The sequence below is a fragment of the Arenibacterium halophilum genome, from assembly GCF_005938225.1.
Classification (GTDB): Bacteria; Pseudomonadota; Alphaproteobacteria; order Rhodobacterales; family Rhodobacteraceae; genus Arenibacterium; species Arenibacterium halophilum.
In genome coordinates this window covers 171012-622585 of sequence record NZ_VCPC01000003.1, presented here as the reverse complement: position 1 = coordinate 622585, position 451574 = coordinate 171012, and the positions used below count along the sequence as shown (strand labels likewise).

Here is a 451574-nt window from a genome sequence, read left to right as displayed (position 1 = left end):
CGCGGCTGGCTGCTGGTCGAGGGCGGCGTGATCCGCGACAGCGGCACCGGCGCGCCCCCTGCCCTGCCCAAGGGCGCAACGCAGGTCGATTGTGCGGGCAAATGCCTGGCGCCCGGCATCGTCGACATCGGCGTGAAGGTCTGCGAACCGGGCGAGCGGCACAAGGAAAGCTATCGCTCGGCCGGGTTGGCGGCGGCGGCAGGTGGCGTCACCACCATCGTGACGCGGCCCGATACAACGCCCACCATCGACACGCCCGAGACGCTGGAGTTCGTGCTGCGCCGCGCGAACGAGGCCGGGCCGGTGAACGTGCGCCCCATGGCTGCCCTGACCAAGGGCCGCGAGGGGCGCGAGATGACGGAAATCGGGTTCCTGATGGATGCCGGGGCCGTTGCCTTCACCGATTGCGACCATGTGGTGCGCGACACCAAGGTGCTGTCGCGGGCGCTGACCTATGCGCGGTCCTGCGGGGCGCTGGTGATCGGCCATCCGCAAGAGCCGGGCCTGTCCGACGGCGCGGCGGTGACCTCGGGCAAATTCGCCTCGTTGCGCGGGCTGCCGGCGGTGTCGGCCATGGCCGAGCGCATGGGGCTGGACCGCGACATCGCGCTGCTGGAAATGACGGGCGCGGCCTATCACGCCGACCAGATCACCACCGCCCGCGCCCTGCCCGCGCTGGAACGCGCCAAGGCGAACGGGCTGGACATCACCGCCGGGGTCAGCATCCACCACCTGACTCTGAACGAGTTGGACGTGGCCGACTATCGCACCTTCTTCAAGGTCAAGCCGCCCCTGCGCGCCGAGGACGACCGCCAAGCCGTGGTCGAAGCGGTGCGCACCGGGCTGATCGATGTGATCTGTTCAATGCACACGCCGCAGGACGAAGAAAGCAAGCGCCGCCCCTTCGAGGAAGCCGCCAGCGGGGCCGTTGCCTTGGAAACGCTGCTGCCGGCGGCGCTGCGGCTGTATCACTCGGGCCAACTGGATCTGGTGACGCTGTTCCGGGCGCTGGCGCTGAACCCGGCGAAGCGGTTGGGGCTGACCTCGGGGCGGCTGGGCGCGGGGGCGCCTGCGGATCTGGTGCTGTTCGATCCCGATACGCCCTTCGTGATGGACCGCTTCAAGCTGATGTCGAAATCGCGCAACACGCCCTTTGACGGGGCGCGAATGCAGGGCCGGGTTCTGGCCACCTATGTGGGCGGCGCGCCCGTTTACACGAAAGGCTAGGCGATGCCGATGATGGACAGCCCGATGGGGATTTTGGCGCTCTGCGCGGCGATCGGTTACCTGCTGGGGTCGATCCCGTCGGGCATTGTGCTGGCGCGGCTGATGGGGCTGGGCGATCTGCGCAAGATCGGGTCGGGCAACATCGGCGCGACGAACGTCCTGCGCACCGGAAACAAGGGCGCGGCGGCGCTGACGCTGATCCTGGACGCGCTCAAGGGCGTGGTGGCCGTGCTGATCGCGCGGCGTCTGGGGGGCGGGGATGCGGCACAAATGGCCGCGCTGGCCGCGTTCCTGGGCCATTGCTATCCGGTCTGGCTGGGCTTTCGCGGCGGCAAGGGCGTGGCGACCTTCCTGGGCGTCTGGCTGGCGCTGGCCTGGCCCGTTGGTCTGGCCTGCTGCGCGACCTGGGCCGTGGCGGCGGCGGTGGGGCGCATTTCCTCGGCCTCGGCGCTGGTGGCGGCGGCGCTGTCGACCGTCTGGGCGGTGCTGCTGGGGTATGGCGATATGCTGGTGCTGGGCGCCGTTCTGACTCTGTTGGTGTTCTGGCGCCACCGGGCCAACATCGCGCGCCTTCGCGCGGGAACCGAGCCGAAGATCGGCAAGAAATAGCCGGACCAGCACGGGGGCTGCGCCGGAAACCGGGGGGCGCTGCGTTGAAGGGGGAACAATAACAACCCCGAGGCCTTCATGCAGAACACATCCGACCACCCGCCCCACACCGACCGGCGCGCCTTTCTCGCGGGTCTAGCCGCGTCACCTTTCGTTCTGACCGGACATGGCGTATTTTCCGGCGCCGTGCGTGCGCAGGCAGCCGAGGCTGGGCTGATTGCGCCCAATGTCTGCATGGTCATGCCCGAGGTGACCGAAGGCCCGTTCTACACTGATCCCGGGAGGGTGAGGCGCGATATCACCGAGGGCCTGCCTGGCGTTCCGCTGCGGATGCGCATTCAGGTGGTGGATGCCGATTGTACGCCGTTGAAAGACGCGCGCGTGGATATCTGGCATTGCGACGCGGCGGGCAACTATTCGGGCTACGCCCGACAAGGCAGCGATGGTACGCTGGACACCTCGGGGCAGACATTTCTGCGCGGCACGCAGATCAGCGACGCGGGCGGGTTGGTGCGGTTCGATACGATCTATCCCGGCTGGTACAGGGGCCGCACCACACATATCCACTACAAGGTGTTTCTGGACGGACAGTTAGTTCTGACCGGTCAGATCTTCTTTCCGGACGCGCTGAGTGCCTATCTGTTTCAGTCGGTTGCGCCGTATAGCGACCGCGCCGGCACGCGCGACACGATGAACGCCAGCGACCGGATCGCGCAGCGGGCCGGTGACGGAGCCTTTGCCGCGATCCGCGAGCAGACCGGGTTTTACGATGCGGCGCTGGTTGTCGGCGTCGCACCGGACGCGGTTTCGGATTAAGGTGCCGTCGGCCGTCTTCCCTCCACGCGGGCGCAGAGGGTCACCGCATGGATGGCGAATGACGGGGGCTCTGCCCCCGCCCCTTGCGGGGCTCCCCCGGGATATTTTTGCCCCAAAGAATACGGGAGTTGAAAGCGGTGGCGCCGCTTAGACCCATTTGGCCATGGGTGGCAGACTCATCAGCACGGCGTTGGCATCATGTCCGGTTTCCAGCCCGAACTTGGTGCCACGGTCGTAGACGAGGTTATATTCGGCATAAAGGCCGCGGTGCACCAGCTGGGTATGCTTGTCGGCTTCGGACCAGTCCTGCGTGCGGCGCGTTTCGACCAGCGGCACGAAGGCCGGCAGAAAGGCGCGGCCGATGTCCTGGATCAGGGCGAAGTCGGCGGCCCAGTCGCCGCTGTTGTGATCGTCCAGGAAGATGCCGCCGACGCCGCGGGCCCGGCCACGGTGGGGAATGAAGAAATAGTCATCCGCCCAAGCCTTGAGCCGTGGGTACAGGTCGGCCCCGTGGGGGGCAAGCGCGGTTTCCTGCGCGGCGTGGAAATGGGCGGTGTCCTCGGGGTATTCGATGCAGGGGTTCAGATCGGACCCGCCGCCGAACCACCAGGCGTGCGGAGTCCAGAACATGCGGGTGTTCATGTGAACAGCCGGGGCGTGCGGGTTCTGCATATGCGCCACAAGGCTGATACCGCTGGCCCAGAAGCGCGGATCTTCTGCCATGCCGGGCAGACCCTTGCGCGCCGCCATCGCGGCCTGCGCGCGCTCGCCCAGCGTGCCGAAGACGGTCGAGACATTGACGCCGACCTTTTCGAACACCCGGCCACCGCGCATCACGCTCATCAACCCGCCCCCGGCATCGCCGCCATCGGGGGCTGCGCGGCGCGTTGGCGTAACCTCGAATCGGCCAGGTTCGGCATCGGACAGGGGGCCGGTGCCGTGGCTGTCTTCCAGCCCCTCGAAGCCGGCAACGATTTGGTCGCGCAGATCGCGGAACCAGGCGGCGGCGCGGGCTTTTTCCGTTTCCATATCGCTCATGTCAGTGGGCGGGCACGCTGACCGGATCAAGCAGGCTGCGCCCGCCATCGACGGTGACCACCTGCCCTGTCATGAAGCCCGATGCCTCGCTGGCGAGGAATTGTGCGGCATCATTCAACTCTCCCGGAGGGGCAATGCGGCCCAGCGGGGTGCGGGTTTCGATGCTTTCGCGGTAGGCCTTGTTATCCTTGAGCGAAGTCTTCAGCGAATTGCTCATCACCGAGCCGAAGGCCAGCGAGTTCACGCGGATCCGATGCGGCGCCAGCGAGACCGCCAGCGAGCGTGTCATCTGGTCGATCGCGGCGGCGGCCAGCGAATAGGCCATGAGATCGGGATGCACGCGGATCGAGGCAATGGAGGAGATGTTGATGATCGCGCCCATGTTGCCGCCTTCGCTGCCTTCGGCCTGCTTGATCATGCGCCGCGCGACCGACTGGCTGAGACGCAATCCTGGCAGCAGGTTGTGGTTCAGCGATTCCACGATGCTGTTGTCTTCGGGATCAAGCGGGTCGGTCGGGACAATCTGGCGCGCGCCGTTCACCAGAATATCGACCTGATCGAAAGCGTCGAGCGTGGCCGACAGCAGGTTCGCGATGGTCAGCTTTTCGCGCAGGTCGCCAGCGAAGAAGCGGATGTTGCTGTCATCCGCCTGATCGCCCAGTTCCTCGGCCAGCTTGCGTTCATCGACATCGACGAACATGACGTTGGCGCCTTTTTCAGCGAAATGGCGCCCGATCGACAGGCCGATACCATTGGCGGCCCCTGTCACGATGGCTGTCTTGCCGGCGATGGAAAAGGTCAAACGGCGTCTCCTGTTGCGGGGTTAGGCCGGGCGCGGGCGCTGGGGCCGCTGCGCATGAACGATCTTGAACCGGGTATCTCCGCCAGCCTCGGTCACCTGCGTGAAACTTTCGCGCAGAGTGGTTTCGTAGGCAAGATGGCGGTTAGCAACCATCCAGAGGTGCCCCGAAGGCGCCAACAGCCGCGCGGCGGCGCGGATGAAGGCGCGGCCAAGCTCGGGATCGGCGGCGCGGCCGGTGTGAAACGGCGGATTCATGATGACGGTGTCGGCGCGCCCCTCGCATGCCCATTGCGTGGCGTCGGCCCAGTGAAAGCGCGCGCGCGGGTCGGTCACGTTGGCGCGGGCGCAGGCCAGCGCGTGGTGATCGACCTCGACCAGATCAAGCGTCGTGATGGCCGGATCGCGCAGGGCCATGGCCGAGAGATAGCCCCACCCTGCCCCCAGATCGACGACATGCCGGCCCAGCGGGCGCGGCAATGCAGCGGCCAGAAGCGCCGAGGCCGGATCGATTCCATCGGCAGAAAACACGCCAGGTGCGGTCACGAAATTACCGGCCTGCCCCGGAACTGCGGCCCAATCGGAAACATCCGCTCCGGCAGGATCGAACCACAACAACTTGCCATGTGCCTTGGACAGGGCCGGGCCCACAGTTGTGCGTTTGCGGAGATCGCGCAGAATGCTGTCGACGCCATCGGTTTTTGCGCCATCAATCACCACGAGGCCATCAGTGTGGGCTGCGGCCTGCGCAATCAGTGCACGCGCCTGCGCCTTGGCGCGGGGCAAAGACAGAATGCATGCGGCAAACCGATCCGTGTCGGCGATGTCAGTTTGGCAAGCGTACCCCGCACCGGCGAACTGAGCGTTCAGCGCGGCGTGCGGCTGGATCACGCAAACACGGTCCGACGGGAGCGAGGAGAGATCGAATTCGGCCCCCGGGTGCAGAACGGCAATCATCCCCTCTTCCGGCAGGGTCAAACCGCCCTCGGACAGGGCAAGGGAGAGACGCGGCGACATGGCCGGCCTAGTCTTCCTTTTCCATCGTGCACTGCAACGGGTGCTGATGGCGGCGCGCGAAATCCATGACCTGGCCCACCTTGGTTTCGGCGATTTCATGGCTGAACACACCAACCACGGCCACGCCCTTCTTGTGCACCGTCAACATGATTTCGAACGCCTGCGCGTGGTTCAGCCCAAAGAACCGTTCCAGCACGTGCACCACGAATTCCATCGGGGTATAGTCGTCGTTCAGCAGCAACACCTTATACAGCGGTGGCCGCTTGGTTTTCGGCTTTACGTCGACGATGACAGAGGTGTCATCGTCGCCATCCGAAGGTTTCGACATCATGTAGGGCGGTTTCAGCATGGCATTCGGGCAATCCACGTCGGTGACAGGATCCATCTCTTTTGTTTATATATTCCTAACGGCGGATTCGAAAAGGGCGCGGGGCGAGGTGTGGCATGGCTGATATCCCAAGTGCAATCGGTTTCGATGCCGACGATACCCTGTGGCACAACGAGCGGTTCTTTCGCCTCAGTCAGGACCAATTCGCCAGCCTGCTGGCCGACCACGCCGATCCCGATCACCTTGGCGCCCGGCTTCTGGCCGCCGAAAAACGCAATATTGGGCGCTACGGCTTCGGAATCAAGGGGTTCACCCTGTCGATGATCGAAACCGCGATCGAAGTGACCGAGTCGCGCGTGCCCGCCGCCACCATCGGACAGATCCTCGAGCTAGGGCGAGAAATGCTGGCCCACCCCATCGAACTGCTGCCGTATGCGCGCGAGGCTGTCGAACACGCCGCCGACCGGATGCCCGTGATCCTGATCACCAAGGGCGATCTGCTGGATCAGGAACGCAAGCTGGCGCAATCGGGTCTGGGTGATCTGTTTGCCGCCGTCGAAATCGTATCTGACAAAACGCCCGCGCAGTATGACGATATTTTTGCCCGCCATGCCGACGGCCCTGAGCGCGGAATCATGATCGGCAATTCGATGAAATCGGATATTGTTCCGATGATCGAAGCGGGCGGGTGGGCGGTGCATGTACCCCATGATCTGGCCTGGGCACTGGAACACGCCGATGCACCATCGCAGGCACCCAGGTTTCGCGAAATCCCGGATCTGGGCGCCCTGCCCGCCTTGCTGGAGGGTCTCGCACGAGTCGACGGCGACTAGCGCCGCGCGACGTGTCACGCCACATTGCCGCCACATTTGCCGGTCTCGTTGCACAGCGTTTCGGCACCCCTAGATGTGGTAGGCAAGATTCATGCATTTTCCAGCGTCTGCGCAGGTTTGCACGGTTCCTTTCATCCAAAGATTGTGATAGCTTTGTGAGCAACAACGCCAGCCGGAAAACCGGCGGCATGAGGCAGACAGAGGCTATTATCGTGCAGGTTCGGCAACTTCGCCCGGCCCAAAGGGCTGTATATATTCTTCTCGCAATCTGGCTGCTGGTGCTGCTGCCCCTCAGCGTCGTGGCGGCACCCTATGCGGATTATGTCGTCGACGCGCGGACCGGCGAGGTGCTGCATTCCGACAATGCCAACACGCGGCTGCACCCGGCCTCGCTGACCAAGATGATGACGCTGTATATCGCCTTCGAGGCGATCAAGAACGGCGAGATCACGCTGGACACCAAGGTGAAGATATCGCGCAATGCCGCCGCAGAGCCGCCCAGCAAGCTCGGGCTGAAATCGGGCCAGACCATCGCGCTGCGTTACCTGATCCGCGCCGCGGCGATCAAGTCGGCCAACGATGCCGCCACCGCCATCGGCGAAGCGATCGCCGGCAGCGAAGCGGCCTTTGCCCGCCGTATGAACCGCACGGCCAAAGCGCTCGGGATGACCCGCACGACATTCAAGAACGCGCATGGGCTGACCGCCGAGGGCCATCTGTCGACGGCCCACGACATGACCATCCTCGGGCGGCATGTTCTGTATGACTATCCGCAGTATTACAACCTGTTCTCGCGGCGTACCGCGGAAACCACGGTTAGGACCGTATCGAACACCAACCGTCGCCTGTTGGACGCCTATCGCGGCGCCGACGGGATCAAGACAGGCTATACCCGCGCCGCGGGCTTCAACCTTGTGGCGTCGGCGCAGCGTGGCGATGAACGCATCATCGCCACGGTCTTCGGGGGGCAATCGACACAATCGCGCAACGCCCGCGTGGCCGAGTTGCTTGATCTCGGGTTCCGCCGGGCACCGTCACGCGCTCCGGTCCGCAAACCGGATGCTCCCGATTACGTCGCGACGACAAGCACCACAACGGGCACGGCAGGCAAGACGATCCGCCTTGTTGGGGCCGTACAGAAAAGCCTGCGCCCCCGCATCCGCGAGGCCTCGCCCATCGTCGTCGCCGAAAGCATCGTGGAAACCGCACGCGAAGATTCATCGCGCCTGCAGGCCGATATTGCCGCCGCCATGGCAGGCATCCGCCCGACAGACGCGGGCAATGCAACCGAAGTGATGGCTGCGGTGCCGCAAGAGGCGGTGATCAAAGGCACAACAGAGGCACCGGCCATCGCTCCCCGACCCGAAGCGCGTCCCCGCGCGACAGCATCGAAGCCTGCTGAACCGCCGCAGGACGTGGTGCTTGCCAAGGCCGACGCCGCTGCAGACCGGCCTGCAGAAGAGGCTGGGCAGGAAATCGTCACCCGCCTTTCTACCTCGGGCGGGCGCCAATGGGGCATCAACATTGGCCGTTATGGCAGCCGATATGAAGCTGAAAAGATGTTGCTACGCATGGCGCTGTCAGAAATGACAACGCTTGACGGCACCCTACGGAAAGTCGTCCAGTCGCCGCGCGGTTTCGATGCCAATTTCCACGGCATGACACGGGAAACCGCCGATCTGGCCTGCCGCCGTCTCCAAGCGCGCAACATCTCCTGTTTCATGATCGGGCCGGGCTGAGAGGGGGCGCTGCCCCCGTCCGCCAATGCGGACTCCCCCGGGATATTTTACCCCAAAGACGCAAGAGGCCGCACAATTCTTTGGGGCAAAATATCCTGGGGGTGAATTGCCCGTCGGGCAAGAGGGGGCAAAGCCCCCATTTTTTTTGCCTCAGGGTTTGGGCTGATCGTCCCAATCCGGCGATAGCGGGCGGCGGCTGTCACCCTCGGGATCGTCGTATTGGTTCGCTCTGACGGTATAGAGAAAGCCCAGCAACCCCACGGCCCCAAGCGTCAGCGAAATCGGTATCAGGTACGTCAGAACACTCATCTGCGCGGTCCCAGACGGAGGGCGTTGACCGAGACTGTAAGCGATGAGGTCGACATGGCAAGGGCTGCCACCAAAGGTGTGGCCAGGCCTGCAATGGCCAGCGGCACAGCGACCACATTGTAAAGTGTCGCCAGTTGGAAATTCTCGCGGATGCGTGCAGTCGCCTTGCGCGAAATCCGGCACGCCTCGGCAATCGGTGCAAGGCTTGATCCAAGCAGCACGATGTCGGAAGCGCTGCGGGCCGCATCCGCCGCGCTGGCAGGCGAAATCGATACATGCGCGGCGGCAAGTGCCACGGTGTCGTTCAATCCGTCACCCACCATCAACACGCGCTTCCCTGCCTGGGCCAGGCTCTCGATTGCACCGGCCTTCTCGCTGGGAGAGACCTCTGCCCGCCAGGTGTCGATTCCCAGCTGCTCGGCGACTTGCTGAACTGCCTCGGAACGGTCTCCCGACAGAAGCACCACCGTCTTGCCGTCGTCGACCAGTACACGCACCAGTTCCGCCGCGCCCTCGCGCAACGTATCCTGAAAGCGGAACGCCGTCACGCCTGCCGGTGTCGCCAGCCAGGTCGCCGTGTCGGCACCACTATGCCCTGCCCCAGCCCATTCGGCCCGGCCCAACCGCACAGGTTTGCCTTGCCACGTCCCTTCAATCCCGTACCCCGGATGTTCACGGATGTCGCTGACCAGCGCCGGGGCAATCCCGCGTGCGGCAATCGCCGCGGCAAGGGCGCGCGCCAGCGGATGGGTCGACGCACCGGCCAAAGCCGCAGCCACGGCAAGCGTTTCCGGTTCGTGTGAGTCGAGCGCTTCGGGCAACGGCGTGCCGTCGGTCAGCGTGCCGGTCTTGTCAAACACCACCGTATCGACCTGCGCCAGCCGTTCCAGCGCAGTTGCACTTTTCACCAGCAGACCTTTGCGAAATAGCCGCCCAGCCGCCGCCGTGGTCACCGCAGGCACCGCAAGGCCCAGCGCGCAGGGACAGGTGATGATCAGCACCGCCGCCGCGATATTCAGCGCGATGCGCAGATCGCCGCTGTACAGATACCAGCCCGCGAAGGCGAGCGCCGACAGGATATGCACCCCCGGCGCATAGAGCCGCGCCGCCGCATCCGCCAGCGGCGCGTAATTGGCGCGGCCGGATTCGGCCATAGCCACAAGCTCGGTCATCTGGCGCAGCGACGTATCGGCACCAACTGCCGTTGCCCGCAGCAGCAGAGCCCCGGTCAGGTTCAGTTCCCCCGCGCAGAGCTGCTGCCCCGCCTTGGCGGGCATGGGCGTTGTCTCTCCGGTCAGGAGGGCCCGATCAATTTCTGAAGCGCCTTCGATGACGACCCCGTCCACAGGCACGCGGGCACCGGGAAGCACGCGGATCACGTCACCCACAGCCAGATCGGCCAGAGCCACACGGGTCTCGGTTCCGTCCTCCTCACGGCGCAGGGCGCGGGGCACCTCCAGCGCGGTCAGGTCGCGGGCGGCAGACCGCGCAGCGGCACGGGCGCGGTGATCCAGGTACCGGCCCGCCAGCAGGAAAAACGTCAACGTCAGCGCCGCATCGAAATAGGCATGCGGCCCCGACATCGCGGTTTCCCCGACAGAGGTGACAAGCGACAGCAGGATCGCCAGCACGATCGGCACATCCATGTTCAGCCGCCCGGCCCGCAACGCAACCCACGCGCTGGCAAAGAAGGGCTGTGCGGCATAGGCGATGGCAGGCAGAGTGATCGCGGCTGAAATCCAGTGGAACATGTCGCGGGTCGCGGCCTCGGCGCCCGACCAGACGGCGACCGACAGCAGCATCACGTTCATCGCGGCAAAGCCCGACACCGCCAGCCGCACCATCAGCGCGCGCCCCGCCGCGTCGGGACCAGAGGCGACGATCAGGTCGCTATCCAACTCGCGCGCCTCGTATCCGGCGGCGGCCAGCGCGGCGATCAGCGGTTCGGCTTCGGTGCCCGGCTCCGCCTCGATCAGCGCGCGCTTCAACGTCAGGTTAACCCGCGCCGAGTGTACGCCGGGCTGCGCCGCCAGCGCAGATTCAACGCCCGAGATACAGCCCTGACAATGGATTCCCGGCAACGACAGCGTGATACGCGGCGCGACTACACCTCCCGCCTGCGCCGATGTCTCCGGGTCCGGTACGGCAAGACACCCGGGGCAGGCAGCGGCACGCAGGGGCAGGGCTTGGGCAGTCATCGGGGCAGACTTTCGCGGAAGCTACTTCAGGATATGCAGCACGACGCGCTGCTGGAATTCGGTGCCATTCAGTGCGGTGGCCTTCAGACGGACATTCCAGTTGCCCGCGCCCAGTGGCAGATCGGCCAAGTAGTCCTGCCCGTCGAACCGAAAGTCGGGCGCCACATCGTCGCGCACATGGGTGGCACGGCCCACCGTGGCGTCCAGTGTCTTGACCTGAACGGGATGGCCCGCACTATCGCGGATCGACAGAGCCAGATGCGGCCCCCTGGCATTTGCGGTTACGGTCCAGCCCAGCGCCTGCTGCGCAGTGCGGCGGGTGTCGAATTCCTGGCTGGCGACATAGGTGTTTTTCGCCTCTAGCCCCGGAAAGGTCGCCACGGCGTTGACGGCCAGCGTGATGTTCACCGCGATGATCACCCCGAAGGCGCTGCAGAACAGGATGGCCGCGTGACGCCCGGTGAATTCCCTTTGTGCCATGGCTCAGTTCCCCCGGCCGTTGAAGGTTGTATCGCGATAGGCGCGTTCGCCACTGCCCAAATCCTCGACCCAGATGCGCAGGTCGGTGGCTTCGGCTGCGGCGGGGTCGGCGCCTTTGGGCACAACCACATAGACCCGTTGCAGCATCGAAGAATCCGGTGGCACCGGAACCGAGGCATAGGGCGTGCCTTCGATCTGCAACCGGAAGGCCGGGTCGCCCTTGACCGACAGGCGGAACTGACGCTCTTCCCCGTGCTTGTTGCGCAGGCGCACGTCGTAGGTGTTGCGCACCGATCCGTCCGACAGGGTGACGAAGGTGGGGTTGCGCACCGGGGCGACTGTCAGCTCGATCTCGGGGCGGACAAACAGCGCGAACACCAGCGCGACGCCGATCATCGTCCAGAGCCCCGCATACATCAGCGTGCGTGGGCGCAGGATGTGGCGCCAGACGTTGCGCGGCGGCTTGCCCGCGCGTTCCAACGGTTCGTCCGACAGCGCCATGTAATCGATCAGCCCGCGCGGCTTGCCGACCTTGGCCATGATGTCGTCGCAGGCGTCGATGCAAAGCGCGCAGGTGATGCACTCCATCTGTTGGCCGTTGCGGATGTCGATCCCCATCGGGCAGACGTTGACGCAGGCCATGCAGTCGATGCAGTCGCCGGGGCCATCCTGAACAGGTGCGCTGCGGCCCGCGTGCGGATAGGGGGTCGGCCCATAAACCGCGCCGCCCGGTCCGTTTTCAACGCCAGCCACGCGCGAGGAGGCCTCGGCCGCCTCGGCCTCGGCCCGGTTGCGTTTCTTCACGTTGCCCTTGCCACGCGGCTCGCCCCGCCAGTCGCGATAGGCCACGGTCAGCGTGTCCTCGTCCATCATCGCGGCCTGAATGCGCGGCCAGGGGCAGGCATAGATGCAGATTTGTTCGCGCGCGAACCCGCCGAAGAAGAAGGTCGTCGCTGTCAGGATCGCCATCGTAGTATAGGCGATCGGATGTGCCGCGCCGGTGACCAGATCGCGCAGCAGCGTGGGCGCATCGGCGAAATAGAAGACCCAGGCCCCGCCTGTCGCCAGGGCAATCAGCAGCCAGACGATCCATTTCGTCACCCGCAGCCGCGCCTTGCGCAGATCCAGCTTTTTCTGCCGGTGCAGGCGCAGGCGCGCGTTGCGGTCGCCCTCGATCCAGCGTTCGACAAGGATGAACAGATCGGTCCAGACAGTCTGCGGGCAGGCATAACCACACCAGACCCGCCCCAAGGCCGAAGTAAACAGGAACAGCCCCAGCCCGGCCATGATCAGCAACCCGGCCACGAAATAGAATTCGTGCGGCCAGATCTCGATCCAGAAGAAATAGAACCGCCGGTGCGCCATATCGACCAGCACCGCCTGATCGGGCAGGTTCGGCCCCCTGTCCCACCGCAGCCACGGCGTGATGTAATAAATGCCCAGAGTCACCGCCATGATGACCCACTTCAGATTGCGGAACATCCCGTTGACCCGCTTGGGGAAAATCGGTTCGCGGGCGGCATATAGGCTGGGCGGTTGCTGGCTTGCGTCGGTCACTTGGGCACACTTCGGGCTTTGCTTCGATGCGCCCTTATCGCCCCCACCCGGGCCCGCCACCTTGACCTGCATCAAAAAGCTGACCCCGCCGCGCAGGTTTTTGCCATACGCCAGCCTGCGGGCACGATCCGCCGATGACCTGAACCGCGTCGCTTGCTATGGTATTGCCCGTATTTGACACGATCCCCGACGAGGATTCGCCACATTCCGCCGCAATAGTCGCGCCGAAAACGTTATTCAAGGTCCCGTTTCCATGTGCACCATCTGCCAGACGTTCCGCCCCTATCAGGACGATTGCGACTATGGCGTGGATGGCGCCGGAACCGTGGTGACGGAAACCACCGACGCGGCGATGGACACCTCGACCATCTATTCCATGATGGTGGGCGACACGTTTTCCGGCACCGTGGAAAGTGGCGGCGACCGCGATTGGGTCGCTATCACGCTGACGGCCGGCGAAACCTATGACATCGACCTCTTCGGCTCCCCCAGCGGGCGTGGCACCCTTGGCGACCCGGTAATGGCGATCTACGACAGCTCCGGCACGTACCTGGATGGCAACGACGACGGCGGTAACGGCACGGAATCGCACCTGACGTTTACGGCGGGCTATACCGGCACCTATTATGTCATGGGGCGCGGGTATTCGACGGAAACCGGCACCTATGAGATTACCGTTGCGTCTCAGAACGCAGATCCTGAGCCTGCGGGCGTGACCGAGGCCTCGCTGGATACGATGGCCGACTACCTGACCGACGGCTACTGGAATGCGACAGGCCAAGGCGCGCATAAATTCAACACCGCCTCCAGCAACCAGATCACCGTGAACCTGACCGGGCTGACGGCGGATGGTCAGCAGCTGGCCCGCTGGGCGCTGGAAGCCTGGGAAGCGGTGGCCGATCTGAATTTCGTCGAAACCTCGGGCAGCGCCCAGATGACGTTCGACGACAACAATTCCGGCGCCTCGGCCAGCTACTCGCGCAGCGGTGGTACCACGAATTATGTCGACATCAATATCTCGACCAACTGGCTGAATAGCTATGGCACCGAAATCAGCAGCTATGGCTTCCAGACATACCTGCACGAAATCGGCCATGGGCTGGGCCTTGGCCACATGGGCAATTACAACGGCGGCGCGACCTATGGCACCGACAATGAATTCCTGAACGACAGCTGGCAGCTGTCGGTGATGTCCTATTTCAGCCAGACCGAAAACACATGGCTTACCGGCGCAAGCTATGCCGAAACCGTCACCGCGATGGCCGCCGACGTTGTCGCGATCCAGAACCTGTATGGCGCGGCAGAGGCCGGGTCTTTGACCGATGGCAACACAACCTATGGCGTCGGGCACACGCTGGGCAACAGTTGGCTGGGCCAGATGTTCGATGCAGTGAACGGCGTGATCCCAAGCAACGGTGTCTGGAACGACACCGGGTTTTCGATCACGCTGACCGATATCGGCGGCTATGACATCGTGAATTTTTCGGGCGACACCACGCACCAGACGGTGAACCTGGCAGCCGAGGGCGTGTCGACCGTGATGGGCGAGACGAAGAACATGGTGATCGCGCGCGGGACGGTGATCGAGGAATATCACGCCGGGTCCGGCAACGACACGGTGGACGGCAACGCCGTCGATAACCTGCTGCGCGGCAACGGCGGCAACGATACGCTGCGCGGTCTGGGCGGCAATGACATCCTGATCGGAGACCTGGGCGCCGACACGCTGGATGGCGGCGAAGGCGACGACACGGCCGATTACCAGTACTCCGGCGTCGGCATCACGGTCGATCTGCTGGATTCGGCACAGAACGCGGGCGGCGCGGCGGGCGATACGCTGATTTCGATCGAAAACGTGGTTGGCACGTCGCAGGCCGACACCTTTCGCGGCAATGGCAAGCTCAACTGGTTCTGGGGCTCTGATGGCGACGATACGGTCGACGGGCGCGGTGGCAATGACAAACTGTGGGGCGAAGGCGGCGACGACACGATCGACGGCAGCCAGGGGCGCGACCGCATCAACGGCGGCGGCGGTTCGGACCTGATCCTGGGCGGGGACGACAACGACAAGCTGTTCGGCAACGCCGGCCACGACACGATCCAAGGCGGCAGTGGGAACGATATTCTGCACGGCCAGGGCGGCAACGATCATCTCTTCGGCGAAGTGGGCAACGACACGATGACCGGCGGCGGCGGCAATGACGTGTTCTATTTTGACGGCGGCGCCGACCGGATCACCGACTTTGCCGGGGATCGCCTTCGGTTCGACGAAAGCCTGTGGGGCGGCACCACGATTTCAAAATCCGATGCGCTGTCCTACGGATCGGTCATTGGAAGCGATACCGTGTTCGACTTTGGAAACGGCAATACGCTGACGATGGAAGACTATACCGACCTTTGGGGGCTGGCCTCCTCGCTCGGGTTCTACTGAGCCACTTGCACGGGGGCTCTGCCGCCCGCCGGCGGGAGGCGGCAATAAGGGAAGACGGGGACTCTGCCACACGCCGCCGGGCGGCGGCAATAAGGGAAGACGGGGGCTCTGCCACACGCCGCCGGGCGGCGGCAATAAGGGAAGAAGGGGGCTCTGCCCCCGTCCCTGCGGGACTCCCCCGAAGTATTTTGGGAATAATGAAAGTGCGGCTGGATTCCCTGCGTCTTTGAAGTCCAGACATCCCCGCCAGGGAGGCATCGGGCGTCAGCGCGATTTCGGGCGCGCGGCCTGCCGGAGCCAGCTGACGAACTGACGCGCGGGCGGGCGCAGGACACCGGGACGCGTTACGATGTAATAGCCCGAGTCGCCTGGCGGGTCCTCGAACAGAATGACAAGCCTGCCGGCGGCGACATCGGCTTCGATGAACAGTTTTGTACTGACGGCGACGCCCTGCCCGTCGCGCACCCCATCGAGCATCAGGTTGCCCGGCACCGTGACGCGTCGCCCGAGGAACCCCTGTTCGACCCCGCGGCTTTGCAGCCATTCCTTCGCCTCGGATCGGCCAAGCTCTTCGAGCCAGACCAGATCCACAAGGTCTTGCGGCGTGGTCACCCTGCGATCCTTGAACAAGGTCGGCGCGCCGACGACGACCATTGACGTGGGCATCAGAAGTTCGACCTCGTGGCCCGGCCAGTTGCCTTGGCCGTAGCGGATTGCCACGTCGATCCCGCCCGGTGACAGATCGACCAGCGCCGTGGACGGGTCGATCATGAGGCTCGTTTCGGCATTGCTGGTGTGGAATTCGGCAAGCCGTGGCATCAGCCAGTTCGCCGCGAAGGATGGCGTGGTTGTAATGTGAAGTGGGCGCGAGGCATCGCGGCCCGTCATTTCCTCGACTGTGTGCGCGATCATCCCGAAGCCGGATGAGAGTGCCTGCGCCAGTTGCTGGCCTTCGGGCGTGAGCACCATGGCGCGCCCCGAGCGATCCAGCAGAGACAGGCCAAGATGCGTTTCCAGCGCGCGCAAGTGTTGGCTGATCGCGGCATGGGTCACGTTCAGCGCGTCGCCCGCGCGTTGCACGGAGCCCGTGTCGGCAAAAGCCGAAAAGGCCCGAAGGGCGGCGAGAGGGGGAAGCGTGCGCCAGTCCATATGTAAACCCAACTAACAGAACATCATTCTGATTGAGTCGCCTCGTTTTTGCAAATGACGCATGATCACAAGCACAGAAGCATCGCCAAGGAGCGCAGACATGTTGGGAATATTTGCACAATCGTTTATGAATGCAACTCGCGTCGGGGACACCCCCGTACGTGACGTGCGACAGGAAGAAGCGCGCAATCGCCGCTGGCTGCCCATAGGCCACTGGTGGCTGGACAGCCCGCGCCATATCGACGTGAACCGCCTGTGAGCGCAAAAAGAAACCGGCGCCGCGTGTCCCTGCGCGGCGCCGGTCGAACAAGGCAGCGGCGGTATCCCCTATTCGCCGCCACCTAGCTGGTGCACGTAAAGCGCGACAGCGCGGATTTCCGCTTCGCTCAGCCTGTCGGACCATGACGGCATCACGCCAAAGCGCGCCTTGTCGACGGTTTCGACCAGCGTGTCGTAGTCACCGCCATAAAGCCAGATTGCATCGGCCAGGTTCGGCGCGCCCTGTTCGCGGTCGCCGGTGCCGGCGTCGCCGTGGCAGGTGGCACAGTTGTCGGCGAACAGCTCGGCCCCCGGGGTCACGGCCTCGGCGTCCTGCGGCGTGCCCGACAGCGACATGACATAGTTCACCACCTGGTGGATTTCCGTCTTGTCGAGCATCCCGAGTTCGCCAAAGGCCGGCATCTCGGAATAGCGCGCGTCGGGGTCGGTCTCGTTCCGGATGCCGTGGCTGATCGTGGTGTGGATTCCCGTGATGTCGCCCCCCCAGAGCCAGTCATCGTCCAGCAGGTTGGGATAGCCCCGCGCGCCAGCTGCGCCCGAACCGTGACATTGCGCGCAGAAGGTGCGGAACACCGCGCCGCCGGAAGATACCGCATAGCCGTTCAGCTGCGGGTCGTCGCCCATGGTGGCTAGGTCGGCCGAGGCCAGTTGTTCGTTGATCCCGGCATTGGCGGCATCGACGGCGGCAATGTCGGCGGCCACTTCGCCCCGGGTCGAATAACCCAGCACACCCGCCGTCGCCCCCGAGATCATCGGCCAGGCCGGATAGGCCACGCTATAGCCGATGCCCCAGATGATGGTGGCGTAGAAAGTCCAGACCCACCAGCGCGGCAGCGGGTTGTTCCATTCCTCGATGCCGTCCCAGCTGTGGCCGGTTGTTCCGACGTCGTCGGGATTTGTCTTGTCTTGCTTGCTCATGTCTCACCGGTCCTTGCGCAGGTCACCGGAACTGGCCGGTGCGGGGCGATCGCTGTTGCGAAACGGAATATTGGCCGTGTCATTGTGGGTGTCGCGACTGCCCGGGCGGAAGGCCCAGGCGATGGCGCCGACGAAGAAGCTGAACAGCATCAGCAGCATCCAGCTGTCGGCGAATGCACGAAGGATCGAATATTGCTCCATAACTTCGGCTCCTTATCGGCTTGCGTCAGGGGTGAACGTCGAGAAATCGACGAGGGTGCCCAGCATCTGAAGGTAGGCAATCAGCGCGTCGGCCTCGGAAATGCCCGGGGCCCGGTCAAAGTTGCGGACCTGCGCCCCCGGATACCGGGCCACAACCCCATCGGTGTCGGCGTCCGGGTCGGCCTGGGCCGCGAAATCCGCCTGCGCCTGCGCGATCATCTCGTCGTCGTAGGGCACGCCGACCGTGCGGTGGGCCACCATCAGATCAGCGATGTATTCACCTTCGATCAGGGTGTTTTCGAGGAAGCCATATTTTGGCATCACCGATTCCGGCACCACGCTTTGCGGATCGCGCAGGTGGTCGAGGTGCCATTCGTCGGAATAGCGCCCGCCAACACGCGCCAGATCCGGCCCGGTCCGCTTGGACCCCCATTGGAACGGGTGGTCGTACATCGACTCGGCGGCCAGGCTGTAGTGGCCATAGCGTTCGACTTCGTCCCGCATCGGGCGGATCATCTGGCTGTGGCAGACATAGCAGCCTTCGCGCACGTAAATCTCACGCCCCGCCAGTTCGAGCGGTGAATAGGGGCGCATCCCTTCCACCTTCTCGATGGTGTTTTCAAGATAGAACAACGGGGCGATCTGGACGATGCCGCCGATCGTCACCACCAGGAAGGAAAAGATCAGCAGAAGCGTTGCGTTCTTTTCCAGGATGGCGTGGCGATCCAGCAGCGACCGTTTGCGTGGGCGCGCGCCCACAGCGGTGGCCGATGCCGGCATCGGGGGTTTGCTTGCGGTATTGGACATCTGTCGGCCCTCCTTATTCGGCCGGGACAGGTGCGGCGAGGGACTGCTCTTTGGCAGGCGCCTTGCGGACCGTCATCCAGAGGTTGAAACACATGATGATCGACCCGGCGAGGAACATGACCCCACCCAGTGCCCGCACCACGTACATCGGGAACTTCGCGGCCACGGTGTCGGCGAAGGAGTTGACGAGGAAGCCGTTGGCATCCACTTCGCGCCACATCAGGCCTTCGAGGATCCCTGTCACCCACATCGAAGCGGCGTAGAGGATGATCCCGATGGTGGCGAGCCAGAAGTGCCAGCTGACCAGACCAAGGGAATAGAGCCCTTCGCGTTTCCACAGGCGCGGCACAAGGAAATACAGCGCACCAAAGGTGATCATGCCGTTCCAGCCAAGGGCGCCGGAATGCACGTGGCCGATGGTCCAGTCGGTGTAGTGCGACAGGGAGTTGACCGCGCGGATCGACATCATCGGGCCCTCGAACGTGGACATGCCGTAGAAGCCAAGCGACAGCACCATCATCCGCAGCACCGGATCGGTGCGCAGCTTGTCCCAGGCGCCCTGTAGCGTCATCAGACCGTTAATCATGCCGCCCCAGCTGGGCATCCACAGGATAACCGAGAACACCATGCCCAGCGTGCTGGCCCAGTCGGGCAGCGCGGTATAGTGCAGGTGGTGCGGACCGGCCCAGATATACAGGAAGATCAGCGCCCAGAAGTGGATGATCGACAGCTTGTAGCTGAACACCGGACGGTCGGCCTGCTTCGGGACGAAATAGTACATCATCCCCAGGAAGCCGGCGGTCAGGAAGAAGCCCACGGCGTTGTGGCCGTACCACCATTGCGTCATCGCGTCCTGCACGCCCGAGAAGGCCGAGACAGACCGCGAACCCCAGAACGACACCGGCACCGCCATGTTGTTGACCAGGTGCAGCATCGCCACCGTCACGATGAAGGACAGCAGGAACCAGTTGGCGACGTAGATATGCGGCTCTTTTCGCTTGATGATGGTGCCCAGGAAGGTGGCAAGGAAGGCCACCCAGACCACCGTCAGCCACAGGTCGACGTACCATTCCGGCTCGGCGTATTCCTTGGATTGCGTGGCGCCCAGCAGATAGCCGGTGGCGGCCAGAACGATGAACAGCTGATAGCCCCAGAACACGAACCAGCCCAGATTGCCGCCCCACAGACGGGCGGCGCAGGTGCGCTGGACGATATAGAAGGACGAGGCAATCAGCGCGTTGCCGCCAAAGGCAAAAATCACCGCCGAGGTGTGCAGCGGGCGCAGGCGGCCAAAGTTGCCGATGCCCTGAAGCACCTCGAAGTTCAGCGCCGGAAACGCCAGCTGCAGCGCGATGACGACACCCACAAGGAAACCGACAACGCCCCAGAAGGCGGTGGCGATCACCCCGGCGCGAATCACGCTGTCGAAATATTCGTTCTGCGAGATCGGGGTGACGGGTTCGTCGATCTGCCGCAGCGTGTGCAGCAGCAGCCCGCCCGCCACGACCATGATAATGGCGGCGTGCACCTGATAGGCCAGATCGCGGGCAAAGTTGATTCCCATCATCGCGATCAGGGTGACGACACCAAGCACGATCAGCTTGATATAGTTAGACATTTTCCGTCCCTTCCTGAGGTCTCGGGCATGTCGATCTGCCCGCAAACCAGCTTTTGACTGCCCGCTTGATGCCGCGCGGTGCCGCTGCCCGCCTTGATCTGTGTCAAGGCGGACGAGCCGGGATGGGCGCTTAGTGGCGATAAGGGCGCACCGGAAATTCCTGTGCATCCACCATCATCGGATCGAAAAGGGGAGTTTCGCTATGGCCTATAAATCGCTTCTTGGCGTGGTGACCGCCGAACAGGAAGCCGCGCAGCTGACCGCGCAACTGGCGCAGGTCGCGGCCGAGCAATCCGCTCATGCAGAGGCATTCTGCCTGGGCGTGGACCGCACGCAGAACGGCTATGATTATGCCGGGCTGGGCGTGCTGGCGGTGCAGGATGGGTTGAAAGAGGCGCAGGATCACGCCCGCGTCTTGCTGGAGCAGGCACGCGCGGCCCTAAATGCAAGCAGCGTCGAGTGGGCGGCCGAGGCCGGCGTGGCGCTGGCGCCCGATCTGGGTCGGGTGGTGGCGCGCCGCGCGCGGTTTGCCGACCTGCTGGTGGCGGCGCGCCCCTATGGCGACGGGACCGGCCCGGACCATGCCGCGATCGTCGAGGCGGCGTTGTTCGGCGCGCGGATCCCGGCGCTGGTCTTGCCGGGCGGTACCGTGCGCACCGACCCGGATGTGGTGGTTGTGGCATGGAACGAAAGCGCCGAGGCGATGGCCGCCATCCGTGCCGCTCTGCCCCTGCTTCAGCAATCGAGCCTTGCACGGATTACGGTCATCGACCCGCCCCGCCACGGACCCGAACGCAGCGATCCGGGCGGCGCGCTGGGCCAATGGCTCAGCCGGCACGGCGTGCGCTGCGAGATCGACGTGCTGGCCGGCAGCATGCCGCGCGTCTCGGACGTGCTGAACCGCCACGTGGCCGATACCGGCGCCAACATGGTGGTGATGGGCGCCTATGGCCATTCCCGGTTCCGCGAGGCGATCCTGGGCGGGGCGACCCGCAACATGCTGGAACAGGCCAGCGTGCCGGTGCTGATGGCGCATTGATCGACTGGCTCGCGAGGGGCTGGGAAGAAGGGGGCTCTGCCCCCACCCCTGCGGGGTTCCCCCGGGATATTTCTGGCCCAAAGAAGGGGGCGGTCAGGCGATGTGGCCGCCGTCGCTGTCATCTCCGGCTTCTTCCATAAGGCGGGCAAGGTCGGGGACGTGGATGCGGCGTTTGCTGATCAACTCGATCAACCCGTCGCGTTTCAGCGCCGAGACCTGTCGGCTGACGGTTTCGAGCGTCAGGCCAAGGTAGTCTGCCATCGCCTCGCGCGTGAGGGCCAGATCAAAGGTCACGTCGTTGGCGCCGTTGGCGATTTCCTTGGGGTCGCGGCGGGCGAGGATGCTGAACAGGCTGGCGATCTTTTCGCGGGCGGTTTTCCGTCCCAGCACCAGCATCCACTCGCGTGCGGCGTCAAGTTCGTCGAGTGTCATTTCCAGCAGGCGTTGCGCGATGTGCGGCGTGGAAATCATCATCTGTTCAAAGGGTTTCTTGTGGAAACAGCACATCACCACGTCGGTGGTGGCCGTCACGTCATAGGCGCTGCCCTCGCGCCCGGGGCGGCCGACGAAATCGGACGGGAGAAGCAGGCCAACCATCTGGGTGCGGCCGTCTTCCATGGTCTGGGTCAACGTGGCAAAGCCGCTGACCACCGAGCCGACGAAATCCATGCGGTCCGAGGACCAGACGATGGTCTGGCCCGCTTCGAAGTTGCGGTAGTATTTGATCTTTTCCAGCGCGGCGAGTTCATCGGCCTCGCAACGGGCGCAGACGGCGCGGTGCCGGATGGGGCAATCGCCGCAGTTCGGACCGGCCGATTTCAACTGAACGTTCATCTTTTCCCCGCTTGATCTGTGTCAAGGACCGTCACCACCGACTCGTTTACCCGCTAACCCATGATACAGCAAACCGACCTTGCCCGCTTGGGGCTATTTGACGCCCGTGTGCCACGCTACACGAGCTATCCGACCGCGCCGCATTTTTCGGACGATGTCGGCCCGGAACGCCACGCCCGGTGGATTTCCGCGGTGCCCGAAGGCGCGCGGATCTCTCTCTACGTGCATGTGCCGTTCTGCCGCAGGCTGTGCTGGTTCTGTGCCTGCCGGACCCAAGGAACCCGCACGCTGGCCCCGCTGGCGGGGTACATGCAGGTGTTGCGGCAGGAATTGGCCATGTTGGCCAAGACATTGCCGACAGGGGTGGCACTGTCGCGGCTGCACTTTGGTGGCGGAACGCCGACCATGCTGAGCGCTGAAATGCTGGCCGAGCTGTGCAATGCCATTTTCGCTGTCGCGCCCGTGGCGGAAGGCGGTGAATTCTCGGTCGAGATTGACCCCAACGAAGTGGACAGCGGCCGGGTTGCCGCGCTGACAGCGGCCGGGATGACCCGCGCCTCGATCGGGGTGCAGGATTTCGACCCCGAGATCCAGAAGATCATAGGCCGCGAACAGAGTTTCGAGGTCACCCGCGACGTGATTGCGCAGCTGCGCGATGCGGGGGTGCAAAGCCTGAATGCGGACATCCTGTTTGGCCTGCCGAACCAGAGCCGCGCGCGCATTGCCGCCAGCGTGGAAAAGCTTCTGTCGCTCTCGCCCGACCGGGTTGCGCTGTACGGCTATGCCCATGTGCCCTGGATGGCGCGGCGGCAGACGATGATTCCGACCGACACCTTGCCTGCGCCACAGGAGCGATTGGCGCTGTTTGAAACGGCGCGGCGTCTGTTCCTGTGGGATGGCTATGACGAAATCGGGATCGACCATTTCGCGCGCCCGGCCGACGGGCTGGCCGTGGCGCAACGCAACGGGCGGCTGCGGCGGAACTTTCAGGGATACACCGATGACACCGCTGAAGTTCTGATTGGAGTCGGGGCGTCTTCGATCTCACGGTTTCCGCAGGGATATACGCAAAATGCGCCGGCGACCTCGGCCCATGCGGGCGCGATTGGTGCGGGGCAGTTTTCCACCGCACGCGGGCATGTTTTTACAGCCGATGATCGGGCGCGCGCCCGGATCATCGAAATGCTGATGTGCGAATTCGGCGTCGATGCGGGCAAGATCGATCTGCCGCATGCGCAACTGCAAGCGATGTTCGACGCGGCCAATGCCCGGTTTGAAGGGCAGTTGATCGTGGATGGCTCTGGTCTGCGCATACCGCCGCACATGCGCCCGCTGACCCGCATGGTCGCGCGCGAGTTCGACCGCTACGAGATGCAGGCCGTCAGCCATAGTTCGGCCATCTGACGCTCTTGACCCGCGCGCCCCGACGCCGCAGCATCCGCTTCAACAGGGAGGATGAACCATGAGTCTAGTCGGGGGCTGCTATTGCGGGGCCATGCGCTATGACTGCGAGGGCGACCCGGTGATGAAGGCGCAATGCCATTGCCGGGAATGCCAGTATATGTCAGGCGGGGGGCCGAATTACTTTATGACCCTGCCCGCCGATGGCTTCCGTTGGACAAAGGGCTCGCCCGTGCAGTTCACCCGCAGCGATCTGGAGCGCGCCGTGACGCGTGAATTCTGTGGCACCTGTGGCACGCATATGGTGACCCGCCTGCCCGGCCTGCCGCTCGTGGTGCTGAAAGTCGGCAGCCTGGACGACCCGGCGCAATTTACACCCAAGCTTGCGATTTACGCGGTCGACAAACAGCCGTTTCACCAGATTCCCGAAGGCATGCCCTGTTTTGAACGGATGCCCCCGCGCAAAGGTTAATGCGCGGCGGCAACCAGCGTGCGGGTGTACTCGGTCTGTGGACGGTCAAAGACATCCTCGGCGCTGCCCTGTTCGACCACGTCGCCCTGTTTCATCACCATAACCTTGTGTGACATGGCGCGAACCACGCGTAAATCGTGGCTGATGAACAGGTAAGCAAGGCCATATTTGCGCTGAAGATCGCGCAGCAGATCGACGATCTGGACCTGCACCGTCATGTCCAGCGCGCTGGTCGGTTCGTCCAGCACCAGCAGGCGCGGCCGCAGCACCATGGCGCGGGCGATGGCGATGCGCTGGCGCTGGCCGCCGGAAAATTCATGCGGGTAGCGATCCATCGCCGCCGGATCCAGCCCGGTTTCGCGCATCGCCTCGGCCACCAACTCGCGTTTGTCGCGGGTCGGATCGACCTGATGGATGGCAAGGCCCTCGGCGATGATCTGGAAACAGGTCATCCGGGGACTGAGGCTGCCGTAAGGGTCTTGAAACACGATCTGCATTTCGCTGCGCAGGCGGCGCAGCTCGCGCGTGGACCATTTGCGCACGTCCTGCCCGCGGTAGGTGATGCGCCCCTGCGACGAAATCAGCCGCATGATAGCCAGCGCCAGCGTTGTCTTGCCCGAACCGGATTCGCCCACGATGCCAAGGGTTTCGCCCGCGCGCACCGATAGCGTGGCGTCGTTCACCGCCTTCACATGGCCAACGGTGCGGCGCAGCAGCCCCTGCTGGATCGGGAACCAGACCTTGAGGTTCTCCGTCTCGGCGATGGTCTCCGCATCCCCAGCCACCGGGTCCGGTGCGCCGGTGGGCTCGGCCGCCAGCAGCTTGCGGGTATAGGGGTGCCGGGGGTTGGCAAAAATCTCGGCCGTGGGGCCGCTTTCGACGATTTCGCCGTCTTTCATCACGCAGACCTTGTCGGCCACGCGACGCACGATGCCCAGATCGTGCGTGATGAACAGCAGGCCCATGTCTTCGGACGCTTTCAGCTCGGCCAGCAGGTCAAGGATTTGTGCCTGGATCGTCACATCCAGCGCGGTGGTAGGTTCATCCGCGATCAGGATGTCGGGCTTGTTCGCCAGTGCCATCGCGATCATCACGCGCTGGCGCTGCCCGCCCGAGAGCTGATGCGGATAGCTGCCCAGGCGGCTGATGGCATCGCGGATGCCGACGCGGTCCAGCAATTTCACCACCCGCGCCCGCGCCGAGGCGCCGGTGAGCCCCTGGTGCAGTTCCAGCGATTCCACCATCTGTTTCTCGATGGTGTGCAGCGGGTTGAGCGAGGTCATCGGCTCTTGAAAGATGAAGCTGATGTCGTTGCCGCGCACCTTGTGCAGCAGTTTCGGCCCCGCGCCGATCATCTGCTGCCCGTCATAGGTGACAGAGCCAGAAACCTCAGCGCTGTCACCCAAGAGCGATACGGTCGACAGCGCCGTCACCGATTTGCCCGAGCCGGATTCGCCCACCAGCGCAACGGTTTCGCCGCGATCCACTGTGAAGGACACGCCTTTGACCGCAGCCGTGAGCTTTCCGTCCTGACGAAAGGAAACCTTGAGATCCTTGACCTGCAAAATCGGGCTCATGAAAACGTCTTTCGCGGGTCAAAGGCATCGCGCACGCCTTCAAAGATGAACACGAGCAACGACAGCATCAGCGCGAATGTGGTGAAGGCGGTAAAGGCCAGCCACGGCGCTTGCAGGTTCTGTTTCGCCTGCAAGGTCAGTTCGCCCAGGCTGGGCGCCGACGACGGCAGACCAAAGCCAAGGAAATCAAGGCTGGCCAGCGTGCCGATGGTGCCGGTGACGATGAAGGGCAGCATGGTCAGCGTGGCCACCATCGCGTTGGGCAGCATGTGGCGGAACATGATCGTGACGTTGCCCACGCCCAGTGCCTTGGCCGCACGCACGTATTCCAGGTTGCGCGCGCGCAGGAACTCGGCCCGCACCACGCCCACCAGCGACATCCAGCCAAACAGCACCATCAGGAACACCAAGAGCCAGAAGCCACGCCCCAGGATCGCGAACATGATGATGATGACATAAAGCTGCGGCGTCGATGACCAGATCTCGATGAAGCGTTGAAAGAACAGGTCGGTCCGGCCGCCGAAATACCCCTGCACCGCCCCCGCCGCGATGCCAAGCACCGACGACAGCCCCGTCACGATCAACGTGAACAGGATCGACAGGCGGAAGCCGTGGATGACCCGCGCCAGCACGTCGCGCTTGGTGTCATCGGTGCCCAGCCAGTTCTGACTATTGGGCGGCAGCGGCGCGGCGCCGGGACGATCAACTGCGGTGTCATAGGAATAGGGGATCAGCGGCCAGATCATCCAGCCGGTCTGAATCTCCTGCCCGTCGATCACCCCGTCCTGCGCATCGACGATCAGCGCCTCGGGGTCGTCGAAGCAGGCCTCGTTCCCGGCGGCGACGATCAGGCATTGCACCTCGATATCGCGATAGGCGGCCTCGGTCTGGAAATCGCCACCAAACGCGGTTTCCGGATAGAAGTTCCAGATCGGGGTGTAATATTCGCCCTCATAGCGGACGAGGATCGGCTTGTCATAGGCCAGGAATTCGGCAAACAGCGACAGGCCGAACAGGATCGCGAAGATCCACAGCGACCAGAAGGCGCGGCGGTTGCGCTTGAAATTGCGCCAGCGCCGCTGATTCAGGGCAGAGAGCGCCATTAGCCTTCCCTCCGCTCAAAATCAATCCTCGGGTCGACCAGCACATACATCAGGTCCGACAGGATCCCGACCAGCAGGCCGATCAGGCCGAAGATGAACAGCGTGCCAAAGACGATCGGATAGTCCCGCGCCACGGCAGCCTCGAACCCGAGGCGCCCCAGACCATCGAGCGAGAAGATGGTTTCGATAATAAGCGACCCGGCAAAGAACACGCCGATGAACACCGCCGGAAAGCCCGCGATCACGATCAGCATGGCGTTGCGGAACACATGGCCATACAGCACGCGCCGTTCGGTCAGGCCCTTGGCGCGGGCGGTCATCACGTATTGCTTCTTGATCTCGTCCAGAAAGCTGTTCTTGGTCAGCAGGGTCAGCGTGGCGAAGGCCGAGATGGTCGAGGCGACGACCGGCAGCGTGATGTGCCAAAAGTAATCGGCGATCTTGCCGCCAAGGCTCAGCTGATCCCAGTTGTCGGATGTCAGCCCACGCAACGGGAAGATTTGCCAGTATGATCCCCCCGCCAGCAATACCAGTAGCAGGATCGCGAACAGGAAACCGGGGATGGCATAGGCCACGATGATCATGCCGCTGGTCCATGTATCAAAGCTTGATCCGTCGCGCACCGCCTTGCGGATGCCCAGCGGGATCGACACCAGATAGGCGATGATCGTGGACCAGAGCCCCAGCGAGATTGATACCGGCATTTTCTCGATGATCAGGTCGATCACCCCGACCGAGCGGAAGTAACTGTCGCCGAAATCCAACCGCACGTAGTTCCACAGCATCATGCCAAAGCGTTCCAGCGGCGGTTTGTCGAACCCGAATTCGCGCTCTAGCTGTTCGATGAATTCCGGCGGCAGCCCCCGAGCGCCGACATATTCATCGCCCGCAGGTCCCGCGTCTTCCAGCCCGCTGGCCCCGGCATCGCCTTGGTTGCCAGCAAAGCCGCCAAATACGTCACCCTGCCCCTGCGCACGCGCAATAGCCTGTTCGACGGGGCCGCCGGGGACAAATTGGACCAGCGCGAAGTTGATGACCATGATCCCCAGAAGCGTGGGAATGATCAGCAACAGCCGCCGCAGAATATAGGCGCCCATCTGGCGATTACCTCAATGCACCGGCCGCTTTAAGCTGTTCGGCCTTTTCGGCATTGTACCACCAGAAATCCAGATACCCCAGATCATAGGGCGGCAGCGGTTCGGGGTGTTCGTACATATCGTAGTAGGCAACCCAGTGGCTGTCCTTGTACCATACCGGGATCATGAAGAATTCATACCGCAGGGCACGATCCAGCGCGCGCAGGGCGGTGTCCTCCTCCTCGCGGCTTTCCGCCATCAGCGAGGCGTCGATGATCGCATCGACCATCGGGCTGGCAAGACCGGCGGGGTTGAACACGGAAAAAGCCGAATCCTCGGACCCGTACATCTGGTGCAGCCCGGTGCCCGTGCCCAGGAAGGGGCGGTAATTGTCGAACACCATGTCATAGTCGCGATCCCGCTCGCGCAGGGTATATTGCGATGGGTCCACCTTTTCGAGGTTGGCCGTAATGCCCATCGAATCGAGATTGGCCATGAAGTTTTCGACAACCGCAGCCAGCGTGCCTTCGTTCGAAGTGTTGAACAGGAAGGTTATGGCCAGAGGCTCTCCTTCCGCGTTGCGGCGCCTGCCATCAGCGCCCACGGGCCAACCCGCATCGTCCAGCAGTTTCATCGCCTGACGCAGATTGCGCCGGTCGCTCAGGCGTTCGGGTTTGGACACATGCGGCATCCGCGCCGGTTCGCTCAGCATCTCGGGCGGGACGACATCGCCCAGCGATTGCAGAAACTCCAGTTCGGCACCTTCAGGCGCGCCTTCGGCCATCAAGGGCGTATCCTGCGTGAAAGACGCGCGTTGCGAAAACAACCCGTATTGCAGCGACTCATTGGTCCATTCAAAGTTGAACCCAAGCGCGATCGCCTCGCGCACGCGACGGTCCTGCAGCACCTCGCGGCCAAGATTGAACACGAAACCAGTCGGCGTGGCGGGTGTGCCATCGGGTAGCTCTGTCTTTACGATCTGGCCCGCACGGATTTTCGGAAAATCGTAAGACGTTGCCCATTTCTTCGAATCGCCTTCGGTGCGGAAAGTGTATTCGCCCGCCTTGAACGCCTCGAACGCGGCGGTGTCATCGCCGAAATACTCCACGCGGATGCGGTCGAAGTTGTGGCGCCCCTGATTGATCGGCAGGTCCGCACCCCAGTAATCGGGGTTGCGTTTGTAAACGATGCGTCGGTTCACATCGACGCTTTCCACCATGTAGGGCCCCGAGCCGGGCGAGGTCTCAAGCCGGCTTTCATCCAGACGCGCGCCGGAGTCTTCGTACCACTTCTGCGACCACACCGGCACGCTGCCCACCTGGTCAATCAGGCTGCGGCGCGAAATGCCTTCGGTGAAGTAGAACTTGATCCTGTAATCATCCAGCACCTCGGCCTTGGGGATGCGTTTCTTGACCGCTGCCCCGTATGACGGCAGCCCCTGTTCAAGCAGAAGATTGTGGGAAAACAGCACGTCATGCGCCGTCAGCGGGGTGCCATCGCTGAATTTCGCATTCTTGCGCAGGTGGAAGATGACCCAATCCTTGGAGTCCGGATATTCCACCTTTTCCGCCAGCAGCCCGTATTCTTCACCGTAGACATCGGCGGCCCCGTCGCCCAGCAGGCTTTCGTACATCGTCGAACTCAACGCACCAGCGCGGCCTTTCACCGTGTAAGGGTTCATCGAATCAAAAGTGCCCAGGGCCACGACCGAGATTTCGCCACCCTTGGGCGCATCGGGGTTCACGAAGTCGAAGTGCTTGTAATCCTCGGGGTATTTCAGATCGCCGTAGAACGAATAGCCATGGCTGACGACCATGTTCTCGCCGCCGGCCTCTTGCCCGCGCGCCAGCGTCGCCATGCCAAGGCTCAGCAACAGCCCCGCCGTCAGGACCAGCCCGCCCATGCGCCGCAGCGCGGCCCCCGGGTCCGCCTTGCGGCGGGCGATCACGCGGGCCTTTGCGGATGGGTGCGGGTGCTGGCGGGGGTATGTCATGAAGATCGTCCTCCGGGGGTTTGCGGTTGGCCGGGGCCGCGCCGCTGCATTCGTCAGTTGATGTAAGCTAATGATGGTAAACGCCAAGTTTCAAGTTGAGAAAACGTGATCTGGCCGTAACTTGCCACCCCTTAAGCAAAGAAAAAGCCGCTGCGAGGCAGCGGCTTTGACCTGTGTCGGCAGATGGCCAAGATCAGTTGTCGAGGCTGTCGAGATAAGCGATCAGGTTGGCGCGATCTTCGATTTTGCGCAGACCGGCAAAGCCCATCGTGGTGCCCGGCACTTCGCCTGCGGGTTTGGCAAGGAAGTTGCTCAGGTGTTCGGGGTTCCAGTCGCCTTCGACGGCCTGCATCGCGGCGGAATAGCCAAAGCCGTCAACCGAAGCGACATCGCGCCCAACCACACCGTACAGCGACGGCCCGGTGCCGTTCACGCCCGGCTCGACCTTGTGGCAGGCTTGGCATTTCTTGAAGACATTCGCACCCTTGGCCGGATCTGCGGCGGCCATGATCTCGGCGAAATCGACTTCCGGTTCGTCAGAAGCAGCTTCGTCGGCACCGGTGTCGATGACATAGGCCGCTTCGCCGTGTCCGCCGACATGGTAAATCTCTTCCGCTACCCATTTGCCCAGAAGGAACACCAGAAAGGCGCCGCAAAAGCCGGCCACCACCTTGGTTGAAGTCATCGTATCCATTTGGTCGCGAGTCCATTTGATCTGTTTGGGCAGTGGTCTAAGCCTTCCACTTGCGAGAGGCAAGGTATAGACACCGCGACCAATCGACCACCTCAAGAAAAGTATCGGCCATGTCACAGAAAATTGCATTTCAGGGTGAACCCGGCGCCTACAGCCACGAAGCCTGCCGCGAGGCGCGCCCCGACATGGAGCCCCTGCCCTGCCGCACCTTCGAAGATGCGATCGAAGCGGTGCGCAGCGGCGAGGCCGATCTGGCGATGCTGCCGGTTGAAAATTCGACCTACGGGCGCGTGGCCGATATTCACTCAATGTTGCCGCAATCGGGGCTGCACATCATCGACGAGGCCTTCGTGCGCGTACGCATCGCGCTGATGGCGCTGCCAGGCACCCAACTGGCTGACATCACCCATGCGATGAGCCATACGGTTCTGCTGGGCCAGTGCAAAACCTTTTTGAAGGACAATGGGTTACAGCGCATCACCGGCGCCGATACCGCCGGGTCTGCCAAGCATGTGGCCGAAGAGGGCAACCCGAAGATCGCCGCGCTGGCGGCGGAACTGGCCGGCGAAATCTATGGCCTGGATGTACTGGCCCGCGACATCGAGGACAACAAGCACAATACCACCCGTTTCCTGATCATGTCGCGCGAGGCCGACCGCACCCGGCGCGGCGCCAATGGCATGATCACCAGCTTCGTCTTTCAGGTGCGCAACATACCGGCCGCGCTCTACAAGGCGATGGGCGGGTTTGCGACCAACGGCGTGAACATGACCAAGCTGGAAAGCTATATGGTCGACGGCTCGTTCACCGCGACACAGTTCTACGCCGATATTCAGGGCCACCCGGATGACGCCAATGTGAAACTGGCGCTGGACGAGCTGGGCTATTTCACGACCGAGCTGGAGATATTGGGCGTCTATCCGGCGGCGAAACCGCGCTAGGCTTTACACCGTCTGGCGATAGCGTTCTTCGAGCGACTTGGCATAGTTCGCCATGCCAAGCTTGAACTTCCGGGTCAGGTTGGCGCGCGCCAGTTTCAGCGACTGCACCAGCAGCCGCGCCGACAGGTTGCGCGGGATCAGCGTCAGATCCGCCGACAGGCGGGTGCGTCGGGGCGACAGCGCGACCAGCGTGAACACCATCTTGCCGTCCAGCCCGCCGGATCGGGCGTCAAACTCCATTCGGCCGGGCCGATCAAAGCGGACAAGCTCCAGATCAAGGCTGCGGGTTTTGCCGCGCAGGTCGAATTGCGCGGCCCAGGCCATGCCCGCCCCGCCGCCCGGCACATCTGCCTTGCGCACCACCTCGACCCCGCGACGCAGGGCCAGGCGTTCAAACGTGTCAAATTCGCAGAGCATCGCGAACACCTCTTCAATCGGCGCTTCGATGTCTTCCTTGCTGTCAAATTCCATGCCCGCTCCGGCCTGTTAGTGATTCGCGGCGTCAGTCCAGTGTATCGGCAAGCCAGTTATGCAAAAGGAAATGCGCGATGGCGCCCTTCCGCGCAGGCCGGATTTTCGGATGGCTGCCCGCAAAGACATCCATCATATCCTCGCGCGTGACCCACAGCGCTTCTTGCAATTCGGTCGGATCGACGGTGATCTCGGTGCTTGTTGCCTCGCCCCGGCAGCCGATCATCAGCGAGGCCGGGAACGGCCAGGGCTGGCTGGCCAGATAGCTGACCGGCCCGACCCGCACGCCGGATTCTTCGACCACTTCGCGGCGCACCGCGGCCTCGATCGTTTCGCCCGGCTCAACAAACCCCGCCAGCAGCGAAAACATGCCCTCGGGCCAGTTTTCGTTGCGCCCCATCAGCACGGAATTGCCGTGTGTGATCAACATGATGACCACCGGATCGGTGCGCGGGAAATGCGATGTGTTGCAGGCCGGGCAAGTGCGTTGCCAGCCGGCTTGTGTGATCTTGCTGGGTTGCCCGCAGGCCGCACAGAACCCATGTGACCCATGCCAGTTGACGATAGCCTTGGCCGTGGCCGCAAGCTCGGCGTCATGCGGGGACAAATCGGCCATCACAGCGCGGATCTCGGCAAAGCCATACCCCGGCGGAAAATCGGGATGCTCCTGGAAAGACGTGTCGCGGAATTGCCCCAGCTCTGAAAGGTCCAGCCCCTGTGGTGTCCAGCCGGATATATCGCAGGCGAAATTCGGTGCGCCGCTGGCTTCGACCCCAAGGAAAACCGGCGCGTCGATCTGCCGTGACAGACCCTGCCCCAGCACCGGATGCGACATTGGCACCATCGCCAGAGCGCCCTCTGCCATCAGTACCTTCCCGCGCCACATCAGAACGCAGGCCGCCTTGTCATGTGCCAGCGCAGCGGTCATCCCAGCTTCGTCGCCCCGGATATGCGCCGCGCGATCCAGCCCGGATCCACCGAATGTCACCTGTTCCGCATTCCGCATCGTGCCACCCTGCCTGTTGCCCTTAGCGCAGCAATCGCACGAGAGGCGACAGGGCGCAATCCTGTGCATGTTCGCGGCATGCAACTGCATCTGATTGATTTTTGACTGGCCCCAAGTGCGCGCAATGTGGTTTCAATACAAGGCGGCAACGCAGAACGGGACGGGCCAGCGAGGTGACAGCCCATGCCCCGAAGGTGCCACGGGGGCGGAACAGGATGACCGGGCCGGACGGAACCCAAGACCGCGCAGCGGACGGCGCGCCGCAGGCCCGGCTGCGCCTTTTGGCCACGACCGACCTGCACATGCACCTGACCAGCCACGACTATTATGCCCACCGTCCCGATCCGTCGGTGGGATTGACGCGCACCGCCACGCTGATTGCACAGGCGCGGGCAGAGGCACGCGACACCGGCGCGCTTGTCCTGTTGTTCGACAATGGCGATGCCTTGCAAGGGGCGCCGATGGGCGACATGGCCCGCACGCTGAAGGCACGCGCGCACCCTTTGATGCGGGCCTATGCCTACCTTGGGTATGACACCATCGGCCTGGGCAACCACGATTTCAATTTTGGCCTCGATGCACTGGAAGGTGCGTTGGCGCAGGCCCCCTGCCCGGCCGTCTGTTCGAACCTGCACCGCATCGATGGCGCGCCAGCCCCCGGTTTTCTTCCAGTTGCGGTGCTGGATCGCCAGATCGAGTGTGGGGGCGTTGCCCACGCCATCAAGATCGGCGTGCTCTCGTTCCTGCCGCCGCAGACGGTGGATTGGGACGCTCATCTGCTGGCCGGCACGGTCCGCGCGGACGACATCATCGACAGCGCGCGCCTTTGGGTTGCACAGCTGAAACAACAGCGTTGCGATATCATCATAGCCCTTGCGCATTGCGGCGTCGGCAACGTCCGGGCCGAAGACGGAATGGAAAACGCGCTGATCCCGCTCGCCGCTCTGGATGGGCTCGACGCGATTGTAGCCGGGCACACCCACCGGCGCATCCCCGGGCCCGATCACACCTCGGGCGGGTCCTTCGATGCCGAACGCGGGCTGGTTCACGGCAAACCGGTGGTGATGCCCGGCGCTGCAGGGGCGTATCTTGGAGTGATCGACCTGACGCTGGTTCAGGAAGGCGCCGGGGGCTGGTCTGTCACCAACGCCGGGGCCGAACTGCGCCCGATTGCCGGACGCGACGACACGGGCAGACTGCGCGCGATCGCGCAGGAAGATCCTGCACTGTGCGACCTGCTGGCCGAAGATCACCGCGACACGGTGGCGATGATGGCGCAGCCTGTCGGCCATTCGGGCGAGGCGATGCACAGCTATTTCACCTTCTTCGCGCCTGACCGGTCACTTGCAGTGGTTGCGGCGGCTCAGGCGGCGGCTGTCCGCCCGCATCTGGCCGGCACCTATGCCGCTGATCTGCCCCTGCTCTCGGCCGTTGCCCCGGGCAAGTTCGGCGCCCGCGCAGGCCCGGATTTCTTTACCGACGTGCCAGCCGGGCCGCTGGCTATGCGCCACTTGGCCGATCTGCAAATCTTTCCCAATGATCTGACCGCGGTTCTGGTCACCGGCGCCCAGCTGATCGACTGGCTGGAAATGTCGGCCAGCCTGTTTCAGCAGATCGCACCCGGCACCAGCGGGGCAATGTTGCTGGATCCCGAAATCCCAGGCCACGAGTTCGATGTCCTCTATGGCCTGCACTACCGCATCGACCTGTCGCGCGAGGCGCGGTTCTTTCCTGATGGCAGCCTGCGCAGCCCGCTGAACCGCCGCACCTTGTCAGTACGCTGGAACAACGCCCCCATCGACGACGGGCAACTTTTCGTCGTGGCGGTCAACAGCTTCCGCGCCAGCGGAGGGGGGCATTTCGAATCGCTGCGCGGCGTACAGCAGATCCCGTTGCCGCGCGGCACGGTGCGCGAGGCGCTGCGCCGCTATGTCTCGGGCGAGGCAGCGCCCGATCCGCTGGAGCGCGCACAGCACCCTTGGGCGTTCCAGCCGATGCCGGGCACCCGCGTGCGTGTAAAAACCGGGCCCGGAGCGGCCAAGCACCTGAACGAACTGGCCGAGCGCGGCGTCGAGCCGCGCGGAATCGACAAGGACGGCTTTCTGCACCTGAGCGTGCCGCTCTAGCCGCGCCACGCTTGTGGTTGTCATCAGCGCGCGCCCGTCCTATACGGGCGGCGAGAGGTTGGCGCGGGCAAGCGCCTCGCCAACCTGGTCAGGTCCGGAAGGAAGCAGCCACAACGAGCCCCGCTTGGGTCGATGTCCAGCCTCTCACCTCGCACCCTTTGGTGCAGCTACCCCTCGATCAGCTTTGGCCACAGCGCGGCATTGGCGCGCGCGAAGGCGCCAAGGTGGCCCACCTTTGCCAACCCGTGATCGCGCGGGTCGATGGTTTTTATGCTGGTGCGTGCCGCACCGTACAGCCCCCTTAGACGGTACATCGCGGGCATCGTGCAGATCGGGTCGTCCGTCATTGCCAGCAGGGACACGCGCGTTGTGGCGCCCTGCCACTGTGGCGCTGGCAACGTGGTGCCGAGATGCGGGAAGAAGAACCGGCGGCTGGTGCACCATTGGCGCCACTGCCAGTAAACCGACGCGGGCAAGTCGGGGCCAAACCCGGCGAAACGTCCCGGCAGGTAGCCCAGCGCACGTACCAGCGCAGGCACGTGGCCGAACCAGAAGGCCCGCGCCAGCGCCTGATAGGGCCAGGGGTGGTCGCGGTGCCATACCAGCCCGCTGCCGACGCAAATGACCTGCTCGATATCGTGGTGATCGTCTTGCAACGGCGCCATCATGCCGCCAAGCGAATGGCCGACAACCCGCAATGGCACCCCGGGATAGCGGCGGCGCATCTCGTTGCGGGCCGCGACCTGATCCAGCATCCCCCAATCCTGCATCGTCGCGCTGGACTGGCGCGGGTGCGCCTGAGCCGAAGCGCCGAAATCGCGGTAATCGTAGGTGAGGCAGGCCATATTGCGGGCTTCGGCCAGCCAGCGCGCGAAGTTGCGATAATACCGTTGCGGAACGCCCGTGGCGCCATTCAGTACGATCACGGCCACGGGCACCGATGTCGGTGAGTAGAGCATTCCCGACAGCGTGGCGCCCGATGCGGTGATGCAGATGGGCTGACCGGTTGGTGTTGCGCGCGTGGTATCATCAAACATCGCGCTCTCCTGTCCTGCGAAACAATTAGACCAATCGGTCCAATCACCACACTGGACCAATCGGTCTAATCCTGTCAAGCTTACCTTCATGTCACGCTCTGCTCATACCGCCGCGCAATCGACCAAGGACCGGCTGATCCACGCCGCGTCCGATCTGTTTCGCCGTCGCGGCTATGCCGGGGTGGGCATTGCCGAGATTCTGAATGCGGCAGGAGCGCCCAAAGGATCGCTTTACCATCACTTTCCAAACGGCAAGGCCGACCTTGCGCTGGCCACCGCGGATTGGGCTTCGGACGGGATGCTGAAATTGATGGCAGTGTCATTCGACGGCGCGGCAACGGTTGACGATGGCATCACGACGCTGTGCCACAAGCTTGCGAAACTGTTCGACAAGGGCGGCGCCTGGGACAGTTGCCCGGTCGAAAGTGCGCTGTCAGACGGCCCAGACAATATCGTGTTCCGCGAGCGATTGGGCCATCTTTACGAAGGCTGGATTGCCGAGGTCGCGCTATATTCAGAACAGTTGGGCGATGACCCAGACACCGCGCGCGCCCGATCCGAACGGTTCTTCATGCTGTTGCAAGGCGCTTGGACGCTGGCGCGGGCACGGCAAAGCTCGGACGTTCTGAGACATCTGCCCGAGATTGCCCGCGCGCCATTATAGGCGGTTGGTATTGAACGTATCGCAATCGCCGATATTGCCGCTGTCGAACCCGCGCTGGAACCACCGGACGCGCTGTTCCGACGTGCCATGGGTAAAGGTGTGCGGTTGCGGCACCCGCCCTGCATCGCGCTGCAATTTGTCGTCCCCGATCTGGCGCGCGGCATTGATCGCCTCTTGCAGGTCGCCCCGCTCCATCAGGCCTTCGACATTGCTGGCCCAGACACCCGAAAGGCAATCGGCCTGCAATTCCAGCCGCACGGTCAAGGCGTTCGCCTGGGTCTGGCTGGACTGACGCCGCGCCTGATCGACCTGCCCCAGGATGCCAATCTGGTTCTGCACATGGTGCGCGACCTCATGCGCGATGACATAGGCGGCAGCAAAATCTCCGCCTGCGCCCAGCCGGTTTTCCAAAGTGCTGAAGAACGACAGGTCCAGATAGGCACGGCTGTCGGCGGGGCAGTAGAATGGCCCGGTCGCGCCCGAAGCGCCGCCGCAGGGGCTTTGCGTGACATCCGTAAACAGCACCAATTGCGGCGGAACATAATCGGTTTCCAACTGGCGCGGGAATTCGGTCCCCCAGACATCTTCGGTGGTCGCCAGCACGCGCGAGACGAACTCGGCCGCTTGCTGTTCCGCTTCGGTGGGTTCGTAGGGGCGAGAGCTTTGCGTGGGTTCGGACCCGACGATCAGCGGCGTCACGTCAATCCCGGTGAAATAGCCAATCGCCAGCACCGCCAGCAGGCCGAAGCCGCCAAGCCCACCTAGGGCGACGCGACCGCCGCCACCCCGGCCCCGCCGGTCGACAATGTTTCCGCTGCTTCTGGTTCCGCGCAGGCGCATGGCACCCCTCCTCGTCCGGATCGGCGCCCGGGCGCCACTCATCACACAGATGTTATACGCCTGTGTGCCAACGATGGTTCCCGCGCGCCCATTGCGCCGCTTGCGGTTTACGCCCGGGCGGTCGCGTTCTAACCTGCACCCTGTTCTTCCGAATCCCCAAGCCGCCCCAGGATCGAATGTCAGACACCGCGCCGTCGCAATATCGCGTTCTTGCCCGCAAATACCGCCCCGAAACCTTTGCCGATCTGGTCGGTCAGGATGCGATGGTGCGCACGCTGAAGAACGCCTTTGAGGCCGACCGCATCGCGCAGGCCTTCATCATGACGGGCATCCGTGGCACCGGCAAAACCACGACCGCGCGGATCATCGCCAAGGGCATGAACTGCATCGGGCCGGATGGCAACGGCGGCCCGACGACGGAACCCTGCGGCCAGTGCGAACATTGCACCGCGATCATGGAAGGCCGCCATGTCGACGTCATGGAGATGGACGCCGCCAGCCGCACCGGCGTTGGCGACATCCGCGAAATCATCGACAGCGTGCACTATCGCGCGGCCTCGGCCCGCTACAAGATCTACATCATCGACGAAGTGCACATGCTGTCGAACAACGCCTTCAACGCGTTGTTGAAAACGCTGGAAGAACCCCCCGCGCATGTAAAGTTCATCTTCGCCACGACCGAAATCCGCAAGGTACCGGTGACGGTGCTGTCGCGCTGCCAGCGGTTCGACCTTCGGCGGATCGAGCCCGAGGTGATGATCGCCCTGTTGCAGAAGATCGCCGCCGGTGAAAACGCCCAGATCACCGAAGATGCGCTGGCGCTGATCACCCGTGCCGCCGAAGGCTCGGCCCGCGATGCAACCTCGTTGCTGGATCAGGCGATCAGCCATGGCGCAGGCGAAACCACAGCCGATCAGGTGCGTGCGATGCTGGGTCTGGCCGACCGGGGCCGCGTGCTGGACCTGATCGACATGATCCTGCGCGGCGATGCAGCGGCTGCCCTGACAGAACTGGGCGCGCAATATGCCGAAGGCGCCGACCCGCTGGCGATCCTCCGCGATCTGGCCGAAATCACCCATTGGGTGAGCGTGGTGAAAATCACCCCCGACGCCGCCGAAGACCCGACAATTTCGCCGGATGAACGGATGCGCGGCACCGAAATGGCGAACAACCTTCCGATCCGTGTGCTGGCGCGTATGTGGCAGATGCTGTTGAAGGCGCTGGAAGAAGTCGCCGCCGCGCCGAATTCCATGATGGCCGCCGAAATGGCGATCATCCGGCTGACCCATGTGGCCGATCTGCCTTCGCCCGAGGAACTGGCCCGGCGGCTGGCCTCGGAAACTCCGCCGCCGCCGCCCCCTCCGGGCGGAGGGCGCCCTGCCCCCGCGCCGGGCGGCACTACGATGGCACGTGGCACCTCGATGGGCGGTGGTGCCGCCCCGGCCCCGGCGCAGGCCCCGCAAAGCGTGCTGGCCCGCTTCCCCAGCTTCGAGCATGTGGTCGAGCTGATCCGCGCCAACCGCGACGTGAAGCTGCTGGTCGAGGTGGAAACCGGCCTGCACCTTGTCGCCTATCAGCCCGGCCGCATCGAATTCCGCCCCGCCGACAACGCGCCAAGCGATCTGGCACAGCGGCTGGGCAGCGCCCTGCAACGCTGGACGGGCAACCGCTGGGCCGTCTCGGTCGTGTCGGACGGTGGCGCAGCTACGATTGCCGAGGTGCGCGATGCCGCCGAAATCGCGCTGCGCAACAAGGCGGGCGAACACCCGTTGGTGCAGGCGGTGATGGCGCGTTTTCCGAAGGCCGCGATCACCCGCATCCGCACCCCGCAGGACATCGCCGCCGCCGTCGAAACCGAGGCGCTGCCCGAGGTCGAAGATGAATGGGACCCGTTCGAGGACGATTGAGCCATGACAACCGCGCTGATCCCGCCGGGGATGGAACAGGTCGAATCTGACTGGCGCATGTCGCCGGGGCTCGTTGCGAACGGGTTCGTGTTTCTGACCGGGTTGACGGGGCAGCGGCTGGACGGCAGCCTGTCATCCGATCCGCAGGCGCAGTTTGAAACCGCGTTCGACTATGCCGCGCTGATCCTGGCCCAGCACGATCTGACCCTGGCTGACATCGTGGACGTCACCAGCTTTCACGTCGGGCTGCAGCGCCACCTTGCGACCTTCCGCAAGGTCTGGAATGCTCATGTCTCGCGCCCATATCCTGCATGGACGGCCATCGGGGTCAGCGAATTCATCATCCCCGGCAACCTCATCGAACTGAAGGTGGTGGCGCGCCTGCCAAAGGTGTAAACCGCCCGCAACACGCAACACAGGAGTTTTACATGTTCAAGGGTTTGGGCGGTCTTGGCGACATGGCCAAGATGATGAAGCAGGCGCAGGAAATGCAGGGCAAGATGGCCCAGATGCAGGAAGAGATGGCCAACCTGACCGTCACCGGCGAAAGCGGCGCGGGGCTGGTCAAGGCGGTCTGCACTTGCAAGGGCGACCTGAAATCGCTGGACATCGACCCGTCGATCTTCAACGGCGACGACAAGGAAGTGGTCGAAGACCTGATCCTTGCCGCGATCAAGGACGCGCAGGCCAAGGCGACCCAGCGCGCGCAGGATGAAATGGCCAAGCTGACCGAAAGCATGGGCCTGCCCAAGGACATCAAGCTGCCGTTCTAGGCACGGCTTGGCGGCGCGCATCATGTCCTCGAACCGCGACATCGACACGTTGATCGACCTGATGGCCCGGCTTCCGGGCCTTGGGCCGCGCTCGGCGCGCCGCGCGGTGCTGCACCTGATCCGCAAACGCGGGCTGCTGCTGTCGCCCCTGGCCGACAGCATTGCCCGCGTGGCCGCCACCGCGCGGGAATGCGTGAACTGCGGCAACGTGGGCACGGCGGATGTCTGTGACATCTGCACCGACGAGACCCGCGCCAACGGCGAAATCTGCGTGGTCGAAGACGTGGCCGACCTTTGGGCGATGGAACGCGCGGGCGTCTTCAAGGGCCGCTATCACGTGCTGGGCGGCACACTCTCGGCAATGGACGCAATCGGCCCGGAAGAACTCCGCATCCCCCGCCTGCTGGACCGTATCGGCGAAGAAACCGTCGGCGAAGTGATCCTGGCCCTGAACGCCACCATCGACGGCATGACCACTGCGCACTACATCGCCGATCAACTCGGGGACGGCATCCGCCTGACCTCGCTCGCCCAGGGCGTCCCCATCGGAGGCGAGCTCGACTACCTCGACGACGGCACCATCAGCGCGGCGCTGAAGGCGCGGCGGGTGTTGTGAGGGGGCCCGGTCGTATTGACGCAAACGGTTGCCTTCGGCGCGGCACGCCATCAATAACGAACATTGATACGTCAGATCGGGCAACTGATATTATCGCTTAAATTTTTTGACGGCCTAGACCTAGTAGAATAGCCTACCGCTGTCACTTCTAGTTTCCCAACCTAAAATAGCCTATGGCGGCTTTCGTCAGGCAGCAGCCCTTCAAATCAAGCATACTCATAGGGCTTTATGCTATCTCGATCACAATTCGCGAGCGGATTACTTTTCAGAACTCGACTCGCCAAATAAATTTAGATACTTCCTTAAATCGAGGTTATCAATGAAAAATACTATAAGAGTATATCACTTCATTTGCGATCACTGGGCAGCTGAAAACGTTAGAAATAGCCGCCTGAAGCTCTCTTTTTCAGATAACGTCAACGATCTATTTGAGCTTATGCCGTTTGATTTCGGATATGACGAAGATGCTCGTGTGCGTCGTAAAGCTTGGAAATGCGCAAGAGCGAAGCATTCAGTGTCGCAAGGCTTCATTTCATTCTCCGAAAATTGGAATGTACCGACTATGTGGGCACACTACGCGGACAATCATAAGGGAGTATGCTTGGGGTTCGATCTTCCACTGAATAGGAATGACGGGACACCCTACGCCACGAAAATAAAATATGTAGACAGGCTATACCCGATGGACGCGCGAATATTGACCGACGAGACTTACAATCGTGAGATGGTCAAAATCGCCAGTGAGACCAAGAGCAATCATTGGTCCTACGAGAAAGAATGGAGATTTTGGTTTTCGCTCTCCGGAGCGGAGAGGGATTTAAAGAACGCGAACTCGAATCAACTGATATTCGCAGACTTCGACGAAAACTTGGCTCTGAAGGAAGTAATTTTCGGGGTGAAATCCAGTCACACCACAGATGGGTTCAAGGCATTACTTGACCAGCCTGACGAAGTAAAGTTCACAACAGCACGACCATCTTTCCGCCGATTTGAGATGGTGCCGCAACTAAGACCAAGTCTACAAAAATAGCACTGCACTTAGCTCACCAACGCTTCCGAATGCTACAAGCCTGCGTTAAAGTCATAGTATTCCGCATAATTTTCGGCAACAGCCTCCGCCACCCCTACCCCCAACAAAAAGGGGCCTTCCGGCCCCCTTCCCTGTCGCATCAATACGAACCGATCAGCGGTCGTCTTCGTCTTCGTCGTCGTCGTTGTCCGGCAGGTTGAAGAAGCTGTCGGCGTCCGAGAAGTCGGCGGGGGATTTGCGGTCTTCGTCTTCGTCGTCATCCGAGGACGGCGAGAGGGTGAAGGTTTCCAGCCCTTCGATGGCCGTCGGCAGGCGCGGTTCGGTGTCCATCGACAGCGACTGTTCGGTGCTGACAAGACGGCGGCGTTCGTCGTCGGTCATCACTGCGCCCTCGGCTGCGCGCTTGGCGGCGGCTTTCTGAACGGCGGTGTCCAGTTCCGACTGTTTGCACAGGCCCAGCGCCACCGGGTCGATCGGCTGGATGTTGGCGATGTTCCAGTGGGTGCGCTCGCGGATCGCCTGGATCGTCGGCTTGGTGGTGCCAACCAGTTTCGAAATCTGCCCGTCCGACAGCTCGGGGTGGAACTTGACCAGCCACAGGATCGAGGCCGGGCGGTCCTGGCGTTTCGAGAGCGGCGTATACCGCGGGCCACGGCGCTTTTCCTCGCCCGCGGCGGCGGCGTTCGGCTTCAGCTTCAGCCGGTGCAGCGGGCTGTTCTGCGCCTGGTCGATTTCGCGCTGTTCCAACTGGTTGTTCGCCACCGGATCAAAGCCCTTGACGCCCGCGGCCACGTCGCCATCGGCGATGCCCTGAATTTCAAGCTCGTGCATGCCAACGAAATCCGCGATCTGCTTGAAACTGATCGTCGTGTTGTCCACCAGCCAGACGGCAGTGGCCTTGGGGTGCAGCAATTTCGACATCGCGTGTCTCCTAAACTCAAGCCTTCCCCGATGCCTGGCGGAGCAGGCTGTCCTGGCGCGGGGGCCGGGACGGTTTCCATTGTCGGGGAAATCCGGGCTTCTATAATCCAGATGGGTTAATAAGGAAAGAGCCGATGCGCTGGATTTTGCTGTGGATGCTGAGCGCCCTGCCACTGGCGGCCGAGGGCGGGAGACCGGGACAGTTCGATTACTACGTGCTGTCGCTCAGCTGGTCGCCCAACTGGTGCGCGCTGGAAGGGGCGCGGCGCGGCAATCCGCAATGCGACGCCGGGCGCGGGCATGGCTGGGTGTTGCACGGGCTGTGGCCGCAGTATCACCGCGGCTATCCCAGTTTCTGCCAGAGCGCCACGCGCCCACCCTCGCGCGCCGAGACCGCCGGAATGGCCGACATCATGGGGTCAGCCGGGTCCGCCTGGCATCAGTGGAAGAAGCACGGCACCTGTAGCGGGCTGACATCGCAGGATTATTTCGCACTCGCGCGCGAGGCCTATGGCAGCGTCACCCGCCCGCCCCTGCTGCGCAAGATCGACAGGCCGATGCGCCTGCCCGCCCGCGTGATCGAAGAGGCGTTTCTGGAGGTCAACCCGGCGCTAGAGCCAGACATGGTGACGATCACCTGCAAGGCGGGTGCGGTGCAGGAAGCGCGGATTTGCCTGTCGCGCGATCTATCTCCGGTACCCTGCGGGCAGGATGTCGTGCGCGATTGCCGGATGTCGGACGCCGCATTCAGGCCCATCGATTAAACATGAAAACGCCCGCGGCGGCACCGCGGGCGTCTCAAATTCGATCTAATTTATGGCTCAGGCGGCCTTGCGACGGCGCAGAGCGGCCAAACCGGCCAGACCACCGACGATCAGCAGGCCCGAAGCAGGCAGCGGAACCGGCGCAGGCGCAACAGTCATTACATCCTGGTTCTGGGCGCTTTCAAAGAAGGTCATGTCGTACAGACCGGTCAGCGGGCCGGACATGCCGTTCAGATAGGTCTGCGCCTGTGCCAGCGCACCGGCATTGTTCGAGGCGCTGAAGTTGCCCGAAGACAGATCAAGCCCGGTGTCGCCATCCATGATGACTTCCCACAGGGCGACCTGCAGACCGGCAGCTTCGACAGCGGTGTCGATCACATCGCCCAGGCCCATACCGCCCAGCGCGTTCGAAAACAGGCTGTCGATGCGCGACAGCGTGGTGGCGCCGAAAAGATTTGCGTTCACGGTGGCCTGCTGCGGGTTGCCAAGGTACTGGCTCAGATCAACGCAGAAGGCGAGGAAGTCGCCAATGCCATTGTCGCCGGTCAGGTGGAACAGGCCGGCCTGCACGTTCCCGTCGATGCCGGGGCCACTGGTGGCGATCTTGACGGTTTGCTGCAGGTTGCTCGGGCCAAAAACGCCGCCCGACTGATACGTGATGTTTACGGTCGAAGCCGACGCCGCCGACGCCCCCAGGCCGGCGGCCATGGCTAGGCCAAGAAACAGATTTTTCATACTCACACACTCGCTACTGGAAACATGGCGGCTCCAACGTGGCACCCGCCGATAATTGTACTCAACGTGTGGTTAATGACACATTCTCGCCACAACCTGCAATGGTTCACTTGGAAACGATCTATTGCCACGGGGTCACCAATAGATGCTTGGCGCAAACAAATAGGGCCGCCCTTCGGGCAGCCCTTTCCTGGCCTGTGAGACTTGCCTCTAGCCCAGCGTCAGCACCGTGCTGCCGGTGGTCTTGCGCGCCTCAAGCGTGCGGTGCGCCTCGGCCACATCGGCAAGGGCGAACCGTTGATCGATGTGAATTTTCACCGCGCCGCTGGTCACCTTTGCGAACAGCTCGGCCGCCATCTGCTGGCACGCGGCATGATCGGCGATGTGGGTGAACAGCGTGGGCCGCGTCAGCTTGAGCGAGCCCTTGCCGCCAAGAATGCCGATGTTGACCGGCGGCACCGGGCCCGAAGCGTTGCCAAAGGAAATCATCATCCCCAGCGGCTTCAGACAGTCGAGCGAGCCCTCGAACGTGTCCTTGCCCACAGAGTCCATCACAACGTCGACGCCCTTGCCATCGGTCAGCTTTGCGACCTCGGCCTTGAAATCAGCGGTGCGGTAATTGATGCAATGGGTTGCGCCATTGTCCAGCGCCAGCTGGCATTTCTCATCCGTTCCGGCGGTGCCGATCAAGGTGATCCCCTCGTCGCGCGCCCATTGGCAGGCAATCAGCCCGACGCCCCCGGCCGCGGCATGAAAAAGCACCGTGTCGCCGCGTTTCAACGGGGTCGTGCGGTGAAACAGGTAGTTCACCGTCAGCCCCTTCAGCATCATGGCCGCGCCGGTTTCAAAATCCACCCCCTCGGGCAGTGGGCAGACCTGCGCGGCAGGCATCACCCGCGCCTCGCAATAGGCGCCCGGAGGCGCGGCGGCATAGGCGGCGCGGTCGCCCTCTTTCAGATGTGTGACGCCTTCGCCCACCGCTTCGATCACACCGGCGGCTTCCATGCCCAGCGCGTGCGGCAAGTTCAGTGGATACAGCCCCGTGCGCTGATACACGTCGATAAAGTTGAGACCACAGGAGCGATGCGAAATCCGCACTTCGCCGGGGCCGGGCTCGCCCACCGGGCGGTCCACCAGTTTGAATTGTTCGGGCCCGCCAAAGGCTTCGATGATTGCGGTTTGCGCCATGTCTTCCCCCTATTCGCCTGCCACGCGCAGGACGATCTTGCCAATATGACCCGAGCTTTCCATGCGCGCATGCGCCTGCGCGGCATCGGTCAGGTCGAATGTGCTGTCCATCACCGGCGCGATCCGCCCCGAGGACAACAGCGGCCAGACCTTTTCGCGCAGCTGGTCGGCAATCGCCGCCTTGGCCGCAACGCTTTGCGGCCGCAGGGTCGAGCCCGTCACCGTGATGCGCCGCGCCATGATCTGGGCAAAGTTCAACTCGGCCTTGGGGCCTTGCAGGAAGGCGATATGCACGATGCGCCCGTCGGTCGCCACCGCTTGTACGTTGCGGGGGATGTACTCGCCGCCCACCATATCAAGGATCAGGTTCGCGCCGCCTTCAGCCTTGAGAATTTCAACGAAATCCTCGGTCTTGTAGTTGATCGCGCGTTCGGCACCCAGATCGGTGCAGGCCTTGCACTTTTCGTCGCTGCCGGCGGTGGCGAAGACGCGCGCGCCGAAAACGGTGGCCAACTGGATCGCCGTTGTCCCGATGCCGGACGACCCGCCATGCACCAAAAACCGCTCGCCCCCTTGCAGTCCGCCGCGCATGAAGACGTTGGACCAGACGGTAAAAAAGGTTTCGGGCAGGCAGGCGGCCTGTTCAAGGCTCATCCCGTCGGGCACGGGCAGGCAATGGGCCGCCGGTGTCTTGACGTATTCGGCGTATCCGCCACCGGGCAGCAGCGCGCAGACCCGGTCGCCCACGGCGATGCCCTCGGCGCCTTCACCCACTTCGACCACCTCGCCCGCGGCCTCAAGCCCGGGCAGGTCACTGGCGTCGGGCGGCGGGGCATAGTTGCCCGCGCGTTGCAGCGCGTCGGGGCGGTTGACCCCGGCAAACGCGACGCGGATCACCACCTCGCCCTGCCCCGCCTTGGGGCGCGGGCGCTGCGTTTCCTGCAACACCTCGGGCCCGCCCGGGGCTGTGATTTCGATTGCGCGCATCTGGTCAGTCATAGGCTTCCCCCTTGATTTGTGCGCACCTTGGCCAAATTCGGGGGCAGAGGCAATGCGCCGCCCGCGCCCTAGCCGACACGCCCCGGGGCGCGGCGATGCGCGGGCGCGCGGACCTGCCCCAAGACCCGTTCGGGCAAGGCCAGAAACGGCTTCAGCAGCGGGTTGCCGCGCAGATCGGCCTTTACCTTTTCGAACCGCATCACATCGGCAATGCGCCGGTCGATAAACGCCCGGGTATCGGCGTGGCCCTCGCTGGTGTCGCCCAGCCAGAACAGAACGCAAGACCCGTAAACTGCCGACAGCGTCATGCGCTTGGTGTACCAGTTCACATCGTTCGAGGCATCGCCCAGCACCCGCCAGATGGTGTCGGCCGTGCCCCAGATCAGCCCGGCACCTTCGGCCGCGTGCTGCGGCAGGGCAAAGAGCGTGGTGGCGCGGCGCACAACTTCCGCATCGCCCGCCAGCTGGATCCGCTGCCAGATCAGCTCGGCGACCTTTTCACTGTAGCGCAGGGCGGAAATGTCGATCTCTTCCGCGCGCGCGGCCAGCGCGGCGTCGCCAGCGTGGTGAGCGGACACGGCCAGATCGACCGCACCGCGTGGGCAGATCGCGCGCGCTAGGTCCGGATCGATGCCGGTGTCACGCACGGCGGCGGCGAAGGTCTCGGCACTCCACCCGTCAAAGGGCACATGGGACAGCGCGGCCTCGCGCAGTTGGGCGATGATGTCGGGTTGGGGCGAATCGGATGTCTGCGTGTCGGGCATTTCTGCCTCCTTCGCTGCGAGAGTTCATGCCATCGTCCCGCATTCGGGGCAAAAATGCAAAGCCCAAGCGCCGGTTCAGCGGCCAAAAGCCGCCCGGGACTGGACAGGCGCGCCCCTGCCTGCTATACGCGCGTCTCCTGCAAATCCTTGCAACTCAACTTAGAAAGGTGGTGAAAACCACATGCAGGTTAGTGTTCGCGACAACAATGTCGATCAGGCGCTTCGTGCCCTGAAGAAAAAGCTGCAGCGTGAAGGCGTATTCCGCGAAATGAAGCTCAAGCAACATTTCGAGAAGCCGTCCGAGAAAAAAGCGCGCGAGAAAGCTGAAGCGATCCGCCGCGCCCGTAAGCTGGCGCGCAAGAAAGCACAGCGCGAAGGCATGATGTAAGCTTTCCGACGGCATTGCCGACACGAAATTGACGACCCCCGGGGCCTTGGCTGCGGGGGTTTGTCGTTTCTGGCGCAGGTCAAACGCGCCCTACCCCAGCCACTCCGGCACAGCCCGAACCGACGGCCCCGCCAGCAGAACGCGAGTCTCTTGCACCGTCAACATCGGGCGTGCGGGCGCCATTCCCCGGCTGCACCCGACACTGTCGCGCAACAGGGCGTCGGGGCCGTCCCCGCCCAGTTTTTCCTCGACCAGTTCGCCCAGAAACAGGCTTTCACAAGCGATGCCGCCTGCCAAAAGCAGTTCGTGCCGGTCAAACAGCAGATGCACATAGGTGATTGCGCCACAGGGTTCGGGCACGATGTCGCGCCCGTTCACCAAAGCCTTGGCCGGCACGAGCACCTCGGCCGCGCCAAACATCAGTTCGGCCCGGTGCGACCGGATCAGCAGGCGATGGTCGCCCGACAGACGCAGCCCCTTGGCATTGCCAAGGCTGCCTGCGCCGATCCGCACCGGGGCGGCCGCGCCGATCCCCGGGCGCGTCGCCTGCCCGACCCAGCGCACCGCCTGCGGCCCGTGGTCCAGCGTGTCCAGCACATCGCCCGGTGTTACATCAATGGCGCGGATCGGCCCGTGCGGCGACGACAGCCGCGTTTCGGAGGCAAAGCAGATATAGCTGTGGGTATAGGCCGGATCTTGATCGGAATGGTGGAACACCGGAGGCGTGCCACCGTTGAAGTTGGCATAATACCACGCGTTCAGGTCCATATCGGGGGTCCAGACCACCTGCGCCGTTGCGCCGTTCAACAGGCCTTCGAATACGACAATTCCAGCACCACCCGACCCCGGATCGCTGCGCGTCACCACCGCGCCGATGATGGTGCCGCCCCCGCTCGGGCCGCTCCACGACAAGTCGTATGTATCGCCCGGGTCGAACCGGCGCGGATCGGGGTTGCCGTCGTACGTGGTGATGACAAGGCCGGTACTGGCCGACGGAGGGTCGTCGAATCCGCTGGTGCCTGGCGCGCTGTAGACATTCGCCCCGGTCGATACCGCGAATTCGGTGTCCTTGCCGAAAATATCGAATGTCAATTCTGTCCTCCTTTGGCGGGTGCAGAATGACGGACAATGCTGAATATTAACCTAAAGGCCGCCTTGCAGAGGCAGGGCCGTGGTGCGCAGCACGGTACGCAGGGCAAAGCTGCTTTGCATCTGGGCCACTCCCGGCAGGCGGCTCAGATGCTGGCGGTGGATGCGGGCGAAATCCTCGGTATCTTCGGCCACGATCTTGAGCAGGTAATCGGCCGTGCCCGCCATCAGGTGACATTCCAGCACGTCGGGAATGCGCGCGACGGCCTTCTCGAAGGCGTCCAGCAGATCATCCGCCTGCCCCTGTAGTGTGATTTCGACAAAAACCGTTGTGGGCACGCCCAGCTTGCGCGCATCAAGCAGGGCGACGTATTTGGCGATATAGCCTTCGGCCTCCAGCCGTTGCACACGACGGTGGCACGCCGAGGGCGACAGATGAACACGCTCGGACAGGTCGGCATTCGACATCCGCCCTGAACGTTGCAGGGCATCCAGTATGCGACGATCTATGGAATCAATACTCATGCGCGGCGATTTCTTGCACGCAGCCGGCCTGATGTCGAAGGAAATTCGATGGATAGCCGGTGACCCAGGCATATCTTTGAAATTTCTTGCACAGGTTCCGCGCTAGCCTACCCTATCAAAAAAGTGTCACCGCGACCCAAAGGAGACCAAGATGAAACTCGGCTGCCCAACAGAGATCAAACCCCAGGAATTTCGCGTCGGGATGACGCCGAATGCCGCGCGAGAGGCCGTGGCCCACGGGCACGAGGTGATGATCCAGCAGGGTGCAGGCGTTGGCGCCGGGTTCCCCGATGCCGATTACATCGCCGCCGGCGCGCAGATCGTCGACACGGCCGAGGAGATTTTTGCCAGCGCCGAGATGATCGTGAAGGTCAAGGAACCCCAGGCGGGTGAGCGCAAGATGCTGCGCGAGGGGCAGCTGCTGTTCACCTACCTGCACCTGGCGCCGGACCCGGACCAGACCCGCGATCTGCTGGCCTCGGGCTGCACCGCGATTGCCTATGAAACCGTGACCGATGCTGCCGGGGGGCTGCCGCTGCTGGCGCCCATGTCCGAAGTTGCGGGCAAGCTGGCGCCGCAGGTGGGGGCGTGGACGCTGCAAAAGGCCAATGGCGGGCGCGGCGTGCTGATGGGCGGCGTGCCCGGCGTGGGCCCGGCGCGCGTGGCGGTGATTGGCGGCGGCGTGGTGGGCACCCATGCGGCCCGCGTAGCGGCCGGGATGGGAGCGGATGTCACGGTGCTGGATCGGTCATTGCCGCGGATGCGCTATCTGGATGACGCCTTTGGCGGGGTGTTCAAGACCTCCTACGCCAGTGCAGGCAACACGGCTGAACTGGTCGCGCAGGCCGACATGGTGATCGGCGCGGTGCTGATCCCCGGCGCCGCCGCGCCCAAGCTGGTCAGCCGCGCGCAGCTGGCCGACATGAAACCGGGTGCCGCGATTGTAGATGTGGCCATCGACCAGGGCGGCTGTTTCGAAACATCTCGCGCGACCACCCACCAGGATCCCATCTATGACGTGGACGGGATCATGCATTACTGCGTCGCGAACATGCCCGGCGCCGTGGCGCGGACGTCAACCATTGCACTTGGGAATGCCACGATGCCCTTCATGCTGGCGCTGGCCGACAAGGGCTGGCGCGAGGCCTGCGCCACCGATCCGCATCTGCTGAATGGTCTGAACGTCCACGCGGGCAAGCTGACCTATTTCGCGGTCGGCAAGGCGCTGGGGATCGACGTGACCTCGCCGCAGGTGATCGTCAAGCAGAGCTAGGCTCTGAAAGCCCCCGGGATGGCCCGGGGGCGGTTTCGCTGCGTCAGCCCTGCGCTTTCAGCGCATCGCGGATTTCGATCAGAATATCCTTTTCCGAAGGGCCGGTTTTGACTTCGGGCGCGACTTCGTCCGGCTTTTCCGCCATTGCCTTGACCCGGTTCACCATCTTCACCAACACGAAGACCACCCATGCGATGATCAGGAAATTGATGACCGCCATGAGGAAGCTGCCATAGGCAAAGACCGAGGCCCCCGCCTCGCGCGCGGCCTCGAGGCTGGCGCCGGCGGGCACGTCACCCGACAGTACGAAATAGTTGTTGGTGAAATCGACGCCGCCCGTGAACAGCCCGATGATCGGGTTGATGATATCGGCGACCATCGAGCTGACGATGGCCGTGAAGGCCGCGCCGACGATGATACCAACGGCCATGTCCATGACATTGCCCTTGGCGATGAAATCCTTGAATTCCTGCAGCATATGACGTTCCTCGACCGACCCTGACATGCGGCTTCGCAGTTGGGGCGCCTTTTGTTGTTTTCACCCTGCGATGTTTTTTTGCGACCTTACCGCGCCACCGCCCACCATTTGCCCGCGAAGAGATGCGGGACAGGTCAACCTTACAGCTATTCGCGTGTCTTGGGAGAGCGAAATCGCCTGCCCGCGTTTACCGCGCTCTTGCCGTACCTAAGCATGGGTCGACATGGATGTCGGGACACGGCAGCCACGGAAGGTGGGGGCTCTGCCCCCGTCCCTGCGGGACTCCCCCGGGATATTTGGAGCCCAAAGAAGACTAGGACGGCAGCGTGCCGTCGAGGGTGTAGCGCAGGATGTCGACCACCTGTTCCGGTTCTTCGGCGACGGCGAGCGCGGCGGCGCAGACCTCTTTCAGCGCGTGGGCATGGTCGGGGCCATGCAGGACGATCAGCGACTTGCCCAAGGCGGCGGCGTAGCCCGCGTCAAACGCCGCGTTCCACTGTTTGTACTGCGCGCCGAAGCGGACCACCACGATATCGGCCTCGGCGATCAACTTGCGGGTGCGGATCGCGTTGAGCTTTGCGCCCTTGTGATCGTGCCAGACCTTGTTCGGCTCCGCGCCCAGGATAGCCACGCCGCAATCGTCCGAGGCGGCGTGGTCGGTCACCGGGGCCGAGAAGGTGACATCAAGACCATTGGCGCCCGCGATGATCCGCTCGCGCCAGTCGGTGTGGATTTCGCCGCTGAGGTAGACGCGGTATGTCATAGCTGTCGCTCCTGTTGTCAGCCGCGCAGGTTGCCGCCGGTGGCCTTGGCGACCTTTTCGACGATCTTGGCCGATGCCGCTTCGATTTCGGCTTCGGTCAGCGTCTTGTCGGTGGGTTGCAGCCGCACGGTGAGGGCGATGGATTTCTTGCCCTCGCCCAGGCTGCCACCGATGAATTCGTCGAAGACGCGCACTTCGTCGATCAGCGCCTTGTCGGCGCCGGCGGCCGCGTTGACCAGCGTCAGCGCCTCGACCTGCTGATCGACCACAAAGGCAAAGTCACGATCCACCGGCTGAAGATCGCGCAGTGCCAATGCCGGGCGGGTCGCGCCAGTCTTGCGGGGCAGCGGGATTTCCTCGGGCCAGAGGGTGAAGGCCATGACCGGACCTTTCACGTCCATCTCGGCCAGCACCTTTGGGTGGACCTCTCCGAAGATGCCCAGAACCTTCTTGGGACCAAGGCAGATCTTGCCGTGGCGGCCCGGATGCCACCAGCCTTCGGCGCCGCGCAGGATTTGCACCTTGGCGGGCGCGCCCATGGCGGCGAGCACCGCCTCGGCGTCGGATTTCACATCGAAGACATCCACCGCGCGGGCGGCGCCATGCACGTTCTTCGGCCCGGTGCGCCCGACCAGAAGGCCCGCGATCTGGGTGTGCTGCTGTTCAGGTTCACCGCCATCAAAGGCCGCGCCTATTTCGAACAGGCCGAAATCGTGGAAGCCGCGCGCCTGGTTGCGGGCCGCCGCCTGCAACAGGCCGGGGAGCAAAGAGGGACGCATATGGCTCATTTCCGAGCTGATCGGGTTTTCCAGCATCGTGGCGTCGTCGCCACCGCCAAACAGCGCCGCGCTGGTGCGGTCGATGAAGGAATAGGTGACGCATTCGTTGTAGCCAAGCGCCGCCGCGCTGCGCCGGGCCGCCTGTTCGCGGCGCTGCATCGGAGTCATCACCGGACGCGGAATGCCCGAGCCGAGGCGCGGCAGCGGTTTGCCCACCAGTTTCGTCAGCGAGGCGATGCGGGCCACTTCCTCGACCAGATCGGCCTCGCCCTGCACGTCGGGGCGCCAGCTGGGCACATGGGCCATCATGCCTTCGAGACGGAAGCCGAGGCGGGTCAGCGACTGGCGCTGTTCGCTTTCGGGAATCTCCATCCCGACGAGGCTTTGCACCCGCGCGGCATCCAGCCGGTAGGCGCGGGAGTGGTCGGGCACGTCGCCCGCCACCACCATCTCGGATGGCTCGCCACCACAGAGGTCAAGGATCATCCGCGTCGCCAGTTCCAGCCCCGGCAGGGTGAATTCGGGATCGACGCCGCGTTCGAAACGGTAGCGCGCATCCGAATTGATCTTGAGCGCGCGGCCCGTCATGGCGATCTGGACGTGATCCCAGAAGGCCGATTCAAGGAACACGGTCGTGGTCTCTTCGCTGACGCCTGTGGGCTCGCCGCCCATGACGCCGGCGATGCTTTCGGGGCCTTCATCGTCCGAGATCATGATCATGCCGGGCTGGAAAGTATAGCTGCGTTCGTCCAGCGCCTCCAGCACCTCGCCGCCTTCGGCGCGGTGGACACGCAAGTTGCCCTGCATCTTGTCCACGTCAAAGACGTGCAGCGGGCGGTTGCGGTCGAAGGTGAAGAAGTTGGTGACGTCGACCAGCGCCGAGATCGGGCGCAGGCCGATGGCCCGCAGGCGGTTTTGCAGCCACGCGGGGCTGGGGCCGTTCCTGACACCCCGGATCACGCGGCCTGCGAAGACGGGGCAGCCGTCCAGCGTGTCGTCGTTGATGCTTACCTTGACCGGGCAGGCAAACGCGCCTTCCACGGGATCGACATTGCGCGGTTTCAGCGTGCCAAGACCGCGCGCCGCCAGGTCGCGAGCGATGCCACGCACACCCAGCGCGTCGGGCCGGTTCGGGGTGATCGCGATTTCGATCACCGGGTCCACCTTGGCCGGGTCATTCGCGGCCAGCCAGTCCACGAACCTTTCGCCCACCTCGCCCGAGGGCAGCTCGATAATGCCGTCGTGTTCGTCCGACAGCTCCAGCTCGCGTTCCGAGGCCATCATGCCGAAACTTTCGACGCCGCGAATCTTGCCCACGCCGATGGTGGTGTCGATGCCGGGGACGTAGACGCCGGGCTTGGCGACCACCACAGTGATGCCCTGCCGCGCGTTCGGGGCGCCGCAGATGATCTGCAATTCGCCCTCGTCGGTGTCGACCTTGCAGATGCGCAGCCGGTCGGCATCGGGGTGCTGTTCCGCTTGCGTGACATAGCCAAGCGTGAAATCGCCCAGCTTGTCGCCGGGGTTCACGATGTCCTCGACCTCGAGCCCAAGGTCGGTCAGCGCCTCGGCGATTTCGTCAACGCTGGCCTTTGTATCCAGGTGATCCTTGAGCCAGGACAGGGTGAATTTCATGGTCGCGTATCCTTGGTCAGCCGTGCAGGCGTTTGGCCAGATCGTCGGTGTCGCCGATGGCCGCAAGTTTCAGTTCCCGCGCCAGCCGCAATGTCGGCTTGGTCGCAAACAGCACCGACCCGACGATGAACAGCCAGGTGCCGGGGGTCTGCCATGCCTCTGACAGGAACATGACCGAACCGACAAGAAACATCATGGCGGCCAGGAAATCGATGGCCGTGTAGACGATTTCGAACAGCGCATAGATACGCTTGCCGCGGTCGCTTCCGTTGCGGTTGTCAGAGTGAAACAGCATCCCCTGCTCCCCGTGGTTCGGGTTGGTTTCGGTCAGATGTGGCAATGGCAAAGAAAGGGCCAAGATGCAAGGCTGGCGGCGGGTGCCAGCGTTATGCCAATGGTCGCGCCGGCACGGGCAGGCGCCACCCAGCGGTGCCGCCGGGGTATGCCCTTACCTGCTCAACCCGCCGTGCAGCGTCGGCTGGTCAAGGCTGGCAAAGCCGTAGTGGCGCAGCCAGCGCAGGTCGCTGTCGAAGAACGCGCGCAGGTCGGGGATGCCGTATTTCAGCATCGCGATGCGGTCGATGCCCATGCCAAAGGCAAAGCCCTGCCATTTGTCGGGGTCGATGCCACCGGCGGCCAGCACCTTGGGGTGCACCATGCCCGAGCCCAGAACCTCCATCCAACCGTCGCCTTCGCCGATGCGCAGCTGTCCGTCGACCCAGGAACACTGGATGTCGACTTCGGCCGACGGCTCGGTGAAGGGGAAATGCGAGGCGCGGAAGCGGGTCTTGATGCCGTCGATTTCAAAAAACGCGGCAAAGAATTCCTCGAGCGTCCATTTCAGGTTCGCCATCGAGATGTTCTTGTCGATCGCCAGGCCTTCGACCTGGTGGAACATCGGCGTGTGGGTCTGGTCGTAATCGGCACGGTAGACACCACCGGGGCAGATGATGCGCAGCGGCGCGCCCATCTTTTCCATCGTGCGGATCTGCACCGGGCTGGTGTGGGTCCGAAGCACATGCGGCGGGCGATTGTCGCCCTCGGCGCGGTGCATGTAGAAGGTGTCCATCTCGGCCCGCGCGGGGTGGTGGCCGGGAATGTTCAGCGCGTCGAAATTGTACCAATCGGTGTCGATGCGCGGCCCTTCGGCTACGGAGAAGCCCATTTCGGCAAAGATCGCCGTCAACTCTTCGGTCACCTGGCTGACGGGGTGCACGCTGCCCTGGTGGCGCGGGCGGCCCGGCAGGGTCACATCCAGCCACTCGCTGCGCAGCCGTTCATCCAGCGCCGCGTCTTCCAGCGCCGCCTTCTTGGCGGCAAGGGCCGAGTTGATTTCATCCTTCAGCGCGTTCAGCGCCGGGCCTGCGGTCTGCCGTTCCTCGGGCGTCATGCGGCCAAGTTCGCGCATCTTCAGCGCCACTTCGCCCTTCTTGCCGACGGCGGCCAGACGGATCTGCTCAAGCGCGTTTTCGTCTGCCGCATCGGCAATCTGGCCCAGATACTTCGACTTGAGATCGTCCATCGCATTCACCTTGTCCACTTGGCAGCCCTGCTATCACACCGGGCCGCGAAAACAAGCGCAACGGCCCGGAAATGGACAGCCCCACGGGCGCAGGCTAGGGTCGCGGCACGCAACGAGGGAAAGCGCAGCAGATGACAGCCCAAGCCACCGATACCCCCGCAGGACCGGCCCGGCCCTGGCTTGTGCTGTTCGGGCTGTGCCTTGGGGTCTGCGTCACCAACGGGTTTGCGCGCTTTGCCTATGGGCTGATCCTGCCCGCGATGAAATCGGAACTGGGGTGGACCTATGCGCAGGCCGGGTGGCTGAACACGGCCAATGCGCTGGGCTACATCGTGGGCGCGGTCCTTACGATGGCGCTGATCGGGCGGATCAGCCCGGCGCATCTGTTCAACTTCGGCCTTGTGACCACCGCGCTGTCGCTGCTGGCGACCGGCCAGAACGAGGCGCTGTGGTGGCAAAGCCTGTGGCGCATCCTGGCCGGCGTCTTTGGCGCCATGTCGTTTTCCACGGCGGGCGCGCTGACCGCGCAGTTGTTCCACGACGCACCGCGCAAGACCGCGTTGGCAATCGCGTTGCTGTTCGGCTTTGGCGGGGGTCTGGGGATCGTTCTGTCGGGGGCGGTGCTGCCGCTGATGCTGGACACATGGGGCAACGACATCTGGCCGGTGACATGGACGGTGATCGGGCTGGCCTGCGTGGTGATGGTGCCGCTGGCGCTGTGGTCGGGGCTGGTGCTGCGCCCGCCCCCGGCGCAGCCGCGCCCGCCGAAAGAGCCGCTGCCGTTTCGCGCGATGCTGGGGCAGCTGGGCGGATACGGCGGGTTCGGCCTTGGCTATATCGTCTATTTCACCTTCCTGTCGGCCTGGATGACGGAACAGGGATCCAGCGCGCGGCTGATCGCGCTGACCTGGGTGATGCTGGGATGCTGCCTGTGCCTATCCCCATTCTTGTGGCGCCCGGTGCTGGAACGGTTTCGCGGGGGCCTGCCGCTCGCAATGATCCTGACCGGCATCGCCACGGGCACGGTGCTGCCGATCTGGTTCCCCTCGGGCGCGGGCCTGATCGCCTCGGCCACGATCTTCGGGCTTTGCGTCTTCATGTCTCCGGGCGCCGTCACCGCCTTCGTGCGGCACAACCTGCCCGCCAGCAGCTGGGGCGCGGCAATCAGTTTCTTCACCGTGGTCTTTGCCGTGGCGCAGACCGTCGGCCCCTATGCCGCCGGCTGGCTGGGCGATGCGACCGGCGACATCGGGACAAGCCTTGAGGTCGCCGCTGCCGTGTTGATGCTGGGCGCGCTCAGCGCGCTGTTGCAGCGGCCTATCCGGCCAGCGGGATCAGCGCCTTGATCGCCATCCACAGGCCCATGCCGAACATCATCACGTTTTCGGTCAGGGAAATCGCGCCCAGCGGCACATTGCTGTCACCGCCCATGCAGGCGCATTTCAGCTCTCGCTTGTCGATGTAGACCGCCTTGAATACCGACACCGCGCCGATACCGCCGATAATCATCGCAATGGGTGCCGACAGCCAGACCAGCGCGCCCGCCGTCATCAGGATGCCTGCTGCCGCCTCGGCATAGGGGTAGATATAGCCATAGGGCACCCACCGCCGCGCCAGCAGGTCGTAGTTCAGGAACATGGTCGAAAAGCTCTCGACATCGCTAAGCTTCTGCATCGCCAGCAACACCATCGAAACGGAAATGAACCATTCGAACGTGCGCAGCCCGATGCCCATGCCGGTCGCAAGGCTGATCGCCAGCGCCATAAGCGCGCCAACCGCAAACAGGCGCAGCACCGGGGCGTAATTCTTGCCGTCACTCTCGGAGGTGTCGAAATGATCGCGCAGGGCGTCATAGCCGCCGATGCGCTCGCCCCCGATCCAGGTCTGCGGCGTGGTCTTGACGCCGTGGCGGTCCTTGAAGGCGTCGGTTTCCTCGCGCGTGGTCAGCCAGTGGTCGATCACCTCGTAGCCTTCGCGTTCCAGCAGCCATTTGCTTTTCAGCCCATAGGGACACAGGTGATCGGGCATCACCATGCGGTACAGAACCGCCGTTTGCCCGGTGCTGTCGCGGGCGGGGTTGGTGGGCAATCTGCCGGAATGGGTCAGTGTATCGGTCATTTCGGGCCTCGCATCGTCGGACGAACGGGCGCCACGGGCGGGCGCCCTTTGCTTACCCAACGGCCCACCCCTGCCCTTCGGTTCCCGAATTGCGCCGAGACCAACGGAAAAAGCCGCCCCGGTTTCCCGGGACGGCCTTTTAATTTCGATGGTGCGGCGATCAGGCGGCCAGCGCGCCTTTGGCCTGCTCGACGATTGCGCCGAAGGCTTCGGGCTCGTGTACGGCCAGATCGGCCAGAACCTTGCGGTCCACCTCGATCCCGGCCAGCGACAGGCCGTTGATGAAGCGCGAATAGGTCAGCGCCTCGTCGTGCGACCGCACAGCCGCGTTGATCCGCTGGATCCACAGGGCGCGGAAGTTGCGCTTGCGGTTCTTGCGGTCACGGGTTGCGTACTGGTTCGCCTTGTCGACGGCCTGCGCGGCGACCTTGAAGGTGTTCTTGCGGCGGCCATAGTAACCTTTGGCGGCCTTGATGACCTTCTTGTGACGGGCGTGGGTGACGGTTCCACCTTTGACTCGGGACATATCCGGGGCCTCCTATCAGCGGTCGTAGGGCATGTAGCCCTTGACGATCTTGGCGTCAGGGGCGGACAGCGTGGTGGTGCCGCGGGCGTCGCGGATGAATTTCTTGGTGCGCTTGATCATGCCGTGGCGTTTGCCGGCCTGCGCGGTGAGCACCTTTCCGGTGGCGGTCACCTTGAAGCGCTTCTTGGCGCTTGATTTCGTCTTCATCTTGGGCATTTCCGTCTCCTGTTCTTCAGATCGGTACGAAACGCGACTCGGCATGCCACATCGGCCGGTCGCGCGGTCAGAGGGGCCGTGTAAGAGGGATTCGGACGTATTGCAAGCGGGAATATCCCGGTGTTCAGGGCAGGAACCGGGCCACCACGCGAAAGAACGCCTCTGGCACGTCGGCCGGGGCATAGGCCCCCTGCGCCGTGCCCAGCGCATAGGCCACCAGACCGACGGCGATCATCCCCGAAGCGACCGGCGCAATCGGGCGACGCCCGTCGCTATAGGCCGCGACGAACGCAGGCACCGACAGGGCGGCCAGCACCAGCCCGAGGACAAGACATAGGTCGGTGTGGGGCGTCATCGGGTCCGGTTTCAGATATGCGATACTGGGCCGCAGCTTATCCGGGATCGGTGCTGTAAATCAAACGCTCGTCACAGGGCGCAACGCGCAGGATGTTGGTGGTGCCCGGCACGTTGAACGGCACGCCCGCCATCACCACGATCTGATCTTTGTCCGTGGCAAACCCGGCCGCGCGCGCCACCCGGGCGGCATTGACCACGGCCATCTTGAAGCGGCTGAGTTCACCAACCATGAAACAGGTGCAGCCCCAGCTGAGCGCCAGACGCCGCGCGGTATCGCGCTGCGACGTCAACGCGACAATCGGCACGCCGGGGCGTTCGCGCGCGGTCAGCAGCGCGGTGGTGCCGCTTTGGGTGAAACAGCAGATCGCCTTGATGTCGGTGGTTTCCGCGATTTCGCGCGCCGCCGCCACAATTGCATCGGCCACGCCCGATTGCCGCCCATCGCGCGAGGCGGCGATGATGCCGTGATAGTTGGTGTCGGCCTCGACCTCGGTCGCGACCTTATCCATCGTGCGTACGGCCTCGATCGGGTAGCTGCCCGCGGCGGATTCGGCCGAGAGCATGATCGCGTCCGAGCCTTCATAGATCGCCGTTGCCACGTCCGACACTTCGGCTCGGGTGGGCATCGGGCTTTCGATCATCGATTCCAGCATCTGGGTCGCCACGATCACCGGCTTGGCCGCCGCGCGACATTTCCGCGTCAGCCGCTTCTGGATCGGCGGCACCGCCTGCACCGGCAGTTCCACGCCCAGATCGCCGCGGGCCACCATGATCCCGTCGGAGACGTCGAGAATTTCATCAAAATTCTCGACCGCCGAGGGCTTTTCGATCTTGGACATGATGGCCGCGCGCCCGGCGGCCAACTCGCGCGCCTCGATCACGTCGCGGGGACGCTGCACGAAGGACAGCGCCAGCCAGTCCACCCCCAGCGAGCAGGCGAATTCCAAATCGTCGCGGTCTTTTTCCGACAGGGCCGCCAAAGGCAGCACCACGTCGGGCACGTTCACGCCCTTGCGGTTGGAAATCACCCCGCCCGTCACCACCGTGCAATCGGCAGACTCGGCATCGCAGCGATTCACCTTCAGGCGGATCTTGCCATCGTTGACCAGCAGGTGCGCGCCGGTTTTCAGTGCGGCAAAAATTTCGGGATGCGGCAGATTCACGCGACTGCTGTCGCCTTCGGCTTCGTCCAGATCAAGCCGGAAGGCGGCGCCTTCCTCCAGCGTTTCCTCGCCATTGGCAAAGGCGCCGACGCGCAGCTTGGGGCCTTGCAGGTCGGCCAGAATTGCGATGGGGCTGTCCAGTTCCTTCTCGATCTCGCGAATGATCTGGTGCTTGGCGCGAATTTCTTCGTGGGTGCCGTGACTCATGTTCAGGCGAAACACATCGGCCCCCGCCTCGTGCAGGGCGCGGATCATGTCATGCGTGTCGGATGCCGGGCCAAGGGTGGCGACGATTTTCACGTTTCTCTGGCGTCTCATGATCCTGCTTTCCCGCGTTCTGCTCGTATTTGTTATCGCAAACACATGTAACCGGTTTATGGACGAATTCCCCCGGCGCGACAACTTGCCCTTTTTCCTGTGCCACGCGGCGCGCCGACGAACAAGCCAACGGCGGCAGCGAACCCGGCATTGGGTGACATTCCCCATCGCAATGCCTAATTTACGGGAAAGACAGGAGTGCCCAATGGACCGCCAGACCGAAATCGAACTTGAAGCCGCCGCCTTCCGCCGCTTGCGCCAGCATCTGATGCAGGATCGCACCGACGTTCAGAACATCGACCTGATGAACCTTGCCGGGTTCTGCCGCAACTGCCTGAGCCGCTGGTACCAGGAAGCCGCCAATTCCAAAGGCATCGAAATGGGCAAGGACGAGGCCCGCGAGATTTTCTATGGCATGACGATGGACGCGTGGAAGGCCAACCACCAGACCGAGGCGAGCGACGCCCAGAAGGCCGATTTCAAGACGGCCTTCGCCGAGAATGTCGGGAAAGGCTAAGCTGCTTCCATCCGCGCGGCGATTTCGCGGATGAATCCCGCCGTTTCCGCCGGGGCAGTGATCGGCAGCATATGCCCCCGCCCCGGCAACGCGCGATAGCTGACACCATATTCCTGCATCGATTGTCCCTGCGCTTCGGGCGACAGCAAGATGTCGCCATCGCCATAGAGCACACCCGCCGGCACCGACAGCTCGCCATAGCGCGCCTGCTGCGCGGGCATCGCCGTTTCCAGCATCACCAGATCGCAGGATGCCGTGATAAAGGCTTTGGGACGCAGCCCAAGAACGGCCGCCGCGCGGGTCATGAAATCGGGCACCGGCGTTTCGGGGGCAAAGGCGAAATCGATCACCTTGTCGGCAGTCGCCTTGCCCACCGGTCCTGCAATCGTATTGCCGACGAAGCGGCGCATGAACGGGGTACGAAGTTCGAGCCCCTTGAAAATCGCAGGAACCTCGTCTTGCACGTGCGTCAAAGGCGCAATCAGCGCCAGCGCGCCCGTTTTCTCGGGCCGGTCCAGCGCCATCGCCAGAGCCACGGCTCCGCCCAGCGAATGCCCGGCGATCAGCGGGCTTTTTACCCCAAGATCATCCAGAAGCGTTCCGATCATCCGCGCCTGCATCGCCAGCGCCGCATCATCATCGCGTTCTCGGACCGAGTAGCCGCAGCCGGGGCGGTCGATGGTGATGACACGGAAATCCGGCGCCAGCAGCTCAGCGACACCATAGGTGAAGTGCTGCAACTGCGCCGATATCCCGTGAATCAGTACAACGACCGGCGCGTCGGGCCTGCCGTGTTCAACATAGTGGATCGCCCCGCCCGGAACGGGATGCAGCTTGCCCGCCTGCGGCACCTCGCGTTCGGCCTGCGCCGCCAGAAACCGGGAATAAAGGTACAACCCAAGTACCAGCAGCGCCAGAACCACAATGATCCAGAAAAAAATCTGCACGGCACAGCCCCCGTTTATCCGGGGCTTATCCCCCGCCCGCGATCAAAGCGCAGCGGGGGCCAGGGCGCAAGCAGCGATCAGACTGCGGCCTTGCGACTTTCTTCCAGATAGATCTCGCGCAGCCGCGGTGCCACCTTTCCGGGCACACCCTCCCCGATGGTTTGCCCGTCGATTTCTACCACCGGCATCACGAAGGTGCTGGCCGAGGTCACAAAGGCCTCGTCGGCCTCCTTCGCCTCGTCGATGGTAAAGCTGCGCTCTTCCACCTTCATCTGAGCCTCACGCGCGAACCGCAGCACGGCGGCGCGGGTGATCCCGTGCAGGATGTCGTTCGACAGGGCGCGGGTGATGATCGTGTCGCCCTTGACGATATAGGCGTTGTTCGAGGTGCCTTCGGTCACGAACCCGTCTTCGATCATCCAGGCATCGTCGGCCCCGGCCTTCTTCGCCATCATCTTGCCCATGCTGGGGTAAAGCAGCTGCACCGTCTTGATGTCGCGACGGCCCCAGCGGATGTCTTCGATCCCGATCACGCGGATGCCCTTTTTCGCCGCCGGATTGTCGGCCAGGCCCGGCTTGGCCTGGGTGAACAGCACGATGGTCGGTTCGGTGGTTTCGGGATCGGGAAAGGCAAAGTCGCGATCCCCGGCAGACCCGCGTGTGACCTGAAGGTAAATCATCCCCTCTGTGATCTCGTTCTTCCGAACCAGCTCGCGGTGAATGTCCAGCAGTTCCTCGGTCGTGACGGGCGCGCGCATGTCCAGCTCGTCCATGCTGCGCTGCAGCCGCTTGGCATGTCCGTCAAAGTCGATCAGCTTGCCGTCCAGCACGCTGGTCACCTCGTAGACGCCGTCCGCCATCAGGAACCCACGGTCGAAGATCGAAATCCGGGCTTCGGCCTCGGCTAGATACTCTCCGTTGACATAGACGATACGGCTCATGCGGGGCTCCTTCGCGGGCTGGTACGGGGCCGGGCACGGGGCACGGCCGGATGTGTGTCGGTATACGCGCGCGGGCTGCCGTGTCCAGCACCCGCGCGATATGGGCTTACCCCCAAAGGCCCGGTTCCGGCGGATGCACCCCCGCCTCGTCAAATCGCAGGGGCTGCGCCCGATCCTCGGCCAGCAGCAGCGGCCCGTCCAGATCGACAACCGACGCCTCCTGCGCCACCAGCACGGCAGGCGCCATGGCAAGAGAAGACCCCACCATGCAGCCGACCATCACGTCATAGCCCGCGGCCAAAGCCTCGGTCCGCAGCGCCAGCGCCTCGGTCAACCCACCTGTCTTGTCGAGCTTGATGTTCACCACGTCATATTTGCCCTTCAGCTTGGGCAGGCTCTCGCGGTCATGGCAGCTTTCATCGGCACAAACGGGCACCGGCCGCGCCATGCCGATCAGCGCCTCGTCCTCTCCTGCGGGCAAGGGCTGCTCCACCAGTTCTACGCCCAACCGGGTCAGATGCGGCGCCAGATCGGCGTAAACCTCGGCGCTCCAACCCTCGTTCGCGTCCACGATAATCCGCGCGGTCGGCGCCCCGGCGCGAACGGCCTCGAGGCGCGGCATGTCGTCGGGCGTTCCCAGCTTGATCTTCAGCAAGGGCCGCATCGCGTTGCGCGCGGCCTGCGCCATCATCGCCTCGGGCGTGCCCAGCGACAGCGTATAAGCCGTGATCCGGGGTCCGGGCGCAGCCAGCCCGGCCAGGTCCCAAGCGCGTTTGCCGGCACGCTTGCACTCCAGATCCCACAGCGCGCAATCGACCGCGTTGCGCGCAGCCCCCGCCGGCAGGTGATCGACCAGAGCGGCCCGGGTGATCCCCGAGGGCAGGCCCTCGATCTGCGCCTGCACATTGTCCAGCGTTTCGCCGTAGCGGGCATAGGGCACGCATTCGCCCCAGCCGCGATGGGTGCCATCGTCCAGATGCACCGTCAGCACCTGTGCCTCGGTCCGCGACCCGCGCGAGATGGTGAACACCTCGGCCAGCCGGAACACATCGCGGCGCACCTCGATCTTCATGATCCCCGCTCCTTCTTTGGGCTCCAAATATCCCCGCCGGAGGCATCCCCGCCCCCGGCAGTCGGTTCCGCCGGCTAAAGCGCGGCCAGGGCGTCGGCCAGACGCGCGGCGCCCTGACGGAACGGATCGACGGTCGGCAGACCCAGACGCGCCTCGACCTCGGCCATGTAGGCCACTGCCTCCTCCTCGCCCAGATGCTGGGTATTGATCGACACGCCCACCACCTTGCAGCCGGGGTTCGCGACCTTCGCCAGTTCCAGCGCCATGTCGCGCACGGCCTCGAGGCTTGGCAGGCGATAGCCCGGCAACCCGCGCATGTGCTCGCGCGTGGGTTCATGGCACAGGATCAGCGCATCGGGCTGACCACCATGGATCAGCGCCATGGTCACACCGGAATAGGACACATGGAACAGGCTGCCCTGCCCCTCGATGATGTCCCAGTGATCGGCATCGTTGTCCGGCGTCAGATATTCGATCGACCCGGCCATGAAATCGGCGATCACCGCGTCCAGGGGCACGCCTTCGCCGGTGATCAGGATGCCCGTCTGTCCGGTGGCGCGGAAAGTGCTTTTCATGCCCCGCTCACGCATCGCCGTGTCCAACGCCAGCGCCGTATACATCTTGCCCACGCTGCAATCGGTGCCGACCGCCAGTACCCGCTTGCCGCTGCGCTTTTCGCCATTGGCAATCGGATATTTGACCGACGGAATCCGCACATCGTGCAGCTTGCGCCCGCAGGCTTCGGCAACTGCCACCAGATCGGGTTCATCGCGCAGCAGATTGTGCAAGCCGGAGGCCAGATCAAATCCCTCTTCCAGCGCCGCCACCAGGACCTTTTTCCAGGCCTGGCTGATCACACCGCCCCGGTTCGCCACGCCGATCACCAGGGTCTTGGCGCCCGCGTCGCGCGCCTCGGCCAGCGTCATGTCAGTCAGCTTCAGATCGGCCTTGCAGCCCTCCATCCGGTACTGCCCCACCGCATTCTCGGGCCGCCAGTCCTTGATTCCCTGGGCCACCTTGGCCGCCAGCGGATCGGGCGCGTCGCCCAGAAACAGCAGATAGGGAGTCTCGATCATGGGGCGATTCCTTTGCGTGTCGCGATATTGACCTCGCCACCGTAACCACGGGTGCATTCAAATGCATGTTGAAATCACACAAGAAGACACAACCGAACAGGATGATATTGCGCGAGAGAAGATTTTTCGTCAAAAATCTTGCGTGTTTGCCGACATGGACGACCGAAATCAGGTTTCACAAGGTGATCCAAGGCACATCCCGACAAGGTGCCGCCAGGATTTGACAAAGGGATTTGATGCCCGGTTTCGCATCAGCTTCCGTGCGATCATGCTGCGACTGCAAAATAGCCTTGCGAAGGCAAGCGCAATTTCATAACCCATGAAGCGAGCATCGCGCAATTTCCTTTCGTACCGGAGGTTTTAATGTCCTTTCGCCTGCAACCCCCCGCCCCAGCTCGTCTAAACCGCTGCCAGCTATTCGGGCCAGGTTCGAACACCAAACTGCCGCCGAAAATGGCCGCCAGCGACGCCGATGTGATCAACCTTGATCTGGAAGATGCGGTGGCGCCGGATGACAAGGAACAGGCGCGCAAGCTGGTGATCGAGGCCATTGGTGACATCGACTGGGGCCAGAAGACGCTTTCAGTACGGATCAACGGGCTGGACACGCCCTATTGGTATCGCGACGTGGTGGACCTTCTGGAGCAATCCTCGGACCGGCTGGACATGATCATGATCCCCAAGGTGGGCTGCGCCGAGGACATATATGCCGTCGATGCGCTGGTGACGGCGATCGAGCGGGCGAAGGGCCGCACCAAGCCGATCGCGTTTGAAGTGATCATCGAAAGCGCGGCGGGCCTGTCGCATGTGGAAGAGATTGCCGCGGCCTCGCCCCGGATGCAGGCGATGAGCTTGGGCGCCGCGGATTTTGCAGCCTCGATGGGAATGCAGACTACAGGAATCGGCGGCACGCAGGAAGATTACTATATGCTGCGCGATGGCCAGAAATACTGGTCGGACCCGTGGCATTGGGCGCAGACCGCCATCGTGGCGGCGTGCCGGACGCATGGGTTGTTGCCGGTCGATGGGCCATTTGGCGATTTCAGCGATGACGACGGGTTCCGCGCGCAGGCGCTGCGGTCGGCCACGCTGGGCATGGTGGGAAAATGGGCCATTCACCCCAAGCAGGTCGCACTGGCAAACGAGGTGTTCACCCCGCCCGAGTCAAAAGTGACGGAAGCGCGCGAGATCTTGGCCGCGATGGAAGAGGCCAAGCGTAGCGGCGCAGGTGCGACTGTCTACAAAGGCCGCCTTGTCGATATTGCCAGCATCAAGCAGGCCGAGGTGATCGTTCGTCAATCCGAGCTGATCGCGGGCTGAGGCGGTGCACCGCCTCCGGCGGGAGTATTTTAAGAATAGTGAAACAGGGGTGCGGTTTTTCGCGCCCCTGTTTCCTGTCGCAGGTCGGGGCTAACGGGCGCGGGATCGCGGGCCGCGTTACATTTGGCAATTTCCTTTCTTTCGCGCGCGTGCAAAGTGGCGCAATGACACCCGAGCTTTTCACCGGCCTAGTGCTGTTTGCCTTCGTCTCGTCAATCACGCCGGGGCCGAACAACCTGATGCTGATGGCATCCGGGGCGAATTTTGGGTTTCGGCGCAGCGTGCCGCACATGCTGGGCGTGGCGATCGGTTTTGTCGTGATGGTTCTGGCAATGGGGGCCGGGGTTGCCGGGTTGTTTCAGGCGTTTCCGGTGGCCCGCGACATTCTGCGGGTCGTCTCGGTTGTCTATCTGCTGTGGCTGGCGTGGAAGATTGCCAATGCGGGTGCGCCAGACGGCGCGCGGGCCAAGAGCCGGCCGATGACATTTCTGCAGGTCGCCGCGTTTCAATGGGTCAACCCCAAGGCCTGGGCGATGGCGCTGACCGGTGTCACGGCCTACACGCCCGCGGGCGGATTTGGGATGGTCCTGCTTGTCGGGCTGGTCTTTGGCCTGGTCAACCTGCCCTCGGTCGGATCGTGGACCGTTGCGGGCCAGCAGATGGCGCGCCTTTTGGCGCAGCCGCGGCGGCTGGTCATGTTCAACCGCGCGATGGCCCTGCTGCTGGTGCTGTCGCTGTACCCGGTAGTCGCCTAAGGCGACGTGCCGCTTGCCGAGTTGCAATGCCGCGCCCGCAGGGTCATATACGGGGCGCGAACAACTGCGACAGGGCACCGCATGACCCAGTATCTGGATTTCGAGAAACCGCTGGCCGAAATCGAAGGCAAGGCCGAAGAGCTTCGCGCCTTGGGCCGCGCGAATGCGGAAATGGACGTGGAAAGCGAAGCCAAGGCGCTGGATGCCAAGGCGGTGCAGCTGTTGAACGATCTGTACAAAGATCTGACGCCCTGGCGGAAATGTCAGGTTGCGCGCCACCCTGAGCGGCCCCATTGCCAGGATTACATCGCGGCGCTGTTCACAGAGTTCACGCCGCTGGCGGGTGACAGGAATTTTGCCGACGATCACGCCGTGATGGGCGGGTTGGCCCGGTTCGAGGATCAGCCTGTAATGGTGATCGGCCATGAAAAAGGCAACGACACCAAGAGCCGGATCGACCGCAATTTCGGCATGGCGCGCCCCGAGGGATATCGCAAGGCGATCCGCCTGATGGAGATGGCGGGCAAGTTCGGATTGCCGGTGATCACGCTGGTCGACACCCCAGGCGCCTATCCCGGCAAGGGCGCGGAAGAGCGCGGCCAGTCCGAGGCGATTGCCCGCTCGACCGAGAAATGCCTGCAAATCGGCGTGCCGCTGGTGTCGGTCATCGTGGGCGAAGGCGGTTCCGGTGGGGCGGTGGCCTTTGCCACGGCGAACCGGGTCGCAATGCTGGAGCATTCGGTCTACTCGGTCATCACACCCGAGGGCTGCGCCTCGATCCTGTGGAAGGATTCCGAGAAGATGCGCGAAGCCGCTGAGGCGATGCGGATGACGGCGGACGAGCTGAAGGCGCTGGGCGTGATTGACCGGATCATACCCGAGCCGCGCGGCGGGGCGCATCGCGACAAGGCGGCGACCATCGCGGCGGTGGGCAAGTCGATTTCGGCCATGCTGAAAGAGCTGGCGAAGAAGGATGGCGGCACACTGGTCAATGACCGCCGCCAGAAGTTCCTGAACATGGGGGCCAAAGGGCTGGCCGCCTAAGCCCAAGGGGGCGCGGGCATGAGCCATGCCGTGATCTTCGACTGCGAATTCCTGACCGCCGAGGGCGCGCCTTCGCGGTTCTGGTGCGGCCCGCGCGATCCCGACCCTGTGGTGGCTCAGATCGGGCTGGCGCGGCTGGAGTTGGGCGATGAGTTCGCCATTGCCGAGACGCTGCGCCTGCACGTTATTCCGCGCGACCGACACGGCAAGCGGGTGGCGCTGGACCCGCTGTTCACCCGGCTGACCGGCATCACCGAAGATGTGCTGGACAGTGACGGCCTGCCGCTGGCCGATGCGCTGGCGCAGGTGGCCGCGTTTGCAGGCGATGCGCGGCTGTGGTCCTGGGGCAAGGATGAATTCAACATGCTGGCGATCAGCTGTTATATTGACGGGATCGCCCCGCCGATCCCGGCCACGCGGTTTGCCAATGCCTGCGATCTGCTGTTGGCCGCCGGGATGCCCTATGACGATCTGATCTGCACGCGCAGCAACACTTTGGCCGACTATTACAAGGTCGACCATCCGCCGCTGCGCGGGCATGACGCGCTGGATGATGCGCTTGGCGTGGCCTTCACGTTGCAACAGCTGCTGCGAAACGGCGCGCTGACGCCCGCCGCCTTCGCCTAGCCACGCCAGCGTAGCAGGCGTTTTTCGACCAGCCCGATCACCCAGCTTGTGACCACGCCCAGCGCCGACAGGATCACCACGCCCGCGAACAGCCGTTCGAGATCGTAGAGCGACCCGGCTTGCAGCACGTAGGCCCCGATGCCGTGTTCGGCGCCCAGCATTTCCGCCGCGACCAGCAGGATGATGCCAATCGCCAGCGACACGCGCAGGCCCGAGAGGATGCCGGGCAGCGCGCCGGGCAGGATGATCTTGCGCACGATCGACCACCAGCCAAGGCCGAAGCTTTGCCCCATGCGCACCAGCGCGCGGTCCACGTTGTCGACGGCGCCATAGGTCGACACCACCGTGGGCGTGAAGGTGCCCAGCGCGATCAGCGCGTATTTCGACCCCTCGTCGATGCCGAACCAGATCACGAACAGCGGCAGCAGCGCGATTTTCGGGATCGGGAACAGCGCGGCCACCAGCGGCACCAGACCGGCACGGATATAGCTGAACAGCCCGATCAGCACGCCCACGCCGATGCCGGCGCTGATGCCCAGCAGCGAGCCGACGGCAAGGCGTGCCAGCGAGGGGCCAAGGTGCGTCCAGAGCATCCCCGATTGGTAGAGTTCGACCAGCGCGGCGCCGACATCGGACGGGCGCGGCAGGGTCAGGTTGCCGATCCAGCCGGCCCGGGTGCCCCATTCGATGACCAGCAGCAGCACCACGAACACCGCCAGGCCCACGCCACGCTTGGCGACGGGGCGGAACCCGCCGCCGCGGAACGGCACCGGGCGAGGAGTGGCTGTATCGGGCAAAGTGGCGTCAGACATTCAGCAGCTCCTGATCGGCGGCCTTCGCCTCGTCCCGCATGAGCGACCAAAGGTGGGCCTGCACCTCGTCCAGACGGGCATCGCCCGCGCGGCGGTCGGGCGGGGGCGTGTCGATGGTGATGACCTCGCGGATGCGGCCCGGGCGGCGCGACAACACGGCGATGGAATGACCAAGGCGCACCGCCTCGGACAGGTTGTGGGTGACATAGATGCCGGTGAATGGCTGCCGTGCCCAAAGCGCCAGCAGGTCTTCCATCAGCAGCTCGCGGGTCTGCGCATCCAGCGCCGACAGCGGTTCGTCCAGCAGCATCGCCGCCGGGTTCACCGCCAGCGCGCGGGCGATCGCCACGCGTTGCTTCATGCCGCCCGACAGTTGGCGCGGCAGCGCCTTGCCGAAATCCGACAGGTTGGTGCGCGCCAGCACGTCGGAAATGATCCGCTCGGCCTCGGCGCCCTTCAGCCCGTGATCTTCCAGCACCAGTGAGATATTGCCGCGTACGGTGCGCCAGGGCAGCAGCGCGAAATCCTGAAACACATAGGTCAGCGGGTTCAGGCAATCGGGCGGCGGCGCGCCCAGTTGCAGCACGTCGCCTTCGTCGGGGCGCTCCAGCCCGCCGATCAGCCGCAACAGGGTGGATTTGCCACAGCCCGAGGGCCCGACGATGCACAGGATTTGCCCCGCCGGGATGTGCAGAGAAATATCCTGAAGCACCGGCAGCCCGCTGTAGTGGTGCGTGATATTGGCCAGTGTCAGGTCCATCGTACCCTGCCCTTCGTGTGATCGGGCAGGCCCGCAAAGGCCCGCCCGTGTCTTGCCCTAGATCGCCTCGGCGTAAGAGGAATCGACCAGCGTTTCGGTGGTGATGCTGTCCTTGACCAGGCCTTCGGACTTGAACCAGCCCAGCTGATCTTCGACCGAGGCCATGTTCAGCGCAGCGTTCTTGTTGATCCGCATCGCGCCGTTCACGATCGACGGCTTGGCCTTGTCGTAGGGACGGTCGGTGTAGACGTATTTGTGCACCAGCTTGACCATTTCTTCGGCCGCGTCATCGCCCGCCGTCTTGTCGACCAGCGCGGCGTTGAAATCGTCGGCCCCGCGCGAGAAAGCGCGCAGGAACGCCTCGGTCTTGGCGCGGTCGTTCTCGGCATTCTGGGCCGAGGTGAACAGCGTCGTGACCTGATAGCCAGGCAGGTAGTCGGCAACCATGCCGATTTGCTGCACCGCGCCACCGCCGGTCAGCGCCTTGCCGATGTGCGGCACGATCGTCCAGGCGTCGACCTGGCCGGATTTCATCGCGCCGATGATCGCGCCGACCTTTTGCAGCGGCTTGAAGCTGAGGCTTGCGCCCTCGGCTGCGGCGATCTTGGCGCCCATGTAGTGGAACGACGATCCGGGCTGCGTCACGGCAAAGGTCTTGCCGTCCAGCTGATCGGGGGCGGTCAGACCGGCCTCATACGCGGCATTCGAGGCCAGAATCATCTGCCCGTCGATGCCTTTTTCTTCGCTCAGCGCGCCGCCAATCACCTTGGCCGCGCCTTTTTCGGCAAGGCTGATCAGACCACCGGTGATCGAGGTCACGCCGAAATCAGCATCGCGCGAGGCAATCGCCACGGCCATCGGCTGCGCCGCCTCGAAGAACTTGAAATCAACATCCAGCCCTTCGTCGGTGAAATAGCCGCGTTCAAAAGCGACAAAGCTGGCCGCGTGGCTGGTAAAGCGCAGCGCGCCTACGGTGGTTTTGGTGTTGGCCAGGGCCGGCGCGCCCAGCAGCGGCAGAACGGCGGCACCGCCCGCAAGGCCCAATGCCCCGCGACGTGTGAAAGTGGTCATCTCGGTTTCCTCCCAGTCGATGCGTGCGCGGCGGTTTGACCACCGATCGCACCCTGCCGCAATCCTAAAGCGCGCGCGGCGCAACATGCAATTCGTTTGCCCCTCAGCGCCATTCGACCAACGCTATTCTACCGGCGCGCCAAAGATCGCCATCGCCAGCCCCAACAGCGCCAGCCCCCGATACCCTGTTCGCGCCCGCCCCGGCCCCGCGCGATGCCCCGCCAGCCACGCCTGCACCGCGTAATACAGCGCGAATGCGCGCGAGGCATAGCTGATGATTTCGAACACATCGGCCACCCATGTCAGCGACACCCCGGCGGCCACCAGCAGCGCATAAGCCTGCCGCGGCCCGATCCTCCCGCCGGTGAGTTCCGTGAACAGCCCGCCCGCCCCGCCGGTATCGGCCAGTGCCGCACTGAACTGCGCGCTCAGCGCCGCCACCACCAACAGGATCGACAGCACCGGCGCCACCACCTGCAACATCGAGATGATCGCGGTTTCCGTCAGGTCGCCCTGCCCCACGTCAAAGGCATAGGCCAGCAGCAGCAGGTAGACCATGTAGATCGCCGCCGCGATGCCCTGCGCCAGCCTCATCGAGGCAATGCGCACGCCCGCGTCGTAGCTAGATAAATAGCGCGATGTTTCGAACCCCTGCACGGTCACGATCAACCCGAAGGCCAGCGTCAGCGCCCCCCATCCCGACAGGTGCGGCGCAGGCCAGACCAGCGCGCCCTGCTGTGCGGTGTCGGTGAAATGCACCGCCAGCCCGAACAGCAGCCCGCCGATGATCGCCAGCTTAAGCCCCACGGCAAGGCGTTCCATCCGCTCCAGCGCGCCAAAGCCGCGCGTCCAGCCCACGGCCAGGATGATCGCAAACATCACCGTGGTCAGCACCCGCGCATTTCCCACCCCGTCCCATGGCGTCAGCCGCAGGCCAAAGGCACCGAACAGGTTCAGGTAATAGGCGACCGAAATCACATAGGCACTGCCCAGCACCCACGAGGCCAGCGTTTCCACGGCACGGTCGCGCCGCCCGGACGGATCTGCCTCGGCCAGGTAGGCAATATTGGCCCGGATCGCCCCGCCGAACAGCCACGCCACCCCGCACAGCGCCGCCATCACCAGCGGCGCGTAATAGCCATAGGACACCGTCAGTATCGGCCCCAGCACAAGGAACCCGCTGCCGATGATCGAGGCCAGCGGCGTCATCGTCGCCCGCCACAGGGTCGCCCGGGCCAGCGACGGAAGGCACAAGGCCGCGCCAACAGCCAGGGTCACGGCCACGATGGCGACGTTCAGCACAGCCTAGCCCGCCAGCATCCGCAGCCCCTGCGTCACGTCAGAACGCACGGCAAGGCGCAGGCCGGGTTCGTCCCCCGCCTTCAGCGCGGCGATGATCAGCTTGTGGTAATGCGGCGGGTCGGTGCGCCGCAAACGGCCATAGAGCGCGCGCATCGTCGGCCCCAGTTGCAGCCAGACGGTTTCGGCCATCGCCAGCATCGCAGGTGCCTGCGCCCGCAGGTACAGCGTGCGGTGAAATTCAAGATTGGTGCGGATATAGCCCACCGCGTCCCGGTTCACGACCACCTCGCCAATCGTGGCGTTGATGGTTTGCAGCCGGTCGATCAACGCCATATGCGCGCGCGGCAAAGCACGGGATGCCAGCTCAACTTCCAGCAGGGCGCGCAGGGCGGCCAGTTCCTCGATGCGCTCATTGCTCAGTTCGGGGGTCGAGACGCGCCCCGAGGACGACAGGAACAGCGCGCCCTCTGCCACCAGCCGCCGCAGCGCCTCGCGCGCGGGGGTCATCGACACGTCATAGTCGCGCCCGATGCCGCGCAGGGTCAGCGCCTGACCGGGGGCCAGTTCGCCATGCATGATCCGCGTGCGCAGCGCCCGGTACAGCCGGTCGTGCGCCGCCGTGGTCTGCTCGGAGGAACGGGTTGTCATCATCATGGGGGCGTTGTGATCACAGTTGCGCGCCCCGTCAAGGTAGAGCTGTCAAGCCAGAGCCATCAGAACCGATAGCGATGCAGCCCGCTGCCCTCGGACCGCAGCCAGGCGCGTGGCGGGCGGTAATCGCCATAAAGCCGCTCCACCGTGCGCCAGAAGGCGGGCGAATGGTTCATCTCGGCCAGATGCGCCACCTCATGCGCGGCGACATAGGTCAGCACCTCGGGCGCGGCCAGGATCAGCCGCCAGGAAAACATCAGAGCCCCGTCCGAGGTGCACGATCCCCAGCGCGAGCGTGTGTCGCGCAGGGTGATGCGGGTATAGCCCCGCCCCAGCTGCGCAGCATAGTCATCGCAAGCCGCCACCAGCCGGTCACGCGCCAGCGTTTTCAACCAGGCATGCAGCCGCGCCGGCGCAGTTGCCTCGGGCACAAGAATCTGGTCACGCTCCAGCACGATCCGCCGTCCGGGCGCTGGCGCAATCCGGCGCATCGTGCCTTCGACGGGCAGTTCGGACCCCGGAGCGATGTCGACATCGCCGCCCCGCCGCGCCAGATGGGTCTGGATCCACTCGGCCTTGTCGCGCGCAAAGGCCAGCGCCTCGGCCTCGGGCACGCCATTGGGCACGGTCAGCGTCACCCGCCCGTCCAGCTGCGACACCCGCAGCGAAATGCGCCGCGCCCGCCCCGATCGGCGCAGCGTGACCGCCAGCGCCGGCGCGCCGGGAATTCTGCGTTCGCTCATGCCACCCACCCCGTGATGCCAAAGGCTTTGACTCCGGTTCCGTCATATGGCAAGCGACCGGAATCGTCGATACAGACTCATGCCATTTTCACAATTCGAGGGGATCACAATGCCCAAGGAAGAATGGGGTACGAAACGCGTTTGCCCGACCACAGGCAAACGGTTTTATGACCTGAACCAGAAACCGATCGTCAGCCCCTACACCGGAGAGGTTGTCGAGATCGACGTCAGCAAGGCGCGCATGATCGCCGCCGACAACGAAGACGCGGCCACGCTGAAGGCCAAGCAGCGCAGCGGCGACGACGACAGCGTGCTGGACGATGATGACGACGTTGATGTGGATCTGGACGATGATCTGCTGGAAGACGAAGACGACGACGGCGATGTTTCGCTGGACGAGATCGCCGACGTCAGCAACGAAGACGACGATTGAAAAAACTGTGCCGAGGCGGGATTTTTTCGCTTGATCCCGCCCGGCGATGCGCCTATTCAGCGGCGCACTACGGGGCCTTAGCTCAGCTGGGAGAGCGCCTGCATGGCATGCAGGAGGTCAGGGGTTCGATCCCCCTAGGCTCCACCAAACATCCCTGAAAAGCACCAGATAGTTCTGCCTTTTTCGTCAGAAGATTTGCCTCTGCTGCGCAGACCGGTGCTGTTTTCCCTGTGAAAATTCTTGCTGCCTTGATCCGCGCCCGTGGCGTGTTGATCGCTTAGCAGGGCTTTCCCCTGTCAAATCCGAGGATGGCCCATGAGCGTCCGTTTCTTCGTCGTGACGAGCGGCCCAGGTGCGGGCAAGACCAGCCTGATCATCGAGCTCGCCCGCAGCGGCCTTCGCACGCTCCCCGATTCCAGCCGCGCGGTCATTCGCGAGGAGATGCAGAGCGGGGAAGACGCCCTCCCCTGGGCGGACCGCATGGCCTATGCCGACCGAATGCTTGAGCGCGGCCCCCGCGCTTACCAGGACGCTCAGGCACTCTCGGGCCCCGTGATCTTTGATCGCGGCTTTCCCGACATCCTCCTAAATAAAGTTCTGCGGCCTCCCCGTGCCGCCCCACGTCTCCGCAGCAGCAAAGGCAGCCCGCTACAGCCGTCGCGTCTTCCTGGCGCCGTTCTGGAATGAGAACTTCACCTGACCTGCTCCCCTTAGAGTCCGCGTTTATAAGTCAGCTGTGTTCAGGGTTTGGTCCTCTTCTGACCGTTCGTGATACTCCCGCGGTGTGAGCCCGTCGTGACTCGAGTGCAGGCGGTGATGGTTGGCCGATATAGGCTCTGACCGAAACCGCGAAGCATTGGGGCCGCAAAGATCCTCGGCTTCAACGTCCGGACGATCCGCAGCCTGATGGACAGGGGCGTTCTGAAATTTTGCGAGGTCGAGAAGCTGAAGAGCGGGCGAATGCGACGCGACGTCTGCGCCAAGTCGATGGAGCGGTTTTCCCTAAGAAACTCTCTGCAGCCTCGATAAACACCCATTGCGTGCAGATTGTATCGCAAGCCTTTACGCCCATAGAAACCGAGCATGGCCCAGGAGCGACCATGTCCCGGTAGTGACGGGCGGCTTGGGGCCGTGGGCAAGTGCGACCGTTTCCAAGAACTTACACGCTGCCGCTGCCAATCGGGCGACGATGTCATGACGGCGTAACGTTTCACCTCGCGACCGCGATAGCGCGATCAGGGTCAGGAATATCTCGCGGCGGGACCTAAACATGGAAAAGGGCGGCTAACGCCAGGGCAGTCACGATCAGAACACATTGAAATATTCCGCATGTTCCCAATCTGAAACAGCGCCCAGGTAGCGGGACCATTCGGCCCGCTTCAGGTGCACAAGGTAGTTCACGAAATCGTCGCCAAGTGTCTTTCGGAACATATCCGAGGTGTCAAAAGCCGCAATCGCCGCGCCCATGTCGGTCGGCAGCAATTCGGCGTCGCCATCGTAAGGTGAAATCGTCGCGGGCGGGGCTTTGGCCCCCGATTGCATCCCCGCGAGGCCCGCTGTCAGCTGGGCCGCGAAGGCGTAATAGGGGTTGGCGCTGCTGTCGGGGGCGCGGTTTTCGATCCGGCTGGCCGCGTCGCCTTTCAGCAGGAGGGCGCGCAGCATGGCACCGCGATTGTCACGCCCCCATGCGATGCGGTTTGGCGCCAGTTGGAACGGCTGGTAACGTTTGTAGCTGTTGATGGTGGGCGCCATCAGCAGGCTGGCCTCGGCGGCATGTGTCAGCAGCCCGGCCAGCCAGCCATCGGCCTGCGGCGTCAGCGCGCCGTCGGTGTCGGGCATGAAAAGGTTGCGCCCTTGTGCGTCGGAAATTGACTGGTGTACGTGCCAGCCATTCGCCACGAGATTCGGGATTTTAGGCTTCGCCATGAAGCTGGCGTGATAGCCTTCGCGGGCGCAGAGTTCCTTCACCATGGTGCGGAACATGACCATGTTGTCGGCCTGTTCCATCGGGCTGCCCGGATCGAACGTCATCTCGAACTGGCTGGGGCCGAATTCGATCTCGACCGAGCGCACCGGCAAGCCCAGCCCCTGGGCCGCGCGGCGCAGCTTGTCCAGCAGCGGCTCCATCGCGTCGTATCGGGTTTCGGTCAGGTATTGGTAGCCCTGCGTGGTCCCGCGCGACATCACCGGATCGCCGGGTGCGGTTGCCTGCACATGGTCGAGCCCGTCGGTCACCTGCTGGAAGATGTAGAATTCGACCTCGAGCCCCATCGTCGCCCGCAGCCCTTCGGCCCCCAGCGCGCCGACCGCGCGCTGCAGCACGCTGCGCGAGGCAAAGGGAATGGGCGTGCCGTCACGAAAGCGCACATCGGCCAGCAGCCAGGCCGAATGCGGTGCCCAGGGCAGCGGGCGGAAGGTGGTGGCGTCGGGCACGATCAGGATGTCGTTGGCACCCTGCATCGGCCCTGCCGATACGCCCGGATCTTCGCTCCACACCGGGAACACCGTGCGGTGCGCGGTATCCTTCAGCAGCAGTGTCGAGGGTGCGGTCAGCCCCGAGCGCAGCGCCGAACGAAGCGCCGAGGCGACGATCGTCTTGCCCCGCAGCAACCCGTGCTGATCCGGGAACAGCACCCGGATGGTTTCGATGTCGCTGCCCGCCACGCGGGCCAACAGGGCGTCGGCGGCCTCGATCGCATCGGCGTCGAGGCAACCCATGCGCGCAAGCGCGCCGCCGGCAACCTCAGACACGCGCGTCCCAGGGGCACTCAGCGCGGCGCTGTTCATCGCTGGTCAGGGTGGCGGCATTCCAATCGCCGTCTTCCGCGATCGCGTCGTTCGACACCGGCCCGGTGATCCGGCTCACGTCGGTGCCGTTCCGCATTGGCAGTTCTTCCGGCTTGCCCGCCTTGACCGCGGCGATGGCGGCGCGCAGCTTGCGGCGGTTGCGGATGATGCCCACGTCGGATTTGCCAAGGTGTTCCTGGGTCCGGTCCTGAATGCGGCCCATGCTTTCCACCGCCCATTGGTCGTGCACGTTGATGTCCAGCCCCATGCCCGTATAGGTTTCGCGCGCCTGTTCGTCGGGGTCATAGCCGTAGTTGTTGCGCGCATTCTTCAGCGGCGCGTAATCCGGCAGGCGGTGTTCCTTCAGCCGCTGTTCGCGCATCTTCACCTTGTCCACCGGCGCCGTGTAGCTGGTGAACATCGAGTACCAGTAGCAGGTTTCGTCATCCACCGGCACATGCCACTGGGTGATCGTCATTTCGCGCGACATTGGGATACAGATCGCCTCGGGGAAGATCTGATTCGTCACACGCACATGGGTGCGGCCGTCTTCCATGTGGCGCAGCGCGGTCAGCTTCAGGCCGTAATCGGTGTCCTCGACCTCGATATCGGGGCGGGGATAGTCGCGCAGCAGCTTGGTCATCGGGATTTCGGTGTTGGCGGCCTTGTCGCGGAACTGCTTGCCATAGCTGTCGGCCGGGTCTTCATCCTGAAGAAAGCGGTGCAGGAAAGACGCATGCGCCGGGTCGATCCCGACCTCCATCGCCTGCAACCAGTTGCATTCCCACAGCCCCTTGAACGCGAAGACATGGGTGTCGGGCGCGCGGAAACAGTCGAAGGCGGGGAATTCCGGCGGCTCGCCCGGTCCCATGTAGGCCCAGACGATGCCATTCCTTTCAACCACCGGGTAGGAAGGCGCCTTGATCTGCTCGTGCATCTTGCTGCCTTCGGGTTCGCCCGGCTGCTCGACACATTGACCGTCGCGGTTGAAGTGCCAGCCGTGGAAGGGGCAGCGCAGCCCGTTGTCTTCCAGGCGCCCATAGCAGAGGTCGGCCCCACGATGCGGACAGTGGCGCCCGATCAGGCCCAGCTTACCTTCGGTATCGCGGAACAGCACCAATTCCTCGCCCAGCAGCTTGACGGGCACCACGGGCCGCCCGCTCATCAGCTCGTCCGAGAGGGCGGCGGGCTGCCAGTAGTGGCGCAGCACCTGCCCCGCGTCGCTGCCGGGCCCCACCCGCGTCAGACTGTCGTTCAATTCCTGGCTGATCATGGCGGGCACTCCGGCTTGCGTTGGCATGGTGCGCGGCAGAATAGGTCTTCTGCTTGACTTATCGTTCGTATTGCGCACATTGTGTCGTTATACGTTCACTTTGGGGCCGCATCCGTGGCCCTGTCAAGCGGGATCAGGGAATTTGAGCTCAGTTGCGACGCAAGACAGGAACATCGCCTCGACCTTCGCCAAGGGGATGGCCGTGCTTGCCGCTTTTGATGGCAGCCACGAAACGCTGAGCCTGGCCGACTTGGCGCGCGCAACCGGGCAGGATCGCGCCACCGCGCGGCGCGGAGTGCTGACGCTGGTGCAACTGGGCTATCTGCACCAGAACGACCGCCGCTTTCGGCTGACCCCCAAGGTACTGTCGCTGGCGGGAGGTTTCCTTCAGGCAAACGCTTTTGGACGGCAGGTGCAGCCGGTGCTGAACTATCACGCCGCGATGCTGGGCGCAGATATCACACTGGCGCTGCGCGACGGCGAAAACGTGCTGCTGCTGGCGCAATCCACCGTGCGGGATGGCCCTGTGTCTTACGGGTTCACTCTGGGCAGCCGCTTGCCGCTGCTGCACACCAGCCTTGGCCGGATGCTGCTGGCCTGCGAGCCGGAATCGCTGATGCAAGAACTTGTGACCCGCGCGCCTTTGCCACGTCACACCGAACGCGCGCTCGAAAATCGCGCGGATATCGCACAGGCAATCGGCACGGCGCGGATCTCCGGGTCCTGCGTCACCGATGGGGAATTCGAAACCGGCATCGCCGGGCTGGCCGTCCCGGTCAGCCGTCCGGGGGAACGGGCCGCCGTGGTGGGTGCGTCTTTTCCCAGCGGCAGCGGCCCACACGACGCGCGCCTGCAACGGCTGCACCTCTGCGCCGCCGACCTGCGCCAGAATCAGGCGCTTGAGAAACTTTAGCCGCTAGTCGAGCGGCGTGAATTCCGCCCCGGTCCAGTACCAGGTCTTCTCGCAGCCCCCCGTTCCGCCGCAGGAAGACAGCCCGCCAGCAAAGGTGACTCCATCCAACCCGTTCGATAACGCGGTGATCGACACGCCCAGCGCATAGAGTTCCACGGGTTGCCCCCTGCGCGGAAAATCGGCACTGATAAAGATCGACGCCTGACAGTTCGAGGCCCCGCAGAAGGGTCGGCGGGTGCCTTGTAAACAGGCAACATTGCCCCAGTCCAGAACCACATCCTCGACCCCGTCGCCGTCGATATTGGCGCGCCGCATGTAACCTTCAGCGCGTTCGGCCGGGCCGCTGCATTCCGCCATGATCGCGGCCTCGGCCGCCTCTTGCATCGGCCCACCCTGCCCCGGCCCGGCCCAGGGCTTGCCGATGGCAGCAAACTGCGCTTCGCAATACTGGATCAATTGCTGATAGGCGGTTCCGAAATTGGCCGCCGACCCGGAACGCACCCCGGCGGCACTGTGAATCTGGATCATCGGGGCGGCGGACATGGCGGCAAACACCGCGTCATTCGCGGCCAGATCGGCCTCCCACACGCCGAACATCTCGTTCCACCGCACGGAGGCCAGCCGATATCCGGTGCTGCCCGTCACGATCATCACATCGGCTCGTGGCGGGGCGCCATGCTGGGGCTGTCCGATATCGCGGGTTGAAAGATTCAGCCGTAAAACCTGCGCCGGCGTGATGTCGGGCTCCATGTTCCCCGTCACCTCGGGCGACACACCTTGCGGCGAACGTTCGCCGCACAGCAACATCATTTCGATCCCCTCGGGCGCATGAATTGCCCCGGTAAAGAATGAGGAATCATCGCCCGTCCGCAGGCTCCATCCTTGCGCCATCACGGCGCACGGCAGCAACAGCATCACCAGAGCGACACGCGCAATCCGCAATAGTCTCATGTCGTCGTCTCCACCGCCCCAGCTTGCAACCATCATGCCCGCACCCCAGCCCCGTGCAAGTCATATTGAGACGCGTCGCGCGCAGTGCCATACCTGCGTCATGAAACTCGCGATCAACGGATTCGGACGGATCGGGCGCACCATCCTGCGCCAGCTTCTGCAAGCCCCCCGCCCCGGGGTCGAGGTGGTGGCGATCAACGACATCGCCTCGCCCGAGGAATGCGCCTACCTGTTCCAGTACGACAGCACCTTCGGCCCCTACCCTGCCGACGTCATTGCGCGTGACGGCGCGCTGCGCATCGGCGACACGGCGACCGCCCTGACGCAAGAAAGCGATCTTCGGAACGTCGATCTCAGCGGCGTGGATGTGGTGCTTGAATGCACAGGCATCGCGCGCACCGGCGATGTCGCTTCGCGCGGGCTGACGGCAGGCGCGCGCAACGTGCTGATCTCGGGGCCCTCGCCAGCGGCCGAAGTCACGGTGGTGATGGGCGCGAATGACGACGCTCTTGGCACCGCCCGCGTGGTGTCGAATGCGTCCTGTACCACCAATGCGCTGGCCCCGCTGCTCAAGGTGGTCGACCAGATTGGCACCGTGGTGCAGGGCCACATGACGACGATCCACTGCTACACCAACAGCCAGCCGATGGTCGACGCCCCGCGCGGCGACCTGGCGCGCAGCCGCGGCGGCGCGCAATCCATGGTCCCCACCACGTCCAGCGCGACCGAGTTGGTGAACAAAGTGCTGCCGGGCCTCGGCAACCGTGTAACCGGCGCCGCCCTGCGCGTGCCCGTGGCCAGCGTCTCGGCCGTCGATCTGGTGGTGACACTCGAACAGGCCTTTGACGAAAAGAGCTTCAGGCACGCCCTTCAGACAGCGGTCTCCCGCTCGCCCGTACTCGGCTGGACCGACGCGCCGCTCGTCTCCTCCGACCTGCGCGCGCGCCCCGAATCGCTCGTCATCGCCGCGCCCGAATTGCGTGTACAGGGCCCGCAGGCACGCATCTTTGGCTGGTATGATAATGAATGGGGGTTCTCGGCCCGCATGATCGACATGGCCACCCGCATGGCCACGCGCGGCTGAATACGCGAGCCGAGCACTAGAGATCGCGCTGCGCGCGATGCCTCCGGCGGGGATATTTGAACCCCAAAGAGTATGGGGCTCTTTCCCCCTTTCATAATTCCAAAAATACTACGGGGGCGTCCCGAAGGGACGGGGGCAGAGCCCCCTTCCGCCTCCGGCTCGCGGGCCATTCAGTCCTGCGAGAACCGCCCCGAACCATGCCCGGCCAACCCGCCCGACACCTCTTCGGTCGACTCGCCCGACAGCTGCTCGGGCAGCACAAGGTTCAGCACGATGGCGATCAGCGCGGCGGGCAGGATCCCCGACGCCCCAAGGATGCGGAGCGAATCCGGCAGGTGTTGCAGCGCGTTGGGCGCGCCGGGGGCCAGGTTCATCACCTCGAGTTGCAGGCCCAGCCCGACCGAAAGCGCAACCGCGAAAACCACCATGTTGCGCCGGTTCCAGACCACGTCGGACAGCATCGACACCCCGGCTGCGACCACCATGCCGAACATCACGATCACCCCGCCGCCCAGCACTTCGATCGGCACCGTGCGGATCAGCGCGCCGACCTTGGGCACCAGCCCGCACAGGATCAGGAACAGCGCGCCGATGGTCACGACGTGGCGGCTCATCACGCCGGTCATGGCGATCAGCCCGACGTTCTGGCTGAAACTGGTGTTGGGCAGCGCGCCGAAAATGCCGGCCACCGCGGTGCCCAGACCATCGGCATAGGTCGCGCCCTTGATTTCTCGGTCCGTCGCCTCGCGCCCGGCCCCGCCCTTGGTGATGCCCGAGACATCGCCCACGGTTTCCACCGCCGAGACGAATGCCATCAGGCAGAACCCGACCACCGCCGCGGCGGAAAACTCGAACCCGTAGCGGAACGGGTCCGGCAGGGCAAAGCTGGCCGCGCGGGTCCAGCTGGTGCCGATGGCCTCGACGCTGAGCATGCCGATGCCCAGCGCGTAGAGGTATCCGACAAGGATTCCGACCAGCACCGCCGACATCGACAGCATCCCGCGCGCAAAGAACTTCAGCCCCAGCGTCACGAAGATCACCACCAGCGCCGCCGACCAGCTGCGCAGGCTGCCATAGCTTTCCGCGCCCGACGCCTTGGCCGGAACGCCTCCGGCGGCGTATTCGATGCCGACCTTGACCAGTGCCAGACCGATCATCGTCACCACCAGCCCCGTCACCAGCGGCGGCAGCGCAAAGCGGATCCGCCCGATCACCGTGCCCAGCAGGGCATGGAAAAGCCCGCCCAGCAACACGCCGCCGAACAGGGCGGCGAGTCCATCCACACCCTTGCCCGCGACCAGCGGGATCATGATCGGGATGAAAGCGAACGACGTGCCCTGCACGATCGGCAGCGCCGCGCCCACCGGCCCGATGGTCACTGTCTGCAACAGCGTGGCGATACCCGCGAACAGCATCGACATCTGGATCATGTAAAGCAGTTCGGAGAAATCCGGGCTGTTCGAGCCAAAGCCGAAGCCCGCCGCCCCGGCCACGATGATCGCGGGGGTCACGTTGGACACGAACATCGCCAACACATGCTGGATGCCCAGCGGCACCGCCTTGATCAGGGGTGGCGTATAGTTCGGATCGCGCAGCTGGAGTGGGCTGCCAAGACTGTCGTCTGCCATTTGTCGTCGTCCTCTCGCTGTTGGGTCCGGGCGCCTCTTGTCGGGCGCTGCCGGGGAAAAGGCGGCCCTAGCGCGTCACCTGCCAGGGCGTGTCGAACCAATGTTCCTGCAGGTTGTCGCCCGCGCCGATGCGGTCGATGACGGCGAACAGGCCCGGCGCGTGCAGCGGCGTCAGCACCCCGTGCCATGTGCCGCGGTGATAGTTCACCGCCTGCCCCGGGGCAGTCTCGAACGCCAACGGGGTGCCGGGTTGGCTGCCCGCGTCCGGCGCGACGATCACAAGGAACGGATCCATCGACATCGGGACAAAGGCCTGCGAGCCTTCGGGGTGGCGTTCGACCAGATCAAGCATCAGCGGCAGATCGCGCGGGGTCGCGCGGAACAGGCTGATCCCGGCGCGGCCATCGGAAAAATCAAGGCGTGCCCGGTCGTGGAAGCGGCCGCACATCCCCTGGTTGATGATCTTGTCCGGGTCGCCGTCGGTGTCGATCACATCGCCGAAGGGCGCGAAGGCGTCGCGGGTCAGCGGCTGAATGCGGACCACCCCACTCATGCAGGCAACAGGGTAGACAGGCGCAGCCGCGCGATACGTTCGACCTGGGCGCAGGCCTCGGCGAATTCCGTCTCGGTCGTGTTGTCGAGTCGTCGCGCCATCGCCGCCATGATGCCCGGCTTGTCGTGATCGCGCACCGCGATGATGAAGGGAAAGCCGTGCTTGTCGACATAAGCCGCGTTGAGCCGTTCGAATTCGGCGCGCTCGGCATCGGTCAGCGCGTCAAGCCCGGCGCTGGCCTGTTCGGCGGTCGAGTCGGCCGTCAGCCGCTTGGCCGCCGCCAGCTTGCCCGCCAGATCCGGATGGGCGCGCAGCACGCCAAGGCGGTCGTCATGCGCGGCGGTGCGGAACACGCGGGACAGCGCGTTGTGCAGCCCCCCCGCCGTGTCATGGGCAGGCCCGAGTTCGAGCGCATGGGCGCGTTCCGCGATCCACGGGGAATGTTCGAACACGCCGCCATAGGCCGCAACGAAGGCATCCAGTTCCATCAGGTGCGGGCGCGGGCGCGCTACGGGCGGATGCGTCGCCGCCCAATGCTCGGCAATCTGCAACCGGGTCGCGAACCACACATGCGGGTGGCCCTGGACGTGTTCAAGGAACCGGCGCAGCGCCCGCACGCGCCCCGGGCGGCCCACAAGGCGGCAGTGCAGCCCGACTGACATCATCTTGGGCGCGCCCTCGGCACCTTCGGCATAAAGCGTGTCGAAGGTGTCGCAGAGATAGGCAAAGAACTGATCGCCCGAGTTGAAGCCCTGCGCAGTAGCAAACCGCATGTCATTGCAATCCAGCGTATAAGGCACGATCAGCTGATCGCGGCCCTCGATGTGCCCCCAATAGGGCAAGTCATCATCGTAGGTGTCAGAGATGTAAGCGAATTGCCCGGTTTCCGCCGCCAGCCGCACCGTGTTGATCGAGGCGCGGCCTTCGTACCAGCCGCGTGGCGGGGTGCCGGTGACCTCTGTGTGCAGGCGGATCGCCTCGGCGATGGCGGCGCGTTCCTCGGCCTCGGGCATGTCCTTGTGTTCGATCCACTTCAGCCCGTGGCTGGCGATTTCCCATCCCGCGTCCTGCATCGCCGTCACCTGATCGGGCGAGCGGGCCAGCGCCGAAGCCACACCGTAGACGGTGATCGGCAGGTCTTTCAGCAGGCGATGCAGCCGCCAGAAGCCAGCGCGCGCGCCATATTCATAGATCGATTCCATGTTCCAGTGGCGCTGGCCCGGCCATTGCGCGGCGCCGACGATTTCCGACAGGAACGCCTCGGACGCGGCGTCGCCATGCAGGATGTTGTTTTCGCCGCCTTCTTCGTAGTTCAGCACGATCTGGACGGCGATGCGGGCGCCCCCGGGCCATTTGGGATCGGGCGGCGTGGCGCCATAGCCGATCATGTCGCGCGGATATCTGTTCATGTCGCCCCTTTTCCCGGCCCCTAACGCCGGTGTAGCCGCTTTGCACGGCAACCGGTTTCAAAAATTCACAAAAGCAGTGTCAAATTCTGACGGTTTGCACAATCATCGCGCCTGCGGCACCAAGGCTGCATCACGAAGCAGCACCCCGGCAGGAGACGGATGATGGCAGGATACCTGACGACCCACGTTCTGGATACGGCGCGCGGCTGCCCGGCTGCGGGCTTGCGGATCGAGCTGTTCCGGCTGGAAGCGGGCGGGGCACGCGTGGCGCTGGCCGAGATGGTTACCAACGACGACGGGCGCACCGATGCGCCGATCCTGCCGGAAGCCTCGTTTGAAACCGGCAGTTATGAACTGGTGTTTCACGCAGGCGCCTATCTGGCGCAGCATACTGCCCCGGGCGGCGCGCCCGCGTTTCTGGACGCGGTGCCGATCCGGTTCGAGATGGGCGAGCCTGCGCATTTTCACGTGCCCCTGCTGCTCTCGCCGTTCGGTTATTCGACCTATCGCGGAAGTTGACGCGGGGCAGACAGGACAGAGGGGGCTCTGCCCCCCTCCGCTGCGCGGAGTCCCCCGGGATATTTGGACCCCAAAGAATATGGGAGTCAGGCAGGTGTCAGCCCTGCAAGGTAGCGGGCGGCGCCCTTGGCGGCGCGGCGGGCGATCGTGGTGGCCTGTTCGGGGGTAACGGGGGAGAAGGCCAGCCGGTCGCGCGGGCGCAGTTGCATCAGCCCGTCGAGATCGCAGTCCAGCACCGTGGCGATGCGGGGGTAGCCGCCGGTTGTTTGGTGATCGGCAAGCAGGATCGTGGCAACGCCGTCGCCCGCCACCTGGATCGCGCCGCGGGTGACTGGACCTGACGGCATGTCGAGCGGGGCATTGGGCTGCAGGGCCGGACCATCGAGGCGGACGCCCATCCTGTCCCACGCCGTGGTCATGCGCCAGGGGCCATTGCGCAGCAGACCAAGCGCTTCGGCGTCAAAGAAGCGATCCTGCGGTCCAAGGGTCACATGCACTTGCGGGCGTGGGCGGGCAGTAAGCGGGCAGGTGATGGCGCACGGTTGGATGGATTCGGCGCTGGTTTCGGGGGTCAGGACCTGCCCCGGCAGAATGCGCCCGCCACCCAATCCCGACACCGCATGGGTGGCTGCGCTGCCCAGCCAATGGGGGGCCGTGACACCTCCGGGCAGCGCAAGATAGCACCAGCTGCCCCACGGGCCGGGACGGATCGTCAGTGTTTCACCCGGCGTCAGCGTTGCGCAATGCCACGAGCCGGCCTTTCTACCGCCATGCTCCACGATGAAACCGCCCCCCGCCACGGCGAAGCCGACCGGCGCGCCTTCGCACGAAAGCGTAAGCCCACCCAGCGAGATTTCGATGGCCGGAGCCCCGGTGCGGTTGCCAAGCGCGGCATTGGCAGCGGCAAAAGCCAGCCTGTCCATCGGGCCAGACGCCGGCACGCCATAGCGCATCAAGTCTGGGCGACCGACATCCTGAATTGTCACCATCGGCCCGGCTTTTACAACGTGGAGCTGCGCGCCCGTCATGTGAGACACCGGTCATAGTCGTCTCGCGAGATGCGACGGAAGGTCACCCTGTCACCCACGTCGAACAAAAAGGGACGCGTTTCATCTCCGGTCAGGATCGCCGTCGGCGAGCGCCCGATGATCCACCAGCCCGTCGGCATCGTCAGCGTCGAGACAAGGCATTGCTGCCCCGCGATCAGTACGCTGCCTTTCGGCACGTCACGCTTGGCTGCTGTCTTGCGCGGCAGGTGCAGCGGCGCAGGCAGACCCGCAAGATAGGCGTATCCGGGCGCAAATCCGTACATCTGTACGTGGCATTCGGAATTGAGATGAGCGCTTACCACGTCTTCAGTCGACATGCCGCACCGGGTCGCCACCTCCACCAGATCGGGCGCGAGGGTCCCATCATAGCACACGTCAACCACGTGCGCGCGCGTATGGCGCTGTTCTTCCCCGGGAGGCACGGCCAACAAAACGAGCAACGCCGCGCCAACTTTGGCGTGATCCGTAGTCATCGGGTCAAAGCGCACGAGAAGAGAGGTGGCGGCGGGCACCGCTTCGACAAACCCCGGCACCGTCTCAGAGGACAGCCGGGCATCCAAGTCGATCAGCCGTGCCCAGATTGCGCGATCAAAACGGTCGCCATAATCCACCAGCAGACCGTGTTCGGCGACAGGGCGCAGGATCGGAGCCTTCACGCCTTATCCCACGTCCAGAAAGGGGGCAATGGTCACGCCCTGCGCCAGCAGCCGGTCCCGCAGCGCCAGTGCCATCGCCACGGCGCCCGGTGAATCGCCGTGAACGCAAACCGATTGCGCCGCCAGCTTGATCGGCGCGCCTTCGGCAACTGGCATCTGCCCTGTCTCAAGAAACCGCAACAGGCGATCAACCGCTTCGTCCCTGTCATGCAGAACCGCTCCGGTGCGGTTGCGCGGCATCAGGCGGCCGTCGGGCATATAGGCACGGTCGGCGAAAATCTCGGAAAACACCTGTACCCCAGCAGCGCGCGCCTCGTGCTCCAATACGGTTCCGGAGATCGCCAAAATCGCCAGTCGTCCGGGCTGCGCTGCGACCGCACCCACGATGGCGCGCGCCACATCCGCATCGTCGCAGGCCAGATTGCCCAGCGCGCCATGCGGCTTGACATAGGCCACCCGTGCGCCCGCAATCGCCGCAACGCCTGCCAGCGCGCCCACCTGTGCCGCCACCATCGCGCCTATCGCGCGTGGCGTCATCGGGATGATCCGGCGCCCAAATCCTTCGCGGTCGGCATAGCCCGGATGCGCGCCAATCACGACGCCCCGCGCCACAGCCTGCTCCAGCGCAGCCAACATCGTCTCGGGGTCGCTGGCATGGCCGCCACAGGCGATATTGGCCGAACTGACCAATGACAGCATCGCGGCGTCATCGCCCATTGTCCAAGGGCCAAACCCCTCGCCCAGATCGGAATTCAGATCGATGCGCATGGTCTCTCCTGCTTGCCGCAGATGCAGTCTAACCCCTGCACACGCATCAGGAAAAGCCCCCAACCGCCGCGCATCAGGCGTAAGGCCCCTGTTTCACTATTCCCAAAATACTCAAAAACAACGCCCGCGCCGGGGTGCATCGGCGCGGGCGGCTTGGTCGGCCTGATCCGGGGGAACCCCCTCAGCCGTCCTTGCGGATGGTTTCGTTCTTCGGATCATAGGGGCTGTCGCAGGTCACGACAGCATCCCACAACTTGTCCAGCATCTTGACCTTCAGCCTGGTGCCTTCCACCGCGTGCTCGGGCGAGACATAGCCCATGCCGATGGACTTACCGAATGCCACCGAATAGCCACCAGAGGTCAGGCGCCCGACGCGCGTGCCATCTTCGGCATAAAGCGCCTCGCGGCCCCATGGGTCGGCATCGTCGGGTCCGTCGATCAGCAGCGTGCAGCATTTCACGCGCACGCCGGTTTCTTCCAGCTTCGCCTTGCCGTGGAACTCTTTGCCCAAATCCACAAAGCGCGGCAGATCGGCCTCGAGCGGGGTGGCATCACGGCCCAGCTCGTTGCCGAAGGCGCGATAGCTCTTCTCCTGACGGAGCCAGTTCTGCGCCCGCGCGCCGACCAGCTTCATGCCAAACGGTTCGCCGGCCTTTTCCAGCAGATCGAACAGATAGTTCTGCATCTCGATCGGGTGGTGCAGCTCCCATCCCAGCTCGCCGGTATAGGCCACGCGGATCGCGTTGACCGGGCACATGCCCAGCTCGATCGCACGGGCAGACAGCCACGGGAACCGCTTGTTCGACAGGGCGGTTTCGGGGTCGGCGTCCTTGATGACCGCCTTCAGCACGTCGCGCGATTTCGGACCGGCGATGGCAAAGACACCCCACTGCGTGGTGACATCCTGGATTTCGACATAGCCGAAGTCGCCCATCTTGTCCTCGGCCGCCTTGCGCAGGAAATCGGCGTCGTACTCGCTCCACGCACCGGCCGAGACGAGGTAGTAGGTGTTCTCGCCGTTGCGCACGATGGTGTATTCGGTGCGGGTGGTGCCGTTCTGGGTCAGCGCATAGGTCAGGTTGATCCGGCCAACCTTGGGCAGCTTGTTACAGGTGAACCAATCCAGGAATTGCGTCGCGCCGGGGCCGCGCACGATGTGCTTGGTAAAGGCGCTGGCGTCGATCAGGCCCACGCCTTCACGGATCGCCTTGGCCTCTTCCACCGCATATTGCCACCAGCCGCCGCGCCGGAACGACCGGGCTTCCTTGTCGAAGTTCGAGGGCGCATCCAGCGGACCGTAATAGTTCGGACGCTCCCAGCCGTTCACGAACCCGAATTGTGCGCCGCGGGCCTTCTGGCGGTCATAGGCCGGAACAGTGCGCAGCGGGCGGCAGGCTTCACGCTCTTCATCGGGGTGGTGCAGGATGTAGACGTGCTCATAGCACTCTTCGTTCTTGCGCGCCGCGAACTCGGTGGTCATCCAGTTCGAGGAATAGCGTTTGGGGTCAAGCGAGGCCATATCGATCTCGGCTTCACCTTCCACCATCATCTGGGCAAGGTAATACCCGGTGCCACCGGCGGCGGTGATGCCAAAGCTGAAGCCTTCGGCCAGCCACATGTTGCGCAGGCCCGGCGCCGGGCCAACCAGCGGGTTGCCATCGGGAGTATAACAGATCGGGCCGTTGAAATCGTCTTTCAGGCCGGATTCGGCGCAAGAGGGCACACGTTCCGTCATCGCCATGTACTGCTCGGCGATGCGGTCCAGATCCAGCGGGAACAGGTCCGCGCGGAAGCTGTCGGGCACGCCGTATTCGAACCGCGCCGGGGCGCCGTGTTCATAGATGCCAAGGATCCAGCCGCCGCGTTCCTCGCGGGCATAGGATTCCTTGTCGGCATCGCGCACGACGGGGTGCTCGGGGTTGCCCTCGGCCCGCCATTTGACCAGCTCCGGGTCCTTGTCCATCACGATGAAGGTATGTTCGACCGGGATCGCGGGCATCTTGATGCCCAGCAGCTTCGCGGTGCGCTGCGCATGGTTGCCCGAGGCGGTGACGACATGTTCGGCGGTGATGACCACCTGTTCGTCCGAGGCGACAAGGTTGCCACCCTGCTCGACCATCTTGGAACAGGTGACTTCCCAATGGGTGCCCGTCCAGTGGAAGGCATCTGCCTGCAGTTTGCGCACGATGTCGACACCGCGCTGACGCGCGCCCTTGGCCATCGCCTGGGTCACATCGGCGGGGTTAATGTAGCCGTCTTCGGTGTGATAGATCGCGCCTTTCAGATCCGAGGTTTCGATCAGCGGCCAGCGCGTCTTGATCTCGTCCGGGGTCAACCATTCGTATTTCACGCCACAGGTTTCGGCGGTCGAGGCATAGAGGCGGTATTCGTCCATCCGCGCGTCGGTCTGGGCCATGCGCAGGTTGCCGACCACGGCAAAGCCCGCGTTCAGCCCCGTTTCCGCCTCGAGCGTTTTATAGAAATCGACCGAGTATTTATGGATGTGGGTTGTCGCGTAGGACATGTTGAACAGCGGCAGCAAGCCGGCGGCGTGCCAGGTCGATCCGCTGGTCAGCTCATCGCGTTCGATCAGCATGACATCGTTCCAGCCCGCCTTGGCGAGGTGGTAGGCGATCGAGGTGCCGACGGCGCCACCGCCGACGACAAGAGCTTTGACATTGGTTTTCATTGGCGCGACTCCGGGGCGTGTGGTTTCCCCCTCAATACCCGCAAATTTCAGCCCGCCGATAACCCGCCCGACGAGTCGCGGAAGAAATGCGACATGCGGGGCGGGCGCGGGCCGATTTGCGGCGTCGCGATCAGTCGCCGACGCGGCAGAAATTGCCACCGCCGCAGCTGCTGCCCGTCTGGCGCTTGCCAGGGCGGTTCACCTTGACCGGCGCGGCGGTGCGGGCAGTGGCCTGCTCGCGAGCGGTTTCGGCCGCGCGCATTCTTTCGGCATTGGCATTGCACAAGACGCGGCCTGTATCGACCGACAGGCAGCTGCCGGGCGGCAAGCCCCGGTCGCGCATCATGGCCTGCACATCATGGGCCGGGGTGGCAGGGCTGATTCGACCGCTGCGGAAGGCCTGCGGATCGTCGCGGTGGCGCGCTTCGGCGCTGTCGTAGACGATGCGCAACGCGGCGTAGTCAATCGGGCTGGTGTCAGGTGCAGGCGTGGCGCGGGCCTGTTTGCCACTGGGTGCCGCGACGTCCAGGCTTTGCGCGGCGCCGCCTGCCGCCCCGACCAGCGCGCGTTCCATCGCTGTGGGTTGCATCGCCTGTGTCATCTGGCGCTCGGCCGCGCGGCGACGGCCCGGTTCGGCGCGTTTCATCGCGGCCAGCGTTGTGTCGAGCACGAATTGCTGCTGGCTGTCCGACAGCACAGGCGCCTGCGATCCGACGCCCAGCAGCGGCTGTTCCAGCATCTGGTTCAGCGCGTCATAGTCGATATCGCCCAGCAACTGGCGCAGCGAGTCGTCATGGGCGCGGCTTTCGACCTCGATCATCACGGTATTGCCAAGGCTGCCGGTAAAGCGGCGGTGGTCCTGCGGGCCGGGCTGGTCCAGCCGCACCTGTGTCATGCCGATGGTTTCAAAGAAATTCACGCCCTTGATGACCGCGAAGCCTTCCTTCTTCGAGTAACTGGCAAGTTGCACGGACGCCGCGCCAATCATCGCGCCGATGCGGCCCTTGGGCGCCGGGCCCTTCAGCTTGGCCGAGATCATCACCACCTCGTCGCCACGGGTATAAAGATAGGCCGTCGCGGCGTTTGAATGCTGCGCCTGGTCGGTGGAGAACATCCCGCCCAGCGGGCTTGATTTGATCTTGTCGATGATCTCTTTCTCCTGCTCGGTCGGCGCGGCCTTGGGCCCAACCAGCCGGGCGTAGAGATCGTCGGAATAATCATGGCGCTGCCAGCCTTCGGGCGCGGGCGAGAGGTGATCGCGCGGGGCAATCTTGCGGGCGTCGGCCAGAGCGGCTGCGGCGGCCTTGTCCGACGCGGCCTCTGCCCGGCGCTCAAAGACCGAGGCGATGTAGTCGCCCGGGGTGAAATCGCCATCGGCCTTGGTGCGCTGCTGCAGGAAATCCGCCGCACCAAAGGCCAGCCCGGCGATGGCGCCCAGCACGATGATGTAACCCTTGCTCATGAACCCGACCCTCGACTCGGTTTGCCGTTGGGTGCGGAGTTGACCCGCGAAAGGCGGCTGTATTTGGGCGAAAGCCGCGCCATTCCAAGGATATCCGCGCGCGTTGCGTGCCCCACGCAGGCGGTTTCCGGGCCGCAGGCGGCGATGACGCGCGTGCCGCGCGTGCCTCCGGCGGGGACATTTATGGCCCAAAGAAGCGGGGGGTTGGGAAAATATGCGCGGAGGGCCTGTAAGCCGGATTCTGTTCCGGGGTTGCCCCCTTCGATGACCATTCCTCTGGCACCTGCATTGCTGCAGGCGTCAAGCTGCCAACCCGACCCCTCTTGGCGGGATCTGACCTAGCGGCGGTATCCCTTGCGGGACCGGGCCCGCGCGGGGGTCCTATTTGGCATTGCTCCCGGTGGGGCTTGCCGTGCCGCCCCCGTTGCCGGGAGCGCGGTGGGCTCTTACCCCACCGTTTCATCCTTACCGTGCCGGGGCACGGCGGTTTCATTTCTGTGGCGCTTTCCGTCGGGTTTCCCCGCCCGGGCGTTACCCGGCACCGTCGTTCCCTGGAGTCCGGACTTTCCTCTGGGGCGCACCCCAGCGGCCATCCGGCCCTCCGCGCGCCTTGGCATGTGGCAGGGCGCGCGGGCTTCGTCAAGCCATGTGCAACACGGCAAGGTCTTCGGCGGTCAGCGGACCGGAGGCGCCGGGGCGAAAGCGCAGGCGCACGGCGGCCAGCAGGGTGGCATCGTCGCACGGGGCGGTGAAGCCGCGCGCCCGGGCCATCTGGCGAAAGCTGTCGGGGGTTGGTTTTGCCGTCTCGCCCATGCCGGGGCGCGTGGCGAGGCCCTGGCGGGCCAGGCGTGTCCAGTCAAAGCGTGGCCCCGGATCGGCCTTGCGGCCCGGCGCCATGCACGAATGGCCGATCACGCCCTGTGGCGCGATCCCGTGGCGCTGCATGATGCCGGGCAGCAGCCGTTCCAGTGCGGCCATCTGTGGCTCGGAAAACGGGTGATCGCCGCGGTTGTCCAGCTCGATGCCGATCGAGCGCGAGTTCACATCGCCCTGCCCCGCCCATGCGCCCGCCCCGGCGTGCCAGGCGCGCTGATCCTCGTCCACCATCTGCCACAGCGTGCCGTCGCCGCCGATCAGGTAATGCGCCGAAACTTCGGCCTTCGGGTCACACAGCCTGTCCAGCGCGGCCTGCGCGCTGGTCATGGCGGTGTAGTGCAGCACGATCAGGGTGGGGCGCAGCCCATCACGCCGCACGCCGAAGTTCGGAGAGGGGTGCCAGATGGCGGCCAAGGGGGCCTAGTTCTGGCGGGCGGCGCGGAAGGGCGCCGGGTTCCACGAACAGGCATAGCCATCGCCATCCGGATCCAGCCCGTGGCGGTCGCGTTCGGGCCCGCCGCTGGCAAGGAATTCCATCTGCGCCTGATCGGGCGAGGCATAGCCCGCGCAGGCCCGTTGCGCCCGGTTGGCCAGGTTGATGCCCGACCGGGAATACATCCGCGTTCCGCGCGGGTGCGAAGTTTCCAGCGCATAGGTCACGATGTTTGGCCCGGCGCCCCCGGTGCGGGCTGGCACGGCGGTGGGTTGCACCACCTCGTATTGTGCACGGGTGCGGGCGATGCGGGCGGCGTCGCCTTCGATACTGCGCTGTTCGGACACGGCGGCAAAGTCGTTCTCGGTCGACAGGCCCGGGTTGTTCGGCACGATCCCGGGCTGTTGGACGGAAGCCGGAACGGGTGCGCCAACAGGCTGTGCCCCGGGCGAGGTGGCGGCCAGCGCGGCGGCGGTGTCGCGGGCGATATCATCGTCAGAACCTCCCATCGCGGCGCCAAGGGGCGCATCCACCGTCGCGGTATCGACGGGCACGGCCCCGGGCATCGCCATCGGCGCGCCCTGTGGCAGGCGTTCGCCCGACACGACGGCGGGCGGCGTGATCGGTACGCCAGCACCGGCACCGCCGTTCAGCGCCAGTTCACGCGCGCGGCGCGCATCGTCCGACGTATCAAACCCGATGCCCGACCCGCTGTCGGGCACCGCATTCGAGCAGGCGCCCAACACGCCCAGCACCACCAAAACACAGCCTAACCGCATGTGACCCACCGCTTGCCGTTTCACGTTTCTTGACGAAACCGGCTTACCACCACCGCGCGGGTTTGGCCACAAAGCCAGCGGCGGATTCCAGCGCAAGGGCGGTGTTCAGCAGGTCTGCTTCCTCCCATGGCCGCCCGATCAGCTGAAGACCCAGCGGCAGGCCCTGCGCATCGCGCCCCGTGGGCACGGTGATGCCCGGCAGGCCAGCAAGGTTCACCGTGACGGTGAACACGTCGAGCAGGTACATCTGCACCGGATCGGCCTCAGTCATCTCGCCCAGACCGAAAGCCGCCGAAGGGGTGGCCGGGGTCAGGATCGCGTCGACTCCGGCAGCAAACGCCTGTTCGAAATCGCGCTTGATCAGCGTGCGGACCTTGCGGGCGCGGTTGTAATAGGCATCGTAGAACCCTGCGGACAGCACGTAGGTGCCGACCATCACGCGGCGCTGCACCTCGTCGCCAAATCCTTCGGCGCGGGTCTTTTCGTACATCTCGGTGATGCCGTCGCCCTGCGCCAGTTTCGCCCGGTGGCCATAGCGCACCCCGTCATAGCGCGCAAGGTTCGACGAGGCCTCGGCCGGGGCGATGACGTAATAGGCGGGCAGCGCGTATTTGGTGTGCGGCAGCGAGATATCGACCACCTTGGCACCGGCGGCCTTCAGCATCTCGGTGCCGTCGTTCCACAGCTTCTCGATCTCGGCGGGCATGCCTTCGACCCGGTATTCGCGCGGGATGCCGATGGTCTTGCCCCGGATGTCGCCGCTCAGCAGCGATTCGAAATCCGGCACGGCAAGATCGGCGCTGGTCGAATCCTTAGGGTCGTGGCTGCACATGGCGCCCAGCATGATCGCGGCGTCACGCACCGATTTCGTCATCGGCCCGGCCTGATCCAGCGAAGAGGCGAACGCGATGATGCCCCAGCGCGAGCAGCGGCCATAGGTCGGCTTGATCCCCACGGTGCCTGTCAGCGCGGCGGGCTGGCGGATCGAGCCGCCGGTATCGGTGCCGGTGGCGGCAAGGCACAGATCGGCGGCCACGGCGGCGGCAGAGCCACCGGACGAACCGCCCGGCGTCAGCGCGGTGTCGTCGCCATCGCGGCGCCACGGGTTGATCGCATTGCCATAGGCGCTGGTTTCGTTGGACGAGCCCATGGCGAATTCGTCCATGTTCAGCTTGCCCAGCATCACCGCGCCCGCGTCACGCAGGTTGGCGCTGACGGTCGATTCATACTCGGGGCGGAACCCGTCAAGGATGCGGCTGGCGGCCTGGCTCGGCACGCCTTCGGTGCAGAACAGATCCTTCATGCCGATGGGCAGGCCGCACATGGCGGGCGCATCTCCGGCTTGCAGGCGCGCATCGGCCGCGCGGGCGCGCTCCATCGCGATCTCGGGCGTCTTGTGGACAAAGGCGTTCAGCACATCGGCGGCATCAATCGCCTTGAGGCAGGCCTCGGTCAGCTCGACAGAGGTGGTTTCGCCCTTGCGCAGCAGGTCGCGCGCCTCGGCCAGGCCCAGCGTGTTCAGATCAGCCATTATTCCACCACCTTCGGAACCGCGAAAAAGCCTTCGCGCGCATCGGGCGCATTCGACAGGACCTGGGCGGCGTGTCCGCCGTCATCCACCTGGTCCTCGCGCCGTTTCAGCCGCATGGGCGTGACCGAAGTCATCGGCTCGACGCCCTCGACATCGACCTCGTTCAGCTGTTCGATGAAGCCCAGGATACGGTTGAAATCCTCGGCCAGCTCGGGCAGCGCCTCGGGCTCGACCCGGATCCGGGCCAGTTTTGCCACGCGGGCGGCAGTGCTTTCGTCGATCGACATGGCGTCCCTTCGTGTTGCGTCATCGCGCATTTACCGCTCGCGGGCCGCGCTCGCAAGGGCGCAAACCCGCGCGCGGCGTGCGGTGAAGGCCTATGGCGCGGCACCGAAGACGAAGCGCGGGCCCTTGCCCAATTGTGCGGCTGTGTCTTCGGGGTTGTAGAGCGCACAGCGATCCAGCGACAGACAGCCGCAACCGATACAGCCATCCAGCCGGTCGCGCAGTGACGCCAGACCGGCGATGCGCGCATCGATCGAGGCGCGAAACCCCTGCGCCAGACGCGCCCAATCTTCGCGTGTGGGGTCGCGGCCCCCGGGCAGGGCATCCAAAGCGGCGCGGATTTCTGACAGGGAGAATCCAAGCTGCTGCGCGATCATCACGAACGACAGGCGCCGGATGTCTCCACGCCGAAACACGCGCCGGTTGCCCCGGTCGCGGCCCGGATGCACCAGGCCTTCTTCCTCGTAATAGCGGATCGCCGACACGGCGAGCCCCGTGCGCCGCGAAACATACCCGACCGACAGCCCACCCTTCATACCAGACACCTCATTTCATTCTGAATTTTTCACTTGACCTCAAGTATACTTGAGGTCGGATGCTTCGGCCATGATTGAAAGAGGGAGGAACGATCATGGCCCAGGCCCGGCTTGAACATACCAACATCACGGTGTCCGATCCGAAACGCACTGCCGCTTGGCTGACCGAGGTTTTCGGCTGGCACATCCGCTGGCAAGGACCGGCGATGCAAACCGGCTATACGGTCCATGTGGGCAGCGCCGACAGCTATGTTGCGCTGTTTTCCTATGGCGGCTCGAAACCCCGGCAGGAAGACAGCTATCGCACCATCGGCGGGCTGAATCACATCGCGGTCTTCACCGACGATATCGACGCGGTCGAAACGCGGGTGAAAGCCGCTGGCTTTACTCCTGTGAACCATGCCGACTACGCGCCAGGGCGACGATTCTACTTTCACGATCAAGACGGTATCGAATGGGAAGTCGCGTCTCATCAGGTGGCGTCATGAGTTTGTGGCGCACAGCCGGCCGTCATGCATGGCGCAGCCGCAGGTTTCGGCTGCCGTTGTCCATCCTGTTCTGGCGCCTTCACCTGTAGTCGGCGCGGCGCGTGCCGGGTTCACGCCGAGCCCGCAGTGTTAGCGACACCGCTCTTGCAATCGCGCGCCACAATGGGTGATGGTAAAGACCGATTCAGAGGGACGCCCCGGCGCGCTGCGGCGGGGCGCCCGATTTTTGTGTGGAACGCTGATATGGACAAGATACCGATGACCCCGGCCGGTCACAACGCGCTGGAAGTCGAGCTGAAACAGCTGAAATCCGTCGAGCGCCCCGCGATCATCAAGGCGATTGCCGAGGCCCGCGAACATGGCGACCTGTCGGAGAATGCCGAATATCATTCGGCACGCGAGAAACAGTCGTTCATCGAGGGCCGCATCAAGGAATTGGAGGGCGTGCTGTCGCTGGCCGAGGTGATCGACCCGGCCAAGCTGACCGGCACCATCAAGTTCGGCGCGCGCGTCACGCTGGTGGATGAAGACACCGACGAGGAAAAGACCTGGCAGATCGTCGGCGAACACGAGGCCAACGTCGAAAAGGGGCTGCTGAACATCAAGTCGCCCATCGCACGCGCTCTGATCGGCAAGGATGTGGGCGACAGCGTCGAGGTGCGCACACCGGGCGGCGAGAAATCCTACGAAGTGCTGGATATCGTCTATTCCTGAGGGAGATACGGCCATGGCGTCCGAGCCTCCTTCGAATGCGTCCCAGGACAGCCAGGCGACTCCGCTGGGCATTTACGACCGTCCGCAATATGACGCCATCACCAGCATCGAACTGGTGGCCATCGCCCTGTCGGTGCTGTGGCTTCTGATCGCTGTGATCTTCTTCGTGGTGGTCCCGGATGGAAGCCGACCGGATTTCGACGGTCTGCGGTTTCTGATCACGATGCTGGCAATCTTCATGCCGGTGGGGATGATCTGGGTGGCGGCAACGGCGGCCCGGTCGAACCGGGTGATGCGCGAGGAAAGCGCGCGCCTTCAGGCGGCGATCGACGGCATTCGCCAATCCTATGTCGCGCTGCAACAGCGCGCCGCGCTGAGCACCGATGTCACCGTCGCCAAGAAGCTGGACGAAATCGCCGCCGCCGCGAAGAAGACGGAAACCGCACTGGCAACGTTCTCCACCCGGCGCGACCGATCGCGCCCGCCCACGCCGGTGGCCGCACCTACGGGTGAGGATGTCGATCAGGGTCTGCTGGCCCTTGGCACGCCTGTCGAAGTGCTGGCGCCACCCCTGCCGGTAGATGATTTCGTCCGCGCGCTGAATTTCCCGGAAACTGCCGAAGACGAAGCCGGGTTCGCCGCACTGCGCCGGGCCCTGCGCGACCGCAAGACCGCCCAGATCGTTCAGGCGAGCCAGGATGTGCTGACCCTGCTGAGCCAGGACGGGATCTACATGGACGACCTGCGCCCGGACATGGCGCGCCCCGAAGTCTGGCGCCAGTTTGCCCAGGGCGCGCGCGGGCGCGCCATCGCCTCGCTGGGCGGGGTGCACGACCGCAGCTCGCTGGCACTCTCGGCCGGACGGATGAAGCAGGATCCGATCTTCCGCGATGCCGCGCACCACTTCCTGCGCCTGTTCGACCGGATGTTTGCCGAATTCGAAACCACTGCCTCGGATGCCGATATCTCGGCTCTGTCCGACACGCGCACCGCCCGCGCCTTCATGCTTCTGGGCCGCGTGGCCGGAACCTTCGATTAGGGCACAGGCCCGCCCCTTCTCTTTGGACAAATACTCCGGGGGGCCGGGCCTTGGCCCGGTGAGGGCAGCGCCCCCTCTACCGGGACGTCTGGACCTGACTGTATGAAGATCAGCCGGGTTCTGCCCCTCCGTCGCAGGGAGGCGGCAATAGAAAGGAAACGGGGGCTCTGCCCCCGTCCCTTCGGGACTCCCCCGGGATATTTTCACCCCAAAGAAGACATGATGTTCAGCTGAGCGTGCCGTTGTACCAGTCGTGCAGCTTCACCTCGACCGCACCGTCAACCGCCTGTGCAAAAGCCTCCGGGTCCTGGGTTCCGCCATCGCGTCCGCGATAGTGATAGGGGTAAACGTAGGTGGGTTTGAACTCCGACACCGCGGCAGCAGCGGCGCTGGCGTCCATCGTGAAAGGCAGGTTCATGCAGACGAACGCAAGGTCGATATCCTGCAGGGCGCGCATCTCCGGCGTGCCTTCGGTGTCGCCCGAGATATAGACGCGGAAGTCGTCGAAATTCAGCACATAGCCGTTGTCACGTCCTTCAGGGTGGAAATTCTTGCGGTCTTCTGTGGTGTTATAGGCCGGGATCGCGTCGATCCGCACTGGGCCGAACTCTGCCATTTCGCCATTGGCGACCGAAGTGGCTCGCGCCTTCATGGCTTCGGGAAGCATGTCGAACACGGCCGGGTTGGTCACCAGCATCGTGTCTTCGCCCATCAGCGCGGCAAGGGTTTCGGCGTTGTAATGGTCGCCGTGTTCATGCGTTATCAGGATCAGGTCGGGCTTGGGAAAATCGCCATACAGCGCGGCGTCGCCAACCGGGTCCACATAGATGGTGCCTGCCGGGCTTTCCATCGCAAAGGACGCATGTTCGACGGGGTGCACGGTGATCGTGCCCTGCGAGGTCTTGAATTCATTGGCGAGATGCCCGCCGGCCATGGCGGCGTAGGGCAGGATTGTGGTGCTGCCGGCGGCAGCGGCGGCGGTGATCAGAAAGCTGCGGCGGGTCTGTGGCATTGTCGTCCTCCGGGTTGCGATGCGGGGAAGATAGCGCGCCACACTTCCGGTTCAAATCACGGTGTGGTCAAAGCCCGAAGCTGGCGTAGGGCAGAAAGCGCACCGGATCGCCGGGCCGGATGTGGCAGGCGTCATCGCCAAGCTCGACAAGCCCTTCGGCCCAGCTCAGACCGCTGATGCGGCCCGAGCCCTCCGAGGCGAAAACCTCGGCCCGGCCATCACGCATACGGGCGCGCAGGTATTCGCGGCGGCCCGGTTTCTTGCGTTTTTCGAAGGCGGCGGGCACGTCGAATCCCTGCGGTTCAGGCCAGGGTGCGCCCGCCAGTTGAGCCAGCGCGGGGCGCGCAAAGATCAGCGCGCAGACCAGCGCGGCCACCGGGTTGCCCGGCAGGCCGAACACCGGCTTGCCCTGCCACAGGCCCAGCGCCAGCGGGCGGCCCGGTTTCATCGCGATCCGCCAAAGTGTCATGGCACCGGCCTCTGTCAGCAGGGCCGAGACGTGATCTTCGTCGCCAGCCGAAGCGCCGCCGCTCGTCAGCACCGCATCGGCCATGTCCGCCGCTGCATCCAGCCGGGCGCGCAAGGCGGCGCGGTCGTCTGTGGCGCGGCCCATGTCCACCGGAATTGCACCAAAGCGGCGCAGCAGCGCCAGCAGCATCGGGCGGTTCGCATCGTAAATCTGGCCGGGTTGCGCGGGCGATCCGGGATCGACCAACTCGTCACCCGTTGAAATCACGGCAACCCGCAGAGGTTTGCGCAGCATCACCCGATCCACCCCGACCGCCGACAGCAGGGCAAGATCCGGCGCGCCCAGCACACGGCCCTTGGGCAGCACGGTCGCGCCCTGTTCCACGTCTTCACCTGCACGGCGGGTGTTGGCGCCGCGTTTCAGCGGGCCGCGACAGGCGATGGCCCCCTCTCCCAAAGTCACGTCTTCTTGCAGGATCACCGTATCGACGCCCGCGGGCAGGCTCGCGCCCGTGAGGATGCGAATGGCGTGGCCGGGCGGCACCGTGCCTGTTTGGGCCAACCCGGCGGCGGCGCGGCCCGGCGTCAGCGGAATGACATGATCGCCTTCGGACAGCGGCCCGGCAAAGCCATAGCCATCGACCGCTGTATTGGGCAGCGGCGGGTTGGAACGCGGGGCGGTGACATCGGCGGCGAGGATGCGACCCAGCGCATCGGCGGTGGCAATGGTTTCGGTGCCGGTAACCGAGGCCAGCCTGTCGCGCAGCAGGGCCAGCGCCTCGTCGACCGGAGTCCAGTCCACCCCGGCGGGCAGGGCAAAGCAATCGTTGCGCAGCGGCGGCGGGGCAAGCACGGGCGTGGCGTGGCGGATCAGGGTGTCATTGTGACCGGCGCCGAGGATCCAGCCCTCTTCTTTTGCCTCGGCGCTGTGGTCAGCCATCATCTTGATCAAACCGTCGAGCGGCAGCGCGGCCAGCGCGCGGGCCAGCAGGCGGACCTGTTCGCGGTCGCGAATGGTGCCTTTTGCTGACGCCGCCTTGACGGCCGGTTCGATCAACCCGGGCCAGATTTCCGCCAGCACAACGGGGGCGTCCTGCCACGGCTGGAATGGCCATGCGGCGACTCCGGGCAGGCGGCGCAGGCGCGACAGCATCGGCAGGCCCATCATCACCTGCCCGCCGACCGTTGGCGGGTAATTCATCTGGAAACAGGACGAAGCCGCCTTGGCCGCGTGGTCGCAGGCGCGGCGCTCGGCGAAGGGGGCAAAACGGATGCCTTCCTTGCGGTAGGGCAGATCGGGCCAGCCATCGGGGTTGGGTTTGCCCCAGAACGGCCCTGGACCGGGGGCAAGACGGTTCAGCCGTTCGGCCACGGCAAAACGGTTGTTTTCGCCTTCGGGGGTGTCTTCGATCTGATCCGCGAACCAGTCCCAGAGGGTCAGCGGGTCGTCACTGCCGGTGACCAGACGGGCGAAACCGGCGGGATAGCCAAAGGGGAAATCGAATCCGACCAGCAGGCGGCGGCCCGCCGCGCGTTCGGTTGCGATGAATTCGGCCAGCCACGCCTCGGCGTCGATCCGGTTGCGGTGATACACTGGCTCTTCGTCGTAGCCTGCACGGGTGATTCCAACCCAGATCGCATCTTTCGAAGGGCGCGCAGGCGCGCGTTTGGCGGCCGACCAATCGACCACGGCGATGGTGTCAAAGCTCACAGCCCGACCTCGGAGAGGATGAAATCGGCGATGGCGGCGGTGTCGTCCAGGTCGAACACCGGGCGGTCCAGCGTCAACGGCGTATCGCTGGCGACGGCGCGGATGGTCGGATCGCCGGGCGCGATCAGCGGGTTGCCGGTTTCGGCGCGATGTGCCTCGACCTTGGGGTGGCTGTCGCGCTTGTAGCCTTCGATCAGCACCAGATCGACAGGCGAGAGCCGGGCAAGCAGGTCCGACAGCGGCGGCTCGGGATCGTCGCGCAGCTCTTGCATCAGGGCGACCCGGTGGCGCGAGGCCAGCAGCACCTCGCGCGCGCCGGCAATGCGGTGGCGGTGGCTGTCCTTGCCGGGGTGATCGACATCGAATGAGTGGTGCGCGTGCTTGACGGTCGAGACAGAGATGCCGCGCGCGCAGATCTCGTTCACCAACCGCTCCATCAGCCCGGTCTTGCCCGCGTTCTTCCAGCCGGTGACGCCGTAAATCTTCATATTTCTCCCTCAAGCAGGCGGTTGGCATGCTCCAGATCCTCGGGCGTGTTCACGTTGAAGAACGGGTCCAGCCCTTGCGCGGGGAAGATCGCGGTTTGCGCGCGATGCGCGTCGGTCCATTGGACCACCTTGCGCAAGCCCCCCGTCAGCGCGGCGCGCAGGTCATCGCGCAGGGCAACGGGCCAGAGGCCGAAGGTCGGGTGGCGCTGGGGTTTGCCATTGTCGCCCGGCGTGGCGGCAAGGGCCAGCGGGGCGGCCATGCCCTCGGCGGCAAGCAGCAGCTGCGGCACCAAATCCTCGGGGAAGAAAGGTGTGTCACCTGCGGCGGTGACGATGGTCTCGCCCCCCTGCCCGGCGGCCCAGTCGAGCCCGGCCAGAACCCCGGCCAGCGGCCCGACGAAGCCCGCCACCGGGTCGGGCAGCACAGGCAAGCCGGTCGCGGCAAAGCGCGCGGCATCGCCATTCGCGTTCAGCGCCAGCCCGGCCACCTGCGGCTCCAGCCGGTCGCGGACATGGTCCAGCATGGTGCGCCCCGCCAGCGGCAACAGCGCCTTGTCGCCCCCGCCCATGCGGCGCGCCTGCCCACCCGCCAGAATGACGCCAAGCGGTTGTTTCATTCGCGGTGCCTCTTGCCCGTATCCTCGCGCGATGACGACGGTTCGACATCCCGGATCAGCCGGTCGGCGCCCGAGAGGCAGACGTAGCGTTGCCCGCGCAGGCGACCGATCAGGGTCAGCCCGACCTGCCGCGCGATTTCTACGCCCCAGGCGGTGAAGCCCGAGCGCGAGACCAGCACCGGAATACCCATCTGCGCGGTCTTGATGACCATCTCGGATGTCAGCCGCCCGGTGGTGTAGAGGATTTTATCCTCGGCCGATTCACCATGTTTCAGCATCCAGCCCGCCACCTTGTCGACCGCGTTGTGGCGGCCCACGTCCTCCATGTAGACCAGCGGCTGATCGGCGCGGCACAGCACGGTGCCGTGGATCGCCCCTGCCTGCAAATACAGCGAAGGGGTGCGGTTGATGGTGTGCGACAGCGCATACAGCCACGACAGGCGCAGTTCAGCGGCGGGGAGCGTCAGGGTCTCCAGCCCCTCCATCATGTCGCCGAACACGGTGCCCACAGCACAGCCCGATGTGCGGGTTTTCTTCTTCAGCTTCTCTTCATAGCTCGTCTGGCGTTCGGTGCGCACCACCACGGTTTCCAGATCGTCGTCGTAATCCACGGCGGTGATGATGTCGTCATCGCGCAACATGCCCTGATTGCGCAGGAATCCCAGCGCGAGGTAATCGGGATAATCCCCGATCGTCATCGCCGTCACGATTTCCTGACTGTTGAGGAAAATCGTCAGCGGGCGTTCCTCGACAACCGGAATTTCGACCTGCGCGCCGGTGTGATCGACCCCGTCGATGGCGCGAGTCAGGCGCTGGGCATTCGGGTTCGGGGCGATGATGTAATCGGCCATCTGTTCAGCCACATCGGAAATGCTGCGCGCCAATTGCAACTCCCTGCGTTCGCATATACTCCGGTCGGGTTCATCCTAGGGATAACCAATGACACGCACCACCGCGAAATCCTGGTTCTGGCGCGGGGCCCGCGACAGCCTGCCCTTCATCTTTGTGGCAGGGCCGTTCGGGTTGCTGTTCGGCGTGCTTGCCGCCGAGGCCGGGCTGGATCTGACGATGATCTTCACCTTCTCGATGACGGTTTTTGCCGGCTCGGCCCAGTTTGCCGCGCTGCAACTGCTGCGCGAAGATGCGCCGACGCTGATTATCCTGGCCTCGGCGCTGGCGGTAAACCTGCGGGTGGCGATGTATTCGGCCTCTCTTACGCCCTATCTTGGCGGTGCGCCGCTGTGGCAGCGGGCGCTGGCGGCCTATTTCACGGTCGATCAGTCCTATTCGCTGTCCATCGTGAAGTTTGAAACCGAGCCCGCGATGACCGTGCCGCAACGGATGGCCTATTTCTTCGGCACTAGCGCGCTGATCGCTCCGCTCTGGTATACGGCCACGCTGGTGGGTGCGGTCATGGGGTCGCAAATTCCCGACAGCTGGGCGCTGGATTTCGCGTTGCCGATTGCCTTCCTTGCGATGATCGGGCCGATGCTGCGCACTCCGGCCCATATCGCGGCGGCGCTGGTGTCGATCGTGGTCGCGATTCTTGCGGTGGGCATCCCCTATAACCTTGGCCTGCTGGTGGCCGGTGCGGCGGCGATGATGACCGGCGCACAAGTCGAACTGATGCTGAAACGCCGGGGGCTGTTTTCATGACCAACGCGGGCGTTCCGTTCGATCCGGCCACCGTCTGGACCGTTATCATCGGTCTGGCACTGGGCAGCTTTGCGCTGCGCTTCATTTTCATCGGAATGGTGGGCAGCCGCGCGATGCCGGAGTGGGTGCTGCGGCATCTGCGCTATACCGCCGTGGCCGTTCTGCCCGCGCTGGTGACGCCGCTGGTGATCTGGCCCGCGGCCACGGGTGGTGTGATGGACACGCCGCGCATGGCGGCAGCGGCGGTGACGCTGGCCGTGGGCTATCTGGTCAAGAACGTGCTGGCGGCGATCTTTTCGGGCGCCGCCACGCTGTACCTGCTGCTATTCCTGCTGGGCGGTTAGGGCGGCATTGCCGCGCGCCAGACCGTCCTGCAGATCGGCGCTGTCGCCTTCATAGTACTTGTCGGTGATCACGCCGGGCAGCTGTGCGAACTGGGTTTGCAGGTTGGTCGGATACATCGTGGTCTTGATGGCATCCTTGCCCAGCACCTGCCCCAGAATGGTCGAGGTCGCGTTGGCGCAGAAGGCCCCCGGCACCGCGCCATTGGTCACGGCCAGCTGATAGGCCTGTTCCGCCTGCGCCGCCGACAGCGGCAGTTTCTGGCTGACAACGTGAAAGGTGGTGCGGGCATGGGCGCTGCGATACGACTGTTCGATCGCGGGCGATACGCCGTACAGCACGTCGTTCCGTTCCGGCACCACATCGGCATAGTAGGATCCGGCCGGATCGAAGATGATCGATTCCGAGGCGTTGATGTGCAGCGCCGAATGCCCGCCCTTGCCCGTGCGGTTGTTCACCATGGTGTACAGCGTCACCGAAGGTGGTTCGCTGCTGACATAGCGCGCCTTGGCCACGGTTTCGGCATCGGCATAGGGTTGTTCGGGGGCGCAACCTGCCACCCCCAGCGCCAGAACGGCTGCGCAGGTCAATCGGTAAAGCACTGGGTTCTCCGGTGTCGGGAAATCGGGGCGTCGGATCAGGTGATGAAGATCGCCATCAGGACAACAAGGACCAGGATGCAGATCGTGGTCCGCGATACGAATTTCATGAAGCCCTCAAAGGTTGCTTCCTGAACCGAGATGTCCATCTCGCCTTGCTTGTGGTCTGCCATATCTGCGCCTTTTCGTTTCAATTTGGCCGCTGGATACTGGATTCGAGAGCGGCTGTCACCTTGTCAATGGTGCCCCGCGTCAATCGGGCGCCGGGGTGCCGGTTTCCAGGGTTTCGTCGGTTTCCAGCGCCTGCGCAAGACGAAAGCCGATGCGCTGGGCCGGTTCGGATTGCACATGCTTGGGCAGCGCCCGCAGCGCGACGTTCAACTGGCTGACGTGCTGCACCATCTGGGTGCGCGCGCCGCTTGGGTCGGTGCCGTAGAAGGTAATGATATCGGGGTCGAAAAATCCCAAGCCCTCGATCCGCATGATGCCGGTCTGCCCGCCGGTGAACCCCATCGCGACCTCGTGCTCGGCGTCCAGCTTTTCCTCGAAGTTTCGGATATACAGGATCAGCCGCTCATAGGCCCATTGCGCCGCGCTTTTGCCCGCGCCGGGGCCGCGCAGGTTGCCCGGCACCTTTTCCAGCCCGGCGCAATCCTCGGGGTTGGCGTGGACCTCGCGCTGGCGCGGAAGGGCGGCGGCCTCTTCGGCCTCGGCGGCTGTGCGGATATCGTCGTCCAAAGGGTCACCCCCTGCTTTTGTATTCCCACGCGCCATCGGCGCGGCGCGTGCGGCTGACCCGCCCGGCAAGGTAAAGGTGGTTCACATGGGCAACCGCTTCAACCAGTGCCAACCCGTATTCATCCGGGCCGATGCTGCGTTTGAACAGAGGCGCGAAACATTCTGCGGCAGATTGCGGCTGTGCAAGATGCTTTTCCAGCCGCCGCAGCGCACCGTGGTGATTGTCGATCAGCTGCCGCATCCGCGTGGGCAACCCGGTGAACGGCAGCTTGTGGCCGCCCAGCACAAGGTGATCAGGCCGCGCGAGGACGGCAAAGCGTTCGCAGGCCTCCAGCCAGCCCGCCAGCGGATCGGCCTCTGGTTCGGTCACGTAAACACCGATGTTCGGGCTGATCGAGGGCAGGATCTGATCGCCCGAGATCACAAGATTGTCGTCCCGGCTCCAGAACGTGGCATGTTCGGGGGCGTGGCCGTTGCCGGTGTGAATGTCCCACGTCCGGCCACCCATCCGGATGGTGTCGCCCTGCTGGATGCGTTTGAACCCCAGCGGCATGTCGTAGGCGATGTCGGCATAGTTGAACGGCTTTTCCCCCGCGCGTTTGGCAAGGATTTCGGCATCCATCCCGGCGCTGCGCCAGAACTCCAGCGTTTCGGGCGGCGGCGCCTGCTGATCGTCCAGCCAGAGCATCCGCGCAAACAGCCACGACGTGCGGGTCGAGATCAGCTCGGCCCCCAGCTCGGTCTGGAACCAACCGACATTGCCCATGTGGTCGGGGTGGTGATGGGTCATGATGACCCGGGTCACCGGCTTGCCCTGCATCGGCCCGTCGAACAGCGCCTGCCACATGGCGCGCGTCTTCTTGGATCCGAACCCGGTGTCGATCACCGTCCAGCCGTCATCATCCTCCAGCGCGTAGCAGTTCACATGGTCCAGCTTCATCGGCAGCGGCAGGCGAACCCACAGGATGCCCGGCGCCACCTCTTGCCAGCCGCCGGGGTCCGGCGGCGTGTCCCACGGATAGCGCAGCTTTGCCGGGCTGCCGCCGTCCATGCCCATCAGGCCACCAGATCGTCGAGCGACAGATCGTACAGGCCCTCGGCCCCCACATGCACCTGTGTCAGCAACCCGGCGTGTTCGGGCAGCAGGCGCTGGATATAGAAAGCAGCCAGAGCCGCACGGGGGCCACCCGGTTCGGCAACCGCCGCCGAGAGATGGAAGTGCGCGCCCAGCACCCGCGCAAAGGCGCGCAGGTAGGGAACCGCACCGGCAAACCGGTCCTGCATGTCCTGACCAACCAGCCATTCGGTGGTTTCCCGCAGGGTTTCGGTGGCTTGCCAGACGGCCTCGGCCAATGCCGGGTGCGTGGCCCGCGCCGCTTCGGCGGCGGCCTCGATTTCATCCATCAGCGCGCCTGCGGCCTCGCCACCATCCATCATCTTGCGGCCCACCAGATCCATCGCCTGGATGCCATTGGTGCCTTCGTATATCGCCGTCACCCGCACATCGCGATAATATTGCGCGGCGCCGGTTTCTTCGATGAACCCCATGCCCCCATGCACCTGCACGCCCATCTGGGCCACGTCGATGCCCACATCGGTGCCAAAGGCCTTGGCAATCGGGGTCAACAGCGCGGCGCGCGCTTTCCATTCCGGGGCGCCGGTCGCGGTGGACATGTCGATCGCTACGGCGCAGGCCAGCATGATGGCGCGCGCGGCGAACAGATCGCCCTTCATCGCGGTCAACATGCGGCGCACGTCGGCATGATCGGCGATGGTGCCGCTGTCGCCCTTCGGGGTGCGGCCCTGCTTGCGCTCGGTCGCATAGGCCAGCGCGTGCTGATAGGCGCCTTCGCCCGCGCCAACGCCCTGCCCGCCTACGCCAAGGCGGGCGTTGTTCATCATCGTGAACATCGCGGCCATGCCGCCATGTTCTGCCCCCACCAGCCAGCCGGTCGCGCCATCGTATTGCATCACGCAGGTGGGCGAGCCATGCAGCCCCATCTTGTGCTCAAGGCTGACGACCTTCAGGCTGTTGGCCTCGCCCGGCGTGCCATCTTCCCTGGGCAGGTATTTCGGCACCAGGAACAGGCTGATGCCCTTGGTGCCCGGCACCCCATCGGGCAGACGCGCCAGCACCAGGTGGCAGACGTTGTCTGCGAAATCATTGTCACCCCAGCTGATGTAAATCTTCTGCCCCGAAATCGCATAGGTGCCGTCGCCCTTCGGTTCGGCCTTGCTGGACAGCGCGCCCACGTCCGACCCGGCCTGCGGTTCGGTCAGGTTCATCGTGCCCGACCATTCGCCGCTGATGAGTTTGGGCATGAACAGCTCTTTCAGCTGGTCGCTCGCGTGATGCTCCAACGCCTCAAGCTGGCCCTGGCTCATCAGCGGGGCCAGTTGCAGCGACAGGCAGGCCGCGCTCATCATCTCGTTCACGGATGTGGTCAGGGTCATCGGCAGGCCCATGCCGCCATAGGCTTCGGGCGCGCTCATCCCGATCCAGCCGCCTTCGGCAATCGCCTTCCAGCCCTCGGCAAACCCCGGAGAGGTCCGCACCACGCCGTTTTCCAGCCGTGCCGGAGTCAGGTCGCCGTTGCGCTGCAGGGGGGCCATGATCTCTTCGCACATCTTGCCCGCTTCGGTCAGGATGGCGCTGGCGACATCGGCATCGGCCTCGGCGAAACGCTCGGTGCCGCTGACCCGGTCGTAACCGACGACGTGACGCAGCAGGAATTCATAATCGGAAACGGGCGCGCGATAGGGCATGTCAACCTCCAAGGTGGCTTGCGGGGCGAGCACGGGGCCGCTTAAGGCTTGTGCCGCCGTCCGCTTTATGGAACAGCGGCGGCGCCCAATCCAGCCTACAACCGGTTCAGCCGCCGAAAACGCCGCGTCACAGCCATGCCCATCGCCGATCAGCCCCAACAGACCGAACGCCTTGGCGCCGATGCGCCGGGTCTGGCCCGTGCGGCCGAGCTGTTGCGCGCCGGGCAGCTTGTCGCCCTCCCAACCGAAACGGTCTACGGGCTGGGCGCGGATGCCCGGAACGGCGCGGCCGTGGCCGCGATATACGCCGCCAAGGGGCGGCCCCGGTTCAACCCGCTGATCGTGCACCTAGCCAGTTCTGACGCCGCCGAACCCTATGTCGAATGGACCGACACCGCCCGCGACATCGCCCGCCGGTTCTGGCCCGGCCCTCTGACGCTGGTACTGCCCCTGAGCGAAGGGCACGGGCTGTCCTCGCTTGTGACGGCGGGCCTGCCGACCGTCGCGCTTCGAGTGCCAGCGCACCCCACGGCCCGCGCGCTGCTGGCGCAGGCCGGGATTCCCGTTGCCGCCCCCTCGGCCAATCCTTCTGGCCGGATCAGCCCGACCAACGCCGACCATGTGCTGGCGGGGCTTGATGGCGCCATCGCCGCCGTATTGGATGACGGCCCCTGCTCCGTGGGGCTGGAATCGACGATCCTGAGCCTTGCTGGCGCCCCGACCCTGCTGCGCCCGGGCGGCCTGCCTGCGCAGGAGATTGAAGCCGCGCTGGGCCAACCGTTGCTCCGCCCCGAGACCGGTGGCCCGATCACTGCGCCCGGACAGCTGACATCGCATTACGCCCCCGGCGCGCCGGTGCGTCTGAACGCCGGCAGCGCCCGCCCGGGCGAGCTGTTCCTTGGCTTCGGCACCTGTTCGGGAACCGGCCCGGATGATCTGAACCTGTCACCTCGGGGCGACCTCGCAGAGGCCGCTGCGCACCTGTTCGACCACCTGCACCGGCTTGACCGCCTTGGCAAACCGATCGCCGTTGCCCCGGTCCCGGCGACGGGCCTTGGCCTTGCCATCAATGACAGGCTGACGCGCGCCGCCGCGCCGCGCGGCTGACGAACCGTCACCTTCTGCCGAAGACTCTGCCACGGGCGGAATGCGGCCGATCAGCGTGAGGCTGCCCCTAGCGCGACAACCGCTCCAGCGCGCGCCCATTTGCCCAGGTGCCGTGCAACGTGCCGTCGGGCATGATGACGTAGACAACAGGCGTGCTGTCGCCCCAATGCACGGTCACCACGCGCCCCTCGCGGGTGCCGGTGCCGCTATAGCTCTGCGACCCCACCACCCAAGCAAAGCCCACGCCACCGCCACTCTGGTTGACATTGACCAGCCCGGCATAGGCCGACCCATCGGCGTTGCCCCTTCGACCCGGTATTGCCCGGAAATATCGGCAGGCACGCCCTGCGCCATGCCGGTTGCGGGCATGAATGCGGCGGCCAGCCCGGCCGCCAAAAAGACACGACGAAACATCGCAACAAATCTCCTTGATGAAATCGGCAACAGACTATGCGCCAACCCCACCAATGGGCAATCCGCTAGTTGAACCCAAGCTGCGCCGCCGTGCGCCGCACCACGGCAAGGCGGTCGCCATTCGGCGGGTGGGTGCCCAGAAACTTGTCGCCGGGGTCGGGTATCTTGGTAAAGAATCCGGCCCCGATCAGCGGGTTATACCCCGCACGCACGGCGATCACGGTGCCCAGTTCGTCCGCTTCAAGCTCGAACTCCTTGGAATAGCTGCGCGCGCCGACCGCAGCCCCCAGCCGCTGCGCCGTGGCCACATCCGCCGTGGTCCCGCCGGTCAGGGTGGCGAGCCCGGCAAACACCACCGCCCCGGCCTCGGCATTGCGCCGCTGCCGCGCCAGATGTTCGCGAATGTGATGCGCGGCCTCGTGGCTCATCACAAAGGCCAGTTCATCGGCATTCTCGGCACTGGCGATCAGCGCGACGGTAAAGGTGATCACCGGCCGCCCCGCCGAATCAAGGCTCTGGAAGGCATTCGCAGGCGCAGACCGGTCGGCATCCACCTGGATCAGGTAGTCGCAGTTCACCCGGGGCGCGCGCGCGCGGCACTCGGCCTCGGCCACCGGCTCGACCGCGGCCACCACATCCGCAAAGGATCGCGCCGCCTCGCCCACCGTCATGCCCGTGCCCGGAACGGTCTGCCCCATCTGCCCGGGCGCGCCCACCCGCGCCGGCACGTCACAGCCCGCAAGCCCCAGCCCACACAGGGCCGCCATCAAAAACCGGCGCATCCCGCCTCCGTTTGTCTGCTCTTGTCCCGAACCTAGCACAGCCAGCCTTCCCCGCCACCGCCTTTGCGCGCCATCGGGCTTGCATCGCCCCGCGCGCCCCGGCACTCTTGCGATATGTTTACGATTGAACACGAGTTCGACTCGACCGTCATCATCCTTGTCGACGAAGGCGAAACACCTCTGCTTGAGGATGTGGTGATCAACAGCTTTGCCGAATGCGTGACGCTGGAACAGTTCGATCCGCGCACCGGCACCACCATGCGCATCACCCTGTCCCCCGAGCAGCTGACCGATCTGGGCGCCGCACTCGACCTGCCCGAAGGCGTCTATCGGCTCGACCGCCGCCCGGGCTGAATCCCCGCTTCTTTGGGCCATAAATATCCCCGCCGGAGGCCATCGCGCGGCACGCGCGATTCCCCGCACCGCGGGCATGGACATTTCCCCGCCCCGCCCGGACTATTGCGACAAAAGCGAAGGGATGGATCATGGCAACCGGCTTCCTGTGGGACGAACGCTGTTTCTGGCACGCGGGCGGAAATTACGCCGCGACGATGCAGATCGGAGGGCTGGTGCAGCCGCTCGCAGCTGGCGGTTTGCCGGAAAACCCCGAAACCAAGCGGCGGCTGAAGAACCTGTTGGATGTGACCGGGTTAAGCGCCGAGCTGACGCATGCCTCGGCCGACCCCGCGACATGGGAAGACCTGCGCCGCATCCATCCCGAAAGCTATCTGCAATCCTTCAAGGCGCTGTCGGATGAAAACGGCGGAGAGCTGGGCCAACGCACGCCCTTCGCGCGTGGTGGTTTTGAAATCGCGGCCCTGTCGGCCGGGCTGGCCAAAAGCGCCGTCGACAAGGTGCTGACCGGCGCGCTGTCCAACGCCTATGCCCTGTCGCGCCCGCCGGGCCACCACTGCCTGCCCGATTGGCCCAACGGCTTCTGCCTGCTGGCCAATATCGCCATCGCGATCGAGGCCGCCAAGGCCACCCACGGCCTGGGTCGCGTCGCCGTGCTCGACTGGGACGTGCACCACGGCAACGGGACCGAGGCGATTTTCTATGACCGCGACGACGTGCTGGCGATTTCGCTGCATCAGGACGGGAATTATCCGCTCGACACAGGCGAGATCGAGGCGCGCGGCACCGGGCGGGGCGAGGGCTGCAACATCAACGTCCCCCTGCCCGCCGGGTGCGGCCACGCCGCCTATGTCGCGGCGATGGAGCGGATCGTGCTGCCCGCCCTGCATAAATTCAAACCCGACATGATCATCGTCGCCTGCGGATACGATGCTTCGGGGTTCGACCCGTTGGCGCAGATGCTGATGACCGCCGAAACCTTCGGCACGCTGACCACCATGATCAAACAGGCCGCCGCCGATCTGTGCGGCGGGCGCCTCGTGCTGGTCCACGAAGGCGGCTATTCCGAGGTCTATGTGCCCTTCTGCGGCCATGCCACCATTGCCGCGCTGGCCGGCAGCGCCATAGACGCCCCCGATCCGATGGCGCCCAATCTGCGACGACGCCAGCCTTCGGCCCGGGTCGAGGCGTTCCAACTGTCGCTGATCGACGAAATGGCCGCCTACCTTGGCACCTGAGCGCCGATTTGCGCGCGGGGCGGGTTGAAATCCGCCCCGAGGCGGCAGAGATATGCCCCAAAGAATGTAAGAAGGTTTCACATATGCCCGATCCCAACGCCGCCGCGCTCGAATTCCTTCTGACCCGGCGCTCGCGCCCGGCCAAGACATTGCAGCCCCCCGTGCCCGACCACGACGCGCTGGTGCCTCTGCTGACAGCCGCAGGCCGTACCCCCGATCATGGCAAGCTGGAGCCGTGGCGGTTCATCGTGATCGAAGCGGGCGCGATGGCGCGGCTGGCCAATGTGGCCGAATCTTGCGCCCGTTCCTTGGGCAAACCCGACGAAGACATCGCCAAGGCGCGCAGCCAGTTCGATCAGGGGCATCTGGCCGTGGCAGTGATCGAGGTTCAGAAACCGTCCGAGAAAATCCCGCCAGCGGAACAGACCTATTCCGCTGGTGCTGTCTGCCTTGCGCTTCTGAATGCCGCGCTCGCGGCGGGCTGGGGCGCCAACTGGCTGTCGGGGTTCATCAGCCACGATGCTGCCTTCCGCGAAAAGGCGCTGGGGCTGGCCCCGCATGAGCGCATCGCGGGCTTCATCCACATCGGCACAGAAACCTCGGCCCCGCCCGAACGCCCCCGCCCCGACATCAGCGCGATCACCAGCTGGGTCAGCGAATGATTCTGCGCGCCTTTTTTCTGGCGGTTGCGCAGATCGGCGACCGGCGGTTCCGCCGGGTTCTGGGGCTGGGCATCCTGCTGACCTTCCTGCTGCTGGTGGCGGCCTATGCCGCCTTCCTGTGGTTCATCACCTCGGTTTTCGGGACGGAAATCACCCTGCCCGTGCTGGGAGAGGTGCTGTGGCTCAACGATCTGCTCAGCTTTTCCTCTCTGATCCTGATGATGGTGCTGTCTGTTTTCCTGATGGTGCCGGTGGCCTCGGCGATCACTTCTATGTTTCTGGACGAGGTGGCGCAGGCGGTCGAGGATCGCCACTATCCCCAGCTGCCGCCCGCGACGCCCGTGCCCTTTGGCGATGCGCTGCGCGATACGGTCAACTTCCTGGGCCTGCTGATCGCCGCCAACATCGCCGCCTTCATCATTGGCGCGATCTTTCTTGTGATCTTTCCGCCGGGCTGGGCGATGGTGTTCTATGCGTTGAACGGGTTTCTGCTGGGGCGCGAATATTTCACCCTTGCCGCCATGCGTCGGGTCGGGCGCGACGCCGCGCGCGATCTGCGCAAACGCCATCGCGGCACGATCTGGCTGGCCGGCATCCTGATGGCGCTGCCGCTGTCGGTGCCGCTGGTGAACCTGTTGGTGCCGATCCTTGGCGCGGCCACCTTCACCCACATCTTCCACTCGGTGATCGGCACCCGCGCGCGCAGCTGACCCCGCCCTGGGGGTCAGTTTCCGTTGCGGCCCAGAACGTGCATCACGTCGAAGTCCTCCAGCGTGATCCAGCCCGACAGGATGATCCACGTCGTGATGGCCCACAGAACGGCGGCCACGCCAGTGGTGATCCAGGCCTTTTTCTTCAGGTTGTGCACCTCGGGCGCACTGGCGTGGGTGCCCGGCACCACACCGCCCACATCACCTTGTGTTTTCAGGCGGATCGGGATCGCCACGAAGAACACCAGCGTCCAGATCACGATGTACAGAACAATTGCCGAGGTGATCGCCATCAGACCTGCTCCAGCTCCACGAGGCAGCCGTTGAAATCCTTGGGATGCAGGAACAGCACCGGCTTGCCATGGGCGCCGATCTTGGGTTCTCCGCTGCCCAGCACCCGCGCGCCGGTGGATTTCAGGTGGTCGCGCGCGGCAAGGATGTCATCGACTTCGTAACAGACATGGTGGATGCCGCCCGACGGGTTCTTGTCCAGGAACGCCTGGATGGGGGAGTTTTCGCCCAGCGGATACAGCAGCTCGATCTTGGTGTTCGGCAGTTCGATGAAGATCACCGTGACCCCGTGGTCGGGTTCATCCTGCGGCGCACCGACTTTGGCCCCCAGCGCACTGCGATATTGCTCGGCGGCCGCGTCAAGGTCGGGCACGGCGATGGCGACATGGTTCAAACGTCCGATCATGGCACTTTCCTGTCTGGCTTTGCTGCCTTGGTTATGGGGTCCGCCGGGGCCAAGGGCAAGGCCCCGCCCCATTCGTACACTGCGATGGACCCGACGAACCGCTGGGGCGTTAACCTTGCGTTAGCCACCAAGCATTAGCGTGAGTCGCAGGTGATCGAAGGAAATCGAATAATGGACGAGCCTGATCTTCTTGCGAATTCGCACCGTTTACCAACCGCTGACCGGCCCCTGCTTGGCCTGACCATCCTGGTCGTCGAAGACAGCCGGTTCGCCAGCGAAGCGATGCGCCTTTTGTGTCTGCGCAGCGGTGCGCGGATACGCCGCGCCGACTGTCTGCGCTCGGCCCGGCGACATTTGCAAATCTACCGCCCCTCTGTGGTGATCGTCGATCTGGGTCTGCCTGACGGGTCGGGCACCGACCTGATCCGCGAACTGACAACGGCGGTGCCGCGTGTGGCGGCGGTTCTGGGCACTTCGGGCGACGACAACGCCGAAACGCTCGCGATCAGCGCCGGGGCCGACGGATTTCTGCCCAAACCGCTGAAATCCCTCACGGCCTTCCAGTCCGCAATCCTGTCTCATGTCGGGGCCGAGCGGATGCACATCGGCCCGCGCGCGGTCAAGGACGATACCATCACACCTGACGATCTGGCGCTGCAGGACGATCTGGAATTGATCGTCGATGTGCTGGAGAAACCGGCCAACCCGGAAACGCTTGACTATGTGGCGCAGTTTCTGGGCGGGCTGGCCCGCAGCGCGGGCAACGGGTTTCTGGAACAGGTCGCAGCCGAGCTGGCCCAGGCCCGAGACGAAGGGGAGCCATCCGCCTCACTGTCACGACGGATGGCGGAATTGATCCGACGCGAAACCGCACCAAAAAGGGCGATTTGACATGATTGAATTATTCCTGCTTTCACTGACAGCAATACTTGTCATCATGTACGTTCAGGCCCGAAAGGCCGCGCGTCATATCCGTGAAAACCGGCAAGAGGCGCCGCCAAGCCACAGCATCGTCGGCGCCAAGCCCCCCGCCTAGGCGCTCCCCCCCGGGTAAGGTGCAGTACCGCCCACCACGGTCGCTTGCCACGTTAGCGGGTGACGCGGGGATCGTCGCCCATGTCCAGCCCCGGGAACACCACCTGCTCTAACGCGGCGCGATCAATACCTGTAAGGCCATGCATGATCCAGGCCGCCGGCGCGCGCACGTCCCGCGTGGGCATCAGGTCACGGCGCTGGTACAGATCGGACTCGGCCAGACCGGGCCAATCCCCATGCACCTTGCCGCCTTGCACCGCGCCCCCGGCAAGGACCATCGCGCCGCCCGTACCATGATCGGTTCCGCCGGTCCCGTTTATCGCAACGGTGCGCCCGAATTCCGTCATCGCGATCACCGCCGTATTCGACCAGATCGAATTCCCCAGCCCGCTGCGCAGCAACAGCAGCGTCTCTGACAGCCGCCGCAGCGCCGGGACAATCGCGCGCGACTGGCGATTGTGCGTATCCCAACCATTGATCGAAAACGCTGCGATCCGGGCATCCCCGCGCAACTGTTCAGCCGCATATTCAGCAATAACCGCATGGGCCTTGTTGCTGTCGACCGGCGCGCCCATCCCCATGGTCTCCTCGTCCGGCAAGGGCGCAAGCGCGCTGTCGCCCGACAACATCAGCGCCTCAGAAAACGCCGCATGAAAGGCCGGATCGTCTTCCATCACGCGCTCGGCCAGACGCAGCGCCTGCGGGCTGAGCACCAGATCGGCATCGGGCGACCAATCCGCCACCGGGGCGCTGCCCGCCAGCAACTTCATGTCGCCGCGCCCGATGGCATAAGCGGTGCGTGCCTCGACTCCGGGCAATTTGGTCAGCAGGCGATTCAGCCAGCCATCCCGTGCCCCGTCGAGCCCCGGAGTCCCGGCTTCCAGAATATCCTGCCCGTCGAAATGACTGCGTTTGTCGCGATAGGGCGTCGATACCGCATGGTAAAAGCCAAGCTCTCCGGCGTTCCACAGCGGCATCAGATCAGACAGTTCCGGATGCAGGCCGAAGAACCCGTCCAGGTCTGGCCCGCCACCGGCCTCGCCCGGGCGCAACGTCGCGTATTCAGGCGCGCCATAGGGGCGCACCACGTCAATGCCATCCATGGCGCCACGCAGGATGATGACCACCAGCCGCGTATCCCACGGGGCGGCGGCAAAGCTGACCGGGGTCAGCAAAGGGCTGGCCGCCGCCGAACACCCGATCAGCGCGGAGCGGGCAAAAAAATGCCTGCGGGTGAAGAGATTAGGCATCGAACTCTCCTTCTCAGCGACGCTGAAACGCGGGGGCGGCCAGTACAAGGCCAATTGCATCCGCCGGGGTTTCGGCTGCGCGGGTGGCGAATTGCACGGCCTCGGGCACCGCCCCCTGCCCCAACGCCACCGGCGCAAAAGCCCCAGGTTCCGGCAACGGATCGCACAGTACCGGCGGCGCGCTGACCGCCCAGCGCAGCCGGGCCGACACCCCTTGAGGCGTCAGCCAGGCGCTGTCTTCCTCGGGCCACCCGTCGGGGCCATCGGGGGCCTGCCAGGGCTGGCCCATATCACGCAACGGCAGGATCAGCGTGCGGCGCAGGTCGCGCAGGCTCAGGTTTTCGATCGCTTCAGGGCTGACCGCGAGCGCGCGCCAAGCCGAAGCGATGAAATCGGCAGGCGGCTTCACATTCACGCGTTCCGATACCCACGAGGCGGGATGCGCCAACAGCGCATCGTATACCGCCGTCAGGTCGCCGCCCGTCTCGCCGTAACGCCGCGCCAATGCTTGCACCAACCCCGCATCCGGCGTGTCCGACACGAAATGAACCGCCAGCTTTTGCGCGATGTGCTGTGCCGTTGCCGGGTGCCGCGCGATATCATGCAAGGCGGCGGTGATATCGTCCAGCCGGGGCGCCTTGCCGCCATAGCTTTGCCCCAGCACGGTTTCCGCACCCGGTTCGGCATAGGGTTTGCGAAACACGAACCCGTCTTCGTAGGTATAGCCAAGGCCGGTGAACAGCTCGGCCAGCTCGCGCACATCGGTCTGGGTGTAGGGCCCGTTCACGCCCAGCGTATGCAGTTCAAGCACCTCGCGCGCGAGGTTTTCGTTCAGCCCGTCGGTGCGCCGCGCCCGCTCTGCCGCGCGGCTGTTCGGGCCCGCCGATCTGTCCTGATCAAGGTAGTGCAGCATCAGTGGATGCGTCACGACTGCGACCAGCATGTCGCCAAAGCTGCCCGCGATATTCGGGCGAATCGCATCCTCGATGTATGGAGCTGTGCCCGCCCGGAGAACGCCGTTCTTGCCAATTGCGGTAAAATGGTCCGCCCAAAAGGCCACCAGACGTTCGCGAAAGCCGTTTGGAGAGTGGGTCCAGCGCAGCAACGCCCGCGCGGCCCAGCGCAACGCGGTGACGCGCATGTCCGCCTTGGCTGCGTTGAATTCTTCGACAAGCCCCAGATCATTCCGGTTTTGCCGCACCTGTTTCTGATAGCCGCGCGCCCGCAAAAGCCAATCTTGCCATTCCGGGGCCGAGTCGATGGGAAAGCGCGCCGCCATGTCATCCGGCGCGCGCAGGCCTGCGATCATCTCTGCTGGCGATCCGGGTGGCGCGACCGTCGGCGACAACCCACAGCCAAAGCGGATCTCGGCGAGGTCGGGGGAAAATGTCGCGGTCATCGGGGCATCCTTGCTGGCGGCCTTCGACACCAAGATAGCATCGGCGCGCCCGGTTTCATCTGGTCTTTCATCTAGTTGAATGCGGGTATGGCGGATTTCCGTCGGAGCCTGAGCGAAATGCCGCCTTGGACCGCGCCGCAAATTGCGCCGCACGAAGGCAACCCGTCGCCCCGCTGCGGCGTTGAGCCCCAAGCCAACCCGACATCACAGGAGCAAGCCGAATGTCCGACATCTATGCCGCCATCAAGGCCGACCACGACCGCCACCGCGAATTGCTGAAAGCGATTGCCGAAACCTCGGGCGACTCGCCCGAGCGGAAAGAGGCATGGGACGAATTCTATCACGATGTGAAGGGCCATGCCGCCGCCGAAGAAGAAACCTTTTATTCCAAGCTGATATCGAAAACCTGGGGCCAGGACGCCGCTCGCCATTCGGTGCACGAGCATCAGCAGTTGGACGACCTGATGGAAGAGCTGAACGAGTCCGACATGGCGTCGGGCGGCTGGTTGCAGAAGTTCAAGAAATTGCGCCACGACTATGAACACCACATCGACGAGGAAGAAGACGAGGTGTTTTCCCGCGCCCGCGAGGTGATCCCCGAGTCCGAGATCAAGGGCTATGGCGAGCGGTTCAAGAAGCGCAAGCAGGAAGAGCTGGGCCTGATCGAGGAAAAGCGCGAGGATGCGCTGGAGGATTGATTTCCACCTAGGGTGTTGAGACATTTTTCAGAAAATGTTCTGATAATGTTCCAGCGCCCCACAAGCCCCGGATTCACCGGGTTCGGGGGCGAAAAGGGATGACAAACCCACCTGCCCGCCTCTATATGTTGGATATGAACACCACAGCCGCGCAAGATTTATCAAAGTTCCTTGGGAATGACCGTTTCGCCACGGTCATGGCCGATCCGCCGTGGCGGTTTACTAACCGCACTGGCAAGGTCGCGCCGGAACACAAGCGGTTGGCGCGCTATCCCACGATGACGCTGGATGACATCTGTGCCCTGCCGGTGGCGGATTATCTGGAAGACCGCGCGCATTGCTATCTTTGGGTGCCCAATGCCCTGCTGCCCGAGGGGTTGCAGGTGCTGACATCCTGGGGGTTCGAATACAAATCCAACATCATCTGGCACAAGGTGCGCAAGGATGGCGGTTCGGACGGGCGCGGCGTGGGGTTCTATTTCCGCAACGTGACCGAAATCATCCTGTTCGGGACACGCGGCAAGAACGCCCGCACGCTGGCGCCGGGGCGGCGTCAGGTGAACATGATGCAGACCCGCAAGCGCGAACATTCCCGCAAGCCCGACGAACAGTACGAGCTGATCGAGAGCTGTTCCTGGGGCCCCTATCTTGAGATGTTCGGCCGTGGCGTGCGCGAGGGCTGGACGGTCTGGGGCAACCAGGCCGATGCCGATTACAAACCCAGCTGGAAAACCTATGCCTATAACTCGGGCGTTGCCGCCGAATAGGCGCTAGCCCGCCAGCATCGTATCGGGCAGCCCGATCAGCAGCAGCGGACAGGGGTTGCCCACGCCCCGATCCACCCGCGCGCGCAGCTTGTCCCAATGGGTCGTCGCCTGCCCGAACTTACTCGACACGAAATTGCGGGTAAACGCCTCGGCAAAGGGCATCCCCTTTTCCATCAACGCCGCGACCGAGCGGCGCTGCGCGGCGGTGCGTTCCACGATGCCATAGCGTTCAAGATCGGCGTCGGTCTCCACGCCATCGGCCACAAGCCGCGCGGCGATGCGCGTGTGAAACGCGTCCTGCATCCGGCTGCCTCGCGTCACGATCAGGCCAAGGCTGACAGCACCCTGGGCGTGAAGCCTTTGGAAATTCTCAAGATCCCGATCATAGAACGGATCCTTGTTGTTCCATTCGATTTCCAGCGCCAGCGTGCCATTTTCGGCCACGCGCACATGGTCGATCTCGTGGCTGATCGCCTCGCGCTCGACCCCGTCGACGATGGTTTGCACCACGAAGACATGCTTGGGCCACGCGCGCGCCGTCAGGGCGCGGCGCAGGCGCTGGGTAAAGCTGGCCTCGCCCCCGCCACCGGCAATGATCTCGCCGATGTCGATGCGGAATTCGGTCAGCACCTCGATCAGCTCGGCCAGTTCGCCGGGGAAGTCGTGGGCCAGAATCGCCTCGGCGTGGTTCTTCGCCAGAACGTCGAATCCGGCCTGGCAAAGCGGCTCCAGCATCAGTCGCGCGGAATCACCCGCAGGCCCAGTTCCATCAGCTGATCGCCCTGCGGTTCGCTGGGCGCGTTCATCATCAGGTCCTCGGCGCGCTGGTTCATCGGGAACATGATGACCTCGCGGATGTTGGCCTCGTCCGCCAGCAGCATCACGATCCGGTCGATCCCGGCCGCGCAACCGCCGTGCGGCGGGGCGCCGTACTGGAACGCGTTGACCATGCCGCCGAACCGCTTGCGCACCTCGTCTTCGCCATAGCCGGCCAGTTCGAAGGCCTTGAACATGATTTCCGGCCGGTGGTTCCGGATCGCGCCCGACACCAGTTCATAGCCGTTGCAGGCCAGATCGTACTGGTAGCCGCGCACATCCAGCGGGTCGCCTTCCAGCGCCTCCATCCCGCCCTGCGGCATGGAAAACGGGTTGTGTTCGAAATCCAGCTTGCCGGTTTCCTCGTCCCGTTCGTAGATCGGGAAATCGACGATCCAGGCAAAGGCAAAACGGTTCTTGTCGGTCAGCCCCAGCTCTTCGCCGATGACGGTGCGCGCCTTGCCCGCAACCGTCTGGAAGGTGGCCGGTTTGCCGCCCAGGAAGAACGCGGCATCGCCGACGCCAAGGCCCAGCTGCTGGCGGATCGCCTCGGTCCGTTCGGGGCCGATGTTCTTGGCCAGCGGACCGGCGGCTTCCATGCCTTCGCCTTGATCGCGCCAGAAGATATACCCCATCCCCGGCAGGCCCTCTTTCTGTGCAAAGGCGTTCATCCGGTCGCAGAACTTGCGGCTGCCGCCACCGGGCGCGGGAATGGCGCGAATCTCGGTGCCGTCCTGCTCCAGCAGCTTGGCGAAGATCGCGAAGCCCGAGCCGGCAAAATGCTCGGACACCACCTGCATCTTGATCGGGTTGCGCAGGTCGGGTTTGTCGGTGCCATACCACAGCGCCGCATCCTTGTAGGAAATCTGCGGCCACTCACCCGGCGCATCCACCGCGTGGCCGCCGCCGAATTCCTCGAACACACCGGCAATCACCGGGCTGATCGTGTCGAATACGTCCTGCTGGGTGACAAACGACATTTCCATGTCGAGTTGGTAGAAATCGGTGGGCGACCGGTCGGCGCGCGGGTCTTCATCGCGGAAACAGGGCGCGATCTGGAAATACTTGTCAAAGCCCGACACCATGATCAGCTGCTTGAACTGCTGCGGCGCCTGCGGCAGCGCATAGAACTTGCCCGGGTGCAGACGGCTTGGAACCAGAAAGTCGCGCGCGCCTTCGGGCGACGAGGCGGTGATGATCGGCGTCTGGTATTCGCGGAACTTGCGATCCCACATGCGCTTGCGCAGGCTGGCCACAACGTCGCTGCGCAGGGTCATGTTGCGCTGCATCGCCTCGCGGCGCAGGTCAAGGTAGCGATAGCGCAGGCGCGTTTCCTCGGGGTATTCTTGGTCGCCAAAGACGATCAGCGGCAGTTCCTTGGCGGCGCCCAGCACTTCGATCTCGCGCACGAAAACTTCGATCTCGCCGGTGGGCAGCTTGGGGTTCACCAGCTCGGGATCACGCGCCTTCACCTCGCCGTCGATGCGGATACACCATTCGCTGCGCACCTTTTCCACGTCGGCAAAGGCCGCGCTGTCGGGATCGCACAGCACCTGCGTCACGCCGTAATGGTCGCGCAGGTCGATGAACAGGATGCCGCCGTGGTCGCGCACCCGGTGCACCCAGCCCGACAGGCGAACGGTTTCGCCGGTGTTCTTGGCGGTCAGATCGGCGCAGGTATGGCTGCGATAGGCGTGCATGATGGCGTCCTTCGGCGGAATTTCGGGTCGCGCCGATACAGCGCGTGCAACCCGGGAAGTCAAGTGCCCAGTCCGGAATGGCCTCGAGCGGTCGGATTTCTTGAAATGGTTAACAAACGGTATATTATGTTGTGGCGAATGAACAAATGCTGAATTGCAACAGGTCTGGTGGGGCCGATGTGGGAACGCATTTTTGACAGGGTCATGTCGCGGCTCGTTCAGACGGGCGAGCTGACGGTAAACTACCCCGATGGCACGCGGCGGCGGTACGGGGCGGGCGGCGGTGACCGCGCCGAAGTTTCAATCACTGACACGACCACGCTGCGCGGGCTGGTACTGCGCCCCGATCTGACCATGGGCGAGGGGTACATGGACGGCCGGATCACCATCGCCCACGACAATATCGAGGGGTTGATCCGCCTGATCCTGCGCAACCGCTTTCGCGAGGCGATGCCGCTGTGGGTGCGCATGGTGGCACGGGCGCGGTTCCGCCTTGGCCACCTGATCCAGCGGAATTCGCCCGTCAGGTCCAAGGCCAACGTCGCCCATCACTATGACCTCAGCAACGATCTCTACCAGCTCTTCCTTGACCGCGACATGCAGTATTCCTGCGCCTATTTCACCGACCCGACCGTGTCGCTGGACGAGGCGCAAGAGGCGAAGAAGGCCCATATCGCCGCCAAGCTGCGGATCGAACCGGGGATGCGGGTGCTGGATATCGGTTGCGGCTGGGGCGGCATGGCGCTGACGCTGGCGCGCGACTACGGCGCACGGGTCGTCGGCGTCACACTGTCGGAAAACCAGCTGGCGCTGGGGCGCGCCCGCGTCGCAGAGCAGGGGTTAGAGCAGCAGATCGACCTTCGGTTACAGGATTACCGTAACCTGGCCGAGCCCTTCGACAGGATCGTGTCGGTCGGGATGCTGGAACACGTCGGCCTGCCACACTACGGCGAATACTTTTCCAAGGTGTCCGATCTTCTGTCGCAGGACGGCATCGCGCTGATCCACACCATCGGGCGAACCGGCCCGCCGGCCGCCCAGTCGGAATGGATCAACCGCTACATCTTCCCCGGCGGCTATGTGCCGGCCATGTCGGAACTGGCCCCGGCCATCGAACGCGCGGGGCTGTGGACCTGCGACACCGAGGTGCTGCGCCTGCACTACGCCTATACGCTGCGCCACTGGCTGCAACGGTTCGACGCCCACCTTGACACGGTGCGCGCCACCTATGACGACCGCTTCATCCGCATGTGGCGCTATTACCTGACGATCTGTTACCTGGCGTTCGAGGAACAGGATCAGGCGGTGTTCCAGTTCCAGCTGGCCCAGCGCCGCGACGCGGTGCCGATCACCCGCGACTACCTGTACGCTGACGACTCCGCCCCGCGCGCCATGACCGATACGGCCGCCCAATAGCCCCCTGCTTCTTTGGGCAAAAAATATCCCCGCCGGAGGCATGAAAATTCTGGCGCCACGCCACGGCTTGGCACCCCGCCCCCGGCCCTTGCGCGCCCTGCGCGCCAAAGCCCCCTTGCACCCGTCACCTTCATGCCTATAACGCCAGACAATTTGGCGCCCGGCCGCGGCGCCCCGACTCGCGCGCAAAGAAAAGGTCCGGCACATGCCCAAAAGAACCGATATCTCCTCCATCATGATCATCGGCGCGGGCCCCATCGTCATCGGGCAGGCCTGCGAATTCGACTACTCGGGCGCTCAGGCCTGCAAGGCGCTGCGCGAAGAAGGCTATCGCGTCATCCTGGTGAACTCGAACCCGGCCACAATCATGACCGACCCGGGGCTGGCCGACGCCACCTATATCGAACCGATCACTCCCGAGGTTGTCGCCAAGATCATCGAAAAGGAACGCCCCGACGCGCTGCTGCCCACCATGGGCGGGCAGACCGGGCTGAACACCTCGCTGGCGCTGGAAGAAATGGGCGTGCTGGCGAAATACGGAGTCGAGATGATCGGCGCCAAGCGCGAAGCCATTGAAATGGCCGAAGATCGCAAGCTGTTCCGCGAAGCGATGGACCGGCTGGGGATCGAAAACCCCAAGGCCACCATCGTCACCGCGCCCACGCTGGACAACGGCAAGAAGGATCTCGCCGCTGGCGTGCGCCTTGCCATGGACGCGCTGGACGAGATCGGCCTGCCCGCCATCATCCGCCCCGCCTTCACACTGGGCGGCACCGGCGGCGGCGTCGCCTATAACCGCGACGATTACGAATATTACTGCCGCTCGGGCATGGATGCCTCGCCCATGGGGCAAATCCTTGTCGATGAATCGCTGCTCGGCTGGAAAGAGTACGAAATGGAGGTGGTGCGCGACACCGCCGACAACGCCATCATCGTCTGCTCCATCGAAAACGTCGATCCGATGGGCGTGCATACCGGCGATTCGATCACCGTGGCCCCCGCGCTGACGCTGACCGACAAGGAATACCAGATCATGCGCAACGGCTCGATCGCCGTGCTGCGCGAGATCGGCGTGGAAACCGGCGGCTCGAACGTGCAATGGGCGATCAACCCTGAAGACGGCCGCATGGTGGTGATCGAGATGAACCCCCGCGTGTCGCGGTCCTCGGCGCTGGCCTCCAAGGCGACTGGTTTCCCCATCGCCAAGATCGCCGCGAAACTGGCCGTCGGCTATACGCTGGACGAGCTCGACAACGACATCACCAAGGTCACGCCCGCGTCGTTCGAGCCGACCATCGACTATGTCGTGACCAAGATCCCGAAATTCGCGTTTGAGAAATTCCCGGGGTCCAAGTCCGAGCTGACCACCGCGATGAAATCCGTGGGCGAAGCCATGGCCATTGGCCGCACCATCCACGAATCGCTGCAAAAGGCGCTGGCCTCGATGGAATCGGGCCTCACCGGCTTTGACGAGGTCGAGATCCCCGGCGCGCCCGACAAGGCCGCCGTGGTCAAGGCCATCGCCCAGCAGACTCCCGACCGGATGCGCACCATCGCCCAGGCCATGCGCCACGGCCTCAGCGACGATGAAATCCACGGCGTCACCATGTTCGACCCGTGGTTCCTGGCCCGCATCCGCGAAATCGTCGAGACCGAAGAGCAGCTGAAGAAAACCGGACTGCCCACGAGCGAGGAAGGCCTGCGTGCGCTCAAGATGATGGGCTTTACCGACGCCCGCCTTGGCAAGCTGACCGGCCGCGACGAAAGCAACGTGCGCCGCGCCCGCCGCAACCTGGGCGTGAAGGCCGTGTTCAAGCGGATCGACACCTGCGCCGCCGAATTCGAGGCCCAGACGCCCTACATGTATTCCACCTACGAACACCCGATGATGGGCGAGGTCGAATGCGAGGCACGCCCGAGCGACCGCAAGAAGGTCGTGATCCTGGGCGGCGGCCCGAACCGGATCGGCCAGGGGATCGAGTTCGATTACTGCTGCTGCCACGCTTGTTTCGCGCTGACCGACGCGGGCTATGAAACCATCATGATCAACTGCAACCCGGAAACGGTGAGCACCGATTACGATACCTCGGACCGGCTGTATTTCGAACCGCTGACCTTTGAACACGTTCTGGAAATCCTGCGCGTCGAGCAGGAAAACGGCACGCTGCACGGGGTGATCGTGCAATTCGGCGGCCAGACCCCGCTGAAGCTCGCCAACGCGCTCGAAGCCGAAGGCATCCCGATCCTGGGCACCACGCCCGACGCCATCGACCTGGCCGAAGACCGCGAGCGGTTCCAGGATCTGGTGAACCGTCTGGGACTGAAACAGCCCCGCAACGGCATCGCCCATTCCGACGCCGAGGCCATGGCCATTGCCTCCGACATCGGCTTCCCGCTGGTGATCCGACCCTCCTACGTTCTGGGCGGCCGTGCTATGGAAATCGTGCGCGATCAGGCCCAGCTTGAACGCTATATCTCCGAGGCCGTCGTTGTGTCGGGCGACAGCCCCGTACTGCTCGACAGCTACCTCTCGGGCGCGGTCGAACTGGACGTGGATGCACTCTGCGACGGCACGGCCGTGCATGTCGCCGGCATCATGCAGCACATCGAAGAGGCCGGCGTGCACTCGGGCGACAGCGCCTGCTCGCTGCCGCCCTATTCGCTGGGCAAGGACGTGATCGCCGAGATCAAGCAACAGACCGAGGCGCTGGCCCACGGGCTGAACGTGGTCGGGCTGATGAACGTGCAATTCGCGATCAAGGACGGCGAGATTTACCTGATCGAGGTCAACCCCCGCGCCAGCCGCACCGTGCCCTTCGTCGCCAAGGCCACCGATAGCGCGATCGCCTCGATCGCCGCGCGCGTGATGGCGGGCGAGCCGCTGTCGAACTTCCCGCTGCGCCCGCCCTACGATGCCGATGCCGCCTATGACGACGTGCTGCCGCTGGGCGATCCGATGACACTGGCCGATCCCGACATGCCGTGGTTCTCGGTGAAAGAGGCCGTGCTGCCCTTCGCACGCTTCCCCGGCGTCGACACGATCCTTGGCCCGGAAATGCGCTCGACCGGCGAGGTGATGGGCTGGGATCGCTCTTTCCCGCGCGCCTTCCTCAAGGCGCAGATTGGCGCCGGCAACCCCCTGCCCCGCGACGGCCGCGCCTTCATCTCGATCCGCGACGACGACAAGACTCCGCAGATGCTGGAAGCGGCGCAAATCCTCGTGGAACAGGGCTTCGACATCGTGGCAACCCGCGGCACACAGGCCTGGCTCGCCGCGCAGGGCGTGGCCTGTGAAGTGGTGAACAAGGTCTACGAAGGCCGCCCCGACATCGTCGACATGATGAAGGACGGCGCGGTGCACCTGGTGATGAACACCACCGAAGGCGCCCAGGCGGTCGAAGATTCCAAGGGCATCCGCTCGGTCGCACTGTATGACAAGATCCCCTACTTCACCACCGCCGCCGGCGCCCACGCCGCCGCACTCGCCATCAAGGCCCAGGCCGAAGGCGACGTCGGCGTGAAAGCGCTGCAAGCCTGACACACCAGAACGGGGCGCCACCCGGCGCCCCAACCCTCCCAACAAGCCGCGCGATTCCCCGCACGCAATCGCCAATATCGCGCTGCCGCGCGATGCCTCCGGCGGGGATATTTGGACCCCAAAGAAGATGGGACTCTTCCCGCTTCACCATCGTGAAAATACTCCGGGGGAGTCCACGCAGTGGACGGGGGCCGCGCCCCCTCGCCGCCCGACCACAGGCGCTTGCCCTTCTGCCGGGCACTGACTAGGTTAACCGCCACCACAGGTGGAGCCTTTCGTGACCCATACCCCAGCCATCACCGGAACCGGCGTCTTTACGCCTGAACAGTCGATTTCAAACGCCGAACTGGTTGCCGCCTTCAATGCGCATGCCGACCTGTTCAATGCCGAGAACGCCGCGGCCATCGCCGCCGGAGAGGTCGCCGCGAAAGAGCATTCCTCGGAAGAGTTCATCGTCAAGGCAAGCGGCATCGAAAGCCGCTATGTGATGGACAAATCCGGTGTGCTGGATCCGGCGCGCATGTATCCCGCGTTGCGTCAGCGCAGCGACGACGAACCCTCGCTGATGGCCGAGATGGGGGCCGACGCCGCCCGCAAGGCATTGGCGCAGGCGGGGCGCGAGGCGGGCGATGTCGATCTGGTGATCTGCGCAGCCTCGAACATGGAGCGCGCCTATCCGGCCATGGCGGTCGAGCTGCAACAGGTTCTGGGCGCCGGCGGCTTTGGGTTCGACATGAACGTGGCCTGTTCCTCGGCCACCTTTGGCATTCAAGCGGCGGCTGACATGATCCGTGCCGGGTCAGTGCGGCGGGCGCTGGTCATCAACCCCGAGATCTGCTCGGGCCATCTGGAATGGCGCGACCGGGATTGCCATTTCATCTTTGGCGATGTGGCCACCGCCACCGTGATCGAACGCGCGGAAGAGGCGCAGGGACAGTATTTCGAGATACGGTCGACCCGCTGCGCCACGCAGTTCTCCAATAATATCCGCAACAACAACGGCTTCCTGCGCCGCTCGCGCCCCGATGGGGTAGCCGACCGGCGCGACATGCAATTCATGCAGAACGGCCGCCGCGTGTTCAAGGAGGTGCTGCCGCTGGTGAGCGAGCATATCGCCACCCACATGGCCGACGAAGGCGTGGCGGCGGACGATCTGAAACGGCTCTGGCTGCACCAGGCCAACAAGTCGATGAACGATTTCATCGGGCGCAAGGTGCTGGGCCGCGTGCCGAAACCGGGCGAACAACCCAACATCCTTCAGGATTACGCCAACACCTCCTCGGCAGGGTCGATCATTGCCTTTTCCAAATATTCCGACGATCTGGCCGCGGGCGACATCGGGCTGATCTGTTCCTTTGGCGCCGGATATTCCGTGGGGTCGGTGCTGGTTCAGCGCCACTGAACCGCGCTTGCGGCCCCCTGCCCCGCTTGGCATAAGCGGCTCGGGTCGCAGGGAAGGGGTGCCGGTTGGCCAAGCTGTTCTTCAACTATTCCACGATGAACGCGGGGAAATCCTCGGTTCTGTTGCAGGCTGCGCATAACTATCGCGAGCGTGGGATGCAGCCCTATCTGCTGACCGCGCGGATCGACGGGCGCGCGGGCGCGGGGCGCATCGCCTCGCGCATCGGGATCAGCGCCGAGGCAGATACCTTTGACGACAGCGACGACCTGTTCGCGCGGATCAAAGCGCGGCACGCGGCTGGCGCCATCGCTTGTGTCTTCGTGGACGAGGCCCAGTTCCTGACGCCCGAACAGGTCTGGCAGCTGGCCCGTGTGGTGGACGATCTGCGCCTGCCGGTGCTGGCCTATGGGCTGCGCGTCGATTTCCGGGGGCAGCTGTTTCCTGGCTCGGCCACCTTGCTGGCGCTGGCCGATGAGATGCGCGAGGTGCGCACCATCTGCCATTGCGGGAAAAAGGCCACGATGGTGATCCGGCAGGATGCCGAGGGCCACGCCATCCGCGAAGGAGCGCAGGTGCAGATCGGCGGCAACGAAACCTATGTCTCGCTCTGCCGGAAACACTGGCGCGAGGCGGTGGGCGACCGCGCCAGCGACTAGGCGCTCAGAACATGCGCGCGCCGTTCGGCACCGCCTGATCGGGGCGCAGCAGCACGACTTCGCCCTCGGTGTCGGGGGCGCCCAGCACCAGCACCTCGGACATAAATTTGCCGATCTGGCGCGGCGGGAAGTTAACCACCCCCATGACCTGCCGCCCGACCAACTCCTCGGGCGTGTAATGCGCGGTGATCTGGGCCGAGGATTTGCGCTCGCCGATCTCGGGGCCAAAATCGACCCAGACCTTGATCGCGGGTTTGCGCGCCTCGGGGTAGGGTTCGGCGTGGGTGATGGTGCCGACGCGAATGTCGACCTTCATGAAATCGTCGTACGTAATCTCAGCCACGCGATAGTTCCTTCGAGCGGTTGGTGGCGGCGGCAACGGCGCGCGGTAGCAGCGCAGGGAAGCCGTTCGTTTCGTCCATCAACACCTCAAGCGCGGCCTGCGTGGTGCCGTTCGGGCTGGTGACGTTCTTGCGCAGTTGGGCCGGGTCTTCCTCGGCTGCTTCGGCCAGCGCACCGGCACCGGCCACGGTCGCCTTGGCCAGCTGCATCGCCAGCGCCTCGGGCAGGCCCTGCGCCACACCGGCTGCGGCCAGCGTCTCGATCAGGTGGAACACATAGGCCGGGCCGGACCCGCTGACGCCAGTCACGGCATCCATCTGCGCCTCGCCCTCCAGCCGCACGGTCTGGCCCACGGCGGCCAGCAGCGTTTCGGCCAGTGCCATATCGCCGTCGCCCGCGTGGGTGTTCCCGATCAGCGCCGTGATGCCGCGCCCCACGGCCGCCGGCGTGTTCGGCATGGCGCGGATGATGCGAGAGCCTTCGCCCAGCGCGGTTTCAAACGCGGAAATCGGGGTGCCTGCCGCGACCGAGACGAACAGCGTCGCGCCCGGCTCCAGCGCCTTCAGCGCTGGCAGCGCCTCGCCCATCATCTGGGGTTTGACGGCGATCAGCACGATGGCCGGGTCTGCGGGCAAGGCTTCGTTGATGTTCACGCCCTGCGCGCGCAGCCAGTCTGACGGGTACGGGTCGATCACATGCACCGAGGCGGGCGACAGACCATCTTTCAACCAACCGGCCAGCATCGCCGACCCCATCTTGCCGCAGCCCAGAAGTACCAGACCCCGGGCCGCAACCTGTTCCATTGTCATGACGCGCCCTTCCCTTGTGGTTCAGGGCCCGTTTCTATGCCCGGCCATACGCCTCTGCAATGGCGACCTGCATCGACTCTTTGGCGGTACGGTTACCCCAGACATTCAGTTGAATGGCGGGGTAGTAGCGTTCCGCCGCCATCACGGCGGTGGAAATCAGCGTATCCACCTGTTCGGGGCTCGCCATCTGCCCGCCGTTCAGCGCAAGGCCATAGCGATAGACCATCAGCTTTTGGTCGGCCCAATAGGTAAAGGCGCCGACCCAGCAGGCGTCGTTCATCAGGTTCAGCAGTTCGTAGAGCGGCTGCACCTTGTCCTGCGGCGGGTCCATTTCATAGGTGCATACCAGCCGCAGCGTTTCGTCATAACCCGACCACGCCAGGGTGATCGAATAGGTGCGCCACTGGCCTTCGACCGCCATGGCGATCTGGTCGTCGCCGATGCGGTCGAACTCCCACTCGTGGTGTTCGGCGATATGCTCGACGATGTCGATGGGGTGAATGTCGTCTTCCAGATACTGCTCGGAAAGGGCCATGCTTGTCACCTCTGATCTCTAGCGGGACAGCGTTTTGCCGCTGCTAACGCTAGGCAACTGCTCTACAGACCGGGGCGATCCCCCGTGCCTGTACAAGATATGGTGGGCGTGTGCAGCCGCCCTGACAAGCCCTTATTTGGGGGTATCCTGCAATAAGTTGTGGACATGTAAAAAAACCGCCCAAGATGTCGGCGGTTTCCTCACACGAAATGTCAGGGTGAAAGGCCCCGTGAGCGCGGGACCCCTGTTTGGTAACCTGCGGTTAACCTTTGGCCGCCGCTTCCAGCGCGGCAATGCGCGCCTCGAGCGCGGCGTTTTCCTCGCGCGCCTTCTGCGCCATGGCGCGCACGGCGTCGAATTCCTCGCGGGTGACGAAATCGCGATCGGCCAGCCAGCGGTCGATCATGCCCTTGAAGGCGGTCTCGGCCTCTTCCCGTGCGCCGTGGGCGACCCCCATGGCATTGGTCATCAGCTGCGAGATGTCGTCCATGAATTTGTTACGCGTCTGCATCATCTGGTCTCCATAGCCCGTTGCCCCCTATATGGGCAGAGACGCGCCTGCGGGCAAGGTCGAGTTGGTTGACTTGCCCCCGCGCGCACAGGCAAGAGGCGCATATGCAGGCTGTCCTTCGTTTCCCCGAGATTTCGCCCGAGCTGTTCGCCATTTCCATCGGCGGGTTCGAATTTGCGCTGCGCTGGTATGCGCTGGCCTATATCGCGGGCATCGTGATTGCCTGGCGGCTGGCTGTGATGGCGGTGAACCGCCCCGCCCTGTGGCCGGGCACACAGCCGCCGATGACCGCGAAACAGATCGAGGACATGGTGACGCTGATCGTGATCGGCATCGTCGTCGGCGGGCGGCTGGGCTTCGTGCTGTTCTATCAGCCGGGCTATTACCTTTCCAACCCGGGGCAGATCCTGAAGGTCTGGCAAGGCGGCATGGCCTTTCACGGCGGGCTTCTGGGCGTGATCGTGGCCGCGTGGGTCTTCACCGCGCGCAACGGGATCGACCGGCTGGCCGCCGCCGATCTGGTGGCCCATGTGGTGCCACCGGGGCTGATGCTGGGGCGGCTCGCAAATTTCATCAACGCCGAACTTTGGGGGCGACCCAGCGATCTGCCATGGGCGGTGCAATTCCCCGGTGCCGCCGCGCAGGAGTGTGGTCAGGCCATTGGCGAAATCTGCGCCCGCCACCCCTCGCAGCTGTACGAGGCGCTGCTGGAAGGCGCGCTGCTGGGCGCGGCGCTGCTGTGGCTGGTCTATCGGCGCGGCGCGCTGCACCACCCGGGGCGTGTACTCGGCGTGTTCCTGTCGGGCTATGGCGCGGCGCGGTTCATCGTGGAATTCTTTCGCCAGCCCGATGCGCAATTCGTGACGCCCGGCAACCCGCTGGGGCTGGCGCTGGAACTCAACGGCTGGGGTCTGACCATGGGGCAGCTGTTATCGCTGCCGATGATCGCGCTGGGGCTGTGGTTCGTGATGCGCGCCCGGGGCCCGGCGGCATGAGCCTGCACGACATCATCGCCGCGCGCATCCGGCAGGATGGCCCGATCAGCATGGCCGATTACATGGCCGATTGCCTGCTGCACCCGACGCACGGCTATTACACCACCCGCGACCCGCTGGGCGCGGCGGGCGATTTCATCACCGCCCCCGAAATCAGCCAGATGTTCGGAGAGCTGATCGGCCTTGCCCTTGCCCAGACATGGCTGGATCAGGGCGCACCCGCACCCTTTACGCTGGCCGAGCTTGGCCCCGGGCGCGGCACGCTGATGGCCGACGCACTGCGCGCCGCCGCGCGCGTTCCGGGGTTTGCAAAGGCCGCGCGGATCGTGCTGGTCGAAGCCTCGCCCGTGTTGCGCGACATTCAGCGCAGCACGCTGGCCGGGGTCTCGCCTGAATGGATCGACACGCCCGACGCCCTGCCCGATCTGCCGCTGTTCGCCATCGCCAACGAATTCTTCGACGCCCTGCCCGTGCGCCAGTTCGAACGCGGGCAGACCGGCTGGCACGAGCTGCGCGTTGGGCTGGAGGGCGACCGCCTGCTGCGTGGCCGCGCGGGAGAGGCCCCGCAACCGGCACTGGACCACCGGCTGGACGACACGCAACCCGGGCATATCGTCGAACTCTGCCCGCAGAGCGCGCGCATCGCCGAGAGCCTTGCCGCCCGCATCGCGGCCCGGGGTGGGGCGGCGCTGATCGTGGATTATGGCGACTGGCGCTCGCTGGGCGATACGGTCCAGGCGCTGCGCGCCCATGCGCCGGTGGATGTGTTCGATGCCCCCGGGCAGGCCGATCTGACCGCCCATGTCGATTTCGAATCGCTGGCGCAGGCGTCCCGGCGCGCTGGATGCAGCCACAGCCGCGTGACGCCACAGGGCGTGTTTCTGGAACGGCTGGGCATCACCCAGCGCGCGCAATCGCTGGTGCGCGCCCGGCCCGATCAGGCCGATGCCATCGCCGCCGCACATCGCCGGTTGACGCACCCCGAAGAAATGGGAAACCTGTTCAAGGTAATCGCGATCCAGCCCGAAACCGCCACCCCGCCTCCGGGACTGATGCCATGACATTGGAAATACTCACGTCCGATCTGCTTGCGCCCCTGCGGCATGGGTTCTTTACCCGGCGGGGCGGCGCGTCGTCGGGCGTGTTCACCGGGCTGAACTGCGGCCCCGGTTCTTCGGATCAGGCCGATGTCGTTACCATCAACCGCACCCGCGTGGCCGAGGCGCTGGGCCTGCCGCTGACCGGGCTGATGTCGGTGGATCAGCGCCACACCGCCACGGTTGTCACCGTGACCGAGCCGACCGAAACCCGCCCTGTTGCCGATGGCATGGTCACCAACCACCCCGGCATTGCACTGGGCGTACTGACCGCCGATTGCCAGCCGGTGCTGTTTGCCGACCATCAGGCGGGTGTGATCGGTGCGGCCCATGCCGGATGGCGCGGCGCGCTGGACGGGGTGCTGGAGGCCACGCTTGACGCGATGGAGACCCTTGGCGCCACGCGTGAGGACACAGTTGCCGTGATCGGGCCCTGCATTTCACAATCCGCCTACGAGGTCGGCCCCGAATTTCTGGACGATTTCATGGCCGAAGACCCGGCCAACGCCCGCTTTTTCGCGAATGGTGAAGGCGACCGGATGATGTTCGACCTACCCGGGTTCGGCCTGCACAAGTTGCGCGAGGCTGGTGTGGGCACGGCGGAATGGTCGCGTCACTGCACCTATGCGGACGAGGCGCGGTTCTATTCCTACCGGCGCAGTTGCCACCGCAAGGAAGCGGATTACGGGCGGTTGATCTCGGCGATCCGGCTTTAGGCCGGTTTCGGCCACAATTGGCAGGAACGCGCGGCGCGCCCTGCCTGCAAATCCCAAGAATACAAAATAATTACAGATCCTTACGGGAAATCGAATGCTCTGGGGCAGAATTTGCCGACGGCGCAAATTATCCGCGATGCGGCCACACCTGCGCCCGACTCGGGGGCGATAGTGATCTTCAAGCAAGACAGCGGCCTGCCAGCCGCATCAAATACCGGGAGCCACCGACCATGAAAGCCAAAAGCCGTTTCATCGCATCCGTCGTGAAGGAAAGCAGCAAGCCAACGGTCGATCTTCCATGGGCACGGGGTGCCCGCCGCGCCGCGATGATCGCGCGCCGTAACCAGTCTGCGCAACCGCCCGCAAAGGCCGCGCGCGTCGGCTGACACAACGAATTCCCCGTGCCGGATTTGCCCCCACCACCGGCTCGGGAAAAACGCCCGTCTCGCCCTGCGAGGCGGGCTTTTTCATACCCGGCGACCGGTTGGCACGAATCTCCATCACGCACCCGATTCGACCCGAAGTTGGTAAATTGGTCGCGACGGCCGGAACAGTTCCCAAGCCAACGGCCACATTGATGCCACGCTGGCCCCCAAAGTTCCTTATTCTTTGACAATTTGAGCGAATTTACGCCATTAAGTCCATGTAACAGATCTCGCAGCAATGTTGTCGATCTGTCGTTGTCGGTGGGGGCCGGCGAGAGACTCGACCCTGATTTGGAAAGGGCCGACCTTTATGACAATCCCCACCTCGCTGTCGCGGGCTGCGCAGCGCGCTGTTCAAACCGTATCGCCCGATCTGAACGACCCGGCCGCGCTGCGGGCACGTCCCAAGCAGCAATTGCGCCGATACGAGGTGAGCGCGCTTCTTCCGAACGGAGAGGTCACTGACACCCGCCATATCGCCCCTGCCCTGCCCCTGTTCGAAGATGCCTTTTGCGCCTTTTCGCGCGGCACGCTGATCGACACGGATATGGGCCCCGTCGCGGTTGAGGATCTGCTGCCGGGCGACCGCATCATCACCGCAGAAGACCGCGAACAGACTCTGCTCTGGAAAGGGTCCTGCATGATCGTGCCGGGCCGCCCGGGGCCGCAAGGTCGCAACATGCGCCTGACCCGGATCACTGCCGATGCCTTCGGAATGCAACGCCCGCCCGCCTTTGTCGTGGCCGGGCACGCGGCACGTCTGCTGTATACGCCCGCGCATATGCGCGGCGCGGCGAAGGGCGCCCAGATGCTGACCCCGGTGCAGGAATTCGTGGACGGGCTGAACGTGATCGAAACCGCGCCGCCCGCCGCGGTTGAACTGTTCCACATCTGCCTGCGCCACCACAGCACGATCCGCATCGGTGGGCTGGATTTCGAGACCTATCACCCCGGCCCCAACGCCGGCCGAGCCCTTAGCCACCAGATGAAATCTCTGTATTTCTCGATGTTCGCCCACGCCGAACACTTCGGCGATTTCGGCCCACTGGCGCATCCGCGTGCCGATGAGGACTATTCGTCCACCAGCCTGTCGGCCTAGGCCTTGCGTCAGGCCGTGCGTCCCAGCCGGTCTTCCAGAATGTCGAAGGGCACGCCCGGATCATCCTTGGCGACCCGGATCACCAGCGATGTCTTGACGCTGGCCACATTGGGCGTGGTCAGCAATTCGCCGGTCAGGAAAGACTGAAAGCTCGACAAATCGGGCGCGACACATTTCAGGATGAAATCGACTTCGCCGTTCAGCATGTGACACTCGCGCACCAGCGGCCAGTTGCGGCACCGCTCTTCAAAGGCGCTCAACTCGCTTTCTGCCTGGCTGTCCAAGCCGACCATCGCGAAAACCTGCACCTCGAACCCAAGATCGCGGGCGTTGACCTCGGCATGATAGCCCCGTATCAGCCCGGCTTCTTCCAGTGTGCGCACGCGGCGCAAACAGGGCGGCGCCGAAATCCCCACCCGGCGCGCCAGTTCGACGTTGGTCATGCGGCCATCGGCCTGAAGCTCTGCCAGGATCTTGCGGTCGATGGGGTCCAGACGATTCAAAAGCATTAACCCCTCATTTGGTTTGCGATTGTTATAGCAACCCCGCCGTGACGCGCAAGATTCTTCCGCGACATGAAAACAAGTGCGAATCGGGCGCGCCGTTCGGTGCGGCTTGGGAAACCGCTCGCCGGACTGTCATCAATACAAGAACAGTTAACGCAAACACCCGCACCTTATCGCCGGAGCCGACGCAAAAGGCCTAGAATTGCGGCAATTTCGCGTCAATTTATTGGAAAGGCTTAATCAAATGTGGTAATTTTTTGTTTATGGACGCTCTGTCCGTACCAGTATTTTTGGAGTGATACTAATGATGAAACTTTCCCATACCATCGCCGCTGCCGCATTTGGCCTCATGGCAACTGCCGGCATGGTTTCTGCTGCAACCGTTGATACGATTGATGCGACATCCGGTCAGGCAGGCACATATTTCGTGCCGACCCTCGGCCAGGAAACCACGTCGCCCTATTACCGTGGCGCGGGCGAAGACTGGGGTTGGCAGCACAACGCCATTGCTTCCGGTTTCACCTCGGCGGTCCTGAACATCTCGGCCTATGACGTCGATGAATCGCCCTGCGGCACCTCGAACTGCGAAGTCGACAACATCGAAGCTTTCGACGCCGCGACCAACACCTGGATTCTGCTTGGCTCGCTCGAGGGCGACAACAACGCGTTCTCCTTCACCGAGTTCGACATCTTTGCCGCCGCCGGCGGCGCCCTGATCGACGATATCGTGGCCGGCCTGCAGGTCCGCATGGACATCAACGTGACCAACGGTGGCTGGCTGGTGTCGCTCGCCAAATCCGTCATCAGCACCGACGGTTCTAACCCCGGCAACCCGAACCCCGGTCAGGTTCCGCTTCCGGCCGGTGGCCTGCTGCTGATCAGCGCACTGGGTGGCGCGGCCTTCCTGCGCCGCAAGAAATCGTAAATCGCAACCCTGCGATTTTGGAAGGCCCGGCAAAGCGCCGGGCCTTTTTCTGTTTGCGCCCTGTCACCCCGGTTCTGGCGGCTTTGCGTCCCGGCACCCTTTCCTCGGCCGCCCATGATGCGTATATGCCGTTCAACCACTGACGGAGGGCACCATGGCCGAGACGCGCAAAACCAAGGTTCTGATCATCGGGTCCGGCCCGGCCGGATATACGGCGGGTGTCTACGCCAGCCGCGCCATGCTGGAGCCGATCCTTGTGCAGGGCATCGAACCCGGTGGCCAGTTGACCACAACCACCGAAGTGGAAAACTGGCCCGGCGATACCGAGGTACAGGGCCCCGACCTGATGGTCCGCATGGAAGCCCACGCCAAGGCGATGGGATGCGAGATCATCGGCGATATCATCTCTGATCTCGACCTGTCGCAACGGCCCTTCACCGCCAAGGGCGACAGCGGCACCGTCTACGAGGCAGACGCGGTGATCCTGGCCACCGGCGCGCGCGCCAAATGGCTTGGCCTGCCGTCCGAGGACAAGTTCAAGGGCTTCGGCGTCTCTGCCTGCGCCACCTGCGACGGCTTCTTCTATCGCGGGCAGGAAATCGTGGTGATCGGCGGAGGCAACACCGCCGTGGAAGAGGCACTGTTCCTCACCAATTTCGCGTCCAAGGTCACGCTGATCCACCGCCGCGACGAGTTGCGCGCCGAGAAAATTCTGATCGACCGGCTGATGAAGAGCCCCAAGATCGAACCGCTCTGGCATCATGTGCTGGACGAAGTCGTTGGCACCGACGCCCCGCTGGGGGTTGAAGCGGTCCGCGTGAAACATGTCGATACCGGCGAAATCACGGAAATCCCGGCCAAGGGTGTCTTTGTCGCGATTGGCCATGCCCCCGCGAACGAGCTGGTGAAAGACGTGCTTGAACTGCACAATGGCGGCTATGTCAGCGTTAAACCCGGCAGCACCGAAACCAGCGTGCCCGGCGTATTCGCGGCGGGCGACCTGACCGACCACAAATACCGTCAGGCCGTTACCAGCGCCGGAATGGGCTGCATGGCCGCGTTGGACGCCGAACGGTTCCTGGCCGAACAGGGCGATGCCGAGGTTGCGCCCGACGCGCCCGTGGCCGTGGTGGGCTGAGCCCCGATGGCGGAAGATACACGCCCGGATCTGGCTGCGCAACGCGCAGAAACCTACGCGAGCTTCGACGACCTGGCCCGCGATGGCGCGCTTCCCGACAGCGCCGACATCGACTATTTTCTGGTGCCCGGGTCGGAAGAGGCCGACTGGCGGCCGCTGGCGCAGGCATTGACCGAAGAAGGCTATGATGTGGCCTGGATCGACGAGATGGACGACCCCGAGGATCAACCCTATATCGTGGCGACCCTGACCGACCAGCCGCTCTCGGCCAGCAGTATCTGGGCCGGAGAAGACCACGCCACCCGGATTGCCGCGCAGCATGGCTTTGCGCCAGACGGATGGGGATTCGAGGCCTGAACGCTTGCCGCGAAAAATTGCGCTGACGCGCGATGCCTCCGGCGGGGATATTTATTGGCCCAAAGAAGCAGCGGCGTGTCCCCTTCATTATTCCCGAAATACTCCGGGGGAGTCCGCGCAGCGGGCGGGGGCAGAGCCCCCTTTTGACGGCCCGCTTGACCCCACCCCTCCAAATGGTCACGCTTGGCGCGAGAGGCGGCGGAGATATTCGCATGACGGCACTTTGGCGCGGCACATTTGCGACACGGCTGCGCATCGCTTCGGGGCTGATCCTGTTCATCTATGCCGGGCTGCACTTTCTGAACATCGCGTTGGGTCTGGCCTCGCTTGAGGTCATGCACGCGGCGCAGGACTGGCGGCTTGCAGTCACCCGCAGTCTGCCCGGCACGGTGCTGGTTTATGGTGCGCTGATCGTGCATGCCGGACTGGCATTGGCGCGATTGGCGGGGCGACGAACTGTCAGAATGCCGTTTTGGGAGGCCTTCCAGATTGCCCTCGGGCTGGCAATTCCTTTTCTGCTGGCTGCGCACATTGTCTTCACCCGCGCCGCGCACGAATTGTTCGCCGTGAACGATCGCATGGTTTATCTTGTCGCGCTGATCTTCGGCACGCCCGACGCGTGGTGGCAAAGCGCCCTGATGCTGATTGTCTGGACCCATGGCTGCCTGGGGTTGCATGTGTGGCTTCGGACAACGCCACGCTGGCGTCGTCATCTTCCGGCGATGACAGCGCTGGCGGCGCTGGTGCCGGCGCTGTCGCTGGCAGGGTTCCTGGCTGCGGGCCGGCAGGTGGCGCCGGAGCTGGCCGATGCAGAGGCCCGCGCGCGGCTGATGCAATCGCTGAACTGGCCGGATGGGGCAATCTTCGCCAGCCTCTTCGCCCTGGAGAGCGCGTTGACGAATGGTTTCCTTGCATTGCTTGCGGTTGTCGCCGCCGTGCCGCTTGCGCGCAAATACCTGCGCCGCAGCCGGTCGCTGCGCGTGAGCTATATCGACGGCCCCACCGTCACCTCGCCCACCGGACCCACGCTTCTGGAAATCTCGCGCGCGAATGGGGTGCCGCATACGTCGCTGTGCGGCGGGCGTGGGCGCTGCACGACCTGCCGCGTGATCGTCACCGATGGGGCCGACAGCCTGCCGCCGCCGTCCGAGGCCGAAACTCGCAGCCTTGCCGCCGTGGGCGCCGCGCCCGGCACGCGGCTGGCCTGCCAATTGCGCCCAACCGGCGCGATACAGGTGCATCGCGTCTTTCGGCCCGATGGAACCCGCGCCCGCGCGCATTCCAGCCTTGGGCGCGAACGGCAACTGGCGATCCTTTTTCTGGACATCCGGGGGTTCACCGCGCGCACCACGGGGCAGCTGCCCTACGACGTCGTATTTTTGCTGAACCGGTTCTTTGACGCGATCGTGCCGGCCATCACCGACGCCGGCGGTCAGATCGACAAATACCTTGGCGACGGGTTGCTCGCGGTGTTCGATACGGCCGAAGGCGCGCACTCTGCCAAGCAGGCCCTGGACGCCACCGCGCGCATTGGGCAGGCGTTGGAGCAGTTCAACTCCGCGCTTGCCACCGAGGGCGCCGCGCCAATCCGCGTCGGGATCGGCTTGCATCTGGGCGAGCTGGTGCAGGGCGAAATCGGTGCCACCGGCCACGCCCCACGCACCATCATCGGAGAAACCGTCAACGCGGCCAGCCGCCTGGAAGCAATGACCAAGGAGTTGTCGGTCGAGCTGCTGGTTTCGGCTGCGGTTCTGGAGGCCGCCGGAATCGATCTGACCGATCACACCGTCCTGACACTGGACCTGCGCGGTGTGGCAGCACCGGTGCAGGCGCTGGCTCTGAACCGGGCGCAGGATGTGCAAGGTCTTGGCGCCGCATCTACGCCCTGACACCCGCTTTGCGCGGGAAATTGCGCCAAAACACCTCAGCCCGCGAAAATCGCGCCACGACACCTAGACAATCGCGGCGCTCCGGGTCTATGCGCAGCCCGACTGGCCTCCCCCGGCCCCTGATCCGACGACGACCCGTAAAACCGAAAGTGTTGATATGACCATGCTTAGCAATCTAGCGCCTATTCCCGAGCTTTATGTTTCCTACGACTCTGCCCAGAAACTCAAGGTCGAGGCGGGTGAGCTGAAAAGCCACGATCTGACCCCGCGCCAGATTTGCGACCTCGAGCTGCTGATGAACGGCGGCTTCAGCCCCCTCAAGGGCTTCCTGAGCGAAGAGGATTACAACGGCGTCGTCGAAGACATGCGGCTGGCCGATGGCTCGCTCTGGCCGATGCCGATCACGCTGGACGTGTCCGAAAAATTCGCCGAAGGGCTGGAGATTGGCGAAGACATCGCCCTGCGCGATCAGGAAGGCGTGATCCTGGCCACCATGACCGTGACCGACCGCTGGGAGCCGAACAAGGCCCGCGAAGCCGAGAAGGTCTTTGGCGCCGATGACGATGCGCACCCGGCGGTGAACTACCTGCACAACCAGGCTGGCAAGATTTATCTGGGCGGCCCCGTGACCGGCATTCAACAGCCGATCCACTATGACTTCCGCGCCCGTCGCGACACCCCGAACGAGCTGCGCGCCTATTTCCGCAAGCTGGGCTGGCGCCGCATCGTTGCCTTCCAGACCCGCAACCCGCTGCACCGCGCCCACCAGGAACTGACGTTCCGCGCCGCGAAAGAGGCTCAGGCCAACCTGCTGATCCACCCGGTTGTCGGCATGACGAAACCCGGCGATGTCGATCACTTCACCCGCGTGCGCTGCTACGAGGCCGTGCTGGACAAATACCCGGCCGCTACCACCAGCATGTCGCTGCTGAACCTGGCGATGCGCATGGCCGGCCCGCGCGAGGCCGTGTGGCACGGTCTGATCCGCCGGAACCACGGCTGTACCCACTTCATCGTCGGCCGCGATCACGCGGGCCCGGGCAAGAACTCGGCAGGCGAAGATTTCTACGGCCCTTATGATGCGCAGGATCTGTTCCGCAAGCATCAGGATGAAATCGGCGTCGAAATGGTCGACTTCAAGCACATGGTGTGGGTGCAGGAACGCGCACAGTACGAGCCGATGGACGAGATCGAGGACAAGGACAACGTCACCATCCTCAACATCTCGGGCACCGAGCTGCGCCGCCGCCTGGCCGAAGGGCTGGAAATTCCGGAATGGTTCAGCTTCCCCGAAGTGGTGAAGGAACTGCGCCGCACCAAGCCGCCGCGCTCGAAGCAGGGCTTCACCGTGTTCTTCACCGGCTTCTCGGGCTCTGGGAAATCCACCATCGCCAACGCTCTGATGGTCAAGCTGATGGAGATGGGTGGCCGCCCGGTGACGCTGCTGGACGGGGACATCGTGCGCAAGAACCTGTCGTCGGAACTGGGCTTCTCGAAAGAGCACCGCGATCTGAACATCCGCCGCATCGGCTATGTCGCGTCGGAGATCACCAAGAACGGCGGGATCGCGATCTGCGCGCCCATCGCACCCTATGCCACCACGCGCCGCGCGGTGCGGGAAGATGTCGAAGCGCATGGCGCCTTTGTCGAGGTGCACGTCGCCACCACGATCGAGGAATGCGAACGCCGCGACCGCAAGGGCCTGTACAAGCTGGCGCGCGAAGGCAAGATCAAGGAATTCACCGGCATTTCCGACCCTTACGACGTGCCCGAGAACCCCGAGTTGCGCGTGGAAACCGAAGGCACAGATGTGGACAACTGCGCCCACCAGGTTCTGCTGAAGTTGGAAAACATGGGTCTGATCGCGGGCTGATCCGGCCCCGGACCGCACCATTGAAACGCGCCCTGCGGGGCGCGTTTTTTGTTTTCAAAGGCTTTCGGCGATGGCCTGCGCGGCGCGGCGCTCCAGATCGCAAAACCCTTCGGCCTTTGGCTTGATCGCACGCAGGGCGCCGATGCGCCGGGCGTAATCTTCGGGCGTGCAGGCATCGATCGCGCGGCGAATGTCGGCCTCGGACTGGCAGATCACCATGCCATTTGTCGGCAGAAAATCGGCGATGTTGGGACACCCCCAATAAATAGGCACCGTATCGCAGAGGATCGCGTCGATCAGCTTTTCCGAGAAATAGTTCCGCTCGCGCACGTTTTCGATCACCACGGAATAGCGGTAGGGTGCGAGGCCGTCGGATTTCTCCTCGAAGGGGGCATAGCCGCCGCCAATCACGTCCACGTCGTCGCGGCCCGTGTCACCCAGCCAGTCCGCCACGGCATGGCGCAGCTTGTGCCCTGCCGAATCCCGCTTGGCCGAGGCGATGAGCGAAATCATCTTGGTCTTCTTCAGGCTCAATTCGCGCCAGTTCGGCACCCATGTCGTGCCGTAGGGCATCAGTACCGCGTTCGGCAGGCGGCGCAGCAGCGTGTCGTTGAAGGTCAGTACCCGCCAGAAGCGCCGCCCGGTCAGATGCAGCAGGGCGATGTGCTTGCCGTGAATTGCCGCCGGTTCGCCCATCAGCAGCGAGACGCGCGCGCGGACACCGCGCCGGGCGTGCACATGGGTCACCGTGCGGGGGTAAACGATCAGGTGATCCTGCGGCCCCATGTCGGTAACTGTTCCACCCGCCAGCCGCTTGGGCCGGCCTAGCGGCCAATGCAGATCGTCCAGCGGGGTCTGTGCCATGTCGCGCCCCTGCCGGTGCTCGTATGGCAAAACGGCAATTGCAACGTCCGGGACGGACACGGTTCAGGCCTCTTCGGGCAGATCGACGCGCCCGCGCATCAGAACAAACCCGCGGCCCGCAACCTTGATGCCGGTCATCGCATCGGGAGGGCCCACACGGCGCACCCGGGCCTGCCCGGGACGGTTCATCCCGTGGCCCTGCTCGGCAATAAATTCATCGCCTTCGATCAAGCCGCGATTCCACATGAACGCCGCCATCGCGCCGGTTGCCGACCCGGTAAAGGCATCCTCGGGCGGGCTGGGCGGCGCCAGCAGCAGGCGGGAAAACGTGTCGCCCGCCTCGGTCGCACCACCCAGCGTCACCAGAAACGGTTCGACCGCCTCGTCGCCCACCAATTCCCGAAATTCGCGCAAAGCGCCGACGTCCAGGCGCGCGGCCTTCAGCGCAGCCCGATCCCGCAGCAGCGTGATGCAGAACGGCAGCCCGGTCGACACCATTTGCGGTGGCTCGACGATTTCATCGGGGGACAGGCGGATAATGCGGGCAATCAACGCCGCGTCGATCATCTGGCCGAAACTGGGGGCAATTTGCGTCATTTCGATCATGTCGCCGTCGACTGACACCGGCACGATCCCTGCCCCGGTTTCAAATGTCACCCTGTCGCCATCAAACATTCCCCGGTCACGCAATGCGGCCGCGGTGGCCAGCGTCGGATGCCCCGCAAAAGGGATCTCCCGGTCGGCCATAAAGTATCGCACCCGGAAATCCGCTACGTCGGACGGGCCCGTAAACGTGCATTCGACCAAAGAGGTTTCGCGCACGAAGGCCTGACAGGTTTCGTTCGGCAAAACCGCGCCGCCATGTACAACCGCACATCCGTTGCCGCCAAAGGCGCGGTTGGTAAAGGCATCGACCCAGTCAAAATCAAAGTCAGCCATGGCACGCAGGCTCCCGGTTTTATGGTTCATAGTCGCCGGGCTGTGCCAGTCACACCGCCCGGTTCGCCCGGGCGGCCCTTGGATTTAGTTCAGGCTGACCGGCGCGTAATCGTGCTGGCGTGCCAGCGAAAAGGCAAGCTGCCGGTTCGCGACAAGCGCAAGCTGCTCGCCATCAGAATTGTGCACGGCATAGATCTGGTCAAGCGCGCCAGCTTCATCCTGCACTTCTTGCGGCAGGTCGGCCACCGCGATCGGCTTCACATAGACGATGCGCCGCGATGCGTCTTCAAGATTCATAGGCGTATTCATACCCTTACCCCTTTCTGATCGAAATGGTCTGAACCACGGTTTCCGGAACGGCGCGGGTCAGATCCACGTGAAGCAGGCCATTTTCCATGACGGCCTCTCCAACCTCAACGCCTTCGGCGAGCACAAAGGTCCGCTGAAATTGGCGCGCGGCTATGCCGCGGTGCAGGAACACCCGCCCATCGCTGTCATCGCGCTGCCGTCCGCGGATCACCAACTGGCGGTCTTCGACGGTAATGCGCAGGTCCTCCTCGGCGAAACCGGCCACCGCGAGAGTGATCCGATAGGACTGTTCAGAAGTCTGTTCGATGTTGAACGGCGGATAGCCTTCGTTGCCCGACTTGGCGGTGCGTTCCAGAAGGCGTTCCAGCTGCTCGAAACCCAGCATGTGCGGGTGCGAGCCAAGGGTCAGTTTGGTCACGTCGTTCGGTCCTTTAACAGCAAAGCGACACGCGCGCGGCCCCGTTTTGGCGACCGTGCACACCCAATATGGGGGCAGCACTGCCAAGTGACAAGTGAGCAGCCGCAGGACTAGGCGCAAAGGTTACAAAAGAGTAAACTCCCCATCACCTTCAATGACTTGAGTCGATTCGCCCGATGAACGCCCCGCTTGATATCTCGATGAAGACGGATGACGTGCTGACCGTCGAACTTGCGGTCTTTCGCCGCCAGCATCGCGATCTTGACGAGGCGATCCTGGCCCTGGTCGAACGCGGCACCGCCGATCAGCTGACCGTGCAGCGCCTGAAAAAGCAGAAGCTGCGCCTGAAAGACGTGATTTCCCGCATCGAAGACCGCCTGACTCCCGATATCATCGCCTGAGGCAAAAAACCCGGGCTGCTCATCGGTTTGCACACGCCGCGCGGATTGCCTGCGGCAGGCGTTTGGCTATAGTGCGCGCTCGCGATACGGGGGCAGTACATGCAGAACGTGAAGGTCGGGATCATCATGGGCAGCCAGTCAGACTGGCCCACGATGAAGGAAGCCGCCGAGATCCTCGACGCCCTGAGCGTCGCCTATGAAAAACGCATCGTTTCAGCGCATCGCACACCCGACCGGCTGTGGGACTATGGCAAGGGCGCGGTCGATCGCGGCTTGCAGGTGATCATCGCGGGCGCCGGGGGCGCGGCGCATCTGCCGGGCATGATGGCCTCGAAAACGCGGGTGCCGGTGATTGGTGTCCCGGTGCAGACGCGGGCGCTTTCGGGGGTGGATTCGCTTTATTCGATCTTGCAGATGCCACGAGGGTACCCGGTGGCAACGATGGCCATCGGCGCAGCAGGTGCGGCAAATGCCGGGCTGATGGCGGCGGGCATCCTTGCTTTGGGTGATCCTGAGCTTGCCCAACGTCTGGACACATGGCGCGCTGATCTTTCGGCCTCGATCCCGGAGGAACCCCGCGATGAGTGATCCCCTGACCTCTGGCGCGACGATCGGCATTCTTGGGGGCGGGCAACTGGGGCGTATGCTCTCGGCCGCCGCCTCGCGGCTGGGGTTGCGCACGCATATCTACGAACCGGGCGCCAACCCGCCCGCGGGCGACGTGGCGCATCGCGTGACCACTGCCAGCTACGAGGATGAGGCCGCATTGGCTGCCTTCGCCGATTCGGTCGATGTGGTGACCTACGAGTTTGAAAACATCCCAACCGCCGCACTGGACCTGCTGGACTCCAAGGCAATGATCCGCCCGGGCCGCGAAGCCCTGCGGATCAGCCAGGACAGGCTGACGGAGAAGACATTCCTGCAAGGGCTGGGGCTGAAAACCGCGCCCTTCGCGGACATTTCTGATCTGCCCGGACTTGAGGCCGCCCTTGCCACCATTGGCGCGCCCGCGATCCTGAAAACCCGCCGCTTTGGCTATGACGGCCAAGGTCAGGCGCGGCTGAAAACGCCGGATGACGCGGCCAGCGCGCTTGCCGAGATGCGCGGCGCCCCCGCGATCCTCGAAGGATTCGTGACCTTCAGCCGCGAGATCTCGGTCATCGCCGCACGCGGCGTGACGGGCGAGATTGCCTGTTACGACCCGGGCGAGAACGTGCATGTGGATGGCATTCTGCACACCACAGATGTGCCCGCCCGGCTGACCCCGGCCCAACGCAGCGATGCCGTGCTGTTGGCTGCCAACATCCTGAACGCGCTGGATTACGTCGGTGTCCTTGGGGTCGAGCTTTTCGTCACCGACGCCGGTTTGGTGGTGAACGAAATCGCCCCGCGCGTCCATAATTCCGGCCATTGGACCCAGAATGGATGTGCGGTGGACCAGTTCGAACAGCACATCCGCGCCGTGGCCGGCTGGCCCTTGGGCGATGGCACCCGGCACAGCGACGTTCAGATGGAAAACCTGATCGGCGAGGCCGTTCTGGGCGCCCACGACTTGGCGAAGGAATCGGCGACCGCGCTGCATCTCTACGGCAAGACCGAGGTGAAGGCGGGCCGCAAGATGGGCCATGTCAACCGGATTCGCAGCGCGGGGAAATAGCGGAGAGGGGGCGCGGCCCCCGTCCCTGCGGGACTCCCCCGGAGTATTTTGGGAATAATGAAAGGGTCCAGAGGTTCTGGGCCACAAGAGGCCCTGCGAGAGTGTCACTGCTGCCGTGCGATCAGGGTGCGGCGAAGATGCGACTGGCGAATTCACCGGTCATACAAGTGACCGATCCGCCGGCAAAACAGGCAGCGACGCGGCGGGTGGTTTCATCGATCACAGTGATGTCTGCCCGTAGACCAGGACGAAGCGTGCCGCGGTCCTCCAGCCCCAAAAGCCGCGCCGGGCCGGTGGAGACAAGCGCCCAGCCCTGCTCGAACGTACACATCCCGGAATCGACGCATTCGAACACAGCCGCCCGCAGTGCGGGGTAGTGATAGTCGGACGCAAGCGCATCACACAGCCCGGCGGCGATCATATCTCGGGCAGAGGCGTTACCGCGTTGAGAACTGCCGCGCACGGTGTTCGGAGCGCCCATGATTACCCCTTGCCCCAGATCGCGCGCCGCCTGCGCTGCCTGGGGCGTTTCGGGGAATTCCGCGAGGGCTGCGCCGCGTGTCTTCATGGCGACACATTCAGGTGCAGTCCGGGCATCGTGGTAGCCCAGTGTCACGCCCTGGGCGCGCAGGCGAGCAGAGAGATCATCCAGCGCCTTTGGCACTTCGGGGTAGCGGCGGTGCATGTCCATCAGCATGGCAAGGTGCTTTTCGGGATTTCGTCCCGCTTTCAGCGCCTGTCCCGTCAGCCGGGGTGGCGTTTTGCCCTGTGCGAGCCGGTCGTGCGGCAGGTGATCGTTGTAAACGAGGTATCCGACATCCCACTGTGCCAGCCAGTCGGGCAGGGTGTCATAAGCCTCTAACTGGCCGATTTCAAACCGCAGCTGCGGGCGCATATCGGTGCCGTGGATGTTGCCAGCGTCACGGAGCGCGGTAAACACGCGGGCGGCGTGGTCGGGGCCGCGCAAGCCCCCTTCCCAGCTGTGGAATTGGGCGATGACGCCGGTCGTGATGCCGTTCGCCGCGAGTTCGGCTGCGACGCTGGCGACGCCTTCGGCCATGTCGGGCGCGGCGCCCCGCCGCGGGGCAAGGTGGCGTTCGAACGCATCCCCGTGGATGTCGACGATGCCGGGCAGCAGCAGGTACCCCGAGGCATCGACCGCGCGGCCCACGGGCGCATCGGCAATGCGCCCGTCGGCCATTGACAGCCGGGCGCGAGCAAGCCCCTGCCCCGGCACCAGAACCTGTGCGCCGGTAAAATCGAGATCAAGCGCCTTCATCGGCTGGGGTTTCCTTTTGTGTCGTCGGAACAGTCGGCCCCGCTGGCGCAGGCCGTTGCGATATTGCCGAACAGCGCGTCCAGCCACGAAATCTCGGGGTCAAAGCGCCCCTGCTCGATAAAATGGATCGCTTCTGCGATGACGCGGGGATTGTTCATCATGAAGGTATGGGTGACAGGCAGAACGATGTGATCCGCCATACCATCCACCCGGGTCGACGCGACCGAAACCTTGCCATCATCCGGGCCCGGAATCAGCGCGGAAAACACCGGGTTCAGCGTGTTGCTGCCCGCGATCACCCCCAGCGGGAAATCGACCGGAGGCAAGCGGCGCGGCAGGCTGTTCGCGCCGGTGCCCAGTTGCAGGCCGGCCGGTCCGTTCAAAAGGCCGAACACCTCCCAGTCGCCAAGTTCGTCCACCAATTCGCTGCCCGCATTCGGTGGGCTGAGCATCACCACGCGACCCAGGCGCGCCGGCCGGGCAAAGCGCAGCCAGTCGCGCACCAGAATTCCCCCCATCGAATGGGTGACAAAGTGGATGACTCGCGCGCCACAGGCCTCGGTCGCGGCGGGCAGCGTCTGTTCCGCCAGCGCGCCGATGGGCAGATCGGTCGAGGGATAACCCGGGCGCACCACGACATAGCCGCGCCCGCGCAGCACCTGTTCCATCACCGCGAAAGAGGTTTCGCTGCGCGCCAGCCCGTGCAGCAGGATCACGCAGTCGCCCTCGGCGGCGCGCGCCACCGGGGACATCAGGATCATCAGGAAAGCGGCCAACCATCGCATGGCGCCTGCCATACGCCGAATGCGGCCCGTGGGAAAGCGGGCTTAGCCGAAGGCGCGCGGATAGGTCAGCGTGGCCTTGGGCGCGTCGGTTCCCGGACCGGCCAGCAGGGTGTGGTCGATCGGATAGGGCGAGGTCAGCTGTGCCGCCCTGGCCACGCTGAACCCGGCGCGTTCGTAGAACGGCACCTGCCCCAGCACCACCACCGTGGTGCCCGAGAGCCGCGCCCATTCGCTGATCAGCCCGACCATGCGCCGCCCGATGCGTCGCCCCTGCCAATCGGGGTGCACCGCGACGGGGGCAAGGCACAGCCAGCCTTTCGGCGCGACCATCCGCGACAGTGCCAGGTAGGCGACGATGTCACCATCGGCGGCCATCACCTGTTCGCCCGCCATGTCGCCGCTGCGGCGCAGCGCCTTGACCAGCTCGGCCTCTTCGGCGCCATCGAACGCGGCGCGCAGCAGCGCATCGACGGCGGGTTCTTCGCCGCGGCGCAGCTCGCGCAGGAAATCGGGGGACATCACCATGTTCGAACCCTTTGTCTGACTGGTGTCGAATACGAAAAAGGGGCCGCCTAGGCGACCCCTTTCCCAAGTCTGCAAAGCAGGGCGATTACATCATGCCGCCCATGCCGCCCATGCCGCCCATGTCGGGCATGCCACCGGCGGGTGCATCTTTCTGCGGCTTGTCGGCCACCATCGCTTCGGTCGTGATCAGCAGACCGGCGATCGAGGCTGCGTCCTGCAGCGCGGTGCGAACCACTTTGGCCGGGTCGATGACGCCGAACTTGAACATGTCGCCATATTCGTCGGTCTGAGCGTTGTAGCCGAATTTCAGGTCCGAGGATTCGCGCACCTTGCCAGCAACAACCGAACCGTCGACGCCCGCGTTCTGGGCAATCTGACGCAGCGGTGCTTCGAGCGCCTTGCGCACGATCGCGATACCCGCGTTCTGGTCGCTGTTCGCGCCGGTCACGCCTTCAAGCGACTTCGCACCCTGAACCAGGGCCACGCCGCCACCGACAACGATGCCTTCCTGAACGGCCGCGCGGGTCGCGTTCAGTGCGTCATCGACGCGGTCCTTGCGCTCTTTCACTTCGACTTCGGTCATGCCGCCGACGCGGATCACCGCAACACCGCCTGCCAGCTTGGCAACGCGTTCCTGCAGCTTCTCACGGTCGTAGTCGCTGGTGGTTTCTTCGATCTGATTGCGGATCTGGGCCACGCGTGCCTCGATCTCGGCCTTTTCGCCAGCGCCGTCGACAACGGTGGTTTCGTCCTTGGTGATCGACACCTTCTTGGCCGAACCCAGCATGTCGATGGTGACGTTTTCCAGCTTCATGCCCAGGTCTTCCGAAATCACCTGGCCGCCGGTCAGGATCGCCAGATCCTGCAGCATGGCCTTGCGGCGATCACCGAAGCCCGGTGCCTTCACGGCTGCGATCTTCAGGCCGCCGCGCAGCTTGTTCACCACCAGAGTTGCCAGGGCTTCGCCCTCGACATCTTCGGCGATGATCAGCAGCGGCTTCTGCGACTGGATGACCGACTCGAGCAGCGGAACCATCGGCTGCAGCGACGACAGTTTCTTCTCGTGCAGCAGGATCATGCAGTCTTCGAGTTCTGCAGTCATCTTGTCGGCGTTGGTCACGAAGTAGGGCGACAGGTAGCCACGGTCGAACTGCATGCCTTCGACGACATCGGTTTCCGTTTCCAGACCTTTGTTTTCCTCGACGGTGATCACACCCTCGTTGCCGACTTTCTGCATCGCGTCTGCGATCTGCTGACCGATCTCGGCTTCGCCGTTGGCGGAAATGGTGCCAACCTGCGCAACTTCGGCGCTGTCCGACACATCACGTGCGGCGGATTTGATGGCTTCGACAACCTTGGCGGTGGCCAGGTCGATGCCGCGCTTCAGATCCATCGGGTTCATGCCGGCGGCAACCGATTTCATGCCTTCGCGCACGATGGCCTGGGCCAGAACGGTCGCGGTGGTGGTGCCGTCACCGGCTTCGTCGTTGGTGCGGGAAGCGACTTCCTTCACCATCTGCGCGCCCATGTTCTCGAACTTGTCTTCCAGTTCGATTTCCTTGGCAACCGACACACCGTCCTTGGTGATGCGCGGCGCGCCGAAGGATTTGTCCAGAACCACGTTGCGGCCTTTGGGGCCCAGGGTCACTTTCACCGCGTCGGCCAGGATGTTCACACCCTTCAGCATGCGGTTGCGGGCATCGGTGTCGAACTTGACGTCCTTAGCAGCCATTTTTGTCTCTCCTCTTGGGAAATTCGATTACGTGTTGCGATCTTGGGTGGCGGGGCAGGCCCGCCGGTCGAACAGCCCGGTGGCTTATTCGATGATCCCCATGATGTCGCTTTCCTTCATCATCAGCAGTTCTTCGCCTGCAACGGTGACTTCGGTGCCCGACCATTTGCCGAACAGGATGCGGTCACCGGCCTTCACGGCCATCGCGATCAGCTCACCGTTATCCTTGCGGGCACCATCGCCACATGCGACGACTTCGCCTTCGCTTGGCTTTTCCTTGGCGCTATCGGGAATGATCAGCCCACCGGACGTTTTCTCTTCGCTTTGCACACGGCGCACCAGCACCCGGTCATGAAGCGGTTTCAATGCCATCTTTGCAGCTCCTTGAGGCTCAAAGTTTGTTATCCGTCAGACCCCTTGGGGCTTACCCGCGGGATCGTTAGCACTCGACCTCCCCGAGTGCTAACGGCGCATAGCTAGGCACCGAAATCGGGCGAGTCAACAGGGAGCGGCGAATTTTCATGACTGCGGAGCGCGCGCTTGCGATGTCACCGGCCCATCACCCTGATCGGGCTCCTGATCCGGCATCGACTCGGCCCAATCCGCCAGCCCACGCCGTCCGGCATCGGTCAGATCATACACGCCCGTGCGGATACGTTCAAACCAGCCGTAGTGATTGTCGGCCATGATCCGCGTGGCCCGCGCGATGCCTGCCGACTTCTTGATGTCGGAGCCACGGGATTGCCCATGCTCGGCAAGGTGCCGCGCACAGATCACCGCATCCTGCCGGTACGCGGTGACGATCCCGTGCCGCGTTGCCCCGCCATCGTTCGGATCCCCGCGCAAGGCATCGAATTCGCGCAGCAGCCGCGCGGCGCGTTTTTTTGATTTGCGCGGCGCAAAAGGCCCCGGATCGCATTGCACTTCGGCCCGTCCGTCCGGACGCACCGTGATCAACCCCAGCCCCAACCGCCGGCACAATGCCCGGTTGTCCTTCAGCGTCCGCCGCGCCGTACGACCTTGCGGAAGCGGCACACAGATATAGACAAGATCGCTGATCGCCATCCGAGCGATCGCCTGATGAAACAGCGACAGCGAAAATCGCAACTTCAACTCGACGATCACCGGCGGCTCTTCTCCGCGCCGCGCAACGACATCTGCGGCGCCAACCTCGCCCTTCACCTCGTACCCTTGCCGTTCCAGCAGAGCCTTCACGGGCAGGTAAAGTGCGGTTTCCGAGGTCTGGGTCATCGCGATTGCGTACCATCGCAGCATCCGCGCGCCAATTCGAAAGCGGTGCAGGGGCTTTGCCCCTCTTGGCCTGCTGCCAATTCACCCCAGGATATTTTCGGCCCAAAGAAGCGATGCCTCCCGCTTCTTTGGGCTACAAATATCCCGGGGTTTGGGGCAGAGCCCCAATCCGACATCTCCCTCACACGGGCATTGGCGTTTCTGCCGCAGGTGACATCCCCCCCGGCCTTGCATATAAGGCGCGCGAATCCCGATTGCGCAGGCAGGACACGATGAACATTCAAGTTTTTGGCCATAAATCCCCCGACACCGACTCCACCGGCTCGCCGCTGATCTGGGCGTGGTATCTGAACGAGATCAAGGGCACCCCGGCAACTCCGGTCCTGCTGGGCGAGCCCAATACCGAAGCGGCCTTCATGCTGGACCGCTGGAACCTGACCAAGCCCGAGATCATCTCGGACGTGGACGCCGACGCGCCCGTGGTGATCGTCGACACCAACAACCCGGCCGAGCTGCCCGCAGGCATCAACAGCGCCGACATCCGCGCCATTATCGACCATCACAAGCTGGTTGGCGGCCTGGAGACCAAAGGCCCCATCGACATCACCGTGCGTCCGCTGGCCTGTACCGCCACCATCATGCATGACCTGATCGGCGACGACATGGCCAAGATGCCCGAGCCGATCCGGGGTGCGATGTTGACCTGCATCCTGTCGGACACGCTGGAGTTCCGCTCGCCCACCACCACCGCGCATGACCGCGCCGTGGCCGAATCCCTGGCCCGCGATCTGAACATCGAGATCCCCGCCTATGCGGCCGAGATGTTCGCCGCGAAGTCCGATGTTTCGGCCTTCTCCGAGGCCGAGCTGCTGCGCATGGACAGCAAGGAATACGAAGTCGGCGGCAAGCAGTTCCGGGTGTCCGTGCTGGAAACCACCTCGCCGCAGATGGTGCTGGACCGCAAGGATGCGCTGATGGCCGCGATGCCGGGCGTTGCCGAAGAAGACGGCGCCGATCAGGTGCTGCTGTTCGTGGTCGACATCCTGAACGAGGAAGCCACGCTGCTGGTGCCGAACGATCTGGTGAAGACCGTGGCCGAGAAGAGCTTTGACGCCACGCCCACCGGCGACACGGTTGTTCTGCCCGGCATCATGAGCCGGAAAAAGCAGATCATTCCGAACCTCAAGGTCTGATCCCCTTCCCCATTCGAACATCGGAAATGGCGCCTTACTGGCGCCATTTTTGCGTTTCAGACCGGGCGGATGATTTCTTGGTTACTCATTTTCGGTCTCTATTTCATCTGCATGAACCTTTGGGCCTACTCCGCCATGCGCTCGGACAAGCGGCGCGCGTTGACCGGTGACTGGCGGCTATCGGAATTTCACCTCTGGCTGCTGGCCTTTGCCGGGGGCTGGTTCGGCGCAAAGCGGGCGCAACGGGTGTTTCGCCACAAGACACGGAAAGAGCCGTTCCGGTCTCGGCTGAACCGCATTCCGCGCTGGTGGTTGGTGAGCGCCTGCCTTGTCACCGCGGGCGTTCAATACGGGGTTCTGCCCCATCGGCTGCCCGATCTGACGTTGCCCAGCCTGTCTTTGCCCGATGTGTCGCTGTCCGAGATGGACTGGAGTCTGTCCAGCGCCGGGCCGAAACTGCCCCGACGCCACCGCAAACCGCCGAAGTTCTTCAAAAGCGCCTATTAGGGGCATTCGCTCTGGTGCAGGCGGGTGCTATTTGTCATGCAACGCTCAATCGAAGAACCAGTGAAAGGCTTGTCATGACCCGGATCGTCCAGTCCCTTGCGGAAATTTCCGACACCTATGACGCGCTGTTCGTCGATCTGTGGGGCTGTGTGCATGACGGGGTCAAGGCGCTGCCCGATGCCTGTACCGCCTTGCAGGCCTATCGCCAGCGCGGCGGCACCGTGGTTCTGGTGACGAACGCGCCGCGCCCGCGCGACAGTGTCGAACAACAGCTGGATGGATTTGGCGTGCCGCACGATTGCTGGGATACCATCACAACATCGGGCGACAGTGCGCGCGCGGCAATGTTTCGGGGCGCGGTTGGTCAAAAGGTCTGGTTCATGGGATCGGAAGCGATCGACATGGCGTTCTTCGACCCGCCGAAAATCGTCACCGACCCGATTGCCATCGAACGGGTGCCGCTGGATCAGGCCGAAGGCATCGTTTGCCTTGGCCCTTTCGACCCTCATTCCGACCCCGAGGTGAACCGGCCCGAATTTCTCTATGCCAAACAAAAAGGGATTAAGTTGCTGTGCGCCAACCCCGATATCGTGGTGGACCGGGGTGAACGGCGGGAATGGTGCGCAGGGGCGCTGGCGCGGCTTTACACCGAGATGGGCGGAGAGAGCCTGTATTTCGGCAAACCGCATCCTCCGGTCTATGATCTTGCCCGGCAGCGGCTGGCCGAGATTGGCAAGCAGGTTCCGGATGGGCGCATCCTTGCCATTGGCGACGGGCCGCACACCGATATTCAGGGCGCCATGGGCGAGGATATCGATTCGCTGTTCATCACCGGCGGGCTGGCCGCCGCCGACACGCGCACGACCGATCAACCGGACCCGGACGCGCTCGACAGCTTTCTACAACGCGAACTGATCAGCCCGACCTTTGCCATCGGCTTTCTGCGCTGATCCCGCCCTGAAAACGGTTGACTTTCTGCGCTTGCGAAGTAATTAAATTACCTCGCGAGCGCCTTTATCGAACAAATGTTGCCTCGCCAGTCAAATTGCGAGGGTCAGATGTTGGACAATTTCCCCCGGGGCACGATCTGTATCGAAGATATCGAGATGGGCATGTCGCGCCATCTGCGCAAAACCGTGACCGATGCCGATATCGAAATGTTCGCCGAAGTCTCGACCGACCGGAACCCGGTGCATCTTGACGATGCCTATGCCCGCGACACGATCTTCGAGGGCCGCATCGCCCACGGAATGCTGACCGCCGGGTTGATTTCCGCCGTGATCGGCGAACAGCTGCCGGGGCATGGCACCGTCTACATGGGGCAGACGCTGAAGTTCCTGGCCCCCGTGCGCCCCGGCGATACCGTGCTGGCCGAGGTCACGGTGATCGGCATCGACATCGCCAAGCGCCGGGTGCAACTGGATTGCGTCTGCAAGGTGGATGGCAAGAAGGTGCTTGCCGGTGAGGCCACGGTGCTGGCCCCCTCGCGCAAGTTCGACTGAGCGCCAAATTATCGCGCCCGGGGCACCCTGCCCCGCTTGCCCTTGCTGCACGCCGGGGCTAGGCATGGCCCATGCGGATCATCCGGGATTATCAGTTTGTTGCGCCCTCGGACAAAGGGGCAAGCGTGGCCATCGGCAACTTCGATGGCGTGCATGTGGGCCATCGCTCGGTGATCGACATGGCGCGCGCCGCCGCGCCCGATGCACCGCTGGGCGTGCTGACCTTTGAACCCCACCCGCGTGCGTTTTTTGCACCCGATGCGCCGCCGTTTCGCCTGATGGGGTCCGCCGCACGGCGGCACCGGCTGGAAAAGATCGGCGTCGAGGTCTTGTACGAGCTGAATTTCAACGCCGCCCTCAGTAACCTGACGCCCGAACAATTCGCCGCCAAGGTGCTGCGCGACGGGCTGGGCCTGCGCCATGTGGTGGTCGGGGCCGACTTCTGCTTTGGCAAAGGCCGTAGCGGTACAACCGACGACCTGGTCCGCTTCGGCGCCGAGATGGGATTTGGCGTGACCATCGCGCCGCTGCTGGAAGAAAGCGACCAAACCGTATCGTCTACCGCGATCCGCACTGCATTGGCCGAGGCCCGGCCGCGCGACGCCGCCAAGATGCTGGGCCATTGGCACCGGATCGAAGGTCCGGTGATCGGCGGAGAGCAGCGCGGGCGCGACCTGGGTTATCCAACCGCGAACATGGCTGTAGACGGGCTGCACCTGCCTGCGCTTGGCGTCTACGCGGTGCTGGTCGATGTGCTGGACGGCCCGCACAAGGGCAAGTACCACGGCGCGGCGTCGTTGGGCACGCGGCCGATGTTCGGCGAAAACCGCCCGAACCTTGAAACCTACCTGTTCGATTTCTCGGGCGACCTGTATGGCGCGACGCTGTCGGTCGGGCTGGTCGACTATCTGCGTGGCGAAGAGAAGTTCGACAGCCTCGAGGCCCTGATCGACCAGATGAACGCCGATTGCGCCCGCGCCCGTGCCATCCTGGAGGCGCTGTGAGCGATCCGATCCGCCGCACCGGATTTGCGCCCCGCTTCTGGGAACGCAAGCAGATGTCCGAGCTGACCCAGCCCGAATGGGAGGCGCTGTGCGACGGCTGCGGCAAATGCTGCCTGAACAAGCTGGAAGACGAGGACACCGGCGAAATCGCCCTGACCCGCATCGCCTGCCGCCTGCTGGACGATTCCACATGCCGCTGCGGCCAGTACGACATCCGACACCAGTTCGTGCCCGAATGCATCGTGCTGCGCCCCGACAATATCGAGGATCACCTCTACTGGATGCCGCAGACCTGCGCCTATCGGCTGATCCACGAAGGCCGCCCGCTGTATGACTGGCACCCGCTGATCTCGGGCCGGGCCGACAGCGTGCACCACGCGGGCGTGTCGGTACGGGGCATCACGGTGCCCGAATTCGAGATCGCCGAGGAAGACTGGGAAGATCACCTGATAGAGGAGCCGACCTGATGTATTTCGCTTCTGACAACTCCGGCCCCGTCCTGCCCGAGGTGATGGCCGCGCTGACCCGCGCGAACGAAGGTTACGCCATGCCCTACGGCGCAGACGCCGATATGGAAGAGGTCCGCACCCGCCTGCGCGAGGTGTTCGAGGCGCCCGAGGCCGCTGTCTACCTCGTCGCCACCGGCACCGCCGCCAACGCGTTGGCTTTGGCCACCCTCGCCCAGCCCTATCAGACGGTGTTTTGCTCGGCCGTGGCCCATATCCACGAAGACGAATGCAACGCGCCCGAATTCTACACCGGCGGCGCCAAGCTGACTCTCGTGCCGACCGACAACAAGATGACGCCCGAAGCGCTGGCCGCCAGCATCGCGGGCGAAGGCACCCGCGGCGTCCACGGCCCCAAGCGCGGACCGGTATCGATCACGAATGTCACCGAACGCGGCGGCGTCTACTCGGCTGCCGAAATCGCCGCGCTTTGCGCTGTGGCACAACAGCATGACCTGCCCGTTCACCTCGACGGCGCACGCTTTGCCAATGCGCTGGCCAGTACCAATGCCACCCCGGCCCAAATGACTTGGCAGGCTGGTGTCGACGTGCTCAGCTTTGGCGGAACCAAAAACGGGTGCATGGGCGTCGAAGCGGTGATCCTCTTCGATCCCGCCCGCGCAGAAGAATTCGAATTCCGCCGCAAACGCGGCGGGCACCTGTTCTCGAAACACCGCTATCTCTCGGCACAGATGGCCGCCTACCTGCGGGAAGACCTCTGGCTGCAAGCTGCGCGCAAGGCCAACGACGCCGCCGCCGACCTGGCCCATGGCCTGCGCGACGCCGGCGCGGGTTTCCTGCACGATCCCGATGCCAACATGCTGTTCCCCACGTTTTCCCGTGCCGCGCATCAGCGCCTGCATGAGGCCGGAGCGAAATACTACCTCTGGGAAGGTGACCTTGACGGCGCCGACCCCGACGAACACCTCTCGGCCCGACTCGTCTGCGACTGGTCCGCGACAGATGACAACATCAACCGGTTCCTGGCCCATCTCGCCGGCGCGCAGTCCTGAACCGAAAGATTTTCGCGCTCCGCGCGAAGCCTCCGGCGGGGATATTTTTATCCCAAAGAAGGAGGGCCATTTCCCGCTTTCACCTTCGCGAAAATACTCCGGGGGAGTCCCGCAGGGACGGGGGCAGAGCCCCCTGCTACCCCAGCCGCGCGCGACCTAGTTTGTCACGTCGCGGAACAGCAGCCGCAGTTGTTCTGCCACCGCGTCGGGGTGGGTGATCGGCAACATGTGCCCCGCGCCCGCCACCTCGCGGATCTGCGCCTGCGGCAGGCGACGCGCCACGCCCCGGTTGGCCGCCGCAACAATTGGCTGGGTCTGCTCACCGTGCAGCAAGCATACCGGCATGCTCACCCGGTCCAGCCCTCCGGTTTCGAACACCCCAAAGCGATCGGCCGAGACCGTCGGCGCACAGGCCGACACAATGCGCACGCCCCGCGCCATGGCGGCGCGCAGTGCCTGGGGCATCTCGGCCCAGCCGCGACTGCCATCCCCCCACCCGCCACTGAACAGGCGCGCCGCTGTGTCGTGATCGCCTGCTGTCATCGCGGCCTCGAAAGGGGCATTCTGCTCCTTCTGGGCTGCCAGCAGGTCAGGCGCATCGTGGGCAACGACGCCGAACAGAACAGGTTCGATCAAGGTCAGGCTGCGGACCCTATCGGGGTGCCAGGCCGCAAGATGCAGCGCGATCACAGCACCCATCGAATGGCCAACCACATCGACGGGCTGGTCGATCAGCGGCAGAAGGGCCGCCACCATCCGTTCGGTAAAGTCGCCGGCACCGTCCCAGTCCGCGCTCTTGCCGTGGCTCAACATGTCTGGCGCTATCAGCGTAACCTCACCTTCCAAGGCGTCGGCCAAACCACGCCATGCGCCGGAATGCGCAAGCGTGCAATGCAACCCCAGCACCTGACGCGGGCCTTGTCCGAACCGCTGCCGCGACAGGCTCGCTACGCCATCTGCGCTCACCCGGCGCGCTCTTGCAGATGCGCGTCGAGATGATCCAACCGGTCCTGCCCCCAGAACCGCTGATCGTCATCCGTTATGTAAAACGGCGCGCCGAATACCCCGCGCGCGGCGGCTTCCTCCAGATTGGCCGCATATGTCTCGGCGCCTTCCAGCAGCCCGGAGTTCGCCAGATCAGGGTCGAACCCCGCCTCCGACAGGCACGCGCGCACAACCGCCTCATCGGCGATGTCCTTCTCCTCGGCCCAGCAGGCGCGGGTAAACGCATGAGTCAGCACGCCCAGATCTCCGCCGCCGGCGTTCTGGGCCGCAATGATCGCATAGGACGACGGCGCCATGTTGGTGGGCCAATGCGCGGGCTTCAGGTTGAAAGGCATCTTCAGATATTTTGCCTGCCGCAGCAGATCCTGCGCGCGATATTCCTGCCGCGAGGGGTGGCGCTGCGCCGGAGGCGTGCCGCCGGTGCGTCCGAACAGCGCGATCACATCGGTCGGCTTGTAGGTAATCGTCGCCCCGTGGCGGGCCGCGATCTGCTCAAGCCGTGTGCCTGCGAGGTAGGTGAACGGCGACAAGGTCGCAAAATAATAATCTATGTGAGCCATGTGTCATTTCTCCCCGCATCAGCTTTGCGTCACGGTAAGGCCGTGTTAAGCGGTGTCAACATCACGAATCTGTCACATCTGACGCTGCCTCGGGATCGACTTTCATGGCCCAACAGAACGAACCGAAACTGATCGCGGGAAACGCGAACCTTCCGCTTGCCAAGGCGATCGCCCGCCGGATGACGATGCACCGCGGCGTGCACACCGGCCTTGTCGATGCGCGGGTCGAACGGTTCAATGACGGTGAGATCTTCGTCGAAGTGTTCGAGAATGTGCGCGGCGAGGACATGTTCATCATCCAGCCTACCTCGAACCCCGCAAACGACAACCTGATGGAACTGCTGATCATGGCCGACGCGCTGCGCCGGTCCTCGGCCGCACGGGTCACTGCCGTCCTGCCCTACTTCGGCTACGCCCGGCAGGATCGCCGCACCAAGGCACGCACGCCGATCAGCGCCAAGCTGGTTGCAAACATGATGGTCGGCGCCGGGATCGAACGGGTCCTGACGATGGACCTGCACGCCGCGCAAATCCAAGGGTTCTTCGACATCCCCGTCGATAACCTTTACGCCTCGCCGGTCTTTGCGCTCGACATCAAGACAAACTTCAAAGGCAAGCTCGATCAGCTGATGGTCGTCTCGCCCGACGTCGGCGGCGTGGCGCGCGCGCGCGAACTTGCAAAGCGGATCAACTCGCCCCTGTCCATCGTGGACAAACGCCGCGAAAAGCCCGGCGAAGTGGCCGAGATGACTGTGATCGGAGACGTAAAGGACAAGATCTGCCTGATCGTCGACGACATGTGCGACACCGCCGGAACGCTCTGCAAGGCAGCCGAAGTGCTGATGCAGAACGGCGCCAAGGAAGTCCATTCCTACATCAGCCACGGCGTGATGAGCGGCCCTGCCGTGGAGCGCGTCACCAAGTCGGTGATGAAATCGCTGGTCATCACCGATTCCATCCGGCCCTCCGAAGCCGTCAAGGGCGCCAAGAATATCCGCATAGTGCCGACCGCCCCGATCTTCGCCCAGGCGATCCTGAATATCTGGAACGGCACCAGCGTGTCTTCGTTGTTCGAGGACGATACCCTGTCGCCAATCTACGAATCCCTCTACGCGATGGATTGATCGCGCTGCGCGCGATGCCTCCGGCGGGGATATTTAAGGCCCAAAGAAGGAAAAGGGCCGTTCCTTCATCATTCCCGAAATACTCCGGGGGAATCCGCGCAGCGGATGGGGGCAGAGCCCCCTGCTCCACCCGTCCATTCGAAACCGATCAGTAGAGCTTCCAGTCGTCCGCGTGCGGCAGGGCGCCGATGGCGGTCCAGGCGACGCGGACGCGGGCAAACCGGCTGTCGGACCAGGTTCGGAACACTATGTCGAACTGATCGGAGGTGACGTGCTCGGCCACCACTTCGGCGCGCAGGGCCGAGGCGGTGTCGGCGTCCCACAGCGAGACCGAGAGTTGCACCGATGGCGCGGATTTGAAGGCCGCGCTGAAGGTCACGGTGCGGCGGCGTTCGCGCGGGCCGCTTCCGGTCCACATCTCTCCGCCCTCTTCGAATTCGGAAAACACGACCGTATCTCCCTGATCGACACCGATCAGGTGGTTTTCAAGGCGCTTCATACGATCCTTTCCGCTCCTTCCAAGCGCTCCGGTGCGCGCAATATCAAGTCGGCATAAAGTTCCCACATCGCTCTTAGCCGCAGGTGAACATACAAAAAGGGGCCGCCGTATGGCAGCCCCTTGTCATTCATCATCACCGCTTCAGACGTTGATGTGATCGCCCAGTGCAACCATGTCGGCCAGCAGCTTGGCCGCGTCGTCGACGGGGCCCGGCTCGTTCTTGAACGTTTCCTTGGCCGCTTCGTGCTTGGCACGGGCGCTTTCGATCATTTCGTCCAAGTGCGCCCGCGTCATTTCCGTCAACGGGATCGCCTGTTCGGCCAGCACCGAAATGCCGCTGCCGGTGATTTCGGCAAACCCGCCCGAGACGACGTATTCCGCCGTCCCGTCAGGGCCGTTCACCCGCAGCACGCCGGGGCGCAGCGTCGTGATGACAGGGGCATGATCGGGCATTGCCGTCATGTCGCCATCTGCGCCGGGCACCAGCACCTCGCGCACCTGAAGCGACGCAAGGCGGCGCTCAGGCGACACAAGGTCGAATTGCATTGTCTCTGCCATCGGGCGCTCCTTTAGGCCGCGTCTGCGGCCATGCGTTCGGCTTTGGCCTTCACGTCGTCAATGCCGCCCACCATGTAGAAGGCGCCTTCGGGCAGGTGATCGTATTCACCGGCCACAACAGCCTTGAACGACGAAATGGTGTCTTCCAGCGGAACCTGCACACCGTCCGAGCCGGTGAACACTTTCGCCACGTCGAAGGGCTGCGACAGGAAACGCTGGATCTTCCGGGCACGGGCCACGGTCAGCTTGTCCTCTTCGCTCAGTTCGTCCATCCCGAGGATGGCGATAATGTCCTGCAGCGACTTGTAGCGCTGAAGGATACCCTGAACGTCACGGGCCACTTGGTAGTGTTCCTCGCCGATCACCTGCGGGTCCATCAGACGCGAGGTCGAGTCGAGCGGGTCCACGGCCGGGTAGATGCCCAGTTCCGAGATCGCACGGTTGAGAACGGTCGTTGCGTCAAGGTGCGCAAAGGTCGTTGCCGGTGCGGGGTCGGTAAGGTCGTCCGCGGGAACGTAGACGGCCTGGATCGAGGTGATCGAGCCGTTCTTGGTCGAGGTGATGCGTTCCTGCATCGCACCCATGTCGGTGGCCAGCGTCGGCTGGTAGCCCACGGCCGAGGGGATACGACCCAGCAGAGCGGACATCTCCGAACCGGCCTGCGTGAAGCGGAAGATGTTGTCGACAAAGAACAGAACGTCGGTGCCGGTGGCATCGCGGAACTGCTCGGCCATGGTCAGACCGGTCAGGGCGATACGGGCACGGGCTCCCGGAGGCTCGTTCATCTGACCGAACACAAGCGCAATTTTCGAGTCCGGCAGGTTGTCGGGTGTCAGAACGCCCGATTCGATCATCTCGTGGTACAGGTCGTTGCCTTCGCGGGTCCGTTCACCCACACCGGCGAACACCGACAGACCCGAGTGCACCTTTGCGATGTTGTTGATCAGTTCCTGAATGAGAACCGTCTTGCCCACGCCGGCGCCGCCGAACAGGCCGATCTTGCCGCCTTTGGCGTAGGGGGCCAGCAGGTCGATCACCTTGATGCCGGTCACCAGCACTTCGGCTTCGGTCGACTGTTCCGCGAAATCCGGCGCCGGGGCGTGGATCGGGCGGTGCTCGTCCGCTTCGACGGGGCCTTTTTCGTCGACCGGCTCGCCGATCACGTTCATGATCCGGCCCAGGGTTGCGGTGCCGACAGGCACGGTGATCGGGCCATCGGTGTCCAGCACTTCCTGACCGCGCACGACGCCTTCGGTGGCGTCCATCGCGATTGTGCGGACGGTGTTTTCGCCAAGGTGCTGGGCCACTTCAAGCACCAGTTTCTTGCCGTTGTTGTCCAGCGTCAGGGCGTTCAGGATTTCAGGCAGCGCATCGTCGAACTGCACGTCGACCACAGCGCCGATGACCTGGGTGACTTTGCCTTTAGCATTCGCCATGTGTTGTCTCCGGTTTCTGCTTACAGCGCTTCCGCGCCGGAAATGATTTCAATCAGCTCGTTCGTGATGACCGCCTGACGCGACCGGTTGAACTGAATGGTAAGTTTGTCGATCATGTCGCCCGCGTTGCGCGTTGCGTTGTCCATCGCACTCATCCGGGCGCCCTGTTCGGACGCGCCGTTTTCCAGCAGGGCGCTGAAAATCTGCGTGGCAACACCGCGCGGCAGCAGATCGGCCAGGATTTCCTCTTCGCCCGGTTCATAGTCGTAAACCGTCGAAACGCTGTCCTGCGCGCCATCTTCTGCCGGGAAATCGGCGGGGATCACCTGCTGGGCGGTCGGCACCTGCGACACGACGTTGACGAACTTCGAGTAGAAGATCGTGGCAACATCGAATTCGCCGGCATCGAAACGCGACAACACGTTCTGCGCGATGCCCTGCGCGTCCGCATAGGACAGGCGCTTGACTTCGCTCAGATCGACGTGGCCAACCATCAGGTCGGCGCTGTCGCGTTTCAGGGCGTCACGGCCCTTTTTGCCGACGGTCAGGATTTTAACCGTCTTGCCCGCGGCCTTCAGCTTGGCGGCATGCGTCCGGGCCAGGCGGACGATGTTCGAGTTGAACCCCCCGCACAGACCGCGTTCCGCCGTCAGCACCACCAGAAGGTGCACCTGGTCAGACCCGGTGCCCCCCAGCAGCTTCGGCGCGCTGTCGCTTCCGCCGACCGATGCCGCCAGCCCCGCCATCACGGCATTGAACCGCTCGGTATAGGGGCGTGCGTCCTCGGCCGCTTCCTGGGCGCGACGGAGCTTGGCCGCCGCGACCATCTGCATGGCCTTGGTGATCTTGCGGGTCGATTTGACCGACTCGATCCTGTTTTTAAGGTCCTTGAGACTTGGCATTGCCTTATCTCTCCTTAAGCGTAGTCAGCGGCGAATTCGTCAAGCGCGGCTTTCAGCTTGTCCTCGGCCTCGCCCTTGATCTTGGGATCTTCGGTCGTCAGCCAGTCCAGCACGTCCTGACGCTTGCCGCGCAGGTGCGCCAGCAGACCCTTTTCAAACCGACCCACTTCGTTCAGCGGCAGCTTGTCCAGGTAGCCGTGCGTACCGGCATAGATGACGGCCACGATTTCCGCGTTGGTCAGCGGCGAATACTGCGGCTGCTTCATCAGCTCGGTCAGGCGGGCACCACGGTTCAGCAGGCGCTGGGTGGCGGCGTCAAGGTCCGAACCGAACTGGGCGAAGGCCGCCATTTCGCGGTACTGCGCCAGTTCCAGTTTCACCGGGCCGGCGACCGACTTCATCGCGTTGGTCTGGGCCGACGAACCCACACGCGACACCGACAGACCGGTGTTCACGGCGGGGCGGATGCCCTGGTAGAACAGTTCGGTTTCCAGGAAGATCTGGCCGTCGGTGATCGAGATCACGTTGGTCGGAATAAAGGCCGACACGTCGCCGCCCTGGGTTTCGATGATCGGCAGCGCGGTCAGCGAGCCTGCACCGAATTCCTCGTTCAGCTTGGCCGAACGCTCCAGCAGACGGGAGTGGAGGTAGAACACGTCGCCCGGGTAAGCTTCGCGGCCCGGCGGACGGCGCAGCAGCAGCGACATCTGGCGGTACGAAACGGCCTGCTTGGACAGGTCATCATAGATGATCAGCGCGTGCTTGCCGTTGTCGCGGAAGTATTCCGCCATCGCGGTCGCGGTATAGGGCGCGAGGTACTGCATCGGCGCCGGTTCGGACGCGGTTGCGGCCACGACGATCGAATATTCGATGGCGCCGGTTTCTTCCAGCTTCTTCACCAGCTGGGCCACGGTCGACCGCTTCTGGCCGATGGCGACATAGACGCAGTAAAGCTTCTTGCTTTCGTCGTCGCCGGCGCGGTCGTTATAGGTTTTCTGGTTCAGGATCGCGTCCAGCGCCACGGCGGTCTTGCCGGTCTGACGGTCGCCGATGATCAGCTCGCGCTGGCCACGGCCGATCGGGATCATCGCGTCGACCGACTTCAGGCCGGTTGCCATCGGTTCATGCACCGATTTACGCGGGATGATGCCCGGCGCCTTCACGTCGGCGATGCCGCGCTGCGACGTGGTGATCGGGCCCTTGCCGTCCACCGGGTTGCCAAGGCCGTCAACGACGCGGCCCAGCATTTCGGGGCCGATCGGAACGTCCACGATCGAGTTCGTGCGCTTGACGGTGTCGCCTTCCTTGATGTCCCGGTCGGAACCGAAGATCACGACGCCGACGTTGTCGGTTTCAAGGTTCAGGGCCATCCCCATGATCCCGCCGGGGAATTCGACCATCTCGCCGGCCTGCACGTTGTCCAGGCCATAGACGCGGGCAATCCCGTCGCCCACGCTCAGCACGCGCCCGACCTCGGCAACCTCGGCCTCCTGGCCGAAGTTCTTGATCTGGTCCTTCAGGATCGCAGAAATCTCTGCTGCTTGGATACCCATTTATCCGACCTCTTTCATTGCATTCTGGAGAGAGTTGAGCTTCGAACGGATCGACGTGTCGATCATTTTCGAGCCTACCTTGACGACAAGACCACCGATGAGGCTTTCATCGACGGTCGCATTCAGAGTGACCGTTTTGCCAATGTTGGCGCTCAGCGTTTTCACGAGCTTTTCGGTCTGATCCTTGGTCAGTGCCTTGGCGCTGGTCACGTCTGCCGTCACCTCGCCGCGCTGCGCGGCCAGCTGGTTGCGCAGTTCAACCAGAACCTGCGGCAGCACGAACAGGCGGCGCTTGTCGGCCATCAGGCGCAGCGCGTTCTGCATCACCGGGGCCAGGTCCATCTTCTGGGCCACGGCGGCGATTGCTGCACCTTGCTCGCTGCGCGACAGCAGGGGCGACTGGATGACGGTGCGCAGATCCTCGCTCGCCTCCAGGGCTTCCGCCAAATCTTTCACGCTGGCTTCGAGGCCATCGAAATTGTTATTCTCCTCGGCAATCTCAAAAATTGCCGTGGCATAGCGCGCGGCTATCCCCGCGGAAATCGAAGCTGGTTCGGACACGTCCACCCTTCCGACAGTTGGCCCCGGTTTGCCATCGACAAAAGCGTCCGGGGGCGTGACTTTGACCCGCCAAAAAGGCAGGCCATCGAAATCAGCGTCGATGTAACAGAGCCCTTCTGTACCCGCAATACAGTATCTGGTGCCCGGACTGCGACGTTATTCATTAATTATTAACGCCTTACGCGAAGTGCGACGGATTGCTCCACCTCGACGTTCACGAAAAGGCGAGAATCCTGTGCCGGTTTGCCCGATTCCTTGCCCGATTTTGCGCCATAAGCGGCTTCAGACAGGCGAGGTTTCGGGTTTGGGCCGCATCGCAGGCAGCGCAGCGCGCGCGGTTTCTCGGGTGCGCACCCGCAGACCGTCACCAGACGAGGGCGTGACCCGCTTGCTCGCCTCAACCAGAATGGCCCCTCCGGCGATCATCGTGGGCAGGTAGCGCCCGGCGCGTTCGAACAATGGCGCGGCGCGGCGCCAGAACCGCCGGGTCGACGGCGGCTGAAACAGGGCGGCCCCGCTGCGTTCGGGCAGGAAGTGGTGTTTGCGCAGCTGCGATTCCAACTGGCCCAGCGTATAGGGCCGCCCGAACCCGAACGGCGTGCGATCCGACCGCGCCCAAAGCCCGGCCCGGTTCGGAATGATAAAGATCGCCTTGCCTCCCGGTCCCAGCACGCGCCAGCATTCTTCCAGCACAGCCGAGGGCCGTTCCGACGTTTCCAGCCCGTGCATTACGATCAGCCGGTCGACATGCCCGGTTTCCAGCGGCCACAGCGTTTCCTCGGACAGGACGCAGACATTGGGCAGACCCGAGGGCCAGCGCATCACGCCCTGTGGCCCCGGCATCAGCGCGACGACCCGGCGCGCATCCGCAAGGTAGGGCCGCAGCAGGGGAACCGCAAAGCCGAAGCCCGCGACCGTCTGGCCCTTGGCCTCTGGCCACATCTCCAGCAGCCGGCCGCGCACCGAGGCCTGCGCCGCACGCCCCAGCGCGCTGCGATAATAGAAATTGCGCAGATCCTGCACATCAAGATGCATTGCAGCCGCTCTTTCCTTGCGTCAGGCTGTCCCCCGACACATGCATCAAAATCATGAAAGGGCAATAGCAGATGGCCTTGGACATCGTCACCATCCCCTGCCGCACCGACAACTACGCCTTTCTCGGCCATAATCCCGAAACCGGCGACACTTTTCTGGTCGACGCGCCCGAAGCCGCCCCGATCGTCGAGGAACTGGCCAAGCGCGGCTGGTCGCTCAAGACGATCCTGATCACCCACCACCACCCCGATCATGTCGAAGGGCTGCCCGGCATTCTCGCCGCGCATACGGCCCGCGTGGTTGGCGCGCGCGCCGATGCGCACCGGCTGCCTCCGTTGGACATCGAGGTGGCCGAGGGAGACATGGTCGACGCGGCCGGAGAGATGGCCCACGTGATCGACGTGTCAGGCCATACCGTGGGGCATGTCGCCTTTCATTTCCCCGACAGCGGCGTTGTGTTCACCGCCGACAGCCTGATGGCGCTTGGCTGTGGCCGCGTATTCGAAGGGACGATGGAACAGATGTGGGGCTCGCTGTCGAAACTGGCCGCGTTGCCGCCGGACACCATCGTCTGCTCGGGCCATGAATACACCCAGGCCAACGCAAAATTCGCCCTGACTATTGATCCTGACAATCCCGAGCTTAAATCACGTGCAGAGGCGATTGATCTCGCCCGCTCCCGCAACCAGCCAACCGTTCCCTCACCCCTGTCGCTGGAACTTGCCACAAATCCTTTTCTGCGCGCGGCCGACCCCGGCATCCGGCGCAACCTTGGGATGCAGACCGAACCCGACGCCGCCGTTTTCGCTGAGATTCGCGGCCGCAAGGACAGGTTCTGATGCCGAAATTGCGCGCTGACGTGCAACTCTGCAGGCAAATGTGACCGAAAAGCAGAAGAAAAGCCTTGAAGCGGGGCGTCGATCAACCAAACTCTAATGTTATGAAGACATGGTTGGAGTCGAGGGCGGCCACTCGGACCTCCCTCCACCAGCCCAAATAAGAGGAGCACGCATCGTGCCTTCATTCTCGAGCACTCTGGAACAGGCCATTCATTCGGCGCTTGCGCTGGCGAATGAGCGGCGCCACGAATTTGCGACGCTGGAGCATCTGTTGCTGGCGCTGCTTGACGAACCCGACGCAACCCGCGTGATGAAAGCCTGCAGCGTCGATCTGGACGAACTCCGCGCTACGCTGGTCGAATTCGTTGACGAAGACTTGTCGAACCTTGTCACCGACATCGATGGCTCCGAGGCGGTTCCAACCGCCGCCTTCCAGCGAGTCATTCAGCGCGCGGCGATCCACGTGCAATCTTCGGGCCGCACCGAAGTGACCGGCGCCAATGTTCTGGTCGCGATTTTCGCCGAACGCGAAAGCAACGCCGCCTTCTTCCTGCAGGAACAGGACATGACGCGCTATGACGCGGTGAATTTCATCGCCCATGGCGTGGCCAAGGATCCGGCCTTTGGTGAAAGCCGCCCCGTTTCGGGCGCGCCCGAGCCGGACGAGTCGACCCAAGGCGTGACCGAGGGCGAGCAGAAGGAAAGCGCGCTGTCGAAGTACTGCGTCGATCTGAACGCAAAATCGCGCGAGGGCGACATTGACCCGCTGATCGGCCGTGAGTCCGAGGTGGAACGCTGCATCCAGGTGCTATGCCGCCGCCGCAAGAACAATCCGCTTCTGGTGGGCGACCCGGGCGTGGGCAAGACCGCCATCGCGGAAGGCCTCGCGCGCAAGATCGTGGCCGGGGAAACCCCCGAAGTGCTGTCTAAAACAACGATCTACTCACTCGACATGGGCGCGCTGCTGGCCGGAACCCGCTATCGCGGCGATTTCGAAGAACGGCTGAAGGCCGTTGTGTCCGAGTTGGAAAACCACCGCGACGCGATCCTGTTCATCGACGAAATCCACACGGTGATCGGCGCGGGCGCAACCTCTGGCGGGGCGATGGATGCCTCGAACTTGCTGAAACCTGCTCTGCAGGGCGGCAAGCTGCGCACCATGGGTTCGACCACCTACAAGGAATTCCGTCAGCACTTCGAGAAGGACCGCGCGCTGAGCCGCCGGTTCCAGAAGATCGACGTGAATGAACCCTCGGTCGAGGATACGATCAAGATCCTGAAAGGGCTAAAACCCTACTTCGAGGATCATCACAGCGTCAAATACACCGCCGACGCGGTGAAAACCGCCGTGGAACTGGCCTCGCGCTATATCAATGATCGCAAGCTGCCGGACTCGGCCATCGACGTGATCGACGAAGCGGGGGCCGCGCAGCACCTTGTAGCCGAATCCAAGCGCCGCAAGACCATCGGCACCAAAGAGATCGAGAATGTCGTCGCCAAGATCGCGCGCATTCCGCCCAAGAACGTCAGCAAGGACGATGCCGAGGTTCTGAAAGATCTCGAAGGCTCGCTGAAACGCGTGGTCTTCGGTCAGGACAAGGCGATCGAGGCGCTGGCCAGTGCGATCAAACTCGCCCGCGCCGGTTTGCGCGAACCCGAAAAGCCGATCGGCAACTACCTGTTCGCAGGACCCACCGGCGTCGGCAAGACCGAGGTCGCCAAGCAGCTGTCGGATGTACTGGGCGTGGAAATGCTCCGTTTCGATATGTCGGAGTACATGGAGAAACACGCCGTTTCGCGTCTGATCGGCGCGCCTCCGGGTTATGTCGGGTTTGATCAGGGCGGCATGTTGACCGATGGCGTTGATCAGCACCCGCATTGCGTGCTGCTGCTGGACGAAATGGAAAAGGCGCACCCGGATGTCTACAACATCCTGCTGCAGGTGATGGACCACGGCAAGCTGACCGATCACAACGGCCGTACTGTGGATTTCCGCAATGTCGTGCTGATCATGACGTCGAACGCCGGGGCGACGGAACAGGCGAAGGCCGCCATCGGCTTTGGCCGCGACCGTCGCGAAGGCGAAGATACCGCCGCGATCGAACGCACCTTCACGCCGGAATTCCGCAACCGTCTGGACGCGGTGATTTCCTTTGCGCCGCTGCCGAAATCTGTGATCCTGCAGGTGGTCGAGAAGTTCGTGCTGCAACTTGAGGCGCAGCTGCTTGACCGTAACGTGACCATCGAACTGACCCGTCCCGCCGCCGAATGGCTGGCAGACAAGGGCTATGACGACAAGATGGGCGCGCGCCCGCTGGGCCGCGTGATCCAGGAAAACATCAAGAAGCCGCTGGCCGAGGAACTGTTGTTCGGCAAGCTGGTGAAAGGTGGCGTTGTCAAAGTTGGCGTCAAGGATGGCGAAATCGATCTGCGGATCGAAGGGCCGGAAAATCCGCGGCTGTCGGGCAATAAACCACCGCTTCTGACAGCGGATTGATTTAAGGCAGAGTATCGCGGGGCGCCCATGTGGCGCCCCGTTCGCGTTTTCACGTGAAGGGCCCGCTATGCGATACATTCTAGCCGCCATAGTGCTGGCCAGTCCTCTGGCGGCCGACCCGCTGTCGTTGTCTTTGCCCGTTGATTGCGAGTTGGGCGAAACCTGTCATATTCAACAATATGTTGACCGTGACCCGGGTCCGGGCGCCCACGATTTTGCCTGTGGCTTGCTCAGCTACGACGGCCACAAGGGCACCGATTTTGCGCTTGCGACGCTGGCACAGATGGAAGCGGGCGTTGACGTTCTGGCCGCTGCACCGGGGATCGTGGCCGGCGTCCGCAACGATATGGCAGACAGGCTGTTCCAAGCGGACCAAGCCGCTGAAACCGAAGGGCGCGAATGCGGCAATGGCGTTGTGCTGCGCCACGACGACGGATTCGAGACGCAGTATTGCCACATGGGGCAGGGTTCGGTGCGGGTTCAGCGGGGGGATCGTGTCGGCAGGGGCGATATTCTCGGCCAGATCGGGCTGAGTGGGCTGACCCAATTCCCGCACCTGCATCTGTCGGTGCGCCGCGATGGTGCGGTGGTAGACCCATTCGATGCGCAGCTGACCGATGCCTGCGAGGATGGCGAACAGATGTGGCAACCCTCCCTGCCCTATGAAGGCACCGGCCTGCTTGACGCGGGGTTCGCCCCCTCCGTGCCAGCCTATGACGCCGTGCAGGAGGGCACTGCCGCACAGCAGGCGTTGACGCCCACGGCGGGTGGGCTGGTGCTATTCGGTTTTGCCTTTGGCGGTGCGCCCGGAGACGTGATGCTGCTGGAAATCATCGGCCCCGAGGGCCCAGTGTCCTCGCAACGCGCAACGGTAGACAAAGCTCAGGCGCGATACTTCCGCGCCTCTGGCAAACGCTTGACCGCCACGCGCTGGCCTGCCGGGACTTACGTCGGCACTGTCACGCTGGAACGGGACGGGCGCATCGTGGCAACGCGAGAGGTTTCGGCAACGATCCCTTAACTATTTTTCGGTCAGCTTAAGCTCGATCCGGCGGTTCTGGGCGCGCGCCTCGGGCGTATCGGCGGTGCTGATCGGCTGGTATTCCCCGAACCCGTTGGCGGCCAGCCTGTCGGGCGGGATTCCCAGCGCGTTCACCATGTATTTCACCACCGAAAGCGCCCGCCCCTGGCTGAGTTCCCAGTTGTCCGTGTATTTGCCGAACCCGCCCAGCGGCGTGTTGTCGGTATGGCCATCGACCCGGATCACCCAATTGATTTCAGGCGGAATACTGGCCGCGATGGATTGCAGAATACGCGCGACCTTGGCGATTTCCTCTTGCCCGTCGGGCGACAGATCGGCGCTGGCCGGGGCAAAGAGCACCTCGGACGAGAAGACAAACCGGTCGCCTTCGATGCGCACGCCTTCCTGATTTCCCAGCAGGTCGCGCAGGCGTCCGAAGAAATCCGAGCGGTATTTTTCGAGATCCTGCGTCTGGCCGCGAAGCGCCTCTGCCTCGGCGGCGAGCCTGGCGCGTTCTTCCTCAAGCCGCTTGCGCTCGGCCTCTTCCAGCAGGCGGCGTTTGCGTTCTTCCGAAGCCGCGCGGGCCAGCGCCGCGTTCAGATCGGACCCAAGCGACTGGATCTGCACCTTGGCGGCGGAATCGCGGGTTTGCGCATCGTCCAGGAGGGCCTGCAATTGCCCAAGCTGGTCACGCAGTGCGGCGACCTGCTGATTGAGCAGCGCGGTTTCGCGCTGGGCCTTGGCGGAAATCTCTTTCTGGTCGGCCAGCGATGCACGGGCCTGCGCCAGGAGTTGCGCGCGTTGTTCGGCCAGGTCCATCTGTTCTGCCGCGCCGGTTTCAGCCTTCTGCTTTTCCGCCAGCGCCGCCATCAGGCGTGAGCGCAGCAGGTCGCGATCGGTTGCCGCCGCCTGCGCGCGTTCCAGCGAGTCGAGCGCCGCGAGAAGCCGCGCTTCGACGGTTGCGCTGTCTTGCGCCGTGGTATTTGCGCGGGCCTCGGCGGTGCGCAGCTTGGCTTCTGCCGCCTGCAGCTTTTGTTGGGCGATGGCTAGATCGGCCTCGGCCTTGGCGCGCGCCTTTGCCAAATCCTCTTCCAGCGCCCGGGTGCGGGCCTCGGCATTGGCTTGCAGTTTGGCGAGTTCATCTTCCAACCCGGCGCGGGTCGTTTCGGCCTGTGCCCGGGCTTGGGCCAGTTCCGTTTCCAATGCCTGCCGCGCGGCTTCGGCATCGGCGCGGGCCTGAGCGAGGTCAGCCTCTAGCTGGCTCCGCTCATCGGCATGTTCGGATTGCAGGCGCGCCAGTTCGGTCTGAAATTGCGATTGCGTTTCAACCGTCTGCGCCCGCTGGCGGGCCAGTTCATCCGTCAGCGTCGCGCGGACCTGCGCGGCATCTTCCCGCGCAGCCGTCAATTGCTGTTCCAAGGCCGCCTGAGTTGCGGCCGCCTGTGCGCGAGCCGTCGCCAGCTCGGATTCCAGCGTGTCCCGGTCGGCGGCAGCTGCCGTCCGCGCCTCGGCCAGTTCAGCCGACAGCGTGTCACGACTACGCTGTGCGTCGGTGCGGATGCGGGCCAGTTCGGCCTCCATCGCGGCCATCGACTGTTCCGACTCGGATTGCGTGGCCTCCATCTGGGCCAGCACCCGGGTCAACCGTTCGGCCAGTTCATCGCGTTCTTTTGCGTCGGCCTGCGCGGTTCCGTAAAGTTCAAGCGCCTCGGCCAGCTTGATGTCGAGATCCTTGTTGGCCGCCTCTGCCGCCGCCAGAAGGGTCAGCGTATCTTCGGCCTCTTGCCGCTGTCGTTCCAGTTGCATCGTCATCGCCGTCAGCTCGGCATCGGCGTCTTCAAGGCGTTCGCGCAGAGCTTCGGCGGCGGCGGCTTCGGCGATCCGGGCGGCTTCTTCATCGCTCAGGTCACTTTCCAGCTGCGCGGTGCGGTCCGCCGCCTCGGCGTTTTCCTGACGCAGGTCGGCCACCAACGCCTCGAGTGCCTCGCGTTTGGCAGCGGCAAGGCGGGCGGCCTCGGTCTGGGCGTCAATTTCCGTGCGCGAACGTGCCAGCGCGGCGTTCAGCGCTTCCTGCTCGGTCAGCAAGTCCTCTCTTTGCCCGCGCAGATCGTCGCGATCCTGTTCCAGTGCGGCGATCGTGTCACGCGCATCGGCCTGATCGGCCATCAGCGCCGCCACCTGCGCCTGAAAGTCGGTAATCTGGCCGCGCGCCTCGGCCAGGGCCGCGTCCTGCTGATCGCGTTCTTCGGTCAGCGATTGCACCAGCGCCTGCGCCGCCCCCAGATCGGTCTGCGTGTCGCGCAGCGTAGAACTGAGCGCGCCCAGCCGGGCCTGCAACTGGTTGCTTTCGCGTTCTTCCAGGCCCAGCGCATTGGCCAGCGCCTCGATTTCATCGGAGAGATTATTCAGCTCGGTTTCCTGGCCCGAGATGGTTTCGCGCAGCACGAATTGCACCACCATGAAGATGGTCAGAACGAACATCAGCACCAGAAGCAGGCCGGTCATCGCATCGACGAACCCGGGCCAGATTGCCCCCTGGAACCGTTGTCCGGTGCGCCGTGACAGCGCCATGACCTAGTCCTTTCCGGTGGAGGTTGCGGGCTGGCTGCGCGGGCGGTCGGCGCCGCGCGGGCGCGCCAGCGCCTTGACCAACAGTTCGATATCCTTGCGCAGCTCGGCCATGCTTTCCTGCCGCCCGGCCGAGATTTCTTCCAGTATCCGCAGCATCTGCACGTCGATCGAGCGCAGGCGCATCCGGCTTTCGGCATCCATGCCATCGCCGCCGCCATGTTCGCGCAGCGTTTCGATCAGCGTGTCCTGCCCCACGGCCACGCGGTCCAGCGCGGCGGCAATGCTGTCGGATTGATCCATCCGCGCGTTCATTTCGGTGATCGCATCAACCAGATCACCCAGCTTGCGGTCGACGGCGGCGCGGCCTACGTCGGACTGGGTGAACATCTGTTGCAGGGCTTCCATCTGCTCGGCCATGTGGTCCATCACGCCGGACACGGCGTTGGTATCGACGCCGCCATCCTCGCCCGAGGAAAAGCCGATGCGCGTGATGCTGGACAGCCATTCCTCAAGTTCGCCGTAGAATCGGTTCTGGCCGTGGCCCGCGAACAGTTCCAGCAGGCCCACGATCAGCGACCCGGCCAGCCCAAGCAGCGAGGACGAAAACGCCACGCCCATGCCGCCCAGCTGCGCCTCGAGCCCGGTCATCAGGCGGTTGAACACCGCAATGCCTTCTTCGCCCTCTTGTGGGGCAAGGCTGCGGATGGTGTCGACGACCGCCGGCACCGTGGTGGCGAGGCCGTAGAAGGTGCCGAGAAGCCCGAGGAAAATCAAAAGGCTGACGATATAGCGCGTGATCTCGCGCGCTTCGTCGATGCGGGTTGCGACCGAGTCGAGGATCGAGCGGGTGGACGACGACGACAGCTGCATCCGCGCCCCGCGCGAGCGCAGCAGTTGCGCCAGCGGCAGCAGCAGGCGGGGCGGGACGTTGGTGGTGTCAGTCTCGCCCGACGCGAAAGTTTCGATCCACCGGACCGAGCCGATCAGTTGCAGCACCTGCCAGAAACAGGCGAAGACCCCCAGCAGGAAGACGAAGGCGATGAACCCGTTCAGGTAGAGGTTGGCCAGGAACACGGGCAGCACGCTGGGCAGCGCCACGAAGGCCGCCGCCGATGCAAGCCCCAGCACGATGACCATCGACAGGATCTGGCGGAACGGCTGTGAAAATTGCGGACGCTGTTTGGTATCGTGTTGCGCCATGCGCTGTGGTTCCCGCGGTCTCTGCTCGGGGCCGAGCCTATAGAAAGATTGCGCATAACGCCAAGGGTTTATGCGCCCGTGTTAAGCCGTCAGCGCGCGCACCCGTTGAGTCAGCCAGTCCAGATCGGGATCGGCCAGCCCGATGCCTCGAAGATGGGCCGCCGTGTTGAACAGGTATTCGGTATTCGGCCCCCGGCCACCCACCGCGCGGGCGATGATCCGGGCCTGTTCTTCCAGATCCAGCGCGCAATATTGCACATGGGCCGGGTCGATCACATAGGTCACGGCGGTCACCGTCCGGCCATCGGTCAGGTCAACATCCAGATCTTTTTCCAGATAGGCCGAGGATATCAGCTCGCGCTCGCGCAGCATCTGCAGCACCTGCGCCTCTTCGCCCACGCGCACGGCCAGCGCGAGGCCCTGACAGGATGCGCCTTCGACCGCGTCCAGCGCCAGCACCAGCCCCGGGTCGTCCTCGGTTCCGCGATGGTGGATCGAGCGCATACAGAACGACCGGTGATAGTCGGGTAACCGCGCCAGATGCGATTCAGCCGGGTCGAACCCCGGGTTCCACAGCAGGGAACCGTATCCAAAAACCCACATTGTCATATCGTCACCGGCAATAGGGCCCGCCACGGTGGCGCGCGGTATCAAGGTGAAAGTGGTCCTTGTGGAACCGGTCAGAGTTTGGGCCTAGCACGGTGCTGAACGGGCCACAGGCGGTACGATGCGCCTTTTTCATCGCGCGGCGGCCCCAATCGTTCAGCACGGTGACGATTTCACCGCTTTTCAGCACAAAGCCCGAGATGTCGATGGCGTTGCCGCGCCCATGTTCCGAGATTTTCGCGCCCGACTGGTTGTTGCGCGGGCGGCAGGCGTAGTGCGCCGCGACGCGCAGCTCGACCACGCGTTTGCGAAAGGCGGGCTGCACACCCTTGCGCACCCATTTGTTCAGCGCCTTGGCCGTGGGGCAGTTGATCAGCGCGGGCTGGCTGAGCCGCACCCCCGAGACCGAGGTGACGCGCACCGCGCCGTCGATCCCACATCCTGAAATACGCCCCGGCACAGGCCCCGCCTCTTCGCCCTGGATGTCTAGATCGCCGCAGACGGCGCCCTTGCGCAGCTTGCGCCGCTTGAACAGCGCCTCTTCGACCACTTCGGGCGGGCGCAACCCGGGGCGAGCCGAGGCATCGGGCCCGGTGACAGGCAGGCTGCCCGCGCGCGCCATCGCGGCCATCTGCTCCGACTGTGGGCGCGGATTGGGGCGGATCGCCTGCACAGCAGGCGCGGGCGTGTCCAGCCGTGTCTGCGGACGCGGAGAGGTATCGGGCGCGCTGGCCATCGCCGCCATCGGCAGCGCCAGTAACAGGATCGCGCCCAGCCGGGTCATGTGGCCTTGCGCGGGCTACGCCCGAAATCGGGGGCGGCGGTGTCCTGCCCCGCGTCGATGATGCCGCGCCGGATCGCGCGGGTGCGGGTGAAATAGTCGAACAGCAGATCCCCATCGCCAGTGCGGATCGCGCGTTGCAGGGCAAAGAGTTCCTCGGTGAAGCGGCCCAGAATCTCCAGCGTCGCGTCCTTGTTGGTCAGGAACACGTCGCGCCACATCGTCGGGTCGCTGGCGGCAATCCGGGTGAAATCGCGAAACCCGGCAGCCGAGTATTTCACCACTTCGCTGTCGGTCACGCGGCGCAGATCATCGGCCACGCCCACCATCGTATAGGCGATCAGGTGCGGCGTGTGGCTGGTGACGGCCAGCACCAGATCGTGGTGGTCGGCGTCCATCACCTCGACATTGGCGCCCATGCCTTCCCACAGCGCGCGCAACCGTGCCATGTCTTCCTCGGGCACCTCGGCGTCGGCAGGCACAAGCAGCGACCAGCGGTTGTCGAACAACTCGGCAAAGCCGCTTTCGGGGCCGGAATGTTCCGTGCCCGCCAAGGGGTGCGCCGGAATGAACACGACTCCCTCGGGCAGGTGCGGCCCGACCGAGCGGATCACGTCACGCTTGACCGATCCCACATCGGACACGGTACAGCCCGGTTTCAGATGCGGGGCCATGTCCTGCGCAACCGCTTCCATCGCGCCGACGGGCACGCAAAGCACGACCAGATCGGCGCCTTCGACCGCCTCGGCCAGCGTATCGCAGACGGTGTCGCACAGCCCGATGCGGCGCGCGGTGTCGCGCGTGGCGTCCGACCGGGCGTAACCTACAACGGTGCCTGCCAGATTGCCGTGCCGCTTCATCGCCCAGAACATCGACGAGGCGATCAGCCCCAGCCCGATCAGCGCGACCTTCTCGTAAACCGGTGCCGTCATCCCTGCGCCGCCTTGAAGCCCTTGACCGCCGCCACGACCCGGCGGCAAGCGATTTCATCGCCCACGGTGATGCGCAGGCACTGGGGCAGCTGGTAACCGCCGGTCTGGCGCACGATCAGCCCTTCGGACTTCAGGTGCGCGTCACAGGCGTCGGCCTCGGCCGGGCTGGCAAAACGCGCCAGCACGAAATTTGCCATCGAGGTATCGGTGGGCACGCCCAGCTCGGCCAGCGCCTCGGACAGCCAGTGGCGCAGGCGGGCGTTTTCGCTGCGACATTTCTCGGTAAAGGCCAGATCGCGGACCGCGGCCTCGGCCGCGGCCATCTGGCCTGCCGACAGGTTGAACGGCTGGCGCAGCCGGTTCAACACGTCGATGACTTCGCGCCGGGCATAGCCCCAGCCGATGCGCAGCCCGCCCAGCCCGTAGATCTTGGAAAACGTCCGCGTCATCACGACGTTGGGGTAGTCGTCAACCAGACCGGCCCCACCGTCGAAGCCTTCGACAAATTCGGCATAGGCGCCATCCAGCACCAGCACGGCCTTTTCGGGCAACCCTTCGGCCAGACGGCGGGTTTCAGCCTCACCGATCATGGTGCTGGTCGGGTTGGCGGGGTTGGCGATGAACACGATCCGCGTCCGGTCGGTGCAGGCGGCCAGAATGGCATCGACATCGACCACACGCTCGCGCTCGGCCACCTCGACCGGGGTCGCGCCGACCGCATGGGCCAGGATCGGGTACATCGAAAACCCGTGCTGGGTCACGATCACCTCGTCCCCCGGACCGGCATATGCCTGAGCGATGAATTGCAACACCTCGTCCGATCCGACGCCGCAAATGATGCGCTCGGGGTCCAGCCCGTGCACCTCGCCGATGGCACCGCGCAACGCAGCGTGATCGGTGCCCGGATAGCGGTGCAGCTGATGCGCGGCGCGCTGGTAGGCCTCGACCGCTGCGGGCGAGGTGCCCAGCGGATTTTCGTTCGAGCTGAGCTTCAGCACGTTCGACACGCCGTCGATGCTGCTGGCACCGCTTTGGTACAAAGCGATGTTCAGGATCCCGGGCTGAGGTGCGATGGTCATCGTTGGCTTCCCCATGTTCCGGGCGGTTCTAGAATCGCGCCCACGGCAAAGCCAGCCCAAAGTGCAGCGCCCCGGCCATGCAGGGCGGATGCGCGGCACATCGGTGACGTGTTGGCGCTAACTCGCCAGAACGTTGCGGAATTGCCAGGGGTCGCTTTCGTCAATGTCTTCCGGGAACAGCTCCCACCGGTCCTGCAGCGGGGTCCAATCGGTGTAATGCGCCTCGACCGGGCCCAGGTAGGGGCGCTGCACCTCAAGACAGCGGGCGTGGTCCATCTCGTCCGCCTCGACAATGCCGGCTTTGGGGTTTTCCAGCGCCCAAACCATGCCCGCCAGCACCGCGCTGGTGACCTGAAGGCCGGTCGCGTTCTGATAGGGCGCCAGTTCCACCGCCTCAGCATTTGACAGGCGCGAGCCATACCACAGCGCGTTCTTTTCATGGCCGAACAGCAGCACGCCCAACTCGTCGATGCCCTCGACGATCTCGTCGGGTTCAAGGATGTGGTGCTTGGTCTGCTGGATGCCTGATCCAAACATCTCGTGCAGGCTGAGGACCGCATCGTCGCAGGGATGATAGGCATAGTGGCAGGTGGGACGGTAATCGGGCGCGTCGGCCTGACCGACGGTGTAATAGTCGCTGATCGATACTGCCTCGTTATGGGTCACAAGAAACCCGAACTGCGGCCCCGGCGTGGGGCACCAGGTGTGCACGCGGGTGATGGCCCCGGGGCGTTCCAGCCAGATCGCCGCCTGACAGCCGATGTCATAGCTGTGCCCGTTTTCCGGGAACCACGTTTCATGGGTGCCCCAGCCCAGTTCGGCCGGTTGGAACCCTTCCGAGATGAAACCCTCGACCGACCAGGTGTTGACGAAGACGTTGCGCGGGCGCGGCGTGCGGCGCGCCTGCGTGTCGCGCTCGGCGATGTGGACGCCCTTGACGCCCAGCGATTGCATCAACCCGGCCCAACCCGCGCGATCGGTGGGCGGTGTGGCATCGCCGCCGGTGTCGCGCGCTAGCGTCAACAGCGCCTCCTTCACGAACCAGCTGACCATACCGGGGTTTGCGCCACAGCAGGACACCGCCGTTGTGCCGCCGGGGTTTGCGGCCTTTTCATCGCGCACCCGCTGGCGCAGGGCATAGTTGGTACGCTCGGCGTTCTCGGCCGTTTCAAAATAGAACCCGGCCCAGGGTTCGACCACCGTATCAATATACAGCACACCAAGCTCGCGGCAGTATTTCATGATGTCCAGCGACGAGGTATCGACGCTGAGGTTCACGCAGAACCCCTGCCCGCCTTTGAACAGATCGCCCAGCAGGCTGCGATAATTCTCGCGCGTCACCGCTTCTTGCACATGGCGGATCTTGCGCTGGTGCAGGAAATTGGCGACATCGCCGTTCGGTTCCACCACCACAAGCTGATCGGCATCGAAATCAAAATGACGCTCGATCAGAGGCAGCGTGCCCCGCCCGATCGATCCGAACCCGATGATGACGATGGGGCCGTCGATGCGGCCATAGGTGGGATAGCTGGTCATTCATGCCTCCTGTGCGCGGCAGCGCGGGCTGCCCCAGTAGTGGAGGATCGCCCTGCGCCGGTCAATCGCACGCCCCCTTGCAAAAGGACGCAGGGCCGCGCGGGCGACCCTGCGTTGACGAATAGGGTCAATCGTCGATCAATCGCCCCAGATTGGCAACTCGAGGATACCGGTCGCCGGCATCCGGAGCACCAGCGCGCCATTGGCAAGTTCGACCTGATCGAGGTTCACGACGCGGTCGTCGTCGCCGAAATCGGTCTGGCTGTCGTCAAAATCGATGGCCAGCGCGCTTGGCATGTCGGCGCTGGTGCCAAGCACCTCCTCGACCTCGCCGATCACGATACCGCCCGGATCGGTCACATCCAGATCGTCCAGCGTGTCGGCAGTCATCTCGAACCCCGGCACCATGACATCGTCGTCGATTTCGATCAGGGGTTGCTGGGCGGTCTGGGCGCTGGCGGCGCTGGCAAGCGCAATGGCAAGGGCCGGGCAAAGCAGAAGTCGCATGAGCTGTCCTTTCAAGGGAATACCAAGGCTCAACCCCCTGCCCGCCGCGGCGTTCCCCGACCCATCGCGTTCGGCGGCACATTGCCGCAGAAATGCAAAAGGCCGCGCCCGGGAAGGCGCGGCCCAAACACGATCCGAAACGGTTCGGATCAGTTCTTGGCGTAGAATTCGACGACGAGGTTCGGTTCCATCATCACCGGATAGGGCACATCGCCCAGACCGGGGGTGCGCACGAAGGTCGCGGTCATTTTCGAGTGGTCGGCTTCGATGTAGTCGGGCACGTCACGCTCGGGCAGCTGGGTGGCTTCCAGCAGGACGGCAAGCTGCTTCGACTTGTCGCGCACTTCGATCACGTCGCCTTCTTTCACGCGGTAGGACGCGATGTTCACGCGCTGGCCGTTCACCTTGACGTGGCCGTGGTTCACGAACTGGCGTGCGGCAAAGATGGTGGCAACGAATTTCGCGCGGTAGACGACGGCGTCCAGGCGGCGTTCCAGCAGGCCGATCAGGTTTTCACCCGTATCGCCCTTCACACGCTCGGCTTCGCCATAGATGCGGCGGAACTGTTTCTCGGTCAGGTCGCCGTAGTAGCCTTTCAGCTTCTGCTTGGCGCGCAGCTGGATACCGAAATCCGACAGTTTGCCCTTGCGGCGCTGACCGTGCTGGCCGGGGCCGTATTCACGGCGGTTCACCGGGGATTTCGGACGGCCCCAGATGTTTTCGCCCATGCGGCGGTCGATCTTGTACTTGGCAGACGTGCGTTTGGTCACGGCTGATCTCCTTCTTTTATGTGCACCATCATCTGATCCGAAAACCGGTTCCCACTTTTCGGGATGATGGTCGCGCCTGCGACCGGACCCGTGGCAACCCGTCAAACCCGACGCGGCTATGAAGGGCGTTGTCCTTCCACCGGACCGGTTTCCCGGCGGCCGGTGTGACAGGCATCCCCTTGCGGGGGCCACCAACACCAATGAGGGGGCGCTTATAGTGGGGGGCGGGGCGGTGTCAACGTGATTCGACGGCGCCTAGGCCGCACCGTGGTGCAGCAGCGCCGATTCCGAGCGGGTCAGATTGCGCCTGGCATAGCCGCCATAGCTGTGCGGGTCTTCCGCCACTTCGGGCAGCAGCGCCAGCAGGCGGGCGCGGTCGGCATCGGCCAGCGTGCCCAGATCGGCGCTGGCGGGGTGAAAGCTCTCGGTTTCGACGCCATTGGCCCAGATCACCTGATGGCTGGGCAGCAGCAGGTGCACGTAGGTCACCGCGCGCAGATCGCTTTGCACCGTGATCGTCGTGTCATTCACAAGATCGCGGGCGGCGACCAGTACCTCTGGCGTGTTGAACAACGCCCGCGCCGCCGGCCCGCGCACCAGCAGGCGATGCTGCGGCGACACCAGCAACTCCTGATCGGGGCGCTCTATCCCAAAGGCGCCGGGGCCGATGCGCACGGGGCGCAGATGCGGCAGCGCGTGAAGCCGCGCGCCTGTCATGCGCCGCGCCCCGACCCAGCACACTTGTTGCGGGCCGTTGTCGCGGGTCAGCACGCGGTCGCCCTCTGCAAGCACCTCGACCGGACGCAGCCCCCTGTCTGTCGCGATCAGTGTGCCCGGCGTGAAACAAATCACGCCGCCATCAGGCTGCGCAGGTGCGGTCGCGGGCAGATGGCGTTCCACCACCCAAAGCTCGGTCTCGCGCGGCGGCGGGTCGCCGACAAACATCAGCAGTGGCGGCTGTGACCCGCCCAGCGGGATCAACGTAACGCGATAGCTGCGCGCGCCGTTGGTCACGGTAAAGAAGGTCTCGTCGAACAGCCCGCGCTCGGTTTCGTCCACCGGGGGGCGGGCGCCCTGATCGCGGGCGACAGCACCCAACAGCCGACCCACCTTGCGCGCCGCGCGGCGCCGCAAGTCGGTGTCTTCGTTCGCCCGATCCGGTCGAAACACGTCGTTAGGTCCGTCGATCCGCACGGCTTCGCCGCGCCACGCCCAAGAGGCCCCCACCTGCAGCGATCCCACAGGTGCAGCGTCCAGACCGTCCAATTCCGTTTGCGACCAGGACAGGACGAACGCGCCGCGAAAGCCCGTTCCCATCTGCCCGACTGCCCGTATGCCTGCCAGTTTTTGTTATAGCTGGGCGCAGATTATCCAGCGCGACCCGCATGTTGAAGGCCGTTGTGCTGGCCCTACCCTGCCCCGCGCGTCAAGCGTGGCGCAAATGTCTCACCCGTCGAACAGCAGCTGCGCCTCCCACCGGCCCTCGGTTACAGCCATGCGGACCTGTGTCAGCAGCTCTTGCGCCAGCGCTTCCGAGGCATAGGTCGGCGGGCGGTTCGCCATGCGGCACAGGTACAGCCGCCGCGACAGCTCGGGCGAGACGATGGGCCGGGCGCGGACCTGTCCGCGTTCCAACTGGTCGTGCATGAACAGCCGTGTGCCAATGATACAGCCCAGCCCCGCCTCGATCGCACCGGCGATGGCCTGAATCGAATTCATCTGCAACCGGGCGCGGGACTCGATGCGCTTCAACAGCGTGGTATCGTCCAGGATCGCGCGGGCCGAGACCCCTTGGCGCAGAAGGATCTGTGGCAACTCCAGCAGCTCGTCGAAGGTGATCGGCGCATCGCTTGTGCCGATCAGATCGCGATGGCCGACGCAGACCATGCGCTCTTCCAGCACCGGAAGCGTTTCGATCCCCAGATTTCCGGGCGGATTGTAGACCAGCGCCATGTCGACATCGGCCGCCAGAAGGTGCGGCAGTTGCGTGCCCGACAGGCTTTCGGTCAGCGCCAGTTGCACATCGGGATAGGTCTGCGTGACCCGCGTGATAAAAGGCACGCCAATGGCCTTGACCGCCGAAAAAGACATGCCCACCGACACCGGACCAGACACCTTGCCCGCGCTGTCGCGCAGGTCGGTCTCGGCGGCGGCAATGGCGCGCATGATGCCGCGTGCGTGTTCTTGCAGGCGTAGCCCTGCCGCCGTCGGTTCCATCCCGCGCGGTTTGCGGCGGAACAGCGGCGTGCCAATGTGCTGTTCCAATTGGGTGACATGATGGCTTAGCGCCGAAGACGCGATGCGCAGATGGTCCGATGCCCCCGCCAGCGATCCCTGTTCGCAGATTGCCAGAAAGTAATGGAGCTGACGCGAGTCGAGCATTCTAAAATCCAGAACGGTTGCTTCGAAACATTATAGTATTCCGGGCGGCATCGCTTGGCTATGGTTTGCCACAACGGAGGAGCAGACCACATGACAGAAGATTTCAGACCGCTCGCGGGGCTTCGCGTTGTCGAGATGACCCACATGATCATGGGCCCGTCCTGCGGTATGTTCCTTGCCTTTCTGGGCGCCGAAGTCATCAAGGTCGAACCTCCCGAGGGCGACAAAACGCGCGCGCTGACAGGCATGGGGCGCGGCTTCTATCCCACCTTCAACCGCGGCAAGAAATCCATCACCCTCGATTTGAAGACGGAAGCAGGCAAAGCCGCGTTGCACGACCTGCTGGCGACAGCCGATGTGTTTGTCGAAAACTTCCGTGACCAGAGCCTTGCCAAGATGGGGTTTGCCCCCGATGCACTGCGGGCGCGCTATCCGTCGTTGATCGTGTCGTCGCTGAAGGGGTTCCTGAAAGGCCCCTATCAGGATCGCACCGCGATGGACGAGGTGGTGCAGATGATGACCGGCATGGCCTATATGACCGGCCCCACCGGGCGGCCGCTGCGGATCGGATCTTCGGCCAATGACATCATGGGCGGGCTGTTCGGCGCCTTTGCGGTGCTGGCTGCACTGGTGCAGCGGGGCAAGGATGGCAAGGGCCATGCGCTGCGCACCGGGCTGTTTGAAAACTGCCTGTTCCTGGTGTCACAGCATATGGTGCAATTCGACATCGAAGGCCGCGAGGCCCCGCCGATGCCCGAACGCGAATTTTCCTGGCCCGTTTACGATATCTTCGAAACCTCCGAGGACCGGCAGATCTTCATCGGCGCGGTGACCGAAGGCCAGTGGGTGACCCTGTGCAACATCCTTGGGCTGACGCAACTTCTGGAAGATCCGCGCCTGCAGACGCGCATGGATCAGATAAATGCCCGCGACTGGACCGTTCCCATCGTCGCCGAAGCCGTCCGGGGCCGCAGCTTTGCCGATCTGATCGCGGTGTTCGAACAATCCGGGATCCCGTTTTCGCCGATCCACCGCCCGGCGGAAATGTATGACGACCCGCATGTGAACCGGCCCGGCGGGCTTTACACCTCGACCCTGCCCGAGGGCGATACCTATCGCGCGCCCGGCATGCCGTTCGAGGTGGACGACGGCGCCGTCGCCCCGACCGGGCTGGATATCGCGGCCCAAGGCGCCGATACGCAAGATGTCCTGACATCGCTGGGCTATGACGCCGCCCGCATTGCCGCCGCCACCGGAGAGGCCGCATGAGCCGGATCGCCGCCATCTACCCGTCTGACCGCGTGACCCTGCGCGAGGTCGGACTGCGCGACGGGCTGCAACTGGTGAAAGCGCCCCCCACCACGCAGGAAAAAATCGACTGGCTGGTCGCCGAGGTTGCCGCCGGGGTGCGCCATTTTGAGGTTGGGTCTTTCCTGCCCGCCGCGCGGTTTCCGCAATTCGCGGACATTGACGACATGATCGCTGCCGCCAGCGCGCTGAATGCCCACTCCGCGGCGCTTACGTTAAACGAGCGCGGAGCAGAGCGCGCCTTGCGGACCGAGGTGGACGAGCTGGTCTGCGTGGTCTCGGCCACCGAGGCGCACAGCCAGGCCAACATGCGCCGCAGCCGTGCTGAGGCCATCGAACTGGTGCGCCATGTCGCAACCCAACGCGACGCGCAGGCGCCCGCGAAACTGGTGAACGCCGGCATCTCGATGGCGCTGGGCTGTTCGCTGGCCGGTGACGTGGGTCATGACGAGGTGCTGAAACTGGCCGAGTCCTGCCTTGACGCGGGCGCCGACATCGTGGGGCTGGCCGACACGGTTGGCTACGCCGGGCCGCGCGCCGTGGGGGCGCTGTGCGCTCGGATGGAAAAGCTGTGCGGCAACAGGCCGTTCATCATCCACCTGCATGACACGCGCGGTATGGGGGTCGCCAATGCCGCCGCCGCGCTGGACAATGGCGCACGGGTCATCGACGCCTCGCTGGGCGGGCTGGGCGGGTGCCCCTTCGCCCCCGGCGCCACCGGCAACGTGGTGTTCGAAGACATTGTATTTCTTGCGGAAACCATGGGATACAGCACCGGGGTGGACCTGGCGGCGTTGGGCCGCGCACGCGCCATTGCAGAGGCCGCGATTCCCGACGAAACATTTCACGGCGCGCTGAAGCGCGCCGGACCACCGAATAACGCAAGCTGGGCCGCCGGCCCCGCCGTTTGAACCACCGTGTCATGGGAGGAAAAACACGATGAAACAGCTGACAACCGCCGCGCTTGGCGCGGTCTTTCTGGCCAGCACCGCCACCACCGCCTTGGCGGTTACCGAAATGCGCTGCAGCCACCAGCTGCCGCCGGCGCACCACATCGCCAAGGTTGTGGACCGCTGGGCCGCAGAGGTGGAAACCCTGTCGGAGGGCGAACTTGACGTGCAGGTCTTCGGCGCCGACAGCCTTGTGGGCGCGCGCGAGAACATCGTCGCCACCGCAAAGGGCGATATCGAATGCGCCTTCTCGCTGAACTTCCAGTGGGGCAAGACGCTGCCGATCATGAATGTGACCGTCGCGCCCTTCGCTTTTGGCGATGTGGAAATCTGGAACAAATGGCCCGAATCCGAAGCGGCGGCCTTCCTGGAAGACAAGCTGCTGGAAAAAGGCGTGAAGAACGTTGTCTGGATGTTCCAGACCAACACCTCGGTCTTTACCACCAAAGGTGAGCCGCTGGTCGCACCTTCGGATTTCGAGGGCCTGAAGTTTCGCGGCCTGACCCCGCCGTTCGATGCCGCCTTCACCGCGATGGGCGCGACCCCCACGGCGATGCCCGGGTCCGAGGTTTATCAGGCGCTGGCCACCGGCGTCATTGACGGCGCAGTTACCGATGTTGCCGCCGCCGTGAGCCGCAAATACTACGAAGTGCAGGACGCCTTTACCGTGGTTCCGGTGCTCTCGGCCTATCTGCACGGCTATCTGAACCCTGAATTTTATGACGGGCTGTCGGATAAATCCAAAGCCGCGCTGAAAGAGGCCGGGTTGAAGGCCGCCGGCTGGGCCGTCGAAGCCTCGGTCGAGGCGGGCAATGCCGGCCCCGAGCAGCTGCGCGAGAAGGGTGTGAAGGTGCATGTCGCCACGCCCGAGGAAAACGCCGCGCTGGAAGCCGTGATGCGCCCCGCCTTCGACAAGGCGTTCGGCGAAGGCGATGCCGACAGCGCCAAGCTGCTTGAGCTTCTGGGCAAGATGTAAGCGGCGATGCACAGCCAAAACGATGATACGGGGGCGGCATCTGCCCCCGTTTTCCCCGATGCCGTCGTGATCGGCCTGACACGGGTGTGCGGGGCGCTGAGCGCGCTGCTGATTCTCGTTGTGCTGGTCCAGATCACCACCGCTGTGGTGCGCCGCTATGTGCTGGACGCGCCGCTGCAATGGAACGATGAAATGCTGGGCTATCTGCTGGTGGCGATGGTCATGCTGGGTGCGGCCGAGGCGCTGCGGCGTGGCGATCACATCGCGATTGACCTGATTGTATCCCGGCTCGGTCCGCGCGGGCGGCGTATTCAGGCGGCATTTGCAAACCTGTGCGTGATGGGGTTCGCGCTGGTCGTCGGCCTGTCGATCTGGGACTCGATCGAATTTGCCCGGGCCTTCGGGTCGTATTCCATCGGCTATATCGAAATCCAGACATGGATACCGCAGGTGCCCGTAGCCATCGGATCGGCGCTGCTGTTCCTGACCGCCGCGCTGGGCCTGTATCGCACCATCCGGAGGCTGCCCGAATGATGCTGTTTGCCGTTTTCGCCGGGCTGATCCTGCTGCTGCTGACCGGCATCCCGATTTTTGCCGCGCTGGGGCTGACCGCCAGCACCATCCTTCTGCTGGTCGAGGGGGACATCGACGGGCTGGGCGATGCCGTCTATGCCCATCTGAACAAACCGATCCTTGCGACGATCCCGCTGTTCGTCTTCATGGCGCAAGTAATGATCCGCGCAAAGGTCATCGACGATCTGTATACCTTTGCGCACACCGTGATCGGCCATATCCGGGGCGGTCTGGGCGTGGCCACGGTGCTGGCCTGCACGATCTTTGCCGCGATTTCAGGGTCTTCCGTCGCCACCGCGCTGTCGATCGGGTCCAGCGCCATCCCCCAGATGAAGCGGTTCGGCTATCCCGAGCGGGACGCGCTGGGCGTGGTGGCCGCAGGCGGGACGCTGGGCATTCTCATCCCGCCATCGGGCCCGATGATCCTCTATGCCATCGTGTCCGAAGCTTCGATCGGCGCGCTGTTCCTTGCGGGGATCGTGCCGGGGCTGCTGCTTGCGCTGATGTTTTCCGTCTGGTGCATGATCCAGGCGCGCGCGCGCCAGGGCATCGACGCGCCCGAATGGGCCGGATGGGCCCGTGCCACGCAGGCATTGCGTCGTTCGATCTGGGCGCTGCTGGCGCCCCCGGTCGTGATGGGCGGCATCTATTTCGGCGTCTTCACCGCGTCAGAGGCTGCCGCCGCCGGGTCGTTATACGCGCTGATCGTCGCGGTTCTGGTCTATCGCAACTTCGGCTTTGGCGATCTGTGGCATTGCGCGGTGCAGACCATGCGCACCTCGATGATGGTGTTCATGATCATCGCCGGCGCGGCGATGTTCGGCCACGCCATCACCCTGATCCGCCTGCCCGTCGGCGTCACCGAGGCGGTGGCGGGGCTGGGACTTGGGCCCATCGGGTTCCTGTTGATGGTGATGGCGCTGATCTTCGTGCTGGGGATGTTCCTTGAATCCATTGCCATCATCCTGATCACGACGCCGATCCTGCTGCCCACGATGATGGCCCTTGGGATCGACCCGATCTGGTATGGCGTGTTGCTGATGATCAACCTGGAGCTGGCGATGATCACGCCTCCGGTTGGCATGAACCTGTTCGTTATCAAGGGCATAACCGATGCCCCGCTGTCGGCGATCGTGCGCGGCGCGGCGCCGTTCGTCGTTATCATGATCGCCGGGCTGGCGCTGCTGATCGCAGTGCCGGGGCTGGCAACCTGGCTGCCCGTCGCCGCCGGATTCGGCCGCTAGACGCGTTCGGGAGGGCTCTTCCAGCCCTCCCGCTTGCCCGAGCCTGCACCCGCGCAGTTGCGGATAAGACGCGCAGAGCGTGAAAAAATTCACATCTCGCTACAGCTTGGCCATATTTCCGCCTTATGATTCAGTAATTTCTGGATTTGATACAGTTGCCGCAGAAGCAGCGTATTTATTTCGGGCAAGCCCAAGAATATCGGGGATGGCACTCAACATGACGGCAAAGGATCCGAAAGAGATCTCTCGGATGTTCATCTGGTTCGCAGTGATTGCGACCGTTGTCTGCCTGTCGATCATGGCCGCAGCAATCAAGCGCGACCACATGTTCTTTACCCAGAACCAGCGCGCCAACGTCACCCGAGAGCTGAACCTGATCGCCCGGACCCTGGACGAAAAACTGTTCAGCATCGAACTGGTCTCGCACAGGATCGCGGCCACCGCCTCTGCCGAGCCCGACGAGACCTCGCGCCGCGCGGTGGACCAGATCGCCGGCCGCCTGCGCCAGCAATATCCCGACATCATCTCGATCGCGATTGCGCCCGATCTGAAGGTGAACCACGTCCATCCGCTAAAGGGCAACGAGGCCGTTCTGGGCATCGAATATTGGAACCTGCCCGACCAGTTCGTCGGGATCGCGCGGGCGTACCGCGAACGCTCGCCCGTTTTCCTGGGTCCGATCAACCTTGTACAGGGCGGGCGCGGGTTCATCGTGCGCTATCCGGTATTCGTGCCCAATGGCGGTGGCAAAACAGGCGATCGGTTCTGGGGTGTCATTTCCGTGGTCATCGAAGAGTCCGGCCTGTTCAGCGGGGCCGACCCGCAGGCCGCACCGCTGACTATCGGCCTGCGTGAAATGGACGGACGTGGCGGCGAACGCGGCTACCTTGCCGGAAATGCAGCTCTGTTCAACGCCGATCCGGTGGTGCTGCCGCTGTCGGCGGTGGGCGACAACTGGCAGATCGGCGCATTGCCGACCGGCGGCTGGCGCGCGCAATCGCCCAATCTGATTATTCTGCTCACAGGCGGGCTGTTTGTGACCGGCCTGTTGCTGACGGCGCTGATGCTGATCCGCCGGTCGACCATGCAACAGGCCGCCTCGCACAACATTCTGATGCATGCCATCGACGCGCTCGACGAAGGGTTCATCCTTTACGACAGCAACGATCGTGTCGTGATGTATAACGAGAAATTCCTGACCTACTGGAACCGCTCAGAGGATGAAATCCGCGTGGGCACCAAGTTTGAAACGCTGCTGCGCCTAGGCGTCCGGGATGGTGAATTCGAAGATGCGATCGGCCGCGAAGAGGAGTGGATCGCCGAGCGCCTTGCCGCACGCGACGCTGGGCAGACGACGTTGCAACGCATGTCCGACGGCCGGTGGCTGAAAAGCTCGGACGCGCGCACACCCGATGGCTACAGCGTCGGCATCCGGTCGGACGTGACGCATCAGAAGAATGCCCAACTGGCCGCCGAGAAGGCGAACCAGACCAAAAGCGAATTCCTGTCGAATGTCACCCACGATCTGCGCACCCCGCTGACCGTCATCATGGGCTATGCCGCCTTCCTGTCGAACGAAAGCGAACAGGCGCCACTGCAAAAGCTGGCCTCGATCCTGAAAAGCGACGAGGTCGATCTGACCAAGGCGCGCAGCCTTGCCCAGATGGCGGCGCAGCATGTCGTGAAGCTTGGCAACAAAATCGACAATTCCGCCAGCCACATGCTGGCCATGGTCAACGATCTGCTTGATCTGACCCGTATCGAAAGCGGCAACCTGACACTGAACATCGAATCGCACCCCGCCCGCGACATCGCCCGCGAAACCGTGGACGAGCTGCGCCCGCTGGCGCGCAAGAAGGGCCTTGATTTGGTGTGTCATGGAAATGCCGGGCATGTCCTGGCCGATCAGTCGCGCATCAAGCAGGTGCTGTATAATCTGGTCGGCAACGCGGTGAAATTCACTGACACCGGCGGCGTGCTGGTCAAGGTCGAGGATCGCGACGGCTTCACCGTCTTCACGGTCGAAGATACCGGCTGCGGCATCCCGCCCGAGCAGGTCGATCGCGTGTTCGAACGGTTCGAGCAGGTGCAGGGCCCGCAGGGGCGCGCGCACAAGGGCTTCGGCCTTGGCCTGTCGATCGCCCGCAAGATCGTCAACCTGCACGGTGGCACGATCCACGCGACCAGCGAGTTGGGCAAGGGCAGCCAGTTCATCTTTACCCTGCCCCACGCCGAGGCGCCAAAGGTTACCAAACCCGCACCGGTGCAGCAGTCCCTCGCGGCCTGATCCCGCCCTTAGCGGGTGAAATCCATCGGCAGGCTGAAGGTATAATTTTGGTCGGTCAGCCCTTGCGGCGCGCGCGGCAAACGCCCTGACCGGGACACCGCCTGCATCGCGGCCTGATCGAAAGCCGCTGTTCCGGAAGACCGTGCGATCGAGGCGCCCGCGACGCGGCCATCGGGCGTGACGGTGATCCGCACCACCACCCGCCCGCTGCCGCGTACATTGCGCGGGAACCGTTTCTGGCGTTCGATCCGGCTGCGGATCTGTCCGCCCCAGACGGTGATCGCCCGCGTGATCTGAGAGTTGCTCATCGTTTTCACGCTGCTCGCGCCCGAGGTGCCAGCCTGCGTACTGCCACCTGTTCCTGCGGCGGTTTGGCCTTGGGACGCCGTCGAGGGGGCCGAGCGTTCGCGCGCGACACGGGGCGCGGGGTCCGGCGCTGGCTCGGGGCGGTCCGGCAGGTCGATGTTTTCGGGCACCTGCGGCGGCGGACGGCGCGAAACCTTGGGCCGACCCTCGGCATCCAATTGCGTCACCGGCTCGGGCATCGGTTCCGGTTCAGGTTGCGGCTCGGGTTCTGGTTCTGGTTCTGGCTCTGGTTCGGGCGGTGGCGGCACGCTCAGGTCGATCTGGGCGGGCACATCGGCCTGATCGGTCAGCCCCGGCAGGACAACAGCCGCCGACTGGTTCACCGCCAAATCCGGCGCGGCCATGCGCGGCGGCGGAGCCTCTTGCGGCACCTCGGGCGGCGGCGGCGTATCGACCGGAGCGGTCGCGGTCTCTGGCGGGCGCTCCCACTCGGCGACCATCGCCTCGACACTGGCCGAAGACGCCATGACCGACACCATCGAATCGCCCGCCTGACCGCCTGCATCGGCCCCGTCGGACCGGTCGATCCGCGCCAACACCGCAAGGTGCAGCGCGACGGCCAGGCCAAAGAACGCGCCGGTTTCAACGATCCGCTTCATTCCGGTGCCACCACAAGTGCGATGGCGGGCAGGCCCTGCGCCGACAGATCGCGCATCAGCCGCGCAACGGCAGCGGCATCCGCGCCCGCATCGGCGCGCAGTTGCGCCTCTCCCTCATTGCCCCTCGCTGCCTCGGCAAAGGCGGCAACGGCCGCCTCGGCGCGGGCATCCTGGAACCCCAGCGTGCCATCGGCGCCCATGTAGAGCACCGGCGCAGCCTCCACCGCGGTGCCATCGCGCGACACCGGCGGGCTGGCCGGAATCGGCTCGGGCGGGGTCAGCTGAGATGTCATCAGAAAGAAGATCAGCAGCAAAAACACCACGTTGATCATCGGCACGATGGATTCGCCCTGCGCGCGGCGCGGCGGAATGTCGAAACCGGGGGTCATTCGATCAGCACCACGCGGGCAAACCCGGCCTGCCGCAGCGCATCGGCCACGGCGACCACCCGTTGCAGCGTCGCGCCATCTGCCGGGCGCAGCACGATGATGTCACCGGGCGCCTGCGTCAGCTGTGCCAGCCGCGCGGCCAGCGCGTCAATCGCCACCGGCTGGCCGTTCAGCGCCAGCGTCTCGGGCGCGACCGACACAAGGCGCGGGGGCCCGTCATAGGCCGTGCCCCCGCCCGAGGCCAGCGGCAGGCGCAGCGCCGCGTCCAGCCCAAAGCGCGAGGCCAGCATGAAGAACACCAGCAAAAGGAACACCACGTCGATCATGGGCGTCAGGCTGGGGCGGCGGCGCGCCCGGCGCGGAGCGTTGTCCAACAGCATGTCTGGCGCTCACTCGGCGGCCAGGCTGCGTACGTCGTCCTGTTCCGGCAGCGCGGTGTCGCGGCCCTGCGCGGCCACGAAGATGCGCGCCGCCAAATCCTGCATGTCACCGCGCACCCGGTCGATCACAGAGTCGGCCCATGTCAGCCCGATCGACGCCGGGATCGCCACCGCCATGCCTGCGGCGGTGGTCAGCAGCGCCTCCCAGATGCCGCCGGCCAGCAGGGCCGGATCGGCGCGGTTGCCCGCCTCTTGCAGCGCTTGGAATGCCGCGATCATGCCCAGCACGGTGCCCAGCAGGCCCAGCAGCGGCGCGATGGTCGCGATCAGTTCAAGCGCGCGCAACCCGCCGCCCTGGCTTGCCAGAAGGCGGCTGGCGACACGGGCGGTTTCCTCGCGCGCGGCGGGTTCGGGCAGGGTCAGCCGCGCGCGCATGGCGGCCGCCGTCATGCGGCTGCGCAACCCCTTGCGGGACGACACCATCGCCAGCGCGGCCTCGTGCCGGCCCGCTTCCCATTCATCGACCGCGCGCGCCGAGGCGCGGCGCGACCACGCGCCCGCCAGAACGAAGCGCCATATCTTCCACAGGATCAGCGCAACCGTGATGACCGACAGCGCCGCAATCGCCCAGATGCTAGGGCCGCCATCGGCCAGGAACCCCTGCGCCCGTGTTACCGCTGCCTGCGCGGTCTGGGCCGGGGTGGCAGGTTCAACGGTGACGGGCTCGGCCGCTGGTTCGGCCACGGCCGCGGGCGCGGCTTCGGCCTCTGCCGGGGCGCTGGCCAAAGGCTCGGCCACGCCCAGACCCGCCGCATCCGCCGGGCGCGACGTGGCAGGCGCCTCTGGTGCCGCACTCACCGTGGGCGCTTCGGGAACCGCAGGGGCCGAAGGTGCCGATTGCGCCGACGCCACGCTATGCCAGGTCAGAACAAGTGCCATCGCACAGGCAATCCGTGTCGTTTTGGTCGTTGCGGTCATGTCATTGTCTCCTGCTGCCTGGCGGGGCCTGCGCCCCGGCTGGGTGCCGGTGGTTAGAATTTCAGTGATGCGATCAGGGCGATGGTGCGCCCGCTTTCATTCAGCGCCACGATACGGGTCGGGTTGCCGATCCCGTCCGATCCGCGCGCGGCATAGGTTTCGTCGAACAGGTTGCGCACGTCCAACCGAACCTCGACGTTTTCGTTCTGGCGCGGCGTGAAGGCGGCATAGAGGTTCACCACCTCGTAACCGGGCAGCGCGGTCATGCCGCCCACCCCGGCGGTGTCATTGTTGGTCAGCGCAATTTCCGCCGTGCCGCCGACCCGCCATTGCGGTGAAACCTCATACGCGCCTTCCAGGCCGATCATCTTGCCCACCGGACGGCCCGCGTAATAGGCGGTGGACCCGATGGCCACGTTGGACAGTTCGACATCCGCATAGGTCAGGTTCATCCGCACGAACCCACGATCGCCGTAATACCCGACCGAGCCGTCAAAGCCCCGCGTTGTCAGATCCGACAAGGTGCGGGCGGCGGTCAGCACGTCGTTCACGTCGCGCACCTTGGTGTAGAACAGCGCGCCGGTCACGGCCCAGGGCCCCTGATCCCAGCGCAGGCCGATCCGCGCGCTGGTCGAGGTCGAGGCCTTGGGCGTGCCATAGGTCCAGGCGCCGCCCAGGTTGATCAGTGACGCCTCGGACAGTTCGTATCCGCCCCAGCTGTAGGCCGCGCCGATGTTCATCGTCAGGCTGGACGACAGGATCACGTCGGCCTGCGCGTTCACGCTGACACCGGTGTCGGAAAACGTCTGCCCGTCGGCCAGTGTCAGCCGCTGGCTGTCAACCCGCGCGCCATAGGACAGCGACACGCGGCTGTTCAGATCCTGCCGCATCTGGGCGTACAGCCCGAGGTTCGACAGCTTTTCTTCGGGCGAGCCGGTGTTCAGCGCGCCTTCGCCCGTCGCGGTGTCATGAAAGAAATCTACCCCGGCGGTCAGCGTGCCCATGCCCAGCTGGAATTCGTTCTCGACCTTGCCGCTGAGGCTGTCGTTGGTGCCCACGGCGCCGCCGGCCTCGATATACTGTTCGTTCCAGGTCAGCTGGACATCGGGGGAAAACCCGCCGTCATCGGCCTCGTCCGTGTAGTTGAAGGTGAACGACCGCCGCCGCGACAGCGCCTCGCGGTAGACGCTGGGCCGCCCGACCACGCCGGCGAAGTCCGGACGCGCAAAGAACAACCCGCCGGGGCCCGCCTGCATCGCGCGGCGGCCGGTGTCCTTCACCTGTTCGGCGCTGAATTCGAACCGCTTGCCGGTGTCGGTGGTATAGGCGAATTTCCCCGACACCGCGGTGACATCGGCCTCAGTCCCCTGCACGACATTGCCGTCGCCGTCCTTGTAGTCGTTGCCGCTGGTCTTGGTGCCACTCAGCAGCCATTCATAACCGCCCACGCCCCCGAACAGCGTCAGACCACGGCGAAAATCGTTGCCGTTGCTGCCATAGCTTGTCGTCGCCAGCCCGCCAAAGGTATCGCCCGGCTCCAGCAGGTCACGGGCATCTTTGGTCTCGTAAGCGATGGTGCCGGCCAGCGCGCCGGGGCCGGCATCGGCGGGCGCAATCCCCGACGATACCTCGACCCGCTTCAGCAGCGCAGGGTCGATCAGCACGTTGCCGGTGTGGTGAAAGGCCGATTTGTTCTGCCGCGCGCCGTCGATGGTGACGGCCAGCAGGCTTTCCTCGATCCCGTGAACCAGCACCTTCTGCGCGATGGCCGCGCCACCGCTGACCGTGATTTCAGATTCCCCGGCAAACACATCCGCCACGGTCGAGGGGTTGCGCGCCTCGATCTCTTCCTGGCTGACTTCTGTGTTGCCCAGCGCCTCTTGCGCCTGCTCGGCCTCGACCCGGATCGGATCCAGCTCGATCGTTTGCGCCATGGCCGTGGTGGCCGCGAAGGTTGCGGCCCACGCCATCAGACATGCCGTGGAAGAAAGTTTCATATGTCCCGTGTCCCGTTATTTCTCAGGTTTTTCGCTGGCGGGGCCGGGTCGGGCGTGCTTGCGTTTCTTGCCACCTACTTAAGGCGACTAAAATAGTCAAGAAAGCCGCCGCAGATTATACGACAACCACGGGGCGACCGTTGACGCGGATGATGTCTGCATCACTTGAGAAAACATCGCGCATCAGCTGCGGCGTCAGGACCCCATCAGGCGCGCCATCGGCCGCGATGCGCCCGTTCGCCATCGCCACGATCCGGTCGGCATAGGCGGCGGCATAGTTGATGTCATGCAGAACGATCAGGATGCTCTTGCCCTCGGCATCCGCCATATCACGCAGCAGGCGCATCAACCCGCGCGCAGCGGAAATATCAAGGTTGTTCAACGGCTCGTCCAGCAACAGGTAATCGGTGCCCTGCGCGTGGGCCATCGCCGCCAGCGCCGATTGCCGCTGCCCGCCCGAGATTTGATCCAGGAACCGATCGGCCAATTGGGTTAGACCGAATTTCGCAAGCGATTCGGCAACCTGCGCGCGGTCCTCATAACCGGGGCGGCCCCGGTTCCACGGATAGCGGCCCATCGCCACCAATTCACCCACCCGCAAGCGGGCCGAAACATTGGCCTGTTGCGGCATGATCGCCAGCCGCTGCGCCAGATCGCGGTCGGAACTGGCGCCGACGGTCAGATCGTCCACCGTGATCTGCCCCTGCTGGATGCGGGTCAGCCGCGCGATCAGCGACAGCAGCGTCGATTTCCCCGCACCGTTCGGCCCGATCAGCGCGGTGATGCCGCCGCGTGGCAGATCAAGTGTGATGTCATGCAGGATGGGCCGCCCGTCGATGACGTGAGAAAGGTTGCGAATGGAAATCATGCGGCACGCCTTTTCAGCAGAAGCGTCAGAAACAGCAGCCCACCCAGCAGCTCGATCACCACAGGAAGCGGCGTCGCAAGATGCAGCACCCGTTCCATGATGGTCTGCCCGCCAATCAGGATGCAGCCGCCGATCAGCGCGGCCGAGGGCATAAGGATCGCGTGGCGCGGGCTGGGCGTGGCGATATGGGCCAGCGCGGCCACCACCAGCCCGAAAAAGTTGGACGGCCCCGACGACCCGGCCACCAAAGGCCCGGCGAGTGAGGTCGCAACCGCGATCAGCACGCAGATCAGCACCAGCGCCTGCATCTGAACCCGGCGCGGCGGCTCTCCCAATCCGGTGGCGGCCGTGGGGCCCAGCGCCAGCACATCCAGCTTGAACCGCAGCCGCCACGCCAGCGCCAGCGCCGGAACCGCGACCAGCGCGCCAATGCCCAGCATAAGCGGATCGACATAGGTGAAGCGCGCAAAGCTGCCCGCCTGCACCAGCTGGAATTCGGCCGGGTCGATCATGCGTTGCAGAAAGCCCGTGAACGACCGGATCGCGATGCCGATGACGATGCCGGTCAGCACCAGTTTCAGCATCTCGCCCGAGCCGAGCCGCAGCAGCAGCGCGAACAGCCCCAGCCCAAGCGCCGTCATCACCACAAGGTTGATGACAAACATGGCCGGAGTCGCCACCAGCCCCGCCGCCTGCGCGCCCAGCCCATGCACAAAGACCGTCAGCACCAGCACATAAAGCGCATCAAACCCAAGGACCGAAGGCGTCAGGATGCGGTTGGCCGTAACGGTCTGGAACATCACCGTTGCCGTGGCGATGCAGGCCCCGACCAGCATCAGTGCCCCCAGCTTGGCGCCCCGGAACGGCAGCAGGAAGGCCCACGGCCCCTCGGCCCCCAAGAACAGGAACCCCGCCGCCGACAGGATCAGCAGCGCCAGCAGAGCAAGCAGCCGGCTAGACACGCGCCCGCCCCCGGTACAGCAGCAGAAGGAACGGCATGCTGCCCAAAATGCCGGTGATTGCAGCGACCGGAATCTCGAACGGCTGGCGGATGACGCGGGCGGCGATGTCGGCGGCCAGCACCAGCGCCGCCCCGGTCAGCGCCGTCAGCGGCAGCGCGGCGCGCAGGTTGTCGCCCGTGTGGCGCGCGACAAGGTTGGGCACCACAAGACCCACGAAGGGGATCGCCCCCAGCGTGACCACCACCAGCGCCGTCGACAGGGAAATCGCGGCCAGCCCGGCGGCGGTGACCACCGTCACGTTCAGCCCCAGCCCCCGCGCCGCCGCATCGCCCAGCGCCAGAAGCGTCACGCGGTCGGCAATCACCCATGTGGCGGCGGCGGTGGCGCCCGCCAGCCACAGCAGCTCGTACCGGCCTTTCAGCACGCCCGACAGCTCTCCGGTCAGCCAGACCTCGACATATTGCAGCAGGTCGCCCTGATAGGCGACGAAGGTGACCGCCGCACCGATCATGCCGCCGTAGACCAGCGCGACCAGCGGCACCAGTAAAGGCTGGGTCGGCGGCAAAGGCCGGATCAGCGCCATCAGACCGGCGCTGCCCGCCAGCGCGGCCCCGGCAGCCAACCCCATCTTGGCCCAGATCGGCTCGCCCGGCAGCAGGATCGTGGCCAGCAGCACACCCAGCGCGGCGCTTTGCCCGGCGCCTGCCGTCATCGGTTCAACGAAACGGTTGCGCGCCAGCATCTGCATGATCTGCCCCGACACGGCCAGCGCGCAGCCTGCCAAAAGCGCGGCAAGCGTGCGCGGCACCCGGCTGATCAGAAGCAGCCGCGTGGCCTCAGGGTCAGTGAAGACAGCGCGCGGCGTCAGGTTTGACACGCCCGTGAACAGCGAGAGGGCAGCCAGCGCCATCAGAAGCGCGGTAAGCAGGGGAACGGGGCGCACGGCGGATCACGGCGCCGGGGGCAGCGCGTCGATGATCTGATCCAGCGTGCGACCCATCGCTCCAACGCCTCCAGCGGCAACGTAAATATCGGCCGGATCAAGATACAGAACCTGCCCCGCCTGCACCGCCGCGACGCCGCGCATCAAATCGTTGTCAAGCGTGGCGCGCGCGCTGTCGGACCCGCCGCTGACCGCCTGCCCCCGGTCGATCACGATCAGCCAGTCGGGGTTCGCCTCGGCCAGGTATTCGAACGACACCGGCTCTCCGTGCGGAGAGGCCGCGATATCCTCGACCGCTTCGGGCCAACCAAGACGGCTGTGCAACCAGCCGAACCGGCTGCCGCGCCCGAAGACCGACAGCTTCGGCCCGTTCGTCATCAGGATCAGCGCACTGCCCTGCCCGTCGACCCGCGCGCGGGCGATGTCGAGCTTGGCTCGCAAGGCCACGGCCTGGGCCTCGGCCTGTTCCGCATGGCCGGTCATCGCCCCATAGGCCGCCAACCGCGCCAGCGCATCGCCCACCGCATCCGGGCCGATCGACATATCCAGCACCGGCGCGAGTCCGGCCAAGGGCCGCGCCTGCGCGACCGAGCGGCCACCTAGGACAATCACCTCGGGCTGGGCCACGGCGATCTTTTCAAAATCCGCTTCGAACAGCGTGCCCACCACCGGAATGCCTGCAACCTGGTCCGCAAGCGGCGCGACATATAGCGGCGCCACCACTCCGACCAGCGGCACGCCCAGCGCCGACAGCGTGTCGATGGCGGCCACGTCCAGCGCGACGATCCGCTTGGGCGTGGCGTCCAGCGTGACCGGGCCGGTCGCGGTTTCGACATGCACTGGATCGGCCAGACCTGCACCCGCGCACATCAGCCCTGCGGCAACAGCGAAACAAATCCTTGAAAACATCGCAAAATCCCCTCGCGTCTCTGGCCGTGGCGGCGGCAGACGGCGGCGTGGCTCGGTTAGGACCTTGCGGAAGGGAGGTCAAGAAAATAACTTACTATTTATATCAGAAATAAGGATATCAGAGATGATTAGCTCTACAGCCCGCTTTGAAACGCCCAACGGGGCGAAGTACATCGTCCAACTTTGCAAGCACTTCGCCCACAAGGTCGACGTCAGCTATGACGAGACGTCGGGCCGCGCCGCCCTGCCCCCCGGCCCGGCCACGATGCAGGCGGATGCGCAGGGGCTGACGGTGACCGTCACCGCCGAGGCAGATGACGGCATGACCCGCGCCCGGTTCATTATCGAAGACCACCTGAAACGCTTTGCCTTCCGCGAAGACTTTGAACGGCTGACCTGGTCGCAACCGGCCCCGGTGGCATGATCGGGCAATAGACGCAGACAGGCGTTTGTTGTACACTGTATAGTGAAATGCCTGTTTCCGCGCCGCCCGTCTTCTTTTTTTCCCATCGGAAAATGAAAATCTTTTCCGATGGGAAAATCGGTGCTAGCGTCCCGGGAAACGACAGCCGGGGGACACATGGCCAACACCTATGACGTGATCGTAATCGGGGCAGGAATCGCGGGCGCATCGGTTGCGGCCGAACTGTCGAACGACCAGCGCGTTCTGCTGCTGGAACGGGAATCGCAACCCGGCTATCACACCACGGGCCGCTCGGCGGCACTGTTCACTGTCACCTATGGCCCGCCTGTGATCCGTGCCCTCAGCCGCGCCTCGCAGGATTTTTTCAACGCTTCCTCGCACGAATATGTCGATCATCCGCTGCTGGCCCCGCGCGGGACGCTGTTCATCGCGCGTGAGGATCAGCTTGGTCAGTTGAAACATCTGGCCGAAGAACTGGGCGATGCCGTCACCCCGATCAGCGCCGAAGAGGCCGTCGCCCGCCTTCCGCTGCTGCGGCCCGGGCATATCGTGGCCGCGCTGGAAGACACCAGTGCCGCCGATATCGAGGTCGCCTCGCTGCACCAGCATTACCTGAAAACCCTGCGCGCCAATGGCGGCGAGATCGCGACAAAGGCCGAGGTCACCGGGCTGGCGCAATCGGGCGACAGTTGGACGGTGACAACCTCGGGTGCCACCTATTCCGCCGCGACGGTGGTGAACGCTGCCGGGGCCTGGGCCGATGAAATCGCCAGTCTGGCCGGGGTGTCACCCGTGGGGCTGACCCCGAAACGCCGGACTGCGATGATCGTCGCACCGCCCGCCGGTATGGTGCCCGACGCCTGGCCGATGGTGGTCGACGCGGACGAGGAATTCTATGTCAAACCGGACGCAGGCAAGCTGCTGATGTCGCCCGCCGATGCCACGCCCTCGGCCCCCTGCGACGCCCAGCCCGAGGAAATGGACGTGGCGATCTGCATCGACCGGGTGACAACGGCGCTGGACCTGCCGGTGCGGCGAATCGAACACAAATGGGCGGGCTTGCGCAGCTTCCTGCCCGATGGCGACCCGCTGGCGACTTACGACGCCCAGGCACCGGGCTTTTTCTGGCTGGCCGGTCAGGGGGGATACGGCATCCAGACCGCCCCCGCGCTGGCGCGCACCGCCGCCGCGCTGATCCGGCACCAGGATGTGCCCGCCGATATCGCCGCGCATGGCGTGAATGCCGGTGCGCTAACGCTCAGCCGGAAGGACGCCGCCGCATGATTGCCCTTGTCCCCATTGCCGCCCTTGTCCTGCTGTTGTCAGGGCTTGCGATTGCCTATGTGATCGGCGGTTCCGCGGTTCTGGCCTATGTTGCCATGGATCACACCCGCTATCTGGCGATCCTGCCGCAGCAGATCTTCTCGAAAATCGACGTCTTTGCGCTGATGGCGATGCCGCTGTTCATCCTGGCGGGCGAGTTGATGAACCGGGGCGGTATCACCGCCGCGCTGATCAACCTGTCGATGGCAATGGTGGGCCGGTTGCGCGGGGGCCTTGGCCATGTGAACGTGCTGACCTCGGTATTCTTCGCGGGCATCTCGGGGTCAGCGGTTGCCGATGCGGCGGCGCTGTCGAACACGCTGGTGCCGGAAATGCAGCGGCGCGGGTACACGCTGACCTATGCCAGCACGATCACCGCCGCCTCGTCGATTATCGGGCCGATCGTGCCGCCCTCGATCATCCTGATCTTCTATGGCGCACTGATGGGTACATCGGTCACGGCGCTGTTCCTTGCGGGCATCCTGCCGGGCCTGCTGCTGGCCGCCGCGCTGATCGCGCTGAACGCGATCTATGCCGCGCGCCAACAGCACCCCCGCGTCGAGCGCGAGGATATGCCGCCGTTGCTGCCGACCATCGCACGCTCGCTTCCGGCGCTGTCGCTGCCAATCATCATCCTCGGCGGTATCGTTCTGGGTTGGATGACCCCGACCGAAGCCGCCGCCGTCGCCGTTTTCGTCGCGATGGGTGCGGGCTGGTTCTATTCGGGCCTGACGCTGCGTGGCATCGCCGAAAGCCTGCAACGCACGGCGATGCTCTCGGGGTCGATCTTCATCATCATCTGCGCGGTTTCGGCGCTGGGCCACCTTGGCGCGCTGGAACGCCTGCCGGAATCGATCTCGGCCGCCGTCACCTCGCTGGGGCTTGGTCCGGTCGGCTATATGCTGGTGCTGAACGTGATCTTCATTGTCGCCGGCATGGTGCTGGACATTCCTGTTGCGCTGGCCTTGCTGGTGCCGCTGCTGGCACCGGTCGCGCTGGCCAACGGGGCCGATCCGGTCCACCTTGGCATCGTGCTGTGTTTCAACCTGTGCATCGGGCTGGTGTCACCGCCAATGGGCGGCTGCCTGCTGGTGGTTTCGGCCGTGACCGGGGTCAGCTACTGGACTCTGGCGCGCGCCATCCTGCCCTTCGTGCTGGTGGAAATCGTCGTTCTGGGCATCCTGATCGCCTTTCCGCAGATCAGCCTGTTCCTGCCACAATACTTCGGCTTTGCCGGAGGATAACATAACAAACCGACCGACAAGGAGTGTACCATGAACCTGTCTAACATCGTCAAAGGCGCGGCTGCCGCCGTCGCCATGAGCCTTGCGGCCGCCGCCGCGCAGGCCGAAATCAAGATCGCGCTGGACAGCCCGGCCGATTTGGAAGGATCGGGCAGCTATGTCTGGGCCAACGCCTTTTCCACCTACCTGAACGAACATGGGCTTGAAGCCGAGGAATACCAGCGCGGCGCGCTGGGCGGCGATGACGAACTGTTCGACCAGGTCAGCCAGGGCCTGCTCGAGGTGTCGATGTCGCCGCTGGGCATCGTCGGGTCGATCGACAAGCTGATCTACGGGATGCGCCTGCCCTATTTCTTCGAGAGCATGGAAGAAGTGGACCGCGCGCTCTACGAAGGCGGCATGCTGGAAAAGATCAACGCGGCCACCACGCCCGAAGGCGTGCGCGTTCTGGCGGTTGATTCCGTCGGGCCTGATCTTGGCATCTTCAACACCAAGAAGCCGGTGACCTCGGTGGCCGATATGGAAGGCCTGCGGATGCGCGCGCTGGATGAAAGCCAGATCGCGCTGTACGAAGCATGGGGCGCCTCGGGCACCATCGTCAGCTGGGCCGAAGTGCCGAACGCGCTGCAAACCGGCGTGGCAGATGGCTATCTGAACCCGTCCTTCGTGCCGCTGCTGTTCGGTCACACCGATTTCATCAAGCACTTCACGACCGCCAATATCACCCCCTCGCTGCGGATCGCGATTGCGTCGGAAGACTGGTATCAGGGCCTGTCGGACGAAGACCGCGCCATCGTGGACGATGCCGTGAAAGCGGCGGATGCGGCCAACCGTGAGTGGCTGAAAGGCCAGGACGGCGTGATCGCCAAGCTGGAAGAAGCCGGTGTTGCCGTGGTCGAACTGAGCGACGAAGCCCGCGCCGAATTCCGCGAAGCCTCGCAAGTGGCCTACGAAAGCGACCTGATCTCGAAAGAGCAGATCGCCGAGTGGGAAGCGGCAAAGGGCAACTAATCATGATGGGCACACTTGCCAGACCGCTGGATGCGCTGTCGCTGTTCCTGTTCCGGCTTGCCCTGATCGGAGCGGTGGCCGCCGTTCTGGTGATGGTCTTTTCTGCCGGCTGGCAGGTGATTGCCCGCTATGCCCTGAATGCCCCGCCCATCTGGACCGAAGAACTGGCGCGCCGCGCCATGGTCTGGGCGGGGATGCTGGGGGCGTCCTGCGCGTTTCGCGCGCAGGCCGACCCTGTTCTGTTTCCCAAGGCCCGCGATGTCACGGGCGCCGCTGGAAACGCGCTGGCGCTGGTGCGTCTGGTCGGGGTGATCCTGTTTTCCGCGCCGGTCATCTGGTTTTCGCTGTTCGACGGGCGCATGAACATCGCCCGCGGTTTTCTGGGCCGCAGCGCGATGCGTCAGGCCGAAATGCTGGACGTTCCGATGATCTGGTTCACCGTCGCGGTGCCGCTGGCCTTTGTCATCATCATCATCCACGCGCTGTCGGAAACCGCCACGCGCCTGTCGGGGCAAATGCCCGTTTCGCCCCTGAAATCCGAAGGCTGATAAGGCATGAAGCTGTTCATCGCCGGTCTGTCGACCGAAACCAATTCCTTTTCCCCGCTGCCCACCGGGATGCTCAGCTTTGCCGAAGGCTCGATCCATCACGGCGATGCCACGCAGGACGTGCAGCATTACTGGACCGGGCCGCTCTTCATCTGGCGCGAGCGGGCCGAGGCGCTGGAGTGGGAGGTGGTGGAAAGCCTGTCGGCCCATGCCCAACCCGCCGGGCTGACGGTCAAATCGGTCTACGAAGGGTTCCGCGACGAAATCGTGGCAGACCTGAAGGCAACCGGCGGCGCCGACGTGATCCTGCTGGCGCTGCATGGCGCGATGATGGCCGATGGCTATGACGATTGCGAAGGCGACCTGATCGCCCACCTGCGCGCGATTGCGCCGGATGCGGTGATCGGAGGGCTGCTGGACCCGCATTGTTTTCTGACCGAACAGATGATCGACAAGGCCGACCTGCTGATTGCGTTCAAGGAATATCCCCATGTCGACGTGCCCGAACGGGCCGAGGATATGTTCCGCCTGGCCCGCGACGCCGCCGAAGGCCGGATCAAGCCTGTTATGGCCGATTACGATTGCCGCATGATTCTGGCCATGCCTACGCCGCAGGGCGCGATGCGCGGCTATGTCGATGACATGATGGCGCGCGAGGGGAAGGACGGCGTGCTGTCGCTGTCCTTGGCGCACAGCTTTCCATGGGGCGACCACCCCCGCGTCGGCGCACGCGCGCTGGCGATCTGCGATGGCGATGCCGAACAGGCGCAGGCCGAGGCGCAGCGGCTGGGAAAGGCGCTGTTCGCGCTGCGCCATGACCTGTGGATCGACAACCCCGAAATCGACGCTGCGCTGGACATGGCGCTGGCCGAACCCTCGGGGCCGGTCGTGCTGGGCGACGTGTCCGACAACGCCGGTGGCGGGGCCCCGGCCGATGCCACCTTCCTGCTGCGCCGCATCCTTGAGCGCGGCATCACCTCGGTCGCGACGGGGCTGTTCTATGATCCGGGTGCGGTGCGTATCTGCCGCGAGGCCGGCGAAGGCGCAACGCTGCCGCTGCGCATCGGGGGCAAGCATGGGCCGATGTCGGGCGATCCGCTTGATCTCACCGTGACCGTCAGGAAATGCGCCAGCGACCTGATCCAGCATTTCGGCAAGCTGCCCGCGCCTGTGGGCAATGCCGTCTGGGTCGAATGCAATGGCGTCGACATCGTGTTGAACGACATTCGCGGTCAGACCTTCCACCCCGAGGCGTTCACCCAGCTTGGCATCGACCTGAGCCAGCGCAAGATCGTCTGCGTGAAATCCTCGAACCACTACAAGGCCGGGTTCGACCCCATCGCCACCCGCGTGATCCCGGTGGCCACGCCGGGCGCAATCACGCCGGATTACGCCAACATCCCCTACACCCGGCGCGGCCGCGATTACTGGCCCGCGCAAGTGGATCCCTTTGCATGACCAATCCCCTGATTGCTGCCCGTGACGAATTCGCCACCCGCCATCCTGAATCGCGGATTGCCCTGAACGGGCGCGACTGGGGCTATATCGACGTAGGCCAAGGGCCGGTGCTGCTGCTGATCCCGGGCACGCTGGGCAGGGCCGATATTTTCTGGCAACAGATCGACGCGTTGAAAACGCGCGTGCGGATCGTCGCCACCACCTATCCCACCACGGGCGGCGTGGCGGATTGGGCGGGCGACATCCTCGCGCTGATGGATCACCTTGGCATCGCCAGCGCCACGGTGCTGGGGTCGTCGCTGGGCGGCTACCTTGCGCAGTATATTGCCGGGGTCGCGCCCGAGCGGGTGGACCGGCTGGTCGCCGCGAACACGCTGCATTCGGTGATCGGCGCCGATCAGCGGATGCCCTATGCGCTGGATCTGGATGGCGCGCCGATTGACGACTTGCGCGCCGGGTTTCAGACCGGGCTGAACGGCTGGCGTGCGATGCATCCCGATCAATCCGATCTTGTCGACCTGCTGCTGATGGAGGTCGGCGGCCGCATCCCCGAGGCCGAACTGCGCTCGCGTCTGAAAGGCATCAAGCTGGGACCCGAGCTGCCAGCGCCCGGCCTGCCGTCAGACCGGATCGTGACAATCGAGGCCGACGACGATCCACTGATCCCGCCGGAGATGCGCGCCGCCGTGCGCGCGCGGCTGGCGCCTTCGGTCGCCTATCGCTTTACCTCGGGCGGGCATTTCCCCTATGTCGCGCGCCCGGCGGATTATACCGCCCTGCTGGAACAGGTCATGGGCCTTGACGTGACCGGCCCCGACTGGGGCGAAGACGCAGAGCGCGTGCTGTGATCGTCCTGACCGAAGCCGATGTGGCCCGACTGCTGCCGATGAGTGAGGCCATCGAGGTGATCGATGCCGCCATGCGCGTGGTCTCGGCCCGGGGAGCGGAACTGCCGTTGCGCTCGATTGTCGATGTGGGCGGGGGCAACCGCATGGGCGTGATGCCCGGCGCCATGTCCGACCCGGCCTGTTTCGGGATCAAGCTGATTTCGCTGTTTCCCGGCAATCCCGCGCGCGGGCTGTCGTCGCATCGCGGGGCCTATGTGCTGTTCGAATCCGACACCGGGGCCGCCACCGCGATGATGGATGCCAGCCTGCTGACCGCGATCCGCACCGCCGCCGCCAGCGCCGTGGCCACCCGCGCGCTTGCGCCTGCGGGGGCGGAACGGCTGACCATTCTGGGTTATGGCGAACAGGCGGAACACCATCTGGATGCAATGTGCGCCGTGCGCCCTATCACCCATGTCACCGTCGCCGGGCGCGATGCAGACAAGGCGCGCGCCTTCTGCGATCAGGCAGCTGCGAAACACACCGGGCTTGCATTCGCGCCGACCACCGACATCCGCGCCGCCGTGTCCGACGCGCAGATCATCTGCACCGTCACCGCCGCGCCGACGCCGATCCTGATGGGCGATTGGGTGCCAGCGGAGTGCCATGTGAACGTGGTCGGATCCTCCATCCCCTCGATGCGCGAGGTCGATGACGCCTTTGTCACCCGCGCGGCGATCTGGGTCGATTACCTGCCCTCGACGCTGGCGCAGGCCGGAGAGATCGTCGAGATGATCGGCGCGGGCACGATCACGCAGGACCACCTGCGCGGCGAAATCGGCGCGCTGCTGGATGGAACCGCCCCCGGTCCGCGCGACGGGGATGCCTTTACTGCCTACCGCTCGCTTGGCGTGGCCGCGCAGGACCTGGCAGCGGCGCAGCATGTGCTGCATGGCGCGCAAAAGGCGGGCATCGGGCAATCCGTCACGCTGTAACCTTCGTTTTGCGGGGTGACATTGCCGGGGAAACCGGGTGAATTCGCGCGCAAAGCGAAAAAGGGCATCCTCATGACGACGAACTTGCGCACCGGCGGCCAGATACTGGCGGACCAACTGGCCATCCACGGGGTGAAACAGGCGTTTTGCGTGCCCGGTGAAAGCTATCTGGCGGTGCTGGACGCGCTGCATGACAGCGCGGTCGAGATCACGATCTGCCGTCAGGAAGGGGGCGCCGCGATGATGGCCGAGGCGCAGGGCAAGCTGACCGGTCAGCCCGGCATCTGCTTTGTCACCCGAGGCCCCGGCGCCACCAATGCCAGCGCGGGCGTGCACATCGCTCAGCAGGATTCGACGCCGATGATCCTGTTCGTCGGCCAGATCGGGCGCGACATGCGCGGGCGCGAGGCGTTCCAGGAGGTCGATTATCGCGCCGTATTTGGCACGCTGGCGAAATGGGCCGTTGAAATCGACGATCCCGCCCGCATCCCCGAGGTCGTCTCGCGCGCGTTCCATGTCGCCACCAGCGGCCGTCCCGGCCCCGTGGTCGTCGCCTTGCCCGAGGACATGCTGACCGAGGCCGCCGCCTGCGCCGATGCCCGCGCCTATCGCGTCGCCGCGCCCGCGCCGTCAACCGAGGACGTTGCCGATGTGGTCAAGGCACTGGCAGAAGCGAAACGCCCGCTGGTCATCGCGGGTGGCGCGCGCTGGACGCCCGAGGCGGTCGCCGACCTGACCGCGCTGTCCGAACGTCACAGCCTGCCGGTGGCAGTGTCGTTCCGGCGGCAAACGCTGTTCCCGCGCGATCACGCCAATTTTGCCGGTGACATGGGGCTGGGTGCTGATCCTGCGCTTGTCGACTACGCGAAAAACGCCGACCTGATCCTGCTGCTGGGCGGGCGCATGTCAGAAATGCCAAGCCAGGGGTATACGCTGCTGGATATCCCGACACCGCGGCAAAGGCTGATCCACGTCCACCCGGGGATCGAGGAAATCGGCCGCGTGTACCAGCCGGAAATCGGCATCAACTGCGCCCCGCCGCAATTCCTGACGGCAATGCTGGATGACACCACCGACGCGGCACCGGACCGTTCCGCGCTGATCGCGCCGCTGAACGCCGCCTTCCGCGCGCGGCAGGCACCCCCCGCCCCGCCTCCGGGCAACTTCAACATGGCAACCGCCATGGGCCACCTGAACGAAGTGCTGCCCGCCGATGCGATCATCTGCAACGGCGCGGGGAATTACGCGACATGGGTGCATCGGTTCTACAACTTCCGCGACTTCGCGACCCAGCTGGCGCCGACCTCGGGCAGCATGGGATACGGCGTGCCCGCGGCCGTGGGCGCGGCGCGGCTGCACCCCGGGCGCCGCGTGGTGGCCTTTGCCGGTGATGGCTGTTTCATGATGCACGGGCAGGAATTCGCGACGGCCGTGCAATACGACCTGCCCATCGTGGTGGTGATCGTCGACAACGGCATGTACGGCACCATCCGAATGCACCAGGAACGCGAATACCCGGGCCGCGTCGTGGCGACCGACCTGCGCAACCCCGATTTCGCCGCCTACGCCCGCGCCTTTGGCGGCCACGGCGAACGGGTAGAGCGAACCGAAGATTTCGCCGCTGCCTTCCAGCGGGCAAGCGAGTCGGGCCTGCCCGCCATCATCCACTGCCTCACCGACCCCGAGGCGCTGACCGTTGACCGGTCGCTGTCTGCGATCCGGCAGGCGGCGCAGTCCAATCAGGCATAACAACAAAACGGCGCCCAAGGGCGCCGTTTTTCATTTTAACTGCTGTGCCGATCAGGCGGTTTCAGACGCCGCCGGTTTCTTCTTGCGCACGAAGACGCGGAACACCACGGCGAAGAACAGCGGCACGAAAATCACGCCCAGCACCGTGCCGGTGATCGTGCCACCCATCACGGCCACGCCCACCGCCTTGCGCCCGCCCGAGCCCGCGCCAGAGGACAGCACCAGCGGCAGCACACCCAGCGTAAACGCCATCGAGGTCATGATGATCGGGCGGAAGCGCAGGCGCGCGGCATCGACCACGGCTTCGAAGATACCAAGCCCGTCTTCGACCCGCTCGCGCGCGAATTCCACGATCAGGATCGCGTTCTTGCCGGTCAGTCCGATCACCGTCAGCAGGCCGACCTGGAAGAACACACCGTTCTCGAACCCGAACTGCCAGGCCGCGAACATGGTGCCCAACACCCCGATCGGCATCGCCAGCATCACCGAGAAGGGGATCGCCCAGCTTTCGTACAGCGCGGCAAGGCACAGAAAGATCGCCGCCAGCGACATCGCGTACAGCATCGGTGCCTGCCCGCTGGATTGACGTTCCTCCAGTGACAGCCCCGTCCACGCCACCGAGAAGCCGGGCGGCAGCTGGCTGACCAGACGTTCCATTTCGGCCATCGCATCGCCCGAGGACACCCCCGGCGCGGGCGAACCCTGAAGCTGCATCGAGGGGATACCGTTGTACCGCGTCAGACCCTGCGGCCCCTGCACCCATTCCTCGGTCGTGAAGTTGGCAAACGGCACCAGCTCTCCAGTCGCGTTGCGCACGCGCCATTTCGACATATCAGACGGCGTGGAACGGGCATCGGGTTCGCCTTGCACATAGACCCGCTTGATCCGGCCATTGTCGTTGAAGTCGTTCACATAGGTGCCGGCCCAGGCAATCGACAGCGTATTGCCCACGTCCGAGGGCGACACACCCATTGCCCCGGCGGCGCGCCAGTCGATGTTCAGCTTGAACTGCGCGGCATCTTCCAGACCCGACGGCCGGGCCGAGGCGATCAGCGGGCTTTGCGCCGCCATCCCGAGCAACTGGTTGCGCGCGGCCAGCAGTTGTTCGTGGGTCTGCCCGCCCACCGCCTGCAGGTACATGTCGAACCCGGCGACGTTGCCAAGGCTTGGCACCGCGGGCGGCACCAGCGGAAACACCATCGCGTCGCGGATCTGCGACAACGCGCCAAAGGCCCGCCCCGCAACCGCCTGCACGCTTTGGTCCGGGCGGGTACGTTCGGCCCAGTCGTTCAGCCGCACAAAGGCCAGCCCCATGTTCTGCCCCGAGCCGCCAAAGGAAAACCCGACGACGCCGAACATCGAATTCACGTTTTCGCCCTCGGTTTCCAGAAAGTGGTTTTCGATCTTCTTGATCGATTCCAGCGTGCGCTCGGCCGTGGCGCCGGTGGGCGCCTGAACCAGTGTCAGCAAAGTTCCCTGGTCTTCCTCGGGGAGGAACCCCGTCGGCGTCTGCGTGAACAGCCACGCCATGCCGCCGCCCATCGCCAGATAGATCAGCAGAATGCGCAGCGGGCGGCGCACCACATAGCCAACCGTCCCGGCATAGCCCCGGGTCGCGCCATTGAAGCCCCGGTTGAACAGCCCCGACAGCCCCTTGGTCGATGCGCCATGCGATTTGTGCTTCAGCAGTGTGGCGCAGAGCGCGGGCGTCAGCGTCAGCGCCACCACCACCGACAGTGCCATGGCCGAAACGATGGTGATGGAAAACTGCCGATAGATCGCCCCGGTCGAGCCGCCGAAGAAGGCCATCGGCACGAACACCGCCGACAGCACCAGAGCAATACCGATCAGCGCGCCGGTGATCTGCCCCATGGATTTGCGCGTCGCCTCGCGCGGGGAAAGCCCCTCTTCCTCCATGATGCGTTCGACGTTTTCCACCACGACGATGGCGTCATCGACCAGCAAACCGATGGCCAGAACCATGGCCAGCATTGTCAGCGTGTTGATGGTAAAGCCCGCCAGCGACAGGATCGCGAAGGTGCCCAGGATAACGACCGGAACGGCCAGCGTGGGAATGATCGTGGCCCGCAGGTTCTGCAGGAACAGCAGCATCACGAGGAACACCAGACCGATCGCCTCGAACAGGGTTTTCTGCACCTCGTGAATCGAGATTTCGACGAAAGGCGTGGTGTCGTAGGGAATGGTGTAAACCACGCCTTCCGGGAAAAACTCCGCGAATTCGGCGATCCGCTCTTTGACTCGCTCCGCCGTATCCAGCGCATTGGCATCGGCGGCCAGCTGCAGCGCCATGCCCGAAGCCGGATTGCCGTTGAACCGCGCGATGGTCGAATAGTTCTCGGCCCCGATTTCCACCCGGGCCACATCCTGCAACAGCACCAGCCCGCCATCGGTTTCCGACCGCAGCACGATGTTGCGGAAATCGTCCGGTGTGGTCAGCAACGATTGCGCTGTGATGGTGGCGTTCAGCTGCTGCCCGTCGACCGCCGGAAGCGTTCCGAAAGCGCCCGCCGAGATCTGGGCGTTCTGCGCCGAAACCGCACCCACCACATCCGAGGGCGTCATGTTGTAGGCGGCCAGCTTCGACGGGTCGAGCCAGATGCGCATGGCGTATTTCGCGCCGAACACCTGCACGTTGCCCACGCCTTCGATGCGGCTGAACTCGTCCACGAGGTTGGTGCTCATGTAGTCGGCAAGGTCGGTCTGTTCCAGGCGCCCGTCTTCCGAGATCAGCGCGATCACCATGAAGAACCCCGAGGAGGATTTCTGCACCCGCACGCCTTGCCGCTGCACCGATTCCGGCAAAAGCGAGGTCGCCTGTGCCAGCTTGTTCTGCACCTGCACCTGCGCCACGTCGGCATCGGTACCCGATTCAAACGTGAGCGTGATGCTTGCGCTGCCGTTGGCCGAGGAACTGGACGACATGTAGCGCATCCCGTCCAGCCCGGTCATCTGCTGTTCGATCACCTGCGTCACGGTGTTTGACACCGTTTCCGCCGATGCACCGGGATAGGTGGCCGACACCTGGACCGACGGCGGCGCGATTTCGGGGTATTGTGCCACGGGCAGCGTGTAGATCGACAGCAGGCCAACGCCCATGATGAAGATCGAGATCACCCAGGCGAACACGGGGCGGTCAATGAAGAAACGTGCCATTCAAGGCTCCTGTCAGTCAGGCGGGATCGCGCCCTGGATGGTCAGTTAGAGGCGGCAGGTCGCTCTTCGGCAGTCACGTCCATGCCGGGCGACACCTTCTGAAGCCCTTCGACGATGACGCGGTCGCCATCGCTTAGCCCCGAGCCCACAACCCAGAAGGCCCCCTGATCGCGCTGGATGTCCAGCTCGCGGGTTTCCACCTTGCCCTCGGCGTTCACCACCATGGCGACGGGGCGTCCGCGCCGGTCGCGGGTCACGCCTTCCTGCGGAGCAAGGATCGCACCCTGCACCGTGGCCTGCGGCAGATCGACCTGAACGTACATCCCCGGAAGCAGGAACCCGTCGGGGTTGGGGAATTGCAGGCGCAGCAGGATGGTGCCGGTTTCTTCGTCCACATGCGGCTCGGCAGCCGACAGGCGACCTTCGTGTTCATAGGTTTCGCCATCGGCCAAGCGCAGCGTGACAACCTGCCCGGCCTCTTCCACCGACGACCCGGACCGGCGCCAGCGCAGAATTTCGGCGGCGGCCTGCGTCACATCCACATAGACCGGATCAAGATTGCGGATCACCGTCAGCGCGGTTGCCTGCCCCGAGGTGACAAGCGCGCCCTCGGTCGCCTGGCTCAGGCCCGCGATGCCGGCGATGGGGGCGCGGATCGTCGCGCGCTCGAGGTCAATATCGGCCGAGAGCAGATTCGCCTCGGCCACCTTGACGGCAGCGGCCGCGATGTCGCGCTGGGCCACGGCATCGTCCAGCGCCTGCTGGCTGGATACCGCGCGGCTGCGCAGCTCTTCCTGACGGGCGGATTCCTGTTCTGCGGATTTCAGCGTTGCGCGCGCCTGCGCCAGCGCCGCATCGGCGGCGGCTTTCTGCGCCTCGTAGCTGGCGGCGTCGATCACGAACAGCGGGTCACCTTTTTCCACGGCGGTGCCTTCTTCGTACAGACGTTCGGTGATGATCCCGCTGACCTGCGGGCGCACTTCGGCCACGCGCGAGGCGGCGACCCGCCCCGGCAGCTTCGCCGTCAGCGTGACATCCTGCGGTGTCAAGGTTACCACCGTGACAGCGGGCGCGCCTTGTTGCTGCTGCGCCTGTGCGCCCTGCATCGGCAATGCGGCCAAAGCCACGAAAGTCAGAAGTGTGATGGCCGAATACCGCATTATCTATTGCTCCTGAGGGAGTGTCATCCGCGTTTCGGATACGCAGGCGGCGCCTTCTTGTAAAGTTCCGGCCCCCGGATACCCCGTGCGCAGATGCACAGAATGAACGCAGTGCCACCTCTTGCATCATGGGCTGGTGGTACAGGTCGGGTTCGGGAAGTCTGGAGCGGGCGGCGGGAATCGAACCCGCGTCATTAGCTTGGAAGGCTAAGGTCTTACCACTACACAACGCCCGCTTTTCGAGTCGCACGTGTAAGTCATCGCCGGACTCGCGTCAATGGCAAGCCGGAGGCGGCGCGGGGCCATCCGCACATCTGTCAGCCACGCGCCGGACCATTGCGCAGTGCCCGCAGGGTTACCCCATCACCGCCGCCAGCGCCATGGCGGCACCCGCCTGAACCGGGTCGACCACAGCAATGCCAAGCCTGTCCTGCAAGGCCGCGCGGCGCGGCGAGAACCCGGCGCAGCCCAGCACGATGGCGCCTACCCCGGCTTCCTTCAGTTCCTGCCCGCGCGCCAGTGTCTGCTGGAACACATCGTCATTCGTGCCCACGTCATGCGCCGAGGCGTTGTTCAGCGGCAGTTCCGCCACCAGCCGCGACTCCACCCCCATTTGCCGGATGCGCAGCCGGTGCCGCGCGACCGAGGCCGCGCCCAGCGCGATGATCCCGAACAGGTCGGCGCGGCCCATGGCGGCAAGGATTCCGGCTTCTTGGATGCCCAGCACGGGCTGCGCCACCAGCGAGCGGCACAGCTCCAGCCCCGGATCGGAAAAGCAGGCGATGACATAGGCGCTGGCGTCGGGCCGGGCCTGCACCACCTCGGCCACGTTCAGCGCGGCCTGCGCGGCGTCGGCCATGCTGGCAATGGTCGCCGGGCCCTTGGCGATGCCGACAGTTTCGAACGCCGGGCCGGTGGGTGTGGCGAAAGGCGCCACCGCATCGGCGATGGCCTGTGTCACCGACGCCGTGGAATTCGGGTTGATGACAAGGATGGGGCCGCGCGCGCTCATTCCGGGGCGATCCTTGCGCCGAAATTGCGGGCCGGGTCCAGTTCCTTGACCCGGTGGCCCGGGCCGCGCAGGGCGTGGGGCGCGCGGGCGACGAATTGCCCCTGCCCCTCTGTCGCGCGCAATTCTCCGTGTTCGACGATCACCGCGCCCCGGTTCATCACCACCTCGGGCACGCCGGTCAGCTCCATCCCCTCGAACGGGGTGTAATCCATCGAGTCGTGCTGGCCGGCCAGCGTCATCGTGCGCGTCGCCTCGGGGTTCCAGATGGCAATGTCGGCATCCTTCCCCGGCGCCAGCCCGCCCTTTTTCGTCATGCCAAAGATGCGCGCGGCATTGGACGACCCAAGCGCCACGAAATCCTGCAACGACAGGTGCCCGCCCACCACGCCTTCCGAGAACAGGTAAGGCAGCCGCGCCGCGATCCCGGGCATCCCATTGGCGATCCTGGGATAGGGAATATCGCGTCCGTTCATGAATTTGCCCGTCTCGTCATAGCGATAGGGCGCATGGTCGGAACTGACCGAGTCAAACGTGCCCGCACGCACATGACTCCACAGCGCATCCTGCGTTTCAGCATCGCGCAGCGGCGGAGAGCAGACGAATTTCGCGCCCTCCATGCCCGGACGATCCAGCGCCTCGCGCGTCAGCGCCAGGTACTGCGGGCAGGTTTCGGCAAACAGCCGCGTACCCGCCAGCCGCTCGCGTTGAACGATGGCGGCGCCGCCGGCCGTCGACACATGCACGATGAACAGCGGCGCATCGACCAGCTTTGCCAGCGATACCGCGCGGTTGATCGCCTCTTCCTCGGCCAGCTCGGGGCGCGAGATCGCGTGATAGCGCGGCTCGGTCAGCCCGGCCTTTGCCAGCCGCGCGTTCATCCACTTGATCATGTCGTTGTTTTCGGCGTGGACCATGGTGATGACACCATGGGCGCGCGCCACGGTCAGGATGTCCAGCATCCCGCCATCTCCGATGTTCATCATGTCATAGGTCATGAACACCTTGAACGAGGTGATGCCCCGCTGGAAGGCGCGCGGCAGCTGATCCTCCAGCACCTCGGCGCTCGGATCGGTGACGATCAGGTGATAGCTGTAGTCGATGACCGACCGCGCGGCGCGAGCGTCATAGGTGGCGATCACGTCGTCAATGCTTTGCCCGCGATGCTGGGCGGCAAAGGGGATGAAGGACGAATTGCCTCCAAACGCCGCCGAGATCGACCCGCTGAGGTAATCGTCGGCGCCCATGATGCCGGATGAGCTTTCCTGCGCGATATGGGCGTGCGCCTCGATCCCGCCGGGCATGACAAGCCGGTTGCCCGCGTCGATGCGGCGGTTGCCGCCGTCCAGCCGTTCGGCCAGCGCCACGATGCGCCCGTCGCGGATGCCGATGTCGCCCCTGGCGGTTTCGCTGGCCGTGACCAGCGTGCCGCCGTGGATCACCGTGTCGAACTCCATCATCCTGTCCTTTCGTCAATCCGTGTCGCGGCGGCGCAGGTCGCGGGCGTCCTGCCAGGCGTACCAGCGGGTGAGAGCCCGCGCGCCCAGCCCCGCGAAGGGCCGGAAGGGCACCGGCGAAAATGGTAAATCGTCGAAGGCCGTTTCGCCGCCGGGCTGGCGCAGCATCCGTCGCGCCAGCTTTGCACCGAAGTATACGCTGCGCGTCACGCCCGAGCCACAATACCCCCCCGCGATCCAGACGCCATCGTCAATCTGCCCCAGATGCGGGCTGTGATCGGGGGTATAGGCGACGTAACCCGACCACGCGTGGTCGAATTCAACCGGGTCCAGCTGTGGAAACACGCGTTTGACCGAGGCGGCAAACGCGGCCTTGCGCGCAGTGGGTGACGCCCCCGCCCCGCCGATCCGTCCCCCAAAAATGAACCGCTTGCCGTCGGGCGTGGGGCGGAACCACATGAAGATGCGCCCCGATTCCCCGAACATGCGGCCCTTGGGCGTCAGGCTCGCCATCAGCTCGGGCGACAGCTCTGGCGTTGCCACGGCGGCGGTTTCGATGCGCACGATGCGCTTTGCCATCTGGGGCGTGCGGCTGTCGGCGTAGGCGTTGGTCGCGACGACCACCTCATCCGCGCGCAGCACGTCCCGCGCGGTCATCAACTCGACCCCTTTCAGATCGCGCCGCATGGCGGAAACGGCGCAGTCGGGCAGCAGCAGCGCCCCGGCCTCGGCGGCCTTGCGCGCCAGTTCCAGCACCAGCTTGCGCGGATGGATACCGCCGTCGCGGTGATAGATCACGCCGCCCCGGTAAAAGTCGCTGCCGATCTCGCCCCGCTGGTCGGATTGCGGCACCATGTCGGTGGGCAGGCCAAGGTTGCGGCCCAACCAGTTGCATTCGCGCGCGGTCGATTCGTAATCCGCGCGAGTGCGCGCGCCCCGGAACCGCCCGCGCATTTGCAGGTCACAATCCAGCCCCTCGTCCGCGACGAACTGTTCGAAATGGTCCAGCGCAAGGATGCCCTCGCGCATCAGGGCCAGCGTCTTTTCCTCGCCATAGCGGGCCAGCAAACCCGCCGAACCCAGCTTGTGGAAGCTGGGGCCAACCATGCCTCCATTGCGTGATGAACAGCCCGCCCCGATCCGGCCCGCGTCGAGAACGGCCACGCGGCGCCCGGCGCGCGCAAGGTGGATAGCCACCGTCAGCCCGGTATAGCCCGCGCCGATCACCGCCACGTCAACTGCGCGCGGCATCTCGGGCGCGGGGGTGGGCGCCGGTGCGTCGATCTGATCCCAGTAAACCGACTGTCCCCGCATCGCGCTAGTCCCGCAGGGTCCAGCTGTCGCGGTGGCGCGCGGTGGGGAACCGCGCCTCAAGCCCCAGTTCGGCGATACGGTCGATGCTGGCCTCGAACAGGGACCGCAGCACCGGCATCGTGTCAGGCTCCAGCGCGACGCGGCGCAGGGCGTCGGCGCGGCCGGCATAGGCATCGTAGAGCGCGCGCAAATCCTCGACCGCCGTTTCCTCCGATATGTCCACGCGCAGGTCCACCGCGTCGATCCCGTGTTCGCCCGTCACCCGCACGGCGGACGACCGCAGCGGGCCAAGCACCTCGCCCCCGGCATCGCGGCCCGCTTCGAGCGCGGCAACCAGCCGTTCACCCAAAGGCGCATCGGGCGCGGCCTCGAAGGCGGCGGCCATGGCATCGGTCACGCCGTCATTGGCAAGAATGTTGCCCAGCGCAAGGCAATCCTTGCCGATGGAATGGGTATAGATCGAATACATCCGCCGCCCGTGGTACACCGCCGCGCGCCCCCGCGCATCCAGCGCGCCAATCTGGCGCCATTCGATGGCCGAGGACGAGGCCGAGACCTTTGACACCGTGTCCTGCGCGGTTTCCCCTGCCGCCAGCAGCGAGATCCCCAGATCGCCCAGCCGGCTGTCGGTGCGGTGCTGCGACAGCATCGCGCCCTTGCCATGAGCCAGACGCAGGCAGCGGCTACCCACCGCCAGATCAGAGGTGGTGATCGCGCCGCCAAAGGCGCCGGTGCGGGCGCAACGGCCGATGATCGAGAATGTCACGAGTGTCTCCTTGTCACGCGAGGTCGGTGGCGGGCAGCGGCACGCCTTTTTCCTGCTCGGCAAACCGCGCCCACATGGAATCGGTCGCGGCCTGCGCCTCGGCGATGGCGGCGGGTTCGTCGATGGTGGTCAGCTGCCCGTCGCGCATCAGGAACCGGCCATCGACCATCGTATCGGTCACCACGCCGGGGTGGCCGTAATGCACAAGGTTCGAAACGGCCGAGAGACGCGGCGCCATCGCGGGCGTCATCAGGTTGAACACCGCCAGATCGGCCTTCATCCCCGGTGCGATCTGTCCGATGCCGGAGTGATCCAGCGCGCGGGCGGCATTGACGGTGGCATAGTTGAACACGGTCTGCGGCGCGGGCGTCACCGCGCGGCCATAGGCGCCCCGGTGCAGCGTCATCGCCATCTTCATGGCGTGGAACATGTCTTCGGTCATGTTGTCGGTGCCGATCACGATCTTCACGCCGTGATCCAGGATCGCCTTCATCGGCAGCGGATGCGGCCCCTTGGCCGACATCGAAGCCGGGCAATGCGCCAGCCATGTGCCGGTTTCGGCGAGCCGCGCCACATCGCTTTCGTTGCAGAAGGTCCAGTGCACGGCGATCAGGTCGTCGCCAAGGAAGCCGTTCCGGTCAAGGTACTCGGTCGAGGTGCAGCCATGCAGCGCCTCGACCTGCTGCTTCTCGCTGATGATCTGGCTTAGATGGACGGTGCGGCGCAACCCGTGCTGCTGCGCCAGCGCCTTCAACTCGCCCAGCATCCAGGGGCTGCAATTGTCGGGCGCATGGGCCGCGATCATCACGCGCACGCGGTCGTTTTCGGCGCCGTGAAAGCGGTCGATCAGGTCGCGCGTGCGGGTCAGGAAGGTTTCGCCAAAGTCGCGGTCGAACCGGTAGGTGCCGCGCCCGACCTCGGTGGTGACCGCATCGGCGCAGCTTTCGGCCAGCCACAGGCGCATCCCCGTTTCAATCATCGCAGGCGCGTAGTCGGCAACGTGGCGCAGCGGATCGACCATCGTCGTGGTGCCCGAGCGGATCGCCTCGGCACAGGCAAGGCGCGCGATGGCTGCGCGCTGTTGCGGCTCCAGCAAGTAAGACGCGGGCACCATGTACTGATAGACGAGGTTGCCCTCGATATCCTCGACCGTGCCGCGCAGCACCAGAAGCACGGCGTGGGTATGCGAGTTGATCAGCCCCGGCGACACCAGCCGCCCGCTGAAATCCAGCGGCTCGAAATCGGCAAACTCGGTCCCCGACAGCTCGGGCACGATGGCGGCGATCCTGTCACCCTCGATCGCGATATGCCCGGCGCGGACTTCGGGCAGCCCCGACTCGTGCGAGATGTAATGGGCGTTCTTCAGCAGCGTGCGGGTCATGTGCGGCGCAGGGCTCCGATGGCGGTGACGATCAGGGTCAGGATCACAAGCAGGGTGGCGACCGCCGCGATGGTCGGGTCGATGTTGTCCTGGATGCCTTCCCAGATCTGTTTCGGCAGGGTGGTGACCCGGCGCACGGTGATGAACAGCACACCCACGATTTCATCGAAGCTGACGATGAAGGCAAAGACAAATCCGGTCAGGATGCCGGGCTTGGCGGCGGGCACGATTACGGCCAGAACTGTCTGCCAGACCGAGGCGCCAAGGCTGCGCGCGGCGCGCGGGATATTGCGATCAAGGTTCGCCAGTGCCGCAAAAACCGAGATCGAGACATAGGGCAGCGCCAGCAGCGTGTGCGCCAGGATCACGCCCGCGCTGGTGTCGATCAGCCCCAGCTTCACCCAGAAGCGATAGAACCCCAGCGACTGCACCACCGGCGGCACAAGGATCGGCGTGATCAGCACCCAGCGCGCGATGGCCGAGGCCTTGTCGGACAGGAACCAGCAACCGATGGCAAAGGACGTGCCCAGCGCCGACGCGCAGGTCGCCACCACCAGCCCGATCCAGATGCTTGTCCAGGTGGCGTGCAGCCATTCGGGCGAGTTGAAGTAGTTCACATAGTGCTGAAGCGACAGGTGTTCCTTGGGCAGCCCGATATAGCTGGTGTCGGTCAGCGAGACCGGAACCACCACCAGCAGGGGCAGTACAAGGAAGGCGACGATCAGCCATGCGCCGGTCTGAAAGAAGATGCGGAAGGTCGAAAGGGGCATCACTTGCGCTCCAACAGCGCCGAGCGCAGGTTGACGAAACGGGCGGCGATCAGCAGCACCAGCGCGGTGGCGATCAGCAGGGCGACGGACAGTGCCGAGCCAAGGCCCCAGTTCAGGAATTCCTGGATTTGATAGGTGATGTATTCGGAAATCATCAGCACCCGGCCCCCGCCCAGCAGCGCGGGCGTCACATAGAACCCCAGCGACAGCACGAAGACCAGCAGCGCGCCCGACATCACACCCGGCACCGTCTGCGGGAAATAGACCTGCCGGAAGGCCGTCCATTCGCTGGCGCCAAGGCCACGCGCGGCCTTTACATAGGCGTCGGAAATGCCGCGCATATTGGTCAGCATCGGCAGGATGGCAAAGGGCAGCATGACGTGGATCATCGCGACCAGCACGCCGAATTCGTTGTGCATCAGCCGCAGCGGGCTGTCTATGAGGCCAGTGTCACGCAGCGTGTCGTTCACAAGGCCCGAGCGGCCCAGAAGCACGATCCACGAAAACGACCGGATCAGAACCGACACCCAGAACGGCAGGATCACCAGCGCCAGCATCAGCGGCGTCAGTTTCCCGGCGAAGTTGCTGATGGCATAGGCCACGACGTAGCCCAGGATCAGGCAGCCCAGCGTGGTGATGGCCGCGACCCGGAAGGTCAGGATGAAACTGGTGCGCACGGCGCTTGACTCGGCCATCTGCACGAAATTGCCGACGCCGGTCGTCGGCTCGGTAAAGGCGATTTCCCAGATGCCGAGCACCGGGAAGATATAGAAGGTCACCATGATCGCCAGCGCCGGCAGGATCAGGGCCCAATAGCGCATCTTGTCGCTGTTTCGGAACATCGGAACTCCGGGCGTTGACGGTATGGGTTGGGTCCGGCCTGCGCGGCCGGACCCGATGGGCCGATCAGTTGATCAGCGCATCCACGTACATTTCTTCGGCCGAGACCTGGTTCTTGGCGTACCATTCGTCCTTGTAGAGGATCTGGGTCGCCAGGTTTTCCGGGCTCGACGGGTTCCACGGTGCCAGCTCGGCCGGGACCAGTGGGGCGGCTTCGGGGTTGATCGGGCCAGAGCCGATCATTTCCAGCCACTTGACCTGCAACTCGGGCTTTTGGCCGTGGGCAATGAACTTCATCACTTCCTCGGTGCCGGCGGGGTTGTCTTTCGGGACCACCCAGATGCCCGGCGCGATGACGCCGCCATTGAAGCTGACATTGAAGCTGCCTTCGTCCATCTGGTCCTTCAGCAGATGCGCGCGGGTCGACCAGATGTTGCCGATCGCGACTTCCTCTTGCAGGAACAGGTTCTGGCTGTCGCTGCCCGAACCCCAGACGATGATGTTTTCACGCAGCTCGCGGAATTTGGCGATGCCGGCCTTGATGCCCTCGTCCGTGCCCAGCACGTCATAGACTTCGGCCAGCGGCACGCCCTGCGCCATGGTTGCGCTTTCCAGCATCCCGCGCACCGATTTGCGGAAGGTCCGCATGCCGGGGAAGTCCTTGGTATTCCACACGTCCGCCCAGTTCTGGGGCACGTTGCCGCCCAGCAGCTTGGGGTTGGTCGCCAGAACATAGGAATAGACATAGTTGCCGACGCCGTTGTTGTAGGCGGTGCCTTCCAGCACTTTGGACTTGTCGACGATGGAGTAGTCGATGGGCTGCGTGACACCCTGCTGTTCCAGGATGATGGCCGAGCCTGCGCCGCTGTCGCACAGATCCCAGACCACGGCGCCGCTTTCCACCATGGCGCGGATCTTGCCCGCCGAGGGGCCCGAGCCGTCGACCACGACCGGAATGCCGGTCAGTTCGGTGTAGGTGTCGCACAGAACCTCTTGCAGCACGTCCTTGGCGGTGCCACCCCAGTTCACGACGACGATTTCATTCGCCTGCGCAAAGGCCTTGCTGTTCAGCGCGGGCAGGATGCCCAGCGCGCCCATTGCCGCGACGAACCCGCGACGGGTCAGACGGCCCTGCTTGTAACGTTCAACAGCGATATCCGCGATATCGCGCTTGGCTTCGAAATCCGTTGTATCAGTCACAGTTCTCTCCTTGTTGGTCTGGTTCTTGTTGTTTCGTTCGGCTTAATCGTTGGTCAGCGGCACGCAGGCGTCCCTGTCCCAGCCGATGCTGACGGGCAGCCCGGCGCGCGGGTTGATCCCGGTTTTCCACGTCGGGCAGGAGACCAGCAGCTCTCCCAGCTGGTCGTGGGTCACGATCACCTGGCAGCGTTCGCCCAGATAGCTGACCTGTTTCACCGTCGCGGGCAGAAATTCCTGCCCCGGTTCCGCCAGCCGCAGCCGCTCCGGGCGCAGCGCCACACGGGACACCTGGCTGGCCGAGGCGCCCTTGGCGTCCACCTCGAATTGCGCGCCCTTGGCCTGGCAGTGGAACACGCCGTCGGCTTCACTCGAAACGCTGACATCGATAAAGTTCGATTTACCCAGAAAATCGGCAACAAAAGCGGTGCGCGGGCGGTTGTACAACTCGCCCGGGGCGCCCTGCTGCTGAATTTTGCCGTCGCGCAGAATCACGATGCGGTCCGACATCGACAGCGCCTCGTCCTGATCGTGGGTGACATAGATGAACGTCACGCCAAGCTGATCGTGCAGCGCCTTCAGCTCCCACTGAAGATCGGCGCGCAGCTTCTTGTCGAGGGCCGACAGCGGTTCATCCAACAGCAACACCTGCGGTTTGAACGACAGGGCGCGCGCCAGTGCGACCCGCTGCTGCTGCCCGCCCGAGAGCTGTTGCGGCATCCGGTCGGCGTATTGCTCCATCTGCACCAGCGCGAGGCATTCCGTTACCCGCGCCGCGATCTCGGCGGCGGGACGGCGGCGCACTTTCAGCGGAAAGGCCACGTTGTCGCGCACCGTCATGGTGGGAAACAGGGCATAGCCCTGGAACACCATCCCGAAATCGCGTTGTTCCGGCGGAGCGGCGGTGATTTCACGGTCGCGCAGGTGGATCGAGCCCTCGTCGGGGCGGATGAACCCGGCAATCGCGCTTAGAAGAGTTGTCTTGCCCGACCCCGACGGCCCCAGCAGCGTCAGGAATTCACCATCGGCCACGTCAAGATCGACATGGTCCAGTGCATGGACCTGCCCATAGCGTTTGACGGCGTTGCGGACGGAAAGAATGGGTGTGGTCATGAATGCCCCGGTTCAGCAGGTTTGACATCACGCCGCAGGAGAAAGCGCGATGGCCCGATGAACGCACGGGAGCCTAAAACAATGAAATTAAAAATCGCCCCGCAAGTATAATTCTAAATTATATGAATCGGGCATCAATTTGCCAGCTGCTCGGCCCCGTCTTTCAAGGCGCCCGCCATGAAGTCCTGAAACTGGATCGCAAGGTTCGAGGTGGGGAACAGGTTCGAGGTGACGGCATACATCTCCATTGGCAGCACCGGGGTCGTCGGGCGTACCACCACGCCGGGATCGCCCGGCCCCAGCAGGGCGAAGCTGTCCACCAGCGCCACGCCAAGCCCGCTGCGCACCATTTCCAGTGCTGTGGCCGTGTGGCGCACCTCGCAGAAATAGCGCCGTTCCAGGCCTTGCGCAGAAAACACCGCATCCACCGCCTGCCCCAGCGGTGTGGTACTGGCGTAAGAGATGTGGCGCACATGGTTCAGGTCGGTCACGGCGATTCGAGAGGACAGGGCCAGCTCGTGATCGGCGGGACAGACACACATCAACCGTCCTTCGCCGATTTGCCGCACCGACAGGGCGGAATGCCTTGGTTGCGTAATCGACAAGGCCAGATCGGCCCGCCCGCTGACCAGACGCCGAATGATTTCATCGACGCTGCCCAGTTCGATCGACAGGTTCAGCCGGGGCCGTGAGCGCATGAAATCAGCCAGCACACGCGGCAGAATACCATGGCCAATCGACGGAGTCGCCACGATGCTCAGCCGCCCGATGGTGCCGCCGCGCAACTCGTTGATAATGTTGTCGACGCGCTTTTGCTGCATGAAGAGATGTTGCGCCTCTTGCGCGATGTGCAGCGCCTCGCGTGTCGGCACCAACCGCCCGTGTTCGCGCCGGAACAAGGCAAATCCCACCAGATCCTCGGTATGGCGGATCATGTTGGAAATTGCCGGCTGACTGACCGACAGCAGTTCGGCCGCGCGGGCCGTGGTGCCCACTTCGATCACGGTTGAAAGCACTTCCAGCTGACGCGCATTGATCACAAGTATAACCTTTACTTATTCGACTGCCTCTCAAATTTATTTCACAGTGATATGCCGCCCGTCTAGCAATGAATTGACCACATGACGGGAGAGACGGATGAGCCGCAGGGAAATTTTTGCAGTTGCGCAGATGGGGCCGGTGCATCTGGCCGACACGCGGCAGCAGGTCGTCGCCCGCCTGATCGAGATGCTGCGCGAGGCACATGCCCGCGGCGCGCGCTGGGTGACCTTTCCCGAACTGGCGCTGACCACGTTCTTCCCGCGCTACATCTATGACACGCCCGAAGAATATGACGTGTTCTTCGAAGAGGGCCTGCCCTCGCCCGCGATGGTGCCGCTGTTCGATCTCGCCCGCGAGCTTGGCATTGGGTTTTACCTTGGCTACGCCGAGAAATGCACCGAAAACGGGCAAGTCCACCGCTATAATACCTCGGTTCTGGTCGGGCCTGATGGCACGATCCTGGGCAAGTACCGCAAAATCCACCTGCCCGGCACCGCCGATCCCATCGGCGATCTGGAATTCGAGCATCTGGAAAAGCGGTACTTCGAGGTCGGCGATCTGGGCTTCCCCACCTTTGCAACGCCTTCGGGCCGGTTCGGCATGTGCATCTGCAACGACCGCCGCTGGCCCGAGACGTTCCGCGTCATGGCGCTGCGCGGGGCCGAGGTGTTCATGCTCGGCTACAACACGCCCACCCGCAACATCCACCACCCCGAACCGGCGCATCTGCGCGAATTCCACAACCGCCTGAGCCTTGAGTCTGCCGCCTATCAGAACGGTGCTTGGGTGATGGCGGCAGCGAAATGCGGATCGGAAGACGGGTTCGCCATGATCGGCGGCTCGGCCATCATCGCGCCCACGGGCGAAACCGTGGCCCACGCGGTATCGGAAGATGACGAGGTCATCACCCACGCCTGCGATCTGGACCTCGGCGCCTATATCCGCCGTTCGGTGTTCGATTTCGCGCGCCATCGCCGGATCGAACATTACGGACCGATCACCGCGCAAACGGGGGTCGAGGTGCCGGAATGACATTCTCTATCGCCGGGCGCTGCCCCGAGACGGGCCAAATCGGGTTTGCCGTTACCACATCGTCGGTCTGTGTCGGCGCGCGCGTCGGCGCGGTAACCGACGGCTGCGTGGTGTTTTCACAGGCCCGCACCGATCCGCGCCTGCACCGCGTCGGGGTTGATTCCTGGGGCAAGACAGGGTCGGCACAGGCAACCCTGGACGCCATGCAGGCCGCCGCCGTGGCGCCCCACTGGCGCCAGCTGGGTGTTTTGCCCGCCACCGGAGAGGCGGTGCACCTGACCGGCGCCAGCTGCCTGCCCCATTGCGGCGGGCTGACCGGCGCCAACAGTCTTGCGTTGGGTAATTTTCTGGGCACCGACAAGGTGTTGCCAGCGCTGATCGAAACGTTCGAGGCGGAGAAAGGCCCGCTGGCCTGGCGGCTCGTAAAGGCCCTGCGCGCGGGCGAAGCCGCAGGCAGCGAAGTTGACCCGCTGCAATCCTCGGCCGTGATGGTGCTGGGGCAGGACGATCTGAAAGATGTGGACCTGCGCGTGGATTACGCTGCGGACCCTCTCGTCGCGCTGCAGGATCTGCTTGCAGACTGGCTGCCCAAGGCACCTGCCTACCGCCTGCGCGCAATCGACCCCGACAGCGCACCGTCGTCTTCGCTGGTCGAACGCAAAGGCTGAGACCGGCCTATCCCTTTGGATAGGTCGAATTGTCCGTATGATCCTCTGACGTGACGCGCCATTTGTGCGATGATCTTCCTGCAACCAAACGGGAGGATGCCATGTTCCAAATCCGGTTCGCTTCCATCGCTACGCTATCCGCCGCCTGCGTGGCGGCCCCCCTATGGGCCGCCGATCTGGCCACACCGACGGGCGAGGTTCTGCTAACTGTGTCGGGCGCGATCAGTGTTACCAACGGCGGTGAAACCGCCCGGTTCGACCGCGCGATGCTGGAACAGCTAGGCGCGGTGACCATCGAAACCGAAACGATCTGGACCGAAGGTGAACAGACCTTCACCGGCGTGCCCCTATCGCGTCTGATGGATGCCGTGGCGGGCACGGGCGACAGCCTGAACGCTACGGCGATCAATGACTATACCGTTGCCATCCCGCGCGAGGATTGGGTCGATGATGGCCCGATCGTTGCCTACCTGAACAACGGTGAACCCATGTCGGTGAGAGGAAAGGGCCCGCTATGGATCGTCTACCCCTATGATACGCACCCCGAGTACCAAAGCGAAGTGATCTATTCACGAAGCATTTGGCAATTGGACCGTATAGTCGTGGAGAATTGACACACGCCCGGCCCGGCGCCCCAAGGCCGGGCCGGTTGGCCACGGCCAACCTGACAGAGGTTGCAGGATCGTGGACAAGGCCCGGACTCCCACTGCCGGATCGAAATACCGCACTGTGCTTGCGGTCTTCGGGCTGACTCTGTGCATCAGTATCGTGGCCGGCCTGTCCTGGCGTCTGCTCCAGGAAATCGACGACGTATCGGCTGCCAACTCCGACAACCTCGAATTCACCCTCGCGCAAAGCGACGTGGAATTCGCGCATTTCCGGCTGGCGATCGAAAAGGCCGTGCAGAGGAAGGCTGAAATCGCCACTGTCCGGCGCAGGTTCGACATTTTCTACAGCCGCATCGACACGTTGTCGCGCGGAGCGTTTTATCGCCGCATCGGGGCGTCAGCCGACTTTCAGGCACCGCTGGAACGCATTCGCAGCTTTCTTGACGCCACCGTGCCGCTGATCGACGGGGCCGATGACACCCTGCGTGCCGCCCTGCCGCCTTTGGCAGAACAGGCCGAGATACGCGCGGCCGATGTCCGCGCGCTGACGCTGGCGGGGCTGGCAAATTCGTCTCAACTGGCAGATGAGCGCCGTGTCGGGCTGCTGCGCACATTGATCGCGATATCGTCGGTGCTGGGTCTTCTGGTCGCCGGGCTGGGGCTGCTGGCTTTGAAATTGCTGCATCTTGCCCGTTTGGCCGAGGTGCAGACCCGCGCAGTACAGGACGCGGCCAAGCAGTTACAGATCATCGTCGATACAGCGCTGGATGCCATCATCGTGACCGATCCGGCCGGGCGCATTCGCGAATTCAACCCAGCCGCAACGCGCATCTTCGACCGGCCGCGCGATCAAGCCATCGGCCGCACAATTTTCGATATTGTGCTTCCCGAAGACAGCCATGACGCCCTGCGTGACGCGGGCACGGCGCTGCTGACCGGGCAACGTCAGGCCCTGACGGCCGAGCGCAGGCTGGAAACCACAGCCATCGACGCCGCCGGGCGCCGCTTTCCGGTCGAGATATCACTGGATGTCGCCGACGCGCGCGGCGGCCGCGTGTTCGTGGCCTATATTCGTGACATTTCCCGCCGCAAGGCGGACGAAGCCGCGCTGACGGAAGCGCGCGACAAAGCTCTTGCCGGGGAACGCGCGAAGGCCGAATTCCTTGCCATCACCAGCCACGAGATGCGCACACCGCTGAACGGAATGCTCGGCACGATGGAGCTGTTGCAGGATGAAGACTTGCCGCCCCGGCAGGCCGAGTTGCTGGAACGGATGCACAATTCGGGGCAGATGCTGCTGGGGCTGGCCAATGACGTGCTGGACCTTGCCAAGTTCGAGGCCGGAAAATTGCAGGCAGAACGCTGCTCGTTTGCGCTGCCGCCGTTGCTGGATGGGATCCTGTCGACGGCAGCGCCGATGGCCACCGCCAACGGGAACCACATGGCATGGCACTGGCTTGGTGCGCCCAGAGATATTGTACAGGGTGACCCGCGACGCCTGCGCCAGGTGCTGCTGAACCTTGTCGGGAATGCTGTCAAATTCACGCGCGGCGGCAAGATCACGATTACGGCACAGCGGGCCGAAGGGCCGGGCGACAGGGTCATCTTTCGCGTATCCGATACCGGGATCGGCATTGCTCCCGACGATATTGAGCGAATTTTCCGCGATTTCGAAACACTTGATTCATCCTATGCCCGCAAGGCCGACGGCACCGGGCTTGGCCTGGGAATCGCGCGGCGATTGTCTGATCTGATGGGCGGGCAGATCACGGCCGAAAGCGTACTTGGAAAGGGCAGCACGTTCAGCTTGTGCCTGCCGCTGCCAGCCGGGCAACTGGCCGATACACCCGCAACCTCTGCCCCAATCGGCGTGTCGAAGGCGACACCCTTGGACTTACTTGTGGTCGAGGACAATGAGGTGAACCGGTTTGTTTTGCGCAAGATGCTGCATGCAATGGGGCACCGGGTGACCGAAGCAACGGATGGGCGCGCCGGGGTCGAGATGGCCATCAACCGTTGCTTCGATGCGATCCTGATGGACATCTCGATGCCCGTGATGGACGGGACAGAAGCCGCGCAGCGCATTCGCGCCGCCGGGGGCGGATCGCACCGGGCACCGATCATTGCTGTCACCGCTCATGCCCTGCCAGAGGAAACCGCCAGGTTTCGCGACATCGGGATGGATCACTGCATCAGCAAACCGATCAGCCGTTCGACGCTGACGCGAACACTTGCGCAACTTCCTGCCCCCCGGCCCGCCGCTCCTCCCGCGCCGTTGGCGCTGCTGGATACGGCAGTGCTGGCCGATCTTGACGATGCAATGCCCACCGAAGAACGCGATCGATTGATAGCGCGCTTTCTGCAGGATACCGGCGCGGAAATCCGGGTACTGGCGGCCCTTGATCCCGACGTGCCCGATTTGAGAGCACGCATTCACAACTGCGCGGGCAGCTGTGGCACCTTTGGATTTGTCGCAATGGGACAATCGCTCCGCGACATCGAATCCAAACTGAAGCGCGGCGAAGCGGTCAGCCCGGCAAATCTTGCCGCATTGCCAAAGATCTGGGCGGAGAGTGCTGCGGCTTTGGCAGCCAGCCATGGACATGCGGCCGAAGCACCCTAACCTTTCGAATAGGCAACGGCGCAAATGCCCTTCCGTCACGCGACGAACGCGATGTCGACGGATGGAATTTTCCGCGCTATGGTCCACTTGGCCGACTTATAAACTGGCCTCCACTCACGATACCGGGCCTGTGTCGGGGATTCATGACACAGGTCCGGCGCGCATCGCCCGGGCGAAAATCGCAACGTGAATACCCCTGCTGCCTTTCATTTCGAAAGCCGTCAGAACGCGACTTTCAGATAACTGCCGCCCGCCGAAAGCGTGGTTTCAAGCTCGCCGCCCAGCTGCGCCGCGGCAGCCTGCATCAGGCTTTGCCCCAGCCCGCCAATCCGCGATGGCGGCGCCACAAGCGCGGCACCGTTTGAACCAAGACCGTTGTCGCGGCAGATCAGCTGATGCCCATCCACCGTCTTTTCGATCGCGATGGCGATTTCACCAGCGGCGCCCTCCGGAAAGCCGTGTTTCAGCGAATTGGCGGCGAATTCGCTGACAATCATCCCTATGGCCGAGGCCTGATCGTGGCTGAGGTGGAAGGCCTCGCAGCTTTGCACGATAACAACCTGCCCGCCTGCAGCGGCCTGAAGGTGGCTGCAAACCCGGCTCAGGAACGTCTGGATGTTTACCACGCTGCCGGTGACAGAATTCTGCAGCTCTTCGTGCAGCGCGCCGGTGGCGTCGATGCGCCGTTGGATCGCTTCCAGCGCCGGTTTGGCCGCCGGGTCGCTGACGCCACGCGCGTAAAGCCGGACGAAAGAGGCGATCGTCTGCAACGAATTCTTGACCCGGTGATCCATCTCGGCCCGCAGGGTCTCTTGCTGTTTCAGCGCCTGTTTCAGCTCGATCTGCCGCATCACCTGCCGCGCCAGAACGCGCAGGGTGTCGCGCTGCAACTCGGTCAGCTTGCGCGGCTTGTCATCCAACACGCACAGCATCCCCATCGGCAGCCCGTCTTCCGCCACCAGAGGCGCCCCGGCGTAAAACCGCAGGTTCGGTTCGCCTGCTACAAGCGGATTCGACACGGTCCGCGGATCGTTGCGCGTATCTTCGACCTCGAAAAACCCATCTTCCAAAATGGCGTGGGCGCAGATGGATTTATCCAACCCGGTTTCCGGATCGGCCATTCCAACGCGGGCCTTGAACCACTGTCGGTCTTCCGCGACGAGGCTGATCAACGAAATGGGGGTTTCGCAGATACGTGACGCCAAGGCCACGACTTCGTCGAACTCGGCCTCTGCCTCGGTATCAAGTATGTCGAGCGATTGCAGAGTTGCCAGACGGCCTGCCTGATCGGAATGAGGGTCAGCAATCAATTCAAGGCCCATCCCAACTGGTAAAATACGGAAATGCGTGGATACACGGGCGCGCCCCAGACGCAAATAAAATTTGGTTAGATTTGTTTCAATTTGCGACTTTCGGCGTGATCGCGCTCAGGTCGGTTCCGGGGTCAAGTCGCCGAACCGCCAAGCCAAGTTGCCCAGCCGCGAAATCCATGAAGAGCCGCGTCTTGGGGTCCTGCAGGCGCCGGTGGCTATAGAGGCAAGCCATCTGGACATCCACGGGCGGTGTCGCGGTGGCCACCGGCACCAAGCGGCCAGCCGCCAGATGATCCGCGACCTCGAACAGGGGCTTTAACACGACACCCTCTCCGGCAAGCGCCCATTGCGTCAGCACATCGCCATCGTCGCACTCGCTGCGGCCTGTCACCGCGAATTTCTGCGGGCCCGCCGGGGTCGACAGCAGCCATTGGAACTCGGGCGCCCCGGGGTAGCGCAGGTTCAGGCAATTGTGCGCCTCGCGCAGAAGCGCCGCCCCGTCCTGCGGCATCCCCCGTGCGGCGACGTACGCGGGGGCAGCGCAGAGCACACGGCGGCAGTCAGCGATCTTGCGAATGCGCAACGTGCTGTCGGCGGGCTGGCCCAGGAAAAATGCAAGGTCCAGACCTTCGCCCGTCAGATCCACGGCGCGATCCGTCAGCCGCAGCCGCACCGAGATTTCGGGATATTTGGCCAAAAATTCAGGAACGAGCGGCGCAATCAACCGCCGACCCAGCCCCAGCGGTGCCGCGACGAACAGGGAACCGCGCGGCGCCTCGGTCAGCCGTGTCACCTGCGCTTCGGCGCTGTCGACCGCTTCGAGCACACCGCAGGCCCCATCGTAGAACGCCTTGCCCTGTTCGGTTGGCGTCAGGCTGCGCGTCGTGCGCTGGAACAGCCGCACGTTCAAATAGGATTCCAGCTGCGAAATCCGGGCCGAGGTGACCGCAGGCGAAATCCGCAGATCGCGCCCGGCGGCCGACATCGAGCCAAGCTCGTAAACGCGCACGAAAGTCCGGATGTTGTCGAAATAGGACATTTTATTGTTTTGATTGATAAAACGGCCATCTGTCAAACGATCCGCGCATCTGCCGCTACGGCACAGACGCCGGTGCCCGGATCGCGCGCGAAACGGCGCGCATGGAACCGCAGTCGCGGCTTTCGCGTTTATCCCTGATGTGCCGCATGATACATGCAAGGGGCAAGCGATGGCAGCCGCCGTCGACTGATAGGGGCATTGGGGTAAGTGACGGTACTGGTGGGGTTTTCGCCGAATCGCAAAACAGCGTTCAACATTGTCGCCGCCGCCTGTCTGGCTGCCCTTGCCATGGCCGGACCGTTGCGCGCGCTCGAATCGACGCTGAGCGCCCCGGGACTTCCTGAAGATGTGATCGACCAGATCGAAGGATCTTCCGCGACACTGGCCGCGCAGGACAATGACCAGACCAGCCCGCAGGAAATCCTTGCCGCCGCGCTGGCCGATTACCGCACAATCGTGCAGGTGCTGTACGATGCCGGCTATTTCAGTCCGCAGGTTTCGATCCGGCTGGACGGGCGCGAGGCGTCGAACATTCCGCTGATCAACCCGCCAGGTCAGGTGGCGCGTGCCACCATCACCGTGAACCCGGGTCGCCAGTTCCGCTTTGGCACTGCGCGTGTCGCCCCGGTTGCCCCGGGAACGGACCTGCCGCCCGAATTCGCCACCGGACAGGTCGCCACCACTGGCACAATCCGCGCCGCCGCACTCGGCGCGCGCGACGGCTGGCGAAACGTGGGGCACGCCAAGGCCAGCGTGGGCGATCAGAGCATCACCGCCAATCACTCCGCCGCCCGGGTGGACGCCGATATCCGCATCATTCCCGGTCCGCAGCTGCGGTTTGGCCGCCTGTCCGTCAGCGGCAACACGCGGATGCGGACCGAGGCGATCCAGCGCATCGCCGGGTTGCCGTGGGATGAAACCTATAGCCCCGAGATGGTTCAGCGCGTGGCGGCCCGGCTGCGGCGAACCGGCGTGTTTAGTTCCGTCAGCATTGTCGAGGCCGACACACCCAACGCCGACGGAACGCTCGATTTCACCGCGAATGTTGCCGAGCAGCTGCCCCGCCGCATCACGTTTGGCGCCGAGATCGCGTCGAACAGCGGGGTGACGCTCTCAGCCGCATGGCTGCACCGCAACCTATTTGGTGCGGGCGAACGATTCCGGCTGGAAGGCGAAATTCGCAACATTGGCGGCGATCAGGACATCGACGGCCGGGTTGCCTTCCGCCTTGACCGCCCCGCGCGGCTGGGCCGCGACAACAACCTGTTCTACCTTGGCTCGATCGAGCGGATTGACCGCGACCATTACGATCTGAACCGGGCCATGCTGGGCGTGGGTGTGCGGCGCATCTTCTCGGACACGCTGATGGCCAAAGCCTCGCTTGAAATCAGCACGACCAGGGCCGACGATGCCTTTGGCACCGACCGCAAGTTCGATCTGATCTCTCTGCCCTTCACTGCGGAATGGGACAGGCGCGATTCGGAAACCAGCGCGACGCAAGGGTTCTACCTGAACGCGCGGCTTACGCCCTTTGCCGGGATCAGCGGATCGGGATCTGGGCTTGCCGCCTATGCCGACGGGCGCGGGTATCTAAGCTTTGGTGAAGACGGGCGCATCGTGCTGGCCGGGCGGGTACAGCTTGGGTCGGTCGTCGGGCCATCGCTGTCGGAAATCTCGCCCGACATGCTGTTCTTCTCTGGCGGCGCGGGCACCGTGCGCGGCCAACCCTATGAATCGCTTGGCATTCCGGTGGGCGCCAACATTGCAGGGGGCCGATCGATGCTGGCCGCCACTGCCGAAATCCGTGCCCGTGTGGCGCAGAAAATCACGCTGGTCGGGTTCTACGACATCGGGGCCATCGACAGTTCTTCCTTTGTATCCGGTTCCTCACGGCGCCATGCCGGCGCGGGCATCGGTATCCGCTATGATCTGGGCGCCATCGGGCCGATCCGGTTGGATCTGGCCAAGCCGGTCAGCGGGTCCACCGGGGACGGGCTGCAATTCTACCTTGGGATCGGGCAGGCCTTTTGATGCGTCTTCTTGCGAGCCTTCTTCTGGCGCTGAGTTGCCTTGCCACGCCATCGTTTGCGCAGGATGACGAAAGCGGCGGCTTTATCGCCGACCTGTTGCAGAACGCGCTGTCGGGGGAAAACCGCAACGTCCGAGTGATCGGGCTGGAGGGGGCACTCAGCACCCGCGCCACCCTGCGCCAGTTGACGGTGTCGGACGACGAAGGCGTGTGGCTGACCATCGAAAACGCCGTGCTGGATTGGAGCCGCTCGGCCCTGCTGCGCGGTAATCTTCAGGTGCAAACGCTGAGCGCCGAGCGTATCGCGGTGGCCCGCCGCCCCGGCGTGACGACCGACCCCGATCTGCCCACGCCCGAGGCGCAGCCCTTTGCGCTGCCCGAATTGCCCGTGTCGGTCACCATCGAAGACATCTCGGTTGACCGGCTGGAATTGGCCGAGCCAGTCGCAGGCCGCGCTGCCGACCTGACATTCAAGGGCGCGCTGAGCCTGATCGACGGGGCGCTGGACGCCGATGTCGCGCTGACCCGGATCGACCGCCCCGGCGACCAGATCACGCTGAAAGCCGATTACAGTAACTCCAGCCGCGAGTTGGTGCTGGATCTCTCCGTGATCGAGGATGCAGACGGGTTGTTCACCGAGATCCTTAACATCCCCGACCGGCCCTCGCTGGCGCTGACCGCGCGCGGCGCAGGGCCAATTTCGGACGTGGGCATCGACATCACGCTGGCGACTGATGATGTGGAACGCATCGCAGGCCAAATTCGCCTGACGGAAGAGGAAGACGGAAGCGACCAGCCCGGCACCGCCTTTTCGGCCGAGCTTGCAGGCGATCTGACTCCGTTGATCGCCCCGTCTTACCACGAGTTCTTTGGGAATTCCGCGCAACTGGCCATTTCGGGACGACGTGGCGGCGATGGCAGCTTTGACCTGCCGGAATTTTCGCTGGCTGCCAATGCGCTGAACCTGACGGGCGCGCTTACCACCGATGCGGCGGGCAAGCTGCGCCGCGCCGATCTGAGCGGGCGCATCGAACCGCCCGAGGGGCAAACAGTGGTCCTGCCCGCCGGGACGCCGCCGATGTCGGTTGCGGGTGCCAATATCGCGCTGCAATTCGACGCCGATGCCAGCAACGGCTGGACGCTGGACGCCGATCTGCGCGGCCTTGCCCGGGTTGATTTCGAAGCCGAGCGCGCGCAGTTGACCGGGCGCGGCACGCTGGACCAGACCGGCGCGCCCCGTCTGGTGGGCACGATCACCGCCCAGCTTGACGGCCTTGCGCTGGTGAACCCCGCACTGAATCGCGCGGTGGGCAGCAGCTTGGCCCTGAGCGGCAATGTCGACTGGCAATCGGGTGGCGCGGTGCAACTGGACGGGTTCGAGCTGACCGGCACCGATTACGCCGCGCGAGTTACGGGCCGTGTTGACGGGCTCGACACCGGGTTCCGCCTGACCGGCGAAGCCGAAGTCGAAGCCGACGATCTGTCGCGCTTTTCCGATCTGGCCGGGCGCAATCTGTCGGGCGCGGCCAATGCCACGCTGCGCGGCACCGGCTCGCCCCTAGGCGGCGATTTCGATCTGCAACTCGCCGCCGAAACCCGAGATCTGACCACAGGCATCGCGCAGTTGAACGCGATCACCGGCGGCAATACCTCGCTGGCTCTGGACGCCATGCGCGATGAAACCGGCACGACCCTGCGCAGCTTCGATCTGACAGGTGAGGCACTGGAGGCGACCGCCAGCGGCACCATCCGAAGCACCGCCAGCGATTTCGATTTTCGCGCGCGTCTGGACGACCTGGCCCGCATCGTACCGCAATCGCCGGGGCCGGTGACCCTGTCGGGCGATCTGCGCCATCAGGGGGAAGTGGTGAATGCCCGGGTCCAATTCCGCGCACCCGATGCGACCACCGCCAATATCACCGCCACGCTGCAGGCCGATGGCGCCGCCGATATCGATTATATCGCCACGGTAAACGGGCTGGAAAAATTCGTACCCGCCCTGAATGGCACGCTGCAATCCACCGGCACCGCCCGCCGCAGCACCGAAGCCGGCTGGACTGTCACAGCCAACACCAGCGGCAGCGCGGGGATCACGGGCGACTTTCAGGCCGATTTCTCGGAAAGCACGGGCGATCTGGCCCTGGACTTCGATGCGGCGTTCGAGCGGCTGGAACGGCTCGTCCCCCAGGTTGCCGGCACGCTGGCAGCAGACGGCAAAGCCACCCGCTCCGGTGCGGGCGCCTGGGACGTCGAAGCGCAGACCAGCGGCAGCGCGGGGCTGACCGGTACGCTGGCAGCCACCTATGATGAACCCACCGGCGCCGCGCGTACCGAATTTGACACCACGGTCGAGCGCATCGAACGCTTCGTGCCACAGCTGGCCGGATCGCTCACCACCGCAGGCACCGCCAATCGTGCGCCCGACACCACATGGACCGCCGCGATAGACACCGGCGGCACTGCCGGGCTGTCCGGCAATTTCCGTGGCAGTTTCACCGAAACCACCGGCGCGCTGGACGTGTTCTTTGACGCGGCCTTCGACCGGGTGCAGGCCTTCCTGCCCGATCTTGCGGGCGGCATAGCCGCCAAAGGCCGCGCCCGGCGGTTCGAGGAAAAGACATGGCAGGTCAACGCGGTGGCCGAAGGCTCGGCGGGGCTGTCGGGCACTTTCCGCGCCACCTATGACGAAGCCAGCACCGACGCGCAGCTGTATTTCGACGCGGCGCTGGAGCGCATCCAACGACTCGTCCCCGATTTCGCGGGGACGCTGACGGCAGCGGGCGAAGCCGCCCGCGCCGGCAATGTCTGGAGCCTAGACGCCATGGCGACAGGCCCCGGCGGGATCGAGGCCGATCTGGACGGCACCTATGATCAGGCCGCCAACCGCGCCGATGTGACAGCGCGGGGGCAGGCGCAACTGGGGCTCGCAAATGCGGTGATCCGGCCGAATTCAATCACCGGCACCGCACGGTTTGATCTGGCGCTGAATGGCACGCCGGGGCTGAACGCGCTGTCGGGCACTGTAACGGCCAATGGTGCATCGGTCGCCATTCCCGCCGTGGGGCAGGCGATCACCGGACTGGATACATCCGTGCGGCTGGGCAGCGGCAGCGCCCAAATCAACGCCAGTGGCGGCTTGCGTGCGGGTGGGCGGTTCACCGTGTCCGGCCCTTTCGGTCTGAGCGCGCCGTTCAATGCAGGGCTTGCCATTGCCTTGCAGAACATCGTGCTGACAGACAACCTGTCCTATAAATCTACCTCGAATGGCGCGCTGCGCTTCGACGGCGGGCTGACCGGCGGTGGCACAATCGGCGGGCAAATCACCTTTGGCGAAACCGAAATCAACATCGCCGCCGTGTCGGGCGCCATCGGCACCGCGCCAATCCCCACCATCCGCCATGTCGGGGAATCCGGCGCCACGCGGCGCACACGCGCGCGCGCCGGCCTGCTGGACCAAGGTGGCGGCGCGTCGGCGGCCTACGGGCTTGACCTTGTGCTGAACGCGCCCAGCCGCATCTTCGTGCGCGGACGCGGGCTGAACGCCGAACTGGGTGGCAGCGTGCGCGTCGGCGGCACCACCGCCAACGTCGTCCCCTCAGGGCGGATCGGTCTGATCCGGGGCTATATGGACATACTCGGCCGCCGCCTGACCCTGACCGAGGGATCGGTATCGATGCAAGGGCGACTGGAGCCTTACCTGAACTTCGCCGCCACCACCTCGACCTCGGAAGGCGAAGCAACGCTGGCCGTCACCGGCCCTGCCAGCACGCCGCGAATCGAGGTGACCTCGGTTCCCGAGCGCCCCAGCGAAGAGGCATTGGCGATGCTGCTGTTCGGTGACAAGTTCACTGATCTGTCGCCGCTGAAACTGGCGCAACTGGGCGCTCAGCTTGCCACGCTTTCGGGCCGCGGGGGCGGGTTCCTCGACAAGGTCCGTCAGGGTCTGGGAGTCGACAACCTTGACCTTGGCACCGACGACGACGGGCGCGCGCAGGTCGGCCTTGGCGGCTATATCTCGGACAATGTCTACACCGACGTGACGATCAACGCCGAAGGCGACAGCGAAGTGAACCTGAACCTTGATTTGACGAAAGAGCTGACGATCAAGGGCTCGGTCAACAACACTGGAGAAACCGGGCTTGGGTTGTTCTTTCAGCGTGACTACTGAGCGCCACGCTGGGCGATCCAAACCGACAGGACCAACAAGTCGCCAGGTTGGAGGGGGCTCTGCCCCCGCCCGCTGCGCGGACTCCCCCGGGATATTTGACCCCAAAGATGTCAATTAATCCCTTGCTTCTTTGGGGGGCAAATATCCCCGCCGGAGGCTTCGTGCGGAAGCGCGAAATTAGACCCTAAAGGACGCGCGATCCATTGGCGTCAGCCATACGAGCCAACCCCGTGAGTGCGGCGCCGTCGTCGGTGATAAGATATAGCGGTGCCTGTGCCACAAGGTCTGCGAAGGGACCATCACGTGTGGCGGCTTCAAGGAAAGCCTGGTGCGCACCCGATTGCAGCAAACCGCGCGCAACGGTGCCGGCGAAATGAACACCCCCCAGCGGCAGATACTGAAACACCAGCTCGCGCGTCAGCTGGCCAAGCAGCGACGCCGCAAGCGTCAGGCTTGCCGTCATCGACGCATCTGACCCAGCTCCATCGACGATCTCGCGCGCGGCGATCCTTCTGCCCGTCCGCAGCTGATGCAACCGTTCCAGACCACGCCCCGAGAACAGGTGTTCGTTGGTGGTAAAAGTCTCCTCCGAGTCAGGCAAAAACTTTCCGAGAGCGTCCTTCAGTGTGGAGGGAAGACTGGCGTGCCCCAGTTCCGCGCCCAGAACATGCGGACCGGCCGATGTTGTGAGCACTTGGCAGACGTTGAACCCCGTGCCAAGGCCCACGACAAGTGCCGGCCTGGTCGTGCTGTCGAGACTCGCCGGATTGCGCAGAATGTTCTGCTGATCCTGCCTCAAGGCCGGAAGCGCATGACCAAGCGCGACCAGATCGTTGACCAGTTGCACCTTGGCCCCGCCGCCGGGAAGGGCTAGCGCAATATCCTGCGGCCGGAACACCCAGTCGCGGTTGGTCAGCCTTGCCAGCGTCCCGGTCACCGGACCCGCAACGGCGATGCGGGCGATTGTGACGGACCCGGGCTTGTGATCTTCGATATAGGCGCCGAGGAGGCTGGCGAAATCTGGAAAGGCGTCGTTGGCATACCGGGCCACGGCACCGGTGCAGCCACCTTCGACCAGCGCGAGCCGCGTGTTGGTGCCGCCGACATCGCCCACCAACATGCGGGACGGCGTGCCCATCGCCTAGCCCGCCTTGGGCGGTTTGCCGAGGATGATCATGCCTAGCAGGTCGTCATCCGTCACATCCGCCACATCCACCGTGCCGACCAGCTTGCCGTTCTTCATCACGCTGGCCCGGTCGCAGAGTTTCATCACGTCGTGTATGTCGTGGCTGATCAGGAAAATCCCGATACCCTGCGCCTTAAGCCGCTGAATCAGTTCGGACACCATCTGGGTTTCATGCGGGCCCAGCGCGGCGGTGGGTTCGTCCATGATCAGGATCTGCGCATCGAAATAGACCGCTCGGGCGATGGCGACGGATTGCCTCTGCCCGCCCGACAACGCCGAGACCGGGGCGTTGAACTTGCGAAAGTTCGGGTTCAGCTGCGCCATGATGCGGCGGGTCTCGGCCTCCATCGCGTCGTCATCGACCAGCCCCAGCGGCGTCACCAGCTCGCGCCCCAGGAACAGGTTGCTGGCGGCATCCAGGTTGTCGGCCAGCGCCAGCGTCTGGTAGATCGTTTCGATCTTGTGGCGGCGCGCGTCGCGGGGGTTTTCGATCTTGACCGGCGCGCCCTTGATCCGGATCTCGCCGGAATCCGCCTTGTAGGCCCCCGAGAGGATCTTGATCAGTGTCGATTTTCCGGCCCCGTTGTGACCCAACAGGCCGACAACCTCGCCCGCGTGCAGATCGACGCTGACGTGATCCACCGCGTGGACCCCGCCGAAGCTGATGCAGATGTCGTCCATCTCGACCAGCTTTTCGCCCTGTTGCCCTGCCATCACGCTGCCCCCGTCCGTCTGCGATAGATGATGTCGATCAGCACGGCGAGCACGAGCACCGCGCCCACCACGATGTTCTGCAAGGGCGCATCGACCCCCACCATCGCCATGCCAGATTGCAGCGATTGCATGATCAGCGCGCCAAGGATCGCGCCGTGGATCGTGCCCATGCCGCCCGCCAGCGCGGTGCCGCCGATCACGGCCGCCGCGATCACGCGCAATTCGTCCAGCGTGCCGATGTCGTTGGAGTGGTTGGTCAGCCGGGCCGAGGCCACCACCGCCGAGATCGCACAAAGCACACCCATAAGGGCGAAAATCTTGACGGTCAGCCAGCGCGTGTTGATCCCCGACAGTTCGGCCGCATCGGGGTTGCCACCGGTGGCAAAGACATACCGGCCAAACCGCGTGCGCCGCGCGATGAGTGTCATGACAATGGCGATGGCGATCAGCACAAGCACCGAAATCGGCAACCCATAGGATTGGGTGAAGCCCTCGGGCATCACCTCTCCGCGCATTTCGAACAGCCGTTGCAGGCGGCGCGCCGGCACCTCGTAGGCGTTCAGCACGGCCACGAAGCCAAGGATCGCGGCGCCGATCACCCCTGCCAGAACCACTTCGGCCCAGATCGGTTTTACCGGGAAGTCATGGCGGATCTTGTTGCGCCGCGCGGCCCACAGCCCGAACAGCGCCCCGGCCAGCGCCAGCAAGCCCACGACCCACGAAGCTGACGCCCCCAGCGTACCGTTGATCCCGCCGAATTTCTGAAACGTGTCATCCAGCGGGCCAATCGTCTTGCCGCTGGTGATGTACCAGGCCGCGTTGCGCCAGACCAGCAGCCCGCCCAGCGTCACGATGAACGCCGGGATCGTCAGGTATCCGATCAGCCAGCCATGAAACGCACCGATAAGCGCGCCACATATAACGCCCACCGCGATGGCGATCCAGGGCGTCAGCGGGTGGCCCAGCCCGAGCCCGAGCAGGTACGGCAGGATTTCTGTCTGCGTCATCGCCATCACGGCCGAACAGGTCGCCAGAAGCGCGCCCACCGACAGGTCGATGTGGCGAGTGACGATGATGAACACCATGCCCGTTGCCATGATCGCCACGCTGACGGTTTGGATCGTCAGGTTGAAGATGTTGCGCGGGGTGAGGAAACGGCCATCGGTCAGCACGTTGAACACAAGGCAGACGAGGATGAAGGCGCCGATCATGCCCAACAGGCGCAGGTCGATTTCAAGCGTTTGCAGAAGTGATCTGCGCGGTGCAGGCGCAGCGCTGTCGATCTCGCTATGTGCCATAGTCAGCCCCCCTCGTGGCCTTGCAGGTGGCCCCACCACAGAGGCGGTGAGGCAAGGGCGCAGTTGCGCCGTTCAGACGATCAGTTGCAGGGGGCCGGTCCGCCCGAAACGCCCTGACACAGGGCGTCCTTTTCGATCCATCCGGCATCGACCACGGCGCCAAGGTTGTCGCGTGTGATCGGCATCGGGGCCAGGAACTTGGCCCAGAGCGTGGTGCCCGCCGGGCTGTCCCACTCTGCCGCGCCGTCGACCTCCGACATCCTGGAACCCCCGGCCAGCGCCACGGCGATCTCGCCCGCCGCCTTGCCCAACTCGCGCGCGTCCTTCCAGACGCTGACGGTCTGGGTGCCCTTGGCGACCCGGTTCAGCGCCGCGTGGTCACCGTCCTGGCCCGAGACCGGGATGCCTTCCATCCCCTGCGCAGTCAGCGCGGCAACTGCGCCCCCGGCGGTACCGTCGTTAGAGGCGACAACCGCATCCACCGCGTTGTCATTCGCGGTCAGGATCTGCTCCATGTTGCGCTGCGCGTTGGCAGGCAGCCAGCCATCCGTATAGGCCTCGGCCACGATGGTGATCTTGCCTTCATCAATCGCCGCCTGCAGCACCTCTTGCTGGCCGCCCCGCAGGAAGTCAGCGTTCGGATCGGTGGGAGAGCCCTTGATCATGACGTAGTTGCCCTCGGGCTGCTGTTCGAGCACTGCGCGCGCCTGCATCCGCCCCACCTCCACGTTGTCGAAGGTCAGGTAAAAGGCGCGGTTGTCCTCGATCAGCCGGTCATAGCCCACGACCGGAATGCCCTCGGCGGCGGCGGCATCCACTGCAGGGCCAATGGCCTGGCTGTCTTGTGCCAGAATGATCAGCGCGTCGGCGCCCTGGGCGATCAGGCTCTCCACATCCGACAACTGCTTGCTGGCCGAGCTCTGCGCGTCGGCCGAAATATAGGCCGCGCCCGCCGCCTCCAGCGCCGATTTGATCGCGGCTTCGTCGGTTTTCCAGCGTTCTTCCTGAAAGTTCGACCAGCTGACGCCAACGGTCAGATCCTGCGCCAGCGCCGCGGTTCCGATAAAGGCGCCGGCCAGTGCCGCCGTCGCCGTTGCAACAAATCTCATGATCTCCCTCCGGTTTTATGTCCCCGCCGCCGGTATGGCGTCCTCCACGGGGGTCTTCCCGGATGGTGCTTCATTTTAATTTGAAAATCAAATTAATTCATCTACTGTGTTCTGGCGCCTTCTTTCACGGGCGCGGGGAAGGACTGGTGCCCGTCATGGCCGTGCCACAAAGAGAATACGGGCGCCGCAGATTGCTGGCCCAGATCCGACGTGCAGGACGCATTCCGCGGATCGAACTGGCCGACCTGACCGGGATCAGTCGCGCCACGGTCACGACTATCACCGCCGAGCTGATGGCCCATGGCCTGATCGAGGAAGTGCCCCGCACCGATGACGATCCCGATACCCGGCGCGGTCGGCCCCGTGTCGATCTGAAAATTCGAGGCGCGGCCCGGCTGGTCGCCGGAGGCAAGCTGTCGCATCGCAAGCTGTCCCTTGTTCTGCTGGATTTCGAAGGGCAGCAGATCGCCGAGTTGGAAACCACCCTGCCCCGCGCCTGCCTTGCACCGGACGAGCTGACCAAAGCCGTGGCCTCCGCCGTGGCCGATCTGGCCCGCCAAGCCGGGGCCGATCCGGGTGAAATCTCTGGCGTGGGCCTTGGTATTGCCGGTGTCGTGGACGCGCCAAAAGGGCTGGTGTACTGGTCGCCCTCCTTGTCAGAACGCAACGTGCAGCTCGCAAATCTCCTGTGCCAGCGTCTGAACCGACCCGCCTTTGTCGACAACGACGCCAATCTCGTCGCCGTGGCGGAAAAAAGCTTTGGCCTCGGGCAGGCGCATTCGGATTTCATCGTCGTCACGATCGAAAGCGGCGTTGGCATGGGTCTGGTCATCAGCGGAGACCTCTACCGCGGCGCGCGCGGGTGCGGGGCGGAATTCGGACACACCAAGGTGCAGCTGAACGGCGCGCTCTGCCGCTGCGGCCAGCGCGGCTGCCTCGAAGCCTACGTCGCCGATTACGCTCTGCTGCGCGAAGCCCAGACCATGCCCGGCAATGATCCCGACACTCCGGATGACGCCCGGCTGGAACAGCTGCTCAGCGCGGCCCGAGACGGCAATTCCATGGCCGGCCGGATCGTGGATCGCGCTGGCCGCATGTTCGCACTCGGCCTCGCCAATCTGGTCAATATCTTCGATCCCGAACTGATTATTCTTGCAGGCGAGCAGATGCAGTTCGATCACCTCTACGCCAACAAGGTCATCGAGGCGATGCGCGGCGATATCGTCCAGATCGACAAACCCCCACCAGAGGTCGTGATCCACAAATGGGGCAACCTGATGTGGGCCCGCGGCGCCGCTGCCTACGCGTTGGAAAACATCTCGGACCTTGCGCTTGGTGCGATGGCGGACGCCTCTGGCTGACCACGTAGCCTCCACACCGTCTGACCTGCGGCGCGCGTCGCGCCCAGAGTATTTTAGGAATAGTGAAGCAAGTACAGGCAAGGCGCCCCTGCTTCATCATTCCATAAATACTCAACAGCTGCCCCATCCGCCCGAGCGGGGTGCATCACGTCACGGATCAGTAGGAGTATTCTGCGTAAAGGCGACTCAGGTCGCCGTTCCACGCGCCATAATATCGCTCCAGAAGTTCGTCGGCTGGCACCTGGCCGGTTTCGAGGCTTTCCTTCAGCGCGTTCAGGAAATGCGTCTCGTCTGGGACCATGCCGCCGGCACCGGTCCGGGCGCGGGCTTTCAACCCGGCGTCCGACAGGGCCACGACGTCACGCGCCAACGCGTGCATATCGATCCCGTTGACCTTTGCTTGCAACCCCTGCTCCGAAGCCGCCACGCGCAGGGCCTGACGGGTTTCGGCATCCCAGCCGCGTACCATATCCCATGCTGCATCCAACGCGCCTTGGTCATACATCAGCCCGACCCAGAAGGCCGGCAACGCGCAGAGGCGACGCCACGGTCCACCATCGGCTCCGCGCATCTCGATGAATTTCTTGATCCGCGCTTCGGGGAACAGCGTGGTCAGGTGATCGCCCCAATCGCTGAGCGTGGGGGTTTCACCCGGCAGGGCGGGCAATTCGCCTTTCAGGAAGTCGCGGAACGACTGGCCCAGCGCGTTGATATATTTGCCGTCGCGGTAGACGAAATACATCGGCACATCCAGCGCGTATTGCACCCAGGCCTCGAACCCAAAGCTTTCGTCAAAAACGAAAGGCACCATGCCTGTACGTGCGTCGTCGAGGTTGCGCCAGACCTTGCTGCGGTAGGATTTCACCCCGTTCGGCTTGCCCTCGGTGAAGGGCGAATTGGCAAACAACGCCGTCGCCACGGGTTGCAGCGCGATGGCGACGCGCATCTTCTGCACCATGTCGGCCTCGCTGGAAAAATCCAGGTTGACCTGCACCGTGCAGGTGCGGCGCATCATGGTCTGGCCCAGCGTGCCTACCGTCTGCATGTAGCCGTCCATCAGCTTGTAGCGGCCCTTTGGCATCAGCGGCATGTCTTCGTGGGTCCACTCGGGCGCGCTGCCCAACCCGATAAAGCCCACGCCGACCTTGTCGGCCACGTCCTTGACCTCGCGCAGGTGTTCGTTCACCTCGTCGCAGGTTTCGTGGATCGTTTCGACCGGCGCGCCCGACAGTTCCAGCTGCCCGCCCGGTTCAAGGCTGACGTTGGCGCCGCCCTTGGTCAGGCCGATCAGCTTGCCGCCTTCTTCGACCGGGGCCCAGCCGTGCACGTCGCGCAGCCCCGCCAGCACCGCGTGGACCGAGCGTTCGCCTTCATAGGGGATCGGGCGCAGCGTATCCTTGCAGTAACCGAATTTCTCGTGCTCGGTTCCGATGCGCCACTGGTCCTTTGGCTTGCATCCATCCGCAAGGTATTCGGCAAGCTGCTCGTGGCGTTCGATCGGCCCGCCGCCGGACTGAGGGATCGACATGTCGGAATATTCCCAATGTTTCGTGCCGGGTCAGAGGTGAAGCGGTTGACGCGGGCTGTCAACCCGCCATTGGCGCAGCCCCTGCTGTGCGCCAGATCGCAGGGATCAGTTCAGCCGCAGATGCGGCGGGCGCGACGGGGTACGTTCCCAGATAACCACCGGATGTTCGCCCGAGCCCTCAAGATTGGCCAGCATCCTTTCGGTCCGAATGCCCGGCAGGGTGGCAAACACGTCAAACAGCGCCTCGGACCCGGCGGCGTTCACCGGGATCGCCAGCGCGGGCACGCCCGGCTGGGTCAGCACCCAATGCGCAGGCTTTGCACTTGGGTCAAGCGTCAGCCGCTCCAGATCCTGCGCGGCGATGGCGCCGCCGGTCAAAGGCCCGAAATAGCTGATCTGCCCTTCATCCACGCTGACCACGCCGGGGCCGCCTTCGCCCTTGCCGCGAAACCTCATGCGCTGCATCCCGGCCACCAGCAGGACAAGACCGCCGAGAACAAGCGCCCAGCCGACCCAGCCCAGCAACCCTGCCGGACCCGATATCCAGCTGAGGCCAACCAGCCCGATCGCCAGACCGGCCAGTACCTCGCGCCCGCGCCACAGCGCGGCTTTGGCTTCGGGTCGCAGAAAGCTCATCTCCAATCCCCCAGATGTGTCTGCCACAATGTGATTGCCGCCACCGCCGCCGTATCGGCGCGCAGGATTCGCGGGCCAAGCGCCACCGGAGTGGCCCAATCACGACCGTGCAACCGCGCGCGTTCGGCTTCGGAAAACCCGCCTTCGGGGCCGATCAGAACCGCCGCCGGGCCGGGCGGCACGGCATCCATACCCGCGCGTTCGCCCGCCTGTGCCTCGTCACAGAACACAAGGTGGCGGGCGGCGTCCCAGCCATCAAGCAGCCGGTCCAGGCGGTGCAGATCGGCCACTTCGGGCACCATAGTCGCGCCGCATTGCTCGGCCGCCTCGATGGCATGGGCCTGCAACCTGTCCTGCCGGATGCGTTCGGAATTGGTGAAATCGGTCTGCACCGGCACGATCCGCGCCACGCCCAACTCGACCGCCTTTTCCACGATGAAATCGGTGCGCGCCTTCTTGATCGGGGCAAACAGCAGCCACAGGTCAGGCGGCATCCGCAGCGGTGCCGACTGTTCGACGCAGGTCAGCATCCCGCCGCGCTTGCCGGCTTCGCTCACCTCGGCCTGCCATTCGCCATCGCGCCCGTTGAACAGCGCAACCCGCGCGCCAACAGCCAGCCGCATCACCCCAAACAGGTAATGCGCCTGATCGCGCGCCACAGGAACCGTTTGCCCCTGCCCCAGCGCCTGCTCTACATACAACCTGACCTTTGCACTCATGGGACCAGATATATGCACGCCAACGGCCCGACACCAGACGGACAGGTGGCAGATGCGCCCGCCGGCAACTGGGTGGACCGCTGGGCGCCGCCCGCCGCGCGCCCCTATCTTCGGATGTCGCGGGCGGATCGGCCCATCGGGACATGGCTCTTGCTGCTGCCCTGCTGGTGGGGGCTGGCGCTGGCAATGTTATGGGATCAGTCGCCCCGGTGGGAGGACGCGTGGATTTTCTTCGGCTGCGGGCTGGGCGCCTGGCTGATGCGCGGCGCGGGCTGTACCTGGAACGACATCGCCGACCGCGACATCGACGGGCGCGTGGCGCGCACCCGGTCGCGGCCGATTCCCTCTGGCGCGGTTACGCCGAAACAGGCCGCCGCGTGGATGATCCTTCAGGCGCTGGTCGCGCTTTGCATCCTGCTGACCTTCAACCGCGCGGCCATCGCGCTGGGGGTTCTGTCGCTGCTGCCGGTGGCGATCTACCCGTTTGCCAAGCGATTCACCTGGTGGCCGCAGGTGTTTCTGGGGCTGGCCTTCAACTGGGGCGCGTTGCTGGCGTGGACGGCCCATGCGGGCACGCTGAACTGGCCTGCGGTGATCCTTTATGTCTCGGGCATCTGCTGGACGCTGTTCTATGACACGATCTATGCCCATCAGGACGCCGAGGATGACGCGCTGATCGGGGTGAAATCCACCGCCCGACTGTTCGGTGCGAATTCGGCTCGCTACCTGCGCTATTTCCTTGTGGCCTGCGTGGCGCTGATGGGGCTTGCCATCATTCAGGCGGTCATGCCGAATGCCAGCGTGTTGGCGCTGGTGATCGCTTTGGCGGGGCCTTGGGCTATGGGCTGGCACATGGCGTGGCAGCTGCGCGGGTTTGACCCCGAAGATGGCGCGCGGATGCTGTTCCTGTTCCGGCTGAACCGCGATACCGGCTTCATTCCGCTTATCTTCTTCGGGGCCGCCCTGTTCGCCTGATTGAACCCAAGGGCACAGGCGGCTAAGACATTCAGGTCTGTCCACGATCCCGGGTTACCCATGCGATTTACCAAGGTTTTCATCGTCCTCGCCACCTTTGCCCTTGCCGCCTGCGCCTGTCTGGCCGCGGCCGGTGTCATGGCCACGGGGGTCGAGCGGACGACCGAGATCGAGGTGCGCACCGCGCTGGACACACAAGGCAACGACTGGGCCGAGGTTCAGGCCGACGGGCTGCGGGTGATCCTGACGGGCACCGCCCCGACCGAGGCGCGCCGTTTTCAGGCGATCAGCCGTGCCGGGCAGATCGTCGATGCCGCACGGGTGATCGACCAGACCGATGTCGCCCCCACGCAAGATATTGCGCCGCCACGGTTTTCGGCCGAGATTCTGCGCAATGAATCCGGCCTGTCGGTCAGCGGGTTGATCCCCACCTCGACCGACCGCGCCGCCCTGATCGAACGGCTGGAAAAAATCGCTGCGCCCGGGCAGGTGTCGGACCTGCTGCAAACCGCGAACCACCCGGTGCCCGAAGGCTGGGACGCCGCGATTGATTTTACGATCACCGCGCTGCGCGACCTGCCCCGCTCGAAAATCTCGGTCGATGCCGGCCGGATCGAGATTACGGCCATCGCCGCCAGCCGCGAGGAAAAGGCAAAGATGGAGCGCGCCTTGAACCGCGCCGTGCCCGAGGGGCTGAAGATGGCGCTGCAAGTCTCTGCGCCGCGGCCGGTGATCACGCCCTTTACGCTGCGCTATATCATCGACGACACCGGCGGGCGGTTCGATGCCTGCTCGGCCGACACCGAACAGGCCCGCGCCCGCATTCTGGCCGCCGCCGCCGGAGCTGGCGGGCAAGCCGGTGCACAATGCCGGATCGGTCTGGGCGTGCCCTCGCCCGCATGGGCCGAAGCCGTAGCGCAGGCGCTGGCCGCATTGCGCGACCTTGGCGCCGGATCCGTCACCTTCGCCGACGCCGACGTGACGCTGGTTGCGGCCGAGACCGTCAGCACCGAAGCCTTCGATCGCGTGGTGGGCGAACTTGAAGCCGCGCTGCCACCGGTGTTCTCGCTGCATCCTGTGCTCACCCGCCCGGCTGAAGCCGGAACCGATGGCCCGCCCGAATTCACCGCCACCCTCAGCCCCGAGGGGCTGGTGCAGCTGCGCGGACGCCTGTCCGACGACAACCTGCAAATGATGGCCGATGCCTATGCCCGCGCGCGCTTTGGTGCCTCGGCGGTGCACTCGGCCGCGCGCACTGCCGACAACCTGCCCTCCGACTGGCCGGTACGCGTGCTTGCCGGGCTCGAGGCTCTGTCGCAACTGTCGAACGGCGCGGTGACGGTGAAACCTGACGAGTTGACCCTGCATGGCACCGCCACTCGCGAAGACGCGCAGGCCGATATCGCCGGACTGCTGGCGAAACGACTGGGCGAGGCGGAAACCTTCGACCTTTCGATCGCCTACAAGGCCCCGCCCCTGCCGCAGGCCGATATCGTGACGCCGGAAATGTGCGAAGCCGAAATCGCCGAAGTGCAGCGCACCAGCGGCAAGATCACCTTTGAACCCGGCTCGGCCACCATCGCGGCGGAATCGCTGGATACAATGAACGCCATCGCCGAGATCCTTGATATCTGCGGCGACATCCGGGTCGAGATTCAGGGCCACACCGATAGCCAGGGCCGCGAGTCGATGAATCAGCAACTCTCGCAGGACCGTGCGCAATCGGTGCTGAACGAATTGCGCGCCCGCCGCATCCTCACGGCCAGCTACACCGCGCGCGGCTATGGAGAGGCGAACCCGATCGCCACCAACAAGACGGAAGACGGCCGCGAGGCGAACCGCCGCATCGAATTCCGCCTGATCCGCCCGCAAACGACGCCGGAACGCACCAGCACGCTTGACGCCGTCGCCCAGCAGTTGCAGTCAGACAGCACCGACGACGCGGCGGCATCCGATGACGCCCCCGAGACGGGCTCGGAGGATGAGGCAACAGAGGGCGCCGCAAGTGAATAGACTGGAATTCATCGTCACCACGGCCATCATCCTGTTTGTCGCCTTCGCGCTTGGATGGTTCGCCAACTGGCTGGTGCACCGCTTCACCCGGGTCAGCGCCAGCGACGTGAACGAATTGGACCGGATGAGCCAGGAATTGCACGACGCCGAGGAAACCCGCGACGAAGCCATCGCCTGGCTGCAACAACGCGAAGCCGACTTGTCGAACCAGTTGGCCCAGACCGAAGCCGAATTGCGCGCCGCCATGGAAGGCCTGCGCGAGGCGCGGCAAGAGGCCGAAGAACTGCGCAGCTACGTGGAACGCGCGCGGTCGACCTGAGGTGCGGGCGTGACATAGTTGGCCGCAGCTTGTGGCGACATGTCGGAGTTTGAGTATTTTTACCGAAAAGAAGCCCAGGGCGTTTCCAGTCCCGGAGTCCCCCGTTCTTTTCGGCCCAAATACTCAAAGTCTAACCTCGCCGATCATGCCAAGGCTGGCGTTCCGCGCTACCAGCGGCCCAGTGCAGCCTCGTCATCGTCTTTCGCGGCAACCCAATTTTCCCCCGCGCGGGTGACTTCCTTTTTCCAGAAGGGCGCGCGGGATTTCAGGTAATCCATCAGGAAATCGGCGGCCTCGAAAGCGGCGCGGCGATGCGCGGCGGCGGTTGCCACCATCATGATCCTTTCGCCGGGCCTAAGCGCTCCGTGGCGATGGATGACCAAGGCATCGGCCAACTCCCACCGGGACATTGCAGTCGCTGCGATATCGGTCAGGGCCCTTTCAGTCATGCCCGGATAGTGCTCGATCTCCATCCGGTCGAGCATAGCATCGCTGTCGCGCACCACGCCGGTGAACGAGACGACGGCCCCAACGTCCTGCCGGTCGGCGGCAAAATCGGCGAGTTCAGCGCCAGTATCAAAATCTTCTGCCTGCACGCGGACAATCACCGGTCAACCCCCGGTCATCGGCGGGAAAAACGCCACTTCGCGCACACCGTCAAGCGGCGCGTCGAAGTCGGCCAGTTCCTGGTCCAGGGCCACACGCAGCGCGGAAAGATCGGCGAAAGCCGCGGCATAACGGGGTTCGCGGGCGCGCAGTTCCTCGACCAGCCCGGCAACCGTTTTCGCAGAGGTTTCCAGGCGTTCGCGCGGCTCGCCGATGCGTTCGCGCACCCATGCGAAATAGAGGATGTCCAAGGTCACCGCGCCTCCTCCTGCAGGAACGGCAGCGCTTTGCGCAAATAGTCCAGCCCGGTGATAAGAGTCAGCGCCGCCGCCACCCACAGCAGCCAGAGCCCGACGCGCCCGGCCCAGAGTTCGCCAGCCGCTTTCCACTTCAGCCCGTGCGGATCCGCGACTGCGCCAAGAAAGATGTCGTTGATCGTGGCCTGATCCGTTTTGGACATCGCCATACCGAGGTAATGTTCGAAGATACCTTGGGAAAACAGCACCGCGATGGCCGTCATCTGGGCGGTCGTCTTCCACTTGGCCAGCGTCGTCACCTTCAAAGTGCCCGCCGTATCGCCCAGGTATTCGCGCAAGCCGCTGACGAAGACCTCGCGGAACAGCACGACCGTCGCTGGAAGAACAAGCCAGGGCGACATCGAGGAATAGCCGACGATCACCATCAGCGCGATCACCACCATCGCCTTGTCGGCGATCGGATCCAGCATGGCGCCCATTTTTGTGACCTGTTTCCAGCTGCGCGCCAGATAGCCATCAAACCAGTCGGTGACGGCCGCGCTGACAAACAGCACCAGCGCGAACCAATCGGCATAGGGGCGTTCGAAATACAGGAACATCACGGCAAGCCCCGGCGCCGCCAGAAGGCGTAGCGTGGTCAGAATATTGGGCAGCGTCCATCTCATGGCCGTTTCCTAGCGCGAAGTTCGAGTATTGGGAAGGTGGCGCGGCAAAGGCTAGCCGCTCTCGTGAAAGTAGCCATAGATCGTTTCGGCCAGCGCGTCGGAAATCCCGTCTACCGCCTTGAGATCAGCCAGATCGGCCCGGCTGACCGCCTTGGCCGAGCCGAAGTGCGCGAGCAAGGCGCGTTTACGGGTGGCGCCGACGCCCGGTACGTCGTCCAGCGGAGTGGCGCCGATGGCCTTGGCGCGTTTGGCGCGGTGGGTGCCGATGGCGAATCGATGCGCCTCGTCGCGCAGGCGTTGTACGAAATACAGAACCGGATCGTTGTGGCGCAGCGCGAAGGGGCGCGTGCCGGGACGGTGGAATTCCTCTTTCCCGTGGTCACGATCGACGCCCTTGGCGACGCCGACCATGGGAATATCCTCGACCCCGTGTTCCGCCATGATCTGGGCCACCGCGCTGACCTGCCCGGCGCCCCCGTCGATCAGCAGCAGGTCGGGCCACTGGCCTTTTTCGCGATCGGGGTCTTCCTTTTGCAGGCGTGAGAAGCGGCGATTCAGGACCTCTTTCATCATGCCGAAGTCATCACCCGGTGTCAGGTCATCGCCGCGAATGTTGAACTTGCGGTATTGCGATTTCATGAAGCCCTCTGGGCCGGCGACGATCATCCCGCCCACCGCGTTGGTACCCATGATGTGGCTGTTATCGTACACCTCGATCCGGTTGGGCGGGGCGTCCAGCCCGAAGGCTTCGGCCAGACCGCGCAGCAGCTTGCCTTGCGTCGCGCTTTCCGACATGCGCCGCGCCAGGTATTCGCGCGCGTTGCGCAGGGCGCCAGCCACCAGTTCGGCCTTTTCACCGCGCTGGGGCAGCACCAGTTCGACCTTGCGGTCTGCCTTCTGCGACAGCGCCTCGGCCATCAGATCGGCATTGTCGATCGCGTCCGACAGGATGATCTGCCGGGGCGGTTCCTTGTTGTCGTAGAACTGGCCCAGAAACGCTTCGAGCACCTCGCCCGGCGACATCCCCTCGCCGATCCGGGGATAGAAATCGCGGTTGCCCCAGTTCTGGTTGGCGCGGATGAAAAACACCTGAACGCAGGCCTGTCCGCTGTCCATGTGCAGCGCGACCACATCGGCCTCGGTTACTGTTTTGGGGTTGATACCCTGGGTACCCTGCACCTGTGTCAGCGCGCGGATGCGGTCGCGCAAGGCAGCGGCGCGTTCGAACTCCATCGCCTCGGAGGCGGCGGCCATCTCGGCGGCAAGCTCCTCCTGAACACGGGTAGACCGGCCCGAGAGGAAGCGTTCGGCATCTTTCACCGCCAGCGCATAGCCCTCGGCGTCGATCAGCCCGACGCAGGGCCCCGAGCACCGCTTGATCTGATACAGAAGGCAGGGCCGCGTGCGGCTTTCGAACATCGAATCCGAACAGTTGCGCAGCAGGAACGCCTTTTGCAGCTGGTTCAGCGTGCGGTTCACCGCCCCCGCACTGGCGAAGGGACCAAAGTAGGCGCCTTTTTCCTTCTTCGCGCCGCGATGTTTCTTGATCTGCGGATAGGCGTGATCCTTTGAAACAAGGATATTCGGAAAGGATTTATCGTCGCGCAGCAGCACGTTGTACTTGGGCTTCAGCTGCTTGATGAGGTTCTGTTCCAGCAAGAGCGCCTCGGTTTCCGTGCGCGTGGTCAGGAACATCATCGAGGCGGTGTCGCGGATCATCCTCTCGATCCGCGGGGTATGCTGGCCGGGCCGCGCATAATTCGACACCCGCGCCCGCAGATTGCGCGCCTTGCCCACGTATAGCACCCGCGCCTGCGCATCCAGCATCCGGTAGACGCCCGGCGATTGCTCGAGCGTCTTCAGGTAGCCCTGAATGCAGGCATAGCCGGTAACGGTAGGGGAATCGTGCGTTTCGGAGGTGTCGGACATAACGGAACAGATATGATTCTACGCGGCGCCCTGCAATCTTGGCGAATAAGTTTCAAGGCCGAACAAATCCACCAAACCTGTGGACAACTTTGCAGATAACTTAGCGGGAGGCGCAAATTTCCCTTGTTTCACGGGCCCCTCAATGAATTGCTTAAAATTTGGTCAGTTTTGCAAGCCACTGAAATTACGGGTAATTTTTTATTTCTGCCGCAAGCCTATGGAATTGCAGAGATTTTTGTAACGCTTTCGTGACGCAGATATGTGCGGTGCACAACTTTCCCTGCGTCACCCTATTCCACACCCAGAACATCCGGCGTCTGCCAGCCAAGGTGCTGCCCGCCGTCAGTGCAGATCAACTGACCACTGACCGAGGGTGCATCCAGAAGAAAGCCCAGCGCGGCGGTTATGTCCTCGGGGTTCGAGCCGCGTTCCAGCACCGTATTGGCGCGTTGGGCGGCGAAATGCGCCTCGGACTGCCGGGCGCCGCGCAGGGTGGGCCCGGGGCCAATCGCATTGACGCGGATCGCCGGGGCCAGCGCGCGGGCGCTTGTCTGCGTCAGCGCCCAGAGGCCCATCTTGGCGATCGTATAGGTCGAAAACTCGGGCGTCAGCTTGCGCACCCGCTGGTCCAGCATGTTGACGATGCAGCCCGTGGCGCGGGGTTCGTCGCGCTCATCGGTTTCGGGCAGCAGCCCCTGTTCTGCCATGGCTTGCGTCAGCACGAAGGGCGCGCGCAGGTTGCTTTCCATGTGCCTGTCCCAGCTGTGGCGCGTGGCGCTGGCAATGGTGTCATATTCAAAGATCGAGGCGTTGTTGATCAGGCAGGTGATCGGCCCGCCCAGCGCCTCGACAGCGGCCGGAAACAGCGCCTGCACCTGAGTTTCATCGACAAAGTCGGCCTGAAGCGCCATCGCCTTCCGGCCCTTTGCGCGAACGTCCTCGGCCAGGGTTTCCGCCGCGACCTCCGAGCCGGAATAATGCAGCGCCACATCGTACCCGCGATCAGCCAGATACAGCGCCATGGCTCGCCCCAAACGATGTGCGGCCCCGGTGACAAGTGCACGTTTCTCGGTCATCCCAACCCCTATCCTAAAACAGGATCGACGCGACATAGCCGACGTAGATCAACGTCAGCACGATGCCCCATCGCCGACCGATATCGTATTTCAGGAACACGAAGGGGAAAATCAGCACAGACGCGCCCAACATGACCCACAGATCGAAGGTCAGAAATTCAGGGTCCACCGGGATCGGCCCGACAAAGCTGGCAATGCCGATGATGGCGAGCAGGTTGAACATATTCGACCCGATCACGTTGCCCAACGCCACATCGGCCTGTTTACGCAGCGCGGCCATGACGGTGGTTGCAAGCTCCGGCAGCGAGGTGCCGACCGCGACCAGCGTCAGCCCGATCACGGTTTCGCTGACACCATAGGACTGCGCAATCACGGTGGCGTTTTCCACCAGCAGGCTGGCGCCCAGCGGCAGCCCGACCAGACCCAGCACAAGGAACACCGCAATGCGCCACCCCGGCATGTTCGGGTCGGCCTCTTCAATGTCGGCATCGCCTTCGCAGACACCTTCCTGCCGATGGCGCAGCGCGTCGCGGAACATGTCGCCAAGTACCAGCGCCAGCGCCGCCAGCAGGATGCCGCCCGAGACCATTGTAAAGGTGCCCCAGAAGGCAAGGCCGATGAACAGAACCGACGCCAGAAGCATCAGCACATAGGTCTTGCGCGTGTTGCATTCGCTGGTATGCAGCCGCGACAACAACGCAGGAATACCCAGCACCAGCAGGATGTTCGCAGTGTTCGAGCCGACAACGTTGCCCAGCGCGATGCCCGGCGCATTGTCCAGAACAGCGCTGATTGAAATCAGCAACTCGGGCGCAGAGGTTCCAAAAGCCACGATTGTCAGGCTGACGATCAGCGCCGGAATTCCGATGCGCAACGAAAGGTTCACCGCCCCGCGCACCAACGCATCGCCCGCCAGTAGCAGAATGACCAGCCCAAGCGCCGACAACACCCATGGCATCATCATGCCTTGCCTCCATGGCCACAAGCGCAGGGGCCTTTGCCAATCCGATACCGGTTGCAGCGCGGACAGCGGGCCGAGCTCAGCCGTTTGGCGCCGGGAATACGCAGCTTGCCGAACATGGCAAGGACGCCCATACCGACAAGGAAAAGAACGACGATCTTCAGTATCACGTCAAAGGCCGAACCGCGCGAAATCCGCGCGTTCCTCTAGCCCCGCCAGCACGTCTTGCGTCACCTGCGCGCCAAAGCGCGACCAGAACGGTTTGCGAAGCCCATAGCGACGGAATTTCACCTTGTCGCCAAACCGGTCGCGCATTTTGGGGCGCATGTGGCCGACACCTTCGATCAGCCCCAGTTCGGCCGCGCGGCGCGCCAGCCAGATTTCACCGGTAAACAGCTCTTCCTTCTTGTCCAGCTTGTCGCCCCGGCGGGCGCGGACATGGGCGATGAAATTGTCGTGGATACCCGTCAGCAGCCGTTCCAGCCGCGCCACATCTTCCTTGTTTTCAGGGCGGAACGGATCGAGCATGGATTTCGATTTGCCCGCCGTGTGCACGCGGCGTTCGATGCCCTGCCGTGCCAGGAACACATGCGCCCCGAACCCGGACGAGATCACGCCGATAGACCCAAGGACCGAGCTTTCGTCAGCCCAGATTTCATCGGCCGACGCGGCGAGCCAGTAGCCGCCTGAGGCGGCAACATCTTCGACGAAGGCGATCACCGGCACCTTGGTTTCTTCGGACAGGGCGCGAATACGCGCCCCGATCAACGAAGATTGCACGGGCGATCCGCCCGGTGAATTGATTTCCAGCGCCACTGCATCGGGTTTGCCCCGACGGAACGCTTTTTCAAGGATCGGCGCCAGGGACCGGTCGCTTAGCGACGACCGCCCTGACATCCCAATCGCGCCATGCAGACGCACCACCGCCACCAGCGGGGCTTTCTTCGTGAAGGGCAGCCGCAACATCATGGCATGGGATGTAGATTGCCGATGCCATGTTAACAAGGTGCGGCGGCGAAAGGTTTTCGGCAGTGTCTATCCGCGCAGGCGCCAACCGGTTTTGAAGATCCACCAGATCACGCCAAGACAAAGCGCGGTGAACAGCGCAATCGCGGCAAGGCTGATGCCGATTGGCACGTCCGCCACCCCGAAGAACGACCAGCGGAAGCCGGAAATCAGATACAGAACCGGGTTGAAATGCGTCACCGTCTGCCAGAACGGCGGCAACATCGAGATCGAGTAGAACGAGCCGCCAAGGAACACCAGCGGCGTCACGATCAACAGCGGAACCAGTTGCAGCTGTTCGAAATTCTTGGCCCAGATGCCGATGATGAACCCGAACAGCGCAAAGCTGAGGCAGGTCAGCAGCAGGAACAGCACCATCGCAAAGGGGTGCGCGATGGTGAGATCGACAAAGAAGGTCGAGGTAATGAGGATCACGGTCCCGATGAACAGCGCCTTGGTTGCCGCCGCCCCGACATAGCCGATCACGATTTCCAGAAAACTGACCGGCGCGGTAAGCAGTTCGTAAATCGTGCCGATGAACTTCGGAAAGTATATCCCGAAGGATGCATTCGACAGCGCCTGCGTCATCACCGACAGCATCACCAGCCCCGGCACGATAAATGCGCCATAGCTGACGCCCTCGACCTGGTCGATGCGGCTGCCGATGGCGGCGCCAAACACCACGAAATACAGCGAGGTCGACAGCACCGGCGACAGGAAACTTTGCAGCAGGGTGCGGAAGAACCGCGTCATTTCAAAGCGGTAGATGGAAGCTATGGCCGTCAGGTTCATGCGTCTTCTCCTTCGACCAGACTGACAAAGATGTCTTCCAGGCTGCTTTGCCGGGTCTGCACGTCGCGCAACTTCAGCCCCGCGCCCGCAATGTCGTTCAGCAGCGCCGTGATGCCCGTGCGCTCGGCTCGTGTGTCATAGCTGTAAATCAGGGTTCGACCGTCTTCTGCCAGTTCCAGTTCATAGTCCGACAGCGCCTCGGGGATCGCCTTCAGGGGCTGATCCAACTGAACCTCCAGCTGCTTGCGGCCCATGCGCGTCATCAGCGTGGCTTTTTCCTCGACCAGCAACAGCTCGCCCTTGGCGATCACACCGATGCGGTCGGCGATGGCTTCGGCTTCCTCGATGTAATGGGTGGTCAGGATGATGGTGACGCCATCGGCCTTCATCTCGGCCACCACGTCCCACATACCCTTGCGCAACGCCACATCGACGCCAGCGGTGGGTTCGTCCAGGAACAGCACGCGGGGTTCATGCGCCAGCGCCTTGGCAATGAGCACCCGGCGCTTCATCCCGCCCGACAGTTCCTTGACCTGGTTGTCCTTCTTGTCCCACAGGCTGAGCTGGGTCAGGATTTTCTGGATCAGCGCATCGTTGCGGGGCTTGCCGAACAGCCCGCGCGAAAAGCGTACGGTGTTCCAGACCGTTTCAAACGGCTCCAGCGCCACCTCTTGCGGTACAAGCCCAATCATCGAGCGCGCCGCGCGAAAATCTGTGTCGATGTCATGCCCGCCCACGCTGACCGACCCGCCCGTGGGGTTGATCAGCCCGCAGACCGCCGAAATCAGCGTTGTCTTGCCCGCGCCATTCGGCCCAAGCAGCGCAAGGATTTCGCCTTTTTCAAGATCGAGTGAGACACCCTTCAGCGCCTCGAACCCGTCATCATAGGTTTTTCGCAGATCGCGAATTGAAAGAATGCCGGTCATGGTTCCCCCGGGTGTGGCCGCCTGCGATATCTAGGCGGTCACGGGTCCGTGAAAACCGGCACTGACGCACAGGGGCCTGTGCGTTTGTGACCTGACGCACAAATGCAGTGTCAGGAGCGGCCGGTGATCTTGCCCAGCCAGCCCTTTTTCTCGCCTTCGGGGGCATCGTCTTCGGCCGGTTCGGCCGGGCCTTCCAACTGGGTCACAAAATTGGTGAAGAACTGATCGGCCATCTTCTTGGCAAACCCGTCAATCAAGCGGCTGCCCAACTGCGCCAGCTTGCCGCCAACCTTGGCCTCGACATCATAAGCCAGCAGCGTGCCGCCCACATCTGTCGGCGTCAGCGTGACAACAGCCCCGCCCTTGGCAAAGCCGGCCGCGCCGCCCTTGCCTTCGCCGGTGATCGTCAGCTTTTCGTTCTCGACCATGTCCGACATGGTGACCTGACCCTTGAAGGTCGCCTTCACCGGTCCGACTTTTTGCACCACCGTCGCGGTATAACCATCGGTCGGATTTCCTTCGACTTCTTGCGCGCCGGGCACGCAGTGCTTCAGCATGTCGGGGTCCAGCAGGGCCGCGTAAACTGTTGCCGGATCGGCTTTGATCTCGCGCTGGTCGCTCATCTGCATCTGCGGGCCCTCCTGAACTGGCTTTGGATCTTGTAGCCGAACCAAGGCGCAACGCCAAGCCGTCGCCATCGGCGCCGCGCGCATCCTGCAACTGCCTGTTACCGCAAGGGAAACTTACCCCTCACGCTCAAAAAACAGGCAAATGCACAAAAACAGGCAAACGCCATTGCGCGCCCGTGACAACACCATTGTCCTGAAGCACGATCATCCTATGATCAAGAGTATGACAGCGGATCGATTTTTTGACGAGATGACAGGCGCAGGCGAGGATATTCGCCAGCCCTACGCCCATTATCACCAATGGTTCAGCCAGCAGGACGCCGACCGGCTCGACAAGAAATCGCGCGAGGCCGAGGCATTCTTCAGACGCTCGGGCATCACCTTCAACGTCTATGGGCAGGCCGACGCGCAGGAACGGCTGATCCCGTTCGATCTGGTGCCGCGCATCCTTGGCAGTCAGGAATGGGCGCGACTGGCGCGCGGCATCGAACAGCGGGTCGCCGCGATCAACGCCTTCATCCATGACATCTATAACCGTCAGGAAATTTTGCGCGCGGGCCGCGTTCCGGTCGAGCTGATTGCGAACAACGATGCCTTTCTGCCGCAGATGATCGGGTTCACCCCGCCGGGCAAGGTTTATACCCATATCGTCGGCACCGATCTGGTGCGCACCGGCGAGGGCGAATTCTATGTGCTCGAAGACAATGCGCGCACCCCGTCCGGCGTGTCCTACATGCTGGAAAACCGGGAAACGATGCTGCAGATGTTCCCCGAGCTGTTCAGCAAGATCAAGGTCAAGCCGGTTTCGGACTACCCCAAGAACCTGCGCAAATCGCTGGCCGCCTGCGCGCCCCTGTCGGCGGGAACCAAACCGTCGATCGCGGTGCTGACGCCGGGCATCTATAACTCGGCCTATTTCGAACATTCCTTCCTGGCCGACCAGATGGGCGCCGAACTGGTCGAAGGCCACGATCTGCGCGTGCTGGATGGCCATATCGCCATGCGCACGACCCAGGGCTACAAGCGCGTCGATGTGCTCTATCGCCGGATCGACGACAATTTCCTTGATCCGCTGACCTTCAATCCCGAAAGCATGCTGGGCGTGCCCGGCATCATGGATGTCTACCGCGCGGGCAACATCACCATCGCCAACGCGCCGGGCGCAGGGATCGCGGATGACAAGGCGATCTATTCCTACATGCCCGACATCATCGAATTCTACATGGGCGAAAAGGCGATCCTGAAAAACGTCGAGACATGGCGCTGCGGCGAACCCGAGTCGCTGAAATACGTGCTCGACAATCTGGCCGACCTTGTCGTGAAAGAGGTGCACGGATCGGGCGGTTACGGAATGCTGGTCGGCCCCGCCGCCACCAAGGCCGAGCGCGAGGCCTTTGCCGAGAAGCTGCGCGCGCGGCCCGGCAACTATATCGCGCAGCCGACGCTGTCGTTGTCGACGGTGCCGATCTTTGTCGACAAGGGGCTGGCGCCGCGCCACGTCGATCTGCGGCCCTTTGTTCTGGTCTCGCCCCAGGGCATCAACATCGCGCCCGGCGGGCTGACCCGTGTCGCGCTGACCGAGGGGTCGCTGGTGGTGAATTCCAGCCAGGGCGGCGGCACCAAGGACACCTGGGTGCTGGAGGACTGACGACATGCTGGGAAAGACCGCCGGTGGCCTGTACTGGATGTTCCGCTACCTTGAACGCGCCGAGAATATCGCCCGCCTGATCGAGGCCGGGTTCCGCATCGCGCTGACCCGCTCCACCGATGCCGAGGCCGAATGGCGCTCGGTCGTGACGACATCGGGGATGGAACGCGCCTATGGCGAGCAATACGACACCTTCAGCGCCGCGAACGTGATCGATTTCCTGCTGCGCGACACGGCCAACCCGTCGAGCGTGCTGTCGATCACCTCGAACGCGCGCGACAACGCGCGACTGGTGCGCACTGCCCTGACGACCGAGGTCTGGGAGGCGGTGAACGACAGTTGGATGACGCTGACCACGCTGCTGGCCGAACCCGTCCGCGAAACCGAACTGCCGTCGATCCTGAACACGATCCGCCAGCAAAGCGCGCAGGTGCGCGGCGCGCTGCACGGCACCATGCTGCGCAACGACATCTACGATTTCTCGCGCATTGGCACCTTTATCGAACGCGCCGACAACACCGCGCGCATCATCGATGTGAAATATTACACGCTGCTGCCCTCGACCAGCTTTGTCGGCTCGTCGCTGGACAACGTGCAATGGGAAACGGTGCTGCGGTCGGTGTCGGCGCATCGGGCCTTTCGCTGGCTGGATGAGAGCGAGATGACATCCAGCGCGATTGCCGATTTCCTGATCCTTGATAAACGCCTGCCCCGGTCTCTGGCGTTCTGCACGTCGCAGATTGTCAGCAACCTGCGCTATGTCGCCGAGGATTACGGGAACACTTATGAATGCAACAGAAAGGCCGAAAAGCTGCATTCGCGGCTGATGAACCGTGACATCGAGTCGATCTTCGAGGAAGGCTTGCACGAATTCATCGACGCCTTCATTGGCGACAATAACGCCCTTGGTCGCCAGATCGAGGAAGATTTCCGGTTTAACGGATAGGATGGGGCCGCAGGCGTGCAACTGACCATTTCGCATACCACGATCTATACCTACGAAACGCCGGTGCATTACGCGCTGCAACGGGTGCGTCTGACACCCACCGATACGACCCAGCAAAAGGTGCATTCGTGGTCACTGAGTGTCGAGGGCGGCGTGCAGGAAGCGCAGTACCTCGACCACAACCGCAACTTGACGCATCTGGTGAACGTCGATCAGGGCGGAACCGAGGTGCGGCTGACCGCGACCGGCACGGTGACGACGATGGACACCGCCGGCATTCTTGGCCACATGACCGGCCCCGCGCCGCTATGGCTGTACAAACGCGAAACAGCGCTGACCGAAGCAGGTGACACGATCCGCGACATCGCCGCCCCGCTGAGGGGCAGCACCGACATGCTTGCCGCGCTTCACGATCTGTCGGCCCGCATTGCCGAGGCTGTCGAATACGGCACGGGCCAGACCTGGGCGCAAACCACCGCTGAAGAGGCCTTGGCGGGAGGGCGCGGCGTATGTCAGGACCACGCCCAGATTTTCATCGCCGCCGCACGGCTGGCCGGGGTGCCCGCGCGCTATGTCAGCGGCTACCTGATGATGGACGACCGCACCGAGCAGGACGCCGGGCACGCCTGGGCCGAGGCGCATCTGCCCAGCCTTGGCTGGGTCGGATTCGATGTGTCGAACGGCCAGTCGCCCGACGAACGCTATGTGCGCATCGCCAGCGGGCGCGATTACACCGATGCCGCGCCCATCAGCGGATTGCGGCAGGGCGAAGGCGATGAAAGGATGATTGTAACCCTTCAGGTGCAACAGTAATGGAAGGCTTGGCCCTTCCCTCTGGTACCCTGATTCGAACATGACATACTGCGTTGGTCTGACCCTGAACCGGGGTATCGTCTTCATGTCGGACACGCGCACGAACGCGGGTGTCGACAACTTTTCCACAACCCGTAAGATGTTCACCTTCTGCGAACCCGGCGAACGTTTGATCACCATCATGACCGCCGGCAATCTGGCGACCACGCAGACTGTCATCAGCCTGCTCGAAGAACGCTCAAAGGCCAGCGACGAACGCGACCCGACGATTCTGCAGGCTCCGTCAATGTTCCAGGTTGCGCGGCTGGTCGGGTCTACCCTGAAGGAAGTCATCAAGGACAGTTCGGCCAGCGGGCAGACGATGGATGCCAGCTTTCAGGCCACGCTGATCGTTGGCGGACAGGTGAAAGGCGGGCCGCCCCGCCTGTTCCTGATCTACCCCGAGGGCAATTTCATCGAAGCCACCGCCGATACGCCCTTCTTCCAGATCGGCGAAACCAAATACGGCAAGCCGATCCTTGTACGTACCTACGACCCGGAAATGGAATTTTCGGAAGCGGTGAAGCTGCTGCTGGTGTCCTTTGATTCGACGGTCAAGGCGAACCTGTCGGTGGGCCTGCCGTTCGATCTGCAACTTTACGAAGCCGACAGCTTTGCCAAGGGGCGCGAGTTGCGGATCGAGATGGACGATCCCCGCTATCAGGCCATTTCGAACGGCTGGGGCGACGCGCTGCGCGGCGCCTTTGACATGCTGCCGTCCTACGACGTGTGAAATCCCTGCAAGGGCGGAACCCGAAGCGCCCTGGCAACGTTCTCTGACAATGGCGGGCGGAAGTCCTGCTTGTCCGGTGCATTCCCACCGGCTCTGATCAGAGGGGCCATCATTTCAGATGAACACCACCGCCGCCAGCGTGCGCATTCCGCAACCGCAAGCCGAGCACCCCTTGATTGATCCTTCGGCACCCGAAATCCCACGCGATGAAAACTCGGATGGCCTGATCACCGGTGTCAGCGATACCAAACTTGCGCGGGTCGCAACGATTCTGATCGGCGTGGTTGTCCTTTTCGCCGTGCTGGATATGGCACAGGATTTCTTCGCACCCGTGGTGGCCGCGCTGGTGATGGGCATTGTTCTGTCGCCACTTACGCGCATCTGGGCGCGCTTGCACTTCCGCCCATCGCTGGCCGCGCTGGCCAGCCTTGTGGTGGTCATTCTGGTTCTGGCCGCGCTCGCCGTGGTTCTGGAACCCTATGTCACCTCGGCCATCGGGCGGGCCCCGACGATCTGGCGCGAACTGGAATCGGCTTTTCGCGGGGTGCTGGAAATGCTGCGCGGGTTGGACGAGATCACCGAAGACGTGGCAAAGACGGTGGCTGCCGACGGCGAACAGGCCGCAGCAGGTGCCGCCGGCGGCGCCGCCGCGGCAGAGGAAAAGGTTGTACCCAGCCTGACCGACGCGCTGTTCTATGCGCCGACGTTCCTTGCACAATTCATGATCTTCGCCGGGACGCTGTATTTCTTTCTGCTGGCAAAAGACGAAGTCTATCGCGCCATCGGCAATTCGCTGGAGCGGCTGACTTCGAACGATTTCGAGAAGGCCGAGCGGCGGGTGGCGAAGTACGTTCTCACCATCACCACCATCAATGCGGTCTTTGCGGTGATCGTCGCAAGTGTGATGCACGCGCTGGGGATGCCTGCCGCCCCCTTCTGGGGGTTGCTGGCCTTTGTGCTGAACTTCGTACTGTATCTGGGGCCCGTCTTCATGGCTGCCACCCTGCTTGTCAGTGGCATCGTCGTCTTTGACGGCGCCTACAGCGTTGCGCCCGCGTTTCTTTACATGGCGATGAATACGGTCGAAGGGCAGTTCGTGACGCCTGCGTTTGTCGGCCAACAGATGAAGCTGAGCCCGCTTCTGGTGTTCGTGTCGCTGGTGTTCTGGCTTTGGCTGTGGGGCCCGCTGGGCGGCATCATCGCAATTCCGCTGATGATCTGGACGATGACCATATCCAAAGGCGCACTGCGCGACTGAAGTCTGGCCAGGCACGCAAGGCCGGGATCTGCCATGCCCCCGGCCCGCGAGGCCGGGATCAGACCATTTCTTCGGGGATCACCGGGATATTGCGGCCGAACACACGGGCGCGGGTTTCGCGATAGGGCACAAGGAAACCCTTGCGGTCTTCCGGCCGGCGGCGCGTGTTTTCCGCCGCCAGTTCCGCCCAGGCCTGCTGCGCGCTGGCGTCTTCGAAAAAACGGTCCTCTGCCCCTTTTGGCAACCAGTGATCATAGCACGCGCGGCGCAGTTCAGAGATCTGGTCTGGCGCGGTCAGGCACACCCCGGTTTCCGTGTCCCAATACAGCGAGCGTCCGTTCAGATTGGCGGAAGACACGATCGCGCTGTCACCGTCAAATATCGACACCTTCGCGTGCAGATAGATCAGCGGTGCGCCGTGGGTCTGGCTGCGATCCATACGGCCACTGGGGCGATGCTGCGCGGGCGAACCGATGAACAGCCGGTCGCCAAAAGCCTTTCGGATCTTGCGCACGCACCGCCATTGCAAATATTCGCCATAGCGCGCATCGCCCGAGCTGGATTGCTCGAACGCCACATCGTCGGGCGCCGCGGGCAGGATCAGGATCAACCGCAGGTCGGGGTTGTCCCGCGCGGCCTGCGCAAGGCGTGCCGCCAGACGACGGTCGCGGAAATACTGGGTTTCCAGATAGATCAGCTTTTCCGCCCGATCGATCGCCTTCAGATGGGCCGCGTTTATCTCGGCCAGGCACCGTTTTGGCGACAGGCTGAGCAACTCAAATGACCGTTTGCGCGACAGCGTGCGCACAAGATGCGGCAGCGCCGGTACATCCCTGCGATTGGCCACAACGTCTTCAAAGCTGCGCAGATGTTCCAACGCATCCGCCACTGCCGGGCCTTCCACGATCACCTGCACGTCGTGCCATGTCTGCTCGGCGGCGCGTTCGTGTTCGGGCGTGTCATAGCGGCGTTCATTCAGATCCAGCCCGCCGACATACAAATAGCGTTCGTCGAAGACCGCCAATTTCTGGTGATGCGTCACGGGCACAAGCATCGGCACCGGGAACAGCCGCGCCGAGACCTTTTGACCGGCCCGGCTGAGTTGCCCGCGCAGGAAGGGCACTTCGAACAGGAAGCGGTCCAGCTTGTCTTTCAGCTTGTGATTGACGCGGCGGGCGGTTTTGGCGACTTCCATCACCGTGCGCGGCCAGAAGATCAGGCGCGGCAGTAATCCAACGCGCGCCGGGTGCATGGCGGACCGGGCAGACAGCAATTCAGGCCGCCCCGAGATCTCTCCGGCTGCAAACAGCGCCCGCAGGCAGCGCCACGTCAGACGGTGCAATTCAACCCGGATGACCGGATCGAAATCCGAAATCGAAATGTCGATCTTGACCCCGCGCGCCAGCGTATGCGCGATCAGATCGAACCAGGTTTCGCCAATCGCGCGGGCCTCGTCAGAATAAAGCGGGGTCCAGGGATCGAATATGCGGAACGCCATCACGATCTCGGACTGAGCCGCCAGAAACAGGCGTTCAAACTCGGGGAAGGCTTGCTGCGCGGTGATGCAGACCTTCAGTGACGTCACCCCAGAGGGATCGCCGGTCGGTGACATCAGTATGTCTCCGCCTGCGGCACGAAATCGGCTTCGTCGAAGCGTACCGTCAGGCTGTAGGTGTCGTCACTGCGGTCGGTTTCAAGATCGGCCCCCAACTGGATCGCGAAAGCGTTAATCAGCTTGGTGCCCATGCCTGTGCTCGGGCTGTCGGGCTCCCCGTTCCCCAGGGCGTTGACGATCCGGAACTCGCAGGTCTTGCCCTCGCGGGTCAGGCTGACGTCGATGACCTGTTTGCCCGAATCCCCCTGGCCATATTTCAGTGCGTTGGTCACCGCTTCGGATGCCAGAAGGGACATCGGAACCGCCTGATCCGGGTACAACATGACATCTTCGATATTCAGTGTCAGCGCGACTTCGTCGCCACTGATCTCTGCACCCTTTTCGACGATTTCGCGCAGCAGGTTGCCAACGTTGACCATGCCCGCCGTGTTGGCCTGATACAGATCGCGGTGGATCGTCGCGAGGCTGAGAACCCGGTCCTGCACACGGCGTAGAATATCGCGCGTGCCTTCGCTGGGCGTGTCGCGAATCTGCATGTTCAGAATCGACGAAATCAGCTGCAGGTTGTTCTTTACCCTGTGGTGAATCTCGCGGATCAACACGTTCTTCTCGCGCACTGCATTCTCCAGCCGCGCCTCGTCCTGCATGATCGAATACGCCATGGTATCGAAACTGCTTTGCATCTCGAACAGTTCCGCAGGCATGTCGCCACGTTTGGCGCCATCACCTGAAAGTGTCCGGTCGCGGGCAAAGCGCACCATCTGGCGGCGCAGGTTGCGAATGTGGCGGGTCACCAGACGGTGAATGGCGAACAGCACCACCAAAAGGCTGGTCAGCCACATCAGCATCGGAAACAGGATTGGCGGCAAACGGTCGCCCAGCTGATCGGCCACGCCCCGGCGGGCATCCCAGATCCCCAGAACGAACAGCTGGTTCGCCTCGATTGGAACCAGCGTATATATCCGCATCTCTCCGCCACGGCTATAGCCGGTAAATGCGCGCGCGCGTTCGTCCGTCAACCCGTGCAACGTCAGACCAGCGGGCAGTTCGCTCTCCAGTTTCTCGGCCGCTCCGACCTGTGTCAGCACTTCGCCGCTGTCATTGTAGGTGACCAGATCCAACAGCGCACGTTCGCGCACCTCGTCGACGGCCCGCAGTTTTTCAAGCGGAAGCGAAACCGAAACGCGCCCGGCAATCGCCTCGCCGTCGTAGTACGGCACAGACACCGAAATGATCGACACCTTGCTGATCGGGGCGCGTGTGTTGACGCGCACCACGGGGTCGCGCTGCATCATAAGCGTGCGTGCAGGTGAATCCTGAGAAAGCTCGAACGGCTGGCTCGCGGTGGAGCACAAAACCTGCCCATCGACGGGCAGAAGCCCCATGAAACTGAACCGGTCGGAATTTTCCGCAATGCCGCGAAGCCGCGCGGAACACGCCAGCGGATCGCGCGCAAGCTCGGTCGCGTAGGCCGCGATGGTATTGGCCGCGCCCATGGCTCGCTGGATCGCCAGACGTTCATTCAACGCCGAACGTTCGACCCGCGCCAGCAATGCCAGCTCGGAATTGCGCAACGTGTTCTGAGAAACCGCGCGGGTCTGGGTAATTGCGATCAGCCCAACCGGGAGCAGCGCCAGTGACATCATCACCAGCAGCCGCACATGGAGGCTGTTCCACCACCGTGCCCGATCATTCGTGTCGGATGTCACTGCAATCCGTTGCCTGCTCCGGCCACCACGGCCATGGTTGCCTGGTCGGTCAACTCGACCGGGCCTTCCTTGCCCAGTTCCAGAAGTTCGGCCAGCTTAGACCGCCCCCTGTTGGCACGGCTCTTGATCGTCCCGACCGCGACTCCGCACATGCCGGCCGCTTCTTCGTAGGAAAATCCCGAAGCCCCCACAAGGATCAATGCTTCGCGTTGTTCATCGGGCAGCGTTTCGAATGCTTTTTTGAAGTCGTTCAACTGCATACGCCCGTCATGGTCCGGCTTGACCGACAGCGAGGCCGTGAACACGCCATCCACATCGGCCACTTCGCGGTTCATCTTGCGTCGGCGACTGTAGTAAGTGTTGCGCAGAATGGTGAACAACCAGGCCCGCATGTTGGTGCCCGGCTTGAATTTCTCGATGTTGGTCCAAGCCTTCACCACGGTGTCCTGAACCATATCATCGGCCGTGGCACTGTTGCGGGTCAAACTCAGCGCGAACGCACGCAGGGCTGGAAGATGATCTACCAACCCGTCCCTAGGATCTTTCTCGGTCATTTCTGGGCTTTCCCCCCGGCATCCTGTGCCTTGAGCACCGCAAGCAAATCCTTGAACCTGTCAGGGAGCTCATCCTGAACCAGATCCGAGTAGACCAGCTTCAAATTCTGGTCGATGATTTCCTCGATGCGCGCCGCGTCCTCGTCTTTCCCGGTGGCCATCGCTTCTCTCTGATGTATGTTCAAACACGTAAAATGTGCATTCCGTCGGGAACCAAACGTCGCAGGCCTGCGTTAGGTTCCACGGAATACGACAAAAAGGCGATAAAAATGTCAAACACGCAAGCGACACCCGATCTTTCCGATCAGATCGCGGCCGAGCTTCCATACCTGCGTCGTTACGCCCGGGCATTGACCGGAAATCAGGACAGTGGCGACAAATACGCCGTGGCGACGTTGGAAACCATTCTTCAGGACCGGTCGATGTTCACCGAAGAGCATCCTGTTCGCGTCTCGCTATTCCGTTGCTTCCACGCCATCTGGACAAGTTCCGGTGCGCCGACAGCGGAAGCAGGCGACGGACTGAACGGGCGTGCGCAACAGCATCTGGCCGCGCTGCAAACCAACACGCGCGAGGCGCTGCTACTTGCCACGGTCGAAGAATTTTCCATCGCTGATATCGCAATTATCATGGATATCGACCGCGACGAAGTCCGCCATCTGATCGAGGTTGCCCGCACCGACATGCAGAATGCGATTTCGGGCAAGATCCTCGTGATCGAAGATGAGCCGATCATCGCCGCCGACATCAGCGCCATCGTCACAGAGCTGGGTCATTCGGTAACCGGCATTGGCCGCACGCACAAAAGCGCGGTGGAGATCGGGCAGAAGGTGCGCCCCGACATGATCCTGGCGGATATTCAGCTTGCCGATAATTCCTCGGGGATCGACGCCGTGAACGATCTGCTGAAACTGATCGGCGACGTTCCGGTAATCTTTATCACCGCCTTCCCAGAGCGGCTGCTGACGGGAGAACGCCCCGAACCCGCATTCCTGATTTCCAAACCCTACAAGGAAGATCAGGTCAAATCGGCCGTCAGCCAGGCAATGTTCTTTGCCTCGACAGAAACTTTGAAGGTCTGAGCCAGACACATCGCTGAATCGGCTCTAAAGAATACAAGAAAGCCCCGGTCAATCGACCGGGGCTTTTGCGTATCCACCTATCGTGTGCCCTAGCGTGAGCGCATGGCCCGCGCGATCAGCGCGATGGCAAAAAGCGCAAGGAAGATGAAGAACAGAATCTGCGCGATACCAGCCGAAGCGCTTGCGATGCCGCCAAATCCAAAGACAGCGGCGATGATGGCAACGACGAAGAAAATAAGAGCCCAGTGCAGCATTTTCATACCCTTTCCAAGATTTCACATATGGTGCGCCTGCTCGGCGCGATTGAATATGAAACGCGGAATTCCCTGAACTGGTTCCCGCCACGGCACGGGGCCGAGCGCGATCTCGGCGGGACCTTGCAATTTGCTTCCTACGTGGAACCAACAGCCCAAGCGAGCGTTTTACGTACAGACTAACGTACACAAACAGACAGGAGGCTTTTATGGCCAACGTCGCATCCACAATCCCCACCAATACGAAATCGAATGACGTCTCGGTCGACGACCTGAGCAAGCAGATCGCGACACTGCGCAAGGATCTTTCGAACCTGACATCGAGCGTTGCCGAATACGGTCGTGCCAAAACTGACGATCTCAAGACCGGCGCCATGGTCAAGGGCTCGGAAGCTGTGGACGAGGTTACAGCGCGCGCGCGCGAAGCGCAGGCACAGGCCAACCAGTTCATCACGACTCAGCCCGGCCTGGCCCTCGGTCTTGCCGCTGGCGCGGGCTTTCTTGTCGGACTTCTGACCAGCCGCCGCTGATATGTTCGCCAGCGTGAAATACGCCGCCGCTTCGGCGGCGCGAAAGGCAGCCCTGCTGACAGCGGGGCTGCTTCTGCTGGGCATCGGCTTGGGCTTCCTAACCGCCGCGATGTGGATTGTGTTGTCGCTCGCCTATGGCACGCTGACAGCCGCCGCCGTTCTGGGTGCTGGCTATTGCGGCCTGGGTTTCATCGTGCTGGCTCTTGCCAGTTCACCGCGCCGCCGCGCGGTCGTACCGCCTGCTCCGGTTCATAACCCCCTGATGGAGGCGTTTCTGGCCGGACTTCAGGCCGGAACCCGGCCTAGTCGGAGGAAAGTCTGAGCAATGCCGCGGCCAATGTCGACGATCCGAACGGACGCACCACGATGATGCAATTGGGCGGCAGGGCCGTCAGAGCCTCTTCGCTGTCGACAATCAGCACGACATGCTGTGAAATCTCGCCTATGGCAGAAAGTTCTTCCGGCTCGATCTCGGTAAGCGAAGACAGGCTGACAACTGCCGCCTGCGGGGTGCCCAACGACAGCACTCCGGTGCGCGCTTTCTGCACGGTTTCAAACACATGGACTGCCGCATTTTCGCGGTACTCGCGCAGCGCCTCGGAAATGTCGAGCGCGACGACTCGGTCTTTTTCGACCACGAAATACATGTACGTTCCCCACTATAAGTGATCCGCTTAGCAATCCGCGGGGCAGCTCGCTATAAACTATGACATAGAGAACGAGGCTCAGAATGGCCCAAAGTTGTGAGACCTGCCCGCTGCAAAAGCGCAGTATGTTCAAAGAGCTGACCCGCGATGAAATCCGGTTCATGAATCGATTCAAGGTGGGCGAACTGACAGTGGATCCGGGCACTCCGATCCTGATGGAAGGCAGCAACAGCCCGCAGCTTTACACCGTGTTTGACGGTATGGGCCTGCGCCACAAGTCCACGCCCAGCGGCGACCGGCAGGTGCTCAATTTCATCTTCCCCGGCGATTTCATCGGCCTGCAGGCCGGTATCATGGGCGAAATGGGACATTCGGTCGAGGCAACAACGCGAATGCGACTGTGTGTCTTTGACCGTTCGAATGTCTGGACCTTGTTCAAAAGCCACCCGGCGCGCGCCTACGATCTGACCTGGATTGCAGCAGTCGAGGAACATTTCATGGGCGAAACGCTTCTGACAATGGGCCAGCGCAGCGCAGAGGCCAAGATCGCCTGGGCGTTATTGCGGATTTTCCAGCGTGGTCGGGCCCTGGGACTGGTGCGCAATGATGCGATGCCCCTGCCCTATCGCCAACATGACCTGGCCGACGCTTTGGGCCTGTCGCTGGTGCACACAAACAAGACACTTGCGCGACTGCGGACGCGGCAGTTGCTGAACTGGAGCGAAGGCACGCTGACGGTGCATGATGTGAAGAAGCTGGCTGAGGTTGCAGAAGCCGAGCTCGAGCCCGAAATGCGCCGGCCAATCCTGTAGTCGGCGCGGCACGCCCTTTTCAAACGTGCAAAGGGCGGACCGAAAGGCCCGCCCTGCAATTTTGAAACCGTTTGGTGGTCGATTACGCGTGTCGTGCGGTCGATCGCGGCCCGGCAATAAGCCAGATCAGGAAGCCCACGACAGGCAGGATCAGGACAAGCAGACACCACAGTACCTTTTTGCCGGTGCTCGTTGACGACCCGATGATCGACACAAGTGCCCAGATGTCGAGCACCAGAATGATCAGACCGCCGATACCAGAAATTTCTAACATATTACGCTCCTGTTCTGGCGGGGTGCTGCGAAAACCGAGCCGTCGTCGGCCCTGCCACCCATCGCCTTGGATCTATTGACAAACAAACCCTCCAAGACCCCTGTGGTTCCATTCGCGCATCATTTTTGCGTGTGGCGTCCGTTGAGCGCGCGCTTCAGCGATGCCGTTGCTTTCTCTTAAGGTGGCGCAAACGCGCCGCGATTCGATGCAATCATGAGCTACGAGGGCGGAAACTGACCCTCTTGGCGCCGCGCGGTCTTGTTCCCGCAAGGCGCGCATCCGATACCGCATCACGCCCGGGCCCACACACAGGCCCGACCTTCCACGCCCAGAGACAAGGCGCCTTAGATGAACCGTTACTGCCTGACCGTCACCTGCCCTTCCACCGTCGGGATCGTCGCCGCGATTTCGACATTCCTTGCCGAACACGGTTGCAACATCACCGACAGCAGCCAGTTCGACGACATGGAGAACGGCCAGTTCTTCATGCGCACCAGCTTTCAGCTGGATGCTGGCCAGACCCCTGACTCGCTGACAGAAGCCTTCGCCGAAATCGCGAAACGGTTCGACATGGAATACGCCTTCCACGACGAAGCGCGAAAAATGAAGGTCGTCGTGATGGTCAGCCGCTTCGGTCACTGCCTGAACGATCTGCTGTACCGCTGGCGCATCGGCGCGCTGCCGATCGAAATCGTTGCCGTCATCTCGAACCACACCGACTATCAGAAGGTGGTGGTGAACCACGACATCCCGTTCCACTGCATCAAGGTCACGCCGGAAAACAAACCCGTGGCCGAGGCCGCAATCATGGATGTTGTCCGCGATACCGGGGCCGAACTGGTGGTATTGGCACGCTACATGCAGATTCTCAGCGACGAGATGTGCAAGCAGATGTCCGGCCGGATCATCAACATCCACCACTCGTTCCTGCCGTCCTTCAAGGGCGCGAACCCCTACAAGCAGGCATTCCAGCGTGGCGTCAAACTGATCGGGGCCACCTCGCATTACGTGACCGCCGATCTGGACGAAGGCCCGATCATCGAACAGGACATCGTGCGCGTGACTCACGCCCAAAGCGCGACGGATTACGTCAGCCTTGGGCGCGATGTCGAGGCGCAGGTACTGGCCCGCGCGGTCCACGCCCACGCCAACCGCCGCACCTTTTTGAACAAGGACAAGACGGTGGTATTCCCGGCCTCACCCGGGGCCTATTCTTCGGAAAAAATGGGTTAAACGGCTTTCATCTGCCGCCCCCAAGGGCCGGGTGCCTTGCGACCCGGCCTGCCAGGCCACCTGCGCGAAGGCTGGTTTGCAAAGATCAATCTGCCACGCCGACCCAGTATGACGCCGGTCCAAATCACACCATGGCCATACCGCGCCGATAGATCGCCCCATCAAGAAATCCGCTGCCGCCCGTCATCGGGCGCTGCGGCCCGAACGGTTCCGTCTTGGCGCGGCCCTAATAGTGTCGCTTAGCCGACGGCCAATCGTCACCCCGTAGGCTAGCGCCTCGTGCCAGTCCGCATTGTCGCCTGGCCTGACGTCAGCAACTGTCCCTGACGTTGACGCAACCGCAAGCTTCCGCAAACCGATGGCCAGATGCGTCGAGCGGACGCCAAGCAGTCAGGCAGTGTCGGCATAAACTATAGTCGTATATCGCCGATCACCGTCTTTCTGTGCCTTCAGTCCAATGGAATTTGAGACTACGACGCAGGACATCTTCGGAAATCGAGGCAAGAGCAGCCTCCTTTTGCGGAGAGCAACCAAATGAGAACGACCATTGTCGTGGACGACGATCCAGCAACCAAAAGCCTGTTCGAGCAGGCGTTGGAGCATATTGACCACGGCTACCGCACGGCCTTTTCGGCGGACACCCGTATTAGGCCCTCGCGCCTCGTGATCACGACAGCCCGTACTGGCGAGGTGGTTTGCGCCACGAGCATCCGGTGCCACGATGAAACCTTCTTCTCGCAGCAGTACCTTGACCTCCCGGTCAGCGAGTTGCTGTCTCGCCGGACCGGATTGGCGGTGGTGCCCGCAACGATCCTTGAAGTTGGGGGCTTCGCGTGCAGGTCGCCGTTTGCAGCCTATCCCACGCTGCGCGCGGTCTTTCAGTGGGGACGAGAACGCGGCATCGGCTGGGGGCTCTTCACCGCGACGACCGAGGTCCGTCGGCTGATCCAACGCGCGCGCATCAAGCCGCTCATGCTGGCACCGGCAGACCCCGGCCGAGTACAGGATCCGGGCCAATGGGGCGACTACTATAGCCATGATCCCTGGGTCTGCGCCTTTCGCGACCCGGTTCAGACGGCTGATCCCGCGATGCCGCGCGCGGAGACGGCATGATGACCGATCGTGTTTTCCGGGCATTGGCCCTGCATGCGCTGCAAACCCCGTTCAAGATCGCGTTGCGCTCTGGTGCAAGAACCATCTCATATTGCGCGCTGGCGGGGTTTCTCGCCGAAAGCGCCAAAGCACTGGCAAGTAGTCCTCGTGTTGTCGGGATAAGCTGCGACGATCCGCTGGAGGCCGCACTCGCAGATATCGCGCTGACCTTTTACGGCCACGTCGCGGTGCACGTTCCGCCGTTCTTCTCGCCCACCCAAAGGGCGCATATCGCAACGGCAGCGGAGATTGAGACCTTCATCGGCAGGTCTGACACGTTGGTGGCAACTGAATCTTTGCCACGTCCCGAGGCGTGCCCGCCGCTGGGCGATCCGCTGAACCTGCCTGTCGCTGGTGCGCGGCGGATCATATTCACATCGGGCTCATCCGGGACACCGAAAGGTGTGATTATCGGTGAACGCCAGATGGCCGCGGCTATTGCAGGGCTTGAGAAAGCTATTTCGCCGCGGTCGGACGATCGGCATCTTTCGCTTCTGCCGGTTGCGCAGTTGCTGGAACAGGTCGCTGGTCTGTACCTGCCACTTTTGGCCGGAGCCGAGGTCTGCTTCTGTCCCGAAGCGCTGACTGCTCTGTTTGGTGGACCGATGGAGCCGGTGATGGCGATGATGGAAGCCGCTCGGCCGACCACGACGATTCTCGTTCCGGCCCTGCTCGCCCGGATGGTGTCTGAACTGAAGTTAAAGAGGTGTAACGCTCCCGAAAGTCTGCGGCTTGTGGCCGTAGGCGGCGCAAAGACCTCTCCGGCGCTGCTGGCCGACGCCAAGGCCCACGGCCTGCACGTCTACGAGGGATACGGCCTTTCGGAATGTTGCTCGGTCGTATCAATGGCTCGACCAGGTAACCCCCAACCGGGAACTGTGGGCGAAATTCTGGACGGGGTCCGAGTGCGCATAGATGATGGCGAGATCGTCGTGTCCGGTCCAACCGTTATGGAGGGGTACATTGGGCAGACTCCGGTAAGCGGAGAATGGCGCACCGGCGATCTTGGCCGGATCGAAAATGGCCACCTGATCATAGAGGGCCGCAAGGACTGGCTGATCGTCACGCCGCAGGGGCGCAATATCAATCCCGAATGGGTCGAATCCTGCCTTTGCGCAGACCCGAATATTCCCGCTGCCGGGCTTCGCCTTGCAGAAGACGGCATGCTCGAGATCATCGCGGTCATCACGGCGCCGGTTGACCCGGCCCGAATTAAACACCTGCTCGCCAACCTGCCACAATATGCGCGACCGGTGCGAGTAGGATTCGCGCCAGCCTCGCATGAGGGGCTCGTGAAGCCTGGCGGCGGGATTGATCGGAGCCAGCTCGGCCATCTCTCGGCGTCTCTTCCCTTTCACTCTCTTTGCAATGAACGAAAGGAGCGGGTCGCATGACGATCAAGACACCCGTTGCCCTGATTACCGGAGCCGGTTCCGGTATCGGCCGCGCACTTGCCATCGAAGCCGTCGGTTCAGGGTATGACGTTGTCCTTGTCGGACGCAGAAGGGCGCAGCTTGAGGAAACGGCACAACTGCTGGAGGCCGGGAAGGTAAGGCTCGTCGCGGCCGATATCACCACGCCTGAAGGCCGCGCCGCAATCACAGCGGCGGCCGGGGACCGGCTGGATATGCTGGTGAACAATGCCGGCAGGTTGGCCGTCGGGCGCCTGACCGACCTCGGCGATGAAGAAATCGCGCGGACGGTTGGCACAAACCTGACAGCCACCATGCTGCTGACCCGCGATCTTGTCCCGGCGCTGTCAATGGCGCAGGGACGGATCGTAAACATCGGGTCGATGTTCGGGCTGATCGCCTTCCCCTATTTCACCGCATATTCGGCCACGAAATTTGCCCTTCGCGGCCTGTCGGACGCGCTGCGCCGTGAACTGTCGGAATTCGGCATCTCCGTTAGTTACGTCGCCCCCCGCGCGACGCGCACGCCAACACAAGAAGCCTTTGACCATCTGGTCGAGCCTTTCGGCATGGTGCTGGACGATCCCCAGCGCGTTGCCCGGCGCGCTTGGTCCGGCGTCATGGCGGGTAAAAACACGATCTATCCCGGTTTCGGCGAACGCCTCTTTGCAGGGATACAGGCACTGGCCCCTTCGCTCATCGACACCGCGCTGACCCACAAGGCCGGGACGGCCAGGGCGCAGGCCGCGCTCAATTCCTACACCAGACAGAAAGAAGCTTGATCCATGAGCTACAACATCATCCGCCCTACGACAGAGGGGCAATCCGTGACAGACCCGCTCGTCTTGACGCAGATCCGGGCGCACCTGAAAGAAAATGGCTGGACCCTGCTGCGTGGCTTTCGCCCCGATATGGCGGCGTTCAGCAGATTGACCACGGCGCTGTGCCGCAAGATAACGTTTGATCCGGCGCGAGAATACGGGGATGCCAATACCCAGAAAGTCGATGCCGGTATCGGTCCTATCGGCCTGCATACCGAGAATGGCAACACACCCGTTTGCCCCGATATCGTCGCCTTTTATAGCCCGGTCGCAGCGGTCGAGGGCTCGCAGACAACTGTATGCGACGGGCGCGAAGTCTTCGGCGCGATGAGTGACGTGCAAAAGGCCCGCTGGCAGCGCGACTTGATTGTGGAACGCTACCTGCCAGAACAGCTGTGGAAGCGATACCTGGCCAATGAACATCCTGCGATCTCGCATCCCGAAGAGGTCGCGCCGGAACACGTCGAACAGTTCCGTGCCGCAATCCCGAACCAGGAATTCGACATGCTGGAAGATGGCGGCATCAACTATCGCCTGACAGTGGCGCCGGTGCGCGGCTCTGCCCTGTCGGGCGGGCAGGGGTTTGCAAACGCAGTGCTTGGTCCATCGCACAATTATGCGCCGCCCCGCTATCGGTTCGGCGGCGCGGATATCGTCAACGAAGACGAGATCGAGGAGATACGTGCGCTGGCCGAGACCTGCACGCATGAGATCAATTGGCAGGATGGCGACATTGCCGTTCTGGACAACACGCGCGTCATGCACGGCCGTCGCGCCATCGTCGACACCAACCGGCAGCTTTTCATCGGCATGGGCAACCTCTGAGCTGTCTTGCCCGGTTCAACTCACCAATCCCACCAAACGAGACCAAGACCATGAAACAATTCGCGACTCTTTTCCTGATTTCTCTGTTTGCAGCCTCCCCGGCGCTTGCCGATCCGATCGAAGGTCTGTGGCGCACGGCACCGGATGACCACGGGGACGTCGGATTTATCCGTGTCGGCATTTGCGGAACAAACTTTTGCGGCGTGCTCGAGCGGGCGGAAAACGCCCAGGGCGAGGCGATCCAGCCCGATACACTGGGGCGGCAGATCGTGTGGAGCCTGACCCACAGCACATCGACCGAGTACCAAGGCCGGATCTACGCCCCGGACCGCGACAAGGAGTACATGTCGAAGCTCGAGTTGTCGGGCGACCGCATCTCGGTCAACGGGTGCGTCCTTGGCGGGCTGATCTGCCGAAACGGAGGCCAGTGGACGCGGGTCCAGTGATCCCGATGCCTCCGTGCTGCCGGGTGCCGCAACGCCGCAGCAAACAACAGGCCTTCCCCGGAGGGCCTGTTCGCCGTTTCATACGTTGCGGAATGACGCAGGCCGTCAAGCCAAGCCGTCATTGCCCTTGCGCCGTGGTTGCCGTGTAATAGCTTCTACGAAATCCAAGGAAATCTCATGCAGCACATAGGGTCCATGCAGGCGAGTACGCTGAAATATGTCACGGCGTTCCTGATCGGCAGCGTTGTTTTTTTCGTCTTCGACGTGGCGAGCGATATCTACGAGCGCGTCATCGCCAGCAATGCGCCAACCGTGCTTGACCTGACGCACCTGTTCTTCGAGGTATTCTCGGCCGGGGCGCTGATCCTGGCGATCCGCATACTTGTTCGCCAGTTGCGCTGGCTTCAGGCACGCAACGCGCGGCAGTCGGAATCCCTACGTTTTCTGCGCGGCGAGATGGACAGTTTCGTGCAAGGAAAGTTCGACGAATGGACACTCACGCCGGCAGAGCGTGACATCGCGATGTACATGCTGAAGGGGCTGAGCATTGCCGAGATCGCTTCGGCCAGGTCCACCGCCGAGGGTACGGTCAAGGCGCAGACGTCAAATATCTTCCGGAAAACGGGCGTTGCGTCCCGGCTGGAACTGATGAGCCTTTTCATGGACGAGTTTCTGGATGTCGGTGCGGGAATCAGTAGCGGGCACAGACAGGCTGGATAGCGGCGTATGAGAACCCGGAGTGGCGCGGGCTTGTGGCCATCACCGCATCGCTTGACCGAAATTCGAGAGCCCGGCACCCGCCAATGTGAAGCCGGCGCAGCGCTGGCCGCATCAGGTTTCCATGCTGAGCTTCCTAAAAATCGAAGCGAACGGCATCTCTCTGCACTTTTGGCACAGATGTCCCGGTATCCCGATCGCGGGCACCGATTCTTCGCAGACGAACGGTACGCAGTCGAACCGCTTCTTCACGTTTTCAAAGATCACCAGGATTGAATGGTAGCGGAGGAGGGACTTGAACCCCCGACACGCGGATTATGATTCCGCTGCTCTAACCAACTGAGCTACTCCGCCACAGGCGAGGGCTGACCTAAGCCAGCCGCGCCGGACCGTCAAGACCGAATCTTGTTCATTTTCCGCGAATGGTGTCGATCATCAGCTGGACGTTCTCGGGGTCGGCATCCGGGGTGATCCCGTGGCCCAGGTTGAAGATATGCGGACCGCCCGAAAACGCCTGCACAATGGTGCGCGTGTCTTCGATCAGCGCCTGCCCGCCCGTCACCATATGCGACGATTTCAGGTTACCCTGCACGCAACCGTCGCACTGCACGTTCTGCGCGGCCCAGACGGGATCGACCGAATTGTCGAGCGCCACGCAATCAGCCCCCGTCGCCTTGGCGAATCCGCGATACTTGTCGCCCGCTTCGCGCGGGAAGGCGATGACGGGCACATCGGGGTGGCGCGCCTTGAGCTCGGAAATGATCCGCTGCGCTGGTTTCGTGGCATAGCGGTCGAACGCCTCGCCCGACAGCGACCCGGCCCAGCTATCGAACAGCTTGACCACTTCGGCGCCGGCCTCGATCTGGGCGGACAGATACAGGATCGTCGCTTCGGTGATGCGCTCCAGAAGCGCCTCGAACAGGGCGGTGTTTTCCTGCCGCAGCGCATGCGCGGGCGCCTGATCGGGTGTGCCCTGCCCGGCGATCATGTAGGTCGCGACCGTCCAGGGCGCGCCGGCAAAGCCGATCAACGTGGTGTCCTCGGGCAATTCGCGCGACAGGATGCGCACGGTGTCATAGATCGGCGACAGCGTGTCGTGGATCGCGTCGGCCGGTTTCAGCACGTCGAAATCGCGCTGCTGGGTCACGGTCGACAAACGCGGGCCCTCACCCGTGACGAACCACAGATCGGCGCCCAGCGCCTGCGGCACCAGCAGGATATCGGCAAACAGGATCGCCGCGTCAAATCCGTAGCGGCGGATCGGCTGCAATGTCACCTCGGCCGCAAGATCGGGCGCATAGCACAGCGAAAGGAAATCGCCGGCCTGCGCGCGCGTGGCGCGATACTCCGGCAGGTAGCGCCCGGCCTGCCGCATCATCCAGACCGGCGGGATGTCCTGTCGTTCGCCTGCAAGGGCGCGCAGGATTTTCTTGGTGCTGGCCATGGGTCCTCCGTCGGTTGGCTGCTGTTGGGTCGCGCCCGGGCGGGCCGATGTCAAGGGCCGGAGCCATTGCAAGGGCACTGTGTCGCGACTAAAGACAGGGCCATGGAATTTGAACGCCCCTCTCTTGCCCGCCCGCTTGGCATCGGCACCCGCGGCTCGCCGCTGGCGCTGGCGCAGGCCCGTGAAACCCGCGACCGGCTGGCCATTGCCTTCGATCTGCCGGCCGAGGCCTTTTCCATCGTCGTGATCCAGACGACCGGGGATGCGGTGCAGGACCGCCCGTTGAAAGAAATCGGCGGCAAGGGCCTGTTCACCCGCGAAATCGAACAGGCGCTGCTGACCGGGCAGATCGACATTGCGGTGCATTCGATGAAGGATATGCCGGTTTTGCAGCCCGAGGGGCTGGTACTGGACTGCTACCTCCCCCGGGAAGATCCGCGCGACGCTTTCGTATCGCCAACGCTGACCGGCCTTGACGGGCTGACCGACGGAGCGGTTGTTGGCACCTCCAGCCTGCGCCGCCGGGCACAGGTGCTGGCGCGCCGTCCCGACCTGCGGGTGGTCGAATTTCGCGGCAACGTGCAGACCCGCCTGCGCAAGCTTGACGAAGGCGTGGCCGGGTGCACCTTTCTTGCCTGTGCCGGTCTGAACCGGTTGGGGCGCAGCGACGTACCCGCAACGCCGATCCCCCCCGAGGCGATGCTGCCCGCCGTCGCGCAGGGCGCGATTGGGATCGAACGCCGCGCCGATGACAGCCGCGCCGCTGCGATGCTGGAGGCGATCCACGACTCTGAAACCGCCACGCGCCTTGCTGCCGAGCGCGCCTTTCTGGCCGCGTTGGACGGCTCCTGCGAGACGCCGATCGCGGGCCTTGCGGACTTGAGCGGCGGCACCCTGCGCCTGCGCGGAGAAATCCTGCGCCCCGATGGCTCGGAAGTACTGACAGAGGACGCCACATGCCCCACTGAGGATGGCGGAAAGCTCGGCCGCGAAATGGCGCTGCGGTTGCTCGATCAGGCCGGCCCCGGTTTCTTCGACTGGCGCGGCGCGACGGGCTGAAGTGCAAACGGGCGCTCTGCCCCGACGGCCGGGAGGCGGCGGTAGAGGAAGAAGGGGGCTCTGCCCCCGTCCCTGCGGGACTCCCCCGGAGTATTTTCTCGATGGTGAAGCGGGAAAGAACCCCTGCATTCTTTGGGGTCCAAATATCCCCGCCGGAGGCATCGCGCGCAGCGCGGTTTATTCTTTCGTTCATGTCGTGACGTGGCGGCGGCGTTGACAGGGCCGCGCCGCGTTTGAGATCATGGGGGTGGAGGAGATGAGTCATGACCCCCGGCAAGCGGTTTCTGACATCTGACGAAATTCGTCCGCTGGCCGAGCGTTCGGATATGATGGGCGCCTGGCTTGTGGTGCATTGCTGGGGGGTGGTCGCGCTGGCCGTTGCCGCTTTTGCGTTTTGGCCCAATCCGCTGACGTTTTTGCTGGCAGTGATGATTATTGGGTCGCGGCAATTGGGCCTTGCCATTCTGATGCACGAGGCCGCCCATAGCGCGTTGTTCCGGTCGCGTCGCGCCAATGAGATCGTTGGAGAATGGGTTTGCGGGCGGCCGATTCTGGCCGAGCTTCACGCCTATCGCCATTACCACCTGACGCACCATCGCTTTACCCAGACCGAGCGCGACCCCGATCTTGTTTTGTCGTCGAAATTTCCCACCTCGCGCGCCTCGTTGAAGCGTAAGTTCACCCGCGATCTGACGGGGCAAACCGGCGTTCGGCAGCTGGCTGCGCAGATCATGATGTCATTGCGGCTGGCAGGCGATCACGAGGCGGTCGAGGCCGCGAATTCCGATTTCGCGCAGGCCTTCAAGGCACGCGATCTGTGGCAATCGTTTCCCGTATTTATCGGGATCATCGTGCTGATGGGGCTGTTGGGCGAATGGTGGTATGGCCTGGCCTTTTGGCTGCTGCCCTATCTCACGTGGTTTCAATTCGTTCTGCGGGTGCGCAACATTGCGGAACATGGCGCCACGGAAGTATCCGAGAACCCGTTGCAGAATGTGCGCACCACGCTGGCGAACCCGATCGAGCGGCTGTTCGTCGCGCCTTATTGGGTGAATTATCATCTGGAGCATCACATGGTGATGCATGTGCCTTGCTGGCGCCTGCCTGAGATGCACGCGGCGTTGAAACGCAAGGGTCTGGGCGGGCAGATGCGGATCGCGCGCGGCTATGGTGCGGCGCTGGTCGAGGCCGGCTGGAAAACCGCGTGAACCCTGGACTAAGCTGGGGTGCGGCGTGTGCCTGCATGTTCGCAACCGCCTGCGCGGCTGGCCCCGAATTCATCCCTGTCGCCATGCCCGGCCATACTTATGAAGGCGGATGGGAACATTATGTTGGCGGGGGGCTGGCGGTGTTCGACTGCAATGGTGACGCCCTGCCCGAGCTGTTCGCCGTGGGGGGCAGCGCGCCGGCTGCGCTGTTCCTGAACCGCTCGGATGACACCGGGATCACCTTTGTAAGGGGCGACGCCGGTCCGGCCGAGGTCACGGGCGCGACGGGCGCCTATACGCTGGATATCGACAGCGACGGCCTGGTGGACCTGGTGATCCTTCGCGCCGGCTCCAATCTGATCCTGCGGGGCGCGCCGGGGTGCCGGTTTGCGCCTTTCGACATCGGGTTCGATGGGCTGGACCGCTGGACGACCGCCTTTTCGGCCACATGGGAAGGTGCGAGGCAGCTACCAACGCTGGCGTTTGGCAACTATGTCAACCGGGATGACCCACAAGGACCGTTCCGAGCCTGTGATGTGAACCATCTCTATCGGCCCGACGCCGCGCGTTATGGCCCGCCAGTTGCGCTAAGCCCGGGGTATTGCGCGCTTTCGATGCTGTTTTCCGACTGGAAGCACGGCGGCGCAACCGATCTGCGCATCAGCAACGACCGGCATTATTACGTCGATGGCGGCGAGGAGCAGCTGTGGCGTACGGCCCCGGTTCCGCGCCTTTTTTCTGCTGCCGAGGGTTGGGTCACGCATCGCCTGTGGGGGATGGGCATAGCCTCACGCGACTTGGACGGAGACGGGCGGCAAGAGGTGATGATGACCTCGATGGGCGATCAGCGCCTGCAGACGCGCGACAGTGCGGACGCCCCCACCTTCCGCGATGTGCCGCACGCGATGGGCACCACGGCAACGGTGCCCTATACCGGCGGTGACGGGCGGCCCAGCACCGGATGGCATGTTGCCTTTGGCGACGTTCAGAACGACGGGCGCGATGATATCCTGATCGTCAAGGGCAACGTCGAACAGATGCCCGACAGCGCCTGGGCCGATCCGAACAACCTGTTGATCCAGCAGCCCGATGGCAGTTTTGCCGAAGCCGGAGATGTGGCGGGCATCGCCAGCCTGCACCGGGGGCGCGGCGGGGCGCTGGCCGATCTGGATGGCGACGGGCGGCTGGATATCGCGGTGGTCAATCGGCGAGGCCCGGTCGAGGTGTGGCGCAACGTAACGCCCGCGACCGGCCACTGGATCGGCATCGACCTGCGGCAAGAGGGGGTGAACACCCGCGCCGTGGGCGCCTGGATCGAAGTGGATACCGGCGCGCGGACCATCCTGCGCGAGGTTACCGTTGGCGGTGGCCATGCCGGTGGCAGCGCCCTGCCGGAACATTTCGGATTGGGCGAAACCGGCCCCCTGCGGGTGCGGGTGACGTGGCCCGGTGGCGAGAAAGGCGACTGGCAGGCGGTTGCACCCGACCGGGTGACTTTGATCACGCGGCCTTAGCGGTCAACGGGCAGGCCGCTGGGCACGGAGTCGGGAATGCCAAGACGGCCTTTGATCGCCGCTTCGTCCGTCAGCGCATTCAGAAAGGCGACCAGCGCGGCGATGTCGTCGTCGTCCAGAGGCCGGGGCGCAAGCGTATTGGCGGCGGCAATTGCGGCCTTATCCTCGGGGGTTTGCAGAACCGCCGTGTCCTCGGCATCCGGCAGATCAGGAAGAACGGCCTGCCCCGCATCATAGGCCATCAGCGCGCCCACCGGATCAGCATGGTGGCGGATGACGCCCTCTAGCGTGGCATAGGTGCCCGCGTGGCCATAGGGCGCGGTGGCCGCGACATTGCGCAGCGAGGGTGTGCGGAAGGCGTAGGCATCCGCCGGATCGCCCGTCACCCGCATCCGCCCCACGTCGCGGGCATGGCGTTCGAACCGCGCCGCCTTGCCAGGGCCGATCTGTGGCATGGCGATGGCATGAAAGCCGTGGTCGGTCTGGAACAGGCCGGAATGGCAGCTGTCGCAGCCAGCCTCGCCATAGAACAGCGCCAAGCCCTGCGCGGCCTTTTCCGGCAGCGGGGTGCCATTGCGCAGAAATCGGTCAAACGCGCTGTCATCGGCGCGCCATTCCACCGCGATGAAGGCCGCGATGGCGTTGGCGATGTCAGTGAACGCAATCGCGCGCGGGCCGATCACCTGATCGAACCGCGCGCGATAGTCAGGCAGCGCGGCCACCCGTGCCGACAGCAATTCCCACGCGCCGCCCGGCCCGGTCAGAAACCCCTGCCGCACAGCCTGCGACACATCGCTTTCCGAATAGTGGCCGGCCATTTCATCCGGTGACAACACCGGGAACATCGCCTGTGCCGACAGCGCATTGTCGAAGCCTTCGGCCATATCGGGGCCCAGCGGGGTGCGGATGCCATGGGGCTGGGCCGGGTCATCCTCCAGCCGGCCATCGTGGAAGAAGCGGGTGAATTCCGCCGCGCCAAGATTGAACAGCGCCGGAGAGTTGCGGGGCACCCGTTCCTCGGGCGTATTCTCGGGGTCAATCCGCCGCTCTGGCCCCAGCCCGCTCGCCCCGTCGCCAAGGCCCAGCGACAGCCCGTCCGAAGTGGCAAAGCGCGGGTGGTGGCAGGTGGCGCAGCTGACGCCGCGATTGCCGCTGAGGATGGGGTCGTAAAACAGAAGCTGGCCCAGCTGCACCTGTGCCTCGGGGTGCTGTGCGAAATCGGCAACCGGGTCGGGCAAGGGTCCGGAGGCCGCGCCGCCGGACAGCGCGCCCGCCAGTGCCAGCCCTGCCAGACCGGCCCGCACCATCGCTAGACGAACCAATTGACGTAGTTTTCCAGCTGCTCCTGCCGGCCCGAGCGCGGCTGCGGCACAATCTTGCCCGCGTGGACCCGGGCGAAGATGCTGTCGAAATCGCTGTCCAGCAGGGCCTGCGCCTCAGGCGTGGACCAGCCCGCGTAACGCTCGGCCAAAGCGTCCTCCAGCCCGCCATCCTCGATCATCGCGGCGGCGGCCTTCAGCCCGCGCGCGCAGATGTCCATCGCGCCGACATGGCCTGCGATCAGATCGTGCGCATCCAAGGACTGACGGCGCAACTTGGCGTCGAAGTTCGTGCCGCCCGTGGTAAACCCGCCTGCCTTCAGGATGTGGTAATAGGCCAGCGCAACCTCGGGGACGTTGTTGGGGAACTGGTCGGTGTCCCAGCCCGACTGGTAATCGTTGCGGTTCATGTCGATCGACCCAAGTACGCCCAGCGAGGCCGCCAGCGCCAGTTCATGTTCGAACGAATGGCCCGCCAGAATGGCATGTCCCTGTTCGATGTTCAGCTTGACCTCTTGCTCCAGCCCGTACTTCTGCAGGAAGCCATAGCACGTCGCCACGTCGTAATCGTATTGATGCTTCGACGGCTCCTGCGGCTTGGGCTCGACCAATATGGTGCCCTTGAAACCGATCTTGTGCTTGTACTCGACCACCATGTTCAGGAAGCGGCCCATGTGGTCCAGCTCGGCCGTCAGATCGGTGTTCAGCAGCGTCTCATAGCCCTCGCGCCCACCCCAAAGCACATAGTTCTCGCCACCCAGCCGGTGCGTTGCATCCATGCACATCTTCACCGTGGCCGCCGCATAGGCGAACACGTCCGGGTCCGGGTTGGTCGAGGCGCCGGCCATCCAGCGGCGGTGGCCGAACATGTTGGCCGTCCCCCACAGCAGCTTGACCGGGCGGGTCGCCATCTTCTGCTCGAAGATGTCGATGATGCTTTCGAACCGCGCGTGGCTTTCGGCGAAATCCGCGCCCTCGGGGCGGATGTCGGCATCGTGCCAGCAGAAATAGGGCTGGCCGAGGATGTCGAACATGTCGAATGCGCAATCGGCCTTGACCTGCGCCATTTTCATCTGGTCCTGCGGATACCACGGACGCTCGAACGTCTGCCCGCCAAAGGGGTCGCCGCCTTCCCACGCGAAGGAGTGCCAATAGGCGACGGCAAATCGCAGGTGGTCCTCCATCCGCTTGCCCATCACGATTTCATCGGGGTTGTAATGGCGATAGGCCAGCGGGCTGTCGCTGTCGGGGCCCTCATAGCGGACGGGGGCGATCCCTTCGAAGAACGGATGGGTCATGGCATGGCCTTCAGTTTGGGAAAGGAGGCGGCGAATGCGGAGTGAGCGTCGCGATAAGACGGCACCAGATCGCGGCGCGGGTCGATGGTTTCGGCGATGGCGGGGCGGGTCATCACATCGGCGGGCGCGGCCCCGGTGACCCCGCAGATCGCCAACCGCGCAGCGCCCAGCGCGGCCCCGAATTCGCCCTGTGCGGGCAGATCGACGGGCAGTTCCAGAATGGTCGCCAGCAGTTCGACCCAATAGCGCGAGCGCGCCCCGCCCCCAATCGCCAGCACCCGGTCAAGATTGGCGCCGGTGCGCACCAGCGCATCGAGGTTGTCGCGCAGGGCAAAGCTGACGCCTTCCAGAACGGCGCGGGCCAGATCGTCGCGCCCGGCGCCGATGTCCAGCCCGAGGAAGGCGCCGCGCACGGCGCTGTCGTTGTGCGGGGTCCGCTCGCCCGACAGGTACGGCAGGAACCGCAGGCGGCCCGGCGCGGTGATCCGGTCGCCCAGCGGCGCGGTCAGATCGGCGGGTTTGCTGCCGGTGAGCCGTGCCAGCCAGTTCAGGCAATCGGTCGCGGCCAGGATCACGCCCATCTGGTACCATGTGTCGGGGATCGCGTGGCAGAAGGTATGCACCGCCGTTTCCGGGCTGGGCGCGAACCCGTCGCGCGCCGCTAACAACACGCCCGAGGTGCCCAGTGACACAAACCCGTCGCCCTCGGCCAGCGCGCCGACCCCGCAGGCGGCGGCGGCATTGTCCCCGCCCCCGGCCACCACCTGCACCGCGTCGGGCAGGCCAAGCTCGGCGGCAAGGTCGCCCCGGATCGTGCCCACCACGCCGGTGCCTTCGCGCGACTCGGGCATCTGGTCGCGCCGCATCCCGGTTTTGGCCAGCAGATCGTCCGACCAGGCCCGCGCCCCGGTGTCCAGCCAGCTGGTTCCGGCGGCATCCGACATCTCGGACCCGATCACCCCCGTCAGCCAATAGGCAATATAATCCTTGGGCAGCAGCACCGTGGCGACTCGGGCAAAGGTTTCAGGCTCGTGTTCGGCCAGCCAGTTCAGCTTTGGCGCCGTGAAGCCGGGAAAGACGATATTGCCGCTGATCTCGCGCAGGCCCGGTGTCGCGTCCAGCCGGGCGGCCTGTTCATGGCTGCGGGTGTCGTTCCACAGGATGCACGGGCGCAATACCTTGCCCGCTTCGTCCAGCAGAGTGGCCCCATGCATCTGCCCCGACAGCCCGATCCCGCGCAGCTGCGCCATCTCCTTGGGGTGGGCCTGTTTCAGCTGTGCCAGAGCTTCGGCGGCGGCCTGCGTCCATGCGTCGGGGGCCTGCTCGCTCCACCCGGGATGCAGATGCTGGACATCCAGCGCCACATCGGCAACGCCAACTGGCTGGCCGTTGTCGCCAACCAGCAGGGCACGCACGCCAGAGGTGCCCAGATCCAATCCCGCAAACATGCAGTTCCTCCCGTTTCCGAGAGTCTTTCGCGATTTAATTCTGGTGTCAAATTAAAAAGGGCCAGCGCCGTCGGAAAGCCTGCCCGATGCGCGTGATCCAAACCGGCACCCGGGGCGCGTCGCGGTCCGATCCGGCGGCGCGCGGCACCACGGCCAGCGGCGCATGGCCGGTCAGCCGCTGCAATCGCGCGGCCGTGCGCAGCGCCGGGTGGCGCCATTCGGCCAACAGTGCGACGGCCACGGCCACGATCGCGCCAATCACGCCGCCAGCCAAAGCCAGAAGCGGCCGTGAATCGCGGATCGGGGTGTCGGGCAGCTGAGCCGGTTCGACAACCTCGAACCGCTCCAACTGTCGGCGCTGTTCCAGATCGTGCAGATCACCGGCCATATCAATGCGCTGCGTCAGCTCGGCCAGATCGGTCCGCATCCGGGCAAGATCGTCCCGCAGCGCCGGATCGCCCTGGCGCGCTGGCGGCACGTTCAGGCCCGAGATCGCGGTTCTCAAAGCGCGATGTTCGCCCGTCAGATAGGCCAGCGTCCGTTCTGCGCCCACGATGCGCTCCTCGGCCGACAGACCAATCAACCGGTGCGACAGCTCTTGCGCGACCAACTGTGCCTGCAACGGATCGGGCAGATCGACGCGAATGACAATGCCGCCAGCGCCGGGGGCGGCCGTGTCCCACCGCATGTCCACCGCGCCCGAAAGATCGGGCACGTCTTCCAATTCATAAGCCGTCGCGATCTGGTCAAGCACATCGTGCGCCAGCAGCCGGTCGCGCAGGCGGGGCAGATCGGCGGCCAAAGGCACGACGCGGTCGGCCAGCGCCAGTTCGGCCATCACACGCGGCGGGGCAATCGCCAGCGTTTCCTCGGCCCGATAAACCGGTGCCACGAAGAGGCTCAGCATGGCTGTTACGCACAGGCCGAAGCCGATGATCGAGATTATAAGTGCACGCCTGCGCCGCAGGATCTCGGCGAGGTCGTCAAGTGTCATGTAGGGCATGTGTCTGGTCTTGTCCGGGGCTGTCGCCTGCCGCGTCATGCAAAAAACGGCGCGGGGCCGGATCGGGCGACCTGGTTCAGCACCACGCCCAGAACCTGGGTCTGGCCGAACAGCTGCTCTTCGCACCGCGCAATATGATCGGCGGTCGTGCGGTCGGCATCGGCCACAAGGATCACGCCATCGACATGCGGCAGAAAGGCCGAAAGATCGTCATTCTCAAGAACCGGCGGCAGATCGCATAGCGCCACATCAGGTGACAGACGGTCGATCATGTCGTTGAAGACGGTCGCACAAACTTCGCTGTTCAGAACGTCGCCCGCGTCGTTCGCCGCGCCGCGCGTCAAGCCCAGTGCAAGCGCATCGCCCGCCCGGACCATGTGATCGCCCATTTCGGTTGCGCCGGTCAGGAAGGCGCGCATGGTACCCGCGGCTGTCATGTCGAGCGCGTCGGCCACGCCGGGACGGCGCAGGTTCATATCCATCAGCACGGTGCGGGTGCCCGGAATGCCTGCAAGGCTCATCGCAAGCGACACCGCCGAAAAGGTTGCGCCGCAGCCGCGCGTCGGGGCGGCGACGGCCACACGGTTCCACCCGTTGGTGCGCAGAATCTTCACCAGCTTGGTGCGCAGCATGTCGAAAGCGGCCTCGACAGCGGTATCCGCACCGGCCGGGCTATCCGCGCGAAACATCGACTCTGGGCCAAGCCCGGCCTGTCTCAGCGCGTGCCACGGATCGCGTCCGGCCTGCATCTCGGGGGCCGTGCGGATCTGTACCGGGCTGTCATTGCGGGATACAAGACGCAAATGCCCGCGCGCGCGCGCCGTCTTTCCGGCGCGCCCGAACATACCCCGGTTGCCTAGTCGCGGCAGATCGCGATCCAACCGCCCCATGCGGTCGTCGATCATATCGCCGTAGCCATCGTTACTCATTACGTCACTTCCCCAGATTATTCCCGGTGCATTATCGGTCGCACCGGAATTTGCCGTCCGCATTGGACAGTCACTTTGTCGTTCAGTCAGTCCGGCTTCGCCGCCCCGTCAGGGCAGCAGCACGCAAAGCCATCAGGCGCATCGCGCGTGACACCCACGGAGAGATCTTGCGGCGGCGCTTCTGCGCGCGCCCAAGGCGTTCCCAATGGCTGGAAGGCACAAACGGCACAAGCGGCCTGAAAGGTGCGTCCACGTTATGGTGGACAGGAATGGCCAACCCGGGCTGATGCCCGGCAAACGGCCCGCTGGTTCCAGACGCAAATGCACCGAAATTGGCAAATTCCGCCTTTGCGCTGGTCCAACCCTGTTCCATCTCGTCACCCTCCAGAGCCGTTACCGGACAAATCCGGCTGTCGCATGGCCCCTGAACACGTCTAACTCTTTACTTACCAAGCAATGCCAGGGACCCACGAAACGGTCTTTGCATCCGGCCGGCGGCTGGTCTGCCGCCCCCGGACCGCGCTTTTTGCGCGGCGTCCGAAAGCGGCACGATTTCGCCACAGTTTGGCCGCATTCGACGTTAGCAGCAGGGCCAAAGAATGCAGGAAAATCACTGGAAACACTGTGTTTCGAAAACTGCGGCCTTGTTTTCAAGGGATTTTGCAAAATGCCAAATCGACAATTTGCGCAGATGCCACGCACTGTCCCGGATGTGGAAACGCAAAAACCCGCGCGGATGGCGCGGGCCTTGTGATTCCGAATGCGGCTTATTTCAGGCGGCGGTACGCGCCATCGCCACGGCGGTATCCAACATGCGGTTGGAGAACCCCCATTCGTTGTCGTACCACGCCAGCACCCGCACCAGCCCGCCGTCGCTGACGCTGGTCTGATCTGTCGCCACGATGGACGAATGCGGGTTGTGGTTGAAGTCCGAGGACACCAGCGGCAGATCGGTCGTGGTCAGGATGCCTGCCATCGCTCCGCTCGCCGCCGCGCGCACTGCGGCATTTACCGCTTCGGCCGTTGCAGCGCGCTTTGCAACGAAGCTGAGATCCACAACCGAGACGTTCGGCGTGGGCACCCGGATCGCAGAACCGTCCAGCTTGCCCTGCAAATGCGGCAACACCAACCCGACCGCCCGCGCGGCCCCGGTCGAGGTCGGGATCATCGACAGCGCGGCGGCCCGGGCGCGATACAGATCCTTATGCGCGGTATCCAATGTCGGCTGGTCGCCGGTATAGGAATGGATCGTCGTCATATAGCCGGTTTCGATGCCAAAGGAGTCATCCAACACCTTCGCCACCGGTGCGAGGCAGTTGGTGGTGCAGGACGCATTCGACACCACAAGGTCGTCGGCGCTCAGGCTGTCGTGGTTGACGCCATAGACAATCGTTTTGTCGGCGCCACTGGCCGGCGCCGAGCACAGCACCCGGCCCGAACCGTTTGACAGATGCGCCGCCGCCTTGTCGCGCGCGTTGAACACTCCGGTGCATTCCAATGCGATATCAACGCCTTTCCACGGCAGAGCCGCTGGATCGCGTTCAGAGGTAACGCGTATCCGGTGGCCGTTGACGGTGATCGAGCCGTCATCGGCCTGAACATCGGCGTTGAAGTGTCCGTGCACGGAGTCGAACTGCAGAAGATGCGCGTTGGTGGCGACGGGCGCCAGATCGTTGATGGCCGTGATGGTCACATCGTCGCGGCCGCTTTCAATCCAGGCGCGCAGAATACAGCGCCCGATCCGGCCAAAGCCGTTGATTGCAAGGTTTACGGTCATGGCAGCCCCCTGGCTGTGTTGCGGGCGGCGTGGGCGCCCGCTAGAAATGTTAACGCTAACATGGGCTGTGTAACAGGATTGAGCCCGCGTGCCAACCCGTCGGTTCAGGCCGAGGCTGAGATGGCGGCGATATGCTCGAACAGGCGAGCGACGGCTTCGGCACCCGGATCGACATGACCTGCCAGCTGATCGGCGGCAATATACGTTGCACGGCCCGCCCCGGCCCGCGTCAAACCGGCGGTGGCGTCAGCACCTTCGCGCGCGGCCCGGGATGCGGCCCTGGCACCTTGTGGCAGCGCCTTCAGCGCAGGCAGCAGCGCGTCGATCATCGTCCGGTCGCCTGGCCCGGCTCCTCCGACTTGCTGCACCCTCTCCAACCCGGCCTCCAATGCGCCGATGGTGCCCAATCCGTTGGCCGAGGCATCTCCGGCAGCCGCAAAGAATATCGCCAGCAAAACGCCCGAGGATCCTCCCATCGTCTGGCTCAGCTCCAGACCGATGGCACGATAGAGCTGTGTCAGATCGGCCAGCGGCAGGCGGTCGCGCGCGTCGATCAGGGCGCGGGCGGCCGTGGCGAGCGTTGATCCCGTATCGCCATCGCCGGAATGCGCATCAAGCTCGTTCAGATCGGCCTCGGCCCCGATCAGCGCCTCGCAGCACGAGATCAGGAAATTCGCCATTCTGTCATTCTGCGACGGCATCGGCTGGATCGGGGTCAACCCGTCGGGCAGCGGCAGCACGCGCACGTCACCCACCTGGGCGCAGCTGGGCCATGCCAAGGGGGCGACAGGCGCGCACAGCGCGGCCTTGGTCGCCTCGTCCAGCGGCAAGACCGACACCGAAAAGCCCTGCATGTCGAGCGAGGTCATCAACGGCGCGGGCCCTATCATCATGGCGATCTGCCCCCCGATGCGTGACCGGACAAGCTCTTCCGCCAGCACCGCCATTTCCAGCGGTGTCGTGCCCCCAAGATTGTTCAACAGTGCCACATGCGGCCCGTCGCCCATGACCGGGGCCAGCCTGTCGGCCACCATTGCCATGGCAGCGGCGGCCCCGTCGAAAGACACCTGCTCAATCCCCGGCTCGCCGTGAATGCCCAGCCCCAGCTCGGCCTTGCCTTCCGAAATCCGGTTCTGCTTGGGCGACCCGGGCACCGTGCATGTATCCAGCGACATACCGATTGATCCCGTCCCCGCAATCGCCTTTTCTGCCGCCGCCGTCACCGTGCCCAGATCGGCGCCATCCTCGGCTAGCGCGCCCGCGATCTTGTGCACGAACAGTGTCCCCGCCACGCCACGCGCCTGCGGCAGGTCGGGCAGCGCCACGTCGTCGTCGACCACCACCATACTGACGTCGTGGCCATAGGCCCGCGCCCGTTCGGCGGCGAGCCCGAAATTCAGCCGGTCGCCGGTGTAATTCTTGACGATCAGCAAGCATCCCGCCTTGCCCGTCACCGACAGGATCGCCGCCAGCACCGCATCAACCGAGGGCGAGGCGAAGACATCACCGCAGACCGCAGCTGTCAGCATCCCCTGCCCGACGAACCCCGCATGGCTGGGTTCGTGCCCCGAACCGCCGCCCGAAATCAGCGCCACCCGCGATTTGTCCCAATCGGTACGCAGCACGACACGGATGTGCGGATAGCCATCCAGCCGCGCCAGCCGGTCGCCGGCGCTGCGCAGGGTGCCATCAATGGCCTCGGTGACAAGCGCATCGCGCGCGTTGATGAACTGGCTCATCTCGTCCTCTCCTGTTCAGGCGATGCGCGCCCCGGCGGCATCGAAATACAGCGCCGCGCGCGGCGTGATGGCCACGCTGTCGCCCGGCGCCAGCGTGCTGTGCGGATCGGCCAGCGTGACAATGTCATGCCCCTCCAGCACCAGATGCAGCCGGGTGTGATCGCCCAGATGTTCCACTCGCATCACCTGCCCCGGCTTGCCTTCGCCCTGGGCGATATGCTCGGGCCGCAGCCCGATATGGCTGGCCCCGGCGGGCGCCCCGCCAAACAGATCGGCAGGCAGGATGTTGATGCGCGGCAAGCCAAGACGGCTGGCGACATAGCGGCTGACGGGTTGTTCATAAATCTCGCGCGGGGTGCCGAACTGCACCAGCTTGCCATTGTCCAATACGCCGACATGGGTCGCCATCGTCATCGCCTCGATCTGGTCGTGGGTGACGTACAGCATCGTCGCCCCCAGGTCGGACTGGATGCGCTTCAGCTCGATCCGCAGATCGGCACGCAGCTTGGCGTCCAGCGAACTAAGCGGTTCGTCCATCAGGTAGATCGAAGGCGAGCGCACCAGCGCCCGCCCGATCGACACGCGCTGCATCTCGCCGCCCGACAACTCGGTCGCCTTGTTGTCGAGCTTGTGGGGAATGTGCAGCACCTCGGCCACCTCGGCCACCTTGCGCGCGATCTGGTCCTCGGGGGTTTTCAGGATGGGCGAGCGCAGCGGAAAGGCCAGATTGTCGCGCACGGTCATATGCGGATAAAGCGAGTATTGCTGAAACACCATCGCGACGTCGCGCTGCGCCGGTGTCTCGCCCACGACGGACCGGCCACCAATGGTGATCTCGCCCCGGTCCAGCCTTTCCAACCCGGATATCAGCCGCAGCGTGGTGGTCTTGCCCGCCCCGGTCGGGCCCAGCAGCACCACGAAAGACCCATCCGGGATTGTCATACTGACGTCGTTTACGGCAATATCGGCCCCGAAAGATTTGCTGACGTTCTGCAACACCACCTCAGCCATGGGCCAGCACCCCCTCGTTCAGATCCGAGCGCAGGGCGCGCCCGCTCTGGCTGTCGAACAGCGTCACACGGGCCGCATCGAACCCGATGCCGACGTGATCGCCCATGCGCACCCGCCGGTCGGACCCGACCCGCGCCTTGATCCGCCCGCCCGCTGTCTTGACCGTGACAATCTGTGTGGTGCCAAGGTATTCGGCGGCCAGAACCTCGCCCCGGAAATCGCCCGCATCCGACAGGTGAATGTGCTCGGGGCGCACGCCAAACACCATGTCGCCGTCGAACGGTTCCCGCATTTCGGGGATACCAAAGGCATGATCGCCCATGCGCACCGACGTGGCCCCGGCCTCGACCGAACCGTGGAATTTGAGGAAATTCATCGACGGCGAGCCGATGAAATCCGCCACGAACATGGTGGCAGGCTTGTCGTATATATCCTGAGGGCGGCCGAACTGTTCGATCACGCCATGGTTCATCACCACGATCTTGTCGCCCATCTGCATCGCTTCAAGCTGATCGTGAGTCACATAGACCGTGGTCGCCCCCATGCGGTCATGCAGCGCGCGCAGCTCTTCGGCCATATGCTCGCGGAATTCCGCGTCCAGCGCGCCAAGGGGTTCGTCCATCATGAAGGCTTTGGGGCTGCGCACAATCGCCCGCCCCAGCGCTACCCGCTGCCGGTCGCCGCCCGACAGGCCGCCAACGGGCCTGTCGAGAATGCCCTCGATCCCCAGGATACGCGCGACTTCGGCGACCTTGGCGCGTACCTCGGCACGCGGCATGCCCTGGCTGACCAAAGGGTAGGAAATATTGCGCCGCACGTTCATATGCGGGTACAGCGCGAACATCTGGAACACGAAGGCAATGTCGCGTTCCGATGCCGGGCGGCGGCCCACCTCTTCTCCGTCGATGTAAATTTCGCCGCTGGTGGGCAGCTCCAGCCCCGCGATCATCCGCAGCGTCGTGGTCTTGCCACAACCCGACGGCCCCAGCAGCATGAAGAACTCGCCGTCTTCGATCTTGAAGGACGAAGACTGCACGGCGGTGAAATCGCCGAATTCCTTGCGCAGATTGTTTATGACGATCTCGGCCATAGCGGGACTTTCGTATCAGGGCTTTCGTGAATGGTAGGTCAGGGCATCAAGGATACACTGGCGCAGCGCGGCGTGATCTGGCGGGGTGTCCGGGGCGATCACCACCGCGCGGTTGCCCTGGAATTCAAGCCGCCCGTCAAAACGCGCGCGCCAATCTTCCACTAGCGTCGTCTGGCAATGCACCAGCATCTGACACCCCGGCGTGCCGCGCTCGGATGCGATGCGGATCGTAGTGCCCCCCTTCCCCGGCACATAGGCCGGTTGCCCCCACTTCAGGCATTCGCGCGGCGCTGCCAGCCCGGCCTCATCCGCGCAGGCAAAGACCATGTCCCGCAGATGCAAGGCCCGGGCACGCACGGGTTCTGGCATCGCCGCGAAGGCGGCGCTGACCTCGGCGGGGGCGGCCGGGCTCATCGCCCGTTCTCGGGAAAATGGCTGACGACGATGAACATCACCGTTCCCACCAGCGTGACGATGAAGGAATAGGTGTAGAGCCACAGGACATACGGCTGCATCAGCATCACAACGCCCAGCGCGATCAACACCGTCGCCAGCAACTCCCACGGTCCGCGCCGCAGACGCACCAGCCCGCTCAGGAAACCCGTCATTTGCGCACCGCCCCGAATGTGATTCCGCGCAGCAGGTGCTTGCGCAACAGGATGGTGAAGATCATCACCGGCAACAGGAAGATCGTTGCCGCCGCCGCGATCGCCGGCCAGTCCAGCCCACCCACGCCAATGATCGTCGGGATGAATGGCGGCGCAGTCTGGGCCGTGCCGCTGGTCAGCAGAACCGCAAAGGCATATTCATTCCACGCAAAGATCAGGCAGAAGATCGCGGTCGAGGCGATGCCCGTCGCCGCCTGCGGCAGCACCACCTTCACGAAGGCCTGGAACCGGGTATAGCCATCGATCAGCGCCGCCTCTTCATATTCGCGCGGGATCTCGTCGATGAACCCTTTCAGCAGCCAGACGGCAAGGCTGATGTTCACCGCCGTATACAGCAGGATCATGCCCAGATGCGTGTCCGACAGGCCCAGATTGCGATACATCAGGAAGATCGGAATCGCGACGGCAATGGGCGGCATCATCCGCGTGGACAGGATGAAGAACAGCAGGTCGTCGGCCAGCGGAATCTTGAACCGGCTGAAGGCATAGGCCGCCAGCGTGCCCAGGAAGATCGACAGAAATGTCGAGCCGAACCCGATGATCACCGAATTCAGAAACCGCTCTCCAAATTTCGACGGCCCCGCGATCACCATGTCATACTGGCGCACGATCTCATCCGCCCAGGTCTGCGGCGGGTTCGCGGCCAGAAACTCCTGCGTCTGACGCGTGCGCGTGGTGAACAGGTTTACATAGCCTTCGAGCGTCGGATCGAACAGCACCTTGGGGGGATAGCTGATCGCATCCGCGGGCGATTTGAACCCGGTCAGGAAAATCCAGACCAGCGGCATCATGGTGATCAACGCGTAGACAACAACAAGTGTGCCCGCGATCCATTTCTGCCGATCCGAGGGTTCGGTGATCGAATAGCTGCTCATGGCGTTGTCCCATTGGCAAGGGGCGTGAAACCGGCCTTGCGGCCGGTGCCTGCGGCGCGAGTATTTGCACCGAAAAGAAGGCGAGACTCGCCCTGCTTCTTTTCGGCAAAAATACTCAAAATCCCGACGGTCATCGCTAGCGCTCCTTCACCTTGTTGAGCGCCTTCACGTAGATCGAGGCGAGTCCGAAGACGGTGACAAAGAGGATGATCGCATAGGCGCTGGCATAGCCCGTGCGCCATTTCTCGAAGGCCTCTCGCTTGAGGTTGATCGAGGTGAGTTCTGTCGTCGATCCCGGGCCGCCGCCGGTAAGCTGCACCACCAGATCGAACATCTTGAAGTTCTCGATACCGCGGAACAGCACAGCCAGCATCAGGAAGGGCAGCACCATGGGGATCGTGATGGTAAAGAACTGCCGCATCTTGCTGGCGCGGTCGATTTCCGCCGCCTCGTAGATGTAATCCGGGATGGATCGCAGCCCGGCAAGGCAGATCAGCATCACAAAGGGAGTCCACATCCAGGTGTCGACGATTACGATGGACCAGGGCGCCAGTGCGACATCGCCGATCATCTGGAACGACGACGGATCGGCCCCGGTGAAGAAGGCGACGACGTAGTTGAAAAGCCCGATCTGCGGTTGATAGAGAAAGGTCCAGAAGTTGCCGACCACCGCAGGCGACAGCATCATCGGCAGCACGATGATCGTGGTCCACAGGTCGTTTCCCTTGAACTTGCGGTTGATCAGCCAGGCCAGCGTGAACCCGATCAGCACCTGAAAGAAGATCGTCCAGAACAGGAAATGTGCCGTGGCCTGCATCGTCAGCCAGATATCGCTGTCGGTCAGGATGCGTTCGTAGTTGCGCAAGCCAATGTATTCGACGGCCCGATTGGCGCGGTTTGCCTTGAAGTTGGTAAAGCTCAGGTTGATCGTCCAGATCAGCGGGAAGATGTTGATCGCCAGCAGCAGGAAGATCGTCGGCGCGACAAAGATCCACGCGATTGCCCGGTCCGACAGTCCCCGGATGCGTCGCGCCGCGGGCTTGGGCGTGGCACGGGCCGCGCGGTCTGCAAATGTATCAGACATCGGTAGCTCTTGTTCCTGTTGCCATTGGGCGGCGCGGCACGCCCGCCCCGGCCACCGCGCGACTGGCGGTGCCCGGGACGCGTGGTTTACAGTTTGCCTTCGTCCTCAAAGACTTCGGTCCAGTCTTCGATCAACAGGTCAAGCGCCTCTTTCGCGGTGCCCTGATCGGCCACGACATAGTCGTGCATCCGCTTCTGCATCGCCAGAAGCAGCTCGGCATAGGCCGGTTCCTGCCAGAAATCCTGAACGTTTTCCATGGCTTGCAGGAAATCCCCTGCAAAGGGCGCGCTGTCCTTGAACCCCGGATCGTTCAGCACCGCATTGTGCGCCGAATAGCCGCCCAGGTCCCACCATTTCTGCTGGACCTCGGGCTGCGCGAACCACTTGATATACTCCAGCGCAGCATCCTGCTTGTCAGAATAGGACACGACCGAAATACCCTGGCCGCCAAGAGTCGAGCCCGGCTGGTTCTGCGGCGGGTTCACGAAGAAGTCGATCTTGTCGCCGCCCGTGTTCGGGTCGGCATAAAGACCGGGGAAGAAGGCGAACCAGTTCATGGCCATCGCCACCTGCCCCGATTTGAAGGCGTCGAGCGACTCTCCCATGTAGGAATTGGTATAGCCCGGCGGTGTCGCCGTCTTGTAGAATTCCTTGTAGAATTCCAACGCCTCAACGGCCTCGGGTGAATTCACCGCGCCTTCCATGTCATAGGACCCGGGGGTGTTTTCATATTTGAACCCCCAGGGGTATAGGGCCCCGGTCACCCCCATCGTGATCCCTTCGGACCCGCGCTCGGTAAAGATCGCGGCGCCATACACGGTCTGGCCGTCGATCTCGCGCCCCTGAAAGAACTGCGCGATTTCCAAAAGCTCTTTCTGGGTCTTGGGTTCGGCCAGATCGCGGCCAACCTCATCCTTGAAGGCAGCCTTTACGTCATCACGGCCAAACCAGTCCTTGCGATAGAACCAGCCGTTGGCATCCCCCATTGCGGGCAGCGCATAGTAATTCGGCTCGCCCTTGGGCCATGTGGCATAGGCATAGACGGTCGCGGGCGCGAAATCGTCCATGCTGATGCCTTCAGCGTCGAAGAAATCGTTCAGCTTCACGTAATGGCCGTTCTCTGCGCCGCCGCCGATCCACTGGCTATCGCCGATCAGCAGGTCGCACAGCTTGCCGCCCGAGTTCAGCTCGTTCAGCATCCGGTCGGCAAAATTGGGCCAAGGCACGAATTCGAAATTCATCGAATGGCCCGACTCGGCCTCGAAATCCTTACTCAGTTCAACCAACGCGTTGGCCGGGTCCCAGGCGGCCCAGCACAGCGTCAGATCCTCGGCCAGGGCCGGGCCTGCAACCACGGCCGTCAGCGCAGTGGCCGCAAGATACTTGCGTACAGTCATTGATCATCCTCCCATGTGCACCCCGGTCAGCCTCTGCTGGGCCGTCCTCCTCCGGGATGTGTGAAATCGTAGATGAGGGGCGTACCTCAAGTAAAGGCATTTTCTGAGGTACGCCCCTCATATCGGTCACTTGAGGGGATGGGAAAAACAGAAAAACCTGTTTCAGATTGCGGGCTTGACCCAGGCGCCACCACGTTCGGACGACCGGACACAGGCGTCGACAAAAGCCACCCCAACCAGCCCGTCCCGCACCGTCGGAAAGGTCACGCCCGCTGGCGCCGTCGCTCCCGCCCCATGAGCCCGAATCGCCAAAGCCGCTTCGGAATAGAGCGTCGCGAACGCCTCCAGATATCCTTCCGGGTGGCCCGACGGAATTCGGCTGACCCGTTGCGCCGCAGCGCCCGCCCCCGCACCGCCCCGCGTCAGCAACCGGCTCGGCTCGCCAAATGGCGTGAATGTCAGCGTATTCGGTTGCTCCTGCGCCCAGACCAGCCCACCCTTTTCACCATAGATGCGCAGGCGTAGCGCGTTTTCATTGCCCGGCGCCACCTGGCTGCACCACAGCATCCCGCGCGCGCCCCCCTCGAAGCGCAACAGGACATGCGCGTTGTCGTCCAGCCGCCGCCCATCGACAAAGCGTTGCATGTCGGCGCAAAGCTCGCTCAGCGTCAGGCCAGAGACAAAACTGGCCAGGTTGAACGCATGGGTGCCGATGTCGCCAATGCTGCCGCCCCCGCCTGAACGCGCGGGATCCGTGCGCCACTCTGCCTGCTTCACGCCGGCGGCCTCGACCGCGGTGGTCAACCAATCCTGCGGATATTCAACCTGCACCAGCCGGATCGCGCCCAAATCACCGGCAGCGACCATTTCCTGCGCCTGACGCACCATGGGATAGCCGGTGTAGTTGTGAGTCAGCACGAAAAGGGCATCCGATTTATCTGCAGCGCGCAGCATCCTTCGTGCATCAGCCAGCGACCCGGTCAGCGGTTTGTCGCAGATGACGTGGATGCCGCGCTTGAGAAAGGCCGTGGCAGGCGCCAGATGCATGTGATTGGGCGTCACGATCGCCACCGCCTCAATCCCGTTTTTCAACCGGGCTTCGCGCCGCGCCATCGCCTCGAAATCGTCATAGACGCGATCCGCTGACAATCCCAGATCGCGGCCCGAGGCCTGGGATTTTTCCGCCGTGGAAGAAAAGCATCCGGCCACCAGTTCAAATTGATCGTCCAGCCGTGCAGCCATACGATGCACGCCTCCGATAAAGGCGTCGCGCCCCCCGCCCACCATACCCAGCCGGATACGCGGCGCATTCTGTCGTTCCATCTGCTGTTCCTTCCATTTTCTGCTAACTTTGCACCGCCTCCGGGACCAGACAGCCTGTCGGCACCTGCGGAGCCGGTTGCATTGATCCCGCTGCGCGCGGTGCCTCAAGCGGAGATATTCTCACTTCAATGAAACAAGGGCCTTCCGCGCTTCATTATTCCACAAGTACTCCGGGGGAGTCCCCAAGGGACGGGGGCAGAGCCCCCATCCGCCCGGTCCCATCGTCACAAGCCTTTCGCATGCCTAAGGCACACCCTAGAGCCCAAGCATCGCGCGATTGGCGGCTTCGTCTGCGCCACCATCCGCGAAATCGTCAAATGCGCGCTCTGTGACCCGTATGATGTGATCGGATACAAAGCGCGCGCCTTCGCGGGCTCCATCCTCGGGGTGCTTCATTGCGCATTCCCATTCCACCACGGCCCATCCATCGAAGTCGTATTGCGTCAGCTTGGAGAATACGGCGCCGAAATCCACCTGCCCGTCCCCCAGCGAGCGGAACCGCCCGGCGCGATCGATCCACGGTTGATAGCCCCCATAAACACCCTGGCGACCCGTCGGGTTCAACTCTGCGTCCTTGACGTGGAACATCCCGATCCGGTCGTGATAAATATCGATGTTGTCGAGGTAATCCATTGCCTGCAGCACGTAGTGACTTGGGTCGTACAGCATCTTGCAGCGCGCGTGCCCCGCGACGCGGTCGAGGAACATCTCGAAACTGACGCCATCATGCAGGTCTTCGCCCGGGTGGATTTCATAGCAAATATCCACCCCGTTCTCGTCTGCATGATCCAGCAGCGGACGCCAGCGCGCGGCCAATTCGTCAAAGGCGGTTTCGATCAGCCCGGCGGGGCGCTGAGGCCACGGGTAGACATAGGGCCAGGCCAGCGCGCCGGAAAACGTGGCGTGCGCGCGAATACCCATATGACGGCTCGCCGTGATGGCCTGTTTCACCTGGTCGACGGCCCAGGCCTGACGCGCCTTGGGGTTGCCGCGGACAGATGGGTCGGCAAAGCCATCGAAGGCGGCGTCATAGGCCGGATGCACCGCGACCAATTGGCCCTGCAGATGGGTCGACAGCTCGGTTACCTCAACTCCGTTTTCGGCGGCCTTTCCGGTGATTTCGTCGCAATAATCTTTGCTTGATGCAGCCAGTTTCAGATCGATCAGCCGGGCATCCCAGCTTGGCACCTGCACCCCGCGATACCCGCAGTCCGCAGCCCAGGCCGTGATACTGTCCCACGAGTTGAAGGGCGCCTCGTCTGCGGCGAACTGCGCCAGAAACAGCGCCGGACCCTTGATCGTCTTCATGTGATTGTCTCCCTTGTATCCCGGTTGCGCCTAGGGCAGATTTTCCCGCAGCACGATTTCGATCCGTATCTTTTCCTGGCTGGCAATCACATCGACCCCGTCGCACTGCGCCTTCAACACGCGGGCTGCGCTGCGCGCGATGTGGCCCGCGTTCTGATTGATCACCACGTCGATCACGCCGCTTTCCAGCGCGGCGCGCGAGTGCTGGGTCAGATCATGCGCGACCACGATCAGCTTGTCGCCAAGTCCGCGATCCTCAAGCGCCTTCGTCAGCCCGCGCATCCCCGCACCGGCGCAATAGATACCGATCACGTCGGAGTTCGAATCCAGAAACTGGCCGACGACACGCTCGGTCATCGCATGGTCGTCGCGGCCCTCCATGGTCGGCAGGACGGTCAGATTGGGAAATCCTTCCCCCATCACCCGATCAAATCCGATGCGCCGTTCGACCATGTCCCGCGCCATCATCGAGTTCACGACGATGCCAATCTTGCCCTCTCGCCCGCCTGCAAACCGTCCGGTCAGCACGGCTGCCGTGCGCCCGGCGGCCACGTTATCGATACCCACGAAATGATCACGTTCAGAATTTGGCTGATCGGTGATCAGCGCGACAACCGCGACATCTTGCGTCTTGAGCCGGCCGATCCTGTCACGCAGCACCGGGGTTTCGCTGGCCATGACAGCCACGCCATCGATTCCGGCCGCCTCGATCCGGTCAAAAGCCGCCATCAGCGCGACGGGATCGCCCACCGACACATGCATGACCTCGATGTCGCAGCGGTCCAACTGAAGAGCTGCCGTTGCTTCCAACACCGCATCGTGCAGCGCGTGCAGGAACTGACTGGTGGTATCCGGAAGCAGGAAAACAAAGCGATAGCGCCGTTGACGGGCAAGGTTGGCAGCCGACAAATCTCGCACATATCCCAGCCGCGAGACGGCGTCGCGCACCCGGGCGACGGTCTTTTCGCGCACGCCGGCGCGGTCGTTCAGTACCCTGTCCACGGTGGCAAGGCTGACCCCCGCTTCGCGCGCGATGTCATGAACGGTGGGCTTGCCCAATCGAATCTCCTCCGGGCCTCAACTTCGGGCTTCAACGCTAGTCCGGCAAAATGAGGTACGTCAATCATATCCGCACCCCGCCGCAACGAACCGCCTCTTGCCGGTGTGGACTCATCAGGGCAGATTGCCCACATGACGCACCACATCACTCCGCCGACAAGCGGCCCGGACTGGATCGCGCTGGACACGGCAAACGCCCGTGGATGGGCCATGTCCGGGCCCCGCACCCTGCACCCCCTGACCGGGGATTTTTCGCCCGAAATGCTGGCGAAGGCTTGGCCCGGCCTACCGCTTGTCGCCTGCGGCCTGCCCGACGCGCCGCTGGTACAGCTACCGGCAAAACCGCTTGATCTGCAACCAGAAAACCTTGGCAATGGCCTGTATGCCATGCCCGCTCTGTCGCAAACAACACCACCAGACCGAATGGGCGGCCCCCTGTCCGCGATCGCGGGGTTCATCGCTCATAATCCGGGATGGGACGGCGTGATTTGCCTTGCCGGGCCGGTCAGCCGTTGGGTGCTGATCTCGGCCGAAGAGATTGTCAGCACGCAACCCTTCCTGACCGGTCAATTGATGGATGCGCTGACGTCCCTGCCAGCGTTGAGCGCCCTGCCCGAAGGCGCACCCGAGGCGTTCACCAATGGGCTGAACGATGCCATGTCGCGCCCCGAACGGTTGGCGGCATGGCTGTCGGCGCTTGGGGTCTCGGGCTCGCTCTCACGCTTGCAAGGGTTGCTGATCGGCGCGGAACTGGCCGCCGCGCGGCCCTATTGGCTGGGCCAGCAGGTCGCCGTAATAGGGCCCGGAGCCGCATATGTCACCGCACTTAAGACGCAGGGCGTGCCAGTTATTCGCACCGACGAGGTGGCGATGACGCTGGCCGGGCTGCACGCCATGCGCAAGCGGATCGGCTAGCCGCCCGTGTCGATCACGCTGAAACAGATCGAGACTTTCGTGCAGGTGGCCGACCTTGGCAGCTTTCGCGCCGCGGCCGAGCGGCTGAACACCACGCAGCCGAATATCTCCAACCGCATCGCCGGGCTGGAAACCGCATTGGGCGCGCAGCTAATGGAGCGCGATGCAGGCTCGGTCCGGCTCACGCCAAAGGGGCGGCAGTTGCTGGATCACGCGCGGCAGGTGCTGGGCGCGACCGAGGCGCTGATCGAGGCGTCGGGCCAGACCGCGCTGTTCACCGGCGCGCTGCGGCTGGGCGTGACCGAGATGATCGCCCACACCTGGCTGCGCGATTTCCTGCGCGCCTTTCGCCGGGCCTATCCCAACATCAGTGTGGAGCTGACGGTCGACATGTCGGCCACGCTGGAAACCGAACTGTTTGCCCGCACCATCGACATTGCCTTCCAGAACGGCCCCTTCACCCGCCAGGCCAGCGGAACGCAGGTGATCGGGGCCTATCCTCCGGTCTGGGTCGCCAGCCCCGCGCTGAACCTGACGGCGCCGATCAGTGCGCAGGACATGGCCGCGCACCCCATCCTGACCCATGCGCGCGGCACCCGGCAACATACCGAAGTCGTTGACCATTTCCGCGCGCACGAGGTGTCGGGCCTGCGCATCGTGCCGTCGTCGAACCTGGCCGTCGGGGCGCAGATGGCGGCCAATGGCATGGGCATCGCCGCGCTTCCCCGCATCATGGTAAAGTCCGAAATCGAAAAGGGCGAGCTGGCCGAGGTGCCCTATGGCTGGCTGCCCACGGCGCTGGAATTCGCCGCGCGTTTCGATTCCGCCACCAGCCCGGCCCATGTGCGCCGCGCCGCCGAAATCGCGGCTGATGTCGCCGGGGCGGACGGGCGCACAGGATAAATTTTCTTTATCCTTTCCAGAAGATCAAAGAATTTGCCGTGATCGGCGCGCGGCCCTAGCCTGCCCGCGATCAATCAGCAAACGGACGGGCCGCACATGGGCAGCAAATCGATTCGCATGGGTGTGGACATTGGCGGCACCTTTACCGACGTGGTGCTTGAGGTTGACGGAAAACCGTTTTCCACCAAGGTCCTGACCACCTATGCCGCGCCCGAGAACGCGATTGTCGAAGGCATCCACCGGGTTTGCGCCGCCGCGCAGATCGCCCCCGGCGAGATCACCCAGATCATCCACGGCACCACGCTGGCAACCAATGCGCTGATCGAGCGGCGCGGTGCGAAAACGGCGCTGATCACCACCGAGGGCTTCCGCGACGTGATCGAGATGCGGACCGAAAGCCGGTTCGAGCAATACGACCTGAACCTGACCCTGCCCGAGCCGCTGCTGCCGCGCCAGCATCGCTATACGCTGTCCGAACGGCTGGACGCACAGGGCAACGTCCTGATCCCGCTGGAGCGCGCCGAGATCGAGGCGCTGGCCGACAGGCTGGCCCGCGCCGGGTTCGACAGTATCGCCGTGGGCCTGCTGCATTCCTACCAGAATGACGCCCACGAAAAGCTGGTGCGCGAGGTGCTGGCCGACCGGCTGCCGAACGCGATGGTGTCGCTGTCCTGCGAAGTCAGCCCGCAGATGCGCGAATACGAACGTTTCAACACCGTGGTCGCCAACGCCTATATCAAGCCGCTTATCAAAAGCTATCTGGGCCGTCTGGAACAGCGCCTGCGCGACGAGGGGCTGCAATGTCCGGTCTTCCTGATGCATTCGGGCGGGGGCATCATCTCGCTTGAGAACGCGGCGGACTTTCCGGTGCGGCTGGTCGAATCCGGCCCGGCAGGCGGGGCCGTCTTTGCTGCCGACATTGCCGCGCGGCACGGGCTGGACCGGGTGCTGAGCTTCGACATGGGCGGCACCACCGCCAAGATTTGCCTGATCCGCAACCAGACCCCGAAAACCGCCCGCGTGTTCGAAGTGGCGCGCACCTATCGGTTCAAGAAGGGCTCGGGGATGCCGATCTCGATCCCGGTGATCGACATGGTGGAAATCGGCGCGGGGGGTGGGTCGCTCGCGCATGTGGATGCGATGCGGCAAATCCGCGTCGGACCCGAAAGCGCCGGGTCGGAACCGGGGCCGGCCTGTTACGGGCGCGGCGGCGACCGCCCTGCCGTGACGGATGCCGATCTGGTGCTGGGGCGGCTGGACCCGGGCAATTTCGCGGGTGGGTCGATCGCGCTGCACCCCGATCAGTCGCGCGCTGCGCTGGACAGTGCCATCGGCACCACGCTGGATCTGGATGCCACCGGCGCGGCCTTTGGCCTGTCGGAGGTGGTCGATGAAAACATGGCCAACGCCGCCCGCGTCCATGCGGTGGAGAACGGCGAGGATCTGGCCGATTACACCATGATCGCCTTTGGCGGCGCGGCCCCGCTGCACGCCGGGCGGCTGTGCGAGAAACTGGGCGTGTCGCGCGTGCTGATCCCGCCCGGAGCGGGCGTCGGCTCGGCCATCGGGTTCCTGCGCGCGCCCTTCAGCTTCGAGGCGAACCGCAGCGTCTATACCCGCCTGTCCGACATGGAGCCGGGCCGCGTGCGTGCGCTTCTGGCCGAGCTTGAGGCCGAAGCGACCAAGTTCGTGCGCAACTGCGATGCCACGGCGCCGATCAGCGCCGAATACAAGGTGTATATGCGCTATTCCGGTCAGGGCTGGGAAATCCCGGTCGCCCTGTCGGGCGCGGATGCCGAAACGGCCAGCGCCGAGCGCTTTCAAGAGCTGTTCGAAGCCGACTACACCCAGCTGTTCGGCCGCCCGGTTGCGGGGCTCGACATTGAAATCACCGTCTGGTCGGTCAACGCCACGACCCCGCCCAACCCGGTGGACCCGGTGGCCGAGGATGCCGATAACGGCACCGTCACCGCACCCGCACATCGCGAGTTGTTCGACCCGGCGCTGGGCGAGACCGTGCAGGCGGGCATCGTGCCCCGGGCCGATCTGAACACCGGCGACACCGTCACCGGCCCCGCCGCCATCACCGAAGACGAAACCACGATCATCGTTCCCGCCAGCCGCATCGCACGGCGCCGCGCGGACGGTTGCATCGACATGCGCGCAAAGGATTGACCATGGCCAAGGCGAACACGACCGTCACCCATCAGGTGATGTGGAACCGGCTGATCTCGGTGGTCGAGGAACAGGCGCAGGCGCTGGTGCGCACAGCCTTTTCCACCAGCGTGCGCGAGGCGGGCGACTTGTCGGCCGGAGTCTATGACGCCCATGGCCGGATGCTGGCGCAGGCCGTCACCGGCACGCCGGGGCACGTCAACGCCATGGCCGACGCGGTGGGGCACTTCATCCGCCGGATCGGGCGACAGAACATGTTTGAAGGTGACGTTTACATCACCAACGATCCGTGGGAGGGCACCGGCCACCTGCATGACATCACCGTGGTCACGCCGTCGTTCTTCAACGGCGCTCTGGTCGGGTTCTTCGCCTGCACCGCCCATGTGGTTGACGTGGGCGGGCGTGGGTTCGGGGCCGATGCGAATTCGGTCTACGAGGAAGGGCTGTACCTGCCGATCATGAAATTCGCGGAACGGGGCGAGGTCGATCAGACCCTGCTGCGGATCGTGCGCGGCAACGTGCGCGAACCCGATCAGCTGGTCGGCGACATGTACGCGCTGGCCGCCTGCAACGAAACCGGGCACCGGCGGCTGATCGACATGATGCGCGAATTCGCCCTTACCGATCTGGAAGGCATCGCCGAATTCATACTCGACAACTCGCGTCGGGCGACGCTGGAACGCATCGCGGCCCTGCCCCGACAAGAGGCCAGCGGCGAGATGGTGATCGACGGCTACTCCAAGCCGATCACCCTGTGCGTCCAACTGAAGATCGAGGAAGACCGCATTCTCTGTGATTTCCAGGGCACCTCGGGGACCGACCCCAAGGGCATCAACGTGCCTCTGGTCTATACCAAGGCCTATGCCTGCTATGCGCTGAAATGCGCTATCGCGCCCGAGATCCCGAACAACGCCGCCTCGCTTGCTCCGTTTGAAATCACCGCGCCGGAGCATTCCATCGTGAACGCGGTGCATCCCGCCCCGGTCGCGCTGCGCCACGTGATCGGCCACATGATCCCCGATACGGTTTATGATGCGCTTGATAAGATCCTGCCCGAAACCGTCCCGGCCGAAGGCGCCGGATGCCTGTGCAACTTTCAGGTCTCGTTGCGGCCCGCATCGCAGGCGGCGCGCGCGGCAGGGGCACGACGCGCCGAAGTGCTGACGTTCAATTCCGGTGGTTCGGGCGCGCGGCCCGGGCTGGACGGGATGAACGCCACGGCCTTCCCGTCGGGCGTGATGACCATGCCGGTCGAGGCGACCGAGCAGGTCGGCCCCGTCATCATCTGGCGCAAAGAGCTGCGGCCCGATTCCGGCGGCATCGGCACCTATCGCGGCGGGTTGGGCCAATACATGGAGGTCGGGGCCACCACGGGCCACGAATTCGACATCTCGGCCATGTTCGACCGGGTGAACCACCCCGCGCGCGGACGGAACGGCGGCGGCGATGGCGCGCCGACCGAAATCGCGCTGGACGATGGCACCGCGCTGCGTGGCAAGGGCCGCCAGTTCGTGCCCGAAGGCCGCCGCGTGGTCATGGCCTTCCCCGGTGGCGCGGGCTATGGCGCGCCTGCCGGGCGCGACCCCGATCTGGTGCGCCGCGACCTAGCGCGCGGCTATATCACGCCCGAGTCGGCCGCCGCCGACTATGGCCTTGCGCAGGAAGAGATTTCGGCGATCCTTGCCGGTGTTGAAGACGGGAACATCGCGTGATGGCAGCAAAATACAGCGATCCGAAATACGATAGCTATGACGTGGTGATTGTCGGCGGGGCCATGTACGGCTCGGCCGTGGCGTGGTGGCTGACCCGAATGCCCGGCTTTGACGGCCGGGTCTTGGTCGTAGAACGCGACCCGAGCTACGAATTCGCCTCGACCTCGCACACCAACAGCTGCATCCGCCAGCAATACAGCACCGAGATCAACGTTCGCGTGTCACAGTTCGGGGCAGAGTTCATCCGCAACTTTCGCGACTTCATGGGCGGAGACGAACGGGTGCCGACGCTGACGCTGCAAAGCTTCGGCTACCTCTACCTGTCGGACACGCCCGAGTTCAGCGCCGCCTTGCAGGCCGCGCAAAAGTTGCAGGCCGAATGTGGTGCCGCCACACGCCACCTCAGCCCCGCCGAGATTGCCGAGGCATATCCGTTCTACAACCTCGACGGCATCCTTGGCGGCAACCACAACCTTGTGAACGAAGGCTATTTCGACGGCGGCACAATGTTCGACTGGTTCAAGCGCATGGCGCGCGAGAACGGTGTGGAATACATCGCCAACGAAGTGGTCGCCATGACGCGCGACGGCGGCAGGATCACCCATGCCACCTTGTCCAACGGCACCCGCGTGGCGCTGGGGCAGGTCGTCAACGCCTCTGGCCCGCGCGCCAGCCTGACCGCCGACATGGCCGGGCTGACGCTGCCCGTCGAGCCGCGCAAGCGGTTCACCTATATCTTCGAGGCCGCCCAGCCGCTGGACCGCGACCTGCCGCTGACGATCGACCCCTCGGGCGTGCACATGCGCACCGACGGGCGCTATTACATGGCCGGCTGCCCGCCCGACGTGGACGGCCCCGTCGATTACACCGATTTCGTGGATCACCACGAGCTGTGGGAGGACAAGGTCTGGCCCGCGCTTGCCAACCGTGTGCCGGCCTTTGAATCGATCCGGCTGATCAATTCATGGGTCGGTCATTACGCCTATAACACGCTGGATCAGAACGCGATTGTCGGCCCCCATCCCGAGGTCGGCAACTTCTTCTTCGTCAACGGGTTCTCGGGCCACGGGTTGCAGCAAAGCCCCGCCATCGGGCGCGGCATGGCCGAGCTGCTGACCCACGGCGCCTATCGCACCCTTGACCTGAGCCCCTTCGCCTATGACAGGGTGCCGGCAAACCGGCCGCTTGTCGAGACGGCGGTGATCTGACGCAATCGAAAGGACAGACCATGAAAAAGATCGTACTGACCGGCGCCGCCGGCGCGCTGGGCCACCAACTGCGGGCACCGCTGGCCGCGATGGCGGATCAGCTGGTCTCGACCGACCTGGCCGACGCGGTCGAGGGGCTGGCGGGCAATGAAACCTACGTCAAGGCCGACCTGGGCGATGCCGCGGCGGTGATGGACCTGCTGGAGGGCGCCGAGATGGTCGTGCACTTCGGCGCCATTGGCGACGAGGCCCCGTTCGAGCAGATCCTGCATTCCAACTTCCTTGGCGCCTACAACGTCTGGAACGCCGCGCAGAAACACGGCGTGCGCCGGATCGTCTATGCCAGCTCGATCCACGCGATGGGGATGTATCCGAAAACAACCCGCATCGACACCAAGATGCCGCACCGGCCCGACACCTTCTATGGCCTGTCCAAGTGCTTTGCCGAGGATATGGCGAGCATGTACTGGGACAAATACGGGATCGAGGCGGTGTGCCTGCGCATCTATTCCGCCTCGGGCCCGGTGGGGAATGCCCGCGCGCTGGGGTCGTGGCTTAGCTACGATGACCTGATCCAGCTGGTGCAGCGGTCCATCGACACGCCGATCACCGGATTCACCGTGGTCTATGGGGTGTCGAACAACGATCGCAGCCCGGTCGACAATTCGGCCGCGTCCTTTCTGGGCTACCGCCCCAAGGACAACGCCGAGGATTTCGCCGAGGCGATCCTGGCCCAGACACCGCAGGCCGATCCGCAGGACAAGGCCCAGATGTGCCACGGCGGCCCCTTCGCCACTGTGCCGCTGGGCGAAAGCGGCGTGGCCTACATCAAGAAGATGAGCGTCAGCTGAGGCGCCTCGCAGGCGACCTTAGACCGAGGTGGCCTGCAACAGATCGTCCCGCGTCAGCGTGTCATGCGTGCCCGAGGCCGTCACCGCCCCGCGCCGCAGCACCACGAAGCGGTCGGCCAGATCATAGGCAAAATCGAAATACTGCTCGACCAGCACGATGGCCATGTCGCCCCGGCTGCGCAGCAGGCGGATGACCTCTCCGATCTGCTGGATGATGTTGGGCTGGATGCCCTCGGTCGGCTCGTCCAGCAACAACAGCTTGGGCCGCGTCAGCAGCGCCCGCGCAATCGCCAGCTGCTGCTGCTGCCCGCCCGACAGATCGCCCCCGCGCCGGTGCAGGAACTGCTTCAAAATCGGGAACAGCTCGTAAATCTCGTCCGGGATGCCATGTTCGGATCGCGGCAGGCAGGCAAAGGCGGTTTCCATGTTCTCGCGCACGGTCAGCAGCGGAAAGATCATCCGCCCCTGCGGCACATAGCCGATGCCCTTGCGCGCCAGCACATGCGCGGGAAGCCGGCCAATCGGCTCTCCATCCAGCGTGATGTCGCCGCCGCTGCGCGCATGGGTGCCCGACAGCGCCTTCAACAGCGATGTCTTGCCCACGCCGTTGGTGCCCATGATGCAGGTCACCTGCCCCGCCTCGGCCTGCATCGACACGTCGTGCAGGATTTGCGAGCCGCCATAGTGCAGCGTCAGGTTCTCGACTGTCAGCATCGCCCGTTCCCCTTCAGCGCCCAAGGTAGACATCGATCACCTGCTGGTTGGCGGTGACGTGATCCAGACTGCCCTCGGCCAGAACCGCGCCCTCGTGCAGCACGGTCACCTTGCAGTTCAGACGGCGCACGAATTCCATGTCATGCTCCACCACCACCACGGCGCGGGTTTTCGCCGCCTCGACCAGCAGCGCGGTGGTATGCTCGCGCTCTTCATGCGTCATGCCCGCTGCCGGTTCATCCACCAGCAACAACCGTGGCTCCTGCGCCAGCAGCATTCCGATTTCCAGCCATTGCTTCTGCCCATGGCTCAGCTCGCCCGACTTGCGCGAAAGCTGATCCGACAGTCCGATCTCGGCGGCCAGTTCATGCACCCGTTCGGCATCCGCGCGCGCGGGACGGTACCAGAGAACGGCAAGCGGGCCGCGCGGCTTGCGCAGGGCCATCGCCAGGTTGTCGAACACGCTCTGATCCTCGAACACGGTGGGGCGCTGAAACTTGCGCCCGATCCCGGCCTGCGCGATCTTCGCCTCGGACATGCGAGTCAGCGATTGCGATTTTTCGCCCCACAGCACGCGGCCCTCGTCGGGGCGTGTCTTGCCGGTGACGATATCCATGAAGGTGGTCTTGCCCGCGCCGTTCGGGCCGATGATCGCGCGCATCTCGGCCGGGCCGATCTGGAACGACAGGTTGTTGATCGCGCGGAAGCCGTCAAAGGTGACCGACACGCCCGACACTTCCAGAAGCGTGCTCATTTGCGGCCCTCCTCTTCCATCAGCGCGCCCTGATCGGGGCCGTAATCGGCGCCATGGCGGTTGGGTGCCAGACGGCCCGTCACAAGATCGACCAGCCCGCCGATGCCCTTGGGCGCGAACAGCGTGACCAGCACGAAGGACAGCCCCAGAATGACCTGCCACCATTCGACCCAGTCGACGCGATAGCCCAGCAGATTGACCGACGGCACCTGCCCGCCGGTGAACCACGTCGAAATCAGCGACACGAAGGCCGCCCCGATCACCGCGCCATACAGCCGCCCGCGACCGCCGATGGCGACCCAGACCGCAAGGTAGATCGACGCGATAGGCGCGACCTCGGCCGGGTTGATGATGCCCGCCTGCGGGTAGTACAGCGCGCCCGCGATGCCCGCCAGAACCGCTGTCAGCACGAAGACGAACAGCTTGAACGCCTCGACCGGGTATCCAAGAAAGCGCACGCGCGCCTCGTCGTCGCGGATGCCGCGAATGACCGAGCCGAACTTGCCCGACACGACCCAGGACGCCAGCATGTACCCCAGCCCCAGTGCCAGCGCCGAAGCCCAAAAGAACCACAACGACACCACCGACTGCGGCGCGCTGACGCCGGGCAGGTTCTGCAACCCCGACAGCCCGTTGTTGCCGCGCAGGCCGGAATCGTTCTGGAACAGATACAGCGCCAGCGCCAGCGTCATCGCCTGCGTCAGGATCGACAGGTAGACCCCCGTCACCCGGCTGCGAAACGCCAGCCAGCCGAACACCAGCGCCAGCAGCCCCGGCACCAGCACCACCAGCGCCAGTTGCAGCACCAGGCTGTCGGCAAAGGCCCAGACCAGCGGAAACTCCGAACTGCCGACCACCCCGAAAATTTGCGTGCCGATGGCGTCCACCACCTCTTGTTCCGTCGGCGGGATCGGCGCATTCGCCAGCGAGGTGATGACGATGTCGCGGGTGCGCTCGTACATCAGCCACATCCCGACCATATAGCCGCCCAGCCCAAAGAAGGCGAAATGCCCAAGGCTCAGGATGCCGGTGTAGCCCCAGATCAAATCCATCGCGACGGCGATCAGGCACAGGCACAGCGTCTTGCCCAGCGTCTTGATGAAGCTCGTGGAAATCGCCCCGTTCCCGGCCCCGTCCGACAGCGCGGTGACTCCCAGCGTGAACAGCAACAGCACCGCAAGGAAGATCACGACCGACGGGTTGCGCACGAAATAACTGGTTCTCATGCGTTCGGCCTTTCGCCTGCCCGCGCGCCACCGTCAAAAGACAGCAGGGCCAATGCGGGGCGTGGGGCGCGGTTGATGTTGGCGGGCTGGGGGAGCCTTAGGGTCATGGCGTCAATCTCCGGCGGCGCGGCCCTTGAGGGCGATGATGCCCCTTGGCCGGAACTGGATGAAGATGATGATGAACACGATCATGTAGGTCTGCGCGGCCAGCGTGTTGGACGGGTTCAGCCACTCGACCCCTTTCTGGAAGAAGCCGATCATCGTCGCCCCCGCCAGCGTGCCCCAGATGTTGCCGACGCCGCCCACGACCACCGTCATGAAGGACTGCACGATGTAATCCTGCCCCAGCTCGGATGTGACCTTGGCGAACAGCCCGATGGCCACCCCCGCGATCCCCGCGATGCCCGAGCCCAGCCCGAAGGTCAGCATGTTCACCCGGTCGGGGTTGATCCCCATGCTGGCGGCCATGCGCGGGTTCTGCGTCACCGCGCGGGTTTCCAGACCCAGCCGCGTGCGTTTCATGATGAACAGGAACAGCGCCAGGAAGATCAGCGCCAGCACGAAGATCGCGATGCGGATATAGCTGATCGACACCACGTCGTTCAGCGTCCACGCGCCATCAAGCCACGCGGGCGAAGTCAGCGGGCGGGCCTGGGTGCCAAAGATGTTCTTGGCGATCTGTTGCAACGCGATGGAAATGCCGAAAGTCGCCAGCAGCGTCTCCAGCGGCCGATCGTACAGCCAGCGGATCACCAGCCGCTCCATTGCCACCCCGGCGGCAAAGGTCACCGCAAAGGCCAGCGGCAGCGACACAAGGATCGAGGCGGTGTAGTTCGGGATGATCTGCTGCACCACATAACCGGTATAGGCGCCCATCATGATGAATTCGCCATGCGCCATGTTGATCACGCCCATCACGCCAAAGGTGATGGCCAGCCCGATCGCGGCAAGAAAGAAGATCGACGCCAGCGACAGCGCATCCAGCGTCAGGTCGAACGCCTGCGACATGTGAACATTGCGCTGGGTGCGGTTCATCGCGGCGCGGGCCGCATCGGTCACGGCTTTGGACGGCTCGGCGTAGACCTCGTAGAAACTGTGGCGCGCAAGGGCGGCCTCCACCTCGGCCTCGCGGACAAAGGCGGGGACGGTTCCCGCCTCGGCCAGCGCGGCATAGGCGGTTTCGCGCGCCGCCATGTCGCTGAGACGCCCCACCGGAACGCCGCCGACACGGCCATCGGTGATGTTCTCGGCCAGCGCGGCGCGCATCGCCTCGGGCGAAATCCTCGCGGGGGCCAGCCCTTCGGCCACCAGCATCTCGTAAGCCGCATCGCGGGGCAGCGCGGCGCTGCCCGGTTTCAGGGTACGCGCCACATTGCGGTCGGCGGGCACGGCGCCCTCGGACACCTGCGGCGACACCGCCAGCAGCGGGTTCAGCGTCGAGCGTGCATCAAGCGAGATATTGCCTGCGATATCCTCAATCGCCGCGATCCGCGCGGCTTCGTCGTCGTCAAAGGAAACCGTCAGCAGGTTTTCCAGCCGCTCTTTCGTCGCGCGGATGCCTGCGTCTGTTTCGGATTCAATGGAATTGCGCAGCGGTTGAAGGTGCGAAGCTTCGGCATTGCGCTGGATCGCCTGAAGCGCGTCCAGTCGGCGCTGGGGGTTCGGGTCGCTCAGCTGGAACTGCACCAGAGCAACGCCCAGCAGGGCGCGAATGCCGCTGTTCGGCTTGATCTGGGAAAACTCGTCGTCCGGCGCGGTGCCAAGGTCATCGCCGCTGTCGAAATCGAAAATTCGCAGCGTGTCGCGGTCCACCTCTTCCGCCCAGAAGAACAGCCCGTCGCTGTCGCGTTGCCACATGGCGCGGGCCTGCCATTTTTGCAGAACCGTCTGCGCCTGCTCCAGCCCGCTGGCTGCGATGGCGTCGATCGCCGGGCCGATGGTGCGGCGCGAGGATTTGACGATGGTGTCGGCGTGCTGTTGCAGCAGGGCCTGCATCGGCGCGTCCTGGGCCGTTGACCCGGTTGCCTGGACAGCAAGAAAGAGCGCGGTGAAAACCGCCAGTATCAGCCGCATGACTATCATCTGCCCCCGGTGGGATGGCGAGAGGGGGCGCACCCCCTCTCGTTTTCATCGTTCAGATCAGTAGTTCGACTGGATCTGCACGCAGGTCTTGGTTTCGGTGTTGTACATACCACATTCCAGTTCCTGCCAATCGGCTTCCAGAACCGCCGATTCCGGCAGGAAGTCGGTCCATGCATCGCCGGCGACTTCTTCAGTCTGGCTGATGATGTCGAACTGGCCGTCTTCCATGATCTCGCCAATCAGAACCGGCTTGGTCAGGTGGTGGTTCGGCAGCATCTTGGCGGTGCCGCCGGTCAGGTTCGGAACTTCGATGCCGTACATCGCTTCGCGGACCGGGTCCACATCGGTGGTGCCAGCCGCTTCGACTGCCTTGACCCACATGTTGAAGCCGATCACATGCGCTTCCATCGGGTCGTTGGTCACACGGTCTTCACCGGCAAAGGCCTTCCACTTTTCAATGAACTCGGCGTTCACGTCGGTATCGGCCGACTGGAAGTAGTTCCATGCCGCCAGGTGTCCGACCAGGTTCGCGGTGTCGAGGCCAGACAACTCTTCTTCACCGACCGAGAAGGCCACGACCGGAATGTCATCGGCCGAAACGCCTGCTGCCGCCAGTTCCTTGTAGAAGCCGATATTGGCATCGCCGTTGATGGTGGAAATCACGCCGACTTTCTTGCCGTCCGCGCCCAGCGCGACCACGTCGGCCACGATCTTGGACCAGTCGGAATGACCAAACGGCGTGTAGTTGACGAAGATATCCTCTTCCGCGATGCCCTTGTCCTTCAGGTAGGCTTCGAGAATGTTGTTGGTCGTGCGCGGATACACATAGTCGGTGCCCAGCAGCGCGAATTTCTCGACACCCAGTTCCTCAAGGAAATAGTCGGTCGCCGGGATGGCCTGCTGGTTCGGCGCCGCACCCGTGTAGAACACGTTCTTCGAGCTTTCTTCGCCTTCATATTGCACCGGATAGAACAGCAGGCCGTTCAGTTCCTCGATCACCGGCAGAACCGATTTGCGGCTGACCGATGTCCAGCAGCCGAACATCACGTCGACACCTTCAACGGAAATCAGCTCACGCGCCTTTTCGGCGAAGAGCGGCCAGTCAGAGGCCGGATCGACCACAACCGCTTCCAGCTGCTTGCCCAGCACGCCACCCTTGGCGTTCTGTTCGTCGATCAGCATCAGCATCGTGTCTTTCAGCGTGGTTTCCGAAATCGCCATCGTGCCCGACAGCGAGTGCAGAACGCCCACCTTGATCGTTTCCTGCGCCCAAAGCGGCAGCGCGGACAGACCCAGCGCCACGGTTCCGGCCATCGCGGATTTAAAGAATGTCATGAATATCCTCCTGCGCAGAGGCCAGCGCGAATGCTTGCAAATTGCACGCATTCACCTATCTGTCCCCTCGCAACCTAGTCGTTGCACCCGTGTGATGCCCTGATCCGATGTCCAGTCGCGGGGCGTCACACACCCGGTTTCTTCTTGTCTGGCCCCCGTTGCGGGTGCCGTTCGGGCGCCCTCAGCAAGACCGCCGGATGGCAGTCGGGCAATCTAGAGGGCGCAGGAACCGGCCAAAATCCAACCCGAGCGATTAATTGTTGTGCACGTCGCGGCCATATGATGAATTTTTATGCGTCGCGCGCTGCGGAAAGCGCCAATCCCTCGATTCCCGCGCCAAAATACATAACATCCGAGTCGGGCTCCGTAACGGGCGGACCAGATTGCCAGGGGGCTGCCATAACTATTTCCGCGACACTTCACCCTGTGGGCGACGCGCAGCGTCAGCCGCGCGCCGTTGGACATGCGCGGGTGGCGTCGAAGTCACGCGGGCAGGCTTCGGTTCTGGGCGACCTCTATCAGGCGGGCGCATCAAAGGTGGTGCTACCGCGATCGCGCCCCGGCGCGCTGGATGCGGTACTGCTGAACACTGCGGGCGGCATCACCGGCGGTGACCGGTTCGACATCACGGCAATCGCAGGTGCGGGCAGCACGCTGACCATGACCACGCAGGCGGCCGAGCGTATCTATCGCGCCCAGCCCGACGAGGCGGCCCGCGTCTCGACCCGGATCGAGGTGGCGCAAGGCGCGCGGCTGAACTGGCTGCCGCAGGAAACCATCCTGTTCGATGGCTCGGCCCTGCGTCGCCGATTGACCGCCGATCTGACGGGCGATGCCAGCCTGCTGCTGGTCGAACCGCTGGTTTTCGGCCGCGCCCTGATGGGAGAACGGGTGAACCATGCCCAGTTTCACGACAGATACGAGATTCGCCGCAACGGCGCGCTGATCTTTGCCGATGCGATCCGCCTCATCGGCGATATTCACGCGCAAATGGCGCTGAAACACACCGGAAACGGCGCGGGCGCCATGGCCAGCCTGCTGTTTGCCAGCCCCGATGCCGAGCGCTTCCTTGACCCGCTGCGCCGCGCCCTTCCTGAACCCAACGACGCGGCCGTGGGCGGCGTCAGCCTGATCCGAGACGGCGTGCTGTTCCTGCGCCTGCTCGCCCCCGACAGCTATGGCCTGCGCCGCCGGTTGATTCCGGCCATGGAACGGCTTTTGAATGGGCCAATCCCACGAACATGGACGATCTGACATGCAACTGACCCCCCGAGAAAAAGACAAGCTGCTGGTGGCCATGGCCGCCGAAGTCGCGCGCAAGCGGCTGGAGCGCGGCGTCAAGCTGAACCACCCCGAGGCGATTGCCCTGATCACCGATGCCGTGGTCGAAGGCGCGCGCGATGGGCGTTCGGTGGCGGAAATGATGGAGGCCGGCGCCCGCGTGATCACCCGCGAACAATGCATGGAAGGCATCGCCGAAATGATCCACGACGTTCAGGTCGAAGCCACCTTTCCCGACGGCACCAAGCTGGTAACCGTTCACAACCCGATCCGCTGATTGTTTCACCGAAGGACCCGCATGACACACGCATTCCGCCTTGCCGCAGCCCTGACACCGCTGGCAGCCCTGCCTGCGCAGGCCCACGACGGCGCCCATATCCACCCCCACCACGGCGGTGAATTTCTGATGATCAGCGCCGCGCTGGCAATAATCGCCGTCGCCGGCACGCTGGCCTGGTATCGCAACCGGGGCGACAAATGATCCCCGGAGAGCTGTTTCCCGCCGAAGGCGATCTGATTCTGAACGATGACCGCACGGCGATCACGCTGCAGGTGGCAAATACCGGCGACCGCCCGGTGCAGGTGGGATCGCATTATCACTTTGCCGAAACCAATCCTGCGCTAGATTTCGATCGTGACGCCGCGCGGGGGATGCGGCTGGACATCGCCGCCGGCACCGCCGTTCGCTTTGAACCCGGACAACGCCGCGACGTTCAGCTGATCCCGATGTCCGGCGGTCGCAGGATCTATGGCTTCAATCAATCGGTGATGGGGGCCTTGTAGCGCCACCACGGCGCATTGCCCCAAGGAGCACGACAATGTTCATGAATACCCGGTTTCTGAGTACCCTGATCGACCAGCAGATGCAGATGCTCAACAGCATGTCAGCCGTTGCCACGCTTGCCGTCGAGGCGCAAACCGTCGTCGGCTTTCGCATGATGGGTCTGGCCGGATTGTGGTCGGTCACCAAGTCGGAAAACCGACGGATGGTTGACGAAAAGTTCCCGGCCTTTGCCGAATCCGCTATGTCGGCCCTGTTCGCCGGTGTGCGTGGCATGCCGCCCGCCGCCGTGATGCAGGCCGCCGTCAAGCCCTTGCGCAAACGCACCCGTTCCAACTCGCGCCGCCTTGCCCGCCGGGGCCCGCGCCTTCACGTCTAGGCCCCACCGAAGGAGAGCCCATGCCCGCCACGATTTCCCGCGCCGATTATGCCGCCATGTTCGGCCCCACTACTGGCGACAAGCTGCGCCTTGCCGATACCGACCTGATTATCGAGGTCGAAAGCGACCTGACCGCCGAAGCCGCAGGAACCGGCAACGCGCCGGTTTACGGCGAAGAGGTCAAGTTCGGCGGCGGCAAGGTGATCCGCGATGGCATGGGCCAGTCGCAGGTGACGCGGGCTCAGGGCGCGGTGGACACCGTCATCACCAACGCGCTGATCGTCGACCACACGGGCATCTACAAGGCCGATATCGGGTTGAAAGACGGGCGCATCCACAAGATCGGCAAGGCCGGCAACCCCGACACCCAGCCCGGCGTGAACATCATCGTCGGGCCGGGAACCGAGGCGATCGCGGGCGAGGGCCGCATCCTGACGGCAGGCGGGTTCGACAGCCACATCCACTTCATCTGCCCGCAACAGATTGAAGATGCGTTGCATTCCGGCCTGACCACGATGTTGGGCGGCGGGACCGGCCCGGCACACGGCACACTGGCGACCACCTGCACACCCGGGCCCTGGCACATTGCCCGGATGCTTCAGGCCGCCGATGCCTTCCCGATGAACCTGGCGTTTGCGGGCAAGGGCAACGCCTCGCTGCCCGGCGCGCTCGAGGAACAGATCAGGGGTGGCGCCTGCGCGCTGAAGCTGCACGAGGACTGGGGCACCACCCCTGCCGCCATCGACTGCTGCCTTGGGGTGGCCGATGCGATGGACGTGCAGGTGATGATCCACACCGACACTCTGAACGAATCGGGCTTTGTCGAACATACGCTGAAGGCGATGAAGGGCCGCACCATCCACGCCTTTCACACCGAGGGCGCGGGCGGCGGACACGCCCCCGACATCATCCGCATCTGCGGCGAACAGCATGTTCTGCCGTCGTCCACCAACCCGACCCGGCCGTTCACGGTGAACACGCTGGAAGAACACCTCGACATGCTGATGGTGTGCCACCACCTTGATAAGTCGATCCCCGAGGATGTCGCCTTTGCCGAGAGCCGGATCCGGCGCGAAACCATCGCGGCCGAGGATATCCTGCACGACATGGGCGCGTTTTCGATCATCGCCAGCGACAGCCAGGCCATGGGCCGCGTGGGCGAGGTGCTGATCCGAACCTGGCAGACCGCCGACAAGATGAAGAAACAGCGCGGCCGCCTGCCCGATGAACGGGGCGACAACGACAACTTCCGCGTCCGCCGCTATATCGCGAAATACACGATCAACCCGGCCATTGCCCACGGCATCAGCGGCGAAATCGGCAGCATCGAAGAAGGCAAACGCGCCGATCTGGTGCTGTGGAACCCGGCGTTTTTCGGGGTGAAACCGGAAATGGTGCTGATGTCGGGCACCATCGTCTGTGCCCAGATGGGCGATCCGAACGCCTCGATCCCGACGCCGCAACCCGTTTATTCGCGGCCCATGTTCGGCGCCTTTGGCCGATCGGTCGAGCATTCGGCGGTGACGTTCGTGTCCGAGGCGGCGCAGGCTGATGGGCTGCGCGACAAGCTGGGGCTTGCCAAACAGACAGTCGCCGTCGCCAACACGCGCCACATCGGAAAATCTGACCTGATCCATAACAGCGCGACACCGCATATCGAAGTGAACCCGGAAACCTACGAGGTGCGTGCCGATGGCGAGTTGCTGACCTGCGAACCGGCACAGGTTCTGCCGATGGCGCAGCGATATTTCATGTTTTAAGTCAATAAAGCTGCCCTAGTATTGCTGCAAGTGCATAACAACCATGCCGCATCTGCATTGGCCATCCGGGGCACATCGGTCTATCTTCAAACCAAGGGAGGAAACACTCGTGTCACTGAATGAGGTTTCCAATGGCAACTGTCGCAACCGCAACCCCCACCTCGGGCGTTCGCACATCGTTTCAATCGTTCCGCGCATCGCTGGCAACCGCGTTTGCCGCCTATCTGGAACGCCGGACCCGCACGGACGAAATCGAGCGCCTGAATGCGCTGTCCGACAAAGAGCTGTCCAAGATGGGTCTGCGCCGCGAAGATATCGCACGCCACGTGTTCCGCGACCTGTTCTACATCTGACTTCAGCGCTAGCGAGGCTGGTATGAGCGATCTGCCCGCCGCACGGACGCTACACCGCGCCTCTGGCTGGAGCGGCTCCGCCCTGGCCTGCACACTTGGCTACGATGACAGGTTTCTGCGCCGCAAGGTGCTGACCACCGACGCCGGCCTGCGCTTTCTTGTCGATCTGGAGCATACGGAATCCTTGGATCAGGGGGATGCACTGGAATTAGGCGACGGGCGGCTGATCGAAATCCGCGCGGCCGACGAGGCCCTGACCGAGGTCACAGGCCCCGATCTGGTGCGGCTGGCCTGGCATGTCGGCAACCGTCACACGCCCTGCCAGATCGAACCGGCGCGCCTGCTGATTCAGCGCAACCACGTGATGGCCGATATGCTGACACGGCTGGGCGCGTCGCTGCGCGACGTGACCGAGCCGTTCACCCCGGAAGGCGGCGCTTACGGGCATGGGCGCACCCATAGCCACGCGCATTAACCGGTGACCGCGCCCGATCCGCATTCTGCCGCGCTGACGCTGGCGCAATGGCTGTCACCCGCCTTTCCCATCGGCGCGTTCAGCTATAGCCATGGGCTGGAATATCTGACCAGCACTGGCGTGGTCGGCGATGCCGACAGCTTTCTTGAATGGGCGCGGCAAATACTGCAGCACGGCGCTGGGCGGAATGACACCCTGCTTCTGGCGGCCGCCTATCGTGCGGCTTCGGATGCAGCACTGGCAGAGATTGACGCGCTGGCCGCCGCGCTTGCGGCGTCTCGCGAACGGGTCGTCGAGTTGGAGGACCAGGGCCGCGCCTTTGTCGATACGGTGAATGCCGTCTGGCGTTTGGATTTGCCGCCGCTGACCTATCCGGTGGCTGTAGGGGCCACCGCCGCGCGATGCGATTTGCCTATTGATCTGACCGCGCGCATGTATCTGCACGCCCTAGCTACATCAATCACCTCCGCGGCGATGCGACTGGCGCCGATTGGTCAGATCGCGGGGCAACGCTGTATTCTGGCGCTTCGGTCAATATGCGATGACGTCTGCGCGCAGGCCTTGGCTGCTGATCTTGACGCCCTGGGGTCTTCTGTTTTTCTTGGCGACATCGCGTCGATGGCCCACGAAACCCAATATTCAAGGATGTTCAGAACATGACCACTCCAAATGGCCCCCTTCGAATTGGTATCGGCGGCCCTGTCGGCGCCGGGAAAACCACGCTGACCGCGGCGCTTTGCGCCGGATTGCGCAATCATTTCTCGCTCGGCGTCATCACCAATGACATTTACACGCAAGAAGACGCCGAAGCCTTGATGCGACTGCAGGTGCTGCCCCAAGACCGGATCATAGGGGTCGAAACCGGGGGGTGCCCGCATACGGCGATCCGCGAGGATGCCTCGATCAACCTTGCAGCTGTCGCCCGGATGCGCGACCGCCACCCCGAGGTCGAGATTGTTCTGATCGAATCCGGCGGCGACAATCTGTCGGCAACGTTTTCGCCCGAACTGGCCGACCTGACGATCTATGTGATCGACGTGGCCGCAGGCGAAGAGATCCCGCGAAAAGGTGGCCCGGCGATCACCAAATCGGACATTCTTGTGATCAACAAAACCGATCTGGCACCGCATGTGGGCGCCTCTCTTGACGTGATGGAACGTGACGCGCGGCGCATGCGCGGCGATCGTCCGTTTCATTTCACGGCGCTCCGACACGGCACCGGGCTTGCTCCGGTGATCGACCGGATCTGCGAGATCGGCGGCCTGGCCATGATATCGGCCCAGGAGGCTTCGGCCTAGGCCACTCAGAAGCACGGAAACCTGCGGCTGGTTCTCAACACTAGGCTGCGCTGCCAGGGATCGTCGACAGATACAGATCGTGAATAAATGCGACACCGTCCTTTGTGATCGGTTTCTCCACGTAGCCCTGAACTATATCGATGGTTTCGACACGCGCGCGATCCCGTGGATTGGCCGAGGACGTCAGCATGAAGACAACCATGAACGGCGAGGTCGCATCGGTCTCTTGCAATCTTGCATCCAGAGCCTCAAGCGTTTCGAACCCGTTCCGGCCGGGCATTTTGATATCCATCAGGACCAATGCCGGGTTTGATCGTGTCGCAAGCTGACCTGCGTCGATCGCCTCAAGAAATGCATCGCCCGATGTGTATTCCGCCGGCACTTCAAACCCGCCATGCCGAGCCAATTGACGCTTGGCCGTATATCTGTCGACAGTGTCATCATCTACGATCACGATTGGTATGGTCATGTTTCGCCTTTCGTCAGGAGCGGCAGTGAGAAGGAAAACTCAGTTCCGGCTCCGGGTGTGCTACTGACCGAAATGGACCCGTTGAGCCGTTCGATCTGTTTACGCACCAGCGACAACCCCATGCCGTCACCGCTTCGATCGTCGATCCGATCAAACATCTTGAAAATGCGTTGCAAATTTTCTGGCGGGATACCCAGCCCATTGTCAGCCACAATCAGACAAATCCGGTCGTCCCTCAGTGCCCCGGACACCCGAATGCGATGCCGGTCCTTCCGATCGTCACCGTAGCGCAAGGCATTTGAAAGCAAGTTTTCCAGCACGAGGTTGAATGTGGGGCGTTCTGTGCGGATAAGGTTTGGCACATCAAGGTCAACGCGAAAATCCGGCGGCGCAGTCATAGCGCCGGTCAGATCGCGCCAGATGTCGTGGATCTCTCGGTTCGGATCAAAACGTTCGGCCGGAATCGTTTCCTGCCCCACCCTTGCAATGGCAAGCACGGCTTCGACCTTGTGCGCGCTTCGGCGGCTGATTTCGACCGCATTGTCCAGATTTTCCCTGAGTTCCTGCAAGTTTCCTTCGTCCAGGTCCTCGATACAGATCGAGAGCAGTCCCGAGATTGAGGACAGTGGCGCCTTCAGGTCATGGCTGGCACTATACGCGAAGGCCGACAAATCCGAATTCAGCGCCTCCATCCGGCGCGTCTTCTGATCCGAGAGGGCTTCGGTCGCATGTCGCTCGGTCAAGTCTGTGACAGTGGCGTGGATGAGATCGCCGTAGGAACGGTCCAAGGGGTAAAGGGCAATTTCCACAGGAAAGTTCGAGCCATCCTTGCGCCGGGCGGTGATCGACTGCCCGCTTCCCATCGGTCGCGGCAGCCGGTTTTCACTGAACACCTTTCGGTTGTATGCATGTTTGGCGCGACACTCCGGATCAACCAGATCATCGACGCTCATGCCGATCAACTCGCTTGGGTCGTAGCCAAATAGCGCACCAGCAGCAGCGTTCGACAACACGATTTCCCCTGAACCGTCTGACAGCAATGTTGCAGTTGGAGCCACATCAATGACCGCCCTTAAGATCCTTTCGACATCCCTGTCCGGCCTTGAGTCTTGCACTGTAAGAAGGCTATGCGGCTCCCCAAGAAAATCGACGGGCAAGAGGCATGCATCGACCGGGAGCTCACCGCCGCGCGTCATGACAATTCCGGGCTTAGATGTTTCGTCGTTAACTGACGTGCCCGACAAGGTCGGCCATGTGCCTCGCCAATAAAAAATTTGGTCGATCGACATCCCGCGAAGTGATCCCTCCGGACAGTCCATCAAATAACAGAACCGCCCTGTCGCATGCGCTAGTCGACCTTGAACGTCAAACACCGCCATCGCCAAAGGCATTGACCCGAATGGCATCATAGGCCCATCGCAGCTTCTGGCCGCGTCACGTCTGTGGCGGTTGCGATCAGCGTCACATTTCAGATCAGAGTTTGCGGCATCCGTTTTATCGACATACTCATTCAATGTCGAAACTCTTTGGAATCTGGTTCCATTTTCGGATCAAGCAGGATGGCCCACATGTGAATACACTGGCGTTCGACCGTCTCCAGACTTCCAGGCACATTTGTCGACTCGTCCGGCAATTTCGATTTGAGCGTGCGCAAGTCGCGTATGATCCGGGCTAGTTTTGGCTGCAAAGCACTTGCATACTTTTGCATGACAACCGATGTGAGACGATCGACCTCCGTCTGAGGAAGCGGCGGAGCGTCGCGCTCCTCACTGAATGTCTCAATCGCCTTGACGATGCTGTCGCGCAGAGATCCCGCGCTCAACCTCTCCTTCGGGAGATAATCCGAACACCCCATTTTAAGGGATTGAACCGCGATGGCCGAACTGTCGTTCCCGGTAACCATGATAGCCGGGCAATCGCCGTTTACCGGGTGCGCCCTGATATGGCGTAGCGCATCTATACCGTCACCTTGCGGAAGGTTGTAATCAATTAGAATAACATCGAATTTCTCCTGGTCGAGAATTCTATCAAGCGCTTCAATGGAAGCGATTTCATCAAGCGATATCTGCAAGTTTGTATCGTGCGTCAATCTCCGAATGCGCCGCCTGTCAAAAACACTGTCGTCAAGAATGAGCGCACGAATGCCCATTTGGTTCACAATTTGCAGATTGCCTACTCCTTCGGCGTGGTCAGCAATGTGCTGCATCTTGAGCTTCCTTCTGCGTTTGCACGGGTATCGAATCACCGTAGGCTAGCCTGAGATCGGTTACGCATCGGTAAACTTGCCACTGGCTGAGCAGGCATTTTCCGCAACGTATGAAACTGTTTACTTTGATAAACAAGTTCCTGCACGACTACGCTGTCAAATTAACACAGTTTTAGTAGCCTCGCGATACATCTGGCTTCGTTCGTGAAAATCTTGGTCGACACAATGCAAATAAAATCTTCGGAAAGATCGAAACCCTCGGAAATCGGCATCGAATCTGCCGCGCAAGAATTTGAGGACTTCATTTACCTGATCAGTCACGACGTCCGAAACTCTGTACGCGCCTTGATCGAAGTCCCTCAATGGATACAAGAAGATTTGGAAGCCGAGGGAATCCACGTGCACGGCTCGCTCGCCGAAAATATTGACTTGATGAATGTACACACGCGGCGGCTGGACCGGATGTTGATTGATTTGTTGATCTATTCGCGTATCGGACGCATGCAATCTAACGAGTTAATCGAATGGGAAGGCGTGACAGACGGGGTGATGGATCAGATCAAGATACCGGACACTTTTAAGGTTCTGCGTGATTTCCGTGCGCCGCAGTTTCGCATTGGATCGACCGACGCTCTTACGCTTGTTTCATCGTTGCTGAGCAACGCGGTCAAGCATCACGACTGCGGTCGTGGGGTGATCCACCTTAGCACCCATGAAAGGGATGGTCGGCATGTCTTTACCGTCCGAGATGATGGTCCTGGCATTCCTTTGGCCTATCGTGAAAAGGCGTTCGAGGTCATGACGACGCTGCGACCGAGGGATGAGATCGAAGGCAGTGGGATGGGATTGGCAAATGTCCGAAAGATCGTGAAGCTATATGGCGGCAAGATCGATTGGCTTACGACCGAGGAGTCACGCGGATGTCATATCTCCATTTCATTTCCCTGCACCCGTCCCGCAATACATTGACACTCTCTTTGTAAGGAGCGCCGCCTGGTCACGCCAGTTTACCGATCGGCAATAAATAGTCGCTACAGTCGGATTCGGGTGAATGTGAAGGGGTGGCCATGATTACTGCAAGTCAATCGACGCCGCATAGCGCGGCATTGAACATGCTTGTTCTGGATGACAGCGAATTCGACCGGCGCAATCTGTGCCGGCTCGGCGAGAAGACGGGCCTGCCGATCGCGATACAGACTGCGCCTTCGCTGTCGGCGATGAAGCGCAAGATACACCAGACAGCGTTCGACCTTATTATGGTCGACTACAGCCTGGCGGACGGCGACGGGTTTCAGGCGCTTGAACTTGTGCGCAACGACCCGCACAACCGGAATTCGGCCTTGATCATGGTGTCCGGGCGCGAACAGGTTGATCTGGCGGTACAAGCCATGCGGCGCGGATGTGAATCCTACCTGTGCAAAAGCGCGCTGACACCGGAAACTCTGCGTCACACCATACTGGAAGCCACTGAACACCGCATCGCCACGACGCGTACGGTCCCGCTGCCGGCGCAGAGTCAGGTCTCGGCAGGACTGGCAGATTTGATGGAAGTTGCGCTGCAAAGGCTGGATTTCAAACAGCGAATCGACAGGTCTCCGGGATTTGCCGAGTTTCTGCAGGGGATTGTGGATCAGGACGATGAAGACCCATTCCTGACCTAGGGTCGGGCTGGATCGGCGCACCTCTTGCGGCTGCCTTCACTCTTACCAAGAAGCCTGATCGCAACCAAGTCAACAGCGCAATACTCCTCGGTTGGCCCAACTCTAGCCAGTTTCTATCAAGCTGCGGTCAAGCCGGCAGCGACAATCGATTCCACAGTCTTGTTTGAGGATACGGGCCGCGGGCAATTGCACGCCAGATTGGAGGCGTGTCGCCTATGTTGGGCGCCTTGCGACGGCAGGACTGAAACATAGCTTGCCAGTGCCCCTAACAACTTTGACGGCAGCGGTCGGAATGGCAGCTTTGGGTCTGAACCGGCTGGACAGAACATTGCGTGGCGTTGACCTTCGGGCAAAGGCGGCATCCCGCTGAACAGGCTCTCTTGCACTGAAAGATCATCACGCATTAGGCATAAAACGCCGCCTCGCGACTATCCGAACTGAAGATGTCGCATCCGCAAACATTGCCGGCGACGTTGCCCCGCAAGAGTTCACGCCGCCCTGATTGGCAGGCGGGCAGATCATGAACGTGGATCGGACGACACTCGCCCCGCCCTCGTCGCGGCAGGCAAAGCAGGTTCTGGATGTGAACGCCGGCGATCTAAGGGCCAGCGGGTTCTTGCGGTTGCGATTTATTCCAAGCTAAGGCCCCGCCCCAAACATTTTTACGTTGCGATGCATGATGGCAGTTACCAGAGTGCGAGTTCTTACAAAGTGTCGCAAATCAGTTCGAACAACCGGCCACTTCATCGGATGACCGCAGAGACTTTTCTGCGGCCGGGCTTGGATCAATGCATGCAGAGGCCTTCTTGGGCTTCCGTACGCTTCAGGTGTCGCCAGATGCCCGGACGCGCGACCATGACAATCGATAGGCCCAGTTCAAACCAGTTCGACAACTGCGGTTTCCATTTTCCCCTGTAACGGCGTGTCGGGTTGGGCAATTCCGTTGGTCAGACGCCAAGGTACGCCTTGATCGGAGAGGGATCTTTGCGCAGAGCCTCGGCTGGCATAGTCTCAAGATTGCGGCCATTTTCGATGAAGGCGACCCGGTCGGCCACCTCGAGGACCGCGTCGACGCGTTGCTCGACCAGGATCACGCCAACGCCCCGGTCGCGCATTACGGCAATCACGTCGCGGATCGCAGCGATCATCGAGGGCTGGAGCCCTTCTGTCGGCTCGTCCAGCAACAGGTATTGTGGGCGCAGGCAGAGGGCCCGCGCCGTGGCCAACATTTGCTGTTCCCCGCCGGACAGCGTTTGCGCCACCTGGCCCATCCGTTCACGCAGGCGCGGGAACAGGTCAAGCACATCGTCCAAGGTGGCCCGGGGCGATTTTCGCGCCATCAGCCCTATGTCGAGGTTCTGCGCCACGGTCAGTTCGGTGAACAGGCGCCGCCCCTGCGGGATATAGCCGATCCCATGCGCGGCCGTCTGATGCGCGGGGAGATCGCTGATAGCCTCTCCGTCCACACGCACCGTGCCCGACATCAGCGGCAGCAATCCCATGATGGTTTTCATCGTCGTCGTCTTGCCCGCCCCGTTGCGCCCCAGCAGGCAAAGGATTTCGCCCGGAGAAACCGACAGCGACAAATCGCGCAGTACTTGGGCGCGACCGTAGGCGACATTTACGCTATCGACCTCAAGCATCGGCACCAGTTCCCAGATAGGCGGCTTGCACGGCACTGTCGGCCCGAATTTCGGAAGGTGTGCCCTCGGCCAGGATCTGACCAAAGTTCAGCACCGTCACATAGTCGGCGGCTTCCATCACCACGTTCATGTTGTGCTCGATCAGCAGGATCGTTGTTGTTTGCTTCAACTCAGCGATCAGCGCCATGAAAGCCGCGATCTCGCTATCGGCCAGACCCTGGGTCGGCTCGTCCAGAATCAACAGCCGGGGCCTTTGCGCAAGGCCCATGGCGATTTCTAGCAGCCGCTGGTGGCCATAGCTCAGGTCGCCCGCAATTTCATCCGTGCGCGCCTTCAGCCCAACGCGGTCCAGCGCGGACTGTATCATCGATTGCAGCTCTGCCGCGCCACGGGTTGTGCGCCGCGCGGCCAGCGCGACGTTTTCATGCAGGGTCAGGTTGGAAAACACCGAGGTGATCTGGAACGTATAGGCCATGCCCAGCGCGATGCGGCGATGCGCCGGCAGGTGCGAGATATCCTGGCCATCGAAGATCACCGCGCCCGAGGTCGGCGGGATACGCCCACACAGCAGGCTGACAAAGGTTGTCTTGCCCGCTCCGTTCGGCCCGATGAGGGCCCGCACCTGACCCTGTGGCAAGTCGAAATCTACGGACTCCACCGCCTTCAGCCCCGCAAAGCTGCGCGACAGGACGCGGGTGGACAGCAGGCTCATGGCAGCCACCTCCACATGCGCCGGCGCAGCTCACCAGCGATGCCTTGGGGTGCAAACAGCGTGACCAGCACCAGAACCACGCCAGCAATCAGCATGTAGGCGGTCGTCACGCCACTGGACAGATCGATCAGGTAGAACATGAACAGCGTCCCGATAAAGGGGCCGATGACCGTGCCGGCGCCGCCCAGCAGCACCCAGAGCAGCGGAAAGATCGAATATTGAACAGAACCGAAGCTGGCGCCGACATAGCCGAACAGCACCCCATAGGCCGCGCCCGCCATGGCCGACATCATGCCCGAGGCCACCACCGCCGCCAGCTTGTGCGCGAAGGTATCATAGCCCAGCATCCGCGCGCGCGGCTCATTCTCGCGGATCGCGATCAGCACGCGCCCGAACCGGGATTGCACCAGCCACAGGATCAGCACAACCGACAGTGCAAACAGCACGAAGGCCGCCCAATAGCGGTTCGTCGGATCGCTTAGGTCGATCCCAAACAACATACGCTGCGCCTGTTGCAGCACGAACCCTTCGTCGCCGCGGGTGTATTCACCAAAATACAGGATCGTCAGGTAACCAGCCTGCGCGAACATCAGCGTCACGATCATAAAGGCCACGCCCGCCGTACGCAGCGCCAGCAGGCCCAGCGCCGCCGAAACGACCACGCCGCAGAGCAGTCCAACCGCAAGCGCGGGCAGCGGCGACAGCCCGAACTGACCGATTGCCAGTCCGGTGCCATACATGCCCGCGGCAAAGAACAGCGCGTGGCCAAGGCTGAGCAGCCCGGTGTAGCCAAACATGATGTTATAGCCCGCCGCATACGTGGCCAGCACCATGACGCGGGCCAGATTGCCCTGGTGATAGGCGGGCAGCAGGTAGTTCAGCGCGCACAGCACGGCCAGCAAGGCGCCGTGCAGAAGCGCGGATTTGCGCCAGTCGATCATGTGGCGCGCGACCCGAACAGCCCCTGCGGGCGAAACACCAGCACGAGTGCCACCAGCAATGTGGCCAGGATTTTCGCCAGCGTTGGCGAGAAGAAAACGGAAATGATGCCGTCACTCAACCCGATCAGAATGGCAGCAACCACGGTGCCCGGCAGGCTGCCAAGTCCGCCGATGATCACCACGATGAACGACAGCAGCAGCGGGTCGTGGCCCATAAGGTAGTGCGCCTGCTGGATCGGTACGATCAGCACCGCCGCCAGCGCCGCCAGTCCCGCGCCCAGGCCAAAGACTAGCGCATAGACGCGTTCGACCGGGATGCCGAAGGCCAGCGCCATTTCGCTGTCCAGTTGCGTTGCGCGCATCACCAGCCCCAACCGGGTGCGCGCCATCACGGCCCAGACCCCGGCCAGCACCACGCCCGCCGCCGCGATCACCGCCAGCTTGTAGCTGGTCGTCGATAGGCCCCAGGGCCAATACATCTGAAGCCCGTTTTCGCCCCATTCGACCCACGGAATAGCCAGCCGCGCGTTGAACGGCGGTTCGACGGGGCGGGCATCGGGGCCATAAGTCATCAGCGTGACCTGCTGGATGATATACAGCAGCCCGATAGTCGCGACGATGGTCCGCTCGGGGTCATAGTCGACCCGTTTCAACACCGTCATGTCGGCGGCCACGGCGATGGCCCCCACCAGCAGCGGCGCCAGCACCAGCGCCAGCGCAAAGCCCATGGCCGGGTGCGCATCGCCCAGCAGGTGAGACAGCCACCACGCCAGAACCGCGCCAAGCATGAAGAATTCGCCATGCGCGACGTTCACCACGCGCATGACACCGAAGACAAGGCTCAGGCCGACTGCCGTCAGCGCAAGCACCGCCGCCGTCACCGCGCCTTCCAGCGAGGCCAGCAAAAGATAGGGACCGAATTCCATTTGCCGCGACGTTGCCCGGCGTTTCACCACATGGCAAGCAAATGCTTGCCGGGGCGCCAAAAAACCTGCCCACGGCTGATGCGGGCGATCACGATTTACGCCTTGCGGCACGGAGTGTCTTGAGCGTTTGAGCCCGGCGCCCTAGCCTTACCCGGTAATTTGACGGTGGGGATTTCAGACATGCGCACGCGCGTCATTGGCGACAGTGAAGACAACAATTTCGGAACCGATTTTGACCTGAACGAAACCTTCGTCGGGCGCGGGGGCGACGACAGCTTCATGATTTCGTGGTTCGAGGAACGCGACCGGTTCATCGGCGGGCCGGGGAGCGATACGCTGGTGATGGATTACTTCCGTCTCGGCGAATACGGACAGATACCGGCGCTGAACCGCGCCATATGGTTCGATGGGGGCACCGGCATCGACCGAATCGAATACAAGGTGATCTATACGCCCGAAAGTCACAGCATCGACCTGAACGCCTTTGGCGGCACGCTGAACTCGGTCGAGCAGTTTTATTACCTGCTGACCGACCACCAAAGCTGGGGTGAACCCGTTGCATCGGCGCGGTTCGACGTGACCGGCACCAGTCGGGGCGAGGAGATCACCCTAAGCTTCGGCCATCGCATGTACGATCATCTGGTCACGACGCTGTCAGCCGGAGGCGGCAACGACAGCATCGAAATCTATGGCGGCAACTATGACACGCTGGTGATCAACGGCGGGGCCGGCAGCGACCGTATCGTGGTTCACGACGTCCTGCGCGACCCGACTGAAAGCGATCTGATCATCCGGGGCGGCGCGGGCAACGACAAGATTCACTACAACGATCCGGGCGGAAAGGTCTATGGCGGGGCCGGCCGAGACATGTTCCTCATGTCTGCTCAGTCCATGCACGACGAAGGCCCCGCCACCGTCTATCGCGGAGGCAAGGGGTCCGATACCTTCGTTTTGTGGAAGGCAAACTTCGCAGACCAGGTTGGCGCCACAATTCGCGGGTTCGGCGCCAGGGACAAACTGGTGCTGACGGATACCTACGTGGGATCGATGGAGGCTGTTTCGCTTTTCCCCACCGACCCGCCCAGCTATGTGGAATACAACCCCATATCCGGCATCCTCAGCCTTTCGGGCAGTGCCGTGGTTCAGTTCACGCCCGGCACCATCCTGACTCCGGGGCAGGTGTCGGTGGTCGATGCCGACGTGATCGCCGACTATTTCTTCCTCTAGCCCGCGCCGCTACTCCGCCACGCCAATCTGCCAGGACAGGCCGAACCTGTCCTGCACCCAGCCATAGCAGCGGCTGAAGGGGTAGGCATCCAGCGGCATCAGCACCTTGCCATCCGGCGACAGCCCCTCGAACAGGCGGCGCACCTCGGTTTCGGTGTCACAGGTGACGAACATGGATATCGCCGGAGTGATGCCAAAGCCGTGGCTGATCGGGCTGTCGAACATTCGCAGTTCCTGCCCGGCCACCTGAACGGTCCAGATCTCGGTCCCGGTTTCCACCTCGCTTGTCGCCTCGCCATCCTCGAACAGGGCGGCATAGGCACGGGCCGCGTCGGCGGCCCGTCCTTCCATCATCACGCAGGGTCTGACTTTGGCTGCGGTCATAGCGCCTGCGTCGTGTAATCGACCTCGTCGGGATACATCGTATCCTCGATCGACGTGGTGTGCACCAGCATCAGCTTTCCGTCGGTCACCTTGGTGATGTACTGATGGCCGAACACCTGATGGGTTTTGCCGTTGAACACCTTGGCGCCCTGGGGATGTTCCATCGAATGCGGCATGTCGGTCATCGCCTCGACCGCCTCGATCAGCTTGGCGCGATGATCCGGCCCGGCATAGCCCGCAGTTTCCATTCCGGCCTTGAGCACGTGCAGCGTTTCCCAGCAGCCGAACATATGGGCGTAGGTCGAAATATCCTTGGGATCGCTGACCGACGCGCCATTTTCGTCCACGCCCACGGCGGCACGATAGGCCTTGTCGAACTCGCTTTGGTCAGCCTGTGCATACCGCGGATTGCCCTCCCAGAAATAAGTGCCTTCCAGGAATTCCAGACCGGGGCTGGCGATGTCGACTGCTTCAAGGCTGTCGATGAACCCGAACAACTCGGGCCGCGAGGGGCCAAAGAATTCGCCCAGCTCCTTGACAAATGTCAGCACGGCGGGGCCGACCATGACGTGATAGATCACCTCGGTGTCGCGCGGGATCTTGGGGAAATACTTGGTAAAGCTGGTTTCGGTCGGCGGGATCGCAATGTGTTCCAGCACCTCGCCGCCCTGCGCCTCGATCGCGGCGGTGAAATAGTCGCGGTGGTCATGGCCAAAGGCGAAATCAGGGAAGATCATCGTGACTTTCTTGCCCAGATTGTTGGCGACATAGGGCGCCATCGCCTGAACCTGGCTTTTCACGTCGGTGATGCCGGGCTGAAGCGTGTAGCGGTTCAGCATCCCGCTGGCCACGTGATGCCCCTCGGACACCACGAAATACGGCAGCTTCAGCTCTCCGGCGCGGGGGGCCGATCCGATGACGACATGCGAAAACAGCGTGCCAAAGGCGACGTCACAATTGTGCTGGGTGGCAAATTTCTCGACCACTTCGGCCCCGCGTTTGGGGTCGGTGCCATCGTCTTCGGCCACGATTTCGATCATGCGGCCATTGATGCCACCGCCATCATTGATCATCTTGACGGCGGCTTGCGTGGTGCGGTCGTACCAGCGGCCATAGGCAGCGCCGATGCCGGTGCGGTGCACCTGAAATCCGATCTTGATCGGCTCGGATGTCTGGGCCTGAGCATAGCGCGCCCACAGCGGAAGGCTGGCCGCGCCCGCTGCGCCCGCCATGGTCTTCAGCGCGCCGCGTCGCGTGGTAAGGGATGGTGTGAAATCGCGTTTCGTCATGATCGTTCCCCGGGTTATCCATTGGATGCCGCCCTGTGCAGATCACGGGGCAGCGCCGTTAACCATACTGCGAAGGCCGGGCCGCGCCTGTCCAGAGAATTCTCCCCGCCTCACGCCCCACGCGGCGATGCCAGCAGCCAAAGCCCGAAAAACGTGTAGCCGATCATGAACAAGGCAAGCGGCAGTTGCGCAAGTATTGCGCGTTTCGGGGTGGCATGGTGGCACAGCGCGATGCGATGCGCCAGCAGGATGCCCAGAACATGGCCCAGCACCACCGCGCCTGCCTGCGCCAGCCAGATCGCCCGCACCCCCGATTGCGTGTTGAAGAACCCGGTGGTGACATAGAACGGTTGCAGGCCCAACCAGTCGTCGCCGCGCGCGAGTGGATCCGAGAGCGCCGCCAGCGCATATTGCGCATCCACCAGGAACCCCGGCAGATAATGCGCAACGTGATAGCCCAGCGCGATCGGCAGGATCGACACCGCCTGCGCCCGGAACGTCAGCGCAAACCCGGGGCCGTCCCGGTCCAGCGTAACGCCCAGCGCGATGGCCGCGCCATAGGCCGCCAGTAGCAGTGCATTGGCCGCCAGCAGCCCCGTCAACGTGGGTAAAACAACGGCGGAACGGCCCGGAAACTCCAGCGGGTTGATCCCTATCTTCGCCAGCCACCAGAAGGTTTCGTTCAGCCCGTCAAAGCTGCCGCAGCCCAGCAGAACCAGCAGGAACGCTGCCATCCCGGCGCGCGGCGTGCGCCGCGTCGCCAGCTGCCACCCGGGCCAGCCGAGCGCGAAATGTCGCCCCCGCCGCCCAATCGGCGCCAACCGCGCATAGACCCGCATCAGCACGCCCAGCGGCTCTGCCGCCACCAGCCAGCGCGGCCCGAACAGCACCGCGCCAAGCAGCATCGCCAGCCAGTACAGGGCCACGATCCGCGCCAGCCGCCCCGGGTCCGACGGTGCGATGTCGGCAAGGACAAAGCCGGTGAAGCCCATAAACAGTGCAACGGCGACCCAACTGCCCGCCCGTGGCGACAGGTGCAGCGGCGCACGCCACCCTTCTGCCCGGATCAGCGCCAGCACTCCGCGCCACGGGTCGATCCAGCGCCACAGGTTGCCCCACAGCCCCTGCAAGGCGACCAGCCCGATCCACCACACCACCCACACCGTCAGCGGCAGCGGGTTGGTGAGCGGATCGCGCGGCCCGGTCAGGCCCAGCCACAGCAGCCCGGCCAGAAACACCGTGGACGCAAGGCTGGTCAGCATCGCCGCGCCTCGCAGACGTGGCAACGCCACCCACGCGACCGGCCGGAACAGCGCCGCGAATGCGCGCGGCGGCAGCAGCACCAGCGCCAGCACAGTCAGCGCCACTACCGATGCCCCGGCGGGCACATAGACATCCGTCGGCAATAACAGCACGAACCCCTGCTCCGAGGCATGCGCGCGCGCGGCCCCCGGAAGGGCGGCGATCACGACGGGGTTGATCCTTGTCAGACGCTGGGTGACAGTCATGGCTGGACCTTACCCTCCGGAGAGCGCTATGAAAGCCGGGAAAATACTGTTGCCCGTCCTTGCGGTACTGGCGCTGGCCCTTGTCTGGGCGATGGGCGGGTCGATTGGCGGCAATCCCGCACCTCTGCTGTCGAATGCAACCATGGTGCCCGTCGCAGGCACCCGCAGCGACTTTGCTGTTTTTTTGGGCATCGAGAACCGGGGCGGACCCGACCGGCTGACCGGCGCCAGCTCTGCCGAGGCCGAAGAGATCGTGATTGCCGGCGCCGAAGCCCCCGGGGGGCCGGTGATTCCCGGCGGAGCCACCCCGTCGCTGTCCTCTGATGGCGCATTCCTGCGGCTGAACGGGCTGACCGGCCCGGCCGACGAAGGGCGGCTGGTGCCGCTGACACTGCATTTCGAACAGGCGGGAGATATCACGACCCGCGCGCGACTGGTTCGCGACAGCTCGGCGCTGGCGGCCCACGCTGTGCCGGACTTCTCTCCGGTCTATGACGTGCCGACGGGCGAAACTCCGCCCCGGCTTGGTCTGATCCTGACCCCCGAGAACGACAGCTGGACCGTCACGCTTGAGCTGCGCGACTTCACACTGTCGCCCGACACTGTCGATATGGCGCACCAACCCGGTCAGGGCCACGCCCATCTGTACCTCGACGGGCTGAAGCTGCAGCGCATGTATACCAATCAGGCCCGCATCGGTGCCCTGCCCCCGGGGCGGCACATGGTCAAGGTCACGCTGAACACAAACGATCACCGCGCCTTTCGAATCAAGGGCGAGCCGGTCAGCGCTCTGGCGCTTATCGACGTTCGTTGAGAGCGGCCCGGGCAAGCCGGGCTCTAACCACAAAGTAACACGTCCGGGACAGAGATGGCGCGCCGTCGCCCGAAACGCCAAGGCAAGCCTTCTGTGTCGACGCAGGCTGTTCCCAACCGCTTTGATGACGGCTCGGCCAAACCGCCACCAAGGCGGCCAAAGCCCGCCATGTTCTGATCACATTTGACTCGAATTATACAGGTTGTTCCCCGGGGCGGCGTCACCTGCCCCGTCCGTATTTCGTCAGGCAGGGTAAGCACGGATGAGCCAGAAGGCTTTCGATACCGAACCCGACCCCTTCGGATTGCCGACGGGGACACGGTTGCTCAATGGCCAGTATGAAATTCTCGGCCTTCTGCAACAGGGCGGATTCGGCATCACCTACCTGGCGCGCGACAGTCTGGAGCGCACAGTCGTGGTCAAGGAATGCTTTCCGGGCGACCTATGTCGGCGCAGCGGCACAGCGGTGAGGCCCGACAGCCGCGCCCACCGCGCGCCCTATGCCGCGCTGATCCAGCAATTCCTGCGCGAAGCCCGCCGTCTGGCGAAACTGCGCCACCCGAACATCGTCGCCGTGCATCAGGTGTTCGAGGAAAACGGCACCGCCTATATGGCGCTCGATTTCGTTCCGGGCGAAGATCTGGTGACATTGCTGGAAGATGATGCCGATCTGCTGACCCCGGCTCTTCTTGACAGTGCGCTGCATCAGTCGCTTCAGGCGCTGACGTATATTCACGCCAATGGCCTGCTGCACCGCGACATCGCGCCTGACAACCTGCGTATCGACGATCTGGGCCACGTCACGCTGATTGATTTTGGGGCCGCGCGGGAACGTCTGGCCCCGGGCGAAGCCGATCCGGCCCCGGCACTGATCGCGGTGAAGGATGGGTACTCTCCGCCCGAGTTCTACGACCCGGCCGGGTTTCACGACTTTCCCAGCGATATCTATTCGCTGGGCGCGTCATTCTATCACCTGATTACCGGCCTCGCACCGCCCAGCGGCCCCGAGCGGGCAGAGGCGTTGGCAACTGGCGCGCCCGACCCTTATGTGCCGCTTGCACCCGAAACGTGGCATTGCCCCTACCCGGTGTTGCTGACCGTTGATCGCGCGCTGGCACTGGACCCAAGCGATCGCCATGCAAGCGCAACCGAATGGGTCACCGCGCTGGCCGAAGCACCGCCCAACCGCCCCGTCCCGGTTTCCACGCCCGCGCCGACGCATGTGGAAGGTGTGGCGCTGGACCCGGCGCTGGCCGCCGAAGTGGCCCGTCTGGTGCGCGAAACCAACCGCGAAGTCACCCCAGGTGCACCCAAGGCCATCGTACGCCGCCCGGCACCTGCGCCAGAAAAGCCAAAGCATAGGCAGTTGGTCGACCTCTTCGGCAACCCGGTGCGCGATGTCGATCGCTGGCTGCGCGAACAGGAACGCGACCGTCATGTGCCCGCACCCAGCAGCGTTGCCCCGACCATTCAGGACCAGCAAGCACCTTCAAAGCCGCAAGGCCAGCGAATCCAGCCCCGGGCGCTGCCCATCGCACCGCCCCAGCCAACCGACGCGCAGAACGCGCCCCGCCGATCCCTGCTTTCCACCCTCTTCGGACGCCGCAGCGCGCGCCGGTCCGACACACGCCTTGCCTAGGCCACCCGCATTGGAGCTGACATGAAATTCATACGTGACATCATCAAGGAAAAGCGCCGGGCCGAGCCGCAGGATGCCCCCGTTGAACCTTTGGAAACACTGCGCCGCGAGCCGGTGGTCGAGACCGCTTCGCCGTCGGGCTTTGCGATGACCAATTTCGACGACGACACGTTTGACATCGCCCGTCCCGCCCGCAAGGACCCGGAGGAGGATTTCGACCTGTTTGCCGAAGACGACGACGACGATTTCGAGCCGTGGCAGCCCCGGGCCGATCAGGCCGCTCCTGCCCCCGAGCCAGTTGCGGCTGTGCAGGAGGAGGAGGAAGCCGCCGCGGAAGATTACGCCTTTGAGGAAAACCTCGAAGAGGAAGAGACATCCGAGACGGAAGACGCGTTTGACGTGGAAGCCTTTGACGAGGACGAACCCTTCGCGCAGGAGCCCTCCGAAGACAGCGACCAGTTTGAAGCCTCTTACGAAGACGAAGACATTGACGCTGCGCAGGCGCCCTATGCCGATGGCCCGGTCTTCGAAGACGACGAAGACACCTTCGCCCCGGCAGAGCCCGCCCCCGCGCCTCAGGTTGATGCGGACAGCCTCCGTGCAGCCGTGCGGGCCAGCACAGCCGAACTGCCGCCCATGCCTGCCGTGACCCGCGTGACGCGGACCGCCCAGCCCGAGCCGATGCCCGAAGCGATGCCCACCCCCGTGGCCGAAGCACAGGTTCAGATGCCGCCCCCGGCGGCCGGGCGTGGCGCCAACCGGTCGGGCCGGGTCAAGACACGGCTGCTGGGCTTTGCCCCCGGCACCGAACCGCGCGACCCCTTTGCCGCGCCCGAAAGTGCGGCAGCCAAAGACTTCCCGGTGGGATGGATGGTTGTGGTTGCGGGCCCCGGGCGCGGCGCCAGCTTCCCGCTCTACGACGGTGTATCGCGCGTGGGCCGGGGCGACGATCAGACCGTTTCGCTGAACTTTGGCGACAATTCGATTTCGCGCGAGAACCATATCTCGATCGCTTACGACGCTGAAGACAACACCTTTTACGTCGGGCACAGCGGCAAGTCGAACCTTGTGCGCCTGAACCGCAAACCACTGCTGAGCACCGAACAGCTGACCAGCGGCGATCAAATCCGTTTGGGCGAAACCACGCTGCGGTTCGTGGCCCTGTGTGGAGACGGATTTTCGTGGAGCGCCGGCGATGCCGGTGTGCGCCGGAATGCTGGCTGAAGGCCTTTCCCTTCGGGTCGAGGCGGCCACGGTCATCGACCAGGGTCGCCGCGACGCGCAGGAGGATGCTGTAGTGGCGGACTTCGGCCGTGATGGCACGGCCGGATTTGCCGTGCTGGCCGATGGCATGGGCGGGCACGCAGCCGGGGATGTGGCGAGCGCGCTGGTGCTGCACCGCGTGCGCGATTATCTGGGCACCGCGTTCAGTGGCCCGGATGCGCCGCGCGCCGACATGGCCGCCCTGTTGCAGCTGGCGATGGACGAAGCCAACGCCGACATTGCCGACCATGCCTATTGCCACCCCGAAACGCAGGGCATGGGCGCAACGCTTCTGGTGCCCGTGATCCGCGATGGCGCGCTGTATTGGGTTTCGGTCGGAGATTCGCCCCTGTTTCTGATGCGCGAAGACCGGCTGTACCGGCTGAACCGCGCCCATACGCTGGCCGCGCGGCTGGATGCCATGGTGCGCGATGGCACGATGGATGCGGCTGCGGCACAGGCCACGCCGGATCGCGACGCGCTGACTTCGGTTCTGATCGGCGCGCCAATCCCCGAGGTTGACCTGCGTGCCACGCCTTTTGCGCTTTGCCCCGGCGATATCGTGCTGGCCGCCAGCGACGGGCTGGAATTTCTGGACGATGCGCAGATCGCTACCGTGCTGAACCGTTACAGGGATGCGCCAAGCCACCAGATTGCCGCGCAGTTGATGCAGGCCGTACACGATCTTGACGATCCCGATCAGGACAATACGGCGCTGTGCGTCATCAAGGTGTCGGGTCCACAGCCCGCGCCCCGGATGCCACGCGCGGCCACGGCACAGCCCGCGCGCCGTAAAACCACGTTGTTCATGCGCGTGCAGGGCAATGACCGCCGCGTTGCCTTTGGCACGACTTCTGCCCGCGAAGGGAAATGACCATGGCCATTGCACATACCGATCAGATCACTTCGTGCCTGCGCGGCGCGCTCGAGGCCGGGTTGCTGCCCGCCGAAGGCGAAGCCACCGGGCGGCGGCTGCTGCGGCAGTTGAACACCCCGGCCCGCATAGCAATCATCGGCTTTCCGGGGTCTGGCAAGACCAGCCTGTGCAACATGCTGGCTGGCCAGCCCGCGATGCCCGACCTGGCCGGCGTGCCGGTTGTCGAACTGGTATTCGGCAAGCGCCTGCACGCGGTGATCGAAGGGCAGGAAGGCCATACGCGCACCGTCGAAGGCATCGCCACGCCAGATGACATCCCGCCGGGCACCGTGCGCGTGCGCCAGCACCTGCGCCACAAAACCTTGCGCGCGCGGCATTTCATGGAGATCGAACTGCCCGACACCATCGAGGCCCAGCGCGACCTTCTGGAATGGATGGCGCTGCGCACCGATATCGCGATCTGGTGTTCGTCTCGGTTTGACGATCGCGAACGCGCCCTGTGGTCGGCGGTGCCAGACCGCCTAAAGGATCACGGTTTTCTTGCCCTGACAATGGCCGACCGGCTGCACATGCAGGGCACGCTCACCTCGCGGATCGAGGCGTTGGCCCCGGTCGTCGCCGAAGAGTTTCTGAGCCTGTTTCCCATTGCCACGCGGCAGGCCATCGCCGCGCAATCGGCGGGCTCCGCCCGCAACGACTCGCTCTGGCAGGCCAGCGGGGCGGAGGCACTGTGCCAGGGACTGGACGACCAGATCGATCTGGATCGCCGGGCCGATGTGGATCATGTTCACGCCCTGCTGGAACGCTATGACATTACCCCGGGCGAAGAGGCCCCCGCGCCAGCCGAGGCTGAACCGGCGCCAACCGTCAGGGCGTCGGAACCGTCGCAGCAGGTGATGGCGCAGGCGCTCGACATGCTGCAAGGCTGCGCCGAGGACCTGATGCAAGGCCCGCCCTCCGGCGACGACGACAGCGCCGACAGGGTGCTGGAACGCTGTGCCCAGACTGCTGAAGATCTGGCCGCGCTTCTGGCGGGCACCGATGGCGCCGACCCGGTGTTCCGCGCGTTCCGCGATGATGCGAACGAAGGCGAACAGATGTTGCTTCTGCTGCGGTTGGAACGCGGCGAAACCGCCGCCGAGGATGCGCTTACCGTCCTGTTGCAAATGAAAAAGGATATGGCGGAAAAGACGGTGGTGTGACCTGCCCCCCGGACCGCCGCAGTCGTGCCCAGCTTTAACCATAATCCCCGGCGAGTATCGAAAATTGGAATCAAAGACGCCCGAACGTCATTGACCGCCGGTGAACGGTGGCGCGGTGCGGGTGGATGGGGCCGGACGCAAGATGAATATCACGCATGACTTCACCGCAACCGACCGAATTGCGCTTGCCCCCGCTTTGGGCTGCCTGAACGCCGGGCTTGAACCGCTGGCGCAGCTGGCAGATCAGGCACGCAGCCTTGAAAAATCGCTGGATCTGCTGGAGCAACTGGCCGGAGAGACCGGGCAGCGCTCGGTGATCCGTCTGCGGGACGAGTTGGCCGCTTTTGAACCGGCGATCACCATCGTCGGGCAGGTGAAATCGGGCAAGACGACTCTGGTGAACGCGCTGGCGGGCTGGTCCGATCTGCTGCCTGCGGATGTGAACCCCTGGACGTCGGTTGTCACCTCGTTGCACCTGATGCCCGGGCGGCAGCGGCAGGATGTGGGCGCCCGGTTCCAGCTGATGCGCGAAGAGGAATGGGATCGCCTGCTGCGCAAGGGCGGCCGTCTGGGCGAACTGGCCGATCGCGCCGGGGCCGACACCGAGATGGAGAAGATCCGCGCCCAGATCGAAGAGATGCGCGAAAAATCGCGCCGCCGTCTGGGGCGCAAGTTTGAGCTGCTGTTGGGGCAGGAACACGAATACGGCTATTTCGACAAGAACCTGCTAGAGCGTTACATCTGCCTCGGCGACGACTTCCTAAGCGAAGAGGACGCCCCGGAAGAAGACGATCAAGGCCGGTTCGCCGATATTACCCGCTCGGCAGATCTGTTCCTGCATTGCCAGTCGATGCCGCATCCGCTGTGCATCCGTGACACGCCCGGCGTCAACGACACCTTCATGATGCGCGAGCAGGTGACCATCAACGCCGTGCGCAACAGCCGTGTCTGCGTGATGGTGCTGTCGGCCAATCAGGCGCTGACCTCGGTCGACATGGGGCTGATCCGGCTGGTGTCGAACCTGAACGCACGCGATGTCATCATCTTCGTGAATCGCATCGACGAATTGCAGGATCCCGGCGAACAGGTGCCCGAGATCGAGGCCTCGATCCGCGCGACGCTGGCCGAACACGATGGCCCCGAAGACGCGCAGATCATCTTTGGCAGCGCCTATTGGGCGGGTCGGGTGCTGTCGGAAACCGTGGATGACATGACCGACGCCAGCGCCGCTGCGCTGATGAACTGGGCCGAGGCACAGCTGGCCACCGGCGATCACGATCTGGGTGCTCCCGACATGATCTGGCAACTGTCGGGCCTGCCCCAGCTGAATCGCGCAATTGCCGAACAGGTGGTCGATACGCTGGGTGCGCCCAAGCTGCGCAAGATCGCGGCGGCGGCAGTCACCATCGCGAGCGGCCAGCAGGCCGCCAATCTTGTCCGTATCGCGGGCGATTCAGGCGGCGCGGACCAGCCGATCGAAGAGATTCGGCGCGAGTTGGCCAGCCTGTCGCAGGAACATCTGGACGATCTGGCCGACGCGCTTGCCGCCATCGCTGCCAGCCATCACGAACGGTCGGACCGGGCGCATAAGAACTTTCTGGAACGCGCAACGCATTCGCTGATTGCGCATCTGGAAAAACACGGCGACGGCCCGGTCTGGGAATACAGCCCCACGGGCCTGCGGATGCTTCTGAAATCGGCGCACTCGGTGTTCACCAGCCGCGCGCAGACCGCCGCGGCCGAGGCCTATCAGAACGCTGTCGCCGATGTGGCCGAGTTGTATTACCGCGCCTTTGGCGATGCGGTCGAAGGCATCCAGCTGTCGGTGCCCGAGGTGCCGGCCGCCGCGCCGCCCGTGTCATTGGCGCAAACCATTGCGTTGGATTTCAACGATGGCTGGTGGCGTACATGGTGGCGTCGCGCGCGTGGGTACAAGGCCTTTGCCGCGCGGTTCCACGCGATGATCGCCGCTGAAACCGCCGATTTCATCACCCAGTTCAAGACCGCGCCCACGAACGAATTCACCGCGCGGCTGATCGACGTGCTGCAATCCTTCCTCGATCAGTCGCGCGACGTTCTGGACGACATCGCGCAGGGCAACGGCGCGCGCCCCGAAAGCGATACGCTGTTCCTTGACGGGCACGAGCAAGACCGCCAGTCGGCCATAGCCGCGCTGATCGCCGATCTGGAACCCCTGGCCCTTCAAGGCCGCGAAGACACCTCTACGAACGCAGGCCAGTGATGACCGACACAGAACGAAGCGGATCCGCCGAACCTCACTCTGGGCAGAAACCCCGCGTGGTGCTGATGGGCGAATTCAGTGCGGGCAAAAGTACGCTGTCGAATATCCTGCTGGAAGGCGCGCCCCTGCCAATGCGGGTAACGGCGACACGGCTGCCCCCCGTGCATATTTCCTATGGCGCGCCTTCGGCCCGGGCCGAAGCGTTCGACGGCACGTTCAGCGACATCCTTGACGGCGATCTGGAGCTTGTACCGCTGGAAGACACCCGCGCCATTCACCTGACGATGCAATGCGATCTGCTGGAACTCTGCGATCTGGTCGATATGCCCGGCATCTCTGATCCGAACATGCCCGCAGATATGTGGGACAACGTGATCGAACCGCGCGACCATGTGATCTGGTGCACCCATGCCACTCAGGCATGGCGGCAAAGCGAAGCGGCAATGTGGGAGCAGCTGGCCCCGTCCAGCAGCGGCGCGAATCTGCTGCTGATTACCCAGATCGACAAGCTGCGCACCCCCCGCGACCGGGTGCGCGTGCAGCGCCGCGTCGCCCGCGAAATCAACGGCGCGTTCAGCGCGGTCTATCCCGTGTCGCTGTTGATGGCACTGGACGCGGGCGAGGATGCCGAGGCCTGGCAGGAAAGCGGCACCGCCGCCTTTACAGAACATCTGGTCGACCTGCTGGTGAATGGCGGTGCACGACCCGAATCAGAAGACGCACCTGTTGAAGACACCGCCGCCAAAGTCGAGCCCGCGGCTGACATGGCCCCCGGTGTTGTTCCGCGCCGGGTTCAATCGGGCGCCCGTTCGCCCCGTCCGCGCCCGGACCCCGGCGCACGTCTGCACCTGATGCCTGTGCCTTCTGGCACCTAGACCCGAGCAAGACCAAGAATGCCCCTCACCTCGATCTCTGACGAACTCGACCGGCTCCGCCTCGCGACGCCCGACTGCCGCATGACCGCCTTTGGCGACTTGCGCGCGCGGCTGGTGCTGACGTGGAGCGCCGAGGGCCCCTGTCCGCGCGAAACGCTGGACGCTATTGCGGCCGAAGCCGCCCGGGCCTTTGCGCTAAGCGGGCTGATTGATGATAGCAGCGAAACGCTGGCGATCACCTTTTCAGAATCGGGCACCCGGTTCTTTGCCCGCCACGATGCCGGGTCTGATGACGTGGTCTGTGCTGATTGCGCGCCCGGCCTGGATATCGCGCCAATGACCCACGCGCTTCACGACAGCGCCCGCCGTATCGCCGAGGCCGCATGATGATCCAGCGCGCCCAGAAACCCAAACCGGTCTCGTCGCTGTCACAGCGTCTGCTGCGCCTGGCGGCCACCCCCGGACAACTGGCGGCAGAGCGGCGCGCCCTGCCCGATGCACCATCCGCGCGGCTGTTGGCGGTACTGCGCGAAATCGACGAAACCGTGCTGCCACGTTGCGTTGATCTGTGCATCGATCGGACCCCCGTGGCGCGGCTGACGATTTCCCAGCGGCGTCTGGTGCGGCTGGAACTGGCGCGGCGCGGGGCCCTGCGCGCCGACCCTTCGGTGATGGTGCGGGTGCTGGCCGATGCGCTGGCGTCGCTTGCGGCACAGCCCGGGGCGATGTCGATGGTGGTGCGCCGCCGCGCCGTGGCGACACCCAGCCCCGAAACCGCCTGCTCTGTGGCGCAGCTGCGGCTGGCCCTGTCGGTCGATCTACCAGAATCGGGCCGGGCGGCCGGTTCGGCCGGCCTTGCGCGTCTGGCCGAAACGATTGACCGCGATGCGCTGGCAACCTGTCGCTGGCCCACGGGTCAGGCGCCGCTGGCCTTCGCGGGCGCGTCCGAGTGGACAGAAACACTGGCCCGCGCGGCCGACGGATTTCGCCGGCGCGATAAGAACGGCCCGGACAACCGCCGCTTTGGCAGCCCGCGCACCGATGGTCTGGCCTTGCCGCTGGGCGATGGGCAACTGCTGATCCTTGCCGCGCAGGGCGGCGCCGGACTCGCCGCCGTGATGCCCGAAGCGGAAGGCATGGCCGCCATTGCCCACTGGCAGCGCAACACCTGATCCAAGAAAGAAAAGCCCCGCCCGGGGCACCGGACGGGGCTGTGTTTTGATGCCGCTGCGGCTTAGTTCTTGCCGGTCAGCGTCTCGCGCCCGACATTGTCGAGAATGCTCTCGTAGGTCTCGCGCTCTTTCTGCATGACCTCGCCCGCCGTTCCGTAGCCGCGATAGGTCATGTCCATCGATCGCTTTTCGCCAACGGTCTGGGCCAGTTCGCCATTCACCGCCTTTTCAAACGCCGCCGACAGTTTCTCAAGCCGCTCGGCGGGAACGCCCGCCGGGGCGTGCAGCGAAATCCGGCTGGTCACGCCAAAGGGGAATCCCATGTCTTTCATCGAGGTCAGTTCCGGTGCGACTTTCAGCTTGTCGAAGGAGGCCGCGAACAGCGCCTTGGCATCGCCCGCTGCCACGATGGGGCGCCACGACCCGCCCGAGAAGGCCACATCGACATCGCCCGCCAGCACGGCCTGCACCGCGCCCGACCCGCCGTTCACCGGCACCGGGCGCAGCTCGACCCCGCGCTCCTTGGCGATGTAGTGCATCAGCAGCCGGTCAATCGCCAGCTGGCTGGCGTAGGTCATCGGACGGCCTTCGGATTTGACGTTTTCGATCAGCTCGTCCAGCGAGTTGTAGGGCTGGTTCGGGCCGGTGAAGATTGCGTTCTGGAAATCGCCCAGGATGGCCACATGGTCGAAGCTGTCCATGTCATACAGCGCCTTCTGTACCAGCGGTGCCAGCGTGATCGACGTGGAATTCGTCGCCAGCAGCGTATAGCCGTCGGCCTCCTCACGCGCGACCTGGCTGGCCGCCACGCCGCCGCCGGCACCGCCAACGTTCTGCACCAGCACCGGCTGGCCCAGTTCCTGGCTGACAATATCCGTCATCGCGCGGATCGCGGAATCGGTGCCGCCACCCGCCGGATAGGCGACGACGACGGTGACCGCCTTGGTCGGCCAATCCTCGGCCTGCGCCGCAGCGGTCAGCCCCAGCGCACTCAGCGCGGCAGCGGCGAATGTGGTAAACGTACGTCTTTTCATCAGTTGTTTCCTCCCTTGGCTTCGATCGACTGTTGGTCGGGTCCGCGCGAAGACCGCACGCCCGCGATGCTGAACCGCCAGATCGAAAAGGCAGCCAGCAGCAGAAAGAGAATGGCAATGGGGTGATCCAGCAGCACCGCCGGGTCACCGTCGGACAGGATCAGGGACTGGCGGATCGTTAGCTCGGCCATCGGGCCAAGCACGTAGCCGACGACAAAGGTGACGAAGGAATAGTCGAGTTTTTTCATGAAATACCCAACCGCGCCGAAGATCAGCATCAGGTAGACGCCGAACATGCCGCCGCCTTCCATGTAGGCGCCGGTGATGCACAGGAACACGATCACCGGCATGATGATCGTGGGCCGCACCAGCACCGCCATCGAAAACAGGCGCTGCCCGAACATCCCCACCATCAGCAGCGCGGCCGAGGCCAGCAGCATCCCGAGGTAGATGGAAAACACTACCTCGCCGCTTTCGCGAAACAGGAACGGCCCCGGCGTCAGCCCGTGCATCATGAAGGCGCCCATCAGCAGCGCGGTCGACAGGCTGCCCGGCACGCCAATGGCAAAGACCGGGATCAGCGAGGCCGGAACCGTGGCGTTATCGGCGGATTCCGAGGCGGCCACGCCTTCCGGCGCGCCCTTGCCGAACTCGTCCTTGCGGGGCGAGGATTGCCGCACCCATGTGTACGAAAGAAAAGACGCCAGCGTCGCCCCCAGCCCCGGCAACAGCCCCACCGCACTGCCCACAAGCGAGCCTTTGAGGATGGCGGGCGTCACCTGTTTCAGCTCGGCCCCGCTAAGATGCGTATCGCCCTTGTTGCCGGTATCGACCCGCGCGGGCCGCTTGGCGTAGCCGCCACGCCAGCCCTGATCGACCTGCACAAGGATTTCCGACATCGCCAGCGTGCCGATGGCCACCGCCAGCAGCGGTATTCCGTCATACAGCTGCAGCAGCCCGAAGGTCAGCCGGGGCAAGCCGGTTTCCGCGTCGATCCCCGGCGCCGACAGCAGCAGCCCAAGGAACCCGGCGATCAGCGCCTTGAAGAAACTTTCACCCGATACGGCAGCGATGAAGGTGATGGAAAAGATCAGGATCGAGGCCAGTTCGATCGGACCCAGCCCGATGGCAAAGCGCGCAATGGGCCGCGCCAAAGCGATCAGCGCGATGGTCGCCAGGACATCCCCCGCGACCGAGGCGATCAGCGCGACCTTCAGCGCCTTCTGCGCCTTGCCCTGTTGCGTCATCGGATAGCCGTCGTAGGTGGTGACGACCGACGATGGCTCTCCGGGGACGTTCAGCAGGATCGCGGACACCGCCGACCCGGCGGCGCCACCCTTGTTGATGCCAATCAGGAACGACAGCGCGGCTGCGGGCGACATGGCAAAGGTGAACGGCAGCGCCACGGCAATCGCGGTGGTCCGGTTCATGCCCGGCAGCGCGCCGACGACATAGCCGATCAGCACGCCCAGCACGATATAGGCCAGCGTCAGCGGGGTGAAGATTTCTGCGGCGGCGGCGGCTAGGTTGGTCATCGCAGCAAACCTCAGGGCACCGGCGTTTCAAGCACATAAAGCGCGAGGTAATAGACCGCGCCCACCGGCAGAACCGCCGTGGGGACGATGCGCAGCGGGCTGCGGTCACCCAGCACGATCATCAGCGCGGCAATCAGCAGCGGGGCGCCGATCAGCAGGCCGAAGATGTCGATCACCACGATCCCGCCCAGGATCAGCGCCACCAGCAGCGCGAACATTGCAAGGTTCCAGCCGCTGACCGGGGAAGCGGCATCAACCCGGCCCGCGCGCAGCCGCAGCACCGATTGCACCGTCAGACCAACCGCACAGATCGTCAGCCCCACGGACAGCAGCGTCGGAAAGAACGTGGGCGGCAGGCCGTAATACATCCCCTCTTCGGTGCCCATCGGAATGATGACAAAGGTCAGCAACAGGCCAAAGGCCGTCAGTGCCACCCCTCCGGCAAGATCGAGTTTCGTCATCGCGGCCTTCCCTCCCCTTTGCCCGGACGTGGCCGGGCCTCGCACGGGTTTGGCCCCGCGCGAGTGCCGTCAAATTAGACGGATTGATTAGTATGTCAATATTTGGATAATACAATCTTATAAACTGAACGCTCTGTGAAACAGCAAGGAAACCGGCCGCAGTGACCCGCATATCCGACACGCCAACGCCCGAAGCCGCCATAACCCGCTTCGTGGCCCGATTCGACCCGGCCGATATTCCCGCGCAGGTTCTGGCCGAGGGACGACGGTCTTTGGTCAACATTTTCGCCACCGCCTTTACCGGCTGCGACGAGGCTCCGATTGCCGCGATGCGCAAGACCGGGCTGGCGTTTTCCTCTTCCGAAACCTGCACATTGATCGGGCGGCCCGAACGCTGCGACGCCCCAACCGCCGCCGCGCTGAACACCGCCGCCGCGAACATTTTCGACTTCGACGACACACATGAAGCAACGATCATCCACCCGGCGGCGGCTGTTTTTGCCCCTCTGTTTGCCCACGCGCAGGTGGCGCAAGTATCGGGGCGCGATCTGCTGGCGGCCTTTGTTCTGGGCTGCGAGGTGGAGTGCCGGATGGGCAATGCGATGTCGCCCTATCACTATGCGCACGGCTGGCACATCACATCGACCTGCGGGATTTTTGGCGCGGCGATGGCGATGGGCCGCCTGTTGGGGCTGGATGACACAGGTCTGCGGCAGGCGCTGGCCTGCGCAGCGGCGCAATCCTCGGGGTTGGTGGAAACGCTGGGGACAGGCGCCAAAAGCGTCAGCATGGGCGGCGCCGCGCGCAATGGCTATCTGTCCGCGCTGCTGGCGCAAAATGGCTGTGATGGGCCTGCGCTCCCGCTGACCGGGCCGCGCGGTTACCTGAAGGTTTACGCCGATGCGATGAAGCCCGAATGCCTGACGGACGGGCTGGGCACGGAATGGGAGTTCGGCAAGAACACCTATAAACCCTATCCCGTCGGCGTGGTGCTGAACCCGGTGATCGAGGCGGTGCTGGACCTGCGCGAGACAGACGGCCTGCGGCTGGATCAGGTCGCGCATGTCACGCTGACGGGCCATCCTTTGCTGCAACAGCGCACCAACCGCCCCGACGTGAAAACGGGCCGCGAAACGCAGGTCAGCGCGCAGCACGCCATCGCCATTGCATTGCTGACCGGGCGCGCGGGGCTGGATGAATTTTCCGACCCTGCGGCCGCGCAAACCTTGGAAATCGGGCGGCCAACGGTCGATTTCATAGACGACGACAGCCGCTCGGTGGATTCGGTTGGCGTTGAGATCCGCACCAAGGATGGCCAGAACCTGACCCGCGACATCGACCACGCCGCCGGGTCGCGCGCCAAGCCGCTGCCCGACGACCGGCTCGAGGCAAAGCTGACCGCCGCTGCCACGCGCGCGGGCTTCCCGGGCGATACCCGCGTCCTGATGGACGCGCTGTGGCAGATCGACAGCGCCAAAGACGCGGGCGCGATCATCGCGCTGGCCGGAGCATAAGCCATGACAGACACGCAAAACCGCCCGCTATCGGGCCGCACCGCGCTGATTACTGGGTCCGAAGGTGGGCTGGGCCTTGTTCTGGCGGAAAGCCTTGCCGCTGCCGGGGCCGATATTGCCCTGAACGGGCTGCGGGTTGACGCCGAAGGCGCTCCGCTGGCGCAAAGCCTGTCCGATATGCACGGCATCCGCGCGATCTATGTCTCCGCTGATGTAGGCCAGCGCGATCAGGTGACCCGGCTGGTTGACACCACCGCCACCCGCCTTGCACCGGCCGATATCGTGGTGAACAACGCGGTGATCCGCCACTTCTCGCCGGTCGAGGATTTTGACCCGGACCATTGGGAGCATTCGCTGAGCGTGAACCTGAGTTCAGCATTCCACACCGCGCGCCTGACCATCCCGCAGATGAAGGCGCAAGGCTGGGGCCGCATCTTCAACATCTCGTCCTACTACGGGTTTCGCGGGGCCGAGAACCGGATCGACTATGTCACCACGAAGACTGCGCTGACCGGCATGGCCCGCGCCATCGCCATCGAGACTGCCAAGACAGGTATCACCTGCAATGCGCTTTGCCCCGGGTCGGTCGGGACAGAGGCGATTTTGAACCGTATCCGGGGCATGGCCGCCGAGCAGGGCCGCGATTTTGATGAACTCGCGCGCGAATACGCCAGCGACCGCAGCGCGACGGGGCGGTTTGTCGATCCGCGCAGCATCGGGGCATTGCTTGTGTTCCTGTGTTCGGACGCCGGGGCCGATATTACCGGGGCAACGCTGCCGGTGGATGGCGGGTGGCTTGCGTCATGAGACACACCGCTGCATATTGGTCCCAGCATCTATTATTGTATGACAGCATGGCAAACCCTGCCCTGCCTCAGCCGGCCGGCCGCGACGCCGCCGCACCACGACGGAGCCACCCCGCATGAGCAAGACCGAAAGCCAATTCCGCGTTGATCGGATCGCCGCGCCGTTGCGCTATAGCGTGACGGAAAGCATCCGCAACGCGATTGCCATCGGCCATTTCAAGGCAGGCGAACACCTTCCCGAACGCGAGTTGTGCGAAATGACTGGCGTCAGCCGCACGCTGGTGCGCGAAGCGATGCGGCAGCTGGAATCCGAAGGCATCGTGGTGGTCGAACCCCATCGCGGCCCCTTTGTCGCGCGGATCACCAAGGAACAGGCCGAAGGCATCTACCTTGTGCGGCAAGAGCTGGAGAGCCTGGCCTGCCGCCTGTTCGTGGCCAATGCGACCGAAGACCAGCGCCGCGCGTTGAAGACCGCGTTGAGCAATCTCAAGTCCGCCGCGCGCAAATCCGACCCGCAGGCGCGGTTGTCGACCAAGAACCAGTTCTATGACTGCCTTGTGGAAGGCGCCAACAACGAGGCGCTTGGCAACTGCATCTACATGCTGAATTCGCGCATCACCCTTCTGCGCGCCACCTCGCTCAAGGCGCCGGGGCGGATCAAGGAAAGCATGAAGGAACTGACCGCAGTGGTTGACGCGCTGATGGATCGCGACGCGGAAAAGGCAGCCGATCTGGCGCGGTTCCATGTGTCGAAAGCGGCCGAAGCGGCGGTGCCGCTGATCGAAACGCCCGAGGAGTAACCCCCCCGGGCGCCTACAATTCGCTAGCGCGGAACGGTCGCGCGCACCAGATCGCCGACGTTTTCCATCTCGCCCAGTTTCCAACAGGCATCCAGCACCTGCTGTGCCTGATCACCGCCCAGCGCGGTGATCTGGTTCAGGAACTTGTCGTTCAGTTGGTCGTTGCTCAGCGGACGTTTCACGTTGCCGAGCGATTCCGGCAGGAACCTGTCGATCACCGTGCCGTCTTTCAGCGTCACGATGGCGCGCACGGAATCCGCCGATTGCCCGTCCACCGCCACCGGGGTCACCCGGTCGCGCATCGCGGCCAGCGCCGGGTCGGCGATGGCTTCGTCGGTGAATTCGCTCAGCCGTCCCTGCGCGCGCACTAGGCCAATGGCCGCCGCATGGTAGATCGAGAATTTGCCCTGCAAGCCCCGTGTCGGGCGCTGATCGCACAGGTCGCGCACGATGGGCGCCACTTGCAGTTCGACCTTTTCCACCTGCTCGGGCGCGGTACCCTCGGCGTGGATCGAGGAACAGAGTTCGATCGTCGGGTGGATGACGATGCCACAGGGGTAGGGTTTGTAGGTGATACCTTCAAACCGGTAATGGCTGCCGAAGCGGTCCATCAGGTTGTCGACATCCAGCATCCCGCCCGCCGTCACGGCCGCGAACCCGCGCGGGCCTTCCAGCGGCGTGTTGCCGGTGTTGAACCCAGCCTGCGCCAAAAACGCCGCTTCGATCCCGCAGCGCGCGGCATGGCCCGGGTGAAACCCCTTGGCCATCGAGCCAAAGTTGTCGCGCAGCCCCGAGGCCTGCGTGCCCGCCATGCCGATGGCCCAGAGCATCTGTTGCGCATCCAGCCCCAGCAGCCGACCGATCGCCACGGCCGCGCCGAAGATGCCGATGGAGCCGGTGCTGTGCCAGCCCGCCTGATAGTGGTTGGGATAGGTGGCATCGCCGATCCGCGTCACCACGTCGAACCCGAGCGCGAAGGCGTGCAGGAAATCCCGCCCCGAGATGGGATGCACCGCCGCCCAGGCAAACAGGGCCGAGGCCACGGGCGATGTGGGGTGGATGTAGTTGCTTGGCGTGGTGTCATCGAAATCGTGGATGTGCGAGCTGATGCCGTTCAGCAGCCCCGCCATCGACATGTCGACGGTTTCGCGGCGCCCCAGAACCGCCGCCGTACCGGGGCCGGTGAACTGGCCCAGCGCCTTCAGGGTGATGTCCATCGCTTCATGGTCGGCGCCGCCCAGCGCGACGCCCATGAAGTTGACCAACGCTCGGTGCGCCTCTGTCACCGTCGCGTCGTCAAGGCTGTCAGGCTGGCTGGCGGCCAGCGTCTCGGCAAAGTGCCTGCTCAGGTCTTGCATGGGGTTATTCCGCCGCCGTGGCCGCTTCGGCGTCCATTTCCTTGAACACCTCGGCGCAGACCTTCATGCTGTCCAGCGCCGCGGGAACGCCGCAATAAATTGCCACTTGCAGGATGATTTCCTGAATGGTTTCGCGGCTCAACCCGTTGTTGATGGCGCCGCGCACATGCAGGCGCACCTCGTGCGGGCGGTTCAGCGCCGACAGCATCGCCAGGTTGATGACGCTGCGCATCTCGCGCGGCAGACCGGGGCGGCCCCAGATCTCGCCCCAGCAATATTCGGTCACCAGACGCTGCACCGGCGCGGTGAAATCGTCGGCGGCATCCAGCGAGCGGTTCACATGCGCGGCGCCAAGCACCTCGCGCCGGATCTCCAGCCCCTTGTTGAACAGTTCGCTTTCCTTGGTCGGATCCATGCCCATCTGCGTTCTCCCTTGTGGTCGCTGGTGTCAGTGGCCGCCCGTCGGCTCGCCGACGAAACGGTTGAAATCGTGAAAATCGGTCATGCCTGCGGCAATCGTCTCGGTTGTAGGCGCGGCCATGAAGTTGCGCATCATGTCGCCCACCGCCTTGTGCACCGTCAGCATCGGTTCAATCGGGCAGAGGCTGTAATCGAACCCCAGGTCATAGGCTTCCTGCATGGTCAGCACCGGGCTTTTGCCCGAACGCGCCATGTTGAACAGCAGCGGCTTGCCCAGCGGTTTGATCCGCGCGGCCAGCTCTCGCATCTGGTCAAGGCTTTCGGGCGCATCGGCGTACAACCCATCCGCCCCGGCTTCGGCATAGGCCGTCAGGCGCGCCACGGCATCGTCCAGCCCCGTCACCGCGATGGCATCGGTGCGCGCGACAAAGAAGAAATCCGGGTCGGTGCGCGCTGCCAGCATCGCCTTGATCTTGGCGACCATATCCTCGGCGCTGACCAGTTCCTTGCCGTCGAAATGGCCGCATTTCTTGGGCATCTGCTGATCTTCGAGGTGCAGCACCGAGGCGCCCGCCTGTTGCCAGAGGCGCATGGTTTCCACCGCCTCGGCGATGCCGCCATAGCCGGTATCGGCATCGGCGAAGATCGGCAAAGACGTGCCGCGCGCGACGCGCTTGATGTGGTCATACATCTCGGCCTGCGTCAGCACGCCGATGTCGGGCGCGCCCGCGACGATGGCCGAGGCGGCAAAACCGCTGACATAGATCGCCTTGGCTCCGGCGTCCTCGGCCAGCTTGGCGGTCAGCGCGTCATGTGCGCCCATGCAGACAAAGGGGCCGTCATTGAACAGGGCGCGAAAGCGGGCGGACCGGGCGGTCATTGCGCGGCCTCCTTGGATTGCTCCAGCTCGAACCCGGCAAAGGTTTCGCACATGCGGGTGATGGCGGTGTGGTCCGCCCCCTGCCCCAGCATGTTGTTGGCCGCTGCCCATAGGTCGGCACAGGCGGCCGAAAACGGCGCGGGGGTCTTGGTGGCATGGGCCACGTTCATCGCAATGCCCACGTCCTTCGCCATAAGCGACAGGGCAAAGCCCCCGGCATCGAAATCGCGCGACAGGACGTATTGCTTGAACTTGTTCTTGGTCGAATTGTTCATGCCGGACGAGCTGTTGAGGATGTCGACCATTACGCCCGCATCCAGCCCGAACTTCTGACCGATCAACAGCGCCTCGATCCCGATCAGGAAACCGCCCGCAGAGACAAGGTTGTTCAGCGCCTTCATCGCCTGACCCGCGCCCAGGATGCCGACATGAGTGGCCGTGCCCATCGACGACAGCACCGGGTTGGCCGCCTTGAACACCGCCTCGTCCCCGCCCACCATGATCGTGAGCGTCCCGGCCTTGGCGCGTGGCACCCCGCCCGACACCGGCGCGTCGATCAGTTGCACGCCCTGTTCGGCCAGCTTCGCGCCGAAACCTATCGTGGCATTGGGATCGCCCGAGCTCATCTCGACCACGGTCAGCCCCTTGGGCGCGGCGCTGGCCAGCCCGGTCTCTCCGAACAGGACGGCCTCGACGATGGCGCTGTTGGGCAGCATGGTGACAACCGTTTCGGTCATCCCCGCCAGCGCAGCAGGGGTTTCCGCGACCTCGCCGCCGATTTCCCCGGCCAATTCCCGCGCCCGCGCGGTATCGACATCGCACAGGATCACCTGAAACCCTGCTTTGGCCATGTTGCGGGCCATCGGGGCCCCCATCATGCCGATGCCGATCAGGCCGACTGTTTGCTTGCTCATGTCCTCACTCCTTGAACGTCATGCGTCGCGTGCCGCCGGGGCACGGGCGCGGATTGCGAATTCGATGCCCATCAGCACGGCCAGCGCCAGCAGGCCGACGGTAGACAGCCACAGCGATGGGATCATCGTGACCACGGCGGCGATCAGGAACAGCACGGCGTGCCATGTCGGGATCGCCCGGAAGAACGGGTAGCGTTCAAAGCCAATGGCCAGCGCCAGAACCCCGATGGCCGTGGTTGCCAGAAGGTACACGCCCTGCACCGTCACCCCGCCGATCATCAGAATGCGCGGGTCGTAGATAAAGATGAACGGCACCGCGAAGCCCACGATCGACAGGCGCAGCGAATGGATGGCCGTCTGGATCGGGTCGGCATTGGCGATGGACGCCGCGGCAAAGACTCCCACCATCACCGGCGGGCTGATTGCGCTCATCACCGCGAAGTAGAAGATGAACAGATGCGCGACGATCAGCTCGATCCCCAGATCGACCATCAGTGGCGCCACCGTCACGGCGACCAGCACATAGGCGCCCACCGTCACCATCCCCATGCCCAGCAGGATGCAGGTGATCGCCGTCATCACGATCATCACGTGAATATTGCCGCCCGACACGATCTCGATCAGGTAGGACAGCCGGTCGCCCAGGCCCGTCATGGTCAGCACGCCGATGATGACGCCCGCAATGGCAAGCGAGCCGACCAGCGGGATGCAGGTGGCCGCGCCCTGACGCAGACCGTTCATGAAGTTGCCGATCAGGCTGTCGCGGGTTTCCTTGGCGATCATGCAGACCGCGATGAACGACAGGATCGCCAGCGTCACCGCGTAGTCAGCCGAGTACCGCTGCCACAGCAGCACCACCAGCACCACGATGGGCACGAAGAAGGGAATGACCTCGATGCTGGCGCGGCGCAGGTTGGGCAGCTCGGCCGGATCCAGACGCTCGATATCATATTTGATCGAGGCCAGGTGAACCTGCGCGAAGATGCAGAAATAGAACAGAAGGCAGGGCACCAATGTCAGCCCCATGATGGCGATCAGCGGGTAGCCGGTGATCTCGCTCATCAGGAAGGCGGTGGCGCCAAGGATCGGCGGAGTGATCTGGCTGCCCAGCGAGGCGGTGGATTCCACGCCCGCAGCGAAGGCGGGGCGATAACCGACGCGCTTCATCATCGGGATGGTGATGACGCCGGTGGTGACGATATTGGTCACGGCGCTGCCCGACATCATGCCCATCAGAGCACTCGCCAGGATCGCCACCTTGGCCGGGCCGCCGCGAAAGCGACCGGCAATCGCCAGCGTGAAGTTCATGAATTTCTGGCTGCCGCCGCTGCAATCCAGCAACGCCGCGAAGAACACGAACAGGCCGATGTAGTTCGCACCGATGGCCAAGGGCGTTCCGAACAGCCCGTCGGTGGAAAATATCTGGCTCCACAACAGCCGGTCGATGGTCAGCCCGGCGTGGCCGAACAACCCCGGCAGCAGGTTGCCGAAGAGCGCGTAGAGGATCGCGACAACCGCGACATAGTTCATCGGCTTGACGGCGGTGCGGCGCGTCATCTCCATCGCGCCAAGGATCAGGAAGGCGCAGCCGATCTTTTCCCCAAGCGACAGCGAGAACACCAACGCGAAGTCCAACCAGACATAGGCGACCCACAGGCAGGCCGCACAGCCTGCAAGGATCACCGCGTTCAGTACCCATTCTCCCGCCGAATTCCGCGCGAAGATGCGCGAGGGCAGGATGATGACCGTCAGCAACATGATGACCATCAGGTAGAAGGGCCGATAGACCAACGCGGGCGGCCCACCGAAGAACCCCGCGTACATCGGGAACAGGAACAGGATCAGCGCAAGGCCGCCGGTCGCATAGCGCCACAGCGGGCCACGGTTGATCGTCAGGTCGATCCCGTCGTCGACGACGGGCGGCGCGGATTTCGCGGCTTCAGCGGTCATGAAACGTATCCGATGTTTAAGGGGGACGTAGCGGGGTGACCGGCCCGGCGGGGTGCCGGACCGGATCGGGCCAACCTATTCCTTGGGAAGCAGGTCGGCGTAGGCCTCCCAGCCCGGTACGTTCATTTCCTTGTAGTACATCAGCGCGCCCGGATGCGGCGCGATCGGCACGCGCTTCAGCGCCTCTTGCAGGTTCACATCCTCGAACACCTTGGAACTGCGGTTCACCGTCTCGATGTTCTCCCACACCGCGCGGGTCATGGCGTAGACCAGATCGTTGGGCAGATCGGCATCCAGGAACATGAATTCCGGCGAGACAAAGGATTGCGCCGGGGCGGGCACATTCATGTTCGGGTATTCCTTGATGAACGGCCAGTCGATCGGACCGGCCCAGGGCAGCTGCTCGGCCACTTTGGCGGCACCTGCTTCGTCCGCCTGCAGCAGGGTCACGTCACGCGCGGTCGTCAGCTCCAGCACCGCGCCGGAATAGTCGCGCACATAGGACATGGCATCGATATTGCCGTTCTGCAGTTGGCTGATCGCCTCGGATGTGTCCATATAGCGGACCTTCACATCATCCAGCGAGACGCCGTTGTCGGCAAAGACGATCTCGGTCAGCTGATAGTTGGAGGTGCCGCGCGGGGCCAACGCGACGGTCGCGCCCTTGAGGTCGGAAATCTTGGTGAACCCGGTGTCGGTGCGGGCCAGAACGTTCAGCGGCACCTCGTTGTGATAGAACCAGAATTTCAGCGCGATGCCTTCACTCGGGAAGGGCGCAACACCGTTTACGGCGTTCGAAATCGTCAGCGGTGTCCCCACCCCGCCCGACCAGGCACCTTCGTGCGTGTGAATGGCGCTTTCGGCGTCAAAGCCCGGCGAAACGGCACCGCTGGCACGCACGCCCTGTACGTTCTCGGTGATGATCTTGCCCAGCGCCCCCGCCAGTACGCGCGAGTTGCCGGTGGCCGAACCGCCACCCAGGACCACCTCGTAATCCCAGTCGGGGCTGCCCAGTTTTTCCTGAGCGAGCGCAGGAATGCCCGCAACGCCAATCGCGGCTGCCGCCGAGATTCGCACGAAGAATCGTCTCTTTTCAAGATCAAACACTTGATATTCCTCCCAAAGTTTTCACCACCCGTCGACCGGGATCACGGCGACGATAGGCACATCAAGAATTGAATGCAATCATCCAGTAATACAATCCTGCATTTTTTCGGTTTCCCGCCGGGCCACGTTGACATTGGAAAAATCGTATGATGCTTATACAAAAAATCATGCGCCCGGTGCGCGCTGACCACGTTAGGATACGATGTGACATCCCACGACTTCTGCTTCATCGGCCTGGGCACCATGGGGCGCCCGATGGCCACGCGACTTCTGAATGCCGGCTATTCGTTGATCTGCTATGACCCGAACGCCGAGTCCTGCGCCACGATGCAGGCCGCTGGCGCGACGATAGCCTCCAGCGCGCAAGAGGCGGCCGCCGCCGCGCCCGTTGCCCTGCTGTCGCTGCCAACGCCCGACGTGGTGCGGGCCGTGATCTGTGGCGACGCGGGCCTGCTGGGCGCAGAGGGCGCGGCCATTATCGTAGATCTGTCGACCACCGGCCCTCAGGTCGCCAAGGAGATCGCGGCAGTAGCCGCAGAACAGGGCCGCACGCTGGTCGATTGCCCGATCAGCGGCGGGGCAGAAGGGGCGCGTAATGGCACGCTGGCGCTGATGCTGGCCGGGCCGGAGGCCGCCGTCACCCCGCTGGTGCCCGCGCTGGAACATCTGGGCAATGTCTTCCGCGTGGGCGACAGCGCCGGCCAGGGCCAGACGATGAAGGTGCTGAACAACCTGATGTCGACAGCGGCACTGGCGATCACCTCAGAAACCATGGTGCTGGGCGCAAAATCGGGGCTGGACCCCGACAGCATGATCGCGGTGTTCAACGCCGGGTCCGGGCGCAACACCGCGACCACCGACAAATTCCCGAAACACGTGCTGACCCGCGCCTTCGATTTCGGTATGTCGATTGCCCTTTCGGCCAAGGACGCCCGCCTATGTCTGGAAGAGGCCGACCGCATGGGCGTGCCGATGCCCGTCGGCACCGCCGTGCGCCAGATGCTGATGCTGACGCGCGACCACCTTGGCCCCGACGCCGACATGACGGAAATCCTCCGCGTGGTCGAGCAATGGGCCAAGGTCGAAGTGCACCGCAAACCCGCCAGCCAGGAGGCCGCGCAATGAGCCACCCCATCGCAATCATCACCGGCGCCAGCCGTGGATTGGGCCGCGCCATCGCGCTTGATCTTGCCTCTGCCGGATACGGGGTGGCGCTGACGGCGCGCGACGCCGCCGCGCTTGAGGCAGTCGCGCAGGACTGCACCAAGGCAGGCGCCCCTGTGGCGCTGACCTATCCGGCAGACCTGAGCCAGCCGGGCGAACCTGCCCGCGTGGTCGACGAGGTGATGAAACAGACTGGCCGCATCGACGCGCTGGTGAACAACGCGGGCGATACGCAGCGCGGCGATTTTCTGACGCTGACGGACGAACAGCACCTGTCGGGGTTCGCATTGAAGTACCACGCCACGGTGCGCTTCTGTCGTGCCGCATGGCCCCATCTGGAAGCGTCGAAAGGCGCGGTGGTCAATATTTCGGGCATTGGCGCCCATACGCCCGAGCCTGAATTCACCATCGGCGGGCCGGTGAATTCCGCGATGATCAACTTTTCCAAGGCGGCCTCGAAACGCCCCGGGGCGCCGCGCGTGAATGTCGTTTGCCCTGGTCATATCGAAACCGACCGGCTGTCGCGCCGCATCGAGGCTTACGCCGAAAAGCACGGGCTAAGCCGCGAGGCTGCAGCCGAAGAGATGCGCGCCGAGCTGGGCATCGCGCAGTTCGGACAGCCCGGCGATATTTCCGCCATGGTGCGCTATCTCTGCTCGGATCAGGCGCGGTACATTACAGGCGCGGTGTTCACAGTCGATGGCGGCGCGACACCGGGGATTTAACCGGAGCCCTTGGGCGGCACGTCCAGACGGTAAACGCCGCCCGCCCCCTCGCCCGTCACGCGGGGATACCACTCCATCACCAGCGGGTCGTGGCCGGGAATGATGTGATCGGCCGAGTCAGCCAGCGCCGCAACGGTGCGATAGCCTTCCAGCATTTCGGCCACGCTGTAGACCAGCGGAAATGGTGTGTTGGTGCGCATGTTGGCGTAAAGATGCGAGGCATCCGAGGCCAGCACGACCCAGCCCCGTTTAGTGAACACCCGCACCACCTGCAACCCGGCCGAATGCCCGCCAACCCGGTGCAGCGTCAGCCCGTCGGCCAGTTCGGCCGTGCCATCGTGGAACACCACCCGCCCCGCGTAGAGGTGGCGGATGTAACTCACCACATCCTCTACATCGAACGGACCGCGCAGCACATCGTGGCACATGCAGCGCCCGGTGGCATAAGCGGCTTCGGCATCCTGAACGTGAAACCGTGCGCGAGGGAAATCGCCCAGCGTACCTGCGTGGTCGTAATGCAGATGGGTCAGGATCACATCGTCGATCTTTGCCGGATCGACACCAAACCCGGCGAGTTGCCGCGCCGGAGTCTGGAACAGCTCGCGCCCGCGTGACTTGGCCGCATCAGGGCCGAACCCCGTGTCGATCAGAAACACCCGGTCGCCCCGCCGGGCCAGCCACACGTAATAGGCCAAGTCCGACGCAGATTCGTGAAAATCACCGCCGATGAAATTTTCCTGAGCGCTGCGCCCTGAATGGCGGGCATAGCCGATGGCGAACAACTCGAACGGGTCAGGGGTGTGGGTCACGATATGCGCTCCGATAGGATTGTATGATTCCACTACCGCAAATCTATTGGCTTGGCAAAACCGTTGATGTGCTCTGGCCTCTGCTGCCTTTTCGCGACACATTGCACCCAACCAGCAAAGGAGAACCCGTGTGGGATCGCGCGCGCGCCTAATCAAACTGCTTCAGGACATCAGGGCCAGCTATTGGTTCCTGCCCTCCTCGCTTGTCATCTGCGCGATGATCCTGGCCTGGGCCACGCTGTTTCTGGATCGACATGTGGGCGATCTTGGCTTCGATCTGCCCGCGTTTCTTAAAAACACGCAGGTCGACGGGGCCCGCACCGTGATGAGCATCGTGTCGGAATCGTCTTTCGGCGTGGCCGGGGTGATGTTTTCAATGACGATGGTGGCCGTGTCCTTCGCCTCTGGCAACTTCGGGCCACGGTTGATCGGGAATTTCATGCGTGACCGCGGCAACCAATGGAGCCTTGGCATTCTGGTTGCGACCTTCGTGTATGCCCTGCTGATCACCCGCGCGATCCAGACGGCGACCCCGGATGATGCGCAAACCGCGATCGAGGCGTTCGTGCCGCATATCTCGATTTTTACGGCGCTGCTGCTGATGACGCTCTCGGTTTTCGTGGTGATCTATTTCGTCCATCACATTCCCGAAACCATCAATGTCTCGAACATCACCGCTTCGCTTGGAGACCGACTGTGCGAGGCGCTGCGCAACCGGATCGAGGAACAGCAAGAAGAAAACCGCGACGGCACGCGGATCGACTGGGCCGAGCGCAGCGCGGATCTGTCGCTGACGTTGGGGGTGTCGGGCTATATCCAGACACTCAACAAGGCCGAGCTGTCGAAACTGGCCCGCGAACACAACCTGCTTATCGAGGTGACCGCGCCTGTGGGAACCTTTGTCACACCAGACACGGCGGTACTGCGCGCCTGGGGTCAGGTGCAGGATGGGGTTTCAGAGAGCGATTTGATCAACTGCTTCGCGTCAGGCAACAGCCGGACAGAACATCAGAACCTTCTATTCATCGTCGACCAGTTGGTCGAGATGATCGCACGGGCCTTGTCGCCGGGCGTGAATGACCCATTTACTGCGATCAACTGTATGAACTGGCTGTTTTCGGCCATGGTCGTGGCCGCCAACCATCGCGGCGGGCTGACCGAAACGCCCGATGGCCGCGTGCGCATAAGTGAAGTGACGTTCCTGCGCCTGCTGGAACAGGGATTTGCCCAGTCGCGACCCTATACCAAATCCGACCCGCTGACCGACGCGCACCTGCAAGAACTGCTTGCCCGGATGGAACGCGAAATCACCACCCTGCGCCACCTCAAGACGCTGCGCAGCTTCCGCCGGACGCTGGACAAAGCCGAATAGGACACGGTGACATCTGCGATCACGCAACGCTAACGTACAAAAAAGAAGCCCGCGAAAAATCGCGGGCCCCTCTTTACGTCTTCGGAAGTGAGAGAAGATTTACTGCTTCTCGTAGGTCGCCATGGCTTCCAGTTCTTCCTTGGTCTTGTTCACGTGGATGCGGATGTCACCGCCGTCGACCGCACGCTCGACATCAAGTTCGTCGGCATTCACGGCAACCGGCTTTTCGCCAATACCCAAGAAGCCACCCACGTCGATCACGGCCTTGTCGACAGTCGCGCCATCAGCCATCAGCAGTTCCGAAATCTCGCCGATCCAGTTCTGCTTGGCGTCGTAAACGCGGGCACCGGTCAGCTCTTCACTGGTGATCGCGTCAACCTTGACCACCTCGAAGCCTTCACGCGGCTCGGTCATGGTCGGCGCAGCAGCGTCGGCGTTTGCAACTGCTTCGTCAGTCTGCGCTTCGGCCGCGTCGGCAGTCTGCTCGATCTCGGTTTCAGCGGCTTCAGCCGTCTGGTCGATCTCGGCTGCAGCATTGTCAGCTGCCTGATCAACGTTCTCGGCAGCGTTCTCAGCCATCTGCTCGGTCGACTCGGCGGCATTCTCAGCCATCTGCTCCGTCGATTCAGCAGCGTTTTCGGCCATCTGCTCGGTCGATTCAGCCGCATTCTCTACCGATTGCTCGGTGTTTTCGGCCATCTGTTCTGCTTCGGCCTCAACCGGCTCTTCCGTAGTCATGGCAGCAGTCTGGTCAGCCGGAGCGGTCATTGCGGGGTCAGCCGCCATTCCCGACATCTGATACTCAGGTGCGTTTTCAAACGACTCTTTGGTGCCATTCATGACAAGGAAGTAATCGCTGTCATCGCCTTCGGTGGCGTCGTCCGACACGAACTTAATTGCGTCCATGTTCACGGCGACCTGACGTTCGCCGATGCCCAGAAAGCCGCCGATATCGACCAGAACAGCCTCTACAGCGCCGTCACGCGACAGGATCACGTCGTTGATTTCGCCGATGTCTTCCCAGTTGTCCTGGATACCTGCATAGGAGTCTGCGTCCGTTGCATTTTCAGCGGTGTAGACACGCATCCCGATGAAGTCCGAGGCCTGAACTTCCATCGGGCCCGCTTCCGTGCGGAAGCTGGAATTCGTGCTAGCCTGCATCTCTGCGGGCTTCGCGTCGGCGGCGGGGGCTTCGGTCTGCGTCTGTGCGAATGCACCGGTTGCGCCAACGGCAATCATCGCGGTGGTCATCAAAAGGCGTTTCATGTCTGATCTCCTCTAATCGGTTGGTCAAGTCCTGCCTGACCTTCGCTAGCACAACAGCAGCGCCCCGAAATTGGTTCCGCAGACAAAATGCGATTTGCCCCACCATGCGGGGTACCGGCGGAAATCCACCGAAATAGCACCCCGGAAATAAATCGATCAAGCCATTGATTTTAAACTTATTAAAAGTTACTGCGCTGCCAGATCATGGGCTTGAGCCGGGAGTGTAAAATGAATCCCGGCGCCACCTAAAGCTGAGGTGCCGCACCAAATTCGCCCCCCGTGACGCTCGACAATCTTGCGGCAGGTCGCCAGTCCAAGCCCAGAGCCCGCCACGCAATCACGCGACGTGAACCGCTGAAACGGCTCGAATATCCGATCCCGAAACGCAAGCGGCACACCGCGGCCGTTGTCTTCCACTGAAATACGCGTCAGCCCCGCCGCCGCGTTCGACGCAGCAATACGAATGTGCGTGGGATCGCTTGCCCGATAGCGGATCGCGTTCGATAAAAGATTCTGCAGAAGCTGCGCCAGAAGCGGGGCGGATCCGAATACAGGCCAATCAGGCTGGACAATTTCAATCCGCGCGCCGACATCCGCGATTTCGCTGCGCAAAGCGCTCTGCGCGCGCGCGGCGATGTCATTAAGACTGTATACATCGTGCCGGTCTTCGCCATCGGCGCCAATGTATTCGCTTAGACTTTGCACCAAGTCGGACATCTGCCGCCCGACGCCGCGCATCTCGTCAAGTTCACGAATGGCCTCGGCGCTGTCACCGGCATCAAGCGCCTTGGCGATGAGGTCGCACAGGAAATCGATACCCCGGATCGGCGCCTTGAAATCGTGCACCAGAACATGAGCAAAGGTTGCCAGTTCGCGTTGCTGCATCGCGATCTTGCGCTGCATCCGGGCAAGTTTTACGGACGCCTCGATCGTGGTAATCAACCCCTCAGGCGTCAGTTTTGCCTTTATCAGATAGTCGGCCGCGCCTTGTTGAATGGCCGACTTCGCGACATCCTCGTCGCCCGCGCCGGTCATCATGATCAGCGCCGCCCCCGGCCACCTGTCGCGCAGGCCCGATATGGCATCCAACCCGCTGACACGCGGAAGAAGATAATCCAACAGTACGGCATCCGGCGCGAAATCAGTAAATGCCAGCGCCGAAGCGCATCCATCGACTTCCGCAAGGGTCCATCCCGGCGCGCTGGCGCCCAGCTGACGCCGTATCAGCTTGCGATCTCCCAAATCATCATCGACAACCAGTATCTTCAATCGCAGACCCGTCCCGACTGCATTCGCATATCCGGCAGTTCGACAATGCGCCGGTAGTGATCCAGCGTGTTGACCAGGTCGGCGTAATGCGTGCCCAGACGGTTTTTCTGAATATAACCGGCCACATTCGCCGCATAGGCCGCTGCCTTGTCTTCCGCGGCGGTCGATGTTGTCAGCAGAAAGGCCACCGTGGCGCGCAGTTTCGGATCGCTGCGAATTTCCGACAACAGCTCCAGTCCGTTCATGCGCGGCATGTTGAGATCTATCAGCATGACGTAGCTGTCCAGCGTTTCAGTGGTTTCACCCCGCAGCAGTTCAAGCGCCTCGACCCCATCGACAACCCGCGTTACCGGGTTCGCAATATGAGACCGGTTCAACGCCCGCCGTATCGCCTTGGCATCACCATCGTCGTCTTCCACCAGAATGATATTCAGAAGGTTCTCTTCATCCATACAGGTCAGTCTTGTCATGCTGCCTTGCTCCCTGTTGTTCGCTTCGCGGTCGTAAGCGGCCAGAACATTCGGAAGGCCGCGCCACCTCCCGGCGCCTCCCCAAGCGTGATCGTACCGCCAGCGTGGTCGACATATTTCTGCACCATCGCCAGGCCCATGCCGCTGCCATCCACCTGATCGCGTGGTTTTAAGGTCTGGAACATTTCAAACACTTTACTGCGGTATTTTTCGGGGATGCCGGGGCCATCGTCTTCAACCAAAAATTCAATCCCGGCAGAAACTGGCACCGCATCGACACGAACCTTTCCGACAGGTTTGTCGTGATGCTTGATCGCATTGTTCATCAGGTTCAGAAGCACGGTGGTAATGGGCATCGCCGGGACCGAAATGGCGTCAAACCGGTCGGAAAACTGCACCGTGATGCCCGCCGTCACATGCCCCAGTTCATTCAAGGTCTCCCGCAAGGTGGCGCCGGAAATGACAGCTGAAACCTGTTCATCCCGACCGATGCGGGAATGCGCCAGCAAATCGTCCAGCAATCCCTCCATTCGGATTACGCGCGTGCGGATCAACCCCAGGTTTTCGCGGGTTTCCTCATCGAGCTGGTCAGCCAAATCTTCTTCCAGCCAGCGGCTGGCATTGTCGATCACACGCAGCGGCGCCTTCAGATCGTGCGAAGCGATATAGGCGAATTTGTCCAATTCGCCATTGGACCGTTCAAGCGCCTGGATCAGCCCTTCAACCTTCTGTTCAGCGGCCCGTCGGACAGAAATATCGCGCATGATGACAATCATGCGCGCGCCGTCGCCCGATCCGGTCTGGCTGACCGAAACATCGATCGGAACGGTGTCGCCATTGTTTCGCCGGGCCATGCATTCCGCCATTGATGCGCCCGCGTGGGCCGCAGCGATCGCTTGGGATAGACCTGCTGCCTGCAGACCCGCATCCAGAATGCTCAGCGGCTGGCCCGACAGTTCAGAGGGGTCTAGCCCGAACAGACGGCACGCTGCCGGGTTCGCTTCTTCGATAACGCCATCCTGCGTCACCGTCACAATCGCCTCGGCCGCGCCATCCAGAATGGCCCGCGACCGCGCCGTTTCGGCCAGCACATCATTGCACAGGCCGATGAACGCCTCTGTCATTTCGCCAACCTCGTCGCGGCTTGTTGCCACGATATCAAGCGGTTGATCCCGGCGGTGGCCGCGCACCGCCTGCGCGAGGTGCAGGATCGGCCTGGTCAGGCGGCCACCTATAGCTGCCGCGACAACCGCGGAAAGCAACACCAGCACGATCGCCGCCATCAACAGCCGCCAAAGAGCGACGCCCGCATCGGCCAGCAGAACATCCCGTGACATCGACGTCACGACAGACAGGCCCAGCCCCCTGCCGTCGTCGATGGTAAGCCGGTCAAAAAACAGCACGTTGCCGTCATGTTCGACCATCTCTCCCGGAACGTGGCCATCCGTAAGCGCCGCTGCGAAGGCCGGTATCGTGTAGTCGCTGTCTTGATGGAATTTCAGGGCTCCGGCGCCCGCCGAGGTGCCCAGACGCATGTAATCTCCGGCTTGGGTAAATGCGTGTACGGAAAGCCCCGGGTGTTCCAGAACCGCAGCCTGTGCGAGCAGCGCGGTGAAATCGGCGTTGATGACAACCGCCCCGAATACCACTCCTGAGTCATCCATGACCGGCTGGACATATCGGATCGTCGGTGGGCCGGTGATCTGGCCATGCTCTCGGTTGTACGTCACGTCAGAAAAGCGCCCGGCTCCGCGCTCCATCGTCGTGAACTCCGCGATATAGGGCTCTTGCCCCTTGGCCTGAAGCTGATCCGAAGACACACGGAAGGTTCTCCCCTCGGTCATGTCAACGCGGACGATCTCATGCCAGTTGTCGGCCCTGCCAATGAAGCGCAGTTGGGTATAATGCGGCCGATCCATAAACATCTGAGCGAAGATGTCTTCCAGCCGCCTGCGCCATTGCGCGTTGCTGGAGCCATCCATCGGGTCGATGCCGGCGGCGTCCCTGTCTGTTCTGATGATGCCCGAAATCGGCGGCATACCGGCCAGCATGTGCGCATCTATCCGGGTCTGATCGATCACCTCCAAAAGTTGTTGCGCATGGAACCGCGCAGCGAAACGAAGCTTGTCGTAAGCCGCGTCATAAGCTGTCTTGCGCAATTCGGAATAGGACATCGCCGCCATCACAGCAGCGGTGCCAAGCGTTATGAGCGCGCTGAGCAGCACCAGCTTGCTGCGCAATTGGGTCGGGTTCCTCAGGATATCGCTGCCCAGAACCGCCATGATCTATGCCGTTAGACTTCGCGTTTGCCCAACGAAGGTCGGCTTCGGGGTCGCGGCATCGGCGGTCAGCTCGGACATTTCGTCGAGCAAGGCAAACAGCTTGCCTCCGTCGGACTGCAGGCGCCGCAAGGCCAGCCTCCCTTCGTCGTCCTGGTCGATAAGGGCGCGAATATCGGCGATCTGCTGCAACAAGCCAACCGACAGGCGCTTCATCTCCGGCCCGCAGGACAACCAGTAGCGCACCGATGTCTGCGCCAGTTCGGCAAGGCCCGCGCCCTGTTCGGTGACCGCCGCCAGCATCATGTTGCGCTCGACAGCACCGGCTACGGCGCGGCGCAGGGAATCGACGGTCAGGCTGTCCTTGACCAGATAATCCGAACAGCCGGCGCGCATCGCCTCTACCACCGTTTCGGTGGCCCCGTTTGACGTGACCATGATGGCGATTGCGCTGCCATTTTCGTGGTGCGCGCGCAACGTTGCCAACGCGTCCAGCCCCGTATCGAATCCAAGGTGGAAGTCGATGAATACCAGATCGAACCGCGCGCCATTCAACGCCTCGGACAGCTCATCCAGATTGGCGGCTTCACTGGCTTCGAATTCCAGCCCGGCCTCGCGACTGGTTTCGATCAGACGCCGCCGGTCCATCCGGTGATCATCCAGAAACAGGACGCGCATGACACGTCCGCCAAACCCCCTGCGCGCCGGTGCGGGAATTCCCCCAATGATCGTTTCCGCCATACCAACCCATCCTTTGCCCTGCCCCCAAATCTCGCAAGACGCACGCAACGGCCGACAGATGCCGGGCGCACCGCGTGCAGAGCCAATATTTCCCAAGAATCGCTAACAAATCTTTAACGGGAGCGTGAACTGATGAAGATCGCGCCCTATGCGACAGGCTGTTGACCGGTGTGACAGGCCGCCAGCCCCGCTGCGCAGAAGGCGATCAACGACTTCAGCGGATCGACGGGTGCTGCCCCGTCGCCAAGGTCGGCAACGCGGGGCTGAGACGTCAACAGCGCCAACAGCGCGGCCACCGACATGACCAGCCCCTGTGCGGCATCGCGGCGGCACATCCCGGGGCAACAGCGCAGGATTTCGTCCACGAAGACCCTGGCGGCCGGATCGAATTGTTCGGCGGCAAGGTCGCGCCAGCGCGCATCCGCCGACACCTGCGCGACAAGGCGCGCGTAGTTCGCCCAACCCGGATCGTTCGTCGCCAGATCGAAGAACGGCGCGACAAAGGCCGAAACCACCCGGGTCAGCGGATCGCCTCTGCCTGTTCGCGACGCGTCGAGCGCCGCAAGACGCGCCTGTGACAGCACCCCGGCACGGCGCGCCACCACTTGCGCGAACAGGCGCGCCTTGCCACCGCCATGATGATGAACCGTCCCAACCGGCTCGCCTGCGGCATCGGCTATGTCGCGCACCGTTGCGCCATCAAAGCCGGATTGCGCGAACACCCGCTCGGCCGCGTCCAGCACCCGCGCCCGCGTGGCCAAGGCCCGTCGCGACGGCGCCCTCTGGCGCGGCGAGTTATCTGCAAGTGGCGGATGCATATAAATATCTTGCCTTATTTTGAACGCGCGTTCAAGTTAGCGAAGAGGAGTTGGAGGGCCGATGACCGAAACCGCCGGGCGATACGCGTTGATTGGAGCCGGACCAATGGGCTTGGCCATGGCCAAGGTTCTGGCCGAACACGGCATCGCCTTTGACGGGTTCGAGTTGCATTCGGACGTGGGCGGGTTGTGGGACATTGATGCCCCGCGATCAACGATGTACGAGACTGCGCATCTGATCTCATCTGCGCGGATGACCGAATTCGCGGATTTCCCGATGCGCAAAGACATCGCGGAATACCCCTCGCATCGTGATATGCGCAGCTATTTCCGCGATTTCGCGCAGCATTTCGACCTGTATCGACATTTCAGTTTCAACTGCGAGGTACTGAATTGCACGCCGCTGGGTGGTTCGGGCGAAGGGTGGCGTGTGACATGGCGCGACGAGTCTGGTGCAACCCGTAATGCCACCTATGCCGGTGTCATGATCGCCAATGGAACGCTCTCGACACCGAATATTCCCGCGTTCAAAGGCGACTTCACCGGTGAGATGATCCATTCCGCTGCCTATCGCCATGCCAGCCAATTCAACGGCAAACGGGTGCTGATCGTAGGGGCCGGAAACTCGGGCTGCGATATAGCGGTAGATGCCATTCACCACGCCGCGTCCTGCGATCTGTCGATGCGGCGGGGCTATTACTTTGTGCCGAAATACGTGTTTGGCAAACCGGCCGACACGCTGGGCGGAGCGATCCGCCTGCCGATGCCGATCAAGCGGGTGATCGACGGGACGATCCTGAAATGGTTCGTTGGCAACCCGCAAAAGTACGGCTTTCCGACACCGGACTACCGCCTGTACGAAAGCCACCCCATCGTGAATTCGCTGGTTCTGTATCACGCAGGACACGGTGATATTCGGGTGCGCCCCGATATTGATCGGTTCGACGGCAAGACAGCCATCTTCACCGATGGCACCCGCGCCGAATATGACATGGTGCTGACGGCCACGGGATACCGCCTGGATTACCCTTTCGTCGCGCCCGAGCTTCTGAATTGGCGGGGGGACGCGCCGCATCTGTATCTGAATTGCCTTGTCCCCGACCGCGATGATCTGTTCGTTCTGGGCATGGTCGAGGCCTCTGGGCTGGGCTGGCAAGGTCGCCACGAACAGGCCGAAATGGTTGCGCGCTATATCACGGGGCTGCGCGCAGACACCGCAGCCGCACATGATTTGCAAAAGACGAAGGCGGCAGGGTTCGAACGTGCAACAGGCGGTATGAGCTATATCAAGCTGCCGCGCATGGCCTACTACGTCGATAAAACCACCTACCGAAACGCCGTTGGCGGCTGGATCGCGCGACTGAAAGGCGCCCGGACATGATCGACGAGGCGGTTCTGGATTTCACACCCGGATCGTTGATGGTGCTCAACGGAATTCTGGCCATCGTGATGTTCTCTGTTGCGCTGGACCTGGCTCCACGCGATTTCCGCCGCCTCGCGCACGCGCCGAAACCGCTGATCGTCGGGCTCGTCTCACAGTTCATCGCCCTGCCGGCGCTGACCTTTGCGCTGGTCCTGCTGCTGCAACCGCAGCCCTCTGTTGCGCTGGGTCTGATACTGGTGGCGGCCTGCCCGGGCGGGAACATCTCCAACTTCATCACCCATCGCGCGGGAGGCAACGCGGCGCTGTCGGTTTCTATGACCGCCTTTGCCACCGTGGGCGCGATCTTTCTGACTCCGCTGAACGTCGCGGTCTGGGGCGGCATGTACGGCCCGACCGCGCAAATCCTGCGCGCGACCTCGATCGATCCGGTGCAGGTGGCGGTTACGGTCGGATTCATGCTGATCCTGCCACTGTTGCTGGGCGTGACATTGAACACGCACCGTCCGATGATCGCCGCCCGGTTGCGCCGCCCTTTGCAAACACTGTCGATGGTCATCTTCGCCGCATTCATCGTGCTTGCGCTGGCCGCCAACTGGGCGCAGTTCCTCACCTACGCCGGAGGCATTGCCGCGCTGGTCGTGCTGCACAACGCGCTGGCGCTGGGGGGCGGATTTACGCTGGCAACGCTGGCCGGGCTGTCCGCTTACGACCGCCGCGCGGTCACGATAGAAACCGGTATCCAGAATTCCGGCCTTGGTCTGGTGCTGATCTTCGGCTTCTTCGGCGGGTTGGGCGGCATGGCCGTGGTCGCCGCCTTCTGGGGGATCTGGCACGCGGTTTCAGGCATCGCACTGGCGCAGGTGATGCGCCGCACCCCGGCGGCCAGATGACCCGGGTCCTGATCACCGGAGCGGCGGGCATGATCGGCCGCTCAGTGCTGGCGCGCCTGAACGCCCCCGATGTCATCGCCACCGACCTTGCGCGCGGCACTCTTCCGCCGGACACCGCATTCGAAAGGCTGGATGTTACCACCGACGATCCCGCGCGTGTGATTGCCGCACACCGCCCCGACGTTGTTGTTCACCTGGCTTCCATCGTCACCCCACCGCCCGGAATGACGCGCAAAGCGGCCCATGCGGTGGATGTCACCGGCACCCGCAACGTCCTGCAAGCCTGTATCGACCATTGTGTGCGGCGGATCGTGGTCACCAGTTCCGGCGCGGCCTATGGCTATCATGCCGACAACCCGATGCCGCTGCGCGAAAGCGACCCGTGCCGGGGCAACCCAGAATTCGCCTATTCCGACCACAAGCGTCAGGTCGAAGAGATTCTGGCACGCGCGCGCATCGATCACCCAAATTTGGAACAGGTCGTACTGCGGGTCGGTACGGTGCTGGGCGCAGGTGTCGAAAACCAGATCACCGCCTTGTTCCGACGCAAGCGGCTGCTGGCGGTTTCGGGCAGCGACAGCCCGTTTGTTTTCATCTGGACCGGCGATCTGGCCCGCATCCTGCATCATGCCGCAACGGCCGCTCCGACCGGCATCTTCAATGTGGCCGGAGACGGCATGATGACGGTGGATGATCTGGCCCGCGCCCTGAAAAAGCCCGTGCTGCGCATCCCCGCAAGCCTGCTGCGCGCCGCGCTGGCCATTGCGCACCCCCTTGGCCTGACGCCCTATGGCCCCGAGCAGGTGCGATTTCTGCAATACCGCCCTGTCCTGTCGAACGACCGCCTGAAACGCGATTTCGGCATAATCCCGGAATGCACCTCGGCACAGGCCTTCGACATCTGGAAACAGGCGGCAGCGCTTTGAAAACGGCCGTGATCTCGGGCGGAAACGGGGGCTTGGGTCGTACCTTGGCTGCGCAGCTCATGGCGCAGGGCTGGCATTGCGTCCTGATGGACCTCACGACCGAAGGGGTGACGCTCGGCCCCGCCTGCACCCCGGTTCAGGTCGATCTGACCGATCCAAAGGCTCTGTCGATGGCCGCGCAAAAGATCATCGAAAACCGCCCCTCGATCGACCTAGTGATCTATAATGCCGGCGTCTCGCATATCGGCGGCTTCGACTCCAGTGACGAGAACAGCCACCGCCGCGTGTTCGAGATCAACTATTTCGCCGCCGTCAACATGGCCCGCGCCTTCCTGTTGCCGGTCCGGAAAAGCCGTGGCGCCCATCTGGCGATTTCGTCTGTTGCCGGCTTTGCGCCGCTGCTGAACCGCACCGCCTATGCGGCGTCGAAACATGCGATGCAGGGGTTCTTCGCCTCGCTCCGCGCCGAGGAACACACCCACGGCGTGCGTTGCGCCATCGCTGCGCCCAGCTTCGTCGCCACCAACATCGGCCGCCCGGATCGCGACGACAATGGCATCGTGCGCCCCGGATCGGCCAGCGACGGGCTGGACTACATGACACCCGAAGATGCGGCGCGCGTCATACTCTCCGGCCTGAACCGCGGTCGCGATTTTATCCCCGTGGGTCGCGTCGCGCGACTGTCCTATTGGATCATGCGGCTGTCACCGTCGCTCTATCAATACCTGATGCGGCGCAAGATCAGCGGCAACGCCACGCCGTCAAAGCCCTAGACCCGGGGCGCAAAGGCCTGCCTCCCAGGGCCGCACAGCGCTAAGCGCGCCAAATACCGGCCGCGATCAGCCTTTTCCGACTCATCAACTCGATATGGCGCACACCCATTCCGGTACAGTCAGACCGTCGCCTTCCATATTCACTATTCACAATATACTCACTTCCCGTCACGATCCGATTCCGACCGGGCGCGGCGGATAGATCTGGCGAGAGTGAACCGACTGCAGCGCCCGCGCGTATGTCTGACATGACTTCGCAAGATCAAATACCTGCGCCATCTGGCCGGATGCGGCGCAAGGGCGATCTCCCTCACAAGGACTGCGCGGCCTGTGGCCGCCCCTTCGCATGGCGGCGCAAATGGGCGCGCTGCTGGGACGAGATAAGGTTCTGTTCAGACCGATGCCGCAGAACGCGGCGCGCGCCATGACCGGGCGGGCGTTGGTTATCGGCGCCTCGGGCGGTATCGGCGCGGCCTTGGCAGCGGCCCTCGACGCGCGCGGCGATGCCGTCACCGCCCTGTCCCGCTCGGGCGACGGGTTCGATATAACCGATCCGCACTCGGTCTCGACCCACATGGCCGCACTGGAGGGACCATTCGATACGATCCTGATCGCCTCAGGCATCCTGTCACCGAAGGACTCGCGGCCCGAAAAATCGCTGGCCGAGATCGACGCAGAAACAATGGCCCAGGTCATGGCAGTGAACGCCATTGGCCCGGCGCTGGTGCTGGCGCAGGTGCCGCGCCTGCTGCCGCGCCGGGGCCGCGCCGTCGCGGGCGTACTCACAGCGCGGGTCGGGTCGATCGGCGATAACGGGCTTGGCGGGTGGTACAGCTATCGCGCCTCCAAGGCCGCTGCGAACCAGATCGTCCGCACCGCCGCCATCGAAATTGCCCGCAAATACCCCGATGCGGCGGTTGTCGCCCTGCACCCGGGCACCGTTGAAACCGATTTCACGCGCAATTACCCCGCCCATCGCAAGGTTTCGCCCTCGCAGGCCGCTGAAAACCTGTTGCACGTGCTCGACAGCCTGACTCCAGCCCAGACAGGTCAGTTCTTTGACTACGCCGGAGAGGTGATCCCATGGTGAAACCCCGGCTGGTTCTGGTGCTGGGCGACCAGCTGAGCGACGACCTGTCGGCGCTGCGCGCCGCCGACAAGGATCGCGACGTGGTGGTAATGGCCGAGGTGATGGCCGAGGCCGAATATGTCCCCCACCACCCGCAAAAGATCGCGCTGGTGCTGGCGTCGATGCGCAAATTCGCCGCGCACCTTCGCAAGGACGGCTGGACCGTCGCCTACACCCAGTTGGACGATACCGACAACGCCGGCTCGATCCCCGGAGAGTTGCTGCGCCGTGCCGAAGGCTACGAGGCCGACGAAATCCTCTATACCACGCCCGGCGAATGGCGGCTGATCGCCGCGCTGGAAGACGTGCCCCTGCGCATGACTGAACACCCCGACGACCGCTTCCTGTGCTCGCGCGAGTGGTTCGCCCAATGGGCCGAGGGCCGCAAGGAATTGCGGATGGAGTGGTTCTATCGCGAGATGCGGCGCGACACCGGGCTGCTGATGGAAGGCGACGACCCCGCCGGCGGGCAATGGAATTACGACGCCGACAACCGCAAGCCCGCCAAGGGCGACGCCGCCCCGCCCAAGCCGCTGACCTTCGACCCCGATGAGGTGGTGACAGACGTGCTCGACCTCGTAGACGCGAAGTTCGGCAATAATTTCGGCACCCTGCGCCCCTTTGGCTATGCCACCACCCGCGATCAGGCGCTGAAGGCGCTGGATCATTTCATCACCCATGCCCTGCCCCGCTTTGGCGATTATCAGGACGCGATGCTGACGGGCGAAGGCACCATGTGGCACGCCGTGATCTCGCCCTATCTGAACATCGGCCTGCTGGACCCGCTTGAGGTGTGTCAGCGCGCCGAAGCCGCCTATCAGGCTGGAAAGGCCCCGCTGAACGCTGTCGAGGGGTTCATTCGCCAGATCATCGGCTGGCGCGAATTCGTGCGCGGCATCTATTTCCTTGAGGGGCCGGATTACCCGACCCGCAATGCCCTGAAACACGCGCGCGCTTTGCCACCGCTGTACTGGGGGGTCGAAACCCGCATGGCCTGCCTGTCTCAGGTGGTGGCCCAGACCCGCGACACCGCCTATGCCCACCACATCCAGCGCCTGATGGTCACGGGCAACTTCGCCCTGCTGGCGGGCGTGGATCCGGCCGAGGTGCACGAATGGTATCTGTCGGTCTATGCCGACGCGTTCGAGTGGGTCGAGGCACCGAACACCGTGGGGATGAGCCAATTCGCCGATGGCGGGGTTGTCGCGTCGAAACCCTATGTCAGCTCGGGCAACTACATCGCCAAGATGTCGGATTACTGCACCGGCTGTGCCTATGACGTGAAGGCGAAGATGGGCAAGGACGCCTGCCCCTTCAACCTGCTGTATTGGCAGTTTATCGACCGCCACCGCGAGCGGTTCGAAGGCAACCAACGCATGCGGATGATCTATCGTAACTGGGATGGGCGCGATGCCGATGACCGCAAGCAAATCCTGTCAGAGGCCGAAGACTGCCTGGCCCGGCTGGATGCGGGCGACCCGGTTTAGCGGCTAAAGCCGCGTGCCCGGTGCCACCGGGTTGCCGCGCAGAAAGCTGTCGATGTCCTGCGCCGACTTGCCCGCGCGCTGCACTCGCGTTGGGCGGATCGCACCCGCACCACAGGCAATCACCAGCGTGTCGTCCAGCACCTCGCCCGGCAAGCCTTGGCCGGGCACCACATGCGCGCCCAGCAGCTTGACCCGCGCGCCGTCAATCTCGCACCAGGCGCCCGGAAAGGGTGACAGCCCGCGTATCTGGCGGCTGACCACCTCGGCCGGGTCCGACCAGTCGATCCGCGCCTCGGCCTTGTCGATCTTGGCGGCATAGGTCACGCCGTCCTCGGGCTGCACTTGCGGAGTCAGCGACTCCAGATCGCCCAGCGCGCGCAGAATCAGCGCCGCACCCATCTGCGAGAGGGTGTCGTGCAACTGCCCGGTCGTGGTGTCGTCGCCAATCGCCACGCTGTCGCGCAACAACACGGGGCCGGTGTCCAGCCCGGCCTCCATCTGCATGATGCAGACGCCGGTTTCCGCATCGCCTGCCATGATCGCGCGGTGGATCGGCGCGGCCCCGCGCCAGCGCGGCAATAGCGAGGCGTGGATGTTCAGACAGCCCTGCGCGGGCGTGTCCAGCACCGCCTGCGGCAGGATCAGCCCATAGGCAACGACCACCGCAACGTCGGCATTCAACGCGGCGAAATCCGCCTGTTCCTCGGCGCCCTTCAGGCTGACCGGATGGCGCACCGGCAGGCCCAGCGCCTCGGCGCGGGCATGCACCGGAGTCGGGCGGTCTTTCTTGCCCCGCCCCGCCGGGCGCGGCGGCTGGCAGTAGACGCAGGCAATGTCGTGCCCGGCCTCCACCAGCGCTTCCAGCACCGGGACCGAGAACTCGGGCGTGCCCATGAACACGATCCGCATGCCCTAGCCCCCCTTGCGCGCGCGCCGCAGCAACATGTCGCGCTTTACCTTGGATAGCCGGTCGAAATACATCCGCCCTGCCAGATGGTCGATCTGATGCTGGACGCTCGTCGCCTCCAGCCCCACGAAATCGCGTTCGATCACGGCGCCGGTGTCATCCATGTAGCGCACGGTCACGGCACGCGGGCGGCTGATCTTGGCCGAGACACCGGGCAAGTTCGGGCTCGCTTCTTCATGATCGCGGAACTCGACCGAGGCGTGCAGTACCTCGGGGTTCGCCAGACGGATCGCGCGGCCCCGCTCGGCCGAGGCATCGACAACCGCCAGCCGCAGCATCACCCCGATCTGCACAGCAGCCAGCCCGACGCCGGGCATCGCCTCCATCGTGTCAATCATGTCGTCCCAGATGGCGCGAATCTCGTCGGTGATCTCGGCCACGTCCTCGGCCCTGGCGCGCAGGCGACGGTCGGGCCACGGCAGGCAGCGGCGCACAGTCATTGCGGCACCTCGCCATAGGCGGCTTCGGCGCACTCGCGGGCCTCGGGCGAAACGCGGTCGAAGGTGACCGTGCCGTTCAGATGGTCCAGCTCGTGCTGCACACAGGCGGCGGCGAATCCTTCAAACCGGCCCGTTCGCGCGGCGCCGGTTTCATCGGTCCAGGCCATGTCCACCCATTCGGGCCGGGCCACGCCGACCAACACGCCGGGGATCGACAGGCAGCCTTCGTCTCGGTTGACCGTTTCGCCCGCGTGATCTGTGATCTCGGGGTTGATGAAGACCATCGGCGCGGGCGTGCCGTCTTTCCAGTCCGTGTCAGTGATGAAGATGCGCTGCATCGCCCCCACCTGCGGCCCCGCCAGACCCCGGCCCGGCGCGGCATAGAGCGTGTCGAACATATCGGCGATCAGGTTGCCCATCTCGGCGCCCTCGGGCACCGGGGCGCAGACCTCGCTGAGGCGTGGATCGGGCCAGCGCAGGATCGGCAGCACCGCCATCAGCCGCGCGCCCGCTCGCGCTTCAGCTTCTGCATCTTGCGGGTGATCATCTGGCGCTTCATCGGCCCGATGTAATCGATGAACAGCTTTCCGTTCAGATGGTCGATCTCGTGCTGGACGCAGGTCGCCCACAGCCCGTCAAAGCCTTCGGTCTGTTCCTTGCCGTCGCGGTCGATCCAGCGGACCTGAACCTCGGCCGGGCGGGTGACCTCGGCATATTGTTCGGGGATCGACAGGCAGCCTTCCTCGTAGACGCTGGTTTCGTCGGAACTGGCGATGATTTCAGGGTTGAACATCACCAGCGGGCGCGGCGGAACGCCGTCTTCTTTAACGCAATCCAGCACGATCAGCCGATCCAGCACACCGATCTGCGGCGCGGCCAGCCCGATGCCCGGCGCGTCATACATGGTTTCCAGCATGTCATCGGCCAGCCGGCGCAGCTCATCCGACAGGTCGGGCACAGGGGCGCAGACCTTTTTCAGGCGCGGGTCGGGATGGATCAGGATATCGCGTTTCATGGGCTGGATTTAGGCGATTGCCGCAGCCATCGCAACGCCCCTTGCGCCCAGGCGCAAAGCAGATAGCGTGCACCACGGCAAAGAAGAAGGCGAACATGACAAATTTTAACGAGTTAATCGAACGTCGCGGTACCCATTCCAGCAAATGGGATATGATGGAAGCGGTCTATGGCGTTTCGGCGGACGACGGGCTGCCGATGTGGGTCGCCGACATGGATTTCCGCGCGCCCGACTGCGTGGTGGACCGCCTGCGCGCTGCCACCGAACACGGCATCTTCGCCTATGCCAACAACACGGACGAATTCAACGGCGCGATCCAGTGGTGGATGCGCGAACGCCACGGGTGGGAGGTTCAACCTGATTGGATTTTTACCACCACCGGATTGGTGAACGGCGTCGGCATGTGCCTGGATGCCTTCACCCAGCCCGGCGACCAGGTCCTGCTGTTCACGCCGGTCTACCACGCCTTCGCCAAGGTGATCCGCAACGCCGGGCGCGAGGTCGTCGAATGCCCAATGCCGCAGATCGACGGGCGCTATGTGATGGACACCGAGGCCGCCGAGGCGCTGGTCACCGGCCGGCTGCGCATGGTGATCCTGTGTTCGCCCCACAACCCGGGTGGCCGGGTCTGGAGCGTGGACGAGCTGCGCGCCATTGGCGATTTCTGCAAGCGCCACGATCTGCTGTTGCTGTCGGATGAAATCCACCACGACATCGTGTTCGACGGCCACAGGCACACGCCGATGCCGCTGGCCGATCCGTCGATCACCGACCGGTTGCTGATGCTGACGGCGCCGTCGAAAACCTTCAACGTCGCCGGATTGCACACCGGCAACGTGATCATCCAGGACGAAACGCTCCGCGCGCGGTTCGCGGCGCGGATGTCGGCATTGAACCTAGCAGGCAACAGCCTGGGCCAGTTCGCGCTGGCCGCCGCCTATTCGCCCGAAGGCGCGGTCTGGGTGGATCAACTTGTGCCCTACCTTGATGCAAACCGGCATCTGCTGGATGAGACGATCAATGCGATACCCGGATTGCGCTCGATGCCTTTGGAATCGACCTTTCTCGCCTGGGTGGATTTTTCGGGCACAGGCATGACCGAGGCCGAGTTTCTGAAACGGGTGGAAGGCGATGCGCGGATCGCGGTGAACCATGGTAAAACCTTTGGCACTGGTGGCGCGCAATTCATGCGCTTCAACTTCGGCACCCAGCGCGCCCGCATCGAAGAAGCCTGCAAGCGATTGAACACCGCCTTCGCCGATTTGCAGTAGGGTAAGAGGGGGCTCTGCCCCCGGCCCCTCCGGGACTCCCCCGGGATATTTGGCCCCAAAGAGACAAATGTCTGTCACAACTCTTTGGGGGTCAAATATCCCCGCCGGAGGCATCGCGCGTCAGCGCGATTTTAGGTTTGCCTTAGCTGCGGCGACGATATTCGATGTAGCCAGACGGCGCATCAGGGGGCAGGTAGAAATCGAGTGGGGCGTTCTGCTGGGCCTGGGTTGCCCGTTTGAACTCATACCGCATTTCACCCATCTCGTCGCCACTGGCGACAATCAGACAAGAGTAAAGGTGCCGCGCGCCATCGTAGAGATCGACGAGGCCACGCAGCGGCGGCACGGTGTCAAGCTCGACCGAGAAGCCATCGGCGCGCAACGACAGTACGGGGTATTCGTCTTGCCCCGCGCGAACCCTCAGGCGGCTGGCCTTTTTCCGGCTGGCGATTTGGGCGGCGCGCAGCCCGTCTTGCAGATCTTTCGGCAGAAATGTCGTCATCTGTGTCGCTCCCCCGAGGATGAGTTCAAGAATGGCGCGCTCCCATCGCAAATCAAGCAAAGATTCAATGACATTTCGTTTCCGATCCGGCCTTCGGCCCTGACCTGTGCATGAACGCATAGCGCAAGTGCGCTCTCCGGGCTTTGGTCTGGCGGGGCGGGCGCTAAGTTTCAACGGAACACGGCATAGGAGGAATATTGAAATGGGCGCTTTGGTAAAGGGCGAATGGCAACCGGGCAGCTTGGGCAAGCTGGCCAGTGACGGAGAGTTCAAGCGGTCAGAAACGATGTTCCGCAACTGGGTCACGGCAGATGGCAGCGCCGGACCGACTGGCGAGGGCGGTTTCCCGGCGGAGAGCGGGCGTTACCATCTGTTTGTCAGCTATGCCTGCCCTTGGGCGCATCGCACCCTGATGTTCCGCAAGCTGAAGGGGCTTGAACCTCATATCGGCGTCAGCGTCGTGCACCCCGACATGCTGGACAATGGCTGGAGCTTTTCCACCGATTTCCCGGGCGCGACAGGGGACGACCTTTTCGGGTCCGATTATCTGTACGAGGTCTATCAACGCGCGGCATCGGATGTATCCACCCGCGTCACCGTGCCCGTCCTATGGGACAAACAGCGCGGCACAATCGTTTCGAACGAAAGCGCCGAGATCATCCGCATGTTCAACAGTGCCTTTAACGGGCTGACCGGCAACACCGACGATTACCATCCCGCAGAACTTGCCGATGGCATCGCCGAGGTCAACGCGCGGGTCTATGACACGGTAAACAACGGCGTCTACCGCGCGGGATTTGCCACGACGCAAAGCGCCTATGACACAGCCGTACATGACCTGTTCGACACCTTGGATTGGCTTGAGGCACGTCTATCCGAGTCGCGGTACCTGATGGGGGATCGCATCACCGAGGCCGACTGGCGCCTGTTCGCGACACTGATCCGGTTCGATTCGGTGTATCACCTGCATTTCAAATGCAACCGACGCCGGATCGTGGATTACCCGAACCTGTGGGGATTCACCCGCGAGCTGTACCAGTGGCCTGGCATCGCCGAGACAGTGCACTTGGATCACATCGTGCGCCACTATCACTATAGCCACGAGAACATTAACCCGAATCGGATCATTCCGATCAATCCCGTGCTTGATTTGACAGCACCGCATGGGCGCGGCCCGCGCGGTTAGTTCACGGCGTAATGTTCAACCATAGCCGCAAGATCAGCTGCCGGGGTGCTGCTTTGCAGGTAGGCACAGGCGTTGCGGCTATGGGCAAAAATCGACCCGTCTGAAAAGAAGCTGGTGTTGGTCACAAAGATCACGCGGACGTCGGGTTGCCAGAAACTGGCAAAATCCGACACCGCAAAGGCTGAACCGTGCTTGAGCACGAGGTCCAGTACCATCACTTCGAATTCAGCTTCCTGCAGTGCCTCGACAGCGGCGGTCTGCCCCTCTACCAATGTCACGCAGGCCCCCTGACGCTCCAGATGGCGCTTCCACAGCGCACCAAGATCGGTTTGGCTTTCGACAATAAGAACGTTCATCCGATTTCCACCTGATGCAGTTCACCATACGTCACTACAAGCGCGGCAACCCCCAGTAGGAGGAGGCATGGAGGAGAGTAGGGATCAAACTAGTTAACAAGGCGTTAACGCACGACCAAAAGTATGAATTTCTGACGAGAAACTTGCGGTTTCGGCCTGATTCCGCTTAACGCTCGACAAAGTTCGGCAGGAAAAGGCTCGGCGGCGGTCCGAGGCCCAGGCGAGGCGGGATGCAGCAGACATCAGGAACGGAGAGTGGCGCGCGCGATCACGGTGGAGGGCTGGACGCAGCGGCGGCCCGGTTTGGTGGCACCCGTTCTGACTGGATCGACCTGTCGACCGGCATTAACCCCCGCCCCTATCGCATTTCCGGATTTGCCCCTGATGACTGGACGGCGCTGCCCGATAGGCTTGCATTTTCCCGGCTCGACCGTGCCGCGCGGGCATTCTGGCGCGTGCCCGACACCTGCAGTGTTCTTGCCGCCCCCGGCGCGTCTGCCCTGATTGCGCGCATTCCGGCTCTGGCCGCACCGGGCCGGGTTCGGATCGACTGGCCAACCTATAACGAACACGGCGCCGCCTTTGCGGCACAGGCTTGGCATGTGACCGAGGGCAGCGACGGCGGAGCGGACGCAAGAGTCATCGTCCATCCCAACAACCCCGATGGCCGGGTGTGGAGCGACTCGGACGCAGACGCGCCGCTGACCGTGATCGACGAAAGTTTCTGCGACACGATGCCCGCGCAATCGCTTGTTGCATTGGCCGAACGGCCCGGCGTGATCGTTCTGAAAAGTTTCGGCAAGTTCTGGGGGCTGGCGGGCTTGCGGCTGGGCTTTGCCATCGCGCATCCCGACACGTTGAACCCACTGGCCGAGATGATCGGCCCCTGGGCGGTGTCGGGCCCTGCCCTGCGGATCGGTGCCGCGGCCCTGACCAATCCGGCTTGGGCCGCAGATACCCGCACGCGGCTGGCGCAAGACGCCGCGCGGCTGGATGCGATGATGGTCCAAGCCGGCGCCGAGGCGCCTTGCGGCACCGATCTGTTCCGCCTTTACCGCGTAGACGATGCGCAAGCCTGGCAAGAGCGTCTGGCGCGCCACTATATCTGGACCCGAATCTTCCCTTGGTCCGACACGCTGATCCGCCTTGGGTTGCCCGACGGCGACGGCTGGTCCCGCCTGAAAGACGCGCTGTGACCCTGATCCCGGCCGCTGCCCTGTTGCTGGATGCTGCGCTTGGTGAACCGCGCTGGCTGTGGCATCGCCTGCCGCACCCGGCGGTGCTGATGGGGCGCTGCGTCGGCGCTCTTGATGCAACCCTGAACCAAGGCCGCGCGCGCAGGCTCCGCGGTGTAGGGGCGGTGGTCCTGCTGGTGGTGGGAGCAGCGACGGTCGGGTGGGTCCTGCAACAGGCCGGCTGGCTGATCGAATGGCTTGCCGCCGCGATCCTTATGGCGCAACGCTCGCTGGTCGATCACGTGTCCGCTGTCGCCCGGGGCCTGCGCCGCTCGCCTGCTGAAGGCCGCAATGCCGTTGCGATGATCGTCAGCCGCGATACCGCCGGGATGAGCGCGCCGCAGGTCGCCCGCTCGGCCATCGAAAGCGCGTCGGAAAACCTGTCGGACGGCGTGGTGGCACCATTGTTCTGGCTGATCCTCTGCGGCTTGCCCGGGTTGATGGTTTACAAGATGGTCAATACAGCCGACAGCATGATCGGCTACCGCACCCCGCGTCACGAGGCGTTCGGATGGGCCGCCGCCCGGCTTGACGATGTGCTGAACCTTGCCCCAGCGCGCCTGACGGCTCTGTTGATCGCGGCGCTCACCGGCGGGCTGTCGCGCTGGCCCGAGATCGCGGCCGATGCGCGTCGGCATCGTTCGCCCAATGCCGGCTGGCCCGAGGCCGCCATGGCCCGCGCGCTGGATGTCGCCCTGGCCGGGCCGCGCAGCTATGACGGGCAGATGAGAGACTTTCCCTTTGTTCACCCCACCGGCCGACACGGCATCGGCGCTGCCGAGATCGACGGGGCGGTGGCGATCCTCTGGCGGGTCTGGGCGGCGCTGCTGGCCATCGCGCTTGCGGTTGCACCCCTTGGCGCGCTGCCGTTTACTGGCTAGGCCCGCAACACCCGCGAACCATTCCCATTTCAAGGACACCCTTCATGCGCAAACTGCTTTCCCTTTCGCTTGCCCTGCTGCTGCCCGCCCTGCAGGCCCAGGCCGAATGCGGCGGAAACTTTGGCCAATTCATCGACGGGTTGAAACAGGAGGCTGTACAGCAGGGGCACTCACCCGAGCAGGTCAACGCCTTCTTTCGCGGCGTGCGGCAGGACCCGGCCGTGCTGAAAGCCGACCGCGCGCAGGGCGTATTTCAGAAACCGTTCATCGAGTTTTCGCGCCGCCTGATTTCAGCCGACCGGCTGAACCGGGGCAAGGCGAATGCCCAGAAATATGCAGATGTCTTCAACCAGATCGAACGCGACTACGGCGTGTCGCGCGGTGTGCTGCTGGCCTTCTGGGCGTTCGAGACCGATTACGGGGCGTTTCAGGGCGATTTCAACACCCGCGACGCGCTAGTGACGCTAGCGCATGACTGCCGCCGCCCCGAGCTGTTCCGTCCTCAGATCTTTGCCGCGCTCGAGCTGTTCAGACACGGCGATTTCGACCCGGCCCGCACCACCGGCGCCTGGGCCGGTGAAATCGGCATGGTCCAGATGCTGCCCCGCGATATCCTCGAAAACGGGGTCGACGGCGATGGCGACGGGCATGTCACGCTGAAGACCTCTGCTGCCGATGCGCTGATGTCAGGCGGGCGTATGCTGGCCTCGCTCGGCTGGCAAAAGGGGCAACCCTGGCTGCAGGAAATCACCGTGCCCGCTGGGTTCGACTGGTCGCTTTCAGGCTTGGAGGAAACCCGCAGCACAGCCGATTGGGCCGCTATGGGCATCACGGCGCGCCAGGGGCAACTCGCCGATGGCGGGCTGGCGGCCTCGGTACTGGCACCCCAGGGGCACAAGGGGCCGGTCTTCCTCGCCTACCCCAACTTCCGTGTGTATTTCGAGTGGAACCAAAGTTTCGTCTACGTGATGACAGCGGCCTATTTCGCCACCCGCCTCGAAGGCGCGCAGGTCTACGATGCTGGCACCCCTGACACCGGGCTGTCCGGTTCCCAGATGAAAGACCTGCAAGGAAAACTGTCCGCGCGCGGGCACGATGTGGGCAAGATCGACGGAATACTTGGCGCCAACACCCGCGCCGCCGTGCGTGCCGAACAGGCGCGGCTGGGGATTATCGTGGACGGCTGGCCCACACCTGCGCTGCTGTCGAAACTATAGCAGAGAACGGCGGGCGGGGCGCCTTTGCGCAGCAAACAGCGCCGCTCCGCCCCGCTTCATGCCTCGTGGACCTCGACGACCTGGCGCAGCAGATCCGCCCGGCCGAAACAGGTCAGAAAGGCAATATCCGCCGCATCGCGCCCCACGCCGATCACCGCCATCCGGTCAGCCGACGACATCCCTGTCGGATCCGCCAGATGCCAGACCCCATCCAGCCAGACCTCGACCACGGCATGGAAATCCTGCGGCGTGACCCCCAGGCCGAACACCGAAGCAACCCGCGCCGGAACGCCCCCGGCTCGCAGAAACGACACCAGCAGGTGCGCATAGTCGCGGCAAATCCCTTCACGATCGAGGAATGTCTGGTCCGCGCCGGTGCTCGGACCGCTGCTGCCTGGGACGTAGCTCAAATGCCCCGCGATCCAGTCAAGCGAGGCCTGCACCAGCGCCCCACCGCCAAGGCCGGGAAACTCATGCGCCACGAAGCTCTGAAACCGGTCCGAGGGACAGAACCTAGACGGTAACAGGTAGCGCGTCGGCTCCGCCCCCAGCTGATGCGGCGGCACCGCCGCCATCCCCGCAAAGTCGGGGCACGGGCGATCCACCGCAACCCGCGCCTGATAGGATACGGTCAACGGTCCGCCGCTGCGCAACCACACGCGCGTGCCCAATCCGTCTTCCCCCGGAATGCGCCCCGTGTGCTCACCCGCCGGCATCTCGATCTTTTCCTGCAGCACACGCTGCCCCGGCGCATCCGCCGCTGCCTCGATCTGCAACAGAATATCGCTGGTCCCGGCCAGCCCGTATTCCAGCTGAACGCCGACCGTCATCTCGATTGTCATGGAAGCCCCCACTTGAGTCCCGGCCAAACGCGCCACCCCGTCCCGGGTTCCCGAACGGGACGGCGGGCGGGGCGAATTTGCGCAGCAAAGAGCGGCGGTCCGGCGGCCCTCAGGCCACCATCTGCTCGGCCTTCTTCAGATCGACCGACACCAGCTGGCTCACGCCCTGCTCCTGCATCGTCACCCCGAACAGCCGGTCCATCCGCGCCATCGTCACCGCGTGGTGCGTGATGATCAGGAACCGGGTCTCGGTCTGGCGGCACATCTCGTCCAGCAGGTCGCAGAACCGCGTCACGTTGGCGTCGTCCAATGGCGCATCCACCTCGTCCAGCACACAGATCGGCGCCGGATTCGCCAGGAAGACGGCAAAGATCAGCGCCATGGCGGTCAGCGTCTGCTCACCCCCCGACAACAGCGACAGCACCGACAGCTTTTTGCCGGGCGGCTGGCACATGATCTCCAGCCCGGCCTCAAGCGGATCGTCGGATTCCACCATCACCAGGTTCGCCTCGCCGCCGCCGAACAAGTGGCGGAACAACATCGCAAAGTTGGAATTCACCTGCTCGAAGGCCGTCAACAGCCGCTCGCGTCCTTCGCGGTTCAGGCTGGCGATCCCAGAGCGCAGCGTCTTGATCGCCTCTTCCAGGTCCGCCTTTTCCGAGGTCAGCGTGTCAAACTCGTTTTGCACCTCGCGCGCATCCTCTTCGGCGCGCAGGTTCACGGCGCCCAGCGCATCGCGCTGGCGCTTGTGGCGGTTGACCTCGGTTTCCAGTGTCTCGGCGTTGGGCATGTCGCCCGGCGCGGTATCCAGTTTGTTCAGCAGCTGGTTGGGAGTCAGCTGCCGGTCTTCGGCGATGCGCTCGGCGGCCGCCGTTACCGTTTCGCGCGCCGCTTCGGTGCGGGCTTCGGCGGCAGCCCGGGCCTCGCGCGCCTCGGACGCCGCGCGTTCGCTGTCGCGCTCGGTCTGGCCGGCCTCGCGCAGCGCCGCCTCGCCCTGCGCCAGCGCTTCGGACGCCGCCGCGCGACGCGCCTCGGCGCGTGCGATATCCTGCGCCAGCGCCGCGCCCTCGGCCGCAATCCGATCAGGCGCACCACTGGCCTCGGCGAGTTCGGCCTGCGCCTCGTCGCGCCGCGCGTTCAATTCCGCGATCCGCTTTTCGGCAGTGTCCAGCCGGTGCCGCCACCCACTGATTTCCTTGGTCACCTCCTGCGCGCGACGGGTGCGTTGTTCACCTTCGCGGCGCAGTTCGTCGTGCGAGGACCGCCGGGTCAGCATGGTGATCCGCGCCGCCTCGACCGTTTGTTTCACGTCTTCGATCAGCGCCCGCGCCTGCGCCAGATCGCCCAATCCAGCCAACCCGGCTTCGGCCTCTTTCACCTGCGCGCGCGCGGCCAGCGCGTCTTCCTGATGGCGCGAGACGGCAAGGCCAAGGTTTTCCAGCCGGCCCTGCGCCAGGTTGCGCTCGGCCTCGGCGCGGGACAGGGCGCGGGCCGCATCGGCCACCGCCTGATCGGCCCGGCGGCGGGCGTCGCGCGCGGCCTTGTCGGCGGCGGTCTGTTCGGCCAACAGGCGTGTCAGCGTTTCATGGGCCTGCCGCGCGCCATCGGCGCGGGCCGTCACCTGCACCATCTCGTGCTTCAACGCCTCCAGCCGGTTCAGCTGCTCAAGCCGCAGGGCCGCCGCGCTTGGCGCATCTTCGGCCCAGGCACGGAACCCGTCCCAGCGCCACAGATCGCCCTCGAGCGACACAAGCCGCTGACCGGGGCGCAGGTGCGGTTGCAGCGCCGCCGCCGCGTCGCCATCGACCACCCCGATCTGCGCAATCCGCCGTGCCAGCGCGGGCGGGCCCGAGACATGGGCGGCCAGCGGCTGCACACCGCCGGGCAGCGGCGCGACCTCGGCGTAGTCGGGCAGATCGACCCAGCCAGACGGCCCGTCTTCTTCAACCAGAGGCGCGCGCAGATCGTCGGCCAGGGCCGCCCCCAGTGCCTTTTCATACCCGGTCGCCACTTTCAGCGCGTCCAGAACCTGCCCGCCCTCAGCGGTGTCGCGATCCAGCAGCTTGGCCAGTGCCGTCACCTCGGCCCGCAACGCCCCCGCCTCGCCCTCGGCCTCGGACCGTTGCGCACGGGCTTCGGCCTCGCGCGATTGGGTCTCGGCCCGGGCTTCGTCTATTGCCGCCAATTCGCCCTCAGCCGCCTCGGCCGCCGCGATACTTTCGCTTTCCGCGCGTTGGGCCGTGGTGAAATCCTGCGCCGCGCGAGCCAGCTTGCCGCGCGACTCCTCAACCGCAACGCGGGCTTTCTCGGCTTCGGTTTCGGCTCGGGCCAATGTTTTGCGGCTGTCGTCCAGAAGGCGCTGCGCCGATTGGTGGCGCGCGGCCAGACGGGCCACATCTTCGGTTTCCTGGCTCAGCGTGGTTTCGCGGTCCCGCAGAACCGAAGCCGCGTCCGATGCCGCCTGCGCCGCCTCGGCCAGACGCGCGTCATGGCCCTGCCCCGCCTTGGCCAGCTCGCCCTGTTCCCATTCCAGCCGCTGGATGGTGTCGCCCGCATCGCGGTTCAGCCCCGTTTCGCGGTCGATGTCCTTGCCCAGTTGCTCGATACGTCCGGTCAGCGTGTCGATGGTCTGGCGCGCGCGGTCTTCCTGATCTTTCAGCGTATCGCGCTGCACCATCAGCCGTTGCAGCACCGCACCCGCGATAGCCTCTTCCTCGCGCAGCGCCGGCAGCGCCTCTTCGGCATTGGTCCGCGCCTTGATCGCCTGTTGGGCGGCGGTTTCGGCCCGGGTCGCGGCGCCGGTGCGGTCGCGCAGGGTGGCATCGGCGGTGGCGCGGGCGTCGTCGGCCTCTTTCCAGCGACGGTACAGCAGCATCCCCTCGGCCAGCCGCAGCGCCTCGCCGATCTCGCGATAGCGGGCGGCTTGCTTTGCCTGCCGCGCCAGTTGCGACAATTGCGCGGCCAGCTGTTCCAACACGTCATCGACGCGGGTCAAGTTCGATTCGGCGCCGTTCAGCTTCAACTCGGCCTCGTGCCGGCGCTGGTAAAGCCCCGAAATCCCGGCGGCCTCTTCCAGAATGCGGCGGCGCGCTGTGGGCTTGGCGTTGATCAGCTCGGCAATCTGGCCCTGCCGCACCAGCGCGGGCGAATGGGCGCCGGTCGAGGCATCGGCGAACAGCATCTGTACGTCGCGCGCCCGCACGTCGCGCGCGTTGGCCTTATAGGCGCTGCCCACATCACGGGTGATGCGGCGCACGATTTCCAGCTGGTCGGCGTCGTTGAACCCCGAAGGCGCCAGCCGGTCAGAGTTGTCCATCACCAGCGTGACCTCGGCGAAATTGCGCGCGGGCCGGGTCGCGGCCCCGGCAAAGATCACGTCTTCCATGCCGCCGCCCCGCATTGCGGTGGGGCGGTTCTCGCCCATCACCCAGCGCAGCGCTTCAAGCAGGTTGGATTTACCACAGCCGTTCGGCCCCACCACCCCGGTCAGCCCATCGGCGATGATCAGGTCGGTTGGGTCCACGAAGCTTTTGAAGCCGGACAATCTGAGCTTGTTGAAACGCACGCGGATCCTGTGGGCGCAATGATTCCGATGAGGTGTCAGCTTGCAGTCGGTGGCGGGGTGCCGTCAACCGGTTCACGCTGCATCTGGCAAAGGAGCGCCGGTTATCCACAATATATTGCGAGACACTTAAATGGGACGACACTCGATTTCCTGCGGAAGGGCGCGGGGGCCCGCCACCTGTGCCAAGCCCACTGGCCAGCAGCTGTATTCCGGCGCTTGCTGGCGCGGGGCCGCGGGCGGGGCGCCCTTGCACGTCAGCTCGGCCACGATCTGGGCCTGGTCGCCGGCCATCTTGCGCACGGCGCAGCCGCTGGCGCCTTCGATCGCCACCTGCGCGCGCGCACCGATGGGCCCGACGCGAGGGGCATATTGGGCGTTCACGCGGATCGCCTCGGCCCGGTTGTCCTTGACGCGCACGTCGAAGGTGGACCCCTCGACCGTGATGCGCGTGGCGGGAACGCCGCGAAACCCCGGCCCGGCGGTGTTGCAGGCGGTCAGCAGCAGGACAACAAGGCAGAGGCAGCGCATGGGCGATCCTTTCCGCCGCAGCTTGCCAGCCAGATGGTTAACAAATCCCTGCCGCGCGCGCAGGGATTGTCGTTTTCGCACAAGCTGGCTAGGGTCGCGCCCTATCCGCCGCCCGCGCGGAGAAGTGCAGGACCAAAGCGATGCCGTTTCAGAAAGTGCAGCCCGACAAGCTTTCGACCTATGTGGTGCGCCAGATCGAACTGCTGATCCTGCGCGGCATCCTGCGCCCCGGCGAACGCCTGCCGGCCGAGCGCGAACTGTCGGAACGGCTGGGCGTATCGCGGCCCAGCCTGCGCGACGCGGTGGCGGAATTGCAGGACCTGGGTCTGCTGACCACCCGGGCCGGATCGGGGATTTACGTGGCCGATGTTCTGGGTTCCGCGTTTTCGCCAGCCTTGCAGCGGTTGTTTTCGATCCACGACGAGGCGGTGTTCGATTATGTGTCGTTCCGCCGCGACATCGAGGCGCTGGCCGCCGAACGCGCGGCACGGCTTGGGTCGGATTCGGATTTGCAGGTGATCCAGACCGTGTTCGATAAGATGGAAGCCAGCCATTCCAAGCGCAACCCCGAGGAAGAGGCGCGGCTGGACGCGCAGTTTCACAGCGCCATCATCGAGGCCGGGCACAACGTGGTGATGCTGCACATGATGCGGTCGATGTACGATCTGCTGCGCGAGGGCGTTTTCTATAACCGGCAGGTGATGTTCAAGCAGCGCACCTCGCGCGCGGCCCTGCTGGACCAGCACCGCGCCATCAACACAGCCCTGCAGGCGCGCGACCCCGAAGGCGCCGCGCAGGCGGTTCGGGCGCATCTGAGCTATGTCGAATCTGCCCTGCGCGACAAGCAGCGCGCCGACCGCAACGAGGACATCGCGCGGCAACGCCTGAGCCACGAGCAGAGCTTGCGGTAGGGTATTGGCGTAGAGGGGGCTCTGCCCCCACCCGCTGCGCGGGTTCCCCCGGGATATTTGGCCCCAAAGAATATTCGGCGGCGCGCGGATGGCGCATGCATGAAAAAACCCGGCGCGGGGGCCGGGTTGCTTCGGTGGTCGATGGGGCGCGGCCTAGTGCAGCTTGGCGTCGACCTGTTTGATCGACTCGTCGATCAGCTTGTTGCCCTGTGCGGCGGTCATCTGCTTGGCCATCACTTCTTTCGCTGCGGCGACGGCAATCGCGATGGCGCGGTCCCGCACGTCCTTGATGGCAGCGGCTTCGGCCGAGGCAATCTGATCCTGTGCTGCGGCAATGCGCCGGGCGATCGAGCGCTGCAGATCCTCGCGCGCCTGTTCGGCGGCGGCAGCGGCTTCGGATTTCGCGGTTTCCACGATCCGGTTCGCCTGGGTCTGCACCTCTTGCTGCTTGCGCTCGTAGGAGGCCAGCAGGGTCTGGGCCTCTTCCCGCAGGGCGCGGGCTTCGTCCAGATCGGATTTGATGCCGGCGGCCCGCTTGTCGAGCATTTCGCCGATCTTGCCCGGAACCTTGAAGTAGAACAGGATCGCGATGAACAGGATGAAGGCCAGCAGGACAATGAAGTTGGTATTGTCGAGCGAGAAGAACGGCCCCGAGGCCGCCAGCGCGGGGCTGGCTGTCAGGGAGGCGAGCGCGATGGCAAGAAGGGTGCGCATGTCGCTTATCCTTTGATCCGGGTGTCGACGGCGGCGCCGATGGCGTCTGCGTCGGGGGTGCCGCCAAGGGCCGCGACCAGTTCGGAGGCGGTATCGCGGGCCACCGTGTTCACGGCTTCCAGCGCGCCGGCGCGGATTTCGGCGATGGCCTTTTCCGATTCGGCGGTGCGTTCCGCGATGTCGGCATCGGCCTGTGCGATGGCGGCGTCGAGATCGGCCTGGATGTCGGCGCGCGCTTCGCCAGCGATTCGCTGGGCTTCGCTGCGGGCATCTGCCAGGGCCTTGTCATAGGCGGCTTCGGCATCGGCCGCGCGCGCCTTGAGATCTTCGGCGGCGGCGATGTCGTTGGTAATGGTGCCGGCGCGTTCTGCAAGGATCGCCCCGATGCGCGGCAGGGCCACGCGGGACAGCACCAGGTAAATCACGATCAGCGAGACCACGAGCCAGAAAATCTGGTTCGGGAAGGTGCTGAGATCAAGTTGCGGCATCCCTGCCGCTTCGCCCGCCTGATGCGCGGCAACGCCGGTCGCGTCGGCCAGGCCCTCTCCGACGGCTTCTTGCGTCTCGGTTGCCATGTCGTTCTCCGTGGATGCTGCCAGTACATCGGGCGGGCGCGGATGCCGCGCGCCGCCCGACCGTAAGGAATGATGGTTCGTCGCGGTTTAGACGGCGAACATCAGCAGCAGAGCAACGAGGAACGAGAAGATCCCCAGGGCTTCTGCGAAGGCGATGCCGATGAACAGCGTCGCGGTCTGGCTTGCGGCACCCGACGGGTTGCGCAGCGCGCCTGCCAGGAAGTTGCCGGCAACGTGGCCCACACCGATGGCTGCGGTGCCCGAGCCGATGGCTGCCAGGCCTGCGCCGATGAATTGACCGAGTTGTGCGATATCGCCTTCCATGTGTTCTCTCCTTACGATGGAATGGTTGTGATGTCTGGGCGGGTGCGCAGCTGCGCAGGCCCGCCGGTGTTCGGGATCAGTGAGCCGGGTGCAGCGCGTCGCGCAGGTACACACAGGTCAGGATGGTGAAGACGTAGGCCTGGATGAAGGCCACGAGGACCTCGAGACCGTAGATCGCGGTGACGCCAAGAACGGCGATGGGCGCGATTGCGGTGACCTGGGCGAAGCCGGCGAAGACCTTCAGAACCGCGTGGCCCGCCATCATGTTGCCAGCCAGACGAATGGAGTGGCTGACGGGGCGCACGAAGTACGAGATCAGTTCGATGATGGCCAGGACCGGGCGCAGGGCCAGCGGGGCGGACGACACCCAGAACAGGCCGAGGAATTTGGTGCCGTTCTTGATGAAGCCGAGGATCGTCACGGCGAAGAACACGCCAAAGCCCATCACGGCGGTCACGGCGATATGGCTGGTGGTGGTGAAGGAGGCCGGGAGCAGGCCAAGGAAGTTGGCACAGACGATGAACATGAACAGTGTCATGATGTAGGGGAAGTATTTGATCCCGTCCTTGCCGGTTACGTCTTCGACCATCTTGTAGACGAAGCCATAGGCCATTTCGGCGATCGACTGACCGCGCGACGGCACGATGGCACGGCGCGACGTGGACAGCACCAGCAGCGCGATGACGGCAAGGATGGTCAGCGCCATCCATAGGGTCACGTTGGTGGGCGTGTACCATGCAATCGGGCCATCGCCGAACAGCGGCTTGACGATGAACTGATCCATCGGGTGGAAGCTGAGACCACCGCCTTGTTCTGCACCATGCGCTTCAGTTGCCATGCGTCCTTGTCCCTTGTTCGTCCCCGTCGTCACCCGCGGGGCCCTGCGTCTGCTCGGCGGCCTGTTCGGCCAGCCGGTCGTCCTGAATTTCCCGGGCGCTTGCCAGCATCACCTTGATGCCTGCGGCAAGACCCAGCAGCGTAAACAGCACCAGGAAGATCGGGAGTGTCCCGAACAGACTGTCCAGCCCGTACCCGATGCCAAAGCCGATCCCCAGACCGGCCACAAGTTCGATCACCATCCGCCAGGCCAGCTGCGCCTGGGTGTGGTGGTCACTGCCCTTGGGCTTGGGGGCGCTGGCCTGTTTGGCCGCCGCGATCCGTGCCTCAAGCTGCGCCATGCGCTGCTTATGGTCGTCATTCGCCACCCTGAATGCCCTCGCAAGTGCTGGCATGGTGCTAGTCGGGTGGAGCAGCGGAGTCAATCGGTTGAAATCGCGGGGTGTGGCGGGAGTTAGTTTGTTGTTTTAATGAGTATATTTGGAATGATGAAAGAGGGGGCGGGTGCCTGTTTCGCCGTGCGGAGGGCTGAAACCGGGGTCAGGGCATATTCAACCCGCTGGTTGACGGTTGCCGGGCGGGCGGGCAAGGGTGGCGCCATGAGCCCGAGCCTTGATACCGTCTTTTCAGCCCTTGCCGACCCGACGCGGCGCGAGATCCTGCGCATGCTGCTGGAGGATGACATGGCGGTGACCGATGTGGCCGAGCCCTTCGAGATGTCGCTGGCGGCGATTTCCAAGCACCTTGTCATCCTGACACGGGCCGGTCTGATCAGCCAGGAGAAGCGCGGGCGGGTGAAGTGGTGCAAACTGGAGCCGGGCGGGATGCGTGCGGCGAGTGTCTGGATGCAGGGGTTTGGGCAGTTCGAGCCGGTGAACCTGGATGCGTTCGAGCGGTTCCTGGAACGCGAATTCGCCGAAGGAGGCGACGGAGCGGAATAGTCGGGGGTAGAAACCGGCCGGGACAGCGCGTGGCGCGCCCGGCCGTTGGTCAGAGTTGCGTTAGAGAACGAAGCCGACGATGGCCAGAACGATAACGACCAGGCCGACGAGATAGATGATGCTGTTCATAATGTGTCCTTTCACGTAGCTGTGACAGGAACGCACGCCGGGCCGTTTGTGTTCCCTTGGATCTTGTCAGACTGTTTTCGTCGTGCGTGCGGGCATCGCGTGGGCCGGTTCGTCGCGCAGAAGGAGCAGCAGGGCGACCACCGTGGCGGCCACTCCGACCAGGGTCAGACCGGAGGGTACCTCGTGCCCCAGCGCGATTTCCCAGACGATGACCCAGGTCGGGGCGAGGTAGGTGTAGGCCAGCACCTTGGCTGAGGGCAAACGCAGTGCCGCATATTGCATCAGCGTGAATGTGGCGGCACTGGCGAAGATCGCGAGGTAAAAGATAGCAACCCAGACCAGCGGGCGCAGACCGGCCCAGTCGGTAGCGCGCAGGTCGGACCATCCGTAGACGACCAGTACGAGGAACCCCGCCAGCAGCATTCCGAAGGTAAAGACGATCGCCGGTTCGCCGCGATTCAGTTTGCGCACCATCGGGGTATAGATCGCATGGGCCACACAGCCCCAGAAATAGACAATTTCACCCTGCCCGATATGAAAGGCCCTGAAGGCGGCCCAGTCGGCGCGGAAAATCACCCAAAGCGCGCCGGCTCCGCCGATGGCCAGGGCCAGCGCCATGCGCGCCGTCAGAACCTGCCGCAGCAACAGCCAGCCAAAGCCGGCGGCCATCAGCGGCGTCAGCGTGAACACCGCCGAGGCGCTGACCGGCGCGGCGGTTTTCAGCCCTTCGAACATCAGCACGAAATAGGTGACAAAGATCGCGCCCAGCACAAGATACCGCCAAGGGGCCCGCAGCGCGCTGCGCGGAATGCCGGTGGTTGCCATCGCGGCCGAGCCGATCACCAGCGCCGCGATGGCAAAGCGCACCGCGTTCAACGCGGCGGGGGCGATATCATTCGCCACCATTGCGCCAAGCGAGAATGATCCGCCCACAAGCGCCGAAAAGGTCAGCATCGCCAGATGCCCGCGCAGCGAATCGCGCATTACACCCAATCCTGAGCGCGTGATTTCAGGAACTTCAGGAAGGCCTGCACCTTGTTGGTGCGGTGCAGATCAACGTGTGTCACCAGCCACAGCGGCGCGGTCCAGTCGTCGCGCGGCTCCATCACCTGGACGAGACCGGGCAGGCGCGAGGCTTCACATTCGGTCAGGAAGCCAAGACCAGCCCCGGCCAGCACGGCCTCTTTCACCGAATGCTCGCTGGTCACGCGGAAGGTAATGTGGCGCGGGTCCAGGTTATCGCGCAGCCAGCGGTAAAAAGGCGCGCGGCTGGTCAGATCGTCGGGCCCGATAAAGCGGTGTTGCGGGAAATCGGCGACGGACTCCGGCTTGCCATGGGCATCGACATAGCCTTGGCTGGCATAAAGCCCGATGGCCTGCCGCACGAAGGGCTGCACCACGTTGTCGGGCTGGTCCGGCGGGGCGCCTGCACGGATGGCCACATGCGCCTCGCCGTATTCCAGCCGGAACAGCCGCCCCGAGGTCAGATATCGCACCAGCAGATCGGGATGGGCGCGCTGGAAATCGGTCATCACCGGGATCAGCACCGGCGCCATCGAGGTAAGCGAGGTCACGACAAGCTCGCCGCCCACATCCTCGCCCTGCCCTTTCAGCCGCCCGACCAGCTGGTTGAATTGATCATCGGTGGCCTGCGCCACGCGCAGCAGATCGGCGCCCGCTTCGGTGGCGGTATAGCCGCGCGCGTGACGCTGGAACAGTTTGACGCCAATCCGGCCTTCCAGCGCGTCGATATGGCGGATCACGGTGGCATGGTGCACGCCCAAAACTTCGGCGGCACCGCTGACGGTGCCCATTCGCGCGACCTGAAAGGCGGTGCGTACCTCGTCCCAGTTATCCATTGCGGCCTGCTCCGGTTTTATGTGCGTCAGAACACAGGGTGTGCGAGTTTTCGCAAGTTGCGTTCACATGTGCAAGGATCAAATTGGCGGCACAAAAGTTTCTCATCAGGACCTCCGAAAATGACCAACACCGTTCTTCATATCGATGCGTCACCGCGCACCGAACAATCCGTCACCCGAGAACTGAGCGCCGAAATCCTGCGTCAGCTGAACGCAGATACGGTGATCCGCCGCGATCTGGTCGAGCCGCTGCCAGCCATCGACGCCACCTGGATCGGCGCCAACTTTACGCCCGACGCCGACCGTTCGGACGATCAGAAGGCCATTCTGGCGCTGTCTGACGAGTTGCTGGCAGAGCTGGAGCAGGCCGACACCATCGTGATCGGCGCGCCCATGTACAACTTTTCGATCAGCACCAGCCTCAAGACATGGATCGACCTGATCGCCCGCGCGGGCCGGTCGTTCCGCTATACCGAAGCCGGACCCGAAGGCCTGATGACCGGCAAACGCGCGATTGTTGCCATTGCAACCGGCGGCACCCCGATCGAGGCCGATTACGATTACCTCACCGGCTACCTGAAATTCATCCTTGGCTTTATCGGCATTACCGACGTGACCGTGATCGGTGCCGATCAGGTCATGGCCGGGCTGGAAGAAAAGATGGCATCCGCCAAGACCCAGATCGAAGCGCTGGCCGCCTGATCCAAGGGGCGCTTGCCCCTCACAGGACTATACGTACGAGACAGCGGGCTACTCCCTTGCCGGGGCGTGGCCCGCTGTTTTCATGCTATGCAGGGGCTAAGCGCGGCCCCTGCACCTCCGCCTCGCTGCCGCCTCGAACCTCTTCCCATCCGGACAGGCAGCGGCAGGGCGCCGCGCCCCGATAATGCCCCGATTTGGTCGAATCACGCGCCAGATCGGGCGCTAGACATATGGCATCGGACCAGAATGGCCGTTCCCCCCAACATACGCTGACGACACGGCCCTGACGTGATCGCCCGGTGGCTTATGCCCTGCCCGGGCGATGCCGTTCCGGTCACCGATGCCCCCTGTTCCCTGCAAGCCCCCGCGCCCCACCCGGGGCGCACCGCTGCGCCCGTCCTGTCCGTTTCGTCGCGGTCCGAAATTAACACGACGGTGATTAACATGTGCCTTCAATGCCTCGCGCTGAACCCGAACCAGACAACTTACGACGATCATGGCGTACAGAGCCTTGATACCGGCGATGGAACCGGCGGATCGGTCTCGGCCACTCTGCCGACCTATACGCTGGACCAGATTGCCGATTACCTGACCGCGGGGTTCTGGCAGCAGCGCGGTGGCACGCAGCGGTCGTTCGACGTGCAGAGCGGCGGCCAGATCACCGTGAACCTGAATTCGCTGGATGCAACCGGCCGCGCGACCGCGCGCGAGGCGCTGGACAGCTGGACCGCCGTGACCGGCATCGAATTCGTGCAATCGTCCAGCGCGCAGATCACCTTTGACGACAACCAGTCCGGCGCCTACGCCTATTCGATGATGTCCGGATCGACGATCACGTCGAGCCATGTAAACGTCCAGACCTCGTGGCAGGGCTATGGCGATTACTATCTCCAGACCTATATCCACGAAATCGGCCACGCGCTGGGCCTTGGCCATGGCGGCAACTACAATGGCAGCGCCGATTTCAGCCGTGATGCGCATTATGCCAACGACAGTTGGCAGATGACGGTCATGAGCTATTTCAGCCAGACCGAGAACCCTTATGTCACCGCCGGCTATACCTTCCTTGGCAGCGCGATGATGGCCGACATCGTGGCGATCCAGAATCTGTATGGCACGCCCACGAATGCCCAGTCGGGCGACAGCACCTATGGCGACAACACGAACGAGTCGTTCTATGGCGCCGCCCTACCCACAAACCGTGCAGTCACGATCTTCGACAGCGCGGGCAATGACACCATCAGCCTGACATCGCGCGGCCACAACCAGCGACTTGACCTGCGGGCCGAACATTTTTCCGACATCAACGGGCGCACCGGCAACCTGGCCATCGCGCGCGGCACTGTAATCGAAAACGCCCAGACAGGCGGCGGCAACGATCACATCACCGGCAATGACGTGGGCAACGACATCTATTCCGGCGGCGGCAACGATACGATCCTTGGGCTTGGCGGCAATGACGTTCTGACCGGCGGCGCCGGAGCCGATACGCTGACCGGCGGCGAAGGCGCCGACCGCTTTGTCTATCTTGACGGTGGCGACGGCGGCGACACGATCACCGATTTCGACCTCGCCGCAGGCGACCGGATAGACATCCGCCCGCTGCTGGCCGCCGTTGGCTACTCTGGCAACGATCCGGTGGCCGACGGGCTGGTCTGGCTGGCGAATGCGACCGGCGGGTCCTGGCTGATGTTCGACCCTGATGGCACGGGCAGCGTGGCGGAAACCGCGCTGGTCTTCCTTGCGGGCCTTGCCTCGTCCACGTCGGTCAGCGCAGTCATCGACGCCACCGGCGACACGCCCACCACCCCGGATGACGACAGTGATGATACCGGCGACACCGGCGGCGGTGGCGGCACCGGATCGACCGACACCATCTATATCTTCACCGAAACCTTTGCTGCCAACTGGTCCGACTTCTCTAGCGTACTGACCGATGGCGATGGCGGCACCGACACGATGGACCTGACAGCACTGGACAGCGCATCCCGGGTCAACCTCACCTCGGGCGCCCGGAACAAGATCGCCGGCAAGCTGCAAACCATCGCCACGGGCACCGATATCGAAAACCTCCTGCTGGGGTCCGGCAGCGATACCGGATATGGCAATGCGCTGGATAACGTCCTGGATGGTGGCGCGGGCAATGACCGACTGTTCGGCGCGCTTGGCGATGACACGCTGAGCGGCGGCATCGGCGCCGACCGGCTGTATGGCGGCGATGGCGATGACATCATGGACGGTGGCGCCGACAATGACCGCCTGTATGGCGACGAAGGCGACGACACAATGACCGGAGACCTGGGCAACGACTATCTCAAGGGCCAGGGCGGCGCCGACTCGATGGACGGCGGAGACGGAAACGACAAGCTGTATGGCGGCTCGGGCGCTGACTCGATGACCGGCGGTGAAGGCGACGATTATCTCAAAGGTGACGGCGGCAGCGACATCATGAGCGGCGGCAACGGCATAGACAAGCTGTACGGTGGTGGTGGGGACGACGAGATGTCAGGCGGCGACGGTAAGGATTACCTGCGCGGCGACGAAGGCCACGATCTGCTGGATGGCGGAAACGATGCCGACCGGCTGTATGCCGGCGATGGCGATGACATCGTCTATGGCGGCGATGGCGATGATTACCTGCGCGGCGACGAGGGGCGAGACCTGCTGGATGGCGGGCTGGGCGCCGACCGCATATACGGCGGCAAGGATGACGACGTGATCCGCGGCGGCGACGGCAACGATTATATTAAAGGTGACGATGGCGACGACGTGATCGACGGTGGCGCCGACAATGATCGTGTCTATGGCGGCAATGGCGACGACACGATCGCAGGCGGATCGGGTGCAGATTTCATCCGCGGCGACTTTGGCGCTGACACCATCGCAGGCGGCGATGGCGCCGACATGCTGTACGGCAACGGCGGCGATGACGTTCTGGCAGGCGGCGCAGGCAACGACCTGATCAAGGGCGGTGTCGACAATGACATCCTGCGCGGCGACGATGGCGACGATTTCCTGTATGGCGAAGCCGGGGATGACACCGTCGAAGGCGGCGCCGGAGACGACTATATCGACGGCAGCCTTGGATCGGATCTGCTCTACGGCGGCGGCGGCGCCGATTTCATCAAGGGCGGTTCAGGCGCCGATATCTTCGCCTTCCGGTCCTTCGACGATGCCGGAGACACGATCTATGACATGAAACTGGAAGACGGCGACCAGATCGAGCTGTCGCAGCTGTTTTCCGACATCAACGCCGCCATTTCGACCAGCGCCATTTCGCTTCTGGCAGACGGCCGCAGTTCCTGGCTGATGGTCGACAACAATGGGGATGCAGTGCAACTGGCCTATCTGCGCTACATCTCGGCCGATACGGTTCTGGATGACAGCTGGCTGATCTGAACGACCGCGCGTTTGCGTCGCGGGCCCGATTCCGCCCCACCCCGGCCCGCGACCCGCCCGCTGCGCAACTTGACTCTGCGCAGCGGGCGCCCTAAACGGCACCTAATACCCGGAAGCCAAGGCTTTCCGGTCCCCGATTTCAGGGGATCGCCCTCCACCAGCGCGTTGCGCCCGTGGGGGCATTTGCGCATTCAGCCTTGGCTTTGCGCTGACACGATCCGCCGCCGTGCCTATCTGTGGGCCATGGCAATGAACAACCAGGAGGCCACGGCCCATGTTTGAAAATCTGTCCGAACGCCTGTCCGGCGTCTTTGATCGGCTGACGAAACAGGGCGCCCTGTCCGAGGACGATGTCGCAACCGCCCTGCGCGAGGTGCGCGTCGCCCTGCTCGAGGCCGATGTCTCGCTGCCGGTGGCCCGCGATTTCGTCAAGGCAGTGCAGGACAAGGCCACCGGACAGGCGGTGACCAAATCGGTCACCCCGGGCCAGCAGGTCGTCAAGATCGTGCATGACGCGCTGATCGACGTGCTGCGGGGCGAAGGCGATCCCGGCCACCTGAAAATCGACAACCCGCCCGCGCCGATCCTGATGGTCGGCCTGCAGGGCTCGGGCAAAACCACCACCACCGCCAAGCTCGCCAAGCGGATGAAAGACCGCGAAGGCAAGCGGGTTCTGATGGCCTCGCTTGACACCAACCGCCCGGCGGCAATGGAACAGCTGGCGATCCTTGGCGCCCAGATCGGCGTGGATACCCTGCCCATCGTCAAGGGCGAAGACCCGGTCGCCATCGCCAAACGCGCGAAAACGCAGGCCAGCCTTGGCGGCTACGATGTCTACATGCTCGACACCGCCGGCCGGCTGCATATCGATCAGGAGCTGATCGCCCAGGCGGCCGCGGTGCGCGATGTCGCCAACCCGCGCGAAACCCTGCTGGTGGTCGATGGCCTGACCGGGCAGGACGCGGTGAACGTTGCCACGGAATTCGATGACAAGATCGGCGTGACCGGCGTGGTGCTGACCCGGATGGACGGCGACGGGCGCGGCGGCGCGGCGCTCTCGATGCGCGCCGTCACCGGCAAGCCGATCCGCTTCGTCGGCCTTGGCGAGAAGATGGACGCCATCGAGACCTTCGAGCCGGAACGCATCGCGGGCCGCATCCTTGGCATGGGCGACATCGTGGCCCTGGTCGAAAAGGCGCAGGAAACCATCGAGGCCGAACAGGCCGAAAAGATGATGAAGCGCATGATGAAAGGTCAGTTCAACATGAACGACCTGCGCATGCAGCTGGAACAGATGCAGAAGATGGGCGGCATGGAGGGCATGATGTCCATGATGCCAGGGATGGGCAAGATGGCGAAGCAGGTGGAAGAAGCCGGGTTCGACGACAAAATCCTCGCCCGCCAGATCGCGCTGATCCAGTCGATGACCAAGAAGGAACGCGCCGCGCCGCAGATTCTGCAGGCCAGCCGCAAGAAACGCATCGCCGCCGGTGCGGGGATGGATGTCTCCGACCTCAACAAGCTTCTGAAGATGCACCGCCAGATGGGCGACATGATGAAGAAGATGGGCAAGATGGGCAAAGGCGGGATGCTGAAACAGGCGATGAAAGGCATGTTCGGCAAGGGCGGCGGCATGCCCGACCCTTCGCAGATGGATCCGGCCGCACTCGAAGCGGCGGCGCGCCAGATGGGCGGCAAGATGCCCGGCGGCCTGCCCGGCCTTGGCGGCGGCGGCCTGCCCCCGGGCCTCAGCGGCTTTGGCAAGAAGAAATGACCATGGCTTCTTTTCGGTCCAAATACGTCTGCCGGAGGTCGCAACAGGCGGCCAGGCCCGCGATGGGAACGCGCGCATGAGGCCGATCCCGACGCTTGAAACCCAACGGCTGATCCTGCGCGCCCCGCGCGAAGACGATGTGCCTGCCTTCGCGGCCTTCTACGCCAGCGATGCCGCGCGCTATGTCGGCGGCCCGCTTCAGGAATTCGAAGTCTGGCGCTATCTTGCCCAGGTGCTTGGCCACTGGCAGCTGCGCGGGTTCGGTCGCTGGATCGTCGAGTCGAAAGACGCGCCCGGTGCCATCGGCCTTGTCGGCCTGCACGCCCCGATGGACTGGCCCGAACCCGAGGTCGGCTGGTTCATCTGGAGCGGCACCGGACAGGGATACGCCGTCGAGGCGGGCCACGCCGCCCGCAGCTTCGCTTATGACACCCTCGGCCTGACCACGCTCATCAGTTCCATCGCGCCCGGGAATGTGGGGTCGATCCGCGTGGCCGAACGGCTTGGTGCGCGCCGCGAGGCGGATGATTTCGTGCATCCAACCTTTGGCACCATGGGGCTGTGGCGCCATCCGTCTGCCGACCAGATCGCCGATGGCGGGGTGGAGGCCTACGCATGAGCGGCACCGCGCTTCCGATCCCGGTCATCGAGACTACGAACCTGATCCTGCGCGCCCCGCGCGAGACGGATTTCGACGCGCTGGCGCGGTTCTCTGCCTCGACGCGGTCGGTTTTCGTCGGCGGCCCGTATGAACGGCCGCGCGCATGGGGCAGCTTCCTTGCGCAGATGGGCCATTGGTCCCTGCGCGGCTATGGCATGTGGATGATCGAAGACCGCGCCACCGGGGCACCTGCGGGCCGCGTCGGGGTCATCAACAATGATGGCTGGGATGAACCGGAACTCGGCTGGCACCTGTTCGAAGGCTTCGAAGGCCAGGGGGTTGCCTATGAGGCCGCGCTCGCGGCCCGCGCCTACGCCGCCGAACATCAAGGGCTCGATGCTCTGATTTCCTACGTCGATCCCGCCAATCATCGATCCGCCGCGCTGGCGCGACGCTTGGGCGCCAAAATCGAACGCGATGGCACAGTGAACGGCCACGCCTGCAAGGTCTGGCGCCATCCCTCGGTCATGGGAGAGGCCGCATGACCCGCGCCAGCATCCCCGTGATCGAAACCCCTCGGCTTGTCCTGCGCGGCCCCGAGCCGCAGGATTACCCCGACTTCAAGGCGACCTTCACCAGCTACCGCGCCCGTTACATGGGCGGGCCGCTGAACGCCTACGAGGCGTGGATGCTCTATGCCGCCGAAATCGGCCATTGGGAAATTCGTGGCTTCGGCATGTGGATGATCCACCTGCGTGACACCGGCGAAACCGTCGGCATGGCCGGAGGCTGGCAGCCTGCGCGCTGGCCTGAGCGCGAAATCGCATGGGTCATCTGGCCCGACCGCGCTGGCAAGGGCTATGCGCTGGAAGCGACCCACGCCGTGCGCCGTCACCTGTATCGCAACGGCTGGACTACGGCTGTCAGCTATATCGACCCGAAAAACCTCGACAGTATCCGCCTGGCCGAACGGCTTGGCGCGAAAAAGGACCACGAGGCGCAAACCATCGACGGAAGCGATGCCGTCTATCGCCACCCTTCGCCGCAGCAGCTGGACCGAACCCAGCTGGCCCATGGCATCGAAATGGAAATCGGCCATTACGCCGATCCGCTGTTCAAACCGAAAGGCTGGGCCATTGACTGACCAGACCAAAGACGACGTTGTGGCGCGCGCCGCGCAGCTGTTGAAAGGCCACCGCGAAAGCATCGACCGGCTGGACGCAATCCTTGTCTACACGCTGGGCGAGCGGTTCAAGCACACGCAGGCCGTGGGCAAGCTCAAGGCCGAAAACGACCTTCCCCCGTCCGATCCCGCGCGCGAAAAGCAGCAGATCGCACGGCTTGAAGACCTGGCGATCCAGGCCGATCTGGATCCTGAATTCGCCAAGGCGTTCCTGAATTTCATCATTCAGGAAGTCATCCACCACCACCAGAAACACCAATCCTAGGCGCCGGAAGACCCGCGCCTGACACGCCATTCAAAGGAGACCAACAATGGCTATGAAAATCCGGCTCGCCCGTGGCGGCAGCAAGAAACGCCCCTTCTACCGCATCGTCGCGGCAGATTCGCGGATGCCCCGTGACGGCCGCTTCATCGAGAAGCTGGGCACCTACAACCCGCTGCTGCCCAAAGACAGCGAAGACCGCGTGAAGATGGACCTCGAGCGCATCCAGCACTGGTTGGACAAAGGCGCCCAGCCCACCGACCGGATCGCCCGCATGCTGGAAGCCGCTGGCGCCCGCACCAAGACCGAGCGCAGCAACCCCAACAAGGGTACGCCCGGCAAGAAGGCGCAGGAACGCGCCGAAGCCAAGGCTGAAAAAGCCGCCGCAGCCGAAGCCCCGGCCGAGGACGCATCGGCCGAATAACGGGCCGGGCGCGGCGGCGGCGGGGTAGGCCCGCCTCCCCCGCCGCCGCCGCGCGGTTCCGCCAGATGGCTTTTCGTGCGCGCCACGATAGGCCCGCACCGTTTCAGGGAGCACGGCAGAGATGCCTGACGAATTGATTTGTGTCGGGGCGCTGGCTGGCGCATTTGGAGTGCGCGGCGAAGTCCGGCTCAAGAGCTTTTGCGCCGAACCCGAAGCCATTGGCACATATTCCCCCCTATGCACCGAAGATGGCGACCGCCAGTTTACCGTCACGCTGACGCGGCCCATCGGCAACGGATTTGCCGCACGGGTGTCGGGGATCGAGACAAAGGAACAGGCCGACGCGCTGAAGGGGCTGAAACTCTTTGCCCCGCGCGACAGGCTGCCTTCGCTGCCAGACGACGAATTCTATTACACCGACCTTGTCGGTCTGCCCGTCAGCGATACGGGAGGACGCGTGCTTGGCACGGTGATCGCGGTGCAGAACCACGGTGCCGGCGATCTGCTGGAAATCCGCCCCGACGGGCGCGAAACCGTTCTTCTGCCTTTCACGCGCGAGAATGTCCCGACCGTGGATCTGTCCAAGCGCGCGATTGTTGCCGATCCGCCCGAAGGGCTGTTCGAATGAGCGACACCCCATCCCCGAGCCGGTCGTTTGGGCGCAAGTCGATCCGCGCCTCTTTGCAACCGCGCGATCTGATGACCGATGGCGACACGCTGGCTGGCGTCTGGACCGCACGCATCATCACCCTGTTCCCCGAAGCCTTCCCCGGCGTTCTGGGGCAGAGCCTGACGGGTCGCGCGCTGAAAGACGGGCTGTGGCAGCTTGAAACGATCGATCTTCGCGGCTTTGGCATCGGCAAGCACCGCAATGTCGATGACACGCCCGCAGGAGGCGGCGCCGGCATGGTGCTGCGCGCCGATGTGGTCGGCCCGGCGATCGAGGCGGCACAATCCGGCGTGCGCGGCGACTGGCCCGTGATCGGCCTCAGCCCGCGCGGCCAGCCGATGACACAGGCGCTGATGCACCGCCTGTCGCGTGCCGACGGTGTCACCCTGCTGTGCGGTCGGTTCGAAGGCATCGATGAACGCGCGCTGGAACACTATGGGGTGCAGGAAATCTCGCTTGGGGATTTCGTGATGACGGGCGGAGAAATCGCAGCGCAGGCGCTGATTGATGCCACGGTGCGGCTGATCCCGGGGGTTCTGGGCAATGCCGCCTCGACCGACGAAGAGAGCTTTTCCGACGGCCTGCTGGAACACCCTCAGTACACCCGCCCCGCGTCGTGGCAGGGCCGGGACATACCCGATGTGCTGATGTCGGGAAACCATGGCGAGATCGCACGCTGGCGTCGCGCCGCCGCGAAAGAACTGACCCGCATCCGGAGGCCCGATCTCTGGGCGCATAGGACATCCGGCAGCAACGATCAGGAATGAACGTGGAGTGGGGGCGGCGCCACCGCCGCCAGGCGTCTACCTTTAGGCCTTAAGGGGGCTCTGCCCCCGTCCCTGCGGGCCTCCCCCGGGATATTTGGACCCCAAAGAAGATATAAAACCCATTCTTCTTTGGGGTGATAAATATCCCCGCCGGAGGCATCGCGCGCAGCGCGATCAGATCAGGACAAGATCGTCAGCGAGCCCTGCGGTAGAGCCGACGCCTTTCAGGGTAATCGATTGACCGCCGTCGAATTCGAATACGACATTGCCCCGCACGATGTCAGCAAAATCGCTGACGACCTGAGCCTTGGTCAGCTGGCCTGTCCACAGCGATTTTGAGAGGTGCAGCGCGTCGGCGCCCTGTTTGAAATCCCCGATCGTGTCGTCGCCGAAGTTGCCTTTGAAGACGAAGCTGTCGGCTCCCTTGTTGCCGAACAACTTGTCGTTCAGCTTGCCACCTTCGATCACGTCATTCCCGGCGCCTCCGAAGAGTTTGTCACGGCCGGCCTGTCCGATCAGTTTATCGTTCCCGGCCGCGCCGCGCAGGGTATCCGACCCGCCACCGCCGCGCAGCGTATCTCCTCCACCGCTGCCGAAGATTTCATTGGCCGCTTTATTGCCCGCCAGCAGGTTCGCCTGCTTCGAGCCGGTCAGGTCCAGCGCGCGAGCGCCGGTTAGCCGGGCGTTCTCGACAAAATCGTAATCGTTCAGATCCAGCGAAACCGCCCCGCTGCGCAGCGTATCGATGCCGCCCTTGCGTGTCTCGGAAACAACATCGTCGGCTTGGCTGATGATATAGGTGTCGTTGCCGCGCCCGCCGATCATCACGTCCTTGTCGCCACCGCCGTCCAGCAGGTTGCGGCCCCCGTTGCCGATCAGCGTGTCGCGCCCCGACCCGCCTGTGGCATTTTCGATCCGCACGCCATTGGCAATGGTGTAGCCGCCGAAGATGCCGGTCGTGAAAGAGACGAACCCGCCGCCGCCCGGTTCCTGTTTCAGCGTGGCGGCGCGCAGATCAATCGTGGCGCCTGCGCTGCCCGGGTTCACGATGGTATCGCGCCCGCCGGTGTCCCATATGGTTTCATATCCGGTGCCAATTTCATTCTTCGTCCACAGGGTATAGGTGTCATTGCCCGAGGCGTGGGTGGTGTTCGCGCCGTATTTCTCCTGAATCACCGAGATGTCGAAGGCCATCGGCGTGCGCACGATGCCATAGGCATTGGTGCCCGACCCGCCGTTGAACCCCGTCTGCCAGCCCTTGTTGTAGGACATGACGGTGAACACTTCCTGGTTCAGGTCATCATCGCCGAAATCGCCCGACCCGCTGACCCCGGCGAAGACAAGCGAAGTGCCGCCGTTGTCATGCGGGTGCGACAGGCCAAGACCATGGCCGAATTCATGAATGAAGTTGGAATAGCCATAGGCCCCCTTTTCCAGAAACCCTCCGGCCTCGCGCGACCAGACCGATGGTTTGGTGTTGAACCAGCCCACGCCTTGCGCGCCGCCGAATTCGGGATCCTGTGGGAACATCCGCCCGGTGGTCGAACTGTCGAGGAAGTTCTTGGCCAGGAAGAAATCGGCCTGCGACGCGATGTTCACTGTGGTAAAGGTCAGGTTGGAGAACTTGGAATATTCCCGAAGCGCCGACATGGCCTGCGTGACTTCATATGCGTTCCAGGGCGTATCGGTCAGTTCGTTGGCAAAGGTCTCGCCCTGAAGCGCGAAGTAGACCTTTATATTGGTCTTGTTGAACTTGACCCCCCAATCCAGCCCCGCCGTCGGGCTGGGCGGCGCGGGTGGTGTGAAATCGGCGACTGTCAGCTTGAAATCGCCGGTATTGGCCGGGCCGCCATAGGCCTTGATATAGTAGGTTCCGGTGTAATCCGCGGTAAAGGTCAGCGCCGCATTTTTGGTGATGCCGTTGTCGTCGTTGATGGCGACGCTGGTCTGGTTTCGGTCCAGCACTTCCAGCTTTGGGTCGGCCAGCGGGGTAAAGCTCAGCGTCGCGCTGTCAAGGAACACGGCATAGGTCTTGCCCTTTTCGACGCTGACGCCGTACCAGTCCTGATCGGTGCCATAATCGATCGTGCCGGTGACAAACCCGTCGACGGCGACAACCCCTGCCGTTGCGGCGGTATCGCCGATTATGTCCGCGGTGAAATTCACCTGGGCGAGGCTGATTTCATACTGCCCGGTGCTTTGCCCATTGCCGCCAAAGCCTGTGGCACCGATGAAATAGGTCCCTGTCCGGGTGGCCGTAATCGTCAGCAGCGAATCCAGACCGCTGCCGCCATTGTCGTTCAGCGTCAGGAAGCTGCCGAAATTGTCAAAGAGGTACAGTTGCGGGTCGCCCAGCCCAAAGAACGGCAAGGCGCGCAGGCTGATTTGGTAGGTCTGCCCCTGCACGAGCGACATGGCAAACCAGTCGGTATCGCCCTGAAAACTGATCTCGGCATTGATGCGCTGGCCGACGCCAAGGAAATAGGGTGTGCCGGTGCCCGATGGGATATCGAAGAAAGCGTTGAAGCCGGTTTCGTCCACTTCGTCGCCAGGCCCCGTCGAAGGAACCGCCCCGCCAAACAGCGCCCCGGCATCGGCAACCTCAAGCCCCAGATCGGCCAGGCGTTGCGCGGCGAAACTGGGCCAGGCCGATAGGTGATTGCCGTCTGAAACCGCGCCCGCATCGCCAAAACCGCATAATCCGCACATAATAAATTCCCCCGAAACCTGCGCGTAAACCCGCGCGCTGAACATTTGAAACTGAATGCATTCTACGCAGAAGTTTCGTGCAGTCGGTGGCCCTGCATCAACAGTAAACACGCCTTCCGTTTCGAAAAATTTCGCGCGCTTTCTGCCGCGTATTGCACAGCGAATGCCGCATGCTAGGCCCTGCGAAACGGCTTGATCCGCCAGCGCGAATGTCCTACACGGCGCTGGTTCGGACTCGCTCAGGCGATTCCGGGCGTATTGGTATTGTGCCCTCGTCTTCGCGAATCCGGTTTTCTTCTGCCGGTGACGTCGGGGGCCCCTGCCACAACCGAAGAACCTGACGCCGTACCTCTGGCGGGCCGATCACCGGATCGGGACCCGACCGAAGACCAAAGCTCTGGGGCGCGCAAACATTCGCGGACTAACCGTGACATAACCAGGAGTGATGCGATGGACCTGATCGCTCAACTTGAGGCGGAACAAATCGCCGAACTGGGGAAAGACATCCCCGACTTCAAACCGGGCGACACCGTGCGCGTCGGTTACAAGGTGACCGAAGGCACGCGGACCCGTGTGCAGAACTATGAAGGCGTGTGCATTTCGCGCAAGAATGGTCACGGCATTGCCGGTTCGTTCACCGTTCGCAAGATTTCCTTCGGCGAAGGCGTGGAGCGCGTGTTCCCGCTGCACTCGACCAACATCGAAAGCATCACCGTGGTGCGCCGCGGCCGTGTGCGTCGTGCCAAGCTGTATTACCTGCGCGCCCGTCGCGGAAAATCGGCCCGCATCGTCGAGAACGCCCACTACAAGCCGAAATCCGGCGCCGAGGCATAAGGAGAGACGAGATGAAAACCGATATCCATCCCGACTATCACGTGATCGACGTCAAGATGACCGACGGCACCGTCGTTCAGATGAAATCGACCTGGGGCAAGGAAGGCGACCAGCTGTCGCTGGACATCGACCCGTCGGTTCACCCCGCATGGACCGGTGGTGGCACCCGCCTGATGGACACCGGCGGACGCGTGTCGAAGTTCAAGAAGAAATACGAAGGTCTCGGGTTCTGAACCCAACCACGTTGCAGAGAATTCGGCGCCGCCCCACCCCGGGCGGCGCTTTCTTTTTGGAAAACCCTCGGGGGAGGGGCTGGAAAGTGACCGAATCGAAAGGAATGCGCCCCTAGTCTTGGCCGGGAACGGAACAGGGACCACTGGCTTGGCAAGCACGGCACGCGCACTTCCTATGGCATCAGACATCACGCGAACGCTCGACAGCGCCGAACGCGCCCGGCGCAAGGGCGATGCCAGTTCGGCGGCGCGCGGTTTTGCCTCGGTTCTGGTGAAATTTCCGGGCAATCGCCGCGCGCAGCAGGGATTGCAGCGTACGAAGGCCCGCGCCATCACCGATTTGACCAGCCGTGCAAGGTCCGAACAGTCGCGCGGGGCGTTGCATTCGGCGGAACGGCTGTGGGCCGCGCTGGTGCAGCTTGCCCCCTCCGATGACAGTGCCGCCCGTGCCCTGGCGTTGTGCCGGCTGGATCTTGGACGGATGCAGGCCGCGTTGGGCGCGCTTGACGGGTTGCCCGAATGCCCCGAAACGCTGGATTTACGCGGACGTATCCTGCGCGAACTGGGCGATCTTGGCGGGGCCGAATCCTGCCATCGCGCCGCGCTGGTGGATGGCCCGGGTGACGCCGCGCCGCTGAACAACTTGGGTATTCTGGCCCGGGCGCGTGGCGATCTGGAGACGGCCGCCACGTTCTTTCGAAAAGCGATCCGCTGGGCACCCGACAACGGTGATGTGCATTACAACCTTGCGCGGGCGGGCGGTGACGCAAAGGCCCACCTGGCGGCGCTGAAAAAGCTGCCCGCCAGCGATCCTGCCGGGCATTTCGCAATCTTCGAACGGCTGCACACGCTAAGACAGCATGATCTGGCCTTTGCGCATCTTCTCAAGGGGAACGCGCTGCGCGCCAGAACTGCCGGGTTCGACCCTGCGCGGGAGGCGGCGCTGTTCACCTGGCTTGCGCAGATGCAACCCACAAACCTCAGCGACATGGCCCCGCTGACTGGCCCGCGCCCCGTGTTCATCGTGGGGTTGCCGCGCTCGGGCACAACGCTCGTGGAACGCGTCCTTGGCCAAAGCGCGGGCGTGCAGATGGGGGGCGAATTGCCCGTTGTCTCGGGCGCGGTTGCCCCGCTTCTGCGCCAGTTGCAGGACGAGTCTCGCGAACACCCTGACAGATCCGACATTTTGGCTCTGCGGCAAAAGCTGGATGAAGGGTTCGCCGCCCGTTCGGACGGGCGACCCCTGCTGACCGACAAGATGCCGCTGAATTTCCGCTGGGTCGGGCTTTTGCGCGCCGCCCTGCCCGAGGCAAGGTTTGTCCATGTGACGCGCGACGCCGTCCCGCTGGCCTTCTCGCTGCTGCGCCATTCATTCGCAGGCGGCGGCAACAGGTTCTGCTATGACCCGGCGCACATCGTCGTCTACATGGCGCTGCACAAGGCGCTCACCGACGGCTGGGCGGCAAGGTTTGGCGAAGTAATCCACGCGCTGCACTATGGTGATCTGGTGGCCGACCCAGAACATCAGGGCAAGGCGCTTTGCGCGGCGTGCGATGTTGAATGGAGTGCCGGCAACCTACGCCCCGAAGACAACTCCGCTCCGGTTCTCACCGCCAGCAACATGCAGGTTCGCCATCCCATCGCGCCGGGCGCCGACGATGGCTGGCATCCCTATCGCACAGGGATGGCCCCGATCATTGCGGCACTGACGGCGGCCGGGGTCACCTGACGCGGCACAACCAGAAACTGTGGATTTCCTGCGCCGTTCCCGCCGGAATCGGCTCTAATATGCGCAATTGGGCTTTGCAGCGCTGCCGCCCCTACATATAGATACCCGAAAGAACAGAGCGGGGTGCGACCGGTGGCGCATATCATCGTTGTAGGCAACGAAAAGGGCGGAGCGGGCAAATCGACCGTTTCGATGCATGTGGCGACGGCCCTTGCGCGGATGGGATTCAAGGTGAGCGCGCTGGACCTGGATTTGCGGCAGCGGACCATGGGCCGCTATGTCGAAAACCGGCGCGAATTCATCGAACAGTCGGGGCTGGAACTGGCCAGCGCCGATTGCCATGACCTGCCCGAGATTGACGCAAGCACGCTGCAGCCCGGCGAAAACATCTATGACCATCGCCTGTCGGCGGCCGTGGCGCGGCTGGAACCCGACAGCGATTTCATCCTGATCGACTGCCCCGGCTCTCATACGCGGCTCAGCCAGGTGGCGCATTCGCTGGCCGACACGCTGATCACCCCGCTGAACGACAGTTTCATAGACTTCGACCTGCTGGCCCATACCGACGCCGCCGGGGAAAAGATCACCGGCCCGTCCGTATATTCGGAAATGGTGTGGAACGCACGCCAGTTACGCGCGCAGGCCGGGCTGAAGCCGATCGACTGGGTGGTGATGCGCAACCGCGTGGGCACGCAGCGCATGGTCAACAAGGAAAAGATGGAACGCGCGGTCAACATGCTGGCCGAGCGGGTCGGCTTTCGCATCGTCCCCGGCTTTTCCGAGCGGGTGATTTTCCGCGAGCTTTTTCCGCGCGGCCTGACCCTGCTGGACCTGAAAGACATTGGGGTGAAGCAGCTCAACATCTCGAACGTGGCCGCCCGGCAAGAGCTGCGTGACATGATGAAGGGCCTGCGCCTGCCCGGTGTCACCGTCGATTTCTAGGCTCTAGGCAGGGCCGCCGCGCCATGTCACTCTGGCATCGGATGGGGGGCGGCGATGTTGAAAATCTGTGTCACGCTGATCGCAATGATTCTTGGAACGGCGGCCCATGCCGCCGGGCCCGAGGATACGGTGCGTTGGATTTATCAATCGCTGGCACAAGGCGGTGGCGCACACGCCGGGCTGACCTACCTGCGCGCGCCCGAGCGCAGCGGACAATTCCTGACACCTCGGCTGATTGCATTTTTCCAGGCCAACGACAGCCATAGCGACAACCTGGCCAATGCCTGTCTCGATTTTGCGCCCGACATCTCGGGCCAGGATTTCGACGCTAACGAATTGTCCCGCACCTTGCAGGTGACAACCGAAGGCGACGCGGCGCGCCAGACCGTCACCGCCCGGTTCTCCCTTTTCGGAGAGCCGACCGTCGTTGCCTATGATTTCATTCCCCACGACGGGCTTTGGAAACTGGACGACCTCGCCGGCAGCGGTTGGCGCCTGTCACAGATTCCCTGCGCGTCTGCCTCGACCACAGCCAGCGCCGCACCGACGCGCTATTGCTACAAACGCGGCGACAGCACGTTGTTGCTTGCCCCCCGCGATGATGGCACAGGGCGCGCCGCGCTCGACAGCTGGCAGGGCGGCGGGCACCACTGCGGGTTTGACGGCGCGGTAAGGGCCGAAAGCGGGCGTTGGGTGCATACCGGCCCCTCCGGCTGCCGGGTCGAAATCGAGGTAACGCAGGCGGGCGCCTTGCGTCTGCACGACGCGGGGCAGCAGTGCAAACCCCAGCTGTGCGGCGCGCGCGCGGCCATCGACGGGATGGAATTCCCCCCCGAGACCCAGATCGACTGTTCGCAAATCCCGGGCTAACGCGCCAGTTCGACCAGCAGGCGTTTCAACAGCACGGTGTCCTCGGCCGAGAAGCGCGCCGTCAACCGCGCCTCGTACTCTTGCGCGATGGCGCGGAGGTCACGATAGGCCGCCTGCCCTGCCTGCGTAAGTTCCAGAAACTCGGACCGGCGATCGGATTCGTCCCTTTCGCGCGTCAGAAACCGCCGGTCGGCCAGGCGCTGCACCGCACGGCTGACCTTGGTTTTGTGGATTTTGGCACGTTCGCCAATGTCCTTGGCCGTCATCCGCCCATGGATGCCAAGGTGAAACAGCACCCGCCAATCGGTGCGCAGCATCCCATACCGCCCCTTGTAGGACGCCTGAAACCCAAGGCTGCTGGCCTCTGCCGCCTGGTTCAACAGGTAGGGCAGAAAGGCGTGCAGATCAAAGTCATCTTTTGGCGGCATTCCCGCACCTTTCCCGTTGTTAGTTACAAAATCAACTATTACCTGTCTCGGCAAAGGCAAGCCCCCGCGCCCGCCAAAGAGGAGGATACGACATGAATCGCCCCACCGATCCGCACAACTTCGTGCAGGCTGCCGCGCCCACCGGCACAACCGAAGGCTACATGCCGGGCTTCGGCAACGATTTCGAAACAGAGGCCCTGCCCGGCGCCCTTCCACAAGGGCAAAACAGCCCGCAAAAGGTCAACTATGGCCTCTATGGCGAACAGCTATCGGGCACGGCCTTTACCGCGCCTAGCCATCAGAACGAACGCACCTGGTGCTATCGCATCCGCCCCTCGGTGAAACATTCGCACCGCTATGCCCGGATTGATCTGCCCTATTGGAAATCGGCGCCGCATATCCCCGAGGATGTGACCAGCCTTGGCCAGTATCGCTGGGATCCGGTGCCCCATTCTGACACCCCGCTGACCTGGCTGACGGGCATGCGCACCATGACCACGGCGGGCGATGTGAACACGCAGGTCGGCATGGCCAGCCATATCTACCTGGTCACTGAAAGCATGGTCGACAGCTATTTCTATTCCGCCGACAGCGAATTGCTGATCGTCCCGCAGGAAGGCCGGCTGCGGTTCGCGACCGAGCTTGGGATCATCGACATCGAGCCCAAGGAAATCGCGATCATCCCGCGCGGCCTGCTGTACCGGGTCGAGGTGCTGGAAGGCCCGGCGCGCGGCTTTGTCTGTGAAAACTACGGCCAGAAATTCGCCCTGCCCGGCCGTGGCCCGATTGGCGCCAACTGCATGGCGAACCGGCGCGACTTCAAGACTCCGGTCGCCGCCTTCGAGGACCGCGAAACGCCCTCGACCGTGACCATCAAGTGGTGCGGCCAGTTCCACGAAACCCATATCGGGCACAGCCCGCTGGACGTGGTGGCCTGGCACGGAAACTATGCGCCGGTGAAATACGACCTGCGCAACTACTGCCCCGTTGGCTCGATCCTGTTTGACCACCCCGACCCGTCGATCTTTACCGTGCTGACCGCGCCCAGCGGGGTCGAGGGCACCGCGAACATCGATTTCGTGCTGTTCCGCGAACGCTGGATGGTGATGGAGGATACCTTCCGCCCTCCGTGGTATCACAAGAACATCATGTCGGAACTGATGGGCAACATCTACGGCCAATACGATGCCAAACCGCAGGGCTTTGTGCCGGGCGGGATGAGCCTGCATAACATGATGCTGCCGCACGGGCCCGACCGCGACGCCTTTGAAAAGGCCTCGAACGCGAACCTTGGCCCCGACAAGCTGGACCAGACCATGTCGTTCATGTTCGAAACCCGCTTTCCCCAGCACCTGACCCGCTTTGCTGCGACCGAGGCGCCCTTGCAGGACGATTACATCGACTGCTGGTCGAGCCTCGAAAAGAAATTCGACGGAACGCCGGGGCGGAAGTAGCCCGCCCCCGACGGAGTGGCAGCGGTGGCGATCACCGCGCCAATGGGCTATCCCTGACGCAACAGGGATGGCGCAGGGGCCGCCCGCCACCGAAAGGACCACGGGATGAACGACGCAACACTTGACCTGATCTTCTGGATCGTCGTGATGGCGGTGCTGTTCGTGGTCATCCGCTGGGCGCAGAAACGCCGCAAGAACAAGGACTAGGCCCGCCCGCCGGGCCCGCCGAACCGATACACCAAAGGACACCCGATGCCGCTGATGAAAAGCTGGGTCGCCTCGGCCAATACCGCCGATTGCCCGTTTCCGCTGAACAACCTGCCTTATGGCGTCTTTTCGACCGACGGGACCGAACCACGTTGTGGTGTCGCCATTGGCGACCAGATCCTCGACATGGCTGCCGCCGAGGAAAGCGGGCTGATCGCCCTCGGCGACGAACCGCTGTTCGAGGCGCCCTATTGGAACGACCTGATGGCCGAAGGCCCCGCCGTCTGGGCCGCCCTGCGCGACCGGCTGACCGCCCTGCTGGCCGAGGGCAGCAAGGAACAGGACAAGGTCGAAGACCTGCTGGTGCCGATGGCCGAGGCCTCGTTGCACATGCCCTTCATGGTGTCGGAATACACCGATTTCTACGCCGGGCGGCACCATGCCACCAACGTCGGCACCATGTTCCGCGGCGCCGAAAACGCGCTGCCGCCGAACTGGCTGCATATTCCCATCGGCTATAACGGCCGCGCCTCGTCGGTCTATGTATCGGGCACCGACATCCGCCGCCCCTGGGGCCAGCTGAAATCGCCCGACCATGACACACCCGCCTTCCTGCCCTGCCGCCGCTTCGACCTCGAACTGGAAATGGGCGCCATCGTCGGCACCGACAGCGACGGCCCCGTGACGGTGCAGGAAGCCGACGACATGATCTTTGGCTACGTGCTGCTGAACGACTGGTCCGCGCGCGACATCCAGGCCTGGGAATACCAACCGCTCGGGCCGTTCCAGGCCAAGGCGACGGCCACCTCGATCAGCCCGTGGATTGTGACGAAACCGGCGCTGGAACCGTTCCGCACCGATACGCCCGTGCGCGAATTCGAACTGCTCGACCACCTGAAGGACTGTGGCCCGATGCTCTATGACATCGAGCTCGAGGTCGCGCTGGCCCCCGAAGGCAAGGCGGAAACCACCATCGCGCGCACCAACTATGCCGAGATGTATTATTCATCGGCCCAGCAGCTGGCGCATCACACCACCGCCGGCAGCCCGATGAACACGGGCGATCTGCTGGGTTCGGGCACCATCTCGGGCGCGGAAAAATCGCAACGCGGATCGCTGCTGGAACTCAGCTGGGGCGGAAAGGAACCGCTCACGCTCGACACCGGCGACACCCGCAGCTTCCTGGAAGACGGCGACACGCTGACCCTGCGCGGCGCAGCCAAGGGCGACGGCTATACCATCGGGTTCGGCGATTGCACCGGCACCATCCTGCCCGCCCTCGCGGATCCGTACAAACGCTGATCCTTCTTTGGGCCCATAAATATCCCCGCCGGAGGCTCCCGCAGCTGCCCCCGGCGTCCCCCGTCAGAAAGGCACACCACATGGCCAAGGCTTTCGCGTCGCAAGGCGACATGACTGAAAAGAATATCTCCTTCACCGAGGTGGGCGAAGGCCTCTGGGCCTTTACCGCCGAGGGCGATCCCAACTCGGGCGTCATCATCGGCGACGACAGCGTGATGATCGTCGAGGCACAGGCCACCCCGCGCCTTGCCAACAAGGTGATCGAAAAGGTCCGCGAGGTCACCGACAAGCCGATCACCCACGTGGTGATGACGCATTACCACGCCGTGCGCGTGCTGGGCTGCTCCGCCTTTGGTGCGCAGACGGTCATCATGGGCGAAAAGGCCCGCGCCATGGTCGCCGAGCGCGGGCAGGAAGACTGGGACAGCGAATTCGCGCGCTTCCCGCGCCTGTTCGAAGGCCATGAAAGCATCCCCGGCCTGACCTGGCCGACCACCACCTTCAACGACCGGATGACCGTTTACCTTGGCAAACGCCGGGTCGACCTGATGCACCTGGGCCGGGCCCATACGGCGGGCGATATCGTGGCTTTCGTGCCCGATGCCAACACCATGTTCACCGGCGACATCGTCGAATACCATTCGGCCTGCTACTGCGGCGACGGGCATTTCCACGACTGGCCGAAAACGCTGGACGCGATCCGCGGATTCGACCTTGACGCCATCGCGCCGGGCCGGGGCGATGCGCTGGTCGGCAAGGACATGGTGAACGCCGCGCTCGACAATACCGAGGATTTCGTGCGCTCCACCTATCGCCCTGCCGCCCGCGTGGCGCTGAAAGGCGGCACGCTGAAACAGGCTTGGGACGCGGTACGCGCCGAATGCGACCCGAAGTTCAGCGACTACGCGATCTACGAACACTGCCTGCCCTTCAACGTCGCCCGCGCCTATGACGAGGCGCTGGATATCGACACCCCCCGCATCTGGACCGCCGCGCGCGACAAGGAGATGTGGGAGGCGCTGCAAGGATGACGCCAGCGGCGGCCCCCTTCCGGCTGTTGGCTCAGAACAACGCCTGGGCCAATGCCACGCTGCATCGCGCGGTGGGCACCCTGCCCGCCGGGGGTTTTGCCGCGCCGGCACCGGGGTTCTTCGGCTCGCTCAAGGCGACGTTGAACCACATCTGGCAGGTCGATCTGTATTACCTCGACGCGCTGGAATCGGGGGGGCTGGGCCGCAGCGTTTATGACCAGCCCGAGCTGGACGACCCCACTGAACTGGCCCGCGCGCAGGCCGATGTGGACGCGCGGTTCATCCGGTTCTGCTTTAACCTGACCGCCGAGGCGCTGACGGAAACACGTCAAACCGCACGCCCCGAGGGCATGGTGCAGGAACGTGTCGATGCGCTGATCCTGCATTTGGCGCAGCATCAGGTGCACCATCGCGGGCAGGCGCATGTACAGCTGCAAACGCTGGGCGTGGCCCCGCCGCAGCTGGACGAATTCTTTCTCGACTACGACCGCGCGCCCACCGCGCAGGCCTATTTCGACAGTTGACCCAAGGGGGAGGACACCCATGGCCTACGATTACACGCCGTTTCCCTTTGTTGCGCCGCCGGGGCTGAGCGCGCCCGAGCCGCGCCACAAGGTCGCCATCGTGGGCGCCGGGCCGATCGGGCTGGCCATGGCGATCGACCTTGCCCAGCGCGGCGTGCCCAGCGTGGTGCTGGATGACAACAACGTCGTCTCGGTCGGCAGCCGCGCGATCTGCTGGGCCAAGCGCACGCTGGAAATCTTCGACCGGCTGGGCGTGGGCGAGCGGATGCTGGAAAAGGGCGTGACATGGAAGGTCGGGCGCAATTTCCACGGCCACGACGAGGTTTACAGCTTTGATCTGCTGCCCGAGGACGGCCACAAGTACCCCGCCTTCATCAATCTCCAGCAATATTACGTTGAACAATACCTTGTCGAACGCGTGCAGGACTTTCCCGATCTGATCGACCTGCGGTTCAAGAACGCAGTCATCAAGCACGAGGATTACGGCGATCACGTCGTGCTGACCATCGACACGCCCAAGGGCAATTACCACCTCGAAGCCGAATATTACCTGGCCTGCGATGGCGCGAATTCGGCAACCCGCACCCGCATGGGGCTGGATTTCACCGGCCAGACCTTTCAGGAGCAATTCCTGATCGCCGATATCGAAATGGAGCAAAGCCCCTTTGGAGACCATCCGGTGCCGGAACGCTGGTTCTGGTTCGATCCGCCGTTCCACCCGGGAAAATCCGCGCTGCTGCACGCCCAGCCCGACAATATCTACCGGATCGACCTACAGTTGGACGTGGACGCCGACGGCCGCGCCGAATCTGACCCGGATCGGGTGATCCCACGCATCAAGGCGATCGTGGGGGACAAACCGTTCCGGCTGGATTGGGTCAGCGTGTACAAATTCCGCTGCATCAAGCTGGATCGGTTTGTGCATGGGCGGGTGATTTTCGTGGGCGACAGCGCCCATGTGGTCAGCCCCTTCGGTGCGCGTGGGGGCAATGGCGGCATCCAGGATGTTGACAATCTGGGCTGGAAGCTGGCCGCCGTTCTGGACGGCACGGCCCCCGCCAAGCTGATCGACACCTACCACGATGAACGCAGCCACGGGTCGGCCGAGAATATCCTGAACTCGTCGCGCTCGACCAACTTCATGACTCCGAAAACGCCCATCGAGGCGCTATTCCGGGCCGAAGCCCTGAAATTGGCGAAAGATCAGCCATTTGCCCGGCGGCTGCTGAACTCGGGGCGGCTGTCGCTGCCCTGCTCGCTGGCGGGCTTCGCGCTGCAAACACCGGGCACGGCGCCAGTGCTGCCGGGGGCGCCGCTGCTGGATGCGCCTCTGCGCGACGGGAACCGCGACACATGGCTGGTGGCAGAATTGCAGGGACGGTTCACGCTGGTGGGCTTTGACGCGGTGACCTTGCCGCAGGTCGATGGCGTTGACCGGGTGGTGATCGGCGGGGCGCAGGACGGCTGTCGCCGATTCGAAGACCCCACCGGGCTGGCGCTGGGCCGCTATGGCGCGGCGCGGGTTTACCTGATCCGCCCCGACGGCCATATCTGCGCGGCCTTCGGGCCCGCCCCCAGCGCCGCAGAGATTGCCGCCGCGCTGGCCCGCGCCAAGGGCACCACGGCCGCAACCGAAAGGGCCATCGCATGAGCCGCACCATCGCCGCCGACAACCTGAGCCCCGTACAGGACGAGTTCTACGCCGCGCTGATGCAGGCGCACGAGGGGTTGAGCGAGCCGCAAAGCCACGCCCTGAACGCGCGACTGGTGCTGTTGATGGCGAACCACATCGGCGCGCTGGACGATCTGCGCGCCCTCCTGACGACTGCAAGGAGCTATGCAGATGAGTGACATCACCCTGTTCGATTACTGGCGCTCGTCGGCGAGCTATCGTATGCGGATCGCACTGCATATGGGCGGGATCGAATACACCTCGGTGCCGGTGGACCTGCCCACGGGCGAACACCGCACGGAAGCGCATCGTGCCCGCAATCCGCAAGGGTTTGTGCCGGTTCTTGACATCGACGGAGCACGGCTGACGCAATCGCTGGCGATGCTGGAGTATCTGAACGACACCCGCGGGCTGGGCCTGCTGTCGGCCGATCCGCTGACGCGTGCGCGGGAACGGGCGCTGGCGCATTCCATTGCCGTCGACATCCATCCGGTCTGCAACCTGTCGGTCGCCAGCCACGCCAAGGCGCTGACCGGCGATGACGAGACGATGGGCGCCTGGATGCGCCATTTCATCCGCCCGGGGCTGGAAGCCTTCGAGGTGCTGCTGGGCGGCTTCGAACAGGCGCCCTATTGCTGTGGCGATACGCCCGGTCTGGCCGACATCTGCCTGATGCCGCAAGTCTACAACGCGAACCGCTGGGGCGTGCAGATGGACGACTTGACCCGGCTGAGCGGCGTGGCCGATGCCTGCGCGGCGCACCCGGCCTTTGCCGCCGCTCACCCCGAAAAGTGGCAACCGGCGGCTTGATGCCGGTTTCAACCTCTGGTGCGCGCCCGGCGCCCGGAGGTTGAAAAAACGTCCTTGCCAGATCACGGAATCGTGCAACACTCGCACGGTCGGGGTTGCGGAATAGCATTCCGCACCGCGGCATTTTGATCTGGGAGGATAAGACATTGAAGAAAAGACTGATTGCCAGCCTCGCCTGTTCCGTCGCGCTGATCGCCGGAAGCCTGAGCGCGCAGGACTGTGAAGAAAGCAAATGGGGCGCCGAGGATGAAATCGGCTCGGCCAACCTTGTGACGCCCGAACGCACGATGGCGGCGCTGGAGCTGGTGAAACAGGGAAAATCCGTGCCTCTGGGCATCGTGATCGACAGCGAAACCCCGGCCTTTGCGCCCCGGTCGCTGAACCTGCAGGTGGTGCAACCGAACCAGCAGGGCGGCGCCAAGCTGACCGCCTTTGGCTATCCCGGCAACTACAACGACGACATCATCCAGACCTGGGTCGGCATCGGCAGCCAGATCGACGGCCTGGGCCATCTGGGCGAGAAAGGGTACTACTATAACTGCAACAAGGAAGACATCAGCGCCATCACCGGTCTGACCAAGCTGGGCGCGCATAACATTCCGCCGCTGGTCGGGCGCGCCGTGATCCTTGATATGGCGAGCCACGCCGGGAAAGAGGTGATGGACGCGGGCGACAATTTCGGCGAGGCCGAGATCAAGGCCGCCGCCGAGGCGCAGGGCGTGAGCATCGGTGAAGGCGATATCGTGCTGTTCCACACCGGTTGGACCGAGGGCAAGCTGGAGAGCGACCCCACGGCCTGGGTTTCGGGCGAGCCCGGTTTGAACGTGAACGGCGCGCGGTATCTGGCGTCGCTTAACGTGATGGCGGTTGGGGCCGACACCTGGGGCATCGAGCCGATCCCGCCTGCCGAGGGAGACGGCGCATTTTATGGCCACGTGGTGCTGTTGAAGGAAAACGGCATCTACCTGTTGGAAACCATGAACACCGGCCCGATCCTGCGGGACGGGGTGAACGAATTCATGTTCGTCCTGGGACAGGCCCGGATTCGCGGCACGGTACAGATGATCATCAACCCGGTGGCCCTGTATTAAGCGCGATTCCCTGTCGCTTCGGGTGGTCCCGACCCGATCGCAACAACGTGAAACCGGTTTCGGTTCGCTTCGGGCGATCCCGACCCGATCGCAAAGGAGTGAAACCGGTTTCGGTTCGCTTCGGGCGATCCCGACCCGATCGCAAAGGAGTGAAACCGGTTTCGGATCGCCTGCGCGATCCGACCAACACGGGGGGCTCTGCCCCCCGTACCCCCCGGGATATTTGCCCCCAAAGAATAATGCGCGCTGGCACACATCGTACTGACTGCCAGAATCTTCTGCGAACTTCGGGAATTTTGCAGAAAGTGTCTTATCTTACCCCTCAGATGTCGGAGACGTACAAGTTTGCCGCGCGCGCGTCGGGTTGCATCCCTGCGTGGCTTTGCGTCAGACTGCGCCATGACGGGCAACTGGCCTGGAGCCGGATCAATTTCGGCGATCCGTCACATGGAAGATCGGGCTGGTCGCAACATTTGTGACGCGCCCGACACAAACAGGGGATACGCGGGGATCAACCCCGCATCAGATAACCAACCGAGAGGAAGACCATGACATTTTTTACCCGCACCGGCAAAACGCTGCCCAAGACGGTTCAGGATCAGGCCGGTAAGGTCGGATCGGACCCGGTCAGCCGCCGCGAATTCATGGCCATTGCCACGTCGTTCGGGGCCACGGCGGCCACGGCCTATGGGATGCTGGGCCTGCCAGCCCCGGCCATGGCGCAATCCGGTGGCGAAAACGGTGGCACTGTGCGGATCCAGATGGAAGTGCGCGCCCTGAAGGACACACGCACCTATGACTGGAGCCAGATCGCCAACTTCTCGAACGGGTGGTTGGAATACCTGGTGGCCTGGGAGAACGACGGCTCGTTCACCCCGATGCTGCTGGAAAGCTGGGAGATCAATGAAGACGCGACCGAGTACACGTTGAACGTGCGTCAGGGCGTCAAGTGGAACAATGGCGACGATTTCACCGCCGAGGACGTGGCCCGCAACATCACCCGCTGGTGCGAAAAGGATGTTGAAGGCAACTCGATGGCGGGTCGTTTTGCCGTGCTGATCGATGACGCCACCGGCAAGGCCGCCGAAGGGGCGATCACCGTCGACGGGTCGACCGTCAAGCTGACACTGCCGCGGTCGGACATCACCCTGATCGCAGGTATGGCGGATTATCCGGCGGCGATCGTGCATGCGTCGTACGATGCGGCTACGATGCTGGACAACCCGATCGGCACCGGCCCCTATCTGCCCGAAAGCCTCGAGGTCGGCGTCAAGGGCGTGCTGGTGCGCAACGACGATCACGAATGGTGGAACGCAGGAAACGGCGCCTGGGTCGAGCGGGTCGAATTCATCGACTATGGCACCGATCCGTCGGCCTGGGTGGCTGCGGCCGAAGCGGATGAGATCGACATGACCTATTCGGTCGACGGCGATTTCATCGACATCATGGCCACGTTAGACGGTTGGAACCAGAACGAGATTACCAGCGCGGCAACCGTTGTGGTGCGCCCGAACCAGCTGGCCGAAGTGGACGGCAAGAAGCCCTATGCCGACCCGAAAGTGCGTAAGGCAATCCAGCTGGCCGTCGACAACGAAGTGATCCTTGAACTGGGCTATGGTGGCCGTGGCAAGGTGGCCGAAAACCACCATGTCGGCCCGATGCACCCGGAATACGCCGAGCTGCCCAAGCTGGAGCACGACCCCGCAAAGGCGCTGGAAATGCTGACCGAAGCCGGGATGGCGGACTTCGAGATGGAAATCATCTCGATTGACGATGCCTACCGCAAGGATACCACCGACGCGGTGGCGGCCCAGCTGCGCGATGCGGGCTTCAACGTCAAGCGGACCGTTCTGCCCGGGTCGACCTTCTGGAACGACTGGACGAAGTATCCGTTCAGCTCGACCAACTGGAACGCGCGCCCGCTGGGTGTGCAGATTTGGGCGCTGGCCTATAAATCCGGTGAGGCATGGAACGAATTCGGCTATGCCAGCGAAGAATTCGACTCGATCCTTGAGCAGGCGCTGGCCACGGCGGACGCTGACGCGCGGCGCGAGTTGATGGCCAAGGGCGAAAAGCTTCTTCAGGAGGACGGCGTGACCATCCAGGCCTATTGGCGCTCGCTCTATAACCATACCAAAACGAACCTCGAAGGTGGTGCGCACCACATCGGTTTCGTGGTTCAGCCGTGGAAACTGCGCTGGGTCTGATACCCGCAATATGAACATTTCCGTGGCCCCTGACCGGGCCACGGATTTCGGCCAAGTCAGTGTGATTCGGCCTCCTGTACCTGCCCGTATCGACGATCTCCGCTTCACGTTGTGGTGATTGGATGCCGCTGCGCAGAGGTGCATCGCCCCTTGCGCGGTCACCCCACAATTTACAGCTTATAATCGCTTGAATTCCGATGCCGAAGCGTCGCAAACCTCTGACGCCCTCTGTCGCGCGCCAGCACCGCAATACGCAGAATTCTTAACGTCGGGCGATACGGCATGGTATGATGGGACCGGGGCGCGGATGCCCCTAGTTTTTCGTACATAGGGTTAATCATGAAACCAATCCACGCGGCGTTCGCAGCTTGCCTGCTTGCGTTGCCCGCGGCCGTTCAGGCGGCCCCCATAAATGGTCAGCTTGAGCTTATCGGCTCAATCAATCCCAGCTCGACATTCTCGGCCAGCACCTTCAACGTCGACTTTGTCGGCGTCGGGCGCGCGCAGGTTGCGACCGGCGATTTCGACAGCTTTATCATCGATCTGGACGAACTTGGGACGGCGACCCAATTCACGCTGTATGATCTGGTTGGAACGGCCCCGGCCATGATCTATTCCGGCGGCGGTTTCACCTTTACCGCCACCAGCTTCTACAACTTCGTCGCCGCGCCCAACACGCCCCGTGGTTTTCAGGCCAGCGGCACGCTGACCGGCAACGGATTTGACGCGACCGATGCGGTCTTTGCCTTCAGCACGCAAAGCACCGGGCAGGAAACCACCGTTCGCGTGGCCTTTTCCTCTGGCACCAATACCATCTCGGCGGTTCCGCTTCCGGCAACCGGGCTGATGTTGGTGAGCGGCGCGCTTGCGATGGGCGCATTTGGCCGCAAACGCCGCGGTTAATACCCTTCCGGCGGCAGCAATGCCGCCGGTTCCTCGCGCAACCTTGCCCCACTGCACATATTCTGTGGAAAGATCGCCGGTTCACGCGGGCTCTTTACCCGTGCATTCTGATCGAAACGAACCGGAGATCAGATGATGCAGAATGACGTCCTCGGCTATCATGCCCATGTCTATTTCGATGCAGAGACCGTCGGGCAGGCCCGCGCCCTCTGCGAAGCGGCGCGCGACCGTTTTGATATTTCGATGGGCCGCATCCACGAACGCGAGGTCGGCCCCCATCCGATGTGGAGCTGCCAACTGGCCTTCGGCCCCGAGAAGTTCGGCACGGTCATGCCCTGGCTTGCCATGAACCGCAACGGGCTGACGGTGTTCACCCACCTCGATACCGGCGACGATCTGGCAGATCACCGCGACCACGGTATCTGGATGGGCGCACTGCTGCCACTGAAGCTCGAGATGTTCCAGACGGAGGCAAGCGCATGAAGAAACTGCAGGCACAGGGCGTGCACCACATCACTTTGACCGGGGCCGACCGGCAGACCAGCATCGACTTCTGGGAAGGCGTTCTGGGGATGCCCTTCATTTTCGATCAGCCCAATCTCGACAACCCGGACGAAGGCCATCTGTATTTTGATCCCGGCGACGGCAGGCTGATCACGATCTTCACAAACGAAAACCGCAAACCCGATCCGCGCCGCACCCCGACCGAGCCGGGCTGCGTGCATCACATCGCCTTCAACGTCAGCAAAGCGACTTTCAGCCAGACCGTCACCCGGCTGGACGACCGGGGCATCCGTCATTCGGGGCCAAAAGATCGCGGGTTCATGGATTCGATCTATTTCAAGGATCCGCTGGGCCTGTTGATTGAACTTGCCTGCTACCGCTTCGAACCGCCAGAGGGCTGCCGCCATGCGGATGTGATGATCGAAGCCCACCGCATCCGTGTGGCGCGCGGCGACTATAACATCGCCGAAGTCCATCTGGCCGATGCGATCGAAGCGCTTGTCGAACGGCGCCAGCAATCCCTTTCGGACGATCGCTCGCCTCGCAACCCTTACTGAAAGAATCGCGCTGCGCGCGATGCCTCCGGCGGGGATATTTATGGCCTTAAAGAAATGGGGCATCTTGCCCTTCTTTGGGGCCAAAATATCCCGGGGGCGTCCGCGTCAGCGGACGGTGGCAGAGCCTCTGTCCTGGCCGGCAAGGCTTGGCACCTTGGAAACGGCAAGGCGGCGCCTAAAAGCTTGGCCTTCAGGGCAAGTAAGACAACAATCCTTCCTGATCAAAAGATACGCATCTGGGTTTCACATTGCCTGTCTGGCGAGGGATGTTTCGCAGGTTGGTCGCTTTGGCCGGCGGCATAACCGTCCTGGACGGACTGACACACGGGTTCCGATCCGTTTCGAAAACAACGCATTTCTTGCACAAGCGTGTGAGAGGGACGTTTTTGTTAACGATTTGCCAAAAATCGGCAGCGGCAAGATTGACCCTCGGGCTGTCGCGCGCATGGTATGATCTGTCGGTCGTCTGATGGCGGCGCAGAAACGATAATTATATTGCCTGAATAAGCAATATAATGCACACATGGTGCAAGCGGCCCTGAGCGGGCCTGCCAACGAAGGGGAGAGAGAATGAAACGATTGATGACCATGGCGGCCACCGCCAGCCTGCTGGCGCTGCCGCTGCACGCCGAGCCGGTAAAGATCGGCTTTGTCACAACGCTGACCACCGGCGCAGCCGTGATCGGGACCGACATGCAGAACGCCGTGAACCTGGCAATGGAGCATCTGGGCGGCAAAGCCGGCGACACCGAGCTTGAGGTGATTTTCGGCGATGACCAGTTCGCCCCCGAAGCCGGCAAGCAGGTGACCGACAAGCTGGTGAAACAGGATGACGTGGATTTCGTCGCCGGTTACATCTGGTCGCACGTGCTGCTGGCCAGCCGCAAATCGGTGCTGGACGCCGACAAGATCCTGATTTCCGCCAACGCCGGTCCCAGCCAGATGGCGGGCAAGCTGTGCGACAAGAACTTCTTTTCCACCTCGTGGCAGAACGACCAGACGCCGATGGCGATGGGCGAGGTTCTGAACCGCCAAGGCGTGAAATCGCTGTACCTGATGGCGCCGAACTATGCCGCGGGCAAGGACATGACCGCCGGTGTGGAACGCACCTTCACGGGCGAAATCGTCGGCAAGGACCTGACCAAGTGGGGCGCCGACGCCCAGCTTGATTTTTCGGCCGAACTTGCCAAGGCCAAGGCCAGCGGCGCGGACGGGCTGTTCGTGTTCTACCCCGGTGCGGCCGGTGGTGCCTTCGTGAAGCAATATCAGCAGGCCGGTCTGAAAGAGACGCTGCCGCTCTACTCGGTGTTCACGGTCGATGCGATTTCGCTGCCGAAACTGCAATCTGCGGGCTTCACCGACGTGATCGGCTCGAAAGTGACGCAAGAGTGGGACCCCTCGCTCGACAACGCCGCGAACAAGAAATTCGTCACCGATTTCAAGGCGAAGTTCGGCCATTACCCGTCGTACTATGGCGCGCAGTCCTATGACGCGATCATGCTGATCGCTTCAGCCGTGGAAAAAGTGGGCGGCGATATGTCCGACAAGGACGCGCTGCGGGCCGCCCTGAAAGAGGCCGATTTCGAAAGCGTGCGGGGCGACTTCACCTTCGGCAACAACAACCTGCCGGTGCAGAACTTCTACCTGCGTGAAGTGGTCGAAGATGCTGATGGCGTCTGGACCACCAAGGTTGTCGAAACGGTTTACGAAAACCACGTCGACAGCTTTGCCGCCGAATGTGACATGAAGTAAGGCATTTGCCTGAGAGCCGGCCGGGACACATGCGCCCGGCCGGTTTTCTTTCGCAAAGAGGTTAAGCGTGGATTTTTCGCTGCTTGTGATTCAGGGCCTGAACGGGCTGCAACTGGGGCTGCTTCTGTTCCTCGTCGCCTCGGGGCTGACGCTGGTCTTCGGCATTCTGGATTTTGTCAATCTGGCCCACGGGTCACTGTACATGCTGGGCGCGTTCTTCTGCGCGACGCTGACCTACCTGTTCGGCAATTTCATCCTTGCGCTGATCGTCGCGGTGCCGATCACGGGCGTCATAGGGTTTCTGGTCGAACGCTTCGTGGCGCGGCCGCTCTATGCCCGCGACCATCTTGACCATGTGCTTGGCACCTTTGGCCTGATCCTTGTGATCGACACGCTGACCCATCTGATCTGGGGGCCCGAGGGGTTATCTGTGCCGCTGCCCGACTGGCTGCGCGGGCAAATCACGCTGTGGGGCGATACCGTCGTGCCCACCTTTCGCCTGATGATCATTGGCGCCGGGCTGGCCGCCGCCGCCGGGCTGTTCTGGATGGTGAACCGAACCCGGCTGGGGATGCTGATCCGCGCGGGCGCGTCGAACCGGACGATGGTGTCGGCCCTTGGGATCGACATCGAGCTGCTGTTCGGGCTGGTGTTTGCCCTTGGCGCCGCGATGGCGGGACTGGCCGGCATGCTGATCGCCCCGATCACCGAGGCCACCATCGGTATGGGCAACGGCATCATCATCACCGCCTTTGTCGTCATCATCGTGGGCGGGATCGGGTCGATCAAAGGGGCCTTCATCGCCGCGCTGCTGATCGGGCTGATCGACACGCTGGGGCGGTCGTTCCTTGACGACATCTTTGCCCTGTTCATGTCGCCCGTCGCCGCCGAGAACTCGGCCCCCGCGATTTCGGCGATGCTGATCTATATCATCATGGCCCTTGTGCTGGCGTTCCGCCCGCAGGGTCTGTTTCCGCCGAAGGTACGCTGACATGACGACACGCGGATGGATCACCCTTGCGGTGATGGCCCTGCTTGGCGTGCTGCCGCCACTGTTCTTTTTAACCGGCAACCCGTTCTACCTGGATCTCGCCACGCGGCTGGTGATCCTGGCGATCGCGGCGGTCAGCCTGAACCTGATCCTTGGCTACGGCGGATTGGTGAGCTTTGGTCACGCGGCCTTCGTGGGCTTGGGCGCCTATGCGGTCGGCATTCCGGCGCATCACTGGCTTTATACCGGCTGGGGCGACTGGGCGACGATGGGCTATGTCCAGCTGCCGCTGGCGGTGCTGGCCTGCGCGGTCTTCGCGCTGCTGACCGGGCTGGTCTGCCTGCGCACCAAGGGCGTGTATTTCATCATGATCACGATGGCCTTCGCGCAGATGATCTATTACCTCATCGTGTCGATCGAGGAATATGGCGGCGACGACGGCCTTGTGATCGATACCCGGTCCCAGTTTGCATGGATCGACCTTGATAACCCGTTGCAACTGTTCGGGCTGGCTTATGTCTCCTTGATCGTGTCGATGGTGCTGGTGCGGCTGATCGTGAATTCGCGCTTTGGCATGGTGCTGCAAGGCGCCAAGGGCAACCCCGACCGCATGGCGACGCTGGGCTTCAACGTCTATGTCTTCCGGCTGGTGGCCTACGTGATTTCCGGCGCGATGGCGGGCTATGCCGGGGCGCTGCTGGGGAATTTCACCACCTTCATCAGCCCGGAAATGATGGATTGGTCGCGCTCGGGCGAATTGATGTTCATGGTGATCCTTGGCGGCGCCTCGACGACCGTGGGGCCGGTGCTGGGCGCGGTTGTCTTCATCGTGCTCGAAGAGGTTCTGTCGCATTTCACCATCTACTGGCACCTGCCCTTTGGCCTGTTGCTGATGGCGGTGGTGCTGTTCGTGCGCGGCGGTCTGGCCGGCATGTTTGGCCGCAAGGAGGACTGAGATGAGCGCGGTTCTGCAAATTGACGGGCTGAACAAGAGCTTTGGCGGCATCAAGGCCACCGACAACCTGAACCTGAGCGTGCAAAAGGGCGAGTTGCACGCCGTGATCGGCCCCAATGGCGCGGGCAAGACCACGATGATCAGCCAGCTCTGCGGCAGCCAGCGCCCCGATACGGGCCGCATCCTGTACGCCGGGCGCGACATCACCACCCTGCCGCCGCACAAACGCGCGCATCTGGGGATCACCCGCAGCTATCAGATCACCTCGCTGATCATGGAGATGAGCGTGATCGACAACGTGGCGCTGGCCTTGCAGGCGCGCGACGGGCATTCCTTCCGCTTTCTGCGGCCCGCCCGGTCGCTGAGCCACTTGCGCGACAAGGCGATGGATCTGCTGGGCAAGGTCGATCTGACCGCCAAGGCCGAACATCGCACCAAGGCGCTGTCGCATGGCGAACACCGCCGGATGGAAATTGCCATTGCGCTGGCCTCGGATGCCGAGCTGATGCTGCTGGACGAACCGATGGCGGGGCTGGGCAGCCATGAATCGATGCAGATGGTCGAGCTGCTGCGCGGCATCAAGGGCCAGCACACCATCCTGCTGATCGAACATGACATGGAGGCGGTGTTCGCGCTGGCCGACCGGATTTCGGTGCTGGTGTACGGCCACATCATCGCCACCGGCACCCCGGACGAGATTCGCGGCAACGAGGCGGTGCAGCACGCCTACCTGGGCGAGGAATAACCAATGCTGGTTCTGAAAGACGTCACCGCCCATTACGGCACCAGCCAGGCGCTGTTCGGCATGTCGCTGGCCCTGAACGCAGGATCGGTCGTCACGTTGCTGGGTCGCAACGGCATGGGCAAGACCACCACGATCAACACGATCATGGGGATCGTGAAGGCCAGTGGCGGGTCGATCACCTTTGATGGCGAAGAGTTGGTGGGTCGCGCCAGTTTCCGCACCGCAAACCTTGGCCTTGGGCTGGTGCCCGAGGGGCGGCAGATTTTCCCGAACCTGTCGCTGCGCGAGAACCTTGTGGCAACGGCCAGCAACCACTTGGGCGTCGCTGATCCCTGGACCATCGACAAGGTGTTCGCGCTGTTCCCCGAGCTGGAAACGCGGGTGTCGTCGATGGGCAACCTGCTGTCGGGCGGTGAACAGCAGATGCTGGCGATCGGCCGCGCGCTGATGACCAATCCGCGCCTGCTGATCCTGGACGAGGCGACCGAAGGGCTGGCCCCGCTGGTACGCCGCAAGATCTGGGACGCGCTGGAGCAGGTGCGCGCCGAGGGCATGTCGATTCTGGTGGTCGACAAGAACCTGGCCGACCTGATGCGCATCGCCGACCACCACCACATCGTCCAGCGCGGCGAGGTGGTCTGGAGCGGCACGACAGAGGACCTGCGCGCGGACGAGGCGACGCGGCGACAGTATCTGGAATTCTAGGGAGGAGGGGCTCTACCGCCCCGCCGCCGGGAGGCGGCAACACTCGACGAAACGGGGCTCTGCCCCCGCCCCTGCGGGGCTCCCCCGGGATATTTGGCCCCAAAAAGGGTCGGGTCACGCGTCACGCTGGCGGGCGCGGGTTTCGCGGAGGGTTTCGACCAGCATGGCCGTGAGCAGGCCGAAGATCAGCAGACCGTTGGCGGCGGCGAGCCCACCGAGCAATCGCCATTCGACGGGCAGGAGGATGTCTCCGAAGCCGAGCGTGGTGAAGGCAACGAGCGCGAAGTACACCGAGGCCTCGAAGGTGACGAAGATGTCGAGCAGCGCCAGCGCGATCGCCCAGATCCAGACCGAGGCTGTCATTACCATGAGCGTGCAGAACATCGCCACCAGCAGTACGGCCGTCAGTCGCGCCCCGTGCGGTGGGCGGATCGCCCAGCCGTGGCTGCGCAGCAAAAACACCTCGAGCAGCCACCACGCAAAGGCGGCGACCAGCGCCGTCAGAGCGATCAGCCCGCTTCCAATAACCAGTTGCAACACCATGGGCGCAGCATTCGGCGCATTGCGGGGCGGGTCAAGCGAATGCTTGATTGCGGGGGGCGAACGCCCCTAGCTTGCGCCTGACCCTGTGTGCCGCATTGCAGAAAGCGATTTCATGACCGAGACGATTGCCAACGTGCCCTATGTCAGCCTGCGCGTCGGGATGGAGGCCGAGTTGACGCGCGCGCTGCGCGCCGACGACCTGTATGTTTACGCCAATTCCTCGGGCAATCTGAACCCGATGCACCTGCCGAAAGAGGATGGCGACGGCGATGGCCGCCCCGAGGCGGTGGCGCCGGGGATGTGGGTGGCCTCATTGATCTCGGCCGTGCTGGGCACGCGGCTGCCGGGACCGGGCACGCTGTATCGGGCGCAGACTCTGGAATTCGTCGGGCAGGCCCATGCCGGTGATGTGCTGACCGCGCGGGTGCGGGTGCTGGCAAAGGAACCCGGCCGGCTGGTGCGGCTGGCGACCGAGGTGTTCGGCGCCGATGGCACGCCCGTACTGCGGGGCGAAGCAGAGGTAATCGCACCCGAGCGCGCCTTGTCGTTCCGCGCCGATGACATTCCGGGGCTGACGGTGCAGAGCCACCGGCATTTCGACCGGCTGTTGGAATTGGCGGAACCATTGCCGCCCATTCCCACTGTCGTGGTGGCCCCTGAAGAACCCGATTCGTTGGCCGGTGCCCTGCTGGCGGCGCGGCATACGCTGATCCTGCCGATCCTTGTGGGCGATGCCCGGCAGATCGAAAAGGCGGCGCAAGAGGCCGGGGAATCGCTGGAGGGCATCCAGATCGTCGATGTGCCCGATCACAAGGCCGCCGCTGCCCGTGCCGTGCAGATGGTGAACGAAGGCCTGGCGGGCGCGTTGATGAAAGGGCACCTGCATACCGATGTTTTCCTGGCCGCCATCGTTCAGCGCGACACCGGGCTGCGCACCGCGCGGCGGCTGAGCCATGTCTTCGTGATGGATGTGCCGGGGCTGGATCATCTGCTGATGGTCAGCGACGCAGCGATCAACATCGCGCCCGACCTGATGGCCAAGGCCGACATCACGCAGAACGCGATCTACCTGGCGCACAGCCTGGGGGTGGCGGAGCCCCGGGTCGGGATCCTGTCGGCCGTGGAAAAGGTGAACCCGGCCATCCCCTCGACGCTGGATGCAGCAATCCTGTCGAAGATGGCAGACCGGGGCCAGATCAAGGGCGGGCTGGTCGATGGGCCGCTGGCGATGGACAATGCCGTCGATCTTGGCGCCGCGATGACCAAGGGGATCAAATCGATGGTCGCGGGCCGCGCCGAAATCCTGATCGCGCCGAACATGGAAGCCGGAAACATGCTGGCGAAAGAGCTGACGTATCTGGCGCACGCCCGCAGCGCCGGGATCGTGATGGGGGCGAAATGCCCGGTGATCCTGACCAGTCGGGCCGATGACGAACACGCGCGGCTGGCATCCTGCGCGGTGGCGGCACTGAACGCGGCGCATGGGGGCGGGGTATGAGCGCAATCCTGACGCTGAATGCGGGCAGTTCGTCGATCAAATTCGCGGTCTACACGCAGGCTGTTGCGCCCGATCTGGTGGGCGCGGGTCAGGTCGAGCGGATCGGCGGCGATGCCAGATTAAAGGTGGATGGAACATCCACCGCCATCGATGCCAGCGACCATGCCAACGCGGTTCAAGCGATTCTTGTCACCATCCGGCCTATGCTGGGGGGCGGCCGTGTGGCGGCGGTGGGCCATCGTATCGTGCATGGCGGGCCGGATTTCTCCGCTCCTATGGAGTTGACGCCGGATGTGCTGCAAACGCTCGCCGGGCTGATCCCGCTGGCTCCGCTGCATCAACCACACAACCTTGCGGCCGTGAGTGCCGCGCAGGCTGCCTTTCCCGATGCCGTGCAGGTCGGATGTTTCGACACCGCCTTTCATCAGGGCCATGCCTTTGCCAATGACACCTACGGGCTGCCGCGCGCCTATTACGAGCGGGGTATCCGTCGCTATGGATTTCACGGGCTCAGCTACGATTATATCTCGGGCGTGCTGCGCCAGAACGAGCCTGGCCTTGCCGCCGGGCGCGTGATCATTGCGCATCTGGGCAATGGTGCGTCGCTTTGTGGGCTTCGCAACGGGCGATCCATCAGCACGACGATGGGGTTTTCGGCGCTTGACGGGCTGGCGATGGGCACGCGCTGCGGCCAGATCGACCCGGGCGTGATCCTGTATCTGCTGGATCAGGGCCTGGGCGCGCCTGAACTGACCGACCTTCTGTACCGCCAAAGCGGGATGCTGGGGCTGTCGGGCATCAGCCATGATATGCGCACGCTGCTGGAAAGTGACGTGCCCGAGGCGGCGCAGGCGCTGGAGTACTACATCGAACGGCTGCGGCGCGAGATCGGAGCGATGGCGGCGACGCTGGGCGGGATCGACGCGCTGGTGTTCTGCGGTGGGGTTGGCGAAAATGCCGGGGCGATCCGCGCGCGCGCGGTCGAAGGGCTGGCGTTTCTGGGGCTGGAAATCGACGGCCCCGCCAATGACGCGAATGCGCAGGACATCGGGACCGGCGCTGCACGTATCCTAGTCATTCCCACCGACGAAGAACTGGTCATTGCCCGGGCCGCCAATGCGCTGTTGACGTGACGCAACGGCATTTGCGCGGGCCTTGCTCTGGCTGCGCAAAGCGGGAAAGCTGCCCAAGGGAGGACGATTCATGATTTTCTACGACTGTTCCACCGCGCCCAGCCCACGCCGCGCCCGGATGTTCATCGCCGAAAAGGGGCTGACCATCGAAACCCACGAGGTTTCGATCGCCAACGGCGAGCAGATGGCACCTGAGTTTCTGGCCGTGAACCCGCGCGCCACCCTGCCCGTTCTGGTCACGGCAGGCGGGGCGACACTGACAGAGAACCTTGGGATCGCCGCCTACCTCGAGGCTTTTCAACCCGAACCGCCGCTGATGGGACGCACCCCCGAGGAAAAGGGGCAGGTGCTGATGTGGAACGCGATTGCGGAACAGCAGGGCGGCCAGCCCATTGCCGAGGCGCTGCGCAATTCCAACCCGCATATGAAGGATCGCGCCCTGCCCGGCCCGACGAACCACGCACAAATCCCCGAGCTGGCCGAGCGTGGGCTGACGCGGACCGCCGTGTTTTTCGACCTGCTCGAGGGGCGGCTGGGCGAAAGCCCGTTTCTGGCGGCCGATCACTTCACGCTGGCCGACATCACCGCGTTTGTCTTTGTCGAATTCGCCCGCGTCATCAAGATGCGCGTTCCCGAGACACATAAGGCCACGCTGACGTGGCGCGACAACATCCGCGAACGCCCCAGCGCGCTGCTGTAACGCTCAGGCGGTCGGGCGGCGGTAGATGAAGCAGCGCCCCTCGACCGCGCCGGTGGGCAGGGGGACCTGTTCCAGTGCGTCGAAATACATCCGGTCCGATGACACCATCAACCCGCCGGGCGCAAGAAGCGGGGCGATCAGCGGCGACACAAGCCGCGCGAATTCATCGTTCTTGGCAAGGTTATGCCCGCCAAGATCGGCGTGGATCAGCGAAGCCGTATCGCCAAAGCGCCCCACCGCTTGGGGCAGGGTTTCGCGCACATCGCCCAAAATCGTCATGTCCTCGGGCGGGGTCGAAGCCGGGTTCGAGGCCACGGCGCGTTCGAACACATAGATCGGGCGGCCCGTAACGCGGTCGCGAAGGTGGTCATACGTTCGCCCGTTGCCAAGGCCCAGTTCAAACACCGGCCCGCCCATCAGCGCAGTTTCCGCGATGGCGAAATCCAGACAGGCGCGCTGTGACACCATCCGGTCAATGAACATGTCGAGTCGGGTCATCGGGGCTCCTTCTGGGTGGGGCGGCGCTGCCTGCGGGCCATTGTGCCTTACATGGCAGCCCGGGGCGCGAATGTGTAGGGGCTGGCCCGCAATCCGCGCCGAAAGCCGCATTTGGTGTTTGACTACCAACAGGGCCGCAAGCGAAGGTGGCCGCGCGGCGGCCCCATGGCGGCGCAAAGGGACGGAACGGCACGAATGACACCCCTGCTGACAGTGAACGACCTGTCGATCGGCTTTGGCGCCAACCCGCCGGCGGTGCGCGGTGTGTCTTTTGCCGTGAATCCGGGCGAAACGCTGGCCTTGGTGGGCGAATCCGGCTCGGGCAAGACGGTGACCTGCCGGACGATCCTGCGCATCCTGCCCCGCAGCGCGCGGTTCCTGTCGGGGCAGATCGCGCTGAACCTGCCCGACAGACAGATCGACCTGACCGCGCTTGGCGAACGCGCCATGCGCCGGGTGCGCGGTAATCTGGTGTCGATGATCTTTCAGGAGCCCATGCGCTCGCTCTCGCCGTTGCACCGGATCGGCAATCAGGTGTCCGAGGCTCTGTGTCTTCACCGAAGCGACGGCCAGCGCACGCCGCGTCGTGTGGCACAAGTCCGCGTGCTGGAAACCTTTGCCCGCGTCGGCTTTCCCGATCCCGATCGCGCCTATCAGGCCTATCCGTTCGAACTGTCGGGAGGAATGCGGCAGCGCGCGATGATCGCGATGGCGATGGTCACGCGCCCGGCACTGCTGATCGCTGACGAACCGACCACCGCGCTGGACGTGACCACGCAGGCGCAGGTGCTGGGGCTGATGAAGGACTTGCAGCGCGAAACCGGCATGGCGATGATCATCGTGACCCACGACCTGGGAGTTGTGGCCAATATGGCGGAACGTGTGGTGGTGATGCACAAGGGCCGCGTGATGGAAAGCGGCCCGGCCCGCGACGTGCTGGGCACACCGGGCCATGCCTATACGCGCCAGCTGTTCAATGCTGCGCCTGCCATTCCGGCGCAGACGCAGGCCGCCCTGCCCCCGGCAAACACCGACCCGATCCTAGAGTTGAAATCGGTCTCGAAAACCTATGCCGTGCGCGGGCGCAACGGCTGGGCGCCCCGGACAATCGTACAGGCCTGTCGCGGCATCGACCTGAGCGTGCAGCGCGGCAAGACGCTGGCGATTGTCGGCGAAAGCGGATCGGGCAAGACGACGGCGGCGCGGATCGCGCTGGGCGCCGAAGTGCCTGACGAAGGCGGAGAAGTTCTGTTTCACGGGCCCGGCGGCGCCGCCCCGCTGCCGGTGCATCTGTTGGATGGGCCCGCGCGCGTAGCGTTCCGGCGGCAGGCGCAGATGGTGTTTCAGGATCCCTATTCCTCGCTCTCGCCCCGGATGCGAATCATCGACGCACTGTGCGAACCGCTGGACATTCACGGCATCGGCACCCCGGCGGAACGCCGTGACAAGGCGGCCGAGATGCTCGCGCAGGTCGGGCTGGGCCGGGATATGATGTACCGCTATCCGCACGCCTTTTCCGGCGGCCAGCGCCAGCGGCTGTCGGTTGCGCGCGCTCTGATGCTGGATCCGTCGCTGCTGGTCTGTGACGAACCCACCTCGGCGCTGGATGTCTCGGTGCAGGACCAGATCCTGACGCTGCTGGAAGACATCCGCGACCGGATGACCCTCTCCTACCTGTTCATCTCGCATGATCTGGCGGTGGTGGCGCGGATCGCCGACGAAGTGGCGGTGATGCGTCAGGGGCTGGTGGTAGAACAAGCCACGCCCGACACGTTATTCCACGCGCCTCGCCACCCCTATACCCGCGCGCTGATCGCGGCCCAGCCGACGCCCGACATCTCGCGCCCCATCGACCTTAGCGTGGTGGCGCAGGGGGCCGGTTCGCCACAGGCCTGGCCCGAGGAATTCCGGTTTGACGCCGCAGGCGCGCCCGCGCTGACGCAGGTAGGCGACGGACATCTGGTGCGCGCGCATGTCTAGACGCGCGGCGCTGACCCTGCCGGCCCTTGGGCTGGCCGCCGCCTGGGCGCTGGCCGCCCTGCTGCCCGCTGCGCCCTGCCGCGCGCAGGCTGTCTCCCCCCAGGAAACCCCGATGTTCGCGGATGCGGTGAAAGCAGGCATCCTTCCCCCCGTGGCCGAGCGGATCCCGACAGTGCCCTTGGTTGTCGACCTTGCCGCACGGGGCCGCACATCCGGCCAGCCCGGCGGCACGCTACGCACGATGATCTCGCGCGACAAGGACATCCGCATGATGGTGGTCTACGGCTATGCCCGGCTGGTGGGCTATGACAGCGACTACCGTCTTGCGCCCGATCTGCTGCACAGCGTCGATGTCAATGACAACCGTACCTTTACCCTGCACCTGCGCCCCGGCCACCGCTGGAGCGACGGCGCGCCTTTCACCTCGGCCGATTTCGCCTATTGGTGGAACGATGTTGCCAACAACGCAGAGCTCAGCCCCTCGGGCCCGCCGGATTTCCTGCGGGTCGAGGGACACTACCCCACAGTCACCTTCCCGGACGCAACGACCGTGGTGTTCGACTGGCCGGTCCCGAACCCGAACTTCCTGCCCACGCTGGCGATGGCGCGCCCGCCATTCATCTACCGCCCCGCGCACTACCTGAAACCGTTCCATCTGGCCTACGCCGAAACCGAGACCCTGACGGCGGCGGTGATCGCAGCCCGCGTCAAGGGCTGGGCGGCGCTGCACAACAAGATGGACAATATGTACAACTTCGACAATCCCGACCTGCCAACGCTGCAGCCGTGGATCAACGCGACGGATGGCAAGAAGATGCGCCACCGCTTTACCCGCAACCCGTTCTATCACCGTGTCGATCCGAACGGCGTGCAGCTTCCCTATATCGATGCGGTCGAGATGGAGGTCGTTGGCGGCGGGCTGGTGGCGGCGCGCTCGAATGCCGGACAGGCAGACCTTCAGGCGCGTGGGCTGGATTTCCGCGACATCCCGATCCTGCGCAAGGGCGAAACCGATGGCAGCGGCTATCGCACTTTGCTGTGGGCCAATGGCACCGCCAGCCAGATCGCGATCTATCCGAACCTGAACTATGCCGATCCCGTCTGGCGCGAGGTTCTTCGCGACGTGCGCGTGCGCCGCGCGCTGTCGCTGGCGATTGACCGCAAGACGATCAACCGGGCGCTATATTTCAACCTCGCCAGCCCCGGCGCGATGACGGTGCTGCCGCAAAGCCCGTTTTTCGATGTCGCCAACCGCGACGCCTGGGCGAGCTTTGACCCGGAACAGGCCAATGCGCTGCTGGATCAGGCCGGGCTGCCGCGCGGGCGTAACGGCATCCGCCACCTGCCCGACGGCCGCCCGATGGAGATTGTCGTGGAAACGGCGGGCGAGCGGCAAGAGGTTGAAAACGCGCTGCAGATCGTCACCGACACCTGGGCCGAGGTGGGCGTCAAGCTGGTGATGCGCCCGCTGGACCGCGACATCCTGCGCAACCGCGTCTACGCGGGCACCAGCATGGCCTCGGTCTGGTATGGCTGGGACAATGGCATACCGCAGGCCTATACATCGCCCGATTACCTCGCGCCGCGATATCAGGAATTCTTTGCCTGGCCGAAATGGGGCCAGTTCCACCAGACCGGAGGAGAGGCCGGCGAAGCCCCCGACATGGAACCGGCACTGGCGCTGATGAATCTGGCGCACGACTGGGAAGTCGCCTCCGATGATGCCACCCGCGCCAACGTTTGGCGGCAGATGCTGGCGATCCACGCCGAAAACGTCTTTGGCATTGGCATTCTGGCCGGTGCGCCGCAGCCCGTCGTTGTGTCGGACCGCGTGCAGAACGCCCCGACCGAGGCGATATGGGCCTGGGATCCGGGCGCGCATTTCGGCATCCACCGGATCGACGAATTCTACCTGGGCGAGCCCGGAGTCTCGCACTGATGGAGATTCTGAAGTACGCGATCTACCGGTTCGGGACGATGCTGCTGACGCTGCTCGTCGTTTCGGCGCTGGTGTTCTTCATCATCAACCTGCCGCCCGGCGACTACCTGTCGAACCAGATCGCCGAGCTGCGCGCGACTGGCCAATCTGCCGGTGTCGCCAAGGCCGAGTTTCTCCGGCAGGAATATGCGCTCGACCGGCCGATCTGGGAACAATACCTGATCTGGGTCGGCTTCTGGCCGGGGCCACAGGGCTTTTACGGGCTGATCCAGGGCAATTTCGGCTGGTCGTTCGAATTCGACCGGCCCGTGGCCGAGATTGTCGGCGATACGCTCTGGTTGACGGTTCTGGTGAATCTGGCCGCCGTGCTGTTTGTCTATGCCGTGGCGCTGCCGCTGGGCGTGCTGGCGGCGGCGCGCAGCCGGACCTGGGTCGATTATACCTCGGCCTTTGTGGGTTACCTTGGCCTTGCCACGCCGAACTTCCTGCTGGCGCTGATCCTGTTCTACTATGGCCACCGCTGGTTCGATCTGCCGATCGGCGGGCTGATGGACCCGGCCTTCGAGGGCGAGCCGATGACATGGGCCAAGGTGAAATCCATCCTTCTGCACCTGATCGTGCCGACCTTCGTGATCGGCACCTCCGGCGCGGCGGCGATGATGCAGCGCCTGCGCGCCAACCTGCTGGACGAGCTGGGCAAACCCTATGTGGAAACCGCCATCGCCAAGGGGATGAGCCCGCCGCGGATGCTGACGAAATACCCGCTGCGCATGGCCTTCAACCCCTTTGTCGCCGACATCGGCAACCTGCTGCCTGCGATGATCTCGGGCTCGGTGCTGGTGTCGGTGGTGCTGGGGCTTCAGACCATCGGGCCAACCCTGCTGACCGCGCTGAAGACGCAAGACCAGTTCCTCGCGGGCTTCGTGCTGATGTTCGTGGCGCTGCTGACGCTGCTGGGCACGATGATCTCGGACGTGCTGCTGGTGCTGCTTGACCCGCGCATCCGCTACAAGGGGCGCGGCGGATGACGACACGGGGCGAACATTACATCGACGACGCGCCGTTCGATCCGCAGGCTTCGGCCACCGCGCCCGAACGGCGCGATCTGGACGCGCCGAACTGGTTGCTGATCTGGCGCAAGTTTCGCCGTCACCGGCTGGCGTTGATCTCGGGCGCCTTCCTGTTGATGTGCTACCTCGCGCTGCCGATTGCCGGGTTCCTTGCGCCCTACGGCCCGAACCACCGCCACTCCGAGCACCTCTATGCGCCACCACAAGGCATCAGCCTGTTTCACGACGGCAAATTTATTGGCCCGCATGTCTACCCGACCACCTCGGTCGCGAACCTTGAAACCTTCCAGTGGGAATTCACGCCCGACATGAGCAATCCGCAAAAACTGCGGTTCTTCTGCAAGGGCGACAGCTATCACCTCGCCGGGCTGATCCCGGCGAACCGGCACCTGTTCTGCGCGCCAGAAGATGCGCCCGTTTTCCTCTGGGGCGCCGACCGGCTGGGCCGCGACATCTACAGCCGTATCCTTTATGGCGCGCAACTTTCGCTGACCGTAGGGCTGATCGGCATCACCGTGTCCTTCGTGCTGGGCATCTTCTTTGGCGCGCTGGCGGGGTACTTCGGCGGCGGCATCGACTGGACCATCAACCGGGTGATCGAGATCCTGCGGAGCCTGCCCGAACTGCCGTTGTGGCTGGCGCTCTCGGCGGCGGTGCCGTCGAATTGGGGGCCGGTGGCGGTGTTCTTCATCATCTCGGTGATCCTGGGCATCCTGGACTGGCCAGGGCTGGCGCGGTCCGTGCGGTCGAAATTCCTGGCCCTGCGCGAAGAGGAATTCGTACGCGCGGCGGAAATGATGGGCGCCCGCCCTGCCCGTGTGATCCGGCGCCATCTGCTGCCGAATTTCATGTCGCACCTGATCGCCTCGGCCACGCTGTCGATCCCGGCAATGATCCTGGGCGAAACCGCGCTGTCCTACCTGGGGCTTGGCCTGCGCGCGCCTGCGGTCAGCTGGGGCGTGATGCTGAACGACGCGCAGAACCTCGTGAACGTCGAGCTGTATTGGTGGACGGCCATTCCGATGCTGCCAATCATCGTGGTGGTCTTGGCCTTCAATTTCCTTGGTGACGGGTTGCGCGACAGCCTTGACCCCTATCAGGACTAGGCACCGACGGTGCAGCGCAACGCCTGCGCGGAGGGCGCAAGCGGGGTCGTGCCGCGGCCCCGCTTGCGCCCTCCGCGCCCCCGCGCCATAGCCCCGGCACCGCAGTGCCGCCAATCCGCCCGATTCCGCCTCTGTCAACTCTTGGCCAACAATAAGTTAACGCTGGTGCAGATTGACCCCAAATCAGCAGTAAAAACGCATTTCTGACGCATTTTTCAGGCTATGCGAAACCTTTTTAACCACGTCATAGTTGGTGATACGGGTCACAGACCGGCGCGCCAAGATGCCGCAGAATGACCCAAGGCCGACCCTGCCGGCACCCGAATGCGCTGGCAAGGTTGGACGGAGAGAAGGAGTTTACGAGTGAGACACGACATGACCGATACCAAGTTCCAAATCGTTCCTCCCCCAGCCGACGCCCCGATGCCGACCGTCTGGAGCGAGCGCATCCGTGGCACCACCGAAACCGCGCTGGATTGCGAAAGTGCGGCCTCGCTGGCCTGCCACCTATCCGGCAGCTTCACCCGCGCCAAATCCTGGGCCGATCTTGTGATCGCGCTGGCCAAGCGCGGGTTCGGGTTGCAGTTCGAAGACACGCGCCTTGTGCTTGTCAACGACAACACTGGGATGTCGCTTTGCACCTGTGCGTCGATCGGGCACAGCTTTGCCTCGCTGATGGCACGACTAGGCAAGCCCAGCGTCCAGGCCGACAGCCACCGCGTGATCGTCCGACCGCAGGCCTGATCCGCTATCGATCATCGCCCGAGGCATCCGCCGGCCCCATCGCATCGTCGTCGATAGCCGCCTGCGCTGCCCCGGTTATGGCCTTGCGCTCTGCTTCTGAGAGGTTTTCAACCTTTCCGTCGGCCAGCCGCACCGTCACCTCGCGATGGGCAAATCGGATGCCCTCGCGTTCGAACAGCGCCCGGATCTCTTCGTAGACCTTCTTGCGCACCAGCCATTGATCCCCCGGCTTCGTCATGAACTTGACCCGGATGATCATCGCACTGTCCTGCATTTCGATGACGCCCTGCGATTTCAGCGGTTGGATGAAGCTCTCTCCGATCACCGGATCGTCAAGCAGCTGCTGGCCCAGCTTTTTCACGATCTTGCGGACGTGTTCGACATCGGTGTCATATGTCACCCGCAGGGGCAGCTTCATCATCACCCAATCGCGGGAGTAATTCGTCAGCACCTTGATCTCGCCAAAGGGGATCGTATGCAGCGCGCCCAGATGATGGCGCAGCTGGAACGACCGGACCGAGATTTTCTCGACCGTGCCTTTCACGCTTTCGATGTCGATGTATTCGCCTTTGCGGAACGCATCGTCGATCAGGAAGAACGCGCCTGAGAAGATATCGCGCACCAGTGTCTGCGCGCCAAACCCCACGGCCAGCCCGACAACCCCGGCCCCCGCGAACAGCGGGCTGACGTTGATCCCGACCTCGAGCAGGGCGATCAGCCCGATCGCCACCACCACCACGGCCAGAATCGCGCCCCGGAACAGCGGCAGCAGCGTGCCCAACCGGCTTGTGCTCGAGCCGCCGCCTTCGTCGCCCAACTCGACCTCTTCCACAGGCACGGTTTCCTCGGCGATCTTGCTGTCGATCCAGATGCGGAAGATGTTGTAGACAATATAGCCGATGAACAGGATCACGATCACGTCCAGCATCCGCCCCACCAAGCTTTCGGACATCACCGCATTGTCGGCATCCCATATCCGCAGCAGCGCATAGGCCCCGGCGACGAAGGCCAGAATGCCTGCGACCCTGCGGGCCAACTGTTCGAAGGTGTTGATGCTTGGCGCGGGTGGCGGTGCGTTTCCCGCCTCGGCGGCATCTTCGGCTGCATCGGCCGCAGCCATATCGCTGTTCATCCGCTCGCGCGACAGGCGACGGTCGAAATAGCGTTCAATCACATAGTTGATCGCGCCGTAGACCACGATGATCGACAGGAACACGGCATAGGCCCCCACCGTCAGCGGCAGCGACTCGGGCCGTTCAAGCACCAGATCGAAAACCAGTTCGAACCACCCGAACAGGGTGTAAACGATAACCACCGGCGCCCATGCCACTGCCACCGCGCGGGAAATCCACGACGAATCCTGCCGCGACTTGCCATGCAGGATCGCGTTGCTGACCGCGCGTTTGTTGGCAAGGATCATCGCGATATTCAGCAGCGTCCCGATCAGCGACAGCGCACCATAGATCAGCGCGTAGACGTTATAGTTCAGCCCGAAATCGTGGATCCACGTGCTGAACATATAGGCGGCGACCGAATAGCCTGCCAGCAGCGACGCCCAGTAGTACAACCGCTTGGCATCCCGGTCGGTAAAGCACGGGATACGGTACTGGCTGAGGAAGGGTGACAGGATCATTCGCCACACGTCCGACACAGTGCGCCCCACGAACCACGCAGTGAAAATCGCCGTGACGGTGAACTGGATCGAGATGTCGTCGGAGGCGCCAAAGATCAGCACTCCAAGCGTATAGGCCACCGCCATGCCGAACAGCGTGCCGCCCACGCCAACGACAAAGCGGAACACGAGGAACGGCATCTTTTCGCGGTAGCCCTGCGGTGCGTCCAGCACCTTGCCGGTCACAAAGCCGCGCATCAGGCGCTGGCCGTAGATGTAAACTGCAGCGAAACGTCCGATGAACAGCAAAACCAACGTCCACAACAGCGCATGAACGTAGGTTGAAATCTGGCCGTCTGGACTGGTGGCGCGCAGGATAAAGGCCACCTCGTTCAGCGAATTGGGCAGTGCGGTCAGCCGCTCGCGCAAAGTTTCGCGGAAGCCCGAAATCTCGGCCTGCGCCTGCATCAGTGCCGAGGCGTCTTTCATCGGTGACGGCGTTTCGGTGCTGGCTGCCTCGGCCCCGGTGGCACCGGCCAGTGCGCCGTCGCCGTTCAGGATGATGACCCGCGCTCCCCCTGCCATCGCATCGCGGATCGCTTGCGCCAGCTCTCCGTCGGCCTGCTGCGCAAAGGCGCCTCCAACAGGCAGCAAGATCATCGCGAACGCGGCCAGCATCAGGGCAAGGATACGACACAGGATAAGGTTCGGCATCGGCGTCTCCGGCGGGCTCGGGCGATCCGGACAAAGGCTAGCCGCCCGGAATCCACCGTGCAATCGCCTAACGCCGCGTCAGCGCACATATCTCTCCCACGCCACACAGGGTGTGCTTCGATGCACCAGTTTCGTATTTCCAACAGGTTCGATTTTCAGTACCACGGAAAGGACGGTGCCGACCGTTGCTGCAATGGTCGGCCAAGGGAACGCAAGACGTCTGAACGACGTGGGGGCAGACAGTGGACGGCACGCACACCTTGTCACGCGGGCGGCGCCCGGTTCCCGGGATTTATCTGAGATGAGTCCGGACAGCACCGCGCCCCGACGGCCGCGCATCATGCTATACAGCCACGACACCTTTGGGCTTGGCCACCTGCGCCGGTCGCGCGCCTTGGCGCAGGCGATCACCGAAGCCAACCCGGATGCCTCGGCGCTGATCCTGACGGGCTCTCCCGTGGCCGGGCGGTTCGATTTCCCGCGCCGCGTCGATCACGTTCGCTTGCCCGGGGTGACGAAACGGCGCGACGGGTCCTATGTCAGCCAGACCATGGGCATGACCATCGAAGAAACCACCGACCTGCGCGCCGGGCTGATCCGGTCCACGGCCGAGCAGTATCAGCCCGACGTCCTGATCGTTGACAAAGAGCCAACCGGCTTTCGTGGCGAACTGGTGCCGACGCTCGATATGCTGGCGCGTCGCGGCGACGCACGGATGGTGCTGGGCCTGCGCGATGTGCTGGACGAACCCGAGGTGCTGGCCGCCGAGTGGGCGCGCAAGAACGCGGTTGAGGCGACCGAGAAATATTATCACGAAACATGGGTCTATGGTCTGAAATCGATCTACGACCCCACGGATGGCCTGCCGCTGTCTTCTGCCGCGCGCGCCCGGATGCATTGGACAGGTTATCTGCGCCGGAGCCTGCAATCCACCGCAGAGCCGCCCGAGCAACCCTATATCCTTGTCACGCCGGGGGGCGGCGGCGACGGGCAGGCGATGGTAAACCTTGTCTTGTCGGCATACGAGCAGGATCCGGGCCTTAGTCCGCGCGCGGTGCTGGTCTACGGGCCGTTCCTGTCGGGCGACACCCGCGCCGCGTTTGAAGAACGGGTCGAGGCACTTGATGGCCGCGTCACCGCCGTGGGCTTTGAATCCCAGATCGAAACGCTGTTTGCGCATGCGCAGGGCGTGATCTGCATGGGTGGTTACAACACCTTCTGCGAGGTGCTGTCCTTCGATCAGCGCGCGCTGATCGTGCCGCGCACCGTGCCCCGGCTGGAACAGTATATCCGCGCCGCCCGGGCGGAAAAGCTGGGCCTGATAAGTATGCTGGACGAAACCCGCGACGGGCTGACCCCCGAGGCGATGATCGCCGCGATCCGCCGCCTGCCCGAACAGGCGCTGCCAAGCCAGGCGATCACCGACGGACTTCTGGACGGGCTGGACTATGTGACCACCCGGATATCCGCGCTGCTGGGTGGCCGTGCTGCCGGTCAGGCCGCGGAATGAGCGATACGCCCGCAAACGGCCCTGCGCTTGCCGTGGTGGTAAAGGGCTGGCCGCGCCTGTCGGAAACCTTCATCGCGCAGGAACTGGCCGGATTGCAGGACATGGGCCACGATTTCGCGATCTGGTCGCTGCGCCACCCGACCGATACCAAAACGCACCCGCTGCATGACAAGATAACCGCCCCGGTGCATTATCTGCCTGAATACCTGCGCAGCGAAACAGCCCGCGTGCTGGCCGCCTATCGCGCCGCCCGCCGCCTGCCTGGTTTCGCCGAGGCGCGGCGCATCTGGCGTGCCGATTTCGCCCGCGACCGGACCCGCAACCGGGTGCGCCGCTTTGGGCAGGCCTGTGTTCTGGCCACCGAATTGCCCGCCGGAACGCGCGCGATCTATTCCCATTTCCTTCACACGCCGTCGACCGTGGCGCGCTATGCCGCCGTGATGCTGGGTATCCCTTGGGCGTTTTCGGCCCACGCCAAGGATATCTGGACTTCGCCCGATTGGGAATTGCGCGAAAAGATGGCGGGCGACGCCACGGGCGCGACCTTCGGCGCCACCTGCACGGCCTTCGGGGCCGATACGCTGCGCGATCTGGCCACCGACCCCGACCGGATAGACCTGATCTATCACGGGCTCGATCTGTCGCGTTTTCCCGCACCACCCGAGCGGCCCAAGCGCGCGCCCGGCGACCCGATCCATCTGGTCTCCGTCGGACGTCTGGTCGAGAAAAAAGGCTTCGACCGGCTGATCGCGGCGTTGTCGATGCTACCCGATACGCTGGACTGGCGCTGGACGCATATCGGCGGGGGCGAATTGAAGGACCAGATGCGCGACATGGCCGCCAAGGGCGAAATAACTGATCGGATCACGTGGCGCGGGCCGCTGACCCAGCCAGAGGTGATCGAGGCAATGCGCGCCTCCGATCTGTTCGTGCTGCCCAGCCGCATCGCGATCAACGGCGACCGCGACGGGCTGCCCAATGTGCTGATGGAGGCCGCCTCGCAGAAGCTGCCGATCCTGTCGACGGCAATTTCCGCGATACCCGAGTTCATCGAAAGCGGTACCCAAGGGCTGCTGGCCAGCGACCGGCCGCAGGATTTGGCCGATGCCATCGCCTGGATGGCCGAAAACCCCGACGATGCCCGCGCCATGGCCGACGCCGCATTGGACCGGCTGCGCAGCGATTTCGGGGCAGAACCGGGGTTGCGCCGCCTGTCCGAACGGCTGACAGCGCTGACAGGCGCCTAACGTTTGGCCCGGCTGGCCTTTTACGCGCCCATGAAACCGCCCGATCATCCCGTGGTCTCGGGCGATCGGCAGATGGCGCGCGCTTTGATCGCGGCACTGGGCGCAGGCGGGCATCGCGTGGACGTGGCGTCGCGTTTCACCAGCCGTGATGGCAAAGGCGACCCGGAGCGGCAGGCCGAGCTGATCGCCGCAGCCGAGGCCGAGGTGGATCGCGTGACCGATGCGCTGCGCGACAGCGGTTTTGCCGCGTGGATCACCTATCACAGCTATTACAAGGCGCCCGATCTGATTGGCCCCGCCGTTTGCGCGCGGCTTGGCCTTCCCTATCTGCTGATAGAGGCGACGCGCGCCCGCAAACGGCTGACCGGGCCTTGGGCGCAGTTCGCCGCGCGGGCCGAAGCCGCCTGCGATGCGGCCAACACCATCTTTCATCTGACCGAACGTGACGGAGAAGCGCTGTTGCGCGACCGCCCCGACAGACAGCGCGTGGTGCACCTGCGCCCCTTCCTGCCGCAGGCCGAACTCCCCCCGGTCCCGTCGCGCGGGCCTGATGCGCCGGTCCTCTGCGCCGGGATGATGCGCCCGGGTGACAAGTTCGAGTCGTACCGGCTGATCGCGCAGACGCTGGCGCTGATCCCCACGGGCACCCCGGTCGAGGTTGCCGGCGACGGCCCTGCCCGCCCGCAGGTCGAGGCGCTGCTGGGCGACCGTGCGCGGTTCCTTGGCGCGCTGAGTGCCGAGGAGATGGCCGCCGCCTACGCCCGCGCCGCATTGTTCCTGTGGCCCGGGGTGAACGAAGCCTTCGGCATGGTGTATCTGGAAGCGCAGGCGGCAGGGCTGCCCGTTGTCGCACAAGACCGTCCCGGCGTGCGCGAGGTGCTGGAACCCGGGAACTATCCGGCGGTAGATGCGGGTGCCGCAGGTTTGGCGCGGCATGTCAACGCCCTGCTGGCCGATCCCACCGCCCGCGCCGCGCAGGGCGCCGCCGCCGTCCGCCACATCCGCGAGTACCACCTGATCGGCAGCGCCGTGACGACACTGAACAGCGAACTCTCGCGCTTTGTGGGGGCGCCCACATGACCCGGCTTGCCCTGCTGCGACACGGGCATACGCCGTGGAACCGGGCAGGCCGCATCCAGGGCCGCAGCGACATCGCGCTGGACGCCGAAGCCCGAACCGATCTGGCCGCGCTGGCGCTGCCCGCGCCCTGGGATCGCGCGGCGCTGTGGTCCAGCCCGCTGGCCCGCGCGTTTGACACCGCAAGGCTGGTCGCCGCGCGTGAACCGCAGACCGACCCGGCGCTGATCGAAATGAACTGGGGCGCATGGGAGGGACAGCACGGCACCGAGCTTGCCGCCGATCCGGCTAGCGGCTTCCGCCATATTGAGGATTGGGGCTGGGACTATTGCCCGCCCGAGGGCGAACCCCCGCGCGCGGTCCTGAGCCGGTTACAGCCTTGGCTGGCACACCTGACGGGCGACGCGGTGGCCGTATGCCACATTGGCGTGATGCGCGTGCTGCTCGCCCGCGCACACGGTTGGAATTTTGACGGCCCGGCCCCATTTGCCATCAAACGCAACAGGCTGTACCTGATCGAGATCACCGAAATCGGCCTTGTGCCGCTGGGCGATCCGGTCCGGCTTGTCCCGAAAGGCGCCGCATGAAGGTTCTGATCGTCACCACGCATCTGCTGGGCACCGGCCATTTGGCGCGGGCGGCCACCTTGACGCGCGCGTTTCAGTCCGAAGGCCACGCCGTGCGGCTGGTCTCGGGCGGATTTCCCGCACCCCAGCTTGACCTGTCAGGGCTCGACGTCGTGCAACTGCCGCCTTTGCGCTCGGACGGCACCGATTTCGCACGCCTGCTGACGGTGGGTGACCAACCCGCCGATGCAACCTGCCATGATGCGCGCCGGTCGCGGTTGGTGGCGACGCTACTCGGGTTTTCCCCCGATGTGCTGATCACCGAGCTGTTCCCCTTTGGCCGCCGGATGCTGCGGCAGGAATTTCTGGCGCTGCTGTCAGCGGCTGCGCGGATGGCACGGCGGCCGGTGGTGCTGGCCTCGGTCCGCGACATCCTTGCGCCGCCGTCGTCCCCGGCCAAGGCAGACCAGACGCAGGCGTGGCTGGACGAGCATTACGACGGCGTGCTTGTGCATTCCGACCCGGCACTGGTCCGGCTGGATGCGAGTTGGCCCATGAACGACCACTTGCGCCCCATGCTGCACTACACCGGCTTTGTGGCCCCGCCACCGCCCGCGCCCCATCCTGCTGGCGCGGGCCACGGTGAAATTCTGGTCAGCGCCGGGGGTGGCCGCGTTGGGCAACCCCTGTTCCGGGCCGCGCTGGACGCTGCACAGCTCACACCCGATCTGCGCTGGCGCCTGCTGGTTGGCGGCGGGGCGGCAGATGCGCTGCGCACAAGCCACCCCGACAGCCCAGCCATCATCGAACCGGCGCGCCCCGATTTCCGCCAGATGCTGCCGCTGGCGGCAGCTTCGGTCAGCATGTGCGGCTACAACACCGCGCTCGACCTGCTGCAAACCGGATGCCCCGCCGTGGTGGTGCCCTTCGACGATGGCGCCGAGGTGGAACAAACCCTGCGTGCCCGCGCTCTTGCCCGCGCCGGCGCCGTTTCGGTGCTGACCAGCGCCGACCTGTCGGGAAA

Annotated in this window: 449 protein-coding genes, 3 tRNA genes and 2 other RNA genes (2 of these 454 cut by a window edge); 214 read left to right on the top strand and 240 right to left on the bottom strand. The window is 64.0% G+C overall.

Annotated features, from left to right (window positions below):
* From pyrC to FGK64_RS16270, 3 genes are all read left to right on the top strand, one after another.
* Positions 1–1227 carry the 3' portion of a dihydroorotase gene (gene pyrC / locus FGK64_RS16280; RefSeq protein ID WP_138864876.1) on the top strand. Its footprint begins 57 nt before the window's first position, so the window shows 1227 of its 1284 coding nt (coding positions 58–1284); its start codon lies beyond the left edge, outside the window; its stop codon occupies positions 1225–1227.
* 3 nt (positions 1228–1230) lie between these two features.
* On the top strand, positions 1231–1836 hold the full coding sequence (gene plsY / locus FGK64_RS16275; RefSeq protein ID WP_138864875.1) for a glycerol-3-phosphate 1-O-acyltransferase PlsY: 606 nt from the start codon (positions 1231–1233) through the stop codon (positions 1834–1836).
* A gap of 78 nt (positions 1837–1914) precedes the next feature.
* Positions 1915–2652 carry an intradiol ring-cleavage dioxygenase gene (locus tag FGK64_RS16270; protein WP_138864874.1) on the top strand — a complete coding sequence of 246 codons (738 nt, stop codon included), beginning with the start codon at positions 1915–1917 and terminating at the stop codon, positions 2650–2652.
* A gap of 147 nt (positions 2653–2799) precedes the next feature.
* Here the strand turns inward: FGK64_RS16270 and hemF are convergent, their stop codons facing one another.
* From hemF to clpS, 4 genes are read right to left on the bottom strand one after another with little or no spacing between them, the layout of a single operon-like run.
* Positions 2800–3690, bottom strand: coding sequence for an oxygen-dependent coproporphyrinogen oxidase (hemF, locus tag FGK64_RS16265; RefSeq protein WP_138864873.1), 891 nt, complete (start codon positions 3688–3690; stop codon positions 2800–2802).
* Position 3691: 1 nt separating this feature from the next.
* A complete protein-coding gene (locus FGK64_RS16260) occupies positions 3692–4492 on the bottom strand; it encodes an SDR family NAD(P)-dependent oxidoreductase (RefSeq protein ID WP_138864872.1) in 801 nt (266 codons plus the stop codon).
* A 21-nt stretch (positions 4493–4513) separates the two neighbouring features.
* A complete protein-coding gene (locus FGK64_RS16255; protein WP_138864871.1) occupies positions 4514–5506 on the bottom strand; it encodes a class I SAM-dependent methyltransferase in 993 nt (330 codons plus the stop codon).
* 7 nt (positions 5507–5513) lie between these two features.
* Complete coding sequence (gene clpS / locus FGK64_RS16250) at positions 5514–5837, bottom strand: ATP-dependent Clp protease adapter ClpS (RefSeq protein WP_425456645.1); 324 nt, start codon at positions 5835–5837, stop codon at positions 5514–5516.
* A 113-nt stretch (positions 5838–5950) separates the two neighbouring features.
* Here clpS and FGK64_RS16245 point away from each other — a divergent pair, with 113 nt between their 5' ends.
* Entirely contained in the window at positions 5951–6667 is a 717-nt protein-coding gene (locus tag FGK64_RS16245; RefSeq protein WP_138864870.1) for an HAD family hydrolase, read from the top strand.
* A gap of 188 nt (positions 6668–6855) precedes the next feature.
* Positions 6856–8406 (top strand): D-alanyl-D-alanine carboxypeptidase family protein, encoded by a 1551-nt coding sequence (locus tag FGK64_RS16240; protein WP_138864869.1) that lies wholly within the window; start codon positions 6856–6858, stop codon positions 8404–8406.
* Positions 8407–8556: 150 nt separating this feature from the next.
* Here the strand turns inward: FGK64_RS16240 and ccoS are convergent, their stop codons facing one another.
* The 4 genes from ccoS to ccoG are packed head-to-tail and all read right to left on the bottom strand — an operon-like array spanning position 8557 to position 12950.
* A complete protein-coding gene (gene ccoS / locus FGK64_RS16235) occupies positions 8557–8715 on the bottom strand; it encodes a cbb3-type cytochrome oxidase assembly protein CcoS (protein WP_138864868.1) in 159 nt (52 codons plus the stop codon).
* Positions 8712–10913 carry a heavy metal translocating P-type ATPase gene (locus FGK64_RS16230; RefSeq protein ID WP_138864867.1) on the bottom strand — a complete coding sequence of 734 codons (2202 nt, stop codon included), beginning with the start codon at positions 10911–10913 and terminating at the stop codon, positions 8712–8714. Before FGK64_RS16230 ends, ccoS begins: the two co-directional genes overlap by 4 nt.
* 21 nt (positions 10914–10934) lie before the next feature.
* Positions 10935–11393: a FixH family protein gene (locus FGK64_RS16225; RefSeq protein WP_138864866.1), complete on the bottom strand. Its 459-nt coding sequence runs from the start codon at positions 11391–11393 to the stop codon at positions 10935–10937.
* Between the two features lie 3 nt (positions 11394–11396).
* Entirely contained in the window at positions 11397–12950 is a 1554-nt protein-coding gene (gene ccoG / locus FGK64_RS16220; RefSeq protein WP_138864865.1) for a cytochrome c oxidase accessory protein CcoG, read from the bottom strand.
* Positions 12951–13203: 253 nt separating this feature from the next.
* On the opposite strand from ccoG, the gene FGK64_RS16215 reads away from it, so the two are divergent.
* Positions 13204–15381 carry a M10 family metallopeptidase C-terminal domain-containing protein gene (locus FGK64_RS16215; protein WP_138864864.1) on the top strand — a complete coding sequence of 726 codons (2178 nt, stop codon included), beginning with the start codon at positions 13204–13206 and terminating at the stop codon, positions 15379–15381.
* A gap of 264 nt (positions 15382–15645) precedes the next feature.
* Here FGK64_RS16215 and FGK64_RS16210 read toward each other — a convergent pair whose 3' ends face one another.
* A complete protein-coding gene (locus tag FGK64_RS16210; RefSeq protein WP_138864863.1) occupies positions 15646–16530 on the bottom strand; it encodes a LysR family transcriptional regulator in 885 nt (294 codons plus the stop codon).
* 100 nt (positions 16531–16630) lie between these two features.
* Here FGK64_RS16210 and FGK64_RS22210 point away from each other — a divergent pair, with 100 nt between their 5' ends.
* Positions 16631–16789, top strand: a complete 159-nt coding sequence (locus FGK64_RS22210) for a hypothetical protein (protein WP_171054107.1) — start codon at positions 16631–16633, stop codon at positions 16787–16789.
* Between the two features lie 68 nt (positions 16790–16857).
* On the opposite strand, the gene ccoP is transcribed toward FGK64_RS22210, so the two are convergent.
* The 4 genes from ccoP to ccoN are packed head-to-tail and all read right to left on the bottom strand — an operon-like array spanning position 16858 to position 20353.
* Entirely contained in the window at positions 16858–17727 is an 870-nt protein-coding gene (gene ccoP, locus FGK64_RS16205) for a cytochrome-c oxidase, cbb3-type subunit III (protein ID WP_138864862.1), read from the bottom strand.
* A gap of 3 nt (positions 17728–17730) precedes the next feature.
* Positions 17731–17928 (bottom strand): cbb3-type cytochrome c oxidase subunit 3, encoded by a 198-nt coding sequence (locus FGK64_RS16200; protein WP_138864861.1) that lies wholly within the window; start codon positions 17926–17928, stop codon positions 17731–17733.
* 12 nt (positions 17929–17940) lie between these two features.
* Positions 17941–18708: a cytochrome-c oxidase, cbb3-type subunit II gene (gene ccoO / locus FGK64_RS16195; protein WP_138865029.1), complete on the bottom strand. Its 768-nt coding sequence runs from the start codon at positions 18706–18708 to the stop codon at positions 17941–17943.
* A gap of 40 nt (positions 18709–18748) precedes the next feature.
* Complete coding sequence (gene ccoN, locus FGK64_RS16190) at positions 18749–20353, bottom strand: cytochrome-c oxidase, cbb3-type subunit I (RefSeq protein WP_138864860.1); 1605 nt, start codon at positions 20351–20353, stop codon at positions 18749–18751.
* 202 nt (positions 20354–20555) lie between these two features.
* Between ccoN and FGK64_RS16185 the strand changes: the two genes are divergently transcribed.
* A complete protein-coding gene (locus FGK64_RS16185; RefSeq protein ID WP_138864859.1) occupies positions 20556–21392 on the top strand; it encodes a universal stress protein in 837 nt (278 codons plus the stop codon).
* A gap of 93 nt (positions 21393–21485) precedes the next feature.
* Here the strand turns inward: FGK64_RS16185 and fnrL are convergent, their stop codons facing one another.
* A complete protein-coding gene (fnrL, locus tag FGK64_RS16180; RefSeq protein ID WP_138864858.1) occupies positions 21486–22226 on the bottom strand; it encodes a transcriptional regulator FnrL in 741 nt (246 codons plus the stop codon).
* A 60-nt stretch (positions 22227–22286) separates the two neighbouring features.
* Here fnrL and hemN point away from each other — a divergent pair, with 60 nt between their 5' ends.
* Together hemN and FGK64_RS16170 are read left to right on the top strand one after the other, a co-directional pair.
* Positions 22287–23630: an oxygen-independent coproporphyrinogen III oxidase gene (hemN, locus tag FGK64_RS16175; protein WP_138864857.1), complete on the top strand. Its 1344-nt coding sequence runs from the start codon at positions 22287–22289 to the stop codon at positions 23628–23630.
* Positions 23631–23688: 58 nt separating this feature from the next.
* Positions 23689–24099, top strand: a complete 411-nt coding sequence (locus FGK64_RS16170; protein ID WP_138864856.1) for a GFA family protein — start codon at positions 23689–23691, stop codon at positions 24097–24099.
* On the opposite strand, the gene FGK64_RS16165 is transcribed toward FGK64_RS16170, so the two are convergent.
* The 5 genes from FGK64_RS16165 to FGK64_RS16145 form a co-directional block, all read right to left on the bottom strand.
* Complete coding sequence (locus FGK64_RS16165) at positions 24096–25676, bottom strand: ABC transporter ATP-binding protein (protein WP_138864855.1); 1581 nt, start codon at positions 25674–25676, stop codon at positions 24096–24098. The two genes, FGK64_RS16170 and FGK64_RS16165, sit on opposite strands and share 4 nt — an antisense overlap.
* Positions 25673–26779, bottom strand: a complete 1107-nt coding sequence (locus FGK64_RS16160) for an ABC transporter permease (RefSeq protein WP_138864854.1) — start codon at positions 26777–26779, stop codon at positions 25673–25675. Before FGK64_RS16160 ends, FGK64_RS16165 begins: the two co-directional genes overlap by 4 nt.
* Positions 26779–27876, bottom strand: coding sequence for a microcin C ABC transporter permease YejB (locus tag FGK64_RS16155; protein ID WP_138864853.1), 1098 nt, complete (start codon positions 27874–27876; stop codon positions 26779–26781). The genes FGK64_RS16160 and FGK64_RS16155 overlap by 1 nt, the downstream gene beginning before the upstream one ends.
* A 7-nt stretch (positions 27877–27883) precedes the next feature.
* Positions 27884–29848: an extracellular solute-binding protein gene (locus tag FGK64_RS16150; protein WP_425456642.1), complete on the bottom strand. Its 1965-nt coding sequence runs from the start codon at positions 29846–29848 to the stop codon at positions 27884–27886.
* 193 nt (positions 29849–30041) lie between these two features.
* Positions 30042–30542: a c-type cytochrome gene (locus tag FGK64_RS16145; RefSeq protein ID WP_138864852.1), complete on the bottom strand. Its 501-nt coding sequence runs from the start codon at positions 30540–30542 to the stop codon at positions 30042–30044.
* Between the two features lie 110 nt (positions 30543–30652).
* Between FGK64_RS16145 and FGK64_RS16140 the strand changes: the two genes are divergently transcribed.
* Complete coding sequence (locus tag FGK64_RS16140; protein ID WP_138864851.1) at positions 30653–31483, top strand: prephenate dehydratase; 831 nt, start codon at positions 30653–30655, stop codon at positions 31481–31483.
* Between the two features lie 3 nt (positions 31484–31486).
* Here FGK64_RS16140 and FGK64_RS16135 read toward each other — a convergent pair whose 3' ends face one another.
* Together FGK64_RS16135 and nudC are read right to left on the bottom strand one after the other, a co-directional pair.
* Entirely contained in the window at positions 31487–31954 is a 468-nt protein-coding gene (locus FGK64_RS16135) for an SRPBCC family protein (protein ID WP_138864850.1), read from the bottom strand.
* A gap of 31 nt (positions 31955–31985) precedes the next feature.
* Positions 31986–32960 carry an NAD(+) diphosphatase gene (gene nudC, locus FGK64_RS16130; protein ID WP_138864849.1) on the bottom strand — a complete coding sequence of 325 codons (975 nt, stop codon included), beginning with the start codon at positions 32958–32960 and terminating at the stop codon, positions 31986–31988.
* A 215-nt stretch (positions 32961–33175) separates the two neighbouring features.
* Between nudC and FGK64_RS16125 the strand changes: the two genes are divergently transcribed.
* Together FGK64_RS16125 and ffs are read left to right on the top strand one after the other, a co-directional pair.
* Positions 33176–35086: a bifunctional 2',3'-cyclic-nucleotide 2'-phosphodiesterase/3'-nucleotidase gene (locus FGK64_RS16125; RefSeq protein WP_138864848.1), complete on the top strand. Its 1911-nt coding sequence runs from the start codon at positions 33176–33178 to the stop codon at positions 35084–35086.
* Positions 35087–35137: 51 nt separating this feature from the next.
* An RNA gene (gene ffs, locus FGK64_RS16120) (signal recognition particle sRNA small type) lies at positions 35138–35236 on the top strand.
* Between the two features lie 17 nt (positions 35237–35253).
* Here the strand turns inward: ffs and FGK64_RS16115 are convergent.
* Positions 35254–36123, bottom strand: a complete 870-nt coding sequence (locus tag FGK64_RS16115; RefSeq protein ID WP_138864847.1) for an alpha/beta hydrolase family protein — start codon at positions 36121–36123, stop codon at positions 35254–35256.
* Positions 36124–36211: 88 nt separating this feature from the next.
* On the opposite strand from FGK64_RS16115, the gene FGK64_RS16110 reads away from it, so the two are divergent.
* Positions 36212–36787, top strand: coding sequence for a TetR/AcrR family transcriptional regulator (locus tag FGK64_RS16110; RefSeq protein ID WP_138864846.1), 576 nt, complete (start codon positions 36212–36214; stop codon positions 36785–36787).
* On the opposite strand, the gene ypfJ is transcribed toward FGK64_RS16110, so the two are convergent.
* Complete coding sequence (ypfJ, locus tag FGK64_RS16105) at positions 36782–37627, bottom strand: KPN_02809 family neutral zinc metallopeptidase (protein WP_138864845.1); 846 nt, start codon at positions 37625–37627, stop codon at positions 36782–36784. The two genes, FGK64_RS16110 and ypfJ, sit on opposite strands and share 6 nt — an antisense overlap.
* Positions 37628–37803: 176 nt before the next feature.
* On the opposite strand from ypfJ, the gene FGK64_RS16100 reads away from it, so the two are divergent.
* The 5 genes from FGK64_RS16100 (at position 37804) to FGK64_RS16080 (ending at position 41953) form a co-directional block, all read left to right on the top strand.
* Positions 37804–39534, top strand: a complete 1731-nt coding sequence (locus tag FGK64_RS16100) for a DNA polymerase III subunit gamma/tau (RefSeq protein WP_138864844.1) — start codon at positions 37804–37806, stop codon at positions 39532–39534.
* 3 nt (positions 39535–39537) lie between these two features.
* Positions 39538–39930 (top strand): Rid family hydrolase, encoded by a 393-nt coding sequence (locus FGK64_RS16095; RefSeq protein ID WP_138864843.1) that lies wholly within the window; start codon positions 39538–39540, stop codon positions 39928–39930.
* A 32-nt stretch (positions 39931–39962) separates the two neighbouring features.
* Positions 39963–40307 carry a YbaB/EbfC family nucleoid-associated protein gene (locus FGK64_RS16090; protein ID WP_138864842.1) on the top strand — a complete coding sequence of 115 codons (345 nt, stop codon included), beginning with the start codon at positions 39963–39965 and terminating at the stop codon, positions 40305–40307.
* 22 nt (positions 40308–40329) lie between these two features.
* Positions 40330–40923, top strand: coding sequence for a recombination mediator RecR (recR, locus tag FGK64_RS16085; protein ID WP_138864841.1), 594 nt, complete (start codon positions 40330–40332; stop codon positions 40921–40923).
* Positions 40924–41242: 319 nt separating this feature from the next.
* Positions 41243–41953 carry a DUF2971 domain-containing protein gene (locus tag FGK64_RS16080; RefSeq protein ID WP_138864840.1) on the top strand — a complete coding sequence of 237 codons (711 nt, stop codon included), beginning with the start codon at positions 41243–41245 and terminating at the stop codon, positions 41951–41953.
* A gap of 153 nt (positions 41954–42106) precedes the next feature.
* On the opposite strand, the gene FGK64_RS16075 is transcribed toward FGK64_RS16080, so the two are convergent.
* Positions 42107–42874, bottom strand: coding sequence for a DUF1013 domain-containing protein (locus FGK64_RS16075; RefSeq protein WP_138864839.1), 768 nt, complete (start codon positions 42872–42874; stop codon positions 42107–42109).
* A gap of 134 nt (positions 42875–43008) precedes the next feature.
* Between FGK64_RS16075 and FGK64_RS16070 the strand changes: the two genes are divergently transcribed.
* Positions 43009–43638 (top strand): ribonuclease T2 family protein, encoded by a 630-nt coding sequence (locus tag FGK64_RS16070; RefSeq protein WP_138864838.1) that lies wholly within the window; start codon positions 43009–43011, stop codon positions 43636–43638.
* Between the two features lie 57 nt (positions 43639–43695).
* On the opposite strand, the gene FGK64_RS16065 is transcribed toward FGK64_RS16070, so the two are convergent.
* From FGK64_RS16065 to FGK64_RS16050, 4 genes are all read right to left on the bottom strand, one after another.
* Complete coding sequence (locus FGK64_RS16065) at positions 43696–44373, bottom strand: VPLPA-CTERM sorting domain-containing protein (RefSeq protein WP_138864837.1); 678 nt, start codon at positions 44371–44373, stop codon at positions 43696–43698.
* Positions 44374–44583: 210 nt separating this feature from the next.
* On the bottom strand, positions 44584–45561 hold the full coding sequence (locus FGK64_RS16060) for a quinone oxidoreductase family protein (protein WP_138864836.1): 978 nt from the start codon (positions 45559–45561) through the stop codon (positions 44584–44586).
* A 9-nt stretch (positions 45562–45570) separates the two neighbouring features.
* Positions 45571–46560 carry an NAD(P)H-quinone oxidoreductase gene (locus FGK64_RS16055; protein ID WP_138864835.1) on the bottom strand — a complete coding sequence of 330 codons (990 nt, stop codon included), beginning with the start codon at positions 46558–46560 and terminating at the stop codon, positions 45571–45573.
* A gap of 68 nt (positions 46561–46628) precedes the next feature.
* Positions 46629–47324 carry a COQ9 family protein gene (locus tag FGK64_RS16050; protein ID WP_138864834.1) on the bottom strand — a complete coding sequence of 232 codons (696 nt, stop codon included), beginning with the start codon at positions 47322–47324 and terminating at the stop codon, positions 46629–46631.
* 181 nt (positions 47325–47505) lie between these two features.
* On the opposite strand from FGK64_RS16050, the gene rpsU reads away from it, so the two are divergent.
* On the top strand, positions 47506–47712 hold the full coding sequence (rpsU, locus tag FGK64_RS16045; protein WP_007118112.1) for a 30S ribosomal protein S21: 207 nt from the start codon (positions 47506–47508) through the stop codon (positions 47710–47712).
* 90 nt (positions 47713–47802) lie between these two features.
* On the opposite strand, the gene FGK64_RS16040 is transcribed toward rpsU, so the two are convergent.
* Positions 47803–48804 carry a Hint domain-containing protein gene (locus tag FGK64_RS16040; RefSeq protein WP_138864833.1) on the bottom strand — a complete coding sequence of 334 codons (1002 nt, stop codon included), beginning with the start codon at positions 48802–48804 and terminating at the stop codon, positions 47803–47805.
* 51 nt (positions 48805–48855) lie between these two features.
* The gene (locus FGK64_RS16035; protein WP_138864832.1) at positions 48856–49326 is read right to left on the bottom strand and encodes an Lrp/AsnC family transcriptional regulator; all 471 of its coding nucleotides are present in this window, start codon (positions 49324–49326) and stop codon (positions 48856–48858) included.
* A 151-nt stretch (positions 49327–49477) separates the two neighbouring features.
* On the opposite strand from FGK64_RS16035, the gene ald reads away from it, so the two are divergent.
* Entirely contained in the window at positions 49478–50599 is a 1122-nt protein-coding gene (gene ald, locus FGK64_RS16030) for an alanine dehydrogenase (protein WP_138864831.1), read from the top strand.
* Between the two features lie 43 nt (positions 50600–50642).
* Here the strand turns inward: ald and mscL are convergent, their stop codons facing one another.
* From mscL to pheS, 5 genes are all read right to left on the bottom strand, one after another.
* On the bottom strand, positions 50643–51077 hold the full coding sequence (gene mscL / locus FGK64_RS16025; RefSeq protein ID WP_138864830.1) for a large conductance mechanosensitive channel protein MscL: 435 nt from the start codon (positions 51075–51077) through the stop codon (positions 50643–50645).
* Between the two features lie 313 nt (positions 51078–51390).
* On the bottom strand, positions 51391–51840 hold the full coding sequence (locus FGK64_RS16020; RefSeq protein WP_138864829.1) for a YtoQ family protein: 450 nt from the start codon (positions 51838–51840) through the stop codon (positions 51391–51393).
* A gap of 17 nt (positions 51841–51857) precedes the next feature.
* On the bottom strand, positions 51858–54254 hold the full coding sequence (gene pheT, locus FGK64_RS16015) for a phenylalanine--tRNA ligase subunit beta (RefSeq protein WP_138864828.1): 2397 nt from the start codon (positions 54252–54254) through the stop codon (positions 51858–51860).
* A gap of 16 nt (positions 54255–54270) precedes the next feature.
* Positions 54271–54549, bottom strand: coding sequence for a YrhK family protein (locus FGK64_RS16010; protein WP_138865027.1), 279 nt, complete (start codon positions 54547–54549; stop codon positions 54271–54273).
* Between the two features lie 153 nt (positions 54550–54702).
* Positions 54703–55776, bottom strand: coding sequence for a phenylalanine--tRNA ligase subunit alpha (gene pheS / locus FGK64_RS16005; RefSeq protein WP_138864827.1), 1074 nt, complete (start codon positions 55774–55776; stop codon positions 54703–54705).
* Positions 55777–55907: 131 nt separating this feature from the next.
* On the opposite strand from pheS, the gene FGK64_RS16000 reads away from it, so the two are divergent.
* Entirely contained in the window at positions 55908–57122 is a 1215-nt protein-coding gene (locus tag FGK64_RS16000) for a YbfB/YjiJ family MFS transporter (protein WP_138864826.1), read from the top strand.
* Here FGK64_RS16000 and FGK64_RS15995 read toward each other — a convergent pair.
* The 5 genes from FGK64_RS15995 to pyk all read right to left on the bottom strand — a co-directional run bounded on the left by FGK64_RS15995 (position 57094) and on the right by pyk (position 60474).
* Entirely contained in the window at positions 57094–57810 is a 717-nt protein-coding gene (locus tag FGK64_RS15995; protein WP_171054122.1) for a MauE/DoxX family redox-associated membrane protein, read from the bottom strand. The two genes, FGK64_RS16000 and FGK64_RS15995, sit on opposite strands and share 29 nt — an antisense overlap.
* A 244-nt stretch (positions 57811–58054) precedes the next feature.
* Entirely contained in the window at positions 58055–58420 is a 366-nt protein-coding gene (gene rplT, locus FGK64_RS15990; protein ID WP_138864824.1) for a 50S ribosomal protein L20, read from the bottom strand.
* Positions 58421–58435: 15 nt separating this feature from the next.
* The gene (gene rpmI, locus FGK64_RS15985; protein WP_138864823.1) at positions 58436–58636 is read right to left on the bottom strand and encodes a 50S ribosomal protein L35; all 201 of its coding nucleotides are present in this window, start codon (positions 58634–58636) and stop codon (positions 58436–58438) included.
* 124 nt (positions 58637–58760) lie between these two features.
* Complete coding sequence (locus FGK64_RS15980) at positions 58761–58991, bottom strand: hypothetical protein (protein WP_138864822.1); 231 nt, start codon at positions 58989–58991, stop codon at positions 58761–58763.
* 37 nt (positions 58992–59028) lie between these two features.
* A complete protein-coding gene (gene pyk, locus FGK64_RS15975) occupies positions 59029–60474 on the bottom strand; it encodes a pyruvate kinase (protein ID WP_138864821.1) in 1446 nt (481 codons plus the stop codon).
* 205 nt (positions 60475–60679) lie between these two features.
* On the opposite strand from pyk, the gene FGK64_RS15970 reads away from it, so the two are divergent.
* Positions 60680–60991, top strand: a complete 312-nt coding sequence (locus FGK64_RS15970) for a DUF1244 domain-containing protein (RefSeq protein WP_138864820.1) — start codon at positions 60680–60682, stop codon at positions 60989–60991.
* Here the strand turns inward: FGK64_RS15970 and FGK64_RS15965 are convergent.
* The 4 genes from FGK64_RS15965 to dgcN form a co-directional block, all read right to left on the bottom strand.
* Entirely contained in the window at positions 60988–61938 is a 951-nt protein-coding gene (locus FGK64_RS15965; protein WP_138864819.1) for an alpha/beta fold hydrolase, read from the bottom strand. The two genes, FGK64_RS15970 and FGK64_RS15965, sit on opposite strands and share 4 nt — an antisense overlap.
* 77 nt (positions 61939–62015) lie before the next feature.
* Complete coding sequence (locus FGK64_RS15960; protein WP_138864818.1) at positions 62016–62879, bottom strand: D-amino-acid transaminase; 864 nt, start codon at positions 62877–62879, stop codon at positions 62016–62018.
* A 106-nt stretch (positions 62880–62985) separates the two neighbouring features.
* On the bottom strand, positions 62986–63951 hold the full coding sequence (gene dgcA, locus FGK64_RS15955; protein ID WP_138864817.1) for an N-acetyl-D-Glu racemase DgcA: 966 nt from the start codon (positions 63949–63951) through the stop codon (positions 62986–62988).
* A 74-nt stretch (positions 63952–64025) separates the two neighbouring features.
* The gene (gene dgcN / locus FGK64_RS15950; RefSeq protein WP_138864816.1) at positions 64026–65027 is read right to left on the bottom strand and encodes an N-acetyltransferase DgcN; all 1002 of its coding nucleotides are present in this window, start codon (positions 65025–65027) and stop codon (positions 64026–64028) included.
* A 61-nt stretch (positions 65028–65088) separates the two neighbouring features.
* Between dgcN and FGK64_RS15945 the strand changes: the two genes are divergently transcribed.
* From FGK64_RS15945 to FGK64_RS15925, 5 genes are all read left to right on the top strand, one after another.
* Positions 65089–65343, top strand: coding sequence for a hypothetical protein (locus FGK64_RS15945; RefSeq protein ID WP_138864815.1), 255 nt, complete (start codon positions 65089–65091; stop codon positions 65341–65343).
* A gap of 47 nt (positions 65344–65390) precedes the next feature.
* Positions 65391–66347, top strand: coding sequence for an L-malyl-CoA/beta-methylmalyl-CoA lyase (locus FGK64_RS15940; RefSeq protein ID WP_138864814.1), 957 nt, complete (start codon positions 65391–65393; stop codon positions 66345–66347).
* Between the two features lie 164 nt (positions 66348–66511).
* Positions 66512–67102 carry a LysE family translocator gene (locus FGK64_RS15935; protein ID WP_138864813.1) on the top strand — a complete coding sequence of 197 codons (591 nt, stop codon included), beginning with the start codon at positions 66512–66514 and terminating at the stop codon, positions 67100–67102.
* Positions 67103–67183: 81 nt separating this feature from the next.
* A complete protein-coding gene (locus FGK64_RS15930) occupies positions 67184–68146 on the top strand; it encodes an acetyl-CoA carboxylase carboxyltransferase subunit alpha (protein WP_138864812.1) in 963 nt (320 codons plus the stop codon).
* Positions 68147–68164: 18 nt separating this feature from the next.
* Positions 68165–68773: a 3'-5' exonuclease family protein gene (locus FGK64_RS15925; RefSeq protein ID WP_138864811.1), complete on the top strand. Its 609-nt coding sequence runs from the start codon at positions 68165–68167 to the stop codon at positions 68771–68773.
* On the opposite strand, the gene FGK64_RS15920 is transcribed toward FGK64_RS15925, so the two are convergent.
* The 6 genes from FGK64_RS15920 to FGK64_RS15895 form a co-directional block, all read right to left on the bottom strand.
* Positions 68770–69585, bottom strand: a complete 816-nt coding sequence (locus tag FGK64_RS15920; RefSeq protein WP_138864810.1) for an ABC transporter permease — start codon at positions 69583–69585, stop codon at positions 68770–68772. The two genes, FGK64_RS15925 and FGK64_RS15920, sit on opposite strands and share 4 nt — an antisense overlap.
* The gene (locus tag FGK64_RS15915) at positions 69578–70345 is read right to left on the bottom strand and encodes an ABC transporter ATP-binding protein (protein ID WP_138864809.1); all 768 of its coding nucleotides are present in this window, start codon (positions 70343–70345) and stop codon (positions 69578–69580) included. Before FGK64_RS15915 ends, FGK64_RS15920 begins: the two co-directional genes overlap by 8 nt.
* Before the next feature lie 57 nt (positions 70346–70402).
* A complete protein-coding gene (locus FGK64_RS15910; RefSeq protein WP_138864808.1) occupies positions 70403–71416 on the bottom strand; it encodes an ABC transporter substrate-binding protein in 1014 nt (337 codons plus the stop codon).
* A gap of 123 nt (positions 71417–71539) precedes the next feature.
* The gene (locus FGK64_RS15905; protein ID WP_138864807.1) at positions 71540–72718 is read right to left on the bottom strand and encodes a hypothetical protein; all 1179 of its coding nucleotides are present in this window, start codon (positions 72716–72718) and stop codon (positions 71540–71542) included.
* A gap of 3 nt (positions 72719–72721) precedes the next feature.
* Positions 72722–73372: a GntR family transcriptional regulator gene (locus FGK64_RS15900; RefSeq protein ID WP_246057789.1), complete on the bottom strand. Its 651-nt coding sequence runs from the start codon at positions 73370–73372 to the stop codon at positions 72722–72724.
* Between the two features lie 59 nt (positions 73373–73431).
* The gene (locus tag FGK64_RS15895; RefSeq protein WP_138864806.1) at positions 73432–74112 is read right to left on the bottom strand and encodes a M48 family metallopeptidase; all 681 of its coding nucleotides are present in this window, start codon (positions 74110–74112) and stop codon (positions 73432–73434) included.
* A gap of 109 nt (positions 74113–74221) precedes the next feature.
* Here FGK64_RS15895 and FGK64_RS15890 point away from each other — a divergent pair, with 109 nt between their 5' ends.
* The 3 genes from FGK64_RS15890 to FGK64_RS15880 all read left to right on the top strand — a co-directional run bounded on the left by FGK64_RS15890 (position 74222) and on the right by FGK64_RS15880 (position 75232).
* Complete coding sequence (locus FGK64_RS15890) at positions 74222–74545, top strand: TIGR02300 family protein (protein ID WP_138864805.1); 324 nt, start codon at positions 74222–74224, stop codon at positions 74543–74545.
* A 71-nt stretch (positions 74546–74616) separates the two neighbouring features.
* Positions 74617–74692, top strand: a tRNA-Ala gene (locus FGK64_RS15885).
* A gap of 168 nt (positions 74693–74860) precedes the next feature.
* On the top strand, positions 74861–75232 hold the full coding sequence (locus FGK64_RS15880) for an AAA family ATPase (RefSeq protein ID WP_246057788.1): 372 nt from the start codon (positions 74861–74863) through the stop codon (positions 75230–75232).
* Positions 75233–75850: 618 nt separating this feature from the next.
* Here the strand turns inward: FGK64_RS15880 and FGK64_RS15870 are convergent.
* Positions 75851–77332, bottom strand: a complete 1482-nt coding sequence (locus FGK64_RS15870; protein ID WP_138864804.1) for a glutamine synthetase family protein — start codon at positions 77330–77332, stop codon at positions 75851–75853.
* On the bottom strand, positions 77289–78605 hold the full coding sequence (locus FGK64_RS15865; protein WP_138864803.1) for an aromatic ring-hydroxylating dioxygenase subunit alpha: 1317 nt from the start codon (positions 78603–78605) through the stop codon (positions 77289–77291). The genes FGK64_RS15870 and FGK64_RS15865 overlap by 44 nt, the downstream gene beginning before the upstream one ends.
* A 142-nt stretch (positions 78606–78747) precedes the next feature.
* Between FGK64_RS15865 and FGK64_RS15860 the strand changes: the two genes are divergently transcribed.
* A complete protein-coding gene (locus tag FGK64_RS15860) occupies positions 78748–79518 on the top strand; it encodes an IclR family transcriptional regulator domain-containing protein (RefSeq protein ID WP_246057787.1) in 771 nt (256 codons plus the stop codon).
* Positions 79519–79521: 3 nt separating this feature from the next.
* Here the strand turns inward: FGK64_RS15860 and FGK64_RS15855 are convergent, their stop codons facing one another.
* Positions 79522–80505 (bottom strand): hypothetical protein, encoded by a 984-nt coding sequence (locus FGK64_RS15855; protein WP_171054106.1) that lies wholly within the window; start codon positions 80503–80505, stop codon positions 79522–79524.
* Positions 80506–80569: 64 nt separating this feature from the next.
* On the opposite strand from FGK64_RS15855, the gene FGK64_RS15850 reads away from it, so the two are divergent.
* Positions 80570–81553, top strand: coding sequence for a type I glyceraldehyde-3-phosphate dehydrogenase (locus FGK64_RS15850; protein ID WP_138864800.1), 984 nt, complete (start codon positions 80570–80572; stop codon positions 81551–81553).
* Between the two features lie 170 nt (positions 81554–81723).
* On the opposite strand, the gene FGK64_RS15845 is transcribed toward FGK64_RS15850, so the two are convergent.
* The 3 genes from FGK64_RS15845 to puuE form a co-directional block, all read right to left on the bottom strand.
* The gene (locus FGK64_RS15845) at positions 81724–83181 is read right to left on the bottom strand and encodes a uracil-xanthine permease family protein (protein WP_138864799.1); all 1458 of its coding nucleotides are present in this window, start codon (positions 83179–83181) and stop codon (positions 81724–81726) included.
* A gap of 67 nt (positions 83182–83248) precedes the next feature.
* The gene (locus tag FGK64_RS15840; RefSeq protein ID WP_138864798.1) at positions 83249–83734 is read right to left on the bottom strand and encodes an ureidoglycolate lyase; all 486 of its coding nucleotides are present in this window, start codon (positions 83732–83734) and stop codon (positions 83249–83251) included.
* A complete protein-coding gene (puuE, locus tag FGK64_RS15835) occupies positions 83731–85143 on the bottom strand; it encodes an allantoinase PuuE (protein ID WP_138864797.1) in 1413 nt (470 codons plus the stop codon). Before puuE ends, FGK64_RS15840 begins: the two co-directional genes overlap by 4 nt.
* Before the next feature lie 162 nt (positions 85144–85305).
* Between puuE and uraH the strand changes: the two genes are divergently transcribed.
* Positions 85306–85662: a hydroxyisourate hydrolase gene (gene uraH, locus FGK64_RS15830; protein ID WP_138864796.1), complete on the top strand. Its 357-nt coding sequence runs from the start codon at positions 85306–85308 to the stop codon at positions 85660–85662.
* 86 nt (positions 85663–85748) lie between these two features.
* Here the strand turns inward: uraH and FGK64_RS15825 are convergent, their stop codons facing one another.
* From FGK64_RS15825 to soxR, 11 genes are all read right to left on the bottom strand, one after another.
* A complete protein-coding gene (locus FGK64_RS15825; protein WP_210236583.1) occupies positions 85749–86690 on the bottom strand; it encodes a 5-oxoprolinase subunit C family protein in 942 nt (313 codons plus the stop codon).
* On the bottom strand, positions 86687–87367 hold the full coding sequence (locus FGK64_RS15820; protein ID WP_171054105.1) for a 5-oxoprolinase subunit B family protein: 681 nt from the start codon (positions 87365–87367) through the stop codon (positions 86687–86689). Before FGK64_RS15820 ends, FGK64_RS15825 begins: the two co-directional genes overlap by 4 nt.
* 3 nt (positions 87368–87370) lie before the next feature.
* On the bottom strand, positions 87371–88135 hold the full coding sequence (locus tag FGK64_RS15815; protein ID WP_138864794.1) for a LamB/YcsF family protein: 765 nt from the start codon (positions 88133–88135) through the stop codon (positions 87371–87373).
* A gap of 181 nt (positions 88136–88316) precedes the next feature.
* Positions 88317–90824, bottom strand: a complete 2508-nt coding sequence (locus FGK64_RS15810; RefSeq protein WP_138864793.1) for a GcvT family protein — start codon at positions 90822–90824, stop codon at positions 88317–88319.
* 130 nt (positions 90825–90954) lie between these two features.
* On the bottom strand, positions 90955–92286 hold the full coding sequence (locus FGK64_RS15805) for a hypothetical protein (protein WP_138864792.1): 1332 nt from the start codon (positions 92284–92286) through the stop codon (positions 90955–90957).
* A gap of 214 nt (positions 92287–92500) precedes the next feature.
* An RNA gene (gene rnpB / locus FGK64_RS15800) (RNase P RNA component class A) lies at positions 92501–92891 on the bottom strand.
* A 34-nt stretch (positions 92892–92925) separates the two neighbouring features.
* Positions 92926–93576 carry an N-acetylmuramoyl-L-alanine amidase gene (locus tag FGK64_RS15795; RefSeq protein ID WP_138864791.1) on the bottom strand — a complete coding sequence of 217 codons (651 nt, stop codon included), beginning with the start codon at positions 93574–93576 and terminating at the stop codon, positions 92926–92928.
* Between the two features lie 6 nt (positions 93577–93582).
* On the bottom strand, positions 93583–94374 hold the full coding sequence (locus FGK64_RS15790; RefSeq protein ID WP_138864790.1) for a hypothetical protein: 792 nt from the start codon (positions 94372–94374) through the stop codon (positions 93583–93585).
* A 43-nt stretch (positions 94375–94417) separates the two neighbouring features.
* Positions 94418–95905 (bottom strand): Asp-tRNA(Asn)/Glu-tRNA(Gln) amidotransferase subunit GatA, encoded by a 1488-nt coding sequence (gene gatA / locus FGK64_RS15785; protein ID WP_138864789.1) that lies wholly within the window; start codon positions 95903–95905, stop codon positions 94418–94420.
* A complete protein-coding gene (gene gatC / locus FGK64_RS15780; RefSeq protein WP_138865024.1) occupies positions 95905–96192 on the bottom strand; it encodes an Asp-tRNA(Asn)/Glu-tRNA(Gln) amidotransferase subunit GatC in 288 nt (95 codons plus the stop codon). Before gatC ends, gatA begins: the two co-directional genes overlap by 1 nt.
* Positions 96193–96282: 90 nt before the next feature.
* A complete protein-coding gene (soxR, locus tag FGK64_RS15775) occupies positions 96283–96726 on the bottom strand; it encodes a redox-sensitive transcriptional activator SoxR (protein WP_138865023.1) in 444 nt (147 codons plus the stop codon).
* A gap of 95 nt (positions 96727–96821) precedes the next feature.
* Between soxR and FGK64_RS15770 the strand changes: the two genes are divergently transcribed.
* The 3 genes from FGK64_RS15770 to FGK64_RS15760 all read left to right on the top strand — a co-directional run bounded on the left by FGK64_RS15770 (position 96822) and on the right by FGK64_RS15760 (position 98967).
* Positions 96822–97214 carry a VOC family protein gene (locus FGK64_RS15770; RefSeq protein WP_138864788.1) on the top strand — a complete coding sequence of 131 codons (393 nt, stop codon included), beginning with the start codon at positions 96822–96824 and terminating at the stop codon, positions 97212–97214.
* Between the two features lie 243 nt (positions 97215–97457).
* Positions 97458–97928, top strand: coding sequence for a transcription elongation factor GreA (gene greA, locus FGK64_RS15765; RefSeq protein WP_138864787.1), 471 nt, complete (start codon positions 97458–97460; stop codon positions 97926–97928).
* 13 nt (positions 97929–97941) lie between these two features.
* Positions 97942–98967 carry a hypothetical protein gene (locus FGK64_RS15760; RefSeq protein WP_138864786.1) on the top strand — a complete coding sequence of 342 codons (1026 nt, stop codon included), beginning with the start codon at positions 97942–97944 and terminating at the stop codon, positions 98965–98967.
* A 226-nt stretch (positions 98968–99193) separates the two neighbouring features.
* Here the strand turns inward: FGK64_RS15760 and FGK64_RS15755 are convergent, their stop codons facing one another.
* The 5 genes from FGK64_RS15755 to FGK64_RS15735 all read right to left on the bottom strand — a co-directional run bounded on the left by FGK64_RS15755 (position 99194) and on the right by FGK64_RS15735 (position 104114).
* Positions 99194–99979 carry an MBL fold metallo-hydrolase gene (locus FGK64_RS15755; protein ID WP_138864785.1) on the bottom strand — a complete coding sequence of 262 codons (786 nt, stop codon included), beginning with the start codon at positions 99977–99979 and terminating at the stop codon, positions 99194–99196.
* A gap of 67 nt (positions 99980–100046) precedes the next feature.
* Complete coding sequence (locus FGK64_RS15750; protein ID WP_138864784.1) at positions 100047–102158, bottom strand: molybdopterin-binding protein; 2112 nt, start codon at positions 102156–102158, stop codon at positions 100047–100049.
* Entirely contained in the window at positions 102155–102646 is a 492-nt protein-coding gene (gene mobB, locus FGK64_RS15745; RefSeq protein WP_138864783.1) for a molybdopterin-guanine dinucleotide biosynthesis protein B, read from the bottom strand. The genes FGK64_RS15750 and mobB overlap by 4 nt, the downstream gene beginning before the upstream one ends.
* Complete coding sequence (gene mobA, locus FGK64_RS15740) at positions 102643–103263, bottom strand: molybdenum cofactor guanylyltransferase MobA (RefSeq protein ID WP_138864782.1); 621 nt, start codon at positions 103261–103263, stop codon at positions 102643–102645. Before mobA ends, mobB begins: the two co-directional genes overlap by 4 nt.
* Entirely contained in the window at positions 103260–104114 is an 855-nt protein-coding gene (locus FGK64_RS15735; protein ID WP_138865022.1) for a formate dehydrogenase accessory sulfurtransferase FdhD, read from the bottom strand. Before FGK64_RS15735 ends, mobA begins: the two co-directional genes overlap by 4 nt.
* Before the next feature lie 88 nt (positions 104115–104202).
* Here FGK64_RS15735 and FGK64_RS15730 point away from each other — a divergent pair, with 88 nt between their 5' ends.
* Positions 104203–104919 (top strand): AzlC family ABC transporter permease, encoded by a 717-nt coding sequence (locus FGK64_RS15730; RefSeq protein ID WP_138864781.1) that lies wholly within the window; start codon positions 104203–104205, stop codon positions 104917–104919.
* Complete coding sequence (locus FGK64_RS15725) at positions 104916–105263, top strand: AzlD domain-containing protein (RefSeq protein WP_138864780.1); 348 nt, start codon at positions 104916–104918, stop codon at positions 105261–105263. Before FGK64_RS15730 ends, FGK64_RS15725 begins: the two co-directional genes overlap by 4 nt.
* On the opposite strand, the gene FGK64_RS15720 is transcribed toward FGK64_RS15725, so the two are convergent.
* The 5 genes from FGK64_RS15720 to FGK64_RS15700 form a co-directional block, all read right to left on the bottom strand.
* Positions 105243–105863: a hypothetical protein gene (locus FGK64_RS15720; RefSeq protein ID WP_246057786.1), complete on the bottom strand. Its 621-nt coding sequence runs from the start codon at positions 105861–105863 to the stop codon at positions 105243–105245. The genes FGK64_RS15725 and FGK64_RS15720 overlap by 21 nt on opposite strands.
* 35 nt (positions 105864–105898) lie before the next feature.
* Complete coding sequence (locus tag FGK64_RS15715; protein ID WP_138864779.1) at positions 105899–106033, bottom strand: aa3-type cytochrome c oxidase subunit IV; 135 nt, start codon at positions 106031–106033, stop codon at positions 105899–105901.
* A 79-nt stretch (positions 106034–106112) separates the two neighbouring features.
* Positions 106113–106598 carry a DUF6173 family protein gene (locus FGK64_RS15710; protein ID WP_171054104.1) on the bottom strand — a complete coding sequence of 162 codons (486 nt, stop codon included), beginning with the start codon at positions 106596–106598 and terminating at the stop codon, positions 106113–106115.
* A 4-nt stretch (positions 106599–106602) separates the two neighbouring features.
* Positions 106603–107649: an MBL fold metallo-hydrolase gene (locus FGK64_RS15705; protein WP_138865020.1), complete on the bottom strand. Its 1047-nt coding sequence runs from the start codon at positions 107647–107649 to the stop codon at positions 106603–106605.
* A gap of 5 nt (positions 107650–107654) precedes the next feature.
* Positions 107655–109364: an acyl-CoA dehydrogenase gene (locus FGK64_RS15700; protein ID WP_138864777.1), complete on the bottom strand. Its 1710-nt coding sequence runs from the start codon at positions 109362–109364 to the stop codon at positions 107655–107657.
* A 135-nt stretch (positions 109365–109499) separates the two neighbouring features.
* Between FGK64_RS15700 and FGK64_RS15695 the strand changes: the two genes are divergently transcribed.
* Positions 109500–110471 (top strand): L-threonylcarbamoyladenylate synthase, encoded by a 972-nt coding sequence (locus FGK64_RS15695; RefSeq protein ID WP_138864776.1) that lies wholly within the window; start codon positions 109500–109502, stop codon positions 110469–110471.
* A 67-nt stretch (positions 110472–110538) separates the two neighbouring features.
* Here FGK64_RS15695 and FGK64_RS22600 read toward each other — a convergent pair whose 3' ends face one another.
* Both FGK64_RS22600 and FGK64_RS15685 read right to left on the bottom strand, forming a co-directional pair.
* Positions 110539–110715 (bottom strand): hypothetical protein, encoded by a 177-nt coding sequence (locus tag FGK64_RS22600; RefSeq protein WP_246057785.1) that lies wholly within the window; start codon positions 110713–110715, stop codon positions 110539–110541.
* Between the two features lie 235 nt (positions 110716–110950).
* Positions 110951–111667, bottom strand: coding sequence for a M48 family metallopeptidase (locus FGK64_RS15685; RefSeq protein ID WP_138864775.1), 717 nt, complete (start codon positions 111665–111667; stop codon positions 110951–110953).
* 114 nt (positions 111668–111781) lie between these two features.
* On the opposite strand from FGK64_RS15685, the gene FGK64_RS15680 reads away from it, so the two are divergent.
* From FGK64_RS15680 to FGK64_RS15665, 4 genes are all read left to right on the top strand, one after another.
* On the top strand, positions 111782–112021 hold the full coding sequence (locus FGK64_RS15680; protein ID WP_138864774.1) for a hypothetical protein: 240 nt from the start codon (positions 111782–111784) through the stop codon (positions 112019–112021).
* Positions 112022–112152: 131 nt separating this feature from the next.
* The gene (locus FGK64_RS15675) at positions 112153–113259 is read left to right on the top strand and encodes a class II histone deacetylase (protein ID WP_138864773.1); all 1107 of its coding nucleotides are present in this window, start codon (positions 112153–112155) and stop codon (positions 113257–113259) included.
* An 83-nt stretch (positions 113260–113342) separates the two neighbouring features.
* On the top strand, positions 113343–113921 hold the full coding sequence (locus FGK64_RS15670) for a nitroreductase family protein (RefSeq protein ID WP_138864772.1): 579 nt from the start codon (positions 113343–113345) through the stop codon (positions 113919–113921).
* Entirely contained in the window at positions 113918–114631 is a 714-nt protein-coding gene (locus tag FGK64_RS15665; protein ID WP_138864771.1) for an EI24 domain-containing protein, read from the top strand. Before FGK64_RS15670 ends, FGK64_RS15665 begins: the two co-directional genes overlap by 4 nt.
* Positions 114632–114645: 14 nt before the next feature.
* Here FGK64_RS15665 and FGK64_RS15660 read toward each other — a convergent pair whose 3' ends face one another.
* Positions 114646–114924, bottom strand: a complete 279-nt coding sequence (locus FGK64_RS15660) for a DUF1467 family protein (protein ID WP_138864770.1) — start codon at positions 114922–114924, stop codon at positions 114646–114648.
* Complete coding sequence (mce, locus tag FGK64_RS15655) at positions 114924–115328, bottom strand: methylmalonyl-CoA epimerase (protein ID WP_138864769.1); 405 nt, start codon at positions 115326–115328, stop codon at positions 114924–114926. Before mce ends, FGK64_RS15660 begins: the two co-directional genes overlap by 1 nt.
* A 171-nt stretch (positions 115329–115499) precedes the next feature.
* On the opposite strand from mce, the gene FGK64_RS15650 reads away from it, so the two are divergent.
* Both FGK64_RS15650 and FGK64_RS22205 read left to right on the top strand, forming a co-directional pair.
* Complete coding sequence (locus tag FGK64_RS15650; RefSeq protein WP_138864768.1) at positions 115500–116219, top strand: response regulator; 720 nt, start codon at positions 115500–115502, stop codon at positions 116217–116219.
* Between the two features lies 1 nt (position 116220).
* Positions 116221–116364, top strand: a complete 144-nt coding sequence (locus FGK64_RS22205) for a hypothetical protein (RefSeq protein WP_171054103.1) — start codon at positions 116221–116223, stop codon at positions 116362–116364.
* A 52-nt stretch (positions 116365–116416) separates the two neighbouring features.
* On the opposite strand, the gene FGK64_RS15645 is transcribed toward FGK64_RS22205, so the two are convergent.
* Positions 116417–117613: a DUF1501 domain-containing protein gene (locus FGK64_RS15645; RefSeq protein WP_138864767.1), complete on the bottom strand. Its 1197-nt coding sequence runs from the start codon at positions 117611–117613 to the stop codon at positions 116417–116419.
* A gap of 13 nt (positions 117614–117626) precedes the next feature.
* Positions 117627–119012, bottom strand: coding sequence for a DUF1800 domain-containing protein (locus FGK64_RS15640; RefSeq protein ID WP_138864766.1), 1386 nt, complete (start codon positions 119010–119012; stop codon positions 117627–117629).
* Between the two features lie 221 nt (positions 119013–119233).
* Between FGK64_RS15640 and FGK64_RS15635 the strand changes: the two genes are divergently transcribed.
* Positions 119234–119710 carry a hemerythrin domain-containing protein gene (locus tag FGK64_RS15635; RefSeq protein WP_138864765.1) on the top strand — a complete coding sequence of 159 codons (477 nt, stop codon included), beginning with the start codon at positions 119234–119236 and terminating at the stop codon, positions 119708–119710.
* A gap of 134 nt (positions 119711–119844) precedes the next feature.
* Positions 119845–120477, top strand: a complete 633-nt coding sequence (locus FGK64_RS15630; RefSeq protein ID WP_138864764.1) for an MT-A70 family methyltransferase — start codon at positions 119845–119847, stop codon at positions 120475–120477.
* A gap of 3 nt (positions 120478–120480) precedes the next feature.
* Here the strand turns inward: FGK64_RS15630 and FGK64_RS15625 are convergent, their stop codons facing one another.
* Together FGK64_RS15625 and aspS are read right to left on the bottom strand one after the other, a co-directional pair.
* Positions 120481–121212, bottom strand: a complete 732-nt coding sequence (locus FGK64_RS15625) for a BglII/BstYI family type II restriction endonuclease (protein ID WP_138864763.1) — start codon at positions 121210–121212, stop codon at positions 120481–120483.
* A complete protein-coding gene (aspS, locus tag FGK64_RS15620; RefSeq protein WP_138864762.1) occupies positions 121212–122993 on the bottom strand; it encodes an aspartate--tRNA ligase in 1782 nt (593 codons plus the stop codon). The genes FGK64_RS15625 and aspS overlap by 1 nt, the downstream gene beginning before the upstream one ends.
* Positions 122994–123197: 204 nt before the next feature.
* Here aspS and FGK64_RS15615 point away from each other — a divergent pair, with 204 nt between their 5' ends.
* The 4 genes from FGK64_RS15615 (at position 123198) to FGK64_RS15600 (ending at position 130005) form a co-directional block, all read left to right on the top strand.
* Positions 123198–124409 carry a class I SAM-dependent methyltransferase gene (locus tag FGK64_RS15615; protein ID WP_342773958.1) on the top strand — a complete coding sequence of 404 codons (1212 nt, stop codon included), beginning with the start codon at positions 123198–123200 and terminating at the stop codon, positions 124407–124409.
* A 205-nt stretch (positions 124410–124614) separates the two neighbouring features.
* On the top strand, positions 124615–127947 hold the full coding sequence (gene carB, locus FGK64_RS15610) for a carbamoyl-phosphate synthase large subunit (protein ID WP_138864760.1): 3333 nt from the start codon (positions 124615–124617) through the stop codon (positions 127945–127947).
* 277 nt (positions 127948–128224) lie between these two features.
* Positions 128225–129349, top strand: coding sequence for a beta-ketoacyl-ACP synthase III (locus FGK64_RS15605; protein WP_138864759.1), 1125 nt, complete (start codon positions 128225–128227; stop codon positions 129347–129349).
* Positions 129350–129414: 65 nt separating this feature from the next.
* Positions 129415–130005 (top strand): thymidine kinase, encoded by a 591-nt coding sequence (locus FGK64_RS15600; RefSeq protein WP_138864758.1) that lies wholly within the window; start codon positions 129415–129417, stop codon positions 130003–130005.
* 4 nt (positions 130006–130009) lie between these two features.
* On the opposite strand, the gene FGK64_RS15595 is transcribed toward FGK64_RS15600, so the two are convergent.
* The 4 genes from FGK64_RS15595 to FGK64_RS15580 form a co-directional block, all read right to left on the bottom strand.
* Complete coding sequence (locus FGK64_RS15595) at positions 130010–130348, bottom strand: tRNA-binding protein (protein WP_138864757.1); 339 nt, start codon at positions 130346–130348, stop codon at positions 130010–130012.
* Positions 130341–131156, bottom strand: a complete 816-nt coding sequence (gene proC, locus FGK64_RS15590) for a pyrroline-5-carboxylate reductase (protein ID WP_138864756.1) — start codon at positions 131154–131156, stop codon at positions 130341–130343. Before proC ends, FGK64_RS15595 begins: the two co-directional genes overlap by 8 nt.
* Before the next feature lie 34 nt (positions 131157–131190).
* Positions 131191–131691: a type III secretion system chaperone family protein gene (locus tag FGK64_RS15585; protein ID WP_138864755.1), complete on the bottom strand. Its 501-nt coding sequence runs from the start codon at positions 131689–131691 to the stop codon at positions 131191–131193.
* A gap of 262 nt (positions 131692–131953) precedes the next feature.
* Positions 131954–132202, bottom strand: a complete 249-nt coding sequence (locus FGK64_RS15580; protein WP_138864754.1) for an accessory factor UbiK family protein — start codon at positions 132200–132202, stop codon at positions 131954–131956.
* Positions 132203–132306: 104 nt separating this feature from the next.
* Here FGK64_RS15580 and lgt point away from each other — a divergent pair, with 104 nt between their 5' ends.
* From lgt to FGK64_RS15560, 5 genes are all read left to right on the top strand, one after another.
* Positions 132307–133197 carry a prolipoprotein diacylglyceryl transferase gene (lgt, locus tag FGK64_RS15575; protein WP_138864753.1) on the top strand — a complete coding sequence of 297 codons (891 nt, stop codon included), beginning with the start codon at positions 132307–132309 and terminating at the stop codon, positions 133195–133197.
* The gene (locus tag FGK64_RS15570) at positions 133194–134258 is read left to right on the top strand and encodes a class I SAM-dependent methyltransferase (RefSeq protein ID WP_138864752.1); all 1065 of its coding nucleotides are present in this window, start codon (positions 133194–133196) and stop codon (positions 134256–134258) included. The genes lgt and FGK64_RS15570 overlap by 4 nt, the downstream gene beginning before the upstream one ends.
* Positions 134255–135010: a peptidoglycan editing factor PgeF gene (pgeF, locus tag FGK64_RS15565; protein ID WP_138864751.1), complete on the top strand. Its 756-nt coding sequence runs from the start codon at positions 134255–134257 to the stop codon at positions 135008–135010. Before FGK64_RS15570 ends, pgeF begins: the two co-directional genes overlap by 4 nt.
* 230 nt (positions 135011–135240) lie before the next feature.
* The gene (locus FGK64_RS22200; RefSeq protein ID WP_171054102.1) at positions 135241–135396 is read left to right on the top strand and encodes a hypothetical protein; all 156 of its coding nucleotides are present in this window, start codon (positions 135241–135243) and stop codon (positions 135394–135396) included.
* Positions 135397–135745: 349 nt separating this feature from the next.
* Positions 135746–136534, top strand: a complete 789-nt coding sequence (locus tag FGK64_RS15560; RefSeq protein ID WP_138864750.1) for a Hint domain-containing protein — start codon at positions 135746–135748, stop codon at positions 136532–136534.
* A gap of 8 nt (positions 136535–136542) precedes the next feature.
* Here FGK64_RS15560 and FGK64_RS15555 read toward each other — a convergent pair whose 3' ends face one another.
* A complete protein-coding gene (locus FGK64_RS15555; protein ID WP_138864749.1) occupies positions 136543–137043 on the bottom strand; it encodes an Lrp/AsnC family transcriptional regulator in 501 nt (166 codons plus the stop codon).
* 301 nt (positions 137044–137344) lie between these two features.
* On the opposite strand from FGK64_RS15555, the gene FGK64_RS15550 reads away from it, so the two are divergent.
* The 5 genes from FGK64_RS15550 (at position 137345) to FGK64_RS15530 (ending at position 143222) form a co-directional block, all read left to right on the top strand.
* The gene (locus tag FGK64_RS15550; RefSeq protein WP_138864748.1) at positions 137345–137965 is read left to right on the top strand and encodes a VPLPA-CTERM sorting domain-containing protein; all 621 of its coding nucleotides are present in this window, start codon (positions 137345–137347) and stop codon (positions 137963–137965) included.
* 154 nt (positions 137966–138119) lie between these two features.
* Positions 138120–139103: a thioredoxin-disulfide reductase gene (trxB, locus tag FGK64_RS15545; RefSeq protein WP_138864747.1), complete on the top strand. Its 984-nt coding sequence runs from the start codon at positions 138120–138122 to the stop codon at positions 139101–139103.
* Positions 139104–139109: 6 nt separating this feature from the next.
* Positions 139110–139460, top strand: coding sequence for a ribonuclease E inhibitor RraB (locus tag FGK64_RS15540; RefSeq protein WP_138864746.1), 351 nt, complete (start codon positions 139110–139112; stop codon positions 139458–139460).
* A gap of 212 nt (positions 139461–139672) precedes the next feature.
* Complete coding sequence (locus FGK64_RS15535) at positions 139673–141349, top strand: adenylate/guanylate cyclase domain-containing protein (protein WP_138864745.1); 1677 nt, start codon at positions 139673–139675, stop codon at positions 141347–141349.
* Positions 141350–141506: 157 nt separating this feature from the next.
* Positions 141507–143222, top strand: a complete 1716-nt coding sequence (locus FGK64_RS15530; protein WP_138864744.1) for a bifunctional sulfate adenylyltransferase/adenylylsulfate kinase — start codon at positions 141507–141509, stop codon at positions 143220–143222.
* Between the two features lie 54 nt (positions 143223–143276).
* On the opposite strand, the gene FGK64_RS15525 is transcribed toward FGK64_RS15530, so the two are convergent.
* From FGK64_RS15525 to FGK64_RS15510, 4 genes are all read right to left on the bottom strand, one after another.
* Positions 143277–144086: a glycosyltransferase family 10 fucosyltransferase gene (locus FGK64_RS15525; protein ID WP_171054101.1), complete on the bottom strand. Its 810-nt coding sequence runs from the start codon at positions 144084–144086 to the stop codon at positions 143277–143279.
* Between the two features lie 63 nt (positions 144087–144149).
* Complete coding sequence (locus FGK64_RS15520; protein WP_138864742.1) at positions 144150–145025, bottom strand: PhzF family phenazine biosynthesis protein; 876 nt, start codon at positions 145023–145025, stop codon at positions 144150–144152.
* A gap of 84 nt (positions 145026–145109) precedes the next feature.
* A complete protein-coding gene (locus FGK64_RS15515; protein WP_138864741.1) occupies positions 145110–145334 on the bottom strand; it encodes a DUF1150 family protein in 225 nt (74 codons plus the stop codon).
* A 4-nt stretch (positions 145335–145338) separates the two neighbouring features.
* Positions 145339–145752: an Hsp20 family protein gene (locus tag FGK64_RS15510; RefSeq protein WP_138864740.1), complete on the bottom strand. Its 414-nt coding sequence runs from the start codon at positions 145750–145752 to the stop codon at positions 145339–145341.
* A gap of 176 nt (positions 145753–145928) precedes the next feature.
* On the opposite strand from FGK64_RS15510, the gene FGK64_RS15505 reads away from it, so the two are divergent.
* The 3 genes from FGK64_RS15505 (at position 145929) to FGK64_RS15495 (ending at position 147810) form a co-directional block, all read left to right on the top strand.
* Positions 145929–146153, top strand: a complete 225-nt coding sequence (locus FGK64_RS15505; RefSeq protein WP_138864739.1) for a YdcH family protein — start codon at positions 145929–145931, stop codon at positions 146151–146153.
* Between the two features lie 99 nt (positions 146154–146252).
* Positions 146253–146741, top strand: a complete 489-nt coding sequence (purE, locus tag FGK64_RS15500; protein WP_138864738.1) for a 5-(carboxyamino)imidazole ribonucleotide mutase — start codon at positions 146253–146255, stop codon at positions 146739–146741.
* Entirely contained in the window at positions 146734–147810 is a 1077-nt protein-coding gene (locus tag FGK64_RS15495) for a 5-(carboxyamino)imidazole ribonucleotide synthase (RefSeq protein ID WP_138864737.1), read from the top strand. The genes purE and FGK64_RS15495 overlap by 8 nt, the downstream gene beginning before the upstream one ends.
* A gap of 121 nt (positions 147811–147931) precedes the next feature.
* On the opposite strand, the gene FGK64_RS15490 is transcribed toward FGK64_RS15495, so the two are convergent.
* The 6 genes from FGK64_RS15490 to FGK64_RS15465 all read right to left on the bottom strand — a co-directional run bounded on the left by FGK64_RS15490 (position 147932) and on the right by FGK64_RS15465 (position 153406).
* On the bottom strand, positions 147932–149089 hold the full coding sequence (locus FGK64_RS15490; protein WP_138864736.1) for an alpha-D-ribose 1-methylphosphonate 5-triphosphate diphosphatase: 1158 nt from the start codon (positions 149087–149089) through the stop codon (positions 147932–147934).
* Entirely contained in the window at positions 149086–149874 is a 789-nt protein-coding gene (locus FGK64_RS15485) for an alpha/beta fold hydrolase (protein WP_138864735.1), read from the bottom strand. Before FGK64_RS15485 ends, FGK64_RS15490 begins: the two co-directional genes overlap by 4 nt.
* Positions 149875–149916: 42 nt before the next feature.
* Positions 149917–150399 (bottom strand): GNAT family N-acetyltransferase, encoded by a 483-nt coding sequence (locus FGK64_RS15480; protein ID WP_171054100.1) that lies wholly within the window; start codon positions 150397–150399, stop codon positions 149917–149919.
* Between the two features lie 85 nt (positions 150400–150484).
* The gene (gene groL / locus FGK64_RS15475; RefSeq protein WP_138864734.1) at positions 150485–152131 is read right to left on the bottom strand and encodes a chaperonin GroEL; all 1647 of its coding nucleotides are present in this window, start codon (positions 152129–152131) and stop codon (positions 150485–150487) included.
* A gap of 84 nt (positions 152132–152215) precedes the next feature.
* The gene (locus FGK64_RS15470; RefSeq protein WP_138864733.1) at positions 152216–152503 is read right to left on the bottom strand and encodes a co-chaperone GroES; all 288 of its coding nucleotides are present in this window, start codon (positions 152501–152503) and stop codon (positions 152216–152218) included.
* Positions 152504–152650: 147 nt separating this feature from the next.
* Positions 152651–153406 carry a DUF2161 domain-containing phosphodiesterase gene (locus FGK64_RS15465; protein ID WP_246057784.1) on the bottom strand — a complete coding sequence of 252 codons (756 nt, stop codon included), beginning with the start codon at positions 153404–153406 and terminating at the stop codon, positions 152651–152653.
* Between the two features lie 248 nt (positions 153407–153654).
* Here FGK64_RS15465 and FGK64_RS15460 point away from each other — a divergent pair, with 248 nt between their 5' ends.
* The 7 genes from FGK64_RS15460 (at position 153655) to FGK64_RS15430 (ending at position 159107) form a co-directional block, all read left to right on the top strand.
* Complete coding sequence (locus tag FGK64_RS15460; RefSeq protein WP_138864732.1) at positions 153655–154575, top strand: manganese-dependent inorganic pyrophosphatase; 921 nt, start codon at positions 153655–153657, stop codon at positions 154573–154575.
* Positions 154576–154644: 69 nt separating this feature from the next.
* Complete coding sequence (locus tag FGK64_RS15455; protein ID WP_138864731.1) at positions 154645–155082, top strand: DUF1294 domain-containing protein; 438 nt, start codon at positions 154645–154647, stop codon at positions 155080–155082.
* 74 nt (positions 155083–155156) lie between these two features.
* Complete coding sequence (locus FGK64_RS15450) at positions 155157–156032, top strand: TIGR01459 family HAD-type hydrolase (protein ID WP_138864730.1); 876 nt, start codon at positions 155157–155159, stop codon at positions 156030–156032.
* Between the two features lie 108 nt (positions 156033–156140).
* Positions 156141–156584: a MaoC family dehydratase gene (locus FGK64_RS15445; RefSeq protein WP_138864729.1), complete on the top strand. Its 444-nt coding sequence runs from the start codon at positions 156141–156143 to the stop codon at positions 156582–156584.
* A gap of 71 nt (positions 156585–156655) precedes the next feature.
* On the top strand, positions 156656–157588 hold the full coding sequence (locus FGK64_RS15440) for a bifunctional riboflavin kinase/FAD synthetase (protein ID WP_138864728.1): 933 nt from the start codon (positions 156656–156658) through the stop codon (positions 157586–157588).
* Positions 157585–158055, top strand: a complete 471-nt coding sequence (locus FGK64_RS15435) for a YcgN family cysteine cluster protein (protein WP_138864727.1) — start codon at positions 157585–157587, stop codon at positions 158053–158055. Before FGK64_RS15440 ends, FGK64_RS15435 begins: the two co-directional genes overlap by 4 nt.
* Positions 158055–159107 (top strand): threonine aldolase family protein, encoded by a 1053-nt coding sequence (locus FGK64_RS15430; RefSeq protein ID WP_138864726.1) that lies wholly within the window; start codon positions 158055–158057, stop codon positions 159105–159107. The genes FGK64_RS15435 and FGK64_RS15430 overlap by 1 nt, the downstream gene beginning before the upstream one ends.
* Positions 159108–159263: 156 nt before the next feature.
* Here FGK64_RS15430 and FGK64_RS15425 read toward each other — a convergent pair whose 3' ends face one another.
* Entirely contained in the window at positions 159264–160073 is an 810-nt protein-coding gene (locus FGK64_RS15425; protein WP_138864725.1) for an alpha/beta fold hydrolase, read from the bottom strand.
* The gene (locus tag FGK64_RS15420) at positions 160070–160672 is read right to left on the bottom strand and encodes a 2-hydroxychromene-2-carboxylate isomerase (RefSeq protein WP_138864724.1); all 603 of its coding nucleotides are present in this window, start codon (positions 160670–160672) and stop codon (positions 160070–160072) included. The genes FGK64_RS15425 and FGK64_RS15420 overlap by 4 nt, the downstream gene beginning before the upstream one ends.
* A gap of 104 nt (positions 160673–160776) precedes the next feature.
* On the opposite strand from FGK64_RS15420, the gene FGK64_RS15415 reads away from it, so the two are divergent.
* Positions 160777–161796, top strand: coding sequence for a ribose-phosphate pyrophosphokinase (locus tag FGK64_RS15415; protein WP_138864723.1), 1020 nt, complete (start codon positions 160777–160779; stop codon positions 161794–161796).
* A gap of 148 nt (positions 161797–161944) precedes the next feature.
* Here FGK64_RS15415 and FGK64_RS15410 read toward each other — a convergent pair whose 3' ends face one another.
* From FGK64_RS15410 to FGK64_RS15380, 7 genes are all read right to left on the bottom strand, one after another.
* Positions 161945–162295, bottom strand: a complete 351-nt coding sequence (locus tag FGK64_RS15410; RefSeq protein ID WP_138864722.1) for an H-type lectin domain-containing protein — start codon at positions 162293–162295, stop codon at positions 161945–161947.
* A 141-nt stretch (positions 162296–162436) separates the two neighbouring features.
* Positions 162437–162853 carry a F0F1 ATP synthase subunit epsilon gene (locus tag FGK64_RS15405; protein ID WP_138864721.1) on the bottom strand — a complete coding sequence of 139 codons (417 nt, stop codon included), beginning with the start codon at positions 162851–162853 and terminating at the stop codon, positions 162437–162439.
* An 11-nt stretch (positions 162854–162864) separates the two neighbouring features.
* A complete protein-coding gene (gene atpD, locus FGK64_RS15400) occupies positions 162865–164289 on the bottom strand; it encodes a F0F1 ATP synthase subunit beta (RefSeq protein WP_138864720.1) in 1425 nt (474 codons plus the stop codon).
* Positions 164290–164309: 20 nt separating this feature from the next.
* Positions 164310–165191, bottom strand: a complete 882-nt coding sequence (locus tag FGK64_RS15395) for a F0F1 ATP synthase subunit gamma (protein WP_138864719.1) — start codon at positions 165189–165191, stop codon at positions 164310–164312.
* Between the two features lie 14 nt (positions 165192–165205).
* Positions 165206–166744, bottom strand: a complete 1539-nt coding sequence (gene atpA / locus FGK64_RS15390) for a F0F1 ATP synthase subunit alpha (protein ID WP_138864718.1) — start codon at positions 166742–166744, stop codon at positions 165206–165208.
* Positions 166745–167305 (bottom strand): F0F1 ATP synthase subunit delta, encoded by a 561-nt coding sequence (locus FGK64_RS15385; protein WP_138864717.1) that lies wholly within the window; start codon positions 167303–167305, stop codon positions 166745–166747.
* Between the two features lie 282 nt (positions 167306–167587).
* The gene (locus FGK64_RS15380) at positions 167588–168340 is read right to left on the bottom strand and encodes a class I SAM-dependent methyltransferase (protein WP_138864716.1); all 753 of its coding nucleotides are present in this window, start codon (positions 168338–168340) and stop codon (positions 167588–167590) included.
* 71 nt (positions 168341–168411) lie between these two features.
* On the opposite strand from FGK64_RS15380, the gene gloB reads away from it, so the two are divergent.
* The 3 genes from gloB to FGK64_RS15365 all read left to right on the top strand — a co-directional run bounded on the left by gloB (position 168412) and on the right by FGK64_RS15365 (position 172697).
* Complete coding sequence (gloB, locus tag FGK64_RS15375; RefSeq protein ID WP_138864715.1) at positions 168412–169179, top strand: hydroxyacylglutathione hydrolase; 768 nt, start codon at positions 168412–168414, stop codon at positions 169177–169179.
* 175 nt (positions 169180–169354) lie between these two features.
* The gene (clpA, locus tag FGK64_RS15370; RefSeq protein ID WP_138864714.1) at positions 169355–171676 is read left to right on the top strand and encodes an ATP-dependent Clp protease ATP-binding subunit ClpA; all 2322 of its coding nucleotides are present in this window, start codon (positions 169355–169357) and stop codon (positions 171674–171676) included.
* Between the two features lie 67 nt (positions 171677–171743).
* Positions 171744–172697, top strand: a complete 954-nt coding sequence (locus tag FGK64_RS15365; protein WP_138864713.1) for a M23 family metallopeptidase — start codon at positions 171744–171746, stop codon at positions 172695–172697.
* Here FGK64_RS15365 and FGK64_RS15360 read toward each other — a convergent pair whose 3' ends face one another.
* From FGK64_RS15360 to FGK64_RS15310, 11 genes are all read right to left on the bottom strand, one after another.
* Complete coding sequence (locus FGK64_RS15360; RefSeq protein ID WP_138864712.1) at positions 172698–175268, bottom strand: peptidoglycan -binding protein; 2571 nt, start codon at positions 175266–175268, stop codon at positions 172698–172700.
* 3 nt (positions 175269–175271) lie between these two features.
* Entirely contained in the window at positions 175272–176468 is a 1197-nt protein-coding gene (locus FGK64_RS15355; RefSeq protein WP_138864711.1) for a biopolymer transporter ExbB, read from the bottom strand.
* Positions 176469–176549: 81 nt separating this feature from the next.
* Entirely contained in the window at positions 176550–177077 is a 528-nt protein-coding gene (locus FGK64_RS15350; protein ID WP_138864710.1) for a gamma-glutamylcyclotransferase, read from the bottom strand.
* Positions 177078–177081: 4 nt separating this feature from the next.
* Positions 177082–177858 (bottom strand): extensin-like domain-containing protein, encoded by a 777-nt coding sequence (locus tag FGK64_RS15345; protein ID WP_138864709.1) that lies wholly within the window; start codon positions 177856–177858, stop codon positions 177082–177084.
* Complete coding sequence (locus FGK64_RS15340; protein WP_138864708.1) at positions 177855–178787, bottom strand: prephenate/arogenate dehydrogenase family protein; 933 nt, start codon at positions 178785–178787, stop codon at positions 177855–177857. The genes FGK64_RS15345 and FGK64_RS15340 overlap by 4 nt, the downstream gene beginning before the upstream one ends.
* Positions 178784–179866 (bottom strand): histidinol-phosphate transaminase, encoded by a 1083-nt coding sequence (gene hisC, locus FGK64_RS15335; protein ID WP_138864707.1) that lies wholly within the window; start codon positions 179864–179866, stop codon positions 178784–178786. The genes FGK64_RS15340 and hisC overlap by 4 nt, the downstream gene beginning before the upstream one ends.
* A gap of 117 nt (positions 179867–179983) precedes the next feature.
* Complete coding sequence (locus tag FGK64_RS15330) at positions 179984–181402, bottom strand: homospermidine synthase (protein ID WP_138864706.1); 1419 nt, start codon at positions 181400–181402, stop codon at positions 179984–179986.
* Positions 181403–181540: 138 nt separating this feature from the next.
* Entirely contained in the window at positions 181541–181909 is a 369-nt protein-coding gene (locus FGK64_RS15325) for a hypothetical protein (protein WP_138864705.1), read from the bottom strand.
* 149 nt (positions 181910–182058) lie between these two features.
* Entirely contained in the window at positions 182059–182679 is a 621-nt protein-coding gene (gene rpsD / locus FGK64_RS15320) for a 30S ribosomal protein S4 (protein WP_138864704.1), read from the bottom strand.
* A 255-nt stretch (positions 182680–182934) separates the two neighbouring features.
* Complete coding sequence (locus FGK64_RS15315; RefSeq protein ID WP_138864703.1) at positions 182935–183996, bottom strand: Hint domain-containing protein; 1062 nt, start codon at positions 183994–183996, stop codon at positions 182935–182937.
* Positions 183997–184125: 129 nt separating this feature from the next.
* The gene (locus FGK64_RS15310) at positions 184126–185061 is read right to left on the bottom strand and encodes a LysR family transcriptional regulator (protein ID WP_138864702.1); all 936 of its coding nucleotides are present in this window, start codon (positions 185059–185061) and stop codon (positions 184126–184128) included.
* A 90-nt stretch (positions 185062–185151) separates the two neighbouring features.
* Between FGK64_RS15310 and FGK64_RS15305 the strand changes: the two genes are divergently transcribed.
* From FGK64_RS15305 to FGK64_RS15280, 6 genes are all read left to right on the top strand, one after another.
* Positions 185152–186330 carry a CaiB/BaiF CoA transferase family protein gene (locus FGK64_RS15305; protein WP_138864701.1) on the top strand — a complete coding sequence of 393 codons (1179 nt, stop codon included), beginning with the start codon at positions 185152–185154 and terminating at the stop codon, positions 186328–186330.
* Positions 186327–187280 carry a hydroxymethylglutaryl-CoA lyase gene (locus FGK64_RS15300; RefSeq protein WP_138864700.1) on the top strand — a complete coding sequence of 318 codons (954 nt, stop codon included), beginning with the start codon at positions 186327–186329 and terminating at the stop codon, positions 187278–187280. Before FGK64_RS15305 ends, FGK64_RS15300 begins: the two co-directional genes overlap by 4 nt.
* Before the next feature lie 28 nt (positions 187281–187308).
* Positions 187309–188295, top strand: coding sequence for a TRAP transporter substrate-binding protein DctP (dctP, locus tag FGK64_RS15295; protein ID WP_138864699.1), 987 nt, complete (start codon positions 187309–187311; stop codon positions 188293–188295).
* A 6-nt stretch (positions 188296–188301) separates the two neighbouring features.
* Positions 188302–188829: a TRAP transporter small permease gene (locus tag FGK64_RS15290; RefSeq protein WP_138864698.1), complete on the top strand. Its 528-nt coding sequence runs from the start codon at positions 188302–188304 to the stop codon at positions 188827–188829.
* Positions 188826–190112, top strand: coding sequence for a TRAP transporter large permease (locus tag FGK64_RS15285; protein WP_138864697.1), 1287 nt, complete (start codon positions 188826–188828; stop codon positions 190110–190112). The genes FGK64_RS15290 and FGK64_RS15285 overlap by 4 nt, the downstream gene beginning before the upstream one ends.
* A 205-nt stretch (positions 190113–190317) precedes the next feature.
* On the top strand, positions 190318–192399 hold the full coding sequence (locus FGK64_RS15280) for an ATP-binding protein (RefSeq protein WP_138864696.1): 2082 nt from the start codon (positions 190318–190320) through the stop codon (positions 192397–192399).
* A gap of 8 nt (positions 192400–192407) precedes the next feature.
* Here FGK64_RS15280 and FGK64_RS22195 read toward each other — a convergent pair whose 3' ends face one another.
* The 9 genes from FGK64_RS22195 to FGK64_RS15230 form a co-directional block, all read right to left on the bottom strand.
* Positions 192408–193364 (bottom strand): energy transducer TonB, encoded by a 957-nt coding sequence (locus FGK64_RS22195; protein WP_171054099.1) that lies wholly within the window; start codon positions 193362–193364, stop codon positions 192408–192410.
* A complete protein-coding gene (locus tag FGK64_RS15265; protein WP_138864694.1) occupies positions 193361–193753 on the bottom strand; it encodes a biopolymer transporter ExbD in 393 nt (130 codons plus the stop codon). The genes FGK64_RS22195 and FGK64_RS15265 overlap by 4 nt, the downstream gene beginning before the upstream one ends.
* Positions 193750–194133 (bottom strand): ExbD/TolR family protein, encoded by a 384-nt coding sequence (locus tag FGK64_RS15260; RefSeq protein WP_138864693.1) that lies wholly within the window; start codon positions 194131–194133, stop codon positions 193750–193752. The genes FGK64_RS15265 and FGK64_RS15260 overlap by 4 nt, the downstream gene beginning before the upstream one ends.
* Before the next feature lie 9 nt (positions 194134–194142).
* A complete protein-coding gene (locus FGK64_RS15255) occupies positions 194143–195111 on the bottom strand; it encodes a MotA/TolQ/ExbB proton channel family protein (RefSeq protein WP_138864692.1) in 969 nt (322 codons plus the stop codon).
* A 53-nt stretch (positions 195112–195164) separates the two neighbouring features.
* Positions 195165–197108, bottom strand: coding sequence for a TonB-dependent receptor domain-containing protein (locus FGK64_RS15250; protein WP_138864691.1), 1944 nt, complete (start codon positions 197106–197108; stop codon positions 195165–195167).
* A gap of 115 nt (positions 197109–197223) precedes the next feature.
* A complete protein-coding gene (locus tag FGK64_RS15245; RefSeq protein ID WP_138864690.1) occupies positions 197224–197976 on the bottom strand; it encodes an iron ABC transporter ATP-binding protein in 753 nt (250 codons plus the stop codon).
* On the bottom strand, positions 197973–198938 hold the full coding sequence (locus FGK64_RS15240) for an iron chelate uptake ABC transporter family permease subunit (protein ID WP_138864689.1): 966 nt from the start codon (positions 198936–198938) through the stop codon (positions 197973–197975). The genes FGK64_RS15245 and FGK64_RS15240 overlap by 4 nt, the downstream gene beginning before the upstream one ends.
* Complete coding sequence (locus FGK64_RS15235; protein WP_138865017.1) at positions 198931–199848, bottom strand: ABC transporter permease; 918 nt, start codon at positions 199846–199848, stop codon at positions 198931–198933. The genes FGK64_RS15240 and FGK64_RS15235 overlap by 8 nt, the downstream gene beginning before the upstream one ends.
* 39 nt (positions 199849–199887) lie before the next feature.
* On the bottom strand, positions 199888–200790 hold the full coding sequence (locus FGK64_RS15230; protein WP_138864688.1) for a siderophore ABC transporter substrate-binding protein: 903 nt from the start codon (positions 200788–200790) through the stop codon (positions 199888–199890).
* 124 nt (positions 200791–200914) lie between these two features.
* Here FGK64_RS15230 and FGK64_RS15225 point away from each other — a divergent pair, with 124 nt between their 5' ends.
* The 9 genes from FGK64_RS15225 (at position 200915) to FGK64_RS15185 (ending at position 210369) form a co-directional block, all read left to right on the top strand.
* The gene (locus FGK64_RS15225) at positions 200915–201214 is read left to right on the top strand and encodes a DUF2218 domain-containing protein (protein ID WP_138864687.1); all 300 of its coding nucleotides are present in this window, start codon (positions 200915–200917) and stop codon (positions 201212–201214) included.
* 156 nt (positions 201215–201370) lie between these two features.
* Positions 201371–202498 (top strand): NAD(P)/FAD-dependent oxidoreductase, encoded by a 1128-nt coding sequence (locus FGK64_RS15220; protein WP_138864686.1) that lies wholly within the window; start codon positions 201371–201373, stop codon positions 202496–202498.
* Positions 202495–203781: a TRAP transporter large permease gene (locus FGK64_RS15215; protein ID WP_138864685.1), complete on the top strand. Its 1287-nt coding sequence runs from the start codon at positions 202495–202497 to the stop codon at positions 203779–203781. The genes FGK64_RS15220 and FGK64_RS15215 overlap by 4 nt, the downstream gene beginning before the upstream one ends.
* 30 nt (positions 203782–203811) lie before the next feature.
* Positions 203812–204792, top strand: coding sequence for a TRAP transporter substrate-binding protein (locus tag FGK64_RS15210; protein ID WP_138864684.1), 981 nt, complete (start codon positions 203812–203814; stop codon positions 204790–204792).
* Between the two features lie 2 nt (positions 204793–204794).
* Positions 204795–205340, top strand: coding sequence for a TRAP transporter small permease (locus FGK64_RS15205; protein WP_246057783.1), 546 nt, complete (start codon positions 204795–204797; stop codon positions 205338–205340).
* A 6-nt stretch (positions 205341–205346) separates the two neighbouring features.
* Positions 205347–206798: a M81 family metallopeptidase gene (locus tag FGK64_RS15200; protein WP_138864683.1), complete on the top strand. Its 1452-nt coding sequence runs from the start codon at positions 205347–205349 to the stop codon at positions 206796–206798.
* Positions 206795–207646: an alpha/beta fold hydrolase gene (locus FGK64_RS15195; protein WP_138864682.1), complete on the top strand. Its 852-nt coding sequence runs from the start codon at positions 206795–206797 to the stop codon at positions 207644–207646. The genes FGK64_RS15200 and FGK64_RS15195 overlap by 4 nt, the downstream gene beginning before the upstream one ends.
* Positions 207643–208620 (top strand): ornithine cyclodeaminase family protein, encoded by a 978-nt coding sequence (locus tag FGK64_RS15190; protein ID WP_138864681.1) that lies wholly within the window; start codon positions 207643–207645, stop codon positions 208618–208620. The genes FGK64_RS15195 and FGK64_RS15190 overlap by 4 nt, the downstream gene beginning before the upstream one ends.
* A gap of 72 nt (positions 208621–208692) precedes the next feature.
* On the top strand, positions 208693–210369 hold the full coding sequence (locus FGK64_RS15185; protein WP_138864680.1) for a thiamine pyrophosphate-binding protein: 1677 nt from the start codon (positions 208693–208695) through the stop codon (positions 210367–210369).
* A gap of 51 nt (positions 210370–210420) precedes the next feature.
* Here FGK64_RS15185 and FGK64_RS15180 read toward each other — a convergent pair whose 3' ends face one another.
* The 13 genes from FGK64_RS15180 to FGK64_RS15120 all read right to left on the bottom strand — a co-directional run bounded on the left by FGK64_RS15180 (position 210421) and on the right by FGK64_RS15120 (position 225590).
* Positions 210421–213543, bottom strand: a complete 3123-nt coding sequence (locus FGK64_RS15180) for an efflux RND transporter permease subunit (protein ID WP_138864679.1) — start codon at positions 213541–213543, stop codon at positions 210421–210423.
* Between the two features lie 41 nt (positions 213544–213584).
* Positions 213585–214703, bottom strand: a complete 1119-nt coding sequence (locus FGK64_RS15175) for an efflux RND transporter periplasmic adaptor subunit (RefSeq protein WP_138864678.1) — start codon at positions 214701–214703, stop codon at positions 213585–213587.
* Positions 214704–214865: 162 nt separating this feature from the next.
* A tRNA-Gly gene (locus FGK64_RS15170) sits at positions 214866–214939 on the bottom strand.
* 119 nt (positions 214940–215058) lie between these two features.
* Positions 215059–215715 carry an aspartate/glutamate racemase family protein gene (locus tag FGK64_RS15165; protein WP_138864677.1) on the bottom strand — a complete coding sequence of 219 codons (657 nt, stop codon included), beginning with the start codon at positions 215713–215715 and terminating at the stop codon, positions 215059–215061.
* Entirely contained in the window at positions 215712–217169 is a 1458-nt protein-coding gene (hydA, locus tag FGK64_RS15160; protein ID WP_171054098.1) for a dihydropyrimidinase, read from the bottom strand. Before hydA ends, FGK64_RS15165 begins: the two co-directional genes overlap by 4 nt.
* 15 nt (positions 217170–217184) lie before the next feature.
* Positions 217185–218483 carry an NAD(P)/FAD-dependent oxidoreductase gene (locus FGK64_RS15155; RefSeq protein ID WP_171054097.1) on the bottom strand — a complete coding sequence of 433 codons (1299 nt, stop codon included), beginning with the start codon at positions 218481–218483 and terminating at the stop codon, positions 217185–217187.
* Between the two features lie 4 nt (positions 218484–218487).
* The gene (locus FGK64_RS15150; RefSeq protein WP_171054096.1) at positions 218488–219249 is read right to left on the bottom strand and encodes a DUF1028 domain-containing protein; all 762 of its coding nucleotides are present in this window, start codon (positions 219247–219249) and stop codon (positions 218488–218490) included.
* A gap of 13 nt (positions 219250–219262) precedes the next feature.
* Positions 219263–220630, bottom strand: coding sequence for an amidohydrolase family protein (locus FGK64_RS15145; protein WP_138864673.1), 1368 nt, complete (start codon positions 220628–220630; stop codon positions 219263–219265).
* Positions 220627–221400 carry an ABC transporter permease gene (locus tag FGK64_RS15140; RefSeq protein ID WP_138864672.1) on the bottom strand — a complete coding sequence of 258 codons (774 nt, stop codon included), beginning with the start codon at positions 221398–221400 and terminating at the stop codon, positions 220627–220629. The genes FGK64_RS15145 and FGK64_RS15140 overlap by 4 nt, the downstream gene beginning before the upstream one ends.
* Complete coding sequence (locus FGK64_RS15135; protein WP_138864671.1) at positions 221400–222242, bottom strand: ABC transporter permease; 843 nt, start codon at positions 222240–222242, stop codon at positions 221400–221402. The genes FGK64_RS15140 and FGK64_RS15135 overlap by 1 nt, the downstream gene beginning before the upstream one ends.
* 64 nt (positions 222243–222306) lie before the next feature.
* Positions 222307–223440 (bottom strand): extracellular solute-binding protein, encoded by a 1134-nt coding sequence (locus FGK64_RS15130; RefSeq protein ID WP_138864670.1) that lies wholly within the window; start codon positions 223438–223440, stop codon positions 222307–222309.
* Between the two features lie 42 nt (positions 223441–223482).
* A complete protein-coding gene (locus FGK64_RS15125) occupies positions 223483–224550 on the bottom strand; it encodes an ABC transporter ATP-binding protein (protein ID WP_138864669.1) in 1068 nt (355 codons plus the stop codon).
* A gap of 134 nt (positions 224551–224684) precedes the next feature.
* On the bottom strand, positions 224685–225590 hold the full coding sequence (locus FGK64_RS15120) for a LysR substrate-binding domain-containing protein (RefSeq protein ID WP_138864668.1): 906 nt from the start codon (positions 225588–225590) through the stop codon (positions 224685–224687).
* A 97-nt stretch (positions 225591–225687) separates the two neighbouring features.
* Between FGK64_RS15120 and FGK64_RS15115 the strand changes: the two genes are divergently transcribed.
* The 4 genes from FGK64_RS15115 (at position 225688) to FGK64_RS15100 (ending at position 230522) form a co-directional block, all read left to right on the top strand.
* Entirely contained in the window at positions 225688–226623 is a 936-nt protein-coding gene (locus tag FGK64_RS15115) for an N-carbamoyl-D-amino-acid hydrolase (RefSeq protein WP_210236582.1), read from the top strand.
* The gene (locus FGK64_RS15110; protein ID WP_138864667.1) at positions 226620–227291 is read left to right on the top strand and encodes a DUF1028 domain-containing protein; all 672 of its coding nucleotides are present in this window, start codon (positions 226620–226622) and stop codon (positions 227289–227291) included. The genes FGK64_RS15115 and FGK64_RS15110 overlap by 4 nt, the downstream gene beginning before the upstream one ends.
* Positions 227292–227392: 101 nt before the next feature.
* Positions 227393–227905, top strand: coding sequence for a putative pterin-binding protein (locus FGK64_RS15105; protein ID WP_138864666.1), 513 nt, complete (start codon positions 227393–227395; stop codon positions 227903–227905).
* A 70-nt stretch (positions 227906–227975) separates the two neighbouring features.
* The gene (locus FGK64_RS15100; RefSeq protein WP_138864665.1) at positions 227976–230522 is read left to right on the top strand and encodes a hybrid sensor histidine kinase/response regulator; all 2547 of its coding nucleotides are present in this window, start codon (positions 227976–227978) and stop codon (positions 230520–230522) included.
* A 221-nt stretch (positions 230523–230743) separates the two neighbouring features.
* Here FGK64_RS15100 and FGK64_RS15095 read toward each other — a convergent pair whose 3' ends face one another.
* Together FGK64_RS15095 and FGK64_RS15090 are read right to left on the bottom strand one after the other, a co-directional pair.
* The gene (locus tag FGK64_RS15095) at positions 230744–231832 is read right to left on the bottom strand and encodes a sensor histidine kinase (protein WP_171054095.1); all 1089 of its coding nucleotides are present in this window, start codon (positions 231830–231832) and stop codon (positions 230744–230746) included.
* Between the two features lie 88 nt (positions 231833–231920).
* On the bottom strand, positions 231921–232874 hold the full coding sequence (locus tag FGK64_RS15090) for a LysR family transcriptional regulator (protein WP_138864663.1): 954 nt from the start codon (positions 232872–232874) through the stop codon (positions 231921–231923).
* Positions 232875–233081: 207 nt separating this feature from the next.
* Between FGK64_RS15090 and FGK64_RS15085 the strand changes: the two genes are divergently transcribed.
* Both FGK64_RS15085 and FGK64_RS15080 read left to right on the top strand, forming a co-directional pair.
* Positions 233082–234905 carry an autotransporter assembly complex protein TamA gene (locus FGK64_RS15085; RefSeq protein WP_246057782.1) on the top strand — a complete coding sequence of 608 codons (1824 nt, stop codon included), beginning with the start codon at positions 233082–233084 and terminating at the stop codon, positions 234903–234905.
* Positions 234905–239071, top strand: coding sequence for a translocation/assembly module TamB domain-containing protein (locus FGK64_RS15080; protein ID WP_138864661.1), 4167 nt, complete (start codon positions 234905–234907; stop codon positions 239069–239071). The genes FGK64_RS15085 and FGK64_RS15080 overlap by 1 nt, the downstream gene beginning before the upstream one ends.
* A 184-nt stretch (positions 239072–239255) precedes the next feature.
* On the opposite strand, the gene FGK64_RS15075 is transcribed toward FGK64_RS15080, so the two are convergent.
* From FGK64_RS15075 to xylF, 4 genes are all read right to left on the bottom strand, one after another.
* Entirely contained in the window at positions 239256–240209 is a 954-nt protein-coding gene (locus tag FGK64_RS15075) for a glucokinase (protein WP_138864660.1), read from the bottom strand.
* 3 nt (positions 240210–240212) lie between these two features.
* Positions 240213–240971: an ATP-binding cassette domain-containing protein gene (locus tag FGK64_RS15070; protein ID WP_138864659.1), complete on the bottom strand. Its 759-nt coding sequence runs from the start codon at positions 240969–240971 to the stop codon at positions 240213–240215.
* Positions 240971–242269: a sugar ABC transporter permease gene (locus tag FGK64_RS15065; RefSeq protein ID WP_138864658.1), complete on the bottom strand. Its 1299-nt coding sequence runs from the start codon at positions 242267–242269 to the stop codon at positions 240971–240973. The genes FGK64_RS15070 and FGK64_RS15065 overlap by 1 nt, the downstream gene beginning before the upstream one ends.
* An 80-nt stretch (positions 242270–242349) precedes the next feature.
* The gene (gene xylF, locus FGK64_RS15060; protein ID WP_138864657.1) at positions 242350–243378 is read right to left on the bottom strand and encodes a D-xylose ABC transporter substrate-binding protein; all 1029 of its coding nucleotides are present in this window, start codon (positions 243376–243378) and stop codon (positions 242350–242352) included.
* Between the two features lie 155 nt (positions 243379–243533).
* On the opposite strand from xylF, the gene FGK64_RS15055 reads away from it, so the two are divergent.
* Entirely contained in the window at positions 243534–244739 is a 1206-nt protein-coding gene (locus tag FGK64_RS15055; protein WP_138864656.1) for an ROK family transcriptional regulator, read from the top strand.
* A 157-nt stretch (positions 244740–244896) separates the two neighbouring features.
* Here the strand turns inward: FGK64_RS15055 and FGK64_RS15050 are convergent, their stop codons facing one another.
* The 3 genes from FGK64_RS15050 to FGK64_RS15040 form a co-directional block, all read right to left on the bottom strand.
* Entirely contained in the window at positions 244897–246267 is a 1371-nt protein-coding gene (locus tag FGK64_RS15050) for a glutamate--cysteine ligase (RefSeq protein WP_138864655.1), read from the bottom strand.
* 105 nt (positions 246268–246372) lie between these two features.
* Positions 246373–246903, bottom strand: a complete 531-nt coding sequence (locus tag FGK64_RS15045; RefSeq protein WP_138864654.1) for a hypothetical protein — start codon at positions 246901–246903, stop codon at positions 246373–246375.
* Positions 246900–247622 (bottom strand): 16S rRNA (uracil(1498)-N(3))-methyltransferase, encoded by a 723-nt coding sequence (locus FGK64_RS15040; RefSeq protein ID WP_138864653.1) that lies wholly within the window; start codon positions 247620–247622, stop codon positions 246900–246902. Before FGK64_RS15040 ends, FGK64_RS15045 begins: the two co-directional genes overlap by 4 nt.
* A gap of 12 nt (positions 247623–247634) precedes the next feature.
* On the opposite strand from FGK64_RS15040, the gene ubiA reads away from it, so the two are divergent.
* From ubiA to FGK64_RS15025, 3 genes are read left to right on the top strand one after another with little or no spacing between them, the layout of a single operon-like run.
* Positions 247635–248597 (top strand): 4-hydroxybenzoate octaprenyltransferase, encoded by a 963-nt coding sequence (ubiA, locus tag FGK64_RS15035; RefSeq protein ID WP_138864652.1) that lies wholly within the window; start codon positions 247635–247637, stop codon positions 248595–248597.
* A 60-nt stretch (positions 248598–248657) separates the two neighbouring features.
* Entirely contained in the window at positions 248658–250610 is a 1953-nt protein-coding gene (locus tag FGK64_RS15030) for an OmpA family protein (protein WP_138864651.1), read from the top strand.
* Positions 250603–250929 (top strand): hypothetical protein, encoded by a 327-nt coding sequence (locus FGK64_RS15025; protein WP_138864650.1) that lies wholly within the window; start codon positions 250603–250605, stop codon positions 250927–250929. Before FGK64_RS15030 ends, FGK64_RS15025 begins: the two co-directional genes overlap by 8 nt.
* Before the next feature lie 167 nt (positions 250930–251096).
* Here FGK64_RS15025 and FGK64_RS15020 read toward each other — a convergent pair whose 3' ends face one another.
* From FGK64_RS15020 to FGK64_RS14975, 10 genes are all read right to left on the bottom strand, one after another.
* Positions 251097–251537, bottom strand: coding sequence for a molybdenum cofactor biosynthesis protein MoaE (locus FGK64_RS15020; RefSeq protein WP_138864649.1), 441 nt, complete (start codon positions 251535–251537; stop codon positions 251097–251099).
* Between the two features lie 3 nt (positions 251538–251540).
* Positions 251541–251786 carry a molybdopterin converting factor subunit 1 gene (gene moaD, locus FGK64_RS15015; protein WP_138865014.1) on the bottom strand — a complete coding sequence of 82 codons (246 nt, stop codon included), beginning with the start codon at positions 251784–251786 and terminating at the stop codon, positions 251541–251543.
* A 2-nt stretch (positions 251787–251788) separates the two neighbouring features.
* The gene (gene pgsA, locus FGK64_RS15010) at positions 251789–252457 is read right to left on the bottom strand and encodes a CDP-diacylglycerol--glycerol-3-phosphate 3-phosphatidyltransferase (protein WP_138864648.1); all 669 of its coding nucleotides are present in this window, start codon (positions 252455–252457) and stop codon (positions 251789–251791) included.
* 51 nt (positions 252458–252508) lie between these two features.
* Positions 252509–254386, bottom strand: a complete 1878-nt coding sequence (gene uvrC / locus FGK64_RS15005) for an excinuclease ABC subunit UvrC (RefSeq protein WP_138864647.1) — start codon at positions 254384–254386, stop codon at positions 252509–252511.
* A 290-nt stretch (positions 254387–254676) separates the two neighbouring features.
* Entirely contained in the window at positions 254677–255462 is a 786-nt protein-coding gene (locus tag FGK64_RS15000) for an SDR family oxidoreductase (RefSeq protein WP_138864646.1), read from the bottom strand.
* A 13-nt stretch (positions 255463–255475) separates the two neighbouring features.
* Complete coding sequence (locus FGK64_RS14995) at positions 255476–256423, bottom strand: calcium/sodium antiporter (RefSeq protein ID WP_138865013.1); 948 nt, start codon at positions 256421–256423, stop codon at positions 255476–255478.
* A 171-nt stretch (positions 256424–256594) separates the two neighbouring features.
* The gene (locus FGK64_RS14990; RefSeq protein WP_138864645.1) at positions 256595–257392 is read right to left on the bottom strand and encodes a S49 family peptidase; all 798 of its coding nucleotides are present in this window, start codon (positions 257390–257392) and stop codon (positions 256595–256597) included.
* Positions 257393–257458: 66 nt separating this feature from the next.
* The gene (locus FGK64_RS14985; RefSeq protein WP_138864644.1) at positions 257459–258220 is read right to left on the bottom strand and encodes an ABC transporter permease; all 762 of its coding nucleotides are present in this window, start codon (positions 258218–258220) and stop codon (positions 257459–257461) included.
* A complete protein-coding gene (locus tag FGK64_RS14980) occupies positions 258217–259146 on the bottom strand; it encodes an ABC transporter ATP-binding protein (protein WP_138864643.1) in 930 nt (309 codons plus the stop codon). Before FGK64_RS14980 ends, FGK64_RS14985 begins: the two co-directional genes overlap by 4 nt.
* Positions 259147–259256: 110 nt before the next feature.
* Entirely contained in the window at positions 259257–259775 is a 519-nt protein-coding gene (locus tag FGK64_RS14975; RefSeq protein WP_138864642.1) for an SRPBCC family protein, read from the bottom strand.
* Between the two features lie 223 nt (positions 259776–259998).
* On the opposite strand from FGK64_RS14975, the gene FGK64_RS14970 reads away from it, so the two are divergent.
* From FGK64_RS14970 to FGK64_RS14950, 5 genes are all read left to right on the top strand, one after another.
* A complete protein-coding gene (locus tag FGK64_RS14970; RefSeq protein ID WP_138864641.1) occupies positions 259999–261423 on the top strand; it encodes a circularly permuted type 2 ATP-grasp protein in 1425 nt (474 codons plus the stop codon).
* Positions 261424–261427: 4 nt separating this feature from the next.
* Positions 261428–262369: an alpha-E domain-containing protein gene (locus FGK64_RS14965; RefSeq protein WP_138864640.1), complete on the top strand. Its 942-nt coding sequence runs from the start codon at positions 261428–261430 to the stop codon at positions 262367–262369.
* Between the two features lie 15 nt (positions 262370–262384).
* Positions 262385–263182, top strand: coding sequence for a transglutaminase family protein (locus tag FGK64_RS14960; RefSeq protein WP_138864639.1), 798 nt, complete (start codon positions 262385–262387; stop codon positions 263180–263182).
* 40 nt (positions 263183–263222) lie between these two features.
* On the top strand, positions 263223–263954 hold the full coding sequence (locus FGK64_RS14955; RefSeq protein ID WP_138864638.1) for a proteasome-type protease: 732 nt from the start codon (positions 263223–263225) through the stop codon (positions 263952–263954).
* Between the two features lie 118 nt (positions 263955–264072).
* Entirely contained in the window at positions 264073–265212 is a 1140-nt protein-coding gene (locus tag FGK64_RS14950) for an AI-2E family transporter (protein WP_138864637.1), read from the top strand.
* A gap of 58 nt (positions 265213–265270) precedes the next feature.
* Here FGK64_RS14950 and FGK64_RS14945 read toward each other — a convergent pair whose 3' ends face one another.
* From FGK64_RS14945 to FGK64_RS22190, 4 genes are read right to left on the bottom strand one after another with little or no spacing between them, the layout of a single operon-like run.
* A complete protein-coding gene (locus tag FGK64_RS14945) occupies positions 265271–266824 on the bottom strand; it encodes a phospholipase D-like domain-containing protein (protein WP_138864636.1) in 1554 nt (517 codons plus the stop codon).
* Positions 266824–268536: a sensor histidine kinase gene (locus FGK64_RS14940; protein WP_138864635.1), complete on the bottom strand. Its 1713-nt coding sequence runs from the start codon at positions 268534–268536 to the stop codon at positions 266824–266826. Before FGK64_RS14940 ends, FGK64_RS14945 begins: the two co-directional genes overlap by 1 nt.
* Positions 268533–269090 carry an RNA polymerase sigma factor gene (locus FGK64_RS14935; protein ID WP_138864634.1) on the bottom strand — a complete coding sequence of 186 codons (558 nt, stop codon included), beginning with the start codon at positions 269088–269090 and terminating at the stop codon, positions 268533–268535. The genes FGK64_RS14940 and FGK64_RS14935 overlap by 4 nt, the downstream gene beginning before the upstream one ends.
* Positions 269087–269251 (bottom strand): NepR family anti-sigma factor, encoded by a 165-nt coding sequence (locus FGK64_RS22190; RefSeq protein WP_171054094.1) that lies wholly within the window; start codon positions 269249–269251, stop codon positions 269087–269089. Before FGK64_RS22190 ends, FGK64_RS14935 begins: the two co-directional genes overlap by 4 nt.
* Positions 269252–269359: 108 nt before the next feature.
* Between FGK64_RS22190 and FGK64_RS14930 the strand changes: the two genes are divergently transcribed.
* Entirely contained in the window at positions 269360–270172 is an 813-nt protein-coding gene (locus FGK64_RS14930) for a response regulator (protein ID WP_138864633.1), read from the top strand.
* Positions 270173–270261: 89 nt separating this feature from the next.
* Here FGK64_RS14930 and FGK64_RS14925 read toward each other — a convergent pair whose 3' ends face one another.
* Positions 270262–270426, bottom strand: coding sequence for a DUF1328 domain-containing protein (locus FGK64_RS14925; protein WP_138864632.1), 165 nt, complete (start codon positions 270424–270426; stop codon positions 270262–270264).
* A gap of 209 nt (positions 270427–270635) precedes the next feature.
* On the opposite strand from FGK64_RS14925, the gene FGK64_RS14920 reads away from it, so the two are divergent.
* A complete protein-coding gene (locus FGK64_RS14920) occupies positions 270636–270956 on the top strand; it encodes a DUF883 family protein (protein ID WP_138864631.1) in 321 nt (106 codons plus the stop codon).
* A 1-nt stretch (position 270957) separates the two neighbouring features.
* On the top strand, positions 270958–271278 hold the full coding sequence (locus FGK64_RS14915; RefSeq protein ID WP_138864630.1) for a hypothetical protein: 321 nt from the start codon (positions 270958–270960) through the stop codon (positions 271276–271278).
* Here the strand turns inward: FGK64_RS14915 and FGK64_RS14910 are convergent.
* Positions 271259–271603 (bottom strand): hypothetical protein, encoded by a 345-nt coding sequence (locus FGK64_RS14910; protein WP_138864629.1) that lies wholly within the window; start codon positions 271601–271603, stop codon positions 271259–271261. The genes FGK64_RS14915 and FGK64_RS14910 overlap by 20 nt on opposite strands.
* Positions 271604–271686: 83 nt before the next feature.
* Here FGK64_RS14910 and FGK64_RS14905 point away from each other — a divergent pair, with 83 nt between their 5' ends.
* Positions 271687–272415 (top strand): Crp/Fnr family transcriptional regulator, encoded by a 729-nt coding sequence (locus FGK64_RS14905; RefSeq protein ID WP_138864628.1) that lies wholly within the window; start codon positions 271687–271689, stop codon positions 272413–272415.
* An 82-nt stretch (positions 272416–272497) separates the two neighbouring features.
* Here FGK64_RS14905 and FGK64_RS14900 read toward each other — a convergent pair whose 3' ends face one another.
* Positions 272498–272689: a PLD nuclease N-terminal domain-containing protein gene (locus tag FGK64_RS14900; RefSeq protein ID WP_138864627.1), complete on the bottom strand. Its 192-nt coding sequence runs from the start codon at positions 272687–272689 to the stop codon at positions 272498–272500.
* Positions 272690–273037: 348 nt separating this feature from the next.
* Between FGK64_RS14900 and purU the strand changes: the two genes are divergently transcribed.
* From purU to FGK64_RS14865, 7 genes are all read left to right on the top strand, one after another.
* Positions 273038–273922: a formyltetrahydrofolate deformylase gene (purU, locus tag FGK64_RS14895; RefSeq protein ID WP_138864626.1), complete on the top strand. Its 885-nt coding sequence runs from the start codon at positions 273038–273040 to the stop codon at positions 273920–273922.
* A gap of 534 nt (positions 273923–274456) precedes the next feature.
* Positions 274457–275035: a thermostable hemolysin gene (locus tag FGK64_RS14890; protein ID WP_138864625.1), complete on the top strand. Its 579-nt coding sequence runs from the start codon at positions 274457–274459 to the stop codon at positions 275033–275035.
* Entirely contained in the window at positions 275032–276468 is a 1437-nt protein-coding gene (locus tag FGK64_RS14885) for an AMP-binding protein (RefSeq protein ID WP_138864624.1), read from the top strand. The genes FGK64_RS14890 and FGK64_RS14885 overlap by 4 nt, the downstream gene beginning before the upstream one ends.
* The gene (locus FGK64_RS14880; RefSeq protein ID WP_138864623.1) at positions 276465–277268 is read left to right on the top strand and encodes an SDR family NAD(P)-dependent oxidoreductase; all 804 of its coding nucleotides are present in this window, start codon (positions 276465–276467) and stop codon (positions 277266–277268) included. The genes FGK64_RS14885 and FGK64_RS14880 overlap by 4 nt, the downstream gene beginning before the upstream one ends.
* Before the next feature lie 3 nt (positions 277269–277271).
* Positions 277272–278132 (top strand): TauD/TfdA family dioxygenase, encoded by an 861-nt coding sequence (locus FGK64_RS14875; RefSeq protein ID WP_138864622.1) that lies wholly within the window; start codon positions 277272–277274, stop codon positions 278130–278132.
* A 50-nt stretch (positions 278133–278182) separates the two neighbouring features.
* Positions 278183–278578 (top strand): DUF2147 domain-containing protein, encoded by a 396-nt coding sequence (locus FGK64_RS14870; RefSeq protein ID WP_138864621.1) that lies wholly within the window; start codon positions 278183–278185, stop codon positions 278576–278578.
* 177 nt (positions 278579–278755) lie between these two features.
* Positions 278756–279298 (top strand): helix-turn-helix transcriptional regulator, encoded by a 543-nt coding sequence (locus FGK64_RS14865; protein WP_138864620.1) that lies wholly within the window; start codon positions 278756–278758, stop codon positions 279296–279298.
* A 274-nt stretch (positions 279299–279572) separates the two neighbouring features.
* Here the strand turns inward: FGK64_RS14865 and FGK64_RS14860 are convergent.
* Together FGK64_RS14860 and hemE are read right to left on the bottom strand one after the other, a co-directional pair.
* A tRNA-Met gene (locus FGK64_RS14860) sits at positions 279573–279649 on the bottom strand.
* Between the two features lie 55 nt (positions 279650–279704).
* On the bottom strand, positions 279705–280739 hold the full coding sequence (gene hemE / locus FGK64_RS14855; RefSeq protein ID WP_138864619.1) for a uroporphyrinogen decarboxylase: 1035 nt from the start codon (positions 280737–280739) through the stop codon (positions 279705–279707).
* Positions 280740–280841: 102 nt separating this feature from the next.
* Between hemE and hemC the strand changes: the two genes are divergently transcribed.
* From hemC to FGK64_RS14840, 3 genes are all read left to right on the top strand, one after another.
* The gene (hemC, locus tag FGK64_RS14850; RefSeq protein WP_138864618.1) at positions 280842–281798 is read left to right on the top strand and encodes a hydroxymethylbilane synthase; all 957 of its coding nucleotides are present in this window, start codon (positions 280842–280844) and stop codon (positions 281796–281798) included.
* A gap of 263 nt (positions 281799–282061) precedes the next feature.
* A complete protein-coding gene (locus FGK64_RS14845) occupies positions 282062–283006 on the top strand; it encodes a fatty acid desaturase family protein (RefSeq protein ID WP_138864617.1) in 945 nt (314 codons plus the stop codon).
* A gap of 35 nt (positions 283007–283041) precedes the next feature.
* Positions 283042–284520: a CRTAC1 family protein gene (locus FGK64_RS14840; RefSeq protein ID WP_138864616.1), complete on the top strand. Its 1479-nt coding sequence runs from the start codon at positions 283042–283044 to the stop codon at positions 284518–284520.
* Here the strand turns inward: FGK64_RS14840 and FGK64_RS14835 are convergent.
* The 18 genes from FGK64_RS14835 to FGK64_RS14755 all read right to left on the bottom strand — a co-directional run bounded on the left by FGK64_RS14835 (position 284517) and on the right by FGK64_RS14755 (position 303848).
* Complete coding sequence (locus FGK64_RS14835) at positions 284517–285827, bottom strand: cytochrome-c peroxidase (protein ID WP_138864615.1); 1311 nt, start codon at positions 285825–285827, stop codon at positions 284517–284519. The genes FGK64_RS14840 and FGK64_RS14835 overlap by 4 nt on opposite strands.
* Positions 285828–285829: 2 nt before the next feature.
* Positions 285830–287137, bottom strand: a complete 1308-nt coding sequence (xylA, locus tag FGK64_RS14830) for a xylose isomerase (protein ID WP_138864614.1) — start codon at positions 287135–287137, stop codon at positions 285830–285832.
* Positions 287134–288585 carry a xylulokinase gene (gene xylB, locus FGK64_RS14825; protein WP_138864613.1) on the bottom strand — a complete coding sequence of 484 codons (1452 nt, stop codon included), beginning with the start codon at positions 288583–288585 and terminating at the stop codon, positions 287134–287136. Before xylB ends, xylA begins: the two co-directional genes overlap by 4 nt.
* Before the next feature lie 46 nt (positions 288586–288631).
* Entirely contained in the window at positions 288632–289588 is a 957-nt protein-coding gene (locus FGK64_RS14820) for a GumC domain-containing protein (RefSeq protein ID WP_138864612.1), read from the bottom strand.
* Between the two features lie 35 nt (positions 289589–289623).
* Complete coding sequence (locus FGK64_RS14815; RefSeq protein ID WP_138864611.1) at positions 289624–290517, bottom strand: CpsD/CapB family tyrosine-protein kinase; 894 nt, start codon at positions 290515–290517, stop codon at positions 289624–289626.
* A 772-nt stretch (positions 290518–291289) separates the two neighbouring features.
* Complete coding sequence (gene gap / locus FGK64_RS14810) at positions 291290–292294, bottom strand: type I glyceraldehyde-3-phosphate dehydrogenase (RefSeq protein ID WP_138864610.1); 1005 nt, start codon at positions 292292–292294, stop codon at positions 291290–291292.
* A 104-nt stretch (positions 292295–292398) separates the two neighbouring features.
* Positions 292399–294033 carry a dihydroxyacetone kinase subunit DhaK gene (locus tag FGK64_RS14805; protein ID WP_138864609.1) on the bottom strand — a complete coding sequence of 545 codons (1635 nt, stop codon included), beginning with the start codon at positions 294031–294033 and terminating at the stop codon, positions 292399–292401.
* Between the two features lie 15 nt (positions 294034–294048).
* The gene (locus FGK64_RS14800) at positions 294049–295044 is read right to left on the bottom strand and encodes an ABC transporter ATP-binding protein (protein ID WP_138864608.1); all 996 of its coding nucleotides are present in this window, start codon (positions 295042–295044) and stop codon (positions 294049–294051) included.
* A complete protein-coding gene (locus FGK64_RS14795; protein WP_138864607.1) occupies positions 295037–296134 on the bottom strand; it encodes an ABC transporter ATP-binding protein in 1098 nt (365 codons plus the stop codon). The genes FGK64_RS14800 and FGK64_RS14795 overlap by 8 nt, the downstream gene beginning before the upstream one ends.
* 15 nt (positions 296135–296149) lie before the next feature.
* Positions 296150–296548, bottom strand: coding sequence for a DUF1801 domain-containing protein (locus FGK64_RS14790; protein ID WP_138864606.1), 399 nt, complete (start codon positions 296546–296548; stop codon positions 296150–296152).
* Positions 296545–296742, bottom strand: coding sequence for a hypothetical protein (locus FGK64_RS14785; protein WP_138864605.1), 198 nt, complete (start codon positions 296740–296742; stop codon positions 296545–296547). Before FGK64_RS14785 ends, FGK64_RS14790 begins: the two co-directional genes overlap by 4 nt.
* Positions 296739–297677 (bottom strand): carbohydrate ABC transporter permease, encoded by a 939-nt coding sequence (locus FGK64_RS14780; RefSeq protein WP_138864604.1) that lies wholly within the window; start codon positions 297675–297677, stop codon positions 296739–296741. Before FGK64_RS14780 ends, FGK64_RS14785 begins: the two co-directional genes overlap by 4 nt.
* Positions 297674–297811 carry a hypothetical protein gene (locus tag FGK64_RS22185; protein WP_171054093.1) on the bottom strand — a complete coding sequence of 46 codons (138 nt, stop codon included), beginning with the start codon at positions 297809–297811 and terminating at the stop codon, positions 297674–297676. The genes FGK64_RS14780 and FGK64_RS22185 overlap by 4 nt, the downstream gene beginning before the upstream one ends.
* 2 nt (positions 297812–297813) lie before the next feature.
* Positions 297814–298761, bottom strand: coding sequence for a carbohydrate ABC transporter permease (locus FGK64_RS14775; RefSeq protein ID WP_138864603.1), 948 nt, complete (start codon positions 298759–298761; stop codon positions 297814–297816).
* An 86-nt stretch (positions 298762–298847) separates the two neighbouring features.
* Complete coding sequence (locus FGK64_RS14770; RefSeq protein ID WP_138864602.1) at positions 298848–300158, bottom strand: ABC transporter substrate-binding protein; 1311 nt, start codon at positions 300156–300158, stop codon at positions 298848–298850.
* A 162-nt stretch (positions 300159–300320) separates the two neighbouring features.
* The gene (locus FGK64_RS14765; protein WP_138864601.1) at positions 300321–301481 is read right to left on the bottom strand and encodes a Gfo/Idh/MocA family protein; all 1161 of its coding nucleotides are present in this window, start codon (positions 301479–301481) and stop codon (positions 300321–300323) included.
* A 255-nt stretch (positions 301482–301736) separates the two neighbouring features.
* Positions 301737–302789, bottom strand: coding sequence for a sugar phosphate isomerase/epimerase family protein (locus FGK64_RS14760; RefSeq protein ID WP_138864600.1), 1053 nt, complete (start codon positions 302787–302789; stop codon positions 301737–301739).
* Between the two features lie 30 nt (positions 302790–302819).
* Positions 302820–303848: a LacI family DNA-binding transcriptional regulator gene (locus tag FGK64_RS14755; RefSeq protein ID WP_138864599.1), complete on the bottom strand. Its 1029-nt coding sequence runs from the start codon at positions 303846–303848 to the stop codon at positions 302820–302822.
* Between the two features lie 132 nt (positions 303849–303980).
* On the opposite strand from FGK64_RS14755, the gene FGK64_RS14750 reads away from it, so the two are divergent.
* The 6 genes from FGK64_RS14750 to FGK64_RS14725 all read left to right on the top strand — a co-directional run bounded on the left by FGK64_RS14750 (position 303981) and on the right by FGK64_RS14725 (position 311612).
* Positions 303981–304763, top strand: a complete 783-nt coding sequence (locus FGK64_RS14750; protein ID WP_138864598.1) for a 2-dehydro-3-deoxygalactonokinase — start codon at positions 303981–303983, stop codon at positions 304761–304763.
* A 6-nt stretch (positions 304764–304769) separates the two neighbouring features.
* A complete protein-coding gene (locus FGK64_RS14745; protein ID WP_138864597.1) occupies positions 304770–305666 on the top strand; it encodes a LysR family transcriptional regulator in 897 nt (298 codons plus the stop codon).
* Positions 305667–305762: 96 nt separating this feature from the next.
* The gene (locus FGK64_RS14740) at positions 305763–307841 is read left to right on the top strand and encodes a hydantoinase/oxoprolinase family protein (protein WP_138864596.1); all 2079 of its coding nucleotides are present in this window, start codon (positions 305763–305765) and stop codon (positions 307839–307841) included.
* Positions 307842–307843: 2 nt separating this feature from the next.
* Positions 307844–309553, top strand: coding sequence for a hydantoinase B/oxoprolinase family protein (locus tag FGK64_RS14735; RefSeq protein WP_138864595.1), 1710 nt, complete (start codon positions 307844–307846; stop codon positions 309551–309553).
* The gene (locus FGK64_RS14730) at positions 309553–310761 is read left to right on the top strand and encodes an NAD(P)/FAD-dependent oxidoreductase (RefSeq protein ID WP_138864594.1); all 1209 of its coding nucleotides are present in this window, start codon (positions 309553–309555) and stop codon (positions 310759–310761) included. Before FGK64_RS14735 ends, FGK64_RS14730 begins: the two co-directional genes overlap by 1 nt.
* Before the next feature lie 20 nt (positions 310762–310781).
* Positions 310782–311612 carry an NAD-dependent epimerase/dehydratase family protein gene (locus FGK64_RS14725; protein WP_138864593.1) on the top strand — a complete coding sequence of 277 codons (831 nt, stop codon included), beginning with the start codon at positions 310782–310784 and terminating at the stop codon, positions 311610–311612.
* An 18-nt stretch (positions 311613–311630) separates the two neighbouring features.
* Here the strand turns inward: FGK64_RS14725 and urtE are convergent, their stop codons facing one another.
* The 5 genes from urtE to urtA all read right to left on the bottom strand — a co-directional run bounded on the left by urtE (position 311631) and on the right by urtA (position 317723).
* Positions 311631–312326, bottom strand: a complete 696-nt coding sequence (gene urtE, locus FGK64_RS14720; RefSeq protein WP_138864592.1) for an urea ABC transporter ATP-binding subunit UrtE — start codon at positions 312324–312326, stop codon at positions 311631–311633.
* 13 nt (positions 312327–312339) lie between these two features.
* On the bottom strand, positions 312340–313080 hold the full coding sequence (gene urtD / locus FGK64_RS14715; protein ID WP_138864591.1) for an urea ABC transporter ATP-binding protein UrtD: 741 nt from the start codon (positions 313078–313080) through the stop codon (positions 312340–312342).
* The gene (gene urtC, locus FGK64_RS14710) at positions 313077–314306 is read right to left on the bottom strand and encodes an urea ABC transporter permease subunit UrtC (RefSeq protein WP_138864590.1); all 1230 of its coding nucleotides are present in this window, start codon (positions 314304–314306) and stop codon (positions 313077–313079) included. The genes urtD and urtC overlap by 4 nt, the downstream gene beginning before the upstream one ends.
* Positions 314307–314417: 111 nt before the next feature.
* Positions 314418–316379 carry an urea ABC transporter permease subunit UrtB gene (gene urtB / locus FGK64_RS14705; protein WP_138864589.1) on the bottom strand — a complete coding sequence of 654 codons (1962 nt, stop codon included), beginning with the start codon at positions 316377–316379 and terminating at the stop codon, positions 314418–314420.
* Between the two features lie 66 nt (positions 316380–316445).
* Positions 316446–317723, bottom strand: coding sequence for an urea ABC transporter substrate-binding protein (urtA, locus tag FGK64_RS14700; protein WP_138864588.1), 1278 nt, complete (start codon positions 317721–317723; stop codon positions 316446–316448).
* Positions 317724–318194: 471 nt separating this feature from the next.
* On the opposite strand from urtA, the gene FGK64_RS14695 reads away from it, so the two are divergent.
* The 10 genes from FGK64_RS14695 (at position 318195) to ureG (ending at position 324050) form a co-directional block, all read left to right on the top strand.
* On the top strand, positions 318195–318977 hold the full coding sequence (locus FGK64_RS14695; protein WP_246057781.1) for an urease accessory protein UreD: 783 nt from the start codon (positions 318195–318197) through the stop codon (positions 318975–318977).
* Position 318978: 1 nt separating this feature from the next.
* The gene (locus FGK64_RS14690) at positions 318979–319281 is read left to right on the top strand and encodes an urease subunit gamma (RefSeq protein ID WP_138864587.1); all 303 of its coding nucleotides are present in this window, start codon (positions 318979–318981) and stop codon (positions 319279–319281) included.
* Between the two features lie 21 nt (positions 319282–319302).
* Positions 319303–319485: a hypothetical protein gene (locus FGK64_RS14685; protein ID WP_138864586.1), complete on the top strand. Its 183-nt coding sequence runs from the start codon at positions 319303–319305 to the stop codon at positions 319483–319485.
* Positions 319482–319787 (top strand): urease subunit beta, encoded by a 306-nt coding sequence (locus tag FGK64_RS14680; protein WP_138864585.1) that lies wholly within the window; start codon positions 319482–319484, stop codon positions 319785–319787. The genes FGK64_RS14685 and FGK64_RS14680 overlap by 4 nt, the downstream gene beginning before the upstream one ends.
* Positions 319788–319822: 35 nt before the next feature.
* Positions 319823–320164 (top strand): antifreeze protein, encoded by a 342-nt coding sequence (locus FGK64_RS14675; RefSeq protein WP_246057780.1) that lies wholly within the window; start codon positions 319823–319825, stop codon positions 320162–320164.
* 20 nt (positions 320165–320184) lie between these two features.
* Positions 320185–321924 carry an urease subunit alpha gene (ureC, locus tag FGK64_RS14670; RefSeq protein WP_138864584.1) on the top strand — a complete coding sequence of 580 codons (1740 nt, stop codon included), beginning with the start codon at positions 320185–320187 and terminating at the stop codon, positions 321922–321924.
* Positions 321925–322055: 131 nt separating this feature from the next.
* Positions 322056–322277 carry a hypothetical protein gene (locus tag FGK64_RS14665; RefSeq protein WP_138864583.1) on the top strand — a complete coding sequence of 74 codons (222 nt, stop codon included), beginning with the start codon at positions 322056–322058 and terminating at the stop codon, positions 322275–322277.
* A gap of 22 nt (positions 322278–322299) precedes the next feature.
* Complete coding sequence (locus FGK64_RS14660) at positions 322300–322752, top strand: urease accessory protein UreE (RefSeq protein WP_138864582.1); 453 nt, start codon at positions 322300–322302, stop codon at positions 322750–322752.
* Between the two features lie 3 nt (positions 322753–322755).
* Entirely contained in the window at positions 322756–323412 is a 657-nt protein-coding gene (locus FGK64_RS14655) for an urease accessory protein UreF (protein WP_138864581.1), read from the top strand.
* Positions 323409–324050 carry an urease accessory protein UreG gene (ureG, locus tag FGK64_RS14650; RefSeq protein WP_138864580.1) on the top strand — a complete coding sequence of 214 codons (642 nt, stop codon included), beginning with the start codon at positions 323409–323411 and terminating at the stop codon, positions 324048–324050. Before FGK64_RS14655 ends, ureG begins: the two co-directional genes overlap by 4 nt.
* A gap of 40 nt (positions 324051–324090) precedes the next feature.
* Here ureG and FGK64_RS14645 read toward each other — a convergent pair whose 3' ends face one another.
* The 3 genes from FGK64_RS14645 to FGK64_RS14635 all read right to left on the bottom strand — a co-directional run bounded on the left by FGK64_RS14645 (position 324091) and on the right by FGK64_RS14635 (position 326725).
* Positions 324091–324519 carry a response regulator gene (locus FGK64_RS14645; RefSeq protein WP_138864579.1) on the bottom strand — a complete coding sequence of 143 codons (429 nt, stop codon included), beginning with the start codon at positions 324517–324519 and terminating at the stop codon, positions 324091–324093.
* A complete protein-coding gene (locus FGK64_RS14640) occupies positions 324516–325808 on the bottom strand; it encodes a sensor histidine kinase (protein ID WP_171054092.1) in 1293 nt (430 codons plus the stop codon). Before FGK64_RS14640 ends, FGK64_RS14645 begins: the two co-directional genes overlap by 4 nt.
* 221 nt (positions 325809–326029) lie before the next feature.
* Positions 326030–326725, bottom strand: coding sequence for a response regulator (locus FGK64_RS14635; protein ID WP_138864577.1), 696 nt, complete (start codon positions 326723–326725; stop codon positions 326030–326032).
* Between the two features lie 204 nt (positions 326726–326929).
* Between FGK64_RS14635 and FGK64_RS14630 the strand changes: the two genes are divergently transcribed.
* Together FGK64_RS14630 and FGK64_RS14625 are read left to right on the top strand one after the other, a co-directional pair.
* Complete coding sequence (locus FGK64_RS14630) at positions 326930–327694, top strand: sensor histidine kinase (RefSeq protein ID WP_138864576.1); 765 nt, start codon at positions 326930–326932, stop codon at positions 327692–327694.
* Positions 327695–327792: 98 nt separating this feature from the next.
* Positions 327793–328386 (top strand): response regulator, encoded by a 594-nt coding sequence (locus tag FGK64_RS14625; protein WP_138864575.1) that lies wholly within the window; start codon positions 327793–327795, stop codon positions 328384–328386.
* A 947-nt stretch (positions 328387–329333) separates the two neighbouring features.
* Here the strand turns inward: FGK64_RS14625 and FGK64_RS14620 are convergent.
* The 4 genes from FGK64_RS14620 to FGK64_RS14605 are packed head-to-tail and all read right to left on the bottom strand — an operon-like array spanning position 329334 to position 332608.
* Positions 329334–330029: an ABC transporter ATP-binding protein gene (locus FGK64_RS14620; protein ID WP_138864574.1), complete on the bottom strand. Its 696-nt coding sequence runs from the start codon at positions 330027–330029 to the stop codon at positions 329334–329336.
* On the bottom strand, positions 330022–330741 hold the full coding sequence (locus FGK64_RS14615; RefSeq protein ID WP_138864573.1) for an ABC transporter ATP-binding protein: 720 nt from the start codon (positions 330739–330741) through the stop codon (positions 330022–330024). Before FGK64_RS14615 ends, FGK64_RS14620 begins: the two co-directional genes overlap by 8 nt.
* Positions 330738–331682, bottom strand: coding sequence for a branched-chain amino acid ABC transporter permease (locus FGK64_RS14610; protein ID WP_138864572.1), 945 nt, complete (start codon positions 331680–331682; stop codon positions 330738–330740). Before FGK64_RS14610 ends, FGK64_RS14615 begins: the two co-directional genes overlap by 4 nt.
* Positions 331679–332608, bottom strand: a complete 930-nt coding sequence (locus tag FGK64_RS14605) for a branched-chain amino acid ABC transporter permease (RefSeq protein ID WP_138864571.1) — start codon at positions 332606–332608, stop codon at positions 331679–331681. Before FGK64_RS14605 ends, FGK64_RS14610 begins: the two co-directional genes overlap by 4 nt.
* Before the next feature lie 180 nt (positions 332609–332788).
* Between FGK64_RS14605 and FGK64_RS14600 the strand changes: the two genes are divergently transcribed.
* Positions 332789–333835 (top strand): calcium-binding protein, encoded by a 1047-nt coding sequence (locus tag FGK64_RS14600; RefSeq protein WP_138864570.1) that lies wholly within the window; start codon positions 332789–332791, stop codon positions 333833–333835.
* 9 nt (positions 333836–333844) lie between these two features.
* Here FGK64_RS14600 and FGK64_RS14595 read toward each other — a convergent pair whose 3' ends face one another.
* From FGK64_RS14595 to FGK64_RS14585, 3 genes are all read right to left on the bottom strand, one after another.
* A complete protein-coding gene (locus FGK64_RS14595; protein ID WP_138864569.1) occupies positions 333845–334219 on the bottom strand; it encodes a VOC family protein in 375 nt (124 codons plus the stop codon).
* Positions 334216–335508: an ABC transporter substrate-binding protein gene (locus FGK64_RS14590; protein WP_138864568.1), complete on the bottom strand. Its 1293-nt coding sequence runs from the start codon at positions 335506–335508 to the stop codon at positions 334216–334218. Before FGK64_RS14590 ends, FGK64_RS14595 begins: the two co-directional genes overlap by 4 nt.
* A 110-nt stretch (positions 335509–335618) precedes the next feature.
* On the bottom strand, positions 335619–337016 hold the full coding sequence (locus tag FGK64_RS14585; RefSeq protein WP_138864567.1) for a hypothetical protein: 1398 nt from the start codon (positions 337014–337016) through the stop codon (positions 335619–335621).
* Between the two features lie 28 nt (positions 337017–337044).
* On the opposite strand from FGK64_RS14585, the gene FGK64_RS14580 reads away from it, so the two are divergent.
* The 9 genes from FGK64_RS14580 (at position 337045) to FGK64_RS14540 (ending at position 347100) form a co-directional block, all read left to right on the top strand.
* Complete coding sequence (locus tag FGK64_RS14580; protein ID WP_171054091.1) at positions 337045–337830, top strand: copper chaperone PCu(A)C; 786 nt, start codon at positions 337045–337047, stop codon at positions 337828–337830.
* 262 nt (positions 337831–338092) lie between these two features.
* Positions 338093–339469, top strand: a complete 1377-nt coding sequence (locus FGK64_RS14575) for a serine/threonine-protein kinase (RefSeq protein ID WP_138864565.1) — start codon at positions 338093–338095, stop codon at positions 339467–339469.
* A gap of 21 nt (positions 339470–339490) precedes the next feature.
* On the top strand, positions 339491–340693 hold the full coding sequence (locus FGK64_RS22595) for an FHA domain-containing protein (RefSeq protein ID WP_246057779.1): 1203 nt from the start codon (positions 339491–339493) through the stop codon (positions 340691–340693).
* Complete coding sequence (locus tag FGK64_RS14565) at positions 340683–341606, top strand: PP2C family protein-serine/threonine phosphatase (protein WP_210236581.1); 924 nt, start codon at positions 340683–340685, stop codon at positions 341604–341606. The genes FGK64_RS22595 and FGK64_RS14565 overlap by 11 nt, the downstream gene beginning before the upstream one ends.
* A 2-nt stretch (positions 341607–341608) precedes the next feature.
* Positions 341609–342811, top strand: coding sequence for a hypothetical protein (locus FGK64_RS14560; RefSeq protein WP_138864563.1), 1203 nt, complete (start codon positions 341609–341611; stop codon positions 342809–342811).
* Positions 342812–342953: 142 nt separating this feature from the next.
* Positions 342954–345053 carry a dynamin family protein gene (locus tag FGK64_RS14555; RefSeq protein WP_138864562.1) on the top strand — a complete coding sequence of 700 codons (2100 nt, stop codon included), beginning with the start codon at positions 342954–342956 and terminating at the stop codon, positions 345051–345053.
* Positions 345053–345928 (top strand): dynamin family protein, encoded by an 876-nt coding sequence (locus FGK64_RS14550; protein ID WP_138864561.1) that lies wholly within the window; start codon positions 345053–345055, stop codon positions 345926–345928. Before FGK64_RS14555 ends, FGK64_RS14550 begins: the two co-directional genes overlap by 1 nt.
* 18 nt (positions 345929–345946) lie before the next feature.
* Entirely contained in the window at positions 345947–346315 is a 369-nt protein-coding gene (locus tag FGK64_RS14545) for a hypothetical protein (RefSeq protein ID WP_138864560.1), read from the top strand.
* A complete protein-coding gene (locus FGK64_RS14540; RefSeq protein ID WP_171054090.1) occupies positions 346315–347100 on the top strand; it encodes a hypothetical protein in 786 nt (261 codons plus the stop codon). Before FGK64_RS14545 ends, FGK64_RS14540 begins: the two co-directional genes overlap by 1 nt.
* A 62-nt stretch (positions 347101–347162) precedes the next feature.
* Here the strand turns inward: FGK64_RS14540 and FGK64_RS14535 are convergent, their stop codons facing one another.
* Genes FGK64_RS14535 through FGK64_RS14525 form a run of 3 tightly spaced genes read right to left on the bottom strand, consistent with a single transcriptional unit; the run spans position 347163 to position 350130 of the window.
* Positions 347163–348134 (bottom strand): tripartite tricarboxylate transporter substrate binding protein, encoded by a 972-nt coding sequence (locus FGK64_RS14535; protein WP_138864558.1) that lies wholly within the window; start codon positions 348132–348134, stop codon positions 347163–347165.
* Positions 348134–349669: a tripartite tricarboxylate transporter permease gene (locus FGK64_RS14530; RefSeq protein WP_138864557.1), complete on the bottom strand. Its 1536-nt coding sequence runs from the start codon at positions 349667–349669 to the stop codon at positions 348134–348136. Before FGK64_RS14530 ends, FGK64_RS14535 begins: the two co-directional genes overlap by 1 nt.
* A gap of 11 nt (positions 349670–349680) precedes the next feature.
* On the bottom strand, positions 349681–350130 hold the full coding sequence (locus FGK64_RS14525; RefSeq protein WP_138864556.1) for a tripartite tricarboxylate transporter TctB family protein: 450 nt from the start codon (positions 350128–350130) through the stop codon (positions 349681–349683).
* Between the two features lie 161 nt (positions 350131–350291).
* Here FGK64_RS14525 and FGK64_RS14520 point away from each other — a divergent pair, with 161 nt between their 5' ends.
* From FGK64_RS14520 to FGK64_RS14510, 3 genes are all read left to right on the top strand, one after another.
* Entirely contained in the window at positions 350292–351644 is a 1353-nt protein-coding gene (locus tag FGK64_RS14520; RefSeq protein WP_210236580.1) for an MmgE/PrpD family protein, read from the top strand.
* A 3-nt stretch (positions 351645–351647) separates the two neighbouring features.
* Positions 351648–352451 carry an SDR family oxidoreductase gene (locus tag FGK64_RS14515; RefSeq protein ID WP_138864555.1) on the top strand — a complete coding sequence of 268 codons (804 nt, stop codon included), beginning with the start codon at positions 351648–351650 and terminating at the stop codon, positions 352449–352451.
* A gap of 115 nt (positions 352452–352566) precedes the next feature.
* Positions 352567–353250, top strand: a complete 684-nt coding sequence (locus FGK64_RS14510) for a GntR family transcriptional regulator (protein ID WP_138864554.1) — start codon at positions 352567–352569, stop codon at positions 353248–353250.
* Positions 353251–353273: 23 nt separating this feature from the next.
* Here FGK64_RS14510 and FGK64_RS14505 read toward each other — a convergent pair whose 3' ends face one another.
* From FGK64_RS14505 to FGK64_RS14480, 6 genes are all read right to left on the bottom strand, one after another.
* Positions 353274–354608: an MmgE/PrpD family protein gene (locus FGK64_RS14505; protein WP_138864553.1), complete on the bottom strand. Its 1335-nt coding sequence runs from the start codon at positions 354606–354608 to the stop codon at positions 353274–353276.
* Positions 354609–354612: 4 nt separating this feature from the next.
* Positions 354613–355029 carry a carboxymuconolactone decarboxylase family protein gene (locus FGK64_RS14500; protein WP_246057778.1) on the bottom strand — a complete coding sequence of 139 codons (417 nt, stop codon included), beginning with the start codon at positions 355027–355029 and terminating at the stop codon, positions 354613–354615.
* 27 nt (positions 355030–355056) lie between these two features.
* Entirely contained in the window at positions 355057–355908 is an 852-nt protein-coding gene (locus tag FGK64_RS14495) for an isocitrate lyase/PEP mutase family protein (protein WP_138864552.1), read from the bottom strand.
* Positions 355905–356822: an NAD(P)-dependent oxidoreductase gene (locus tag FGK64_RS14490; protein ID WP_138864551.1), complete on the bottom strand. Its 918-nt coding sequence runs from the start codon at positions 356820–356822 to the stop codon at positions 355905–355907. Before FGK64_RS14490 ends, FGK64_RS14495 begins: the two co-directional genes overlap by 4 nt.
* Before the next feature lie 18 nt (positions 356823–356840).
* On the bottom strand, positions 356841–358772 hold the full coding sequence (locus FGK64_RS14485) for a TRAP transporter permease (RefSeq protein WP_138864550.1): 1932 nt from the start codon (positions 358770–358772) through the stop codon (positions 356841–356843).
* A gap of 75 nt (positions 358773–358847) precedes the next feature.
* The gene (locus tag FGK64_RS14480) at positions 358848–359879 is read right to left on the bottom strand and encodes a TAXI family TRAP transporter solute-binding subunit (RefSeq protein WP_138864549.1); all 1032 of its coding nucleotides are present in this window, start codon (positions 359877–359879) and stop codon (positions 358848–358850) included.
* Between the two features lie 204 nt (positions 359880–360083).
* Between FGK64_RS14480 and FGK64_RS14475 the strand changes: the two genes are divergently transcribed.
* Entirely contained in the window at positions 360084–361004 is a 921-nt protein-coding gene (locus tag FGK64_RS14475; protein ID WP_210236579.1) for an NAD(P)-dependent oxidoreductase, read from the top strand.
* Entirely contained in the window at positions 361001–361768 is a 768-nt protein-coding gene (locus FGK64_RS14470) for an SDR family oxidoreductase (RefSeq protein ID WP_171054089.1), read from the top strand. The genes FGK64_RS14475 and FGK64_RS14470 overlap by 4 nt, the downstream gene beginning before the upstream one ends.
* Here FGK64_RS14470 and FGK64_RS14465 read toward each other — a convergent pair.
* The gene (locus FGK64_RS14465) at positions 361765–362577 is read right to left on the bottom strand and encodes an N-acyl homoserine lactonase family protein (protein ID WP_210236578.1); all 813 of its coding nucleotides are present in this window, start codon (positions 362575–362577) and stop codon (positions 361765–361767) included. The genes FGK64_RS14470 and FGK64_RS14465 overlap by 4 nt on opposite strands.
* 130 nt (positions 362578–362707) lie before the next feature.
* On the opposite strand from FGK64_RS14465, the gene FGK64_RS14460 reads away from it, so the two are divergent.
* The gene (locus FGK64_RS14460; protein ID WP_138864546.1) at positions 362708–363949 is read left to right on the top strand and encodes a DUF2254 domain-containing protein; all 1242 of its coding nucleotides are present in this window, start codon (positions 362708–362710) and stop codon (positions 363947–363949) included.
* Between the two features lie 99 nt (positions 363950–364048).
* Here FGK64_RS14460 and FGK64_RS14455 read toward each other — a convergent pair whose 3' ends face one another.
* From FGK64_RS14455 to FGK64_RS14430, 6 genes are all read right to left on the bottom strand, one after another.
* Positions 364049–365200 carry a PRC-barrel domain-containing protein gene (locus FGK64_RS14455; RefSeq protein ID WP_171054088.1) on the bottom strand — a complete coding sequence of 384 codons (1152 nt, stop codon included), beginning with the start codon at positions 365198–365200 and terminating at the stop codon, positions 364049–364051.
* A gap of 201 nt (positions 365201–365401) precedes the next feature.
* Positions 365402–366484 (bottom strand): sensor histidine kinase, encoded by a 1083-nt coding sequence (locus FGK64_RS14450; protein WP_171054087.1) that lies wholly within the window; start codon positions 366482–366484, stop codon positions 365402–365404.
* Positions 366481–366954: a response regulator gene (locus FGK64_RS14445; RefSeq protein WP_246057777.1), complete on the bottom strand. Its 474-nt coding sequence runs from the start codon at positions 366952–366954 to the stop codon at positions 366481–366483. Before FGK64_RS14445 ends, FGK64_RS14450 begins: the two co-directional genes overlap by 4 nt.
* On the bottom strand, positions 366951–369236 hold the full coding sequence (locus tag FGK64_RS14440) for a sensor histidine kinase (protein WP_138864544.1): 2286 nt from the start codon (positions 369234–369236) through the stop codon (positions 366951–366953). The genes FGK64_RS14445 and FGK64_RS14440 overlap by 4 nt, the downstream gene beginning before the upstream one ends.
* A gap of 3 nt (positions 369237–369239) precedes the next feature.
* A complete protein-coding gene (locus FGK64_RS14435; protein WP_171054086.1) occupies positions 369240–369911 on the bottom strand; it encodes a response regulator in 672 nt (223 codons plus the stop codon).
* 209 nt (positions 369912–370120) lie between these two features.
* Entirely contained in the window at positions 370121–370792 is a 672-nt protein-coding gene (locus tag FGK64_RS14430) for a TetR/AcrR family transcriptional regulator (protein WP_246057776.1), read from the bottom strand.
* A gap of 61 nt (positions 370793–370853) precedes the next feature.
* Between FGK64_RS14430 and FGK64_RS14425 the strand changes: the two genes are divergently transcribed.
* The 7 genes from FGK64_RS14425 to FGK64_RS14395 all read left to right on the top strand — a co-directional run bounded on the left by FGK64_RS14425 (position 370854) and on the right by FGK64_RS14395 (position 377381).
* Positions 370854–372173, top strand: a complete 1320-nt coding sequence (locus FGK64_RS14425) for a flavin-containing monooxygenase (protein WP_138864542.1) — start codon at positions 370854–370856, stop codon at positions 372171–372173.
* Complete coding sequence (locus tag FGK64_RS14420; protein ID WP_138864541.1) at positions 372170–373066, top strand: bile acid:sodium symporter family protein; 897 nt, start codon at positions 372170–372172, stop codon at positions 373064–373066. Before FGK64_RS14425 ends, FGK64_RS14420 begins: the two co-directional genes overlap by 4 nt.
* Positions 373063–373992, top strand: coding sequence for an SDR family oxidoreductase (locus tag FGK64_RS14415; RefSeq protein WP_138864540.1), 930 nt, complete (start codon positions 373063–373065; stop codon positions 373990–373992). Before FGK64_RS14420 ends, FGK64_RS14415 begins: the two co-directional genes overlap by 4 nt.
* On the top strand, positions 373941–374765 hold the full coding sequence (locus tag FGK64_RS14410; RefSeq protein ID WP_281280416.1) for an SDR family NAD(P)-dependent oxidoreductase: 825 nt from the start codon (positions 373941–373943) through the stop codon (positions 374763–374765). The genes FGK64_RS14415 and FGK64_RS14410 overlap by 52 nt, the downstream gene beginning before the upstream one ends.
* A 239-nt stretch (positions 374766–375004) precedes the next feature.
* Positions 375005–375193: a DUF2256 domain-containing protein gene (locus tag FGK64_RS22830; protein WP_425456641.1), complete on the top strand. Its 189-nt coding sequence runs from the start codon at positions 375005–375007 to the stop codon at positions 375191–375193.
* Positions 375190–375855, top strand: coding sequence for an SDR family NAD(P)-dependent oxidoreductase (locus FGK64_RS14400; RefSeq protein ID WP_138864538.1), 666 nt, complete (start codon positions 375190–375192; stop codon positions 375853–375855). The genes FGK64_RS22830 and FGK64_RS14400 overlap by 4 nt, the downstream gene beginning before the upstream one ends.
* A complete protein-coding gene (locus tag FGK64_RS14395; RefSeq protein ID WP_171054085.1) occupies positions 375849–377381 on the top strand; it encodes a cryptochrome/photolyase family protein in 1533 nt (510 codons plus the stop codon). Before FGK64_RS14400 ends, FGK64_RS14395 begins: the two co-directional genes overlap by 7 nt.
* A gap of 3 nt (positions 377382–377384) precedes the next feature.
* On the opposite strand, the gene fmt is transcribed toward FGK64_RS14395, so the two are convergent.
* From fmt to def (FGK64_RS14375), 4 genes are read right to left on the bottom strand one after another with little or no spacing between them, the layout of a single operon-like run.
* Positions 377385–378290 carry a methionyl-tRNA formyltransferase gene (gene fmt, locus FGK64_RS14390; protein ID WP_138864537.1) on the bottom strand — a complete coding sequence of 302 codons (906 nt, stop codon included), beginning with the start codon at positions 378288–378290 and terminating at the stop codon, positions 377385–377387.
* A gap of 3 nt (positions 378291–378293) precedes the next feature.
* Positions 378294–378788, bottom strand: coding sequence for a peptide deformylase (gene def / locus FGK64_RS14385; protein WP_138864536.1), 495 nt, complete (start codon positions 378786–378788; stop codon positions 378294–378296).
* A complete protein-coding gene (def, locus tag FGK64_RS14380) occupies positions 378785–379285 on the bottom strand; it encodes a peptide deformylase (protein WP_138864535.1) in 501 nt (166 codons plus the stop codon). Before def (FGK64_RS14380) ends, def (FGK64_RS14385) begins: the two co-directional genes overlap by 4 nt.
* The gene (gene def, locus FGK64_RS14375) at positions 379285–379803 is read right to left on the bottom strand and encodes a peptide deformylase (protein WP_138864534.1); all 519 of its coding nucleotides are present in this window, start codon (positions 379801–379803) and stop codon (positions 379285–379287) included. The genes def (FGK64_RS14380) and def (FGK64_RS14375) overlap by 1 nt, the downstream gene beginning before the upstream one ends.
* 95 nt (positions 379804–379898) lie before the next feature.
* Here def (FGK64_RS14375) and FGK64_RS14370 point away from each other — a divergent pair, with 95 nt between their 5' ends.
* Positions 379899–381074 (top strand): MalY/PatB family protein, encoded by a 1176-nt coding sequence (locus tag FGK64_RS14370; protein ID WP_138864533.1) that lies wholly within the window; start codon positions 379899–379901, stop codon positions 381072–381074.
* A gap of 142 nt (positions 381075–381216) precedes the next feature.
* Here the strand turns inward: FGK64_RS14370 and FGK64_RS14365 are convergent, their stop codons facing one another.
* Complete coding sequence (locus FGK64_RS14365; protein WP_138864532.1) at positions 381217–381576, bottom strand: hypothetical protein; 360 nt, start codon at positions 381574–381576, stop codon at positions 381217–381219.
* A 202-nt stretch (positions 381577–381778) separates the two neighbouring features.
* Between FGK64_RS14365 and FGK64_RS14360 the strand changes: the two genes are divergently transcribed.
* Positions 381779–382762: a glutathione S-transferase family protein gene (locus FGK64_RS14360; RefSeq protein ID WP_138864531.1), complete on the top strand. Its 984-nt coding sequence runs from the start codon at positions 381779–381781 to the stop codon at positions 382760–382762.
* Here FGK64_RS14360 and FGK64_RS14355 read toward each other — a convergent pair.
* On the bottom strand, positions 382759–383118 hold the full coding sequence (locus FGK64_RS14355; protein WP_138864530.1) for a response regulator transcription factor: 360 nt from the start codon (positions 383116–383118) through the stop codon (positions 382759–382761). The genes FGK64_RS14360 and FGK64_RS14355 overlap by 4 nt on opposite strands.
* Before the next feature lie 230 nt (positions 383119–383348).
* Here FGK64_RS14355 and FGK64_RS14350 point away from each other — a divergent pair, with 230 nt between their 5' ends.
* From FGK64_RS14350 to FGK64_RS14340, 3 genes are read left to right on the top strand one after another with little or no spacing between them, the layout of a single operon-like run.
* On the top strand, positions 383349–384314 hold the full coding sequence (locus FGK64_RS14350; RefSeq protein ID WP_138864529.1) for a threonine-phosphate decarboxylase: 966 nt from the start codon (positions 383349–383351) through the stop codon (positions 384312–384314).
* A complete protein-coding gene (gene cbiB, locus FGK64_RS14345; protein ID WP_138864528.1) occupies positions 384311–385234 on the top strand; it encodes an adenosylcobinamide-phosphate synthase CbiB in 924 nt (307 codons plus the stop codon). Before FGK64_RS14350 ends, cbiB begins: the two co-directional genes overlap by 4 nt.
* Positions 385235–385278: 44 nt before the next feature.
* Entirely contained in the window at positions 385279–386451 is a 1173-nt protein-coding gene (locus FGK64_RS14340; protein ID WP_138864527.1) for a lytic murein transglycosylase, read from the top strand.
* 56 nt (positions 386452–386507) lie between these two features.
* On the opposite strand, the gene FGK64_RS14335 is transcribed toward FGK64_RS14340, so the two are convergent.
* The 3 genes from FGK64_RS14335 to FGK64_RS14325 form a co-directional block, all read right to left on the bottom strand.
* Positions 386508–387293, bottom strand: coding sequence for a transglutaminase-like domain-containing protein (locus FGK64_RS14335; RefSeq protein ID WP_246057774.1), 786 nt, complete (start codon positions 387291–387293; stop codon positions 386508–386510).
* 109 nt (positions 387294–387402) lie between these two features.
* Positions 387403–390858: a chromosome segregation SMC family protein gene (locus FGK64_RS14330; RefSeq protein ID WP_138864526.1), complete on the bottom strand. Its 3456-nt coding sequence runs from the start codon at positions 390856–390858 to the stop codon at positions 387403–387405.
* A gap of 126 nt (positions 390859–390984) precedes the next feature.
* Positions 390985–391386, bottom strand: coding sequence for a hypothetical protein (locus FGK64_RS14325; protein ID WP_210236577.1), 402 nt, complete (start codon positions 391384–391386; stop codon positions 390985–390987).
* Between the two features lie 140 nt (positions 391387–391526).
* Between FGK64_RS14325 and FGK64_RS14320 the strand changes: the two genes are divergently transcribed.
* A complete protein-coding gene (locus tag FGK64_RS14320; protein WP_138864525.1) occupies positions 391527–392297 on the top strand; it encodes a FadR/GntR family transcriptional regulator in 771 nt (256 codons plus the stop codon).
* A 153-nt stretch (positions 392298–392450) separates the two neighbouring features.
* On the opposite strand, the gene FGK64_RS14315 is transcribed toward FGK64_RS14320, so the two are convergent.
* From FGK64_RS14315 to FGK64_RS14295, 5 genes are all read right to left on the bottom strand, one after another.
* Positions 392451–393011 carry a F0F1 ATP synthase subunit B gene (locus FGK64_RS14315; RefSeq protein ID WP_138864524.1) on the bottom strand — a complete coding sequence of 187 codons (561 nt, stop codon included), beginning with the start codon at positions 393009–393011 and terminating at the stop codon, positions 392451–392453.
* A 5-nt stretch (positions 393012–393016) separates the two neighbouring features.
* Positions 393017–393586 carry a F0F1 ATP synthase subunit B' gene (locus tag FGK64_RS14310; protein ID WP_138864523.1) on the bottom strand — a complete coding sequence of 190 codons (570 nt, stop codon included), beginning with the start codon at positions 393584–393586 and terminating at the stop codon, positions 393017–393019.
* 87 nt (positions 393587–393673) lie between these two features.
* Positions 393674–393910: a F0F1 ATP synthase subunit C gene (locus FGK64_RS14305; protein WP_138864522.1), complete on the bottom strand. Its 237-nt coding sequence runs from the start codon at positions 393908–393910 to the stop codon at positions 393674–393676.
* Positions 393911–393986: 76 nt separating this feature from the next.
* Positions 393987–394748 carry a F0F1 ATP synthase subunit A gene (locus tag FGK64_RS14300; RefSeq protein WP_138864521.1) on the bottom strand — a complete coding sequence of 254 codons (762 nt, stop codon included), beginning with the start codon at positions 394746–394748 and terminating at the stop codon, positions 393987–393989.
* Positions 394738–395115 (bottom strand): AtpZ/AtpI family protein, encoded by a 378-nt coding sequence (locus FGK64_RS14295; protein ID WP_138864520.1) that lies wholly within the window; start codon positions 395113–395115, stop codon positions 394738–394740. Before FGK64_RS14295 ends, FGK64_RS14300 begins: the two co-directional genes overlap by 11 nt.
* Before the next feature lie 231 nt (positions 395116–395346).
* On the opposite strand from FGK64_RS14295, the gene FGK64_RS14290 reads away from it, so the two are divergent.
* Positions 395347–395688, top strand: a complete 342-nt coding sequence (locus FGK64_RS14290; RefSeq protein ID WP_138864519.1) for an ArsR/SmtB family transcription factor — start codon at positions 395347–395349, stop codon at positions 395686–395688.
* 195 nt (positions 395689–395883) lie between these two features.
* Here FGK64_RS14290 and FGK64_RS14285 read toward each other — a convergent pair whose 3' ends face one another.
* Together FGK64_RS14285 and FGK64_RS14280 are read right to left on the bottom strand one after the other, a co-directional pair.
* Positions 395884–396801, bottom strand: a complete 918-nt coding sequence (locus FGK64_RS14285) for a DMT family transporter (protein ID WP_138864518.1) — start codon at positions 396799–396801, stop codon at positions 395884–395886.
* Positions 396801–397676 (bottom strand): LysR family transcriptional regulator, encoded by an 876-nt coding sequence (locus FGK64_RS14280; protein WP_138864517.1) that lies wholly within the window; start codon positions 397674–397676, stop codon positions 396801–396803. Before FGK64_RS14280 ends, FGK64_RS14285 begins: the two co-directional genes overlap by 1 nt.
* A 120-nt stretch (positions 397677–397796) precedes the next feature.
* On the opposite strand from FGK64_RS14280, the gene FGK64_RS14275 reads away from it, so the two are divergent.
* The 10 genes from FGK64_RS14275 (at position 397797) to trmD (ending at position 407458) form a co-directional block, all read left to right on the top strand.
* Positions 397797–398378: an FMN-dependent NADH-azoreductase gene (locus FGK64_RS14275; protein WP_138864516.1), complete on the top strand. Its 582-nt coding sequence runs from the start codon at positions 397797–397799 to the stop codon at positions 398376–398378.
* A 444-nt stretch (positions 398379–398822) separates the two neighbouring features.
* Positions 398823–401777 (top strand): M10 family metallopeptidase C-terminal domain-containing protein, encoded by a 2955-nt coding sequence (locus tag FGK64_RS14270; RefSeq protein ID WP_171054084.1) that lies wholly within the window; start codon positions 398823–398825, stop codon positions 401775–401777.
* A gap of 274 nt (positions 401778–402051) precedes the next feature.
* Positions 402052–403551 carry a signal recognition particle protein gene (gene ffh / locus FGK64_RS14265; protein WP_138864514.1) on the top strand — a complete coding sequence of 500 codons (1500 nt, stop codon included), beginning with the start codon at positions 402052–402054 and terminating at the stop codon, positions 403549–403551.
* Positions 403552–403627: 76 nt separating this feature from the next.
* Entirely contained in the window at positions 403628–404170 is a 543-nt protein-coding gene (locus tag FGK64_RS14260) for a GNAT family N-acetyltransferase (RefSeq protein WP_138864513.1), read from the top strand.
* Positions 404167–404697 (top strand): GNAT family N-acetyltransferase, encoded by a 531-nt coding sequence (locus FGK64_RS14255; protein ID WP_138864512.1) that lies wholly within the window; start codon positions 404167–404169, stop codon positions 404695–404697. The genes FGK64_RS14260 and FGK64_RS14255 overlap by 4 nt, the downstream gene beginning before the upstream one ends.
* Positions 404694–405296, top strand: coding sequence for a GNAT family N-acetyltransferase (locus FGK64_RS14250; protein WP_138864511.1), 603 nt, complete (start codon positions 404694–404696; stop codon positions 405294–405296). Before FGK64_RS14255 ends, FGK64_RS14250 begins: the two co-directional genes overlap by 4 nt.
* Complete coding sequence (locus FGK64_RS14245; protein WP_138864510.1) at positions 405289–405600, top strand: chorismate mutase; 312 nt, start codon at positions 405289–405291, stop codon at positions 405598–405600. The genes FGK64_RS14250 and FGK64_RS14245 overlap by 8 nt, the downstream gene beginning before the upstream one ends.
* Before the next feature lie 46 nt (positions 405601–405646).
* Complete coding sequence (gene rpsP, locus FGK64_RS14240; RefSeq protein WP_138864509.1) at positions 405647–406021, top strand: 30S ribosomal protein S16; 375 nt, start codon at positions 405647–405649, stop codon at positions 406019–406021.
* Between the two features lie 121 nt (positions 406022–406142).
* Positions 406143–406649 carry a ribosome maturation factor RimM gene (gene rimM / locus FGK64_RS14235; protein ID WP_138864508.1) on the top strand — a complete coding sequence of 169 codons (507 nt, stop codon included), beginning with the start codon at positions 406143–406145 and terminating at the stop codon, positions 406647–406649.
* Entirely contained in the window at positions 406646–407458 is an 813-nt protein-coding gene (gene trmD / locus FGK64_RS14230; protein ID WP_138864507.1) for a tRNA (guanosine(37)-N1)-methyltransferase TrmD, read from the top strand. The genes rimM and trmD overlap by 4 nt, the downstream gene beginning before the upstream one ends.
* Positions 407459–407632: 174 nt before the next feature.
* On the opposite strand, the gene FGK64_RS14225 is transcribed toward trmD, so the two are convergent.
* Positions 407633–410167: a pre-peptidase C-terminal domain-containing protein gene (locus FGK64_RS14225; RefSeq protein ID WP_171054083.1), complete on the bottom strand. Its 2535-nt coding sequence runs from the start codon at positions 410165–410167 to the stop codon at positions 407633–407635.
* Positions 410168–410617: 450 nt separating this feature from the next.
* On the opposite strand from FGK64_RS14225, the gene rplS reads away from it, so the two are divergent.
* From rplS to FGK64_RS14200, 5 genes are all read left to right on the top strand, one after another.
* Positions 410618–411001 (top strand): 50S ribosomal protein L19, encoded by a 384-nt coding sequence (gene rplS / locus FGK64_RS14220; RefSeq protein WP_138864505.1) that lies wholly within the window; start codon positions 410618–410620, stop codon positions 410999–411001.
* Positions 411002–411012: 11 nt separating this feature from the next.
* Positions 411013–411234, top strand: a complete 222-nt coding sequence (rpmE, locus tag FGK64_RS14215; RefSeq protein WP_138864504.1) for a 50S ribosomal protein L31 — start codon at positions 411013–411015, stop codon at positions 411232–411234.
* Positions 411235–411409: 175 nt separating this feature from the next.
* Complete coding sequence (locus FGK64_RS14210) at positions 411410–412963, top strand: tetratricopeptide repeat-containing sulfotransferase family protein (RefSeq protein WP_138864503.1); 1554 nt, start codon at positions 411410–411412, stop codon at positions 412961–412963.
* A gap of 132 nt (positions 412964–413095) precedes the next feature.
* Positions 413096–413905, top strand: a complete 810-nt coding sequence (locus FGK64_RS14205) for a division plane positioning ATPase MipZ (RefSeq protein ID WP_138864502.1) — start codon at positions 413096–413098, stop codon at positions 413903–413905.
* A 54-nt stretch (positions 413906–413959) separates the two neighbouring features.
* On the top strand, positions 413960–414775 hold the full coding sequence (locus tag FGK64_RS14200) for a hypothetical protein (RefSeq protein ID WP_138864501.1): 816 nt from the start codon (positions 413960–413962) through the stop codon (positions 414773–414775).
* Here FGK64_RS14200 and FGK64_RS14195 read toward each other — a convergent pair.
* Positions 414772–415203 (bottom strand): MarR family winged helix-turn-helix transcriptional regulator, encoded by a 432-nt coding sequence (locus tag FGK64_RS14195; protein ID WP_138864500.1) that lies wholly within the window; start codon positions 415201–415203, stop codon positions 414772–414774. The two genes, FGK64_RS14200 and FGK64_RS14195, sit on opposite strands and share 4 nt — an antisense overlap.
* Before the next feature lie 92 nt (positions 415204–415295).
* Between FGK64_RS14195 and hmgA the strand changes: the two genes are divergently transcribed.
* The 17 genes from hmgA (at position 415296) to FGK64_RS14110 (ending at position 432613) form a co-directional block, all read left to right on the top strand.
* Positions 415296–416657, top strand: coding sequence for a homogentisate 1,2-dioxygenase (hmgA, locus tag FGK64_RS14190; protein WP_138864499.1), 1362 nt, complete (start codon positions 415296–415298; stop codon positions 416655–416657).
* A 252-nt stretch (positions 416658–416909) separates the two neighbouring features.
* Positions 416910–418166 carry a fumarylacetoacetase gene (gene fahA, locus FGK64_RS14185; RefSeq protein ID WP_138864498.1) on the top strand — a complete coding sequence of 419 codons (1257 nt, stop codon included), beginning with the start codon at positions 416910–416912 and terminating at the stop codon, positions 418164–418166.
* Between the two features lie 80 nt (positions 418167–418246).
* Entirely contained in the window at positions 418247–419197 is a 951-nt protein-coding gene (locus FGK64_RS14180; RefSeq protein WP_138864497.1) for an MBL fold metallo-hydrolase, read from the top strand.
* Entirely contained in the window at positions 419194–419721 is a 528-nt protein-coding gene (locus FGK64_RS14175) for a DinB family protein (protein ID WP_138864496.1), read from the top strand. Before FGK64_RS14180 ends, FGK64_RS14175 begins: the two co-directional genes overlap by 4 nt.
* 19 nt (positions 419722–419740) lie before the next feature.
* Entirely contained in the window at positions 419741–421372 is a 1632-nt protein-coding gene (locus tag FGK64_RS14170; protein WP_138864495.1) for an FAD-dependent oxidoreductase, read from the top strand.
* The gene (locus tag FGK64_RS14165; RefSeq protein WP_138864494.1) at positions 421369–421572 is read left to right on the top strand and encodes a DUF2783 domain-containing protein; all 204 of its coding nucleotides are present in this window, start codon (positions 421369–421371) and stop codon (positions 421570–421572) included. Before FGK64_RS14170 ends, FGK64_RS14165 begins: the two co-directional genes overlap by 4 nt.
* Positions 421565–422203, top strand: a complete 639-nt coding sequence (maiA, locus tag FGK64_RS14160; protein ID WP_138864493.1) for a maleylacetoacetate isomerase — start codon at positions 421565–421567, stop codon at positions 422201–422203. The genes FGK64_RS14165 and maiA overlap by 8 nt, the downstream gene beginning before the upstream one ends.
* Before the next feature lie 146 nt (positions 422204–422349).
* On the top strand, positions 422350–423294 hold the full coding sequence (locus FGK64_RS14155) for a cyclase family protein (RefSeq protein ID WP_138864492.1): 945 nt from the start codon (positions 422350–422352) through the stop codon (positions 423292–423294).
* A 548-nt stretch (positions 423295–423842) separates the two neighbouring features.
* Positions 423843–425501 carry an ABC transporter substrate-binding protein gene (locus FGK64_RS14150; protein ID WP_138864491.1) on the top strand — a complete coding sequence of 553 codons (1659 nt, stop codon included), beginning with the start codon at positions 423843–423845 and terminating at the stop codon, positions 425499–425501.
* Between the two features lie 339 nt (positions 425502–425840).
* A complete protein-coding gene (locus FGK64_RS14145; RefSeq protein WP_138864490.1) occupies positions 425841–426404 on the top strand; it encodes a hypothetical protein in 564 nt (187 codons plus the stop codon).
* Between the two features lie 132 nt (positions 426405–426536).
* The gene (locus FGK64_RS14140; protein ID WP_210236576.1) at positions 426537–426887 is read left to right on the top strand and encodes a DOPA 4,5-dioxygenase family protein; all 351 of its coding nucleotides are present in this window, start codon (positions 426537–426539) and stop codon (positions 426885–426887) included.
* Positions 426884–427465, top strand: a complete 582-nt coding sequence (locus FGK64_RS14135; protein WP_138864488.1) for a VOC family protein — start codon at positions 426884–426886, stop codon at positions 427463–427465. The genes FGK64_RS14140 and FGK64_RS14135 overlap by 4 nt, the downstream gene beginning before the upstream one ends.
* 570 nt (positions 427466–428035) lie before the next feature.
* On the top strand, positions 428036–429217 hold the full coding sequence (locus FGK64_RS14130; RefSeq protein WP_138864487.1) for an ABC transporter substrate-binding protein: 1182 nt from the start codon (positions 428036–428038) through the stop codon (positions 429215–429217).
* Positions 429218–429284: 67 nt separating this feature from the next.
* Positions 429285–430208 carry a branched-chain amino acid ABC transporter permease gene (locus FGK64_RS14125; RefSeq protein ID WP_138864486.1) on the top strand — a complete coding sequence of 308 codons (924 nt, stop codon included), beginning with the start codon at positions 429285–429287 and terminating at the stop codon, positions 430206–430208.
* A gap of 1 nt (position 430209) precedes the next feature.
* Positions 430210–431163, top strand: coding sequence for a branched-chain amino acid ABC transporter permease (locus FGK64_RS14120; RefSeq protein ID WP_138864485.1), 954 nt, complete (start codon positions 430210–430212; stop codon positions 431161–431163).
* A 1-nt stretch (position 431164) separates the two neighbouring features.
* Positions 431165–431908 (top strand): ABC transporter ATP-binding protein, encoded by a 744-nt coding sequence (locus FGK64_RS14115; RefSeq protein WP_138864484.1) that lies wholly within the window; start codon positions 431165–431167, stop codon positions 431906–431908.
* Positions 431909–431911: 3 nt separating this feature from the next.
* Positions 431912–432613, top strand: coding sequence for an ABC transporter ATP-binding protein (locus FGK64_RS14110; RefSeq protein ID WP_138864483.1), 702 nt, complete (start codon positions 431912–431914; stop codon positions 432611–432613).
* Between the two features lie 114 nt (positions 432614–432727).
* Here FGK64_RS14110 and FGK64_RS14105 read toward each other — a convergent pair whose 3' ends face one another.
* Positions 432728–433156, bottom strand: a complete 429-nt coding sequence (locus FGK64_RS14105; RefSeq protein WP_138864482.1) for an ion channel — start codon at positions 433154–433156, stop codon at positions 432728–432730.
* 112 nt (positions 433157–433268) lie between these two features.
* Here FGK64_RS14105 and FGK64_RS14100 point away from each other — a divergent pair, with 112 nt between their 5' ends.
* The 3 genes from FGK64_RS14100 (at position 433269) to FGK64_RS14090 (ending at position 436487) form a co-directional block, all read left to right on the top strand.
* On the top strand, positions 433269–434654 hold the full coding sequence (locus FGK64_RS14100; RefSeq protein ID WP_138864481.1) for a bifunctional enoyl-CoA hydratase/phosphate acetyltransferase: 1386 nt from the start codon (positions 433269–433271) through the stop codon (positions 434652–434654).
* Positions 434651–435787 (top strand): acetate/propionate family kinase, encoded by a 1137-nt coding sequence (locus FGK64_RS14095; RefSeq protein ID WP_138864480.1) that lies wholly within the window; start codon positions 434651–434653, stop codon positions 435785–435787. The genes FGK64_RS14100 and FGK64_RS14095 overlap by 4 nt, the downstream gene beginning before the upstream one ends.
* 70 nt (positions 435788–435857) lie before the next feature.
* Positions 435858–436487, top strand: a complete 630-nt coding sequence (locus FGK64_RS14090) for a glutathione S-transferase family protein (protein ID WP_138864479.1) — start codon at positions 435858–435860, stop codon at positions 436485–436487.
* 3 nt (positions 436488–436490) lie between these two features.
* Here the strand turns inward: FGK64_RS14090 and FGK64_RS14085 are convergent, their stop codons facing one another.
* Complete coding sequence (locus FGK64_RS14085; protein ID WP_138864478.1) at positions 436491–436985, bottom strand: class I SAM-dependent methyltransferase; 495 nt, start codon at positions 436983–436985, stop codon at positions 436491–436493.
* Positions 436986–437180: 195 nt separating this feature from the next.
* Between FGK64_RS14085 and FGK64_RS14080 the strand changes: the two genes are divergently transcribed.
* The 5 genes from FGK64_RS14080 to FGK64_RS14060 all read left to right on the top strand — a co-directional run bounded on the left by FGK64_RS14080 (position 437181) and on the right by FGK64_RS14060 (position 443824).
* On the top strand, positions 437181–438965 hold the full coding sequence (locus FGK64_RS14080; RefSeq protein WP_138864477.1) for an ABC transporter ATP-binding protein: 1785 nt from the start codon (positions 437181–437183) through the stop codon (positions 438963–438965).
* On the top strand, positions 438958–440904 hold the full coding sequence (locus tag FGK64_RS14075) for an ABC transporter substrate-binding protein (RefSeq protein ID WP_138864476.1): 1947 nt from the start codon (positions 438958–438960) through the stop codon (positions 440902–440904). The genes FGK64_RS14080 and FGK64_RS14075 overlap by 8 nt, the downstream gene beginning before the upstream one ends.
* The gene (locus tag FGK64_RS14070) at positions 440904–441932 is read left to right on the top strand and encodes an ABC transporter permease (RefSeq protein ID WP_138864475.1); all 1029 of its coding nucleotides are present in this window, start codon (positions 440904–440906) and stop codon (positions 441930–441932) included. The genes FGK64_RS14075 and FGK64_RS14070 overlap by 1 nt, the downstream gene beginning before the upstream one ends.
* Entirely contained in the window at positions 441929–443080 is a 1152-nt protein-coding gene (locus FGK64_RS14065; RefSeq protein ID WP_138864474.1) for an ABC transporter permease, read from the top strand. Before FGK64_RS14070 ends, FGK64_RS14065 begins: the two co-directional genes overlap by 4 nt.
* Positions 443081–443455: 375 nt before the next feature.
* Positions 443456–443824: a hypothetical protein gene (locus FGK64_RS14060; protein ID WP_138864473.1), complete on the top strand. Its 369-nt coding sequence runs from the start codon at positions 443456–443458 to the stop codon at positions 443822–443824.
* Between the two features lie 4 nt (positions 443825–443828).
* On the opposite strand, the gene FGK64_RS14055 is transcribed toward FGK64_RS14060, so the two are convergent.
* Positions 443829–446150 (bottom strand): mechanosensitive ion channel family protein, encoded by a 2322-nt coding sequence (locus tag FGK64_RS14055; protein WP_138864472.1) that lies wholly within the window; start codon positions 446148–446150, stop codon positions 443829–443831.
* 301 nt (positions 446151–446451) lie between these two features.
* Between FGK64_RS14055 and FGK64_RS14050 the strand changes: the two genes are divergently transcribed.
* The 5 genes in view from FGK64_RS14050 to FGK64_RS14030 are tightly spaced (at most 3 nt apart) and all read left to right on the top strand, a layout consistent with a single transcriptional unit that may run on beyond the window.
* Positions 446452–447660 carry a glycosyltransferase family protein gene (locus FGK64_RS14050; RefSeq protein ID WP_246057773.1) on the top strand — a complete coding sequence of 403 codons (1209 nt, stop codon included), beginning with the start codon at positions 446452–446454 and terminating at the stop codon, positions 447658–447660.
* Complete coding sequence (locus tag FGK64_RS14045; RefSeq protein ID WP_138864470.1) at positions 447657–448907, top strand: glycosyltransferase; 1251 nt, start codon at positions 447657–447659, stop codon at positions 448905–448907. Before FGK64_RS14050 ends, FGK64_RS14045 begins: the two co-directional genes overlap by 4 nt.
* Positions 448908–448910: 3 nt before the next feature.
* Positions 448911–449987 (top strand): glycosyltransferase family 4 protein, encoded by a 1077-nt coding sequence (locus tag FGK64_RS14040; protein ID WP_246057772.1) that lies wholly within the window; start codon positions 448911–448913, stop codon positions 449985–449987.
* Positions 449984–450571 (top strand): histidine phosphatase family protein, encoded by a 588-nt coding sequence (locus tag FGK64_RS14035; RefSeq protein ID WP_138864469.1) that lies wholly within the window; start codon positions 449984–449986, stop codon positions 450569–450571. The genes FGK64_RS14040 and FGK64_RS14035 overlap by 4 nt, the downstream gene beginning before the upstream one ends.
* Positions 450568–451574, top strand: partial view of a glycosyltransferase family protein gene (locus tag FGK64_RS14030; RefSeq protein WP_138864468.1) — the 5' portion only. It continues 127 nt past the right edge of the window; 1007 of the gene's 1134 nt are visible here — the first part of the coding sequence; it begins with the start codon at positions 450568–450570; its stop codon lies beyond the right edge, outside the window. Before FGK64_RS14035 ends, FGK64_RS14030 begins: the two co-directional genes overlap by 4 nt.

Excerpts from the sequence above, each read along its gene's own strand:
- FGK64_RS15490 (WP_138864736.1), bottom strand. The coding sequence starts at position 149,089 with ATGAAGGCGCTTGATCTCGATTTTACCGGCGCACAGGTTCTGGTGCCG.
- FGK64_RS14250 (WP_138864511.1), top strand. The coding sequence starts at position 404,694 with ATGACCCGCGCCAGCATCCCCGTGATCGAAACCCCTCGGCTTGTCCTG.
- FGK64_RS15550 (WP_138864748.1), top strand. The coding sequence starts at position 137,345 with ATGATGAAACTTTCCCATACCATCGCCGCTGCCGCATTTGGCCTCATG.
- FGK64_RS14370 (WP_138864533.1), top strand. The coding sequence starts at position 379,899 with ATGACAAATTTTAACGAGTTAATCGAACGTCGCGGTACCCATTCCAGC.
- FGK64_RS14965 (WP_138864640.1), top strand. The coding sequence starts at position 261,428 with ATGCTGGGAAAGACCGCCGGTGGCCTGTACTGGATGTTCCGCTACCTT.
- def (WP_138864535.1), bottom strand. The coding sequence starts at position 379,285 with ATGGCGGTGCTGCCGATCCTGCGCTGGCCCGATCCACGCCTCAGCGAG.
- maiA (WP_138864493.1), top strand. The coding sequence starts at position 421,565 with ATGAGTGACATCACCCTGTTCGATTACTGGCGCTCGTCGGCGAGCTAT.
- FGK64_RS14800 (WP_138864608.1), bottom strand. The coding sequence starts at position 295,044 with ATGGCTGAGGTGGTGTTGCAGAACGTCAGCAAATCTTTCGGGGCCGAT.
- FGK64_RS15480 (WP_171054100.1), bottom strand. The coding sequence starts at position 150,399 with ATGGTGATGTCCCCCGATTTCCTGCGCGAGCTGCGCCGCGGCGAAGAA.
- FGK64_RS15540 (WP_138864746.1), top strand. The coding sequence starts at position 139,110 with ATGGCGGAAGATACACGCCCGGATCTGGCTGCGCAACGCGCAGAAACC.
- proC (WP_138864756.1), bottom strand. The coding sequence starts at position 131,156 with ATGACAATGGAACAGGTTGCGGCCCGGGGTCTGGTACTTCTGGGCTGC.
- FGK64_RS15630 (WP_138864764.1), top strand. The coding sequence starts at position 119,845 with ATGAACACCACAGCCGCGCAAGATTTATCAAAGTTCCTTGGGAATGAC.
- FGK64_RS15360 (WP_138864712.1), bottom strand. The coding sequence starts at position 175,268 with ATGGCGCTGTCACGGCGCACCGGACAACGGTTCCAGGGGGCAATCTGG.
- FGK64_RS15640 (WP_138864766.1), bottom strand. The coding sequence starts at position 119,012 with ATGACCGCGACATTTTCCCCCGACCTCGCCGAGATCCGCTTTGGCTGT.
- FGK64_RS14225 (WP_171054083.1), bottom strand. The coding sequence starts at position 410,167 with ATGTGCGGATTATGCGGTTTTGGCGATGCGGGCGCGGTTTCAGACGGC.
- FGK64_RS16070 (WP_138864838.1), top strand. The coding sequence starts at position 43,009 with ATGCGCTGGATTTTGCTGTGGATGCTGAGCGCCCTGCCACTGGCGGCC.
- fmt (WP_138864537.1), bottom strand. The coding sequence starts at position 378,290 with ATGCGGATCGTGTTCATGGGCACGCCCGAGTTCTCGGTCCCGGTGCTG.
- hemN (WP_138864857.1), top strand. The coding sequence starts at position 22,287 with ATGATACAGCAAACCGACCTTGCCCGCTTGGGGCTATTTGACGCCCGT.
- FGK64_RS15325 (WP_138864705.1), bottom strand. The coding sequence starts at position 181,909 with ATGCGACTTCTGCTTTGCCCGGCCCTTGCCATTGCGCTTGCCAGCGCC.
- ureG (WP_138864580.1), top strand. The coding sequence starts at position 323,409 with ATGACCACTCCAAATGGCCCCCTTCGAATTGGTATCGGCGGCCCTGTC.
- FGK64_RS14080 (WP_138864477.1), top strand. The coding sequence starts at position 437,181 with ATGACACCCCTGCTGACAGTGAACGACCTGTCGATCGGCTTTGGCGCC.
- FGK64_RS22595 (WP_246057779.1), top strand. The coding sequence starts at position 339,491 with ATGAAATTCATACGTGACATCATCAAGGAAAAGCGCCGGGCCGAGCCG.
- FGK64_RS15355 (WP_138864711.1), bottom strand. The coding sequence starts at position 176,468 with ATGGCGCAACACGATACCAAACAGCGTCCGCAATTTTCACAGCCGTTC.
- FGK64_RS14115 (WP_138864484.1), top strand. The coding sequence starts at position 431,165 with ATGAGCGCGGTTCTGCAAATTGACGGGCTGAACAAGAGCTTTGGCGGC.
- FGK64_RS15960 (WP_138864818.1), bottom strand. The coding sequence starts at position 62,879 with ATGAGCCGTATCGTCTATGTCAACGGAGAGTATCTAGCCGAGGCCGAA.
- gloB (WP_138864715.1), top strand. The coding sequence starts at position 168,412 with ATGGCCTTGGACATCGTCACCATCCCCTGCCGCACCGACAACTACGCC.
- FGK64_RS15925 (WP_138864811.1), top strand. The coding sequence starts at position 68,165 with ATGAGCCATGCCGTGATCTTCGACTGCGAATTCCTGACCGCCGAGGGC.
- FGK64_RS16185 (WP_138864859.1), top strand. The coding sequence starts at position 20,556 with ATGGCCTATAAATCGCTTCTTGGCGTGGTGACCGCCGAACAGGAAGCC.
- carB (WP_138864760.1), top strand. The coding sequence starts at position 124,615 with ATGCCCAAAAGAACCGATATCTCCTCCATCATGATCATCGGCGCGGGC.
- pgeF (WP_138864751.1), top strand. The coding sequence starts at position 134,255 with ATGACATTGGAAATACTCACGTCCGATCTGCTTGCGCCCCTGCGGCAT.
- FGK64_RS15365 (WP_138864713.1), top strand. The coding sequence starts at position 171,744 with ATGCGATACATTCTAGCCGCCATAGTGCTGGCCAGTCCTCTGGCGGCC.
- FGK64_RS14300 (WP_138864521.1), bottom strand. The coding sequence starts at position 394,748 with ATGGCAACTGAAGCGCATGGTGCAGAACAAGGCGGTGGTCTCAGCTTC.
- ureC (WP_138864584.1), top strand. The coding sequence starts at position 320,185 with ATGCCCGCCACGATTTCCCGCGCCGATTATGCCGCCATGTTCGGCCCC.
- FGK64_RS14145 (WP_138864490.1), top strand. The coding sequence starts at position 425,841 with ATGAAACCAATCCACGCGGCGTTCGCAGCTTGCCTGCTTGCGTTGCCC.
- xylB (WP_138864613.1), bottom strand. The coding sequence starts at position 288,585 with ATGTTTGCGGGATTGGATCTGGGCACCTCTGGCGTGCGTGCCCTGCTG.
- FGK64_RS14865 (WP_138864620.1), top strand. The coding sequence starts at position 278,756 with ATGCAGCACATAGGGTCCATGCAGGCGAGTACGCTGAAATATGTCACG.
- FGK64_RS15340 (WP_138864708.1), bottom strand. The coding sequence starts at position 178,787 with ATGACGGCACCGGTTTACGAGAAGGTCGCGCTGATCGGGCTGGGGCTG.
- FGK64_RS14400 (WP_138864538.1), top strand. The coding sequence starts at position 375,190 with ATGACCGGGCGGGCGTTGGTTATCGGCGCCTCGGGCGGTATCGGCGCG.
- FGK64_RS14545 (WP_138864560.1), top strand. The coding sequence starts at position 345,947 with ATGCCCCTCACCTCGATCTCTGACGAACTCGACCGGCTCCGCCTCGCG.
- FGK64_RS16115 (WP_138864847.1), bottom strand. The coding sequence starts at position 36,123 with ATGTTTGATGATACCACGCGCGCAACACCAACCGGTCAGCCCATCTGC.
- plsY (WP_138864875.1), top strand. The coding sequence starts at position 1,231 with ATGCCGATGATGGACAGCCCGATGGGGATTTTGGCGCTCTGCGCGGCG.
- FGK64_RS15665 (WP_138864771.1), top strand. The coding sequence starts at position 113,918 with ATGATTCTGCGCGCCTTTTTTCTGGCGGTTGCGCAGATCGGCGACCGG.
- FGK64_RS15880 (WP_246057788.1), top strand. The coding sequence starts at position 74,861 with ATGAGCGTCCGTTTCTTCGTCGTGACGAGCGGCCCAGGTGCGGGCAAG.
- FGK64_RS15405 (WP_138864721.1), bottom strand. The coding sequence starts at position 162,853 with ATGGCAGAGACAATGCAATTCGACCTTGTGTCGCCTGAGCGCCGCCTT.
- FGK64_RS14760 (WP_138864600.1), bottom strand. The coding sequence starts at position 302,789 with ATGAAGACGATCAAGGGTCCGGCGCTGTTTCTGGCGCAGTTCGCCGCA.
- FGK64_RS14795 (WP_138864607.1), bottom strand. The coding sequence starts at position 296,134 with ATGGCCGAGATCGTCATAAACAATCTGCGCAAGGAATTCGGCGATTTC.
- FGK64_RS15040 (WP_138864653.1), bottom strand. The coding sequence starts at position 247,622 with ATGAGTGCAAAGGTCAGGTTGTATGTAGAGCAGGCGCTGGGGCAGGGG.
- FGK64_RS16135 (WP_138864850.1), bottom strand. The coding sequence starts at position 31,954 with ATGGAATTTGACAGCAAGGAAGACATCGAAGCGCCGATTGAAGAGGTG.
- FGK64_RS14440 (WP_138864544.1), bottom strand. The coding sequence starts at position 369,236 with ATGGCGGTTCTGGGCAGCGATATCCTGAGGAACCCGACCCAATTGCGC.
- FGK64_RS15825 (WP_210236583.1), bottom strand. The coding sequence starts at position 86,690 with ATGACGGGCGCGCAGCTCCACGTTGTAAAAGCCGGGCCGATGGTGACA.
- FGK64_RS15280 (WP_138864696.1), top strand. The coding sequence starts at position 190,318 with ATGGCACTCAACATGACGGCAAAGGATCCGAAAGAGATCTCTCGGATG.
- FGK64_RS15000 (WP_138864646.1), bottom strand. The coding sequence starts at position 255,462 with ATGACCGAGAAACGTGCACTTGTCACCGGGGCCGCACATCGTTTGGGG.
- hemE (WP_138864619.1), bottom strand. The coding sequence starts at position 280,739 with ATGGCCAGCACCAAGAAAATCCTGCGCGCCCTTGCAGGCGAACGACAG.
- FGK64_RS14335 (WP_246057774.1), bottom strand. The coding sequence starts at position 387,293 with ATGACAATCGAGATGACGGTCGGCGTTCAGCTGGAATACGGGCTGGCC.
- FGK64_RS14920 (WP_138864631.1), top strand. The coding sequence starts at position 270,636 with ATGGCCAACGTCGCATCCACAATCCCCACCAATACGAAATCGAATGAC.
- rplS (WP_138864505.1), top strand. The coding sequence starts at position 410,618 with ATGGACCTGATCGCTCAACTTGAGGCGGAACAAATCGCCGAACTGGGG.
- FGK64_RS14120 (WP_138864485.1), top strand. The coding sequence starts at position 430,210 with ATGACGACACGCGGATGGATCACCCTTGCGGTGATGGCCCTGCTTGGC.
- FGK64_RS15615 (WP_342773958.1), top strand. The coding sequence starts at position 123,198 with ATGTCGCGGCTCGTTCAGACGGGCGAGCTGACGGTAAACTACCCCGAT.
- FGK64_RS16035 (WP_138864832.1), bottom strand. The coding sequence starts at position 49,326 with ATGAGTATTGATTCCATAGATCGTCGCATACTGGATGCCCTGCAACGT.
- FGK64_RS15245 (WP_138864690.1), bottom strand. The coding sequence starts at position 197,976 with ATGATTTCCATTCGCAACCTTTCTCACGTCATCGACGGGCGGCCCATC.
- FGK64_RS14625 (WP_138864575.1), top strand. The coding sequence starts at position 327,793 with ATGATTACTGCAAGTCAATCGACGCCGCATAGCGCGGCATTGAACATG.
- FGK64_RS14645 (WP_138864579.1), bottom strand. The coding sequence starts at position 324,519 with ATGACCATACCAATCGTGATCGTAGATGATGACACTGTCGACAGATAT.
- FGK64_RS15080 (WP_138864661.1), top strand. The coding sequence starts at position 234,905 with ATGCGTCTTCTTGCGAGCCTTCTTCTGGCGCTGAGTTGCCTTGCCACG.
- FGK64_RS14075 (WP_138864476.1), top strand. The coding sequence starts at position 438,958 with ATGTCTAGACGCGCGGCGCTGACCCTGCCGGCCCTTGGGCTGGCCGCC.
- FGK64_RS14360 (WP_138864531.1), top strand. The coding sequence starts at position 381,779 with ATGGGCGCTTTGGTAAAGGGCGAATGGCAACCGGGCAGCTTGGGCAAG.
- FGK64_RS14730 (WP_138864594.1), top strand. The coding sequence starts at position 309,553 with ATGGCAGCAAAATACAGCGATCCGAAATACGATAGCTATGACGTGGTG.
- FGK64_RS14435 (WP_171054086.1), bottom strand. The coding sequence starts at position 369,911 with ATGCGCGTCCTGTTTCTGGATGATCACCGGATGGACCGGCGGCGTCTG.
- FGK64_RS16210 (WP_138864863.1), bottom strand. The coding sequence starts at position 16,530 with ATGGACTGGCGCACGCTTCCCCCTCTCGCCGCCCTTCGGGCCTTTTCG.
- FGK64_RS15460 (WP_138864732.1), top strand. The coding sequence starts at position 153,655 with ATGAACATTCAAGTTTTTGGCCATAAATCCCCCGACACCGACTCCACC.
- FGK64_RS22190 (WP_171054094.1), bottom strand. The coding sequence starts at position 269,251 with ATGGCCACCGGGAAAGACGAGGACGCGGCGCGCATCGAGGAAATCATC.
- FGK64_RS15695 (WP_138864776.1), top strand. The coding sequence starts at position 109,500 with ATGCCCATCGCCGATCAGCCCCAACAGACCGAACGCCTTGGCGCCGAT.
- FGK64_RS14135 (WP_138864488.1), top strand. The coding sequence starts at position 426,884 with ATGAAGAAACTGCAGGCACAGGGCGTGCACCACATCACTTTGACCGGG.
- FGK64_RS16230 (WP_138864867.1), bottom strand. The coding sequence starts at position 10,913 with ATGACTGCCCAAGCCCTGCCCCTGCGTGCCGCTGCCTGCCCCGGGTGT.
- def (WP_138864534.1), bottom strand. The coding sequence starts at position 379,803 with ATGAAACGCGATATCCTGATCCATCCCGACCCGCGCCTGAAAAAGGTC.
- FGK64_RS14815 (WP_138864611.1), bottom strand. The coding sequence starts at position 290,517 with ATGAGTAACGATGGCTACGGCGATATGATCGACGACCGCATGGGGCGG.
- hisC (WP_138864707.1), bottom strand. The coding sequence starts at position 179,866 with ATGACCATCGCACCTCAGCCCGGGATCCTGAACATCGCTTTGTACCAA.
- FGK64_RS15680 (WP_138864774.1), top strand. The coding sequence starts at position 111,782 with ATGTTTACGATTGAACACGAGTTCGACTCGACCGTCATCATCCTTGTC.
- FGK64_RS15810 (WP_138864793.1), bottom strand. The coding sequence starts at position 90,824 with ATGAAAACCAATGTCAAAGCTCTTGTCGTCGGCGGTGGCGCCGTCGGC.
- ccoN (WP_138864860.1), bottom strand. The coding sequence starts at position 20,353 with ATGTCTAACTATATCAAGCTGATCGTGCTTGGTGTCGTCACCCTGATC.
- FGK64_RS16165 (WP_138864855.1), bottom strand. The coding sequence starts at position 25,676 with ATGAGCCCGATTTTGCAGGTCAAGGATCTCAAGGTTTCCTTTCGTCAG.
- FGK64_RS14990 (WP_138864645.1), bottom strand. The coding sequence starts at position 257,392 with ATGATGTTGCGGCTGCCCTTCACGAAGAAAGCCCCGCTGGTGGCGGTG.
- FGK64_RS15895 (WP_138864806.1), bottom strand. The coding sequence starts at position 74,112 with ATGAGCGAACGCAGAATTCCCGGCGCGCCGGCGCTGGCGGTCACGCTG.
- FGK64_RS14420 (WP_138864541.1), top strand. The coding sequence starts at position 372,170 with ATGATCGACGAGGCGGTTCTGGATTTCACACCCGGATCGTTGATGGTG.
- FGK64_RS15055 (WP_138864656.1), top strand. The coding sequence starts at position 243,534 with ATGGCCGTGCCACAAAGAGAATACGGGCGCCGCAGATTGCTGGCCCAG.
- FGK64_RS15285 (WP_138864697.1), top strand. The coding sequence starts at position 188,826 with ATGATGCTGTTTGCCGTTTTCGCCGGGCTGATCCTGCTGCTGCTGACC.
- FGK64_RS15805 (WP_138864792.1), bottom strand. The coding sequence starts at position 92,286 with ATGAGCAAGGGTTACATCATCGTGCTGGGCGCCATCGCCGGGCTGGCC.
- FGK64_RS14105 (WP_138864482.1), bottom strand. The coding sequence starts at position 433,156 with ATGGTGTTGCAACTGGTTATTGGAAGCGGGCTGATCGCTCTGACGGCG.
- FGK64_RS14955 (WP_138864638.1), top strand. The coding sequence starts at position 263,223 with ATGACATACTGCGTTGGTCTGACCCTGAACCGGGGTATCGTCTTCATG.
- FGK64_RS14315 (WP_138864524.1), bottom strand. The coding sequence starts at position 393,011 with ATGCGCACCCTTCTTGCCATCGCGCTCGCCTCCCTGACAGCCAGCCCC.
- FGK64_RS14915 (WP_138864630.1), top strand. The coding sequence starts at position 270,958 with ATGTTCGCCAGCGTGAAATACGCCGCCGCTTCGGCGGCGCGAAAGGCA.
- FGK64_RS14980 (WP_138864643.1), bottom strand. The coding sequence starts at position 259,146 with ATGACCGGCATTCTTTCAATTCGCGATCTGCGAAAAACCTATGATGAC.
- FGK64_RS14535 (WP_138864558.1), bottom strand. The coding sequence starts at position 348,134 with ATGAAAAGACGTACGTTTACCACATTCGCCGCTGCCGCGCTGAGTGCG.
- atpD (WP_138864720.1), bottom strand. The coding sequence starts at position 164,289 with ATGGCGAATGCTAAAGGCAAAGTCACCCAGGTCATCGGCGCTGTGGTC.
- FGK64_RS14885 (WP_138864624.1), top strand. The coding sequence starts at position 275,032 with ATGATGACCGATCGTGTTTTCCGGGCATTGGCCCTGCATGCGCTGCAA.
- groL (WP_138864734.1), bottom strand. The coding sequence starts at position 152,131 with ATGGCTGCTAAGGACGTCAAGTTCGACACCGATGCCCGCAACCGCATG.
- FGK64_RS14575 (WP_138864565.1), top strand. The coding sequence starts at position 338,093 with ATGAGCCAGAAGGCTTTCGATACCGAACCCGACCCCTTCGGATTGCCG.
- FGK64_RS14875 (WP_138864622.1), top strand. The coding sequence starts at position 277,272 with ATGAGCTACAACATCATCCGCCCTACGACAGAGGGGCAATCCGTGACA.
- FGK64_RS15870 (WP_138864804.1), bottom strand. The coding sequence starts at position 77,332 with ATGAACAGCGCCGCGCTGAGTGCCCCTGGGACGCGCGTGTCTGAGGTT.
- FGK64_RS15140 (WP_138864672.1), bottom strand. The coding sequence starts at position 221,400 with ATGCCCCTTTCGACCTTCCGCATCTTCTTTCAGACCGGCGCATGGCTG.
- FGK64_RS14970 (WP_138864641.1), top strand. The coding sequence starts at position 259,999 with ATGACAGCGGATCGATTTTTTGACGAGATGACAGGCGCAGGCGAGGAT.
- FGK64_RS15455 (WP_138864731.1), top strand. The coding sequence starts at position 154,645 with ATGATTTCTTGGTTACTCATTTTCGGTCTCTATTTCATCTGCATGAAC.
- FGK64_RS14680 (WP_138864585.1), top strand. The coding sequence starts at position 319,482 with ATGATCCCCGGAGAGCTGTTTCCCGCCGAAGGCGATCTGATTCTGAAC.
- FGK64_RS15845 (WP_138864799.1), bottom strand. The coding sequence starts at position 83,181 with ATGGCAGACGACAGTCTTGGCAGCCCACTCCAGCTGCGCGATCCGAAC.
- FGK64_RS14410 (WP_281280416.1), top strand. The coding sequence starts at position 373,941 with ATGCACCTCGGCACAGGCCTTCGACATCTGGAAACAGGCGGCAGCGCT.
- FGK64_RS16075 (WP_138864839.1), bottom strand. The coding sequence starts at position 42,874 with ATGTCGAAATTGCTGCACCCCAAGGCCACTGCCGTCTGGCTGGTGGAC.
- FGK64_RS14290 (WP_138864519.1), top strand. The coding sequence starts at position 395,347 with ATGAGCCCGAGCCTTGATACCGTCTTTTCAGCCCTTGCCGACCCGACG.
- FGK64_RS14890 (WP_138864625.1), top strand. The coding sequence starts at position 274,457 with ATGAGAACGACCATTGTCGTGGACGACGATCCAGCAACCAAAAGCCTG.
- FGK64_RS15685 (WP_138864775.1), bottom strand. The coding sequence starts at position 111,667 with ATGCGCCGGTTTTTGATGGCGGCCCTGTGTGGGCTGGGGCTTGCGGGC.
- rpmI (WP_138864823.1), bottom strand. The coding sequence starts at position 58,636 with ATGCCCAAGATGAAGACGAAATCAAGCGCCAAGAAGCGCTTCAAGGTG.
- FGK64_RS14285 (WP_138864518.1), bottom strand. The coding sequence starts at position 396,801 with ATGCGCGATTCGCTGCGCGGGCATCTGGCGATGCTGACCTTTTCGGCG.
- FGK64_RS14790 (WP_138864606.1), bottom strand. The coding sequence starts at position 296,548 with ATGAGCCCGGCCGCCCCCGCCGAGGTCAGCGCCGCCTTCGCGGCGATG.
- FGK64_RS15585 (WP_138864755.1), bottom strand. The coding sequence starts at position 131,691 with ATGGCCCTTTCCGAGCAGTATCTGGAAGACGACATTCACCCCATCGAC.
- FGK64_RS15235 (WP_138865017.1), bottom strand. The coding sequence starts at position 199,848 with ATGGCGCTGGCTGCCCTCTCGCTGTTCACGGGCGTGTCAAACCTGACG.
- FGK64_RS14995 (WP_138865013.1), bottom strand. The coding sequence starts at position 256,423 with ATGATGCCATGGGTGTTGTCGGCGCTTGGGCTGGTCATTCTGCTACTG.
- FGK64_RS14605 (WP_138864571.1), bottom strand. The coding sequence starts at position 332,608 with ATGGAATTCGGTCCCTATCTTTTGCTGGCCTCGCTGGAAGGCGCGGTG.
- FGK64_RS15410 (WP_138864722.1), bottom strand. The coding sequence starts at position 162,295 with ATGAAGCGCCTTGAAAACCACCTGATCGGTGTCGATCAGGGAGATACG.
- FGK64_RS15210 (WP_138864684.1), top strand. The coding sequence starts at position 203,812 with ATGAACCTGTCTAACATCGTCAAAGGCGCGGCTGCCGCCGTCGCCATG.
- uvrC (WP_138864647.1), bottom strand. The coding sequence starts at position 254,386 with ATGTCCGACACCTCCGAAACGCACGATTCCCCTACCGTTACCGGCTAT.
- ubiA (WP_138864652.1), top strand. The coding sequence starts at position 247,635 with ATGCACGCCAACGGCCCGACACCAGACGGACAGGTGGCAGATGCGCCC.
- FGK64_RS16055 (WP_138864835.1), bottom strand. The coding sequence starts at position 46,560 with ATGACTGACCAGATGCGCGCAATCGAAATCACAGCCCCGGGCGGGCCC.
- FGK64_RS15635 (WP_138864765.1), top strand. The coding sequence starts at position 119,234 with ATGTCCGACATCTATGCCGCCATCAAGGCCGACCACGACCGCCACCGC.
- FGK64_RS14275 (WP_138864516.1), top strand. The coding sequence starts at position 397,797 with ATGACCAACACCGTTCTTCATATCGATGCGTCACCGCGCACCGAACAA.
- fahA (WP_138864498.1), top strand. The coding sequence starts at position 416,910 with ATGCCGCTGATGAAAAGCTGGGTCGCCTCGGCCAATACCGCCGATTGC.
- dgcN (WP_138864816.1), bottom strand. The coding sequence starts at position 65,027 with ATGATCGAGACTCCCTATCTGCTGTTTCTGGGCGACGCGCCCGATCCG.
- FGK64_RS15265 (WP_138864694.1), bottom strand. The coding sequence starts at position 193,753 with ATGACCCCCGGTTTCGACATTCCGCCGCGCCGCGCGCAGGGCGAATCC.
- FGK64_RS15840 (WP_138864798.1), bottom strand. The coding sequence starts at position 83,734 with ATGAGTGGGGTGGTCCGCATTCAGCCGCTGACCCGCGACGCCTTCGCG.
- FGK64_RS14270 (WP_171054084.1), top strand. The coding sequence starts at position 398,823 with ATGTGCCTTCAATGCCTCGCGCTGAACCCGAACCAGACAACTTACGAC.
- atpA (WP_138864718.1), bottom strand. The coding sequence starts at position 166,744 with ATGGGTATCCAAGCAGCAGAGATTTCTGCGATCCTGAAGGACCAGATC.
- FGK64_RS15065 (WP_138864658.1), bottom strand. The coding sequence starts at position 242,269 with ATGGCACATAGCGAGATCGACAGCGCTGCGCCTGCACCGCGCAGATCA.
- FGK64_RS15660 (WP_138864770.1), bottom strand. The coding sequence starts at position 114,924 with ATGGCGATCACCTCGGCAATTGTTCTGTACATCGTGATCTGGACGCTG.
- FGK64_RS14305 (WP_138864522.1), bottom strand. The coding sequence starts at position 393,910 with ATGGAAGGCGATATCGCACAACTCGGTCAATTCATCGGCGCAGGCCTG.
- FGK64_RS15290 (WP_138864698.1), top strand. The coding sequence starts at position 188,302 with ATGCACAGCCAAAACGATGATACGGGGGCGGCATCTGCCCCCGTTTTC.
- FGK64_RS14665 (WP_138864583.1), top strand. The coding sequence starts at position 322,056 with ATGGCAACTGTCGCAACCGCAACCCCCACCTCGGGCGTTCGCACATCG.
- FGK64_RS14165 (WP_138864494.1), top strand. The coding sequence starts at position 421,369 with ATGAGCCGCACCATCGCCGCCGACAACCTGAGCCCCGTACAGGACGAG.
- FGK64_RS16255 (WP_138864871.1), bottom strand. The coding sequence starts at position 5,506 with ATGTCGCCGCGTCTCTCCCTTGCCCTGTCCGAGGGCGGTTTGACCCTG.
- FGK64_RS16145 (WP_138864852.1), bottom strand. The coding sequence starts at position 30,542 with ATGGATACGATGACTTCAACCAAGGTGGTGGCCGGCTTTTGCGGCGCC.
- FGK64_RS14945 (WP_138864636.1), bottom strand. The coding sequence starts at position 266,824 with ATGTCACCGACCGGCGATCCCTCTGGGGTGACGTCACTGAAGGTCTGC.
- FGK64_RS14930 (WP_138864633.1), top strand. The coding sequence starts at position 269,360 with ATGTCAAACACGCAAGCGACACCCGATCTTTCCGATCAGATCGCGGCC.
- FGK64_RS16225 (WP_138864866.1), bottom strand. The coding sequence starts at position 11,393 with ATGGCACAAAGGGAATTCACCGGGCGTCACGCGGCCATCCTGTTCTGC.
- FGK64_RS22185 (WP_171054093.1), bottom strand. The coding sequence starts at position 297,811 with ATGACCGTCGGGATTTTGAGTATTTTTGCCGAAAAGAAGCAGGGCGAG.
- FGK64_RS22200 (WP_171054102.1), top strand. The coding sequence starts at position 135,241 with ATGAAAGCCAAAAGCCGTTTCATCGCATCCGTCGTGAAGGAAAGCAGC.
- gap (WP_138864610.1), bottom strand. The coding sequence starts at position 292,294 with ATGACCGTAAACCTTGCAATCAACGGCTTTGGCCGGATCGGGCGCTGT.
- FGK64_RS14505 (WP_138864553.1), bottom strand. The coding sequence starts at position 354,608 with ATGCAAGACCTGAGCAGGCACTTTGCCGAGACGCTGGCCGCCAGCCAG.
- recR (WP_138864841.1), top strand. The coding sequence starts at position 40,330 with ATGTCCTCGAACCGCGACATCGACACGTTGATCGACCTGATGGCCCGG.
- FGK64_RS14395 (WP_171054085.1), top strand. The coding sequence starts at position 375,849 with ATGGTGAAACCCCGGCTGGTTCTGGTGCTGGGCGACCAGCTGAGCGAC.
- FGK64_RS14060 (WP_138864473.1), top strand. The coding sequence starts at position 443,456 with ATGACCGATACCAAGTTCCAAATCGTTCCTCCCCCAGCCGACGCCCCG.
- FGK64_RS14590 (WP_138864568.1), bottom strand. The coding sequence starts at position 335,508 with ATGACGAAACGCGATTTCACACCATCCCTTACCACGCGACGCGGCGCG.
- pgsA (WP_138864648.1), bottom strand. The coding sequence starts at position 252,457 with ATGAGATGGACGCTGCCCAATATTCTGACCACGCTACGCCTTCTGGCG.
- FGK64_RS15350 (WP_138864710.1), bottom strand. The coding sequence starts at position 177,077 with ATGACAATGTGGGTTTTTGGATACGGTTCCCTGCTGTGGAACCCGGGG.
- FGK64_RS15945 (WP_138864815.1), top strand. The coding sequence starts at position 65,089 with ATGCATGTTGAAATCACACAAGAAGACACAACCGAACAGGATGATATT.
- dgcA (WP_138864817.1), bottom strand. The coding sequence starts at position 63,951 with ATGAAGATCGAGGTGCGCCGCGATGTGTTCCGGCTGGCCGAGGTGTTC.
- FGK64_RS15730 (WP_138864781.1), top strand. The coding sequence starts at position 104,203 with ATGACACGCACCACCGCGAAATCCTGGTTCTGGCGCGGGGCCCGCGAC.
- FGK64_RS14845 (WP_138864617.1), top strand. The coding sequence starts at position 282,062 with ATGACCCCCGGCAAGCGGTTTCTGACATCTGACGAAATTCGTCCGCTG.
- FGK64_RS14485 (WP_138864550.1), bottom strand. The coding sequence starts at position 358,772 with ATGACCGCTGAAGCCGCGAAATCCGCGCCGCCCGTCGTCGACGACGGG.
- FGK64_RS15135 (WP_138864671.1), bottom strand. The coding sequence starts at position 222,242 with ATGTTCCGAAACAGCGACAAGATGCGCTATTGGGCCCTGATCCTGCCG.
- FGK64_RS15790 (WP_138864790.1), bottom strand. The coding sequence starts at position 94,374 with ATGCGGTTAGGCTGTGTTTTGGTGGTGCTGGGCGTGTTGGGCGCCTGC.
- FGK64_RS14905 (WP_138864628.1), top strand. The coding sequence starts at position 271,687 with ATGGCCCAAAGTTGTGAGACCTGCCCGCTGCAAAAGCGCAGTATGTTC.
- FGK64_RS15250 (WP_138864691.1), bottom strand. The coding sequence starts at position 197,108 with ATGAAACTTTCTTCCACGGCATGTCTGATGGCGTGGGCCGCAACCTTC.
- FGK64_RS15535 (WP_138864745.1), top strand. The coding sequence starts at position 139,673 with ATGACGGCACTTTGGCGCGGCACATTTGCGACACGGCTGCGCATCGCT.
- FGK64_RS15255 (WP_138864692.1), bottom strand. The coding sequence starts at position 195,111 with ATGACCGCAACGACCAAAACGACACGGATTGCCTGTGCGATGGCACTT.
- ald (WP_138864831.1), top strand. The coding sequence starts at position 49,478 with ATGAAACTCGGCTGCCCAACAGAGATCAAACCCCAGGAATTTCGCGTC.
- FGK64_RS15110 (WP_138864667.1), top strand. The coding sequence starts at position 226,620 with ATGACATTCTCTATCGCCGGGCGCTGCCCCGAGACGGGCCAAATCGGG.
- FGK64_RS15200 (WP_138864683.1), top strand. The coding sequence starts at position 205,347 with ATGAAGCTGTTCATCGCCGGTCTGTCGACCGAAACCAATTCCTTTTCC.
- FGK64_RS15920 (WP_138864810.1), bottom strand. The coding sequence starts at position 69,585 with ATGTCTGACGCCACTTTGCCCGATACAGCCACTCCTCGCCCGGTGCCG.
- FGK64_RS14740 (WP_138864596.1), top strand. The coding sequence starts at position 305,763 with ATGGGCAGCAAATCGATTCGCATGGGTGTGGACATTGGCGGCACCTTT.
- FGK64_RS14840 (WP_138864616.1), top strand. The coding sequence starts at position 283,042 with ATGTTCGCAACCGCCTGCGCGGCTGGCCCCGAATTCATCCCTGTCGCC.
- FGK64_RS15850 (WP_138864800.1), top strand. The coding sequence starts at position 80,570 with ATGAAACTCGCGATCAACGGATTCGGACGGATCGGGCGCACCATCCTG.
- FGK64_RS14660 (WP_138864582.1), top strand. The coding sequence starts at position 322,300 with ATGAGCGATCTGCCCGCCGCACGGACGCTACACCGCGCCTCTGGCTGG.
- FGK64_RS14880 (WP_138864623.1), top strand. The coding sequence starts at position 276,465 with ATGACGATCAAGACACCCGTTGCCCTGATTACCGGAGCCGGTTCCGGT.
- FGK64_RS16140 (WP_138864851.1), top strand. The coding sequence starts at position 30,653 with ATGTCACAGAAAATTGCATTTCAGGGTGAACCCGGCGCCTACAGCCAC.
- FGK64_RS14550 (WP_138864561.1), top strand. The coding sequence starts at position 345,053 with ATGACCGACACAGAACGAAGCGGATCCGCCGAACCTCACTCTGGGCAG.
- hydA (WP_171054098.1), bottom strand. The coding sequence starts at position 217,169 with ATGGAGTTCGACACGGTGATCCACGGCGGCACGCTGGTCACGGCCAGC.
- FGK64_RS15755 (WP_138864785.1), bottom strand. The coding sequence starts at position 99,979 with ATGCCACAGACCCGCCGCAGCTTTCTGATCACCGCCGCCGCTGCCGCC.
- FGK64_RS14765 (WP_138864601.1), bottom strand. The coding sequence starts at position 301,481 with ATGGAACGACAGAATGCGCCGCGTATCCGGCTGGGTATGGTGGGCGGG.
- rpmE (WP_138864504.1), top strand. The coding sequence starts at position 411,013 with ATGAAAACCGATATCCATCCCGACTATCACGTGATCGACGTCAAGATG.
- FGK64_RS15305 (WP_138864701.1), top strand. The coding sequence starts at position 185,152 with ATGACAGAAGATTTCAGACCGCTCGCGGGGCTTCGCGTTGTCGAGATG.
- FGK64_RS15225 (WP_138864687.1), top strand. The coding sequence starts at position 200,915 with ATGATTAGCTCTACAGCCCGCTTTGAAACGCCCAACGGGGCGAAGTAC.
- FGK64_RS16270 (WP_138864874.1), top strand. The coding sequence starts at position 1,915 with ATGCAGAACACATCCGACCACCCGCCCCACACCGACCGGCGCGCCTTT.
- FGK64_RS14780 (WP_138864604.1), bottom strand. The coding sequence starts at position 297,677 with ATGAGCAGCTATTCGATCACCGAACCCTCGGATCGGCAGAAATGGATC.
- clpS (WP_425456645.1), bottom strand. The coding sequence starts at position 5,837 with ATGATGTCGAAACCTTCGGATGGCGACGATGACACCTCTGTCATCGTC.
- FGK64_RS15105 (WP_138864666.1), top strand. The coding sequence starts at position 227,393 with ATGTTCCAAATCCGGTTCGCTTCCATCGCTACGCTATCCGCCGCCTGC.
- FGK64_RS15865 (WP_138864803.1), bottom strand. The coding sequence starts at position 78,605 with ATGATCAGCCAGGAATTGAACGACAGTCTGACGCGGGTGGGGCCCGGC.
- FGK64_RS14685 (WP_138864586.1), top strand. The coding sequence starts at position 319,303 with ATGACACACGCATTCCGCCTTGCCGCAGCCCTGACACCGCTGGCAGCC.
- pheT (WP_138864828.1), bottom strand. The coding sequence starts at position 54,254 with ATGAAATTCACCCTGTCCTGGCTCAAGGATCACCTGGATACAAAGGCC.
- mce (WP_138864769.1), bottom strand. The coding sequence starts at position 115,328 with ATGATCGGACGTTTGAACCATGTCGCCATCGCCGTGCCCGACCTTGAC.
- FGK64_RS14540 (WP_171054090.1), top strand. The coding sequence starts at position 346,315 with ATGATCCAGCGCGCCCAGAAACCCAAACCGGTCTCGTCGCTGTCACAG.
- FGK64_RS14615 (WP_138864573.1), bottom strand. The coding sequence starts at position 330,741 with ATGAGCCTGCTGTCCACCCGCGTCCTGTCGCGCAGCTTTGCGGGGCTG.
- FGK64_RS15045 (WP_138864654.1), bottom strand. The coding sequence starts at position 246,903 with ATGAGCTTTCTGCGACCCGAAGCCAAAGCCGCGCTGTGGCGCGGGCGC.
- FGK64_RS15230 (WP_138864688.1), bottom strand. The coding sequence starts at position 200,790 with ATGTTTTCAAGGATTTGTTTCGCTGTTGCCGCAGGGCTGATGTGCGCG.
- mobB (WP_138864783.1), bottom strand. The coding sequence starts at position 102,646 with ATGAAGATTTACGGCGTCACCGGCTGGAAGAACGCGGGCAAGACCGGG.
- FGK64_RS14110 (WP_138864483.1), top strand. The coding sequence starts at position 431,912 with ATGCTGGTTCTGAAAGACGTCACCGCCCATTACGGCACCAGCCAGGCG.
- FGK64_RS14525 (WP_138864556.1), bottom strand. The coding sequence starts at position 350,130 with ATGACGAAACTCGATCTTGCCGGAGGGGTGGCACTGACGGCCTTTGGC.
- FGK64_RS15705 (WP_138865020.1), bottom strand. The coding sequence starts at position 107,649 with ATGGACGGCGGCAGCCCGGCAAAGCTGCGCTATCCGTGGGACACGCCG.
- FGK64_RS14935 (WP_138864634.1), bottom strand. The coding sequence starts at position 269,090 with ATGACCGAGAAAGATCCTAGGGACGGGTTGGTAGATCATCTTCCAGCC.
- FGK64_RS15445 (WP_138864729.1), top strand. The coding sequence starts at position 156,141 with ATGTTGGACAATTTCCCCCGGGGCACGATCTGTATCGAAGATATCGAG.
- FGK64_RS14725 (WP_138864593.1), top strand. The coding sequence starts at position 310,782 with ATGAAAAAGATCGTACTGACCGGCGCCGCCGGCGCGCTGGGCCACCAA.
- FGK64_RS14470 (WP_171054089.1), top strand. The coding sequence starts at position 361,001 with ATGAGCCACCCCATCGCAATCATCACCGGCGCCAGCCGTGGATTGGGC.
- FGK64_RS15910 (WP_138864808.1), bottom strand. The coding sequence starts at position 71,416 with ATGACCACTTTCACACGTCGCGGGGCATTGGGCCTTGCGGGCGGTGCC.
- trxB (WP_138864747.1), top strand. The coding sequence starts at position 138,120 with ATGGCCGAGACGCGCAAAACCAAGGTTCTGATCATCGGGTCCGGCCCG.
- FGK64_RS14560 (WP_138864563.1), top strand. The coding sequence starts at position 341,609 with ATGGCCATTGCACATACCGATCAGATCACTTCGTGCCTGCGCGGCGCG.
- FGK64_RS14805 (WP_138864609.1), bottom strand. The coding sequence starts at position 294,033 with ATGAGCCAGTTCATCAACGCGCGCGATGCGCTTGTCACCGAGGCCATT.
- ypfJ (WP_138864845.1), bottom strand. The coding sequence starts at position 37,627 with ATGCGCCTGCGCGGAACCAGAAGCAGCGGAAACATTGTCGACCGGCGG.
- FGK64_RS16060 (WP_138864836.1), bottom strand. The coding sequence starts at position 45,561 with ATGGCGCAAACCGCAATCATCGAAGCCTTTGGCGGGCCCGAACAATTC.
- FGK64_RS15485 (WP_138864735.1), bottom strand. The coding sequence starts at position 149,874 with ATGCGATGGTTGGCCGCTTTCCTGATGATCCTGATGTCCCCGGTGGCG.
- FGK64_RS15675 (WP_138864773.1), top strand. The coding sequence starts at position 112,153 with ATGGCAACCGGCTTCCTGTGGGACGAACGCTGTTTCTGGCACGCGGGC.
- FGK64_RS14365 (WP_138864532.1), bottom strand. The coding sequence starts at position 381,576 with ATGACGACATTTCTGCCGAAAGATCTGCAAGACGGGCTGCGCGCCGCC.
- FGK64_RS14430 (WP_246057776.1), bottom strand. The coding sequence starts at position 370,792 with ATGCATCCGCCACTTGCAGATAACTCGCCGCGCCAGAGGGCGCCGTCG.
- FGK64_RS14675 (WP_246057780.1), top strand. The coding sequence starts at position 319,823 with ATGTTCATGAATACCCGGTTTCTGAGTACCCTGATCGACCAGCAGATG.
- FGK64_RS15155 (WP_171054097.1), bottom strand. The coding sequence starts at position 218,483 with ATGCGGGGACAGTCGGTTTACTGGGATCAGATCGACGCACCGGCGCCC.
- FGK64_RS15855 (WP_171054106.1), bottom strand. The coding sequence starts at position 80,505 with ATGATGGTTGCAAGCTGGGGCGGTGGAGACGACGACATGAGACTATTG.
- FGK64_RS14925 (WP_138864632.1), bottom strand. The coding sequence starts at position 270,426 with ATGCTGCACTGGGCTCTTATTTTCTTCGTCGTTGCCATCATCGCCGCT.
- FGK64_RS16110 (WP_138864846.1), top strand. The coding sequence starts at position 36,212 with ATGTCACGCTCTGCTCATACCGCCGCGCAATCGACCAAGGACCGGCTG.
- FGK64_RS14055 (WP_138864472.1), bottom strand. The coding sequence starts at position 446,150 with ATGCCGAACCTTATCCTGTGTCGTATCCTTGCCCTGATGCTGGCCGCG.
- ccoS (WP_138864868.1), bottom strand. The coding sequence starts at position 8,715 with ATGAGTGTTCTGACGTACCTGATACCGATTTCGCTGACGCTTGGGGCC.
- FGK64_RS16065 (WP_138864837.1), bottom strand. The coding sequence starts at position 44,373 with ATGAAAAATCTGTTTCTTGGCCTAGCCATGGCCGCCGGCCTGGGGGCG.
- FGK64_RS14640 (WP_171054092.1), bottom strand. The coding sequence starts at position 325,808 with ATGTCGATCGACCAAATTTTTTATTGGCGAGGCACATGGCCGACCTTG.
- FGK64_RS16125 (WP_138864848.1), top strand. The coding sequence starts at position 33,176 with ATGACCGGGCCGGACGGAACCCAAGACCGCGCAGCGGACGGCGCGCCG.
- uraH (WP_138864796.1), top strand. The coding sequence starts at position 85,306 with ATGGCAGGATACCTGACGACCCACGTTCTGGATACGGCGCGCGGCTGC.
- FGK64_RS14415 (WP_138864540.1), top strand. The coding sequence starts at position 373,063 with ATGACCCGGGTCCTGATCACCGGAGCGGCGGGCATGATCGGCCGCTCA.
- FGK64_RS15470 (WP_138864733.1), bottom strand. The coding sequence starts at position 152,503 with ATGGCATTGAAACCGCTTCATGACCGGGTGCTGGTGCGCCGTGTGCAA.
- FGK64_RS15030 (WP_138864651.1), top strand. The coding sequence starts at position 248,658 with ATGCGATTTACCAAGGTTTTCATCGTCCTCGCCACCTTTGCCCTTGCC.
- FGK64_RS15935 (WP_138864813.1), top strand. The coding sequence starts at position 66,512 with ATGACACCCGAGCTTTTCACCGGCCTAGTGCTGTTTGCCTTCGTCTCG.
- FGK64_RS14900 (WP_138864627.1), bottom strand. The coding sequence starts at position 272,689 with ATGTTAGAAATTTCTGGTATCGGCGGTCTGATCATTCTGGTGCTCGAC.
- FGK64_RS15175 (WP_138864678.1), bottom strand. The coding sequence starts at position 214,703 with ATGCGGTATTCGGCCATCACACTTCTGACTTTCGTGGCTTTGGCCGCA.
- FGK64_RS14175 (WP_138864496.1), top strand. The coding sequence starts at position 419,194 with ATGACGCCAGCGGCGGCCCCCTTCCGGCTGTTGGCTCAGAACAACGCC.
- FGK64_RS16050 (WP_138864834.1), bottom strand. The coding sequence starts at position 47,324 with ATGCCCGACACGCAGACATCCGATTCGCCCCAACCCGACATCATCGCC.
- FGK64_RS15995 (WP_171054122.1), bottom strand. The coding sequence starts at position 57,810 with ATGGTGATGCCCGATCACCTGTGTCCCTATGGGCTGAAAAGCAAATGG.
- purE (WP_138864738.1), top strand. The coding sequence starts at position 146,253 with ATGCAGAACGTGAAGGTCGGGATCATCATGGGCAGCCAGTCAGACTGG.
- FGK64_RS16020 (WP_138864829.1), bottom strand. The coding sequence starts at position 51,840 with ATGACATACCGCGTCTACCTCAGCGGCGAAATCCACACCGACTGGCGC.
- FGK64_RS15525 (WP_171054101.1), bottom strand. The coding sequence starts at position 144,086 with ATGGCACAGACCCCGCTGGACGATCTGCATTGGCCGCTAGGCCGGCCC.
- gatC (WP_138865024.1), bottom strand. The coding sequence starts at position 96,192 with ATGTCGATCGACGAAAGCACTGCCGCCCGCGTGGCAAAACTGGCCCGG.
- FGK64_RS14425 (WP_138864542.1), top strand. The coding sequence starts at position 370,854 with ATGACCGAAACCGCCGGGCGATACGCGTTGATTGGAGCCGGACCAATG.
- FGK64_RS15645 (WP_138864767.1), bottom strand. The coding sequence starts at position 117,613 with ATGCCTAATCTCTTCACCCGCAGGCATTTTTTTGCCCGCTCCGCGCTG.
- FGK64_RS22830 (WP_425456641.1), top strand. The coding sequence starts at position 375,005 with ATGTCTGACATGACTTCGCAAGATCAAATACCTGCGCCATCTGGCCGG.
- FGK64_RS15735 (WP_138865022.1), bottom strand. The coding sequence starts at position 104,114 with ATGGCCGATTACATCATCGCCCCGAACCCGAATGCCCAGCGCCTGACT.
- FGK64_RS15165 (WP_138864677.1), bottom strand. The coding sequence starts at position 215,715 with ATGAGCGCGCGCGGCCCCATCCTTGTCATCAACCCGAATTCCACGGCG.
- FGK64_RS16155 (WP_138864853.1), bottom strand. The coding sequence starts at position 27,876 with ATGGGCGCCTATATTCTGCGGCGGCTGTTGCTGATCATTCCCACGCTT.
- FGK64_RS15580 (WP_138864754.1), bottom strand. The coding sequence starts at position 132,202 with ATGCAGACGCGTAACAAATTCATGGACGACATCTCGCAGCTGATGACC.
- ccoO (WP_138865029.1), bottom strand. The coding sequence starts at position 18,708 with ATGCCGGCATCGGCCACCGCTGTGGGCGCGCGCCCACGCAAACGGTCG.
- FGK64_RS14785 (WP_138864605.1), bottom strand. The coding sequence starts at position 296,742 with ATGACGGGTTTCCTGAGCGGGCTGGTGCGTCTGCGGCGCGGACCGTGG.
- FGK64_RS15330 (WP_138864706.1), bottom strand. The coding sequence starts at position 181,402 with ATGACCAGCTATCCCACCTATGGCCGCATCGACGGCCCCATCGTCATC.
- xylF (WP_138864657.1), bottom strand. The coding sequence starts at position 243,378 with ATGAGATTTGTTGCAACGGCGACGGCGGCACTGGCCGGCGCCTTTATC.
- FGK64_RS14310 (WP_138864523.1), bottom strand. The coding sequence starts at position 393,586 with ATGGCAACCGAGACGCAAGAAGCCGTCGGAGAGGGCCTGGCCGACGCG.
- FGK64_RS15915 (WP_138864809.1), bottom strand. The coding sequence starts at position 70,345 with ATGGACCTGACACTGGCCAATATCACGCACCACTACAGCGGGCTGCCG.
- FGK64_RS14455 (WP_171054088.1), bottom strand. The coding sequence starts at position 365,200 with ATGACCACCGCGATGATTGCCGTTGGCGCAACCGGTGCATTCGCACAG.
- FGK64_RS14620 (WP_138864574.1), bottom strand. The coding sequence starts at position 330,029 with ATGCTTGAGGTCGATAGCGTAAATGTCGCCTACGGTCGCGCCCAAGTA.
- FGK64_RS14065 (WP_138864474.1), top strand. The coding sequence starts at position 441,929 with ATGACGACACGGGGCGAACATTACATCGACGACGCGCCGTTCGATCCG.
- FGK64_RS14595 (WP_138864569.1), bottom strand. The coding sequence starts at position 334,219 with ATGACCGCAGCCAAAGTCAGACCCTGCGTGATGATGGAAGGACGGGCC.
- FGK64_RS15770 (WP_138864788.1), top strand. The coding sequence starts at position 96,822 with ATGGCCCAGGCCCGGCTTGAACATACCAACATCACGGTGTCCGATCCG.
- FGK64_RS22210 (WP_171054107.1), top strand. The coding sequence starts at position 16,631 with ATGTTGGGAATATTTGCACAATCGTTTATGAATGCAACTCGCGTCGGG.
- FGK64_RS15205 (WP_246057783.1), top strand. The coding sequence starts at position 204,795 with ATGATGGGCACACTTGCCAGACCGCTGGATGCGCTGTCGCTGTTCCTG.
- xylA (WP_138864614.1), bottom strand. The coding sequence starts at position 287,137 with ATGACCCATCCGTTCTTCGAAGGGATCGCCCCCGTCCGCTATGAGGGC.
- FGK64_RS15070 (WP_138864659.1), bottom strand. The coding sequence starts at position 240,971 with ATGGCAGGGCAACAGGGCGAAAAGCTGGTCGAGATGGACGACATCTGC.
- FGK64_RS14985 (WP_138864644.1), bottom strand. The coding sequence starts at position 258,220 with ATGAACCTGACGGCCATAGCTTCCATCTACCGCTTTGAAATGACGCGG.
- FGK64_RS15980 (WP_138864822.1), bottom strand. The coding sequence starts at position 58,991 with ATGACGCCCCACACCGACCTATGTCTTGTCCTCGGGCTGGTGCTGGCC.
- FGK64_RS14140 (WP_210236576.1), top strand. The coding sequence starts at position 426,537 with ATGATGCAGAATGACGTCCTCGGCTATCATGCCCATGTCTATTTCGAT.
- FGK64_RS15395 (WP_138864719.1), bottom strand. The coding sequence starts at position 165,191 with ATGCCAAGTCTCAAGGACCTTAAAAACAGGATCGAGTCGGTCAAATCG.
- FGK64_RS15530 (WP_138864744.1), top strand. The coding sequence starts at position 141,507 with ATGACCATGCTTAGCAATCTAGCGCCTATTCCCGAGCTTTATGTTTCC.
- trmD (WP_138864507.1), top strand. The coding sequence starts at position 406,646 with ATGAGCGACACCCCATCCCCGAGCCGGTCGTTTGGGCGCAAGTCGATC.
- FGK64_RS15420 (WP_138864724.1), bottom strand. The coding sequence starts at position 160,672 with ATGGCTCACATAGATTATTATTTTGCGACCTTGTCGCCGTTCACCTAC.
- FGK64_RS15515 (WP_138864741.1), bottom strand. The coding sequence starts at position 145,334 with ATGAATACGCCTATGAATCTTGAAGACGCATCGCGGCGCATCGTCTAT.
- urtA (WP_138864588.1), bottom strand. The coding sequence starts at position 317,723 with ATGACATTCTTTAAATCCGCGATGGCCGGAACCGTGGCGCTGGGTCTG.
- FGK64_RS14280 (WP_138864517.1), bottom strand. The coding sequence starts at position 397,676 with ATGGATAACTGGGACGAGGTACGCACCGCCTTTCAGGTCGCGCGAATG.
- FGK64_RS16150 (WP_425456642.1), bottom strand. The coding sequence starts at position 29,848 with ATGACATACCCCCGCCAGCACCCGCACCCATCCGCAAAGGCCCGCGTG.
- FGK64_RS15345 (WP_138864709.1), bottom strand. The coding sequence starts at position 177,858 with ATGACCCGGCTGGGCGCGATCCTGTTACTGGCGCTGCCGATGGCGGCG.
- FGK64_RS14045 (WP_138864470.1), top strand. The coding sequence starts at position 447,657 with ATGAGCGATACGCCCGCAAACGGCCCTGCGCTTGCCGTGGTGGTAAAG.
- FGK64_RS15890 (WP_138864805.1), top strand. The coding sequence starts at position 74,222 with ATGCCCAAGGAAGAATGGGGTACGAAACGCGTTTGCCCGACCACAGGC.
- FGK64_RS16240 (WP_138864869.1), top strand. The coding sequence starts at position 6,856 with ATGAGGCAGACAGAGGCTATTATCGTGCAGGTTCGGCAACTTCGCCCG.
- FGK64_RS14325 (WP_210236577.1), bottom strand. The coding sequence starts at position 391,386 with ATGCGCTGCCTCTGCCTTGTTGTCCTGCTGCTGACCGCCTGCAACACC.
- FGK64_RS14610 (WP_138864572.1), bottom strand. The coding sequence starts at position 331,682 with ATGATCGACTGGCGCAAATCCGCGCTTCTGCACGGCGCCTTGCTGGCC.
- FGK64_RS14050 (WP_246057773.1), top strand. The coding sequence starts at position 446,452 with ATGAGTCCGGACAGCACCGCGCCCCGACGGCCGCGCATCATGCTATAC.
- hemC (WP_138864618.1), top strand. The coding sequence starts at position 280,842 with ATGGAATTTGAACGCCCCTCTCTTGCCCGCCCGCTTGGCATCGGCACC.
- greA (WP_138864787.1), top strand. The coding sequence starts at position 97,458 with ATGGACAAGATACCGATGACCCCGGCCGGTCACAACGCGCTGGAAGTC.
- FGK64_RS15760 (WP_138864786.1), top strand. The coding sequence starts at position 97,942 with ATGGCGTCCGAGCCTCCTTCGAATGCGTCCCAGGACAGCCAGGCGACT.
- FGK64_RS14820 (WP_138864612.1), bottom strand. The coding sequence starts at position 289,588 with ATGCCCTACATGACACTTGACGACCTCGCCGAGATCCTGCGGCGCAGG.
- FGK64_RS14500 (WP_246057778.1), bottom strand. The coding sequence starts at position 355,029 with ATGGGCATGGATCCGACCAAGGAAAGCGAACTGTTCAACAAGGGGCTG.
- FGK64_RS16080 (WP_138864840.1), top strand. The coding sequence starts at position 41,243 with ATGAAAAATACTATAAGAGTATATCACTTCATTTGCGATCACTGGGCA.
- FGK64_RS14210 (WP_138864503.1), top strand. The coding sequence starts at position 411,410 with ATGGCATCAGACATCACGCGAACGCTCGACAGCGCCGAACGCGCCCGG.
- FGK64_RS14510 (WP_138864554.1), top strand. The coding sequence starts at position 352,567 with ATGAGCAAGACCGAAAGCCAATTCCGCGTTGATCGGATCGCCGCGCCG.
- FGK64_RS16200 (WP_138864861.1), bottom strand. The coding sequence starts at position 17,928 with ATGGAGCAATATTCGATCCTTCGTGCATTCGCCGACAGCTGGATGCTG.
- FGK64_RS14950 (WP_138864637.1), top strand. The coding sequence starts at position 264,073 with ATGAACACCACCGCCGCCAGCGTGCGCATTCCGCAACCGCAAGCCGAG.
- urtE (WP_138864592.1), bottom strand. The coding sequence starts at position 312,326 with ATGCTGACAGTCGAGAACCTGACGCTGCACTATGGCGGCTCGCAAATC.
- FGK64_RS14530 (WP_138864557.1), bottom strand. The coding sequence starts at position 349,669 with ATGACCAACCTAGCCGCCGCCGCCGCAGAAATCTTCACCCCGCTGACG.
- FGK64_RS15625 (WP_138864763.1), bottom strand. The coding sequence starts at position 121,212 with ATGCTGGAGCCGCTTTGCCAGGCCGGATTCGACGTTCTGGCGAAGAAC.
- FGK64_RS14090 (WP_138864479.1), top strand. The coding sequence starts at position 435,858 with ATGATTTTCTACGACTGTTCCACCGCGCCCAGCCCACGCCGCGCCCGG.
- FGK64_RS15555 (WP_138864749.1), bottom strand. The coding sequence starts at position 137,043 with ATGCTTTTGAATCGTCTGGACCCCATCGACCGCAAGATCCTGGCAGAG.
- FGK64_RS15570 (WP_138864752.1), top strand. The coding sequence starts at position 133,194 with ATGAGCCTGCACGACATCATCGCCGCGCGCATCCGGCAGGATGGCCCG.
- FGK64_RS14340 (WP_138864527.1), top strand. The coding sequence starts at position 385,279 with ATGCGCAAACTGCTTTCCCTTTCGCTTGCCCTGCTGCTGCCCGCCCTG.
- FGK64_RS14750 (WP_138864598.1), top strand. The coding sequence starts at position 303,981 with ATGACGCACCACATCACTCCGCCGACAAGCGGCCCGGACTGGATCGCG.
- FGK64_RS14320 (WP_138864525.1), top strand. The coding sequence starts at position 391,527 with ATGCCGTTTCAGAAAGTGCAGCCCGACAAGCTTTCGACCTATGTGGTG.
- FGK64_RS15465 (WP_246057784.1), bottom strand. The coding sequence starts at position 153,406 with ATGCTGCGATGGTACGCAATCGCGATGACCCAGACCTCGGAAACCGCA.
- FGK64_RS15970 (WP_138864820.1), top strand. The coding sequence starts at position 60,680 with ATGGACCGCCAGACCGAAATCGAACTTGAAGCCGCCGCCTTCCGCCGC.
- fnrL (WP_138864858.1), bottom strand. The coding sequence starts at position 22,226 with ATGAACGTTCAGTTGAAATCGGCCGGTCCGAACTGCGGCGATTGCCCC.
- soxR (WP_138865023.1), bottom strand. The coding sequence starts at position 96,726 with ATGAAGGGTGGGCTGTCGGTCGGGTATGTTTCGCGGCGCACGGGGCTC.
- FGK64_RS15380 (WP_138864716.1), bottom strand. The coding sequence starts at position 168,340 with ATGCATCTTGATGTGCAGGATCTGCGCAATTTCTATTATCGCAGCGCG.
- FGK64_RS15125 (WP_138864669.1), bottom strand. The coding sequence starts at position 224,550 with ATGACCACACCCATTCTTTCCGTCCGCAACGCCGTCAAACGCTATGGG.
- FGK64_RS14035 (WP_138864469.1), top strand. The coding sequence starts at position 449,984 with ATGACCCGGCTTGCCCTGCTGCGACACGGGCATACGCCGTGGAACCGG.
- nudC (WP_138864849.1), bottom strand. The coding sequence starts at position 32,960 with ATGCGGAATGCGGAACAGGTGACATTCGGTGGATCCGGGCTGGATCGC.
- FGK64_RS15450 (WP_138864730.1), top strand. The coding sequence starts at position 155,157 with ATGACCCGGATCGTCCAGTCCCTTGCGGAAATTTCCGACACCTATGAC.
- FGK64_RS16095 (WP_138864843.1), top strand. The coding sequence starts at position 39,538 with ATGACAACCGCGCTGATCCCGCCGGGGATGGAACAGGTCGAATCTGAC.
- urtC (WP_138864590.1), bottom strand. The coding sequence starts at position 314,306 with ATGAGAACCAGTTATTTCGTGCGCAACCCGTCGGTCGTGATCTTCCTT.
- FGK64_RS15075 (WP_138864660.1), bottom strand. The coding sequence starts at position 240,209 with ATGGGCACGCCGTCCCGCATGTTGGTGGGCGATGTCGGCGGCACCAAC.
- FGK64_RS15715 (WP_138864779.1), bottom strand. The coding sequence starts at position 106,033 with ATGGCAGACCACAAGCAAGGCGAGATGGACATCTCGGTTCAGGAAGCA.
- FGK64_RS16160 (WP_138864854.1), bottom strand. The coding sequence starts at position 26,779 with ATGGCGCTCTCTGCCCTGAATCAGCGGCGCTGGCGCAATTTCAAGCGC.
- FGK64_RS14735 (WP_138864595.1), top strand. The coding sequence starts at position 307,844 with ATGGCCAAGGCGAACACGACCGTCACCCATCAGGTGATGTGGAACCGG.
- urtD (WP_138864591.1), bottom strand. The coding sequence starts at position 313,080 with ATGAGCACGCTTCTGGAAGTGTCGGGCGTGTCGGTCACCTTTGACGGC.
- FGK64_RS14260 (WP_138864513.1), top strand. The coding sequence starts at position 403,628 with ATGAGGCCGATCCCGACGCTTGAAACCCAACGGCTGATCCTGCGCGCC.
- dctP (WP_138864699.1), top strand. The coding sequence starts at position 187,309 with ATGAAACAGCTGACAACCGCCGCGCTTGGCGCGGTCTTTCTGGCCAGC.
- FGK64_RS15315 (WP_138864703.1), bottom strand. The coding sequence starts at position 183,996 with ATGGGAACGGGCTTTCGCGGCGCGTTCGTCCTGTCCTGGTCGCAAACG.
- FGK64_RS14635 (WP_138864577.1), bottom strand. The coding sequence starts at position 326,725 with ATGCAGCACATTGCTGACCACGCCGAAGGAGTAGGCAATCTGCAAATT.
- rpsP (WP_138864509.1), top strand. The coding sequence starts at position 405,647 with ATGGCTATGAAAATCCGGCTCGCCCGTGGCGGCAGCAAGAAACGCCCC.
- FGK64_RS14555 (WP_138864562.1), top strand. The coding sequence starts at position 342,954 with ATGAATATCACGCATGACTTCACCGCAACCGACCGAATTGCGCTTGCC.
- FGK64_RS15115 (WP_210236582.1), top strand. The coding sequence starts at position 225,688 with ATGAGCCGCAGGGAAATTTTTGCAGTTGCGCAGATGGGGCCGGTGCAT.
- FGK64_RS15495 (WP_138864737.1), top strand. The coding sequence starts at position 146,734 with ATGAGTGATCCCCTGACCTCTGGCGCGACGATCGGCATTCTTGGGGGC.
- FGK64_RS16100 (WP_138864844.1), top strand. The coding sequence starts at position 37,804 with ATGTCAGACACCGCGCCGTCGCAATATCGCGTTCTTGCCCGCAAATAC.
- aspS (WP_138864762.1), bottom strand. The coding sequence starts at position 122,993 with ATGCACGCCTATCGCAGCCATACCTGCGCCGATCTGACCGCCAAGAAC.
- FGK64_RS14170 (WP_138864495.1), top strand. The coding sequence starts at position 419,741 with ATGGCCTACGATTACACGCCGTTTCCCTTTGTTGCGCCGCCGGGGCTG.
- FGK64_RS14775 (WP_138864603.1), bottom strand. The coding sequence starts at position 298,761 with ATGTCTGATACATTTGCAGACCGCGCGGCCCGTGCCACGCCCAAGCCC.
- rimM (WP_138864508.1), top strand. The coding sequence starts at position 406,143 with ATGCCTGACGAATTGATTTGTGTCGGGGCGCTGGCTGGCGCATTTGGA.
- FGK64_RS15300 (WP_138864700.1), top strand. The coding sequence starts at position 186,327 with ATGAGCCGGATCGCCGCCATCTACCCGTCTGACCGCGTGACCCTGCGC.
- FGK64_RS14095 (WP_138864480.1), top strand. The coding sequence starts at position 434,651 with ATGAGCGCAATCCTGACGCTGAATGCGGGCAGTTCGTCGATCAAATTC.
- pheS (WP_138864827.1), bottom strand. The coding sequence starts at position 55,776 with ATGGACGATCTCAAGTCGAAGTATCTGGGCCAGATTGCCGATGCGGCA.
- FGK64_RS14445 (WP_246057777.1), bottom strand. The coding sequence starts at position 366,954 with ATGACAAGACTGACCTGTATGGATGAAGAGAACCTTCTGAATATCATT.
- FGK64_RS14515 (WP_138864555.1), top strand. The coding sequence starts at position 351,648 with ATGACAGACACGCAAAACCGCCCGCTATCGGGCCGCACCGCGCTGATT.
- FGK64_RS14070 (WP_138864475.1), top strand. The coding sequence starts at position 440,904 with ATGGAGATTCTGAAGTACGCGATCTACCGGTTCGGGACGATGCTGCTG.
- FGK64_RS15930 (WP_138864812.1), top strand. The coding sequence starts at position 67,184 with ATGACCCAGTATCTGGATTTCGAGAAACCGCTGGCCGAAATCGAAGGC.
- FGK64_RS15520 (WP_138864742.1), bottom strand. The coding sequence starts at position 145,025 with ATGGCTGACTTTGATTTTGACTGGGTCGATGCCTTTACCAACCGCGCC.
- FGK64_RS14100 (WP_138864481.1), top strand. The coding sequence starts at position 433,269 with ATGACCGAGACGATTGCCAACGTGCCCTATGTCAGCCTGCGCGTCGGG.
- FGK64_RS15310 (WP_138864702.1), bottom strand. The coding sequence starts at position 185,061 with ATGCTCGACTCGCGTCAGCTCCATTACTTTCTGGCAATCTGCGAACAG.
- FGK64_RS14130 (WP_138864487.1), top strand. The coding sequence starts at position 428,036 with ATGAAACGATTGATGACCATGGCGGCCACCGCCAGCCTGCTGGCGCTG.
- FGK64_RS15505 (WP_138864739.1), top strand. The coding sequence starts at position 145,929 with ATGAACGCCCCGCTTGATATCTCGATGAAGACGGATGACGTGCTGACC.
- FGK64_RS16010 (WP_138865027.1), bottom strand. The coding sequence starts at position 54,549 with ATGCTGTTTCACTCTGACAACCGCAACGGAAGCGACCGCGGCAAGCGT.
- FGK64_RS15180 (WP_138864679.1), bottom strand. The coding sequence starts at position 213,543 with ATGGCACGTTTCTTCATTGACCGCCCCGTGTTCGCCTGGGTGATCTCG.
- mscL (WP_138864830.1), bottom strand. The coding sequence starts at position 51,077 with ATGCTGCAGGAATTCAAGGATTTCATCGCCAAGGGCAATGTCATGGAC.
- FGK64_RS15145 (WP_138864673.1), bottom strand. The coding sequence starts at position 220,630 with ATGACCCGCACGCTGCTGAAGAACGCCCATTACATCTCGCACGAGTCG.
- FGK64_RS14585 (WP_138864567.1), bottom strand. The coding sequence starts at position 337,016 with ATGACTGTCACCCAGCGTCTGACAAGGATCAACCCCGTCGTGATCGCC.
- FGK64_RS15090 (WP_138864663.1), bottom strand. The coding sequence starts at position 232,874 with ATGTCCTATTTCGACAACATCCGGACTTTCGTGCGCGTTTACGAGCTT.
- FGK64_RS14835 (WP_138864615.1), bottom strand. The coding sequence starts at position 285,827 with ATGGTGCGGGCCGGTCTGGCAGGGCTGGCACTGGCGGGCGCGCTGTCC.
- def (WP_138864536.1), bottom strand. The coding sequence starts at position 378,788 with ATGACTGTGCGCCGCTGCCTGCCGTGGCCCGACCGTCGCCTGCGCGCC.
- ccoP (WP_138864862.1), bottom strand. The coding sequence starts at position 17,727 with ATGAGCAAGCAAGACAAGACAAATCCCGACGACGTCGGAACAACCGGC.
- FGK64_RS14200 (WP_138864501.1), top strand. The coding sequence starts at position 413,960 with ATGTTGAAAATCTGTGTCACGCTGATCGCAATGATTCTTGGAACGGCG.
- FGK64_RS14580 (WP_171054091.1), top strand. The coding sequence starts at position 337,045 with ATGAAAGCCGGGAAAATACTGTTGCCCGTCCTTGCGGTACTGGCGCTG.
- FGK64_RS15670 (WP_138864772.1), top strand. The coding sequence starts at position 113,343 with ATGCCCGATCCCAACGCCGCCGCGCTCGAATTCCTTCTGACCCGGCGC.
- FGK64_RS15415 (WP_138864723.1), top strand. The coding sequence starts at position 160,777 with ATGGCCCAACAGAACGAACCGAAACTGATCGCGGGAAACGCGAACCTT.
- FGK64_RS16245 (WP_138864870.1), top strand. The coding sequence starts at position 5,951 with ATGGCTGATATCCCAAGTGCAATCGGTTTCGATGCCGACGATACCCTG.
- FGK64_RS14870 (WP_138864621.1), top strand. The coding sequence starts at position 278,183 with ATGAAACAATTCGCGACTCTTTTCCTGATTTCTCTGTTTGCAGCCTCC.
- FGK64_RS15220 (WP_138864686.1), top strand. The coding sequence starts at position 201,371 with ATGGCCAACACCTATGACGTGATCGTAATCGGGGCAGGAATCGCGGGC.
- rplT (WP_138864824.1), bottom strand. The coding sequence starts at position 58,420 with ATGTCCCGAGTCAAAGGTGGAACCGTCACCCACGCCCGTCACAAGAAG.
- FGK64_RS15900 (WP_246057789.1), bottom strand. The coding sequence starts at position 73,372 with ATGATGATGACAACCCGTTCCTCCGAGCAGACCACGGCGGCGCACGAC.
- FGK64_RS14150 (WP_138864491.1), top strand. The coding sequence starts at position 423,843 with ATGACATTTTTTACCCGCACCGGCAAAACGCTGCCCAAGACGGTTCAG.
- FGK64_RS16215 (WP_138864864.1), top strand. The coding sequence starts at position 13,204 with ATGTGCACCATCTGCCAGACGTTCCGCCCCTATCAGGACGATTGCGAC.
- hemF (WP_138864873.1), bottom strand. The coding sequence starts at position 3,690 with ATGAGCGATATGGAAACGGAAAAAGCCCGCGCCGCCGCCTGGTTCCGC.
- pyk (WP_138864821.1), bottom strand. The coding sequence starts at position 60,474 with ATGAGACGCCAGAGAAACGTGAAAATCGTCGCCACCCTTGGCCCGGCA.
- FGK64_RS15260 (WP_138864693.1), bottom strand. The coding sequence starts at position 194,133 with ATGCTGTTGGACAACGCTCCGCGCCGGGCGCGCCGCCGCCCCAGCCTG.
- FGK64_RS15050 (WP_138864655.1), bottom strand. The coding sequence starts at position 246,267 with ATGTCGATCCCTCAGTCCGGCGGCGGGCCGATCGAACGCCACGAGCAG.
- FGK64_RS14770 (WP_138864602.1), bottom strand. The coding sequence starts at position 300,158 with ATGACTGTACGCAAGTATCTTGCGGCCACTGCGCTGACGGCCGTGGTT.
- gatA (WP_138864789.1), bottom strand. The coding sequence starts at position 95,905 with ATGGCTGATCTGAACACGCTGGGCCTGGCCGAGGCGCGCGACCTGCTG.
- FGK64_RS14600 (WP_138864570.1), top strand. The coding sequence starts at position 332,789 with ATGCGCACGCGCGTCATTGGCGACAGTGAAGACAACAATTTCGGAACC.
- FGK64_RS15430 (WP_138864726.1), top strand. The coding sequence starts at position 158,055 with ATGTATTTCGCTTCTGACAACTCCGGCCCCGTCCTGCCCGAGGTGATG.
- purU (WP_138864626.1), top strand. The coding sequence starts at position 273,038 with ATGAACCGTTACTGCCTGACCGTCACCTGCCCTTCCACCGTCGGGATC.
- puuE (WP_138864797.1), bottom strand. The coding sequence starts at position 85,143 with ATGAACAGATATCCGCGCGACATGATCGGCTATGGCGCCACGCCGCCC.
- urtB (WP_138864589.1), bottom strand. The coding sequence starts at position 316,379 with ATGCGGCTGATACTGGCGGTTTTCACCGCGCTCTTTCTTGCTGTCCAG.
- FGK64_RS14180 (WP_138864497.1), top strand. The coding sequence starts at position 418,247 with ATGGCCAAGGCTTTCGCGTCGCAAGGCGACATGACTGAAAAGAATATC.
- FGK64_RS16170 (WP_138864856.1), top strand. The coding sequence starts at position 23,689 with ATGAGTCTAGTCGGGGGCTGCTATTGCGGGGCCATGCGCTATGACTGC.
- FGK64_RS14355 (WP_138864530.1), bottom strand. The coding sequence starts at position 383,118 with ATGAACGTTCTTATTGTCGAAAGCCAAACCGATCTTGGTGCGCTGTGG.
- FGK64_RS15215 (WP_138864685.1), top strand. The coding sequence starts at position 202,495 with ATGATTGCCCTTGTCCCCATTGCCGCCCTTGTCCTGCTGTTGTCAGGG.
- FGK64_RS15650 (WP_138864768.1), top strand. The coding sequence starts at position 115,500 with ATGGACGAGCCTGATCTTCTTGCGAATTCGCACCGTTTACCAACCGCT.
- FGK64_RS15940 (WP_138864814.1), top strand. The coding sequence starts at position 65,391 with ATGTCCTTTCGCCTGCAACCCCCCGCCCCAGCTCGTCTAAACCGCTGC.
- FGK64_RS15195 (WP_138864682.1), top strand. The coding sequence starts at position 206,795 with ATGACCAATCCCCTGATTGCTGCCCGTGACGAATTCGCCACCCGCCAT.
- FGK64_RS14085 (WP_138864478.1), bottom strand. The coding sequence starts at position 436,985 with ATGACCCGACTCGACATGTTCATTGACCGGATGGTGTCACAGCGCGCC.
- FGK64_RS15725 (WP_138864780.1), top strand. The coding sequence starts at position 104,916 with ATGACCAACGCGGGCGTTCCGTTCGATCCGGCCACCGTCTGGACCGTT.
- mobA (WP_138864782.1), bottom strand. The coding sequence starts at position 103,263 with ATGAAACAACCGCTTGGCGTCATTCTGGCGGGTGGGCAGGCGCGCCGC.
- FGK64_RS16090 (WP_138864842.1), top strand. The coding sequence starts at position 39,963 with ATGTTCAAGGGTTTGGGCGGTCTTGGCGACATGGCCAAGATGATGAAG.
- FGK64_RS15815 (WP_138864794.1), bottom strand. The coding sequence starts at position 88,135 with ATGCGCATCGATCTGAATTCCGATCTGGGCGAGGGGTTTGGCCCTTGG.
- FGK64_RS14565 (WP_210236581.1), top strand. The coding sequence starts at position 340,683 with ATGCTGGCTGAAGGCCTTTCCCTTCGGGTCGAGGCGGCCACGGTCATC.
- FGK64_RS15440 (WP_138864728.1), top strand. The coding sequence starts at position 156,656 with ATGCGGATCATCCGGGATTATCAGTTTGTTGCGCCCTCGGACAAAGGG.
- FGK64_RS14350 (WP_138864529.1), top strand. The coding sequence starts at position 383,349 with ATGCAGCAGACATCAGGAACGGAGAGTGGCGCGCGCGATCACGGTGGA.
- hmgA (WP_138864499.1), top strand. The coding sequence starts at position 415,296 with ATGAATCGCCCCACCGATCCGCACAACTTCGTGCAGGCTGCCGCGCCC.
- FGK64_RS14195 (WP_138864500.1), bottom strand. The coding sequence starts at position 415,203 with ATGCCGCCAAAAGATGACTTTGATCTGCACGCCTTTCTGCCCTACCTG.
- FGK64_RS15185 (WP_138864680.1), top strand. The coding sequence starts at position 208,693 with ATGACGACGAACTTGCGCACCGGCGGCCAGATACTGGCGGACCAACTG.
- FGK64_RS14975 (WP_138864642.1), bottom strand. The coding sequence starts at position 259,775 with ATGCAGATGAGCGACCAGCGCGAGATCAAAGCCGATCCGGCAACAGTT.
- ffh (WP_138864514.1), top strand. The coding sequence starts at position 402,052 with ATGTTTGAAAATCTGTCCGAACGCCTGTCCGGCGTCTTTGATCGGCTG.
- lgt (WP_138864753.1), top strand. The coding sequence starts at position 132,307 with ATGCAGGCTGTCCTTCGTTTCCCCGAGATTTCGCCCGAGCTGTTCGCC.
- FGK64_RS22195 (WP_171054099.1), bottom strand. The coding sequence starts at position 193,364 with ATGAAGCGGATCGTTGAAACCGGCGCGTTCTTTGGCCTGGCCGTCGCG.
- FGK64_RS14490 (WP_138864551.1), bottom strand. The coding sequence starts at position 356,822 with ATGAGCAAGCAAACAGTCGGCCTGATCGGCATCGGCATGATGGGGGCC.
- FGK64_RS15700 (WP_138864777.1), bottom strand. The coding sequence starts at position 109,364 with ATGCCCTATCGCGCGCCCGTTTCCGATTATGAATTCCTGCTGCGTCAC.
- FGK64_RS14255 (WP_138864512.1), top strand. The coding sequence starts at position 404,167 with ATGAGCGGCACCGCGCTTCCGATCCCGGTCATCGAGACTACGAACCTG.
- FGK64_RS15560 (WP_138864750.1), top strand. The coding sequence starts at position 135,746 with ATGACAATCCCCACCTCGCTGTCGCGGGCTGCGCAGCGCGCTGTTCAA.
- FGK64_RS14495 (WP_138864552.1), bottom strand. The coding sequence starts at position 355,908 with ATGACCGCCCGGTCCGCCCGCTTTCGCGCCCTGTTCAATGACGGCCCC.
- FGK64_RS16000 (WP_138864826.1), top strand. The coding sequence starts at position 55,908 with ATGACAGCCCAAGCCACCGATACCCCCGCAGGACCGGCCCGGCCCTGG.
- rpsU (WP_007118112.1), top strand. The coding sequence starts at position 47,506 with ATGCAGGTTAGTGTTCGCGACAACAATGTCGATCAGGCGCTTCGTGCC.
- FGK64_RS14910 (WP_138864629.1), bottom strand. The coding sequence starts at position 271,603 with ATGTATTTCGTGGTCGAAAAAGACCGAGTCGTCGCGCTCGACATTTCC.
- FGK64_RS14690 (WP_138864587.1), top strand. The coding sequence starts at position 318,979 with ATGCAACTGACCCCCCGAGAAAAAGACAAGCTGCTGGTGGCCATGGCC.
- FGK64_RS22205 (WP_171054103.1), top strand. The coding sequence starts at position 116,221 with ATGATTGAATTATTCCTGCTTTCACTGACAGCAATACTTGTCATCATG.